The organism is Allomuricauda sp. ARW1Y1, from assembly GCF_013407935.1.
In the GTDB taxonomy this organism is placed as follows: domain Bacteria; phylum Bacteroidota; class Bacteroidia; order Flavobacteriales; family Flavobacteriaceae; genus Flagellimonas.
Genome location: NZ_JACBZU010000003.1, coordinates 1 through 461,373 on the forward strand (window position 1 = coordinate 1; position 461,373 = coordinate 461,373).

The 461,373-nt window shown below is 43.3% G+C and carries 376 protein-coding genes, 1 tRNA gene and 1 pseudogene (1 of these 378 only partly in view); 230 read left to right on the forward strand and 148 right to left on the reverse strand.

Features of this window, described 5'->3' with window-relative positions; genetic code table 11:
* Positions 1-88: 88 nt before the first annotated feature.
* The 8 genes from GGE08_RS09110 to GGE08_RS09145 all read right to left on the reverse strand — a co-directional run bounded on the left by GGE08_RS09110 (position 89) and on the right by GGE08_RS09145 (position 5,854).
* Positions 89-661, reverse strand: coding sequence for a DUF4407 domain-containing protein (locus tag GGE08_RS09110; RefSeq protein ID WP_179384585.1), 573 nt, complete (start codon positions 659-661; stop codon positions 89-91).
* Between the two features lie 15 nt (positions 662-676).
* Entirely contained in the window at positions 677-1,900 is a 1,224-nt protein-coding gene (locus GGE08_RS09115; protein ID WP_179384586.1) for a DUF4407 domain-containing protein, read from the reverse strand.
* A 5-nt stretch (positions 1,901-1,905) separates the two neighbouring features.
* Positions 1,906-2,472, reverse strand: coding sequence for a hypothetical protein (locus tag GGE08_RS09120; protein WP_179384587.1), 567 nt, complete (start codon positions 2,470-2,472; stop codon positions 1,906-1,908).
* A gap of 290 nt (positions 2,473-2,762) precedes the next feature.
* The gene (locus GGE08_RS09125; RefSeq protein ID WP_179384588.1) at positions 2,763-3,632 is read right to left on the reverse strand and encodes a hypothetical protein; all 870 of its coding nucleotides are present in this window, start codon (positions 3,630-3,632) and stop codon (positions 2,763-2,765) included.
* A gap of 157 nt (positions 3,633-3,789) precedes the next feature.
* On the reverse strand, positions 3,790-4,365 hold the full coding sequence (locus GGE08_RS09130) for a TIR domain-containing protein (RefSeq protein ID WP_179384589.1): 576 nt from the start codon (positions 4,363-4,365) through the stop codon (positions 3,790-3,792).
* Position 4,366: 1 nt separating this feature from the next.
* Positions 4,367-4,768, reverse strand: coding sequence for a hypothetical protein (locus GGE08_RS09135; RefSeq protein WP_179384590.1), 402 nt, complete (start codon positions 4,766-4,768; stop codon positions 4,367-4,369).
* Positions 4,769-4,772: 4 nt separating this feature from the next.
* Complete coding sequence (locus GGE08_RS09140; RefSeq protein ID WP_179384591.1) at positions 4,773-5,315, reverse strand: toll/interleukin-1 receptor domain-containing protein; 543 nt, start codon at positions 5,313-5,315, stop codon at positions 4,773-4,775.
* A gap of 212 nt (positions 5,316-5,527) precedes the next feature.
* A complete protein-coding gene (locus GGE08_RS09145) occupies positions 5,528-5,854 on the reverse strand; it encodes a helix-turn-helix domain-containing protein (protein WP_179384592.1) in 327 nt (108 codons plus the stop codon).
* A gap of 775 nt (positions 5,855-6,629) precedes the next feature.
* Here GGE08_RS09145 and GGE08_RS09150 point away from each other — a divergent pair.
* From GGE08_RS09150 to GGE08_RS09160, 3 genes are read left to right on the forward strand one after another with little or no spacing between them, the layout of a single operon-like run.
* Positions 6,630-9,659: a SusC/RagA family TonB-linked outer membrane protein gene (locus tag GGE08_RS09150; protein WP_179384593.1), complete on the forward strand. Its 3,030-nt coding sequence runs from the start codon at positions 6,630-6,632 to the stop codon at positions 9,657-9,659.
* A gap of 17 nt (positions 9,660-9,676) precedes the next feature.
* Positions 9,677-11,083: a RagB/SusD family nutrient uptake outer membrane protein gene (locus tag GGE08_RS09155; protein ID WP_179384594.1), complete on the forward strand. Its 1,407-nt coding sequence runs from the start codon at positions 9,677-9,679 to the stop codon at positions 11,081-11,083.
* 53 nt (positions 11,084-11,136) lie between these two features.
* The gene (locus GGE08_RS09160) at positions 11,137-13,404 is read left to right on the forward strand and encodes a zinc-dependent metalloprotease (protein WP_179384595.1); all 2,268 of its coding nucleotides are present in this window, start codon (positions 11,137-11,139) and stop codon (positions 13,402-13,404) included.
* Between the two features lie 129 nt (positions 13,405-13,533).
* Here GGE08_RS09160 and GGE08_RS09165 read toward each other — a convergent pair whose 3' ends face one another.
* From GGE08_RS09165 to GGE08_RS09180, 4 genes are all read right to left on the reverse strand, one after another.
* Positions 13,534-13,773 carry a DUF6520 family protein gene (locus tag GGE08_RS09165; protein ID WP_179384596.1) on the reverse strand — a complete coding sequence of 80 codons (240 nt, stop codon included), beginning with the start codon at positions 13,771-13,773 and terminating at the stop codon, positions 13,534-13,536.
* Positions 13,774-13,855: 82 nt separating this feature from the next.
* Positions 13,856-14,281 (reverse strand): MauE/DoxX family redox-associated membrane protein, encoded by a 426-nt coding sequence (locus tag GGE08_RS09170; protein ID WP_179384597.1) that lies wholly within the window; start codon positions 14,279-14,281, stop codon positions 13,856-13,858.
* Positions 14,282-14,377: 96 nt separating this feature from the next.
* On the reverse strand, positions 14,378-15,304 hold the full coding sequence (locus GGE08_RS09175; protein ID WP_179384598.1) for a helix-turn-helix domain-containing protein: 927 nt from the start codon (positions 15,302-15,304) through the stop codon (positions 14,378-14,380).
* Positions 15,305-15,309: 5 nt separating this feature from the next.
* Entirely contained in the window at positions 15,310-15,708 is a 399-nt protein-coding gene (locus GGE08_RS09180; RefSeq protein WP_179384599.1) for a hypothetical protein, read from the reverse strand.
* A gap of 196 nt (positions 15,709-15,904) precedes the next feature.
* On the opposite strand from GGE08_RS09180, the gene GGE08_RS09185 reads away from it, so the two are divergent.
* The 26 genes from GGE08_RS09185 to GGE08_RS09310 all read left to right on the forward strand — a co-directional run bounded on the left by GGE08_RS09185 (position 15,905) and on the right by GGE08_RS09310 (position 49,762).
* Complete coding sequence (locus tag GGE08_RS09185) at positions 15,905-18,310, forward strand: aminotransferase class I/II-fold pyridoxal phosphate-dependent enzyme (RefSeq protein ID WP_179384600.1); 2,406 nt, start codon at positions 15,905-15,907, stop codon at positions 18,308-18,310.
* A gap of 12 nt (positions 18,311-18,322) precedes the next feature.
* Positions 18,323-19,162 (forward strand): RteC domain-containing protein, encoded by an 840-nt coding sequence (locus GGE08_RS09190; protein WP_179384601.1) that lies wholly within the window; start codon positions 18,323-18,325, stop codon positions 19,160-19,162.
* Between the two features lie 314 nt (positions 19,163-19,476).
* On the forward strand, positions 19,477-20,238 hold the full coding sequence (locus GGE08_RS09195; RefSeq protein ID WP_179384602.1) for a DUF805 domain-containing protein: 762 nt from the start codon (positions 19,477-19,479) through the stop codon (positions 20,236-20,238).
* Positions 20,228-22,906, forward strand: coding sequence for a hypothetical protein (locus tag GGE08_RS09200; protein ID WP_179384603.1), 2,679 nt, complete (start codon positions 20,228-20,230; stop codon positions 22,904-22,906). Before GGE08_RS09195 ends, GGE08_RS09200 begins: the two co-directional genes overlap by 11 nt.
* 143 nt (positions 22,907-23,049) lie before the next feature.
* Positions 23,050-29,631: a carboxypeptidase-like regulatory domain-containing protein gene (locus GGE08_RS09205; RefSeq protein ID WP_179384604.1), complete on the forward strand. Its 6,582-nt coding sequence runs from the start codon at positions 23,050-23,052 to the stop codon at positions 29,629-29,631.
* 19 nt (positions 29,632-29,650) lie between these two features.
* Positions 29,651-31,414 (forward strand): WG repeat-containing protein, encoded by a 1,764-nt coding sequence (locus GGE08_RS09210; protein WP_179384605.1) that lies wholly within the window; start codon positions 29,651-29,653, stop codon positions 31,412-31,414.
* A gap of 206 nt (positions 31,415-31,620) precedes the next feature.
* A complete protein-coding gene (locus GGE08_RS09215; protein WP_179384606.1) occupies positions 31,621-32,001 on the forward strand; it encodes a hypothetical protein in 381 nt (126 codons plus the stop codon).
* Positions 32,002-32,399: 398 nt separating this feature from the next.
* The gene (locus GGE08_RS09220; RefSeq protein ID WP_179384607.1) at positions 32,400-32,678 is read left to right on the forward strand and encodes a helix-turn-helix domain-containing protein; all 279 of its coding nucleotides are present in this window, start codon (positions 32,400-32,402) and stop codon (positions 32,676-32,678) included.
* Positions 32,679-32,683: 5 nt separating this feature from the next.
* Positions 32,684-33,223, forward strand: coding sequence for a hypothetical protein (locus GGE08_RS09225; protein WP_179384608.1), 540 nt, complete (start codon positions 32,684-32,686; stop codon positions 33,221-33,223).
* Positions 33,220-33,882: an ATPase gene (locus tag GGE08_RS09230; RefSeq protein ID WP_179384609.1), complete on the forward strand. Its 663-nt coding sequence runs from the start codon at positions 33,220-33,222 to the stop codon at positions 33,880-33,882. The genes GGE08_RS09225 and GGE08_RS09230 overlap by 4 nt, the downstream gene beginning before the upstream one ends.
* 343 nt (positions 33,883-34,225) lie before the next feature.
* Positions 34,226-34,513 carry a hypothetical protein gene (locus GGE08_RS09235; RefSeq protein ID WP_179384610.1) on the forward strand — a complete coding sequence of 96 codons (288 nt, stop codon included), beginning with the start codon at positions 34,226-34,228 and terminating at the stop codon, positions 34,511-34,513.
* A complete protein-coding gene (locus GGE08_RS09240; RefSeq protein ID WP_179384611.1) occupies positions 34,513-34,791 on the forward strand; it encodes a hypothetical protein in 279 nt (92 codons plus the stop codon). The genes GGE08_RS09235 and GGE08_RS09240 overlap by 1 nt, the downstream gene beginning before the upstream one ends.
* The gene (locus GGE08_RS09245) at positions 34,784-37,195 is read left to right on the forward strand and encodes a TraG family conjugative transposon ATPase (protein WP_179384612.1); all 2,412 of its coding nucleotides are present in this window, start codon (positions 34,784-34,786) and stop codon (positions 37,193-37,195) included. Before GGE08_RS09240 ends, GGE08_RS09245 begins: the two co-directional genes overlap by 8 nt.
* Entirely contained in the window at positions 37,192-37,797 is a 606-nt protein-coding gene (locus GGE08_RS09250; RefSeq protein WP_179384613.1) for a conjugal transfer protein, read from the forward strand. Before GGE08_RS09245 ends, GGE08_RS09250 begins: the two co-directional genes overlap by 4 nt.
* Complete coding sequence (locus GGE08_RS09255; protein WP_257023984.1) at positions 37,797-38,639, forward strand: hypothetical protein; 843 nt, start codon at positions 37,797-37,799, stop codon at positions 38,637-38,639. Before GGE08_RS09250 ends, GGE08_RS09255 begins: the two co-directional genes overlap by 1 nt.
* Positions 38,640-38,651: 12 nt before the next feature.
* Positions 38,652-39,278 carry a conjugal transfer protein TraK gene (locus tag GGE08_RS09260; protein WP_179384614.1) on the forward strand — a complete coding sequence of 209 codons (627 nt, stop codon included), beginning with the start codon at positions 38,652-38,654 and terminating at the stop codon, positions 39,276-39,278.
* Positions 39,259-40,194: a conjugative transposon protein TraM gene (gene traM / locus GGE08_RS09265; protein ID WP_179384615.1), complete on the forward strand. Its 936-nt coding sequence runs from the start codon at positions 39,259-39,261 to the stop codon at positions 40,192-40,194. Before GGE08_RS09260 ends, traM (GGE08_RS09265) begins: the two co-directional genes overlap by 20 nt.
* Before the next feature lie 10 nt (positions 40,195-40,204).
* The gene (locus GGE08_RS09270) at positions 40,205-41,002 is read left to right on the forward strand and encodes a DUF4138 domain-containing protein (RefSeq protein ID WP_179384616.1); all 798 of its coding nucleotides are present in this window, start codon (positions 40,205-40,207) and stop codon (positions 41,000-41,002) included.
* A 471-nt stretch (positions 41,003-41,473) separates the two neighbouring features.
* Positions 41,474-42,559 carry a sensor histidine kinase gene (locus tag GGE08_RS09275; protein ID WP_179384617.1) on the forward strand — a complete coding sequence of 362 codons (1,086 nt, stop codon included), beginning with the start codon at positions 41,474-41,476 and terminating at the stop codon, positions 42,557-42,559.
* Between the two features lie 5 nt (positions 42,560-42,564).
* The gene (locus tag GGE08_RS09280; protein ID WP_179384618.1) at positions 42,565-43,893 is read left to right on the forward strand and encodes a sigma-54 dependent transcriptional regulator; all 1,329 of its coding nucleotides are present in this window, start codon (positions 42,565-42,567) and stop codon (positions 43,891-43,893) included.
* Positions 43,894-44,108: 215 nt separating this feature from the next.
* The gene (locus tag GGE08_RS09285) at positions 44,109-44,654 is read left to right on the forward strand and encodes a GreA/GreB family elongation factor (protein WP_179384619.1); all 546 of its coding nucleotides are present in this window, start codon (positions 44,109-44,111) and stop codon (positions 44,652-44,654) included.
* Between the two features lie 15 nt (positions 44,655-44,669).
* Complete coding sequence (locus GGE08_RS09290) at positions 44,670-45,281, forward strand: hypothetical protein (RefSeq protein ID WP_179384620.1); 612 nt, start codon at positions 44,670-44,672, stop codon at positions 45,279-45,281.
* Between the two features lie 222 nt (positions 45,282-45,503).
* Complete coding sequence (locus tag GGE08_RS09295) at positions 45,504-46,796, forward strand: Glu/Leu/Phe/Val dehydrogenase (protein ID WP_179384621.1); 1,293 nt, start codon at positions 45,504-45,506, stop codon at positions 46,794-46,796.
* 68 nt (positions 46,797-46,864) lie between these two features.
* The gene (locus tag GGE08_RS09300) at positions 46,865-47,284 is read left to right on the forward strand and encodes a GreA/GreB family elongation factor (protein ID WP_179384622.1); all 420 of its coding nucleotides are present in this window, start codon (positions 46,865-46,867) and stop codon (positions 47,282-47,284) included.
* Complete coding sequence (locus GGE08_RS09305; RefSeq protein WP_179384623.1) at positions 47,281-47,673, forward strand: hypothetical protein; 393 nt, start codon at positions 47,281-47,283, stop codon at positions 47,671-47,673. The genes GGE08_RS09300 and GGE08_RS09305 overlap by 4 nt, the downstream gene beginning before the upstream one ends.
* A gap of 220 nt (positions 47,674-47,893) precedes the next feature.
* Positions 47,894-49,762 (forward strand): SulP family inorganic anion transporter, encoded by a 1,869-nt coding sequence (locus GGE08_RS09310; RefSeq protein ID WP_179384624.1) that lies wholly within the window; start codon positions 47,894-47,896, stop codon positions 49,760-49,762.
* Between the two features lie 602 nt (positions 49,763-50,364).
* On the opposite strand, the gene GGE08_RS09315 is transcribed toward GGE08_RS09310, so the two are convergent.
* A complete protein-coding gene (locus GGE08_RS09315) occupies positions 50,365-51,546 on the reverse strand; it encodes a CynX/NimT family MFS transporter (RefSeq protein ID WP_257023986.1) in 1,182 nt (393 codons plus the stop codon).
* Between the two features lie 478 nt (positions 51,547-52,024).
* Here GGE08_RS09315 and GGE08_RS09320 point away from each other — a divergent pair, with 478 nt between their 5' ends.
* From GGE08_RS09320 to GGE08_RS09330, 3 genes are all read left to right on the forward strand, one after another.
* Positions 52,025-52,954, forward strand: coding sequence for a dihydrodipicolinate synthase family protein (locus GGE08_RS09320; RefSeq protein ID WP_179384625.1), 930 nt, complete (start codon positions 52,025-52,027; stop codon positions 52,952-52,954).
* 84 nt (positions 52,955-53,038) lie between these two features.
* Positions 53,039-56,344, forward strand: coding sequence for a SusC/RagA family TonB-linked outer membrane protein (locus GGE08_RS09325; RefSeq protein ID WP_179384626.1), 3,306 nt, complete (start codon positions 53,039-53,041; stop codon positions 56,342-56,344).
* A 10-nt stretch (positions 56,345-56,354) separates the two neighbouring features.
* Positions 56,355-57,860, forward strand: coding sequence for a RagB/SusD family nutrient uptake outer membrane protein (locus GGE08_RS09330; RefSeq protein WP_179384627.1), 1,506 nt, complete (start codon positions 56,355-56,357; stop codon positions 57,858-57,860).
* Positions 57,861-58,122: 262 nt separating this feature from the next.
* Here the strand turns inward: GGE08_RS09330 and GGE08_RS09335 are convergent, their stop codons facing one another.
* Positions 58,123-58,851 carry a FadR/GntR family transcriptional regulator gene (locus GGE08_RS09335; protein WP_179384628.1) on the reverse strand — a complete coding sequence of 243 codons (729 nt, stop codon included), beginning with the start codon at positions 58,849-58,851 and terminating at the stop codon, positions 58,123-58,125.
* A 125-nt stretch (positions 58,852-58,976) separates the two neighbouring features.
* Between GGE08_RS09335 and GGE08_RS09340 the strand changes: the two genes are divergently transcribed.
* The 18 genes and pseudogenes from GGE08_RS09340 (at position 58,977) to GGE08_RS09425 (ending at position 82,190) form a co-directional block, all read left to right on the forward strand.
* A complete protein-coding gene (locus tag GGE08_RS09340; RefSeq protein WP_179384629.1) occupies positions 58,977-60,146 on the forward strand; it encodes an AGE family epimerase/isomerase in 1,170 nt (389 codons plus the stop codon).
* On the forward strand, positions 60,143-61,741 hold the full coding sequence (locus GGE08_RS09345; RefSeq protein WP_257023987.1) for a sialidase family protein: 1,599 nt from the start codon (positions 60,143-60,145) through the stop codon (positions 61,739-61,741). The genes GGE08_RS09340 and GGE08_RS09345 overlap by 4 nt, the downstream gene beginning before the upstream one ends.
* Before the next feature lie 9 nt (positions 61,742-61,750).
* Positions 61,751-63,841 (forward strand): beta-N-acetylhexosaminidase, encoded by a 2,091-nt coding sequence (locus GGE08_RS09350; protein ID WP_179384630.1) that lies wholly within the window; start codon positions 61,751-61,753, stop codon positions 63,839-63,841.
* 67 nt (positions 63,842-63,908) lie between these two features.
* Complete coding sequence (locus tag GGE08_RS09355; protein ID WP_257023988.1) at positions 63,909-66,428, forward strand: sodium:solute symporter family transporter; 2,520 nt, start codon at positions 63,909-63,911, stop codon at positions 66,426-66,428.
* 140 nt (positions 66,429-66,568) lie between these two features.
* Positions 66,569-68,104 carry a sialate O-acetylesterase gene (locus GGE08_RS09360; RefSeq protein WP_179384632.1) on the forward strand — a complete coding sequence of 512 codons (1,536 nt, stop codon included), beginning with the start codon at positions 66,569-66,571 and terminating at the stop codon, positions 68,102-68,104.
* A 70-nt stretch (positions 68,105-68,174) separates the two neighbouring features.
* Positions 68,175-69,107, forward strand: a complete 933-nt coding sequence (locus tag GGE08_RS09365) for a hydroxypyruvate isomerase family protein (RefSeq protein ID WP_179384633.1) — start codon at positions 68,175-68,177, stop codon at positions 69,105-69,107.
* A 50-nt stretch (positions 69,108-69,157) separates the two neighbouring features.
* Positions 69,158-70,075, forward strand: a complete 918-nt coding sequence (locus GGE08_RS09370) for a formylglycine-generating enzyme family protein (RefSeq protein WP_257023989.1) — start codon at positions 69,158-69,160, stop codon at positions 70,073-70,075.
* 29 nt (positions 70,076-70,104) lie between these two features.
* Entirely contained in the window at positions 70,105-71,427 is a 1,323-nt protein-coding gene (locus GGE08_RS09375; RefSeq protein WP_179384635.1) for a Gfo/Idh/MocA family protein, read from the forward strand.
* A 41-nt stretch (positions 71,428-71,468) separates the two neighbouring features.
* Positions 71,469-72,826, forward strand: a pseudogene (locus GGE08_RS09380) (Gfo/Idh/MocA family protein).
* 84 nt (positions 72,827-72,910) lie between these two features.
* On the forward strand, positions 72,911-74,017 hold the full coding sequence (locus GGE08_RS09385; RefSeq protein ID WP_179384636.1) for a galactokinase family protein: 1,107 nt from the start codon (positions 72,911-72,913) through the stop codon (positions 74,015-74,017).
* A gap of 18 nt (positions 74,018-74,035) precedes the next feature.
* Entirely contained in the window at positions 74,036-74,908 is an 873-nt protein-coding gene (locus GGE08_RS09390; RefSeq protein WP_179384637.1) for a sugar phosphate nucleotidyltransferase, read from the forward strand.
* Between the two features lie 278 nt (positions 74,909-75,186).
* Positions 75,187-75,840, forward strand: a complete 654-nt coding sequence (locus GGE08_RS09395) for a GDSL-type esterase/lipase family protein (RefSeq protein ID WP_218847525.1) — start codon at positions 75,187-75,189, stop codon at positions 75,838-75,840.
* 256 nt (positions 75,841-76,096) lie between these two features.
* Positions 76,097-76,984: a LytR/AlgR family response regulator transcription factor gene (locus GGE08_RS09400; protein WP_179384639.1), complete on the forward strand. Its 888-nt coding sequence runs from the start codon at positions 76,097-76,099 to the stop codon at positions 76,982-76,984.
* Positions 76,985-77,093: 109 nt separating this feature from the next.
* Positions 77,094-77,774 carry a hypothetical protein gene (locus GGE08_RS09405; protein WP_179384640.1) on the forward strand — a complete coding sequence of 227 codons (681 nt, stop codon included), beginning with the start codon at positions 77,094-77,096 and terminating at the stop codon, positions 77,772-77,774.
* Positions 77,775-77,863: 89 nt separating this feature from the next.
* Positions 77,864-78,949: an aspartyl protease family protein gene (locus GGE08_RS09410; RefSeq protein WP_179384641.1), complete on the forward strand. Its 1,086-nt coding sequence runs from the start codon at positions 77,864-77,866 to the stop codon at positions 78,947-78,949.
* Positions 78,946-80,391: a serine hydrolase domain-containing protein gene (locus GGE08_RS09415; RefSeq protein WP_179384642.1), complete on the forward strand. Its 1,446-nt coding sequence runs from the start codon at positions 78,946-78,948 to the stop codon at positions 80,389-80,391. Before GGE08_RS09410 ends, GGE08_RS09415 begins: the two co-directional genes overlap by 4 nt.
* Positions 80,392-80,406: 15 nt before the next feature.
* On the forward strand, positions 80,407-81,453 hold the full coding sequence (locus tag GGE08_RS09420; RefSeq protein ID WP_179384643.1) for an alpha/beta hydrolase: 1,047 nt from the start codon (positions 80,407-80,409) through the stop codon (positions 81,451-81,453).
* Complete coding sequence (locus GGE08_RS09425; protein WP_179384644.1) at positions 81,450-82,190, forward strand: hypothetical protein; 741 nt, start codon at positions 81,450-81,452, stop codon at positions 82,188-82,190. Before GGE08_RS09420 ends, GGE08_RS09425 begins: the two co-directional genes overlap by 4 nt.
* A gap of 565 nt (positions 82,191-82,755) precedes the next feature.
* On the opposite strand, the gene GGE08_RS09430 is transcribed toward GGE08_RS09425, so the two are convergent.
* From GGE08_RS09430 to GGE08_RS09450, 5 genes are all read right to left on the reverse strand, one after another.
* Positions 82,756-84,165, reverse strand: coding sequence for a cytosine permease (locus tag GGE08_RS09430; RefSeq protein ID WP_179384645.1), 1,410 nt, complete (start codon positions 84,163-84,165; stop codon positions 82,756-82,758).
* Positions 84,166-84,205: 40 nt separating this feature from the next.
* Complete coding sequence (locus GGE08_RS09435) at positions 84,206-85,351, reverse strand: alpha-hydroxy acid oxidase (RefSeq protein WP_179384646.1); 1,146 nt, start codon at positions 85,349-85,351, stop codon at positions 84,206-84,208.
* A 1-nt stretch (position 85,352) separates the two neighbouring features.
* Positions 85,353-86,726, reverse strand: a complete 1,374-nt coding sequence (locus tag GGE08_RS09440) for an FGGY-family carbohydrate kinase (RefSeq protein ID WP_179384647.1) — start codon at positions 86,724-86,726, stop codon at positions 85,353-85,355.
* Positions 86,727-86,736: 10 nt separating this feature from the next.
* On the reverse strand, positions 86,737-88,017 hold the full coding sequence (locus tag GGE08_RS09445) for a TIM barrel protein (RefSeq protein WP_179384648.1): 1,281 nt from the start codon (positions 88,015-88,017) through the stop codon (positions 86,737-86,739).
* A gap of 164 nt (positions 88,018-88,181) precedes the next feature.
* Positions 88,182-90,281, reverse strand: a complete 2,100-nt coding sequence (locus tag GGE08_RS09450) for a bifunctional aldolase/short-chain dehydrogenase (protein WP_179384649.1) — start codon at positions 90,279-90,281, stop codon at positions 88,182-88,184.
* Between the two features lie 175 nt (positions 90,282-90,456).
* On the opposite strand from GGE08_RS09450, the gene GGE08_RS09455 reads away from it, so the two are divergent.
* From GGE08_RS09455 to GGE08_RS09530, 16 genes are all read left to right on the forward strand, one after another.
* Entirely contained in the window at positions 90,457-91,509 is a 1,053-nt protein-coding gene (locus GGE08_RS09455) for a GntR family transcriptional regulator (RefSeq protein WP_179384650.1), read from the forward strand.
* Positions 91,510-91,690: 181 nt separating this feature from the next.
* A complete protein-coding gene (locus GGE08_RS09460; protein ID WP_179384651.1) occupies positions 91,691-94,876 on the forward strand; it encodes a SusC/RagA family TonB-linked outer membrane protein in 3,186 nt (1,061 codons plus the stop codon).
* 10 nt (positions 94,877-94,886) lie between these two features.
* Positions 94,887-96,350: a RagB/SusD family nutrient uptake outer membrane protein gene (locus tag GGE08_RS09465; RefSeq protein ID WP_179384652.1), complete on the forward strand. Its 1,464-nt coding sequence runs from the start codon at positions 94,887-94,889 to the stop codon at positions 96,348-96,350.
* 44 nt (positions 96,351-96,394) lie between these two features.
* Positions 96,395-98,185: a PKD domain-containing protein gene (locus tag GGE08_RS09470; RefSeq protein ID WP_218847526.1), complete on the forward strand. Its 1,791-nt coding sequence runs from the start codon at positions 96,395-96,397 to the stop codon at positions 98,183-98,185.
* 461 nt (positions 98,186-98,646) lie between these two features.
* Complete coding sequence (locus tag GGE08_RS09475) at positions 98,647-101,799, forward strand: glycoside hydrolase family 2 TIM barrel-domain containing protein (RefSeq protein WP_179384654.1); 3,153 nt, start codon at positions 98,647-98,649, stop codon at positions 101,797-101,799.
* 71 nt (positions 101,800-101,870) lie between these two features.
* Entirely contained in the window at positions 101,871-104,162 is a 2,292-nt protein-coding gene (locus GGE08_RS09480) for an alpha-L-rhamnosidase C-terminal domain-containing protein (protein WP_179384655.1), read from the forward strand.
* Positions 104,163-104,204: 42 nt separating this feature from the next.
* Positions 104,205-105,620, forward strand: a complete 1,416-nt coding sequence (locus GGE08_RS09485) for an L-fucose/L-arabinose isomerase family protein (protein ID WP_179384656.1) — start codon at positions 104,205-104,207, stop codon at positions 105,618-105,620.
* Positions 105,621-105,630: 10 nt separating this feature from the next.
* Positions 105,631-106,656, forward strand: coding sequence for an L-rhamnose/proton symporter RhaT (locus GGE08_RS09490; protein WP_179384657.1), 1,026 nt, complete (start codon positions 105,631-105,633; stop codon positions 106,654-106,656).
* A 132-nt stretch (positions 106,657-106,788) separates the two neighbouring features.
* Positions 106,789-108,111 (forward strand): sulfatase, encoded by a 1,323-nt coding sequence (locus tag GGE08_RS09495; protein ID WP_179384658.1) that lies wholly within the window; start codon positions 106,789-106,791, stop codon positions 108,109-108,111.
* Between the two features lie 46 nt (positions 108,112-108,157).
* Positions 108,158-111,337: a glycoside hydrolase family 2 TIM barrel-domain containing protein gene (locus GGE08_RS09500; protein WP_179384659.1), complete on the forward strand. Its 3,180-nt coding sequence runs from the start codon at positions 108,158-108,160 to the stop codon at positions 111,335-111,337.
* Between the two features lie 76 nt (positions 111,338-111,413).
* Positions 111,414-112,841, forward strand: a complete 1,428-nt coding sequence (locus tag GGE08_RS09505; RefSeq protein ID WP_179384660.1) for a family 43 glycosylhydrolase — start codon at positions 111,414-111,416, stop codon at positions 112,839-112,841.
* A 165-nt stretch (positions 112,842-113,006) separates the two neighbouring features.
* A complete protein-coding gene (locus tag GGE08_RS09510) occupies positions 113,007-114,125 on the forward strand; it encodes an aldose epimerase family protein (RefSeq protein WP_179384661.1) in 1,119 nt (372 codons plus the stop codon).
* A gap of 9 nt (positions 114,126-114,134) precedes the next feature.
* Positions 114,135-115,700: an arylsulfatase gene (locus GGE08_RS09515; protein ID WP_179384662.1), complete on the forward strand. Its 1,566-nt coding sequence runs from the start codon at positions 114,135-114,137 to the stop codon at positions 115,698-115,700.
* Positions 115,697-116,809, forward strand: coding sequence for a galactokinase (gene galK, locus GGE08_RS09520; protein ID WP_179384663.1), 1,113 nt, complete (start codon positions 115,697-115,699; stop codon positions 116,807-116,809). Before GGE08_RS09515 ends, galK begins: the two co-directional genes overlap by 4 nt.
* A gap of 4 nt (positions 116,810-116,813) precedes the next feature.
* A complete protein-coding gene (locus GGE08_RS09525) occupies positions 116,814-117,866 on the forward strand; it encodes a UDP-glucose--hexose-1-phosphate uridylyltransferase (RefSeq protein WP_179384664.1) in 1,053 nt (350 codons plus the stop codon).
* Between the two features lie 56 nt (positions 117,867-117,922).
* Positions 117,923-119,071 (forward strand): formylglycine-generating enzyme family protein, encoded by a 1,149-nt coding sequence (locus tag GGE08_RS09530; RefSeq protein ID WP_409553493.1) that lies wholly within the window; start codon positions 117,923-117,925, stop codon positions 119,069-119,071.
* Positions 119,072-119,947: 876 nt separating this feature from the next.
* Here GGE08_RS09530 and GGE08_RS09535 read toward each other — a convergent pair.
* The 4 genes from GGE08_RS09535 to GGE08_RS09550 form a co-directional block, all read right to left on the reverse strand.
* Positions 119,948-121,474 (reverse strand): carbon-nitrogen hydrolase family protein, encoded by a 1,527-nt coding sequence (locus tag GGE08_RS09535; protein WP_179384666.1) that lies wholly within the window; start codon positions 121,472-121,474, stop codon positions 119,948-119,950.
* A 139-nt stretch (positions 121,475-121,613) separates the two neighbouring features.
* On the reverse strand, positions 121,614-121,943 hold the full coding sequence (locus tag GGE08_RS09540) for an alpha/beta fold hydrolase (RefSeq protein ID WP_179384667.1): 330 nt from the start codon (positions 121,941-121,943) through the stop codon (positions 121,614-121,616).
* A gap of 154 nt (positions 121,944-122,097) precedes the next feature.
* Entirely contained in the window at positions 122,098-123,627 is a 1,530-nt protein-coding gene (locus GGE08_RS09545) for a sensor histidine kinase (RefSeq protein ID WP_179384668.1), read from the reverse strand.
* A gap of 114 nt (positions 123,628-123,741) precedes the next feature.
* Complete coding sequence (locus GGE08_RS09550; RefSeq protein WP_179384669.1) at positions 123,742-124,479, reverse strand: NUDIX hydrolase; 738 nt, start codon at positions 124,477-124,479, stop codon at positions 123,742-123,744.
* An 86-nt stretch (positions 124,480-124,565) separates the two neighbouring features.
* Here GGE08_RS09550 and GGE08_RS09555 point away from each other — a divergent pair, with 86 nt between their 5' ends.
* The 4 genes from GGE08_RS09555 (at position 124,566) to GGE08_RS09570 (ending at position 128,765) form a co-directional block, all read left to right on the forward strand.
* Positions 124,566-126,194: a carboxylesterase/lipase family protein gene (locus GGE08_RS09555; RefSeq protein WP_179384670.1), complete on the forward strand. Its 1,629-nt coding sequence runs from the start codon at positions 124,566-124,568 to the stop codon at positions 126,192-126,194.
* Between the two features lie 418 nt (positions 126,195-126,612).
* Positions 126,613-126,915: a hypothetical protein gene (locus GGE08_RS09560; RefSeq protein ID WP_179384671.1), complete on the forward strand. Its 303-nt coding sequence runs from the start codon at positions 126,613-126,615 to the stop codon at positions 126,913-126,915.
* Positions 126,916-126,960: 45 nt separating this feature from the next.
* Positions 126,961-128,298, forward strand: coding sequence for a phosphoribosylamine--glycine ligase (locus GGE08_RS09565; protein ID WP_179384672.1), 1,338 nt, complete (start codon positions 126,961-126,963; stop codon positions 128,296-128,298).
* Positions 128,283-128,765: a GNAT family N-acetyltransferase gene (locus GGE08_RS09570; protein ID WP_179384673.1), complete on the forward strand. Its 483-nt coding sequence runs from the start codon at positions 128,283-128,285 to the stop codon at positions 128,763-128,765. Before GGE08_RS09565 ends, GGE08_RS09570 begins: the two co-directional genes overlap by 16 nt.
* 103 nt (positions 128,766-128,868) lie before the next feature.
* On the opposite strand, the gene GGE08_RS09575 is transcribed toward GGE08_RS09570, so the two are convergent.
* The 14 genes from GGE08_RS09575 to GGE08_RS09640 form a co-directional block, all read right to left on the reverse strand.
* The gene (locus tag GGE08_RS09575; protein WP_179384674.1) at positions 128,869-129,246 is read right to left on the reverse strand and encodes a group III truncated hemoglobin; all 378 of its coding nucleotides are present in this window, start codon (positions 129,244-129,246) and stop codon (positions 128,869-128,871) included.
* 11 nt (positions 129,247-129,257) lie between these two features.
* Positions 129,258-129,566 (reverse strand): hypothetical protein, encoded by a 309-nt coding sequence (locus GGE08_RS09580; RefSeq protein ID WP_179384675.1) that lies wholly within the window; start codon positions 129,564-129,566, stop codon positions 129,258-129,260.
* Positions 129,567-129,573: 7 nt separating this feature from the next.
* Positions 129,574-130,299 (reverse strand): iron-sulfur cluster repair di-iron protein, encoded by a 726-nt coding sequence (gene ric / locus GGE08_RS09585; RefSeq protein WP_179384676.1) that lies wholly within the window; start codon positions 130,297-130,299, stop codon positions 129,574-129,576.
* A 56-nt stretch (positions 130,300-130,355) separates the two neighbouring features.
* Positions 130,356-130,790 (reverse strand): RrF2 family transcriptional regulator, encoded by a 435-nt coding sequence (locus GGE08_RS09590; protein ID WP_179384966.1) that lies wholly within the window; start codon positions 130,788-130,790, stop codon positions 130,356-130,358.
* Between the two features lie 148 nt (positions 130,791-130,938).
* A complete protein-coding gene (locus tag GGE08_RS09595) occupies positions 130,939-132,144 on the reverse strand; it encodes a hypothetical protein (protein WP_257023991.1) in 1,206 nt (401 codons plus the stop codon).
* A 29-nt stretch (positions 132,145-132,173) separates the two neighbouring features.
* Positions 132,174-132,956, reverse strand: a complete 783-nt coding sequence (locus GGE08_RS09600; RefSeq protein ID WP_179384677.1) for an ABC transporter permease — start codon at positions 132,954-132,956, stop codon at positions 132,174-132,176.
* Complete coding sequence (locus GGE08_RS09605; RefSeq protein WP_179384678.1) at positions 132,953-133,660, reverse strand: ABC transporter ATP-binding protein; 708 nt, start codon at positions 133,658-133,660, stop codon at positions 132,953-132,955. The genes GGE08_RS09600 and GGE08_RS09605 overlap by 4 nt, the downstream gene beginning before the upstream one ends.
* Positions 133,657-134,907 (reverse strand): nitrous oxide reductase family maturation protein NosD, encoded by a 1,251-nt coding sequence (locus GGE08_RS09610; RefSeq protein ID WP_179384679.1) that lies wholly within the window; start codon positions 134,905-134,907, stop codon positions 133,657-133,659. Before GGE08_RS09610 ends, GGE08_RS09605 begins: the two co-directional genes overlap by 4 nt.
* 73 nt (positions 134,908-134,980) lie before the next feature.
* On the reverse strand, positions 134,981-135,436 hold the full coding sequence (locus tag GGE08_RS09615; protein ID WP_179384680.1) for a pyridoxamine 5'-phosphate oxidase family protein: 456 nt from the start codon (positions 135,434-135,436) through the stop codon (positions 134,981-134,983).
* An 11-nt stretch (positions 135,437-135,447) separates the two neighbouring features.
* Positions 135,448-135,882 (reverse strand): nitrous oxide reductase accessory protein NosL, encoded by a 435-nt coding sequence (locus GGE08_RS09620; RefSeq protein WP_179384681.1) that lies wholly within the window; start codon positions 135,880-135,882, stop codon positions 135,448-135,450.
* Positions 135,879-136,502, reverse strand: a complete 624-nt coding sequence (locus GGE08_RS09625) for a hypothetical protein (RefSeq protein WP_179384682.1) — start codon at positions 136,500-136,502, stop codon at positions 135,879-135,881. Before GGE08_RS09625 ends, GGE08_RS09620 begins: the two co-directional genes overlap by 4 nt.
* Before the next feature lie 124 nt (positions 136,503-136,626).
* Entirely contained in the window at positions 136,627-138,534 is a 1,908-nt protein-coding gene (gene nosZ, locus GGE08_RS09630) for a Sec-dependent nitrous-oxide reductase (protein ID WP_257024013.1), read from the reverse strand.
* A gap of 74 nt (positions 138,535-138,608) precedes the next feature.
* The gene (locus tag GGE08_RS09635) at positions 138,609-139,190 is read right to left on the reverse strand and encodes a fasciclin domain-containing protein (RefSeq protein WP_179384684.1); all 582 of its coding nucleotides are present in this window, start codon (positions 139,188-139,190) and stop codon (positions 138,609-138,611) included.
* A gap of 5 nt (positions 139,191-139,195) precedes the next feature.
* Positions 139,196-139,705, reverse strand: coding sequence for a cytochrome c (locus tag GGE08_RS09640; RefSeq protein WP_179384685.1), 510 nt, complete (start codon positions 139,703-139,705; stop codon positions 139,196-139,198).
* A 116-nt stretch (positions 139,706-139,821) separates the two neighbouring features.
* Between GGE08_RS09640 and GGE08_RS09645 the strand changes: the two genes are divergently transcribed.
* The 12 genes from GGE08_RS09645 (at position 139,822) to GGE08_RS09700 (ending at position 161,108) form a co-directional block, all read left to right on the forward strand.
* Positions 139,822-140,253: an RrF2 family transcriptional regulator gene (locus tag GGE08_RS09645; RefSeq protein WP_179384686.1), complete on the forward strand. Its 432-nt coding sequence runs from the start codon at positions 139,822-139,824 to the stop codon at positions 140,251-140,253.
* Between the two features lie 170 nt (positions 140,254-140,423).
* The gene (locus tag GGE08_RS09650) at positions 140,424-143,180 is read left to right on the forward strand and encodes a Two component regulator three Y domain-containing protein (RefSeq protein WP_179384687.1); all 2,757 of its coding nucleotides are present in this window, start codon (positions 140,424-140,426) and stop codon (positions 143,178-143,180) included.
* 234 nt (positions 143,181-143,414) lie between these two features.
* Positions 143,415-146,453 carry a TonB-dependent receptor gene (locus GGE08_RS09655; RefSeq protein ID WP_179384688.1) on the forward strand — a complete coding sequence of 1,013 codons (3,039 nt, stop codon included), beginning with the start codon at positions 143,415-143,417 and terminating at the stop codon, positions 146,451-146,453.
* 14 nt (positions 146,454-146,467) lie between these two features.
* Positions 146,468-148,015: a RagB/SusD family nutrient uptake outer membrane protein gene (locus GGE08_RS09660; RefSeq protein WP_179384689.1), complete on the forward strand. Its 1,548-nt coding sequence runs from the start codon at positions 146,468-146,470 to the stop codon at positions 148,013-148,015.
* Positions 148,016-148,038: 23 nt separating this feature from the next.
* Positions 148,039-150,411 carry a LamG-like jellyroll fold domain-containing protein gene (locus GGE08_RS09665; protein WP_179384690.1) on the forward strand — a complete coding sequence of 791 codons (2,373 nt, stop codon included), beginning with the start codon at positions 148,039-148,041 and terminating at the stop codon, positions 150,409-150,411.
* 36 nt (positions 150,412-150,447) lie between these two features.
* Positions 150,448-151,824 carry a glucoamylase family protein gene (locus GGE08_RS09670; protein ID WP_179384691.1) on the forward strand — a complete coding sequence of 459 codons (1,377 nt, stop codon included), beginning with the start codon at positions 150,448-150,450 and terminating at the stop codon, positions 151,822-151,824.
* A complete protein-coding gene (locus GGE08_RS09675) occupies positions 151,817-153,190 on the forward strand; it encodes a glucoamylase family protein (protein ID WP_179384692.1) in 1,374 nt (457 codons plus the stop codon). The genes GGE08_RS09670 and GGE08_RS09675 overlap by 8 nt, the downstream gene beginning before the upstream one ends.
* Position 153,191: 1 nt before the next feature.
* Positions 153,192-153,995 carry a prolyl oligopeptidase family serine peptidase gene (locus GGE08_RS09680; protein ID WP_179384693.1) on the forward strand — a complete coding sequence of 268 codons (804 nt, stop codon included), beginning with the start codon at positions 153,192-153,194 and terminating at the stop codon, positions 153,993-153,995.
* A gap of 26 nt (positions 153,996-154,021) precedes the next feature.
* A complete protein-coding gene (gene bglX / locus GGE08_RS09685; RefSeq protein ID WP_179384694.1) occupies positions 154,022-156,289 on the forward strand; it encodes a beta-glucosidase BglX in 2,268 nt (755 codons plus the stop codon).
* A gap of 11 nt (positions 156,290-156,300) precedes the next feature.
* Entirely contained in the window at positions 156,301-157,983 is a 1,683-nt protein-coding gene (locus tag GGE08_RS09690) for a sulfatase (protein WP_179384695.1), read from the forward strand.
* 1 nt (position 157,984) lies between these two features.
* Positions 157,985-159,832: a family 43 glycosylhydrolase gene (locus tag GGE08_RS09695; protein WP_257023993.1), complete on the forward strand. Its 1,848-nt coding sequence runs from the start codon at positions 157,985-157,987 to the stop codon at positions 159,830-159,832.
* Positions 159,833-160,166: 334 nt separating this feature from the next.
* Positions 160,167-161,108, forward strand: coding sequence for a TerC family protein (locus tag GGE08_RS09700; protein WP_179384696.1), 942 nt, complete (start codon positions 160,167-160,169; stop codon positions 161,106-161,108).
* A gap of 5 nt (positions 161,109-161,113) precedes the next feature.
* Here GGE08_RS09700 and GGE08_RS09705 read toward each other — a convergent pair whose 3' ends face one another.
* The 5 genes from GGE08_RS09705 to GGE08_RS09725 are packed head-to-tail and all read right to left on the reverse strand — an operon-like array spanning position 161,114 to position 166,378.
* On the reverse strand, positions 161,114-161,968 hold the full coding sequence (locus GGE08_RS09705; RefSeq protein WP_179384697.1) for a DUF6671 family protein: 855 nt from the start codon (positions 161,966-161,968) through the stop codon (positions 161,114-161,116).
* Between the two features lie 3 nt (positions 161,969-161,971).
* Positions 161,972-164,350, reverse strand: a complete 2,379-nt coding sequence (locus tag GGE08_RS09710) for a DUF2309 domain-containing protein (RefSeq protein WP_179384698.1) — start codon at positions 164,348-164,350, stop codon at positions 161,972-161,974.
* Complete coding sequence (locus tag GGE08_RS09715) at positions 164,347-165,804, reverse strand: proton-conducting transporter membrane subunit (protein ID WP_179384699.1); 1,458 nt, start codon at positions 165,802-165,804, stop codon at positions 164,347-164,349. The genes GGE08_RS09710 and GGE08_RS09715 overlap by 4 nt, the downstream gene beginning before the upstream one ends.
* A 24-nt stretch (positions 165,805-165,828) precedes the next feature.
* The gene (locus GGE08_RS09720) at positions 165,829-166,023 is read right to left on the reverse strand and encodes a hypothetical protein (RefSeq protein WP_179384700.1); all 195 of its coding nucleotides are present in this window, start codon (positions 166,021-166,023) and stop codon (positions 165,829-165,831) included.
* Positions 166,024-166,069: 46 nt separating this feature from the next.
* Entirely contained in the window at positions 166,070-166,378 is a 309-nt protein-coding gene (locus tag GGE08_RS09725) for a hypothetical protein (RefSeq protein ID WP_179384701.1), read from the reverse strand.
* A gap of 96 nt (positions 166,379-166,474) precedes the next feature.
* Here GGE08_RS09725 and GGE08_RS09730 point away from each other — a divergent pair, with 96 nt between their 5' ends.
* On the forward strand, positions 166,475-167,401 hold the full coding sequence (locus tag GGE08_RS09730; RefSeq protein WP_179384702.1) for a LysR family transcriptional regulator: 927 nt from the start codon (positions 166,475-166,477) through the stop codon (positions 167,399-167,401).
* 78 nt (positions 167,402-167,479) lie between these two features.
* Here GGE08_RS09730 and GGE08_RS09735 read toward each other — a convergent pair whose 3' ends face one another.
* The 4 genes from GGE08_RS09735 to GGE08_RS09750 form a co-directional block, all read right to left on the reverse strand.
* Positions 167,480-168,880, reverse strand: coding sequence for a Gfo/Idh/MocA family protein (locus GGE08_RS09735; RefSeq protein ID WP_179384703.1), 1,401 nt, complete (start codon positions 168,878-168,880; stop codon positions 167,480-167,482).
* 23 nt (positions 168,881-168,903) lie between these two features.
* Complete coding sequence (locus GGE08_RS09740) at positions 168,904-170,265, reverse strand: TolB family protein (protein WP_257023994.1); 1,362 nt, start codon at positions 170,263-170,265, stop codon at positions 168,904-168,906.
* Between the two features lie 191 nt (positions 170,266-170,456).
* Positions 170,457-172,649: a PAS domain S-box protein gene (locus GGE08_RS09745; protein ID WP_179384704.1), complete on the reverse strand. Its 2,193-nt coding sequence runs from the start codon at positions 172,647-172,649 to the stop codon at positions 170,457-170,459.
* A 64-nt stretch (positions 172,650-172,713) separates the two neighbouring features.
* Positions 172,714-173,415 carry an arylesterase gene (locus GGE08_RS09750; RefSeq protein WP_179384705.1) on the reverse strand — a complete coding sequence of 234 codons (702 nt, stop codon included), beginning with the start codon at positions 173,413-173,415 and terminating at the stop codon, positions 172,714-172,716.
* 42 nt (positions 173,416-173,457) lie between these two features.
* Here GGE08_RS09750 and GGE08_RS09755 point away from each other — a divergent pair, with 42 nt between their 5' ends.
* Positions 173,458-174,135, forward strand: coding sequence for an ABC transporter ATP-binding protein (locus tag GGE08_RS09755; RefSeq protein WP_179384706.1), 678 nt, complete (start codon positions 173,458-173,460; stop codon positions 174,133-174,135).
* A gap of 1 nt (position 174,136) precedes the next feature.
* Positions 174,137-176,674, forward strand: coding sequence for an ABC transporter permease (locus GGE08_RS09760; protein ID WP_179384707.1), 2,538 nt, complete (start codon positions 174,137-174,139; stop codon positions 176,672-176,674).
* A gap of 146 nt (positions 176,675-176,820) precedes the next feature.
* On the opposite strand, the gene GGE08_RS09765 is transcribed toward GGE08_RS09760, so the two are convergent.
* A complete protein-coding gene (locus GGE08_RS09765; RefSeq protein ID WP_409553494.1) occupies positions 176,821-177,897 on the reverse strand; it encodes a formylglycine-generating enzyme family protein in 1,077 nt (358 codons plus the stop codon).
* Between the two features lie 292 nt (positions 177,898-178,189).
* Between GGE08_RS09765 and GGE08_RS09770 the strand changes: the two genes are divergently transcribed.
* Genes GGE08_RS09770 through GGE08_RS09790 form a run of 5 tightly spaced genes read left to right on the forward strand, consistent with a single transcriptional unit; the run spans position 178,190 to position 186,282 of the window.
* Positions 178,190-179,647, forward strand: coding sequence for an efflux transporter outer membrane subunit (locus tag GGE08_RS09770; RefSeq protein ID WP_179384708.1), 1,458 nt, complete (start codon positions 178,190-178,192; stop codon positions 179,645-179,647).
* Positions 179,637-180,845 (forward strand): efflux RND transporter periplasmic adaptor subunit, encoded by a 1,209-nt coding sequence (locus GGE08_RS09775; RefSeq protein WP_179384709.1) that lies wholly within the window; start codon positions 179,637-179,639, stop codon positions 180,843-180,845. Before GGE08_RS09770 ends, GGE08_RS09775 begins: the two co-directional genes overlap by 11 nt.
* 12 nt (positions 180,846-180,857) lie before the next feature.
* A complete protein-coding gene (locus tag GGE08_RS09780; RefSeq protein WP_179384710.1) occupies positions 180,858-184,004 on the forward strand; it encodes an efflux RND transporter permease subunit in 3,147 nt (1,048 codons plus the stop codon).
* Between the two features lie 57 nt (positions 184,005-184,061).
* Positions 184,062-184,904 carry an ATP cone domain-containing protein gene (locus tag GGE08_RS09785; RefSeq protein WP_179384711.1) on the forward strand — a complete coding sequence of 281 codons (843 nt, stop codon included), beginning with the start codon at positions 184,062-184,064 and terminating at the stop codon, positions 184,902-184,904.
* Between the two features lie 7 nt (positions 184,905-184,911).
* Positions 184,912-186,282, forward strand: a complete 1,371-nt coding sequence (locus GGE08_RS09790; protein ID WP_179384712.1) for an MBL fold metallo-hydrolase RNA specificity domain-containing protein — start codon at positions 184,912-184,914, stop codon at positions 186,280-186,282.
* Between the two features lie 8 nt (positions 186,283-186,290).
* Here GGE08_RS09790 and upp read toward each other — a convergent pair whose 3' ends face one another.
* On the reverse strand, positions 186,291-186,944 hold the full coding sequence (gene upp / locus GGE08_RS09795) for a uracil phosphoribosyltransferase (RefSeq protein ID WP_179384713.1): 654 nt from the start codon (positions 186,942-186,944) through the stop codon (positions 186,291-186,293).
* Positions 186,945-187,121: 177 nt separating this feature from the next.
* On the opposite strand from upp, the gene GGE08_RS09800 reads away from it, so the two are divergent.
* From GGE08_RS09800 to GGE08_RS09810, 3 genes are all read left to right on the forward strand, one after another.
* A complete protein-coding gene (locus GGE08_RS09800) occupies positions 187,122-188,033 on the forward strand; it encodes a DnaJ C-terminal domain-containing protein (protein ID WP_179384714.1) in 912 nt (303 codons plus the stop codon).
* A gap of 6 nt (positions 188,034-188,039) precedes the next feature.
* Positions 188,040-188,330 carry a chaperone modulator CbpM gene (locus GGE08_RS09805; protein ID WP_179384715.1) on the forward strand — a complete coding sequence of 97 codons (291 nt, stop codon included), beginning with the start codon at positions 188,040-188,042 and terminating at the stop codon, positions 188,328-188,330.
* A 141-nt stretch (positions 188,331-188,471) separates the two neighbouring features.
* Positions 188,472-189,293 carry a universal stress protein gene (locus GGE08_RS09810; protein ID WP_179384716.1) on the forward strand — a complete coding sequence of 274 codons (822 nt, stop codon included), beginning with the start codon at positions 188,472-188,474 and terminating at the stop codon, positions 189,291-189,293.
* Here GGE08_RS09810 and GGE08_RS09815 read toward each other — a convergent pair whose 3' ends face one another.
* Positions 189,294-189,701 (reverse strand): hypothetical protein, encoded by a 408-nt coding sequence (locus GGE08_RS09815; RefSeq protein ID WP_179384717.1) that lies wholly within the window; start codon positions 189,699-189,701, stop codon positions 189,294-189,296.
* 84 nt (positions 189,702-189,785) lie between these two features.
* On the opposite strand from GGE08_RS09815, the gene GGE08_RS09820 reads away from it, so the two are divergent.
* The 10 genes from GGE08_RS09820 to GGE08_RS09865 all read left to right on the forward strand — a co-directional run bounded on the left by GGE08_RS09820 (position 189,786) and on the right by GGE08_RS09865 (position 198,074).
* Positions 189,786-191,315 (forward strand): PAS domain S-box protein, encoded by a 1,530-nt coding sequence (locus tag GGE08_RS09820; protein ID WP_306456989.1) that lies wholly within the window; start codon positions 189,786-189,788, stop codon positions 191,313-191,315.
* The gene (locus tag GGE08_RS09825) at positions 191,293-192,339 is read left to right on the forward strand and encodes a response regulator (RefSeq protein WP_179384718.1); all 1,047 of its coding nucleotides are present in this window, start codon (positions 191,293-191,295) and stop codon (positions 192,337-192,339) included. Before GGE08_RS09820 ends, GGE08_RS09825 begins: the two co-directional genes overlap by 23 nt.
* Before the next feature lie 87 nt (positions 192,340-192,426).
* The gene (locus GGE08_RS09830; protein WP_179384719.1) at positions 192,427-193,260 is read left to right on the forward strand and encodes a universal stress protein; all 834 of its coding nucleotides are present in this window, start codon (positions 192,427-192,429) and stop codon (positions 193,258-193,260) included.
* Between the two features lie 97 nt (positions 193,261-193,357).
* The gene (locus GGE08_RS09835; RefSeq protein WP_179384720.1) at positions 193,358-194,200 is read left to right on the forward strand and encodes a universal stress protein; all 843 of its coding nucleotides are present in this window, start codon (positions 193,358-193,360) and stop codon (positions 194,198-194,200) included.
* 9 nt (positions 194,201-194,209) lie between these two features.
* A complete protein-coding gene (locus GGE08_RS09840; RefSeq protein WP_179384721.1) occupies positions 194,210-195,025 on the forward strand; it encodes a universal stress protein in 816 nt (271 codons plus the stop codon).
* 248 nt (positions 195,026-195,273) lie between these two features.
* Entirely contained in the window at positions 195,274-195,564 is a 291-nt protein-coding gene (locus tag GGE08_RS09845; protein WP_257023997.1) for a hypothetical protein, read from the forward strand.
* An 86-nt stretch (positions 195,565-195,650) separates the two neighbouring features.
* Positions 195,651-196,055, forward strand: a complete 405-nt coding sequence (locus GGE08_RS09850; protein ID WP_179384722.1) for a hypothetical protein — start codon at positions 195,651-195,653, stop codon at positions 196,053-196,055.
* A gap of 59 nt (positions 196,056-196,114) precedes the next feature.
* Entirely contained in the window at positions 196,115-196,555 is a 441-nt protein-coding gene (locus GGE08_RS09855; protein WP_179384723.1) for an Hsp20/alpha crystallin family protein, read from the forward strand.
* 51 nt (positions 196,556-196,606) lie between these two features.
* On the forward strand, positions 196,607-197,050 hold the full coding sequence (locus GGE08_RS09860) for a hypothetical protein (protein ID WP_179384724.1): 444 nt from the start codon (positions 196,607-196,609) through the stop codon (positions 197,048-197,050).
* A 16-nt stretch (positions 197,051-197,066) separates the two neighbouring features.
* Positions 197,067-198,074, forward strand: a complete 1,008-nt coding sequence (locus GGE08_RS09865) for a 2-hydroxyacid dehydrogenase (protein ID WP_179384725.1) — start codon at positions 197,067-197,069, stop codon at positions 198,072-198,074.
* On the opposite strand, the gene cls is transcribed toward GGE08_RS09865, so the two are convergent.
* On the reverse strand, positions 198,069-199,475 hold the full coding sequence (gene cls / locus GGE08_RS09870; RefSeq protein WP_179384726.1) for a cardiolipin synthase: 1,407 nt from the start codon (positions 199,473-199,475) through the stop codon (positions 198,069-198,071). The genes GGE08_RS09865 and cls overlap by 6 nt on opposite strands.
* A 345-nt stretch (positions 199,476-199,820) precedes the next feature.
* On the opposite strand from cls, the gene GGE08_RS09875 reads away from it, so the two are divergent.
* From GGE08_RS09875 to GGE08_RS09910, 8 genes are all read left to right on the forward strand, one after another.
* Positions 199,821-201,461, forward strand: coding sequence for a TldD/PmbA family protein (locus GGE08_RS09875; RefSeq protein WP_179384727.1), 1,641 nt, complete (start codon positions 199,821-199,823; stop codon positions 201,459-201,461).
* A gap of 27 nt (positions 201,462-201,488) precedes the next feature.
* Positions 201,489-202,805 carry a TldD/PmbA family protein gene (locus tag GGE08_RS09880; protein WP_179384728.1) on the forward strand — a complete coding sequence of 439 codons (1,317 nt, stop codon included), beginning with the start codon at positions 201,489-201,491 and terminating at the stop codon, positions 202,803-202,805.
* Between the two features lie 91 nt (positions 202,806-202,896).
* On the forward strand, positions 202,897-203,517 hold the full coding sequence (locus GGE08_RS09885; RefSeq protein ID WP_218847531.1) for a DUF4159 domain-containing protein: 621 nt from the start codon (positions 202,897-202,899) through the stop codon (positions 203,515-203,517).
* Positions 203,518-203,527: 10 nt separating this feature from the next.
* Positions 203,528-204,532, forward strand: coding sequence for an AAA family ATPase (locus tag GGE08_RS09890; RefSeq protein WP_179384730.1), 1,005 nt, complete (start codon positions 203,528-203,530; stop codon positions 204,530-204,532).
* A complete protein-coding gene (locus GGE08_RS09895; RefSeq protein ID WP_179384731.1) occupies positions 204,532-205,431 on the forward strand; it encodes a DUF58 domain-containing protein in 900 nt (299 codons plus the stop codon). The genes GGE08_RS09890 and GGE08_RS09895 overlap by 1 nt, the downstream gene beginning before the upstream one ends.
* Positions 205,432-206,703 (forward strand): BatA domain-containing protein, encoded by a 1,272-nt coding sequence (locus tag GGE08_RS09900; protein ID WP_179384732.1) that lies wholly within the window; start codon positions 205,432-205,434, stop codon positions 206,701-206,703.
* A complete protein-coding gene (locus tag GGE08_RS09905) occupies positions 206,634-208,934 on the forward strand; it encodes a tryptophan-rich sensory protein (RefSeq protein ID WP_257023998.1) in 2,301 nt (766 codons plus the stop codon). The genes GGE08_RS09900 and GGE08_RS09905 overlap by 70 nt, the downstream gene beginning before the upstream one ends.
* Positions 208,927-210,681 (forward strand): hypothetical protein, encoded by a 1,755-nt coding sequence (locus GGE08_RS09910; RefSeq protein ID WP_179384733.1) that lies wholly within the window; start codon positions 208,927-208,929, stop codon positions 210,679-210,681. The genes GGE08_RS09905 and GGE08_RS09910 overlap by 8 nt, the downstream gene beginning before the upstream one ends.
* 19 nt (positions 210,682-210,700) lie before the next feature.
* On the opposite strand, the gene GGE08_RS09915 is transcribed toward GGE08_RS09910, so the two are convergent.
* The 3 genes from GGE08_RS09915 to ppdK form a co-directional block, all read right to left on the reverse strand.
* Complete coding sequence (locus GGE08_RS09915) at positions 210,701-211,417, reverse strand: DUF6090 family protein (protein ID WP_179384734.1); 717 nt, start codon at positions 211,415-211,417, stop codon at positions 210,701-210,703.
* 4 nt (positions 211,418-211,421) lie between these two features.
* On the reverse strand, positions 211,422-213,152 hold the full coding sequence (locus GGE08_RS09920) for an alpha/beta hydrolase-fold protein (protein WP_179384735.1): 1,731 nt from the start codon (positions 213,150-213,152) through the stop codon (positions 211,422-211,424).
* Between the two features lie 113 nt (positions 213,153-213,265).
* On the reverse strand, positions 213,266-215,986 hold the full coding sequence (gene ppdK, locus GGE08_RS09925) for a pyruvate, phosphate dikinase (protein ID WP_179384736.1): 2,721 nt from the start codon (positions 215,984-215,986) through the stop codon (positions 213,266-213,268).
* 332 nt (positions 215,987-216,318) lie between these two features.
* On the opposite strand from ppdK, the gene GGE08_RS09930 reads away from it, so the two are divergent.
* The 10 genes from GGE08_RS09930 (at position 216,319) to GGE08_RS09975 (ending at position 224,373) form a co-directional block, all read left to right on the forward strand.
* A complete protein-coding gene (locus GGE08_RS09930) occupies positions 216,319-216,921 on the forward strand; it encodes a YceI family protein (protein ID WP_179384737.1) in 603 nt (200 codons plus the stop codon).
* A 35-nt stretch (positions 216,922-216,956) separates the two neighbouring features.
* Positions 216,957-218,219: a hypothetical protein gene (locus GGE08_RS09935; protein ID WP_179384738.1), complete on the forward strand. Its 1,263-nt coding sequence runs from the start codon at positions 216,957-216,959 to the stop codon at positions 218,217-218,219.
* A gap of 78 nt (positions 218,220-218,297) precedes the next feature.
* Positions 218,298-218,897: a YceI family protein gene (locus GGE08_RS09940; protein ID WP_179384739.1), complete on the forward strand. Its 600-nt coding sequence runs from the start codon at positions 218,298-218,300 to the stop codon at positions 218,895-218,897.
* Positions 218,898-219,037: 140 nt separating this feature from the next.
* The gene (locus GGE08_RS09945) at positions 219,038-219,904 is read left to right on the forward strand and encodes a sugar phosphate isomerase/epimerase (RefSeq protein WP_179384740.1); all 867 of its coding nucleotides are present in this window, start codon (positions 219,038-219,040) and stop codon (positions 219,902-219,904) included.
* A 104-nt stretch (positions 219,905-220,008) separates the two neighbouring features.
* Positions 220,009-220,082: transfer RNA gene (locus GGE08_RS09950), tRNA-Arg, on the forward strand.
* A 207-nt stretch (positions 220,083-220,289) separates the two neighbouring features.
* Entirely contained in the window at positions 220,290-220,430 is a 141-nt protein-coding gene (locus tag GGE08_RS09955) for a hypothetical protein (RefSeq protein WP_179384741.1), read from the forward strand.
* A gap of 170 nt (positions 220,431-220,600) precedes the next feature.
* Positions 220,601-221,989: a mercuric reductase gene (locus GGE08_RS09960; RefSeq protein ID WP_179384742.1), complete on the forward strand. Its 1,389-nt coding sequence runs from the start codon at positions 220,601-220,603 to the stop codon at positions 221,987-221,989.
* A gap of 6 nt (positions 221,990-221,995) precedes the next feature.
* Complete coding sequence (locus tag GGE08_RS09965; protein ID WP_179384743.1) at positions 221,996-222,277, forward strand: DUF427 domain-containing protein; 282 nt, start codon at positions 221,996-221,998, stop codon at positions 222,275-222,277.
* Positions 222,277-223,425 (forward strand): ergothioneine biosynthesis protein EgtB, encoded by a 1,149-nt coding sequence (gene egtB, locus GGE08_RS09970; protein WP_179384744.1) that lies wholly within the window; start codon positions 222,277-222,279, stop codon positions 223,423-223,425. The genes GGE08_RS09965 and egtB overlap by 1 nt, the downstream gene beginning before the upstream one ends.
* Before the next feature lie 6 nt (positions 223,426-223,431).
* Positions 223,432-224,373, forward strand: a complete 942-nt coding sequence (locus GGE08_RS09975) for an L-histidine N(alpha)-methyltransferase (RefSeq protein WP_179384745.1) — start codon at positions 223,432-223,434, stop codon at positions 224,371-224,373.
* Between the two features lie 14 nt (positions 224,374-224,387).
* On the opposite strand, the gene GGE08_RS09980 is transcribed toward GGE08_RS09975, so the two are convergent.
* Positions 224,388-224,627 (reverse strand): Rho termination factor N-terminal domain-containing protein, encoded by a 240-nt coding sequence (locus GGE08_RS09980; RefSeq protein WP_179384973.1) that lies wholly within the window; start codon positions 224,625-224,627, stop codon positions 224,388-224,390.
* A gap of 226 nt (positions 224,628-224,853) precedes the next feature.
* Here GGE08_RS09980 and GGE08_RS09985 point away from each other — a divergent pair, with 226 nt between their 5' ends.
* From GGE08_RS09985 to GGE08_RS09995, 3 genes are all read left to right on the forward strand, one after another.
* Positions 224,854-225,309, forward strand: a complete 456-nt coding sequence (locus GGE08_RS09985) for an MgtC/SapB family protein (RefSeq protein WP_179384746.1) — start codon at positions 224,854-224,856, stop codon at positions 225,307-225,309.
* A gap of 200 nt (positions 225,310-225,509) precedes the next feature.
* On the forward strand, positions 225,510-226,703 hold the full coding sequence (locus GGE08_RS09990) for a GAF domain-containing sensor histidine kinase (RefSeq protein WP_179384747.1): 1,194 nt from the start codon (positions 225,510-225,512) through the stop codon (positions 226,701-226,703).
* An 18-nt stretch (positions 226,704-226,721) separates the two neighbouring features.
* Positions 226,722-227,066 carry a hypothetical protein gene (locus tag GGE08_RS09995; protein ID WP_179384748.1) on the forward strand — a complete coding sequence of 115 codons (345 nt, stop codon included), beginning with the start codon at positions 226,722-226,724 and terminating at the stop codon, positions 227,064-227,066.
* A gap of 120 nt (positions 227,067-227,186) precedes the next feature.
* Here GGE08_RS09995 and GGE08_RS10000 read toward each other — a convergent pair whose 3' ends face one another.
* The 6 genes from GGE08_RS10000 to GGE08_RS10025 all read right to left on the reverse strand — a co-directional run bounded on the left by GGE08_RS10000 (position 227,187) and on the right by GGE08_RS10025 (position 237,244).
* The gene (locus GGE08_RS10000) at positions 227,187-228,077 is read right to left on the reverse strand and encodes a type IX secretion system membrane protein PorP/SprF (RefSeq protein WP_179384749.1); all 891 of its coding nucleotides are present in this window, start codon (positions 228,075-228,077) and stop codon (positions 227,187-227,189) included.
* A gap of 26 nt (positions 228,078-228,103) precedes the next feature.
* Positions 228,104-233,335: a gliding motility-associated C-terminal domain-containing protein gene (locus GGE08_RS10005; RefSeq protein ID WP_179384750.1), complete on the reverse strand. Its 5,232-nt coding sequence runs from the start codon at positions 233,333-233,335 to the stop codon at positions 228,104-228,106.
* An 11-nt stretch (positions 233,336-233,346) separates the two neighbouring features.
* Positions 233,347-233,895, reverse strand: coding sequence for a DUF4347 domain-containing protein (locus tag GGE08_RS10010; protein WP_179384751.1), 549 nt, complete (start codon positions 233,893-233,895; stop codon positions 233,347-233,349).
* Between the two features lie 488 nt (positions 233,896-234,383).
* A complete protein-coding gene (locus GGE08_RS10015) occupies positions 234,384-234,980 on the reverse strand; it encodes a Crp/Fnr family transcriptional regulator (RefSeq protein WP_179384752.1) in 597 nt (198 codons plus the stop codon).
* A 97-nt stretch (positions 234,981-235,077) separates the two neighbouring features.
* Positions 235,078-236,448, reverse strand: a complete 1,371-nt coding sequence (locus tag GGE08_RS10020) for a Gfo/Idh/MocA family protein (protein WP_179384753.1) — start codon at positions 236,446-236,448, stop codon at positions 235,078-235,080.
* Between the two features lie 79 nt (positions 236,449-236,527).
* Entirely contained in the window at positions 236,528-237,244 is a 717-nt protein-coding gene (locus tag GGE08_RS10025; protein WP_179384754.1) for an NrtR DNA-binding winged helix domain-containing protein, read from the reverse strand.
* A gap of 644 nt (positions 237,245-237,888) precedes the next feature.
* Here GGE08_RS10025 and GGE08_RS10030 point away from each other — a divergent pair.
* From GGE08_RS10030 to GGE08_RS10040, 3 genes are all read left to right on the forward strand, one after another.
* Positions 237,889-241,056 carry a SusC/RagA family TonB-linked outer membrane protein gene (locus tag GGE08_RS10030; protein WP_257023999.1) on the forward strand — a complete coding sequence of 1,056 codons (3,168 nt, stop codon included), beginning with the start codon at positions 237,889-237,891 and terminating at the stop codon, positions 241,054-241,056.
* A 4-nt stretch (positions 241,057-241,060) separates the two neighbouring features.
* Positions 241,061-242,788, forward strand: a complete 1,728-nt coding sequence (locus tag GGE08_RS10035) for a RagB/SusD family nutrient uptake outer membrane protein (RefSeq protein WP_179384756.1) — start codon at positions 241,061-241,063, stop codon at positions 242,786-242,788.
* Positions 242,789-242,990: 202 nt separating this feature from the next.
* Positions 242,991-246,323, forward strand: a complete 3,333-nt coding sequence (locus GGE08_RS10040) for a VCBS repeat-containing protein (RefSeq protein ID WP_179384757.1) — start codon at positions 242,991-242,993, stop codon at positions 246,321-246,323.
* A gap of 89 nt (positions 246,324-246,412) precedes the next feature.
* Here the strand turns inward: GGE08_RS10040 and GGE08_RS10045 are convergent, their stop codons facing one another.
* Together GGE08_RS10045 and GGE08_RS10050 are read right to left on the reverse strand one after the other, a co-directional pair.
* Positions 246,413-247,702, reverse strand: a complete 1,290-nt coding sequence (locus GGE08_RS10045) for a M20/M25/M40 family metallo-hydrolase (RefSeq protein WP_179384758.1) — start codon at positions 247,700-247,702, stop codon at positions 246,413-246,415.
* 2 nt (positions 247,703-247,704) lie between these two features.
* Complete coding sequence (locus GGE08_RS10050) at positions 247,705-248,610, reverse strand: aminotransferase class IV (RefSeq protein ID WP_179384759.1); 906 nt, start codon at positions 248,608-248,610, stop codon at positions 247,705-247,707.
* A gap of 206 nt (positions 248,611-248,816) precedes the next feature.
* On the opposite strand from GGE08_RS10050, the gene GGE08_RS10055 reads away from it, so the two are divergent.
* The 3 genes from GGE08_RS10055 to GGE08_RS10065 all read left to right on the forward strand — a co-directional run bounded on the left by GGE08_RS10055 (position 248,817) and on the right by GGE08_RS10065 (position 250,795).
* Complete coding sequence (locus GGE08_RS10055; RefSeq protein ID WP_179384760.1) at positions 248,817-249,338, forward strand: 5' nucleotidase, NT5C type; 522 nt, start codon at positions 248,817-248,819, stop codon at positions 249,336-249,338.
* A gap of 12 nt (positions 249,339-249,350) precedes the next feature.
* Positions 249,351-250,070: a prolyl oligopeptidase family serine peptidase gene (locus GGE08_RS10060; protein WP_179384761.1), complete on the forward strand. Its 720-nt coding sequence runs from the start codon at positions 249,351-249,353 to the stop codon at positions 250,068-250,070.
* A 107-nt stretch (positions 250,071-250,177) separates the two neighbouring features.
* Positions 250,178-250,795: a M15 family metallopeptidase gene (locus tag GGE08_RS10065; RefSeq protein WP_409553490.1), complete on the forward strand. Its 618-nt coding sequence runs from the start codon at positions 250,178-250,180 to the stop codon at positions 250,793-250,795.
* Between the two features lie 47 nt (positions 250,796-250,842).
* Here the strand turns inward: GGE08_RS10065 and GGE08_RS10070 are convergent, their stop codons facing one another.
* The 5 genes from GGE08_RS10070 to tsaD form a co-directional block, all read right to left on the reverse strand.
* Positions 250,843-252,027, reverse strand: a complete 1,185-nt coding sequence (locus GGE08_RS10070; protein ID WP_179384763.1) for a THUMP-like domain-containing protein — start codon at positions 252,025-252,027, stop codon at positions 250,843-250,845.
* 7 nt (positions 252,028-252,034) lie between these two features.
* Entirely contained in the window at positions 252,035-253,135 is a 1,101-nt protein-coding gene (locus tag GGE08_RS10075; RefSeq protein ID WP_179384764.1) for an AI-2E family transporter, read from the reverse strand.
* Positions 253,136-253,138: 3 nt separating this feature from the next.
* Positions 253,139-253,789, reverse strand: a complete 651-nt coding sequence (locus tag GGE08_RS10080; protein WP_179384765.1) for a DUF4159 domain-containing protein — start codon at positions 253,787-253,789, stop codon at positions 253,139-253,141.
* A gap of 65 nt (positions 253,790-253,854) precedes the next feature.
* A complete protein-coding gene (locus tag GGE08_RS10085; RefSeq protein WP_179384766.1) occupies positions 253,855-254,562 on the reverse strand; it encodes a 16S rRNA (uracil(1498)-N(3))-methyltransferase in 708 nt (235 codons plus the stop codon).
* Positions 254,563-254,579: 17 nt separating this feature from the next.
* Positions 254,580-255,608 (reverse strand): tRNA (adenosine(37)-N6)-threonylcarbamoyltransferase complex transferase subunit TsaD, encoded by a 1,029-nt coding sequence (gene tsaD / locus GGE08_RS10090; RefSeq protein ID WP_179384767.1) that lies wholly within the window; start codon positions 255,606-255,608, stop codon positions 254,580-254,582.
* 72 nt (positions 255,609-255,680) lie between these two features.
* Here tsaD and GGE08_RS10095 point away from each other — a divergent pair, with 72 nt between their 5' ends.
* The 4 genes from GGE08_RS10095 (at position 255,681) to GGE08_RS10110 (ending at position 263,220) form a co-directional block, all read left to right on the forward strand.
* Positions 255,681-260,147, forward strand: a complete 4,467-nt coding sequence (locus GGE08_RS10095; RefSeq protein ID WP_179384768.1) for a translocation/assembly module TamB domain-containing protein — start codon at positions 255,681-255,683, stop codon at positions 260,145-260,147.
* A gap of 131 nt (positions 260,148-260,278) precedes the next feature.
* Positions 260,279-261,265, forward strand: coding sequence for a 6-phosphofructokinase (pfkA, locus tag GGE08_RS10100; RefSeq protein ID WP_179384769.1), 987 nt, complete (start codon positions 260,279-260,281; stop codon positions 261,263-261,265).
* Between the two features lie 22 nt (positions 261,266-261,287).
* Positions 261,288-262,289 carry a type I glyceraldehyde-3-phosphate dehydrogenase gene (gap, locus tag GGE08_RS10105; RefSeq protein ID WP_179384770.1) on the forward strand — a complete coding sequence of 334 codons (1,002 nt, stop codon included), beginning with the start codon at positions 261,288-261,290 and terminating at the stop codon, positions 262,287-262,289.
* Between the two features lie 79 nt (positions 262,290-262,368).
* Positions 262,369-263,220: an N-acetylglucosamine kinase gene (locus GGE08_RS10110; RefSeq protein WP_179384771.1), complete on the forward strand. Its 852-nt coding sequence runs from the start codon at positions 262,369-262,371 to the stop codon at positions 263,218-263,220.
* Here the strand turns inward: GGE08_RS10110 and GGE08_RS10115 are convergent.
* Together GGE08_RS10115 and GGE08_RS10120 are read right to left on the reverse strand one after the other, a co-directional pair.
* Positions 263,213-263,593: a RidA family protein gene (locus GGE08_RS10115; RefSeq protein WP_179384772.1), complete on the reverse strand. Its 381-nt coding sequence runs from the start codon at positions 263,591-263,593 to the stop codon at positions 263,213-263,215. The genes GGE08_RS10110 and GGE08_RS10115 overlap by 8 nt on opposite strands.
* 45 nt (positions 263,594-263,638) lie before the next feature.
* The gene (locus tag GGE08_RS10120; protein ID WP_179384773.1) at positions 263,639-266,323 is read right to left on the reverse strand and encodes a putative LPS assembly protein LptD; all 2,685 of its coding nucleotides are present in this window, start codon (positions 266,321-266,323) and stop codon (positions 263,639-263,641) included.
* 128 nt (positions 266,324-266,451) lie between these two features.
* Here GGE08_RS10120 and GGE08_RS10125 point away from each other — a divergent pair, with 128 nt between their 5' ends.
* The 9 genes from GGE08_RS10125 to GGE08_RS10165 all read left to right on the forward strand — a co-directional run bounded on the left by GGE08_RS10125 (position 266,452) and on the right by GGE08_RS10165 (position 277,287).
* Entirely contained in the window at positions 266,452-267,645 is a 1,194-nt protein-coding gene (locus GGE08_RS10125; RefSeq protein WP_179384774.1) for an N-acetylmuramoyl-L-alanine amidase, read from the forward strand.
* Between the two features lie 65 nt (positions 267,646-267,710).
* A complete protein-coding gene (locus GGE08_RS10130; RefSeq protein WP_179384775.1) occupies positions 267,711-268,697 on the forward strand; it encodes an MlaD family protein in 987 nt (328 codons plus the stop codon).
* Positions 268,697-270,025: a (Fe-S)-binding protein gene (locus GGE08_RS10135; RefSeq protein ID WP_179384776.1), complete on the forward strand. Its 1,329-nt coding sequence runs from the start codon at positions 268,697-268,699 to the stop codon at positions 270,023-270,025. The genes GGE08_RS10130 and GGE08_RS10135 overlap by 1 nt, the downstream gene beginning before the upstream one ends.
* A gap of 10 nt (positions 270,026-270,035) precedes the next feature.
* A complete protein-coding gene (locus GGE08_RS10140) occupies positions 270,036-270,827 on the forward strand; it encodes a (Fe-S)-binding protein (RefSeq protein ID WP_179384777.1) in 792 nt (263 codons plus the stop codon).
* Between the two features lie 53 nt (positions 270,828-270,880).
* Positions 270,881-271,363 (forward strand): ABC transporter ATPase, encoded by a 483-nt coding sequence (locus tag GGE08_RS10145; RefSeq protein ID WP_179384778.1) that lies wholly within the window; start codon positions 270,881-270,883, stop codon positions 271,361-271,363.
* A gap of 91 nt (positions 271,364-271,454) precedes the next feature.
* Positions 271,455-274,367, forward strand: a complete 2,913-nt coding sequence (locus GGE08_RS10150) for a glycoside hydrolase family 3 N-terminal domain-containing protein (RefSeq protein WP_179384779.1) — start codon at positions 271,455-271,457, stop codon at positions 274,365-274,367.
* Positions 274,368-274,396: 29 nt separating this feature from the next.
* Positions 274,397-275,539, forward strand: coding sequence for an N-acetyl-alpha-D-glucosaminyl L-malate synthase BshA (gene bshA / locus GGE08_RS10155; protein WP_179384780.1), 1,143 nt, complete (start codon positions 274,397-274,399; stop codon positions 275,537-275,539).
* A 2-nt stretch (positions 275,540-275,541) separates the two neighbouring features.
* Positions 275,542-276,003 carry a hypothetical protein gene (locus GGE08_RS10160; protein WP_179384781.1) on the forward strand — a complete coding sequence of 154 codons (462 nt, stop codon included), beginning with the start codon at positions 275,542-275,544 and terminating at the stop codon, positions 276,001-276,003.
* A 114-nt stretch (positions 276,004-276,117) separates the two neighbouring features.
* Entirely contained in the window at positions 276,118-277,287 is a 1,170-nt protein-coding gene (locus GGE08_RS10165; protein ID WP_179384782.1) for an OmpA family protein, read from the forward strand.
* 66 nt (positions 277,288-277,353) lie between these two features.
* Here the strand turns inward: GGE08_RS10165 and GGE08_RS10170 are convergent, their stop codons facing one another.
* The 13 genes from GGE08_RS10170 to GGE08_RS10230 form a co-directional block, all read right to left on the reverse strand.
* Positions 277,354-278,505 (reverse strand): glycosyltransferase, encoded by a 1,152-nt coding sequence (locus GGE08_RS10170; protein WP_179384783.1) that lies wholly within the window; start codon positions 278,503-278,505, stop codon positions 277,354-277,356.
* A 61-nt stretch (positions 278,506-278,566) separates the two neighbouring features.
* Positions 278,567-279,631 carry a sugar-transfer associated ATP-grasp domain-containing protein gene (locus tag GGE08_RS10175; protein WP_179384784.1) on the reverse strand — a complete coding sequence of 355 codons (1,065 nt, stop codon included), beginning with the start codon at positions 279,629-279,631 and terminating at the stop codon, positions 278,567-278,569.
* 94 nt (positions 279,632-279,725) lie between these two features.
* On the reverse strand, positions 279,726-280,646 hold the full coding sequence (locus GGE08_RS10180; RefSeq protein WP_179384785.1) for an ATP-grasp fold amidoligase family protein: 921 nt from the start codon (positions 280,644-280,646) through the stop codon (positions 279,726-279,728).
* A 51-nt stretch (positions 280,647-280,697) separates the two neighbouring features.
* Entirely contained in the window at positions 280,698-281,807 is a 1,110-nt protein-coding gene (locus tag GGE08_RS16180) for a glycosyltransferase (protein WP_179384786.1), read from the reverse strand.
* An 87-nt stretch (positions 281,808-281,894) separates the two neighbouring features.
* Positions 281,895-282,803 carry a glycosyltransferase family 2 protein gene (locus GGE08_RS10190; RefSeq protein ID WP_179384787.1) on the reverse strand — a complete coding sequence of 303 codons (909 nt, stop codon included), beginning with the start codon at positions 282,801-282,803 and terminating at the stop codon, positions 281,895-281,897.
* On the reverse strand, positions 282,796-284,151 hold the full coding sequence (murJ, locus tag GGE08_RS10195) for a murein biosynthesis integral membrane protein MurJ (RefSeq protein ID WP_179384788.1): 1,356 nt from the start codon (positions 284,149-284,151) through the stop codon (positions 282,796-282,798). Before murJ ends, GGE08_RS10190 begins: the two co-directional genes overlap by 8 nt.
* 2 nt (positions 284,152-284,153) lie before the next feature.
* On the reverse strand, positions 284,154-285,341 hold the full coding sequence (locus tag GGE08_RS10200) for an O-antigen ligase (protein WP_179384789.1): 1,188 nt from the start codon (positions 285,339-285,341) through the stop codon (positions 284,154-284,156).
* The gene (locus tag GGE08_RS10205) at positions 285,338-286,408 is read right to left on the reverse strand and encodes a glycosyltransferase family 4 protein (protein WP_179384790.1); all 1,071 of its coding nucleotides are present in this window, start codon (positions 286,406-286,408) and stop codon (positions 285,338-285,340) included. The genes GGE08_RS10200 and GGE08_RS10205 overlap by 4 nt, the downstream gene beginning before the upstream one ends.
* A gap of 5 nt (positions 286,409-286,413) precedes the next feature.
* Positions 286,414-287,358, reverse strand: a complete 945-nt coding sequence (locus GGE08_RS10210; RefSeq protein WP_179384791.1) for an ATP-grasp fold amidoligase family protein — start codon at positions 287,356-287,358, stop codon at positions 286,414-286,416.
* A gap of 123 nt (positions 287,359-287,481) precedes the next feature.
* Positions 287,482-289,233, reverse strand: coding sequence for an Ig-like domain-containing protein (locus tag GGE08_RS10215; RefSeq protein WP_179384792.1), 1,752 nt, complete (start codon positions 289,231-289,233; stop codon positions 287,482-287,484).
* 522 nt (positions 289,234-289,755) lie between these two features.
* Positions 289,756-290,781 carry an NAD-dependent epimerase gene (locus GGE08_RS10220; RefSeq protein ID WP_179384793.1) on the reverse strand — a complete coding sequence of 342 codons (1,026 nt, stop codon included), beginning with the start codon at positions 290,779-290,781 and terminating at the stop codon, positions 289,756-289,758.
* A complete protein-coding gene (locus tag GGE08_RS10225; RefSeq protein WP_179384794.1) occupies positions 290,778-291,914 on the reverse strand; it encodes a glycosyltransferase family 4 protein in 1,137 nt (378 codons plus the stop codon). The genes GGE08_RS10220 and GGE08_RS10225 overlap by 4 nt, the downstream gene beginning before the upstream one ends.
* 87 nt (positions 291,915-292,001) lie before the next feature.
* The gene (locus GGE08_RS10230) at positions 292,002-293,408 is read right to left on the reverse strand and encodes a nucleotide sugar dehydrogenase (RefSeq protein ID WP_179384795.1); all 1,407 of its coding nucleotides are present in this window, start codon (positions 293,406-293,408) and stop codon (positions 292,002-292,004) included.
* 512 nt (positions 293,409-293,920) lie between these two features.
* Between GGE08_RS10230 and GGE08_RS10235 the strand changes: the two genes are divergently transcribed.
* The 4 genes from GGE08_RS10235 (at position 293,921) to GGE08_RS10250 (ending at position 307,724) form a co-directional block, all read left to right on the forward strand.
* Positions 293,921-294,694, forward strand: a complete 774-nt coding sequence (locus tag GGE08_RS10235; protein WP_179384796.1) for a polysaccharide biosynthesis/export family protein — start codon at positions 293,921-293,923, stop codon at positions 294,692-294,694.
* A gap of 48 nt (positions 294,695-294,742) precedes the next feature.
* On the forward strand, positions 294,743-297,100 hold the full coding sequence (locus tag GGE08_RS10240) for a GumC family protein (protein ID WP_218847527.1): 2,358 nt from the start codon (positions 294,743-294,745) through the stop codon (positions 297,098-297,100).
* A gap of 76 nt (positions 297,101-297,176) precedes the next feature.
* Positions 297,177-298,040, forward strand: a complete 864-nt coding sequence (locus tag GGE08_RS10245; protein WP_179384797.1) for a beta-1,6-N-acetylglucosaminyltransferase — start codon at positions 297,177-297,179, stop codon at positions 298,038-298,040.
* A 387-nt stretch (positions 298,041-298,427) separates the two neighbouring features.
* Positions 298,428-307,724, forward strand: a complete 9,297-nt coding sequence (locus GGE08_RS10250; RefSeq protein WP_179384798.1) for a PKD domain-containing protein — start codon at positions 298,428-298,430, stop codon at positions 307,722-307,724.
* Positions 307,725-308,006: 282 nt separating this feature from the next.
* Here GGE08_RS10250 and GGE08_RS10255 read toward each other — a convergent pair whose 3' ends face one another.
* Positions 308,007-309,380 carry an exopolysaccharide biosynthesis polyprenyl glycosylphosphotransferase gene (locus GGE08_RS10255; protein WP_179384799.1) on the reverse strand — a complete coding sequence of 458 codons (1,374 nt, stop codon included), beginning with the start codon at positions 309,378-309,380 and terminating at the stop codon, positions 308,007-308,009.
* Between the two features lie 198 nt (positions 309,381-309,578).
* On the opposite strand from GGE08_RS10255, the gene GGE08_RS10260 reads away from it, so the two are divergent.
* Positions 309,579-310,481: a hypothetical protein gene (locus GGE08_RS10260; RefSeq protein WP_179384800.1), complete on the forward strand. Its 903-nt coding sequence runs from the start codon at positions 309,579-309,581 to the stop codon at positions 310,479-310,481.
* A gap of 347 nt (positions 310,482-310,828) precedes the next feature.
* Positions 310,829-319,639, forward strand: a complete 8,811-nt coding sequence (locus tag GGE08_RS16110) for a PKD domain-containing protein (RefSeq protein WP_257024000.1) — start codon at positions 310,829-310,831, stop codon at positions 319,637-319,639.
* Between the two features lie 132 nt (positions 319,640-319,771).
* On the opposite strand, the gene GGE08_RS10280 is transcribed toward GGE08_RS16110, so the two are convergent.
* Positions 319,772-320,515 carry a tyrosine-protein phosphatase gene (locus GGE08_RS10280; protein WP_179384801.1) on the reverse strand — a complete coding sequence of 248 codons (744 nt, stop codon included), beginning with the start codon at positions 320,513-320,515 and terminating at the stop codon, positions 319,772-319,774.
* A gap of 273 nt (positions 320,516-320,788) precedes the next feature.
* On the opposite strand from GGE08_RS10280, the gene GGE08_RS10285 reads away from it, so the two are divergent.
* The 6 genes from GGE08_RS10285 (at position 320,789) to GGE08_RS10310 (ending at position 328,382) form a co-directional block, all read left to right on the forward strand.
* A complete protein-coding gene (locus tag GGE08_RS10285) occupies positions 320,789-322,072 on the forward strand; it encodes a cell wall metabolism sensor histidine kinase WalK (protein ID WP_179384802.1) in 1,284 nt (427 codons plus the stop codon).
* The gene (locus GGE08_RS10290; RefSeq protein ID WP_179384803.1) at positions 322,056-322,757 is read left to right on the forward strand and encodes a response regulator transcription factor; all 702 of its coding nucleotides are present in this window, start codon (positions 322,056-322,058) and stop codon (positions 322,755-322,757) included. Before GGE08_RS10285 ends, GGE08_RS10290 begins: the two co-directional genes overlap by 17 nt.
* 366 nt (positions 322,758-323,123) lie before the next feature.
* Positions 323,124-323,888 (forward strand): hypothetical protein, encoded by a 765-nt coding sequence (locus tag GGE08_RS10295; protein ID WP_179384804.1) that lies wholly within the window; start codon positions 323,124-323,126, stop codon positions 323,886-323,888.
* A 160-nt stretch (positions 323,889-324,048) separates the two neighbouring features.
* The gene (locus GGE08_RS10300; protein ID WP_257024001.1) at positions 324,049-326,541 is read left to right on the forward strand and encodes a M1 family metallopeptidase; all 2,493 of its coding nucleotides are present in this window, start codon (positions 324,049-324,051) and stop codon (positions 326,539-326,541) included.
* Between the two features lie 137 nt (positions 326,542-326,678).
* Entirely contained in the window at positions 326,679-327,695 is a 1,017-nt protein-coding gene (locus GGE08_RS10305; protein WP_179384806.1) for a DUF4198 domain-containing protein, read from the forward strand.
* Entirely contained in the window at positions 327,696-328,382 is a 687-nt protein-coding gene (locus tag GGE08_RS10310; protein WP_179384807.1) for a HupE/UreJ family protein, read from the forward strand. It begins immediately after the preceding gene.
* Positions 328,383-328,504: 122 nt separating this feature from the next.
* Here the strand turns inward: GGE08_RS10310 and GGE08_RS10315 are convergent, their stop codons facing one another.
* The 10 genes from GGE08_RS10315 to GGE08_RS10360 form a co-directional block, all read right to left on the reverse strand.
* On the reverse strand, positions 328,505-330,169 hold the full coding sequence (locus GGE08_RS10315; protein WP_179384808.1) for a RagB/SusD family nutrient uptake outer membrane protein: 1,665 nt from the start codon (positions 330,167-330,169) through the stop codon (positions 328,505-328,507).
* A gap of 12 nt (positions 330,170-330,181) precedes the next feature.
* Positions 330,182-333,307: a TonB-dependent receptor gene (locus GGE08_RS10320; protein ID WP_179384809.1), complete on the reverse strand. Its 3,126-nt coding sequence runs from the start codon at positions 333,305-333,307 to the stop codon at positions 330,182-330,184.
* 583 nt (positions 333,308-333,890) lie between these two features.
* On the reverse strand, positions 333,891-334,250 hold the full coding sequence (locus GGE08_RS10325; protein ID WP_179384810.1) for a type II toxin-antitoxin system HigA family antitoxin: 360 nt from the start codon (positions 334,248-334,250) through the stop codon (positions 333,891-333,893).
* A 3-nt stretch (positions 334,251-334,253) separates the two neighbouring features.
* Complete coding sequence (locus GGE08_RS10330) at positions 334,254-334,550, reverse strand: type II toxin-antitoxin system HigB family toxin (protein ID WP_179384811.1); 297 nt, start codon at positions 334,548-334,550, stop codon at positions 334,254-334,256.
* A 165-nt stretch (positions 334,551-334,715) separates the two neighbouring features.
* Positions 334,716-337,901 (reverse strand): DEAD/DEAH box helicase, encoded by a 3,186-nt coding sequence (locus tag GGE08_RS10335; RefSeq protein ID WP_179384812.1) that lies wholly within the window; start codon positions 337,899-337,901, stop codon positions 334,716-334,718.
* Positions 337,902-338,205: 304 nt separating this feature from the next.
* Complete coding sequence (locus tag GGE08_RS10340) at positions 338,206-338,661, reverse strand: DUF6730 family protein (protein WP_179384813.1); 456 nt, start codon at positions 338,659-338,661, stop codon at positions 338,206-338,208.
* Positions 338,662-338,665: 4 nt separating this feature from the next.
* The gene (locus GGE08_RS10345) at positions 338,666-339,526 is read right to left on the reverse strand and encodes a relaxase/mobilization nuclease domain-containing protein (protein ID WP_306456990.1); all 861 of its coding nucleotides are present in this window, start codon (positions 339,524-339,526) and stop codon (positions 338,666-338,668) included.
* A gap of 5 nt (positions 339,527-339,531) precedes the next feature.
* A complete protein-coding gene (mbpA, locus tag GGE08_RS10350; protein WP_179384815.1) occupies positions 339,532-339,828 on the reverse strand; it encodes a mobilization protein MbpA in 297 nt (98 codons plus the stop codon).
* 213 nt (positions 339,829-340,041) lie between these two features.
* Entirely contained in the window at positions 340,042-340,326 is a 285-nt protein-coding gene (locus GGE08_RS10355; RefSeq protein ID WP_179384816.1) for a helix-turn-helix domain-containing protein, read from the reverse strand.
* Positions 340,327-340,470: 144 nt separating this feature from the next.
* A complete protein-coding gene (locus tag GGE08_RS10360; protein ID WP_179384817.1) occupies positions 340,471-341,187 on the reverse strand; it encodes a hypothetical protein in 717 nt (238 codons plus the stop codon).
* Between the two features lie 392 nt (positions 341,188-341,579).
* On the opposite strand from GGE08_RS10360, the gene GGE08_RS10365 reads away from it, so the two are divergent.
* The 27 genes from GGE08_RS10365 (at position 341,580) to GGE08_RS10500 (ending at position 358,827) form a co-directional block, all read left to right on the forward strand.
* Positions 341,580-342,578: an IS110 family transposase gene (locus GGE08_RS10365; RefSeq protein WP_179384818.1), complete on the forward strand. Its 999-nt coding sequence runs from the start codon at positions 341,580-341,582 to the stop codon at positions 342,576-342,578.
* A 320-nt stretch (positions 342,579-342,898) separates the two neighbouring features.
* Complete coding sequence (gene rpiA, locus GGE08_RS10370) at positions 342,899-343,576, forward strand: ribose-5-phosphate isomerase RpiA (RefSeq protein WP_179384819.1); 678 nt, start codon at positions 342,899-342,901, stop codon at positions 343,574-343,576.
* Positions 343,577-343,578: 2 nt separating this feature from the next.
* Entirely contained in the window at positions 343,579-344,427 is an 849-nt protein-coding gene (locus GGE08_RS10375) for a helix-turn-helix domain-containing protein (RefSeq protein ID WP_179384820.1), read from the forward strand.
* Positions 344,428-344,555: 128 nt separating this feature from the next.
* Positions 344,556-345,020 carry a peptide-methionine (R)-S-oxide reductase MsrB gene (gene msrB, locus GGE08_RS10380; protein ID WP_179384976.1) on the forward strand — a complete coding sequence of 155 codons (465 nt, stop codon included), beginning with the start codon at positions 344,556-344,558 and terminating at the stop codon, positions 345,018-345,020.
* Between the two features lie 18 nt (positions 345,021-345,038).
* Positions 345,039-345,569 carry a peptide-methionine (S)-S-oxide reductase MsrA gene (gene msrA / locus GGE08_RS10385; protein ID WP_179384821.1) on the forward strand — a complete coding sequence of 177 codons (531 nt, stop codon included), beginning with the start codon at positions 345,039-345,041 and terminating at the stop codon, positions 345,567-345,569.
* Between the two features lie 255 nt (positions 345,570-345,824).
* Positions 345,825-346,388 carry a peroxiredoxin family protein gene (locus tag GGE08_RS10390; protein ID WP_257024003.1) on the forward strand — a complete coding sequence of 188 codons (564 nt, stop codon included), beginning with the start codon at positions 345,825-345,827 and terminating at the stop codon, positions 346,386-346,388.
* Positions 346,389-346,922, forward strand: coding sequence for an N-acetyltransferase (locus GGE08_RS16115; RefSeq protein WP_257024004.1), 534 nt, complete (start codon positions 346,389-346,391; stop codon positions 346,920-346,922). It begins immediately after the preceding gene.
* 20 nt (positions 346,923-346,942) lie between these two features.
* Positions 346,943-347,818: a transglutaminase-like domain-containing protein gene (locus GGE08_RS10405; protein WP_179384822.1), complete on the forward strand. Its 876-nt coding sequence runs from the start codon at positions 346,943-346,945 to the stop codon at positions 347,816-347,818.
* 87 nt (positions 347,819-347,905) lie between these two features.
* Entirely contained in the window at positions 347,906-349,477 is a 1,572-nt protein-coding gene (locus GGE08_RS10410; protein WP_179384823.1) for a protein adenylyltransferase SelO, read from the forward strand.
* Between the two features lie 32 nt (positions 349,478-349,509).
* Complete coding sequence (locus tag GGE08_RS10415; RefSeq protein ID WP_179384824.1) at positions 349,510-349,953, forward strand: hypothetical protein; 444 nt, start codon at positions 349,510-349,512, stop codon at positions 349,951-349,953.
* An 11-nt stretch (positions 349,954-349,964) separates the two neighbouring features.
* A complete protein-coding gene (locus GGE08_RS10420) occupies positions 349,965-350,327 on the forward strand; it encodes a DoxX family protein (RefSeq protein ID WP_179384825.1) in 363 nt (120 codons plus the stop codon).
* Positions 350,324-350,617, forward strand: coding sequence for an antibiotic biosynthesis monooxygenase (locus tag GGE08_RS10425; protein ID WP_179384826.1), 294 nt, complete (start codon positions 350,324-350,326; stop codon positions 350,615-350,617). Before GGE08_RS10420 ends, GGE08_RS10425 begins: the two co-directional genes overlap by 4 nt.
* A gap of 11 nt (positions 350,618-350,628) precedes the next feature.
* Positions 350,629-350,928 (forward strand): 4a-hydroxytetrahydrobiopterin dehydratase, encoded by a 300-nt coding sequence (locus GGE08_RS10430; protein WP_179384827.1) that lies wholly within the window; start codon positions 350,629-350,631, stop codon positions 350,926-350,928.
* Between the two features lie 10 nt (positions 350,929-350,938).
* Positions 350,939-351,271: a DM13 domain-containing protein gene (locus tag GGE08_RS10435; RefSeq protein WP_179384828.1), complete on the forward strand. Its 333-nt coding sequence runs from the start codon at positions 350,939-350,941 to the stop codon at positions 351,269-351,271.
* A 38-nt stretch (positions 351,272-351,309) separates the two neighbouring features.
* On the forward strand, positions 351,310-351,870 hold the full coding sequence (locus tag GGE08_RS10440; RefSeq protein WP_154920033.1) for a hypothetical protein: 561 nt from the start codon (positions 351,310-351,312) through the stop codon (positions 351,868-351,870).
* A gap of 8 nt (positions 351,871-351,878) precedes the next feature.
* Positions 351,879-352,175: a peptide methionine sulfoxide reductase gene (locus GGE08_RS10445; protein WP_179384829.1), complete on the forward strand. Its 297-nt coding sequence runs from the start codon at positions 351,879-351,881 to the stop codon at positions 352,173-352,175.
* An 85-nt stretch (positions 352,176-352,260) separates the two neighbouring features.
* Positions 352,261-352,773 carry a peptide-methionine (S)-S-oxide reductase MsrA gene (gene msrA, locus GGE08_RS10450; RefSeq protein ID WP_154920029.1) on the forward strand — a complete coding sequence of 171 codons (513 nt, stop codon included), beginning with the start codon at positions 352,261-352,263 and terminating at the stop codon, positions 352,771-352,773.
* 69 nt (positions 352,774-352,842) lie between these two features.
* On the forward strand, positions 352,843-353,304 hold the full coding sequence (locus GGE08_RS10455) for a carboxymuconolactone decarboxylase family protein (protein WP_179384830.1): 462 nt from the start codon (positions 352,843-352,845) through the stop codon (positions 353,302-353,304).
* The gene (locus GGE08_RS10460) at positions 353,305-354,264 is read left to right on the forward strand and encodes an aldo/keto reductase (protein ID WP_179384831.1); all 960 of its coding nucleotides are present in this window, start codon (positions 353,305-353,307) and stop codon (positions 354,262-354,264) included. It abuts the gene before it with no gap.
* Positions 354,255-354,728, forward strand: coding sequence for a TlpA family protein disulfide reductase (locus GGE08_RS10465; RefSeq protein ID WP_179384832.1), 474 nt, complete (start codon positions 354,255-354,257; stop codon positions 354,726-354,728). The genes GGE08_RS10460 and GGE08_RS10465 overlap by 10 nt, the downstream gene beginning before the upstream one ends.
* 16 nt (positions 354,729-354,744) lie before the next feature.
* Entirely contained in the window at positions 354,745-355,029 is a 285-nt protein-coding gene (locus tag GGE08_RS10470) for a DUF427 domain-containing protein (protein WP_154920021.1), read from the forward strand.
* A 12-nt stretch (positions 355,030-355,041) separates the two neighbouring features.
* The gene (locus GGE08_RS10475; RefSeq protein WP_179384833.1) at positions 355,042-355,434 is read left to right on the forward strand and encodes a hypothetical protein; all 393 of its coding nucleotides are present in this window, start codon (positions 355,042-355,044) and stop codon (positions 355,432-355,434) included.
* Positions 355,431-355,958, forward strand: coding sequence for a peptide-methionine (S)-S-oxide reductase (locus GGE08_RS10480; RefSeq protein ID WP_313790893.1), 528 nt, complete (start codon positions 355,431-355,433; stop codon positions 355,956-355,958). Before GGE08_RS10475 ends, GGE08_RS10480 begins: the two co-directional genes overlap by 4 nt.
* A 2-nt stretch (positions 355,959-355,960) precedes the next feature.
* Entirely contained in the window at positions 355,961-357,181 is a 1,221-nt protein-coding gene (locus GGE08_RS10485; RefSeq protein ID WP_179384834.1) for a bifunctional alpha/beta hydrolase/OsmC family protein, read from the forward strand.
* A gap of 60 nt (positions 357,182-357,241) precedes the next feature.
* Entirely contained in the window at positions 357,242-357,517 is a 276-nt protein-coding gene (locus tag GGE08_RS10490; protein WP_179384835.1) for a hypothetical protein, read from the forward strand.
* A gap of 84 nt (positions 357,518-357,601) precedes the next feature.
* The gene (gene gap / locus GGE08_RS10495) at positions 357,602-358,591 is read left to right on the forward strand and encodes a type I glyceraldehyde-3-phosphate dehydrogenase (protein WP_218847528.1); all 990 of its coding nucleotides are present in this window, start codon (positions 357,602-357,604) and stop codon (positions 358,589-358,591) included.
* Positions 358,592-358,620: 29 nt separating this feature from the next.
* The gene (locus GGE08_RS10500; protein ID WP_179384836.1) at positions 358,621-358,827 is read left to right on the forward strand and encodes a hypothetical protein; all 207 of its coding nucleotides are present in this window, start codon (positions 358,621-358,623) and stop codon (positions 358,825-358,827) included.
* Between the two features lie 363 nt (positions 358,828-359,190).
* Here GGE08_RS10500 and GGE08_RS10505 read toward each other — a convergent pair whose 3' ends face one another.
* A complete protein-coding gene (locus tag GGE08_RS10505) occupies positions 359,191-360,321 on the reverse strand; it encodes a site-specific integrase (RefSeq protein WP_179384837.1) in 1,131 nt (376 codons plus the stop codon).
* Between the two features lie 193 nt (positions 360,322-360,514).
* Positions 360,515-361,885, reverse strand: coding sequence for a tRNA uridine-5-carboxymethylaminomethyl(34) synthesis GTPase MnmE (gene mnmE, locus GGE08_RS10510; RefSeq protein ID WP_179384980.1), 1,371 nt, complete (start codon positions 361,883-361,885; stop codon positions 360,515-360,517).
* Between the two features lie 85 nt (positions 361,886-361,970).
* Between mnmE and GGE08_RS10515 the strand changes: the two genes are divergently transcribed.
* Positions 361,971-362,333, forward strand: coding sequence for a DUF4870 domain-containing protein (locus tag GGE08_RS10515; protein WP_179384838.1), 363 nt, complete (start codon positions 361,971-361,973; stop codon positions 362,331-362,333).
* Positions 362,334-362,388: 55 nt separating this feature from the next.
* Here GGE08_RS10515 and dnaN read toward each other — a convergent pair whose 3' ends face one another.
* The 5 genes from dnaN to GGE08_RS10540 form a co-directional block, all read right to left on the reverse strand.
* Positions 362,389-363,507: a DNA polymerase III subunit beta gene (dnaN, locus tag GGE08_RS10520; protein WP_179384839.1), complete on the reverse strand. Its 1,119-nt coding sequence runs from the start codon at positions 363,505-363,507 to the stop codon at positions 362,389-362,391.
* Between the two features lie 120 nt (positions 363,508-363,627).
* Complete coding sequence (gene gldG, locus GGE08_RS10525; RefSeq protein WP_179384840.1) at positions 363,628-365,292, reverse strand: gliding motility-associated ABC transporter substrate-binding protein GldG; 1,665 nt, start codon at positions 365,290-365,292, stop codon at positions 363,628-363,630.
* Complete coding sequence (gene gldF / locus GGE08_RS10530) at positions 365,292-366,023, reverse strand: gliding motility-associated ABC transporter permease subunit GldF (protein WP_179384841.1); 732 nt, start codon at positions 366,021-366,023, stop codon at positions 365,292-365,294. Before gldF ends, gldG begins: the two co-directional genes overlap by 1 nt.
* Positions 366,023-366,325, reverse strand: coding sequence for a putative quinol monooxygenase (locus GGE08_RS10535; protein ID WP_179384842.1), 303 nt, complete (start codon positions 366,323-366,325; stop codon positions 366,023-366,025). The genes gldF and GGE08_RS10535 overlap by 1 nt, the downstream gene beginning before the upstream one ends.
* Positions 366,326-367,156, reverse strand: a complete 831-nt coding sequence (locus GGE08_RS10540) for an S-adenosyl-l-methionine hydroxide adenosyltransferase family protein (RefSeq protein WP_179384843.1) — start codon at positions 367,154-367,156, stop codon at positions 366,326-366,328. It abuts the gene before it with no gap.
* A gap of 119 nt (positions 367,157-367,275) precedes the next feature.
* On the opposite strand from GGE08_RS10540, the gene GGE08_RS10545 reads away from it, so the two are divergent.
* The 9 genes from GGE08_RS10545 (at position 367,276) to acs (ending at position 378,369) form a co-directional block, all read left to right on the forward strand.
* The gene (locus GGE08_RS10545; RefSeq protein WP_179384844.1) at positions 367,276-368,235 is read left to right on the forward strand and encodes a PhoH family protein; all 960 of its coding nucleotides are present in this window, start codon (positions 367,276-367,278) and stop codon (positions 368,233-368,235) included.
* 8 nt (positions 368,236-368,243) lie between these two features.
* A complete protein-coding gene (locus tag GGE08_RS10550; RefSeq protein ID WP_409553491.1) occupies positions 368,244-369,197 on the forward strand; it encodes a phosphoribosylaminoimidazolesuccinocarboxamide synthase in 954 nt (317 codons plus the stop codon).
* A gap of 127 nt (positions 369,198-369,324) precedes the next feature.
* Positions 369,325-369,738 carry a terminase gpP N-terminus-related DNA-binding protein gene (locus GGE08_RS10555; RefSeq protein WP_179384846.1) on the forward strand — a complete coding sequence of 138 codons (414 nt, stop codon included), beginning with the start codon at positions 369,325-369,327 and terminating at the stop codon, positions 369,736-369,738.
* Positions 369,739-369,856: 118 nt separating this feature from the next.
* Positions 369,857-371,062: a hypothetical protein gene (locus GGE08_RS10560; protein ID WP_257024005.1), complete on the forward strand. Its 1,206-nt coding sequence runs from the start codon at positions 369,857-369,859 to the stop codon at positions 371,060-371,062.
* Positions 371,063-371,080: 18 nt separating this feature from the next.
* Positions 371,081-371,344 carry a DUF4212 domain-containing protein gene (locus tag GGE08_RS10565; protein WP_179384848.1) on the forward strand — a complete coding sequence of 88 codons (264 nt, stop codon included), beginning with the start codon at positions 371,081-371,083 and terminating at the stop codon, positions 371,342-371,344.
* 22 nt (positions 371,345-371,366) lie between these two features.
* On the forward strand, positions 371,367-373,082 hold the full coding sequence (locus GGE08_RS10570; protein ID WP_179384849.1) for a sodium:solute symporter family protein: 1,716 nt from the start codon (positions 371,367-371,369) through the stop codon (positions 373,080-373,082).
* Between the two features lie 267 nt (positions 373,083-373,349).
* Positions 373,350-376,037, forward strand: a complete 2,688-nt coding sequence (locus tag GGE08_RS10575; RefSeq protein ID WP_179384850.1) for a sensor histidine kinase — start codon at positions 373,350-373,352, stop codon at positions 376,035-376,037.
* Positions 376,034-376,402, forward strand: coding sequence for a response regulator transcription factor (locus GGE08_RS10580; protein WP_179384851.1), 369 nt, complete (start codon positions 376,034-376,036; stop codon positions 376,400-376,402). The genes GGE08_RS10575 and GGE08_RS10580 overlap by 4 nt, the downstream gene beginning before the upstream one ends.
* Before the next feature lie 59 nt (positions 376,403-376,461).
* Entirely contained in the window at positions 376,462-378,369 is a 1,908-nt protein-coding gene (acs, locus tag GGE08_RS10585; RefSeq protein ID WP_179384852.1) for an acetate--CoA ligase, read from the forward strand.
* A 32-nt stretch (positions 378,370-378,401) separates the two neighbouring features.
* On the opposite strand, the gene GGE08_RS10590 is transcribed toward acs, so the two are convergent.
* The 3 genes from GGE08_RS10590 to GGE08_RS10600 all read right to left on the reverse strand — a co-directional run bounded on the left by GGE08_RS10590 (position 378,402) and on the right by GGE08_RS10600 (position 381,342).
* On the reverse strand, positions 378,402-379,052 hold the full coding sequence (locus GGE08_RS10590; protein ID WP_179384853.1) for a PolC-type DNA polymerase III: 651 nt from the start codon (positions 379,050-379,052) through the stop codon (positions 378,402-378,404).
* Positions 379,052-380,971 carry a DUF294 nucleotidyltransferase-like domain-containing protein gene (locus GGE08_RS10595; protein WP_179384854.1) on the reverse strand — a complete coding sequence of 640 codons (1,920 nt, stop codon included), beginning with the start codon at positions 380,969-380,971 and terminating at the stop codon, positions 379,052-379,054. The genes GGE08_RS10590 and GGE08_RS10595 overlap by 1 nt, the downstream gene beginning before the upstream one ends.
* A 182-nt stretch (positions 380,972-381,153) precedes the next feature.
* On the reverse strand, positions 381,154-381,342 hold the full coding sequence (locus tag GGE08_RS10600; protein WP_127140698.1) for a hypothetical protein: 189 nt from the start codon (positions 381,340-381,342) through the stop codon (positions 381,154-381,156).
* 312 nt (positions 381,343-381,654) lie between these two features.
* Here GGE08_RS10600 and GGE08_RS10605 point away from each other — a divergent pair, with 312 nt between their 5' ends.
* The 15 genes from GGE08_RS10605 to GGE08_RS10670 all read left to right on the forward strand — a co-directional run bounded on the left by GGE08_RS10605 (position 381,655) and on the right by GGE08_RS10670 (position 395,819).
* On the forward strand, positions 381,655-382,863 hold the full coding sequence (locus GGE08_RS10605) for a site-specific integrase (RefSeq protein ID WP_179384855.1): 1,209 nt from the start codon (positions 381,655-381,657) through the stop codon (positions 382,861-382,863).
* A gap of 87 nt (positions 382,864-382,950) precedes the next feature.
* Positions 382,951-383,220, forward strand: coding sequence for a helix-turn-helix domain-containing protein (locus GGE08_RS10610; RefSeq protein WP_179384981.1), 270 nt, complete (start codon positions 382,951-382,953; stop codon positions 383,218-383,220).
* Between the two features lie 2 nt (positions 383,221-383,222).
* Positions 383,223-383,483: a hypothetical protein gene (locus GGE08_RS10615; RefSeq protein WP_179384856.1), complete on the forward strand. Its 261-nt coding sequence runs from the start codon at positions 383,223-383,225 to the stop codon at positions 383,481-383,483.
* Positions 383,484-383,603: 120 nt separating this feature from the next.
* Positions 383,604-383,861 (forward strand): DUF6660 family protein, encoded by a 258-nt coding sequence (locus GGE08_RS16185; RefSeq protein WP_313790897.1) that lies wholly within the window; start codon positions 383,604-383,606, stop codon positions 383,859-383,861.
* 121 nt (positions 383,862-383,982) lie between these two features.
* Positions 383,983-388,326, forward strand: coding sequence for a CusA/CzcA family heavy metal efflux RND transporter (locus GGE08_RS10625; protein WP_179384858.1), 4,344 nt, complete (start codon positions 383,983-383,985; stop codon positions 388,324-388,326).
* Between the two features lies 1 nt (position 388,327).
* Complete coding sequence (locus GGE08_RS10630) at positions 388,328-389,527, forward strand: efflux RND transporter periplasmic adaptor subunit (protein ID WP_179384859.1); 1,200 nt, start codon at positions 388,328-388,330, stop codon at positions 389,525-389,527.
* Between the two features lie 4 nt (positions 389,528-389,531).
* Positions 389,532-390,170 carry a cation diffusion facilitator family transporter gene (locus tag GGE08_RS10635; protein WP_179384860.1) on the forward strand — a complete coding sequence of 213 codons (639 nt, stop codon included), beginning with the start codon at positions 389,532-389,534 and terminating at the stop codon, positions 390,168-390,170.
* Positions 390,167-390,583, forward strand: coding sequence for a Fur family transcriptional regulator (locus tag GGE08_RS10640; RefSeq protein ID WP_179384861.1), 417 nt, complete (start codon positions 390,167-390,169; stop codon positions 390,581-390,583). The genes GGE08_RS10635 and GGE08_RS10640 overlap by 4 nt, the downstream gene beginning before the upstream one ends.
* A 59-nt stretch (positions 390,584-390,642) precedes the next feature.
* Positions 390,643-391,017 (forward strand): DUF3703 domain-containing protein, encoded by a 375-nt coding sequence (locus GGE08_RS10645; protein ID WP_179384862.1) that lies wholly within the window; start codon positions 390,643-390,645, stop codon positions 391,015-391,017.
* Complete coding sequence (locus tag GGE08_RS10650; protein WP_179384863.1) at positions 391,014-392,981, forward strand: heavy metal translocating P-type ATPase; 1,968 nt, start codon at positions 391,014-391,016, stop codon at positions 392,979-392,981. The genes GGE08_RS10645 and GGE08_RS10650 overlap by 4 nt, the downstream gene beginning before the upstream one ends.
* A gap of 33 nt (positions 392,982-393,014) precedes the next feature.
* Entirely contained in the window at positions 393,015-394,127 is a 1,113-nt protein-coding gene (locus tag GGE08_RS10655) for a DUF4238 domain-containing protein (RefSeq protein ID WP_179384864.1), read from the forward strand.
* Positions 394,128-394,216: 89 nt separating this feature from the next.
* Positions 394,217-394,588, forward strand: coding sequence for a metalloregulator ArsR/SmtB family transcription factor (locus GGE08_RS10660; protein ID WP_179384865.1), 372 nt, complete (start codon positions 394,217-394,219; stop codon positions 394,586-394,588).
* A 1-nt stretch (position 394,589) separates the two neighbouring features.
* Entirely contained in the window at positions 394,590-395,192 is a 603-nt protein-coding gene (gene merTP, locus GGE08_RS10665; protein ID WP_179384866.1) for a mercuric transport protein MerTP, read from the forward strand.
* The gene (locus tag GGE08_RS16120; RefSeq protein ID WP_257024006.1) at positions 395,192-395,398 is read left to right on the forward strand and encodes a GDCCVxC domain-containing (seleno)protein; all 207 of its coding nucleotides are present in this window, start codon (positions 395,192-395,194) and stop codon (positions 395,396-395,398) included. Before merTP ends, GGE08_RS16120 begins: the two co-directional genes overlap by 1 nt.
* A gap of 58 nt (positions 395,399-395,456) precedes the next feature.
* On the forward strand, positions 395,457-395,819 hold the full coding sequence (locus GGE08_RS10670; protein ID WP_179384867.1) for a metal-sensitive transcriptional regulator: 363 nt from the start codon (positions 395,457-395,459) through the stop codon (positions 395,817-395,819).
* Between the two features lie 196 nt (positions 395,820-396,015).
* Here the strand turns inward: GGE08_RS10670 and GGE08_RS10675 are convergent, their stop codons facing one another.
* The 29 genes from GGE08_RS10675 to GGE08_RS16250 form a co-directional block, all read right to left on the reverse strand.
* A complete protein-coding gene (locus tag GGE08_RS10675; protein ID WP_257024007.1) occupies positions 396,016-396,846 on the reverse strand; it encodes an IS3 family transposase in 831 nt (276 codons plus the stop codon).
* Positions 396,847-396,866: 20 nt separating this feature from the next.
* On the reverse strand, positions 396,867-397,133 hold the full coding sequence (locus GGE08_RS16045; protein ID WP_036378989.1) for a transposase: 267 nt from the start codon (positions 397,131-397,133) through the stop codon (positions 396,867-396,869).
* A 519-nt stretch (positions 397,134-397,652) separates the two neighbouring features.
* Positions 397,653-398,105, reverse strand: a complete 453-nt coding sequence (locus GGE08_RS10680) for a pyridoxamine 5'-phosphate oxidase family protein (RefSeq protein WP_179384869.1) — start codon at positions 398,103-398,105, stop codon at positions 397,653-397,655.
* A gap of 172 nt (positions 398,106-398,277) precedes the next feature.
* Positions 398,278-399,471, reverse strand: coding sequence for a phosphatidylserine/phosphatidylglycerophosphate/cardiolipin synthase family protein (locus tag GGE08_RS10685; protein WP_179384870.1), 1,194 nt, complete (start codon positions 399,469-399,471; stop codon positions 398,278-398,280).
* Positions 399,472-399,473: 2 nt separating this feature from the next.
* Positions 399,474-400,733 carry an MFS transporter gene (locus tag GGE08_RS10690; protein WP_179384871.1) on the reverse strand — a complete coding sequence of 420 codons (1,260 nt, stop codon included), beginning with the start codon at positions 400,731-400,733 and terminating at the stop codon, positions 399,474-399,476.
* Positions 400,733-402,820 (reverse strand): copper-translocating P-type ATPase, encoded by a 2,088-nt coding sequence (locus tag GGE08_RS10695; RefSeq protein ID WP_179384872.1) that lies wholly within the window; start codon positions 402,818-402,820, stop codon positions 400,733-400,735. Before GGE08_RS10695 ends, GGE08_RS10690 begins: the two co-directional genes overlap by 1 nt.
* 17 nt (positions 402,821-402,837) lie before the next feature.
* Positions 402,838-403,131, reverse strand: a complete 294-nt coding sequence (locus GGE08_RS10700; protein ID WP_094997470.1) for a phosphoribosylpyrophosphate synthetase — start codon at positions 403,129-403,131, stop codon at positions 402,838-402,840.
* Positions 403,132-403,137: 6 nt separating this feature from the next.
* The gene (locus tag GGE08_RS10705; RefSeq protein WP_179384873.1) at positions 403,138-403,752 is read right to left on the reverse strand and encodes a hypothetical protein; all 615 of its coding nucleotides are present in this window, start codon (positions 403,750-403,752) and stop codon (positions 403,138-403,140) included.
* A gap of 32 nt (positions 403,753-403,784) precedes the next feature.
* Complete coding sequence (locus tag GGE08_RS10710; RefSeq protein WP_179384874.1) at positions 403,785-404,678, reverse strand: ribose-phosphate pyrophosphokinase; 894 nt, start codon at positions 404,676-404,678, stop codon at positions 403,785-403,787.
* 12 nt (positions 404,679-404,690) lie between these two features.
* Positions 404,691-406,193, reverse strand: a complete 1,503-nt coding sequence (locus GGE08_RS10715; RefSeq protein WP_179384875.1) for a thymidine phosphorylase family protein — start codon at positions 406,191-406,193, stop codon at positions 404,691-404,693.
* Between the two features lie 60 nt (positions 406,194-406,253).
* On the reverse strand, positions 406,254-407,654 hold the full coding sequence (locus tag GGE08_RS10720; RefSeq protein ID WP_179384876.1) for an MBL fold metallo-hydrolase RNA specificity domain-containing protein: 1,401 nt from the start codon (positions 407,652-407,654) through the stop codon (positions 406,254-406,256).
* A gap of 13 nt (positions 407,655-407,667) precedes the next feature.
* A complete protein-coding gene (locus GGE08_RS10725; RefSeq protein WP_179384877.1) occupies positions 407,668-407,922 on the reverse strand; it encodes a hypothetical protein in 255 nt (84 codons plus the stop codon).
* A gap of 36 nt (positions 407,923-407,958) precedes the next feature.
* Complete coding sequence (locus tag GGE08_RS10730; protein ID WP_179384878.1) at positions 407,959-408,801, reverse strand: ATP cone domain-containing protein; 843 nt, start codon at positions 408,799-408,801, stop codon at positions 407,959-407,961.
* 3 nt (positions 408,802-408,804) lie between these two features.
* Positions 408,805-409,635 carry a universal stress protein gene (locus GGE08_RS10735; protein ID WP_179384879.1) on the reverse strand — a complete coding sequence of 277 codons (831 nt, stop codon included), beginning with the start codon at positions 409,633-409,635 and terminating at the stop codon, positions 408,805-408,807.
* Positions 409,636-409,693: 58 nt separating this feature from the next.
* Positions 409,694-410,689 (reverse strand): 2-hydroxyacid dehydrogenase, encoded by a 996-nt coding sequence (locus GGE08_RS10740; protein ID WP_179384880.1) that lies wholly within the window; start codon positions 410,687-410,689, stop codon positions 409,694-409,696.
* Between the two features lie 13 nt (positions 410,690-410,702).
* Positions 410,703-411,674: an ATP-dependent 6-phosphofructokinase gene (locus GGE08_RS10745; protein WP_179384881.1), complete on the reverse strand. Its 972-nt coding sequence runs from the start codon at positions 411,672-411,674 to the stop codon at positions 410,703-410,705.
* Entirely contained in the window at positions 411,671-413,020 is a 1,350-nt protein-coding gene (locus tag GGE08_RS10750) for a dicarboxylate/amino acid:cation symporter (protein WP_179384882.1), read from the reverse strand. Before GGE08_RS10750 ends, GGE08_RS10745 begins: the two co-directional genes overlap by 4 nt.
* Before the next feature lie 13 nt (positions 413,021-413,033).
* A complete protein-coding gene (locus GGE08_RS10755; RefSeq protein WP_179384883.1) occupies positions 413,034-414,095 on the reverse strand; it encodes a class I fructose-bisphosphate aldolase in 1,062 nt (353 codons plus the stop codon).
* Positions 414,096-414,103: 8 nt separating this feature from the next.
* Positions 414,104-415,120, reverse strand: coding sequence for a type II glyceraldehyde-3-phosphate dehydrogenase (locus GGE08_RS10760; protein WP_179384884.1), 1,017 nt, complete (start codon positions 415,118-415,120; stop codon positions 414,104-414,106).
* A gap of 27 nt (positions 415,121-415,147) precedes the next feature.
* On the reverse strand, positions 415,148-416,500 hold the full coding sequence (locus GGE08_RS10765; protein ID WP_179384885.1) for an NAD(P)/FAD-dependent oxidoreductase: 1,353 nt from the start codon (positions 416,498-416,500) through the stop codon (positions 415,148-415,150).
* 22 nt (positions 416,501-416,522) lie between these two features.
* The gene (locus tag GGE08_RS10770; protein ID WP_179384886.1) at positions 416,523-416,999 is read right to left on the reverse strand and encodes a universal stress protein; all 477 of its coding nucleotides are present in this window, start codon (positions 416,997-416,999) and stop codon (positions 416,523-416,525) included.
* A gap of 54 nt (positions 417,000-417,053) precedes the next feature.
* The gene (locus GGE08_RS10775; protein ID WP_179384887.1) at positions 417,054-417,758 is read right to left on the reverse strand and encodes a lycopene cyclase domain-containing protein; all 705 of its coding nucleotides are present in this window, start codon (positions 417,756-417,758) and stop codon (positions 417,054-417,056) included.
* Entirely contained in the window at positions 417,759-418,031 is a 273-nt protein-coding gene (locus tag GGE08_RS10780; RefSeq protein WP_067035915.1) for a DUF5676 family membrane protein, read from the reverse strand. It lies immediately after the preceding gene.
* 15 nt (positions 418,032-418,046) lie between these two features.
* Complete coding sequence (locus GGE08_RS10785; RefSeq protein ID WP_179384888.1) at positions 418,047-418,265, reverse strand: SHOCT domain-containing protein; 219 nt, start codon at positions 418,263-418,265, stop codon at positions 418,047-418,049.
* A 29-nt stretch (positions 418,266-418,294) separates the two neighbouring features.
* The gene (locus GGE08_RS10790) at positions 418,295-418,510 is read right to left on the reverse strand and encodes a heavy-metal-associated domain-containing protein (protein WP_067035921.1); all 216 of its coding nucleotides are present in this window, start codon (positions 418,508-418,510) and stop codon (positions 418,295-418,297) included.
* A gap of 14 nt (positions 418,511-418,524) precedes the next feature.
* Complete coding sequence (locus GGE08_RS10795; protein ID WP_067035924.1) at positions 418,525-418,767, reverse strand: hypothetical protein; 243 nt, start codon at positions 418,765-418,767, stop codon at positions 418,525-418,527.
* Between the two features lie 24 nt (positions 418,768-418,791).
* Positions 418,792-419,277: a hypothetical protein gene (locus GGE08_RS10800; protein ID WP_179384889.1), complete on the reverse strand. Its 486-nt coding sequence runs from the start codon at positions 419,275-419,277 to the stop codon at positions 418,792-418,794.
* 182 nt (positions 419,278-419,459) lie between these two features.
* The gene (locus tag GGE08_RS10805; protein WP_179384890.1) at positions 419,460-420,041 is read right to left on the reverse strand and encodes a helix-turn-helix domain-containing protein; all 582 of its coding nucleotides are present in this window, start codon (positions 420,039-420,041) and stop codon (positions 419,460-419,462) included.
* Between the two features lie 166 nt (positions 420,042-420,207).
* Complete coding sequence (locus tag GGE08_RS16250; protein WP_409553492.1) at positions 420,208-420,627, reverse strand: HYC_CC_PP family protein; 420 nt, start codon at positions 420,625-420,627, stop codon at positions 420,208-420,210.
* Between the two features lie 272 nt (positions 420,628-420,899).
* Between GGE08_RS16250 and GGE08_RS10810 the strand changes: the two genes are divergently transcribed.
* The 19 genes from GGE08_RS10810 (at position 420,900) to GGE08_RS10900 (ending at position 442,802) form a co-directional block, all read left to right on the forward strand.
* Positions 420,900-421,316, forward strand: coding sequence for an HYC_CC_PP family protein (locus tag GGE08_RS10810; RefSeq protein WP_179384891.1), 417 nt, complete (start codon positions 420,900-420,902; stop codon positions 421,314-421,316).
* A gap of 103 nt (positions 421,317-421,419) precedes the next feature.
* Complete coding sequence (locus tag GGE08_RS10815) at positions 421,420-425,184, forward strand: efflux RND transporter permease subunit (RefSeq protein WP_179384892.1); 3,765 nt, start codon at positions 421,420-421,422, stop codon at positions 425,182-425,184.
* On the forward strand, positions 425,181-426,398 hold the full coding sequence (locus tag GGE08_RS10820; RefSeq protein ID WP_179384893.1) for a TolC family protein: 1,218 nt from the start codon (positions 425,181-425,183) through the stop codon (positions 426,396-426,398). Before GGE08_RS10815 ends, GGE08_RS10820 begins: the two co-directional genes overlap by 4 nt.
* Positions 426,399-426,473: 75 nt before the next feature.
* Positions 426,474-428,876, forward strand: a complete 2,403-nt coding sequence (locus GGE08_RS10825) for a multicopper oxidase domain-containing protein (RefSeq protein ID WP_179384894.1) — start codon at positions 426,474-426,476, stop codon at positions 428,874-428,876.
* A gap of 25 nt (positions 428,877-428,901) precedes the next feature.
* Positions 428,902-429,498: a DUF3347 domain-containing protein gene (locus GGE08_RS10830; protein WP_179384895.1), complete on the forward strand. Its 597-nt coding sequence runs from the start codon at positions 428,902-428,904 to the stop codon at positions 429,496-429,498.
* Complete coding sequence (locus GGE08_RS10835) at positions 429,499-429,951, forward strand: heme-binding domain-containing protein (protein WP_179384896.1); 453 nt, start codon at positions 429,499-429,501, stop codon at positions 429,949-429,951.
* A 162-nt stretch (positions 429,952-430,113) separates the two neighbouring features.
* Positions 430,114-431,523 (forward strand): FMN-binding glutamate synthase family protein, encoded by a 1,410-nt coding sequence (locus tag GGE08_RS10840; protein WP_257024009.1) that lies wholly within the window; start codon positions 430,114-430,116, stop codon positions 431,521-431,523.
* A gap of 5 nt (positions 431,524-431,528) precedes the next feature.
* The gene (locus GGE08_RS10845; RefSeq protein WP_179384898.1) at positions 431,529-432,077 is read left to right on the forward strand and encodes a two pore domain potassium channel family protein; all 549 of its coding nucleotides are present in this window, start codon (positions 431,529-431,531) and stop codon (positions 432,075-432,077) included.
* Between the two features lie 17 nt (positions 432,078-432,094).
* Positions 432,095-432,571 carry a DUF4440 domain-containing protein gene (locus tag GGE08_RS10850; RefSeq protein WP_179384899.1) on the forward strand — a complete coding sequence of 159 codons (477 nt, stop codon included), beginning with the start codon at positions 432,095-432,097 and terminating at the stop codon, positions 432,569-432,571.
* A 6-nt stretch (positions 432,572-432,577) separates the two neighbouring features.
* Positions 432,578-433,156: a DUF2911 domain-containing protein gene (locus tag GGE08_RS10855; RefSeq protein WP_179384900.1), complete on the forward strand. Its 579-nt coding sequence runs from the start codon at positions 432,578-432,580 to the stop codon at positions 433,154-433,156.
* A gap of 85 nt (positions 433,157-433,241) precedes the next feature.
* Positions 433,242-434,468: a permease gene (locus GGE08_RS10860; RefSeq protein WP_179384901.1), complete on the forward strand. Its 1,227-nt coding sequence runs from the start codon at positions 433,242-433,244 to the stop codon at positions 434,466-434,468.
* A gap of 21 nt (positions 434,469-434,489) precedes the next feature.
* A complete protein-coding gene (locus tag GGE08_RS10865) occupies positions 434,490-435,215 on the forward strand; it encodes a PepSY domain-containing protein (RefSeq protein ID WP_179384902.1) in 726 nt (241 codons plus the stop codon).
* Positions 435,216-435,461: 246 nt separating this feature from the next.
* Complete coding sequence (locus GGE08_RS10870) at positions 435,462-437,276, forward strand: efflux RND transporter periplasmic adaptor subunit (RefSeq protein WP_179384903.1); 1,815 nt, start codon at positions 435,462-435,464, stop codon at positions 437,274-437,276.
* A 299-nt stretch (positions 437,277-437,575) separates the two neighbouring features.
* Positions 437,576-438,133, forward strand: coding sequence for a helix-turn-helix domain-containing protein (locus GGE08_RS10875; RefSeq protein ID WP_257024010.1), 558 nt, complete (start codon positions 437,576-437,578; stop codon positions 438,131-438,133).
* 195 nt (positions 438,134-438,328) lie between these two features.
* Complete coding sequence (locus GGE08_RS10880) at positions 438,329-438,559, forward strand: heavy-metal-associated domain-containing protein (RefSeq protein ID WP_179384905.1); 231 nt, start codon at positions 438,329-438,331, stop codon at positions 438,557-438,559.
* Between the two features lie 106 nt (positions 438,560-438,665).
* The gene (locus GGE08_RS10885) at positions 438,666-439,229 is read left to right on the forward strand and encodes a DUF305 domain-containing protein (protein WP_179384906.1); all 564 of its coding nucleotides are present in this window, start codon (positions 438,666-438,668) and stop codon (positions 439,227-439,229) included.
* A gap of 258 nt (positions 439,230-439,487) precedes the next feature.
* Positions 439,488-441,746 (forward strand): heavy metal translocating P-type ATPase, encoded by a 2,259-nt coding sequence (locus GGE08_RS10890; protein WP_179384907.1) that lies wholly within the window; start codon positions 439,488-439,490, stop codon positions 441,744-441,746.
* 21 nt (positions 441,747-441,767) lie between these two features.
* Entirely contained in the window at positions 441,768-441,980 is a 213-nt protein-coding gene (locus GGE08_RS10895) for a heavy-metal-associated domain-containing protein (protein ID WP_179384908.1), read from the forward strand.
* 15 nt (positions 441,981-441,995) lie between these two features.
* Positions 441,996-442,802, forward strand: coding sequence for a zinc-dependent peptidase (locus GGE08_RS10900; RefSeq protein WP_179384909.1), 807 nt, complete (start codon positions 441,996-441,998; stop codon positions 442,800-442,802).
* A 58-nt stretch (positions 442,803-442,860) separates the two neighbouring features.
* On the opposite strand, the gene GGE08_RS10905 is transcribed toward GGE08_RS10900, so the two are convergent.
* Both GGE08_RS10905 and GGE08_RS10910 read right to left on the reverse strand, forming a co-directional pair.
* Complete coding sequence (locus GGE08_RS10905; protein ID WP_179384910.1) at positions 442,861-444,399, reverse strand: Fic family protein; 1,539 nt, start codon at positions 444,397-444,399, stop codon at positions 442,861-442,863.
* 288 nt (positions 444,400-444,687) lie between these two features.
* Positions 444,688-444,915 carry a helix-turn-helix domain-containing protein gene (locus GGE08_RS10910; RefSeq protein WP_179384911.1) on the reverse strand — a complete coding sequence of 76 codons (228 nt, stop codon included), beginning with the start codon at positions 444,913-444,915 and terminating at the stop codon, positions 444,688-444,690.
* A 196-nt stretch (positions 444,916-445,111) separates the two neighbouring features.
* Between GGE08_RS10910 and GGE08_RS10915 the strand changes: the two genes are divergently transcribed.
* Both GGE08_RS10915 and GGE08_RS10920 read left to right on the forward strand, forming a co-directional pair.
* Positions 445,112-445,294 carry a hypothetical protein gene (locus GGE08_RS10915; protein ID WP_179384912.1) on the forward strand — a complete coding sequence of 61 codons (183 nt, stop codon included), beginning with the start codon at positions 445,112-445,114 and terminating at the stop codon, positions 445,292-445,294.
* A gap of 43 nt (positions 445,295-445,337) precedes the next feature.
* Positions 445,338-445,817 carry a hypothetical protein gene (locus tag GGE08_RS10920; protein ID WP_179384913.1) on the forward strand — a complete coding sequence of 160 codons (480 nt, stop codon included), beginning with the start codon at positions 445,338-445,340 and terminating at the stop codon, positions 445,815-445,817.
* Between the two features lie 35 nt (positions 445,818-445,852).
* On the opposite strand, the gene GGE08_RS10925 is transcribed toward GGE08_RS10920, so the two are convergent.
* The 13 genes from GGE08_RS10925 to GGE08_RS10985 form a co-directional block, all read right to left on the reverse strand.
* The gene (locus tag GGE08_RS10925) at positions 445,853-448,894 is read right to left on the reverse strand and encodes a TraQ conjugal transfer family protein (RefSeq protein WP_179384914.1); all 3,042 of its coding nucleotides are present in this window, start codon (positions 448,892-448,894) and stop codon (positions 445,853-445,855) included.
* 11 nt (positions 448,895-448,905) lie between these two features.
* On the reverse strand, positions 448,906-449,445 hold the full coding sequence (locus tag GGE08_RS10930) for a conjugal transfer protein TraO (protein ID WP_179384915.1): 540 nt from the start codon (positions 449,443-449,445) through the stop codon (positions 448,906-448,908).
* A 2-nt stretch (positions 449,446-449,447) separates the two neighbouring features.
* A complete protein-coding gene (locus GGE08_RS10935; protein ID WP_179384916.1) occupies positions 449,448-450,410 on the reverse strand; it encodes a DUF4138 domain-containing protein in 963 nt (320 codons plus the stop codon).
* A 4-nt stretch (positions 450,411-450,414) separates the two neighbouring features.
* A complete protein-coding gene (gene traM / locus GGE08_RS10940) occupies positions 450,415-451,410 on the reverse strand; it encodes a conjugative transposon protein TraM (RefSeq protein WP_179384917.1) in 996 nt (331 codons plus the stop codon).
* Complete coding sequence (locus GGE08_RS10945) at positions 451,407-451,871, reverse strand: hypothetical protein (RefSeq protein WP_179384918.1); 465 nt, start codon at positions 451,869-451,871, stop codon at positions 451,407-451,409. The genes traM (GGE08_RS10940) and GGE08_RS10945 overlap by 4 nt, the downstream gene beginning before the upstream one ends.
* 202 nt (positions 451,872-452,073) lie before the next feature.
* On the reverse strand, positions 452,074-452,985 hold the full coding sequence (locus GGE08_RS10950) for a hypothetical protein (RefSeq protein WP_179384919.1): 912 nt from the start codon (positions 452,983-452,985) through the stop codon (positions 452,074-452,076).
* Between the two features lie 10 nt (positions 452,986-452,995).
* Positions 452,996-453,613, reverse strand: a complete 618-nt coding sequence (locus tag GGE08_RS10955) for a hypothetical protein (protein ID WP_179384920.1) — start codon at positions 453,611-453,613, stop codon at positions 452,996-452,998.
* Positions 453,610-456,159 (reverse strand): TraG family conjugative transposon ATPase, encoded by a 2,550-nt coding sequence (locus GGE08_RS10960; protein ID WP_179384921.1) that lies wholly within the window; start codon positions 456,157-456,159, stop codon positions 453,610-453,612. Before GGE08_RS10960 ends, GGE08_RS10955 begins: the two co-directional genes overlap by 4 nt.
* Positions 456,144-456,467: a DUF4133 domain-containing protein gene (locus GGE08_RS10965; RefSeq protein WP_179384922.1), complete on the reverse strand. Its 324-nt coding sequence runs from the start codon at positions 456,465-456,467 to the stop codon at positions 456,144-456,146. The genes GGE08_RS10960 and GGE08_RS10965 overlap by 16 nt, the downstream gene beginning before the upstream one ends.
* A gap of 12 nt (positions 456,468-456,479) precedes the next feature.
* Positions 456,480-456,749 carry a hypothetical protein gene (locus GGE08_RS10970; RefSeq protein ID WP_179384923.1) on the reverse strand — a complete coding sequence of 90 codons (270 nt, stop codon included), beginning with the start codon at positions 456,747-456,749 and terminating at the stop codon, positions 456,480-456,482.
* A 22-nt stretch (positions 456,750-456,771) separates the two neighbouring features.
* The gene (locus GGE08_RS10975; RefSeq protein WP_179384924.1) at positions 456,772-457,122 is read right to left on the reverse strand and encodes a cbb3-type cytochrome c oxidase subunit 3; all 351 of its coding nucleotides are present in this window, start codon (positions 457,120-457,122) and stop codon (positions 456,772-456,774) included.
* An 8-nt stretch (positions 457,123-457,130) separates the two neighbouring features.
* Complete coding sequence (locus tag GGE08_RS10980) at positions 457,131-457,595, reverse strand: hypothetical protein (RefSeq protein ID WP_179384925.1); 465 nt, start codon at positions 457,593-457,595, stop codon at positions 457,131-457,133.
* An 11-nt stretch (positions 457,596-457,606) separates the two neighbouring features.
* The gene (locus GGE08_RS10985; protein WP_179384926.1) at positions 457,607-458,287 is read right to left on the reverse strand and encodes a ParA family protein; all 681 of its coding nucleotides are present in this window, start codon (positions 458,285-458,287) and stop codon (positions 457,607-457,609) included.
* A 753-nt stretch (positions 458,288-459,040) separates the two neighbouring features.
* Between GGE08_RS10985 and mobC the strand changes: the two genes are divergently transcribed.
* Together mobC and GGE08_RS10995 are read left to right on the forward strand one after the other, a co-directional pair.
* Positions 459,041-459,427 (forward strand): plasmid mobilization relaxosome protein MobC, encoded by a 387-nt coding sequence (gene mobC / locus GGE08_RS10990; protein ID WP_179384927.1) that lies wholly within the window; start codon positions 459,041-459,043, stop codon positions 459,425-459,427.
* On the forward strand, positions 459,424-461,373 hold the 5' portion of the coding sequence (locus GGE08_RS10995; protein ID WP_179384928.1) for a relaxase/mobilization nuclease domain-containing protein. The gene runs 339 nt beyond the window's last position; only the first 1,950 of its 2,289 coding nucleotides appear in the window; it begins with the start codon at positions 459,424-459,426; its stop codon lies off the right edge, out of view. Before mobC ends, GGE08_RS10995 begins: the two co-directional genes overlap by 4 nt.

The window sequence follows — 461,373 nt, forward strand, 5'->3', positions numbered from 1 at the left end:
CTCTCGGTAAACTTGCTTTTTTTCATGTGACAGTTAAAATTTAAAGTTAGAAAATCTGAATTTTAAACTGTCCTATTTTTAGGGAAGGCTACAGCTTCATAGAGTTTGTATAGGACAATTTTTTCTTTTCTCTATCCTCAATTAGATTTAAGTAGAAGTCATCATTAGTTCCGGTAAGCAATTTTTTATATTCATTGATTTCTTTGTCCAGGTAATTGTTTGTTGATTGTTTATAACGGTTTATTTTCTCTTGCTTGAAGACTTGAATGTCTTGAGAAAGCTGGCTTGAAAAAACCAGAGTTTCCAATGGTTTGGAAACAATCGTGGAAATAAAAGCAATGAAAATTAAACGAATGCTTACAGAAATAAAACGCGCAGTTTTATTCGGAATGTAGGGAAATCCGGTTTTAGATAAAGTATAAAGTAGGAATAGATAAATGTTGGTTATCATCCACGCAAAAAACAACCCGATAACTATACCTATCCATAAATTTTGGAGTAAGCCTGTAAATGCTAAAAAACAACTGACAAAACATAAGGTAAAAATTACCGCAACAAGCACTCCGATTCCAGTGAATCGGCTTCTCGTCGATTTATTACATTTTCCGATAACATTCTTGTCATCACCGGAAAGCGTCCAAAAAAACATTTTAAGTTTCATTGCACTCAAATAATTTTAGCCTTCAGATTTGATGAACAATTCTGGATTATCGTCAATTTTTTTCATCATATCTTCTTTATACTTGGATATGGCGTACTGGGTTAATTCCTCTTGTGCTTTTAGTAATTCTTTCTTTTCTAACAATAGTTTCTCGGATTCTAGATGCTTGATTAAGTCTCTTTCTTGACCGTTTTTATCTTTATGATAGTTGTATTGAATGTAAATGCCCTGTTCTGCTTTGATTAATTCTTGGGTATTCTGTTTTAAGAAGTCATAAGGCGATTTAATAAGCATTAGTTTAAAGAAAATAGGCGTTAATTCAATAGCTAAAAAGAGTAGTGTGATAAATAAGGAAATCCAAAAGCCAGCTATCTTATGTGCAAGTTTAATCCTTTCCAACAAACCATCAAGTCCAGATGCGACCACTTCAGCATTATCAATGTCTTTTTGTTTGTTCTTTTCAAATTTGACTATGTTTTGATATGACTTTTCAATTAATGGCGCGTTCTTATTCTTGATTGTGTTTATTTCTGAATCCAGCCTTTTCATTTGCTGTTCAATCTTTTTGGCCTCTGGTCCGTAACCTCTCGGACCTGCTTCGCCACTCATTTCTTTGGTTAACTGATTTTCCAGTTCAACATAGCGTTCTTCCTTTGATTGGATTTCGTTCTCCCATTTCGATATTTTTTCCTTTTCATTTTGAATTCGACCAGCGTACAAAGAATCAATACTCGCTATGTATTCCTGCTGTTTTTTCATTTGCGCTGAGTGAAGTTCCGCATCAATCTCAGATTTAAACATCCGGATTTCAACTGGTTTAGATATGGTTAACGCAATTATTGCTCCCATCAGTAAGCGAGGAATTGCGCCTTTTAACTCTCCCCAAGTAATTGCCTCTGTACCGTCACCTGTTCCTGTACTTGAAACAATAAATCTATCAAGGTTAAAAATCATCAACCCCCAAAAAGCACCGAATATTATTGACATAAAGGATGTGGTCCAGCTTACGGTATCTGCTTCGATTGCTGAACCTCTTGGTTCAAAAATTGTGTAGAAAGCATAACCACCGGCCAAAGCGGCCATAAGACCTGTTGCAACTATAATACCACCAAGACACATATATTTTACTTGGTCGGAATAGGTTGAACGTTCTAGGATATAACTGTCTCCTCCAGCTGCTTTCCAAAAGAAGCGCATAATTTTTGAAGGTTTAGGACTATTGTAGAAGTCTCTTTCCATATTTTTTAAGGTTTGATTGGATAGTTGGATTTTATAAACGGCTCAAAATCTATTTTTAAGTTTTGAGTAAAGATTTTAGGAGGGTTTAGTTTTAATTCTGTTGGAACTTGATAAATCAATGAATCATCAAGCGTCTTCTTTAATTTTTTCCTTACTAGCGGAACTGAACTTAAGTTCGATAAATTTGTTTTTGGTCTAAAAGGATTCAATAATGAAGGCGATGTGGACTCTATGATGATTTTTTTGGTCTGTTTTTGTCCGCCAATACCATAGAAAGTAATTTCCAGATTATATGTTTTATCTTCTAATTTTACTTTTTGATGAGAGAAGTTACCTGGTAAGACATTCAAGTTTGATATGGTGATTTTATGACAACCTGCAACGTTCCAAGTTATTTCGGTTTCATGTCCTCGAACGGTTAATTGGGTTGCATAAACCAAATGATTAAGGTTTAGCTTTCTTGAGAAAAGTAGGTTTTTAACAAACAGAAATGAACACAATGCGTTAGTGTGGAGATATTGTATTATATGTTTGATGGTTATGTTCATTTGGTTTGGTTGGTCTTTTTTCACAGAAATCAATTTGCATTTACTTCATTTAGCTAATCGTTCATAATTACATTTGTCGTTATAGAGAGTTGTCATAAAACAGCTTTTTTGTTTTTTAAGAATTGGGTTTTGTATTTGAAAAACCAAATGTATCGTGCGCCAGGCTCCGATATGAAGCGTTTCCGGCTATCAATAGGTGCGTGGTTTAACAGTTACTTCTATAAGTACCCACCAAACTGCAAATCCGCGAGGATTTTCAGAAGTATGCGAGAACAAGCAAGTACTTATAGCCATCGTTATTAGCCATGGTGTTTTTATTCAATTTCTTCTTTTTCCGACTTATATTTTTCGTATTCATCTCCATCGTAATCGGCATTTAGTACATACTCTTTTATCATATCCTCGTCAAACTCCAGTGAAATACTTGCTTTTGATGCCCGACTACCGACATAGCTGGTGTAAAAAGTGAAAGATTCAGAACTTCCAGCTCTTAGAACATCATAGGTAATATAACCATCGTCAGTTGTGATTTGATTTCCATTCCGGTCTTTATAAGTTATTTTATATTTTACCTTGGGAATGTCAAATGTTGTGTTGTTTTTAACAATTCCTTTTCCAGAAGCGGAACCTCCATATCCAGTTTTCCAACTCCAGTCAACAACAGAAACATCTGTTTTAAAAATCAATAACTTGTTTACAGTATATCTGTACTGAAGGAAATAGGCGTCAATATATTTACTGTTTTTCTGTACATCAGTCGTATCATTTTCTTTAATACAACCAGTGTTAATAGCAAACTTGTAAAGTTCATTTTCTTTATGGTCAGTTAGTCCTTTACTGTCAACTATTTTATTATAAAGATTCAATGAGTCAGGTAGAAGATAAAGTTCAATTTCTTTAGTTGATTGCTTACCAAATCCGTTGGTATAGTAATTTGTAGTTGAAACAGAAACCAAACTGTCATTGACAAGTTTTGATTCTACAATTTTGATTGAATCAGATTTAAAGTAGCTGTCAAAAGTCGAAATGTTTGGATAAGAACTTTTCATTTGTTCTTCATTTCCATCTTTAACCGACTTAAAAAACGTTAAAACAGTTTGTTCGGAATCAACTAATTTTTGGTCTTTTCCACAACTCGAAAGTAAAATGGCTAAAAATAATATGGTTAAATAGTTTTTTTTCATGTTTTCTTAGTTCATAATACTACTAACGGTTTGGCTATGAACAGTTGGGCATTTTACGCCCTAACTGTTCAGTTTAGCACCGACTTTTGTTTTATGTTTATACTTTCGTTTTATCACTTTTATCCCAATTGTTTATAGTCATTGTAAGCCACTAGCTTTATTTTGTCCATTTTGAGAAATTTTTATATCCATCGTCACCATTCCAATCATAAACTGGATAATCCTCTGACAATCGGTAAATTTTGTTTCTATACTTTTCATCCACTTTATTCACAGAATAACCATCTAAATCAGGATACTTTATCCATTTTCCATTTATATAGTCATGTAAATTGATTTTCGTACCATCGTCAGAAAATGAATAGCCTAAAAAATAAAGTGGATTAGAACCTTTTGTTTTTGTCTTTCCATCTTTGCCTTTTATGCCATTGATGTGAACACCAAAAATATGATTTCCTACCTGCATACTTTTCATTATCTCGTAGCTTACCCATTTTCTATTGAAAGTATCTGAACCAATTAGAACACAAGTGTTTGAGGTATTTTTAATAGCTCCATTAATTAATCTCTTTAATGCTATATCACCTGTCTTTTTGGCTGACTCCCAAATTGAAGCATCAAAGAAGCCTGCTGATGCTCTGTCAGGTTTGGATACCCAATGATTCCTTACAACGTTTGCTCTAAAATCAATAACATCTTGATAGTGAAAACTAAAAAATACTCTTTTTGCCATATTAATTGATTATAAACATTACCACAAGTGTAATCGCGATTAGGGTTCCATAAAAGATTATTTGAGTAATCGAAAATGTACTCGAAATCCAACTATTTTTATTATTGTTTGTTATCGTTGCATTCATATCAAAATCAATCTCATTTTCATTTTTTTGTCGAATTAGATTATACAAGTCCCTATATTTTCTTTCTTGTGATAAATAATAACCGTCTAATAGCCAAAAAAGCGGTGTCGAAATGTAGGTAATCAGCACGTAATCGATATTTGTGTCTTTGGCTGCAAATGCGAATAATGCCGCTACAAGTGTTACTGACCAACCACGAAGTAAAAAAGAATTAACATTCATTCTGGTTATAACCAGTTGGATAAATTCAAGGTGTTTGATTTTCTTTTCTTCCATTTCTTTAACTTTTTAACCAAGTTCCAAGTCCTTTTAAATCACCATTTGGATATTTTACATAGAATGAATTTGGTGTAGAATCGCTCTCGTATATATAAGGATAAATTTGTAGATACTCTGCCCCACTAAAATCAGAATAATTGTTTTTTACAGGAAGTACGGCAATATGTTCAATATATTTTTCTGCATCTCCGTGTCCTAATTCCCAATTGCACCATTTGGAACTTATTGCTCCTTCTGTAGCAAGAAAAATGAACTTTCTATTCTCTTTGATTTTTTGTTTAATTCTGTTTGCTGTAATTCCGCTTGTTGTTATTGGCATCCCATCGTCAAGCCAATCAACATAGACTTCTACTCCAAAACGCTTTAGGAAGCTGATAGCACTATCAAGTTCTTCTGTTTCATCGTGTTTGTGAGACAGAAAAATAGTCACTTTAGAATATCGACTTTCTGCTTTAAATTCTTTTAGACTTTCAGTAATTGTCTTGCTATAGTAGCGTGTACTATTTCTATATTCTGAAAGTCGTGATTTAGATATTATGCTCATTTTTTTTCAGCTTGTGGCTAACAAGTTTATATACTGAACTTCATTAATTATATATTCTAACGTGGTTGGCTATGCCTAAGTTTGGTTATTTAAAATAACCAATATCAAAACTATAAGGTTTATTAAGATAGAATTGAACTAAAAGTAAGAAATACCTATCAAGAAGAAATACGGAATTCTGTAAGGAAAGTAAACCTGTTATTTTTGTTGCCTCACGGCCGGATGTTTGTTCCATATTCCTTTTCAAATTCTGAAAAAAAATCTTGCAAGGAACAATTTTCAAAACGACAAATACTGTAAACAGTGGTCAAAGGAATGTTGTAGCCATCTAATTCTTTAATTTTACTTAAAGTTGAAGAGGTGATCCCACAACCTTTGGAGTATTCATTTTGTGATATTTCGTTGCCGTCTTTATCATAAAATGGGCTAAAGTATTTTTCAGTGATAAAGTTGCATAAATACTTATTCACTAAAGCGTTTATCTTTTTTAATTCTATTTTATTTGAATTACTCTGTGGCAACTTGTTTACTTTATTCAAAAAAAGACGTTCATAAAAAAATATCTGTTCGCGATAGCGAATGATTATATATTTTTGTTATATTGCCGTTGTTATTATATAGATTTGCGATTCTTCGTATAAATAATATTTGAAGCTATCGCTTTGAATCTCGCTTTTGAAAACTGGTAATTTTTAAGTACACGAGAGGATAAGTAGATTGGCTCACGACCCGGGCGTGAGCTCTCTTATTCGTGTACGGGTATACCAGTACCTCAAAGGCGGTAAGTTGAGTTTTCACGCCCAACTTGTTTCTTGGCGTTTGGTTTTATTTTTTTCTTTTTCGATGTGTCGCTAACCTTTATTTAGGTTTATGGGAAACATTTGGCAACTTTTTAATGTGGGGTTCACATCGTGTTTTTGTCCTGTTTTTGGGACATCGCACTCGGTGTTTGATATCCTGTTTCGTAAAAAGCCAAAGAATCCCATTTAATTGATGTTGTGACTATAGTTATGGGATATCCGTTGTTTTTTGTTTCTGGATTCGTTTTATCTCTTTGTCCCATGACTGACGTATACACTTTTGGGGTATCCGGCCCTAATTCATTTTCATAGTCCATTTCTTTTTAGGAGTCCTATTTCTAGGTACGGTTTGTACCTGGACAGGGTGTCCTCAGCCTGAACCTTGGTCCCTAGGTAAGTTACGACTTTGTGGTGACTTGTGGGCAGTGAAAACAAAAAACCTCCGGACAGGGTAGGAGTTGTCCAGAGGCATGATTCAATTAACACTAACTGTTTAATCAAACAACTCAAAATTATGAAGAAATTATCGATGATTGGAAAGCGGACTTTTTTGTCCTTACTTTTCTATGTGCTTTTGGCTCCATGGTCATGGGGCTCTGTTTCCGCTGGAACGTTTTTATCTGTTCAGGACGTGGTCCGTGGCACCGTAACCGATGTTGATGGGAATCCTTTGGCGGGTGTCAATATTGTGGTGGAATCCACGGAACGTGGGACGATGTCCGAATGGGACGGTTCCTTTGTCATTGAGGCCGGTTCCGATGAGGTACTGGTATTTAGTATGTTGGGCTATGCCCCTTTGACCGTCCCTGTGGCCGGGAGGAACCGCATTGATGTGGTGATGGAGGAGGATGTGACCGCTTTGGGGGAGGTGGTGCTCAATGCGGGGTACTATACCGTTTCCGAGCGGGAACGTACGGGGAACATTGCCACCATCAAGGCTGAAATGATGGAAAAACAGCCCGTGGGCAATCCCTTGGCGGCCATTCAGGGCCATTTGTCCGGGGTGAACATTGTTCAGAACACAGGGGTGCCCGGTGGGGGCTTTACCATTGATATCCGAGGCAGGAACTTTATCAATGGGGTTTCCGATCCCCTTTTCATTGTGGATGGGGTACCCATCAGTTCACAGTCCTTGGGCTCCAATGATGTTTCTGGGCAGATATTGGGTGGGAACATTAGTCCGCTCAATGCCATCAACCCCAATGATATTGAAAGTATTGAAGTGCTCAAGGATGCCGATGCCACGGCCATCTATGGATCCCGTGGGGCCAATGGGGTAGTCTTGATCACCACCAAGAAGGGTCGGGCCGGGGAGACCCGGTTACAAGTCCAGATGAGCAGTTCGTTGGGCAGGGTTACCAATTTTCTGGAGCTGTTGAATACCCAACAATACCTGGAACTGCGCCGTGAAGGGGTGGTCAATGATGGTTTTGGGGACTTTTTGGAGAATCCCGCCTTTGATTTTGCGTGGCCCGATATCAAGACTTGGGACAATGATCGGTATACCGATTGGCAGGAGGAGCTCATTGGGGGAACAGCCTATCGGAACAATCTGCAATTGTCCGTTTCCGGGGGCAGTGAACGTACCCAGTTCCTGATCAGTGGGTCCTATCTCAAGGAGACCACGGTATTCCCTGGGGATGCCAATTATAAAAAGGCCAATGTGAACAGCAATATTTCACATCAGTCCGATAACGGGCGTTTCAAGATCAATCTGTCCACGATCTATACGCGAGAGGACAATCTGATGCCTCGGTCGGACCTGACGAACGTTGCCTATACCTTGGAGCCCAATGCCCCCGAGATCTATGATGATGAGGGCAACCTCAATTGGGAGGACAATACCTTTGACAATCCTTTTGCTGCTTTGGAGGAGCGCTTCGGACAGGCGAGCCACACGCTGATTTCCAATGCGTTGTTGTCCTATGGGTTGCTGCCCGATCTTGAGGTGAGGACGAGTTTGGGCTACAATAGGTATCAACTGGATTCCTACCGGACCTTGCCCAGTTCCGCAGTGAACCCGGGACGTGGGTTGACGTCGCAGACCTATTCTTCATTGACGCTCAACTCGGCCGATCGTGAATCTTGGATCGTGGAGCCCCAGATCAGTTGGAAGCCCACATGGAACAAGTTCGATGTAGAAGTGTTGTTGGGCACTACCTTTCAAAAGGAAACCGCCCAGCAGTTTGTGCAACGGGGGAGGGGCTATCCCAATGATCAATTGATCCGAAACCTTGCTGCGGCCAGTACCGTGGAGGTACTGGGGGACACTGATAGTGAGTATGCCTATACGGCAGTGTTCGGTAGGGTCAACGTCAATTTCTTGGACCGATATACCCTGAACTTGACGGGTAGGCGTGATGGTTCTTCCCGATTTGGACCGGGCAGGCAGTTCGGCAATTTTGGGGCCGTTGGATTGGCCTGGTTGTTTTCCGAGGAAAAGCTTTTTGCCAATAGCAGCTGGTTGAGTTTTGGAAAGCTGCGTGGCAGCTATGGGACCACGGGCAGTGACAATATCGGGGATTACCGCTTTCTGGACACCTATGATGTGACCGGTTTTGATTACAACGGTGTCAGCATTTTAGAGCCTACGGGCATTTTCAATCCCTTGTTTGGATGGGAGTCGAACACCAAATTGGAAGTGGGTCTGGAATTGGGATTCTTTCGTGATAGGGTGAGGCTTGGAACCTCCTTTTTTCGGAACCGATCCAGTAACCAACTGATCGGTATCCCCTTGGCAGCGACCACTGGTTTTTCGGAACTGACCGGGAATTTTGATGCTACGGTGGAGAATACCGGGGTGGAAGTAGATGTCAATGCGATGATGTTCCAAGGGAAGGATTTTGGATGGTCCACCCGGTTTACCTTGACGGTTCCCAAGAATAAGCTGGTGGCCTTTGATGGTCTGGAAGATTCCACCTTTGCCGATCGCTACATCATTGGGGAGCCCTTGACCATCGTTCGATTGTACGAATCCCTAGGGGTGGACCCTGAAACGGGTATCTACCAATTCGAGGATTTCAACGGTGACGGGGAGATCACCAGTCTGGGTGACCGGGAGTGGTTGGAGGACCTAGCCCCAGAATTCTACGGGGGTTTTGGGCAAAATATCCGGTGGGGCAATTTGGGGCTGGATTTCTTTTTCCAGTTCAAGAAACAAAAGGCCTTTAATGAGCTTCGGGCGTTTGCGGTGCCTGGCGCGCGCAGGAACCTGCCCATCCGTTTGTTGGATCGATGGCAAGAGCCGGGTGATGAGGCCACCGTTCAATTGGCCTCTGCCGGACTTGCTCCCGGGGAGGATACGGGAGCACTGCAGTCCAGAAGCAATGCCGCCGTATCGGATGCCTCCTTCATCCGTTTACGGAACATCACGCTCAATTATCGCGTTCCCAATCTGGGCGATCGCTTAGATATCAATGTATACCTGCAGGGACAAAACCTGTGGACCATCACCAACTATACCGGGCCTGATCCGGAGCAGCCCTCTACCATACGTTTACCGCAGTTACGGCAGTTGACCTTGGGATTACAGTTGGGATTTTAACCTTATACAAATGAATTATGAGACAGATATTTTATAGCAATAGACAATTTTTGATGGGCCTGATGTGTAAGGCTTGTTTATGGATAGTACTGTTGGGCACCCTTGGCTGCTCGGATTTTGTGGAGGTGGACCCTCCCAAGAATACCTTGGTTTCTCAAACGGTGTTCGATGACCCCTCCACGGTGGAATCGGCCCTGGCCAATCTCTATTTTTCCCTAAGGGAAGATGGGATGGTGTCCGGGAATTCGGGTTTTACGACCCTGTTGGGCATCTATGCCGACGAGCTGGATTATTACGCTTTCAACGGTGATATTGTCCAATTGTACCGTCATACGGTGACGCCACAGAATGCGGTGCTTTTGGGATGGTGGACACAGGGATATCAGGTCATTTATGCCGCCAATGATATCATTACAGGATTGGAAGCCTCGGAGGGACTGAGTACGATGGAAGTGGAACGCTACAAGGGACAGGCGCTGTTTGTCCGGGCCTATGTGCACAGTTTACTGGTGGGTGTCTTTGGGGATGTTCCCTATATCACTACCACGGATTATGTGGTGAACACCAATGTTTCACGTTTGGAGTCTAATCGGGTGTACGAAGCCATTGTTGCGGATCTGGAGCAAGCGGTCGCTTTGATGGACGGTGCGGATATTCTCGTGGGGGATAGGGTAGTGCCCGATGCCGATGTGGCCCGTGCCCTGTTGGCACGAATGGCCCTATATACCCAGCAGTGGGAGTTGGCCGCCGCTACTGCAGGGGAAGTGATCGCTGCCTTTCCCTTGGAACCCGATTTGGACCAAGTGTTTTTGAAGGAATCGGGGGAGACCGTTTGGCAGTTCAGGCCGGGCAATGACCTTAGAAATACGCAAGAGGCCAATCAATTGGTGATTCAGTTCATTCCTGGGCAGCGTTTTGCGCTTACTCCCTCCCTATTGGAAGCCTTTGAGGAGGGGGATGACCGTTTGGAAAGTTGGACCGATGAGCTGTCGGATACCGATGGCACCCTAACCTTGTCCTATGCCCACAAATACAAGGCGCTGTTCAATGAAACGGCATCCCTGGAGCATTCCATAGTGTTCCGATCGGCGGAACAATACCTGATCCGGGCAGAGGCCAGGGCACAATTGGGGAATCTGGAAGGGGCCCGACAGGACCTCAATGCGGTACGCAACCGTGCCGGTCTGGGGGATGTGAATTTGGTCATGCAATCGGAACTGCTGGAGGCCATATATCGGGAAAGACGCGTGGAGCTCTTTGCGGAGCAGGGACTGCGCTGGATGGACCTGAAACGTAGCGGAAGGGCTGCGGAGATGCTTTCGCCATTGAAGGCCAATTGGGAGGATACCCATGTACTGTTGCCCATTCCCGAGAGCGAATTGGAGATCAATCCCAATCTCTTGCCACAAAACCCTGGATATTAATGTTTGACAAAAGAATTCATAGGATGAAAAAGTTGGTTTATATACTAATATGGATGATACCCTTATGGGCAGTATGCGGCTATTCGCAAACCGCGAAGGATTTAGATGGTACAGCATCCGATGTAGCAACTCCCTTTCTTACGGCACAAGTAGTGGAGGGCAAATTATGGGTCGATGTTCCCTCGTCCCTTTTGGAAAAGACCCTATTATGGACAAGGACCGGGGATAGTAACCAATATGATACCAAGCATGTGAAGTTTCGCAGGGAAGGGGAGCGGCTGTTTTTAGAGCAACCTCGGGTATGGTCGGAGACGGGAATCTGGTTGCCCTTGAATGGGGATGTTTCCCTGGAAAGGATCTTTCTTGGGGAATTTCCGATTATGGCATATGATGGGAATGCCTATCGTATTGATATGACATCAGTGGTATTGGATGAATCGATTCCTTGGCAGCATATGTCCTCCTTGCCCCGGTTGGGCCATCTCTCGGAGGTGGTCGGGGTGAAGCATAAGGAAGGTGAACTGATGGTGCAAACCCGCATAGGGTTGTCCAAGGAGGGGGTGTCGTTTTTGGAACCTGTGTTTTTCAGCTTTCTGGTATTGCCCGAACCCATGGAGCCGAGGCCCTATGACTACCGTATGGCCTATTGGGTCGAGGACCAGGATAGAACCGGAGACCAAACGGAAAATAAGGTTGGTAGCACAGGGCGATGGCGATTGGCCAAAAAGTTTAAGGACCGTGAACGGAGTGTGCCCCAAAAGCCCATTACTTTTTTGATGTCACCTGATATTCCCGAGAAATGGAGGCCCTATGTCAAGGCTGGTGTTCTGGAATGGCTCCCTGCGTTTGAGTCGGCCGGATTTACAAGTGCCATTATCGTAAAGGAGATGGATAGTTTGGATGCATGGGAAAACCGTAGTTTGGGGAACTCCATTATCCGTTGGGCAAGGAATAAAAACATCAGGGGGGAGGAAGCGGAAAAAAGAGGATCGAGCGTATCGTTGGTCCTTGACCATCGTTCTGGGGAAATCGTAAAGTCGGATATCCTCTTGGGAACGTCACTACAGCGGTTACAGGATGAGTATTTTGTGCGCTGTGCTGCCCTTGACCCTAGGGCGAGGACCACTCCTTTTCCCGATGCACTTACAGGGGAGCTGATCCAATTCTTGGTGGCGCATGAGACCGGGCATGCACTTGGTATCAAGGATAACCACTATGGGGAGTTCCAATACCCCTTGGAGCGTATGGGCGAAGCGCAATGGCTCAAAGAGATGGGACATACCCCCAGTGTGATGTCCTATGCCAGGCACAATAATATGGCACAGCCCAAAGATAGTGTTCCGCCGCACTTGTTGATCCAAAAGGTAGGTCCCACGGACCACTACTATATCCAATGGGCGTATACGGAGTTCCCCGAGGGATGGGGCAAAAAGCAGAAATCGGATCGATTGGAAGAAATGATTCGGTGGCAGGATACCGTGCCGTGGTATCGGTATAACAATAATACTAATGAGATCATTGGCCCGGGAAACACCAATGAAGTGGTGGAGACCAATGATCCCGTGGGAGGGGCAAAACGCGCCTTGGCCAATTTGGAGCGGGCATTGGCCCTCTTGCCCGATACCAACCAAGGGAGAACGGATATGGCGCGGAGCAAACGCATATATGCCCAGGGATTGGAACTTTGGTTCCATACCATGCGACATGTGCTTTCTATGGTGGGAGGTTATGAGGTGTTTTACAAATCCATGAACCAAGAGGGAAACATGTACACCCCTGTTGATTTTAGGAGGCAGCAGGAGGCCATGGACTATTTCATGGAACAAGCCTTTGACCCTCCCCAATGGTTGACCCATCCCGATCTGGGCATGGACATTCGGTATTCAAGCCATCCCGATTTTGTGGTAAACTATCAAAAACTGCTCTTGATGGAACTGATGCGACCACAACGGATGAAACGCTTGGAGCATCTGGAAACCTTAGAGGGCTTTGAAGGGGCATTGGACTGGTATGTCGAGGAGCTGCAGCAACGGCTTTTTGAGGAATTGTTGCAGGGTACCGGGAAGGTGCCTACCAGGAAGCAGGCCATTCAAGCGCTCTACCTGGAAAAATGGAACCAAAACTTTCAAAAGGAGCGGTTCCAATTTGGGGTGGATGAGATGGCCTTTGTGCATTCCGATCATTCATTAGGGGTCGTCATGGAACAACTGTTGGATTTGAAACGTCTATTGCGGAAGTCTTTGAAGCGCCATAAGAAGTTAGGATCCAAGGGGCATTGGGCATGGTGCTTGGCCAAGTTGGAGGAGTTGACCGGTGGTTAAAGGATGAAGCAAATTTGTTGTAGTCAAGCAAAATTTTGGAAAGGACCGCGAGGCTTGAAGTTTCGTTGTGTTTTGAGTTAGTGATAAAGGTGTCCCTAGGGACACCTTTAGTTTTAAAGGGGACATTGATTACTCCCTTATGTACAGTGGAATGCTCAGTTCAGGGTCCTTAAAGACCTGCCACTGTCCTTCCATACAGAGCACTTGTCCGGTTACAAGACAATCTGTTTGGATGGGCTGAACCCCCAATATGGGATGATCATAATAGCCCGTTTGGGTGCTATTATCCTCTTCTGTGGCAAAGGCCAATCCGACCGCCATGATGATGGCAAAGGCCGGTAAAACGATTTTTAAAAATGATTTTTTCATTGTTCTATGTATTAAGAATGATGCCTACTCTAGGTGAGGTTTTCGGCTTCCCCTCAGCTGCGCAGTTTTGTTTTTCTGACGGTCATTTGGTTTGTCGTCCGGACTGTAGGATGGCCCCTAATGCCATAAGCATAAAGGCTCCATTGAACAGTATGTGTTCGCGCCACCCCAATGAGGAAATGATACCCCCACAGGAGCAGGGCGTGGGATGATCGGACGTTAGGACGGTGATGATATATATCGTGAACAGACCAAGCAAGGTGAAGCTGGCATACAGCCCAAGGGTTCTGAACCTCGGCAACAATAAGAGGCTTGTTATGGTGAGTTCCGAAAAGGGAACGCTCCATTGGAGAAGATCGGCATAGGCAGATAGGTAGGGCATTTGTGCCAACCGCCACTCGAAAGTATCCAAGTCCAATAGTTTGCTGGTGGCCGTGTACACGAATAACAGCACCAATAGGAGACTGGCCGTGGGGACAATGGTTCGATATATCTTTTTGGACGCCATACCTTTTGTTTGGATATGACAAAGTTCGGGAGTCCCATATATCTGTAGGGGAGTTTATGTTATCCGAAAGGGATTAAATACTTGATATGTTTCGATTTAGTCTCTCATGGCGGTAGGGGTGAGCCCGTATTTGTCCTTAAAGGCCCTGGAGAAATGGGTCTTGCTCTTAAAGCCTGTCATTTGGGCCACCTGTTTGATGGTAAGGGTACTGTACTGTATCAAGGTCTTGGCCTTTCGAAGGCGTTCCTGGGTGAGGAAGCGGAAGATGGTCGTACCGTACATCTGCTTGAAACCGTATTTGAGTTTGTATTCATTGGTGCCCATTTGCCGGGCCAGTTCATGGAGTCCGGGAAGGTCCTTTTCCAGATTGTTGATGATCATATCATGGAGGTCCCTAATGATCTGAATGTCCTTATGGTCCATTTTGACCTTATGGCGTTTGGTGCCCTTGGTGACCATCAGCTTGTTTTTGGGGATTCCCTTGGCGAAGGGCTCTCCTTTCACAAAGAACACGGAATCCAATAATAGTTTCTTGCCGGTATCGTCCAAGGTATCGAAGGCCGACACGTTGAAATCCTGTTTGATGGTCAGTCCTTCATGGGTGAGCAATTCCAGATGGAGCTTGGTGTCGTATGGATGCTTTTTGAACAATTTGGGCCATTTTTTCGCCCATTTGGTTTGTATGCTTTCGGTCATGAATTGGGTGATGGGTTTGCCGATAAGATCTCGGGGGAGACAGGATAAGAGGGAGCAGGTGTTTTTGGTGACCATTTCGATGGTGCCCTGTGAATCCAACAGGAAGGATAGTTGTATGATGCATTGGGGCGCATGGTGGGCATTGGCAAAGCCCTGATGGATAAAGGATGCCCTGATCTCCTCATTGACCATGTTGAGCATTAGGACCAAGGCAGCGATGTTGTCATTCTGTTCGGAGGGTTCCAGGCTGTAGAAAAAGTTGCCCTTGGCCATTTCCAACAGCATCTTTTGGATACGCTTGACCCTGAAATCATCTTCATCTGCCATAAAATTCAATAGTTAGGTTCATCATCGTTGGAAGAATCAATGCCCAAAAAGGCCAAGGCCTCCGATTTTTCGGTAAAGGCCCGGGTGGGTACCTTTTGTGCATGGGTCCCTAGATAAAAGGAACTGATCATATCGGTGATCGGGGGATCGATCAAAAAGGCCAATGCCTTGATCCAAAGGGAGCCCTCCAGGGCCAAGTAATCCCTGGCCGGTTTGTCAATCATCCTGACCGCACGGATGTCACATAGCACGGGCATCTCCTTGCCCTTCTGCAGGTCCATGCGATCCTGTACCACCCGTTGTGCTGCCTTTAGGTCGATACAAGGGACACGCTTGTATATGATGTACAGCAAGTCATCGGTCAGCAGATACACTGCGAAACTATTTTCATGCGTTTCCTTCATATCCTGAAAACTGGTAAACGGTCTAAATTTATAAAAATATTGTAACTTCTATTTTTATAAGGTGTTGATTACCATATATAAAGGGATTTGTTATCCAAAAAGGATTATATGTTATCCCAAAGGGATTATTTGAATAGGATTAGGGATATAATCTGACAATTGCCATTACTTTTTAGGACATTTTACACTAAACGATATGGCAAAGATCAAACACCACAATTTTTTGAACACCGTTCATGAAGTATTTACCGATGCCAAACAAGCTGGGGTCTTACACCTGTATGCCGGAGGGGATTCCCTTTCTGGACGCACCATAAAGGTGAAGGGCAGGGACCTCTACCATTTTGGTACGACGGGCTACCTGGGCCTGGAACAGGATGCCCGCTTAAAGGAGGCGGCCATTGCGGCCATTGAACGGTTCGGGACCCAGTTCCCGCTCTCCAAATCCTATATCTCCCATCCGTTGTATGCCCAATTGGAAGAGGCCGTGGGTCAAATGTATGGCCAACCGATCGTGATCACGAAGAACAGCACACTTGGCCATATGGGGGTCATCCCCAGTGCGGTGGACGATGACGATGTGATCATTTTCGACCATCAGGTGCATTGGAGCGTGCAAAATGCAGCCAAGATGTTAAAGACCCGAAGTGTGCCTATTGAAATGATACGCCATAATCATTTGGGGATGCTAGAGGACAAGATCAAAAAGTATCGGGGCAGTAAGCAACGGATCTGGTATATGGCCGATGGTATTTATTCCATGTACGGGGATTATGCCCCCATATCGGAATTAATGGCACTGTCCAAAACCTATCCACAGCTACATTTCTATTTTGATGATGTCCATGGGATGAGTTGGATCGGGAAGAACGGGACGGGTTATGTGTTGGACCAGCTAACGGAACTACCCGAAAATGTGCTGTTGTTCGGGACCTTAAGTAAAACCTTTGGGGCCAGCGGTGCTGTTCTAGCCTGTTCCAATGCCAAGCTGTACGATAAAATCAAGACCTTTGGAGGACCATTGACCTTTTCGGCCCAATTGGAGCCAGCTTCGGTGGCCGCTGCATTGGCTTCGGCCCAGATTCACCTATCTCCAGAGATTTACGAGCTGCAGGAGGAACTTCGCCAACGGATCGATTATTTCAACCACTGCCTGGGACGGAGCCAATTGCCCTTGATCGATGCCAATGCATCCCCGGTCTTTTATATTGGGACGGGCATGCCCAAGACTGGATATGATTTTGTTAACCGATTGATGGGGGAGGGGTTCTTTGTGAACCTTGGTATATTTCCAGCAGTCCCGGTCAAGAATACCGGGGTGCGGATCACCATTTCCAGGCATAATGAAAAGCCCGAAATCAAAGCCTTGGTCGATGCCATGGCGTACCATTTTCCCAAGGCTTTGGAGGAAACCGGAACGACTTCCGAACGGGTGTTCCATGCCTTTGGATTGGAGGTCAACACCATGGGAGATTCCCTTTTATTGGAGGGATTGACCCTTGAGTCAAAGGCATCCATCCATGAAGTGGACAAGGAAGAATGGAACCGATACATGGATGGACGGGGCGTGTACGATTGGGATGGACTTCAATTCTTGGAATCCGTATTTCAAGGCCATGCCAAAAAAGAACACAATTGGTCGTTTCGCTATGTGGTCATCCGGGATGCCGATAGTCGACCCGTTTTGATGACCTTTCTTTGCCTTTCCCTGTGGAAGGACGATATGTTGGCGCCTTCAGACGTATCGAAGTCCATAGAGGCCGAACGAATGGCCAATCCCTACCATCTGTCGTCCCTTGTGCTTTCCATGGGCTGTTTGTTCACAGAGGGAGACCATAGGTATTGGGATACATCACATCCTTTGGCTGAACAGGCCTTGAATGCCTATTTGAATTTTATGGAGAACCAGGAAAGGGTATTGGGGGCCAAGATGACCGTTCTTCGGGATTTTCCCAAGGAAAGTCCTTGGAACGATCCGTTGTATGGTCATGGGTTTCTACGGGTGCAGATGCCCAATACCTGCACGGTGGATTTTTTGGGGATATCTTCCATAGATGCCTATATGCAAGGTCTGTCATCCAGGAACAGAAGGCATTTTAGAAAGGATATCGAACCTTTTCTTGGTAAAGTTCGTTGCCAAGTGGTTTCCAAGCTGACCCGTGTAGAACTGGTGCAGGCCGGAAAGCTCTTTGCCGAGGTCCAGTCACATAACCTAGGGCTGAATACCTATTCCTTTCCGGATGTATTATTCGAACGGATGAATAATAGCCCCTTATGGGAATTCATTATACTCACCCCCTTGGATGAGCCAAATCGATTGTTGGGCGTCATGTTCTGTTACAACAATACCGAACAGGTGTATGTCCCTGCCTTTGTCGGTATGGATTACGGGGCTTTGGAGCAATATGCGGTATATCGTCAATTGCTCTATCGTACCATTGAACGGGCCATAGTTCTTGGTATTCCAAGAATTGATTTTGGAATGACCGCTGCCTTTGAGAAGCGGAAGCTCGGCGCCATCGTGCAGGAAAAATATGCCTATATCCAAACCCGTGACAATTTTATCTTGGAAGCATTGGGGGTGTTGGAAGGGCAGCAGTAAGGCACCGTTACCATGAAATACCAGAAGCTGCTTTCAGACTTTGAGGGACAATTGGAGGCCTTGGAAAATGGCAATGGCGATATCCTGTTTAAAGCGGAGAAGGGCATAGCCCTGGTCGAGAAATGTATCCGTAAGCTACAAAAGCAGATCGTGGGCCAGGACTTTGAGACGCAGGCCGACGAGATCTATTTTTTCAAGCATGTCAAGCCCCAAATCTTTAGCAAGCTCATTTATTATATCAGGCTCTTTAGCATTGAGAGCAAACGCCCGCGCGGAAAGGATGTGGCCCAAATCAAATACCTACAGCAACAGATCGATAAGCTACAGACCTTCTTTAACGATAACCTTGAATTCTACAACTATTACCGGCGCGGGGCCATGTCCATGGACGAACAGTATTTTGTTCGGGGCAATCGGGACCTGCGCTTGCCTTTGGAATCCTTTCACTTTCTGATCGATGATGCCTTTTCTACCTGCCAGGATGGTACCGTGGCCACCATAATGGCCTACGATATGCTCATTGTGTACCTGAGAAAGGAAGTGGACGACTTGAACAACAATATGGAACCTACTAAGAACACTATTATGGAAAAGCCTTCAAAACTATTTTGGACGGGCAGCAAGACCGATTTGATCGAGCTGCTCTATGCCCTTCATACCAGTAAATGTATCAATGGAGGTACCGTTGATATCAAGGAAATGGCATCGCATTTCGAATACTTTTACAACATCGACCTGGGCAATTACTACCACACTTTTATCGATATCCGCTCCCGCAAGAGCAGCCGGACCCGATTCTTGGAACGTCTTATCGAGATGCTCAATCAACGCATGGATAACTTGGAAGAATAGGCTTAGGTGCTATATTCATTTTTAAAAGGGTTTTCCTACGCTGGGGTGAAGTTGTTGTTGAAAAACAAACGGTCAACTTTAATTGGACCCCATGGTCCCTCTAGATTAATTACCCGGGCCCAAAACCGTGTTCAAATTGATATAAACTTGTCAGTGTTTCGCAGTTCTAATTTTGTCATTTTATAATCCTATAAACTTTATAAAACGAAATTCAACGAAAAAAGAGTGTTTAAAAAAGACAGAAATTTCCTAATTAAAAATATTCCACTATTTTTAAAAACTAAACTTAAGAATAGCCTACTAGACCTACATAAATGTTCCAAAATCCATTTTCTTTTGATGGCCGTATTAGACGGTTAGAGTACGGTCTAAGCTATTTGATCTATTTTATTCTTTATCTGGGCGTGTCATTTTTATGGCAAGAGTTTCCGTCAGCAGCACTCTTTTTTTACCCCTTCATCTCGGTATTGATATGGTTCTTATTGGCCCAGGGCGCTAAACGGTGCCACGATTTGGGAAACAGTGGTTTTTATCAGTTCATCCCTTTTTATGGTCTGTTAATGGTGTTCCAAGACGGTAAAAGTGGAATTAACAGATATGGACGAAATCCCAAGGAAGTAGGCGTTTCCAGTAGAGATTCAGAGAAGAATTCCCTACAGTTACCATCAGGGAAGCTTTCCATTGTTCATTCTATGCTACGGTTGAGCAGTCCAATCCTTATCAATGTGCTCTTGGCAGCAATGCTAATGGAATATCTCAATGTCTCAGACATCGAACTGTTCATGTATATATTGCTTACCGTTATTCCATGTCATTTTCTTGCTTTGATCATGAACCATAATTCCCATGCTTTTGAGATTGACGGAAAAGGGCAGTTCAAGGAAAGGGTCATTTACTCGAGTGTATTTTATGTTTTGGTCCGGTTGTACACCCTTTATTTCAGAGCTACCGAAATTTATGTCCAAGCCATCTTTTTTGAATTGATCGTTGTGGGCCTGTTACTGTGCCTTACCTATTTTTCTTTTCAGCTTTATAAAGTCATTTTCAGAAAATCTTCCCTTACCTATGAAAATTAAGCACCATATCATTTTATCCGTCATCTTGATAATGGTCATCATCACGTTTGGCTTCACCTATAAATCCGGAGGTGGCAACAAAGCTATTGTTACGTGGTCGGAAAGACCATTGGTCTGGAATGATTTTGAGTTGGTCAGGTCCATGGAAGAAGACTATGTGGCAAGCATATATTCCAATATTGCTTGCCCTAAATTGATAACGGATAAAAATTCCAGGGTTTATGCCTACATGAATCCCAACCTTTCCGAGCGCCTAAGGGATGCGTATGATGGATATAATGTTTTGGTCCATGAACAATACCATTTCAATATTACGGAATACTGTGCCAGATTGTTGAGAAAAGAGATTGTTGCAAAAGGGCTTGGGGGCCTATCCTTTGAAACCATGGAATCCTTGCACAAAAAATATTCAAAAAAATTGGATAGCCTTCAAGACGTATACGATAGTATTACAGGTCACAATGTCCATACCGACCGACAAAGATACTGGGAACTTCAAATAGACGATTGGCTTAGGGAGACTGCTTATTATGAAAATGAGGATATTCTCAGCTATTATAATTTCAGTAAGAATCGAACACAATTTTATCGTCATATCTATTTAACCCATACTAATAAGGTTCTGACCTCTTATCCGATTGGTGAGAATGATATCAAGTTTGGCGAATCCTATGAGGTGTTCTATCGTAATCTTGATGAAACGGTCATCAAATTCTACAAAAATGGCAAATTGGTCAACGGAGGTCTTTTTAAGACTGCAATAACTCGGGTCTTGAAAAAAGAGGATGAAGATTTTGAGATTCATTATCTGAACCCCAATGAAAGTTACAATCAAGATTTGGAAACCAGTTTGGTAAAGATTTATGTGAATGAAGCGGAAGATTTGACCGTTCATTATTTTAACCATCAAGGGGAAAGGGTCAGCCAGAATTCAGTATACGAAACCCAGTGGAAATATAATCGTGACGAGCAGTCGTATACAGCAACATACTATGATAAACAAGGAAAGATAAACCCAAATCAAGAGGGGGTTTATCACGAAAAAAGAATATTGGATGAAGAAGAGCGGACCGTTGTCTTTATCAATCTGGATAGAAAAAAGAAATTAAAGAACGATAAAGAATTTATTGCCAAACGTGAGCTTGAATTCGACGAGAACCACAAAAAGACCAAATACAGGCTTTATGACGAAAATGGAGATTTCGCATTTCATTTAAACGACTACCATTTGGCCTATGACCATGATGAAAGGGGAAATATTATAAGAGTGACATCACTGGACGAAAATGGAAATAAAACTTATGACCAGAACGGTGCATCGATATATGAATATACCTATGACCTTTATGATAGGGAGACTCGAATTAGAAGATTCAACAAAGGACACCGACCCATAGTGGCCAATGATGATTATTTCGAGAAGGTATATGAATACGATTCACTTGGAAAAATCATATTCGAAGCTTCTTATTATCCAGGTAAAGTGCTCAAATACAGTGATACCCAATGGGGGGCAATAAAGTTTGTCCACGAGGGGGATAGCATTATTAGGGAATATAACATTAATGCCTATGGTGACATCATCCATAACCAATACCATGTTGGCATAATCAAGAAAAGCCTTGACAAGAAGGGTTTGGTTGTTTCTGAAAGCTACCTCGACAATGCCGGTAAATTTGCAAAGGCGGATGATGGCGTGGTGGAGTACAGATATCGATATGATGACCAAGGCAACCAAATAGAAACGGCATGCTACGACTCTATTGGCGCGCTTAAAGCCTTCGAGACGGATGTTGCCATAATCCGTTGGGAATATGACCAGAACGGGAATAAGGTAAAGACTACCTACTTCAATACTCAGGATCAATTGGCGCATGCCGTTGACAGCATTACCTATAACATCTACAAATACAATAGCAAAGGGGGGTTATTGGAGCGGACGAATTATGATATTAATATGAAACCTGGCTTGATTGATGGAGCTTTCAAAACACGCTTTCTCTTAAATCGTGCAGGTCTCGATTCAATCAAATATGAGTACAATACAAAAGGAAAGTTGAAATCGGGAGTTGCGATAACCCGATTTTTTTATAATAAGTATAACAAACTGACAAGAACTGAATATTTCAATTCCTTGAACCAGAGAACCAAGGATCCAGAGGGTATCAGTGCCATTAATACCCTTTACAACAAGAGGCAGCAAATCACAGGTTATGAATATTTGGATGAACAGGATAGATATACGAATAATTCGAGTGGTATATCGATTCAAACTTGGGTTCTGGATGAACTGGGGCATACCGAGTCCCATAGCTATTTGGATAAAAACCGTCAGCCTGTAATAGGACCTTCCGGCTACCATAAAATTGTATATGAATGGGCCGATATGGGTGAATTCTCCAAAGTAAAGCGATTCGATAAGGAGCTGTCCCTAATGGAGGATGAATATGGCACTGCCATATATGAGTATATCATGAGGCCTTCCGGTCTATTTGCAGAGGTGAGGCGTTTTAACAAACAGGGCCAACTAGCCGAAAATAGTCTTGGGGTCGCAATCACACAATATACCCCTTACCTGGACGGATTGTATTATTTAGAGAAAGAGTTGGACGCCAATCGGGAAACTGTAAACGATACAATCAATACAACGGCAGAGGAAATTCAGTGAGATTTGAATAATTCTAGAGGACATCGAATTAGCTAGTATAAATCCATGGTTTTGATCCCTCTCCCTAACCCAAATGATAGGTATACTCATTGGCACTTGTACTTCAGCGACTCATTTTGGTACTTAGAAGCAAAGTAACTAGCATGAAAAAAACAATACTCCTTTTTCTATTGATCACTGTATTTCAGGGAGCTTTAGCTCAAACCAATTATGATACACTTTGGAAGGAAGTTGAACAACTTGAACTTGAAGGGAAGTTTAAAAGTGCCTCCGAAATTGTAGATAAGATTCTTAAAAAGAGTAACAGAGCCAACGATAGTGATCAAATCGTCAAGAGCTTCATCTACAAATCCAAGTTCGCACTTTTGCTTGAGGAAAATGCCCAGCAACAGGTTATCAAAGAAATACAGGGATACATCAACACTTCCAAATTTCCGACCGATGCACTGCTTATATCTGTATATGCAGGATTTTTGGAGCAATATCTCGCCCACAATCAGTATAAAATCCGAAACAGAACGGAAACTTTAAACAGTGAAGAAACCGATGATTTTGAAAAGTGGGATGCCAATACTTTAGTAGCCCATATAGGAGAACTCCATAAACAATCCTTACAGCATGCCAATGAGCTGAAGGAAATACCGATTGATCAATTCAAGGCAATTCTAACGGAGAGCAATACCTCCAATAAGTATAGGCCTACCCTCTACGATTTTTTGATGCACAGGGTCCTGGCCTTCCATAAGATCGACCGATGGTACGTAAATAGGCCAGAAGAACGGTTTTTCCTCAACAACCCCGTAATTTTTGCATCCACGGAAGAATTTGTCAAAGAGCCTTTCAAAACCGTTGACAGTATTTTTTCGAACCAAAGGGCCTTAAAACTGTTCCAAGAACTGGAAACTTTTCACAAAAGCAAGGACACCATTGCATATGTAGATGTGGTGATCCAAAGATTGAAGTTTTCTAGGGACAACGCTCCTCTGGAAAATAGAGATCGATTGTACTTGAACGCATTGCAACGGTTGTATGAAAAATATCCTGACCATAGAGTCTCCGGAATCATAGCCTATGAAATCGCGGAAAGCCTGTTCAATGCGACCAATAGTAACGATGCAAAAATGGACCCAATACTTGCGGAACAAAGGGTGAGGGCCCATAACCTGTGCAAAGAAGTCATCGATAAATATCCAAACTCGGATGGTGGTCTGCTCTGCAAAATTTTAAAGACCAAGATTGAAAAACAAGAATTGGATATTGAGATGGAGAAAAATATCGTCCCCAATAAACCATTTCTTGGAAAGGTCACTTTTAAAAATGTAGATTCCCTTTATATCTCCATATATCCTATCCCCAACGAATACTTTACGGACACCTACTCGTATAAGCGTGACAGTCTTGCACTGAACGTGATCAAAACCACGAAAAATATTGCCAATAGGTTTTATAGCCTAGAAAAGAAAAAGGATTTCTATAGTCACGACCTAGAGATTGACTTTCCTGAACTCCCTATGGGCGGTCACTTGATCATTGCATCCAAAGTTGGAAATCCAATGGCACTCAATGAAATATATGCGTATGAAAAAGTCCAGGTCACAAACTTGGTGTTGCTCTCCACCATGGCCGAAAACAGTCTTGATTTTAAATTACTGGACCGGTCAAACGGACACCCAATTCCCGGAGCCAAACTTACCCTGACAGATGACGAAGACTACCTTAAAATGGGTGAGACCGATGCTAAGGGTTCCTTCTCGGTAAAACGACCTAAAAAAGATTTCTATGATTTAAAAGTCATGGCCATCAAAGAGCATGACACGATTATAAACTATGATCAAAGGCTATATTCAAAAAGCAACTATTCCAATAATGAGGATGAGCGCCTGGCCAAAATGTCACTCTTTTTGGACCGAAGTATATATCGTCCGGGACAAACCCTCTATTTCAAGGGAATCCTAACGGAACAAAAAAAGGGAAAAACCAATGTTGTGCCGAACACTTGGGTCACCTTGTTCATTTATGATGCCAACAATGAGGAAATCAAAGAAATCCGGTTAAAGACCAATGAATATGGTTCCGTCCATGGCCAATATGAGATACCCAGTAATGTGCTCACAGGTGAGTTCTCCATCGAAATGGATGAAGATTACGGAACCGATGAAGAGGATGAAGACCCCTACTGGTACAAAATCGATGATTTTGAAATGGCCGAAGTCTATTTCTCAGTAGAGGAATACAAAAGACCGCATTTTGAAGTGAATTTTGAAGCCATAAAGGAAAACCTTCTGGTCGGGGATTCCGTTGTGGTCAAGGGTAATGCCAATGCACTGCTTGGTACGGCCATTAAAAATGCGAAGGTCAAATACACCGTAAAACGAAATTTGACCTCATTGAGGGGTAGTCTATACTATCAAGGTGAGCCGCAGATCATAGCCCAAGGTAAGGTTGAAACAAATGGGGAAGGAAGCTTTGAAATTCCATTTGTATCCATTCCAGATTCTACCGTTTCCAAAACACACAAGCCCATTTATTCCTATGACATCACAGCGGATGTCACTGACATCAATGGAGAAACAAGGTCCGCCGAAACCACGGTCCGTGTAGGCTATCATAACCTACAGGCCAATCTTAAGATGGCCTCCACCTTGAACAAAGAAGAATCCAATAGTATCAGTGTAACGGCTCAAAACCTGAATTCCCAACCCATACCCGCCCAATTGGAGATAGCGATATTTAAGCTAAAAGAACCTGATTACGTATTCCGAAAAAAACCTTGGGGCTTGCCCGAAGGGCAGATAATGGAAAAGGAAAGGTATCGACAGCTCTTCCCCCATGAGCCATTTGATAGTCTCGACCTAAAGGAACATTGGTCCAAAGTAGAAATGGTACTCAGAAAACAAATCGAAACTAATGGTGAGGAAGTTATCGATTTGGGGGATATGAAGGCATGGCAAGCCGGATCCTATACTGTCACACTGACCGCTGTGGACCAATTAAAAGACACGGTCACAATTGAACAAGGGTTTGATGTATATGGCAATAACGAGGCATTCGTATCCAAAAGTCAACTTTTTGATTACAAACTTGTCAATAGTGCCTATAAAAGAGATGGCTTCGTACACCTTCAAATTAGTACCGCAGCAGAGAACCTTAAGTTTTTCTTGGATGGTTATTGTAATGAAAAGAAGGTGTACAGCAATGAAATTGACATTAAAAAAGGGACTTCATATATAAAGGTTCCCGTTGAGAAAGGCTATAAGGACAAATTGGAGTTCAATCTGTATTTTGTAAAATTCAATAGTCTTTACTCCAAACAATTTGCGGTAGATTTTCCCGAAGTCACTAAAGGGCTGACCATCGAAACGATGAGTTTTAGAAACAAACTAGTTCCCGATGCAAAAGAAACATGGAGTTTCAAGATTACCAATTCAGATAACAAGGGTGCCAATGCGGAAGTCTTGGCAAGTATGTACGATACTTCTCTGGACCAATTTAAGCAGCACGATTGGGACAACCGATTGGGATATGAATATTACCGTAGTGCCTATGCACCGAGAATAGATGATGGTTATTCCTTTACAACCACAAATTTTAGAAAGTTCCATTACACGCCACGACTAAACGTACTTACTTTTCTTAAAAACTATCATCAGCTCAATTGGTTTGGACTGGATTTTGGAAGCACGCAATATGATAATGGCCGTTATCTCCAAAAACTCAAGCTCAAGACATATCAACCTCCAAAGGCTGAAGGTAACATCAGTGGTATTGTGATGGATTCGGACGGGATACCCTTACCTGGTGTGAACGTCATTGTAAATGGGACCACCACAGGTACACAGACCGATTTCGATGGCTTCTATTCCATCGAAGCCCCCATGGGTTCCGAATTGGTGTTCAGCTATATCGGTTTTAAAAATGAACTGGTTCCCATCACGCAATCCAACTCCGTGAACATAGCATTGGAAGAGGATTCCCAAGCTTTGGATGAAGTCGTTATCACAGCTCTGGGGGTTCAGCGCAAAAAAGATTTGACTGGTGCAGTTTATATCAATGCCTACAGTATAAGTGCTGCTATTGAAAACAAACTTGCCGGTAAAGTGGCCGGAGTACAGATTACCGAAGCGGCCGGAAACGCAGGTGCAGGAGCTGAAGTCATCATTCGAGGAATGACCTCCTTGAACTCTAAAAATAGGCTCCTCTTTGTCATTGACGGTGTTCCTGTAGAATTTGGTCCTGATGGATTGAATGAAGTGACCATTCTTCCTTCCGACATTGAGGATATTACCGTGTTAAAGGGCGATTCCGCCTCGGCTATTTATGGTTCACGAGGCGTCAATGGTGTGGTCATCATTACAACCAAAAAAGGTCTTGAAAATGCCCTACAGGTAGAGGCCAGAACCAATCTAAAAGAGACTGCATTTTTCTTGCCCAATCTCACAACGGATTCCAATGGTGCCATCAATATCAATTTCGATTCCCCTCAGGCTTTGACCAAATGGCGGTTTATGATGCTTGCACATACCAAGGATTTAGAGATAGGCAAATTGGAAAAAACAGCAATAACCCAGAAAGACCTGAGCCTTGTTCCAAACTATCCACGTTTTTTAAGGGAAAAGGACACATTGGTATTTTCTTCCAAAATCAGCAATCTCACTTCCGATCCGCAATCCGGTGTTGCCATCCTGCAACTGTTCGATGCGGAAACCATGAAACCATTGGACCAGAACGTCTTTGGAGATGACCAAACCCAAAACTTCAATATTTCCCCCAACAGCGATGCAAACGTTTTCTGGAAGCTCCATATCCCTGAAAACACTAACGCAGTACAGGTTAAAGTGCTGGCCAAATCCGGTACTAAAAGTGATGGGGAAAGTATGGTCATTCCCGTTTTGTCCAACAGGATATTGATAACCGAATCCAAACCCATTTGGGTGCTGCCCAATAGCACGAAAGAAGTTGTTCTGGAGCAATTGAAAACACAAAATTCCACATCGCTCCAACATCATCGATTTACATTGGAATACACTTCAAATCCAGCATGGACTGCCCTAAAATCACTGCCCTACCTTATCGAATTCCCCTACGAATGCGCAGAACAGACCTTTTCAAGATTTTATGCCAATGCCATTGCGGAACATATTGTAAACAGCAATCCCAAAATAGCCGAAGTATTTCAGAGTTGGGCAGATACTGGGCAAGAGAAAAGTGCCTTGGAAAAAAATGAAGAATTACAATCCATTTTAATTGCTGAAACACCCTGGGCAAGGGATGCCAAAAATGAAAGTAAAAACAAAGCGAGGTTGGGTAGGCTCTTTGAAAAGAACGTCCTAACTGACCATCAGACCCAAGCCTTGAACAAATTGAAAGAACTACAATTGGCTTCTGGAGGTTTCCCATGGTTTGCCGGAGGTCGTGAAAGTAATTTTATCACCAGGCACATCGTGGCCGGATTTGGACACTTGAAAAAGATGAACGTGACGAGAGAAAATAGTTCCCATACCAAAGAACTTATAGAAAACTCTTTGAAGTATTTGGACATGGAGTTTGTCAAGAACTATAGGCAAAAGCTGAAAGAGGCCGTGGACTCTACCCAAATTACTTTGACCAAAGCCGATATCCATTACCTCTATGCCAGAAGTTTCTTTTTGGAAAGTCATCCAGTAACCGGAGAACTAAAATCCATACAAGAAAAGAACGTTGCGTTGTGCGAGGAAAAATGGTTGACCAAACCGCTTTATGAGAAAGGATTGACTGCGCTCATCATGAACAGGTTTGGCAAGAAGGACATTGCTAAAAAAATTCTGGAGGCTCTAGACGAACAAGCAGTGCACAGTGAAGAGAACGGAATATATTGGAAGGCAAATAAATCAGGTTGGTATTGGTTTCAGGCTCCCATTGAAACCCAAGCGTTGCTTATAGAGGCGTTTACCGAAATAGGGGCGACCAATGCAACCATTGATGGCTTAAAGTTATGGCTATTAAAAAACAAAAGGACGCATCAGTGGGATACCACCAAAGCAACCACGGAAGCCATCTACGCATTGCTCATCCAAGGAAACGATTGGTTATCGGTAGCCGACAACACCTCCATCTTGATAGGGGACCAAAAGATCCAAACCAAAAAAATGGATCAGACCGAGAAAGAAGCAGGTACCGGTTATATGAAAATTGTTTGGTCCGAGGAGGAGATATCACCAGAACTAGCAGAGGTCAAAATTCAAAATAAGAGCAAGGTTTCCGGGTTCGGAGGAATATATTGGCAATACTTCTTGGATTTGGACAAAATCGTAGATGCCGATGATGCTCCTTTGATGATTGGAAAAAACATATTCCTCACCGAAAAAACCACGGATGGAGAAAAGTTGAGACCACTAGGTCCAGAATTAAAATTAAATCTTGGTGACCTACTCACCATCCGATTGGAAATTACTTCCAACGAGGACCTGGAATTTGTACACCTTAAGGATTTAAGAGCTTCTGGTTTAGAGCCCACTGATGTACTCTCTGAATACAAATGGCAAGACGGACTAGGGTATTATCAATCCACAAAAGATGTCGCGACCCATTTTTTCTTCGACCGTCTCCCGAAGGGGACATACATTCTTGAATATCAGTTGAGGGTCAATAACAGTGGGAACTTTGGTACTGGAATAGCGACTTTGCAAAGCATGTATGCCCCTGAGTTTTCTGGACATACGAAAGGTGGGAGATTAAAAGTAGAATAATAGATTTAAAATGTACAAAATGAGAATCGTTCTCCTTGTTATCATTCTACTTCCAATAATTCACAGTTGTAAGCCCAAGGGAGAGTCACAATCTAAAGAGCAGTCCTTTTCAAGAATTTATAAGGACAGGTCTTGGGGCTATCTGGACAATTATGGGGATACCCTGATTCCACTTGACAAGTACGAGTTTTTAAACCCAATCGATGCCGAGGGCATGATATTGGCACATAGTTCTGGGAAGTCAGGTTATATCAATATCCATCAGGACACACTCATTAATTTCATATATGAAGATCTGGGGGTCTTTTCAAATGGTCTAGCTCCGGCCAAAAAAAATGGTAGGTGGGGTTTCCTAGATCGTAAAGGGAACTTAATCATTTCACATAAATTCGATAACGAGAGCTACTTTTATAAATGTGGGCTTGCATCAGCCAAAGTGAATGGAAAATGGGGATTTATCGATAGATTGGGAAATACTGTGGTGCCAATCATCCATGATGGCGCTCAGTACACTAAAATCGATAGCCTGGTCTGCCTACAGATGGGTCAAAAATGGGCTTTCTTCTCCTGTACTGGAGAACAATTGACAGATTTCCAATATGATGCAATAACAGGAGGATTGCACAACCAACATAATTACACCTATTTCAAGAACGGTCCTTGTTTGGTAAGTATTGATGGAAAGCTCGGTTATATCGATGAAAATTTTGAACCAATTCTTCCCTTTGGCAAATTTGAAAAGTACAACGCATTTGATGGCTCAAAAAGGGCCATTGTGAAGACTTCCTCAAAGTTTGGCCTGATTGACCGGGAGGGACAATTTATTCTCCGGCCAATATATGACACCATAGAAAGCTTCCCTTATCCAACAGGGAGATATAGGGTTAAATCTGGTGGATTGTATGGGATAATGGACGCAACTGCAGACGAAATATTACCGATTACCTATAGGTCCATAACTCCGAACTATTTCAAGAACGATTCCATAACCATCGGTACACTGATCTTAAAAGATGACAATGGAAAATTTGGTGTGACCGACTACAATGGAACGCCATTGATACCTATGACATATGATTCCATAGATAAGTTTGAGGAGGTCAATGGTCGTAGTTACGCCATAGTAAGCCGTGATGAAAAATATGGTGTCATCGATTCAAAAAACAGGGTGGTCATCCCTATGGAGAACGACTTTATTTATTCGGATAGGTGGATGGAATATTTGATTGTGGAAAAGCAGGGTTCCTTTGGTCTATACACCAAAGAGGGCAAAGAAGTTCTCCCTCCCCAATACGATTATCTCAGACCGTGTTATTATGATAAAAACAACAGGTTTATTGCAGGCCAACATGGAAAACTTGGGTTGATCACCAAAGAAGGGAAAACCGTCATACCCTTTGAATATGAATACATTTCGAACTGGGTGGAATATGGGCCAAACGAACATTTTGTGGTAAAGGATGGAAAACATGGACTAATCGATCGAGATGGGAAGACCACAGTACCACCGGAGTATGACCAAATCATCTACAATAACCCAACATTGATTAAAGTGGAACGTGACGGGCTATTTGGTACCATTGACCGAAAAAACAACATAGTGCACCCAATTAAATATGAGGAAATCTATTGGGAATGGCCTTATGTTACAGGACGCCCTTTGGATACCGTATTTGTAAAATACAACGGAGCATATTTTGCTACGGATATCAAGGCCAACAGTATTGATATGGAAATATCGGAGAAATTTATAGCAGAAAAATTTCGATACCTATTCAATTAAATACCAATAGGGCAAGACCAACCGCTGCAAGCCTCAGACCTTCTTTCTAAGTAGGGCAATCTTTTTATCGCAAACTCATTGCGCTATGATGACTTGTTCACTTAGCAGTAGTACTGAAAGGGACATTGATATCGAAAGACTGATGTGTCCAACTCATGAAACCTAGATCGGGTTTAAATCCTTACATTTAAATAAAACTGTCTTCCATGCCTGCTATCCGATGGCTCTTTTTGATTGTGTTTGTTTTGGTCTATTTGACGGCCTGTTCCAATGATGATGGCTTACGGCCAAGATGTTTTCAAGAGGAGAATAGAAGGGTGACAAGGACCGTTTCCAATAGAACAGGCACTGTGATAGCCCCCGATTCGGACAATCCTTTGTCCTGCAACACTATTTATGTGATTGAGTATGATGGTACTATTGAAGGCTTTACCATAGGTCTGTTGTGGGGCTGTAATTTGCCGGAAGAGCTCAAAGAAGATGGTACCAGGGTAGTATTCGATGGCTATGCTTTCGAAACCTTTGAAACTGAAAACATATGCGCGCATTTTTTTGAGTTCACACAGATTAATCGTATCGAAGAATAGCCGTCCGGTTGATCGACACATTTCAACAGAATGGTCTTGAATTGATCATGTGGCATGCGGACTTGATGGTATTGGTGGAATAGGGTTTCGGATCAATATAAAGTATCGTTTTGTGGCAGGGCATTTCGTTTCCCAAGTTGGTACCAACTTGGGAATTTTGGTTTTTAGGGGTTTTTGTGGGCTGTTTTTTCCAATTGCTTCTACGTTGGATAGCTCACTAAAGTTTAAAAGGGATCAAAGGGATTCAAATAGGATGGAAAAAAATCGTTCCCAAGTTGGTATTTACTTGGGAAATTTTTCCAAAAAGCTTGTAGAGTTTTGTAACGAAAGTCAAATCAGTGGAAGGGCCATCAAAAGGAAACAAACCGATAAGGTGGCCCTTTTAAAACTCAAAAACTATGGGAGCAACCATCATTACCACAGAAGACCTTATGGAGTTCAAAGTCGAACTACTGGAGGATATCAAGGAACTCTTGCAAAACCAATCTGGCCAGGCACCAAGAAAATGGCTTAAGTCCAATGAGGTAAGGGAACTATTGGGTATATCCCCTGGGACCTTGCAAAACCTCAGGATCAATGGAACATTGCCCTTTACCAAAATAGGGGGTATACTCTATTATGATCATCGGGAGATCATGGAGGTGTTGGAGCGAAACAAGGTCAACCCCAGATTTTAAGTTTTTTGGCGGACGTCAATTACATCTCGCACTTGAACGGGGCCTTTGGAAAATTCGCCAAAGACAGCCGTTTGCACTCTAGCCATGTCAGTCTTTACATGACCCTGTTCCATTTTTGGAATGCCAGTTATTTCAGGGAGGAATTTTATATCAATAGGGCCGAGGTGATGCAGCTATCCAAGATTGGTTCCACTTCGACCTACCATCGCTGTATCAAACAATTGCACCATTGGGGGTATATCCATTATCAGCCCTCACATAATCCCCTCAAGGGAAGCAAGGTCAAGCTGTTCAATTTTGGGACAAGTACCGAACAAGTAGCGGACATCTACCCTGGTCATAATCGAACAAGTAGTGAACAACCCTTAAAAGGTATATATAAACCTAGACAAACTACCAAACAGATTAAAAACAATGGATCAACCGGAAATTTTAAAGGAAATATCTCGTTTGAATTACCAAACAAGGAAAAACCTGACCGAGCCGATCGATTCCGGGACAACCTCAAAACAAGGGAACAAAAGGACTACGCGGAACCTCTATGAAATTGGATTACCCACATATCATCACAGAAGGCAACACGACCTATCGTATCGGCGAGCTTCAGGGCAATCAGGTCATTTATGATTTTGAGAAAATGCTAGCCTATCTCGAGGTCAAGGGGAAGCGGCTATTCGGTATAAGCTTTAAGATCTACGAGGCGGATAGGGCAGTGCTCTTCCTGCTCTGCAACTATATTATCCGCGATTATGATCAATGTAAGAAGGCGGGAATCGACCCCCAAAAGGGATTGCTGTTGACCGGTCCCGTGGGCTGTGGAAAGACCAGTTTGATGCGCCTTTTGAAATATTTGGTACCCCATCAAAGGCCTTATGCAGTGATTCCCAGTCGGAACATTGTATTTGGTTTCAATCATGTTGGATTCAAGCTCATCGAGGATTACGGCAATGGACACTACTATTGTTTTGATGATCTTGGGGTAGAACCCATAGGTAGGCATTATGGCAAGGACTGCAATGTTATGGGAGAGATCCTGCTCTCCCGTTACGAACTTTTTGTCAATCACCACATACGGACCCATTGTACGACCAACCTCAATGCCAAAGAATTGGAAGAGCGTTACGGGAATCGTGTTCGAAGCCGAATGCGACAATTGTTCAATTTAGTGGCCTTCGATGCCAAAAGTCCCGATAAAAGAACATAAGACAGTCTAGTTCCAGTTCAATCTGTTTGGTTAGTTCTTCGCTGTAGCCGACAACTTAGCCGAAATCAACGACATCTTGCTTTTTCAAAGTTCCAAATGGGACAACAACTAGGATGGACAACTTGAAAAATGACGTTTTTACGTGTTTCATTGTTGGATACCCATCGGGTTATCAACAAGCTATCGATACCCTTAGCTTTTTTTTGATGGGAATTAACGTCAAAAAACACCATTTCAAGACAGGTATTATGTTGTTCACAAATAACTGATAAACAGTGAATTGAAATGTTATTTCCAGTACTTTTCCAACATCGAAATCGTCTAACCCTTAAACGCTTACGATATGCGAAAATCATTCTTTTTTACCCTTTTATTGCTCTTTACTTCCAGTGCTGTGTTGGCGCAAATCGGGGGTATTGAGGATTCCGTCAACGATATCTCCAATACCATTCGGGCCATTTTTCCCATTATTCTGGGTGTCATTTTTTTGGTGGGCTTTCTCTTTAATGCCGGTCACTTCTTTGGGGAGAATTCCGACCTCAAGAAGGGTATCACACGTGTACTGGTCTTTGTGCTCATTGCTGGGGCCGTGGTGGGCATCTTCACCTATCTCATTGGAATCGTAGTGTGATGAAAACCTACCCTATCTATAAAAATATTCGGAAGCGGGCCATGATTCTGGGACTGCCCATTACCTTATTCGCATTGCAGATGGTATCCATTATCGGTTCCCTATTGATTATCATTTTTTCGTTCCATTTAGGTGTCATCGTGGGCCTGCTGTTGTTCAATGTCCTGCTGTATGGGGCATTGGGCCAGTGGGTCAAAAGGCCCATGTATTCCTTCGGTCCAAGCCAGTTTCCCAAAACCATCAGCAACAAAAACTTAAGTCAGCTCGGCCATGAATAAAATCAACCTTCAATCCCATCATCCCATACTTGATATCCAAAACCATCTGGTCTTTGCCAATAATGGCAATGTAGTGCTCAGCTATCAGGTGGAACTGCCCGAGATATATTCCCTTTCTGAAACCGATTTTGAGGAATTGCACAGCATTTGGTTCCAAGCCTTGAAATCGTTGCCTGTCAGTACCGTGATCCATAGGCAGGATCTCTATCAACGCAAGGGGTTCCGAGGGGAAGGGCTCCCCAGGGAAACCTTTCTGCAGAGGGCCACCTATGAACACTTTGTCGGCAGGGAGCATTTGGTACATACCGCATACCTCTTTTTTGTCCTTCCTTTGGACAAGACCCTCAATGCGGCCAAATATGTCAATCCCTTTCGAAGGACGGAAAAGGGATATCATCGCAAATTGGACGTTCAGGTAGCGGAATTCATTACAGCAGTTAATGATGCGGTATCCTTTATTGATAATTCCAAAGGCATCACCGTCCATCCTATGTCAGCGGATACTATCCTCGATCATACCCATAGTTATTTCAATGGCTTCAATATCGATTATGACACGGATATGACATGGAACAAAGGGAATATTGAAATCGGTGACCACTTTTTTGATGTCATGGCGGTAAATAGTGAGTTGTGTTTTGGGGACAGCGTACAAAGCAGTAGACCCCATGATCGACTGAGTGCCGATGACTTTGTGTTTCACCAAGGATTTATGGATGGTCTGGGGCTGGATTTTCCTGAAAACCATATGGTGAACCATATCCTGTATCTGGATGACACACAGCAATGGCGACGGACCTTGGAGAAGAAAATCGAGGAGCTGTCCAAAAGCGCCAATTTTGGCACCCAGAACAAAGTAGTATTGCGTAAGGTCGAGCATATTTTGGACCAGATCAATACCGATGATACTGCACGAGTCGTAAGGGGGCACCTCAATGTGGTATTCTGGCATACCGAACTGGAGCACCTAAAACGTGTGGCCTCCCAGATCAAGGCCAAGTTCAAGGAATTGGATATTCGCCCCTATCATCCCAAAGGGAAGGAGCGGAAACATTATTTTTTGAACGCTTATCCTGCGCATGCCTCCAATTTTTCCAATGAAGATCTATTTGTGACCGACCTGAAACATGCCCTTTGTCTGTATATCAACCAGACCAATTATCAATCGGACGATACCGGGGTGCTTTTTCATGATCGCCAATTCAATATTCCGGTGGTCAAGGATGTTTGGGATGCCGAAAAGAAACGGATCAAGGCCCGTAACTTTGCCATCTTTGCGCCTACCGGGGAAGGGAAATCCTTTTTGGCGAACCATATCCTGCGGCAGTTTTTTGAATCCGATGTCCGATTGGTCATCATTGACCTTGGGGGTTCCTATGCCAAATTTGCCCAGCTTTATCCGGACAAGCAGATCCTATTGCGTTACGAACATGGAAAAAGCCTTGGCATCAATCCCTTTTACATTGATAATCAAGGGGACCTGACACCTGAGCTTTTGGAAGACCTGGCCCAGTTCCTGTTGGAACTTTTGGCGGAAAGCCATGTGACCAAATCCAAGGAAGTGGCCCTCAAAAAAGTATTACTGTATTACTATCAAAAAGTGGGCAATGGACATTCCCTTCAGTCGCTTTACCAATTTGTGGATGCCCATAAAAACACCTTGGTCCAGGACATCCAGGTCTCACAAAGTGATTTCAATGTCTATGCCTTCTTGCATATCCTTTCGGAATATGTGGAGGGAGGGTTGTACAGTTTTCTCTTCCATGTCGATAAGGACCAAACCTATAAAATCGAGGACAAGCGCTTGATCGTCTTTGAACTGGACGAGGTCAGGGACAATAAGGAAATCCTCTCGGTGATGTTGAAGCTGATCAAGTCTGCCATACAACGTACGATATGGCGGAACCGATCTGAACGAGGCATGATCCTTTTTGATGAGTTTGCCAAGCAATTGAAGTTTCCCAAGGTTTTGGAAAGCGTGGAGTTCTATTACCAGGCCATACGGAAACAGAACGGTGCCATTGGGATTATTCTGCAGTCCATCAACCAATTGCCAGAAAATACCACTTCAGCCAGCATTCTGGAGAATACCCAGGTGATCTATAGCCTCAAGAACGAAAAGGGGTATGAGGCACTAAAAAATAGACTGAGCCTATCCAGCCATGATCTCAATCAATTAAAATCCATCCGTAACCAACTGACGGGGGAACGAAAGTATACCGAAATCTTTATCAAGATGGGTAAGGAAAGCAATGTCTTTCGTTTGGAGGTGCCACCAGAAGTCCATGCTGCCTATCTCACCGATGGCACGGAAAGCACCGAGATTATGGAGCTCTATGAAAATACCCGGGATATGGAGCAAGCCATTAAAGCATTTATTCAACTTAAAAAAGAAACCCAATGAAGACTACAAAGTTACAAGCCATCAGGCAAAAAGTTCTGACCTTGGTCATGGTCCTAACCACTAGCTTATTATTGCCAGCAGGCGCTGCCTGCCAGGGGATGCCGGTGTATGACAACACGAACTTTATCAGTATGACCAAATCCTTGGTGGAATCCGCCAAACAGACCTCGCAACTATTGAAGACCGTAACGTTTTTGAAAGAACAGAAGGACAATATTGTGAAGGTGAATACGACCATCAAACAGCTCAAGGCGGTCAGGGAATTGGTGCGGAACAATGAGGTTTTGTTTAGAACGGTGCAGCAAGACCTTCGTGAAATCTTGAATTCCCCCTTCATCAAGTCGGAGGAGGTCGAGCAAATTTCCACATCCTTCGAGCAGATCATGGACACCGCCATTGATGACCTATATTTTGTCAACCAGATTCTGTCCAATGACTTTTTAAAAATGACCGATGCGGAGCGTACCGCCATTTTGATGGAGAAGAAAGCGGCGTCACGGGAAATGAGGGCGGAATTGGAGGTCAAGACCCGACGCTACCGGGAAATCATTTCCTTTCGGCGGATGCAGGATATTATCAATAATAGGGAAGAAAAGTATTGATGGGGATGGGATATTTCTTGGGCATAGGATTGGAATACGTGGATGCGGTCTTTCAGACCATTAAGGACAGTGATTTTTCGCAATACACCCTTGTGGGGATGAAGACCTTGGCGTTATTCCTGTTCTTGGTCAATATCATTAAAAAATATAACGAAGGGATCGCTGCAACGGACGGCCATACCTGGGGACTGACCCCTACGGAACTGGCCAAGAACTTTTTGATAGTGCTCCTCGTGCTGTTCTCCACAGAAGTGTTAGGGGTCTTTGATGGTATTTTGGTGGCCATTGAATCCCAATACCGGGACACGGCTCCGGCACTCCTCCCTTTACAGCTACAAGATGTGGACCTGGAACGGGATGTGGGTGCCTTGGAAGCCGCCAAAAAAGCCATGGCCTTGCTGTATGAGGCCTTGGTGACACCTTTATACGGACTCAAGTTGGTCGCTTTCACGGTCGGGGTGATCCTGTGGTTGTTGGATATCTTTATCTACCCGCTCTTTCTGGCCGAACGGTACTTTTTGTTGGGTATCATGCAGGCCTTTTTTCCCTTGGTAATCGCGCTGTCCGTATTTGAGAAGTTCCGGATGCTAGCCTATACCTATTTCAAGCTTTATGCAGGGGTCTATATGATGGTGCCCGCCTTTTTTCTGGTCAATGTCTTTGTCAATAATCTCTATACCGAGATCACGACCCATTTTTGGGGCAGTCTCTTTGGAACGGATTGGGGCGGGGAGTTCTTTGCTCCCGTTATTGAATTGGGGTCCATCGGATTTATCGTCTTGCTCAAGTTCAAGCTCTACCGCAAGGCCAGCAGTTTTACCCTTCGATTGTTCACCGGTTAATTCCAGATTGTTATGAAAACACCCTTTAAGCACATACAACAGCTATTGCGTTTGAATCGACTTGTGGTATTGACGGTGGTCCTGGTTTCAGGATTGGTCTGTATCATTTCCTTGGTACTGGTGGCCAAAATCCATCGAGAAGCCATGTCCAGTGCCTTTGTGATTAGTGACCGAGGGGAAGTGGTCCCATTAGGTTGGAGCGACCAACGGGAGCACCTGGAAGTGGAAGCCTTGGCACATCTTGAACAGTTCCATCGATGGTTCTACCATCTGGACGCTGGAAGTTTTGAACGGAATATGGAGAGGGCCTTATGGTTGGGCAATGCCTCGGTGGACAACGTGTACCGTCAAAAGAAGGCCGATGGCCTTTACAATAGGCTATTACAATATTCCCTGGTCCAACAGGTGGAAGCCGTTCATTCTGAAATCAGTCTGGGAACCGATGCCCATAGCTTTCGGACGCGTACCGTATTCCATATCATTCGGGGCGAAGTCACGGACTCCTATGAGCTGATCACTACGGGAAAGTTGGTCCCTGTGGGCCGCAATTTTCCACATAACCCCCATGGGCTATTGATCACCGATTTTTTTGAAAACTCCCTACGTAAAATAGATGCAAATGAAACTACAAAAAAGTAAGACCGTGTTCGTCTTGATCGTGGTCTGTGTGGTCCTGTTTATGGTGGTATATAGCCTATGGACCTTTGGAGAGGACGAGCCCGCAGCTGTGGAGCCCAATCAAATTCCCCTGCCCGATCTGGACGATAGCACTGTGGAATATGAATCCAAACTGGAGGCCCTGGATGCCATCAAAGCCGAACGCCAGGTAACGGCTCCACCACTTTACCCGGAGCATATGGTGGATGACAAGGGGTATTTCAATCCGGATTATATGGAATATGAAAAACAGCGCATTATTGATAGTGTGTACCGATCCAAAAATTTTGTGGGAACCGACCCCATTGTTCCCTTGGAGGAAGATTCCATGTCCAATGCCGTAGTGACAGTGGACAAAGATGATGGGGCAGTTGAACTCGAGCCATCTGTAGCTACCAAAGAAATGGCATTGCAGCATCAAATGTTCTTTGCCTCGAATCCGATAGAGCGACCATCCGAAGTTACTGGGGTTACGGATGACCTTATCCGCGTTGGTGTGGATGGTACCCAAACGGTTCGGCAACAGTACCGGCTTCGGATGCGCCTTATGGAAGATGCCATCATCGACGGAAGAAAAGTACCCAGAAACACACCCATCTATGGTTTCGTCAGTTTTAAACTCCATAGGGCAATGATTACCATTGATTACATTGGTCATAGTCCCGTTTCATTGGTTGCCTATGATCTTCAAGATGGTCATGAAGGAATTTATGTGGTCAATCGTTTTCGGGCTGAGGCCAGCAGGGAAATCACAGCGGAGGCCGTCGACGATATTAATATTGCCGGCGTGCCACAAGTCAGAGGCGTCAAGTCACTTTTTCAAAGGGACAACCGCCAAGTGAAGGTCACCATCATGGATAACTATCAACTCATTTTAAAAACCCCAAAGGGACAGTAAAACCTATCTTATGAAAGCAAGTATTATTATCGTTTCCATGCTATTGGCCAATCTATCGAACGCTCAAGAGGTATTGGATACCATATTCGCCAACGAACACCAAAATGTGGCCGTGTTCTTTCCGGCACCTATTCGCCAGGGCGTTGTGGGCGCTTCGAATTTTGTGTTTACCTATAACCGGGAGCAAGGGCAGTACTTTGGTTTGTTGCAAGCAAAGCCCGGAAATGAAAGCAACTTATTGACCGTGACCAGAGATGGGTCGGTGTATTCCTTTATTTTGAAATATGCCCATGTACTTCCCAAAATGAACTACTTTATCGATGAATACTTAAGTATTGGAAATGAAAGGCCTGACAAGGCAATCCTCAAAGTTAAGCGAACTACGAATGTTTATAATAAAGACAGGAAGGCTTATTTTGAAAGGGCGTGTAGATTTCTACTGGAATCCGGTCATACATCCATGTCTACAAAACGTTACAAGGGGTTGCGGTTACAGCTACAGCATATGGTCTACGATGCTTCCGAAATGTACTTGGTCATCGAAATAAGGAACAATTCGGAAATCAACTTTGAAATTGACTATCTCGAGGTTTACCGGGCCAACGGAAACCCCAATAAAAAGGCTTCCTACCAACAAATACCTTTGACCGTACGATACAAATACGGGATGCCTTATTCCATAAGGCCTGGCCACAGCGAGCGGTTTGTATATGTGCTTCCGAAATATGTACTGGGTACTGATGAAAAATTGGTATTGGAACTTAAGGAACTAAATGGGGGAAGGAAGTTGAAATTATCTTCGAAATAGCTATTAGGAACTCAGCATATTACGTTATCGAAACATGCATTAATTTGTTTACACTTGTAGTATGATTCGATATGCCGAGAAACATAAGGGAATTCACCCGGACAGGTAATCAAGAGGGAGCTGAAAAAAGGTCACTTAAACAACGTCCCTTTCTTTTGGTTAGGGGAACATCCGCAGACCCTCAATGCCATTATACTGTGAAAGCTTGACTTGAACACGGCTTTGATTTCTACGATTGAGGATAAGCTGGATCTTCAGGGAGGTGTTTTTGGTTTTCTTACAGGTATTTTATGGTATTAACAAGGAGTAAGAGTAGATGGGAAACCTTATTTTTCATAAACCCCTTTTCTGGGATAAGTATATCGTGAGCATCGATTGGGAAAACCGATTTTTTTTACTGTATTATTGTTGTACTGGGCAAATGAAACGTGTAAGGACCCACTAACCTTTGTAACCATAATTTCTAACCCTATGAAAAGCACAGATCAAAAACTCAAGGAACGCGTCAAGGAATTGACCTGTCTTTATGAGGTTACCTCCATCATTGTGAATTCAGGATATGATGAACTGAACACTTCTTTGGAAGCCATAGCCCACTGTTTAAAAAGAGGTTGGCAGCACGAAGAAGTTGCAGCGTGTAAAATTTCCATCGGAAAATATAGGGTCCAAACCATTGGATTTGATGAGCAAATGGTACAATTATCCAGTGACGTTATGGTTTTCAATAATAAAGCTGGAGCCATTTCAGTTGGGTATCCCGCATCAGCTTATGGTCCTGAAGATTTCTTGCTAGAAGAAAGGACTTTGCTGAAAAATGTCTGCCTGGCGGTAGGGAATCTTTTGGAACGTAAACAAATCCATGATAGTGAACAGGAAACCAGAAGACAAATGGAACGTAATGATCGTTTGCATATCATGGGCGAGATAACGGCCGGTATTGCCCATGAATTGAATACCCCCTTGGCCAATATTCTGGGGTTTGCCGAATTGTTATTGGATGAGACCACGGATCCAAGAACAAGAAGCGATTTGCAAACCATATTGGACAACGCCATCTTCTCTCGGGAAATTGTAAAAAAGTTGATGTTCTTCACCTGCGAAATGCCCCAACAAATGGAGTTGGTCGAACTTAAAAGGGTTGTCGATAGTGTTATACGCCTTATGGGGCCGTCACTTAGGGAAAAGAAGTTGACCGTAGTAAGGTCCTATGCCAAAGAAGACCTTAGCATTCGAGCCAATGCGGTCCAATTGACTCAGGTAATGTTCAACCTTATCATGAACGCAGCCTATTATTCACCGGAGGACGGTGAAATTAAATTGGAGTTATTAAACGGTGAGGAAAAGGTGATTGTTCATATTATCGATTTTGGGGAGGGTATTGCAAAGGGTCAGGAAAGTAGGGTTTTTGAACCATTTTATACCACCAAACCCGTTGGAGAAGGTACCGGACTCGGTCTGAGTGTGGTCCATGGTATCATAAAAAGCTATAAGGGAAGTATTGCCCATCGGCCCAATCGGCCAAAAGGTACTATTTTTACACTGGAGTTCCCAAAATGACGTGTATGCCCTTAAACAGAGAGAACATTCTTGTTGTAGATGATGACACCAAGATTTTGGAGTTGTTAGCTAGACGGCTCAAGACACTTGATTATCATGTTTTTAAGGCCATTTCGGTTAAGGAAGCCCTTTTTATTTTAAAAGATGCCTCCATAGACCTATTGATTACGGACATCCAAATGCCCGAAGTGGACGGTATACAATTGTTAAAGTACGCCAATGAACATTACCCCAATATGCCAAAACTTGTGCTCACGGGCTACCCTTCCGTTGATGGAGCTTTAGAGGTACTTAAATCGGGCGCCATGGACTATATGACCAAACCGTTTACGAAAGAAGAGCTCGAAACAGCGGTTAAAAAGGCTTTGTCGCAAGGCGACCATCGCCATGCCCCAGCTGTAAAGAACCCGCTCAGGGAACATCACGAAGGGTTCAACGGTATGGTGGGCAATTCACAAGCCTTTCAGCCTGTACTTTCGATCATTGGCCGGGTAAAGGACAATCAGGCCACCGTTTTGATACAGGGAGAAAGCGGAACGGGCAAGGAATTGGTGGCACGGGCCATTCATTACTCGGGTAAATATAGAAAAGGACCTTTTATTGCTGTAAACTGTGGGGCAATCCCCGATAACTTACAGGAAGCCGAATTATTTGGTTATGTCAAAGGTGCTTTTACCGGCGCAGAACAAAACCGTAACGGTTTTTTTCAGGCAGCAGATGGAGGGACCCTCTTTCTGGATGAAATAGGTGAGGCCGGTTGGGATGTGCAGACAAAATTGTTAAGGGCATTGCAGGAAAAGGAGATTTCCAAGGTCGGTTCCAGAACGGTGGAAAAAATAAATCTGCGCGTTGTGGCAGCCACCAATTTGGACCTCAAGGAGGAAATCAATAAGAAAAACTTTAGGGAAGATCTTTATTATCGTTTGACTGTTGTGGAAATCATGGTGCCACCGCTAAGAAAACGAAAATCGGACATTCCTATGTTAGTGAATAGGTTTCTTCAAAAATACGGGATAGAATACAGGGACCGATTCCTGCCCATTGATCCGGATGCTCTCAAGGTATTGGAACGCTATACTTGGCCCGGTAATATTAGGGAACTTGAGAACGTGATCCAGCGAGCAGTCATCATGGCGGATGGCCCAGTAGGGATGAAGGATTTGCCTGATTTTTTAAAATATGAAATCACCTTTCCCAAGGAAGAGCTCCTTCCTTTAAGGGAAATGGAAAGGCAATATATTCAGCGTGTCTTGGCTCATACCAAGGGGAACAAGAGCAAGGCGGCAGAAATATTACAGATCAATCGTAAAACACTTCGCGACAAAATTGATTGATCTGGTCAAATACTGACCAATTGGTTAAAAACTACCCAAACCTCAATCTTAGGTTATTTTTTATTTAAAAGTCAAATCACTGTTTATCAGTACTTTGGTGGTGTTACATTTCTTTTTCACAAGTAGGGCATATGATTTGCCATTGGTATGGCACAATCAATCAATCAGATCGGAAAATGATGGATTTTCCGGTTCCGTGTCAAAAGAAATGAGTAATGATGGTAATGTACCCTTTGAGATTTGGAAGCCTTCTATTGGAGAGCAACGAGTTATTGACGATCAAAAAGTATCTGCAGCAATCGTTGGGCTTAGAAGATTACTTTCATGTTGAACTATTGGGATTATTGATCGAGAATGTACAACGTGCCATTATTGTGGATGAGAAAAGTATGCCCTGCGATGTGGTACGATTAAATAGCCGTGTGACCCTTGAAAGTTCGACAGGATGGACGAAAAGCTTTCAGTTGGTACCTCCAGATGATGCTGATACGGAAAAGGCGAAGTATTCAGTGGTAAGCGCTTTGGGCTGTTCCGTTATTGGGTTGTCAAAAGGGGATAGCATTAGGTATGGCATGCCTGGCCAAGCGGCCTCATTTCGTATCGTAGGGGTAGATCAATTTGGTGTGATGGCCAATGTGGAAGCTTTTGGCAAAAACCTAATGGATGCCTTACCGCCCAATCCAGATGTTGCGCTTTCCTTTAGTAAAAAAGAAGAGCGCAACAGTTCTGATGCACTATGGGTCAATTTAACACAAATATAAAAAGGGATAAGGGGTATGAACGCAACACTTTCAATTAAACAACGCATATTGGTTGGTCTTGTACTTGCCACAGCATTTTTATTGGTACTTGCAGCTAATCTTGTGGATCGGCGGCATTTTTCCACGATACAGCACGCAATTGTTTCTATTCATGATGATAGGGTAGTGGTTCAGGATTTTATCTATCAATTGCGAAACCATCTTCACGATAGTGAGTTGGAGGTGGTTGATACCGATAGGTTAACAACAAATAGGGCGGAAAAAATCAGCATCCTTCTCGATGACTTTGCCCGTACCGATCTCACTAGGCAAGAAGCACTTTTTTTAGAACGGCTGCGACAAGAATTCAGGGATTTGGCGTCACAGATCCCAATGGCATCTTTGAACATCAAGGACGATAATGCAAAAACAAAGGCCATTAAACATATTGGTGGTATCAAAAAGACCTTGGATTCCCTGGAGGAAATTCAATTGGAAGAAAGTAGCCAGTTGACGAAACTATCGGAAAAATCACTGAAAGTAAATCGGCTATTATCCAATTTGGAAGTCGGTTTTTTGATTGTCCTCGGTGTGTCCATCTTGATGTTGATTTTTCAACCCATCACAACCTTATATCCCATTCGTTAATTAAAATTAATTTAAAAAAAATGCCATGAATGAATTTGTGCGTAGTATATGCTCAACCTGTATTCATAGAACATACTGTTCTTTGAGTGAACAAAGAGCGTATACCAATTTGTGTAATGAATACCAACACTATTTGGAAGATACGGATCTCCCTACCATAGTGATTTCGGATGAAATGAATTAAAAACAAAAGGTATAAGGCATACCATTAACTATTTTAACATGACAACAGTATTAACAACAAAGAAAAGACCGTCCAAACAAGGAATGTTGGACAATGTCATGCGTCAATTTAACAACGCAGCTGATATCGTTGGGCTTAACCCGAACATTAGAAAAATCTTGGAAGTCACCAACAATGAATTGGTGGTCCACTTTCCGGTACGAATGGACGATGGGGAAGTTGAGATTTTTACCGGCTACCGGGTACAACACAATAATGCCTTGGGTCCCTACAAGGGTGGGCTGCGGTACCACCCGACAGTGGATATTGATGCGGCGAGAGCCTTGGCCATGTGGATGACTTGGAAAACCTCTTTGGCAGGATTGCCATATGGCGGTGCAAAGGGCGGTATACAGTTGGACCCCACCAAGTATTCCCAAGATGAGCTGCAACGTATTACAAGAAGGTTTACGTATGCTCTTGGGGACAATATTGGGCCAGAGTTGGATATACCCGCACCTGATGTAAATACCAATTCCCAGACCATGGCTTGGATCTTGGATACCTATATGTCAACCAAGTCTCCCAATGAACGTTCAAAGAATCTTCATGTTGTCACGGGAAAACCCATAGGTGCTGGTGGTTCCGAGGGTAGAGATCGTGCAACGGGCTATGGTGTTTTCCTTACTATCAAATTCTGGGCTGAACACAAAAAACTGGAGTTGAAAAACAAGAAGTTCATTGTTCAAGGATTCGGTAATGTTGGGTATTGGGCGGCCCATTTCCTGAGTAAGGAAGGTGCGATTCTTACTGCGGTACAAGATGCCTATGGAAGCCTCTACAATGAGAAAGGGATATGTCCAGAGCACCTTCTGGATTATACCAAGGCCAATAAAGGAAGTATTATAGGGTATTCAGGAGCAGGCAATATTGAGAATTCGGAATTTTTTGGATTGGAATGTGATATCTGTATTCCGGCGGCATTGGGTAATCAGATTACAGTGGACAATGCCCCTGTGATAAAAGCCAGTTTGATTGCCGAAGGGGCGAATGGACCTACCGATGTAAAGGCGGAAGAAATCCTTTTGGAGCGTGGTATCGATATCATACCAGATATTCTATGTAATGCAGGAGGGGTAATCGGAAGCTATTTCGAATGGTTGCAAAACCGGAACGGTGAAATTTGGGACCTTAAAGAGGTGTTGGAACGACTTGAGAGAAAAATGAAAGAATCGTTTAACAAGGTTGCACACAAAACCAAGACCCAAAATATTGATATGCGGACTGCCGCATTTGTAATTGCCATTGAGCGATTGGAAGAGACTTATGTTCAGAGGGGGATTTTTCCATAATGGGAGAAAGTGATTAAAAAAGGCTTGAAAAAGAGCCTGCATGGTATAATGATTTAAAATATAGTGAAATGAAATACGGGAGCTTGTTGATAGAAAAAAGGGAATATGTCGTTTTAAAACGATTGTTGAACCTTTCGGGGTACCATAAGGACAGTGCTTGGAGAAAATCGGTTAAGAAGTTGACGGATGAATTGGAGAGTGCCAAAATCCTGGATGAGGATAAAATGCCAAATGATGTGATACGGTTCAATTCCAATGTCACAATTGTTTCCGAAAATGGTTGGCATAAGAAGTTCAAATTGGTACTACCTGCCAAAAGCGATATCAAAAACAATTGCATATCGATCTTGACCCCTATGGGGGCCGCGGTCATGGGGTACGCCAATGGTGATTCCATTATTTGGGAATTCCCATCCGGTAGCCAAAAGCTGACCATCGAGGATATAGAGCAGGAAAATGAGACGTTGAACTTAAATATGGTATTATGAATACTGTTGGCAGACCCTACTTTCACGATTCCTTGAGCCGTATCATCAGTAAGAAGGATAAGTTGGAAATCACCAACTGGACCGAAACCATGGAATGGATCAATGAGGAATTACAATATTTGATATCATTGGAAAAACGACTATTGGGAAATCCTGCATTCCAGCAAAGACTTTTGGAGGTTCAACGGGAGAACCAGCTGCGTTTGGCAAACTTATACCGTTATGAAAGGAATTTGGCGAACGCCATCGAATGCGATACCATGGAATGTGATGCCTATTACCTCAATACCCATGAGAAAAATAGGGATGGTTATATGAACCATTTAAAAAACTACAACCAATTAAAGTTTCTGCTACTCTCCAAGATGTCGGAGCGCTTCGGTAAATAAGAATTCCAAAGAGGGCCATAATACGGGCCCTTTTGGCTTTCTACGCCAAGTGTTGATTCTTTCGAGTCTAGCCATAACAAAATGTAACATGTAACGTAGGGAAAACGGGCAGGTTAGGGGGTGAGTGAGCCGTAATCAAGTATAAATCAGGACCATTTATTTAAAGGTATGGAAGCCATTGTCCCAAAAGGGACAGTTTCAATTAAGTATAAAATTTACAATGAAGAATTTTTTTTCCAATTTTAGAGGAGATGTTTTTGGAGGTATAACGGCAGGTATTGTGGCTCTGCCATTGGCATTGGCCTTTGGAGTCAGTTCGGGTTTAGGACCTAGCGCAGGACTTTATGGCGCCATTTTTATTAGCTTTTTTGCTGCGTTTTTTGGCGGTACAAATACGCAAATTTCAGGCCCGACTGCACCAATGACCGCTGTCACGATGGTGGTCGTTGCCAGTATAGTCGCCATGAACGATGGTGATATGGAGAGGGCACTTCCTGCTATTTTGATGGTATTCCTTTTGGCCGGACTTATGCAGATTCTGTTGGGCGTTGCCGGGCTGGGTAAATACATCCGATACATCCCTTATCCGGTTGTTTCGGGCTTTATGACGGCTATTGGAGTGATTATCCTGGTAACTCAGCTACTGCCTTCCATCGGCTATTATCCAAACGAAGATGCTATGTTTGTGAATCAATATAGAGCACAGGCAGAAGAGATAATCCTCAAGAACATTCTCCAGGAAGAATCAAAGGAGGGAATTCTTGTTCTTGAAGATTTTGAAGAAACCATTGCCAGGGCTGGGGAGGTAACCGAAGAAAATATTTTAAAGGAGGCAAAGACCTTGGCGAATAAGGACGCTTCCGGGGTCATCGGAACTATCAGGGTTTTGCCACGGGCCTTGCAACAAATAGATTGGCTAGAACTTGCCTTGGCCTTGGCTACTATTGGTATAATTTATGGGTTCAAAAGGGTTACGACCCTGATTCCAAGTGCATTGGTGGCATTGCTGATGGTTTCAGGGGTAGCTTATGGATTCGGGTGGGAGTATCGACCAATCCAAGAAATCCCAAGTGGATTTCCGATGCCAAATTTGGATGTGTTCGGCTCGTTTCAATTAAGTTCTGTAACGCCCTATATTTTCACTGCCTTTACCTTGGCCCTTTTGGGAGCTATTGACTCCCTATTGACTTCTGTGGTTGCGGACAATATGACAAAGACCCAGCATAAACCCAATAAGGAATTGATTGGTCAGGGCATAGGTAACAGTATTGCTGCAGTTTTTGGGGGAATTCCGGGTGCAGGTGCCACAATCCGTACCGTGGTCAACATCAATGCTGGAGGTAAAACCAGGCTATCAGGGATGGTAGCAGGTATTTTGCTATTGGTGGTCTTATTGGCATTGGGCCCCGTAGCATCCAATATACCCGCAGCTGTCCTAGCTGGCATCTTGGTTACGGTTGGAATAGGGGTGATTGATTATAAAGGTCTAAGGGCTATGCCCCATCTGCCTAGGGACGTAATGTTCGGTCCATTTAAAATAAGCTCTGAAGTGATGATCATGTTGGTCGTAATGGTGTTGTCTTCTATTTGGAACTTGGTATATGCCGTGGGTATAGGTCTTGTAATCGCCTCACTTATGTTCATGAAAAAGATGGGGGATTTGGCCGCACAACGTTCCGATGTTAAGACTCTAAAGGAAGAAAAAGGTTGGGCAGATGAAGCTGATTTTCCTGACGCACTAAAGAAGACAGTACTCATAAAACATCTTAAAGGACCATTGTTTTTTGGTTCTACCAACGATTTTCAGCAATTGGCCAAGCAAATCCCCATTACTGCCTCCACAGTGGTCATCCGAATGGACCGCATGCAGTATCTTGACCAATCTGGTCTGTATAGCCTAGAAGATGTATTGATCGAGCTTAAAAAGTCTGGTACCCAGGTCTTATTGGTTCATGTGCTCGAACAGCCCAGATATATGATGGAACGGGTCAATTTGATTCCATCGCTCATTCCAGAGGCGCAAATTTTTGAGACCTTCGGGCAGTGCACTTCATATATCAAAAGACAGGCAGAGACCTTAAGGGATTAATGGGAAATGGTCAATATAAATAAACCGGTTTGTTGATGTAAAAGAGAGGTACCAACCATACGGGTACCTACAATACCTTATTATATGCAAAGTGGAAGGATTTGCCCCAAGTAACAAAAGTTACACTTTATTTATAAACAATACCAAGGGAATACTGCCTAAAAAACTAAAAGGTCTTGTTGGTGGACCTCCAAAATACACATATTGGGAGTGTTGCCTTCGGTATTTCCGACATACATTACAATCTGGTAGTTCTCTTGCTCAACGATAGGTTTGGGATACAGGTACATGGCGGTTGGTCTTGCGCTAGCACTTGCACATCATTTATTTTATATTGATCAGGTCGCTTCAAAGCAAAATCAGCAATCCGGATTTATCATATAAGCCAGGTTGGGTACGCTTATCGCTTCATCCGACAATGAAGGTAGCTGAGGTGGAATATATTTGCTAAGCCATCCATTCAACAGTTTTAAACACCAATCAATGGAAAAAGACCTGCCACAACAACAAAAGGACAAATGAGTTGGAGGATGTATCAAACGACTAGGACATCAAAGCGAATGTGATGACATGGTTGGAATAATTTGATGGGTAAGATAAAACTAGACTTTGCCCGGTTTTGCGGCTCCCATGCCCATAAAAAATTTCAGTATTGCTATCACAAATAGGACCGTCAAGGCGGGGGTCCAGCTACCTATAACGTCTATGATGGCCCCAAATAGGGATGGGCCTGTGGCTGCAATAATATACCCAATGGATTGTGCCATTCCGGAAAGGGAGGTGGCTTCATCTGAATCCCGTGAGCGAAGTACCAAAAAGAGTAAGGACAGTCCGAAGGTACCGCCTAGCACAAACCCGATCAATGACACCCATAGCCAAACCAATCCCAGCGAGGGAACAATAAGTCCTACCAAGCCGATTACTTCTATACCGGCCAAGAAAAGCACGATAGATCGTTGGTCCTTCCTCCGACCGGCCAGTACAGGAATCAATAGAGAACCCAATATGCCCGTAGCTTGCGATAGCGAAAGCATCCATCCAGCATAGTTGGCACCGTGACCCCTATCTTGAATGATGGATGGTAGCCAAGCTAGGATTACATAAAAGGTTAGTGATTGCAGCCCCATAAACAAGGCTACTTGCCAGGCCAACTTTGATTTTACCAGCGACTTTAGCCCCATCGAGCTATTGTTGCTGGGTGGAGTTCGCTTAAGTCGAGTAACTTGCGGGAGCCAAAGTAAGGCCGCAAGGAAAGCACAAACTGCCCATACAGCCAGAGAGCCTTGCCACCCCAAATTATGCTGCCTGGCTAACGGAACGCTTAATCCTGCTGCCAAGGCGGCACCGATGGCCATAACACTCGAATAAAGACTGGTGATCAATCCCGAGTTTTCTGAGAAATTTCGTTTGGTAAGACTTGGTAGCATTACATTCCCAAATGCAATGGCTACTCCGATGAGCAAGGTGCCCAAGTAGAGCGTAAAAATAGGTCCGAGTGATCTTATGACGATACCCAAGGCCAATAGGGCCATTGCCAAAAACAGGGTCCATCCCATACCTAGTCTTCTGGTAACCAAGGGAGTCAAAGTCGAAATAATACCAAAAGCAATCAAAGGAAGGGTGGTCAAAAGGCCTAAAAGTCCGTTGGAAAGACCTGTGGACGCTTGAATATCGGATACCAGCGGACCTACACTGGCCAGCGCAGGCCGTAGATTCAAAGCAATCAACAGTATGCCTGCGAGCAGTAGCATATTCCCTGGTTTCCATAAATGGGTCTTTTTCATGCTTTCGGATATGCCCTATTGTAAATTGAATTGTTGGATGCGATGTTAGTAGCTATCAGTGTGCAACGAGAATAGCTTTCCGGCAAAGTACCGTTAATTTTGGCAGTTGACCTACAAAATGTTCATTTAAATATGTCATACATATAGGCAAAAACTGTTTGCGGTGTGATGTCTTTCTTGGGAAGGCGGCTGTTGACCATGTGGTATGGATTGAAATTGGGGCAGTTCCAAAATGGGTTGGGATTTTCCAAAGAGAATAGGTATATCTTGGTGGTTACCCAATCTGCTTGTTTTTATTGGAGATTCCGTGACTACCATTCATATAGGTGCCTTGACCTTACAGGAATGGTAACTGTTTAACCAATGCAAGAAACGGATATATGAAGCCATTTGACGATATGGAGATACATATTTTGTGCAAATATTTGAATAATTGAAAAAAAAACAATTACTTTGTTATGTAATACATAATACAATTATGAAAGGAATCATTGCAGCAACTTATGCACCGATGCATACAAACGGGTTGCTTAATACGGATATTATTGTGGAATATGGTCGTTATTTAATGTCCAATGGAGTGTCGGGAGCATTTGTCAATGGTTCAACCGGGGATTTTGTTTCTTTAAGTACTTCGGAACGAATGAAATTGATAGAGGCATGGTCGGATTTAAGAGAGGATGGGTTTTATGTCATAAACCATGTCGGTCATACCAACCTAAGGGAGGCCCAAGAATTGGCCGGGCACAGTGCTGATATGGTGGATGCAACCGCAGCCCTGCCGCCTTTTTATTTTCGCCCTAAGACGGTGGATGAACTTGTGTACTATTGTGCTGAAATTGCCAGTGCTGCCCCGGACATACCTTTTTATTACTATCATATTCCCGTACTTACAGGGGTTAACCTACCTATGTTGGCATTCGTCGATTCCGCCAAGAAGCATATCCCCAATTTCGCAGGGATAAAATATACCGAGGATAATCTGGACGATTTTAAACAATGCATGGAGAAAGGTGATGATACTATGGATATGTTTTTTGGTATTGATGAAAAGTATATTGACAGTGTATTGGTTGGGTCCAAGAGCTGGGTAGGCAGTACCTATAACCATTTGGCGCCACTTTATCATGGTGTGGCCAAATACGCTTCCCAAGGAAATTTTGATGCTGCTAGGAAGCTTCAGGATAAGGCTATTCGATTTGTGCAGATTTTGGAAGCCATGGGAGGATATCACGGTGGGGGAAAAAGCTTTATGAGACATCTGGGATTGAATATGGGTCCTAGCCGCTTTCCGCATAGAACATTTAATGATGGCCAATTGCTAAAAGCTTTGGAACTGTTCAGAAAGGAAGGGATTTCCGAACATTTTCCGGAGCCATGTCAAAGGGATTCAGACGAATGCATTTAAAAAATATGAATTATTATGTATAACATAATACAAATAATTATATATATTTGCTCATAACACTTAATTAATCAAACTATTACATCTATGAAACTCTCAAAGAATGCTGAAAAGAAAAAGGCATCCGGCCCGATAAGGGCCTTGGGCGTAAATAGGACTTCGATCCTGTTCGTTTGCGCCCTGTTGCTGAATGTATTTGCGGTTTCGGTTTACGCGCAGTCAAGCCAAATCACCGGTACTGTCACAGATCAAGAAGGGATACCACTCCCAGGAGCCACTGTATTGGTAAAGGGTACCACCAATGGTGCACAAACGGACTTTGATGGAAATTATTCCATTGAAGCCGCCACTGGGGACGTTTTGGTATTCAGTTATATAGGATTTACCGCTCAAGAAGTGGAGGTATCCGCCCAAACGGTTATTGATGTTATGCTGTCCCAAAGTACGGCAGTCTTGGATGAGGTTGTTGTAACGGGTTATGGTAGTCAATCACGTTCCACCCTTACCTCTTCTGTGGCCAAATTGGATACCAAAGTGCTGGAAAGTGCTACCCGATCGAACCCAGCTACAGCTTTGCAGGGTACGGTGGCGGGACTTAGAGTGACCAACACTACAGGGCAGCCAGGCTCTACCCCGCAGGTTGTACTTCGAGGAGGTACCAATTTCGATGGCAATGATTCACCATTGATTCTGGTGGATGGTGTGCCAAGTTCATTCTTTGCTCTCAATTCAGATGACATTGAATCGATGGAAGTGCTTAAAGATGCCGCTGCAACGGCAATATATGGGGCAAGGTCGGCCAATGGTGTTATCTTGATAACCACCAAAAAGGGTAAAGCAGGAAGGTCTTCCATTAATTATAAGTACCGTTACAGTATCAACGAAGAGCGTAACGACCAACAATATCTGGGAGCTGCGGATCACATCAATTACAATAGACAGTCCATAGCCTGGTTCAGGGAGGCAACGAATAACCCGGGTGCTTTCGGCGCGTTTTTGGATGCCAACCAAAGTGCGGGAACGGGTAACAATACGACCAACGACCCCTTTACGACCCAATTGTTGACGGCGGACAATCAATATTTGTTAGATCAACCAGGATGGCGGGCGATACCGGATATATTGAATCCGGCACAACAAATACTGTTTTTTGATAACAAGGGTGTTGGTGACCGCATCTATCAAAACAGTGAATCCAAAGACCATTATCTTTCTTTTGATGGTGGGAACGAGAAAGGAACTTATTATATGGGATTGGGACTTCTTGATAACCAAGGACTTATCTTAGGCTCTGGTTTTAAGAGGTATTCTGGTAAATTTAGCGGATCTTACAAGGTAACGGATCGGGTCGAGGTTAACTCCAACATCCTGTACTCGCACTCTAATTTAAATTTAAGCCCTTTGGGTAGCGAGGACACTGTATTCAGAAGATTTCAAGGGCAGGCTCCCACCGCACGGACTTTTGATAGCAATCCTGATGGTACCTTTTCTGATCAGTTTGCTGTAGGGCAAAATCAAGGATTTGGTAATCCACTGTATTACCAGGACAAGTTTGTTCGTAAAAACCTAGAGCAGCGTTTGCAGCTTTCCGTAGGTCTGGAATGGGACATCATTGACGATTTGACCTTGTCTTTGACAGGTAGCCATTTTGCAATCAATAACCACAACGAAAGCTTTAACCGGGCCTTTAGGACCGGAAGTACAGATGGTCCATTGCGCACGGCGCGTGAGGCTTCGGTGAGTTTGGATAGGACGCTGAGGAATCAGTATACTGGTACGCTGAACTACACCAAAAGATTTGGGCGACACAATGTAAATGCCTTGATTGGGGCAGAATATTTTAAGGATAACTTCTTTCAAACATCTGCAGGGACACGGAATTCCCCAACCGATTTGATCGAGACCCTCAATGCAGGGGCCGAGGCCAATGGTATACCATTTAGCTTTGAAACCGAATATGTAATCACTTCCACTTTCGGTAGATTGCTGTACGATTATGATAATAGGTATTTATTCGGTTTTACCTTCAGAAACGATGGTTCTTCTAGACTTGGCAATAATAAGTACGGATTCTTCCCTGGGGTTTCCTTTGGTTGGAACGCCCACAATGAATCGTTTTTCCAGGATTGGGGATTGGAAAACGTGTTAACTACGTTTAAGCCAAGACTTAGTTATGGTGTGAATGGTAACCAAGATGTATTGAGCAACTATGGAGTCTATGGTTCCTATGGTTCCCAGGGTGTGTATAACGGACAGACGGGATACGCCAATACCAGTTTGGCCACACTTGACCTTAAATGGGAAAAGGCCACCACCTTCAACGTTGGTTTGGATGTCTCCCTATTTGATAGCAGATTGTCCCTTATTGCAGATGTATATACTAGGGATATCAAGGATAAATTGGCCAGTCTGACATTGCCTTACTATACCGGATTCAGTGGTATATTGACCAATAACGGTACCTATAGGAACAGAGGTTTTGAACTTCAGGTCAATGGTGATATCATTCGAAAGGAAGACTTTACTTGGAATATGGGGGCAACGTTCACCAGAAATAGAAACTATGTGGTTGCCTTGCCCGAAAACGATAATGAGCGAAACCGACAGGGGGGCAGCTTGATTTGGAATCCGTCAACCGGCCAAGAAGAATGGGTCGGCGGTTTGCAGGAAGGCCAACGTTTTGGTGGCGACCTTATCGTTGCTTTCGAACAAGAGCGTATCTATGCCAATCAAGCTGAAGCGGATGCAGACAATGCCATTACGGACGAGTTTGCTCCCGCCGCAAGTCGAAACCAGCGATGGGCCGGTGATGTCAAGTGGGTCGATCAAAATGGAGATGGGATTATCAACAACCTGGATAGAAAGGTAATCGGTCGTACAACCCCCGATTTTGTTGGTGGCTTTAACACCAGCGTGACCTACAAAAACTTCAGTCTATTTGTGCAAACAGATTTTGCGACCGGACATTTGGTTTGGAACCACATACGTAACAAAGGATATGGGCAGACACAAGGTAACTTGGCACAACCGGTGGAAGTGCTTGATTCATGGACACCGAACAACACCGATACGGACTGGCCCCGATTTGTTTTTGTGAACGGAACCAAGAACGTATGGAGGGGGAATGAAAGTGTTGCCAGCCTGCAGACCGAAGCCAATGAACAGTTTTGGGAGAAAGGGGATTACCTGGCCTTGAGGGAGGTGACACTCCGCTATGATTTTCCATCAGCCTATTTTGGTGATGTGATCAAAAGATTGAGCCTTAACCTCACGGGAACCAACCTGCATTATTTTAAGAGCATGAGTGGTGATACACCAGAGGTTGGAGGGGTGCAGTACGGAGAATTTCCGGTGCCAAAGACGATAACTATCGGACTTAATGTAACATTTTAAAATTAGAGTGATGAAAAAGTATATATATATTCTAACAGCAATAGTAAGCTTCTATTCCTGTGAAAGCGAATTGGAGTTGGACGCACCAAGTGAACTTACTACCGCAGGGTTTTGGGATACAGAGGAAGGTGCAAGAACCGCCCATACCGGCCTATTTGCCAGCTTGCGCGGAGAAGCTGCTGACCTGTGGCTGCTCGGTGAAATACGAAGTGATGTATGGGGCGGACGAACGTATGAGTCCCCCTCAAACCTAGCCTTGATCGAATCCAGTTTTACCCAGGCAACTGCTCCGTTTGGAGGATGGGCTGGGTTTTACACCCAGATACATCGGGTAAATGACTTCTTGGCCAACGTACCCAACGTGGAGTTCATCAACGAATCGGATAAAGACCATTTATTGGGTCAGGCCTATGGCTTGAGGGCATTTTATTACTATACTTTATTAAAGACCTGGGGCGATGTGCCAATTATCTTGGAACCTTTGGCTACAGTGGACCCCAACGGGTTGAGTAGGGAAAGATCCACTCAGGCTGAGGTAATGGACCAGATAAAATCGGACATTGAGGCCTCATTGTCCGCATTTGGCTCAGATACTACTTTTTGGGAAGGCAATAGAAACTTTTGGAGCAAGGCCGCGACCTTGGCTCTTAAGGGGGATGTATATATATGGTCCGGAAATTTGATGGGAGGTGGTAGCGCCGACTTTACCACAGCCAAGGATGCGTTGGAGCAGATAGCTCCCATTGGTATTGGACTGGCCCCAAGTATTGATGAGTTATGGGGTGTGGCGAATGAAGGAAATAATGAATTTATATTTGCTTTGCAATATCAAAGGGACGAAGCTTCCAATATTTACAACAGTTTTACGGGAAGGACAACGGAAATCAATCCGCAGTTCAATGCTGATGGCGAATCGATGAGCGATTTTATCATTGCAGGTGCCAATAGGTATGGACCATCCGAAAAGACCATCCTACTATTGGATGACAATGCGGACGATAGAAAGAAGGCGACATTTATCCAGTTGTACACCGATGACAATGGTGGTGCAGGATATGCCATGTACAACGAGCCTACTTACTTTGGCTCCATATTGAACAAATTTTTGGGAAGGGTAGACGCTACCGAGCGAATATTTGAGAATGATGTACCCTTATATAGATATGCCGATGTACTGTTACTGATGGCAGAGGCCAAAAATTACTTAGGGGAAGATCCTTCAGGGGAAATCAATCAAATTCGCCAAAGGGCCTATGGTGAAGATTACGATCCAAATATTCATGCTTATTCAAATGGTACCCAAGTTGCCAATGCCAACGCGATCTTGACCGAACGTTACAAGGAGTTTGTAGCCGAAGGAAAGCGCTGGTGGGACCTTAGGCGTGCGGGCGACGATTTTGTCATTGACAATATCAGTTTCCTTAACCCTGGAGATGAGTACAAGTTGTTATTACCAATTTCTGACGACATGATTGGGCGTAATCCGTTATTGGACCAAACCCCTGGTTGGGAATAGCAAAGGGTATATGAATTGATTTGAGTTAGTTAGTTTAGTTATATTTGATTCAAGAGAGGAAGGTCCGATAGTATCGGGCCTTTTTTCATGGTGAGATAGAGCGCATAAAAAGTGGTAGAATAGGATGATTTCGCTCAAACCTGCACGGATGGGAAAGTAACTATCACCAATAAAAGTTAGTGCTGCGGGGCAATCACTTGGTAAACTGCATGTCAAATCCGGTAATGACCGAGTATTTTGATAACTGAACGAGGACGAAGGCTTACTTTTTTTTGTACTTAAAAATATGGTCAAAATGAGGTTCTAGATGGCGTCTCATAGCATTTCGAAAGGTTTCGGGTGATCCTATTTTTAAATTGTCCAGAAGCATTCGATGGGTTACAAAGGTACCCTTGGTGTAATGGTATTCATCCAAATCACGGTTTTCGGTATCCCTTAGGTAAACGTATTCAAAAACAGGTAACAATAAACCTTGGAACCGTTGTAGGGTGTCATTTTTTGAAATTTGATAGAGTTTGCCATGGAAAGCAACTTCTTTGTCCAAAGAAAATCGAACCTTGCCTGTATCAGTAGCCTCTTCCTCTTCAACTATGGCCTCCAGTTCATCAATGTCTTTGTCCGTCTTGTGCTCGAAGAGAAAATCCGCCATGCCCATTTCCAAGATCAAACGCAGCTCGAATAGGTTTTTTAAGGTTTCCGTGCCCAAAAGGGTCGGGTCCATGATGCGTTCGAAATTATTGATAATGTCGGGCTGCTTCAATATCATTCCCCGATGTTTTTTGGATTCGATGAGTCCAAGCGTCCTTAACCGCAACAGCGCTTCCCGAACAACAGTTCTACTGACACCTAGGCTCTTGGCAAAATCCAATTCCTTGGGGATGGGATCGCCTGGACCCATCTCGTTCACTTTAAAAAACTCCAGTAAGCTCAATTCAACTTTGTCTACAAGTGAAAGGGTATCGACCGGCTTTAATTTCTTTAACTGCTTCATAGATTAACGAATTGCTGCCTTAGCGCATCTTGGATGCCAATGCTGGCAAATAAACATAATTCCTTTTAAGAAGTAGTACAAATATATTGAAAATTTATGTATATTTGTATTATGTCATACATAATATGAAATATTCTTCGATTTATAAAACAGCTCTGTTGACGGATGTACTCCCATTTTGGGAAAAGTATTCCATTGACCCTGCCCATGGGGGGTACTTTACGTGTCTTGATCGCACTGGTAAGGTGTATGATACTGATAAATTCGTTTGGTTACAGGGAAGACAGGCTTGGTTATTTGCCATGCTTTACAATACTGTGGAGCAAAATGAAAAATGGCTTGACATTTCCAAAGCCGGTATCAACTTCCTTAAAAGGTTTGGGAAGGACCCACAGGGTAATTTCTACTTTTCATTGACTTCTGATGGGCAGCCCTTGATACAGCCCTATAATATATTCTCTGATTGTTTTGCAGCCATGGCTTTTGCCCAATACGCCAAAGCAGCGGGGGATGGCGAAGCTGGGAAAATTGCTGAGAAAACATACCAGAATATTCTGGAAAGAAGGGATGACCCCAAAGGAAAATATGAAAAGGGTACTGGGACAAGAGCGCTTAAAAATTTTGCCCTGCCCATGATCCTATCCAACCTCGTCCTCGAATTGGAACACGTACTGCCGTCCGACCAGGTAGAGCGCACCTTGGATACCTGTGTGGATGAGGTAATGGGAACGTTCTTAAAAAAAGAGACAGGCCTCATTTATGAAAATGTCAATCTTGACGGATCGTTGAACGATTCGTTTGAGGGCCGGTTGATCAATCCAGGCCATGGTTTGGAGGCCATGTGGTTCATAGCGGATATAGCGTCCCGAAGAAAGGATATGGAATTGCTTGATAGTGCTAAGGCCACTGTACTTCGACTCTTGGAATATGGTTGGGACGACCAATACGGTGGAATTTTTTACTTTATGGATGCCAAGGGGCATCCACCGCAACAGTTGGAACACGATCAAAAATTATGGTGGGTGCATCTAGAGGCTTTGGTGGCATTGGCCAAAATGTACCAACTCACGGAATGTCCCAAAATATGGGCATGGTATGAACAGGTCCATCAGTACACTTGGAGCCGTTTTCCCGACCCTGAACATGGGGAATGGTTCGGTTACTTAAATCGTCAGGGTCACCCACATTTAACATTAAAGGGAGGTAAGTGGAAAGGCTGTTTTCATGTTCCACGTGCCCTTTATCAATGCTGGAAAACATTTGAAACAATCGAAAATAAAAATACATTACAATGAATCTGATTCGTCTTATGTCCAAATTGTCGCTGAGTGTCCTTCTTATCCTATTGGCACTTTCATGCAGTAGCAAAAAAAACAACACCATTGAGGTCAAGGCACACCAACCGGTCTTGCCCGTTTTGGTGGGAAAAGACAATAATCAAGTCCTAAAGGTCGAAATCAATGCCCCTGAACTTCCTAGTGATGTATATGTCGAGGAATTCGAATTCTCCTTGGAGGAGACCACAAACATCAGAGACTTGGTGGAAGCAACACTCTTTTATAATCGTGAGGACGATTTTGAAAAGGCTTCGGTTGTCCAAAAAACGAAAGATCTGTCGGAGTCATTTTCTATTCGTGGAACTCAGCCCTTAAATGAAGGCAAGCAATACTTCTGGCTTGCGGTTGGTGTAAAGGAACAACCCGATTTATTGGGGAAAATCGATGTGCAATTATTGAATGTATTATTTTCCGATGGTTCCCAGGTTGCAGTTCAAATGGAGGCGGTTTCCCAACCACAGCGTTTGGGTATTGCGCTGAGACAACAGGGTCAGGATGGTGTCGATACCTATCGAATACCTGGAATGGCGACCACAAATAACGGGACTTTGATCGCTGTTTACGATAATCGATATAATGATCCCGTAGATCTGCAAGAAAATATCGATGTAGGAATGAGCCGTAGTACGGATGGCGGAGTAACTTGGGAACCGATGAAGGTAATCATGGATATGGGGGAATTCAATGGACTGCCTGAGGATCAAAACGGAATTGGAGACCCGGCCGTGTTGGTGGACCGCTCTACCAATACCATTTGGGTGGCAGCCCTTTGGCTTCATGGTTATCCAGGGGAGCGTGCATGGAATGCTTCGCAGCCCGGATTGTCCGAGGAAAAAACCGGTCAGTTTATGCTGGTAAAAAGTGAGGACGATGGTTTAACGTGGTCATCCCCCATCAATATTACCGAGACGACAAAAGACCCTGAATGGCAACTGTTCTTTAACGGTCCTGGGGCCGGTATTACCATGGACAACGGTACCTTGGTATTTCCTGCGCAGTTTAAGGATAAGGACCGGATTCCACATTCAACAGTTATTTATAGTGAGGATGGGGGCGAATCCTGGAAAGTGGGTACCGGAGCCAAATCAGAGACCACCGAAGCACAAGTGGTGCAAATATCCAAAGGAACGCTTATGCTCAATATGCGTGATGACCGTAATAGGGCCACTAGAAGGGACAGTTTGAACGGTCGGTCTGTGGCCATAAGCCGAGACATGGGTAAAACTTGGGTGGAACATCCAACCTCCCGAAAGGCTTTGATTGAACCCAATTGTATGGCGAGTATTGTTTCGTATGATCATCCAGAACAAGGAAAGATTTTGTTTTTTTCGAATCCAGATTCCAAGACACGTCGTAACCATATCACTATAAAAACAAGTTTTGATTTGGGAATGTCTTGGCCAGAGAGCAACCAAATAGAACTATATGCCGATGATACCTATGGATATTCATGTCTTTCCATAATCGATGACAATTATTTGGGGATTCTTTATGAAGGAAAAAAGGAGCTATATTTTCAAAAAATCCCTTTGAACGAGTTGATTGGGTTCTAATTTACTTTAATGAAGACACGTATAGTTCACACCATTCCTCTTTGTACCAATATACAATACGTGATGGGTATGGTAGGCTTCCTTTTTTTTGTAATCATAGGTGAAGGTTATTCACAGTCCATGGAAATGGAACTGGAAAGCGCATACCCTATTATACCCACTCCAAAGGACATCAAATACGGGGACGGAACGGTCAGTTTTAATGGGTTCTCCATACAATCCAATGATTTTACTAAGGATACGGGAAGGTTCCTTCAGGACTTTTTAGAGGAAAAGGGGGTTCCCTATCACACAGCGGGTTTAGCCATTACACTGCAAAGAAACAGTTCCCTTGGGCCAAACGAAGAGGCCTATAATTTAAGAATAGATAGTGTGGTGACGATTTCCGCACCATCGAGGAAAGGTGCTTATTATGCTATCGCAACCCTTAAACAATTGTTTCGAAAATTGGATGGTAAGGGACATTTTCCCAAGGTTGATATCATGGATTGGCCCTCCTTTGGCATTAGGGGCTTTATGCACGATACAGGAAGAAATTTTCAATCTGTAGACCAATTGAAAGAACAGATTGAGATACTGGCCAATTACAAGTACAACATATTTCATTGGCATTTAACCGATAATCCTGGATGGAGATTGGAGAGTCGCAAATATCCCCAATTACAATCTGATGAGGCCTTTTCCAGAGATGTTGGCCACTATTATTCGCAAGCGGATTTCAAGGAGATTTTGGTTTTTTGTAAAGCGCGGAACATTACTGTAATTCCGGAATTTGATATTCCCGGTCATACGGAGGCGTTCCGCAGGGCCTTTGGTTTCCAAAAAATGAATAACCCAGAAGTGTTGGCCATTCTTTTGGATTTATTCGATGAGCTTATGTCGCTTGCTGATGCCAATGAGATGCCCTATATACACATGGGCACTGATGAGGTAAGAAATAGGGCCGAGGAGGTTCCGCAAGCGTTTATAGAGACTATTGCCCTTTTTATCAAGAAAAACAATCGAAAGGTTATCACATGGAAAGAAGGAATTGAACTGGACAATGATATTGTCACCATACAGCAATTATGGGCACAGCATTCACCCACGGCAGGCAGACAGTTTATTGACTCTAGAGCCAACTATATCAACCATTTAGATCCTTTCGCTGGAATGGTGAGGTTGTTTTTTCAACAGCCTGGCCGCCAAAAAGATGGTAATGCAATGGCCTTGGGCGGTATCTTGTGTGCATGGCCCGACAATGCTGTGTCCAAAGAGCGTGATATTTTACGTCAGAACCCTATCTACCCTTCCATTGTTTTTTATTCTGATGCTATTTGGAACGGAAGGCCAGACTATGACCAACTGTATTGGACCATCCTTCCAGAAGTCGGTTCGGATGGATTCAAGGCCTTTCAAAGCTTGGAGGAAAAAGTGATCAGGCACCGTGACCTGTTCTTTTCGGGCAAAGAATTTCCTTATGTTTCCCAAACCCGTGTACCATGGCAGATCATAGGGCCTTTTGATCATAATGGTGATGTTTCTACATCTTTTCCAATCGAAACGGAAATCAAGGAAAGCTACGTGGTCGATGGTCACCCATATAGTTGGAAGGGCCCTTATATGGGAGGAACTATTCATTTGAAGCACTTTTTTGGATTTCCTTCGATAACGGATGCAGAGCGCGGAACTTTTTACGCCACGACCCAAATATATTCACCCGATGTGCGCAAACAGGATTTTTGGATCGGATTTCATGGATGGTCGCGTTCCGGAGGACGTCGAGGAGGCCCTTTTCCCAAACAGGGGTCATGGCATCATACCCAACCAAAAATATGGGTGAACGGAAATAGTATAGCCCCTCCAAAATGGAGGCAACCAGACTTTCCGGTGAAATCGGACGAGGTTCCCTTTATTGATGAAGATTACTTTTATCGTGAACCGACCAAAATCCCGTTGCAGAAAGGATGGAACACCATACTGCTGAAGGTGCCTTTTGATGAGCCTTCGTGGAAATGGATGTTTACCTGTGTACCTATTTTGCAAACACAGCAAGGTGTTAAAGAGGCTAAGGAATTAGAATTTAGATTAACTACCAAAGCAGAGCGAAATGACAATTAAACGGTTTATATTATGTATTGTCCTATGTTGTGTCACATGTATTTCTACCGGGCAAAATCAACAAAAATTGGTTTTAGATTCGCTGCCCCCCATAATAGGTTCAGATCTTGATGTCGGCAATGGCTTTGCAGGAATGATGGGTGGTGAACAGGAAGGTGTCCTGATTGCTGCCGGTGGGGCCAATTTTCCCAATGGACTTCCTTGGGAAGGAGGTTCCAAGGTATGGAGTGATGCCATTTACTATTTAGATGGTGGGCAATGGAACAGAGCGACAACCAGATTACCTAAGCCACTAGCTTATGGTGCAAGTGTTGCTTTGCCTGAAGGTATTTTGTTAGTTGGCGGTGAGAATGCACAGGGAAGCACGGATCAAGTACTACTATTGCAGATAGATACTGAAAGTAAATCTGTAACCCTAACTGAGTATCCCGACCTGCCCGAACCATTGGCCTATTCCTCCGCAGTGCTGGAAAATGGATATGTGTATGTGGCTGGGGGGAAAAATACCAATGCCACTACAAATTCCTTTTACAGGTTGTCCCTTGATACAAAATCTTGGGAACGGTTACCGGATTTTCCGGGGGAACCAAGGGCCCTGCATACGGTAGCGATACAGGATACCCAGCACTCCAGAAAATTATTCGTCATTGGCGGCAGAAATCAAGAAACTGGTAAAAAATCAGTTCCCCTCACCGAATTTTTGGCATATGACCTACAACACGGAAGCTGGAGCAGAGCAGGGGAAGTGAAAATAAACAATACGCCGTTGGTCTTGATGGGCGCTTATGCAAGGGACATGGGGTCCATGCACATTTTAGTTTATGGTGGTTCCGATGAGGTACTTTTCAATCGGCTCGAAAATATGGCATTGGAGATGCAAATGGAGCAGAACGACTCCCTATTAAAAAAAATGGTGCAGGAACGGGACGATATTTTAAATAATCATCCTGGGTTTTCAAATAAGGTCTTATCATACAACACCATTACGGGAAAGTGGTTCGTTTACGATTCCCTGCCCAGGCCCTTGCCTGTCACCGCACTTGCTTTTGAGCAAGAAGAGGATGTGGTGGTCATTTCCGGTGAAGTCTCACCAGGGATCCGAACTAATGTCGTTCAAAAAATTACGGAAGGAGAGGCCGTGAAACCCTTTGGTACTATAAATTATGTGGTGTTGTTCGGATACCTCACGCTATCATTGCTCATAGGAGTTTATTTTTCATATAAACAAAAGTCGACCAACGATTATTTTGTAGGTGGAGGGCGTATCCCATGGTGGGCCAGTGGGCTAAGTGTTTTTGGCACTTTGCTCAGCGCGATTACCTTCATGGCCATTCCAGCAAAGGCATTTGTTACCGATTGGTCCTTTTTTATGCTGAATATGGCGGCCATAGCCATTACACCATTGATTTCCTTGGTTTTCATACCTTTTTTTAATCGACTGAAAATCACAACGGCCTACGAATTTTTGGAGGACCGTTTTAATTATGCGGCTCGGGCCTTCGGTAGTCTGTCCTTTATCTTATTTCAATTGGGGCGTATCGGTATTGTGCTTTTGTTGCCCTCTTTGGCCATATCCATAGTAACAGGTATTCCAGTGGAGATCAGTATATTGATCATGAGCTTGCTTTGTATCGCATATACGGCATTTGGTGGAATTGAGGCGGTTATCTGGACGGATGTGTTACAGGTGGTCGTACTATTGGGAGGAAGCGTGCTGGCGGTAGTATGGATCATGCTGCACACCGAAAGTTCATTTGGTGATATAATCAGTTATGCTTCTGAAAAACACAAGTTCAATGTTGCCAATATGGATTTTAATTTCACTAAATCCACCTTTTGGGTCGTGACCATTGGCGGACTTGCCTCGGCAATGGTGACACAAGGAACGGACCAGACCATAGTCCAGAGGTACCTGACCAGTACAGATGTAAAGAACTCCCAAAAAACTTTGTATACCAATGCTGTTTTAACGTTACCGGCCAGTATCATTTTCTTTGGCCTAGGAACATTATTGTTTGTTTTTTACTCTGAATTTCCGGAACGTTTGTCTCCAACCATTTCCAATAACGACGCTATTTTTCCCATGTATATTGTAAAGGAATTGCCGGTTGGGGTATCGGGTCTTTTGGTAGCAGGCATTTTTTCTGCGGCCATGAGTAGCATTAGCAGTAGTCTAAACTCGGTTTCCACAGCCTTTTGCAACGATTTTTACAAACGGTTCAATCAAGAGGTGGCCGATAAACGATTATTGCGGATAGCAAGAATAGTTACGGTACTTACGGGGCTTATCGGGATGTTGCTCGCACTTTGGATGGCCAACTCCAACATAAAATCGCTCTGGGATGAATTTTATAGGTATCTCGGACTATTTACAGGAGGTTTGGGTGGCATGTTCTTGTTGGGCATGCTTACAAAAAAGGCCAATGCCAAAGGTACATTGTTGGGGTTGTTCGCCAGTGCCGTCCTTATTTGGTACATCAGCGTTTATACCGAGATAAGCTTTTTGATGTATGCCTTCTTTGGGGTTGTCTCCTGTTATGGGTTTGGGTACATTTTTAGCCTTCTGTTCAAAAAAACTAATGGATAAATTGGCATATCTCTGCTATGAAGCTTTGCCATGTGTTGAACCTGATGTAATGAGAATAAGGTCGGTATCCTACGATGGGTTTTGTGCTATTGTTACAATGATGTGTATGCTTTTGAAATGCTTGATTTTTCTAAATAAGAATGAAAGTAAAAACTAAATTAAAAATTGCCTTATTTGTTATTGGACTTTTCATTCAATGCGGAATCCCGGTTGCAAGCGCACAATTAAAACTTCCTTCCATATTTACGGATAACATGGTTTTACAGCGCAACAAACCCATTCATATCTGGGGTTGGGGAAAGCCGAAGGAGACCGTTGAGGTTACATTTAATGGAGAAACCAAATCCGATGTGGTCAAATATGATACATCGTGGCGTATAACCTTTGACCCTCGGGAAGCGGATACTACAGGGCGGTCGTTAACGATACGTCATGGAGACGAGCAATATTCATTGAAAAATATACTGATCGGGGATATTTGGCTTTGTCTCGGTCAATCCAATATGGAATGGCCACTACAAAAGGAAATGCACTACGCTGAGGAAGTTGATAAAACGGACCAAAGATTGTTTCGTTTTTACAATCCCACCTATGCTGGAAAGAATGTGTTCAACGAAACTTTTGGAGATTCAATCGTAAGAAGGTTGAGCACCCAAAGTTTTTATAAGGGTCACTGGAAAGCGAGCAATCCAAAAACGGCAAAGGATATGAGTGCCGTCGGCTACTATTTCGGTCAAGCAATCCTGCAGACCACAAGGGTGCCCATTGGTTTGATTAATCTAGCTATAGGAGGGGCACCATTGGAAACTTTTATCAGTACGGTTTCCTTGTCGGAATCCCAAAAATATAAGGCCAAGGTAACCGACAATTGGCTTTACAATAATCATTTGCCAATATGGGTCCGTGAAAGGGGCAAGCAGAACCTCGAAGAGGCGAAATCTGTACCTGAGGATACGTTAGGCCCTAATCATGCCTATAAACCAGGGTTTGCTTATGAAGCTGGGGTGAAGCCCTTGTTCCAACTACCCATAAAAGGCATTATATGTTATCAAGGGGAAAGCAACGCGCAAGAAGAAGAAAGGGTAATGGAATATGCTGATCTTCAAGCATTGATGGTTAATGATTACAGGATTGGATGGAAGGATGCACAATTGCCATTTTACTGGGCACAATTGTCCTCCATAGATACGGTGAATTATGATGCGCATCTATGGCCCCAATTCCGCAACGAGCAAAGAAAACTCTTATCCATGATCACCAATGGGGGAATGGCCGTTACATCGGATATTGGGGCAAAAAATGATGTACATCCCAGAAATAAAAAAGCGGTGGGCGAACGCTTGGCTCGATGGGCCTTGTTCAAAACGTACAAGCGGGACATTGTGCCATCGGGGCCATTGGTCCAAAAAGTGGAGTTCAATAAGGGTCGATTAATGGTAACGTTTGCATATGGTGAAGGACTTGCCAGCAAGGATGGATTGGAAGTACATGGATTCTCCGTGGATGGCCTAAATCCTGTTCATGCAGAAATACAACATGGAAAGGTGGTGATTCCGGTCCAAGACAGTCCCAAATATTTATACTATGGGTGGCAGGCATGGAGCCGTGGCAATTTGGTGAATGCTGCACAATTACCAGCATCTACCTTTCGCATGCCCGTAACCATAAAGCAATGAGCCAAATGAGGGATTATTTGGCAAAATCAAAAACAATTGTACCAAAAAAAACATAAATCAATATTGAATGATGAACCGTAGAAATTTTGTAAAGGACAATGTGATGCTTTCGGGAGCATTAGGACTCGGGATACCAGGACTTTTTGCCCAGCGCAATGCGACAGATATCAAATTTTCCAACACACCTGCCCAATTTAAGCTGAATTACGCACCGCATTTGGGAATGTTCGAAGCCTCAGCAGGAAAAGACCCTATCGATCAATTGCATTTTATGGCCGATATGGGCTTTACGGCATTCGAGGATAACGGGATGAAGGGTCGCTCCGTGACATTACAGGAGAAAATGGCAAGTACCATGGAAAAGCGTGGTTTGAAAATGGGGGTATTCGTGGCCCATGAAATTTCCTGGAACAAACCTAACCTTACCAATGGAGATTTGGCGCTTCGGGAAAAGTTCTTGGAAGAAATCAAGGAATCCATTGAAATTGCCAAACGGGTCAATGCCGAATGGATGACGGTAGTACCCGGACATGTGGACCTACGCTTGAGCAAAGGATATCAAACGGCCCATGTGGTGGAATCCCTCAAACAGGCCAGTGCATTGTTGGAGCCCCATGGTCTGACCATGGTCTTGGAGCCACTGAATTTTAGGGACCATCCCGGACTGTTTCTCACCGAAAGCCACCAAGCCTATGAAATATGCAAGGCTGTGGACAGTCTGTCCTGTAAGATCCTTTTTGATATTTACCACCAACAAATACAGGAAGGGAACTTGATTCCAAATATAGATGCATCATGGGATGAGATTGCCTATTTTCAGGTTGGTGACAATCCAGGTAGGAAGGAGCCTACCACCGGGGAAATCAATTATCTAAATGTGTTCAAGCATATACATGGCAAAGGATTCAAGGGCATCGTCGGAATGGAGCACGGGAATTCCAGACCAGGGGTCGAAGGCGAGCAAGCCGTAATCGAAGCGTATCTAAAAAGTGACTCTTTTTAATGGAAAAAATAAAAAAAATCATTGGAACTGTCGGTTGTATATGGCTAGGTATGCTCATAACACATGGACAAGAATCTTACACGGAAACTCTCCTCGGATCTACGGCGACCCTAGAAATGGTATCGATCCCACCGGGAAGCTTTCTAATGGGGAGCAAAGCTGATGAAATCGGCCGAGACCTTGATGAAGGCCCAGTACGCGAAATACAGGTGGATGGCTTCTGGATGTCAAAATTTGAAGTTACCTGGGAGCTATACAATCTCTTTGTGGAAAGGGGGATTGACCATCTTAACCACAAAACCAAAGGGGAAGAGGTTCAACTGGACATTGATGGTATATCCGGAGCAACTACCCCATATGTCGACATGAGCTTGGGCATGGGCAGGGAAAAGGATTATCCAGCGGTGAATGTTACACAAAGGGCTGCTTCTGCATTTTGTCAATGGCTATCAGCAATTACCGGACGGTACTATCGATTGCCCACTGAAGCTGAATGGGAGTATGCGGCAAGAGCGGGAAGCGTTGATCCCTATCATTTTGGGACGGATATCTCACAGTTGGGGGGCTTTGCATGGTTCCAAAACAACAGCAATGACACATATCACCCGGTAGGCGAAAAGAAGCCCAATCCCTGGGGGCTTTATGATATGTATGGTAATGTGGCCGAATGGACCTTGGATCAATACAAAGCGGATGGCTATCAAAATACAATACTGCCTTTTGAACCAGTGGTCACTGAATATCCCATTGTGCTCAGGGGAGGTTCGTTCAAAGATGGTCCAGAGCAATTGCGAAGTGCCTCTCGATTGGATTCAAAACCTATATGGAAAGAAAGAGATCCACAGTTTCCACGCAGTAAATGGTGGTTTACGGATGCAGCGTTTGTTGGTTTTAGGGTAGTTCGTCCAAAAGAGGTTCCACCTAAGGAGGAGATGAACGAATATTGGAGCGACAACGGATTGGAGTAAAAATTAGAACATACCAAAAGAATATACATATGGACAGAACAAACAACAAATCTAGAAGAACATTCATTAAGAACGCATCCATGGCCTCGGGCGCAATATTATTGCCATCGATACACGGACACGGGATGGTCAATGTGTTTAACGAGAAAAAGTTAAAAATAGCTCTTGTGGGTTGTGGCGGACGTGGGACAGGTGCTGCAAATCAGGCTTTGGAGGCCGATGACCATGTACAATTGGTGGCTATGGCCGATCTCTTTGAAGATCAGTTGAATTCAAGCTATGGCCATTTATATGAAAAATATAAGGATACTGGAAAAATAAAGGTCAAGGACAAACATAAATTTGTTGGCTTTGATGGGTATAAAAAGGCTATTGAGCTAGCCGATGTAGTGATCTTGGCCACCCCTCCTGGATTTAGGCCCTATCATTTCGCCTATGCCATTGAAAACGACAAACATGTGTTCATGGAAAAACCTGTTGCCACAGATGCACCAGGTATCCGTAAGGTATTGGAAATGGCCAAATTGGCAGAATCCAAGAGACTGAATGTCGTTGTGGGCCTACAACGTCACTATCAGGAAAATTACATCAAAGTGAACTCATTGATTAAAAGTGGTGAATTGGGAAAAATTATGTCTGGGCAGGTCTATTGGAACAGTTCAGGCGTTTGGGTACGGCCTAGACAACCTGAGCAGTCGGAGATGGAATACCAAATGAGAAATTGGTATTACTTCAACTGGGTCTGTGGCGACCATATTCTGGAACAACATATTCATAATATTGACATTGCCAATTGGTTTATCGGGGAATATCCTGTTTCAGCGCAAGGAATGGGTGGTCGAATGGTCAGAAAAGGACCGGACCATGGTGAGATTTACGACCACCACTTCGTGGAGTTCACCTATCCAAGCGGAGCGGTGATTTCAAGTCAATGTAGGCACCAGCCCAACACCATGTATCGTGTGGGTGAAATATTCCAACTGACCAATGGGAAGGTCGATACACGAGACGCCGGTGCGGCCAAAATTTACGATATGAACGGCAAAGAAGTACGATCCATAGAAAACTCAAAAGGTCATAATCCATATCAGGAGGAACATAATAAACTATTTGCCTCCATCCGGAGCAAGGGTGTAATAAATGATGCCTTCAATGGGGCCAAAAGCACGATGACGGCTATTATGGGGCGAATGGCCACTTATAGTGGTAAGGTCATTGGCTGGGAAGAGGCTTTGGCTTCGGAACTTCAGCTTATGCCTGAGCAGTTGAGTTGGGATTCACCAACCCCAACGAAACCTGATGCAAATGGCAATTATCCTGTTCCAGTACCTGGCCAGGCCAAAGTTCTTTAATGCCAGAATACTGATAATAAGTTACAACAAGATTTACTGATATGAATTCAAGAAGAAGATTTGTCCAAAATACCTCCATACTGGGCGCTGCCTTGGCATTGGCGCCCAGCTTCACCCATGGCGCGATAAATAAAATACCTAAAAGCACGATTAATATTGGATTGATTGGTGTGGGGCTTAGAGGAACGACCCACCTCTCCAATCTGTTGAAGCGCGATGATGTCCATATTTCCGCTATTTGTGACATTGATGCAAGCCGAATTGCCATTGCTGAGGATTTGATAGCCAAGGCGAGTAAAAAAAGCCCAAATCCTTTGGAAGCAACCCCTATGATTATAGAAATCTACTGGACATAAAAGAATTGGATGCCGTTGTCATATCAACACCTTGGCTATGGCATACCCGCATGACAGTCGATGCAATGGAGGCTGGCAAATATGCGGGAGTAGAAGTCTCAGCGGCGAATACACTCGAAGAGTGCTGGGATCTAGTAAATACCCATGAACGAACTGGCACGCATATGATGATTCTTGAAAATGTGAACTATCGGCGTGATGTAATGGCAGTGCTTCATATGGTAAAACAGCAGATTTTTGGTGAACTGGTTCATTTTCGTTGTGGATACCAGCATGATTTAAGACATGTGAAGTTCAACGACGGTAAAACTGCTTATGGAAAGGGAGCTGAGTTTGGTGAAAAAGGAGTTTCAGAGTCCAAATGGCGTACCATACATTCGGTCAAAAGAAATGCAGATGTTTATCCTACCCATGGGCTTGGTCCAATAGCTGTAATGGCTGACGTTAATCGGGGAAACAGATTGGTTTCCATGACCTCTCATGCCACCAAAGGGATAGGGTTGCACAATTATGTTGTTGAGGTCGGTGGGGAGGAGCATCCCAATGCCAAGGTAAAGTTTAAACAGGGCGATGTTATCACATCCACTCTGGAAACTGCCAATGGCGAGACGATAATCATTACCCATGATTGTAATCTACCAAGACCATATTCTTTGGGCTTTAGGGTCCAGGGTGCCAAGGGCCTTTGGGAAGTGGATGGCAATAGAATCTATGTGGAGGGTCAATCGGACCCACACCAATGGGACCAGGCGGATTCATGGTTAAAGGATTATGATCATCCCTTGTGGAAAACATTTGGGGATATGGCCCAGGATGCCGGACATGGAGGGATGGATTTTTTTGTGATGAATGCCTTTATAGAAAGTGTTAAGGCGAACATTGCACCTCCCTTGGATGTTTATGATGCAGCAGCTTGGAGTGCCGTCACCCCCCTCTCTGAGGCATCCATTGCCAATAATGGTGAATCACAAGACTTTCCTGATTTTACTCGGGGCCAATGGATTAAAAGAAAATCATTTGATTGGATGAATGGGAAGTATTGAAATGGGCGGTCTTAAGATTTGGTACAGATTCATTTGGCAGTCACTTGACATCATTCCTATCGCTATGGAACATAAGAAGCAGTAATGGAGGGAACTATTAGTACAAAGGATAAAGAGACGATTATCGTAAAGGCTCCTGGACGGACTTGTCTATTTGGTGACCATCAGGATTATTTGGAACTACCTGTGATAGCCTGTGCCATAAGCAGACATATCACATTAAAGGCCAAAAAAAATGCAAACTGTCTTTTAAACATTGATCAACCCGACATTGGAGAGAAAAGAAGCATAGATTTGAATAAGGGCATCATTCCCGTGGGAAAAGATGATTTTTTTATGGCTGCCATAGACTTGCTAGCAGATTATGGTTGTTATCCTGACCAAGGATATGATATTGTTATTACGGGTAACATTCCTATCAATGCCGGAACTTCAAGCTCAAGTGCACTCGTGGTAGCATGGGTGGAATTTTTGATCACTTCCTTTGGTTGTGATGTGCCCGTTACGCCCAAATTTGTAGCTGAGATGGCCTATCAGGCAGAAGTGGTTTATCATGGCATGCCAGGCGGTAAAATGGACCAATACAGTATTGGTCTGGGACATGTGATTTATCTGGAAACCGGCACCCCCTTGTATTACGAGACTTTTGAGAAGTTTATTCCGGGCCTTATTGTCGGAGTATCGGGCATTCCAAAAGATACTTCAGGAGTTCTTCGTGAATTGAGGGATAAGGCACAATTGTCTGTTTTGACCATTAAAAAATACCTTAAGGAATTTGACTTGAGTAAGGTGAGTATTGAAAATATTGGGAGTTACCTTGCTTATGTGCCCGAAGACTTACAGGTCTTCTTTGTGGCCGCAGTCCGCAATCATAGCATTACAAGGGAGGCATTGTTGGAATTCAGGAGACCTACACTTGATTTGAAAAAAATAGGTGCTCTGATGTTGGAGCATCATGGGATACTACGGGATTATTTGAACATAACTGTTCCCTTAATAGATAATATGGTGGATGCTGCCCTTGAAGCAGGCGCTTATGGGGCGAAAATCGTTGGCTCAGGTAGGGGAGGGTGTATTGTGGTTCTTTCTCCTAAGGACAAAGTAGATACTGTTATTGCATCCATAAGGGCGGTAGGTGCCAAGGACGCCTTTACGGTTCAAGTGGATCCAGGTGCTAGAGTAAAAAAATAAACAATTAAACAGAGTAACATGAAATCGCTAAATAGTCTGGTTATACTGGCCGGAGGGGCTTCTTCAAGGATGAAGAAAAATGCACAGAGCCAATCCATATTGAGCCCAGAAGAACTACAACAGGCTAACGAACGGAGTAAAGGCTTGATTGGTTTAGGTGCAGATGGACGTCCTATGTTGGATTATGTGCTGTATAATGCCAAAAAAGCTGGATATCAAAAAGTGTATATCGTCATTGGCGAAAAAGGGGAGTTGTTCCAAGAGTTTTATGGGGGAAAAGATGGGTTTCACGGACTCGAAGTAGTCTTCGCTATCCAAGCTATCCCATCTGTCAGAGAAAAGCCATTCGGGACCGCTGATGCCCTTTACCAAGCTATGGAGCAGTACCCTGAATTGAAGAAGTTGCGTTTTAGCGTATGCAATAGCGATAATCTATATTCCATAAAAGCGTTTGATAGGGTACGCCATACGAAATCCTCACAAGCCTTAATTGCATATGATCGTGATGCGCTTGAATTTGATTCGGAACGTATTTCACGCTTTGCGCTGGTCAAAATGGATGATGATTCTAATTTGATCGATATTATCGAAAAACCAAAAAGTGATGAGGTAGATAAATACAAAGACAACCTTGGTAAACTTAGGGTAAGTATGAACATTTTTACATTTGACGGTGAAAAGCTTTTTCCTTTTCTGAAGCACTGTCCTGTCCATCCGATACGCAACGAAAAGGAATTGCCAACAGCATTGCTGAACATGCTTGTGAAATTTCCAGGGGAAATGAAAGCTATTCCCTTGTCCGAGCATGTTCCCGACTTAACTGCCAAAAGTGACATAGTGGAGGTGAAAAAATACCTAAAGAAACATTATTCAAAAATGGATTGGTATTAAGGCCCATTAAAGCGCTAACATTAATAAATAAATCATGGTTTCATTTATTGGAGCATGGTCACGATATCCGGGAATACTCATGCATCTAGATTTACTTGGGTTAACTTCGAAATTAACCAAATAGATACGTGGCATCATCGGGTTTATGAAAAGCCACGGAATTTAGTAAGTCCATTCTATCATGGTAATGCTTAATAACATGTGTAGTCTAAATACAAAAACAAATTTATGGTCAAATGGTAAGAGTAAGAGATAATTTTAAACCCAACATCATATGTATGATTTGTTTTGTTGGCTTCATCTTTGGTATCCAGGCACAGCAAAATACCAAAGTGGATAGTCTCCGTAGACCAAGTAATTTCGAAGACAAGGTCGCCCAATTCAGAATGTTCCCGAATGACACCCTTGATGTTATTTTTTTAGGTAACAGCATAACGGCAGGAACGCAATGGAACGAATTGCTGGATATGGACAATGCTGTGAATCGTGGGATATCGGGTGACACGACTTATGGTGTGCTAGAACGCTTGGATGAAATTACCGAGGGCAGACCGGCAAAAATATTCATCTTGTTAGGGATTAATGATTTGGCCAGAAACATTTCCAATGATATTATCCTAAGAAACTACAGTATCATAATCGATCGGATTCAAAAGGAATCCCCGTCTACCCAAATTTATGTTCAGACCCTGCTACCAGTGAATAGCACTTTTAAAAGATTTGTAAACCATTATAGTAAGGCTCCCCTTATTTTAAAGATCAATAGGCGTCTGCGAAAAATGACTGAACAAAAAAAAGTAAACCTTATCGATTTGCACTCACATTTTTTGGACAAAAATGGAAAATTGGATATTCAGTATACCAATGACGGTTTGCATTTAACGGCGATGGGTTATCGTTTATGGGCATTATTATTAAAGCCGTATCTATAAGAAAACTATTTTTTAAACAGTATGTAGGCCATTTCATGGAAAAGTATCATACCTAAATTGGTTACAAAGAAATAGCTGCCAGAAGTACCTAGGTAGGTAATAGTTTCCTATACAAGATAAAAAAGGGTCAACCTTCTACTTTTTGGGAAAAGCAAGTTATGGATGCTTTGGGGATTGGAAGTAACATTTAGAAATTAAGAAGTTGAGAAGGTATCTAGTAAAAGGATCAAAATTATATTGATAATTTTGAATCATTATGATACTTGAGTTTTTAAAAAAGCCATACCCTTTTATATTTAATCGCTATAGTGTTTGGGTTCCATCCAGTATCACATTCGTATTGATTATTTTTTTGGCCCCTTTGGGATTCTCATCGATCGACCTTTTTGAAAGAGTTGTCATTGCTCTGGTGATAGCATTGATCATAGCGGGTACAATCCATTTTGGCGTCATCGGTTTAAAAAGACTATTGCCAAGCTATATGGGTGAGGACAGCTGGACCATAGGCAAAGAGTTTGTATTGTATGTTTTTATATTATCAGTGATTATTTTGACCATATCTTGTGTGTTTATTGCCGTGGTCCTGTATCAATATGATAGTATAAACCCAGCTGAAATCTTCCTAAATGTGTTTTTAAGAACAGCGAAAATAACCTTTGGTATTTGCATTATTCCCATAGTTATTTCTATTCTTATCGAGCAAAAAAATTACCAAAAAAGACAATTCCTAAAAGCACATCAACTGTCCGAAAATTTAAAAAAGGAAATCTTTTCCATTAAAAATGAGAAATCAAAAAGGGAAGAAAAAGTCTTGTTCAGATCGGATAATAATGATATTGAACTGCAACTAAATTTCGAGGATATCATATTTATCAAATCGGATGGGAATTATATCGAAGTACACTATCAAAATAAACATAATATTGCTAAAAAGGTAATTCGGCAACGGATAAAAAATATTGAAGCTTCTTTGCCCAAGGATATTTTTTTTAGGTGTCATAATAGATTTATCGTTAATAAAAGTTTCATCATCAACATAAACGGCAATGCGAGAGGTTTAAGTTTAGAGCTTGCAAACAGTGATGAAACGATTAATGTATCCCGAACAAAAATTAAAGCGCTTGAATCATTTTTAGTTCAGTAGGAAAATTGCCTTCCCATTCTTAACATATACTTCCCGCCCTTACCATCGCCCTAAAAACATGGTGTATTTTTTAAAGATGACTATCATATTTGCCTAAAATCTGCAAATTATGATGGAGCCCCTGATGGATTTTGTATTGTATTTACACATTACTGTAGGTGCTATTGCCCTGGTCACCGGAGGTGTTGCCATAGCAAGTGAAAAAGGTAAGTCCATTCACCTTAAATTTGGAAGGATTTATGTTCTAGCGATGACAATGGTTTTTCTGACCGGTATCGTGGTTGCGGGTTATGCCTTCAATAGATTTCTATTTTTAATCGCATTTTTAAGCTACTACAGTGTTTTTTGTGGGGTACGTATCCTACGGTTAAAAAAGCTCCACAAAGGTCAAAGACCAAAATGGTTCGATTGGTTTGCAGGGATTGTAAATACGATGGCAAACCTTGTTTTTATAGGCTTAGGTATTTATTATGTCAAAGGAAATGGTCTGTTTTCGGGTGGCGCACTGCTATCCTTGGGTTTTGGAATTGGTGGTTTGTTGATTTCCTATGTCAACCTGCACCCATTCATTAAAAAGCCAAAGAAGGCCTACCATTGGTATTTATCCCATATAGGAAACATGATGGGGGGCTATATTGCTACTCTCACCGCCTTTTTATCCACGGTTGTTACCCGGTACGATGCCATGAATCCTTTCCTGGCCTTCGCATTACCATCCCTAATAGGTGTTCCCATGTTGATTTTTTGGCAAAGGAAAATAGAACGAAAATATTTTAATACAATAAAGTAAGCCGATCAAGAATGAAATATCAAATCAGAATACTCTTCGCAGTACTTGTTGCTTTTTGTCATAGCTGCAACACGGTAACCCAAATAAACATGAACGCCAAATCAGCGGTAATAGGCGAACATGTGGATAGTTTACGTTTTACGTACAAGAAAAAAATCATTGTGGTGGATGCTTCTTTGGAAGATGGCCAGGGGACGCATCAATTCATTTTTGATACAGGAGCGTTTTATACGAAAATTGAAAAGACATTGGCCGATTCCTTGCAGCTGCCAACGGTTTTTACCAAAAGCAATGGCACTGCACAGGGGGTTACCAGGGAGGTGGAAATGACTTCCTCCCGTACGATCAGATTGGGACAAACGGCCTACCAAGACATAGCTGCCGGAAAATTGGTGTATGCCCAAGACTCATATAGCCCTTGTTTGGCTGAGGATGGTATTATGGGTGCCAACCTGATTAAACTCCGGAACTGGAAAGTCGATTTTCAAAGACAGCAGCTTTATTCCTCGAATGAAACTTTTGAAGCGGAAAAGGCAGGAATGGAAGATGTCATAGACTTTAGTACCGGTTTTCTATCGGGCATACCAGAAATTGAAATCCAGGTAGCAGGTAAGACAATTAAAAATGTGCTGTTCGATCTAGGGTATAACGGTGGGTTGGTTTTACCAAAAAAGTATGCCGGATACTTTACGGATACCAAGTCTGAAATCTTCTTGGACCAATCTACTTCGGGCATATTTGGCAGTAATCTTGATACCTTGGAGGTAAAAGTTCTAGACCTCACTTTGGGAAACCATAAAGGTAAGATTCCAATTGAGTTTTCTTCCTTGAACAAAGCCCTTTTAGGCAATGATGTTCTGGAGCATTTCACGGTGTACCTCAATTACGACCACAATAAAATCACCTTGATTCCAATGTCATCCATTGTCGTGGACGAACCCAAAAAGTTCATACCAGGAATACTCAATGATTCCCTTTGGACGGTCAATCGTACACATCAGGACATACCCTTAAAAATAGGGGATACCCTCAAATCCATTAATGGACTCAGGCCTAAGGAGGTCTTCAAATCCCATTGTGACTATTTTATGAATGCTTCCAAATTTATGGACCAAGATAGTATCACCATTGGATTATTGAACGGCAACATCATAAAAACAGTCTTTAACCCATGAAAACGACCTTAACGACCATTGGCCTATTACTGTTGGGTATACATGTTACCATGGCCCAAGACTATACAGAAGCAATAGATAAAGCCCGTTTTTTAATAGAAGCCCATCGACAGCAAACCAACATACCTGGTTGCCAAGTGGCGGTGATGGTGAAGGGTCAATTGGTATGGTCCGAAGGTTTTGGGGTTAGGGATTTGGAAAACGGTCTAAAGGTGACCACGGACACAAAATTCAGGGTGGCCAGTGTCTCAAAGCCCATCACAGCAATGGCTTTGGGCAAACTGATGGAATCACACCAATTGGATATGGATAAGGATATTAGAACGTATTTGCCCACTTTCCCTGATAAGGGATATACCATAACCGCCAGGCACTTAGCGTCATCCACCTCAGGTATCAGGCACTATAATGCGAGTGACCCTGAGTTCAATACCAAGCATTATGGTTCCATACTGGCATCATTGGAAAGATTTGAAAACGATGATATATTGTTTGAGCCGGGCACTCAATATGCATATTCCAGTTACGGATGGGTGCTTTTGAGTGCTGTGATGGAGAAGGCATCGAATACCTCATTCTTTGCGCTAATGGAAAATACCTGGGATGAATTGGGAATGGACAATACCACTTTCGATTATCCCGACAAAAGGGTTGATGATACCTCCATGTTCTATGTGTACGATAAGAAAAGAAAGCCCGCCCCAACCGAGAATAGAAGCTTTATGTATGCCGGCGGGGGCTATCTGTCCACCGCTAATGATTTGGTGCATATGGGTGATGTCCTGATCAGTGATACCTATCTTAAACCCGAAACACGAGAACTGTTGACCAGTACCTACCAACTTAGCAATGGAACGGACACCTATTACGGTTTGGGCTGGGAGACCGGTACGAACAGATTGGGCAGTCAAGTGTTCTTTCATAGTGGATCGTTGCCTACAAGCGTGGCCCATCTTATGATCTATCCTGAAGAAGAATTGGTTTTTGCCTATTTGGCCAATACCGGGGACCATGTCTTTTTTAATGCCAGGGAGGCTCAAAGCATTGCCGAATTGTTTTTGGAAGAAAAGGCGCTCACCAATACTCAAATACAGCAACTGTTGGGTTCATGGCACATAACAACAACTTCACTTCGAAATAAGGACTCGGAAGGCCTGCTACGACTGTCGTTGGATGAAGATGCCATGATTTCTGGCTCCATGACATTCAAAAGAAGCAAAAAAAAGATTACATGTCCGATCATGGTTTCAACGATTAATGGAGGTGAAGTACACTTGATAGCCGTTTCCCCCATGTTCATTGACATGTATGTTACACTTGCCGACAATGCCAAGGCCTTTACGGGTCATTGGCTGCATGATTTCAATATCAAAGGGATACCTGAAAAAGACCCCTATTGGGCACCAAGAAAAATAGATGGAATCAAAATTGATCATCAATAATCCTAATTCAATACCATGAAACCTATAGTCACATTTTTAATACTCCTGCTTTGTAAAGTGGGTCTAGCACAACACATCAAAACCTTTTACTATGTAGAACCTGTCTCTAAAAATTTACCTGTTTTCGTCCGGGGTAATTTAGATGATAAGACCATTCTACTATATGTTCAGGGAGGTGATGCAGCCAACGGTATCGATTTTGGACGTTCGGACTATCCGAGATGGAAAAAAACATTGGAAGAGCATGTTGCCATCGCTTATTTCGATCAAAGAGGTCTTAATAAACCGGTAAAGAAAATAGATACGTCTAACATTAACCAAATTCAAAACTTGAAGGATATCCTAAAAATTGCACAATCCTTAAAAGAGAAATTCAATGCAAGAATATATCTATTTGGTCATAGCAATGGGGGCAGACATGTGTTGGAAACACTGGGTAGATTTCCCGAAGAAAGTGGGTTTATCACTGGAGGTATAGCTTTTAATACGCCCATTACCACGGATTTCTCTTCAAAACGGTACAATTACTATCGTCCACTATATCTTAAAAACTTGGCCCAGGAAAAAATGGCCGATACTGGTAATACGGGGTATTGGGAAGAGGCATTTGAATGGATGGCGAATCGGGATTCTATCCATACCGCAGAAGACTCCAAAAGATGGAATGCCTATATTGACCGTGCTTTTGACCCGGCCAAGCGTAGCATTGGATTGGGCATGGTTTTCAAAACTGTTTTCGCTCGGCCCTATAATCCCATCAAATACTTGAACAATAAGGACAATAAATTCGTTGGTGATCACCTCTGGTATGCTCAAAAAAAGTTGTGGGATGAAAACAGACAAACGCCACTATGGGCTTTTTTGCCCAAAATCCAGAAGCCTATTCTATTGATTACCGGCAGATATGATGCGATTTCAGTACCGGAAGAAATGGAAGATGCCCATCAATTGCTAACCGATTCAAAACTTAAAATCATTCAAAATGCCGCACATGAGTCCTTTTTGGATCAACCGGAAGAATTCCATGCGATTATTTTAAACCATATAAAACCCCAATCATGAAAAGATTCATTGCAGTTTTTTGTGTACTACTTTCCTACGGTGCCAGTTGTCAAACGATTCAAATTAATACCAAAAACAACAACCTCAATCTATATCGACTACGATTGGAGCGCAGTACTTACCTTGTGTATTTCCAGAATGGGCCGGATACCCCCAAATACAATATAGAGGTTTGGGACAGGGATATACGGCAGACTGTTGAAAATACCTATACTATTAGCTGGGTTCGGCAGAACTACAAAGAAGTCCATAGGTATACGATTAGGACGGGTCAAGGATTTCAGCCTCTTTCAGAAGAAATCGTTGTAAATGGTTTGGGTGAAAGCCGAAAAGATGAGCTGCGCAAGTATTACCACTTTAAAGATGATAAGGTCTTTACGGACAACGATACCATCAAGCATAACCAAGTTCGCTTTACCATGGAAAATACGGCTTTGGCTTTTAATTGGGAATTGGACTTGGAAATACTTGGTATGCTTCCATTTGAGGACTACAAGCAGTTTGACATCAATTTTTATCATCCGGGTTCCAAATCAAAACCTGAATACCATACCTATCAAAAGGTAAGGGAAGAAAAGCTGTCCATTAATGACCAAGAATTCAGCTGTTGGGTACTGAAAATAGACCACAATGAGAATCAATGGAGCGAATTTTGGGTAGATAAGCAAACGCACAAAGTCTTGCAGATGCGTGATTTTTTCTACGGAAGGTTTCGTTATAAAAAGTTGGTGATTTAATACATCTTTTACTGGTTGTGGATTGAGAGAGTTTTTTATGTTTTGATTTAAAACTGCTACCAAAAAATATAAGGGTTTGGTATTGGTCCAGGCTTGGTGTTAGTGATCAGAATTTAATAAAAATAGTTTCCCAAATAAGCAAAGTATCTATCGGTTAATTAAAGTACCCGTTTTGATTTGTGAAAATGGTGGATCGTCCATCCTTGTTGATTTAATTTCGATTTTGTTGAAAGAACCTAGAAAGCCAGTCATTACCTAAATTTCTTTTTATATCATATAAAGTCATACATGTTAGATTTATGAAAATCAACTTCACACCCATCTACAACTATGTGCATACTTAACAAATAGTACAGGTCAGCCTGTTTTGTTGCATTCAGTCTTCTTTGATGCAGGATATGGATTCATAAATCTTAGCCTTTTAGTCTATAAAAAGAGCGTTTATAGCCTATGCTTTGCAGTTTTTGAGCTATAAGTTTGATTCTCTCAGCCCATGAAGGCGTTTAAAACACTTAGTCCTGAGAAGACTATAATAAATAGAATGGACGAATAAAATTGCAAAGGATCAATGCGACATACGCCTCTTCTTGGACATCAACAAAAAAAGTGCACCACAAAGTAACCAAGCGGGCAAGGTCATAAAGGATAAAAAGACATCAAAGTAAACAGAAATACCATAGCAAATCCCGAAGCTGATGGCCCATGCCCAAAACACCGCACGATTGAATTTCATATTCATTTTTTCCGCATAATCCAGTATGATATTCGATTTCTTCCCATAAAAGTGTTCGAACACGATAATAGCTCCCATAGGTGCCAAAATAAAGCCATAGAGTGCCACGAAGTCCAATAACTTCATCGCAAATGCAGGAAAGAGTCCAGCTAAGGTCGCTACGCTGCCCGCGATGATGGTAACCCAAAAAGTAGAGGTTTTAGGGATGATCGCTTGAAATGCCAAACCTGCCCTATAAATGGTAGGGTTGGCCGTTGTCCACCCTGCCAGCACCACGGCGATGGCGCCAAAGATTCCCAGTGCATTGTAGGCTAGGGGACCGGGAGCTACATTGGGAGCGTTTCCACCGGCCAATGTAGCTTGTGCTTCTGGTGATTCCAAGTAAACGGCATAAAGTAGTGCCGCAGCGATCCATGCCATATAATGGCCTACATACATCCCTGCCGCAGTGGTCCATCCAGAACTTGCCTTTTTGGCAAACCGGAACACGGAGAGGTCGGACATGCCCACGTGCATGGCCGCATTCGCGAACCAAGACCAAATGGCAACATGCCAGAAGGTATATTTGATTTGCCCTGGAAAAGGTTCACTGCCTTCTCCCCAAATATTCCAGAAATCAGAGAAACTGTTCACATCAAGATCGCGCAAAGCCACAATGCCGCTCGCCAAAAACGCCAGCACTATGATGGGGGACATATAGTTGGCCGCCTTGGAAACGGTTTCATAACCCTTGGCCGCAATAATGGAGATTACGGCCCCAATGGCCAAAACGATGATGATCCAGGTAATTCCGTTCGGCATGGTATCGGTCAACTTGGGCATTTCCATATCAAAAGGAATACCAACGGCCGTGGCCGAGACCGTAATCATGGCTCCCGCCAGAAAACAGAAAAGGATGCCATTGGCCAGATTGTAAACCGTCACTAAATTTTTGCCCACGATCTTTTCCAATTGATAGTAGAGCGTGAGCCGATATTTAACGGCTATTTCGGCGGTAAGGAAACGCCAACTGAGCACGGCCAGCAGGTTCCCCAAAAGAAGTCCGATAATTAAATCAAAGGCGCTGACCCCTGTGGTCAAAAAGAGTGGCCCGATTACAAACTCGGTGCCTGCTGCATGCTCACCGGCATACATTCCCAAAAAGCTTTTCCAGCTTTTAAGTTTTGATTGGGGCACTGGTTCCCTTTCGAATTCGCCACCTGCGATTTCCTCGATTTCTTCATCAATATTGTATTGGCTCATGCGGTTTGGTTTGTATCGTTATTTCTTAGGTGAATGCTGGTTAGATCAGGTGCTTATGTAGGTCACCAATATCCTCACAACACAATTGATCCATGATTTGCTGTAATTGCACTTTTAATATGGTCATGGTATGGTCGCCCCCCTTCTTGCCCAAGGCTGCAGCTCCGTACATAAAGGAGCGTCCCATGAATGTAAATTCGGCCCCTCTGGCCAGTGCTCGTGCCATATCCGGACCGGAGCGCATGCCACTGTCCATCATTATGGTAATCTGGTCCTTGTATTTCGCGGCAATACGTGTCAGTGGGGCAATGGTAGATTCCCCCGCATCCAATTGTCGTCCGCCATGGTTGGAAACAATAATACCGTCAAATCCCAACCGAATGGCCTGTTCGGTATCTTCCTCTGAGGCCACCCCTTTCAACACCAACTTTCCTTTCCATTTATCTCTTATGGGTTTGATGCGTTCCTCGTTTAACCTTCCGGAGAAGGTTTTGTCCATAAACTTGCCCAATTGCTTTAGATTGAGTCCTTCAGGGGTGTAGGGCCGCAAGGTCTCAAATGTGGGTATGCCATATTTAAGTGTTTGCATGGCCCAAGTTGGCTTGCCCAATACTTGAAGCATATTGGCCATTGTCATCTTCGGGGGCAGGGCCAATCCGTTTTTAAAATCGCGGGGTCGGTAACCAAAGGTGGGTACGTCGCAAAGCAGCACCAAAACAGGGCATCCCGCAGCTGCTGCCCTATCCAAAATATCATTTCTGACCGCGTCCTCCGCTGGATTGTACAATTGGAACCAAGCCTTACCTTCGGTAAGTTCGCTGGCCCGCTCAATATCCATGGTCGTCACGGTGCTTAGGATAAAGGGCACATTGTGTTTGTTGGCCGCTTTGGCCAGTATTTCAGGTGAATTGGGCCACATCAAGCCTTGTAGACCCACGGGGGCGACACCAAAGGGGGCATCGTATTCTTCCCCGAAAAGTGTGGTCTTTATAGAGGCACCTTTAAATTCCTTGATGTAGGTGGGCTTTAGGGTAATGTCCCGTATTTCCGAGGTATTTCTACGGATGTTCACATCCTCGTTGCAGCCACCGTCCAAGTATTCGAAGGCAAAGCGTGGGATTCTTTTTTGGGCTTTTTCCCTCAGATCGTCAACGGAAGGATATCGGGTATCGAAACTTTGGGCCATATCAATTGGTAATTAAGGGGCTGTGTTTTTTTAAAGCATAGTTTTTTTCGAGGAACTTTTGGTCCAATTCCACATTGGAAATGGCAATGGCGGCTCCTAGGGCGGACCCAAGAGATGCGTCGGTAGTCTTGATTTCCATATGGTTAAGGCCTTTGGCCAATAATTCCACAAAAATTTGATTATTGGCAAAGCCCCCGTCAACGTACAACTGTTTGATATGCTCCTTTCCAATGGCACGTTTTATACTATCTATCTGTAATTCCATCAACTCTATCATTAATTGGTGATAAGCCTCTTCATAAGAGTTAAAGTCCATGGCGGCAACGGACTTAGGTTTTGTAACCTCAAGGCTACTCCAGTCAAACCTATGTAAAAAATTATCTTTTAGTTTCTGATAAATGTTTGGATCAAACATGACAGACTGGTGATAATTGTCACCCACGTTAAAGTGCTTTTCAAGTTCCTTGATTTTAAGATTGTATTCATGGCCTAAAAACAAGCGTGCCGCTTTTACGGGAGCTCCATTGATACGCATGTAGTTGATACAATTGGAATCCGTATCCTCGTCCGTCAGGAGTTGTTTTGAAAATGGATTGAGGGCAATGCTCCAGGTTCCTGTAGAAAGCAGCAGGAATTTTTTGTCAATACTGCGGATATAGGGCAAAAGGGCAGCTGAACTGTCGTGGATGCCCACACCTATCTTGATTTGGTGACCAAAGAGTTTGGAGTTGATACTGGTACCCGTATCCACTATCGATGGCAATATCTTATGGATTTCCTCTTGATAGACCCAGTCGTGATAATCCTGCTTTTCATAGTTCCAAAGCGCAGTATGGCAACCGATACTGGTATATTCACTGACCGGAATTCCCGTAAACAAATAGCTTAGATATTGTGTTAAATGAAGTGAATGTTTGATTTTTGAAAATACGTCCGGTTTTTCGTGTTTTAACCAATACAATTGGATGCCCGAGTTGAGCATACCCTCCCGGGTGGTGCCTGTTTCCCTACAAAACTGTATCTCGGGTCCATACTGCGCATAGAACTTGTCAATGATGGCTGCATTGATAGGCTTTGTATAATTGTAGAGAGGTGTAACCACCTTTCCCATATCATCCAAATGGACAAAGCTTGCGCCATAGGATGAAAAATTGACCGCCTTTATTTTGTAATCCTTTGCTTTGAGTATGTCTTGAAAAGTACGTTGTACCCAACTCTCAAGTGCTTTCAGGTTCTCGGTGGGGTGTCCATCCTCATCTTCAATGGTTTCCAAATAGGTGTAATCGCGATGGACTTCCCTAAAGTCCATATCAAAAAGGAAAAATTTTTTATTGGTCTTACCAATGTCAAAAACCGCAATTACTTCTTGTGCCATTTGCTTTGGATTATAGGCCTGTTGCCATGGTATGTTTGCCTCTTTCGTCCACCAATTTTTTGCGAACTTTCAAATTTCTGTAAGTGTCCAATGGGTTTAGCGCTCCTCCGTTGGATATCCTGGCCCGCTCCAATAGTGGGCGTATATCCGTAAGATAGGCTTCCTGTAAAATTTCCTGGCACAAGGTCACATCATGGTTCTGTTGTGCATCACGAAGGGCCTTTTGGTCTACCAATAATGCTTTTGCGTAGGACGAGCGTATGGCCTCCAATGACTGCATCAAATCTTCCAAAGGGTCTTTTAGATTGTGACTGGCATCGATCATCCAAGCAGGGTAGGGATTCTGTGGATTGTTTTCCATGCCGTACACCAATTCGTTGAAAATCAAAAATAGGGAATACGGTTTGATGCTCCCTACGGTAAGGTCGTCGTCCCCATATTTGCTATCGTTAAAATGAAATCCTCCCAACTTGCCCTTCATCATTAAAGTGGCGACTATCTGTTCAATATTGGTATTGGGCAAATGGTGGCCCAGATCGACCAAGGTATAGGCTTTTGGACCACATTCATTGGCCAACATAAAGGAAGTGCCCCAATCTTGGATTACCGTGCTATAGAAATTAGGCTCGTACGGTTTGTATTCAATAAAGAGCTTCCAATCCTCGGGTAAGGTACTGTAGATTTGCTGCAAACTGTCCTGCGTATTTTTGAGTACGGTCTGGAAGTTGTTCTGTCCGGGAAAACTGGAACCATCGGCCAGCCATACGGTCAAACTTTTGGACCCTAATTTTTCGCCCAGTCGAATGACATCGATATTGTGTTGTATGGCCTGTAGCCTCGCATTATCGTCCGTACTGCAGAGGGACCCGAACTTATAGGAATGCCTTTGGTCGGGTTGGTCTTGAAAGGTATTGGAGTTCATGGCATCAAAAGTGAGCCCCAACGATTTGGTCAATGTCTTTATCTTTTCGGCATCTTCCGGCACGTCCCAAGGGATGTGCAGGGAAATGGCGCCTGCTGATCTGGTAAGCGCATGAATGAGTCCAACGTCCTCAATTTTTTGCTCCAAAGTGCCCGGTTCACCATGGTATGAGAAACGACCAAAGCGTGTTCCTCCTGCACCCAAGGCCCAACTGGGAATGGCTACTTGAAAATCGCTTATTTTCTTTAGGATATGTTCAACATCAAAACCTTTTTTGGATAGGGTATTGGCCAAAAAATCAAAACTTTGATGGTGTTGGTCCAAGCTATTTTGATGTTGGTGGGCAATCCGTTCTTTATCGAGAATCATACATACTATTTTTTTGAAAAAATCCGCCGGTATGCATAAAGCCAACCAGCGGATCAACGTAACTAAACTAACCAACTAGTAAGTAATCTGACAAAGGTGTTGGTCAGCCCCTGTCATTTTCGTAATTCCATATTTTTATTTGGTCATGGAATAAGAGTCATTGACTATCGTGTAAATGCGTTGGCCATGCCACCATCTACATTGATAATGTTTCCAGTACTTTTATCCAATAGCCCTACAAAAGCGAATACACCGTTGGCTATATCTTCTGGATATATAATTTCATTGAGCAGGTTTCGTTTGGCATAGTGGGCTGGCAGGTCTTCCACTTCAATGCCATAGGCCTTGGCACGGCCTTCGGCCCATTCACCTTCCCAGATTTTGCTTCCTACGATAACGCCATCGGGATTTACCGTATTCACACGTATTCCTTTACCGCCCAATTCTGCTGCCAATAAACGGACCATGTGTTGCTGTGCCGCTTTGGCGGTTCCGTAGCCCACGTTGTTGGGTCCGGACACCAAACCATTTTTGCTGGCGATGCTGATGATATCTCCGCCCAAATCTTGCTTGTTCATAATGTCCACTCCTTGTTTAAAGAGCTCGAACTGTCCTTTTACCAGTACGTTTTGAAGTAAGTCCCAGTCTTGCTCGGTGGTCTCTGCCAAGGGTTTTGAAATGGCCAAACCTGCACTGTGTACGATCAGGTCCACGCCCCCAAATTCCAAACAAGCGGACTTATAAGCATCTTCTATGGATACTGAGTTGGTCACATCACACACGGCATAGCTTGCTGTATCCCTTGGGTAGGTTTCCATGGCCTCTTTTAATCGGTCTTCGGCGATATCCGTCAAAACCACATTGGCCCCTTGTTCGGTAAGTTTATCGGCAATGGCCTTACCGATTCCGCCTCCAGCACCAGTGACCAAGGCCACTTTTCTGGACAAAGGCTTCTCTTTGGGCATCCGTTGCAATTTCGCCTCTTCCAATAGCCAATATTCGATATTAAATGCCTCTTGCCATGGCAAGGAGGTGTATGCCGAAATGGCTTCTGCGCCGCGCATTACGTTGATGGCATTGATATAGAATTCACTCGCCACACGGGTGGTCTGCTTGTTTTTGGCAAAGCTGAACATCCCAATTCCCGGATAGATAATGATGACCGGGTTGGGGTCTCGCATCGGAGGACTGTTATCGTGCTTGCACGTATCATAGTATTTGCGATACTGGCTTCGGTATTGTTCAAATGCTGGTTCCAGTTTTTTGAGAATGTCACCGCTATTGGATAGGTTCTCTTCGGTATCCAACGGAAGTACCAAGGGTTGTATTTTAGTGCGCAAAAAATGATCGGGACATGAGGTTCCCATCGGCGCCAGTCTTTCCAGGTCATGGCTATTAATGAACTCCATAACCACATCGGCATCGGTAAAATGCCCGATCATTCGGTTCTCGGAGGAACATAATCCACGTAGCAAAGGCATCAATTGTGCCGCTTTTTGTTTTCTGGCCTCTGAGGGGAGTGATTTAATCTTTTCACCACCAAAAATTTGATACTTCGATTTTGTTTTGTTTGCAATATATTCAGAAGCCATTTCGATGACTTCCAGACTGTTGATGTAGCATTCATATGAAGTGTCACCCCATGTGAACAGACCATGGCTTTCCAGCACTATACCGCGTATACCAGGGTTCTCGTTCAAGCACTTTTCCAATTGAAGCCCAAGGTCGAAGCCTGGTCGCTGCCATGGCACCCAGCCCATGGTGTCTCCCCAAATTTCCTTGGTCACTTTTTCACTGTCTTCGGCAGCTGCAACGGCAATCAAAGCATCGGGGTGTAAGTGATCAATGTGCTTAAAGGGCAACAGGCCATGCAAAGGGGTGTCGATGGAAGGCGCACGGCTGTCCAAGTCATAGATACAATGGTTAAATAGGCCCACCATCCTATCCTCATCGTGAAGTCCGGTATAAACTTTCTTTAAGTTTCTTAAACGTTGGGTATACAAGCCGGCGATTCCCGATCGGGTCAGGGTACCAATATCACCTCCAGATCCTTTAATCCACATCACTTCGACCTCTTCATTGGTCAACGGATCCTTTTCCATGGTCTTACAACTGGTATTACCACCTCCATAGTTGGTAATCCTAAGATCGGCACCAAGAATATTTGAGCGGTACAAAAACAGGCCTACCTGATCATCGCCTAGCGCTGCCGCTTTTTGGTCATCCCACAAATAATCTACATGCTTAAAAACTTTAGTCTGCATTATTTACTATTTTGATTTCGAATGTACAGCAATGCCATAGGATAAGCATCCTGTACTATACTGTTCGATAACATTTGGGTGATAATGGGTTGTGTAGGTGTCCTTATTTTTTGGGACAGGCTGCAAATAAATTACATTATCTTCATACCCTAAAATCAGGAACAATTGTTTACACATGAACATAAATTCAGTTGGGCACATAAAGGTTGATGTTGATTCACGTATTCCAAAATACAAACAAATTGTGGATTCCTTGGTAACAAGTATTGCGAATGGGGATCTTGCGTATGGGGATAAAATACCATCGATCAATGAAGTGAGTGAAGAATGTCTGTTGTCCAGGGACACCGTGGAAAAAGCGTATACTATTTTAAAGGAGCAACGGATTATAGTTTCAGTGCGGGGAAAGGGCTTTTATGTGGCAGAGACGGATATTAAATCAAAAAGGAGCGTACTCTTTTTGATCAATAAACTGAGCAATTATAAAATGCGGATATATAATTCTTTCGTACAGGCCATTGGTAGCGATACAAAAGTAGATTTGGATATTTATCACTGTGAGCCATCTGTATTTTCCGATATCCTGGAACGCAAGCTAAAGGAATATGACCATTTTGTTATCATGGCCCATTTCAAGGATGCCCATCGGCATCACACTGGCTGCTCCGAGGAGATTTTACAGCTGATCAGGAGTATTCCCCCTGAAAAATTAATTATACTTGACAGGGACATAGAGACCCTGTCCTTAAAAACAGGCCGTATATTCCAGGATTTCAAGGATGATATATACAATGCCTTAAATACGGGTCTTTCCAAAATAGACAAGTACAAGAAAATGGTTCTCGTTTACCCCAGCAAAGCTTTATACCCCTATCCCAAGGATATCGTGGTGGGATTCAAAAAATTCTGTATTCATCATGATTTCGACTTTGAGGTTTTGGACGAAATTTATGAAGGGATGGAGCTTCAAAACAAGGACCTTTATATTACCATTGCTGAAACCGATTTGGTCAATTTGGTAAAACAAGTCAGGGATGCCCATTTGGAATTGGGAAAAGACATTGGCGTCATCTCTTATAACGACACCCCTTTGAAAGAACTTTTAGGTATAACCGTGATCAGTACAGACTTTACAAAAATGGGAGAAAAGGCGGCGCGAATGATACTTGAAAATAAGCGGGAGACCGTTTTGAACGACTTTAACTTTATCCATCGAAAGTCCTTGTAGACCGATATCCAAAAGGCTTTTTTTCGCAAACACTTATTGACCCTACAGTACAGTACAGGATAGATTTCTTTTTTTATCATGTTACTATTGGAGGTAGGTTTGGTAGTGTATACCGTACACATTACGTTCAATTCACCCATACCAAGAAACAATTACGCATAAATTAACTAAACTCAACATTATGAAAGAAATGTCAATGGAAAGGTGCTATCTTGACATTCGGAAAGCATCTTTTTTTCTTTTTCTTTTCACGGTTTTAGGCATATTCTCCGCCTTTGCCCAAGAAAGAACAATCAATGGTAATGTAACGGGTCCCGATGGGATGCCGTTGCCAGGAGCCAGTGTGGTGGTCAAGGGGCTGCCCATTGGTGTATCCACGGATTTTGATGGCAACTACACCATTTCAGTACCACAAGCACAGAATGTCCTTGTGTTCTCGTATGTCGGTATGATTCAGCAGGAGGTAGCTATTGATGGAAGAAGTTCCATAAATGTCGCTTTGAAGGAGGATACGGCCCAACTGGATGAAGTAGTGGTTATTGGCTATGGTACTCGTAACCGGGAGGATTTGACCGGAGCGGTATCCACCATTCAAGCCAAAGGTATTGAAGAACAGCCCATCACTACGTTTGAGCAGGCACTTTCGGGTCAAGTTTCAGGGGTGCAATTACGGCAAAACGGTGCGCCCGGTGGGGGGCCTGAAATCCTGATTCGAGGTGTTGCTTCTACAGGCGGCAATAATGCTCCATTATATGTGGTGGATGGAATACCCTTGGGAAATGTGGATAGCCAAAGGGATAATTTTGTGCTCAGTTCCATCGACCCAAACAGTATTGAATCCATAAGTGTACTTAAGGACGCATCTGCCAAGGCCATCTATGGATCTCGGGCATCCAATGGTGTTGTGGTCATTACGACCAAACGTGGAAAAAGAGGCAAACCGACCATTACTTTCGGCACGTCCACGGGCTTTCAGTCCATTCCTGAATTTGAACAGCCGGATGTATTGAATGCGGAAGAATTGAGACGCTATCGAATAGAATTTTTTGAAGATAAACTTTTTGCCACGGGAGCTTTGGGACCGAACGAAATAGCGGATTTGGACCGCTTGATTCGGTTGGGAGAATTAGGTGAAGGGACCAATTGGTTTGATGAAATAACTCGAAGTGCTCCCATTTCAGAGTACAATATTGGGGTTAACGGAGGTACGGAAAATGTACGGTACAATATTTCAACAAACTATACCAATCAGGATGGTACTTTGATCAATACCAATTTTAAACGCTATAGTATTAGGGCAAATCTGGATGTCAACGTAACTGACAACATTCGATTTGGTCTGAATTTGGCACCTACACAAATTCTCGCCACTGGTGGCAGGACAGATGCCGGTGCCAATAACTTTAATATCTTTGCCGCCGTACCTTTGTCCCGGTGGACCGATCCTTCTGCACCTGTTTTCGATGAAAATGGCGAATTGACCAATGTGGCATTAGGGCAGTTAATACCTTTTTATAATGTAAACCCGGTGTACTTAATGACCGGCAGGGAAGATAACAGACGAACCAATCAATTATTGGCTGGTTCCTTTGTGGAAGTGGATTTGATGGAAGGACTGACGGCTAAAACCTTTGGGTCCATTCAGTACACCGATCGAAGAAGTACGGCATTTCAACCTTCTGATTTCCCTGGTGAAGGCGCTTTGACACCAAATCTATTGGGGACTAGGCAAGCTAGTGCCAGTATAGGTGAGTCCACCAACTTTAATTGGATTTGGGAAAATACCCTGACGTACTCCACAACAATAGCTGATGCACATCGGATTGATGTACTAGCTGGTTTTACCATGGAAAACAGAAGATTTGATAACACCAGCATCAATGCGGTGAATATCATCGATGAATCCATTACCATTCCAAGTTCAGGGAATACAGACCCTGAAAACGTCAATAACTTTACAGGGGGCGGGGATTCCGGCGAGAACAGTTTGGTATCACTTATTGGTAGATTGGATTACGCCTATAAAAATAGATATTATGTAACTGGAACCATCCGTAGGGACGGCTCTTCACGCTTTGGTGCCAATACCAGATATGGAAATTTCCCATCCGTGGCAGCGGCATGGCGTATATCCAACGAGCCCTTTTGGGAAAAACTTAAAAATACAGTTTCCGAGTTTAAACTTGAAGGGGGATATGGTATCAGTGGTAGTAATGCCAATATTGGGAACTTTCAGGCACAGGGGACGATTTCTGGTGGCCCAGACTATATCTTGGGTGGTGAGCTTGCGCCGGGTAGCGCGGTTTCTGAATTGCCAAATTCGTTGTTAACTTGGGAGGAGGCAAAAGAACTCAATTTAGGTCTTGATCTGGGCTTTTTAAACGATAAAATTTTCTTGGGAATCGATTATTATGATATTGAGACAGAGGGATTTCTTTCTGGATTGCCCTTGCCGACAACTTCAGGTTTTAGCAATATTCTGACCAATCTGGGAAGTATTGAAAATAAAGGTGTGGAAGTGGAGCTCCGTTTAAGTAATGTGTTAAATGGCAATGATTTTCAATGGGATGCCAATTTTAATTTTACCCGTAACCGCAGTAAAGTTCTTGAACTTGCCGCTGAATCCGGTTTTATTAGAAGAGGCGCTATCGCACGAACCTTTACGGAAACAGCGGTCGGTGAAGAAGTCGGACTTTATCGTGGCTTCAATGTTACTGGGTTGTTTACGCAGGCCGAAATCGATGATCCCAATGTTCCCAAATACCCTGGGGCAGTTGAGGGTTCATTGAAATATGAGGATGGCAACGGAGACGGTGTTTTGGGGGATGAGGAAGATTTTATAATCATAGGAAATCCCAATCCCGATTTCATCTATGGTATGGTGCATAACTTCCGTTATAAGGATTTGGATTTGAGCATCATATTTTCGGGAGCCGTAGGTCAACAGATATTTAATGGTACCAACCAATATAATGGTAATCAGGATGGCGTTTTCAACGTCGACAGAAGACAATTGGAACGCTGGCGTCCAGGCGACAATCCGGCCACTAGCACCATACCTGGTACTGCCAGTGACATCAGCAGACAAAGATTCCGTCTGCCCAACTCTCTTTCAGTTGACGATGCGGATTACCTCTGGGTCAGAAATATCACCCTAGGCTATAATCTTAAAGGTGAGCTCATTGGAAACGTTTTCAAGAATGCACGGATCTATACCAGTATCCAAAACCCATTCTTGTTTACCGAGTATGATATGGGCAACCCTGAAATCAACCGTTCCGGTGATACGGCCCTGGTAAGGAATGTGAACTACGGGGCGTATCCTATTTCAAGAATCTACACGCTTGGTGTAAATGTTACATTTTAAAAATACTGTGATGAAAAACAATATCATAACATCAATCTTACTAGTGACCACGGTATTCCTTTTTATGGGCTGTGATGACTTTTTGGACGAAACTCCCGAAACGTTTCGGACTCCCCAAAACTTCTTTGAGACCGAAGCACAAATAAATGAGGCCGTAGCGGGAATCTACAATACCAATCGTGGTCTCATGAACGGCGCCCATTGGCGTTTTGGTGAAAACCGATCCGATAATACCAGTTTTCAATTCAATCCTGCCGATAGGGGTGGAATCAACGATGAAGAAGTCGATTTGTTTTTGATGCTATCGGCCAATCCAAACCTTGCTGGATATTGGAACACCAGTTACTCGGGTATTTCTAGGGCAAACTTTGCTTTGGAGAACATTGATCGTGTTGATTTCAACAATGAAGCTTTGAGGGACGTTCGTCGTGGTGAGATTTTGTTCCTGCGAAGCTGGTTCTATTTTAATTTGGTACAACTCTTTGGCGATGTGCCCTACGTGACCTCGGCGGGTGATACTCCAGATGAGATATTATCCGATGAATTCTTGGAGCGGGTACCTGTGGCACAGGTCTATGAAAATATTATGGCAGATGCACAATTGGCCATTGATTTTTTACCGAACCCCGGAAATACGGAAAGCGGTCGAGCTACAAGGGGTGCGGCCTTGATGCTCAAGGCTAAAATGCACATGGCGCTTCAAGAATTTCAAGCGGCTGAGGAATTGTTGGAAGAAATGCAAGGTTTGGGCTATTCCTTACAGGCTGACTATGCCAGTGTATTTGCTCCCGACAACAAGAATAACAGTGAGCTGGTATTTGAGATCCAATATTCCTTTGCACTGGGACAGGCGTCCAACTTTGTGTCGCGCTTTGTTCCATTTAATAGTGGAAACGATATTCTTGGGGACAGCGGACCAGCGGGCTCAAGGGCGGGACAAAACCAGCCCACCCAGAGTTTGATCGACTTATACGATGCCGATGACACTCGTTTTACGCATAATATTTCTTTTTATGATGATGGGACTACAGTGGAGCCTTGGATGAGCAAATTCAATTATGGGTTTGAAGATCAAGGCTTGCAGGATGTTAACTTCCCGATGTTCCGTTATGCCGATGCCCTTTTGATGTTGGCCGAGTGTTATGCAGAAACAGGTGGAGGTGACCCGATTCCTTTATTATTGGAGGTAAGGGGCAGATCTATGCCAGACCCCAGTTTGAGTATGGAGGAAACATCGGATCTTGAGCAGACCATTGCCGATGAACGTAGAAGGGAACTGGCTTTTGAAAATCACAGATGGTTTGATCTATTGCGCACAGGTAAGGCAGTGGAAGTCATGACTGCTCATGGTATTCAACAGAAAGCTGAAAAAGCTACAGTCCCTGTGGAGGCATATACCAATATTAGAACCTTGTTGGGGCTCCCCCTAGGCCAAGTGGAGGAATTTAGTTTTACACAAAATGAAGGATGGTAGTTCGTAGGATCTGGCCAATATTAATTAGTAAAAAACTTGACAATATGAAGACTTTGTTCAACACTGCGTTAAAGCTCCTTTCGGTCCTGACCCTTATTCTATGGGTCGGATGCAAAGAGGATGACCCAGTCCTGGGTGCACCATACACTCTATTTACGTTTGAGGTTACCGATCTAACCGTTACTTTTAGCAATGGGTCGGTAGATAATCCAAATAGTTACAATTGGGATTTTGGCGATGGGCAATCGTCCACAGAAGAAAATCCGACCCATACCTACGAGGAAGGTGGTACCTATATGGTGGTTCTTACCACCAGCAATGGTGCTGGAGAAGATCAATTTCAAAGAGAGGTTACCGTCACTGAACCTGAAGTACCCCTACCTCCTGTAGTTTTCGAAACATTTGATGGTTATCCTGTCAATGCTAGTGTCGAAGGGCAAGGTGCTGCTTCCGATGGATGGGCAGGTGCATGGACGAAATTGACTGGAGATGACGTTACTGTTGTCACAGGTGGAGTTGTCAATAATGACATTGCCGTGGCCACTACCGGAAATTCCCTTTTATTGGATGCAAGCGGGGCAAATACGCGTTACAAACGTATTTTTGAGACTCCCTATCTGGATAACGGTAATACATATTGGTTTGCTTTTCAAGCAGAATTTGCCAATACTGATCTGGATGGTGGTGAAGTGCAGGTAATGCTTGTCGATAACGATGCCGAGGATTTTGGAGCCGGTGGCGGTGATGGCCAATTCTTGGGTATCGGTAAAACCATAACTCCTGGAGCACTCGGCGTCATGACTTTTGGGCCGTTTAACAATGTGGAAGCAACAACCGAAACTGCAGAAGGTCCGCTGTGGCTTGTGGCCAAGATAGAAACCAACGGTACAGCAGATCCAGATGTGGTCAAATTGTTTGTCAATCCTACTCCGGGAACCGAACCAGTGGATGGCACAGAAGCAGTGACCTTCAATGCTCCTGAACTGAGTGGTGGCTGGCAGGGCGTTGGCTTCAAATATACAGGCGGCAATGCCTCTAGCGTAAAGATCGATGATATTTACGTTGGCAACACCTATCAAGAAGTTACCCCACTCAATTATGTGGAGCTCCCACCAGCGGTATTTGATTCCTTTGATGACTATACCGTTGATGCCTCTGTGAATGGCCAGGGTACGGCAGCAAATGGATGGGCAGGTCCTTGGACGTTGTTATCTGGTGGTGATGTGAATGTGGTGTCGGGAGGTATCGTCAACAGCACACTTTCCGTGGAAACAACAGGGAATTCCATGTTGTTGGATGCCAGTGTCGGTGCTTCACGTTACAAACGAGGGTTGACCGAACCCATATTGGATGATGGACGGACCTATTGGTTTGCCTTCCAAGCAGAATTTAGTGGTGCGCTTGATGATACGGGTGAATTGGTTGTCATGCTCGTAGATAATGATGCAGAGGATTTTGGCGGAGGTGGACCCAATGGACAATTTTTGGGTATAGGTAAAACCATTAGTGCAGGAGCACCTCTTGGTATTATGACCTTCGGACCTTTTAACAATGTAGACGCTACTGATGTATCCGTGGAAGATGGTCCACTATGGGTGGTGGCCAAAATTGAAACCAATGGAACAGCAGACCCCGATTTGGTAAGGGTTTTTGTCAATCCATCTCCTGGAACTTCACCAGCCAATGGAACAGAGGCAGTGTCGTTCGCGGCCCCTGAACTGAACGGTGGTTGGCAGGGCATAGGGTTTAAGTTTAGTGGCGGTACCACCACTGCGAAAATCGATGACATTTATTTGGGATATCGTTTTGCAGATGTTACCCCTGAAAACTATTAAGAGTGGTGGAAGTATGATACTACCTTGTTGATAAGGTTAATCTTTGTGTCAACTGGCCGTAGTCGTTTATCATTTATTGCAAAATCAACTAAGATGGGCGCAACGGAAATACAAAATTATTTTGTATCGTATTTTAGATTTGAGTTAGTAATTGGCGGTATATCCTTTTTGTGATGTACCGCCTTTTCCATTTAAACAATAGGGGTCATCTTTCCTTTTCAATCGATTGGGAATTACCAACCATAGGTGAATTAGGCACATCTAAAGAGAATCCCTGAAACAGTCATAATCACGTTTTGTGGATATAAATCAATAGTTGGTATTGTGGTACGGTAGCCCCTCGGTACTTGGCTTTCTGTAACTTATGATCAAAGGCAATCGCCAGTATTGTTTGCAACAGTATAGTGCAGGATACTTTTTTTGAATCAATTTCTTTTCTTGTCCCCAACAATTGGCCCTGTATGCATAAAATCACTTTCTTGTTTTTTTTTCTGTTGATACCCTTGGTTGTTTTGGCACAGGGCAATATGCCGTGGCAAACACCTGATATTGTTAAAATAAACAAGCTTCCTGCAAGGGCTACCTCTATTTCCTATCCTGATCTAAAGCTTGCAAGACAGGCCGATAGGGATGCATCGCCCTTTAAAAGATCCTTGAACGGGGCATGGCGGTTTTTCTGGACAGCATCTCCAGATTTGGCGCCCGATGGATTTTACAAAAAGGATTATAATGATGAGACATGGGATAACATTCCTGTTCCCTCCAATTGGGAATTGCAGGGTTATGGAAAGCCTTGGCAACGATTGACCCCAGAAATTTGGAAGGATATACAAATTTCTTTTCCACATATTCCAGAGGACTACAACCCCACCGGTTCCTATCGAAAAGTGGTAAGTTTGCCAGAGACTTGGGAGAACAAACAAATCACATTGCACATCGGTGCGGCCTCATCTGCTTTTCGTGTCTGGGTCAATTCACAATTCGTTGGATATAGTGAGGACAACAGGCTTCCAGCTGAATTTGACATTACTTCTTATCTCCGACAAGGCGACAATCTTATAGCGCTACAGGTACTCCAATGGAGTGATGGAAGCTATATAGAGGATCAGGATCATTGGAGGATGAGCGGCATCACTAGGGAGGTGTATCTTGAGGCATCGCCTCAAGTACAGATTTATGATTTTGCGGTCAGGACCGAATTGGATGATACCTTTACGGATGCACAATTACAAATCCGTCCAGAAATCAAAAATTATGCTTCCAAGGACATTTCCAACTATGTGATCGAAGCTTACCTGTACGATGCCGATAACACTGCTGTTCTGGATTCCCCCTTTACGCTCCCTGTCGCCAAACTGCTGAACGAATATCATCCGCAAATAGGAAACCGTCCTTTTGAAAACCTAATGGATCGTACCATTAGGAATCCAAAAAAATGGTCGGCAGAAGACCCCAACCTTTATACCTTGGTGCTGGCGTTAAGGGATGAAGAGGGGAAACTGGTGGAAGCACGAAGTACACGTATCGGTTTCAGGGAAATTGATACACAAGACGGTCAGTTTAGGGTTAATGGTATCCCAGTCCTCCTGTATGGCGTCAACAGACATGATTGGGATGCCACTATGGGCAAAGCGGTTACCAAGGAAGCTATGCGACGTGATGTGGAACTAATGAAAAAGCTCAATGTGAACGCTTCAAGATCTTCACATTATCCCAATCCCCCTTATTGGTACGAATTGTGCGACGAATATGGTATCTATGTGATGGATGAAGCAAATATAGAAAGCCATGGACTTGGTTCTTTACCGAGTAATTCCCCAGATTGGCATACCGCATTTATGGAACGAGGAATACGTATGGTCGAAAGGGACAAAAATTATCCGAGTATCGTCAGTTGGTCGCTAGGAAATGAGGCCGGTTTTGGTCCGAATCATGCCGCCATTTCAGCATGGATAAAGGAATTTGATCCCACAAGGCCCGTTCACTATGAAGGTGCCCAAAACATTTATGGCTATCGCTGGCCTTCACCAGAGCCTAAGGACAGGGTCTATACGGATATTATTTCTAGAATGTACCGTCTTACGGAAGATATGGTTGCCCTAGCGACCCAGACCGGAGACAATCGACCCATTATTTGGTGCGAATATGCCCATTCACAAGGAAATTCTACCGGTGATTTGGCTGGTTATTGGGAGGCCATCAGAAAATATCACCGATTGGTTGGGGGATTCGTGTGGGACTGGAGAGATCAACTGATTACCAAACCTTCCGGAGATGGGAAAACCTTGTGGAAATTTGGAACCGATTACAATCAGGCACACGATGACCTGTTACCGATTCAAAAAGGATTGATCTCTGCCGATGGGAAAATCAAATCAGGGGGTTGGCAGGCAAAATATGTTTGGCAGCGAGCGGAGTTTATCCCCGACAACCTTGAGGAAGGAGAGATTACTCTTAAGAATTGGTTTTCTAGAACCAACCTCGATCGGTTTAATTTGAAATGGGAGATTACCGAAGATGGTAAAATCATAGCGGAAGCGCTTACAATTGCTCCTTCCATTCAGCCCGGTGGCAGTGGCGCTGTCAAATTGAAGTTACCAAGTGTGGAGCGAAAAGCAGGAAAACACTATTATCTTAACTTGAGCCTGTTGCTCAAACAAGATGAATTATGGGCCGAAAAAGGGTACTCCATAGCGCATCAGCAATTTAGTTTGGGCCATATTCCCGCTAAGGATATGGAAGCAAGGGAAGCTACGTTAAGCATGGTAAAGGATGCCACTAAATGGGTGGTAAAAAGCGGCGATACCGAATTCAGTATCAATAGTAAAACAGGATATTTGAATCGTATGACTTATGAGGGAATCCCACTGATTTCGGGTCCCTTAAAACCTAATTTTTGGAGAGCCCTAACGGATAATGATCTTGCCTCTGGGTTGCTTGAACGACAGGGTTTTTGGAAGCAAATAACAGATGGTTTGGAACTGGAACACATGGAAAGTTACCCGTACTGGAATGGCATAGTGGTAAAAACCCAATATTCCACTGCAGATGCTACTTTGCGGCTGGAACAGACCTGTACATTTGTAGAAAACAATACCTTGCAAATCCACTTTAGGATGATTCCTTCGGAAGATTTGCCCGATATTCCTAGAATTGGAATGGAAACCAGTATTCCAAACAGCTACAATCGGATGGAATGGTTGGGTAGGGGACCGTGGGAAACCTATGCCGATAAGAGGTCGGGAGCTTTGATTGCCCGTTATTCAGCCAATGTTGAAGATGATTTTACTTATTATGTACGACCCCAAGAAAGCAGCAACAAAACGGATGTCCACTGGGTTACGCTGACCAATCAAGATCATTTGGGTCTAAAAATTGAAAGTATGGACCAACCCATCAATTTTAGTGCGAAACCTTTTTCACAAAAACAATTGGAACTGGCAACCCGCATTGAAGAGCTGGGTTTTTCAGACAAGATATTCCTTCACATAGACCATAAGCAAATGGGGGTCGGAGGAGATAATACCTGGAGCATGGACGCCGCGCCGCACAAGGAATTTAGAATACCCGCAAAGGTTTATGATTACAGTTTTAAGATTCAAGTAGCAAAATGAGAACATTCCGCATTAACATCATTGGCATTTCCCTAGTCTTTCTATTAGGATCGATATCCTGTAGGGAAGATATGAATTCATCCAAGAATGAAGATGGTTCTTCAAGCTTAACTTCCCTGAATGGGGAAAGACCGTGGAGAGCAGAATGGATAACCGCTAAAAACCAGACGGATTCCGTCAATGCATGGACGGTATTTAGAAAGGAATTTGAGCTAAAGGATTTGCCTTCGGATAGCTTAATGGCAAGAATTGCGGTTGACTCCAAGTATTGGCTTTGGATAAACGGTAATATGGTGGTTCGGGAAGGTGGACTGAAAAGGGGCCCCAGCCCTGAGGACACCTATTACGATGAGGTAGCGATTGGTGCCCATCTGAAGGTTGGGGATAATTCGATTGCTGTCCTCTTACAATATTTTGGCAAGCATGGGTTCAGTCATAATAGCAGCGGAACGGCAGGTTTTTTATTCGATTTGCAGTCAGAGGATGTGACCATTTTATCCGATGGTTCATGGAAAGCATGGCCACACGCATCCTTTGGTGAAACCCAGGGACCTCATCCCAATTACCGACTCCCTGAATCCAATATTCTCTTTGATGCGAACAAAGGCGATTTTGAATTCGCGACCCCCAATTTTGACACTTACGGTTTTCCTTCTGCCGTTGAAAACGGAGTTCCTCCGGTGGCACCATGGAACAAACTTACCAAAAGAATCATACCGCAGTGGAAGGATTTCGGATTGCGGGCATATGAAAATGAACGGGTCTATCCATTTATTTCCGATGGAAAGACCATTTCCATGGAGCTTCCCTACAATGCCCAAGTAAACCCTTATTTGAAGATCGAATCGGCCACTGGAAATGATACCATTGACATCAGGACCGATCATTACAATGGTGGCGGGGCTCCGAACATTAGGGGAATCTATGTATCCAAACCTGGGGTGCAGGAGTTTGAACTTCCTGGTTGGATCAATGGTCACAACGTATTGTACAGTATTCCCAAAGGGGTAAAGGTTTTGGGGCTCCAATTCAGGGAAACGGGCTATGATACGGAATTCGCAGGTAGCTTCGTCTGTGATGATCTCTTCTATAACCAATTGTGGCAGAAGTCGCTGCGAACGCTTTATGTGACCATGAGGGATACCTATATGGACTGTCCCGATAGGGAAAGGGCACAATGGTGGGGCGATGAGGTATTGGAAAGCGGAGAGGCTTTCTATGCCCTAGACCGAAAATCCGATGCCCTGGTAAAAAAGGGAATTATGGAACTTATGAACTGGCAGCGAAGGGACAGTACTATTTTTTCACCTATTCCAGCTGGAAACTGGGATAAGGAATTGCCAGGTCAAATGTTGGCCAGTGTTGGCTACTATGGATTTTACAACTATTATCTCCATACCGGGGACATTCAAACGATAAAGGAAGTGTACGAACCCGTAAAAAAGTACCTCTCCGTATGGAAATTAAGATCCGACGGAACACTCGAACTGCGTCAAGGGGGTTGGACCTGGGGTGATTGGGGCGAGAACAAGGATATTCCCGTACTGTTGAACACCCAATACCATTTAGCCCAGAAGGGACTATTGAAAATGGCAGAAGCACTGGGAAAAACAGAAGAGGCTGAGAATATCAGGTACCGGATGGATACGTTCAAAAAAGCCTTCAACACTAATTTTTGGAACGGAAACCATTATAGATCCCCGGAATATGGCGGAAAGGTGGATGATAGGTCACAGGCCCTTGCGGTAGTTTCGGGTCTTACTGATCCCGATAAGTTCCCTGCACTTCTAGACGTGTTCAAAAAAGAAATGCATGCGAGCCCTTATATGGAAAAATATGTTGTGGAGGCCCTATTCCAGATGGGATATCCTGAATTCGCCATGGAAAGGTTGAAACAAAGGTTCTCAACAATGGTAAACCATCCCAGCATCACCACGCTATGGGAAGGATGGGGCATTGGAAAAGAAGGTTTCGGTGGAGGAACCATTAACCATGCTTGGAGTGGTGGAGGGCTGACCCTCTTATCCCAATACGTGGCAGGTATTGCTCCTGCAACACCCGGTTATCGGACCTTTGAGGTTCGACCGCAATTGGGCCCCTTAAAAAATGTTCAAGCCCTTGTACCAAGCATAAAGGGGGATATTTTGGTGAGCATTGAAAAATCAGATAAGTATCAAATGGATATAACAGTTCCATCAAATACGGAGGCATCAGTTTATATTCAGACGGCTTATGGAACTGTGGATATGAATCAAGAAGGAATTATTAAAAATAAAGAAGTTATAGCGGATAATGTGGAGGTCAAACAAGGCTATTACATTTTAAAAATAGGGCAAGGGAATCATTCCATAACAGCTTTTTAGACGATTATGGACATACCTTCAACCGGTAAATGCAATTGATATATGCTTAAAGTTGGATTATTTGGAATTGGGTTGGACACCTATTGGGATCAATTTGAAGGCCTATTGGACCGTCTCATGGGATATCAGTCGGAAGTAAAATCCTTGTTGGAGACCCATGACGTTGAGGTAGTCGATACCGGTATGGTAGACAATCCGTTCAAGGCAAAACAAAGCGCGATGATCTTTAGCGCTGAAGATGTGGATTGTATCTTTCTGTTCATTTCCACCTACGCATTGTCCCAAAATGTATTACCGATTGCGCAAAAGGTAAAGGTTCCTGTAATTGTGCTGAACCTTCAGCCCGTAAAGGCCATTGATTATAAAAAGTTCAATGGTATGGGGGACCGGGGTAAGATGACAGGTGAATGGCTCGCCCATTGTCAAAGTTGTGTCGCCCCCGAATTATCGAGCGTTTTCAATCGGGCGGGGATAGATTTTTACTTGATTTCAGGGTATTTACAGGAAGATTATGTTGCAAGCGAGATTTCGGACTATCTGGTGGCTTTGAAGGTGGTAAAGGGGATGCGTGAAAACCGAGTAGGGGTAATGGGACATTATTACAATGGAATGTTGGATGTCTACAGTGATCTTACCCAACAATCCTCCACTTTTGGAAATCATTTTGAAATCATTGAATTTGGAATGCTTAAAAAACTCAGGGATGAGGTGGGCAAGGAGGATATTGAAAATAAAATAGAAGACTTCCGTATTGAATTCAAAGTAAGTACGGATTGTGATTCCAATGAACTCATAAGGGCTGCAAAAACTGCAGTAGCACTGGACAAACTGGTAGAGCATTATCAACTTGGTTCCCTGGCGTATTATTATGAAGGAAACGGGGATACAGGATGTCAGGATATTGTTACTTCACTGATTCCCGGATTGACCCTACTAACCGGGAAAAATGTTCCCGTGGCTGGTGAATATGAGATTAAGAACGTGCAAGCCATGAAGATGCTTGATTTGATGGGAGTCGGGGGTTCTTTTTCGGAGTTCTATGCCATGGATTTTGAAGAGGATATCATGTTATTGGGTCATGATGGCCCCGCTCATTTCAGTATTGCTGAGGGAAAGGTTGGATTGGTCCCATTACCGGTTTATCATGGTAAACCGGGAAAAGGGCTTTCCATTCAGATGGAGGTTAAAAACGGTCCCGTAACACTTTTATCCGTAGCACACAACCGTGATGGGGAGATTTTCCTTATCTGCGCCGAGGGAGCATCTGTTTCAGGGGATACATTACAAATTGGCAATACCAATTCCCGTTATAAATTTCCAATACCTATACGTGATTTTATCGATAAATGGTCTTTGGCGGGCCCTTCCCACCATTGTGCCATCGGAATGGGGCACAAGGCGGCTCAGCTTAAAAAATTGGCGCAATTACTAAAGATAAAGCTTTTACAAATTTGTTAAAATTTACATGATGTCCAATCCAATTTTAGGAGTTTTTTTTCATGCCACGGGCGGCTTTGCTGCGGGGTCTTTTTATTTGCCCATCAAAAAAATTCGTCACTGGGCTTGGGAAACGGGATGGCTTTTGAATGGCCTGTTCGCTTGGCTAATCGCTCCAATACTGGTTTCTTCTATAACTGTTCCTGAGACTTGGCCGATTATCCGGAATGCTTCCTTCGATACCTTATTTTGGACCTATACTTTTGGTGTACTATGGGGCATTGGTGGCTTAAGTTTTGGTTTGGCGATGCGTTATTTGGGTATTTCCCTTGGTATGGCACTTGCGCTAGGTTTGACCGCTGCCTTTGGCACTCTATTACCACCATTGTATCAAGGCAACTTTAATACATTGGTTGGCAACCCTTCCGGTCAACTGGTCTTGTTCGGAATTTTAGTTTCACTCGTTGGAATTGCCATATGTGGTAGAGCAGGCGTTCTGCGTGAACGGGAGAAGAAGGGGGCTAATGGTCGATCATTTGATTTGGTCAAAGGTGTGATCGTTGCCTTTTTTGCTGGAGTGATGAGTGCCTGTTTCGCATTTGGTATAGTTTCTGGTGCTCCCATGGCAGAGCTGGCTCTGGATTCCGGGGCCAATCCACTTTGGCAAAATGGCCCCGTGTTTATCATAATTTTATTGGGCGGGTTGACTAGCAATTTTGTCTGGTGTTTCGTATTGCTATTCAGGAATAAATCATTTAGGGACTTTACAAACAGAAGTGTACCGTTAAAGAAGAATTATTTGTTCGCAGCGATTGCTGGAATAACATGGTATTTTCAGTTTATGTTTTACGGAATGGGGAGTTCCCTGATGGGAGAACTTGATTTTGCAAGTTGGACATTACATACCATCTTCATAATTATGTTCAGCACATTCTGGGGAATCGTGACCAAAGAATGGTCCTATACCACCACAAAAACTAAATTGAATTTAACAACAGGCTTGGCCATTTTAATCATGTCAACCATAATCATTGGCCTAAGTAATCAAATCACATAATATCTTAAGTAACACTTGAAAATGAGCAAGACCAACTTATTTTTTTCAATCGTTTCAATTCTACTGATTTCGGGATGTAAGACGGAATCGAGTAAAGAAAGTACAGAACAAAAATCAAAACCTAACATCATTATGATTGTCGCAGATGATATGGGATGGCATGATCTTTCTTCTTACGGAAATGACTTTATCGAAACCCCAAATCTGGATGAATTGGCAAACAGTGGTATCCGTTTTACGGATGCCTACGCAGCTGCCCCTCTGTGCAGCCCCTCCAGGGCAAGTCTGATGACCGGTTTGCACCCTATTAGTGTGAATATCACGGAGCATATTCATGGAAATACCCCAGCAGGACCAAATCAAAAGTTAAAAACACCCCCGGTCAGCCAACAACTTGATCTGGAATTCACCACACTGGCTGAGGTATTGAAGCAAAAGGGGTATCGAACCGGTTTTATTGGTAAATGGCATCTTGGTGGAGGAAAGTTTGAGCCGCAGCATCAAGGATTTGACATAAACATTGGAGGTAGTTATAACGGCTTACCCAGCACGTTTTTTTATCCATTCTTCCCTGAGGGACAAAAACCTGAACTACAGGGTGGCAGTAAAGAAGGGGATTACCTTACGGATGTGCTCACGGAAAAGGCGGTGGATTACATTAATCAAGTAAAGGATAGTGCTTTTTTCCTATCACTGAATTACTACTCACCACATGTGCCCATAGAAGGCAAGGATTCCTTGGTGGACAAGTATGTGTCCAAACGAGCCCAAAACAGTTTGGAAAAATTTCCCAATGCACATTATGCAGCTATGGTAGAGTCCATAGATATCAACGTAGGAAGTATTGTAAAAACATTGGAAAGTCTTGGACTTCGGGATAATACGATCATTCTCTTCACATCCGACAATGGTGGTCTATCCGTTGAAGAGGTCCCTGCATTTGCCAAGCATACCCCACCTACCGATAATGGTCCCTTAAGAGCAGGGAAGGGTTATTTATATGAAGGGGGTATTCGGGAACCATTGATTATCAGCTGGCCTTCAAGAATTCAAGGGTCACAGGTGAATGAAACCCCAGTAATAGCACAAGACTTTTTTAATACGTTCACTGAAATAGTGGGATCGGATACCAAAGCGGAAGGCAGTGAAAGCCTTGTTCCTATTTTCAATGATCAAGTACTTGTGGAAAGAGGGCTTCTATGGCACCTACCCCATTACAGTCCCCAGCATGGGAAACCTTCCTCGGCTTATAGGGAGGGAGATTGGAAGATTATTAGATTTTATGAGGATGAGGTCTACGAGCTGTATAACTTAAAGGACGACCCTTCGGAAGCAAAGAATCTATCCAAGGATAATCCGGAAAAATTGGAGGAGTTGAAATTAAAGATGGACAACCAATTGAAAAGTTTGGGTGCGAAGTTTCCCGAAAATAACCCAGATTACAAAAAACAATAGGTAATAGATGATGAAATGTAGTTATAAAAATTGGGCTGTCATTTTTATGACAGCCATCTCTTTGGGACATTCTTGGGCCCAGGAAATGCCTAGCACGGTAAGACCGTGGGAAGATCCTCAGGTTAATGGCATCAATAGACTGCCCGCAAAAGCGACATCAGTATCCTATGCAACCATTGCAGAAGCTAAAAAAGCCGACCGTAAGGCTTCTAGCCGCTACAAAAGTTTAAACGGAAATTGGAAATTTAACTTTTCGAAAAATCGGAAGGAGGCACCTGAAAATTTTTATACTGAGAATTTCTACGATGGCAATTGGGAAACAATACCCGTACCTTCCAATTGGGAATTACAAGGTTACGGCACGGCAATTTATACCAATGTGACCTATCCGTTTAAACCCGTTGACCCGCCATTAGTACCAGAGGTCAACCCGACTGGCAATTACCGTACCAGCTTTACCGTTCCGAATGATTGGCAGGATATGCAAATCACTTTGTCCTTTGGAGGCGTGAGTTCAGCATACTACGTTTGGGTTAATGGAAAAATGGTCGGATATGCCGAAGACAGCCGACTGCCAAGTCATTTCGATATTACAAACCATTTGAAAGCGGGCGACAATCAACTCGCCGTACAAGTCTATCGCTGGTGCGATGGCAGTTATTTGGAAGATCAGGACCATTGGCGCCTGAGCGGTATTCATAGAGATGTTTATCTTACGGCCTCGCCAAAGGTGCAACTTTATGATTTTTTCGTAAAAACGGATTTTGATGCCAATTACAAAGACGCCGAACTGCAAATTAGACCGCGAATACAGCGATATGTGGATGAAAAATTGGAAGGCTACACCTTAAAAGCGCATTTGTTTGATGCGGATGGAAAGAAAATTCCAACAGACCCTTTAGAAATCGATGCCAATAAAATCTATTGGGAATGGTACGGCCAACGTGACAAGCCTGCGTTTGCCCTAATGAAAAGCAGCATCAAAAATCCAAAAAAATGGACTGCAGAAACGCCTTATCTCTACACTTTGGTCTTTGAATTGACCGACCCCAACGGCATACTTTTGGAAGCCAGAAGCACTAAAATCGGATTTCGAGAAGTTGGGATTAGCGATAAAGGCGAAGTTTTGGTGAATGGCGAACCTGTGTTGATATACGGCGTCAACCGCCACGACCACGACCCTATTTCGGGTAAGGTGATTTCAGAGGAATCCATGCGACGTGATATTGAACTGATGAAAAAGTTCAACGTGAATGCGGTGCGAACCTCCCATTATCCAAACGATGAGCGTTGGTACGAACTGTGTGACGAATACGGTATTTATGTCATGGATGAGGCCAATCTCGAAACCCACGCATTGGGTGGCAAGCTCAGTAATATTCCAAGCTGGAACAACGCCTTTATGGAACGCGCCGTACGCATGGTGGAACGCGATAAAAACCACGCCAGTATCATTTTTTGGTCGTTGGGCAATGAAAGTGGTTCGGGTTTTAATCACGCATCGATGTCACAATTCATTAAAAGCTACGACGAGACACGCCCGATTCATTACGAAGGCGCACAAAATTGGGGACGCACAGAAGATGGCAAACTCAAATCCGACCCAGACTATGTGGATATGATTAGCCGGATGTATATGCCGATTGAGCATATGATCGAAATGTCCGAACTGGAAGGCGAAAACCGACCGGTTATTTGGTGCGAGTATGCCCACAGTATGGGTAATTCCACAGGAAATTTATTCAAGTTCTGGGATGCCATCCGCAAGCACGACCAGTTGGTTGGCGGATATATCTGGGATTGGGTGGACCAAGGTTTGTTACAGACTAAAGATGGTGAGGAATATTACGCTTTTGGTGGCGATATGGGCGATACCGAACAGAACGACCTTAACTTTTGTTTGAACGGTATCGTCGGCCCAGACCGTGAAGTCAAACCTGCACTATGGGAAGTAAAAAAGGTGTTTCAGCCAGTCGCCTTTTCTGAGGTGAATTTGGAGAATGGCCAGATTGAGTTGAACAACCGCTTTGACTTTACCAACTTAAATGATTTTGAGCTGGTTTGGCAACTTCAGGAAGATGGCAAAATCTTAAAAGAAGGCAAATTGACGGATGTTTCAGCAAACCCAAATGCATCCACAACGGTTAACATTTCCTATAAAAAACCAAAGCTGAAAGGTGGTGCTGAATATTTCTTGCGTGTTGGTTTACGCCAAAAAACCGCTACCAACTGGTCGCCAAAGGGACATGAGGTAGCCTGGCACCAATTTAAACTGCCGTTTCAAAAAGATGCTGACGTCAATTCAAGTTATAGAAATGACCTGACGGTAAACGATGCTCCGGAAACGGTGACTGTTTCAGGAAAAGAGTTCAGTGTTACATTCGATAAAACGACTGGTGAACTTTCCACTTTTAAGCATAAAGGAGCAGATTTGGTTACGCAAGGCCTGCAACCCGAGTTTTGGCGACCAACCACAGATAACGACCGTGGTGGCGGACGTACACCAAAAACCTTGGGCGTTTGGAAGGATGCTGAAAAAAATGCGGAATTAAAATCATTTAAAGTATTGGAACAATCTTCCAAACAAGCCGTGATGGTAAGCCAATACCGTCTAGAAGACGTAAAAGCCGATTTGACAATGACCTACACTGTATATCCTGACGCTACGGTTAAAGTGGATAACAGTTTCAAATTAGATGACAATGCCGACTTGCCGATGCTCCCAAAATACGGGATGCAGATGCGAGTTCCGAATAGTTACAACACGATGACCTATCTGGGTAAAGGTCCGCACGAGAATTACCAAGACCGCCAATTGTCGGCTGATATAGGAGAATATTCCGAAGAGATTGGAAAAGAATACCGAGGTTATATCCGGCCACAGGAATATGGTAACAAAACAGAAGTGCGCTGGTTTAGTTTGACCAATTCAGTTGAAAACGGTCTATACGTGGCTGGTTTAAGCGACAACCTCAGTGTGAGCGCTTGGCCGTACACTACAGAAAACATCGATGAGGCCTTACATGCCTACGATTTGGAAAAACAAGACTTCATCACGGTAAATATCGACTTAGCGCAAATGGGTGTAGGTGGAGACGACAGTTGGTCCATGGCAGCGCTTCCCCATGAAGAATTCCGGGTACCCGCCAAAAACTACGGATACACCTTTGTTTTGAAACCAGTGGATGAGGCCAATAAAGGTAGGGTGAAATTGCCCAGGGATTGAAAAATGAGCGATTAAAACTACATTTTAACCAACAAAGGGTTCCTTGCTCAAAGGTCCCTTATAAAAATTAAATGTCATGAAACATATAGTGCTGTTTGTTTTTTTTATAGGCTGTGTATCTACCCATGGTCAAAGCATACAAGTAAGCAACAACGATAATAGCTATGATTCGAAGGGTCACATAGTCGATGTGCACGACGGCCGTGTGATTGAATTCAATGATACATTCTATTGGTATGGAACGACTTATGGTACCACCAATGGGTTCACTTCCAAGAACCACTATTCGGTATATAGCTCCAACGATTTAAAGACATGGAAACATGAGGGACGCTTGTTGCCCAATCAACCTACCGGTGTGTACTATCGCCCCCATGTCATCTACAATAAAAAGAACGACAATTATGTACTGTGGTACAATTGGTACCCTAAGTTGTGGGAAGGACGTTTCGGGGTTGCGGTTAGCAAGAGTCCCACAGGACCGTTCGATATTATCAATGATGATGTTAAGATGGTCAATTCTGATATTGGCCTTGGTGATTTTGGATTGTTCGTCGACGATGACCTGCAGGCTTATATCAGTTACAATACCATCAAGGACCATCAAGTGTCCATAGAAATGCTGAATGATGATTATACGGGGTCCACAATGCTTAATGGAGGAGTGATTGCAAAGCATATGGAAGCAGGGTCGCAATTCAAACGCAATGGAAAGTATTACCTGTTGACGGATTATACCTGTTGTTTCTGTAACGAGGGTTCAGGAGCGAGGGTTTATGTTTCTGGGGACCCACTATCGGGTTATCAATTTACTGGAAATATTAATCGATACCCAGGTAAGTTTAGTAGTGTTTTGAACGATGGCGTAAAAACAGGGACCGTTTATCAAACGGTTCAAAAACAAGATTCTGTTTTTCAGGCCATTGAATTGAATTTCACTGATGAATCAAGGCCTACAAGTATGGAAATAGCCCTATTTACAGGGAATCGTCCCGCCAACTGTGGCGACGTGGACAATCCTAGGGTACATCCGGAATTTATCCTGCCCGAGTTTGAATTCAGCTTTTGGGACTATGATCATTGGGAAAACATAACGGTTCAGAAATCTAAGGTCGAAAAATCTGCAATTTCAGTAAGACTGACCTATGTGTTTCCCGATATCCAAGCGACCAGGATAAGGATCAAACCCAATTTGAATTACCCTTTTGATGCTGTTTACATGAATGAAATCGAGATAGCCAATATATCGTTCCGGGCTTACCTCACCGGTCCTGGTATACCACAACGACCGATAATCCCTGCACAACAGACCTATGTCATGGCCCTAGAGAGCCAAAATGGCACTGATTACATTTGGATGGGAGATTTATGGGGGTCGGCGTCCGATGGTGTCAAAGGCCATGATTATCAATATTGGAGTGCTCCATTGGAATTTAATAGTGACGGAACTATCCAACCACTGCAATGGACTGATGCATGGGAGGTTGAACTGAAGGATGAATGAACACCTTCATGATGTGATAAAGTGGAGAGTCAAATGTCAATCATGAAAAATGGCCAGCCCTGTATTGTATAATAATATCGGGATGTATTTGTTCGCTATCCAGATAATCTAGGCATGCACCAAAGAGAGCAGTATGCATTTTATGAGTTGTAGTTACATTATTCCATGAATATTGGGTCAGATAGACATAAGCTGAAAACCACTATAAGGCGTGAACGTTTTGAGTATAGTATCAATGGTCAAGACGCGCAACTTTATGTGCTGAACAATGGGAACGGACTCGAAGCTACCTTTTCCAATTACGGTCAAAGACTTATATCCTTAATGGTACCTGACCGTGAAGGGAGGTATGAGGATATCGTTTTGGGCTTTGATAGCTTGGAGGGATACTTAATGGGAAAGGAAAGTTATTTTGGGGCTTTAGTGGGAAGATACGCCAACAGAATAGCGGATGGCCAGTTTACCCTCCATGGGCAATCGTACCATTTGGATATCAATAATGGGGGCAACCACCTACACGGTGGCAACGTCGGTTTCAGTCAGGTTTTTTGGGAAGGTAGGCAACTCGCATACAACGAACTTGAATTTAGGGGTACCTCACCTCATATGGACCAAGGGTATCCGGGAAATTTAAAGGTGAGGGTAAACTATCTGTTGACCGAAAACGATGAATTGGTAATCACTTATCATGCGGCGACGGACAGGCCAACCATCGTTAATATGACGCACCACTCTTTCTTCAACCTGTTCGGTGAGGGGAGCGGAAGTGTCGATGGGCATTTGCTGCAGATCAATGCGGACAGGTATACCCCGATTGATTCCAATATGATTCCTACAGGTGAATTGGCAAGGGTACAGGGGAGCCCTTTTGATTTCCGGACAGCAAAACCAATGGGCAGGGACTGGCATGAAAAGCACCAGCAACTGGCGTATGGCCAAGGCTATGATCACAATTTTGTTCTAAAGGGTTGGAATGAAGTGGAAAGTGCCATTGTATTTGCGGCCCGGGTATCGGAGCCTAAAAGTGGCAGGGTCATGGAGGTGCTCACCACTGAACCGGGGATGCAGTTTTACAGCGGGAACTTTCTCGATGGGAGCGTCATTGGAAAGTCCGGTAAGACCTATGGATACAGGGAGGCGTTTTGTCTGGAAACACAGCACTTTCCGGATTCCCCAAACCAAGATACTTTTCCATACACGGTCCTGGAACCTGGAGAGGTGTACCAATCGACTTGTATTTATCGGTTCATGACCGATCGAGAAACCATTCGTAACACTCATTGAAACAACACTATGAAAAACATTTTTCTTGTCTTGGCCATTTTCGTTTTATCCGCATGCAAGGAGGGTAATGTAACGGACCGGTCTGAAGATGAAATCCAAAATGGCAGACTGCCGAATATTGTGGTGATTTATCTTGATGACCTTGGGTATGGCGATGTAGGCGCCTATGGAGCCAAAGAGATATCAACGCCCCACATGGATCAATTGGCCAATGGCGGTATTAAGTTTACGAACGGCTATGCTACTTCAGCCACCTGTACGCCCAGTCGCTATGGACTGCTGACAGGTATCTATCCATGGAAAAACAAGCAGGCCAAAATTTTACCGGGCACGGCGCCCTTGATTATCGATACCGCTCAGATTACCATTCCCAAAATGTTGAAAAGAAAAGGGTATAAAACGGGTATTGTTGGTAAATGGCATTTGGGATTGGGTAATGGAAAACTGGACTGGAACAAAAGCATCACGCCTGGTCCCAATGAAGTGGGTTTTGATTATTCCTTTATCATGGCGGCGACACAAGACAGGGTGCCCACAGTATATATCGAGAATGGAAACGTGGTCAATTTGGAAATGGACGACCCTATTCAAGTAGACTACTCCAAGAATTTCGAAGGGGAACCAACGGGAAAGAACAACCCCGAATTACTTAAAATGGATTGGCACCATGGTCACAACAACAGTATTGTCAATGGGATTCCCCGGATAGGGTTTATGAAGGGAGGGGAATCCGCTAAATGGGTGGATGAGACCATGGCAGCCACTTTTTTGGAACGTGCCCAAGCCTTTGTCACGGAACGTAAGGACCATCCTTTCTTTCTGTACTATGCCATGCAACAGCCCCATGTGCCACGAACCCCTGCCCCAAGGTTTATAGGGTCCTCTGGGTTGGGCCCTAGAGGGGATGTTATCGTTGAAGCGGATTGGGCCATTGGGGAATTCATAGGGACCTTGAAGGAAAAAGGACTTTTGGAAAACACTCTTGTCATCCTTTCCAGCGATAATGGCCCCGTACTTAATGATGGCTATGAGGACGATGCCGTTGAAAAGTTGGGAGGGCATGATCCCAATGGCGGTCTTCGTGGTGGCAAGTACAGTCTCTACGAGGCAGGTACCAGAGTACCGTTCGTTACCTATTGGAAAGGTAGGATACGTCCCAAGGTATCTGACGCTCTTGTCTCACAGTTGGATATCCTTCAATCCTTGGCCAGTTTGACCGCAGCGGACGTCGAAGGGACGGATAGTAAAGACCTGTTGAACACTTTCTTGGGAAAGACAGACCAAGGCAGGGAACATCTGGTAATGGAAGCCACGACAAGGACGGCATACAGGGAAGGTAACTGGGTATTGATACCCCCTTATAAGGGACCACCCATTGCTGAAAACGTGGACATTGAACTGGGAAATTCCGATGGGTACATGCTTTTTAATGTGAAAGAAGATCCTGGTCAGCAAAGGAACATGGCTTCCAAACACCCCAAAAAGGTACGGCAGATGATTGAAAATTTCGAAAGTATCACAGGAGAACAGTTTACCGAATTTCAAAAGAAAGAATTAAAACAAAGAACACTATGACATGGGATATATCAATTGCCTCTCCGGGCAGGATTAACTTAATAGGGGAACATACCGATTATAATGATGGTTTTGTGCTGCCAGCAGCTATCGATAAACATATTTTTTTAAATCTGCGAAAGAATGGGACAAAGAACAGGTGCACCATCAAAAGTGAGGGTTTTGATACTACTTTTGTGGCAGACCTCTATAATCTGAACCATGGGACCGAAGGTTGGCATGACTATGTATTGGGAGTGCTCAAAGAGCTTCAACTTCTCAGCAAGGGATTAAAGGGGTTTGACTGCGCCATACATACCAATGTGCCGGTTGGTTCCGGGATGAGTTCTTCGGCGGCCTTGGAATGTGGCCTTGCCTATGGGTTGAATGCATTATTTGATCTGGGATTGGATAAGTGGCAGCTTATTCACCTGTGCCAAAGGGCAGAGCACAATTTTGTGGGTACGAAATGTGGGATCATGGACCAATTCGCTTCTATGATGGGAAAGGATGGTCATTCCATGTTGTTGGATTGCAAAAACCTGGATTATGAGTATATCCCAACGAAGTTGGACCCCTATGTCATTTTAATGCTGAACACCAATGTGTCCCACAATCTGGCCACAAGTGCATACAATATGAGGAGGGAAGAAAGTGCCTCAGGTCTTCGTATCATCTCCGAACATTTCGGGGTAGTGAACTCATTTAGGTCCATTACCCGGGATATGGTGGAGGAATGTGCTGGTCAACTTGGTGATGTACGATATAGAAGATGTTCTTATGTTTTGGAAGAGAACCAAAGGGTACTGAACGCTGCTAGTGCCATCAATGAAGGGGATATGGTCTCTTTGGGCCAGCTACTCTATGAGTCGCACCATGGGCAGCGGGAAAAATATGAGGTTAGTTGTCCAGAACTGGACTTTTTGGTCGATATGTCCAAAACGGAACAGAATATTTTAGGTGCCCGTATGGTAGGGGGTGGATTTGGCGGCTGTACCCTCAATATCATCCATAAAAGTGGTGTCAAGAAGTTTGTGGATGAAGCTTCTTGGGCTTATAAGCATAAATTCGGGATAGAGCTTTCCCATTTCTTAACAGTTCCCAGTCAAGGAACCTCACGCATTAATTAACAAAATGAGAATCAATTTAAACAAGCAAGCGCATCAAAGGTATAATATATTGACAGGTGAATGGATATTGGTCTCGCCGCACCGGACCCAACGCCCTTGGCAGGGAAAGCAGGAAAAAATTGTGGCTGAAACAAGAAAGTCCTACGAGACCGACTGTTATCTGTGTCCAGGGAATACGAGGGCCAGTGGAATAGTCAATCCGAATTACGATTCGGTGTACTCCTTTACCAACGATTATTCCGCATTATTGGAAGACACGCCGACTATAGATATGGTAGAAGGTCTTTTTAGGTCCAGGGGGGAAAGTGGAATCTGTAAAGTAGTGTGCTTTTCTCCTGACCATTCCCTGACCCTGCCCTTGATGGAGACCAAGGATATTACGAAAGTTGTGGAGATATGGCAAATGGAATATCAAGGTTTGGGGTCAAGAACGGATGTCAATCACGTTCAGATATTTGAAAACAAAGGCGAGCTAATGGGGTGTAGTAACCCCCATCCTCATGGACAGATATGGGCCCAAAATTCGATACCCTTGGAAGTTGAAAAAAAATCAGCACAGCAACTTGCGTATTGGGATAGCAACGGGAGAAGCTTATTGAAGGATTACCTTGATCAGGAAATCAAGGCCAATGAACGAATCATAGTGCAGAACGATGATTTTATCGCTTTCGTCCCTTATTGGGCGGTATGGCCTTTTGAGGTCATGATCGCACCCAGAAAACATTACCAGAACATTACGCAACTTTCCGAAAGCGAAAGGACAAGCTTTGCAAGGATGATTAAAGAAGTTACCATTAAATACGATAATTTGTTCGAGACCTCGTTTCCCTATTCCTCGGGTATCCATCAAGCGCCAACAGATGGAAAGAAGCATGATGAATGGCATTTCCATATGTCCTTTTACCCTCCGTTATTACGATCTGCAACCATTAAGAAGTTCATGGTCGGGTATGAAATGTTCGCCAACCCACAACGGGATATTACCGCAGAACAGGCCGCTGAACGGTTGAAGCTGCTTTCCGGAATACATTATACGAAACAAAACCAAGGCTCCTGAATTGAAGCATTTGATTACCTTCGTCTAAATCACCCAAATTGATGGATAAAAACCTAATTAAATTGCTAGCAGTAGTACCTAATGGACTTTTAAGTTTGTTTTATAGTACTTTGGTCTGTATCCTACTTCTATTGTCGGGATGCGATGGTAGGAAGAGTAATTCCCATACGGATAAAATTGAACCTTCCAAGTACGAGTTGGAAATCATCATCGCTCAGCCTAAGGGCCTAGAGACACCCCATGGAATGGTCTGGGTACCTGGAGGTGAGTTTTTTCAGGGCGCAGTTCCTTCAGATAGGATGGCAATGGCCCATGAAAAGCCACGGCATTCAGTGGCAATCGATGGATTTTTCATGGATATCCATGAGGTGACCAATGCACAGTTTGCACAATTTGTGGACGAAACGGGGTACGTCACGGTTGCCGAACGGGAAATCGATTGGGAGGAGATGAAACAACAGTTGCCCCAAGGTACACCCAAGCCGCCTGATTCCATATTACAGCCTGGTTCCCTGGTGTTCAAAAAGACAAAGTCCAGCGTGCCAAACCTATACGATTATTCACAATGGTGGGAATGGAAGATCGGCGCCAACTGGAAACGACCCTCTGGTCCAGAAAGCAATATTGAAGGGAAGGATGAACATCCGGTAGTGCATATCACCTATGAGGATGCCTTGGCCTATTGTGATTGGGTAGGCCGTGGGCTGCCCACAGAAGCAGAGTGGGAATATGCCGCCCGTGCTGGAAAAGATGACAGTATATACTTTTGGGGCAATGAAATCTCAAAACTAAGCTCCCATGCCAATACTTGGGAAGGCGAATTTCCCGTAAAAAACACCCAAGAAGATGGGTTTGAACGAACGGCCCCGGTCATGAACTATCCTCAAAATAATTTTGGCCTTTACGATATGGCAGGAAACGTTTGGGAATGGACCAGTGATTGGTACAATACCACGTATTATCAAAATATCTCCTCAAATAATACGGTGCAGAAAAATCCAAAGGGAGCCGAGTTCCCTTTCAATAGTAACAATCCCTATGCTAGGGAAAGGGTCATCAAGGGCGGTTCATTTCTTTGCAGTGATTCCTACTGCGCTAGTTATAGAATTTCGGCACGAATGGCCACTAGTCCCGATTCTGGTATGGAACATTTGGGTTTTAGAACAGTGCTTAGGGTAAGAGAATTTGAGTCGACCTTTAAATAAAATTGATTTGACAGATATTAAAGTTGGATTTGGGATCTGTTAGACTGCGTAGGGTAGGAGAACAATATTTGATACACCATAAATCGATAATTATGAACAATTTCTAATCTGCTCAATTTTAATTGTTCGTAAATTAATAAGTAGCCTTTACTGCTAGAAATGGTCTTAATGAGGTTTCAATTGTTTAGCATAGTCCTTCAAAGGTAGGTATTGAACTTCTTGGTATATACTCTTCTCAATCTACTCTTTAAGCTTAAGCAGGTACTTTTGTTAGGCATCTTAAAAGTCTCCAAACGACATCTTTCTTATCTTGTGTCTTTATTCCTTTACAGTGTACTATTTTGCAATTAAATTTATAGTAAAAAATGCTTTTCAAGCATAAAAACATAAGATTAACAGAACTTAAAATATAATCTTTGATTAGAAGGTTAAATATGGAAAAATGGCAACCCCTCAAGAGAAATTAGCCCTATCCGTCGTGGAGTTTATAATGGTGCGGTTAGTCAAGGAATAAAAAGGAGCTTAGTTGCCAAAATTTCATCAATAGATGGGTAGATTTAATTAAAAACCAATTAAACATTTTTTTTGTAATTTTATCCAATCAAAGGAGGTCAAATTCTATCTCAAAATGCTCTTTTTTGGTTTTGTTGTGCTATCAGGTGCATGGAACTTAAAAAATACATGTAAACAATTGATCGACAGATACATAGGTAAGTAGTTATAAGACTGCCACCCCGACATAAAACCTGACAATCTTTAGATTGCCAGGTTTTTTTGTTTTAATATCTCTTGAATGATTGTTGACCCAAGTTGTTAAAAAAGTGCCTCCTACGCGGACCTGCGCAGTAGCAGTGTTGAAGCGATAATTGTAAAACCCTATCGCTTTTTTAAATCAAACAAATCCGTTCTTCTATCCTTAAGATTCCGAACGCTACCGAATTGATGAAGCTCCCTCAATAAATCAATGTCAAGGTCCGCAATCAAGATCATTTCCGTATTCGGCGTAGCTTCTGCCTTGATCCCATTGGTAGGAAAAGCAAAATCACAAGGTGTAAAAACCATGGATTGGGCATATTGGATGTCCATATTGTGCACATTGGGTAGGTTGCCCACACTTCCTGCAATGGCTACGTAACATTCGTTTTCTATGGCCCTTGCCTGTGAACAGTTTCTTACCCTTGAGTACCCATTTTGTGTATCGGTTAGGAAAGGTACAAACAATATATCCATGCCCTGGTCTGCCAATAACCTGCTCAATTCTGGAAATTCGGAGTCATAGCAAATGAGTATGCCTATTTTTCCACAATCCGTATCAAAAACTTTGAGTTGTTCCCCACCTTGCATGCCCCACACTTTGGCTTCATCGGGGGTCACATGCAATTTTTCATACCGCTCCGTGGTCCCGTCCCTTTTGCAGAGATAGCCCACATTGTACAGTTTGTCATTTCTAATCTCGGGCATGCTTCCCGCCACAATGTTGATGTTGTATGAAATGGCAAAATTCGAAAACCGTTGGACTATCTCGGAGGTGTGCATGGCCAACTTTCTAATGGCCTCGGATTCGCTCAAGTGATTATCCTTGGCCATCAATGGCGCATTGAAAAACTCTGGGAACAAGGCAAAATCCGACCGATATCCGGCTACAGCATCAATAAAGTATTCTGCTTGTTGCAGCAAAGCTTCAATATCCCGATAAGGTCTCATTTGCCATTGGATAAGTCCTAATCGAACCACCTTTTTCTTGATGGCCGCCTTTTTTGCAGGCTTTTCATAATAAATATTGTCCCATTCCAACAAGACGGCAAACTCTTTGGACAATACATCCCCTTCCAAATAGCCTTTTAAGATACGTGCCGGGTGAAAATCATTCGACATCTGAAAGTTCAGAACGGGGTCATGAATCTCCTTGCGCCTCACTTTTTCAATATACTCCTTCGGCGACATCGTATCGGAATATTTGTGATAGTTAGGTATCCTACCGCCAAAGAGGATGCCCTTTAGGTTCAATTTTTCGCAGAGTTCCTTTCTGTAATCGTACAGACGCCTTCCAAGCCTCAATCCCCTGAACTCAGGTTTAATGAATACGTCGATGCCATAAAGCATATCGCCATCGTTATCATGGGAGTCGAAAGTATAGTTGGCCGTTATCTCCTTATAGGAATGGTTGTCGTCAAACTTGTCATAGTCCACAATAATGGACAAGGCGCAACCCGCTATCTGGCCATTGACCTTGATTACCACCTGTCCTTCGGGGAACTTGGTCAAAAGGCTGCCGATATGGGCCTCCCTCCAATAAGCATCCGGCATTGAGGTATACGCTGTTTGCATAACATCTTTTATCTCCAAATAATCCTCGATTTGGAGATACACTAGTTCAACCTTGTCTATGTCGCTTAATTTCATGTTATATGGGATGAAAAAATACAGCCCCTGCCCCAATGCCGAAGGCATTTTCTAAGGATTGTTCGTGGGTGCTGTATGTTTTATGAAAAATTTCAGGGTTCTTGATCAACAATTGCTCTTGTTCACATCAGGCTTTGGTTCACGGATGATTGATTTTGTATGTGTTTAAAAATATATCCATCGCTGTTTCCAAGTCGTCTTTGTTTTCCATAAAAGGAATATGTCCCGATGAACTTTTCAACAATACCATATTGGGGAATAAAACTCCTTTATAATGTTCAGGCCCTATGGTCCAATCATTCTCACCATAAAAAAACAACACCGGGATTTTAATAGCTGGAGTGAACGTTTTAAAATTAATCAAATAATCGTTGTGAACCATCCCAATAGCGCTGAAATCGTGGTTCCAATTGGGAATTTCCTGATAGGTGGCGTTCATTTTCGTTTGGTTCTCTTTGTGAATATTCACAGGTTTTCAAAGCTTTAAGTGTCCAACTTTGAGGGATACGTTACTGTCATTTGGAGATCGGTCAAAAATCGGTATGCCCATAAAGAATCCATCGTATAGGTCTCACTATGGTCCCTTAAATCACCTAAATCAGTCTTATTTTGGTGAAAATCCTCTACAGGGAATGAACGGGACTATTTGATGTCTTTGTCTGTGATGTGGTGTTGTCGCTGTTTGCGGGAAACCGTAAAATAAAATTTGTACCCTTGCCCATTTCGCTCTCGCAAATGAGCTGGCCTCCGTTCATTTCCACAAAATCCTTGGCGATTACCAGACCAAAGCCAGTCCCTTTTTCGCCCTTAGTACCTTTCCTGATTTCGGGCCGCTTATCGTTTTGAAGCCGTTGGTACCAATCTTTTTCCATGCCCATACCAAAATCTTCAACCCCCAGCTCAATATGTTCGCCTTGCTTTTGCGACCATAAAACGACCTTTTGCCCGTTATCACTGAACTTGATGGCGTTTGAGGTAAGATTTCGCAAAACGACCTGCAACATGGTAGGGTCGATGACAAGAGTGGGTTGCGAGACCTCCATTTCAATAGTGATGTTTTTATCCTGGGCCATTCTGGAAAATTCATCTTTGATGGATTCCAATACCTTGTTCAAATCGCATTCCTCTTTATCCATTCCGACCCCATCCAACTGCTGGTAGGACCATTTCAACAAATCGTTGACCATGGAGACCTTATCGGAAATTTCGTTTTTAAGGTTTTCTGTTATCGGTTTGAGTTCGCTGTCTTCAATATCTTGTTGGATCAATTCGATAATGGTGACCACATTGTTCAAAGGGGCCCTTACGTCGTGTGAGAGCAATGAGAAAAGTTTGTTCTTGAGCTGATTGATTTTTTCGAGCTCTTCATTTTGGTCTTCCAATGCTTTTTTTGCCATCTGCAGGTCCGCTGTCTGCTTAGCCACTTCCGCTTCCAACCTTTTATTGGCGTTTACCTGCATTTGCATGTGTTGCTCCTCAATGGCCTTGTACTTAAATCCTATGATCAGCGAAAAAAGAATGAGCTGAAAGGTGACTAAAATGGAGGTGGTAAGGAGGATGGGATTGACATCGAAATCATAATACCGTTTTGCGAACCATGTTCCGATGTACAATAGGGCGGCCATCAGAATGGGAGTATAGGAATACAAATAATAACGGTTCAGTTCATGGGAACGAAACAATCGGATACCGGAAAAAATGTTCAGAAGTATTGCATACATAGCCATAAAAGCTGCCATCAACACCAAAAAATCGTTCAACCAACCTATTTGGACTGTCAGGTGGTTGGCAATATGCAGTACAGGTAGACCAACCACAATTTGTAGGGTTACTTTGTAAATTTTTGATAAAAGCGGATGATTGTCAGCCGTTATGTTGAGGTAACTTTTGGTAAACAGCAAAAGGCCCGAGGTGGTGATCATGGCAGTGGTCAAGGATGCCTTGTCGGCAAGTACCGCAAACTCCCCTCCAAAAGCACCGTTCAAAAAGAAGTAAAGGCTCCAATGCAGAGTAAGCCCTAAAATCAAAATAAAATAGTACAGCAAGAGCCTGTGCTTCAATACAACGAATGAGAGCAGGTGGTATATCCCAAAAACGCTAAAAATCGATGTGAATACAACAGTGGTCAAGTACCTAAAATCAAATTGGTCCATCAGGTAAACGAAATTGGTTAAGTACTTATTTCATAAGGATATAAAAAAGCCCTTATTGGGCTAGCCTAAAATAACCAATTTTTTTAATTGGAAAGCTAGGCTTACGATTGCTGGTTATTCTATGGGCTGAACGACATTGTTGGCCTTAAAACTGTACAGATAGGGCGCCTTGTGTGCATTTCCAGAGAACCTTTTTTCATGCCGTACCAGCGTGTTTGAGCTCAACATCTTTCGCTGGAATCCGCTGCGATTAAGCGATGTACCATAAATGGCTTCGTAAACTTGCTGTAGCTCTTTCATGGTAAACTTTTCAGGAAGCAAGTTAGTTCCCAGTAATTTCTTTTCCAGATTTTCACGAAGGGTCTCCAAGGCTTTTTCAATAATGGTCTGATGGTCCATCATCAAGGGTGGAAGCTCATCTAGGGCATACCAATCGATTCCATCCGATAAAGGGTCTGGTTTGGGCACTACTTTTTCAAAGTTGATCAACGCATAATAGGCAACCGAAATAAACCTGCCCAAGAGCCACTGATGGGATGCCGGATCAAGACCGTTCATTTCCAAAATCCGTTTCATGGGTTCTGGGTCGGCACGGTTCGCTTCACCAAACGTCTGAAACTGCTCCAAATAAATATCTGTTAGGCCCGTTCGCTCCCTAACCCCATTTTTAACGGCTTCATCCAAGTTCTCATCGCGCCGGATAAAGCCTCCTGGCAGGGCAAAGAGACCGGTGTTTCTGTATTCCAATATCAGTATCTTGAGCTTTTTGCCGTTAAACCCAAAAATAACGGAGTCAAAAGCCAGATTTGGGATATAATCCTCTTGTTGTAGTGTTTGCTTTTTAAGGGTCAAATCGAAATTTTTCTAAATAAAGTACAATTTTACATAAAAACAAAGTATTATTGTAACACTATGTAACAATAGAAAATCAAGGAACAATGAAAAAACAACTATTTGCCATAATGGTAGTTCTTTTTGGAATATCGGAACTTACTGCACAACACGAAAATGCATTCCCCGTTCAGGTCACCCTCGAAAAAGGGATTATAGAAGGCTTGTATGATACCCACACCGGAATTCAAAAATATTTTGGGATTCCTTTTGCCAAACCACCGGTAGGGGAACTACGTTGGAAAGCTCCTCAGCCTTTGGATGCTTGGGAGGGCGTTAAGGAAACCAAGGCTTTTGGACCAAGGCCCGTCCAAGCTATGGTGTTCGGCGATATGAAATCACGGTCCAACGGCGTAAGCGAGGACTGTCTCTACCTCAATGTTTGGACGCCAGCCAAACGAACCGATAAAAATCTTCCGGTGCTGGTTTACTTTTATGGCGGAGGTAATGTGGCCGGTGATGCATCGGAGTATCGATATGACGGTGAGAGCATGGCAAAAAAAGGTGTCGTTGTGGTCACCACCAACTATCGTCTAAATATTTTTGGAAACTTTGCCCATCCAGAGCTTTCTGCAGAAGCACCTTATAAAGCTTCCGGAAATTATGGCCAATTGGATCAAAACATGGCCTTGAAATGGGTACAGGATAACATTGCCGCCTTTGGAGGCAATCCAAACCAAGTGACCATAGCAGGGGAGTCAGCAGGCTCCATTGGAGTAAGCGTACAGATGGCTTCCCCACTGTCCAAAGATTTGATCAACGGAGCGATAGGGGAGAGCGGTGCTGCCATCCCACCAACCATGGCTCCAGTACCATTGGCCGAGGCCGAAAAACAAGGAGTACAGTTTTTGGAAAGCGTCGGCATTCAAAGTATTGCCGAACTCCGGAAGCTGAGTACCCGTGACATCTATGAAATCTATACCGAATCCCAGCGATTTGGATTTCCTATGGTGATCGATGGCTATTTGCTTCCCAAGCCATTGACCGATATTTTTGCCTCAAAGGAACAGGCACAGGTACCGCTGTTGGTCGGATGGAATTCCGCGGAAATCCCGGGAATGGCCTTTACCCAAGGTCCCATAACCCAAGATGGATTTTTGGCCAAGGTAAAGGAGGCGTATCCAAAAGACTACCAAAAAGTATTGGAGCTATATCCCCATAGTACGGCAGAAGAGCTTCAATGGGCCGCCACCAACTTGGCGTCCGACCGTTTTATCGCTTACAGCACTTGGAAATGGTTCGATTTGCACCGTGATCACAGCGACCAGCCCGTTTATCGTTATTTGTACAGCAAAATAAGACCACCGCTTAGAGATCAAAATTTGATGTCTGGATTGGCAGGGGGAACTGTAGAGCGAAATTCCGATGCGCCACCAATGCCCAAAGCTATTGGTGCTCCCCATGCTGCAGAAATCGAGTACGCTATGGGTAATCTGCACCTTGTGGACGATTATGCATGGACCGCAGAAGATTACAAAGCTTCCAAGACCATGCAGGAGTTCTTTGCCAATTTCATCAAAAATGGGAACCCCAATGGTGATGCTCTTCCTGACTGGGAAGCTGCGGAAAAAAACGACAACACCCCACCTGTAATGATCATCGATACGGAAAGTAAACTGACCGAGGCTACCGATGACGCACGATATGAGTTCTTGGATAAGAACTACAACAACTGATGTTGCTAGGATGTTTGACTCCCCCTAAAGTTGGGTCCCGGGTAAAACGGGACCCTAACTAAGGGCTTTTTAAGAAGATCGAACCCCGAAATATTTTTTATCGGTTCCCGATACAACCTACGCGATTTTTTACGTCCTTTGATTCGTAATTTAAGTGTCTTGCCTTAGGCAAAAGACCATGATTGCGAACACACTATCGGGGATTTTGGCTTACTTGGAGTCCATGTCCAAAATCATCTACGGCGTAGGTTCCCGACAAATGATGCTGACTCCCCAGAATAATGGAACCGAGACTTCTTTTCTTTTGGTTCACACATATTCATTTGATGTTTTGCCCTTCCCGCTCGGGAAGTTATATATCCCTTTTTTCACAAGGCATTATCTTATTTACGGTTCAATCAATTAAATTTTTATTGTGATGAAAAACATGATTATATTATTGACATTGGTGTTGTCATTATCGCCCATGGTACAAGAGCAGACCATAACTGCCACTTACAACGGTTTTGAGGATGACACCTATTATTTTTCGGGTGAAGATGGAAACCCGTATGAATTCCAAGATGTGGACGATTCCGTATGGGACAGTTTTGATTTGTTGGATGCGTCCACAGTAGACCGTTTATATAAAGTGAGCTATACCATAGACGAGGAATTGGACGACGAGACGGGCGACACGTACGAAAGTTATCGCATCACAAAATTGGTTTTGATTAAATAACCATAGCTATTTGAAGAGAGTTGCACATGTTGCAAGCATACATAAATGATAGAAAAAGAAAGTAAAGAAGACCCCTCGGCGAAACGCCGAAAAAAAAGTGCCCAAATCGGTAACAAAATGTTGTTTGTTTCTCGGTGGGGGGAAATTCTGGACATTGCCCTAGCCGTTAAAAATGAGGGCTATCAGGTTAAAATGTTCATTGAAGATAGGGCATCGCGTGAAATTGGCAATGGTTTTGTAGCCAAGGCCACCGACTGGAGAAAGCATGTAGAGTGGGCGGATTGTATCGTATTCGATTATACGGGCTACGGAAAGGAATGTGAAGAATTGCGGGCTGCTGGGAAATTGGTCTTTGGGGGTACCCCGTATACCGACCGATTGGAGCTTGATCGTAATTTTGGACAATCGGAACTTCGGCGGCACAAGATCAAAACTTTGGCATCCAAGGATTTTGATTCCTTTTCAGAAGCCATTGCCCATATCCAAGCACATCCAAATGCCTACGTTTTAAAACCTTCGGGGGAGACCCAGGAATTAAAGCAACTCTTATTTGTGGGCAACGACGATCGTGGTCTGGACGTGATCCGTATGTTGTACGCCTATGAAAAATCGTGGGGAGACCGCTTTGGTACTTTTCAATTGCAGCACAAGGTGAAAGGAATCGAGGTGGCCATCGGGGCCTATTTTAATGGAACCCGTTTTTTGACCCCGGTGAACATTACGTTTGAGCATAAAAAATTATTTCCAAAGGAATTGGGCGTATCCACAGGGGAGATGGGAACCAGTATGTTCTGGACAACCGATTCCCCTTTGTTCCAAAAAACACTAAAACCCTTTGAACGGACCCTAGCCGAGCAAGGCTTTCGTGGACATATCGACGTAAACTGCATCGTTAACGGGGTAGGTATCTATCCGTTGGAATTCACCTCACGTTTTGGATATCCGCAGGTCTTTATTCAGCGGTCGGGCATTTTGGAATCATTCGGAGGAATGCTCCAAGGGGTGGCAGCGGGTACCCAAAATCAGATTCAGGTCAAAAAAGGGTTTCAAGTTGGGGCTTACATTGTGGTTCCACCTTTCCCTTATGATGATAAAAAGACCTTTGAGCTTTTTTCAAAGGATGCCGTAGTGGTATTCAAAAAGGACCAAATGGATGGAGTACATCCGATGCACGTTAAAAAAGTCAATGATCAATGGCTCATCACCGGGAATACGGGGATTGCTGTTTTGGTAACGGGGTCGGGTATTACCATGCGAGATGCACAGCGAAGCATGTACAATCGCATTCAAAACGTTATCGTTAACAATGGGTATTACCGCACCGATATCGGTGATCGTTGGCTGGAGGATTCTGATAAATTATGGTCATGGGGTCTGCTGTAGGTTCTGGTCAACATCAAAAACAGTTTTTAAAGTGGGAGGGTCCACTTGATAGCTTTACGGCAGCCATGCCAGACGATTGGCCTCCTTATTTTCAACAGTGTATTGCGGAATCCCGAGATGCCATGGAACTGTTTGTGATCACCGAAAAGGATCGTATCGTTGCAGGTGGCATGGTGTTCGAAGGTCTCCCCGCCGACATGCAGGTATTTGATGATGATGTAAGACTCTATATTGAAAAAGGATACCTCTACATAGGGTATCTATTTGTGGACCAGGCCCACAGAGGAAAACAGTTGGGAAGCCTTTGGTTGACTTGCATTAAGGGGCTTTATGGTGGCAAAGGGTTCTGGCTGACCGTTGAGGAGCCCGGTCTCAGGGAGTTTTATGAAAAGAATGGGTTTACATGGGTGAAAAGCCTTGAGAAAGAAGGTGATTCCGAAGAGTTGTTGCTCAGGGAACCGGATTGATTTTACAGACCATGTAATCAAAAAAACTTCAGAACAACACCAGGTATAGATTTCAAAATTGATTATAATAGGCTTGATGGCATACTATTGGCTGGAGTGTAAATCACGCTTGCTGTATAAAGGCAATCTTCAATTGGAACATTTCCGCCATCTTTCTGGCCCTGAATTTCGCCTCTTCCGCCTTTTCACCTTCAAAAGAATCATCCAAAGTCTCAAAAAAAAGTGTTTTCCAGCGCTCAAAATGTTCGGCTCGCAAAGGAAGATGGGCGTGAGGTACAAAAGGACTGCCCTTGTAGGTGTGTTCATCCAACAGCACGGTTTGCCAAAAGCGGTACATCTTTTCCAAGTGTTCGGGCCATCGGTCCTGAATGATATGATTGAAAATGGGACCCAATAAGGTATCTTTGCGGATTTTACCATAAAAGGTATCCACTATCAACTGTATATCTTCAATCGTTGCTATTTTTTTCTTTTCCATCATGTTATTTTTGCTCAGATCAAATGTCCCAAGATGACCAATGTGCTAAAGCCCAGACTAAGTATCAATAGGTTAAAAGAGCTTATTGGTTTTAGCTGGGCCAGAACAGCGCCGTTGTAGGCCATACAGAAAATGGTGATAAGAAAAAGCAAGACCATTTTTAGGATCATTCCGGTACTTCCCATCAAAAGGGCCATGGCTGCCGCCGAACCCAAACAGCTCTGGCCTATAATGGCAATGGCAGCGTAGCCCATTTGTCCTCTTCTATATTCCCGAAAAAGTTTGGAATATATATTTTTCGGTACAACCGTACGATTATTCATAATATGCCTATTGCATTAATCGAGCTTCCAATATCTCCGCCTTAGGAAATAATATGTTGTTTTCCAAATGGATATGGCGGTGCAAATCGTCTTCAAATTCCTTTAAAAGAGAGAATGTGACCCGATAGGTATTACAGGCATCCGATGGAGGCGTATAATCCTGGCTCAATTCTGCTATCTTTCGGAAACGCTCCCCTTCGTTATCGTGCTCCTGCATCATGACCTTAATAGGGGTTCGAACCGTTTCGGATGGTGTCTTGCCGTCACTTTTAAGATCAGATGGTCCATGGAGCATTTTCCGTATCCAAGGAAATAAAACGAGCTCCTCTTTTTTCATATGCATGGCCAATTCACCTGCCGAGGCATGGAAATGTTCCGAGATTTGATGCAGTTCGGGATGTTGTGCACCATGCACCTTGCAGAGTTTGGTGAGGTATTGCTTTAGGACGGGGATTTGCTGCTCTACATAGCGGTGGTGTTTTTTCTCTATATAATCGATAAGTAGATCCAAGGGCCATGTCTTAAAGTCCGGCTGGTCCGTTTTTTCAGAATTTTGCACAGCTTGAAGATCTTCCAGCAGGTTTTCCAGTGTAATTCCCTTCTTGGTTACCACCTCGGATAGCGTGCGGTTGCCTTTGCAGCAAAAATCAATTTTGTGGTTTTTGAATACTTGTGCGGTGCGGTAATCTTCCGCTACCAATTCTCCAATTGTTTTTTCGATTGTATTGTTCATAGTACTAGGGGGTTTTATAATTCGGATAAAATTGTCTTTTTTTAATTTAAATTTTTTTATCGTTTCAGATAGGTCAAGCCTTTTTCCAGACCAACGGCCAATTCGTAGAGACTGGTGGTTCTGAGCATGGTGCTAAGATTGTTGCGGATGTCCAAAAATCTATCATGAAGGGGACAGGGTTTATGTTCGTTGCATTCTTTGAGGCCAAGACCGCAGCCCATATAGATTTTGTCTCCATCAATGGCCTTTACGATCATGTTCAGTTTAACGGTATCCATATCTTCCCGTTCAATCTCAAAACCGCCGTGGGGTCCTTTTACCGAACGTACGATGTTGTTTCTTGTGAGCTGCTGCAAAATTTTGGCCGTAAAGGCGACAGGTGAATCTATTTCCTCCGCGATTTCACCGACGCTTACACGCCTGCCTTCCAATGATTGCAGGGCAATGTAAACCGCTGACCGAATACCATATTCACAGGCTTTTGAAAACATCATAGGAACCTTTTGTCAATACAAAGATAAATCAAAAAATTAAATCGGACAAAAATGTCTTTTATTATTTTCAGCATGTTTTACCATCTCAATGGATTCAAATATAAACTATTATGGGTATCGATGTAATAGGGCTCCATAAAAAAAATCAATGGTGAAATCGATTCTTGGATAACATCAAAATCAATCCAATGGGCATCAGCATACTCGCCAAGATCAGGATTACCGTATAATTACCGAGGGGTTCCCATTGCATCCATGCTGCTATTCCTTTATAAAAGATGAGCAGTTCGGAAAGAATGAAGCCCGAGAAATACCATACAAAGGGCCTTTGTGCAATTCTCATCAATCCATAATAATCCACAAAAAAGAACAGACCTATACTAACGACTCCCAAAAACGTCAAATGCAGATACCCTATGGTCAGGTCCATATAAATGGTGGCCAATCGGGCAAAATAGGGCAGGGCCGTAAGCAATTGAAGACTCATTTTCATGAGCCCGAGAATGACCACTATCCGCATCAGGAATATTTGAAGTTTCGACAAGGACAATAGGTGGATTTTGTTCTTTACAAGGATTCCCAATCGTACAAAGGCATAGCACTGAACCAAAGCGCCCAGTCCTGCTGCCACATATAAACCCATTGGCGGTTCGGTCCAAAGCACGGATAATGCAAAAGTGAGTACAATACCCCAATTGACCATCCTGAAAAACTGAGTGAAGCCTTTTTGGGGCAATTCGATGCCCTTTTGTTCCAAGACGAATAAAAAAAGAGCTACCAAAGCGAGCAACATCCATCCATTGTATTGAAAGTGCAGGTAAAAGTAGATAGCCAATCGGTACCAAATGGATTGGGGTCCCAAGGTATTCATTATGGCCCCCAATGCCCATGGGCCTATACTGGAGATTACTAGGTAAAGCAATGCGGCCTTGGCACACCGGAGTGCTTTACTTTGATTGAATTTCGGTTCGATGTTTTTCCAGAAATGGTACACATACACATAGGATACGATAAGAAATAGTGTGGAAAAGATGATGGAAAACAAGGCATATCCGGTAAACGGAAAGGTTAACAGCATTCCTATCAAAGTCCCTTGAGTACACCAGAAGATACGTTGGTATGCAACGGATGAACCTTTTTTTTTCACAAAACAATAGTGGAGCAAGGTGGTCAGCCCCACATAAACCCACCCCAAAAGTGCAATATGTGAGTGGGCATGGACCACGTATCGGTAATTGAATTGAAATCCGAATACGGGAAAGGAGCGAAGCAGCAGGCCCAATAGGGCCGCAAGGCAGAAGTATAGTAATCCAAGGCGTACCTGTTTTCCGTACCGTTTTTTATCCATCATACCTTATGAATCAACGAATGTATCGATTTTTAAAAATCCTTTCGTTTGGCCTTGTACCTCAAGATTCCAATAGGCAAAGCCGTCCAAAGCAATAGAATGGCCATTGAGGTGAGAAAGCCAAGGTCGGTACCAAAGAATTTTTTGAAAATGGCTCCCGTATACCCCAAGAGGGCAGAAATATCCAGTTTGAGCAGTATTAAAATCCTGGAAAGGTCAATGGGATTGAGCATGGTGGATACCAGCGAAAATGTATCCAAGGGATACTCCTCAAAGATGATCAATGACATCAAAAAGAGTCCATCGTACACCACGGCCAAAAACAGCCAGAGCAACACTGCATAACCAAAACCTTTGATTTTGTTCTCATTTGAGATGGCAATCACAAAGGAAAGCCCTACAAAAATAAAGGTGAGGAAGGCCCCGGTGACCAACAAAAGTGAAAAATCGAAGATGGCATTGCTTCGCAACAACCCATATAGCAGAAATGGGATACCAAGGCCCAAGACCAAACTTAAGGTCAACGAGCCTGCGACCCCAAAATATTGTCCCATAAATATGGAGCTTCTTTTGATGGGTTGGGCCAACAGCAGTTCGGTAAATTCCCTTGAATTGTAGTAGTACATCACTCCAAAAATGGTTCCGATCAACGGAATCAGAACAATAATTACGTTCATAAGGGTGATCACCGCCTTGGATACATCATTGTTCAGAAACAGGAGTACAAAACCTAGAGCTAGGTAAAACAGAAAGTAGACATAGCTCCAACGGCTGCGTATCAGGTCGTAAAAACTGTATTTCAATATTTTGATCATGGCTTCTTGGTAGTTAAGGCCGCGATGGCGTGTTCAAAATTTATCTCGTTGGTCTGATCTAATAGTTTGCCAATACCTCCCTTGAAATAAATTTCACCTTCCAAGAGGTAGACGATTTCGTTGGCTATTTCTTCCACGAACTGCATAATATGGGAGGTGATCAAAATGGTCTTTCCGTTCGCCTTTTCTTTTTGGATCAGCTCCTTTAAACGGATGAGTGCCCATGGGTCGAGTCCAGTTGTGGGCTCGTCCAAAATGATCAATGGACTGTCGAACATAAAGGTGAGTACAATATTTACCTTTTGCTTGGTGCCCCCCGATAGGGTGGACAATTTTTTGTCCAAAAACGGTTCCAGGCCAAAAAGGTCGATCAGTTCCTCTTCGGCACTGGTACTGTTTCTGAGGTCCTTGATCATATCGATCAGTTCTTGGACCTTGATGTTAGGGGGAAAATTGGCAATTTGGGGCAGATAATCAATCTGTTTACGATACTTCCATCCATGTTTGATGGGCCCATCCAGCACGGATATTTCTCCTTGGTCGGGAATCACCATTCCCAAAATACTTTTGATCATGGTGGTTTTTCCAGAGCCATTGGGCCCAAGGATGGCATAAATGCGTCCTGGTTCAACGCTGAGGTTGACTCCTTTTAGGACGTGATTTTTTCCAAATCGTTTGTATAAATTCTCTATGGTTATGGTCATGGCCTCATCTGCATTAAGGGTTGGGCATCTTTTAAATTGTCGGGCGTAAATACGGGGGAGACCCTTTCCGAGAAATCGATGATATCCATAAAGAGGCTCCGCAGCAGTACTATGGTCTCGGGGGTTCGGTTTACCACATAGGAAAACAGTTTTACAGGACGGTAGGGTACATCCCCAATACCATCCTTGTCCAAATCGTAGCCGGTATAGCTGCTCCAAAAATTGCCTTCGAACACATTGTCGTTCAGTTTACTGTTATAGGAGATGTCAAAGGAATTGTACAAAAAATTATTGCCTTCAAAACGGTTGGTATAGCAGGCGCCTACTACGCGGATGGCCCAGCCGTTACCAATAAAATCGTTGTTGGCATAGGTGATTCGGTTAGACCCCTCAATATTGATACCAATGGTATTTTCTTCAAAGGTGTTTCCCGTGATTTCCGCATCATTGATTTCTTTAAGCAACATGCCGTAGGCCGCAGTCCCCCAGTTTTTTCGAAATATATTGTTTTCCATGGTGATGTGCTTGGAAAACATGACCGCCACCCCGGCACCATTGTTTTCAAAGATATTTTTGGTATACACATCGTTGTTGGAGAACATAAAATGAAGACCATACCGCAAGTTGTCCATACTTATATTCTCACTGATGGTGATTCGGTCCGAGAATTCCAGATAGATGCCGTCCCTGGTACCTTGTACATGGTTTTTGGTCACTTCCACGTCGGTGGAGTACCAAAGTTGGATACCATTTCCTGAATTGTATTCGTCCACAGCCTCACCGATAATTCTATTGTGGTACACCTTGCCGTGTGAGGATTTCTCCAAATAAATACCAAAGAACAGCTGTTCCAAAACCATGTTCCTTATCGTAAAATCTTTGCTTTGGACCACCCGTATGGCGGCGTTGTCCTTGGTGTAGCTTACCCCAACATTGATAACGAAAAGCCCATCCAAGGTAACATGGTCCGAGGTTACCCTGAAGATTTCCCCTTTCTGTTCCCCATCTACAATGGGATAATTGATTCCCTTAATCACCAAAGGTTTGTCCACCAAAATTTCGTATTCACGATACGTGCCCTTTTGCACCAGCAGGGTGTCGTAGGGCTGGGCGAGGGCAATAGTCTCTTTAAGGGAACTGTGCTCGCAGTCGCCACATACATTCCATGTTTTTGCCCAAACCAAAGGCGTCCACAGCAGGAGTAGCAGGGATAGGATAAATTTGTGATATGGATGGACTGTAGACATGAAGCAAGTGCCGTTTATGATGTTCTGTGTTGTGATCTCTGAGGGCTTTTTTTCAATTCTGAATTGCTGCTGATTAGGATTCTTCTACCGATTTCCCGGTTATTTCAGTGACGGCAATGCGATATACCACCGGCATTTCCGCTTCCTGCAATCTTCCGGAAAAATGACTCAAGAAATGGGGTCGTTCCGCATTTTTATGATCTATGGTACGCTGCACACCCTCCGCAAAAAGTTGTAAACAATGCTTGGCTTGGTTTCCCGTAAGTTCCTGAAAATTGCCATGTACCTGCACGGATTCCCAGTGACGGAAGGATTCGATTCTGTCCACTTGAAAGGATACCTTGTCGTGCTTTCGTAGGGAGTCCACCCTATGTCCGTTGGAGGCAAAACACAAAATGCTTTTTTCCTCCGGATCAAAATAATAGGTGGAGGGCACAACATAGGGTTGATTGTTGGCAATGTAGGCCAATCGTCCCACATAGTTATCCGCCAAAAGACGTTCACATTGTAAGGGTTTCAAATCTGTCATGGTTTTTTGGTTTACGGTTTAAATCGGTTTTTGATTTCTGACCAAGTATAAAGTGTACCACCTTGTTCGTTTTTGATATTGATAGCTGTCTGCTCATCGGCAAAAGCACTGAGATATTCGCCCATGGGGCTAGGAACATTTTCACTGATCAAATACGTGGCCTTGGTGGCATCCACCAACTCTCCTGGTTGTTCGTAGTCGTTCACCAAGAACAGCGCTATTTCGGATCGGTCTTCCTTTTTGAGCTGGTTCAGCATGCATTCAATGGCATCAAAATTAAAAACCTTGCCTTTTTGGGTGACCAATTGGGCCGCATGTTGTTGGTCCACAATGGTCATACTGCAAAAGTGGCATCCCACATGGCCGTAGTCGATGGATTTTGGGCCAATGGAACAACTGAGGCAAAGGACCAATAGTAGAATAAATGGTATTAGGTGTTTTTTCATGATAGTGATTTTAGGTTTTGTGAGTTCTTCCACCCCATAAAGGAAGCGATTAGGGTAAGCATCATGCCTACGAACATAAGCCATCCTCCGGCGGCTGGCATAGAGGTCACATCAAAATTGAGCATTTTTACATGGCCCAATAATGGTGGTTTATAGGTCATGGGCGTTCCATCGGGATTGGTCAACTTCATAATGGCATTGGGATCTAAGTTGGTACCATAGTCTATCAACCAAAGGTTGAAATCATACATGCCCAATATCCCAAGGACGGACATCAATAGGAACCAACCAATAAACCACTTATAACTTACTTTGTTAAAGTACCCCAGAATACCTACCAATACACCCAAAGCGATCATAATACCGATTACGACGGGAAAGGCACTGAACTCCCACATTTCCTCTGCTTTTGGGAGGGTATGCATTCCAATATAGTGGTTGAGGCCATCAATGTTTTGAATATCGAATTCGTTGACGCCTTGAAGACCATTGATGTGGATGTTCATGCCCAAAGGGTCAGGGTACTGAGGAGCTCCCAATACAATGTTCCAAAGTGGAAAAACGTACAATCCCAATAATAATAGTGGGCCAATGATCATAAGTAAACTAGCCTTTTTCATGTGTAGTTGTATTAAGTTGTAAACTGAATGTGGCTTTTTGGTGGGTGGGTGTTGCTGGTCTTGAAAAATAAAGCGGGCCGAACCTTTTGGCGGCCCGCTTTGTACAATGGTCCTTCAATCTACATTATTCTCCTAGGGACCATTTTAATTCTACATTCGAGTTGGCTGGGGATACGCGAACATATCCTTGCATCTCTTGGTGCAGTGCCGAACAGAAATCCGTACAGTAGAAGGGCCATACGCCGGCCTGCTTGGGTTCCCAGACCGAGGTTTTCGTCTGTCCGGGCATGATCAACAACTCGGAAGTATTCTGGCCGATCATGGCAAAACCATGGGGTACATCAAAATCCTGTTCGTGGTTGGTGATATGGAAATACACCTTATCGCCTACTTTGATCCCTTCGATATTATCCGGAGTAAAGTGACTTCGGATAGTGGACATGTAGATATGTACCTCGTTGCCATCCCGTACTACCTTTGAATCTACGGGTGATTTTACGGCGTAAGGGTGTTCGTTTTCATCCAATCGATAGATTTTCTTTGATTTTGGGGCTAAAATGTCGGCTGGTATCCCAGCGGCATAATGGGGCTCCCCATGAGTTGGAAAATCATAGATCAATTCCATTTTATCCCCAGAGATATCGTAAATCTGTGCCGAGTGCTCCATTTCTGGGCCAGTGGGCAGATATCGGTCTTTGGTGATCTTGTTCATGGCCACTACGTATTTGCCGAATGGCTTTCTGGAATTACCACCGGGAATCATCAAGTGACCCACAGAGTAGTAGGTGGGCTTTCTGTCGATAACTTCCCAGGTACCCAATTTCCATTTTACAACCTCCGAAGAGATGAAGAACGTGGTGTACGCATTCCCCTTGCCATCAAACTCGGTATGCAATGGCCCAAGGCCACCACTCTTTACCTGTCCTGCCAAAACATCTTCAAAACTCAAGATGGGAATACCATAGGCCTCACCATCAAATTTTTCGCCTTCAATGGCCGCAATCATCTTATCAAAGGAGTGTACGGTTAAGTCTGCGGACAGTTTCCCGTTTCCGATAATATACTGGCCACTTGGGTCCACATCACAACCGTGTGGCGACTTAGGTGTGGGCAAAAAGTACACTGCTCCGGGCACTTTTAGGGGATCCACGGTCAAGACTTCTTTTTTCATGGTCGTTGTGGCCGTGTGACTGCCTTCGTCATACAAGTTGTGTGCATAATTGGCGGGCATTTTGGTGCCACCGCCATTGTTCACGTATTCCTCGATTTTCTTCCAGTTGACCGCAGCAATAAAATCCTTGTCGTTTTGGGAGGCGTTCACCTCTTGTAGGGTGTGCGCTTCCTCGGTATTGTAGGTAGTGAAAAAGAACCAACCATGGGATTTTCCCCTGCCAGGGTGGGAGAGGTCGTAGTTGAAACCGGGCATCAATAATTGGAATTTGAGGTCCATGTGACCATGCTCCGGATCTACACTGATAAAGGACAAAGACCCTTTAAAATTGCTCTTGTACTCATTAATGGGCATATCCCGTTGCGGAATGGGCACGGAAAAACGCGTTCCGGCCACCACATACTCTGTATTTTCCGTAATGAAGGAAGAACTGTGGTTACCCGCACTATTGGGTACTTCGATGATTTCCTCAGTTTCAAAAGTGCTCAGATTGATACGGGCTATCCTTGGGGTGTTGTTACCGTTAATAAAGATCCATCGACCGTCCAATTCCCCATTGGTCTGGGAAATGTCAGGGTGGTGGGCATCATCCCATGGCACAAATCCATGAGAGGTGTTGAGCATAGGTTTGGTTTCTTCGGAATATCCGTACCCAGATGTTGGGAATTGGGAAAAAACAGGAATTTCCTTGAACATTCGTCCAGAAGGCAACCCATACACGGTAAGGTTTCCGCTATATCCTCCGGATAGGAAGGCATAGTATTCGTCCTGCTCTCCTGGAGCTACATATACTTTTTCGGCAGCACTCGAAGAGAGCGCCCCATTGGAACTTTGATTCTGTTGACCGCAAGACGCCAGCATCAATGCCGCACCCAAGGTCAATATAAAAGGGTTTTTGATTTTCATTATATCTAGTTTTACTTGTTTTTGATTTATTATTGGGTAGGAGGCAGGATGACCTTGTCCACCACATGTACAATTCCGTTACCTGCGGAAACACTTGCAATAATCTTTGCGCCACCGACATAGACTTCATTGTCCTTGACTTCGACCGCTACGTTTTGATTATTGGCCTGGCCCAGCTTTTTGAAATTCTTCAAAAAGTCTTTTGAGTAGTTCCCGGGGGTCACGTGATACTTCAGGATATTGGCCAAAGCATCTTTGTTTTCCGGTTTTAGGAGGTCTTCCACTGTCCCAGGGGGAAGCGCATCAAATGCAGCATTGGTAGGGGCAAAAACCATCAATGGTCCAGCATTCACCAATGCATTTTCCAGTTCGGCGGCCTGTACTGCGGCCACGAGCGTACTGTGGTCGGATGACTTCAAGGCAATTTGAAGGATATTCGGCGTAGATGCCTCATCTTCAATAAAGGCCTGTCCCTTGTTGCTTTCCAGAACAGCTTCGTCCTGGGTTGGATTCGTTACCTCTTTTTTCTCTTGAGATTCATTTTTGCAGCTTCCGAGGATTACCGACAGGGCTAATAATCCAAGCATGCTAAGTTTTAAGGTTGATTTCATAAAGTCTATTTTAAAGTTCTAAAGTATTCGAGGATTGCCCTTGCCTGATCTTCGGTAAGTCCTTGATTGGACATGGGCGATCCATTGAATTCCTTTAACAGATCTTTGGCCAAAGGGTCTTTTTGAACCATTTCTTGGGGATTCAAAATCATGTTCATTACCCATTCCGGGGTTCTTCTTTCCAAAATGCCATTGGGCGGTGGACCGATGAATTTTTTTCCGATCCTATGGCAGGCCAAGCACATTTGGTCATACACTTTTTGGCCTTCTGCCGCCATGGCTTGGTCGATTTCCGGGGCTAGGTCAACCGATTTAACGGGCCCTACACCTTTGGTGGACAGGTCGACCCTTTCGGAAGCTTTTACCACATCTGTTGAGGTCGGTGCGGGCTGTTCCGTGGGAGCCTTTTTGCGTTCCACACTAAAACCCTCATCCTTTTTTGATTCTTTTTTTCCTCCACATGCCATCATGATGAGGGCGAGTAGAAGTGTTATTCCTTTTATGGTTGCTTTCATGGTATAAATGATTATGAATTATCGTTCAAAAGTATAGTGGTCAAAACACCTATAACATGATTTAAGTCATAAAAAGGATAAAAATATCTTTTAATCTTTGATTTCTATTTAAAACAATGCTTTCCAACTCATCAAAATATGCCATAAAAGGAGTGCTATATCTGGCGCTGAACTCTGATGAGGACCATAAGATCATGGTGAGGGATATTTTTGATGCCGTTCATGTTCCCGAAGCTTATTTGGCCAAATTATTACAAGAGCTTTCCAAGAAAGGGGTTATTTCTTCCATGCGAGGCCCCAAGGGAGGTTTTTATCTCAGCGAGGAAGACCGAAAGGGTACTTTGATGGATATTGTTCGCGTTATCGATGGCGAGAAAAGGGTACATTCCTGTGTTATGGGCAGTCGAAGCTGTGATGTGAACAATCCATGCGTACTCCACAAACATGTGGGGGACACAACTTCCAACTTCATCAAGGTGTTGGAGCAGACCACCATTCTCGACCTAATTGAAGGAAAGCGCGATGTGGAAGAGTTTTTTCCATCTTAGTCAAAGTGATGTAAAAACCATCGACTTCCCGTATTTTTGTTTGGAATCTTGCAATCGATTTCAATGTACGACCAAAGTCTGCCATCGAAATGTTATTCTAAAATAGATACTTTGAAGTCGGTTTTTTGGATGAACAGATTCAAAAACCTTTATTGAACAAACCTTGCAGCATGCTATTTAGGCTCTTATCCATCGCATTGTGCCTCATCTGTTTTTCGGCTAACGGACAGCAATTATTGCCGCCTATCCAAAACTTCCGATTATTGGACTACAATGGGGGCAGTAAAAATTGGGATGTTTCTGTCAACACCAATGGAGAACTCTTTGTGGCAAACAACAAAGGTCTTTTGCATTACAACGGTGAGGAATGGTCCCTCAATAAACTTCCCAACAATACCATCATTCGCTCCGTGGAATGCATAGGTGATAGGGTGTACACGGGTTCCTACGAAGAATTTGGATACTGGACCAAGAATGAGTTTGGAGATTATGGGTATACCTCGCTGACCCATTTGATCAAGGGCCACACCTTTACCAGCGAGGAGTTTTGGGAAATTTTTCCATCGAAGGATGGTAAGGTGATGTTCCGTTCGTTTTCTTCCATCTATGCCTATTCAAATGAGGCCATAACCGTGGTGGAGCCTCCATTTGTGGTGTCGGATTTTATTGAATTCGACAATAGGCTCATCGTCGCGGCGGGGACAATCGGACTTTATGAAATAAAGGAGGGACATCAAATTGCCTTACCCAATCAAGAGCTTCTGGCAGGCAAGACCGTGAATGACATGACCATTTTCAATGACCAGCTCTTGATCGGAACCAAATTGCATGGTTGTTTCCTGTATGATGGAAATACACTAAAACCTTGGTCTGCTCCCATAAACGATGAACTCAAACAACACCAATTGAACAAGATTACCTTTTTGGACCATGGATTTTTGGGATTTGGGACCATTAAAAATGGGATGTACCTCTACGATTCCAACAAACGCACGTACCGCATTCTCAATCGCGAGTCAGGTCTGCAAAACAATACGGTATTGTCTTCCATGGTCTTTAATGAACAATTATGGTTGGGATTGGACAATGGTATCGCACGGGTGCAGCTTAACAATCCGATATCCTACTACACGGATTATACAGGAACCTTGGGTATGGTCTACGATATTGCCTGGTTCAACGAAAAGTTGTTTTTGGGAAGCAATACGGGAGTGTTTTATTTTGATGGAAACCAACTCCAGTTTGTTAAGGGTTCCCAAGGCCATGTTTGGGATTTGGAGGTGGTGGAGGGCGATTTGCTCTGTGGGCATAATACGGGTACCTACAAGGTTACGGAGAATCGTTTTGAAAAGATCAGCGACATTTCTGGAGGATACCAATTGATCAAGGTCCCCGACCAAAATGCCACATATGTCCAAGGAACCTACAATGGCCTGGCAAGATTTCAAAAAATGGGCAACGGTAGGTGGAACGTGACCAAAATTCAAGGATATGATGCTCCAATAAAACAACTGTGTTTTGAAACGCCCAACATTCTTTGGGTGGCCCATCCGTACAAAGGTTTTTACAGGGCACATTTCGCTAGTACCGAGTATGACCGCTTGGATGAGCTTCAGGAGTTTACGCACCAAGATGCACCCAGTGAATACAATGTAAAACTCTACAACATTAAAAACCATATCGTACTTAACAGTGAGGGGCAATGGTATACGTACAATCCCATTACCGATCGGATGGAAGCCTTCGAAGAATTCAGAAACTATCGGGGAAAGGAATTGCTCTTTTTCGATGATTCCTATTATTGGTTTGTGGATGATGATGAACAAAAAGCCATCATTTACACCAATCTCAAAGCTGATAGCCTGATGATAACGGACCTTCCGTTGCGCGAGCGATTGGCTCCAGATTCCCAAAATGTGGTGAAGATCAATGACAGTATTTCATATATCACTTTAACGGACGGTTTTGCCAAGGTCACCGATCCCGGATTCAAGCGTTTTTCCGATCTTCAAAACCTTCCGGTTCCTTATTTTGAGGTATTGCTTGATCAAAAGACCAAACACTCGGTTGTTGATGGTCTCGTTGAGATTCCGTTCAAGGATTCTCAGGCAATTACCGTTGAAGTGGTATCCCCAGAGTATATCTCACCTCATTTTTACTATGAATTGGAAGGGCCAAAGGAATATTCGGAATATACTGAAAGTGGTGCCATCAATTTTCAAAACCTGCCTTTCGGAGAATATATTCTTCGAGTTGCGACCGCGGGCATGGACAATTCCGTCTCCGAGTTCAATACATTGCGCTTCGAAATTGCCCCACCTTGGTACTTTTCATGGTGGAGCCTTTTTCTCTACGCAGCATTGGGGCTATTGGCCGTATACATTGTGAGAGGTTACAATAGGAGAAAATTGGACCGGAAGCATCGCGAATTGGAAGAGCGCATGGTTAGGGAGCAAAAGGAGCGTATGGCCAAGCTGGAAAAGGAGGAACTCGCCAAGGAAATCAAACTGAAAAAGAACGAGCTGGCCAGCACCACCTTGAACATCGCCCGAAAGAACGAGATGATGTTGGAATTAAAGAACATGTTGGTGATGAACAAGGATAAGTTTCCGAATTCCCAGCGGTACCGATCTTTTATCAAGCAGCTTAATAGTTCCATTGAGGATAAGGAAGATTGGAAACGTTTCGAGGTTAATTTTAAGGAGCTACATCAGGATTTTTTCGAAAGATTGCTCAAATCCTATCCTTCCTTGACTCCAAAAGATCTTAAACTATGCGCCTACCTGAAGATGAACCTGACCACAAAGGAGATTGCACCATTAATGGGAATTACCATAAGGGGTGTTGAAATACATCGCTATCGCTTACGGAAAAAACTGGATATGGACAGTTCGGAAAACCTTTCCAATTTCCTTATCACTTTTTAGAGGCTCAATACTTACCTTTTTAGTGCCGTTTTAGTCAATTTTCGAACTACATCAACACTACATCACAATGTTAATTCTTTTTACATCAATGCTGCATGGAACTACTGCAAACGTCGTGAAATAAGGCTTTCCAGTGATTCTTTAAATGATGTATTTTTTATGTATGCCCATATCTCCCCAAACCTTTAACGCTTTGTTAATTTAGTAAAAATCTAACTCAATTTTTGCACAATTATGAAAATTAAAAGCAAACTATTGCTAATGTCGTTTTTGTTGTTTCAAGGGCTTCTCTTGGCACAAAACAATATAACGATTTCGGGAACGGTTCTGGACAGTCAGGGTCAACCGTTGCCAGGGGCAAGCGTGGTGCTACAAGGCACTACTACAGGAATCCAAACGGACTTTGATGGAAACTATCGTTTGGAGAATGTTCCAAGTAACGGAACTTTGGTCTTCAGTTACGTTGGATTTACCACTCAAAACATACCCATTACCAATAGAACCACTATTGATGTCACGCTGCAGGAAGACACCCAGAGCTTGGACGAGGTGGTCGTTGTAGGATATGGAACACAAAAGAAAGCCGATTTAACGGGTTCCATTGCGACAGTGGATGCCGAGGAAATCGAAAAAACACCATCTGCCAACCCCGTGCAATCACTACAAGGTAAGGTAGCCGGTGTGCAAATAGTTACGCCGGGCTCGCCAGGTGCCTCTCCTACGGTTAGAATTCGTGGATTGGGTACCTATTCCGATGCTACCAGCCTATTGTATGTAGTGGATGGTATGTTCTACAGCAACATCGATTTTTTGAACCCCAATGATATCAAATCGATGAACGTCCTAAAGGATGCTTCATCTTCAGCTATTTATGGGGTGAGGGCTGCCAACGGTGTAATCATTATTGAAACCAAGTCGGGCGGAAAAAATAGGAAGCCAAGTATCGAGTACAATGGATATACCGGGGTTCAACGGGCACAGAACGTTTTGCAAATGGCCAACGCCGAACAATTTGTAACCATGGCCGTGGAATCTGGATCACAGGCAGATGTACAGTTTATCCTAAATGCCATGCAGCGCTTTGGTAGGAGCAGGGTTAACCCCAATGTTCCCGATGTGAACACAGATTGGTACGATGAGATCATTCGCGATGGATTGATACAGAACCACAGTATAAGCGTTACCGGTGGCACGGAGAACGTATCCTACTCCTTGGGAACCAACTACTTCTCCCAAGAAGGTCTTTTGGATATGAAAAATGAATACGAAAGGTTCAACATACGTTCCAAACTGGACGTGGATATTATGGACAACCTTAGAATGGGTGTCAATACCGTTTTTAGTAATGCCACACAGCAGACTCCAGAAAACTCTGCATGGTTCAAGGCATATTTTGCCGTTCCGATTCTTCCCATTTTTGATGACCTGAATACCGAGGCAACGCCGACCCGCTACGCCAATGCACAGGCCCTGGGCTACAGGGGAACGCAAAACCCTTTCCCCGATATGGATTACAACGACAACAGGTTGAAAATCCGTAAGCTCTTGGCCAATATCTATTTGGAAACCGACTTGATCAAGGATAAACTTACCTTTAAGACCGCTTATAATGTCGATTTTTCCGCCCTTGAGGAGCGCTATGTAAACCTACCCTACAATATGGGCTTTGGTGATCAACGTATATCGTCGATCAATAGAAGGCAAAACAATTTCTTCAATCAGATTTGGGACAACCTTCTGACCTATACCGATACCTATGCCGAAGACCACAATGTAACCGTTCTGGCCGGTACATCCTTCAGGGATGAGGCGGCCAATAGGTTCCAGGCCACAGGTACTGATATTGCCGGAATCAATTATGAAACATCTCGGTATCTGGATTTTGCCGATCCGTTGTCCTTCAACAATAACGTCGGGGAAAACAACCAAAGAATCTATGGACAATCCTATTTTGGAAGGGTTTCCTATAACTTTAAAAACCGTTATCTTTTATACGGAACCTTTAGGGCAGATCGCTCGTCCAAATTCACTAAGGAGCAATGGGGCTATTTCCCTTCCGTTGGTGCAGGCTGGGTGATTTCACAGGAGCCTTTCATGGAAAATGTTGGTTTCTTTGACTTTTTAAAGGTAAGAGCCGCTTGGGGCCGTTTAGGGAACGACAATGTTCCTGCAAGCTCAGGGGCCAATACCATTTCCAATCAAACGGTTGACCTTGGCGATACGCCCAACACGGGGGTTACCGCTACCAGTACTTTTACAGACCTGACTTGGGAAGTAGTGGAAGAATTGGATTTCGGTTTCAATATGAACATATTGAACAACCGATTATCCGTTGAAGCCGATTACTATATCCGTGATACGGAGGATGCCATTATGCCCGTCTATATTCCGATTGCCAATCAGACGGTATCAAGGAATTCGGGCGTTATCCGTAACTCCGGGGTTGAGGTGGCCCTCAACTGGAGTGATCAGATTGCTCCCGATTTCACCTACACCGTGGGTGCCAACTTCACCACGGTCAAGAACGAAGCTATACAAATTGAGGATGAAAGCGGCTATATCGATTCTGGTTCGGCCGAGTTTAGACAACGGACCATCGAAGGGGAGCCCTTATATGCTTTCTATGGATACGAAACCGTAGGAGTCTATCAAAACCAGGCCCAAATTGATGCCGACCCAGTTGCACAGAATGCAATTGCGGAAGGACAGGACATTCAGCCCGGGTACTTTATATTTAAGGATAGGGATGGTGATGGCGCCATTACCGATCAGGATAGGACCGTATTGGGTTCTTTCCTTCCAAAATTCACCTATGGAGGTAATATTGGACTTAATTATAAGGACTTCGGATTCTCCATGAATTTCTACGGACAGTCAGGAAACAAAATCCTGAACAGAAAAAGGGGAGAGGTCATTTTTACAAACGATACCAACATGGATGCCGACCTGGCCAAAAACCGTTGGAATGGGGAAGGCTCCACCAATAGCTATCCTTCTTCCGCAGGACTAAGGGACAGTTGGAACCAAAGGTTGAGCAACTTTTGGGTAGAGGACGGTGACTTCTTCAGAATACAGAACATACAATTGGCATACACGCTTCGCGGCGATAAACTAAAGGGTAACATGCCCGACTTTAAGTTCACATTGACCGCGGAGAGGCCATTGACCATTTTCAGCTACAATGGATTCAATCCAGAAGTTTCAGACGGGGTCGACAGACAAACTTACCCTGTACCGGCAATTTACACCGTTGGTGTTAATGTTAAACTATAAAAAAGAAAATTGAGATGAAAAACAGTAACCTTTTATATCGAACAGTATTCATACTGATTGCGATGCTTACCATCCAATCATGTTCTGACAAGTTTGAAGACAGGGAAGGTCAGCTTAATGCAGACGACCTGGATTATTCGGCAACCGAAGATATGGTGCAAGCCTTGATCGGATCTTACTATGTGATTGCCACTAGGGGATGGGAGGAGCCCTTGCTGCTCTCCGTTCGTGGTGACGATGTGAACGCCGGAGGACTTGGGGACCAGCAACCCTTTGCCGATACCGACAATTACGTTTATGCGCAAGGATATTGGATGTACAATTCCCTTTGGAACGTGCACTATGGCGACATTGTTCAGCTGAACACCGAAATTGAGCTGATAGAGAACTTTAAGGATTTTGCCGATGAGAGCGGAAAGGAAACCGCCGACCAATACATTGCCGAAATAAAGGTAATGCGCGCTTGGCTGCACTTTAACCTGGCAAGGGTTTGGAGCGATGTGTTCATCATAGAATCCACACAACCAGATGCCGAAATCGCCAATGGACCTGCTACCAAGGAAGAGATAATGCAATACATCTCGGACCAAATGGACGAAGCCATTCCATTGTTACCGAATTTGAGACCCAACGAACGAACCGACATACCAGGAGGGGTGACCCGCTACACGGCATACGCCCTAAAAGCTATGGCCCAAATGGAAATGGAGAATTATCAGGGGATGGCCGATGCCTGTGCGGCGATCATCAATTCCAATAAGTTTTCGTTGTACCCAGATTTTTATAACCTGTTCAAAAAACCGGGAGAGCTAAGCGATGAGAGCTTGTTCGAGCTACAGTTTTCCGATTACGGTTCCAGTACAGGGGATGTGTTTTATCACCTCTATGCACCCTTTGGTCCACAGGGATGGAGCCCGGCCAGGGAAAATGCTTCAGGGGGATGGGGCTTTTATGAGCCCAGCATGAAGTTTATCAAATTTATGTTGGATAGAAACGAAGCCGTTCGTTTGGAGACAAGTGTTCTTTGGACCGATCGTGGGATAGCCGAATTGCAGAACGACCCCAACTATTCGACACTCCCATCTTTTGTGAGCAATACCACAAGGGATGGTGATGTGATCAATGACTATGCCAGGGCACTGTTTGCCAGTGGTAAACACTACCTTCCATCAGTGCAGCTTACCGAACAAAGAAACGATTATGGTGGCGGTAAAAACATGATCGTAATCCGCTATGCCGAAATATTGTTGATGTACGCCGAAGCCTTGACAAGGGGAGCGACCGGTTCCGGTATGACAGCGGACCAAGCAGTGAATCTGGTCCGAAACAGAGCGGGAATGCCATCATTGTCCGGTGTATCCTCTAGCGATGTCATGGACGAAAAGTTTGCCGAACTGGGTATGGAATGGGGAATCCGTTACTACGATATGATCCGTCTGGACAATTACGGGGAGCTCAGTTACGATGGCAGATCATTTACGGCCGATAAAGAACTATTGCCATACCCACAGGCCCAGTTGGATGCCCTTCCATCTTTGGGAGGTAGCACTGGCAACGATTAAACTAACTAAATAAACAACACAAGATGAAAAATACAGTAAAATCCATAATGATGCTTTTGGGGCTTCTGGTGGTTTCCTGTAACGAAGGAATCGACCCCATAACGGCAGTGGATGCAGGAGTGGATGAAACCGCTCCGCAGGTAACCATTACTTATCCGACCGAAGGAGTGGAGCTCATGCCCTTTGAAGAGGAGACATCCATAGACATCACCTTTGAAGTTACCGATGATATCGAAGTGGTCAATGTGACCGTTGCGATGGATGGTTCGCAAATAGCGGCTTTCAACACCTTTAAAGACTACCGCATCGTACTGGAGGAAGTTACTTATGATGGATTGGGCAATGGGGACCACACCGTATCGGTCTCTGCTACCGATGCCGAAGGAAAGACCACAACAAAGGAAGTAAACTTTGCCAAACTGGCGCCCTATAGTGCCCAGTTCGACGGTGAGGTGCTGTACATGCCGTTCAATGCAGATTATATGGACTTCATTAGTTTCGAGGAAGCCGGGGAAGTGGGCAATCCAGGTTTTGCTGGAGATGCCTTCTTGGGAGCCGATGCTTTTCAGGGCGCACAGGATTCCTACCTGACTTTTCCTATGGAAGGACTTAAGAGCACAGAGTTCAGTGCCGCTTTCTGGTACAAGGTAAATCCAACGCCGGATAGGGCTGGAATATTGGTCGTTGGCGACAATGCCGACGATAGAAACCAGGGATTCCGTCTCTTTCGGGAAGGAAATGCCGATGAACAACGGATCAAATTGAATGTGGGTACCGGTACTGCAGAAAGCTGGAATGATGGAGGAGTTATTGATGTGACTGCTGGCCAATGGGTGCACATTGCAGTTTCCATATCCCAAACACAGAGTACCATCTATTTCAATGGGGTTGAAATGTTGAGCGCCGACCTTCAGGCACCTATCGATTGGACAGGTTGCGAGGAATTGCATATTGGTTCCGGAGGGCCAACCTTCGACTATTGGAACCATGGCTATGACGCCAGTCAAATGGACGAACTTCGTATTTTCAACAAAGCCCTGTCGCAAAGCGATGTACAGATTATGATGAATGCGGCCAACCCTTACATGCCACAATATGATGGGGAGTCGTTCTACATGCCGTTTGATGGGGACTACATTGATTTGGTCGGAAGTAAGGCAGCCACCCAAGTAGGTTCGCCAAGCTTTACCGATGAAAGTCAAGTTGGTGATCAGGCTTATTTGGGAGCTACCGATTCCTATATCAACTATCCGGCAGAAGGATTAATGACTACGGAGTTTAGTGGATCATTCTGGTATAAGGTCGATGCCAACCCCGATAGGGCCGGAATCATTACCATTGGTGATGATGCCGCAGACCGTTTCCAAGGCTTCCGACTGTTCCGTGAAGGAAATGCCGATGAGCAGCGCATCAAGCTGAATGTAGGAACAGGAGCCGGAGAAAGCTGGAACGATGGCGGAGTAATCGATGTAACTGCTGGCGAATGGGTGCATATTGCCTTTACCATATCAAACAGTGAAAGTGTCATCTATTTTAATGGGGTAGAGATGCTATCCTCGGCCATGTCGGCACCTATCGATTGGACTGGCTGTGATACCTTCACCATAGGTGCAGGTGGACCAACCTTTGACTATTGGGGACATGAATCAGATAACAGTATCATAGATGACCTTAGATTTTACAGCAAATCGCTTTCTCCAGAAGAAGTAGCTGAGGTTTTTGGAGGAGAGGTAGCACCACAGAATTTTGGATCTACGCTCTATATGCCTTTTGATGGTTACAATGTGGATGACAATTCAGGAGTAGCGGCTACCGTGGTCGGTACACCCGGTTTCGCAGGAGAATCTGCCGTTGGTAGCGATGCCTATGCGGGCGCAACAGATGCCTATTTGACTTTTCCAATTGATGGATTGTTTGCAAATCAGTTTAGTGGGGCCTTTTGGTACAAGGTCAATGCCGATCCAGACAGGGCAGGGATCCTAACCGTGGCTCCTCCAATGATCGGCACCGACAACGACCTTTCCGCAGGCTTTAGGCTTTTCAGGGAAGGAAACGCCGACGAACAGCGTATCAAATTGCACGTGGGCACGGATGCAGGGGACGTTTGGAACGATGGAGACCTTATCAATGCAACCTTGGATGAGTGGGTGCATGTAGCCTTTACCGTTACGGAAACGCAAACACTCATTTACCTCAATGGAGAACCTGTAGTCAATACAGGCGATATGGACGGAAAGACCATCAGCTGGGAAAACTGCTCCATTCTATCCATAGGCTCAGGAGCACCCAACTTTAGTGGTTGGAACCATCTTTCCGACCTAAGCTATATCGATGAGCTATACCTTTTCGATAGGGTGTTGACCCAAGAGGAGATTCAAGAAATTATAAATAATTAATGTGCCAGTCACCAATTAGTTGAGTTAGTTTAGTTTATGAGGTTAATTTTAATTCCATTGGCCGTTGTCACCTTATTCATAGGGTGCAATGGCCAAAAAACAAAGAAAGAGAACAACAAATCACAGGAACAAAAGAGGGACAGTTTGGCCATAGCCGACGAAGCCCTCTTGGATTCCCTGCAATATCAGACCTTCAATTATTTTTGGGATGGGGCAGAACCTACATCGGGTCTTGCCCGGGAACGAATCCACTTGGACGGCATCTATCCCAATCACGATAAGGATATCATAACCACTGGAGGCTCCGGTTTCGGACTCATGGCCATTTTGGTAGGCGTGGAACGTGGTTTTATTACTCGGGAACAAGCATTGGAGCGATATGAACGTATTGTTGACTTTTTGGAAAAAGCGGATCGCTTTCATGGAGCTTGGCCACATTGGTTATTGCCATCGGGCAAGGTGACCCCTTTCAGTAAAATGGACAATGGTGGAGACTTGGTGGAGACCGCCTTTTTGGTCCAAGGCTTATTGACCGTACAGGCCTATTTTAAAAATGGCAGTGAACGGGAACAACAATTGGCAGATAAGATTCAAACACTTTGGGAAGGTGTGGAATGGGATTGGTACACCAAAAATGGCGAGGATGTACTGTATTGGCATTGGAGCCCAGAATACGAATGGAAAATGGACTTTCCCGTAGGTGGCTACAATGAGGCTCTGATCATGTACATTTTGGCAGCTGCATCTCCCACGCATTCCATTGAAAAATCAGTTTACGAAAAAGGTTGGGGAGTTGATGGCAATATCAGCAAGGATACCATTTATTATGGACTGGAAACCGAAATGAACCATTACCAGCACAGTGATGCCCCGGTGGGACCGTTATTTTGGGCGCATTATTCTTATCTAGGCTTGAATCCAAAAGGATTAAAGGACCAATTTGGGGATTATTGGAAATTGAATCAAAACCATGCGTTGATCCATTACAAATATGCTGTGGACAACCCAAAAGAGTTTAAGGGATATGGAGAAAATTGCTGGGGTTTGACTTCCAGTTATTCAACAAAAGGATATGCAGGACACCGCCCAGGATTGGATTTAGGGGTGATTTCCCCGACCGCGGCACTGTCTTCCATGCCCTACACTCCAGAGGAGAGCAAACAGTTTCTGCGATTCATGTACAATGAACAGGATAGTTTAATCGGCAAGTATGGCCCTTACGATGCCTTTAGTTTGGATAAAGATTGGTACCTGCCCAGATACTTGGCCATTGACCAGGGACCTATTCCCGTGATGGTGGAAAATTACCGAACTGGATTGTTCTGGAAACTGTTCATGTCCAATGAGGAAGTACAGCAAGGTTTACGAAAACTGGGTTTTGAAAACCCTTCTATGGAACCTGCCAATGATTAAAAAAGTCGCATCCATTTTACTTGCCGCCACTTGGATACTGTCCTGTGGTGGAGGTGATGATTATACCTACGTTCCAAAGGAACCCGAACTGCCGGGCAACGGTTCTGATGATCCGGTGGAACCTACCATTTCCGATGAGGAACTATTGGACCTTACACAAGAAACCACCTTTCGTTATTTTTGGGATTACGCCGAGACCAATTCGGGAGGAGCTAAGGAACGTTATCATCCAAACGAACCCGGTAGGGATTCCCAAGTGGTCACCGCAGGAGGCACTGGATTTGGCTTGATGGCCATCTTGGTAGGGATAGAAAGGGGATTTATTTCCAGGTCCGAAGGATTGGAACGTTTGAATACCTTGTTGGACTTTTTGGAGAATGCAGATCGCTTTCACGGAGCTTGGTCCCATTGGATCAACGGATCTACAGGGGCCGCAATACCGTTTAGCGATTTGGACGATGGTGGGGATTTGGTGGAAACCGCTTTTTTGGCACAAGGGCTTATTTGCATAAAAGAATACTTCAAGGATGGCTCGGAAGCGGAACAAATCTTGGCCCAACAGGCCGATGACCTATGGAAAGGAGTGGAATGGGATTGGTATACCCAAAACCAAAACGTGCTTTATTGGCATTGGAGCCCAAACCATGGTTTTGATATCAACTTACCGTTGAAAGGGTATAACGAGGTGCTTATTGCCTATGTAATGGCAGCGGCATCGCCCGAATTTGGCATTGAAAAAGAGGTAAATTCCAATGGTTGGGCCTCCGGTGGAGGTATTCGCTCTTCCAATACGCAATACGGATATCCACTATTGGTGCGTCATAATGGCTCCGAACAGTTTGGCGGGCCCTTGTTCTGGGCCCACTATTCCTATTTGGGACTAGATCCCCGAAACCTTTCCGATGATTATGTGGATTATTGGGAAGTGAACGTGAACCATACCATGATCAATTACGAATACTGCATTGCCAATCCCGATTCCTATCAGGACTATGGGGAAGATTGTTGGGGGTTGACCGCCAGTTATTCTCGAAACAGCGATGGAAGCTTAGGGTATAATGCCCATAGCCCCAGTAATGATACGGGGGTCATATCACCCACGGCAGCCATCAGTTCCATTCCATATGCACCAGAAGAATCTTTGGCCGCTATGCACTATTTTTATAGGAATAGGGATGATTTGTTGGGACCTGCCGGTTTTTATGACGCCTTTAGTCCCGAGTATAATTGGGTAGCAGAAGCCTATTTGGCCATAGATCAAGGTCCACAAATCATCATGATTGAAAACTATCGGACCGGATTGCTTTGGAACCTGTTTATGGGTAACGAAGATATTCAAGCTGGTTTGACCAAACTCGGATTTTGATATGACAAGACAATTATCATTTTTAATAGTACTGCTGGCTTGTAATTTGGTCGCTGCACAATGGCAATCGAAATATGAAGCCAAAATGCACATTGATGGAAACGATACCTTACGATATCGCATCATGTACCCCAGGGGATTTAAGGAGGATGGGAACTATCCCGTGGTGCTGTTTCTCCACGGCGCAGGGGAGCGCGGAAACGACAATGAAAGACAATTGAACCACGGCGCCAGATTGTTCGCTACGGATTATTTACAGGAGCGCTATCCTGCAATCGTCATATTTCCACAATGCCCCACAGATAGTTATTGGGCCCATGTAGATGTCGATAGAAGTTCCTATCCCATTCATTTGGACTTTAAATATGGTGAGGGACCAACAAAACCCTTGGAAATGGTAATGGATTTGCTCGATGCCACCATTTCGGAACCATATACCAACCAAGAGCAAGTCTATCTTATGGGACTCTCCATGGGAGGGATGGGGACTTTTGAACTATTGAGCAGAAAACCGAATACATTTGCCGCAGCTGTGCCCATCTGTGGAGGAGGTGACCCGGAGTCGGTTTCAATGTATGCCCAAACAATTCCTTTATGGGTGTTTCATGGGGCCCGAGACAATGTGGTGAACCCCCTGCAATCCATGGAAATGGTATCCGCATTGCTCAATGCGGGGGCACACCCCCGGTTCACCTTGTACGATTTTGCGAACCACAATAGCTGGGATCCCGCATTAGCCGAACCCGATTTGTTGCCTTGGTTGTTCTCCAACCGGAAAACCACAACGACGGCAACACAGAACTAATAGAACATATCAAAATTTACCTAGCCATGTACCCTAAACGACTACTATTGGCCCTTATGGGGCTTATACTCTCATCGGTCCAAGCCCAAAAACGGATTCCCGAAGTAGAACAATTATTGCAAAAAATGACCATCGATGAAAAAATTGGTCAATTGAATCTGTTGACGCCTGGTGGGGGTGTCGCCACTGGTGAAGTGGTAAGCCAGAACGTAGGTGAAAAAATTAAGGCCGGACAGGTAGGGGGCTTATTTGGGGTTGCTGGTCCCGACAGGGTAAGAAAGGCCCAAGAAATTGCCGTAAAGGAAAGTCGTTTGGGTATTCCGCTGTTGTTCGGTTCGGATGTGATCCATGGTTATAGGACCACCTATCCAATTCCTTTGGGCCTGTCGTCCAGTTGGGATATGGATTTGGTCCGTCAGGCAGCCCAGATGGCGGCAAAGGAAGCCACAGCAGATGGGATCAATTGGAATTTTTCACCTATGGTCGATATTGCCCGTGATCCACGCTGGGGGCGAGTAGCCGAGGGAGCTGGCGAAGACCCTTATCTTGGTTCCAAAGTGGCGGAAGCCATGGTAAAGGGATATCAAGGTGAAGATTTGGCAGCTACCCATACCATGTTGGCCTGCGTAAAGCATTTTGCCCTTTACGGTGCGGTAGAGGCAGGACGCGATTACAACTCGGTGGATATGGGCAAAATCAAGATGTTCAATCAATACCTTCCACCTTATAAAGCGGCCGTTGATGCCGGGGCGGCCAGTATAATGACCTCTTTTAATGATGTGGATGGTGTTCCCGCCACGGGCAATGCATGGTTGTTGACCGATTTGCTTCGCGATCAATGGGGATTTGATGGTTTTGTGGTTTCCGATTATACCTCACTGAACGAGATGATACAACATGGCATGGGTGACCTTCAAGCGGTTTCGGCCTTGGCCTTAAAAGCAGGTCTGGACATGGACATGGTGGGCGAAGGCTTTCTGACCACTTTGAAGAAATCCCTAAATGAAGGAAAGGTGACCGAAGCGGACATCACCAACGCATGTAGAAGGGTGCTTGAAGCCAAATATAGTTCTGGACTCTTTGATGACCCTTATCGATATTTGGATTCCAGTCGACCTAAAAAGGATATTCTGACCCAAGAGCATAGGGCACTGGCGCGCAAATTGGCGACCCGTTCCTTTGTATTGCTCAAAAATCATAACGACCTCCTTCCCTTGGAAAAGAAAGGAAAAATAGCCCTGATCGGTCCCTTGGCCGATAGTAGGGAAAATATGTTGGGAACATGGGCCCCGACTGGCGACTTCAATTTGGCCGTTACCATTTTAGAGGGATTCCAAAATGTGGCCTCCCAGGCACATATCGATCATACCAAAGGAGCCAATATTTCCGATGACACCGATTTTGCCAAAAACGTAAATGCCCTTGGAGAACGAATTGTTATCGATGAGCGATCGCCCGAAACCATGCTTCAAGAAGCCGTCGATTTGGCAAAATCATCGGATGTTGTGGTCGCCGTTGTGGGAGAGGCCACCGAAATGAGCGGTGAATCTTCCAACAGAACTGATATATCGATTCCCGAGAGTCAAAAGAAACTCATTAGGGCATTGGTTGCCACAGGAAAACCTGTTGTTTTAGTTTTGATGAGTGGTAGACCGCTTACCATTTCTGAAGAATTTGCAATGCCCGTGTCCATTTTACAGGTATGGCACCCTGGAGTGGAAGCAGGAAATGCCATTGCCGATGTTGTTTTTGGGGAGTACAACCCATCAGGAAGGTTAACCGCGACCTGGCCCATGAACGTAGGGCAGATTCCAATTTATCATAGTGCCAAGAATACGGGTAGGCCCGCTCCGGAAAGCGGAGAGTTTCAAAAATTCAGGTCCAATTACCTTGATGCTCCCAATACCCCTTTGTTGCCCTTTGGCTATGGGCTGAGCTACACCACTTTTGAGTATTCCAATCTTAGCTTGAGCAAAAAGAAAATCAATCGAGGAGAGTCCATAACCGTTACCGTTACCGTATCCAACACCGGAGATTATGATGGGGAAGAAGTGGTACAATTGTACGTAAGGGATGTGGTACGAAGCATCACGCCCCCCAAACGGGAGTTGAAGGGATTTCAAAAAGTCATGCTCAAAAAAGGGGAGCGCAAGGAAGTTAGCATTACATTATCCCCCAATGACCTGAAATTTTACAACAGCCGACTCGAATTTGTTACGGAACCCGGGGATTTTGAAGTCTTTGTTGGGAGTGATTCGGACACACAGCTTTCGGAAACATTTACATTACAATAAAAAAATCACCTATGCGTATTGGACTGACCCTTTTCGGATTACTTATCATGGTTTCCTGTAAACAACAGGAAAAGCCTGAAGAAAACGTAGCTGGACCGCCCAACATCATTTTTATCATGTCGGACGACCATGCCGAGCAGGCCATTAGCGCATATGGCCATCCTTTGGGCAAATTGGCCCCAACACCAAATATCGACAGGATTGCAAAGGAAGGGGCCCTGTTCAGGAATAATTTTTGCACCAATTCCATATGCGGCCCCAGTAGGGCAGTGGTATTGACGGGTAAGTTCAGCCATGTCAATGGATTTAGGATGAACGGGAACCGTTTTAATGGTGATCAACAAACCTTTCCCAAACTTCTTCAAAAGGCAGGATATCGGACAGCTGTCATCGGAAAATGGCACTTGCACGGATTGCCCCAAGGCTTTGATCATTGGAATATTTTGACCGATCAGGGTAACTATTACAATCCTGATTTTATTACTGTCAACCAGCAGAGCAACGTGGCGGATACCACTCGTATCGAGGGGTATGCCACCGATATTATCACCGAAAAGGGGTTGGACTACCTTAAATCGGTCAAGGATTCCGGTCAGCCGTTTTTGCTCATGTTGCAACATAAAGCGCCACACCGCAATTGGATGCCGGCCCTGCGCCATGTGAATCGATTTGATTCGGTCCAATTTCCCTTACCGGAAACTTACTTTACCCATCACGAAGGCTCGCTTGCATCAAAAGACCAATTGCAGACTATTTACAAGGATATGTACGAGGGCCATGATTTGAAGATGACCGCTAAAAAAGGGAGTCCAGCATTGGCACGGAATCCCTGGAAAACCGACTTTGAACGGATGACCGAGGAACAAAGAACGGCTTGGGACAGTGCGTATCAAGCCAAAAATGATGCCTTTCATGAAGCCAATTTATCTGTACGGGCACTGGCGGAATGGAAGGGACAACGCTATTTACAGGAATATTTATCCACCATTGTTTCGGTGGATGAAGGAGTGGGCAGGGTGCTGGACTATTTGGATGAAAACGGTCTGTCTGAAAACACCATCGTTATCTACACTACGGACCAAGGGTTTTATTTGGGCGAAAAGGGATGGTTCGATAAACGCTACATGTACGAAGAGTCACTGGCGATGCCACTGATGGTGAGATATCCTGGCCATATAAAGGCGGGCAGCCAAATAGAAGCACTCACCCAAAACTTGGATTTTGCCGAGACTTTTTTGGATTATGCCGGAGTCGAGATACCGGAGGATATGCAGGGACAATCCTTACGACCCTTGCTGGAGGATACAATGCTCGGTTCTGATTTCAGAAATGCCATTTACTACCATTATTATGATTACCCGGCATTTCATATGGTGAAAAAACATTATGGCATCAGAACGAACCGCTATAAGCTGATGCATTTCTATGATGATATCGATACATGGGAATTATATGATCTGGAGGAAGACCCCAATGAAATTCACAATCAAATCGATAATCCCCAATATGATGCCGTTGAAGCGCAGCTGAGGGAGCAGTTGATACAATTACAGCAACAATATCAAGTTACGGAGCAGGAGTTTGAACAAGCTCCAAAAGAACAGGTCCAAAGGGCCTACGGACAATTTGAGAAGTTAAGGGGCCATACAGGTACTGCCTATGACCCCATCAAAAATGAGGACATAAAGCTATAATATGAAAGGAATATCCATAGCATTGGTGGCTGCAGTTATGCTGCTATCCTGTAAGGGCGACCCCATCCAAAAGGAATCTGAAGTAGGGGAGGCTACAGTTCAGTCAAATTCACCCAATGGTTTTAAGACCTATTGCAACCCCATTGATATCGACTATTCCTATATGTCACATTACAGGGCGAACAACAATGTGTCTTATCGGTCAGGGGCCGACCCAGCGGTAATCAATTTCAAAGGCCGTTACTATATGTTCGTAACCCGTTCACACGGGTATTGGGCTTCCGACGATATGAGCAATTGGAAGTTCATTAAGCCACAACGTTGGTATTTTAAAGGGTCCAATGCCCCTGCGGCTGCCGTTAAAGGGGATAAGGTTATCCTGTACGGTGACCCTTCGGGCCGTGGTCCCATACTCGAAACCGACAATCCAGAACTTGGGGATTGGAAAACCAATTATGCGGTAATCAATCCACCAGGAGGAATTCAAGATCCTGATTTGTTCGTGGATGATGATGGACGGGTATATCTCTACGAGGAGTCTTCCAATACATGGCCCATCCGGGTCGTGGAGCTGGACCCAGAAAACTATTATGTACCTAAAGGAGATGAGAAGGATCTCTTTCAATTAGAGCCCGAAAAGCATGGTTGGGAACGATTTGGACAAGATCATAAATCGGACTTGACACCTTATTTGGAAGGACCTTGGATGATAAAGCACGGAGATACCTACTATCTGGAGTATGGAGCTCCCGGGACACAGTGGAACGTTTATGCAGATGGTGTAAGAACCAGTAAAAGTCCCTTTGGGCCATTTGAGTATGCACCTTACAATCCCATATCCTATAAGCCCGGAGGTTTTTTAAAAGGATCGGGCCATGGAAGCACTGTTAAGGACAATCATGGAAACTACTGGCACTTTGCCACGATGGCCATTTCTGTAAATTACAAGTTTGAGCGCCGTTTGGGGATGTATCCCGCAGGATTTGAAAGTGATAACGGTCAAATGTACGTCAATACCGCATATGGTGACTACCCTCATTTTTTGCCCGATACCGAAGTGGAAAATCACAAGGAACGTTTTACGGGCTGGATGTTGTTGTCCTACAAAAAGCCCGTTAGCACCAACTCTGGTTTGGTGGATAGGGATATCAATGTAGTGGACGAAAGTGAGCAGGGTTATATGCAGGAACAGATCAAGGGTTTTGGCATAGATCGAATAAATGATGAGGAAATACGGTCCTACTGGGTGTCGGAAGCAAACAATGATTCCATCCACATTCAAATGGATTTGGAAAAAAAGATGAACGTAAAGGCCGTTCAAATCAATTTTCAAGACTTCAATAGCGAAATCTTTGGGCGTCCGGATAGCTTAAGGCAACAATTTGTACTGGAATATTCATTGGATGGGACCCAATGGAAAACCTTAGCCGATTATGCCAAGAATACCATGGATATGCCCCATGGGTACATTGAACTGGAAACGCCCGTAGATGCACGTTACATTCGGTACAACCATGTGTACTGTACCAATAAATACCTGTCGATTTCCGAACTCAGGGTCTTCGGTAACGGCTATGGTGCAAAACCGAAGGGACCTGCCAACTTCAAAGTGGTCCGGCAAAAGGACAGAAGAAATGCGGACCTGACATGGGATAAGGATGATAGTGCCCAAGGTTACGTCATATACTGGGGCATTACCAAAGACAAATTGAACCTTTCCGCGCTGATGTATGACCATCCCAATTACGAACTCCGCGCCCTAAATACGGACCAATCGTATTACATGCAGGTGGAAGCATTCAATGAGAACGGTATTTCCGAAAAGAGTGAAATCATTTTTGTGGAATAAACAATCGTCCAGCATTAATGGATTGGAGGGTGGCTTTCCACTAATCTTGGAGAATTCCGAGGCTATCAGAAAATAAGAAGCCCAAGGCATCGGAGACACCGATTTAGCATAAGCTTCTGCACAATGAATAGATAACAATGCCAGCTTTCGCTGATACTGTTTGGACCATGAAACAAAACTGATGTACGTCATTTGATATTTACCCGTAGATTTGGATTTTTATTAACGTGGTTTTGGTCAAAATCTTAGTATTTTGAGAAATTTAAAATTTAACCTGCGGGTTACGTCCGCAACAATTCCAATGTTTAATTTTGCATCCTAAATCTTCGAATGTATGATTGTATGGATTCTGTTCCTTTTGGGAATCCTCGTTTTTTTAGCCCTAGATCTTGGTGTATTTAATAAGAAGGCTCACGTTATCAGTGTTAAGGAAGCCTCTTTTTGGACCGCTGTTTGGGTGACGTTATCGCTTTTGTTCACCGGGGTTATTTACTGGCTTTATGGAACGGGAAAAGTGGACAATGTCGATGGGCTTGCTCCAATGGATGCCAGTTTGAAATATCTTACGGGTTACCTCATTGAGTTATCACTGAGTATAGATAATATTTTTGTGATAGCGGTCATCTTTACATCGTTTCAAATCCCCCAAAAATATCAGCATAGGGTCCTGTTTTGGGGTATCCTCGGGGCTATTGTCTTTAGGGCATTGATGATTTTCTTCGGTGTGGCCCTTATTAAGAAATTCAGCTTTACCACCTATATTTTCGGGACATTTTTAATTTTGACGGCCCTACGGATGTTGTTTTCCAAAGAGAAGCCATTCAATCCAAAACAGTCTTTTGTGTACAGGAACCTCCGCAAGATCATGCCTATCACTTCACAGATGCAAGGTCAAAAGTTTTTCATCAAATTAAGGCATATTACTGCGGCAACACCCTTGTTCATTGCTTTGGTGGTCATAGAGTTTACCGATATCCTGTTTGCTTTGGACAGTGTTCCAGCAATTTTGGCCATTACCTCAGACCCTTTTTTGGTCTTTAGTTCCAATATATTTGCCATTTTGGGCCTACGATCCATGTACTTTTTCTTGGCCCATATGATCGATAGATTCTACTATCTCAAATATAGTTTGGTGGCCATCTTAAGTTTTGTTGGGATAAAATTGATATTGGCGCACCACTACACTTTTCCCGAATGGTTTTCTTTGGGCTTTATCGCTGTAGCTTTGTTGACGGGTATTCTTGCATCCAAAAAGGAAGAAAAAAGAACGCTTTGATCGATTCAAGGATTGCAATAATCACAATATTGGGGATTTTCGTATGTCCTTTGGTTTGAACGCGTTTCCGTAAAGCCGCATTTTTGACAAGAATGTACATGGGCTTTCACAGACTTGGTAGGCATGCCACAATGTTCACAGGGCAACCCCCGCTGCACTCCTTGAATTGAAAAACCAGGGACTTGGCATTTGGGACAGCACGATTTGATGTTTTTGATTAAATCCAAGGTGGCCTGTTCAATGGCCTTCATGCGCGTAGGGTTGTTCATGGCCCGCATATCGGTTTCAGCTTGCAAGGATGCTCCTTTTTGAAGTAGCTGTTCCACAGTGTGCACGGTTTCTTCAAAGGATGAAAAATCCTTCCAAACCTGCTGCGCTCCATGTATTGTTTTAAGGATGATACCGTGCTCGGGTGCACCAATTTCTTTGGCAAAGGATTCGAATTCCGATAGACTTTTGATTTCTCTTTTATGGTAATTGGTTTTTTCGGTCAAATGTCGACCTACGATTTCGAGTTTGTTTACGGTATCGGTCAACATGACCATTTCCTCGTTTCCCGGGATAAAAAAATAGGAAGGGTGGGGGCCAAATGATCCTTCACTGGCCACCACCAAACTTCCCTCGACCAACTCAATTGCTTTTTTGGTCTTTGACCTCAGTGCTTCCAGAGGAGTGCCTTTTCGCTGTATTTCTCCTGAGAAGCTTCCGAAAGCATCCGTGTTCAAATGTTCCGCTACCGTACAGCGAACCTGTAGTTCGCGCTCCAATAGGGGTGCCAAAACCTGCTCTTTCCCATGCATCGTAGCAATGGTCACGGTTCTTCCTACAAATAGGTCATTTCCGTGGGCAGGGGTTTTCATGTGTTAGGCAATGGTCAATTCTTCGTGTACTTTTCGTTTTAAAAACCCATTGATAAACTGCTCCTCCTCTTTAAGTTCCAGTTCTTGTTGGTCCAACCAGTGGATGCTGGTTCCTTTCTCTGGATCCATAATGATGAGGTGAATCCATTCGTTGGTCACTAACGACTTGAGTGCTTCGTACTTCGAAAGAATGGTATTGACCCTTTCCTTTGGCGCTTGGATTATTACAGTAAGTCGCAAAGGGGAGTGGTAGGGCTCGTTATCGGCATTATAGAGGGACTCCCATGGAAGCCCTGTCTGTAAATCGCCGCCATTACCTTGCACCACCCCAAACTTGCCGGTAATGTTGTGGGTAGTCTTGGTTCCCGCACCAAACTTTCCGTTGTCCACGGTAGAAAAGTAATAATGGTTGTTGATCCATTGGGTCACTACCATGGGCCCTTGCATAATGGCTTCCAAAGCGGTTCCATCCTTATCGTTTTTCCAATCGTAAGAATGCAGGAAACACCTTCCGTCCAGATCAATATGTTGGGTAGTTTTTCTAGGTGCGATCACAAAGCTTGCATTTTTGGCCAATCCCCATTCCGGACGGGTCTCGCCCCAGTTACTGGCATTGATTTGCGCCATGGCTACACTGTTGCCCATAGCGCCCAACCGTTCTTGGGTCGCTGTAATTTGGGCTTTTTCAAGATTTGATTTTAGATTGTCCAATAACTGTTGATGGGATGATGGAATATGTTTGTCAAACAGTTCGATTTCATCCGTGGTCGTATTGTGCTCCGCTCCCAAGAACCAGGTTGCGTCCGGAATCTTGAGACCATATTGATTCTCCAATAGCTTTCTAACATTGGTGTTGTTTGCCATTTTGGCCAGCATTCTTGCATTGTGTCGCCCAGGGCTGGCCGCACAGGCACCACAATCCAAGCTGGAACCAAATGGATTGTTGGCCGAATGGCTTCCGTGGCCAACAAAAACGACCAAGGGAGCAAAATTTTGCCATCCCATCAAATCAAAACCGGATTTTACGATAGCGGCTTGTTCCGCTATCGGCACATTTAGATCATGGGTGCTTTGGGCGTTTTGCAATTGTGGGTCGCAAACCGACTCGTGTTCTGTTTTTCTCTTATGGGAAAAACGGTAGAGCGAAGCTGGACTTATGGTACGCGCCATAAGATGAAGTCCGTAAAAGAACCCGGAGCCTTCCACAAAGCCAAAGGTGGAGGGCAACATGTTTTTCATTCGTTTCATGAAGTAGTTCCAGAATTGGGAAACTTCATTTTTCCTATCCAATTTTTGCTTTTCAACTTCCTTGTTTGCCTGGGCAACCTCTTTTACAGTATAGCTAGAATCCAAAATAGGGGGGCAGGATTTTTGTGTGATACCGTTTTGGGAGTTCTCATAATCCATGGCAATCCCGAAAAAGCCTGCGTAACCAAAGGTTTCATAAAATCCTTTGGACTCCACGTGCCTACGGATCAATTCCGAACGCGTGTCGATACAAAATACCAGTTGCGCATCGGGAACACTGCTTTTTTTCTTGTTCAAGTCGATTTCTTTGGGCGAGTTGCCAAGAGTGTGGACCAATTCCAATTGCCAGCTTTTTTCCCATGCCTTGAGCCATAAGTGTTGTAGCTCCGCGATTTCGGTATCTGGCTGAGTCTTTTTTTCATTGGACAATAACGCTATACCAAGTTGTTTGGCTGTCAACAATCGAACGGCAAGATACTGTTCCAAATCTATGGGGTATTGTTTTTGCCAAGCCGTTTTGTTTTGGTTCCTTAGTTTGATATAACCTACCCAACCCGGTAGTGCGGCCAAGTGTTGGGTAAAGATTTCTAGAATTTGTTTTTCTGATAAACCATTGCTCAATAGGGTCAATGCTTCCTGACTGGTTTTTGGAATATCGTTCGTTTCGATTTTCCTCAAAAGCTCATCATAAGGCACCAGCTTTCGCCATGCGGAATAGAATCCGGATGATTTGAATGGCATTTCCCACTCCGCCAAGCCTTCGTCCATAAATGCGGATAACCACTTTACCATGGCCCTGTCCAATTCGGCAAATGGATTGATATTTTCTACCGTTTGCTCGGATTCCATCAATGGCAAATAATGTTCTGGAAGCTTTTTATAGCCGTGTTTGTGCAATACATTTTGCAAGACCCCAGCATTGATGTCTCCATTTTCCAGAGCTTTTCGGTAAACCGATGCCTTTGGGTAAACTGAGGTTCCCAAAACTTCCTTCGCCCGCTGTACTGCCTCTGTGAAAGGCAATTTTTCGTAACCGCTCAACGGATTCGAGGTCACAAAGGAATAGAGTGGCCAAGTGCTGCCAATATGATCTGCAGCTTTTTCTATGAGTGTGCTAATGGTTGTCGGGTTCATTGCGTTTTGGTTTTATACATTAAAATGGTCTTTTTTGATGGTTGGGATAGGTTCATCAGTTTTACGTACAGCCATGGTATTTGGCGATACACCCCTAGTTTCATCAGAAAGAAACCGGTCAAAAACACTACTCCAAATGTAATCTGTAGCGGGGTTACCGGTGAAGGGACGGATATGATTTCCATACCGGTCATCAGCGCGGATACACCATTGTAAAAGAGGGCATAGGCACCAATCCCAGCCACAAAAAGAAAGGGGGGAACTATAAGTTTTTGCAGGCCGTTGAATGTTTTTTGCTTCACGATATTGTAGGTGGCCTGTCCAACCGTAATTGATGCGATAAGCGTAAGGAAGATTCCGCTATCCCACTCCATACCTTTTCCGGTAAGTCTGGCAAAAATAATGGCCCCAAGTAAGCTGAAAAGCAATACGACCAAGGCTTCCAACCATTTGATCTTAATGACAGGGGGCTGTTTAGGGTTCAAGCGTTCGATTTCCTCCCCAGAAGATAGGAACAAGTACGCCTTGTAAAATCCGTGTAAGATCAAGTGGGCAATCGCCGCATTGAAGAAACCAAGTCCACATTGCATGATCATAAAGCCCATTTGTGCAATGGTGGAACAGGCCAGCCGCTGTTTTACATTGGTTTGGATAAGTTTGGTGAACTGTGCCAAGATGGCCGTAAGGCCCCCAATTATAAAGAGCACATCCATGGTACGGGAGGCCACAATTACAGTGGCCAAAACAGTCAATACAATGCCTGAACCGTTCACGAATCCTGCGTGCATTAAAGCGGAGGCAGGGGTAGGGGCGGTCATCGAGGACAACAACCATTTATGAAAGGGGAATATGGCAGATTGGATCAATGCCGCTACAATGATACACAGGGCCGCAATCACAATAATATGGTCAGGTGTTTTACCAATACCATTGATCACACCGCTCAAGGTGATGGTGTGGTTATACGATGCTAAAAGAAGCAAACCGATACTCAGAAAAACACTGCCGATCACAAAATACTGACGGGCAAAACGTTTCGCTTCCCTGGCCTCTCCCCATCGTGAATCCAGACCTATCAAATTGGACATCACGGCTCCCATCAATAGCCAGCTGAACATGAGCAACACAATGTGTTCGGATACCAAAAAGAGCATAACGGCAATGGTAAAGCCCAAACACAGGAGCATGAATTTGGAGCGTTGCCCACGATCTTTAAAATAGGAGCTGGCGTAGGTGGTAATCACACCTCCAAAAAAGGAAACCGTGGTCCACAATAAGGCCGAAAAGCCATTGAATTTTACTAATTCGCCCCATTTCCATTCGGGTACATTGGGAAAGTGAAATGAGGTAAAGATCAGGTTACCGATAAACATCAGCCAAAATAAAACCGGGATGGCCCCGGTAAAGACTGTTTTTTCGGATGATTTCCTGATGATGGTTGTGAGTTGAGTCATTTTCGTGTTTTTTTGAGGAAATTCCTATTTGTCTTTTTCTTCTGGAACGACACGTTGAACACCGCTACGCACTTTGGCCAACAATACCACACCTACGATAAAACTGCACAGTAAGATGCGATCTAGGAACATGGATTGATTTAGGTATGACATAGCGATCATTAGGACCATGATAAGCAGTCCCAAAAGCACGGGGATAATATGTTTTGATTTTTGCATGTTGTCTTGATTTAGCATTTGCTGATGGTTTGGGCAGTATGTTGAATTAATCCACAAATTTGAATTCCAAAACGCCGTTGATTTGAACATTACGACCTTCAGCTCGCGCCTGGTTGATGATCATTCGGGCTGTTTGTCTTTCTTCCTCCAATTCTCCGATGCGACTGTCCAATAGGTTGGTCTTGCTGTGGTGATTGCCTTCCCAAATTTTGAGTCTTTGGATTTTGTGAAAGTTGATTTTTTCATCGATCAATGAGGAGATAACATCGCAGGCCTCACTTGGTGTGAATGTCCCGTCTACCAACTGAATCGTTTTTTGTTCAGTGGCCACTTTTGATAATTGCTTTGTTTCCATGGATGTGAGTTTAGATTTATTCTTCTGCTGCAAAGGTTAGGTAAATAAGTCATTAAATTTTATTTATATTTATAATAACAAACATTAACTTCTTTTATGAACTACACTTTGCACCAACTACAGATATTCCTGAAAATAACTGAATTACAGAGCATTACGAAGGCTTCAGAGGAGCTTCACCTGACCCAGCCAGCAGTGTCCATACAGTTGAAAAATTTTCAAGATCAGTTCCCGATTCCCCTCACGGAAGTGGTGGGCAGACGACTTTTTGTCACGGACTTTGGAAAGGAAATAGCCCAAGCTGCCGAAAAAATTTTGAATCAAGTACAAGAAATCAACTACCGGACCATGGCCTATCAAGGAAAATTATCGGGTCGCCTTAAAATATCGGTCGTTTCCACCGGAAAGTATGTGATGCCTTATTTTATGTCGGATTTTATGGCAGAACATACCGGGGTAGATCTTATAATGGATGTGACCAACAAAACTAAGGTCGTCCGGAGTTTGGAACTCAATGAGGTTGATTTTGCCCTGGTTTCGGTATTACCGGATAAATTGAAAGTAGATGGTGTGGAACTGATGCCCAATAAATTGTTTTACGTAAGCAATTATGATCGGGAATTACCAAAATCGCCTTCAAAAAAGCATCTTTTTGAACGAACGCCCCTGATTTATAGGGAACCTGGGTCCGCAACGCGAAATGCGATGGAAGGCTTTATCGAAAAGAATAATTTTAAGGTCAACAAAACCATGGAGCTTACCTCCAACGAAGCTGTAAAACAGGCCGTAATTGCGGGATTGGGATGTTCCATCATGCCCTTAATCGGGAACAAGAACGCACTTCGTAACAAAGACCTCAAAATTGTGCCCGTGAAAGGATTGCCCATTATTACCAATTGGAACTTGATTTGGTTGCAATCCAAAAATCTTTCACCCGCAGCTGTGGCCTTTCTGGATTATCTGAGGGAGCGCAAGGAATTCATCATCCAGGATAAATTTGATTGGATTTCCGATTTTGCATAAAAAAAGCGCCGTACCCAAGGCATGGCGCTTTTTGATGTCTCTGTCTCAGAAAACCTTAAAGATTTATTAGGGGTGCAACTACACCAATTTCATGTTTTTGGGATCCCAGTGCATAATTTTTTTATCAAAGTAGCTGGTGTTGCAGGCAAGTGCTGGAGCGGCTGCCCTAAATCCAAACTCTGCATCTTCCACAACCGTTTTACCATCACGGATGGCGTCAAAAAAGTTGGTGAAGTGATCCAAATGTGAGCTGTATCCTTCGGGAGCTTTATAGATTATATCACCTTTTGGATGTCTTTTTTGCTGTGCCTCGGTCCATTTGGCATTATAAGCGGCAGTCATCCGCTTTTGCATTTCTTCGGGGAAGGTAAAAACAGAATCATAACCTCCAAATCCGGGAGCTTCGGGCATTTTGCTGTATCCCACCGTAATATCGTCCCCATTGATGGTAATGGTGCCTTCCGAACCAATTAGCTCGATGACCTCCTGACCTCCGGTACCGCTTATGAAATTCACCCGTAGGTTCAACTGGAAAGCAGGATGCTCTTCGCTATCGGGATATTGCATGACGCCGGACATCACATCGGGCATGTTCCTGCCGTCTTTCCAGTAACTGAACTGTCCAGTGCTATAAATGCTCTCTGGTCCTTTTGAATTGGTAATTAAATGTGTACCGCTCAATAAATGGATGTAAAGGTCGCCGGCAACGCCTGTTCCAAATTCCTTAAAGGCCCTCCACCAAAAGAATTTTTTGGCATCAAATGGCATTTTATCAGTGATTTCGATAAAGGTTTCCCAATCCGTGGTCTCGGCACTGGCATCGTCTGGAATGGTGTATTCCCATGCTCCGATGGAACTTTGACGGTCCCATGCAGCGGAAACCATGTTCAAGTCCCCGATTTCTCCGGCAGCCAAGAGCTCTTTTGCCTTTTCATAGCCCACACTGCTTACACGTTGACTGCCGATTTGGACCACCTTGCCCGATTTTTTTGCCGCTTGCATAACCGGGTAGCCTTCATCGATTTTATGAACCATCGGTTTCTCCAGATACACATGCTTGCCTTTGGCAAGCGCATCCAATGTCATCTGCGCATGCCACACATCGGTGGTACAGATAAGCACCGCATCAATATCGTCCCTGTCCAACAGGTCCTTGTAATTTCGGGTAACGTACAAGTCCTTGCCAAATTCTTCCTGAGCCCGAATCAGTCGGCCTTCATAAAGGTCACAAATACCGGCAAGCTCCACTCCGGGAACACGGAGGGCAGTGGATAGGTCAAAATGACCTTGGACACCATACCCGATCACACCGATACGGACGGTATCGTTGCTCGCAAACCCTTTTTGATAACGAAGTATGCGCTCTTCGGCCTTTTCTTGGGCTGCAAATGAGATAAAGGGGGTGCTTGCCGTGGCCAGCGTAGTGGCCCCAATTTGACGTAAAAATTTTCTTCTTTTGTTGGAATCGTTGTTTTTCATGTGTTTTGGTTTCTTATTTTCTTCTAGTTGACGGAATAGCTCACAAAAGCGACCTTTTTGCTATCGGGACTCCATGAGGGCACATTGATGGTACCTTGGCCCCCAAAGAAAACGGGGGTAATGTCCTTAATGTCCCTTGTTTCCAGGTTCATCAATCTTAACTTCACTTGCTTACCGAATAGGTGATTCTGTTTTTGGTCCGAAGTGTAGGCGATATATACAATCCATTTGCCGTCTGGGCTAGGGTGGGGGAACCAATTGGAATTTTGGTCAAAAGTCAATTGTTCCTGGTTTTTGCCATTTGGGTCCATTCTCCACAATTGCATGTGCCCAGATTTATAGGAATTATAATAGATGTACTTACCATCTGGGGAATATTCAGGGCCATCATCCAGCCCTTCCGCATTGGTCAGTCTTTTTTCCTCACCACCTTCCACTGGGATAGTATAGATGTCATAATTTCCATTTCGCTCGGCGCAATAGGCCAATCTTTTGCCATCTGGCGACCATCCGTGCCAATAGGAAGGCACTTTAGAGGTTACCTTTCGCGGTGTACCACCATCAATAGGAAGGACGTAAATAGCAGATTTATAGGGTTTGGTTGAGGGGTGTTCCCTGTCGTTATGGCTAATGGCCAGCCATTTGTGATCCGGAGAAATGCCATGGTCATTATTGCATTCGTCGGCAAAGCCGGTTTCCAATAGTTCCAGCTCTTTATGTTCAAGGTCCAAGGTATATAACTTCCCTTTACTGTTTACGATCAAATAATTGTCCGGGTGCCAATTGGGGGCTTCAAAATGCCCATTTATCGTTAGTACCGTTTCAATGCTCCCGGTCTCAATGTCTACGGTCTGTATGTAACTGGTAGTATCCATTTTTTGTTTTGTAGGGTTATTGTAGGAATGGATGGACTGTCCCACTAATTTCCATTGGTTGTTCCATTTTTCCAAAAAACGTATTTCATGGGATAGGGACACCTTTCCATTGGTGTCCACCGAAACTTCATCATGGTTCACCCATGCCATATCGCTGCCGATTTTCATACTGTAATCGGAATGAAAGGCAAATCCACCATTTCCCATCATGCCCGGTTGGGGGTCGATCATGGTTTTTGAAGGCAGGTTGAAGGTGTTTCCATCTGCCGTAGAAACCATAATGCGTCCATAAGGACGCTCCAGCCAGCATTCGGCATGTTCCTCTTTGTCCCCCATACGCCAAGTCCTTCCTTCTTTTTCCAATAATGTGATGATTTCCAGGGAATCTTTCGATTGCTGGGCGGATACGGATATACTGGATAAAATACTGAATAAAAATAGGCAGGACTTTGAAAGCGACAATTGAAATTGGCGCATGCGAAGCTGCTGAAGATGTAAAAAAACCTTCATGTTTGGCTGTTTAGTTTTGGTGTGCGCTCTAAATATACGGCTTTGCCATTATAATTGGGATAGGTTCTTTACTCTCCGAAGATGTACAGATGAGCCCAAAAAAAGACAGCTTTTGGTTATAACTTATTGAATTGTAGTGCTTTGTATTAAAGTCAATTTAAATAGGAGCAATTCAAAAAAAGGGTAAAGGCTCAATCTTTCACAAAAGTCACGCAAAACGTTGTACCTTTTAAAGGGATGCTTTCCACAGAAATGCTGCCTCCCATCGACTCGATTTGGTTCTTGGTTATGAACAAACCTATACCTCGGGCATCCTTATTCCCGTGGAAAACTTTGTACATCCCAAATAGTTTTTGGCCATGTTTTTCCAAATCTATGCCCAAACCATTGTCAGCTACCTTCAACATAATGGTTTGTCCCTTCTCAAAAGCTGTAATGGATACGAAGTTATCTTTCTTTTTTGGATCACGATATTTGATGGCATTGGAAACAAGGTTGAGCACAACGCTCTCCAAATAAGCCAGCACCCCTTTGACCTGTAATTCTTTGGGTACATCCACCTCGATTCGGATATTGTCCTTATCTATAATGGCCTGTAGATCCATCAGCACTTTTTGGACGATGTAGTTGAGGTGTACGGACTTTAGATTTTCATCGGTCCTTAATTTTACCTGCACCACTTCGTTGAGATGCGAAATTGTTTCATTGAGCCCACTGGTCGCTCTGCCCAACATGGTCAAACTGTCCGATCGCTCACTTTCGCCCAAGGTTTCGTCGTTCAAAAAGCCATTGATCATCGTCAGGTTAGCGGCATGTGACCTTAGGTTATGTGACACGATATGTGCAAAGTTCAATAGGCTATTGTTCTGGTTGGACGAAAGTTCCAAAAGCCCCTTTAATTTATCTTCGGCCTTGATTCGTTCCGAAATATCAACGATTTGTGAGATGAAATGCGTGATGTCCCCATCAATGCCGCGTGCTGCGGTCACGGTAAGTATGGTATGGACGAAGTTTCCATTTTTATGGATATATTTCTTTTCAATTTGATAAGTACTGCGCTTTCCATGGATGAGTTCCTTTAGGAGGGAAAGGTCGTTCTCCAAATCATCGGGATGTGTTATATCTTGGAACCGCATGTTGAGGAGAGCGTCCTTGCGGTACCCGATACTTTTGCATAAGCTTTGATTGACGTTGATAAACTTACCGTTCGTCGCTACCAGTGCCATCCCAACAGAAGAGTTTTCCAAAGTGGACTGAAGGGATTCCTCGCTTTTAAGTAATTGTAGTTGGGTGACCTTTAAGGCGGTGATATCTTCATTAATTCCGATCATTTTCGAAGGATTTCCGTCCTTGTCCCGAATAACAGTGGCCTCTGCCCGGATCCAGCGGGCTTCTCCGTTGGGCCATCGAACCCTGAAAATCGTATCAAAGTTTCGGATACCTGCAATTGCATCATTGACCTCTAAGGCAGTAATTTCGCCATCATCCGGGTGAACACAAGCTTCCCATGCTTCGTATACGCCTTTAAAATCATTTTTCTTGATGCCATATAGTCGATACATGTTATCGTCCCAAAATAACTGGTTGTTTGGGATGTCAAACTCCCAAATTCCAATACCCGCCGTTTTTGTGGCTATGGATAATCTATCGCTTAACTTTTTGAACTCAAGTTCGGTTTTTTTACGTCTGTCAATATCTTGAAAGGTGCCAACGATGCGCACGCATTTTCCGTCCAACAATTCTGGTTCCCCAATCGCTCTTACCCAAACTTCCTTTCCTTTTGCGGTCACAATTTGAAGTTCGGTATCCCAAGATTTACCCTTTTCCCGGCATTCTTGGACCAATTTACTGATTGTTTCACGGCTATGTCCTTCTTTATAAAAGGAGATGCCCTTATCCAGATCGGGGACGTAATCCTGGGGAACTTCGTGGATTTCCTTAGTGATTTTGGACCAATAAATCGTGTTCCTTACAAAGTCGACTTCCCATCCTCCTATTCTTGCCACCTCTTGGGACCGCATCATCAGGTCTTCTTCCCTTCGTCTATGGGTCACATCCTCCAAAATGATGAGAATGCAAGTGGAGGAGTCATTTTTGCACGAAATATTGTTGATTTTCCAATCGTACCACACATAATCCCCATTTTTCAGGACTTTACGCTTAGTGTCCGATCTCTTTTCGATTCCCTCCAAGCAGTAGTCAATATCCAATTCCAATTCGTCCGGAAGCTCGGGCATTAACGAAAAGAAACTTTTCCCTTCAATATCATCTGTTAGGCCAAATTGGTCCAGCCAGGTTTTGGAGAAGTCCAAGAAAGACTTGTTCTCATCCAAAATGGCAAAGGGAAGTGCAGCATTGTGAAGGATGGATTCAGTTGAGGTCATCTGGGGCTAGGTTAAATCCAAAATACTAAACCCCAAAAGTACGTTATTATTCCCTATTTCTACCTTAAAGCATGGGTTTTAGCACTTTCCAAACGTTTTCAGCGACCAGTTTTTGCCCTTTTTCGGTTGGATGTATGCCGTCAGCCTGATTCAGCTCGGGAATGCCCGCAACACCTTCCAATAAAAAGGGAATAATTGCTATTTGTTCACGTGCTGCCAAATTTGGAAAAATATTCTCAAATTCAGCGGTATACTCTGGACCCATATTGGGAGGAATCTTCATACCGGCCAATATAATCTTGGCATTGGGCAGCTCTTTCTGTACTTGGTCCACCATTGCTTGAAGATTGGAAGCTGTTTCGGTCAATGGAATCCCTCTCAAACCGTCGTTGGCACCCAATTCGATGATAACGATATCAATGTCCTCTTCCAACACCCAATCCAATCGATTTTTGCCGCTAGCGGTGGTCTCGCCACTGAGCCCAGCATTGATCACGGAGTAATTCAGCCCCAAAGAATCAATTTTTTGTTGGATGACCGACGGAAAAGCCTCACCCATTTCTAGACCGTAGCCAGCGGTTAAACTATCGCCAAAAAAGAGTATTTTTTTATCGGAATCGGCTGTTTCGGTAACTACCGTTTCTTCTGCTGGAACCGATTCCTGTTTTTCTTTTTTGGAACTCTTTTCACCACAGCCAGAAACTAGTAAGATCAAAAAATAACAAAACATTAACGGACTGCGGAAGCTTCGGATTTTCTTGGTCATGGGCAATTTTAGTATTTTGAGAGTTTTAACCAAAAACATGGTATGTCAAAGATATTAAAAGTTCAAAACCTCTCTAAAACATATAAAAGTGGGGATCATGACTTAAATGTACTCAATAATGTTTCTTTTGAGGTGGATAAGGGCCAAAGTTTTGCCATTGTAGGTCCTTCAGGTAGTGGAAAAACCACATTGTTGGGCCTGTGTGCCGGACTGGACACTACAGATCAGGGCGAGGTTTGGCTCTGCGGTTCCAATTTGTTCGATTTGGATGAAGACGGAAGGGCATTGTTAAGAAACCAAAATGTGGGGTTTGTTTTTCAGGACTTTCAATTGCTACCCACCCTCACCGCTCTTGAGAACGTTGTTGTTCCTTTGGAACTGCGCGGGGTAAAAAAAGCCAAGGAACAAGGAAAGGAACTATTGGCCAAAGTGGGACTTCAGGAGAGGGAAGGGCATTATCCGTCACAATTATCCGGAGGGGAGCAGCAAAGGGTCGCCCTGGCACGTGCTTTCGCCAACCGTCCATCCATTTTGTTCGCCGATGAGCCTACTGGAAATCTTGATGACGACACAGGAACTCGGATAGAGGACCTGCTTTTCGAGCTTAACAAGGAGCAGGGTACAGCACTCGTAATTGTGACCCATGACTTGGAGTTGGCCAAAAAAACGGATAAAAGTATTCGCCTTAGATCGGGCAAAATCGAGGAAACCGTAGGGTAGTATGGGAAAGAACAACGCTGGATTTTCTTGGTTGCTCAAAATGGCCTGGCGCGATGGTCGGTCGAGCTATGGTAAACTTTTGTTATTTGTTTTCTCCATTACCTTGGGCGTGGCCGCTGTGGTAAGTGTGCATTCATTTAGCCGGGTATTGCGGGAGAACATTGCCCTGCAATCGAAATCCCTTTTGGGGGCGGATTTTGTTATTGAAAGTGATAAGCCCGTCAATGATAAGGTGATGGGAATCATGGATTCCCTTGGAGGTGCCGATGCAAGGGAAATCAACTTCCTTTCCATGGCTGCTTTCCCCGCAAGCAATGGCACCAAACTCATGGAAGTTAGGGGCGTAGAAGGAGGTTTCCCTTTTTACGGGGATTTGGAGACCGAACCATCTTCCGCAAGCGAGACTTTCAAAAAAGGTGGTGTACTGGTGGATGCTACTACCATGCTACAACTCCAACTACAAGAAGGGGATAGTATCAAATTGGGGGCCGTGACCCTGCCTATTTCCGGCGCGTTGGAGAATGTGCCCGGTAGCACTTCAGTTTTCGGCGCCATTGCTCCTCCTGTCCTCATTCCTTATCGATATATCGAAATGACCGGATTAGTGCAGACTGGAAGCCGAATCGAATACAAGTATTATTTTGAGGCTGATGAAGGTCAGGATATGGCCTTGTTGAGCAAGGAGGTGGAACCTGTCTTGGATTTGGAAGAAGCAGATTTGGATACGCATCTCTCCGAAGCGAGAAGATTGGGCAGACGGTATGAAAATTTCGCTAAATTCCTAAATCTTGTTGGGTTTATTGCGCTTTTGTTGGGCTGTGTGGGCATCGCCAGCGGAATGGGCATTTACGTCCGGATGAAAATAAGATCCATTGCCGTGCTTAAATGTTTGGGGGCTTCCAAGCGACAGAGTTATTTGATATTTTTTATCCAGATAGCCTGCATGGGCATCATTGGTGGTTTGTTGGGAACTGTCTTGGGGTATCTCCTTCAACAGCTTTTTCCTGTACTGTTGGGTGACCTCTTGCCCGTGGATGTGGATATCACTTTCTCGATGCAAAGCATGTTGCTGGGTCTTTTACTTGGGGTGGCCATGTCCGTTTTGTTTGCCCTTTACCCCCTAATGAAAACACTCTACGTGTCACCATTGCAAGCGCTTCGGGTGGTACAGGAACCAAGGTCCAATTCCAAAAGGGCCACTGCCGCCGTAGGAATGGGCATTTTACTCTTTATCTGTGGTTTTTCCTATTGGTTGCTAGGCGATTTGGTGAGGTCTTTACTCTTTGTGGCCGGTCTGCTGGTCGTATTTTTGATTTTGACCGCTGTGGCCCGTTTTTTTATGGCCTTGTTAAAACGATTTTTCCCCTATTCATGGAGTTTTATCGCCCGTCAAAGCCTAAAGAATCTATTTCGCCCACAAAATCAAACCTTGGTATTGGTTCTATCGATTGGGATAGGTACATTTTTGATCAGCACCCTGTATTTTACAAAGGATATGTTGTTGGAGAAAGCGGCCATTGAGGATAGTGCCAATAGTGCCAATATGATTCTAATGGACATTCAAAAGCAACAAGTGGAAGCCATTGCACAAACGGTGGAATCCGCAGGAATGCCGGTAATTGACAAGATTCCTATTGTTACCATGCGGGTGGAGACCTTGAACGGCCGACATGTGGAGGACATTCGAAAAGATTCCACCTCACAAGTGGGCAGGTGGATATTGAACCATGAATTCAGGGTGACCTATCGCGATAGTCTTATCGGCTCGGAAAGGATTATGGCAGGGGAATGGGTAAAACAAGCGGGATCCAATGCCGAAATCCCGATTTCCGTAAGCAGTGACTTTGCCAACATGGCAAAAGTAAACATTGGAGACCCGGTCGCTTTTAATGTACAGGGTCGGATTATGGAGACCACGGTGCAGAGCATACGCGAAGTGGATTGGAGTAGACTGCAGCCCAATTTTTCCGTTGTTTTTCCATCGGGAGTGCTTGAGAATGCCCCTCAATTTGGGGTCATGACACTGCGAACATCGGATGATGAAAGTTCGGCAAGCCTTCAACAACAATTGGTACGCGATTTTCCCAATGTTTCCATTTTAGACCTTAAACGGATTCTCGCCCTGCTGGAAGACATCTTGGGGAAAATCGGATGGATTATCAATTTTATGGCTTTCTTCAGCATTTTTGTCGGGGTTGCTGTATTGATGGGAGCTATTTATAGCAGTAAGCATCAAAGGGTAAAACAAGGTGCGCTGCTAAGGACTTTGGGCGCAAAAAGTGCACAAATCCTAAAAATGATCGCTATCGAGTATACCATTTTAGGCTTTTTGGGTGCCTTTATGGGGGTGGTATTGGCGGTTTTGGCCAGTTCACTACTGGCATGGCTACTTTTTGAAACCGCTTTTGCACCTTCTGCGGTGCCGTTTTTCATAATTTTACCTGCGATAACACTCCTGGTTTTTACCCTGGGTGTGACCAATAGTATTGGGATTGTGAGAAATTCCCCATTGGCTGTACTGAAAAAGGAGAAAGAATAAAAAAGGACTGTCCAAAAATCAGTTTATCTGTCAGTTCGAGCGCAGTTGATAACTGAAAGCATGTTGATAACAAAAGGGGTTTAGACCGCGCTCAACCTGACTAGGTTCAAATAGTACTGTTTTTTAGACAACCTTTTCCAATTTTCTTATTCTGAAAGTACGGTCCTGAACCCCAAATGTTCCATTCCCGAATCGGGGCTGGTGTTCATCCGTGCGGAAATGCGATAACTGGCACAGTAGGAAGCACTGCATAGAAACGACCCCCCTTTGATGACGCGTTCCCTTGCCCTTGGGTTCCCGGGATTGAAAGCCCTCTTCGCACCCTTTGGATTTTGGGCAACCTTGCCGCTCAAGGCCAATTGTTGATAGTAATTGGTGTTGTACCAGTCGCTGGTCCATTCCCACACATTGCCTGCCATATCGTAAAGGCCATAGCCATTTTTGGGATAGCTCATCACGGGAGCGCTACGCTCATATCCATCTTCCATCGTATTTTCTACGGGGAATTCCCCTTCCCATGAGTTGGCATGGGCGCTTAATTGTTCCATGTCATCCCCCCAGAAAAATAAACTTCCCATCTGGTTGCCACGAGCCGCAAATTCCCATTCTGCTTCGGTGGGAAGTCTGCGGCCCGCCCATTCACAATACGCTTGGGCATCCTCAAACGCGATATGCACCACGGGATGATCTTCCTTCCCTTCAATGCTGCTTCCAGGTCCGTGGGGATGTTTCCAATTGGCACCGATTCTCCATTCCCACCATTGGGAGTAGTCATACAGGTTGGGAACGCTGCTTTTTGCTTTTTTGAATACCAACGAGCCAGGTTGAAGAATGGAGTCATGGGGTTTTTCTGTACCGGCAGGCAATTGCTTTTTCAATGCTTCCCAATCCAACGCTCTTTCGGCTACGGTAACATAACCGGTTTCCTTCACAAATTTGGCAAACTGCGCATTGGTTACTTCGTGCTTGTCCATGTAAAAGCCATCTACATGTACTTTGTGCGCTGGTTTTTCATGGAACATGGCCATATTGTCGTTGGGGACCGCTCCCTGCAGAAATTCACCTCCTGGAATCCATACCATTCCTTCCGGGGCTTTTTCTGATTGCAGGGCGTTATGGGACTCAACTCCATTTTCTGATGCTTCGGACTTGTTGGTCTTGGATTTACAACTGAAAAGTACAATTAGGAATAGAAAATAGACTATCGGTTTCAAAGCAAGGATTTTTTATGAGACCATAAAATTAAAAAAAGTACAGCATCAATATCCCTGAATGTTCATGATTATCCCGACTAGGTCAATCAGCGGACTATGACGGGATTTGTAAACCATTTGATACAGAACTGCCATTGGCAACTTTCATTTCAAATAATCCCTCCCGCTTTTTATTGGGACAAAAGTTGTTGTTCGAGGGGTGGCTTCTGTTGTTGACATATTTTTTTTTCAAAACTTATTGAAATTCATTTACTTATAAAAGTACTTGGTTGCTTATAACTGCAGTACGTTAACAGACGCTATGAAAAAGACTAGGATTTTGGGGAAATTTCCAAGGAAAGGTTATGTGCGAACTTTTTTCGTCCTATCACTCCTATCCTTACTGGGTCTTATCACCACTCATTGTTCCCCAAGGTACTCCAATCTTGCCCCTCCTTTGGACGAATTTGAGGAATTCAGTGTAACGGGAAAGGATACCCTAATCAACGAAAAATGGTGGGAAACCTTTCAGGACGAGCAATTGAATGCGCTTATCGATAGTGCAATGCAGTCCAATTTGAACTTGGCAGCTACGTGGCAACAGTTTGTGGCATCAAGGGCGGTCATACGCACACAAGCTTCCAATAAGTGGCCGGCGATTGAAGCTTCTGCACAAACAGCCCGAACATTGCCCGAACCTGACTTCGTTGGTGGTGAGAATACGCAATTGGGTTTCTTATCCAGTTACGAGTTGGATGTGTGGGGAAGAATCGGAACAGCGGTCAACGCGGAAAAATTTAGATCGGAGGCCAGCTTTTTTGATTATCAGGCCATAGCCTTGTCCCTTTCCGCCGAAATAGCGATCACTTGGTACCAGTTGCTCGCCGCCAAGAAACAACTTCAAATTACCAAAGACCAGATCAAGACCAATGAGGCTATAATCAAATTGATTCGCTCACGTTTTGTGGGCGGACAGATTAGGGCTGTGGATATTTTAAGACAGGCCCAGCTCTTGGAAAGCACCAAGGAACAACAGATTATTTTTGAAACCAACGTCGCCCTTTTGGAGAATCAACTGGCAGTGCTGTTGGGCAAGCAGCCACAAGGTGTACTGCCTATGGAGGCAGCCAACTTACCCGAAATTCAGGAACTTCCAGACACCGGCCTACCATTGGATTTGGTACGTCGCAGGCCCGATTTGCGACAATCCTTCGCACTGCTGTTGGCCGCCGATAGGGATATGGCGTCAGCAGTGCAAAGCAAATATCCACGGATTTCATTAAGTGGGCGGGGACAGTTTCGTTCCAATAATTTTGAAAACCTCTTCGACAATTGGGCCTATTCCTTAACTGGAAACATTCTGGCACCCCTTTTTTATGGCGGACGTCTAAAGGCCGAGGCAGATAGGGCCACAGCCATTAAACAACAACGATTGTATGAATACGGGCAAGCTACACTAGTGGCTTTTAGGGAGGTGGAAGATGCCTTGGTACAGGATGTGAAACAAACCGAACGATTGGAAAATATCGCACGCCAATTGGAACTGGCCGAAAAAAGTAACAAACAGCTACGGGTCGAGTTCTTGAACGGTTTCAGTCCTTATTTGGATGTGCTTTTGGGATTGGACCAAGAACAACAACTGCGAAGGGATTATGTAGCGGCCCGATTGCAGCACGTACAAACCAGAATAGCGCTTCACCGTGCCCTAGCTGGGGGATTTGAAACGGGAAGGACCTTGGATGACGGAAACAGTAAACTAAACGAATTCTATGAGCAGTAAAAAACTGATTTTGATATGTTTGGCCATTTTGGTCGGGGGAATCTTGATTACCGTACTCATTTTTTCCACCGAGCCTGAAGCACAAAGTGAAGGAGCCAGCATTGAAACTGCCATCTTGGTCGATGTCGTGGAAGCCGAAAAGGGGACCTATGCCCCGACCATAGTGGCCACGGGTACGGTTCAGCCTGTGGAAGATGTTACCCTAAGCCCCTTGGTATCCGGCCAGATTATCCGCAGAGACCCGGCATTCACACCGGGCGGATTTGTAAAAAAAGGCGAGGTCCTACTACAAATAGACCCATCGGATTACCGAAATACTTTGGAACTCAGGAAAAGTGAACTATTGCAATCGGAAACCACCTTGGCCACCGAAATGGGGAGGCAGCAAATCGCTGAACAAGACCTACAGCTCATTACAAGGGACTCGCTATTTGGGAGTAATCCACTCTCGGAGGATGAAACCCAGTTGGTACTGCGCAAACCGCAATTAAATGCCGTAAAGGCTACTATCGAAGCTGCGAAAGCTTCGGTAAATCAAGCCCAATTGAATTTGGAAAGAACAACTATACGAGCACCCTTTGATGCCCATATCCTAAGTCAAAATGTGACCATAGGTTCGCAAGTGGCCCAGGGTGATGCTTTGGGAAGGATCGTAGGGACCGATAGTTACTGGGTTACGGCAACTGTGCCCATTTCCAGATTGCAATGGCTTCGATTTCCGGAATCCACCAATGACAAAGGCTCAATGGTTCATATCGAAAATCCTACCGCTTGGCCAAAGGATTCGCATAGGGAGGGGTATTTGGATAGGCAAATAGGTGCTTTGGATGCACAAACACGACTAGCTAGGGTTCTGGTCAGGGTAGACGACCCGTTGGCAACGTCTGAAGAACTTGAAGGTGCCCCAAAATTAATGATAGGAACCTTTGTGGAAGTGAACATTCAGGCAGATTCCATTCCCGATGTGGTGAGGCTCGACAGGGATCTGGTCCGAAGCAATCAAACAGCTTGGGTGATGAAGGACAGTCTTTTGGAGATACGCGAGTTGGATATCATCCTAACGGATAATCGCTATGCTTACGTGAGGTCAGGTTTGGAACAGGGGGACATGGTGGTAACCACCAATCTTAGCACGGTTTCCAATGGAATCGAACTTCGGACGAGGTCGGAAGAAAGCACTACGGGAAGCAATGATTAAAGAATTGATGTGATGGAAGAAGAAAAGAAAAAGAATCGAAAGGTGCGCAAGGAAGGCGCCATTGGTTATATGGCAAGGAATTCCATTGCCACCAATCTCTTGATGTTGATACTCCTTGGTGGCGGTATTTTCACCATGTACACCATTCAAAAGGAGGTGTTTCCCGAATTTCAACTGGATTTTGTGGATGTATCCGTTGCCTACCCCGGGGCTTCTCCCGCAGAAGTGGAGCAAGGGGTGCTGCAACCGGTGGAAGAGGCGGTACGAAGTGTTCAGGGTATCAAGGAAATTGTTTCGGAAGCAAGTGAAGGTTCAGGGCAGATCAGTATTGAATTGGTTGCTGGCTCCGAACGCATGAAGGCTTTTCAGGACATAGATCAAGCCATTAACCGAATCCGTACCTTTCCAGATGATATAGAACGTCCAGAGGTTAGTCTGAGGTCTAGACAAAGGGATGTCATCCAAATAGGGCTTTACGGTGATGCGGATATTTGGACACTCCGAGTACTGGCCGAACGTTTACGTACTCTGCTGCTCAACGATCCTTCCATTACCCAGGTGGAACTCAATAATGTGCCCGATTATGAGACACGGATAGAAATCACACGGAACAACCTACAAAAATACAACCTTACCCTTGGCCAAGTGGCCGACATTATCCGTCAAAGTAGCAACGATGTTCCTGCCGGGGCCGTCCAGACCCAAAGTGGGGAAATTCTCCTGAGGATGAAGGAACGCAAACAATGGGCGGACGAATACGGAAATATCACTATAGTTTCGGCACCCTCTGGAGCCAAGGTAAGTTTAAAGGACATTGCAACCATTACCGATGGATTTGAAGAGACCGGCTTTCATGGTCAATTTAACCAACAGAACTACGTAGAACTCCAAATTTTTAGGATTGGCGATCAATCCCCCCTGGAAATCGAGGATGCCGTTCTGGGCATTTTGAAAGATTATCAATTGCCACCGGGCATAAAGTTCCGAACGGATAGCAACCGCGCCTCCGATTATCGGGAGCGATTATCCTTGCTCACCGAAAATGGGGTGCTGGCCATTATCATTGTTTTGCTGATTTTGACCCTTTTCTTGGAATACCGATTGGCTTTTTGGGTGATGATGGGCATGACAGTTTCCTTTATAGGTGGAATGATATTCCTTCCCATGCTTGGAATAAGTGTCAATATGATATCCATGTTCGGCTTTTTGGTGGTTTTGGGAATTGTGGTGGATGATGCCATTGTAGTGGGAGAGAACGTTTATGAGTACCGTAAAAAAGGCTTAAGCCCAATGAAAGCGGCCATTGCAGGCACCAAAGACGTTTCCAAACCAGTGATTTTCAGTATCACAACAACCATAATAGCTTTTGTTCCCTTATTGTTTATGCCCGGAGAAACCGGGAAGTTTTGGCAACCACTACCTGTGGTCGTGATTGTAATTTTGGCCGTTTCATTACTGGAGGCACTCTTTATTTTACCTTCACACTTGGCCCACCTAAAAGAAGACACCAGTAAGAACAAATGGGTGCAAAAATTGGAAAAATGGCAAGGCTCGTTCGCTAACAGCTTCAACCAATTTATTGATAAACGTTATCGCCCTTTATTGGACAAATGCTTAAAGCATCGCTACATTACCCTTTGTAGTGCCATAGCCTTATTATTGATTGTGGGAGGATATGGTTATAGCGGACACATGGGGATGATTTTAATGCCCGAGGTGGCTGCCGACGAAATTGAGGCAGGAGTCCGTTTGCCCGTGGGAACAACGCCCGATCAAGCGGCAAAAGTGGCCCACGATATTTCCAATGCCACCCAGCGCATGTTCGAAGAACACAATTTGTATGAAGTTGCCGAAGGCATCAAGACCAACGTTCGCGGACAAAATTTTATCGATGTGGAAATTGTGATGTTGCCCCCAGACCAAAGGGATATCACCGCAGGAGAGGTTATTGCACTTTGGCGTGACAATATTGGGGACATTGAAGGGGTGGACCAGATTACGTTTGAAGCGGAAAGAGGTCCGGGAGGGGCAAGACAAGCTATTAGTGTCGACCTCAGTCATTCGGATATCAATGTACTGGAAAAGGCAAGTGAAGCCTTCGTGGAACGAATGGATGCTTTTGCCAACACCCGCGATGTTACTGATAATTACAACAAAGGAAAGCTCCAATACGATTTTAAGCTTTTACCCCAAGGACGTAACCTAGGCCTTACCTCAAACGAGGTGGGAAGACAGGTTAGGGATGGCTTTTTTGGAGCCTTGGCCATGAGGCAACTTCGCGGAATGGACGAAATCGAAGTCCGTGTGAAACTGCCCATGGAAGAACGCAAGGATATCCGAAATTTGGAAAACTTTTTGGTCCGGACACAGGATGGGGTAGAAGTTCCCTTAATGGACGTGGTTGAGGTAGAGCAACGGGAAGCCTTCACCAGTATCAATCGTAGGGATGGCCGTAGGGTGGTGAATGTGGGAATGGATACCGAGCCCGCTAATGCCGTGGGACGTGTGATTGCCAAAGTACAGGAAGAAACATTGCCCCAGCTCAGGGCCGATTTCCCAGGAATTACATGGACCTTTGAAGGAAGCCAAGCCGACATGCGGGAAAGTACAAGTACGCTCAAGGCGGGTTTTGCCATTGCCATGTTGTTGATTTATGCCTTGTTGGCCATTGCCTTTAGTAGCTATGTGCAACCCTTGATCGTGATGACAGCCATTCCCTTTGGGATTGTAGGGGCCGTTATCGGACATATTTTGTTGGGGTACGACCTTTCCTTGGTGAGTTTGATGGGAGTTATCGCCTTGTCCGGGGTTGTAGTAAACGACTCGTTGATTATGATCGATTACGCCAACAAGCGTCGTAAGGAAGGCGACCCGATTTATAAATCGATACATGAAGCGGGATTACGAAGGTTCCGACCCATCATTTTGACTACAATGACCACCTTTGGGGGACTGGCACCGATTATTTTGGAAACTTCCAGCCAAGCGTTTTACCTCATTCCCATGGCCATTTCCTTAGGCTTCGGGATTGTTTTTGCCACGGCCATCATCTTGGTCATTGTACCATGTCTCTATTTGGTTTTGGAAGATGCCCGTTTGGCGATTCAAAAAGGAAAGACCGTTGAAAAAGTGGATGTTTCGGAAACGGCTGTATCCTGATTTTTCATTTTCAAAAAATCTCCGATTGGAAATAAAAAGGTTGCGTATTTTAGTGGTATGCCGACCAAACAGTTTCATATCACCAAATCAACAGGGGAAAAGGTAGATTTTTCTATGGAGAAGCTGAAAAACTCATTGCAGTTCAGCGGTGCATCCAATGATATGGTGGAAGAAATTGTACAAAAAGTACAGGATGAACTCTATCACGGCATTACCACAAGGGAAATCTACAACCGTGCTTTTTCCCTATTGAAGAAAAAAGAGTCGGTTTACGCCTCCAAATACAAACTGAAGAAAGCTATTTATGAACTTGGGCCCACGGGTTTTCCCTTTGAAAAATTCATCAGCGGGATTCTGCATTATTCCGGTTTTGAAACGAAGGTCGGGGAAATCGTTCAAGGCACCTGTGTGTCCCACGAAATCGATGTTCTGGCCACAAAAAATAACATCCTAAATGTAATCGAGTGCAAATTCCACAGTGATGACGGGCTCAAATGTAATGTAAAGGTTCCGCTCTATATCAACTCCAGATATAATGATGTAAAGACGCCCTTGGAAAGTAATAAGGATAAGACATTTACCACAACCAAAGGTTGGGTGGTCACCAACACGCGGTTCAGCCAGGATGCTCTTGAATATGGAAAGTGTGCTGGACTGTATCTGTTGAGCTGGGACTATCCTCACGGTGACGGTCTTAAGGAACGGATAGATAGGCTACGGCTATATCCGATTACCGTTTCCACCTTACTTTCCAATCGAGAGAAACACTTTTTGTTGGAACGGGATGTTGTCCTTTGTCGTGAATTGGTCAAAAATGGATTCTTACTGGATCACTTAGGTGTTTCCAACGGACGAAAGCAACGGATTCTGAAAGAAATGAAATCCTTGTGTAATCTCTAGCCAATCGATGAAAACAGTACAAGTACATTTTTTGGGCGCATCAGGAACCGTTACCGGTTCCAAATTTTATCTGCACTCAGAGGATATCAAGGTTTTGGTGGATTGTGGTCTGTTCCAAGGCATAAAGGAACTGCGCCAGCAAAACTGGAGGCCCTTGCCCGTAGACCCCTCCGAAATGGATTATGTATTGTTAACTCACGGACATTTGGACCATTGCGGCTATTTGCCACTTTTGGTCCGTCAAGGATTTAGGGGAAAGATACTGGGAACAGCACCTACTTTGGAAATTGCACGGATTATATTGGAGGACAGTGCCAAAATTCAAGAGGAGGAAGCCAAAAAGGCAAATGAAGAAGCCTACAGCAAGCACGACCCTGCGCTTCCCTTGTATACCAAAACGGATGTTGGTCTCACCCTGAAACTTTTTGAACAGGTGGACGAAGGGGAAACCATCGACTTGTCAGATCAATGTTCCGTTAGGTTTTTGTACAATGGACATATCATTGGCTCTTGCTATTTGGAATTGAACCTACACGGAAAGTTGTTTGTGTTCTCCGGAGATGTGGGACGGCAACAAGATTTATTGCTCAACCCGCCCAAAAAACCCGAATGGGCAGATTACTTGTTCGTTGAAAGCACTTATGGGGATAGACTGCACCCCGAAGAGGATGTGGAGGGCATACTAACGGATTTGATCGAACAGACGCTTTACCAAAAAGGAACCCTCATCATACCTTCGTTTGCTGTGGAACGGCTGCAATCCCTCATGTATCAATTGTGGACATTGTACCAGAAAAACCGGATTCCCAACATTCCCATTTTTGTGGACAGTCCCATGGGAAACAATGTGTTGGAGGTTTTTAGACAATTTCCGGAGTGGCATAAACTTTCGTCTTCGGAGTACCGAAATATGTATCGTCATATAAATGTGGTGAGTTCTTACGCGGAAACCTGGGAAACCATTGACGACCCAAGACCCAAAATAGTAATTGCGGGCAGCGGTATGGTCACTGGTGGTCGGGTGCTCACCTACATCAAACAATTGGCAGATAAGGAGTCCACCACTATTTTACTGGTTGGTTTCCAAGCAGAGGAAACACGGGGAAGAAAGCTATTGGAAGGAGCAACCGAATTAAAAATCTACGGAAAATACATTCCAATCAAAGCGAAGGTCCACCATTTGGAAAGCTTGTCGGCCCACGCGGACCAATCGGAACTGTTGGCGTGGATGGGTAGCATAAAAAACGTTCCAGAAAAGGTGTTTTTGGTCCATGGCGAAGCCTCGGCCATGACCATTTATAAGGATAGGATTCACCAAGCATACGGCTGGGACTGTCATATTCCGAAACTCCACGAAATGGTTGAGATTATGCTTTAAAAGAAGCGTTACAGCTTCATACCATAGCTGAGGTCACCTGCATCCCCAAGACCGGGGACAATGTATCCCTTGCTGGTCAATCCCTCATCCACCGCAGCGATCCAAAGGTGAGTATCCTCAGGGAAAACGTCCTGTACTTTGGCCAAGCCATCTTTGGACCCGATAACCGATATGATATGGATTTGTTTTGGCGTTCCATGGCTCTTTAAGGCATCGAGTACATTTTCCAAGGTCCTTCCCGTGGCCAACATGGGGTCGGTAAGTACCAATATTTTTCCATCCAAGGAAGGTGCAGCAAAATATTTTACAATCACTTCAAAGGCATCATCATTGTTCGGATGATGTCGATATGCGGAGATAAATGCGTTTTCGGCCCCATCAAAATAACTCAAAATGCCATGGTGCAAGGGCAGCCCGGCACGAAGCACGGAACAGAGCACCAATTGGTCCGAACACAAGAAAGACGATTTGGTGCCTAGGGGAGTGGTCACCTCTTTTTGTGAATAATCTAGGCTTTTACTCAGTTCATAGGCCAAAATCTCACCAATACGTTCAATATTGCGGCGAAACCGCATAGGGTCTTTTTGTATGGTAACGTCCCTGATTTCGGCGATGAAGGTATTGAGAATGGAATGGGCTTGGTCGAATTGGTGAACGATCATAGTACGGCAATTGAATCCACCTAAAGGTAAACCTTGTCCGTTACATATGAAAATGCGAGGGGAATGGATAGAGAACAGTGGGTTAACTGATAAAGATCATTGGCGAAAAAGTGAAATTTTGGCGAAATTTGATAGGATGACCTGTGACATCAACAGGCTTGAATCTAATAGCGTACTATGGACTTTATTGATTATTACAAGGTTTTGGGAGTAGATAAAAAGGCATCTACCGAAGAGATTAAAAAGGCATACCGCAAACTGGCCCGAAAGTACCATCCGGACTTGAACCCTAATGATGTAGAGGCCGAAATGAACTTTAAAAGGGTGAACGAAGCCAATGAGGTGCTATCAGACTCGGATAAGCGGAAAAAATATGATGAATACGGTAAGGACTGGCAGCATGCGGAGGAGTTTGAAAAAGCAAAACGTGCGAGGTCGCAGCAGGCGAACCAAGGGGATTATGGAGGATATACCTATAGTTCGGGCGGTTCGGCCCAGGATTTTTCCGATTTTTTTGAATCCATGTTCGGGGGCAGGTCGGCCGGTTTTGGTGGCAGTGGACAACGCGTCCGATTTAGGGGACAAGACTACAATGCAGAGCTGAAATTGTCCCTTATGGATGTGTATACGACGCAAAAGCAGACCCTTACCGTAAATGGGAAGCATATCCGCTTGACCATTCCAGCGGGAATCGAGGATGGCCAGACCATCAAAATAGCAGGTCATGGAGGCCCAGGAGTGGAGGGCGGTCCTGCAGGTGACCTTTACATTACTTTTTCGATTGTCAACAACACCGATTTTAGGAGAGACGGAGCCAACCTTTACAAGACAGTGGAAATTCCTTTGACAAAAGCTGTTTTGGGCGGTGAAATCCAAGTGGAGACCTTAACGGGCAAGGTAAAATTGAAAGTAGCGCCCGGAACAGACAATGGTACCCAAGTCAAACTGAAAGGAAAGGGTTTTCCCAAGTATAAAAAGGAGGGGCAATTCGGTGACCTGTATTTGACCTATCAAGTAAAAGTCCCCAAAAATTTGACCGCAGAGCAAAAGGAGCTTTTTGAAGCATTGGAGAAAACCAACCTAAAATAAAAAGACATGAAAAAAGAAAACTACATATCCATAGAGACCTTTTGTGAGCTTCACGGGGTAGGGGAATCTTTTGTGTACTCCATGTACGAGTATGAGATTTTACAAATGAAAGATAAACCCGACAAAAGAATGCTTCATGTGGAAGAGCTTCCCGTATTGGAAAAAATGGTGCGTTTGCACAACGAGCTCGATATTAATCCCGAAGGGATACAGGCCATACATCATCTTTTGGGACAAGTGGAAAGTCTGCAAGAAGAAGTCGCTGCCCTGAAACGTAAATTGGATGCATTAAAATGATGGGGAAGTCCGTATGACCGTCGTCATAGGAATCTGAATATATGAAAGTTACCTTTAAAGGAACAGAAAAGGACCCATTGCGATTTCCATGGAAACCACCAAATTAATAATAGATCAATGCGTTCCTAAAAATATCATACGATGAAAAAAATATTGGTACCCGTCGATTTTTCAGATTTTTCCAAATACGCCCTTGAGGTTGCTTCCAAATTGGCGAAGCAGCATGGGAGTGGCATTGTTTTGCTTCATATGATCGGTATGTCCGATTCCGTATTGGCCAATTCCGAACTTGCGGAAGAGGCGGAGGCTAAATATTTTTTGAAACTGGCCAAGGATAAGATCAAGGAGTTGACCGGACAGAAATACCTTAAAGGTATCGCTGTGAATGCCATTATCCAAAACTATAAGGATTTTGAGGAGGTGAATAAGGTGGCCCAGGAACAAGATTGTGACTTGATCGTTATGGGCTCACATGGCGCAAGTGGTATACGGGAACTTTTTGTGGGCTCCAATACCGAAAAAGTGGTACGCTCTTCCGACCTACCTGTTATGGTCATCAAATCAAAACCAGAAGCGTTCCAGTTGCAACGCATTGTGATGGCCTGTGACCTTGATTTGGAGAACATTTCCGTTTACAAGAAGGCGGAACAATTTGCCGAAAGTAACGGAGCTTCTTTGGAAATGGTCTATGTGCACAGCGCTGGCGCCAATTTTATGGGTCGTGACGATGTGACGCAACGCTTGGAGGCCTTTAAGCAGGAATTGGGAAAGGACGTTAACATTAACTTTTACGACCATAATTCGGTGGAGAAAGGCATACTTCAATATTGTTTTGAAAAAAATGCCGATCTATTGGTCATTCCTACCCATGGTCGAAAGGGATTGGCCCGTTTCATCGTAGGCAGCTTGGCCGAAACGGTCTCCAATCATGCAAAAATTCCTGTGATGACCATCAGGATATGATCAATTGTCAAAAAGCAATTGCAATCGTCCCAAAAGAATGAGCTCCGATTTGTTGCTTCCGGCAAAGGCTGAAGCGATGGCCCGTGAAGTGGACATGGCCAAATCCTTAATCTCTTTGGTAAACAGGATTTTATGGTCCGTATAAAAGGCCTCAAATTCCTCGTATATCTCTTCACTTTCCTTGGTGTATTCCAATAGCCAGTCAAACACGGAAACAATCTGGAAGGCGGCATCCGTGCCGTACTCATCCTCAGCGTCATCTACTTCCAACCAATGGTCGCGCACCACCTCATTGAGTTTTTCCATCTCTTTCATGTGAACACTGTGGTCCGCCATGGCAATGGCGTAGAACAATTTTCCTAAATTTTGATACAATTCGTTCTGTAGATTTTTATCAGATTCCAACATTTTCTTAATTTTTAGTCCAAGTTTAAATATACCGATCTATTCGGTAGGGAAGCATGACCAAAATCAGTATTTTTAGTCTAAGTTTTGGAAAAGTTCGAAGAAAGTAACGTATTGGGCATGTTTTCGGAGGTCATCTCCGAAGGCATCCTTATTGTCAATGCCCAGCAACAGATAACGGCCAGTAACAAGGCGGCCAACAAAATGTTCAACTATAATGAAGGCGAGCTTTTGGGCCAGCCCTTGGACATCCTTATTCCCAAGCGCATCAAGCACAAACACGGGCAATTGGCCCATCGGTTTATGGGCGAGGGCAAGGCGAGGCAGATGGGAAAAGGACTGGATTTGGTGGGTATCCGTAAAGACGGGGAGGAATTTCCTTTGGAAATCAGCCTAAACCCTTTTAAGATGAAGGAACAGCACTATGTGCTGGCCTTGATCATGGATATCACCGAGAAAAAGAAAGCGGAGCAGACCATTGATTATTGGTTTCAGATTTTCGACGAGTCGCTGAACGAAATTTACGTTTTTGATGCTGAATCCTTCATTTTTATCAATGTAAACCAAGGGGCACAGCGCAATTTGGGCTATTCCATCCAAGAGCTTACCAACATGTCGGTAATGGATATCAAACCGGAAGTATCTGCAGAAGTAATGCAGCGGTTACTGTCTCCACTTATCGCAAAACGAAGGGAGAAGGTCATTTTTGAGTCCGTTCATCGGCGAAAGGATGGGACCCATTATCCTGTGGAGGTGCACTTGCAATTGTCCTATATTGAAAAGCGAAGGGTGGGTGTAGCCATAGTATTGGATATCACCGAACGTAAAAACTATACCCAACAGCTGGAAAACACCGTCGAGGAACGTACGGAGCAATTGCGGGAAGCATTGAAGGCAGAAAAAAAGTTAAACGAGCTCAAGACAAAGTTCCTTTCCTTGGTCTCGCATGAGTTCAAGACACCCTTGTCCAGCATACTTACCTCTACCTCCCTATTGACCAAATATACCACCACGGAACAGCAGGACAAACGCGATAAGCATATCGCTACCATTAAGTCCAAGGTGCGGTACCTCGACAATATTTTGACCGATTTCTTGTCCATTGAGCGTTTGGATTCTGGCAAAGTAAATTACGCCTTGACTTCATTTCCGTTAAGCAAATTGATCAATGAGGTGGTTTACGATGCCAATACCCTGCTCAAGGAGGGTCAACGCATACAATATCCCCAGAATATCGATGGTATAGTTATCGAGTTTGATGAAAAGATTATGGGGTTGGCACTTTCCAATCTGGTCCATAATGCCATAAAATATTCTCCTGAGGACAGCGATATCGAGCTAAAGGTACACCAAGAACGGGAACAATTAAAAATTGATGTTGTGGATCAGGGTCTTGGGGTTCCAGAGGAGGACCAACCCTTTATATTTGATCGATATTTTAGGGCCACCAACGTGCTTACGGTACAGGGCACTGGTATCGGACTCAACACGGTCCGGCAACATATGCACAACCTCAATGCTAACGTAACGTTTAAGAGTGAAATTGGGCGAGGCTCGACCTTCACTCTCCACATACCAATAAATAACAAGGAAAATGAAAAAGATCTTACTGGTTGAAGATGACACCTCGCTACGCGAAAATGTGGCCGAACTGTTGGAATTGTCCGGTTTTGAAGTTTGTACGGCATCCAATGGGCTCATAGCTGTGGACATGGCCAAAAAGGAAGTTCCCGATTTGGTACTCTGTGATATTATGATGCCCGAACTGGATGGGTATGGCGTCCTTGAGGAACTGTCCTCCCATGAAAGTACACGGAAAATTCCGTTCATTTTTGTTTCCGCCAAAACAGAAAAACAGGATGTTCGCCGAGGAATGAACCTAGGTGCGGACGATTATTTGACCAAACCTTTTGAGGAAGAGGAACTGCTGTCTGCCATCGAATGTCGACTGGAGAAGGCCAAACAGATGAACACCGTGCTCCAGGAACACCCTAAACAGGCAAAAGAAGACGAAATCCGTTCCCTGAACGAATTGAAGAATTTTTTTGATGACCACGGGGAATTGTTGTCCTACAAAAAGGACGAGACCATCTACAATAAAGGTGACCACTCCAATATGGTATACCTTATCCTGAAAGGGGTGGTGAAAAGTTGCAGTTTGGATGAAGAGGGTAAGGAATTGATCACCTCAATTTATTCGGCAGATGATTTTTTGGGCTTTACCTCCCTGACCGATCACTTGCCTTATCAAGAATATACCATAGCCATGGAAGATGTGGAACTTGCAGGAATTTCCAAGGAAAAAGTAAAGGGCATTTTGGAAGACAACAGGAGCGTGACCTTGGAATTGATGGATGTAATAACCGGAAACCTGACCGACATCAAAAAGCAATTGTTGCAAATGGCCTACAGTTCGGTAAGGAAGAAAACGGCCCAGACCCTTTTGCTCTTTTCCAAGGCCATTAATAGGGATAAGGACGGTGCCCTTAAAATAGCCCGTAGCGACTTGGCGGGTGTGGCCGGTATTGCCACCGAAAGCCTTATCCGTACACTTTCCGATTTTAAGAACGAAGGACTCATCGCCATAGAAAACCGCACCATTTCAGTAATCGACAGGGAGGCATTGGCACGTGTAAATTGAAAAAATCGGTCATGATGGGGCGTAAGTGATATTTATCATTCCATTATTTTTTGTGAATGTCCATATTGCGCCATCAATTCATGACAGATGAAGAATATTCTGGTCCCAACCGATTTTTCGGAGAATTCCGTTCGGGCGCTAAAGTATGCCCAAATGCTGTTCGATTCCGAAGAATGTAACTTTTATATCCTATATGTCGGTACCCTTCTGGACACGAAGAACGATGCTGAAACCATGCAGTACGGTAATGGTGATTCCGATAATACCAAAAGAAAACTTACCGATTTGGTAAAAGATACCAGGGCACATAGTGCCGAGGCCAATCATTTCTTTTTTCCATTGCACGAGTACGGTTTTTTTATCCCAACGATCAAAAAACATTTGGACGAACAAAACATTGATCTAATTGTCATGGGTACCAAAGGGGCATCGGGTATCAAGGAAAAAGTGATCGGCACGAATACCGGGGATGTGATTACCAAGGTGCAGTGCAATACCCTTGTGGTTCCTGAGCAAGTTGAACTTTCCAAACCCCGCGAAATTGCCTTTCCAACCGATTTGAACATCTTCTACTCCTTGAAAATGCTTCGGCCCATGATTGAAATGGTGCAATTGGGCAAGTCAAAGTTTCGAATTATGCATGCACTGCAGGCAGGCGACCATCTGAACGAGGAACAAAAGAACAACAAGGAGTACCTTTTGGATTTTATGAAGGAAACCTTTCCAGAGAGCCACAGCTTTCATACCATAACCAACAAAAAGGTAAAGTCGGCCATTCAGTGTTTTGTGGAGAGCCGGGAAATCGATATGATGTTCATGGTGGCCAAGAACCTGAATTTTATCCAACAGATCCTGTTCGATTCCATTGTGGAGCAAATCAGTTTTCACACCAAGATTCCATTCTATGTAATCCACGAATAGTACATTGGAAAAAAAATCGTCCAATCTGATGTAAATCATAGATAATCAGCAACGGAACGGGTAGCTTTGATACTGTAGGAACCAAAAATCGAGAACCATGATCAAAGTACTTTTGCCCACTGATTTTTCGGAAAATGCTTTTCATGCCATTACCTATGCAGTAAAGCTATTGGAACACGCCACTTGTACCTTCTACTTGGTACATGCCTATACCCCTCCGGTGTATAGGGTAGACTATGCCTTGGGCAGTCCAGGACAATTGGGCCTGCCCGATGACGAAAGGAACAAGGCAGAGGAAGCCTTGGAACGGACCAAAAAGAAGATAAAGTCACTATTGCCCGTATCCCGGCACAGCTTTGTTACCCATGCCGCCTTCAACTCCTTGGCGGAGGAACTGGAATCGGTTTCCCAAAAAGAGGATATCGATTTTATTGTGATGGGTACCCAAGGAGCCACAGGAGCCAAAGAAATTCTATTTGGTTCGAACACGGTACAAGTAATCCAGAAATCATCGGTTCCGGTATTGGCCGTTCCTGCTGAATTCGAATACCGTCTGCTCCAAAATATGTTGTTCCCTACCGATTACGAAGTAGAATTTAAAAAGGCCAATTTGGAAACGGTACTCCAGCTTTTGAAACTGTCCCGTGCCAAATTACACGTTTTGCACATAAGCTCTCCCGAAGGCCTTGATGAGAGCCAAATGGACAATAAGGGCTATCTGGAAGGTCGCCTTTTGGAACGGAACCATCAATTTTATGATATGCCCGACCAAGATTTGATTGCCGCCATCAACGACTTTCAGGATACGGTGTCTGTGGACATGTTGGCCATGGTAAGGAACAAGCATACGTTTTTGGAGCGCCTCTTTATAGCGCCTACCATCAGAAATATTGGTTTGCACAGCAAAGTGCCTTTTTTGGTATTACCGTTAAACCCTTAATCCGTTGCCATGTTACACATTTTAGCACCCACCGATTTTTCGAACAACTCCTATAATGCGATTTATTACGCAGCTCGGTTGTTTGCCGATACCGATAGCGAATTTCATATCGTACACGTCTGCGGGACTGAGGGAAGTTCCGATTTGGAAAGCTCAAAATTGGAATCCACCAAAAACTTGGATGCACTGCAGCACCGGCTCATTCGTGATGTGGGCAAAAACAACAAGCATTCGTGGAAAAAGGTTTCCTTGTGCTCCGATATGGCCAAAGGCATTGCTGATTATGCCAAGGAAAACGATATGGATCTTACAGTCATCGGCAACAAGGCTAAGGAAGAAGTAAAGGACATTCTTTTTGGGAACAATGCCATGCAATTGGTGCGGGAGATTACTCATTGCCCAGTACTCATTATCCCCTTGGAAATTGATTTTAAAAGGGTCGATAAGATGGCCTTTGCATCAAATTATGTGAGGCCTATTCACGCAGAAAGCGTTAGTGCACTTCAGTTTTTTAGTGCGTTACTGGATAGTGTCATTGTTCCCATGAGTATCGAAGACGATAAAGGGAAAGACGCCTCAAAGCAAAATAGGGCGGATTTTTTGGAGGCCATTTCCGAGAGCGCATCCAAAGAGGTCAAACTCCCGGTGTTCGAGGGCAAGGTAAACACCATATTGGAATTTGTGGACCTATGGAGCATTGATATGCTTTGCATGGTGTACTATCCCCATCATTTCTTTTTGGAATTTATAGGAAAGGGAATCATCAAAGAGCTCAATACAAAATTGAAGATTCCGTTTTTGATCCTGCCCGATACATCCAACTGACGAAAATCATAGGGCAGTTTTCTGACCTGACTTATTTTATAATGAGTTAAAAGGGATGGAAAGCGAACGAGCCATCTGGAAGAAAATGATAATTGAAAAATTGATGAAACTATGAAGCAAATAGGAATTTGGTTGGATAAGCAGGAAGCCAACGTTGTGGTATTGAACAATGGGAAGGAAAGTATGTTCACTATTCCTTCGGAATTGGATTTTTTCAACCCCAAAGGCGGGGCACGATCCAAGACCAAATGGGGCCCACAGGACGTGGTGCAGGACAGCAAGTATTTGGAAAGGGAAAAACATCAGTTAAAAAGTATTTTGATACGCTTGCCAAAAAGGTTTCCGATGCCGATGAACTTGCCATTTTTGGCCCTGCCGAAACCCCTGATAAGTTTACCGATGCCTTAAGATCTAGACACTCGGCCCTAGCCAGCAAAATCAAATTGACGGAGACAGCCGATAGTATGACCGAAAACCAGTTTAAAGCATTGGTAAAACGCTCTTTTGGAATGGATGACCGATATCCCGAAGGCGATTAAGATTGCCCCGGAACATGATTTAGGTCATTTCATAGCTAGCTAGTTTGTACTACATTCAATCCAAATTTAATGTAACTGCCGTAACGATGAAGAGGGAGAGACAAATAGCGGTAATGCATGGAGAATTACAGACATGGAAATCCTATCTGCAGTTTATAGCGGATGAGATGGCTTTTATTCAAAGACTGCTCGATTCCTATGTATTTGAGCCACGGACTCCCAAATTGTTCGAACGTTTGGAAAACTTCAAACAACACTTCGATAGTTCCAAGGCCGAACGCTGTTCGTTATCGGAATTCATCAAAAATCATGAAAATGGACTGGGCGGCATCTTTGAATGCACGCAAGATGAGTGCGATGGCCATTACTACGAAAAGCACTTAAGCCTCAAGAATAGAGTGGACCGGTATATTGAGACTTACATCAATTTGAAAAAAGAGGTGTACGATTATGCCGGGGCCATACTCAAGAAAAAGAAGCCCTTGTACTGATGTGGCGTTGACCATATCGGAGAGTCAAGCAATTATTTAATCTGTTAAATCAACTAGTTATGTCATTGGTAAAATTGGACGGAAAGCGATTTCCATGGAACGAAAGACTGATTGATTTTTTCAGTCGGGATGCATTTGTGGATGATGATTTTTTCAATTTGGAGAAAACCCATCCATCCATGAATGTCAAGGAACACAAAGATGATTTTGAAATTGAGTTTGCCGCACCGGGATTTGAAAAGAAAGATTTCAAGATCACTATGAAAGATGATGTATTGGAGGTTTCGGCCCAAAAGCGTAAAGAGAAGACCGAAGAGGAAGAGAACTTTACCCGAAGGGAGTTCAACTACAATGCATTTACCAGAAGTTTACAATTGCCACCCACCGTAGATCGCTCCAAAGATGTTAAGGCGGTATACCAAAACGGTATCCTTACCCTCAAGGTCCATAAAATGGAAGCGGCCAAAAACAACCAAAAAAAGGTGATTGAAGTGGCATAGTTAAAAACCAGCGGCAGATGGTTTCCGTCTGCCGCAAAATGTAATTCAGTGATGGAAACAAAATCGAACAAACGACAATATAGGGAATGGTTCAGTGCAGATGAGCTGCACGAAGAGACCAGACAATGGTGTTCCGAGATGAAATTTGCCCGGGACGAGCAAAAATTCCTGAACAGCATGATCAAGGACTATACCTTGGACATCATCGACTCCGACATGTTCAAAACCATACAGCCCATTGTGGATGCGTTGAACATCTGCGAAAGGGATTTGGTGGAACTTTTCAAAAAGGTTCAGCTGCACGAAAACCAGCTTCAAATTATGGTAGATGAGGTCAACCAAGAGAAAATGGAGGCCGCTTATCTGGATACGCACAACGACCTTGCCAAGGAAGTATCGGATTACTTTGTACGGTACCGCGATGCGAAAAACAAGATTTTCGACATCGTATCCCAGGTAATGAAGCGCAGAAGACAAAAACGATTATTGAATTAATATAGCTCTTAAAAGGATGAAAGTACTGGTGTACAGTGCCAAGGATTTTGAAATAAAGAACTTGGAGAAAGCGAACAATGGAAAGCATAAAATAAGGTTTGTTCCAGAAGCCTTGGATACCACAACGGCGGTAATGGCGGCAGGATATGATGCCGTGTGTATCTTCTCCAACGATGATGCCAGCCTTGTGGTACTCGAAATTCTCCATGACCTTGGCGTAAAGTATATCACCCTGCGATCCACGGGCTACAACAATGTCAGCGTAAAATCGGCCAAGCGCATCGGGTTGAAGGTGGCCTATGCCCCAGAGTATTCGCCTCATGCCATTGCCGAACATGCCGTAGGCCTTTTGCTGGCTTTGGACCGTAAGTTGGTTCAGGCCAACACTCAGGTAAGAGCCTTTAATTTTGCGTTGGACAACCTTATTGGTTCCGACCTGAACGGAAAGACCGTAGGTATCTTCGGAACGGGACGGATCGGTTCCATTTTGGTGAAAATATTCCATGCTTTCGGATGTAAGGTCGTGGCCCACGACCTGGAGCGCAATCACTATTTGGAAAATCATTATGAAGTGGAATACCTTCCTTTGGAAGAACTCTGCAGGAAGTCGGATATCGTAAGTATTAATACTCCGCTAAATTACAATACCCATCATATTTTTAATACAACGCTTCTCATGGCCATGAAGCCAAGTGCCATATTGATCAATACAGCTCGTGGGGGCATTGTAAAAACAGAGGATGTACTGGCAGCACTCAAAAGCGGTAGGCTTGGTGGCTATGCAACCGATGTATATGAACACGAAAGGGGCATTTTCTTTAAGGACCATAGCAAGAATGGCATTACGGACGAACAGCTGAAAGAGCTGATTGCCCTGCCCAATGTGCTGCTGACCCCTCACCAAGCCTTTGCTACCAAGGAAGCCCTTGTTCGTATTGCTGAGACTACCATCCACAACTTGGATTGTTGGGAGGAAGGGAAAACCAATACTAACGAGCTTGGATTTGAAACCATTATGTTATAGGAGTGGGCTCAATAGCTTGGCAAATCCTTCGATCAACTTTTTGGTCCAAGGTCGGTTTTTATGAGCTTCGTAATCATCCAACAGCAGGGATCTTTCACAATCTTTTAAAAAATCCGATTTCATCTGTTGGCAAAGGGGTGCATCGTACACAAAGACCTGGGCCTCATAATTTTGTTGAAGGCTCCGATTATCCAGATTGGCCGTTCCAATGCTGGCGATTTCATCGTCACAGAGCATTACTTTGCTGTGCAGAAAACCATCAGCGTAGAGATAAATTTTGATCCCTGCCTTTAGATAGGATTCAAAATACGCCCTTACGCACCAATCCACCAGTTTGATATCGGTGCTGGTCGACATTAATATGCGAACATCCACACCGCTGAGGGCTGCGGTCATCAAGGCCTGTAAAATGGCATGGTTAGGTATAATATAAGGGTTAACGATGTAAAGATATTTCTCCGCACTGTTGATGATGGAAAAATACACCTGTTCCATCACATCAAAATCATCATCCGGACCGCTGGGCACAATTTGTAGGGAAGTATCACGCTCCAAGGTTTTATGGATGTTGAAGGCAGAAACATCCACCTTTTTTTCGCTCGCCAGAAACCAGTCGGTCACAAACAATCGATTTAAAAAATCGACCGCCTCGCCCTCGATTTTTAAGTGGGTATCGTGCCATTTGCCCAAGGCAGGGTCGCCCTTTAGGTATTTATCCGAAATGTTGATACCTCCCGTAAAGCCGATTTTGTTGTCGATGATAATGATTTTTCGATGGTTCCTGTAATTCAATGAAGCCAAGAACCTGCCAAATTTAAAAGGGAGGAACTGGGCCGTTTCCACACCTATTTCGTTTAATTTTTTCAGGTATTTTTTGCTTAGCGAATAACTGCCTATACCGTCATATAGTAATCGAACGGTCACATTTTCATTCACTTTACGTTCAAAGACATCCAAAAGCCTATCCGCCAACAGGCCATCCTCAAAAATGTAATACTGCAAGTGGATGTGGTCTTGGGCTTCTTCGAGGGCATGGAAGATGTGCTCAAAAGTTTGTTGCCCATCCTTTAAAAGTTCCAATTCATTGTGGCAGGTAACTGGGCATTTGGCCGTTTTGGTAATCAAGGAAGTGATTTTGAGCTTGTTTATGGATAGTTTCGGGTCACAATGGATTTCTTCCGATTGTTCCAACGGGCCAAACTCATTTTTGAGGGAAAACATTTTACTCTTTCTCCGGTTCCTGCCGAATAAAAGATAAAGAAGAATCCCTGCCACCGGAATGGTAAAAATGGCCAGTAACCAAGCCAAGGTTTTGCTGGGCCTGACCCCGTTCAATAAAAGGCTTACCACCATGATCAGGGCAATCAATATATAGAGGCCGATAAGAATGGGAATGAGCATCCGTTGGTATTAAGCTGTTTGAAATACATTGACAAGGTAGTAAAAGTATTTTGCCAATAAAATTGGGCTGGTCAATCATAGGAATGTTAAAATATCACTGATTGATTCATGCCTTTCAAATTATGTGGACAAAAAGTGTAACAAATCTGTAAAAATTGATACCAAAAAATGCGGTCCAGCCACTCACAAAGATGAAAAAGGCCTCTGCTTTTGGATTTTAGGTTAAAATTAACATAAAGCTACAGGAGCACTCCTTAATTTTAAGACCCACGGATTTGAATGGATTATTTTACATACATACATACCCACCTTTTATCAACTCAGAATAAATCAAATAACTAACATATGAAAAGAAGAGATTTTGTACAGTACGCTGGTATGGGTGCAGGGGCCATGATGATGCCCTCGCTTCTTATGGGAAACAATATTCCCGCGGAAGCACTGCTCGAACCAGGGATGGATACCGTACTCAAAAAGAAAATGGCCGATGTTGCCCTTAACACGGCAAAGTCCATGGGAGCCACCTATGCCGATGCAAGGATTGGAAGATACCTGAACCAATACGTCTTCACTAGGGAGGATAAAGTACAGAACGTAGTCAACACCGAATCCTTTGGAATCGGAATCCGTGTGATTGCCAATGGCACCTGGGGATTCGCTTCTACCAACGATGTGACCGAGGATGGGATCAAAAATGCAACCCAACAGGCCGTAGCGATTGCCAAGGCCAATTCTAAAATCCAAAAAGAACCCGTGGTTTTAGCGCCTGTGCAAGGGCATGGCGAGGTTTCGTGGAAAACACCTATCCAAAAGGACTTTAAAGAAGTACCTATTTCCGAAAAAGTGGACCTTTTGTTGAGTGCCAATGCCGCTGCTATGGAAAATGGGGCCAACTTTGTGAACTCTGCCCTATTTATGGTGAACGAGCAAAAATATTTTGCCTCTACCGATGGGTCGTACATTGACCAAGACGTACACCGTATCTGGCCAACCTTTAACGTAACGGCTATTGACCGACAGGCGGGTAAATTCAAGAGCCGACAGGCCTTGAGTGCCCCTATGGGAATGGGATATGAATATATGGATGGTCTGGAATCCGAAAAATTGTCCGGTCCAGAAGGCATCAAACTTTACAACAGAAGCTACGATATCGTAGAAGATGCTACCATGGCTGCACAACAGGCCAAGCAAAAACTTTCCGCAAAATCGGTGGAAGCTGGTAAATACGATTTGGTGTTGGAACCTAATCATCTTGGTTTGACCATTCACGAATCAGTAGGTCACCCATTGGAACTCGACCGTGTGCTTGGATACGAAGCGAATTATGCGGGAACCAGTTTTGCCACTTTGGACAAATGGGAATCCAAAGACTTTAACTACGGAAGCGACATCGTAAACATCGTGGCCGATAAGACCCAAGTAGGATCTTTAGGTGCCGTAGGTTATGATGATGAAGGCGTGAAGACCAAAAAATGGGATTTGATCCGTAATGGTACATTGGTGAACTACCAAGCCATCCGTGACCAAGTCCATATGATCGACCAAAATGAATCACACGGTTGTTGCTATGCGCAGAGTTGGGAAGATGTGCAGTTCCAGCGTATGCCCAATGTTTCCTTGGAACCCGGTACCGAAAAATACTCGTTGCAGGATATGATCAAGGATGTGGACAAAGGAATCTACATTTTGGGCCGTGGTTCGTATTCCATCGATCAACAGCGATATAACTTCCAATTTGGAGGAACCTTGTTCTACGAAATCAAGAATGGTGAGATAGCCGGTATGCTGGAAGATGTGGCCTACCAATCCAATACCCAAGAGTTTTGGAATTCCTGTGCAAAAATCTGTGATAAAGACGATTATCGATTGTTCGGTTCCTTCTTTGATGGTAAGGGGCAACCCTCTCAAGTCAGTGCCGTTTCCCACGGAAGCTCCACTTCTAGATTTAACGGAATCAATGTAATCAATACAGGTAGGACCATTTAAGGTTTATTCAAATTAAATACTAAGACAATGGCTATATATACTAGAGAAGAAGCAAAAAAGATTTTGGAAAAGGCATTGAGCTTTTCCAAGGCCGATGCCTGCGAAATAAACCTGAGTGGAAGAAACAGCGGAAACATTCGTTATGCACGAAACACCGTGTCCACTGCAGGATATCAATCCAACCAAAGCTTGGTGGTACAGTCCAGCTTTGGCAAAAAGGTGGGAACGGCAACCATCGATGAATTTGACGATGCATCCTTGGAAAAGGTGGTCAGAAGGGCAGAGGAGCTCGCGCAATTATCCCCCGAGAACCCTGAATTTATGCCGCCCTTGGGACCACAAACATACGATGAGGCTATCACATACAAGGAATCGACTGCCAACATCACTCCGGAGTACCGAGCTGAGGTGGCCAATAGCAGTATTGTTCCCGCCGCTGCAAAAGATGTAACTGCGGCAGGCTTTTTGGATGATTCGGCCCAATTTTCGGCCATGATCAATTCCAATGGATTGTTTGCCTACAACCAATCCACCAACGTGGATTTTACGGTGACCATGCGTACCAACGACGGTACAGGTTCCGGTTGGGTGACACGCGACTATAACGATATTGACAAGTTTGACGCTGCAGAAGCATCAAAAATTGCAATAGACAAGGCAGTGATGTCCCGAGAGGCGCGTGCCATAGAGCCCGGTAAGTATACTGTTATCTTGGAACCGGCTGCATCCGCAGATCTTTTGCGTAATATGTTTGGTTCTTTCAATGCAAGGTCTGCTGATGAAGGAAGAAGCTTTATGTCCGCCAAGGACGGAGGCAATAAATTGGGACAAAAGATTGTGGACGAAAGAGTGAATCTTTGGTCCGATCCCTTACATCCCGATGTGCCTACCTCCACATGGAACGGAGCGGGACAGCCTTTAAAGAAAACCAGTTGGATTGAGAACGGGGTGGTCAAAAACTTGGCCTATGACCGTTACTGGGCAGAGCAAAAGGGTGTTGAGCCCGTGCCCTTCCCAAGCAATGCAATTATGGAAGGCGGCGACGAAAGTTTGGAAGACATGATCAAAGGAACCAAAAAGGGTATTTTGGTGACACGCTTTTGGTATATCCGAAGTGTAGACCCACAAACCTTGCTATATACTGGTTTGACCCGGGACGGAACGTTCTATATTGAAAATGGACAGATCAAATTCCCTGTAAAAAACTTCAGGTTCAATGAGAGTCCGATCATTATGTTGAACAATTTGGAATCGCTCGGACAACAGGTTCGTGTAAACGGCAACCTAATTCCTTACATGAAGATTCGTGACTTTACGTTCACCAGTCTTTCCGACGCGGTATAAGCATAATACACACAACAAACTGGTGGTCGACTTGGTATCGACCGCCAGTTTTTTATTTTGGCAAAGATTTTAGCCTACGACCAAAATGGCATTGGATAACGAATTTTTTTTCACACGCTTGCAGTATGAATCAGGAGATTGGGATGTGGATCAGCGTATGCCCTCCAATTTGCTGAATTCCTTGGTAGAATACACCACACTTAAGGTCGATACACAGGAAAAAATCATCCCGTTGGCCAGTGACGATATCTTTAAAAGCCCGTTTTGTTATATCTCCGGCCATAAACTGGTGCAGTTCACCAAAAAGGAAAGGGAAAATTTTGAAAAGTACGTCCGCAACGGCGGTTTTGTCTTTGCAGATGACTGCAACCACGATATTGACGGTCTTTTTGCTAAATCCTTTGAACGCCAAATGGAAGAAATTTTTGGGGCTGGCGAATTGAAAAAAATTCCCAACGATCACGAAATCTACACCATTTTTTTTGAGTTTGATGATGGTCCACCTACCACTTCCCAAGAATTGAACGGATGGGGAGATGATTTGGTGCACGAATACCTCAAGGCCATCGTCATCAACGGACGCATAGGCGTGCTCTACAGCAACAAGGATTATGGATGCGAATGGGATTACGATTTTAGAAACAAACGATGGTACAAAATCGACAATACCCGTTTCGGGGTCAACATCGTGCTGTACGCATTAACTTCTTAACACTATTGATTTGAACAAAGAACTACAACAAATTGCAAACGAAGTGGAGGGGCTTTCCGAAAAATTATCGGCCCTGAAGCAGGAAATTGGGAAGGTGATCATTGGTCAGGAAGAGACCGTTTCACAGCTGTTGATTACCTTTTTGGCAGGTGGACATGCCTTGCTGGAAGGTGTTCCGGGGTTGGCAAAAACCTTGATGATACGAACGCTTTCGGATGCGATTGACCTAAAATTCAAAAGGATTCAGTTTACCCCGGATTTGATGCCATCCGATATTATCGGTACCGAGATACTGGAGGAAGACCATAGTACGGGCAAAAAATTCTTCAAGTTTAATAAAGGCCCCATCTTTTCCAATATCATATTGGCGGATGAGATTAACAGGACCCCTCCCAAAACGCAGGCAGCACTTTTGGAGGCCATGCAGGAGTTTGAGGTGACCTACGGCGATAAAACCTATAAACTGGACAGGCCATTCTTCATTTTGGCCACCCAAAACCCGATTGAGCAATCAGGGACCTTTGTATTGCCAGAGGCACAACAAGATAGGTTTCTGTTATACATCAAAATTGGCTACCCGACGGATAAAGAAGAGACCGAGATTTTAAAGGCAACCACCGGAACCAAAAAGGCAAAATTGAACAAGGTGTTGTCAGGAGAGGACATCATCCGATTACAACAGTTGGTGCGGGAAATCTCCATCAGCGATGGTCTGATTCAATATGTGAGCGATGTGATACGCGCCACCCGGCCAGACACCACATCAGTCGACTACGTAAAAAAATGGGTGGATTGGGGTGCAGGTCCGCGTGCAGGTCAGGCCATGATCCTGACCGCAAAGGCCAATGCCCTCTTAAATGGTAAATTGGCCGTAACTCTGGAGGACCTACAAACCGTTGCCTTACCCGTGTTGAGACACAGGGTGCTGGTCAATTTTAGAGCAGAGGCAGAAGGTATCACTTCGGACACAGTGACCCAGGAAATACTTAAAACCGTTCAAGTTAAGGATAACTAATGGCAACAAGGGACTACCACGACCTTTTAAAACCGGATGTGATCAATACGGTATCGGGCCTCAGCCTGATTTCCCGAATTGTGGTGGAAGGTTTTACCTCCGGTCTGCACCGTAGCAAGAGCGTGGGTCCTGGCATGGAGTTCAGTCAATATCGGGGTTATGAACCCGGTGATGACCTACGATTGCTCGATTGGAAAATGTTGGCCAGATCGGGACGATATTACATCAAACAATCCGAAGTGGACAGCCATGTAGCCGTTAAGTTTATCGTGGATGCCAGCGATTCCATGGCACACGAGGAGAACGGCATTTCCAAACTGGAATTTGCGCGCGTCATGATTGCCTGCCTTTCCCATTTGGCACAAAAACAAGGCGATTCCGTGGGACTTTTTGCCCTTAACGAAGATGATTTTGTAAGCATTTATCCCAAAGCGGACCGAAAGCATTTTAACCGTTTGCTGCTGGAATTGTTGGGCATATCCACCAAAGGAAAATGGCCGCAATTTTCGGTAGCCTCAAGAAAAATTCATAATCGGGGCGAAAAGGAACTCATTTTTTTCTTGACCGATATGTATGAGGATGTTTCCGAGCTCTCCGATTTTGTGAAAAACTTGAAAACCGCACACAACGAGGTCGTGGTAATTCAAATTATGACAGGTGCGGAAATGGATTTCGATTACAAAAAATCCGTCACTTTTGAGGATTTGGAAACCGGAACCAAGGTCAAGGTAGATATCAACAAAGCCAAGGCAGGGTATTTGAAGGCATTGGACAACAAAATAGGACAGACCAAGGAGCAATTGCTCTCACAAGGGGTACATTATCATCTGTTTCGGATGGATGATGATTTGGGTGATGCCCTCCAATTATTTTTAAAGGAACGAATTCGATTGGTGTAAATGGTTTTTGCGAATCCAACATATCTCTGGGCACTATTGGGACTTTTGGTCCCCTTGGCCATTCATTTGTGGAGCAAAAAAGAGGCAAAGACCGTCAAAATCGGGAGTGTTCAGTTGTTGGACGAATCAAATTCACGCCAATCCAGCAGCATTCAATTGAACGAATGGTTGCTCCTGCTGTTACGTATGCTGATTTTGGCACTTATCGTATTGTTGATGGAGGGCCCACAATGGCGTACCAAGGGCAATCAACAACAGGTTACCTATTTGGTGGAGCCTTCGCTGGCCAACGAGCCCACTTTGACCCCCATTTTGGATAGTTTACAAGAAGATGCCTCCGTAAGGTTGTTTGCCAACGGATTTCCGGAATGGGATTTGGATACGGATTATCGAGCGGAACAGGAGACTCCCAACTATTGGCAATTGGCACAACGATTAGATTCCTTGCGTTCGGATAGTTTGGTCGTGTTCACTAAAGCATTCGCCAGGGGCATCAAATCCAAACGACCGAACACCCAAAAGAACATCCACTGGGTAGTCACCGAAGGTGAGGAAATTCTTGAACGTCCCCTCATTGCCCTCAAAAACACCGAGGCTGTTCAACTGGTTTCGATTTCCAGCAATAGCATGAGAACCCGCATCAATAAGGAAGTGATTAAAGATGGATACCAACTGACAAGGGCAGGAGATAGTTTGCAACTTGGAGAAGGAGCAAATACCATCGTTCCGCTACATAAAATGGATACCCTTCTAATCAATCTGCAAGCGGACGAGGGTTTTGAAAGGGAAGAAAAGTATCTTGAAGCCTCTTTTCGTGCTTTGTCCGCCTATTTGGGGCAGCCTATCAAAGTTAAGAAGGACAGCTCAAGCGAAAGTACCGATTTACAGGTATGGTTGAGTGAAGAGCCCTTGACACCAAGCGAAGGGAAATGGTTGGTTCTGAAACCGGACGTGATGGCAAAACAGTTGATCGAGCCCGGACCTACAAAAAACATTTTCCATTTAACCTCCCGTTTAAATCCCAAGAATACGGTGGAGCAGCGATTCACGGAACAATTGTTGGGTATTTTGGGCGTGAATAAGGAGGTTGAAAGTCTTGCCAAAAATATGGACAGACGTCAGATGGACGAAGCCTCTTTAAAGCCCAATTATGTAGCGCCCAAACGAAAAAGGGAACGCGCCACTTTAGTGGATATTTCACTTTGGGTATTTGGTCTAGTGGCGGGATTGATGCTGGTAGAACGATTGATATCAAAGTACAGAAAACAGTGAACGGAGCAGCCCACATAAAACAGTTTCAGAAACGTTGGCAACAATTGCTGTATGCCGAGGCACTGTTATATGCCGTTGGTTTTGGAGGGATGATGTATCTATTTACCCACAACATGGGATATGGTATCCTAAGCCTTTTGGTGGCCCTGGTTGTTTCCGTTTGGATCAAAAGACCTTGGAAAATAAATGAAGCAAGGGCTGTCAACTATATTGATGCCCACTTGCCACAGGCTGGATATAGCAGTGGACTCTTATTGGTGCCTGCGCGCGAGCTTTCAGACCTATCAAAATTACAGCAGTACCGCGTTGCCGCCCAGTTAGAACCTGTTTTACCAAAGACACGACCACCTCAAAAACTATTCAAGGCGGCATTGGTTATGTTCGGACTGGTGCTTATCGGACTGATGGCCAATACTATCTGGACTTCCTTGAACCCATTTTGGAATAATGGTTCATCCAATGAGGACGTTATTACTTTCGCTCCGAAGGATAGTTTATCATCATCCATCAAAATCCCTGAGCTCACCGATACGAAAGTGACCGTTCAATACCCATCCTATACCAAAAAACCAACCGTGCAGACTTCTTTGCCCAACATTAAAGCGGTGCAAGGTTCCAGGATCACATGGCATCTCGAATTTGATGGCGAAGTACAAAAGGTTCAAATGGACCTGATGGGCGAGCATTTTGATTTTGTCAAAGTGCAAAACCAATACCGATTGACTAAGCCCTTGGAAGCTTCGGGCTTTTATAGCTTCACTTTTACCGATGGTGACGGAAACGATTATGTAAGCGACCTGTATTCCATGGAAATGGTCAACGACGAGCCGCCTTTGGTTCAATTGGAGGGATTGGATAATTACAGCTATTTTGAGTTTGAGGAAGCTAAACAATTGAGCTTCAATGCTACTATTTCGGATGACTTTGGTATTGAGGATGCCTACATCATCGCCACGGTCAGTAAGGGTTCGGGAGAGTCCGTAAAGTTTAGGGAGGAATCCGTTCGCTTTGATCGAACCATCCCAAAAGGAGGTAAGTTGGTGCAATTGCGACAACAACTGGATTTGGACGCCCTCAACATGGACCCGGGGGATGAACTCTATTTTTATGTGGAGGCCCTGGACCAAAAATCACCAACACCCAATGTGGCGCGTAGCGAAACCTACTTTGCGGTGATTCGGGATACGGTCACGGATATATTTGCGGTAGAGGGCAATTTGGGGGTGGACCTGATGCCCGATTATTTTAGGAGTCAGCGCCAATTGATTATTGATACCGAAAAACTGATTGCCGAACGTGGAACCATTTCCGAAAAAGATTTCAAGTTCAGGAGCAACGAACTCGGTTTTGATCAAAAACAACTTCGCCTCAAGTACGGACAGTTTATGGGCGATGAGACCGAAATGCAATCCGCCCCCGGACAAGTATCGCCTGAAGCTGGTGAGGCAGACCATGATCATGATCACGAGGGCGGGGAAGAGGACTTGCTGGATGAATACAGCCATAAACATGATAGCGATAACGAGCACAACTTGGTAGTTGAAGACGATCACGACCATGGTACAGAGGAAGAGAAGGAGGATCCTTTGCATGAATATGTGCACGATCATGGTGACCCGGAAGCCTCTACACTTTTTGAAAAATCCCTCAAAGCGAAGCTTCGGGATGCCTTGACCATAATGTGGGATGCGGAATTGTACCTCAGATTGTATGAGCCTGAAAAATCCTTGCCCTATCAATACGATGCCTTAGAGATTATTCAGGACATTAAGAACAGTGCCCGAATCTATGTCCACCGCATTGGTTTTGACCCTCCACCGATCAAGGAGGAGAATCGACTTAGTGGTGATATCGAGGGAATTACCAACGTTACCAAAGAGGAAGGATTTGATTACGAAATGTCCTTTGCTGCCACTCGTGAAGCCATATATCGTTTGGAACTCCTCATTCAAGAAGAAACAAATTTTAGCGAAACTGATGCCGCCCTTTTTGAAGAGGCAGGAAATGAACTGGCCCAAAAAGCCATCGCCAAACCCCTTACATATGTTAAAGTGCTACAAGGACTTCGGGATTTACAAAAGGCTTCGGATAGGACCAGAGAAAGCTATAAGGAAGTGCAACGGAAATTATTGTCGGTGTTGCCCGAAGTGGATGATAACCCTGTCAAAAGAACGGTATACCCTAATGAGATCAATCAACTGTACCTAAAGGAATTGGAAGCTTATGATTGATGGAGTGCAGTTGTTGAACCAAAATCTCTTATGGCCAGTGGTGCTGGTCGCGCTATTATTGTTGACGGTATTCGTTTGGAAAGAATGGGAACAACGAAGGGAGAAACGCTTTTGGATTAAATCGGTGTTGGCACTATTGGCCATAGTCTCCCTTACAATGATTGTATTGCAACCTGCACGTTTTCAAGAAGAAACCAAAGGCAAAGCCATTATCCTGACCAAAGGATACCGTACCGCCCAATTGGACAGTTTACGATCTATCTACAAGCGGATTCCGATGGAAAATTATTCCCCTGGAAAAACCTTATCCATTTTGGAGGAAGCTGATTCCTTATTCTTGTTGGGACAGGGATTGGAGACCTACGACCTTTGGCAGCTCGACGATGCCACCGTATCCTTTTTGGGAGCGGGACCCCTTATGGGATGGACTAAAATTTCTCATGATACCAACATTCCCCTTGGCGAACGGTTTTCCTTGTTCGCACAATATGCACAACCAATCGAAGGACATTGGGCCATTTTAGCGGATAACGGAGGTAATCCATTGGATTCCGTAGTTTTTGGAAAAGCGGAGCAGCAAACGGTGCGATTGTCTGCAACTACAAAGGCAAGCGGAACATTTGTGTACCAACTGTGGGAGAAAGATGGTGATGGCAAAGTACTTTCAAAAGAGCCAATTCCCTTACATGTGGAAAAGGGTACATCATTGCGTATTTTGATGGTCAATACCTTTCCAACTTTTGAAACGAAGTACCTCAAAAACTTTTTGGCGGAGAACGGCCATGAACTACAGGCCAGGACCCAGCTCACCAAGGACAAATACAAATTTGAATACTTTAACGGAGCATCCGAAGCAGTATATGGATTTACCATGGACCAGCTAGAGAAATACGATCTTTTGATTCTGGATACCGATAGCTACACAGGTCTTTCCAATGCTTCAAAAAGAGCCATTGAAGCATCTGCACGAGTAAATGGTCTCGGGATTTTTGTCCAGCCCAATGAAAATCTGTTCCGTTTGTCTAAGAACCGTTTTCCAATGGCATTGGAACGCGATGGAAGGACTGAAATCTCCTTGGGACATGCAGGTGAAACACTGGCAACATATCCTTATCAATTTGAAGCAGGTGTCAGACAACAGCCAATAGCAATCGATTCTACCATAATTGCCGGCTACGTGCCCATGGAAAAAGGGAAATTGGGCAGTACGGTGCTGCAAAACACCTATCAATTGGTGTTGGATGGTGATGATGAAATATACGCAAGCATTTGGACCCAAATACTCAATGGAATTGCCAAACCGCAAGAATCAGAAATGGCTTTTGAGGCATTGACCCCCATCCCGAAGGTAGATGAACCATTTTTATTTGAAATTCGAACCCTTGAGGAAAATCCTCAATTGGAGAATATGGATGGAAGCCCCATTGCGTTACTGCAAGATGCGAGTCCTCCGACAAAATGGTCAGGCACCCAATATCCTAGAAAAATAGGTTGGAATCAAGTTCGGTCCGAAAAGGATAGTACGGTCGTGTTTTCCTATTACGTTTTTGATGAAGATCAATGGACGTCTGTTGCTACGACACATAACATCGGAGCCAACAAGCGTAAATTTGGAACGGACAACCGTTTTAGGGGCAAGTCAGCTTCCTCCAATGGGAGCTTGCAACCTATTTCTCCGCTATGGTTTTACGTTTTACTTCTTTTGTGTTTGGGTTGGCTATGGTTGGAGCCCAAATTGGTGTCATAAAGCGACACATTTTGATAAATTATTTTTCCAGATCTGGAGATAACCTGTTCAAGATTTTATCAATGGATTGAATTACCTGTGAAATACGTGTGGTTCCCCCCGAATAGTTATCCTTGTTCAAGATTAGATTGTTTCTTGCTACAGATGACCTATCAAATATGTTAGGATCATGTACTATGACGTACTGTCTGAACTTAAAATCCTCAATGGAAAGTTCTTTCAACAAAGGTTTCCAATCATTTAGAAATGCATACTCTACATCAATTATGGCTCGGCTTACCTGTTCTACTTCATTTTCGTAGTAGTTGCTCAATAACCTACGGAGTTTATCATCGGATACCTTATCCAGACCATTCGATTTTAAGGTTTCGTACGAATTTGTTATGGCTGCGAACCGTTCAAACTGTAGAATATCGCCTAACCAAAATTTCAAACTGTCAGGATACTGTTCCTGTTCATGTTCCAAGATTTTAGTAATCGACGAAATGGCTTTTTCAAAGTTTTTGTGGACCTTTTTCAAATCCATTTTATCTACTTCCAGGTTTTCGCGAATTTGTGCTAGCATTTCCTGTTCAAATGAACGGCTCTTTCTATTTTCGTTCCAATTGTTTACCTGTAGGGCAATCACTATGCCTATTACTACCAGAATGATTTCGCCAATAGCGTACTTTAGGTATTTTCCGAAGTTTCCTTCTGAAACCAACTGTTTTCTGATTCTTCTAAAGAGGGCAAACATACTTCTATCGGTATCTCCAACTGGTTAAATCGGCACCTTGTGGTGCGCTTTCCGCAATACGCTTCATGATTTTGGGCACGTACATGGAATTGTACCGCAAGCGGCTGATGGCGTTCGGCAGTTCTGGGTCGCCGTTCCAGCAATGTTCGGCACGGTCGCCGTACAACACTTCGCCTTCATAATAGGGCTCTGTGGTACTTTCCAAAAAGTCTTCCATCAAGTAAACGGCATTGTTCAAATAGTAGTTGTCCATATCTCCGCAGTATATATGGATTTTGCCCCTTAACTTTGGGCCCAATTTGTCCCAATCCCGTTCCAGAATGTGCCGCAGATCGTAGTTTTCTTTCCAGTATTCGGCGACCTCGTGGTCAATGTCTCCCGTCATTTTGTCCCAAATGCGCACAGGATAGCCATCATCACCCTGTGGGGAATAGGTCGCTTCCCAAATATCCCACTGTTGACCCGATCGGGATTTATCGCCCAAAACCAATTCCAGATGGTTTCCCTGTCGTAAAGTGGATTGGATATCGCCCAAATAATTTCTGTGGGAGGGAACTTCCAATTGCTTGTGTTCGGAATCGTAATAATATGCATTATCGTCTTCGTAAATATTGGTAAGGCAGTATGCCCTAAAATCGATGGGGTCTGGACAGGCAGCAAAGCAGCCATTGTACTCATCCGGATATTTCACTTGCACGGCCAAGGCTTCCCAGCCTCCGGTGGAGCCCCCGTAGAGAAAACGAGACCAACCCTCGCCCATGCCCCGAAACTCTTTTTCGATATATGGGATAAGTTCATAGGTAATGGCATCACCATAGGGGCCTTGGCTGGCTGAATTAACGGCATACGAATCGTCGTAATAGGGGGTAGGGTGCTGAATTTCAATGATGAGGAATCGCGGGAAATCGGGTTCGTTCCATCTTTTGTAAAAATCGTAGGCTTCTTGTTGCTGGATGATGTTGTACCCCTCCAAGTCAAACCGTTCTGAGTATTCAGGTTCCAAATTGGGGTCGGGCGGAGTAGTCCGGAAACCTCCAAAATCGCTTGGAAAATGCCCATGAAAGACCATCAACGGATATTTGGCCTCGGGGTGTTCTTCAAACCCTTTTGGCAACAATACGTGGGCCCCCAAATACATGTCCCTCCCATAGAATTCGGAGAGCTTTTCCGATTTGATCTTAATATGCTTGATCCACTCGGTATCCTCGGGCTCGGGTATAGGAGGGATGACTTGATCCAAGGTTACGGAAACATTGTCGATGCCATTTTCACCTACTGTTATTTTGAAAGGTGTACTGTACAGATTGCCGGGAGAGGTGTTCCAATGTTGTCCCTCGCCATTGTCCATAGGAAGTTTCACGGTATGGCCCGTGGACAGATTGAAGGTTTCATACACATGGAGCAAGGCCTGTACGTTGTATTCGCCAGGGGGAACATCCTTTAAACTGGGGTAGGGGTATCCGAAAATGGATTCATCAAAAGTAATGGATGTCCCGGGTGCCATATTATCCACGTTCATCCCAAAAATGAGCTGGGTGTTCAATCCATCATTGATTTGAAATCGGGGCTCCTTGCTATCATCGGTTGACAGCATGAGCAATAGTCGCCCATCTTTGTTTTCTGGACTTACGGTTTCGTCGAATGCGACGGAGATGTCAAATTTCGAGGTCTCTGTTTGGTTACAGGACAACATCAATAAGACAAAACAGCAAAAAAATGAGGTGAACTTGGTCATAACGGTTGGATTTTAGATAGTTAAGATAGTCCATTCTAACCGTAAAGAAAAAATCCCCGACATTTAAAATTTTAAACATCGGGGATCAAAACAAAATGGTTGGTTACATATGCTTACATAAGGGCGGCTTGCGCTGCAGCTACCCGTGCAATGGGTACCCTAAATGGGGAACAACTTACGTAGTTCATGCCCACTTTTTGGCAGAACGCAACCGAGCTAGGTTCACCACCATGTTCGCCACAGATACCTACTTTAAGATTGGATTTGGTCTTACGTCCCAACTGGGTTCCCATTTCCACCAATTGTCCCACACCTTCTTGATCCAATACTTCAAAAGGATCATGTTTTAGAATACCTTTTTCGAGATAGGTTGGGAGGAACTTTCCTGAGTCGTCCCTGGAGTATCCAAAAGTCATCTGGGTCAAATCGTTGGTTCCGAAGGAAAAGAAATCCGCATCTTCGGCGATCTTGTCGGCAATCAATGTGGCCCTTGGGGTTTCCATCATGGTACCTACGGAATACTCCACAGTATCCTTACGTTTTTTAAACACCTCCTCAGCGGTGGCATCAATTATGGCCTTTTGTTGTTTGAACTCTTCCACAGTGCCTACCAACGGAACCATAATTTCAGGTTTTACAATGATACCGTCTTTTTTTACTTTGAGCGCTGCTTCCAAGATGGCTTGGGTCTGCATTTCGGTGATTTCCGGATATGAAGTGCCCAATCGACAACCACGGTGTCCCATCATGGGGTTGAATTCTTCCAACTCGGCCACTTTACTTTTTACGGCTGATAGCGAAATATGTAAATCTTCGGCCAATTCTTTTTGGGTAGCCAGTTGATGAGGTACAAACTCGTGCAATGGGGGATCTAACAATCGAACGGTTACTGGGTAGCCCTCCATGGCCCTAAAGATGCCTTCAAAGTCACTGCGTTGCATGGGCAATAGTTCTTTTAAGGCCTGTCTGCGTCCTTTAACGGTGTCTGCCAAAATCATTTCGCGCATGGCCTTGATGCGGTCTACCTCAAAGAACATGTGCTCGGTACGGGTCAACCCAATACCTTTGGCACCGAAGTTCCTGGCAACCAAAGCATCTTTGGGAGTATCTGCATTGGTTCTAACATCCAAAGTGGCGTAGGTATCGGATAGATTCATTAAGTCAGCGAACTCACCACTGAGTTCTGGTTCTTTGGTGGCTACTTTTCCTTCCAAAATATTACCTGTGGAACCATTGATGGAAATCCAATCTCCTTCGTGATATTCATGGTCGCCCACTTTTAGTGTTCTGTTCTTATAGTTGATTTTTAACGCTCCTGCTCCGGATACACAACATTTGCCTATTCCACGCGCAACAACGGCAGCGTGGGAGGTCATCCCACCGCGAGCGGTCACGATACCTTTGGCAATATGCATCCCTTCCACATCCTCTGGGGAGGTTTCAACCCGAACTAGAATACTGTTCTTGAACTTGGATGCTTCATCTGCAAAGAATACGATTTGACCCGTTGCAGCACCGGGAGAGGCCGGTAGCCCTTGTGCGATGACATCGGCCTCATTCAAAGCCTCAGGGTCAAAGACTGGGTGTAGCAGTTCGTTGAGCTTATTGGGTTCAATGCGCTTGAGCGCTGTTTTTTCATCGATCAATCCCTCTTTGAGCAGATCCATGGCAATCTTTACCATGGCTGCACCGGTTCGTTTACCATTTCGGGTCTGAAGAATCCAAAGTTTACCCTGCTGGATGGTAAACTCCATGTCCTGCATATCTTGGTAATGGGTCTCCAATTTATTTTGATATTCGAAGAGTTCCTTATAGATGTCAGGCATCAATTCTTCCAATGATGGATATTTTTCCTTGCGTTCCTCTTCGTCGATTTGCGCAAGTCTCGCCCAGCGTTGGGAACCAAGCAGGGTAATTTGCTGCGGTGTACGTACTCCGGCCACCACGTCTTCGCCTTGGGCATTAATCAGGTATTCGCCATTGAACATATTTTCGCCGGTCCCGGCATCCCTCGTAAAGCAAACCCCTGTTCCGGAATCTTCGCCCATATTACCAAATACCATGGCCTGTACGTTTACTGCGGTACCCCAATCTTCGGGATACCCGTTCATTTTACGGTAATAAATGGCTCGGTCACCGTTCCAGCTATCAAAAACAGCCAAAATGGCTCCCCAAAGCTGGTCCCATGGGTTGGTAGGGAAGGGTTTGCCCGTTCTTTTTTTGACGATGTCCTTAAAATCGTATACGAGATCTTGCAGGTCTTGTACCGTAAATTGGGTGTCCTGTTCGATTCTCCTCTTATCTTTTAAATGGTCTATGATTTCTTCAAATGGGTCCAAATCGTCCTTGGATTCTGGTTTGAGGCCCATGACCACACTGCTGTACATTTGGATGAATCGACGATAGGAGTCCCAGGCGAAACGCTCGTTGCCCGTCATTTTAATGACTCCTTTTATGGATTCATCGTTGAGTCCCAAGTTCAGCACGGTGTCCATCATGCCCGGCATGGAAACCCTAGCGCCAGAGCGTACCGAAATCAATAGTGGATTTTCATCATCTCCAAAAATGGCACCCATAGTTTGCTCAATATTGGTAATGGCATCCCTTACCTCGGGTTCAATGCGCTGGATGACCGCTTCTTTTCCTTCCTCGTTGTATTGGGTGCATACTTCTGTGGTTATGGTAAAGCCAGGTGGCACGGGTATTCCTATTCGACTCATTTCGGCAAGGTTGGCTCCCTTTCCTCCGAGCAGGTTCTTCATTTCGCGTCCACCATCGGCCTTTTTGTTGCCGAAGGAATAGACGCTGAGTTGATTTGCTGTGAGTGTTTCCATCTTTTTATCTATTAAGAGATTGATACATGCTAATTGTTCCTGTAAAATTACTGGCTAACCTATCCGCAGAATATGATATAAATCAGGATTTTGACCAAGAAGGGTTTGATAACGTGGTCTTTAAGAGGGCAAATTAAAAATGCGCCAAATTTTTGCGAAAATTTTATCCAAATGAGGTTGAAATACCATCAAAATGTATTGGAAAACCAAAAAAAATAAAAAAATATGGGGTGCTTTTTCCTTTGAAATCAAGGCTTTAGGAAATAACTGACATATATCATCTTTTAAAAATATTTCGCAATAGATCTTTGTCCCATCAAAAACCAAAAACTATGCAATATCATATCACACATCGACCTTCGCTTTTAAAAGCAGTCATTTTTTGGCTATCGTTCGCCCTTGTTCCGATGGCACTTTTTGCACAAGATTTTACCCTCAATAATTCGGAAGGAGAAGTACTGGTTACAGGAACTTCCACCTTGCACGATTGGGAAGAAGTGGCAGAGCAAAAATCAGGTTCCATCAATTTGGACAAGACGGGAGAACTGCCCCAAATCACATCCTTAAAGTTTGTGGTAGAAGCGGAAAGCTTAAAAAGTGGTAAAGGAGCCATGGACAAAAACACCTATAAGGCCTTGGATACCAAAACCCACAAACAAATTGTGTTTGAGATGAAGAACGTGAAAAGCATTTCGCCCATCACAGCCACTTCCAACAAATACAAAGTAGTGGCAACAGGCAACCTGACCATTTCGGGAAGTACCAAGACCATTGACCTGCCTTTTAACCTAAGTATCAACGGTGACAAGGTGGTCCTGGAAGGCAAAAAGGCCCTGAAAATGACCGATTACAATATTGAACCTCCCAAAGCTCTTTTGGGAACGATTACCACTGGAGATGACATCGAGGTTCACTTCAATACCGTTTGGAAATAATTTAATCTTAATACTCAACTAATAAATCTACAATCATGAAAAAATACACAAAATTTGGATTGTTGGCTACTGCTTTCCTAGTTAGCCTATCGGGATTTTCCCAAAACCGTCAACTCGACAACTTCCGTAACCCGGACAAAACAGGCATCAATGTATTTGAGGCCCCTAAGGATTCCGTTTCCACTTTCGATGGGATTAAGGTACGTGTGGGAGGATCTTCTACACTGCAATTTCAGGCTATCGACCATGAAAACTCTGGAGCCGTGGAGCTGATCGAGATCGGGGACAACTTTAACTTGGCAACGGCCAACTTGGATTTGGACGTGGCCTTGGCCAAAGGGGTGCGTATGCACCTAAGAACCTATTTATCTTCGCGTCACCACCCCGAACCTTATGTAAAGGGAGGGTATTTGCAAGTTGATAATTTGGATTTCATCAGTCCTGGATTCTTGGAGAATACCATGAAGTACCTTACCATTAAGGTGGGTCACATGGAAAACAACTATGGTGATGCCCACTTCAGAAGAACGGACAACGCACAGGCCATGCACAACCCTTTTGTAGGAAACTTGATCATGGATGCCTTTACCACAGAGGTAGGTGGGGAAGTATACTTTAGAAAGAACGGTTTCATTGGGATGTTCGGGCTTTCCAATGGAAAATTGAACCAAGCTGTTACCAACCCAGAGACTACAGGAGCCTCCATTTTGGCCAAATTGGGTTACGATGGTCAAATCAATGAAGATTTGCGATTGAGACTTACAGGTTCCATGTACAGCACCAACAAATCAGGACGGGTATACCTTTACAGTGCAGACCGTGCAGGATCAAGATATTACTTGGTGATGGAGGATACAGAGGCATCCGCCACCAGCAACTTCAGATCAGGTAGGTACAACCCAGGATTCAACAATGAGATTACTGCCTTTATGATTAATCCATTTGTGAAATACAAAGGATTGGAATTCTTTGGTACCATTGAAACTGCTTCGGGAAGAAGCAATGGGGAAACCGAAGATAGAAAGGCTACTCAGTTGGCCGGTGAATTGATCTACAGATTTGGAAACAATGAAAACTTCTATTTGGCTACCCGTTACAATACAGTAACTTCCGATGACCCTTCCGGTTCCGAAGTGACTATTGACAGGTTCCAATTGGGCGGTGGCGTATTCTTGACCAAGAACATTTTGGCAAAAATAGAATACGTAAACCAACAGTATGATGGATTCGATACCACTAGTATCTTCAACGAAGGTCAGTTTAAAGGACTTTTGTTGGAAGCGGTGATCAGCTTCTAGAAATTATAAATGTTCAAAAAAGACCTAGGGCAATAATGTCCTAGGTCTTGGATATTAAAATTGTTATATTTAAGTATCATGATAACCTCTATTCCACAAATAACGAAAACACTTTTCATTGGCCTCGTGCTTGTGTCTTGGTTTTCCTTTAGCGACCCTGAACGGGAGACTAAGGTAAGGGTGGAGCCACAAAGCGAGGTAGTGATCGCTGGTACTACCAATGTCAATAACTTTACCTGCAAATACAATTTACAGGAATTGGAGGTACCCATTCGTTTGATCTACGACGAAAAATCTGAGCATATTCTTTTTAGGAATGCTGAGCTAAAGCTGGTCAATGATTGTTTTGATTGCGGAGGAAAGGCCATCAACAGGGATTTTCAAGAGTTGCTCAAAACGGAGAAGCATCCGCAAGTCGGGCTAAGATTATTGTACGTAGAGCCCCCATCTGTCAATCAAAATATGGTGAGTGTTGGCTTGGAGATCAAAATCGCCGGGGTTACCCGCAAGTACCAGACCCTATTGCAATGTGAGCAGGCCAAGGATATTTGCGTAAAGGGTACTTTAGACTTGAAATTGAGTGATTTTGAGTTGAAAGCTCCCAAAAAAATGCTGGGTATGATTAAGGTAGACGACGAAATCAAAGTGCATGTTACCCTTCAAATGAGCGAAATCTAAGCATTGTATGCTGTTAGGGTAAAGAAATCCGTTTTGATAAAATTATCTAACGGATTTTTTGTTTGAGCACATATTTCATAAAACCAATAATCAGTATCTTGTGTGCTACATAAATAACTGAAACTAAACAAATACTTCAAATGAAACGATTACCATTGACAAAGGGTATACTTGCGTTGGCCTTTGTGCTATTGACAACCACTTTTTACGCTCAGGACAACTTTGGTGGACTTGCACTTTATACCGTTAGGGACAACATGGGAGAAGATGCCAAAGGCACTCTTCAAAAAGTTGCCGACGCGGGCTATGCTTACATAGAGGCAGCAGGCTACAATGAAGGAAAATTTTACGGAATGGACCCAAAGGAGTTCAAATCCTATCTAGAAAGTATTGGATTGACTCCTGTTAGTACCCACATGGGAATGGTTACTTTGGACAATGCTGATCAATTGATCGCCGATACCAAAGCGGCTGGCTTTACCTATTTTACCATTCCTGTACCACCTATGGGTATGTTCACTTTTGATCGCGAGAACAGGACAATGGGGATGAAAGGTACCATGGAAGATTTTGCCAACGTACTGACAACCTTGGGGAAAAAATGTGAGGCCGCAGGATTAAAGCTATTGTACCACAACCATGATTTTGAATACAAGGACAATGAAGATGGCATAAAGCCTATTGACTATCTATTGGAAAACACAGACCCGGAATATGTCAATTTTCAGATGGACCTCTATTGGGTGACGAAAGCCGGTGCTGATCCAGTGGCCTATTTTGAGAAATATCCCGGCAGGTTCAAACTATGGCATGTTAAGGATATGGACGACGAAGGGCGATTCGCCCCTGTTGGTGAGGGAAACATTGATTTTGGTAGAATTTTGAACGAGAAAGAGGCTTCGGGAATGCAAATGTATTTTGTGGAGCAGGACAGAACTTGGGACAAGGAACCATTGGAAGTGATCAAAATCAGCCATAAAGCGTTGAAAGCGATAGGGTTTCAATAAAAACCAATGTAAGCGGTTATGATAGCATTGCAATAAAAGGGCAAGAAATCAAAAAAATATTTTTTACAACCGCTTACATTAGTATCTTTGCACCCGCAAAGTTTGGTCGCGTAGCTCAGCTGGATAGAGCATCTGCCTTCTAAGCAGACGGTCGAAGGTTCGAATCCTTCCGCGATCACTAAAAAAAGCTCCCAAACATGGGGGCTTTTTTGCTTTTATCAAGATATTCAACCACACCATCGAGGATTAAATTTTAAACCTGTAACTTGTAAATGAATGCATAATCAATTTATAGGGTCCTTGTTTTTTTCCAACACCAGTATTGATCAGAAACAACACTTGATCTTTCCCATACGCGATTGCAGCCATATTTTAAATGTGAAACATGAAAAAGCTACTTCTTGTCATTTTGCTTCTTATAGCCATTGCGATGATTTTCATTTCCATAAATGCCCGTATTCTTCCACCGGGCCTAACGGGTTTAGGATTTATACTGATTGCAATCATGCTCTACAAGAAACCGTAGCCACTGGCTTAGAAACAAAGTATAATATCCACCAGTTGTACCACAGCACAAAGAAAAAACCACTCTCCAAGATAATTTGACCATTAAACAACGACCAATATCCAAAGAACAGCATGTAATCTTCCCTGAACAAAAGGAAACAGTTGAAGGAAGCAATAAAAGAACGAATTATGGACCGTAAACAGATTACCACTTTTGATGCAATCATCATTGGTTCTGGGCAAGCAGGGACCCCATTAGTTTTTAAATTGGCATCGGAAGGTCAAAAAGTGGCGTTTATCGAAAAAGAACATTTCGGAGGCACCTGTGTAAATAATGGCTGTACACCCACCAAAGCCTACGTGGCCAGTGCCCGACGTATGTGGGAGGCACAGCATGGAGGGGACCTTGGGATTGAAATTCCACCGGGAACCAAAGCAAACCTTCGCGCCATAAAAGCTCGAAAGGACAAATTGGTTCAAAATTCCTTGAATGGCATTGCCAAAGGGGTGGAGAATCATGAAAATATCAGTTTTTTTAAAGGAGAGGCACGTTTTGAAGGCGATAAGATTGTGGAAGTAAACCATACATTCTTGACCGCCAAGGAAATTTATATCAATGTTGGTGGCAGTCCATTTATTCCTGATGGCTATGAGGACATCCCGTATCTCACCAATCAGAGTATATTGGAGTTGGAAGAATTGCCTGAGCACCTTTTGATTATCGGTGGAAGCTATATTGGTCTGGAATTTGGCCAAATGTTTTCGCGATTGGGTTCAAAGGTCACCATTATTGAACGGGGTAAGACCATTATTGGAAAGGAGGATGAGGAAACCAGTCAAACTATTCAACGAATGATGGAAGAGGAGGGGGTGGATTTCAGGCTCGGCGCAACTTGTCTGTCCGCCAAGAAAAATGGACAAGGTGGAATTACTGCACAAATCAATTGCTCCAAGGAGGGTCGATTGGAAATAGATGGGAGTCATCTTTTGTTGGCCGTTGGTAGACGCCCCAATACTGCAAACCTGCAGCTTGAAAATACCGGTGTAAAAATAGATGATAAAGGATTCATAGCGGTGAACGATTACTTGGAAACCAATGTGAAAGGCATTTTTGCCTTGGGCGACTGCAATGGCAAAGGATCATTTACTCACACCGCTTACAATGACTACGAGATTCTTGCTGAGAATAAATTTGATGGAAAAAACAGAAAGGTATCCGATAGAATCACAACCTACGGACTTTATGTTGACCCACCCTTGGGCAGGGTCGGCATCACCAAAAAAGAGGCCCAAGATAAAGGGATGGATGTGCTCATAGGACATCGACCCATGAACAAAGTTGCCCGTGCCAAGGAAAAAGGAGAAACCAAAGGTTATATGAGCGTGGTGGTCGATGCAAAGACCAAAAAATTATTGGGAGCCACAGTACTTGGTGTGGGCGGGGATGAGATTATCAGTGGCCTTATCAACATGATGTATGCTAATAAAAGTTATGAGGTGATACGCGACTCCGTACAACCCCATCCTACCGTTTCCGAGCTTATTCCCACCATGTTGGAATCATTGACTAAATTGTAGAAAAATATGAAAGCCATTTGGAACAATCAGATTGTGGCCGAAAGTGCCAACACAATCATAATCGAAAACAACCATTATTTTCCACCGGAAAGCATCAATCCAACGTATTTTAAGGACAGCGATACCACTAGCACTTGCCATTGGAAAGGCACCGCCAATTACAAGACGATCGTGGTGGACGGAGTTGCCAACGAGGACGCTGCTTGGTATTATGCAAATCCCTCTGCTTTGGCGAAGGGGATTGCAGGCTATTATGCTTTTTGGAAGGGAGTAAAGATTGAAAGTTAATGAAGTTAAAAGACCAGTTTTTAAAGACCAGAAAAGAGACCGAAACGATATGCAGCCCGCTTCAAACCGAAGATTATGTGGTACAGCCTATGGAAAATGTGTCACCACCAAAATGGCATTTGGCCCATACCACATGGTTTTTTGAGCAGTTTGTCTTGGTGAAATACGACAATAATTACAAGGTATTCCATCCCGATTTTGCCTATTTGTTCAACAGCTATTACAACAATATGGGCAAAAGAACCCAGCGGCAAGATCGTGGGTTTATGACCCGGCCTAGTGTCTCCAAGATTTACGAATATCGGGAATATGTTACCAACGCTATCGAGAACATCTTGAAGAGCCACCCCAGTAATGAAGTATTCGAACTGGTTGAAATAGGGATACATCACGAACAACAGCACCAGGAACTTTTGGCCTATGATATCAAATATATCTTGGGAACACAGCCCACATTTCCCAGCATCGGAAATGTTTTTGGATGGGAAGCGGAGCGCCAAAAACAGGAATGGATTTCTTTTCAAGAAGGTTTGTATGAAATCGGTCATACAGGGGGCGGATTTTGTTTTGATAACGAACTCCCCTCGCACAAGGTCTATCTACAAGATTTCCAAATCAGTAATAGGTTGGTGACCAATGGCGAATTTTTGGAGTTTATGGAAGATGGCGGATACAACAATTTCAATCTATGGCACGATGAAGGATGGCATTTTATCCAAAACAATGGCATCGCACACCCCCTATATTGGCATTACCATGACAGTGAATGGCAACAGTACCATTTTAATGGGCTGGAAAAGCTAAATCCAGATGTACCGGTATCCCATATTTCCATGTACGAAGCCTATGCCTTTGCCAATTGGAAAGGAATGCGATTGCCCATCGAATTTGAATGGGAAGTGGCCGCCGATAAATTGGCTTGGGGTCAACTATGGGAATGGACACACTCTGCCTATTTACCTTATCCTGGCTTTACCCAGGCCGAGGGAGCTCTCGGGGAATACAACGGGAAGTTTATGCTCAACCAAATGGTGTTGAGAGGCGCTTCGGTAGCTACGGCACAAGGCCACGAAAGAAATACGTACCGTAATTTTTTTCATGCCTCCAGTAGATGGATTTTTTCAGGGATTCGATTGGTAAATAAGTAAAATAGCATGGGAGAATTTTTTGAACACGTAAAAGAAGGACTGAGCAAATCCCCAAAGGAAATTTCGTCCCGATACTTCTATGATGCCAAGGGCGATGCACTGTACCAAGGTATCATGAAGTTGGATGAATACTATCTTCCCCGTTGCGAAATGCAGATTATAGCCGACAAAAGCCATCAGATTGCCAAAGATATTGCCGCGCAACATTCGTCTTTGCAAGTTGTGGAACTAGGGGCAGGCGATGGCTCAAAAACCAAGCATTTGCTCAAACAATTCCGACCCTATTTCAGCGATTTGGAATATGTTGCCATGGATATCTCCGAAAATGTGTTGGATATCAACCAAACGGAGATCAGAAATGAAATTGAATCCATTGACTACAACGGTATCGCCGGTAACTATTTTGAAACCTATCAATCCCTCACCGAAACATCCAACGGAAGATTGGTTCTGTTTTTGGGAGCGAATATCGGCAATTATACCACGGAGGAGGTAATCGACTTTTTTAAGTTTGTACAGTCTGGATTGGACAGGAACGACTATTTTTTGGTCGCTTTCGACCTTGTAAAAGACCCCAGAAAAATCCTTGCGGCTTACGATGATAGTCAAGGGATTACCAAACAGTTCAACCTTAATTTGTTGGAACGGATGAATCGGGAACTGGGTGCGAATTTTGATACCCGACATTTTGATCATTTTCCGTTTTATGATCCACTGACGGGCATAGCCTCCAGTCAAATTATCAGTATGAAAAAGCAGACTGTCGAGTTTTCCAATGGCTTTTCCGCATCCTTTGACCTATTTGAAGCCATCCACACGGAGATTTCCAAAAAGTTCTTTTGGAGCGATATTGAAGAAATCGCCGAGGAATCAAACATGCATATTGCACAGAATTATTTCAACACGAGCAAGGGATATTCGTTTGTTCTGTTTCAGCCGGCTAGCTAGTATTTTATTTTTTTTCAATTATTGCGCAACGCCTCGATGAGTTCTTCTTTATCCATTTTGGACCGCCCCTCAATGCCTACGTCTTTGGCTTGGTCATAAAGTTCTTCCTTTGTCCATTCCTCATAAGGACTCGCTTTTCCTCCCTTTTTTCCAGCGTCAGGTGTATTGGCAATTCTGGCGGATTTTTCTTTACTGTACCCTTGCTCGCGAAGGGCTTCGTATTGTTCTTCGTTTTGTATGCTTGGATTTGGCATCATTACATATTTTAGTGAAACGTAAAGACTTTCCTTACTTTACCGGAATATGGTCAAGTGCCGGGAATTAATTTGCCTCATTTGGGATTTTTATTGCCTTTGCAGATTATTTGGAGTTTGTCCAAAACTTGTCCCTACGAACGAATCACGTTAACATTAAGACGTAATGGGCTAAGTTACACTTATCTAAGTCGATATCTTAAAAGCTTTTAAAGGATGTTTTGGCATGACAGAAGTATTTACGAATGATTGGTCCCAAGTGATGGATTTTGCCCTAAAAGTGGGCATTGCAACCATTTCTGGCCTATTGATAGGGGTGGAAAGGGAATTTAAAGGCAAGGAAGCCGGTTTAAAAACAAATACCTTGGTCGCTATAGGTGCAGCAGTATTTGTATTGATTTCCATGCGTTTTTATGGTGAGGAATATACGGATATCACTAGGGTATTGAGCCAAATTGTTACCGGAATCGGCTTTTTGGGCGCAGGCGTTATTCTGCAAAATGAAAAAGAAGAGCGCGTAAAAGGCTTGACCACCGCAGCCACGCTTTGGTGCAGCGCTGGAGCTGGATGCCTGGCGGCCATGGCTATGTGGCTGGAATTGGCCATACTTACGGTATTGGTAGTAATCGTAAACATTTTTTTTGGATATATCGACGATAGATTGTCAAAAAACAGTAATTAGCTTCAGGAAAGTTGCTCGTCTAGAAAACCTTTTTTGGAAGGACCTAAGTGCCTGAAATTGAACAAAACAGACCTTAAAAATATTTGTAAGAAAAATATTTCATTTTTGAATACGATTACAATGAAATTCACGTTCTGGGATGTAAGGGATGATCTTTTGGAAAAGACATGGATTTGACTATTTTAAATAAAATTTGAATTATGAAGATGGCTGATGTAGAGCACAATAGAATAGAATACAAGCGCATTAAGAAATTAAGTGAGTTTGACCTTGATTATGGCAACCTCCACGAAGAATTCAAGGGTTTGGTGGAACTGGCAGCACATGTCGCGGGTACCGAAATTTCCCTGATCAATTTGATTGACCAGCACTCACAATGGAGTGTGTCCCGGCATAATCTGGATGTATTTCAGATGGATGTGGAATACTCCATTTGCCAACATACCATTCAGTCCGACCATATTATGGAAATACCGCACCTTGGGCGCGATGAGCGTTTTAGCGACAGGCCTTTTGTAAAGGCTGATGACGGGTTCCGCTACTACTTGGGCATTCCGTTAAAGGTAAAGACCGGGGAGAATATCGGGGCACTATGTGTGATGGACCATCAGGAGAAAAACGTTTCAGAAGAAAAGAAAAAGTTGCTTCGGCTCATTGCAAATGAGATTGTGGAGAAACTGGAGAACAAGTTAAATATGGATGAGCTTCAGGAAGCATTGGATAAAGCAACGGTGCAGCGCAATCAATTGGCACACGATGTACGAGGTCCTATTGGAGGTATTCTCGGTTTAGCTACAAGCACCGAAAATGTACCTTTGGAAGAAGAAGAATTCATGCAGTATATGCAAATGATCAAAGCATCTGCTGCCAAGTTACTGGAGTTGACCGACGATATTCTGGAAAGGCAGAAGGTCCAACAACAGGAAAACTACTTTAACCTATCTGGTTTTAAGCAGCATCTGGATGGGCTTTACGAACTTCCAGCCCGTAACAAGGAAATCCAACTGGACATTGATATCAACCAAAAAGAAGACCATCAAAAGTTTCCAAGAAGAAAGCTGCTACCCATAGTGGGAAACCTCATCGCGAACGCCATCAAATTTACCCCTTCGCAAGGAACTATCGGCGTGGACCTCGATATTTCGGGTAAAGATGGAAAGAGGAACTTAATGATCACGGTTAGCGACAACGGCAAGGGAATCCCAAAGGAACGCTTGGAAAATATTAAAAAATTAGCTTGGTTTGAGGACCATGGCACCGACAACGAAAAAGGGTATGGCCTAGGGCTTCAACTCGTAACTGAAATGGTCGAGGATATCCATGGAACACTGCATATCGATTCCGAAGAAGGGAAGGGTACAAGTGTATGTATTGTGGTACCTTTAAAGGATTAAAAAATATATCCCTTTTTGATGGTACAAAAAAGAATCCTTCCTTTTGTTCTGGGTTCCCTAGTGGTTTCTTCCTGTGGAAAACGAAGTAGAACACGCGTGATCACCGATTTGTCGCAACCGGTTTTTGATACCTTGGTTCCTTACGAAAAGCCCCTTAAGCCCTATGGTGTTGCTCTGTTTAAAGTGCAAGGTTCCGTAAATGATACCATAGCCATTCGGTTTTTAGGGTTGGATAGAAAATATATGGGCTCTTTTTCAGATAATATTAAAATGGAGTATTATGGTATGATTCCGGTAGTCTTTGAGTTTGATCCATTCCAGGCTAACGAGGGTGAGGTGAGGGTAGAATACTCCATTGAATAAATAGTCTTCATGCTCAGCAAATCCCTAAAGTCTGACTGAGACGATAATTCATTTAAAAATTCAACACAAATAAAAGGCTGCCTTTTTAGGCAGCCTTTCTCTTTTGGTAAACTATATCGTTTACATTTTCAACCGCATAAACAGCTCGTGGGTGTTGTTGTCCAGTCCATCAATTGGGTTTTGGATAGAAGTTTCATAAGCGTAGCCCAAATTGAATCCATTGCTGATGTTGAACAAGAACAGTCCGCTAATACTCTCATCATGTCGATAACTGGCCCCGAACTCAAAGCGTTCCCCAAAGTCCAAGATTCCGGTTACTTCCACAGAGATAGGGGATGCGTCCACATAGCGGAACATGCCCATGGTCTTAAGGTCCAATGTCTTTCCTAGCAAGAAGGTGTATCCGCCGCTCAAGTAGGCGTGCATGCGGTCCACACCCAAGAAAGCGTTTCCGTCACGTTCTTGCAAACGGTCCGGGGTCAACAGCTTTGGAGCAGAAAGGGATGCAAAATACCTATCGTGTTTCAAATAGACCCCGGCTCCCACATTGGGCGTAAAGCGGCTTTCGTAATCCATCAATGCGCCATCCTGACCAACACCGTAAGTGATAAGGCCCTGTGTATTGGCATCGTAGGAGTTCGCGCTTCCCTTGATTCCGAAATAAAGGGTGTGCTCTTCATCCAACTGGACATTATAGGACACATCAATGGCCACCCAAGTCTGTTGTTCTATAAAGGTTCTGTCGTTTAGAATGGAGGCACCGAGTCCCACATTTTTCCCGACCGGCATCCCGAAAATAGCGCTCTGGCTCTCCGGTGCCCCTTCGATGCCCGCCCATTGGCTACGGATTCCCAAAGCGAATTCCGCAGCCTCTGAACTTCCTACGAAGGCCGGGTTGTAAATGTTCATGTTGTAACGGTAAAAGGTATAGTTGGGATCCTGTTGGGCATTTGCCGTAGCGCAGACCACGAGGAACAGGGCCAGTAATCGTATGTTATTTAAAAGTTTCATTGTTGTAGTATGGTTTTTTGTTGGTATTAATAGTTGATAAATATCCAGCCCTGCAATGGTGCACTGCCATCGCCCAGGTCTATGATGTATAAATATGAACCTGCAGGAAGCTTTTCGTTTCTACTTTTATAAAAGCCTTCCCAATCGTTACGATAGGATTTTGTGGCGAACACTTCGTGTCCCCATCGGTTGTAAACCTTGACCACGTTGTTGGGATAGTTGTCTATCCCCGGGATGATCCAGGCATCATTGTTACCGTCGCCGTTGGGCGTAAAGGCCTGGGCAGGTACCAATAATGGTTCTTCGTCCGTTGGGAATGCGTCATCGAAATCGGAAACACCGTCGTTGTCGTCATCTTCGTCCATGGTATCGGGGATACCATCGCCATCGGTGTCCAAGGGTTTGCTGGACGCATCGGTTGGATCTGTTCCTTCCATCAGTTCTACCTCATCAGAATATCCATCGCCGTCATCATCCGTATCGGCATTGTCGCCAATACCATCTCCATCGGTATCCACAGTTTCACTGGCATCCATTGGGAAAGCATCTTCACTATCCGGGATTCCATCGTTGTCATCGTCGTTGTCCACATTGTCCCCTAGACCGTCCCCGTCGTTGTCCGTATCGGTTACGCCATCGTTATCATCGTCGTTATCTGCATTGTCGCCAACACCATCGCCGTCCACATCGGAGGTTTCGTTGGGATCATTTGGGAAGGCGTCCTCAGTGTCTGGCACACCATCATTGTCCGCATCATCGTCGGCGTTGTCGCCTGTTCCGTCACCATCGGTATCGGTATCCTCGGAAGCATCCTTTGGGAAGGCATCCTCACTGTCCGGAGTACCATCGTTGTCATCATCGTCGTCGGCATTGTCACCTGTTCCGTCACCGTCGGTGTCGGTATCTTCAGATGAATCCTTCGGGAAAGCATCCTCTGAATCGGGAGTACTGTCGTTGTCATCGTCGTCATCGGTATTGTCACCTGTTCCGTCACCATCGGTATCGGTATCCTCGGAAGCATCCTTTGGGAAGGCATCCTCACTGTCCGGAGTACCATCGTTGTCATCATCGTCGTCGGCATTGTCACCTGTTCCGTCACCATCGGTATCGGTATCTTCAGATGAATCCTTCGGGAAAGCATCCTCTGAATCGGGAGTACCGTCGTTGTCATCATCGTCATCGGCATTGTCGCCTGTTCCGTCACCGTCGGTGTCGGTATCTTCAGATGAATCCTTCGGGAAAGCATCCTCTGAATCTGGAGTACCGTCGTTGTCATCGTCATCATCGGTATTATCCCCCGTTCCGTCTCCATCGGTATCGGTATCTTCTGAAGCATCTTTTGGGAAAGCATCCTCTGAATCTGGAGTGCCGTCGTTGTCATCATCGTCATCGGTATTGTCACCAGTTCCGTCACCATCGGTGTCGGTATCCTCGGAAGCATCCTTTGGAAAGGCATCCTCGGAGTCTGGAGTACCATCGTTGTCATCGTCGTCATCGGTATTGTCCCCCGTTCCGTCACCATCGGTGTCGGTATCCTCGGAAGCATCTTTCGGGAAAGCATCCTCTGAATCTGGAGTACCGTCGTTGTCATCGTCGTCATCGGTATTGTCCCCTGTTCCGTCACCATCGGTGTCGGTATCCTCGGAAGCATCTTTCGGGAAAGCATCCTCTGAATCTGGAGTACCGTCGTTGTCATCATCGTCATCGGTATTGTCCCCTGTTCCGTCACCATCGGTATCGGTATCCTCTGAGGCATCCTTCGGGAAAGCATCTTCGGTATCCGGAGTACCATCGTTGTCATCATCATCATCGGCATTGTCGCCTGTTCCGTCACCATCGGTGTCGGTATCCTCGGAAGCATCCTTCGGGAAGGCATCCTCTGTATCGGGTGTACCGTCGTTATCGTCGTCGTCGTCCAAATCATCTGGTATTCCATCACCATCCGTGTCCTGCGAAGCGTTGATACTTGCGGTATAGCTGGAAGTACTCACCGCGTCATCGTTGTCTTTTACTTTGAAAGCGAAGGAGCTATAACCATCTCCATATTCGCCATTCGCAGTGGTATACGTCAACAGGGAGATGTCATCGATCATGTCGTTGATCTGTACTGCTGAACCATTGTACTCCAAGGTTCCTTTGGCGGGCAACGATATTACTTGGATACCATTAAAGGAATCACTGGGGTCCACATCGGTAAAAGTAAAGTCTGCTGCCGTAAAAGGGTAGGCGGCATCCTGAATCACTTCCACGGTGCTATTGGCTCCTGATGGAACATCGTTCACATTGGTGATGTTCAAGGTTGCGGTCACGGTCTGCGAGAAGGAAACAGCATCCTCAAAATTATAGGTAAAGCTGTCCGTTGCCGATTCGTCACCGTTGTGCTCATAAGTAAAGGTTCCATCTGGATTAAAGGTAAATGCTGCTGCGTGGGAAGGATTGGTAATGATGTGGTATACCAAATCATCTCCGTCGATTTCTACATCGTTGGTGGATACGTCATCGTTTAAAGTGGCATTTTCATCCAAATTGAAGCTATCGTCATTGGCTACTGGCGCGTCGTCCTCTGGCAAAATAGAAAGCGTAATATTTGCTGTCACTTTCTGTCCTTGGTCATCCAACTCGTAGGTTACCGTATCGGTACCATTTTCATTGGCATTTGGTGTGTAAATCACTTGATTGCTGCCATTCACCACGGCGTTACCTTTGGTACCTTGTGCGGTTATGGTCACCGTTGGGGTAGCACCCATATCGTACACATCGTTGTAGAGCACATCAATGGGGTCCGAAACAGTATCCTCGTCCAAAATGGCCAAATCATCATCAGCACTAACCACTAAGGTTACATTGTACGGACCAAATGTTGCGGTTCCCACATTTCCTGCATTGTCTTTAACTTCGGCGTGGATGTACCAGCCTGTGCCCCCTGTGTTGAAGGAAGTGGTCTTGGACTGACTATTGCTCCAAGAACTCCACGAAGCGTTGTCGGTGGCAGGTGCAGAGGCACTTTGGATTTTGGCAAATCGCTGCACGTCAAACCCGCTGCCACCATTTTCATCTTGGAACACCAACTGAATATCCGTGTTGGTATCCAAGTTTCCACTGGTTGGATTGGCTGTGATGGTCGGGTCGGTATTATCGTCCACAATGGTTAGCGTACGATAAAAAGGTTCCGACCAAACCCCTGTATTGGTCTGTGTCCGTAGACTTATAATATAATCCGCAGATAGATTGTTGTAGGCCGAAAAATCGGTCATGGGCGTACCAGCATTATAAATTTGGGTGTCAGAAGGATTTCCATCGGTATCATAGGTACGTTGGGTAACGATCCATTCCTGTACGGATAGGGTTCTTCCGTAGGGGTCTACGGAGTTATCCACAATTCCAATGGTCATATTGCCCGTATAGGTATTGATCAAATCGGGTTGTATATTGAACTGCGCAATGGGCAAATCGGTTGCTCCACCCGAACTGGCTGTTTTTTCCACGTAGATACTGGTTGGGCTACTCCAAGTACCTTGATGGTCCTGAACCCTTAGCATTACCAAGTATTCTCCATCGGGAACTGTATTTTTATCAAATTGTCCAATGGTCCAATCGTTGGTAGAGCCAGCGTCTACAGCCTTCCATTTCCATTCGGATTGGTTGATTCCGTTATTGGCCCCACCATCCAAATCGTATGAGGTGTTGTTGATGAACCCGGTATCTGCACTGTAGGTAAAACTGGCCACTGGTTTTCTGTGAAAGAATAGGGTAGTGGGCGCTGTTGGCAAATCCTCAAATGTGAAGGAGTATTTACCGGGTTTTTCGTAGAATTCCGGCACATCTTCCAAATACAATCCATCCCAGGATACTTTTCCGGTGTTGTTGGCAAAATGGGTCTCATCGTGGGTGATTTTCCATCGTCCCGAGGGATAACTGGCATTTGCCGTGTTCGATTTTAGCTGGGCGGGGTCCACATCGATTTCTACCGAGGTACCCGCAATAAAGAATTCCCCTGCGGTGACCGTTCCAAATTGATACTGATCGTAAATGTATTGAGACATGTCGTCCATCCAGGTCGACCAGCTTCCGGCATCCCGGTTAATAAAGGTACCCTGAGTGTTGTTCTGCTGGATAAAGCGCTCAAACTGTGCTTGGTTGGCATTGGTTCCCCATCCGATATAGTGAATATCCTCGTTGATGGTACGCATCAAGATTTCCGAAAGGTCTTGGTCGCTATCGAAATCGGCCACTTCAATGTCGTCCAAGTTGACGTTAAAGCGAAGTGCACTATTTCTCCACTGTGGCTCACGAAGTACATCCTTAAAGGCTCTTAGCTCCAATTTTTCGATATTGATATCCTTGAAATAGGCATTTTGTTGCTCATGGACATAGAATCCGTAACTGCCTGAAGGAAATGAGGTGTCGGTGATATCAAAAGATTGAATCCAGTCGGTACCCGCGTTGCCGCCACCACCTCTACGGGAAATCTTGATGTTGTCGCCCGACATTTCTATTTTAAAATCTATTTTTTGGCCATTGTAAAAGGCGGCGAACATATCGGCCCTATTCGCATCCCATCCGTAGGGGGCCGAGCCGGAGCGTCCGCTATTGGTGTTTACGGCCAAAATGGTGGTAACCCCGTTTTCTCTTTTTAAGATGGCCTCAGCCGGGAATCCGTCACCGTTGGCATAGTTCATCAAGTTTCCACAATAGGTATGGTTATCGATGATGTATGCATAAAAATTCTGATTGTCCTTCTTTCTAAAGATAAACCCAACTTCTGCGTGGGTGTATGGGGAACCGGAAAGTCCGAAGGTGGCCGATATGGTTCCATCGGCTACATCTCCAGTCGGATCATACATCGCATAGCCATAACCGTTGTATCTGTTTACGAAATCTGCAATGATTTGATTGGTTCCCGAATCGAAGGAAAAATAATCTCCCGTGTAGGAGGAGTGGACAGGAGGCTCCGTCCCGTTAAAGTTCATTTTGTTCCAGCTGTTAAAAATGTCGCTGGCATCTGCTTGATCGGAAGAAATGGAACTCCGCTGGAAGGCTTCAACCCTTAGTTTGCCCAGTGGGATACCTTTGGCGTACATGGCCTGCTCCAAATCGTCCTCAAAAGTCGAAAGGTCCAAATTTGCCGATCCAACAGTGACCATTACGTCCACATTTGGACCCTGTTGCACTGTCATATCTACCGTTTGGGCCTGAATGGTGCCACAAAGCAGAAAAAGGGTGAAAAGTGTTAGTGAGGTTTGTAAAAAATGTTTCATGGTTGGTTGTTCTATTTAAGTATTGAACTATGGATTGGCTGATTCATCGTTGTATGGTCAAAATCCAAACTGCCATCCAAAACGGAACTACAGTTGGTGGGAACCCCGATATTGAAATAGGAGCGTTCGCTGATCTGTTTTAACAGCGCAAGACCTTCTGGATTGGATCCGAGATTGCAGTCGTATACCAAAAGCTGGAAGTTGGTTCCCTGATAAAGGCCCTCGAGCATGGAAAATTCGAACTCTTGTTCTACTTGTTGGCCATCATAGGTTATCCCGCCAAGTTCAAAGGCATTATAGGTGGCATTAACGAACAAGTGAATGGTTTGTATCGAACTGTTTTGCTGAACATATTCCCGGATGGTTTTCCAGGGATTATCTTCTCCATTGATTTCCAAAAAGTGGCTATTGGATGGGAGTCTGTTCAGGACATCCTGTTTTTGGGCATATTGGGAATCCATAACTACCAATTCATTGGTTTGGGCTTTGGAAACTCCAATTACCACAAGGGTTAGAAGCAAAAAGCTTATTAAAGTTTTTAGGTTGATGACTGTTTTCATGGGTTTATTGAGTTTAGGTTTTCGTACATAGTTTTAGGGTTCAAGTTTTGTTTGAAAGTGGACATGAATCGTCCTGGCCGCGATTTGCAGCTAGTTTTTCGCCCGTGTCTGTAGCATTGGCTACATCACGTCATTTTTAAAAAACATCGAGAATGATCAATCGGAATAGTAGTGCTATATCATAATGGTCGGAAACTTTTATTTGAAATTCATTTCTTATTATTTCTTACAAAAAAGAATCAAAATATGTAATCTATTTCTTATTTACATTTTAAGAAACGGGGGTGTATATGCCTTATTTCAAAAAAAAAATCACCAAATTGATAAAAATCAATTTTTCCGTATTTTCTTACATATATTGAGAGGTATACTATTGAAATACAGCTGCAGCACTCCTGTAAGAAAACCCAATTTTCTTAAAGAGTAACAGAATTTTGTTCCATTTGGTAATGGATCGTTGGAGCAAATGCTCCGGTGAAAGGGTCTTTTTAGCTTACCTCTTTCATGAGCCTTGACAAGGTTTCCGGTCTCATGGCCAAGTACGATGCCAAGTGTTTCCTTGGAATACGCTCCACAATCTCTGGTTTTATCTTTTCCATGAAAAAGGCCAACCGTTTACGTGCATTGGGTATGCGTGCCAAGTAAACCCGGTGTTCTGCCAAAATGTAGTATTCTTCCATTAGAATCCGGTTGATGTGCCGCATTTCTGGAAAATGGTTCAGGCAGTATTTGTAGTCCTCGTATTCAAGGTAATCGCAATAGGTGTGCTCCAAACTTTGGATGTATTCCTGACTTTCTTGGTTTCGAAAAAAACCGGTAATGGAGGTAAATACTTCGTTCTCCGAATCGATCCATGTGGTGATTTCCGTGGATTCGCTCACAAAATAGCCGCGGACCATTCCCTTTTTGATGAGATATAACCGATTGCATACTTCGCCAGCTTTACTGATCAATTCATTTTTTTGAAAGGAGCAGCTTTTGATCTTGTCTATCAAATACGCTTTGAGGCTTGGACTGATGGGATAAATGGAATTGAGAAAGAAAACAATGTATAGGTTTTTTTCGGAACTCTCTTTGGCAGGCATTTAGTTATTGGTTTGGTTATCGTTTGTATTCTGTTTCAAAAGTAATACATCGTCTTGAATAGTAACGGTATCATTGGGTCCAACAAGGTTCGATCTATCATGATTTGTGTTTAAAGGGATGTTCCCATAGCCCCCGATAGTCCCTTTTCAAAAGAGCAGTGGCCTCGGCATCGTCCACAACGACCCGCTGCTCTGGATGATAAGCCAAAGGGCGCTCCAGTTCCATGGCCAGATTGGCCAAAATACAACTGGCCGTGGAAATATGTCCCTCTTCCACATCGGCAACAGGCAATCTATCGCTTTCTATGGCATCCAATAGATCTAGCATGTGGGCTCTTGTGGCAGGTGCCGTATGTAATTCTATATCTTTTTCCTTGAGATCTTCAGGATATTTTTCCCGTTCGTACACCACATCTTTTTGTATGGTCTTGCCATCTCCGTGGGGTATAAATTCATATTTAAAAACACTTCCTTTAAAGGTGCCTTTTTCTCCATAAATAAAAAAGGCCCACGGATATTCAGGGTCAGCTGGGGTTCCCCAACTTCGATGTTGCCATACACAATTGAGTTCGTCAAATTCAAAGATTGCGGTCTGTGTATCGGGCGTATTGGCTATGGAATCCTTTTGCACATAAATGCCGCCGGTGGAGCTTATTTTTTGGGGCCACCCCAGTCCAAGCATCCAACGCACGGTATCCAGCATATGAACGCACATATCACCAACAATACCGTTGCCGTATTCCATAAAGGCACGCCATTTTCTGTGCGGAAGCCCAAAATAGGGTCGTAAGGGGGCGGGTCCGGACCACAGGTCATAATCAAAATAATCAGGTATTTGTTGCGGTGGAGGATTGCCGTTCCAGCGCATATGGTAGTAGCAGCACATTTCCACATGGGATATTTTTCCCAATAGCCCGGCATCGATGATATTTTTTTTGCCCTCGATCAAGTGTGGGGTGCTTCGGCGTTGGGTACCGATCTGAACTTTTCTGCCCAACCTTCTGGCCGTATCCAAAATAGCTTCGCCTTCCATGACATCCAAACTGATGGGCTTTTGCAGATACAAATGGGCGCCGGATTCCATGGCTTCGATAGCCTGAAGGGCATGCCAATGATCGGGCGACCCGATCAGTACAATATCCAGGTTTTTTTCCGCCAACATTTTTCTATAATCACGGTAGAGTTTAGGTCTTTTACCGGATTTTTGTCGGAGGGATACCAAAGTTGCCGCTTCTTCCAGTTGTTTTTGGTCCACATCGCACAAAGAAACTACCTCCACGTTGGCGACTTGTATCAGTCTGAACAAATCGCTCTTGCCATACCATCCCGTGCCAATGAGCCCCACCTTCCACTTTTTTGGGGCATATAGCATATCCATACCGTAGGTTCCCATTGATGAAAGGGCCAAAGCGGCACTGGTGCTTTTGATGAAATTTCTACGATTTAGGTATCTATTTTCGGTTTTCATGGACTTAGGGTCGTAGTTTGCCATTAGGTTGGCAGTATTGGTTGGGTTGCTATGGGTTTAGACCAGTTTTGGAGTTGGTTCAATGTTTTTGTGCTTTTTCCTCGTCAAAGCTGTACAGATACGGTGCCTTGTTCGCCGCTCCTGTGTACAGTTTTTCGTGCCTTTTTAAGATGCCCATGCTCAATATTTTGCGTTGAAAGGTGGTTCGTCGCAGCTTCTCGTTCAAAATGGCTTCGTACACTTTGCGAAGTTCTTTCATGGTAAACTTTTCGGGCAGGAGATTAAGGCCAATCGGTTTTTTGCCCAGATCATTGCGAATGGCTTCCAAGGCCTTGTCCACGATTTCCTGATGGTCCATCATCAACTTGGGAAGCTTATTGATACTATACCAATTAATGGAATCCGAATATCTATTGGGCGCTGGCTGTACCTGATTGTAATCGATGAGCGAATAATAGCCCACTGTGATGAACCTTTCGAGTACCCAATGATCATTTGGTATTTCTATCCCCAACGCGCGGGCAATCTCTTTGGTGGTTTCAGGGTCCGACCGATGGAGCCTTCCAAAAGTGTGAAACTGCTCCAAGTGGATCTTGGTCAGACCGGTTCGTTTCATCACCCCTGTTTTTACGGCCTCGAGCAAATCCTGATCTCTCCTGATGTAACCACCGGGCAAGGCAAACTTTCCAGAATTTTGATACTCGAGTACCAAAATCTTTAATTCTTCGCCCGTAAAACCAAAGATTACGGTATCAAAAGAAACGTTGGCCAAATATTTATCTTCTGAGGGCAACATAGTGTTAACATCGCAAAATGTACATCAAAAAAAATTAATTCTGAAAAAATCAGGGCTTTATTGTAGCAATTTGATACAATATAAAGTAGGGACTATGGAAATCAGTTTTGGGAAAACCATTCATTTTCCTTACCACTACACCTAACAAAGTATTTGAAACAAGTCAGAAAACTAAGAAAGTTTTGGCTCTATGATGGTGTTCGGATGATTTGCTAGGAATGAACCTTACCGTATAATCCTACAACATGAACATGTGCAATCAATTTTAACATTTGGATTTGTATCAGAAGGCGGGAAGAAGTTGTAACAATCCAAAGGGTTTTTGTTGAAAATTTATATCGGTTCTCCAGACGAAGTGGAGTGGGCATTTTATGAGTATGGCCGCGACCTTAGGCGTATTAACGTTTTATTAGGATTCACATATTGACAATACGGATAAGTCAATTTTAGCGACATGAATATTTAATGTTAAAATATTGTCAATTATAAAATTTTAACTATTATTGTTCATGATTGAGACAATACCGTGATCGCAATCATACAAATTAACTAAACTAAATAGACTATCTATGAATCAAAACAGATGTAAAGTTTTGACAAAGTTGTCTTATGGCCTAAAGGCTTTTCAGACATTCTTCTTGTCAATGACAATGATGTTTGTGGGTGTGTCTGCATTTGCAGCGTCCCCAGACTTGGATGAAGCTACTTCACCCCCCTACCAATTGACCATAACGGGTACCGTTGTGGATGACATGGGAGCTCCTTTACCTGGTACCAACGTTATTGTTAAGGGTACCACCAACGGGACGCAGACCGATTTTGACGGAAATTACACCATTACCGCGCCTTCTGACGCTACATTGATTTTTTCCTATGTAGGTTTTAAAACCTTGGAAGTTCCAGTAAATGGGAATTCTGTTGTGGATGTGACCATGGTAGAGGATGCCGCTGCATTGGACGAGGTGGTAGTGACCGGTTATGGTACGCAGACCCGTGGTGATTTGACAGGTGCCGTTGCATCAGTAGATGTTTCCGAAGCCGTAAAACAGCCTTTGGTAAACGTTGCCGAGGCCTTGGAAGGTCGTGCAACGGGTGTTAGTATCACAAACGCCGGTAACCCAGGTGCCGCGCCCATCGTCCGTATTCGCGGTTTGGGAACACCCAACAACAACAACCCATTATATATTATTGATGGGGCACAAACTCAGGACCCCAACATTTTGAACACCATTAACCCACAGGATATCGCACAGATCAACGTGTTGAAAGATGGTGCGGCCTCTATCTATGGTGCAAGGGCTTCCAATGGTGTTATCATTGTAACCACAAAAAGTGGTAACTACAATCAAAACAAACTATCCATCAATGTAGATGTGTCCACAGGTTTTTCAAGAGCTAATCGTTTGCCAGATATTTTGAATGCATCTCAGTTAGGCGAAGTTATCTTTGAGAGTTTGACCAATGATGCGATTCGTAATGGGACAGATCCAGCAGCGATCAGACACCCACAGTATTTTCCAAACGGTGGTCAACCTCAGGTGCCTAACCAATTGTTGGGTGTGAGTTTCTTGGGAACTGGAGAAGAAGTGGTTGCCCCTGTTAGACCAGGAGGAACCAATTGGTTGGATGAGATTTTTAGAAGTGCACCCACCCAGAATATTTCAGCGACCTTCTCCAACGGTAATGAAAATTCCAAGTTTTCTGCCACTTTCGGTTATTTGAACCGTGAGGGTATTCAGTTGGAAACCGGATTTGAAAGAGGTCAAATACGTTTGAACTCAGAATTCAAAATTGGGAAACGCTTGACTATTGGTGAACACTTAAACGCTTCTTACAGTAATTCACAAAACGTAGGTGGTAACCAAACCCAATTGGCATTGCGACTAAGCCCATTGGTGCCAGTTCGCGATAACTTGGGCCGTTTTGCTGGAGCTTATGCCAATCCAAATGGATTGTCAAACGCCTCTAACCCAGTGGCCAACTTAACACGTGATGCGGATGACTTTTTTAGGGAAACCCGTTTGATCGGTGACGTTTATGCCAGCTATGCCATCACCGATAACTTGACTCTAAAGACCAGTATTGGTGGAAACATCAGCATTTTCAGTCAAAGAGACTTCTTGGCACTAGATCCAGAATCTGCGGAGCCAAGATCGACCAACACATTGACCGAGAGAAACCAACAGACACAAAGCTGGATATGGACCAATACCTTGAACTATGTCAAAAACTTTGGCGATCATAGCATCAATGCATTGATAGGTTTGGAAGCTGTTGAAAATACAGGAAAGAGCCTTCAGGTTTCTGCCACAGGATTCCTTTTTGAAACTCCTGACTTTTACCTGTTGGATAATGCCTCTGGATCACCTATCGTGAACCCAGGCAATACCTTCGATTTTGTAAACACACTATCCTCTGTTTTTGGTTCGGTAAACTACTCGTACTCTGACAAGTACTTGGTGAGTGCTACCTTAAGACGTGACCGTTCCTCAAGATTCTTGGGAGACAATCAGAGTGGTTACTTCCCTGCATTTAGCGGTGGTTGGGTTGTGAGCAACGAAGACTTCTTCCCAAGCACGGGATTGGTCAACCGATTGAAGTTGAAAGCCTCTTGGGGTCTTTTGGGTAACCAAGAGTTACCAGTGGATAACCCAGGTATCAACATCAACAACCTGAACAATGTAGTTGCCGATTACGTTTTCGATGGAGGTACCAACCTCAGATCTGGAGCAGTTTTGTCAGGTGTTGGTAACCCTAACATCCAATGGGAAACCAGTGAAACCTTTAACGTAGGTGCGGAATTGGGCTTTTTTGATAATGCCTTGGCACTTTCCTTGGAATACTATAAGATTACTACAAAGGATTTGATCGTTGCTGACGAAACTGTAATCAGTGATACAGCCATCGATGCCGGTGCACCGTATGTAAACCGTGGTAATGTGGAGAACTCTGGTATCGATTTGAACGTTTCCTATTCAGGAGCGGTTGGAAGAGACTTCAACTTCGGCGTAGACTTTAATATGTCTACTGTTTCCAACGAGGTGACCAGTTTGGATGGTTTCCTTATTGGACAATCCTTTAGGGGTGGACCGATTACAAGAACCGAGCAAGGACAACCGATTTCTTCTTTCTACGGTCGTGTAGCGGACGGTATTTACCGAAGTGAAGCAGAAGTGTCCGCAGGGCCTGATCAAGGTTTTGCCTCTCCAGCAGCTGGTGTAGGTAGAATCCGTTACGTAGATTTGAACGATGACGGCGTTATCAATGATGATGACCGTACTTATATTGGTAATCCAACGCCAGACGTAAACTTTGGTCTTAACTTGAGCGCCAACTACAAAAATTGGGATTTCAGCGTATTCTTTAGTGGTGTTGCAGGTAACGATATCTACAACTTTGATAAAATCTATACCGACTTCCCAACGTTCCCTGACGGAAATAGGAGCACAAGGGTTTTGGATGCCTTTAACCCGACCACAAATCCTAACGGATCACAACCCGCATTGAGCTATACCATCTTGAATGGAGAGACTAATTCAAGTTCATGGTTCGTTGAGGATGGTTCTTTTGTTCGATTGAAAAACTTGGTGGTTGGATATACCTTGCCAAGCCAATTGACCGATAAGTGGGGCGTTGCAAGTTTGCGTGTCTATGCGAATGCCAGTAACTTGTTTACGATTACAGGCTACGACGGTATCGATCCCGAAATTCTACCCCCAAGTGGTGCCAACTCAGCGTTTACCCTTGGTGTGGATGAGAACACCTTTCCTGTACCGCAGATATTTTTGTTAGGAGTAAATTTAAAATTGTAAAAAGATGAAAAAGAAGTTTATTTATTTAATGGCAATTCTCTCTGTCACCTTTTCGTGTGGGGATGAATTTTCAGATACGCCCGCAATTGGGGCTTTAAGTGACGACGCTTTGGCCAATCCACAAGGGGTAGACCTCTTGTTGACAGGTGCCTATGGTATGCTGGACGGATGGCGAAGTAACAATAAAGGAAATCAGTTTGCTGTTGGTGGCGATAACTGGTGGTGTGATGTTATCTCTGATGACGCCCACAAGGGAAGTACCGATGGAGACCAGATTGAGTTATATCAAATTGAAACCTTTGACTGGCAAACGGCCAACGATTACTTCCGTGCCAAGTTTACAGCACTATACGCTGGGGTAAACCGTGCCAATGCCGTACTTTCTGTAATCAATGGTATCGACCGGGATGCCTTGTTGCCAGCAGATGCAGCGGCGATTACTGGACAAGAGGCGGAAGCTCGTTTCTTGAGAGGTCACTACTATTTTGAGTTGACTAAAATGTACGGTAATGTTTCCATAGTAAGTGTGGAAAACTATGAAACGTTGGAATTCAACCAGCCTAATAGTGGTCCAGCTTGGGAGCAAATAGAATCAGATTTTCAGTTTGCCATTGAAAATCTGCCAGCTACCAGAGCGGAGCAACCCGACCCAGGAAGGCCAACGGCATTTGTGGCACGTGCCTACATGGGTAAAGCACACCTTTATCAAGGAGATTGGGCAAATGCTTTAACGGAGCTCAATGCTGTGATCAACAGTGGGGAGTTTGCATTGAACACCGAATATTTGGACAATTTCAATGCTGCCGGTGAAAATGGACCTGAGTCTGTATTTGCGATTCAGTATGCTGCAGATACAGGTCAGTCCTTCAATGGGAACATTGGAGGAACCTTGAATTTCCCCGGTGGTGGACCATTTGGTTCTTGCTGTGGATTTTATCAGCCAACCATTGATTTAGCCAATGCTTTCCAAGTGGATGCCAATGGACTTCCACTTTTTGATACCTTTAATGATAACGACTTTAAAAACGATTATGGTATCAATAGTGATGAGCCCTTTGAACCAGATACAACCACACCGGTTGACCCTAGATTGGATTACACCGTAGGAAGACGTGGTATCGACTACAACGGTTTTGGTGAACACGTAGGTAAGGAATGGATTCGTGCAGGATTCAATGATATTTCTGGACCATACCTTCCTAAAAAGAATGTGTATCAGGCCGAGGAGTTGGCAACCAATCAAGGTGCTGGCGCATGGGGTCAACAGCATTCCGGTATCAACTACAACATTATCCGATATGCCGATGTCCTTTTGATGGCTGCCGAAGCTGCCGTAGAAACAGGGGATTTGGCCACCGCATTGGACTATGTAAACCAAGTTCGTGAAAGAGCTGCCAACACATCAGTGGTTCAAGCCGTTGATGGCGGCGGTCCTGCTGCCAACTATCAGGTTGGGTTGTATGCTTCTTTCCCAGATGCCAACTTTGCCCGTGAGGCCGTTCGCTTCGAAAGAAGAGTGGAGTTGGGTATGGAAGGACACCGTTTGTTCGACCTAAGAAGATGGGATGTAGCAGACCAAGTAATCTCAGAATATGTGACCAATGAAACCCGTACCATTGACAATTTTGGTCCAAAAATGAATGCATATCAGCCTCAGTTTGATTTGATGCCGATACCATTGACCTCAATTGATTTGAGTGGTGGAATTTTGACACAGAACCCTGGATACTAATAATATTAGTCTGAGTTAGTTTAATTCAATTTAATTCGAGTGAATAGGTTGCCAATGAATTTTGGCAACCTATTTTAATTAGGGACCCACCCAAGTGTTAATAATCGATTAATAGTGAACTAATAAACGATTACCATTTTGTGCTGACCAAAACTCTTTTTACATTCTATTTTCAATCAATCTGCAAATATTCTCGACACCAATGTTCAAAAAAACCGTTTTAGCTGCACTCCTTACCGCTGTGGTGATATCTTGCTCCGATAAGAAGGATACTCTATTCTCCAAGATTTCATCCGACCATTCAGGGATTACGTTCAATAATCAAATCGTGGAAACGGACAGTTTCAATATCCTCACCAGTGAGTATATCTTTAATGGAGGAGGGGTTGCTGTCGGTGATTTTAACAACGATGATAAGCCTGATCTCTTTTTTACCGGCAATCAAGTACCCAACAAACTGTACCTCAATCAAGGAAATTTTGAATTTACCGATGTTACCGAGGCCGCTGGCGTTGCAGCAGCGGATAAATGGAAAACAGGCGTCGCCGTAATCGACATCAACAATGATGACCTTCTAGACATCTATATCTGTGCCGCCATGTACGAAAGTCCTGAAGAAAAGGCCAATATACTTTTTGTGAATCAAGGGGTGGACGACGATGGCGTTCCCATTTTTAAGGAAATGGCAAAGGAGTTTGGCATTGCGGATACCTCCAATAGCATGAATGCCGCTTTTTTGGATTACAATAAAGATGGCTATTTAGACCTCTACGTGCTCAATAATGTAGACATCCACATATTGCCGTCCAATTATCGCGAGAAAATCACGGACGGTTCCTCGTTGAGCAATGATCGACTATTTCGCAACAATGGTGACAATACCTTTACCGATGTAACCATGGAAGCCGGCATAACCATCGAAGGCTATGGTCTTGGAGTGGCCATTTCTGATTTGAATTACGATGGATGGCCGGATATTTATGTAAGCAATGACTATTTGAGCAACGATATTCTCTATATCAACAATGGGGATGGCACTTTTACCGATAAAATAAGCGACTACGTAAAGCACCAAAGTAAATTCTCCATGGGTTCCGATGTGGCGGATTTCAACAATGATGGCTACCTCGACATCCTCACGCTCGATATGTTGGCCGAAACCAATTATCGCCTCAAAACAACCGTCAAGGCCACAAATTACAACGATTACCAGATGAACGATCGTTATGGCTATGACTATCAGTACATGCGGAATATGCTCCAAATGGGACAAGGTCCCAATATGCCCTACAGCGAAATTGGCCTAATGGCGGGCATCGCAAAGACCGATTGGAGTTGGTCACCACTCTTTGTGGATGCCGATAATGACGGTCAAAAAGACGTATTGATCACCAACGGTTTTCCCAGGGATATTACCGACCTAGATTTTGGGGATTTCAATTTCAATGTTCAAAGATATCTTAGTACCGCCCAAATTTTGGATTCCATTCCCGTGGTAAAAATTCCAAATTATGCTTACCGAAATGAAGGAAATGGCCAATTTAAGGACGTGGGCGAGGAATGGGGCCTAAGTATACCCTCGTTCTCAAACGGCGCGGCCTTTGTCGATTTGGATTCCGACGGGGACCTGGACTATGTGGTGAACAACATTAACGATGAGGCCTTTTTGTTTCGAAACAACTTGGAAAGTCAAAAAACGCAGGAAAATAATTACCTTCAGTTGGATATTAAAGGTCCAAAATCCAATAAATCAGGATTGGGTACCAAGGTGGCCATTCGATTTGCCGATGGAACCTTTCAATATTATGAGCACCAACTCAACAGAGGTTACTTGTCCACGGTACACAGCTTGGCACATTTTGGATTGGGACCAAAAACGGATATACAGTCGGTAGAAGTGGTATGGCCCGACGGAAAGCATCAGATTATCAAGGACGTTGCTGCCAATCAAAAACTAGAGGTGGATTATCAACAGGCCAAAGACCTGAACGGACAACAACTTGCTTTTCCCTTGACTCCCAAATCAACCCATCCAGTGTACAAGGAAGTCTCAGGGCAGATTGGAGTGGATTACGTACATGAGGAAACCGATAAGGCCGATTTCTATCTTCAGCCCACGCTTCCGCATAAGTTAACGCAAAACGGCCCACGCTTGGCAAAAGGGGATATCAACGGCGATGGCTTCGAGGACTTTATTATTGGAAGTTCCTCCGGGCATTCGCCCATGATCTATCTGCAGGATGCCCAAGGTCATTTTACGGCAAGTGAACTGTTCCAAGACGATGAGAGCAAAAAATATGAGGAAACCAGTATCACCCTGTTTGATTTGGAAAATGACGGAGATTTGGATATCTACATGGTTTCCGGGAGCAATGAGTTCGATATGGACTCCCCCTATTACCAAGATTACCTGATGATCAACAACGGGAACGGAAATTTTGAAAAGGCATCAGATCAGATACCCGAAATAAAGTCCAGTGGTTCCGTGGTGGAAGCCGAGGATTTTGATGGCGATGGTTATGTAGATCTTTTTGTGGGTGCCCGCACACCCTTTGCGCAATACCCGAAGTCCGACCAATGCTATTTGTTGAAAAACGAGAAAGGTAAACTGGTGGATGTTACCGAAACCTACAACAAAGACCTGCGCAAGCCCGGTATGATTACCGATGCCAAATGGACCGATATCAATAATGACAATCGAAAGGATTTAGTCTTGGTCGGCGAGTTTATGCCGGTGACCGTATTTGTAAATCAAGGCAAAACTTTCGAGAAAATGCAACAAACCGGAATGCAACAATTTTCGGGGTGGTGGGAGTGTGTATTGGCGCAAGACTTTGATAATGATGGCGACGTGGATTTAATTGCAGGAAACTTGGGCAAGAACAATTTGTATCAACCCTCGCAGGAACGGCCAGTGACCATGTTGGCCAAGGATTTTGATAACAACGGTGCCGTGGACCCAGTCATGTTTGCTTATTTTAAAAGTGATTTTGACGATACAGGATTCAAGCCGTATCCCGTTAATTTTTGGGGCGATTTAATGAGCCAGAGCCCCATGTTCCGAAAAAAGTTCAATTATTACAGGGAGTTCGCCACTACCACCAAAAGCGAACTGTTTACACCCGAAGAATTGGAAGGTGCCGATGAGTTGGTGGCGAATCACGATGAAACCACATACTTCGAAAATGATGGCAACGGCCAATTTACCATGGGCAAATTGCCATGGCAAACGCAGTCGGCGCCTATCAAATGTATGATAACCACCAGCTCGGATAATGCAGTGGCAGATGTACTGATGATCGGAAACGACTTTGGCAATGAAGCCTTCATTGGACGGTATGATGCCTTCAATGGTGGAATATTGCAGGCGGATGACCAAGGCGGTTTCACTTTTAAAAATGCGGAAGAAAGCGGCTTTAAGGTGACCGGGGATGCCAAGGATATGGTACAGGTAGCAAATGCAAATGGAGGAAACCCTTATATCGTCGTCACACAAAATAGGGGAAGGGCATTGGTGTTTACCAAAACCGACTAATGTTTGGCTAGGCCAAAGAGATAAGAAAACTTGATTTTAGATTAAAAAAAAGGTTTGTTCTCCCTTAGAACAAACCTTTTTTTATGGGTTTACCTGGCGAGTCCCGCTTGAGAGAGCGTGATCAATAAAGCCAATTGAATGGATTCGTCGCCCGGCTCATCGTTCAGGAACCACTCATGCAAGGAATGCGCACCGCCTCCTTGGCCACCACGTCCAATACAAATCGCGGGAATGCCCTTGGCTACTGGAATATTGATGTTTGTGGAACCACGTCCCAAACTGGGTTTTACACCAAAATGTTGGGTTGCTGCCATGGCTCGTTGTATCAACGGAAGCGTTGCCGGTAACTCACCAGAGGGTCTATCTCCAATTTTAATGAGTTCATACGTAACTTCGCCACGAATACCGCTTGCGTTGTATTCTTTTATGGCCTTTGCTACGGATTCCTTAAAAACAATCTCGATTTCGTCGAGGTTCTTTGGGTCAATGGCCCGCATGTCAACTTCCATCCACGACTCAAAAGGAATGGAATTCACCGAAGTTCCGCCTCCAATACGGCCCACATTAAAACTGGTTTTTGGACTATGCGTTGATGTATATTCCCATGCAGCTTTGGAAAAAATATCGATAGCCTTGCCCAAGGCGTGATGCGGATTGGCTAAGCCAAAAGCACCCCAAGAATGACCTCCTGGCCCCTTGACCATTAATTTATAACGCTTGGAACCCAGTCCCGCATTGCTGATTCGTCCTAAACTTCCACCATCGATGGCAATCCATGCATCGATATCCAACCCCGATTCGTTGAACATATACTTCATACCACGCAGGTCTCCCAGTCCTTCCTCACCTACGGTGCCAACAATAAGCAAATCTTTTTCGGTTTTGATTTCTGCCTTGTTCATGGCCTTGAGCATACTGATCAGCATGGCCAAGCCTCGGGTATCGTCCCCGATTCCAGGAGCTTTAAGGGTGTCTCCAACTTTTTTTACGGTCACATCCGTACCTTCCGGAAAAACCACGTCCAAATGCGCATCCACCCCAATATAACCCGATGCTCCGGAAACACCTTTTCGCAATCCAATGACATTGCCCACCTTATCTGTCCAAATACTGTCCACACCAGCTGCCTCCAACATCTGGGCAAACACTTTGCCTCGCTCTGTTTCCATAAAAGGCGGTGCCAAAATCTCTGTTAAGGTGATCAAATCCTGAGTGGTGGCATCCTTTTGTGATTTGATATATCCAAAAGCCTCTTCCACTTTCTTATTTTTGGCCAAGCGGTCTACTTCTTTGGTATATTTTTTTTCAATTTCCTGAGCCGTTATGGTCATGGAAAATAGGCCCAGGCCACAGGTAAGGGCAAATAGTAATTTATTCATAGTCAAATAGTTTGTGGGTTGATATATGTTTCAAATGTGAGAGCTGAAGTCTCTTTCGATCTTAGCTTGCCAAATGCTTGCTGTAACCTAAGGGTCACTGCGCCAACCTGTTCTCCGTGAAAATACACATGATTCCCAAGCTTTGCAATGGCAGCCACTTGTGTGGTGGTACCCGTAAAGAAGGCTTCGTCCATTTGTTCAATTTCATTTTCGATCACGGCTTGTTCCAATACAGGAATTCCCAGCTCATGGCAAAGTTGAATTACAATCATTCGGGTAACACCATTCAGGATGTGTTCATTGGCCGGGTGGGTAATCACTGTCCCGTCTTTTACGAAAAAGATATTGGTATGGGAACCTTCGGTGATAACCCCGTCCCGAACCAAGGCGGCCTCATCGACACCATTGTTCATGGCTGCCTCATTGGCCATAATGTTTCCCAACAACGAAACCGATTTGATGTCACAACGGTGCCATCGGACATCGGGTACCAAAATAGCGTTCATTTTGTTGGGGTTGACCTTGGGCAATGCATAGGGTAGTGCATACATCATCACACTGGGAGTTGCTTCCTTTGGATACGCATGTTTTCGGGCAGCAATACCTCGGGTTACCTGCATGTAGATCAAACAAGACTTATCCACCAGTCCAGAGGCCCGAAACAGGGGTTCCAGATTGCGCTCAACTTCTTTCACGTTAAAAGCAATATGGATTTTATTTAAATTATTTTGTAATCGGTCGAGATGTGCTTTTTTGTAAAAAATGCCGTTTTCCAACTGCACCATGACTTCGTAAATACCATCCCCAAACAAAAAACCACGGTCAAATACCGATATTCGTGCTTCTTCGGATGAATGGATTTCACCATTGATAAACACTTTGGGAGGAAACTTTCCTTGGGGCAGCATAGTTTAGCAGCTTTACGTAAAAAAGGTTGATGTTCAAAAACTGTGAAGTTAACCGTTATTCCCCTTAACTGAAAATTTAGTATCAAAGTTTGATAGAGGACTTTTGGAGTTGACCACCGATGACATCCAGTTGGAATAATGGGTATTTGTCTGGAAGGTTTTCATTTTTGTTCACTTTTCCCGTACTTCACCAAAAAAGAGCGCTTATGATCATTTTTGTGGATATGGACGAGGTTATCGCAGATGCCTATCAAGCCCATATCGATATTTATAACCAAGAGTTTGATGCCCAATTTACAGCCGAAGAATGCATGGGCAGGGAGTTTTGGCAATGTGTCCCGCAGGAGCATCAACAATCGGTGAGAGACCATACACACCGCGATGGCTTTTTCAAAAATTTGAAAGTCATCGATGGCAGTCAGGACGTGTTGGAAGCATTGAGCAAAAAGCACGAAGTCTACATCGCATCCGCGGCGATGGAGTTTCCACAATCGCTTCGGGAAAAATCCGATTGGTTGGACCAATTTTTCCCCTTTATCCCATGGCAAAATCGAATATTGTGCGGGAATAAGCATGTGCTCAAAGGCGATGTGCTCATCGATGACCGAAGCAAAAACCTGGGCTTTTTTGATGGCCGGTCCATTATGTTCACTTCGCCCCACAATACCGAGGTCAAAACCTTTGAGCGGGCGGATACTTGGCGCGATATCGCCGATAAACTTTTGTAACTTGTGAACGCAATGGGGAATAAATTGGGAAAGCTTTTACTTTTGGTTGGTTTGATAATGTTTCAGGCCTGTGCCGCCCAATCCCATTTGGTGGCCGATGAGCTGGAAACCGTAACCAAGGAGAATTTAAAATACTATTTGTACTATCCCGAACATTATTTTGATTCGGAGGAAACCTTTGGACTGTTGCTTTTTCTTCACGGAGGTGGTGAATCGGGTAGGGCGCTGGAGGAAATAAAGGATACAGGTCCGCCCAAAATGCTGGCCGAAGGCAAGCAATTTCCATTTTTGATACTGGCCCCGCAAAATTCCCACGCCAAAAAATGGTGGAATACCGAAGCGGTCATTCAATTGCTCGATTCCGTTACAAGGATGAACAGAGTGGACAAAAACAGGATTTATCTATCAGGGCTGAGCAGGGGAGGAAGTGCCGCTTGGGAGCTTGCTACGCAATATCCGGATAAGTTTGCCGCCATGGCCGTGGTGTGCGGGATGACACCTTTGCCCTATGCACACTGGATAGACCAAGAAATGCCTATTTGGGTGTTCCATGGCGATCAAGACGATGTCATTGATGTGGAAGAGTCCGATAAAATGGTGGCTAAATTGCGAGACATGGGGCACGACGTCCGATATACCAGATATAAAGGCGTAGGACACAATGCTTGGGACCGGGCCTATACCACGGACTCACTGTATACTTGGCTTGCAAATCAAAAACGAAAGCATTAAGAAAGATGAAATATTCCCTAGTTGTATTACTACTTGGACTGATAGTATGCTGTCGGTCTAAACACAAAACCGAGGTAGAAAAGCCTCAAACTGCATCGGAAATCAAAATGGATTCGTTTGCTGCGGACACGGTTGTAGATAAAGCACCTGTTTTAAAAACCTTCGAAGGACTTGCCGATACCACGTTTGTTCGCTTGGCCGATTTTAGTGCTGATTTTGCCTACGACATGCGATATGCCACGGAAAACAATTTTTTAAAGGCCAAAGTCTACGATTGTGCCGAATGTTATACCCGTGTAAAGACCGCCAAGGCTTTGATCGCGGCCAATGCCGATTTTATGGAGCAAGGGGTCAAGATCAAGTTCTTTGATTGCTATCGTCCCAATTCGGTACAGTACAAAATGTGGGAAATTGTCCCCAATCCGCAGTATGTCGCCAATCCTGACAAAGGTTCCATCCATAATAAAGGCGGTGCGGTGGATATTACCCTAGTGGATATGGAGGGCAACGAACTGGACATGGGTACTGATTTTGACTACTTCGGAAAGCGGGCCTATCACGATAATATGGACTTGCCCCAAGAAATACTCGACAACCGAAAATTGTTAAAAGAGACCATGGAAGACCACGGATTTTGGTCCATTAGAACCGAATGGTGGCACTACAACCTCTCAGCGGCGTCCAATGATAGCGTGACCAATTTTAAATGGGAGTGTGAAGACTGATCTCCCCCAACAAGGAAACCGTTCCAGAATTAACTCACTATGCGAAATCAATCGGCAACTTTTGTGCAATCCACCACGATTAATGAGTCGTTCAAGGTTTTTGTGAAAAAAATATAGCGATTCCCACCATCCTTGATTTTGTGTCTTTTTCGCAGTTCTGCCACGGACTGTGGAAAGTTTCGCGTAGTAACATTGGCCTTGTTGATAGGAAGGGATTTCATTGCCTTTTTGGAATAAGGCACCACGCTTTCAATTTTGAACCTTCTTCCCGGAAACTCCAAGAGTGATTTGGAGGTATACAAATGGGAGTGGGGATGCAATTTATAAACCCCATATGCCTTGCCCACGCTTTTGAATCCCCCTGATTTCAGAACAGCTGCATTGGGTTCGTACAGATAAGCGGAGGGTTTCTCATATGCGATGGTGCGCACTGCTTCATCTTCCCAAATAAAATCAAAGGATTCGGTATGATCGGGCTGTATGTTCCTGGTCTTGATATGAACCCGACCCTCATATCCTTTTTCTAGTAAAAAGAGCAGTTCCTTCACCTCGTTCTGTACAGCGACCACATGGACTTCTTTTACGGATTCCAAAGTCTCAATAGCTTGTTTGATGTCCAATAAGGGTGATGTCTTCATCAAAAGGTGCGAGGCCCTTTCAAAGAAAAGTGGCAAATGTTTGGAAACATCAGGATGACAATCTTGCAACAAAAACACTTTCCCTTTGGCATCATCCCTACGCGATGGATCTACATAAATCCAGTCGAATCCTTGCTTTGAATTTTGCAGAAAAGTAATGCCATCCTCAGCTTGACAGGCAATATGCTCCTGCTCCAAAACCTTGAAATTATGAGAGGCGATTTCGCTCAGTTCTTGATTGATTTCACAGTGGAAAACCTCAGGAATTTGTTGCGCGAAAAAGTAGGTGTCAACCCCCAATCCTCCGGTAAGGTCTATGAGCGATTTCCCACTTACCAATTGCGATTTGTATCGAGCCGTAATCTCAGAGCTTGTTTGTTCGATGTGCAGCTTGTTGGGGTAGTAGATGCCCGGTTTTTCAAACCAGGTTGGGAGTTTGTCCTTGCACTTTTTTTTGGCTTCAATCTGTTGGGCCAATTCTTTTTGGGAAACCCCCTCGAAAACAGGTTTTGCCAACAGAACTGTCAGGATGTCAGTAATCAAATAATTATTGATATAATCCTGTATACCAGTATTTAAGATAAGTTTATTCAAACTTTTGCTATAAATTTTTGGTCAACTTCTTCACAAAAGAATTTTCGGCCAAAAACTCCTTCAAAATCACCTTTATGGCGGTATATCCGGGCACAGCGACCACCATTCCCACGACCCCAAAAAGCAATCCCGCGATGATAATGATCAAGAAGATTTCCAAGGGGTGCGATTTTACGCTTTTGGAAAAAATAAAGGGTTGTGAAAAGAAATTATCGATGAGTTGGCCAATGGTCAAACCAATAAAAACATAAAGCGCTTTGGGCAAAATCACCGTACTGAAATCCGCATCGATAAAACTGGTCATGGTTAGGATAATCATGGTGACCCCTCCGATGATGGGACCGATGTATGGTATGATGTTGAACAAGGCGCAAAGAAAAGCGATAACTATCGCGTTTTCCACTCCCACGATGAACAATGAAATCGTATAGATCACAAAGAGGATGAACAATTGTAAAAGGATGCCTGCGAAATATCGGGAAAGCAAATTGTTTATTTTGTCGATGGAGGTCACCAAATTACTTTCCTTGTCATTGGGCACAAAGGTCAGGATACCATTTTGCATCAGTTTGCTGTCTTTTAAGAAGAAAAAGGTGATGAAGAGAACCGAGAAAAGGCCAACACTAAAATTGCTCAATGTATTTACGATGGTATTCAAAAAATTGGGAATAAAGCCCAAATCGAGTCCTTGTAGCATATTTTCCTCGATTTTGGATTCGTCTAAAAGGTTGTTTACGCTGCCTGTGGAGGCTCCAAAATACTCTAGAGTTTGGATGTAGAGGGTGTTCAAGTCTGCTTTGAGGGCCTCAATGTCCAACAGCGATAGGTTTTTGCTCTGCTCGGCCACCAAAGGAATAAATAAGGCAAGTATCCCCAAGAACAGGGAAAGCATCAATACCATGGTCACCACTACCGCCAAGGTGTTGGGGAATTTTAGTTTTCTGCGCAGGAAAAGCACTATGGGTCTGCCCAATAGCGCAAGCACGGCTGCAATGGCCAAATAGACCAATACGGATTGGATTTTGTAGAAAAACCATCCTACGAGGACAACGCCTACTATGATTGCAACTGCCCGTAATATTCCGTTTGCGATAATCTTTGCGTTCATTGCTTAGCTTTTAAAGGCGTATTCCATAATATTGGCGCCCATTTGTAGCGCTTTGATTCGGATGTCTTCCGGGTCGTTGTGTACGGCGGGATCTTCCCAACCATCCCCTAAATCACATTCATAGGTGTAGAGCAATATGAGCCTTCCTTTTTCAAAAATGCCAAAGGCCTGTGGTCGCTTGCCATCGTGTTCATGGATTTTGGGCAATCCTTCGGGAAACTTGAACTTTTGATTGAAGATGGGGTGATCCGAACCCAGTTCCTCCAAGGGCCTTTCGGGAAACACTTTTTCCAGTTCCCGACGCAAATAGGGTTCCATGCCGTAATTATCATCAATATGAAGAAAACCGCCCGAGAGCACGTAGGTACGCAAATTTTGGACCTCTTCATCGTTGAAAAAAACATTTCCGTGTCCGGTCATGTGCAAATAAGGGTATTTGAAAATGGAGACACTTGCCACCTCCACGGTTTCCGGTTCTGGGTCGATTTTGGTATCGATATGGGTGTTGCAAAATGCAATCAAATTGGGCAAAGCTGTAGGGTTGGAATACCAATCACCGCCACCTCCATATTTTAGGATGGCCACTTGTTGCGCGTATGCCAAGGATAGCGAGCAGCAAAAGAGCAAGCATATCAAAAATGTTCGTTTGTTCATGTACTAGTGATTGACCTTACCTTCAAAAATAGCGTATTCCTTTGTAATATGGATAATGTGAAGTATTAGTTGTTGATGATGGCCACGGTGGTACAGGCCACAATGGCGGCCGTCTCTGTCCGTAACCTATTTCTGCCCAAGGATACTGGAATATATCCCTTTTCTTTGGAAAGATCAATTTCCCCTTTCGAGAAATCCCCTTCGGGGCCTATGAGAATGGTTAGGTCGTTATCGGCGATTACACGTCGTTTCAATTCCATTTTATCCCCATTTTGGCAATGGGCAATAAATCTGTAACCGAGGGTTTCGTTGGATTCCAAAAACTCCCGACAGGATATGGGTGGGTTTATTTTGGGCAGTACAGTTTGCAGGGACTGCTTCATGGCAGCTTGTAATACTCGCTCCATTCGTTCCAATTTGAGCGTCTTGCGTTCGGAATGGTCGCAAATAATTGGGGTGATTTCATCCACCCCGATTTCTGTCACTTTTTCCAGGAACCATTCGTAACGGTCGTTCATCTTTGTCGGGGCCACCGCCAAGTGCAAATGGTACCGCTTTGGAATCGATTTTTGTTGTGAAATGATTTCTGCCCGGCATTTTTTTTGGTCAGCATCCAAGATCTTTGCCTCAAATAAGTACCCCTTTCCGTTGGTAATGTGCAGCACGTCCCCTTCGGATTTTCGTAACACCTTTACAATGTGTTTGCTCTCATCGGGCGGAAAGGTAAACTGTTTGGCACTATTGTCCAGGGTGGCATTGTAAAAAAGCTGCATAGCAAAGGTTTTATAAATTAACCGCCGATGGCATATCTTGCCTTGGCGGCGATGCTCTGGTCGGTAAAGGTGCCTTTTTCATATTTAAGGTAACCTACTATACCGATCATGGCTGCATTGTCTGTGCAATACTCAAATTTAGGGATAAAGGTGCTCCATCCCAACTTTTCTTCGGCATCCTTCAATCTTTGCCGTATGCCAGAGTTGGCCGCCACGCCACCTCCTATGGCCACTTGGCGTATACCTGTCTGGTCCACTGCCATTTGGAGCTTATCCATCAAAATTTCCAGAATGGTATACTGGACCGATGCGCAGATATCGTTGATATTTTTGGAAACAAAATCAGCATCCTTTTGGGTCTCCCGTTGTAAAAAGTAGAGAATGCTTGTTTTGAGTCCACTAAAGCTAAAATTCAATCCGTCTACTTTGGGTTTGGGAAACTCAAAGGCGTGCGGATTGCCCAGTTGGGCATATTTGTCTATTAGCGGCCCACCGGGATAGGGAAGCCCCATTAATTTGGCACTTTTGTCGAAAGCCTCTCCCACGGCATCATCCAAGGTTTCTCCCAGTACCTCCATGTTAAAGTGGTCGACGACTTTTACGATTTGGGTGTGCCCACCGCTAATGGTCATGGCCAAAAAGGGGAACGAAGGCGTTTGTTGGTCGCCATCGTCTATAAAATGTGCCAAAATATGCGCTTCCATGTGGTTTACTTCGATCAAAGGGACGTCCAGACCCAAGGCCAGGGATTTGGCAAAGGAGGTTCCGACCAATAAAGAACCCATAAGTCCCGGACCTCTTGTAAAAGCTATGGCAGATAGTTGTTTTTTGTCGATATTTGCCTTGGCCAAGGCTTGGTGGACCACGGGAACGATATTTTGTTGATGCGCCCTTGAAGCCAACTCTGGGACAACACCTCCATATTGCTTGTGGATTTCCTGTGTAGCCACTACATTACTGAGTACTTTTTTGTTGCAAAGTACGGCAGCCGATGTATCATCACAGGATGATTCGATGGAAAGAATATATTTTTTTGATTTCTCCACAGGTTTTGGAACAAAAATTGGTCATCAAAGGTAAAACATAAAAACCCTATCAAAAAACTTCGAAAAATACTGTTGCGCTTCCTTTTGGCCATTGTCTTGCTGTTGGTGTTGGCTTCATTGATTCTTTCATTGCCGGCCGTACAGACAAGACTGGGAAAATATGCGACGGATTCACTGAACGAATCCTTCGGTACCAACATCCAGATCGAGCGGGTCAGTGTTTCCCTCTTTAATCTCAACGCTGGACTAAAGGGCATTTATGTGGAGGATTACAAAAAGGACACCTTGATCTATATCCACAAGGTTTCTACCTCCATTTTGAACCTCCGAAATATGGCCAACAACAAAATGGAGTTTGGAGAAATGGAATTGGACGGTCTGGTGTTCAACTTGAAGACTTACGAAGGGGAAAGCGATACCAATTTGGATGTTTTTGTGGATAAATTGGATGATGGAAAACCACGCGACCCCGGAACACCGCCCTTTTTTATGTCCTCGGATGAAATACAAATCCATAATGGCAAGTTCCGTTTGATCGATGAAAATCTGGAGAAGCCGGAAACGCTGAACTTTTCCGAGATAGAGATTACAGCGTCCGATTTTCAAATTTTGGGCCCTGATGTGTCCCTGAAGATCAATGACCTATCCACTTTGGCCAAACGGGGCATCCGTTTGAAAAATTTCGCTGCTGATTTTGCGTACACCAAGGAGCAGATGCGTTTTGATTCCCTTTTTATCAATACGGAACAATCCGAGCTGCAGGGCAATTTGGTGTTCAACTACAATCGTGAAGATTTGGCCAACTTTGTTGACCTCGTCAATATCGACGCCAATTTTACGGATTCCAAGGTAGCACTCAATGAGGTCAATGCCTTTTTTGATGAATTTGGACAGGACAAGATTGTAAACTTTACCGGTAACTTCAGTGGAGTGCTCAACCAATTGCAGGTAGACGATCTGTTTCTTTTTACCGACAACACAGGTATTCGCGGCGATTTTAGGTTCGACAATATTTTTAGCGAGCAGGCACCATTTGTGTTGCGCGGGGATATTGATAATCTTACCTCAAGTTATTATCAATTGCGTAGCATTCTGCCACAAATTTTGGGAAGGAACATCCCAGAGTCTGTACAAAAACTGGGGCAATTTACGGTAAGGGGTGAAACGGAGATCACCGAAACCTCCATTGATGTGACCGTAAACCTGAACACTGCCGTGGGCAGTAGCTACGTAGATCTACAGATGACCAATGTGCAGACGATTGAGGACGCCTCCTACATCGGTTTTATTTCCTTGATCGATTTTAATCTTGGGGAATTTATAGACAATGATAATCTGGGACTGGCCTCCATGGATATGAACGTGGAAGGAAAGGGATTTGTTGCCGAAAGTTTGAATACCGAGGTGTCGGGTGACGTCTACAAATTTGAGTTCAATAACTACGAGTACAACAAAATAAAGGTCACGGGTATTTTGAGAAACCAACTGTTTGACGGTGTCCTGTTGTGCAATGATGAAAATTTCCGATTTGACTTCCAAGGATTGGCCAATTTTGGGCAGCGGGAGAACAAGTTCAATTTTGTGGCAGCGGTGGATTACGCCGATTTAAAGGAGCTCAATTTTATCAACGACAGCATCTCCATCTTCAAAGGGCATGTGGATATGGATATTGAGGGGAACAATTTGGATGATATGGCAGGTCAGCTCCAGTTCACCAACACCACGTATCAAAATGCAAACGACACCTATTATTTTGAGGATTTCAGCGTAACCTCCACTTTTGACCGGGATACCATTCGTACCATAGAGATCAACTCCCCCGATATCATTACAGGCTATATGCGGGGCAATTTTAAGGTGAAGGAATTGGGGCAATTGGTGCAGAACTCTATCGGAAGCATCTACACCAATTATCAACCTTTCAAAATCTCAGGAGGTCAGTATGTGGATTTCAATTTTAAGATCTATAACAAAATTGTGGACGTATTCGTACCTGAGCTTACTTTTGACCCCAATACGTTTATTCGCGGATCTATTCAGGCCGATCAAAGCGATTTTAAGCTCACCTTTAAATCCCCAAGTATCGAGGCTTTTGGGAACGCTTTTGATAATATTGAGCTCAAAATCGACAATAAGAACCCCTTGTTCAATACCTTCGTTTCCGTGGAGGACATGTCCACCGTGTATTACGATATCAAGGATTTTAGCTTGATCAATACCACCTTGAAGGATACCCTGTTCTTTAGAACAGAGTTTAAGGGTGGGAGTGAATACAACGATAGCTACAACCTGAATTTCTACCACACCTTTAATGAAAATAACCGATCGGTGATCGGTCTCAAAAAATCGGATGTCAGCTTCAAGGGCAATACTTGGGTGCTCAATAAGGATGGGAACAGTAAAAACAAGGTCATTTTTAATAGTGCTTTGGACAGTATCCGGATAGAGGACGTAGTGATGGACAACAATAATGAGGAACAGATACGACTTAGGGGGGAGTTTGCCGATTCCACTTATAAGGATTTGAACCTGCAATTTAAATTGGTGTCCCTGGACAAGGTTACACCGGCCATTGACAGTTTGAAAATGAACGGAAAGGTAGATGGCTTTCTGAATATCCTTCAAAAAGATGGCAACTATCTGCCCACCTCCAGCCTAAAAATTGAAAGCTTTAGTGTAAACGACATACGCCTAGGTGATCTGGAGGTCGGTATTTACGGGAATAATGATCTTACCGAATTTGGAGTCAGTACGTGGCTCAACGACAACGGCAAAGAACTCATGAACGTTAACGGGAAGGTAACCAACATCAATAATGTACAGGAGCTGGACCTCAAGGCCAATTTTACCGACTTTGCATTGGAACCTTTCAACCCATTGGGGGAAGATATCATATCCAATATTAGGGGAAGGGTGACCGGCGATGCCACTATCACTGGGAATGTTGAAAATCCATCCATTAACGGTCTGCTGCAATTGAACGATGCTGGAATCGGTATCCCATACCTTAATGTGGACTACGATTTTGCACCCTATTCCCAAGTGCGATTGTTTGATCAGACCTTTTATTTTGAAAACGTACAACTCTCGGACGTAAAGGAAAAGACTACTGCTACCTTGGATGGAACCATTAGCCATACCGGATTTGACGATTGGTATCTCGGTTTGGATGTGGATACCAACAATAATCGCTTTATGATCTTAAATACCGAGTACGATGAAGAATCCTTGTATTACGGCACAGGGTTTATTAATGGTAGTGGAAGTATTTATGGTCCTGTGGACGCTATGACCATTTCGGTGGATGCTACTACGGCCGCCGGAACCTCGCTTAAAATTCCTTTGAGCGATGTGACCAGCGTTGGAGACTACTCCTTCATCAATTTTTTGGAAAAAGGGGAGAACAGTTCATTTGAGGAGGAAAGGGTCTTGGAAGAATACCAAGGACTCGAAATGGCGTTTGATCTTGCCGTTACCCCAGAGGCCGAAGTGGAGATCGTGGTAGATCAAACCACAGGGAGTTCCCTAAAGGGAACCGGGGAAGGTATTTTGTTGATCGAGATCAACACCAATGGTAAATTCAATATGTACGGTGATTTTGTTGTGGTGTCCGGGGAATACAATTTTAAATACGGTGGGGTCATCGATAAAAAGTTCAAGGTGCGTCCTGGTGGCAGTATCTTGTGGGAGCAAGACCCTTTGTCGGCTCAGTTGAATCTGGAAGCAGTGTATTCCCTCAATGCCAATCCGGCTCCCCTTTTGGACAACGCAGGCTTCACAGGTAGGATTCCCACAGAGGTGGTCGTACGGTTGGATGGTGAATTGGAAAGTCCCAATATCAATTTTGGGATTGAATTTCCGGGGACCAATTCGGTGGTACAATCCGAACTGGAATACCGCTTGCAAGATCCCACCATCCTGGAACGCAATGCCTTCTTCCTGTTGGCACAGGGTACTTTCGTAAATCCACAATCCGGGGGAATCAACCAACAGGCCGTAACCGGAAACCTGATACAAACCGCTTCTGGACTTTTCAATCAGATTTTGGCGGGTAACAACGATAAACTCAACTTTGGGGTTTCGTATGAGCAGGGCTATAACGATCCCAATGCCGATATTGCCACAGAAGATAGGATAGGGGTGACCGTGTCTACCCAGCTTTCGGACCGTATCTTGGTCAACGGAAGGGTAGGGGTGCCGGTAGGAGGTGTGTCGGAAACCGTGGTCGCCGGTGATGTGGAAGTCCAGATATTGCTGAACGATGAAGGAACACTGAGCGCTAAAATCTTCAACAGAGAGAACCAAATACAGCAGTTCTTGGCGGAACGGCAAGGGTACACCCAGGGCGTAGGTTTGTCCTATCAGGTAGATTTTGACAGTTTTAGGGAGCTTATGCAAAAGGTGTTCAACAAAAGGGAAAATCCATCCGAAGAAAAGGATCTACCAGAAGCCTTGAATCCCCCAGAACAGGTGATGGGAAAGGATAGTTTGATTCGTTTTTCCGAAAAGCCCGTCAACCTTCCCAATTCCATCCATTAATTTTATATTTTTAAATGTTTTTGTATTAATTTTTTACGAAAACGTTTGAGAAAGTCTTTCAAATCAAATAAATTATCAAGACATTCCAAATTTGGATAAAGTTTCCTAGCTTTGACCTCTTAAAAATTTGAATGGCTTCAGAAATTAAAAAAATAGGCGTTTTTACGTCTGGCGGAGACTCTCCTGGAATGAATGCCGCCATTCGTTCCGTTGTCCGTACCTGTGCATATTTGAACATTGAATGTGTGGGGATTTACAGAGGTTACCAAGGAATGATTGAAGGTGATTTTAAGACCTTGGATGCCCGTAGTGTGAACAACATTATTAATAAGGGAGGTACCATTCTAAAGTCTGCCCGTTGCGACGAATTTAGAACGAAGGAAGGAAGAAAGAAGGCTTACGACCAATTGACCAAGGAAGGCATTCAAGCCTTTGTGGTAATCGGAGGAAATGGAAGTTTCACGGGGGCCCTGCTGTTTACAGAGGAATATAATTTTCCAGTGATAGGAATTCCCGGAACCATCGACAATGATATTCTGGGGTCGTCCTTTACCATTGGTTTCGATACCGCCATCAACACGGTGGTGGATGCCATCGATAAAATACGTGATACGGCCAGTTCCCACAACCGCCTCTTTTTTGTTGAGGTCATGGGAAGGGATGTGGGCCATATCGCACTTAATGCAGGAGTAGGGGCCGGTGCCGAGGAAATATTGATACCGGAGCAAAACTTAGGTCTGGAGCGACTTTTGGATTCCTTAAAACGAAGCAAAGCTTCGGGAAAATCGTCCAGTATCGTAATTGTTGCCGAAGGGGATAAGATTGGTAAAAACGTCTTTGAACTAAAGGAATATGTGGAGCAGCACTTACCGATTTATGATGTAAGAGTGTCCGTGCTGGGGCACATGCAACGAGGTGGGAACCCAACCTGTTTTGATAGGGTATTAGCCAGTAGAATGGGCGTAAAGGCCGTGGAAAGTCTCTTGGAAGGAAAATCAAACCTTATGGTCGGTATTAGGGATACCAAATTGGTGCTGACACCCTTGGCCGAAGCCATCAAGGCACACACAGAAATTGACGAAGAACTCATCAGAGTTTCCGATATAATGACAACTTAATGTAAACACTAAAAAAGTAAACATGTCAAATTTGAAAATAGGAATTAACGGATTCGGTAGAATTGGAAGGTTGGTTTTTAGGGCCACCGTGAACAGGGACAACGTGGATGTTGTTGCCATCAACGACTTGTTGGACGTAGAACACCTTGCATATCTTTTGGAATATGATTCGGTACACGGAAGATTCGATGGTACCATCGAAGTGAAGGATGGTAACTTAATCGTAAACGGAAAAAAAATCAGGGTAACTGCCGAGCGCGACCCTAAAAACTTGAAATGGGACGAAGCCGGTGCGGAAATCGTAGCGGAATGTACAGGTATTTTCACCACTTTGGATATGGCGCAAAGCCACATCGATGGAGGTGCCAAAAAAGTAGTGATCTCTGCTCCGTCCAAGGATGCGCCCATGTTTGTAATGGGAGTAAACCACAAAGATGTTAAAGCTACGGATACCATTATCTCCAACGCTTCTTGTACCACCAACTGTTTGGCACCTATCGCCAAGGTATTGGATGATGCCTTTGGTATCGATGAAGGTTTGATGACAACAGTTCACGCCACAACAGCTACCCAGTTGACTGTGGATGGTCCTTCCAAAAAGGATTATAGAGGAGGTAGAAGTGCCCTTTTGAACATTATCCCTGCTGCTACTGGAGCTGCCAAGGCAGTAACAAAGGTAATTCCATCGTTGGAAGGCAAATTGACGGGTATGGCATTTAGAGTACCTACTGCCGATGTATCTGTGGTGGATTTGACCGTGCGTTTGGCGAAGGAAACTTCTTATGAGGAAATCAAAAAGGCGATGAAAACGGCTGCCGAAGGAGAATTGTCCGGAATTTTGGGCTACACCGATGAGTTGGTGGTGTCCCAAGATTTTGTGGGCGATGTGAGAACTTCCATTTTTGATGCAGATGCTGGAATCGAATTGAACTCCAAGTTCTTCAAAGTGGTTTCTTGGTACGATAACGAAACTGGTTACTCCAATAAATTGGTCGACTTGGCCTTGCACGCAGCAAGTCTTTAATAAATTACCTTAAGTATTATCATTTTGTCCTGAAGAGGATACCCTCCTCTTCAGGATTTTACTATAAAAATCTCGACGTATGATTTTGATTGTGGATAGTGGTGCCACCAAATCGGATTGGATTGCCCTCGACGAAAAAGGGGAGCAGTTATTTGTGACCCAAACTTTGGGCCTTAGCCCAGAAGTGCTGACCAAAGAGGTCATCGAGGATAGGTTGGCGAATAATTTTGAGCTTTCCAAGAACAAGGAAAAAGTACGTCAGTTGTATTTCTATGGTGCTGGATGCGGTACCGATAGGATGAAGAATTTTTTAAAGGCCATCTTTAAGGATTTCTTTCCCAATGCCAAAGCTGAGGTTAGGGAAGACACCTATGCGGCCATTTATTCCACCACCAAGATTGGGAGACAGGGCATCGTTTGCATTTTGGGAACAGGTTCCAATTGCAGTTACTACGATGGTCATCAACTCATCCAAAAAGTTACCTCATTGGGGTATATTTTGATGGATGATGGTAGTGGGAACTTCTTTGGGCGAAAATTGATCCGGGATTATTATTTCCATAAAATGCCCCAGGACCTTGGGATGAAATTTGCCAAGGAATACGACTTGGATGCAGATGTCATCAAGGAACACCTTTACAAACAGCCCAACCCTAACACCTATTTGGCCACTTTTGCCCGTTTCATTATTGAAAACAAGGAGCATCCCTATTGCAAAGGCGTCATCGAAAAAGGATTGCAGCAGTTCGTGAACAACTACATTATGCAATACGAACTGGCCACCAAAGTGCCTGTAAGCTTCGTAGGAAGCATTGCCCACTTTTTGCGTGACGAGTTAACGGCTTGTATTGAGCGCAATGATTTGATTTTGGGGGTAATCCGCCGCAGACCCATTGAAGGTCTGGTGGAATTCCACAGAGAGACTATTTAACGGCAATCATCGATATCTCCACATTCACGAATTTCGGAAGATTGGCAACTTCCACAGTTTCCCTTGCGGGAGCAGTGGCTTCGTCAAAATAGCTTCCGTATACCTCATTGATTTGTGCAAACTGGTTCATATCCTTGATAAAAATCGAGGATTTGATCACATGCTCAAAAGTCATTCCAGCTTCCTCGAGTATCGCTTTTAGGTTTTCCATGGATTGGCGCGTCTCCTTTTGGATGTCCCCCTCTACCAACTCGCCCGTAGCCGGGTCAATCGGAATTTGACCGGAAATGTAAAGTGTATCCTTTATGAGTACGGCTTGGTTGTACGGCCCGATGGGAGCCGGTGCTTTTGTGGTCTGTATGATTTTTTTCATGCATTGGAATTTATGCCAGTGAAGGTAAAAAATAAAGTGGTACGATCAAGGCTGACTTCTGTTTTCCCACTTGATGTCTTTCAACAGGGAACTCTTTATACCAATAAAGAAATACCATCGCTCAAACCTCCCAAACGGAGTCCAGTCGAAACTAAGGTTAAAACTGCCCAAATCCCTTTTAAAAGCGAAACGGGTATCGGCGAATCCTTTGTTCTTCAGATCATAACCAGAATTGAACCCGACTTCCCATTTTGGGGTAAGTGAAATATTCCCGGAGAACATGATGGAGTGGTTGGTAATTTCGTTCTGGCGGTTATTGTTGTTGTAGGAGGCCACATAGGTAAAGCGCGCATCCCACGGTAATTTGTTATTGTACAAAGGCTGCTCTTGGTTGGGGTCGTTGCCCCTATTGCCTCTTCCACGATTGAATTGGGATTGTTCCCCACGAACATCGTCAATGGCAAACGGGTTTTCACTAAAGTCCGACTGTTTTTCCTCATCACTCTTTTCCTTAACTCCACCTTTCTGGAACATTTCGCTGTTCAAGGAAAAGCTGGTATTGATTCGTGCACTGGTCAAACGTGCAATCCCCCCTCCATTATTGATGTTCAAGGTATTGATGCGTCTACCGTTATTGTCAATGGCATAGGGATCAAAGGTAGCGGCAAAGTTGATGGGGACGTTTTTAATGATTTCCGTTGCCCCGCTCATGCTGATAGGGCTTAACTTAAGGGAATCCGCTTCCAAATTATAACTGGCATTGAAGGTGAGGTTGCTCAAAATCTTCACCTTTCTGGGCTCCGTTGCCGTGGAATCCTTGTCACGAACCTTAGCTTCGAGCGAATTCTGGAGCGAAAAGCTAATGGAACTACCCCTGTTCAATGATGGCCGGCCATAAAGACTGGTTTCAAATGGGGTGTATTGTACCTCTTCACCTTCTCCGTTGGTGTAGGATTCATAAAATTGTTCAAAGGAAGGCGTGTATCCATAGCTGATGGAAGGTCGCATTACGTGGCGCAAGGCCTGTACTTTTTTGTCTTCCCCAAAATTCCATGTTCCATATAAGGTAGTGCCGATACTGGTACCCAAACTATAACGGTTGAATCGGTCGAAACCCGGAATGGTATCGGTAACCACAAGTCCGGATTCTTCATCAAACTCGCGTCGGATGGTTTCCAAGGCCCACACATCTTCATAGTTTCCGCTTAGACTAACGCTGAGGTACTTGGCCAATTTAAAGTTTGTCGCTATGGGAATTCGGTGTCGCGCACCCACTCGCGCATCATCGAACATACCACTTTTAAAAAATTCCTCTTCCGTGGTGGTGATGCTATTTTGGGCGTTTACATCGTACTGAAAGTTGATATTTTGAAAAACACCCTTTTTGGGTTCATCACGTTTGGCAAAGGGAAAAATACGCTCCATGCTTGCTTGGAATGTGGGCAAGGACATGTTGATGGTCTGCGTACGTGAGTTTTGTGTATGACTGAGCGTAATACTGGTATTCACCGAAGGGTATTCGGGAAACGTTTTGGAATAACTTATGGAGGAGGCAAAGGTGTTGGTCTGCGTATTGTTCCGGTTTACCTGGTTCAAGGAGTTGGTAAAGAACTGACTGGAGCCCAAATTCACCGAGGCCGAAAAGCGGGAATTGGGACTTGCCTTGGTATCCTGCGAATGCGAAATACGAATGTTATAGTTGCTCGTTCGACTGTAATCATCAAAACCTCTTTGGCTGGTCACCAAATTTTCATAACTGATATTGATATTGCCGCTGTATTTGTAACGTTTGGTGTAAACGGACCTTCCCTGAAACCCGTAACTCCCGTTGGTATAGTAATCCCCCGTAATACTGAGATCTACATAATCGCTGATAGGAAGATAGTACCCCCCGTTCTGGATAAAATACCCCCTTCTCGGGTCGTTACCAAAGGTAGGGAACAGGATACCGGCCACCCTGCCCGTGGTCAACGGGAAATAGGCAAATGGCATGGCAATAGGGGTGGGTACGTCTACGATGTACATATTGCTGTACCCGGCAATGATTTTCTTTTTGGGTACAAATTTGGCCTTTCGTACACGGATGTAGTAATCGGGGTTCACCGTATCGTTGGAGGTGGTCAGTTTACCCTCGTTCAAAAAGTAGACCGAGTCGTTCTCTTTTTTGGTCTTTTCGGCATACACCTTCATGGCGTCGCTCCCCAGTTGCCCCAATCCGGCTTGTTGCTCCGTCCTCGAGTTCCATATCAGTGCTTTTTGGGTGTCAAAATTAAAACGGATGGAATCCGGTCGCACCTCATTGTCGCCCTGCTTAAAAAAGGGAAGTTGGGAATAGTTGCCCAAGGAATCCTTCATACGGCCGGCATAGACCTCATTTTTTACGTAATCCATAACGATAACGCCAGCCTTCAGTTCCGTATCCTGATAGTAAATTTCCGCTTCGTCGTACAAGTAAATTTTGTTGTCCTTTTGACTCAGCTTGACATAATCCTTGGCCTTATATTTGATTTTGTCCAACAACAAAGGCTGTTTTTTTGGCACGGTATCTGTGTTTGTGGTGTCGGTTCTAATGGAATCGTTTAGGATGTTCGGAGGCAACAAAGGAGCGAAAATGGTATCCTTCACAGCCTTGATGGGCAAGGGCGTAATAGGGTCCTCCTGAGCACTTAAGGTAGCGATACCACAAAGAAGAACAAATAGGAAAAGTAAAAAATGTTTATTTGGTTGCAACGTGATAAATCCTATTTTTGTACAGGTCGGCTCAGTTTTGGGGTCAAACTTACATATATTTTTTGTTCTACTTATTGGTGATTACGATATTTTTAACCAATAGCGAACACTATAATTACACAGTTCTTATGAATAAAAGTCGGTTGACATTTTTAGTATTTCTTTTGCTGGTCTTTCCTTTGACCTCTTTTCACAAAAATGATACCGAGGTAAGGCCCAAAGATAAATTTATTGTGGTCTTGGACGCTGGTCACGGCGGACACGACCCTGGAAACATTGGGAACGGCTACTTGGAAAAGGAAATTGCCCTGGCCATTGTTTTGAAAATTGGGGAGGAGCTAAAAAAACACCCAGATATAAAAGTCATTTATACGAGGGATGACGATACTTTTGTCGATTTGTTCGAACGGGGCGAAATTGCCAATCAGGCGAATGCGGATTTATTTGTATCCGTCCATTGCAATGCCCATAACTCGGATGCCTACGGGGCGGAAACCTATGTGCTGGGGTTGCATGCCAATCGACAAAATTTTGAGGTGGCCAAAAAGGAAAACTCCGTAATCTACTTGGAGGATGATTATGAGCAGCGATATGCGGAGTACGATATCAATTCCCCCGAATCCGTGATTGGATTGACCATTATGCAGGAGGAGTTCTTGGACCAGAGTATTCTGTTGGGAAAAAAGCTTCAGGATAATTTTACCGTAAAGCTCAAACGTAAGGACAGAAAAGTAAAGCAGGCCGGTTTTATTGTACTGCATCAGACCTTTATGCCCAGTGTATTGGTAGAGGTAGGCTTTTTATCCAACAAAAGCGAAGGAAGTTACCTTAACTCCAAAAAGGGGCAGAGCGAGATGGGAACGGCGATTGCAAGTGCGGTCTTGGCCTACAAAGAAGAAATGGGCTATGCAGTGGCTCCGGTGGCAGAGAGTCTTAAGGTGGAAGATACCCCGGTAGCGGTGGATATTCCCAAGGAGACCACGGAACAATCTACTACTGTTGCCGACAAGCAACCGGAAGAAAAAACAAAGCAGACGGAACCACAGACCAAAGCACCTGTAGAAAGTACAGGGGTAATCTTTAAGGTCCAGTTGATGGCCAGTGGAAAAACCATACCGTTGGACGCCAAGAACTTTAACGGTTTGGACCAGTTATCCAAAGAACCTTATAAGAATATGTATCGATATATGTACGGTAATGCCAGTACCTACGAAGAAGCCAAGCAGTTGAAGAAAAACGCCGATGCCAAAGGGTATACCACATCATACATCGTGGCATACAAGAATGGGGCAAGGGTGCCAGTTTCAGCCGCGTTGAAGTAGCGATGCTTCAAATGGTCTCTTGAGAAAATTATTCCTAATTTTGTTTAAATCATAAACCGAATCTTTTGAAACTATCCAGGGAAATCAAAACTGGGATTATCGTAGTCGCTGGAATCGTAGCCTTCTTGTTTGGGCTTAGCTACTTAAAATCCTCTCCACTCTTTGAGAACAATAAAACGTTTTATGCCGTTTACGATGATGTAGGTGGTTTACAGCCCGGCACCCAAGTGTCTATCAATGGTTTCAATGTGGGCAATGTGACCGATATCCGTTTTAAGGATAGCTCGGGAAAATTATTGGTGACCTTAACGGTAACCAATAAGTTCGAATTTTCCAAAAACAGTATAGCTGAGCTGTTTGACACTGGTATCATCGGTGGAAAGGGCCTTCAGATTGTTCCCGTGTTCGATGATGGCCCAAAAGCCCAATCGGGAGATACCTTACCATCAAAAATAAAACCGGGCCTTACCGAATTGGTACAGCAAAAACTGACACCGCTTCAAATGAAAGTGGAAGGTGCGGTCTCTAATGCCGATTCATTGCTGATGAACGTAAACCAAATATTGGATGACCCCACCAAAAAACAGCTTCAAGAGGCCATAGTTTCCATGAACCAATTGGTGGGTTCCTTTAAGGCCAGTGCCGATAATCTAAATGTACTGCTCGAAAACAACAAAACCCAGTTGGACAGTTCTTTGAAGAACGTGAACCATATCACTTCCAATTTCTCCAAACTCTCCGATTCGTTGGTCAATGCCGATTTAGGAAAAACTTTGGCCGAGTTTCAAGGCACGGTGAGCAAGCTGAACGGTATTTTGGCCAAAATAGAGGAAGGTGAAGGCTCCTTGGGGAAATTGCACAAGGATGATGCACTGTACAATAATCTAGCCGAAGCCTCTAGGGAATTGGACTTGCTTTTACAAGACTTTAGACTGAACCCGAAACGTTACGTCAATGTTTCCGTTTTCGGCAAAAAACAAAAAGAGTACACACTACCGGCGGATGATCCCGCAGAACAGGAGAATCCAAACGAACCAAAAGAAAATAACTAATGGAATACGTGCCCAATATTTTATTTGCCCTGGCCCTGATCGCGGGCATTGGTTTTTTTGTTCGAAATGTCAAAAAATTGACCCGGAACATTAAACTGGGCAAGGACGTCGATGTAAGCGACAACAAAGCACAACGCTGGAAAAACATGGCAAGAATCGCCCTGGGGCAGACCAAGATGGTCGTTAGGCCGATTGCAGGTATCATGCATGTTATTGTTTATGTGGGCTTTATTATCATCAATATAGAGGTGCTGGAAATTATCCTCGATGGACTTCTGGGAACACATCGGCTGTTCTCTCCTTTGGGTTCTGTGTACAACTTTTTGATAGGTTCCTTCGAAATTCTGGCCCTTTTGGTAATCGTGGCCGTAATCGTTTTTTGGGTGCGACGGAACATCATCCGTATCCAACGCTTCATCAAACCGGAAATGAAGGGATGGCCCAAAACCGATGGGAACTTGATTCTGTATATCGAATTGGTACTGATGGTTTTGTTCCTTACCATGAATGCTGCCGATTTTCAATTGCAGCAGATGGGTGCGGAGCACTACAATAGGGCAGGAGCTTTCCCGGTAAGCCAATTTTTGCTGCCGCTACTGGAAGGACTTTCGGAATCCTCTTTGATTTTGGTGGAAAGAACGGCATGGTGGCTACATATTTTGGGCATCTTGGCATTTTTGAATTACCTCTATTACTCAAAGCATTTACATATCCTTTTGGCATTTCCCAACACCTATTATGGAAGGGTCAAGCCACAGGGACAGTTCAATAACCTGGCATCCGTTACCAAGGAAGTAAAATTGATGATGGATCCCGATGCGGACCCCTTTGCGGCTCCTGCGGAAGAGGACACTACAGAGGAACCGGAAAAATTTGGGGCTTCCGATGTGATGGATCTGAATTGGGTGCAATTGCTCAATGCATATACCTGCACTGAATGTGGTCGATGTACTTCCGAATGCCCGGCCAATCAGACCGGTAAAAAGCTGTCGCCCCGAAAAATCATGATGGATACCCGCGACCGTTTGGAGGAAGTGGGCAAAAATATGGATGCCAACAAGGGAGAGTTTGTTCCGGACGGCAAACAGTTATTGGACGATTACATAACCCGTGAGGAACTTTGGGCCTGTACCACCTGCAACGCCTGTGTGGAAGCATGTCCGGTGAGCATAGATCCGTTGTCCATTATTGTGGAAATGCGAAGATATTTGGTAATGGAGCAGTCCGCAGCCCCAATGGAACTGAACAATATGATGTCCAATATCGAGAACAATGGAGCCCCATGGCCCTACAATCAAATGGACCGGTTGAATTGGGTAAACGAATAAAAAAAGCACTATGAGCGAGCAATTGAAGGTAAAGACCATGCAGGAGTTTATGGCAGAAGGCAAACAGCCCGAAATATTGTTTTGGGTGGGCTCTGCTGGAAGTTACGACGACCGCGCCAAAAAGATTACCCGTGCCTTTGTGAAATTATTGAACAAGGCCAATGTTGATTTTGCTGTATTGGGAACAGAAGAGAGTTCCACAGGCGATGTGGCCAAACGTGCTGGCAATGAATTTTTATTCCAAATGCAGGCCATGATGAACATCGAGCTTTTGAACGGTTACGAAATCAAGCGTATCGTTACCTGTGACCCACATTCCTTCAATACCATTAAAAATGAATACCCGGAACTGGGAGGGAACTACGAGGTGCTGCACCACACCCAATACTTGAAAGAGCTTATCGATAACGGACGTTTGACAATGGATGGTGATGGCTACAAAGGAAAACGCATCACTTTTCACGACCCCTGCTATTTGGGGCGTGCCAATTCCGTTTTTGATGCGCCACGCGAACTGCTCACCAAGACCAAAGCCGATGTAGTGGAGATGAAACGATTCAAAAAAACGGCCCTATGTTGTGGTGCAGGGGGAGCGCAAATGTTCAAAGAGCCCGAAAAAGGCGATATGGACATCAATGTGATGCGGACCAAGGATGCCCTGGAAACCAAGGCACAGATTATCGCAACAGGATGCCCGTACTGCAATACCATGATGACGGACGGTATCAAAGCCCACGAAAAAGAGGACAGCGTTACGGTTCTGGATGTTGCCGAGGTATTGGCCAATTCACAAGGATTGTAAGAAATAGAAAGAATGAATCGGGTCAAAAAGGAAAGACCTATCAGATAGAAGATATGCTAGTAGATTTTAATGAATTGCCAGATAATGCCCGCATCTGGATTTATCAGGCTGACAGAAGTTTTACCGAGGAGGAATTGCAGGAATTGGAGCAGAGCCTTACCGAATTCCTAAAGGAATGGACCGCCCATGGGAGCCATTTGCATGCAGGCTTCGAGATCAGGTACAAAAGATTTATCGTCATCGGTTTGGACCAAACGAACGTTAGTGCTTCCGGCTGTTCCATTGATGCGTCCGTTCACTACATCCAAAGTCTTGAAAAAAAATACCAAGTAGAGCTCTTGGACCGGATGAATGTCTCCTTTAAACAAGGGGAATTTATCGCCTACAAACCCCTTAAGGACTTTAAAAAACTGGCGAAGGCCAGATCGGTTTCCGCCAATACCATTGTGTTCAACAATCTGGTGGCTACGAAGCAGGAGTACCTTGAAAACTGGGAAGTCCCAGCGAGTGAAAGCTGGCACTCCCGATTTGTGTAGGCTGCTTTTAAATTATCTTAATTTGTGTGCATTCCTCGATGAAATGCAATATTTTTATCAGCAATAAGTTCAGGTTTTAGACAAGATATTTATGCGGATAAACCTCAATATTCCCCTTTTATTACTTTTTTGCTTGCAAGCCCTTGGGCAGTCCAATCCCTTGATGGTCAAAGATTCCGTGGCACAAATGGCATGGGTCGAAAGTCAATATCAAAAAATGACCTTGGAAGAACGGGTAGGGCAGCTCTTTATGGTTAGCGTGGCTTCCAATCAAGGAAAATCGGCTACCGACAGGGTGAAAAACCTAGTCAAGGAACAGGATCTTGGGGGTGTCATCTTTTCGGTCGGAGGACCTGTACAACAGGCTGAATTGACCAATGCCTACCAATCCGTTGCCAAAGTTCCATTATTGATTGGTTCGGATGCGGAATGGGGTATGGCCATGCGGTTGGACTCTACCTATGCCTTTCCGTGGAACATGACCTTAGGGGCTATTCAGGATAGCACCCTTGTTGAAAAAGTGGGGTATCAAATCGGAAAGCATGCCAAACGGCTTGGGGTACATATCAATTTCGCACCCGATTTGGACGTGAACAACAATCCGCAGAATCCCATCATTGGCAACCGCTCTTTTGGCGAAGACCCCAAAAATGTGGCCCAAAAGGGACGTGCTTTTGTGCGGGGGATGGAGAGAGCTGGGGTTTTGACCAGTGGAAAGCATTTTCCGGGACATGGTGATACGGCTACCGATTCCCATAAATCATTGCCCATCATCACCTCTTCGGTGGAACGGTTGGACACTTTGGAACTGTATCCCTTCAAAAAAACTATGGAAGCAGGATTAAGCTCCATAATGGTGGCCCATTTGGATGTACCGGCACTGGAATCACGTGAGGGGCATCCCTCTACCTTGTCCAAAGCCATTGTTACGGATGTGTTGCAGAATCGGATGGGTTTTGAAGGCTTGGTGATCACCGATGCGCTCAATATGAAGGCTGTTTCCCAATTTGCTCCACAAGGCGAAGTGGAACTACAAGCCTTTTTGGCCGGAAACGATTTGTTGTTGATGCCCGAGAACGTGCTCAAGGCCAAGACAAAGTTTATGGAGGCCTATAACAATGGAATCATTACAGAAGAGCGACTGTCAAAATCCGTCAAAAAAATATTGATGGCCAAGTACAAAGCCGGATTGAACAATTACCGCCCTGTGGCCATAGAAAATTTGGTAGAAGACCTAAATAGTGTCGAAAACGATGTCATTTACGAAGTGGCTATGGAGGCTGCCATCACGGTTGTGAAGAACAATTTTTCGTTGATGCCCATCAAAAAATTGGACAACAAAAAAATTGCCTACGTCCATTTTGGGGATGATGAAGGAAGCACCTTTTTAGAAGCTTTGAACAAATATCAAAAGGTGACCCCGATTGCTGCCAAGGATATTGCGGAGTATAAGGAGCGATTAAAGGAATTCAACTTGGTCATTATCGGCTTTCACAAAAGCAACGATAGTCCATGGAAGGGACATACATTTTCCAAAAACGAATTGTTCTGGTTGGAAGAAATATCCAGATTGCGAACCAGCAACACCATTTTATCGGTCTTTACCAAGCCCTACGCCCTTTTGGATGTGCTCAACTTTGATACGATAGACGGGGTGGTGATGGGCTATCAGAACAGTGAAATCGCCCAGAAAAAAGTAGCCGAGGTCATTTTTGGGGCCATTGGCGCATCTGGAAAACTGCCTGTTTCCGCACATGCGGAGTTTCCGGTGGGCATAGGTTTGGAGATTGAACCCATTCAACGATTGGGCTACAGCATTCCTGAGCGGGTGGGCATGAGCTCGGAGCTTTTGGCCGAGGTGGACACCCTTGTAAACGATGGACTGGATTCCCTCATGTTCCCTGGGGCGCAGGTCTTGATCGCTAGAAGGGGAAAGGTAATCTATGACAAAAATTTTGGAAAGCCTACCTATCAATCGAACGATAGTATTACCTCAGAATCCATTTATGATCTGGCATCGCTGACCAAGATACTTTCTACCTTACCCATGATCATGAAGATGGAGGAAGAAGGAAAAATTGCCCTCAATGACACTTTTAAGGATTTGATGCCTGAATATGCCGATACGGAACTCAAGGACGTAACGGTCCTTAAGGCCCTGTCCCATTATGGGCGTTTACCTTCTTGGATCGCTTTCTATTTGGATACACTGACGAAGGACCGGAAACCGTCCAACGAATTTTATCGTGAAAATCCCTCCGAGGCTTTTCCCTATAAAGTTGCGGAACATCTATACCTCACTAGATCGTACAAAGATTCGATTTACGATAAAATCGGTAGGCAAAGCCTTAAGTCCAATCGATATCGATACAGTGATGTAGGGTATTACGTATTTAAGGAATATATTGAAAAAACCTACCAGCGTCCGATTGACGAACTAGTAGATGAATTTTTGTACAGGCCTTTGGGATTGCAGCGAACCTTGTTCAACCCGTTGAAAAAATTTCCAAAGGAAGCGATAGTTCCTTCCGAGGAGGACGACTACTACAGGTACCAGACTGTGCAAGGCTACGTCCACGACATGGGAGCGGCCATGCAGGGCGGTGTTGGTGGTCATGCCGGACTTTTTAGCACGGCAAATGAGGTGGCCAAAATCATGCAAATGTATTTACAGGGCGGTTATTATGGTGGCGAACGCTTTTTTAATTCCCGCACCGTAAAGCGGTTCAATACCTGCTATTTCTGTAATAAAAATGTGAGAAGGGGCGTAGGTTTTGACAAACCACAACTGGACGAGAAAGGTCCTACCTGCGGATGTGTTTCCAGAAAAAGTTTTGGGCACAGCGGATTTACAGGAACTTATACTTGGGCCGATCCGGAGGAAGAGATTGTTTATGTTTTTTTGTCGAACAGGACCTATCCCTCCGCAACCAATACATTATTGATCAAATCCGGGCTGAGAACACGCATACAGCAGGCCATTTATGATTCCATTATTAACTAGGTACAGAATATTGCCGTAGATTTGTTCTTATGAAAATAGCAATAGTGTGTTACCCTACCTTTGGGGGTAGTGGCGTGGTTGCCACCGAATTGGGGATTGCCCTTGCGGAACGGGGGCATGAGGTACATTTTATTACCTACCGTCAGCCTGTGCGCTTGGAACTTTTGGGCAACAACATCCATTTTCATGAAGTACATGTGCCCGAGTATCCCTTATTCCACTACCAACCTTATGAGTTGGCGCTTTCCAGTAAGTTGGTGGATACGATTAAACTGTACGATATTGAACTATTGCACGTGCATTACGCCATTCCCCATGCCTATGCGGGCTATATGGCCAAAAAAATGCTTCAGGAGTACGGCATCTTTATTCCGATGATTACCACTTTGCACGGAACCGATATTACCTTGGTGGGCAAGCATCCCTTTTATAAACCAGCGGTTACCTTCAGCATCAACAAATCGGATGTAGTGACCTCGGTTTCGGAAGCCCTCAAGCAAGAGACGTTGAATATTTTTGATATTGAAAAAGAGATAGAGGTCATTCCCAACTTTATAGAGACCACTAAATATCGAAAGGCATTTACCGATTGCCAACGCTCCATGATGGCCAAAGACGACGAGCGCATCATTACCCATATCAGTAATTTTAGAAAGGTAAAGCGAATTCCCGATGTCATAAAGATATTCTATCGGATACAGCAAGAAATTCCTGCAAAACTGATTATGGTAGGCGAGGGGCCCGAAAAGGAAAAGGCCGAGGACCTCTGTGAATCCTTGGGCATAAAAGATTGGGTGTTGTTTTTGGGCAATAGCAATGAGATTGACCGAATCCTTTGTTTTTCCGATTTGTTCCTGTTGCCATCGGAAACGGAAAGCTTTGGTTTGGCCGCGTTGGAAGCCATGATCAATAAAGTGGCGATCATTTCCAGTAACACAGGTGGTATTCCCGAGGTGAACATAGATGGTGTATCGGGCTATTTGGCCAATGTGGGCGATGTAGATACCATGTCGGCCAAGGCCATAGAAATTTTGAAAGACGATACCACTCTGGATAAATTCAAGGAAAATGCATACAATGTGGCATCCAAGTTTGATATCGTCCACATTCTTCCATTGTACGAAGACCTTTATGAAAAGGCTTTCAAATCCCGTTTTAAAAACACCTTTTGATTTTGAGATACCTGTTTCTCATAATGCTGCTCGGACTGATTTCCTGCAAGGCCCAAAAAGAAAGCAACACTCCTAGCGGTGAGGTGATTGAAGGACTGTTATTGCTGGACCATGATGATTTTACGAACATCGATACCTTTCAAACACGTGAGATTCGGGACACCAAAACATTGAACAAGTTCTATCGCGAGATCAATAAAACCCGTAAGCCTGGACTGCCCGTTCCCATGGTTGATTTTACCAAAGATATGTTGGTCTTGGTCTGTTTGGGCGAACAACAGGGCAAAAAAGAGGTCGCTCTGTCCCGATTAAGGCAAACCGAAACAGAATTATGGATTGCTATTGACTTGTGGGAAGAAGAGCAGGAGGGAGCGGTAACCATTCAGCCGATGTACTATCCGTTTTATCTGTACAAAATGCCATTGATCGATAAAAGTCTGCATTTTCAACGGGTTGAGAAATAGTGCTTTCCAAATCTTTTTTACTTCTTATCGAAAATTATCGCACTTAAAAGTGCAAAGTTCTATAAGTTAGCGGCTTGATTTAGCTTTGAAACCGAAAACCTCAAATCAATACAAATGAATAGTTTAAGACCCATTTTATTGGTCATGGCCTTTATTTTCTCCGCCTTGACCTTTGCCCAAGACCTAGAGTTGACCAAAAAGGACAGTATAGTACAAAGTTACTGGTTGGTAACCGTTGGAACCAATGCGGTAGATGATTCGGGAGATGAGTTCGGGAAGCTTTTGGATATTTATAGGGCTTGGAATATGGTCCCGTATCCTTCTAGAGTTAGTATCGGAAGGTATTTTAGGAACGGAATCGGCTTGGAAGCCATCGGGTCTTACAACCAATACAAAGAAGGGAAAATTATAGATAATGTGGTCAATCCGGCCGATGTGGACTATTGGGGTCTGGATTTTCGCGTAAGCTATGATTTGAACATGATTTTAGGGGAAACCGGTTTTTTTGATCCCTATGTTGGGATTGGAGCAGGTTATACTGATGCCAACAATCAAGGAAGAGGCACCTACAATGCCATTTTAGGTTTTAGGACTTGGTTCTCCGATCATTGGGGGCTCGATTTCAATTCTACCGGTAAATGGGCTATGAATACTGAAAATGGCACCAACCATATTCAACATGCCTTAGGGGTAGCCTATCGATTCGAAGTGGAAAAAGGCCTCTCCAGAAAAGGTGAAGAGAAACTGGCCTTGCTCAAAGAGATGGAAGAAGAACAACAACGGGTGCAGGATTCGATTGCTAAGGCGGAAGAAGAAGCCCGCTTGCTGGCCGAACGTTTGCAAAGGGAAAAAGAAGCCGCTGAACTGGCCGCGGCCGAAAAGGCCAAAAAAGACGCTGAGGATGCGAGAAGAGCAGCCCTTCAAAACAAAATCAATGCATTGGGCAATGTATATTTCAAACTCAATTCTTCGTATCTGACTTCGAATGACAAAGAATTGTTGGACCAATTGGTGGCCATTATGAACGATGAACCCGGATTGGAAATCAGGATTACCGCCCACACTGATTCAAGGGGTACCGAAACGTATAACCAATGGCTTTCGGAGCGCCGCGCCGAACGCACTGTTGAATATGTGTTGTCCAAAGGAATTGCAGCAGATAGGATAAGCCACGAGGCATTTGGGGAGACCCGATTGGTAAACGAATGTTCCGATGGTGTACGTTGTACGGAAGAGCAACACGCCAAGAACCGCAGGTCGGATTTTGAGATAGTGAAGTACTAGAAAGAAAACAACATATTACAAAAGCCATGTTTTTCAACATGGCTTTTTTATTTGAAGGGATGGCCGTTAAGAAGTAATCAACTGGTGATAGGCTTCCAATATGGGTTCTCGTCTAAAATCTTGAATACGTTGCAACAGGTTGGGCTTGCAGGCTTGCAAAAATTCGGGATGTTCCAATACATACTCCAATGCTTTCTGCATACAGGCTACATCATTTACTGGAGTAAGAATTCCATAATCCGTAAACATGATATCATCGGTTTTGGACTCATTGAGTTCCATCATTTCGTCGGGGCCGGATTTGCAATTGGTACTTACAATGGGCAGCCCGCAACACATGGCTTCCATAAGCACATTTGGGAACCCTTCGTTGAGGGAACCAAATAGAAAAAAATCCGCAGCTTTGAGGTATTGGAAGGGATTGCTCTCAAAGCCCATCAAAAAAACGCGGTTTTCCAATCCCAATCCTTGAATTTTCTCCTCCAGTGATTTTCGAAGCTCCCCTTCTCCAAAAATATAGAGGCGGAGATGGTTAAAGGGCAATACGGCATCCAACAAAAAAGTATGATTTTTTTCGGGGACCAGACGACCAATACTTACGGCATTGACATAATTGGAATCAAAGAAGTCCTGTATCGCTTCCATCTGTTGGATTTTATCGATATCGATGGGATTGTAAATGGTCCTAGTCCTTTCTTTGGCCACCCCAAAATTATCCACGAGATCTTGGGCACTCGCTTTAGCGTTGCTCACCACAAGGTCTGCCTTTGGGTACAAGCGCTTTACCAAAAAGTTATTGATCCTAGCCTGTAAATGATTGCCCCCGTACTGCATGCTCGGAAAATTACGTTCACTGACCATAAGTTTATAGGGATGACTGGTGAACCAGCGCGCCATGATGTTGATGTAACAGGGCCTTGTCAAGAGACTGAAGGAATGCGTAATGTTTTCATTTCGCAAAAAATGGGCGTAGCGGTAGGCCAACCAAGGGAGTTTTAGCAGTTTGGCAACTCCCGATTCATTTTTGCCAGACTTGTCTAGGTAATGGATGGGTACCTCTTTGGGTACGGGATAGGCCAGCTCCTCCTCGGTAAGCACCAACACCACCGCATGTCCTTTATTTACCAAATAGGGGAGTAGGTAAGAAGTAACCCGCTCCGCTCCACCTCCCGCCAAGGAGTTGATGAATATGGCTATTTTTTTTTGTGGTTGGTTCATTTTAAGTAAAACAAGATGTGGAGTTTTGACTATTAAATCAAACTTACGAGTGTGGGCCGAGTTACCTTCTTGAAAGCTCTAATATCTCATCGAAATAATCTCCAAACAGGGGACCGTTTGTGATTTGGTGTCCATTGATGCCTTGTCCAAAAGTGTTGTATTCGATTATTTTAACTTCAGACTTTTCATTCACCATAATATCCCACGAAACTAGTTTGAAGTAGGGAAGCTTAGTATGTAGATTTTTTATTGTTTCAACAATTTTGTTGTATTCGGGAATTGGAAACCCATCAAAAATAACCCCGCTTTCGGTTTCGGTTGTTTCAAAACCATATTTATCTACGGCATACTTTTTAAGTTTGCCCGTTTTGTCGATTCCGCATACCACACCTCCCAAAGCAAAGTTATCGGTAAAAACTCCACTTTTACCAATGCGGATTATTCCAGACAGTATTACCGTTTCAGATGGGCGTAAGTAAGATATGATGCGTACAGTATTGATAGAAGTAGGATTTAACTCTGCCAATTTGGGCGATTGTTTTAATACTTCTTGGACGGTGAAATCCTTGGAATACTCTGTGAAAATAGAGTCCAAGAGTTCAAATCTGTCTTTTGAGTTACTCAATTCGATTTTTTTAACTCCTTCACCACCATAGGTGCCCATTGAGGGTTTAATTACAAAATTATCTAATTGTGAAACATATTTTATTGCAGCTTCTTTTGAGTCAGGATTGTCATTGATGTAATAAAAACCGTTGCAATTTTTAACATATGTTTTTGGAGTTATTTCAGGTGTCAGGAATTTTTCTATCAAGTTTTTATCCTCCCAAGCCTTGAACAGGTCGGTTTTGTTCAAAGCAGGCTCGATATAACAATAAAAAAGTGACTCTGGAATGAAATCTATGCACATTTTGTTATATAATTGCCCGAAAAATCTATGCCATTCAACTGAGACATTCTTAAAACCATATTGGGCATATTTGGCTTTGATCTGATTCTTTGTTTTTTTATCCAAATATGCTGGCTTGGTATCTGCATTTAGTTTTGAGATTTTTTTGGTATAACCATACTCGAGTCTCTTTATTTTGGTATAAACCGCTATTTTACGAAGAGTAGTGAATATCATATATGAGTTTTAAGGTGAATTTGCCAGATTAAGTAAAAAACGCAAGATTACGGTTTAGGCAATGTGGAGTTTACCTCTAAAATATTCTTTAAGGTTAGTTTTTTATGTTTTTCAAATCCAATTGTTCACCTAATTCATAATCAAAGGAATTAGGGTTAAACTTTTCATAACCAGACCCTGGATGAAAGGTCAGTTCGCCAAAGAAAATGGATTCGCCAGTATTGTAGAAGTCCACACGAACATAGGTGAAATCCTTGGCTATTTTTTCTGCGAGCTCTTTCATCTTCATATATTGAAATGGTTTCAAAACGTCTTTGCCATTATCAAAAAACCATGAACAAGGTATCCTTACCCAGTTTACATCATAAAGGTTTCTTTTATGGTCCGTATGTCGGTCCAAATCGACCTGGGTAAACACCAACTTTCCATTAAAACAATGTAGTTTGTAATCGTCTGGAATGTTACCTTTGGGGTCGGTGAGTAACTTTTCCACCACGATTCTCGGCTCTATGTCCTTATATTGCCATTCCCGTGTACTGTAGTAATGATTTTCCCGTAACAGTTTTGCCAACACTTTTCTTTTGGCGTTCCAATCGATGCTGCTTTTATCCTTAACGATAATTCCTCCGGAACTATTATGGTTGGTTTTGATGATAACAGGATAGTTCGGAAGGTTTTCTGGTGCAATGTCTTCTGGGTTTTTGGTGTGCAGCACCAATGGGATGAGATACTCTTCACCGATGGTTTTTTTGATATAGCCCCGAACTTTATACTTATCCGCGGCTATTGTGAGCAAAGGGTGGCGCTCATAAATTTTGAGAAAATTGATTTTTTCATTGAGGGTACGTGGGTTTTTCAAATTCAGGTCATACCCCATACTGGATCGGAATTTATGTTTGAGCAAGGTTTTGTCTGGAATCAACCGTAATCCATATTCATAGAATAAAAAGAAGGGATGTAACACCACATAACCAAGACTGGTATTGAGGTATAGGTGTCGAATTTTTTGTTTCATATGTCTTGGATTTAAAAGATACGAATGATAGAGCAATTTGTTTAAGCCATTTTAGCTTGTAATTCTTTCAAAGAAATTCTCGTAATCAGAAATGATTTTTTTCCAACCGAATTTTTTTAAGACATGACTTGATACCTTTTTTGGGGGGAAGTTATCCAGCTTATGAATAAGCAGGGTAAGCTTTTCAACAAAATCGGAATCATCTTTAACCAAATATCCATTTTCCCCGTCAACCATAATTTCATTCATACCGCCAGGTGCATCGAAGACGATTGCGGGAGTACCGATTCCTAAACTCTCAATCAAAGCATTTGGAAAACCTTCAAAAAAAGAACCTTGAAGATAAATATGACTACTGGACATATGTTCGTATACTTCTTTACTCACGGGAATATGCTCAATTTTATCCGTAAGTTTATAATAGTCTGCTACTTTAAAAATACGATCTTTTTCTGTCCCATCTCCAATAATTGTGTAAGTAAAAGGAATTGTTAGTTTTGATAACCCCCCTATAATTCTTTCATAACCTTTTTGTTTGCTCAATCTTCCAACAGTTATAAATCTTAGTGGCTTTTTGACAGGAATGTCCTTTTTTGTTTTGATTTGTTCTGAAACTGGATTGTTGATGGTTGTAATTCTTTTATGGGCGTACTTGTCAATTTGGACCATGTCCTTTTTCATATCTTCTGACTGACAGATATAATAGTTGATACGCTGATGTGCTAAATCTGATATTTTTGAATCAAGAAAGCTTAAAAATCCTTTCTTTTTAGTTTGAGCTTTATGATTCCCTTTAAAGGAATCCCTAATGCTTAGGACAATTGTTTCTCGTGCTACACAAATGGTTTGAGGAAAAAAATATGAAACCAGACCAATTATATAATTTACATGTGTAAGGGAACCAAATGCAATGTGCGGTCTGTGCACAAAAAATAATCTAAAGATGTCAAAAAAAGCATTTTTGACATTTTGGTGCTTAAGGTAAATTACTTCCACTCCTTCTGTATCATAAATGGTGTCATTCTCAAAACCAATTACAACTAGCTTGATATTAAATTTTTCTTGACTCAAATTTTTTGCTATAAAGAGCATGACCCTTTCAGCTCCGCCAGGTGTAAGACTTGGAATAAATAGTAAGATTTTTATTTTTTTTTGAGCCACTTTATTTAAATGTGTTTGTTTCTTTTTTAGGAAAATAGTAAAAGCCTTTAGTATTATCGATTCTTGTTATTTTTAGAGCACTTGCACTTATTGAGAATGGGCTTTTATGTAGCCGATTATTCCTTTTGGTATGTTCAAGACGGCCGGAATTAGGCAACAGAGTTTTTTTCTAATTCCTAGCCTTACTTTTTTATCTTTATGGTAAAAACTTGCCTTCAAATATTCATACGAATATCTTCTATAGAAAGGGTGTGTGATATGAGAAAAACATGGAACATCATAAAGTTGATAATAAGAATTATAGTATTTAATTTTTTGTTGTTCCAGTTTGGTTTTTTTCTTATTGATCAATCCATCCGGACTTGAGAAATATTTTCTATGAACAATATTCACGCATAAAAAGTCATAATCTTGGTTAATTCGTTTCCATGTAGCCCCTTCTGGAATAAAAGATTGGCTACTATAACACATCTTATATTTCTTAAGGATTTCGGTTCTCCAGCTATGCCATTTTTCACCCGCAACCTGCTTTTTTCTTTCCAAAACTCGCTCTTTGTAACTTACTTGCCAAAAATTATGCGGGAATGGTTCTCCAACCAGTCGTCCATGTTCATCATCGGTCAATGTCCATATTGTTGCAATTTTTTTGGCATCCCTACTCAAATCAACACTTTTCCATAGCATTTTCAATTCAGCTATAGTCTGAGGTACAAAAGTATCATCACTATCCGCAATAATCGTAATTGGACGATTGCAATATTTGAACCCTTCATTTAAAGCGTAAGGCTTCCCCTTATTTTCTGATAATTTATGATATTGAATGGAAAATGTATTGGTTTCGCCTATCCAAGAATTCACTAGATTTTCTGTGTCATCGGTACTTGCATCGTCCATAATTATCCAATCAAAATCTTGATCTGTTTGGTTAAGCATAGAATTATACACTCGCTCTAGGGTATGGCATCGATTATATGTGGGAGTAATAATACTAAACATTATTTTGTTTTTTGTATAGTTTTTTGATGTATAAGTATATAACTGTTGAATTTCCAAGCGAAACCAATGAGGTTGCCAAAGCAAGTCCTTTTGTTCCCATAAGTTCCATTAAAATATAATTTAAGATTATGTTCAACGCTAAACTAACCAGAGATGACAGCACTAAAAAATTGTTTTTATTGAGAGCCGTCAGGTACTTATTCATTACAATACCTGTTACATAGAAAGGAAGCTGTAATAGAAACATCTGCTGAATAACATACACCTGTTCGGTATCTTGGGAGGTGAAGGCTCCTCGCTCAAAAAATATAGCGACAATGAATTTAGATAAGAAAATCAAGACTAAAGCTATTATGCTCATTAATATCAAAATTTTTCCTAATACGCTTTGCAAGTATTCATATAGCTTTTTCTTTCCCTCTAGGACCTTTTTAGAGAAATATGGCAATAGGGTATTCCCAATAGAAGCACTTATCAGACTTATTGTCACTATAGGTATTTTATATCCGTAATTCAGCGCGGCTATTGCACCTATTGCTAATTGGGCCGAAAAATATTGATCAACCATAGGGTTGACACCGTTTATTAAACCAGATGATATTTTTGCGGGAACTTGGCTTAACAATACTCGAATATTCTTGCTTTTAAAGTCTGGTTTTTTTAAAAAAATCACTTTTTTCTTAATACCTACGATAACTAAATAAACACAACTTAAAATACTTCCTGACAGCATTCCAAGTGCCAAGGTAATTTCTTGTAGTTGTTGTTGAAATAAAAGCAAAAGAACAATAGTGACTATTGGAACGAACAAATTATTTAGAGAGGAATAAAAAAACTCATCCTCGATCATTAAAAGACCTGTAATTAGTGAGGATATTCCCCAAAATAGTATACTAGGCAATATTACCCATAATTGGGTCTTTATCAATTCATAGTAGGTTGAATTATGGCCAGGAAAAAGTGATTCCAGATATATGTCAATACCAATGTAAGTAATTCCTATCATTAAAAGAGCCAACAGGATAGTGATTAAGAAGCTTGAGCTTTGAAAAGCACCCATGTGTTTTTTTGATTCTTTTTCTTGAACGTAATTGGGTATAAAAACACTACCGTACGAATTAAGAAAAACGCTCTGAATAAAAGTTGGGATTAAACTGGCAATTAAGTAAGTATCTAAAAGTTCTGATATGCCATATGTGTCAGCAATTAAAATTTCTTTAAAAAAGCTGACTCCTTTGACCAGCAGGGATACAATACCTACTGTTAGCATATTGGAAAGCAATGGGCCTTGGTATTTCTGCCAAGTAGTATGCAAATAGGAGTACCAAGTCTTTCTTTCTCTGGTCATTATTAACTATTGCTTGATTTTAATGCTGAACCCGGGTTTTCCAAAGAAAAGCGTTCAAACTTTTCTTTGGAATGAGAACTTTGTAGTTGAATTGATATCCACATTAGAATGAAAATGGAATACTCGTTGGTCATAAAGTTATGGTTGGTCATTAAAAAAAGAGCTATTGCAAGAAGCATCATCAACGCGTAAGGTTTTTCTTTAAATTGTCGATGCCCTTTGAAGAATAATTTTCCAAGAAAGCTTAAAAAGATTAGCAATGGCAATATGCCGCCTTCCCCCCACAACATTAAATAGGTGTTGTGAACCCCCCATTTCGTATTTGCCGCACCATTGCCAAAAAATGAATGATATCCATTTCCAAAAATGGGTTTACTAAATATTGCTTCATAATAACGAGCCCATGTCTCAGTTCGGGAGTCTTCATTCAAAGACTGAACATTACTTTTTTGCCCTCCTTCAATCAAGGCCCCCATCTGTTCCAAGCGTTCGTTTTTTACTGGAAGAAATTCATTAAAGGTGACCAATAAAACCAATGCCCCAAAACCAATAAGCAGCATCTTGGCATTTTTCACACTCAACCGAATGGACATCACGTTCAATAACAACCAAGTCACCATATACGTTCGGGACAAGGTGATTAAACCTAAGCTAGTGAATGACAATTTACCGAAAAGTTGAAGTGATCTTAAAATACTAAAACTTAGGGCTAAGCCCAACGAGCATACTAAACCAGCGTTATTGGGGTCTAAATAAAAACCACTATAGCGACCATAATCAGCCCTGGGGTTTTGAAAAAGAAAAATATTGGCTAGAATTGAAAAACTTCCAATAACTAAGAAAAACCAGAGCTCTTTTTTAGTAGTGTTTTTAACTACCTCATATCCACCCCAAATAATGATAAAATACTTTATAACCGTTACATAAAAAGTATATTGATCAGCTATATAAGCAGAGCTGACCAAAATACTTATCAAAAAGTATGATAACCCCAACCATAGCATTTCATAACTATTTCCAGTTTTTTTATTTAAAATAACATAGCTTAGTATTAGGCCGTAAGAAGAATAACTTAGCAGAGACGATAACGAACTGTTAATATATACAAGCGTAAACCCTGGAAAATTCCATAAAATAAGGGCTAAAATAGCATAGCGAAGAATAGGTAACTTTTCTGTTTGTTGGGTCATGAATCACTGGATATTTCCTGGAATAATGATTCCCAAAGATTTAAAATTTCATCTAGTAGATATGGACGCATTGAGTCTGGTCCATTTTCAGCAAGTTTAATTCTTAATGAATTATTTAAAATAAGCTCTTTCAATCCATTCTGAAATGCTTTACTATCCTGATCTTTTATCAATAGCCCATTATTTTTGTCTTCAATAAGTTCACTAGGTCCTGAAATACAGTCATAAGCAATACATGCCATACCATTACTCAAAGCTTCCATTAACACCATTGGAAGCCCTTCAAATTTGGACGGTAATGCAAATACTTGGGAGTTCTGCATTAGTTCTTTGAGGTTATTACAAAAACCCGGTAGGAATACTTGACTATCAATATTAAGCTCCTTACTTAAATTCGCTAACTCTTTGATTCCTTGTTCACCACTACCGGCAATGGTCAATGTCCAATCCTTATGTTCTTCTAGTAAAGGAGCAGCTATTCTAAGAAGGCTATCAAATCCTTTGTCTTGGTATCTATTTAAGGAACCTGCTGCTAAGATATTTTTTTTCCTTTTGATAAATGGTTTTAATTCAGTAGGATGAACTAAGGGGTTGGGCACTATAAACACTTTTTTGTTTTTTCTCTTGTAAAAGCTTAAGTCATATTTGGTTAGAATTGTAATTGCCGAAGCAAATGGATATAAGTAATTGCGTATGAATTTTGTTTTTGGAGTCAGACTGGTTAAATGATTTGTATGCTCGCTTACCACTACTTTAATTCCGAATATCTTAGCTATTGGAATCACAATAAGGGCATTTCTAGGCATGAAAGTTATTATTATGTCCGGTTTAGAATTTTTCTTTCGGATAAAATGGTATAGATTGAACCATGCTCTAACAGTCTGATTTTTTGTTTTTCCATGATGTAACTTTACTCGTTGTACATTTGGGTCAATGGAAAAGCCTTCCCCTTCGTAAAATGTAATCAGTGAAACTTCATTTGTTTTTGAAAACCCATTGGCCAAAGTAGTCATTACGCGTTCTGCTCCTCCTCCTCCTAAATTACCAATGATAAAATAAATCTTCATACTGATTAAAGTGTTAGTCTATCGCCCAATTTCAAATCCCATTCATAGGGTTTGACAGGTTTACTCCCAGATTGATGATATAATGTCAACTCTCCAAAAAACAGGTTGTCATTAATAACGTACCAATCCACTCGCAAGTATTTGAACTTTGAAGATAGTGTTTCCGATAATTCTAACATTTTATCATAACATATCGGCTTTTTAACACCTTTTTGGCTAGCTTTTGAGTAAGAGCCGTCATCAAGAAGAACTCCCCATTCATAAGGTTGTTTTACCCAATCTCTATCATACCAGTCACAGTGCTGTTGATTTGAACCTCGTCCTGTTACGACAGCGGTCATTTCAACCTTGCCATTAAAACAATGGACCTTGTAATCTGCTGGAAAACTCCCACTATTGTCGTTCAAAAGCTTTTCTACAATTATTAATGGTTGTATGTCTTTATAGACAAGTTCTCGACCAACCCAATAAAAGTTTTCTGCTAAATTGGCTCTTAATCTATTTTGAATTGATTTCCAATTGATGGGTTCATTTTTGTTTTTAATTACGATACCTCCTGAGCTATTATGATTAGTTTTTATAATTACCGGGTAATCAGGAAGATTTTCTGGAATAATGTCTTTAGGATTTTCAGTCATGTAAGCGAGCGGGATAAGATATTTTTCCCCTATCTCACTTTTAATGTAATCCCTTACTCGATATTTATCAGCTAGAAGACTTCCTAAAGGATTATCATTATTTAGTATTAACCAGTTGATTTTTTCGTTTAAGCTCTTGGGATTTTTGAGGTTTAACTCATGGCCAAAATTCTTTTTAAACCTTTTTAAAATAAATTGTTCTCTTGAGAGATACTTTTTGTGTAAAAAATATTGATAAATTGAAACAAAGGGCTTTAGTAAGGTAAAACCCAATCTAGAATTGTTATATATGTTTTTTACAAAAGATTTCATTCCTTAATTTTAGTGAAAAGTATTGACGAAAAAATTATACCAAAAAAAAAGCTGTTCAAAGGAACAGCTTAATCGATAATAAACATATTTTATTTTAAGGGATAAAATACCTATTTGTAATTCTTAGTTCAGGGTTAAAGAAAAAACAAATTCTTCAATATTAGTATATCCATTGCCATCATGGTCATCCGAAGGTTTGGCCATTAAATTGCCAAACGTTCTAATTTCCCAACTATCTGCCATACCATCATTATCGGTATCATAGGTATCTGGATGAGAAGCTGAAATTAAATCTGGAAACCCGCCAACTACAGCAATATCTGTAATCCCTTGGATTCCATTTTCATCAAACCAGTTACCAATCAATCGTGCATCTACGGGATCGGGAAATAGCACACTTGGACCTACGTCATTTAACACGACATCTACTACTTGTGAACTGGGCAATGGTACATAAGGGCTCGACAAACGCCTTGAAGAGCGGTTTACGGAAGCCCAGTTGCTATTCATCATACCGTGACTGTTTGTTCTCAATTGAATATTATCCGTTTGGTACATATAGCCTTGAGAGGCCAAGCCATTAGGGTTTTCATATCCGTTTAACTGATAAACATGGTCCGCTTGTCCGGGTGGGTAATCGAGATCAGCCTTAAAAACGTTTCCAATACTTTCAACTGTCGCAGGACCAAAACTTGTAGTAACAGCCCGATTGTAATTGTAAAGCACGTTATTTACAAATTCAAAATCGGTTTCGTCGCCATAGGTATGTTCAGGTACTCTATTGCCATTATTGGCCCAGTAATTCTGAATCATGGAAAAATTATGAACATTTAAGCCAATTAGAGCGGCATAATGTCCTGGCCCATCTATATTTTCTCCTAAAACAGAGTTTTGAAGTGTAACGTTTTGTGTTGGTGCATTTGTGGTAGAGCCTGAATTTCCAGTTATCGAAAATAATTCATCTTTCCCCCAGGTTAAGCTTACATGGTCGATAATTATATTTTCAACGATGGTATTTGAATTTTTATTTGTTATTCCTATTGGGTCTGATTCATTTTCACCAGCTACCCTGATTTTCAAGTACCTAATAATTACCTCTGAAGCCATAACTCTTATTCCAGCACCTCTAATAGTTATGCCGGGGAATGGAGCGGTTTGACCAAGTATGGTTATGTTAGGGTTTCTTATGCTCCTTTGCTCGGTCCATTCTATTTCACCGGCCACATCAAATACTACAATTCTAGGTCCACTGGCATACATGGCTTCCACCAAACTGCCTGGACCGGTTTCATTAAGATTGGTCACATGAATTATCCTTCCACCTCGTCCACCTACGGTATTTTGTCCAAAACCCTTGGCCCCTGGAAACGCTTTTAATGCCCCCATATCTACATCATCATATTGGGTATTCACCACCACGGAGGCAGTTTTATTGCCCGTGTTTCCACCTTTGCTGGCTTGTAGGGTATAGGTAAAATTATCCGAAACAATACCGTTGTTTCCAGCCTTGTTGGCGGAATCAGGCGCCGGGGTATAGGTTAAGGTATTGTCCGCATTAATGGTAAGGCTACCTTCGGTAGGTTCGGATACCTCCACAATTTGGAAGCTTTCCGTGTCCTGGACATTATCGTTCTTCAGAACATCAAGTGTAGAGGATCCTACATTTCCAGAAATGGTGAATTCGTCGTCCATGGCCTCGAAGGAGACGGACGGAATCAATTGTCCGTTTTCGTCCAATTGTTTATCCTTTTCCTCTTCGATTTGACTTTCAACGGTCGCATCGAATAAATCACTGTCCTTACTGCAAGAAGTGAAAGCTAGGGTAATTAACAACAATAAAGTGCTCACGTACGAAATGGTTTTGTGGGGCGCCATTTGAATACTGGGGTTAAGTGGGTTAAAGTTTATTGTTTCCGACTTGGAAAACAAATCTAAATCAATCGTATGTTTTGTCGATGAAAATTCGTTTTTTTTCGATGAAATACACTTTTCAACTTGCTGATTTTCTGGTTGCTTTAAAATAATCGTTGAAAATGAAGCTAAATCGGTCAAACTAACTTCACGACAAGACTGATACGGGGAGTTCCTTTTTTTGGATGTGGGGTTTCCCGATTATCGATGAATTACATCTTTTTTTAACATTGGCCTGCTTTTTTTAACAGTCTTAGCTTGTTGGATGGTTTGGCGGATTCATAAAATAGGAGGGAGGTGCAATAGGTAGATGTACGCCTAGCAGCAACCTTAATAGGACACAGCGAACGCTATGAGTAAATAGAGCTGCGGGAAAGGGAATAAGTGCCTATGTAAGGCACTGCGGCAATACCACAAAGGAATAGTGAACCAAGGTAAATGCTTCCTTAGTAATTTTGGAACCCAAGGCTTGGGTTCGGGTAAGGTCTATTTGTAAAATGCATTGTACCAGTCGACGAACTCCTGCACCCCCTTTTCAATGGGTGTGTTTGGGGTATAATCGTAGTCCTGTATCAACTCATTTACATCGGCCCAAGTGCTTTCCACATCGCCGGGCTGTATGGGCATTAGATTTCGTTTGGCTTCAGTTTGCAGTGAGGATTCGATGGCGTCGATAAAGGCCGTAAGCTTTACCTGCTTATTGTTGCCAATATTATAGATCTTGTATAGCTCGTCTTTTCGTTTGCTTTCTTCTATAGGGGTTTCAATTATCTTGGACATTCCGCCAACAATATCGTCCACATAGGTAAAATCCCGTGCCATATTCCCGTAATTGAACACATTGATGGGCTCTCCTTTCTTTATGGCGTCCACAAAAAGGAAAAGGGCCATATCCGGTCTGCCCCAAGGACCATATACAGTAAAGAACCGTAGTCCTGTAGTTGGCAATTGATATAAATGGCTATACGTATGGGCCATGAGCTCGTTGCTTTTTTTGGTGGCAGCATACATACTTATGGGCCTATCCACCGAATCTTCGGTGGAGAATGGTATTTTTTCATTCAAACCGTAAACGCTGGAGCTGCTGGCATATACCAAGTGCTTTACCTTGCCATATCGGCAACATTCCAGCAAATTGGCAAACCCTACCACATTACTCTTTACATAGGCGTCCGGATTTTCCAAGCTGTAACGCACCCCGGCCTGGGCGCCTAGATTACAGACTACATCAAAAGTATGGGTGTCAAAAAGTTGGTTCAAGGCATCACGGTCGGCCAAATCGAGCTTTATAAACTGCATTTGGTCTTGATGAAGGGAACTGCGGGTCAATTGATGGTCGGTTTCTGCACTGGTCCGCGCAATGCCCAACTGTTCCAAACGGGCGTACTTTAGCCCGACATCATAATAATCGTTGATGTTGTCCAAACCAACCACTGTATGTCCGTTTTTGATCAAAAGCTCACACAAATGGTAGCCTATAAAACCTGCCGCTCCTGTTACTAAGATGTTCATTGGCCGATATGTTTTGTAATTTGTTGGTTTGCCGATTTTTTCTCCAAAATTTCTTCCAGATACTGTTCCGTAGCCGAAGCCATTTGGTGGGTCGAAAAGGTTTCCAGAAAGGTTTTTCGGGAATTTTCGCCCAGTTTTTTAATCAAATCCCTGTCCTGTATCAATCCCAATAATTTTTTTGCCAGATATTGGGGGTCCTCTTTGGGAATCAAATAACCATTATGACCATCCTGTACCATTTCATGCACCCCCCCAACATCTGAAGCGATGATGGGTACTCCCACGGACATGGCCTCGCATATGGAAAGGGGAAGCCCTTCGAATCGTGAGGTCAGTACAAAAATATCTGATTTGTTCAAAAATGTTGGGATATCGTTGCTTTCCCCATGAAACGTAATCAGGTGGTCTATTTCCATTGCTTTAGCCAGTTCCACAAAGTGATGAAATAGATCACCATGTCCTACCAAATCTACCTGTATTGGTTCGTCCTTAAGTGTTTGAAGCGCCTTAAAAAGGGTGAGATGATCTTTTTGGTACGAAAACCGAGCGGTCATCAAAATATTAAGGCGTCCCTCTTCTTTGGGCGTATCTGCGTCCAAAAAGTCTGGGCTACCGTTATAAATAACACGCATTCGTGAAGCAGGAACAATTTTGTTTTTAGTGCCAAGGTCGAAATCAAACTGGGAAACCGTGATCAAATGGTCCGAAAACCGCCCCATTACCTTTTCCATGGCAAGGTACACGTATCGCTTTAATCCTTTTACCCCCGGGGTAAAGGACCAGCCATGTACGGTAAAAGCGTTGGGAATATCCAGCTTATGACAGGCCAATCTGCAAAGGATACCAGCTTTGGAGGAGTGTGATATGACAATATCCGGACGCTCCTGTTTCAAGGTACTTTTGATGGCTTTGTAACACCTCATATCGTTTTTGGGTGAAATTTCCCGTTTCAGGCTGGGAATACAAACTACCTTTATATTCAAAGCTTCCAATCGTTGGGTCAATGTCCCTTTTTGCCCGACCATCACCAGCACTTCGTGGCCATTTTTTACCATGGCCTCGGTATTGTTGTACAGCACCATTTGAGCACCTCCAATAGGTTCGCTAAGTGTGATGACCTGGATGATTTTCATTTGCTGTGAGGTATGTGTTTTGGATGAGGTATTTGTATGGGCTAAAATCATTCAAGGTTCCAAACGTATTCTGGAACCCTGAAATTTCTACTTTTTACTGCTCTGTCCGATTTTGTAAAACTTGAAACCAATGGCTTCCATGGTTTCATGGTCCAGAATCCTTCGTCCATCAAACACAAAGGCCGGTTTTAGCATGGAATCATGAATTTTTTGCCAATCGTAGGTCTTAAATTCATCCCATTCGGTCAAAATGGCAATGGCATGCGCTTCCTTGGCAGCTTCCATAGGGTCATTTACCACGGTTACCAATTGTTCCAATTCTTCGCGGGATTTATTCCCAAGGTATTCCAAGTCGGCAAAAACACGTTCCTTGGTCACTTTTGGATCATAAACGACAATGTTGGCGTTTTCTTCCAGTAGTGCGTCGGCAACATAGATGGCAGCCGATTCACGGGTATCGTTGGTATCCTTTTTAAAGGCCCATCCGTAGAAGGCTATTTTTTTGCCGGAAACCGTGTTGTACAAGGTGGAAATGATATTGTCCGCGAAGCGCCTTTTTTGGTAGTCGTTCATAATCACAACTTGCTCCCAATAATCGGCAACCTCTTGGAGTCCAAAGCTTTTGGCGATATATACCAAATTCAGGATGTCTTTTTGAAAACAGGAACCTCCAAACCCTACCGAGGAGTTCAAGAATCGAGACCCAATACGTGAATCATATCCAATGGCCTTGGAAACCTCTGCAACGTTGGCATCTGTTCTTTCACACAGGGCGGAAATCGAGTTGATGGAGGATACCCTTTGCGCCAAAAACGCATTGGCCACCAGTTTGGATAGCTCGGAAGACCACACATTGGTCTGCAGGATACGCTCCTTGGGCAACCAGTGTTCATATACCCAACTTAAGGCATCCTTGGCTGCTTGGCCGGAAGGTGTTTCCGCGCCCCCAATCAAAATACGGTCGGCATCCAATAAATCTTCAATTGCCGTTCCTTCGGCAAGAAATTCGGGGTTGGATAGGATTTCAAAATGAACCCCGTTCCCCGTATTGTCCAAAATACTTTTTAGAGCTTGTGCCGTTCTAACGGGCAAAGTGGATTTTTCCACCACAATTTTATCGTTTACGGCCACTTTGGCAATATTTCTGGCACATAGTTCAATATACTTCAAATCTGCCGCTTGCCCTTTTCCCTTTCCATAGGTTTTGGTAGGAGTATTTACGGAAATAAAGATCATATCCGCATCGTGTATCGCCTTGTCTACATCTGTGGAAAAGAACAGATTCTTTCCACGGGCTTCACCCACTACTTCCTTGAGGCCGGGTTCATAAACGGGAAGTTTGTCCAAATCTTCATCGTTCCATAAATCAATCCTTGCTTGATTGATATCTACTACGTTCACGGTAATTTCCGGGCATTTGGATGCAATTACTGACATGGTGGGACCTCCAACATAGCCAGCACCAATACAGCAAATATTCTTAATGGTTTTCATTTTTAATTTTTAAAGAGTTCAAAGATGATAAAAAAAACACGAGACTTGGGTTTGTTTTTAGACAAAGTCACTTTTTTTTGGATGAATGGGAACTATCCAAATAGTTAGTTGTTCATGGAAAAACACCGTTAAAAAAAGGATGTTGAACAACTTCCAATCATTTTTTGCCCAAACGGTATGTTCCATTAAACGATTTTTCAATAGATTGAACGAAATAAAAACACAATGATTCAAGTTCATACATAGTTTTACGTTCGATTTTGTTTACATACAACAGGAAGAAATCGAAATTATTTTGTTTAGGTCTTTAATTTATTTTGACTTTAGGGGTAGGTGAAGTGTGCGTACTAAGAATTGGTTTAAAACTAACCTTTAATCGTGGATTTTGGACTTTTAATCCCAAGGCGACGATTTAGACCCAATAATTTTTTAAAAAATCGGTTTCTTTGATAGCTAAAAGTTTTTAAACACCACAAAACGATAAAAGGACACCTAACAAATAACCAATGACAATGAAATTTCAACCTCGAAGCATCTTACTATTGGCACTTACAATTGTTTTATTGAGTGCCTGTGGCTCAAAAAAGGATGTAGTATATTTTCAAGACGCCGCGTTGTCCGGCCTGGAAACCCAAGTAAAGGAAAGCCGTGCCGCAACACGCTTTAAAATAGATGATCTTATCAGTATTTATGTTTCTACGCTGGACCCTGAAGCCAGCGCACCATTCAACCTTTTTAGGGGAACACAAGAGGGAGGCATTAGACCCGAACAAGTGGATTACCTCGTGGACAAGGAAGGCGAAATCGATTTTCCCGTCATTGGAAAGCTGAAAGTGGTGGGATTAACGCCGGAGGAGTTAAGGGTGAAACTTACCGAGAGCTTAGCGGACTATCTGAAAGACCCTATCATCAACATTCGATTGAAGAATTTTACCGTTACGGTGCTGGGGGAAGTAAAACTACCTGGAACCTATTTGGTGAACGGGGAACAGATTACCATTTTTGAAGCTTTGGGGCTTGCTGGTGATATGACCATTAAAGGAATGCGAAAGAACGTTTTGGTCGTACGGGAGTTTGATGGGACCAAAGTCTATTACAGAATCGACCTGACCTCCAATAAAGCGGCCGAATCCCCGGTATACTATCTCACCCAAAACGATGTGGTGTACGTGGAGCCTAATAAGTCAGCCATCACCTCTTCCGCTTTGGATAACAGGGCCAGCATTACTGTATCCATACTCACGGCATTGATTACTTCAACCGTAATTTTAATTACCAGAAACTAGATACAGGTATCAATTTCAAATATAGAAATCCCCAATCTGAATACAAATATGCAACGAAATAGTTTAAAAGTTGAGTTGGACAAATACCTCAAGTACAAGTATTGGTTTGCGCTTTCGGTAGTATTCGCCTTGGCCGTGGCCTATTTGAATGTGAGGTATGCCACACCAAAGTATCAGGCCAATGCTACCATCCAAATTGTGGAAGAGAAAAGTGCGCCTTCGGAACTCAGCTTATTTAGCGATCTGAACTTATTGCCAGGAGGCTCCAAAAAGGTAGAAGATGAAATCGAGGTACTGCGTTCCAGGACCAACGTGAGACAAGCGGTCCTGAATTTGGGACTGGATAAAAAAGTATCCCATGTGGGGCGTATCAAAAATTCGGAGGTCTATGGGGGTGTCCCGGTGAAAATGTCGTTGGACTCCGTGGTCAGGGATGTTACTTTTAGTTGTTATATTTCTCCATTGTCCCAAACCAATTTTATGTATTGGACAGACAAAAATGAGGAACAACAAAAGAAAACCTTCGGCGAAGAAATTGAAACAACCAGAGGGAAACTGACCATCCTTCCCGAAGAAAGTGATAAGTTGAAACCGTACATTGGTGAAACCTTGAAAATAGATCTTTTGCCCATGGACGATGCTACCTTGGCTTATCAAAAAGCATTAGTGACGGCTATCGCCGATGAATATTCTTCCATTATCAATTTGACTATCCAAGATCCCGTTCAGCAAAAGGCTATGGATTTTTTGAATGAGCTGGTCAACATATACAATACGAACGGTAAAAATGATAAAAAAGCCATTGCCGATCGGACCGCAGCCTTTATCGATGACCGAATCGCCGATATTTACAGCGACCTTTCGGAGGCGGATCAAAGTGCGGAGGACTTTAAAGCGGGCAGGGGACTTACGGATATTCAATCCCAGTCCAATATCAATCTCAATGTAAGTGCAGCGAATCAACAAGAACTGCAGGATGCACAAATTCAATTACAGATAGCGAATAGCGTAAGCGACGAACTGGAGAGTCAAGATGGTTATGGGATATTGCCTTCCAATATCGGTTTGGCCGATCCATCCATTACCAGTACCACGGCACGTTATAACCAGTTGGTACTGGAAAGGGAACGACTCTTAAAGAGCTCCAACGAGAAGAACCCTGTAATTGTAAACATAGACGAACAACTGGAAAACCTTAAAAAGAGCATGCAGTCCAGTTTGAACAGTATGTCGAACAATCTCAACCTTAGGGTAAATAACCTGAGTTCGCAACTAGCCACCATCAACTCTAAAATATACTCGGCGCCCCGCAACGAAAGGGCCCTGAGGGAAATTACCCGTAAGCAGCAAACTGTGGAGGGGTTATACCTTTATTTACTTCAAAAAAGGGAGGAGGCCCAAATCGCCTATGCGTCAGCTTCGCCCAATTCAAAAATTGTAGACTCCGCATTTCCGGCCAGTAAATTCCCGGTCGCTCCAAAGAAGAGTATCATCTATTTAGCTGCATTTTTGTTGGGACTATTGATTCCTGCTGGTTTGATTTATGGATGGGATCTTTTGGATGACAAGATCCATAGTGCACATTCCTTGGAAAAATTGGTTTCCAGTGCAGGTGTCCCAGTGATTGGGGAATTGCCAAAACTTAAAGGAAAATCCATTAAAACCGTTGGAAAAGAGGATCGTTCGGTGCTTTCGGAAGCTTTGCGAATCATTAGAACCAACATGGATTACCTCCTTAAAATGGAACCGGCCAAAGGTTCCCGAAAAAATATTATTTACGTGAGTTCAAGTTTGCCTACAGAGGGCAAGACCTTTTTCTCTACCAACCTATCCCTAATTCTGTCAAGTACCGGTAAAAAAGTATTGCTTTTGGGAGCTGATATACGAGATCCCAAGTTTTACCTCTTCTTCAATAACGGAGATGAAGATGCGAGAAGTCAAAAATCCAATTTTAAGAAGAGCGCTGGATTGACCGAATACCTTTTTGATGAGGGTACACGATTTAAGGATATTGTAAATACCAATGAAATCAATGGCAACAAGGTGGATGTAGTTCATTCGGGTAAAATACTCCCTAACCCGTCCGAACTGTTGATGAGCGATAGGTTTGGCGAACTTATGGACGAGGTTTCACAGGCCTACGACTATGTAATTGTAGATACGGCACCCATGATGCCAGTCACCGATACCTTGCTGATCAGCCAATATGCCAATTTGTTGATATATGTGACCAAGGCCGATAAAACCACCGTGGGCGATATTGAGTTCCCTCTAAAGCTTAGAAAGGAAGGAAAGATCAATCACCTTGCCTTTGTTGTCAATGGGGTAAAATCCTCAGAACTGGGATACGGTGGCAAGTATGGTTATGGTTACGGAGCCAGAAAGAAAAAATGGTGGAAATTTTAATCCAAAACAGAACCATATAACTTCAAATCAGCACTCCCTTTGAGGCAATACAATTTCAAATCTCAATCAATTGACCATGGAAAATAGGAAACATGCATATCTTATTATGGCCCATAACGAGCCGGAATTGCTGTGTAAGCTATTGCAATGTTTGGATGATGAACGCAACGATATTTATCTCCATTTGGATCAAAAGTTCGATGCCGTTTCCGAGGAAGAATTAAAAAATCAATGTCAATTTTCCGAGGTTTATTTTATTGAGCGAAAGCCGATTTACTGGTCTGGATACAGCCAAATTGATTGTGAATTAAGATTGCTCAAGGCAGCTGTTCCCAATGGATATGCGTACTACCATCTGTTGTCCGGGGTAGATTTGCCCATTAAAAGTCAGGACTACATTCACAACTTTTTCAAAGAACACGATGGTAAACAATTTTTGTCCGTAACTAAAGTTAAAGATTGGAAAAGAGCAAGCCGTTACAAGTATTACCACTTCATTGAAATCAACAAAAGGTTGCCTAGAAAATGGTCACGGTCGCTAAGATATCCTTTTGCCATGCTACAGACCTGCCTGTTTATTGATCGATTCAGGAACAGTGAGTTAAAAGAATTTTATTGGGGGCAGGCCTGGTTCAGTATTACGCATGATTTTGCCAAGTATATCGTGGGTAAGGAACCATTCATTGCAGCGAACTTCGACCATGGTTTCTTTAACGACGAAGTTTTTATGCAGACCTTGTTAATGAATTCCGAATTTAAAGATAGTTGGTCTTCCATGGGTTACATGCGATTGATTGATTGGGATAGGGGGAAACCGTACACATGGACATCCAACGAATTGGATGAATTGTTGGCCACCAAGGCACTTTTTAGCCGTAAATTCTCCATGCATACCGACGCAGAATTGGTGGATACCATCATAAGGAAGATTTCCAAGTAACAGGTCCATTTGAATTGCTCCAACCACCGGATTTCAAAATTTAAACTGAAGATCGTCTAGAAATACACACTGCCTTCTGATGGTGTATTCCAGTTAAATATTGTCCTTTTTACAAAGTTTACACCATAGGTTTTGTAAGTATAAACTAACATGTCTGTAGCTGTATCAGTATGTTTTAGATGCAAATTATGCTGTAAGTAAGCCTAAATTTCGTGCCCTTCATTTCCTATTTATTTTTTGTCCAGATAACGAAAAGGATAACCATGATGTTCACATGGTCGTTGAACGGGAAACTTTTTGGTTTAATCGAATAAAAATGCTTCAATTCCGCCATAGGGGAGTATTCTTTTATTTTTGGATGCTAGAAAAAACCTGGCCAACATTGCTATGATTTATTTCAATACCATGGAAAAAAATTACTTCTCAAATGCATTTAGGGTATCACTTATAGCCCTTGTTTTTTTACTATGCGCTTTCAACTCAAACGTAAATGCGCAGATCAATTTTGATCAAAGTCAATTGAATTTTAATGGAAATGTTTCGGCGGGAATCACCTCGTTGATGTACGGCCCAGACGGAAGACTTTATGTTGCCGAGTATCCAGGAACCATTAAAATCTACACCATTCAGCGAAATAGCTCCACCGACTACGAAGTTGTTGGAGTAGAGTCCTTGTCCGGGGTTAAGAATATCGTGAATCATGATGATGATGGCACACCATGTAGTGGATCTGGAAATGCCTGTTCCAGTAGAGAGACCACGGGGCTTACCGTTGCAGGTACGGCCTCAAACCCGGTAATTTATGTGGCATCCAGTGATTTCCGCATCGGAGCTGGATCGGGTGGGGGAAATGGTGATGTAGGTTTGGATACCAACTCTGGTGTTATCACAAGATTGAGCTGGAATGGAAGCTCTTGGGATGTAATTGACTTGGTAAGAGGCTTGCCTCGCTCCGAAGAAAACCATGCCACCAACGGTTTGGAAGTGACCACCATCAACGGAACGGAATATTTGATAGTCGCCCAAGGAGGACATACCAACGGCGGTGGACCTTCCACCAACTTTGTATACACCTGTGAATATGCATTATCAGGTGCCATATTGGCCATAAATTTGGACGCCATCAATAGCTTGCCAGAACAAACGGATGGAAATGGACGTAAGTATGTATACGATTTACCTACCTTGGACGATCCCACAAGGGCCAACGTCAATGGAATCGAAGATCCAGACGACCCAGGCTACAATGGGATAGATGTAAATGACCCTTGGGGCGGAAACGATGGTTTGAACCAAGCTATTGTAGATCCCACAGGGCCGGTTCAGATTTTATCGCCCGGCTACAGAAATGCGTATGACCTTGTGGTAACGCAAAGTGGTGCTTTGTACGTTACCGATAATGGCGCCAACCAAGGCTGGGGAGGTTTTCCCGTCAATGAGGGCACTGCTAATGTAACCAATGAATACGATCCGAACGAGCCAGGAAGCCAATCCCCAACTCCTGATGGCGAGTTTATCAATAACTTAGATCACCTCGAATTGGTGACTACGGATCTTCAATCGTATGTTTTCGGCAGTTTTTATGGTGGACACCCGAACCCGGTAAGGGCCAACCCTACTGGAGCGGGATTGTATACCGACCCTGATGGTGGTCTTACTCCTGTATACCGTACATTGACCTACGATCCAGATGCATCAACTCCTGGATCTACGAATAATCCTGCCCTTGCTTTACCAGCCAACTGGCCTCCAGTACAAACTGCAAATGCGGTGGAAGGTGATTGGAGAGGACCAGGGTTGCCAAATCCGGAAGGGGACGATGATCAACCTGTGGTAACTTGGGGAACCAATACCAACGGAATCGATGAATATACCGCCAGTAACTTTGGTGGTGCCATGCAAGGAGATTTGATAGCGGGCGTCAATACAGGAACGTTACGACGCGTGGAGCTCAATGCCAGCGGAACTTTGGAGAATTTTACGCCTAGTTTTGCCAGTGGGCTTGGAGGGGATGCTTTGGGAATTACCTGTAATGGGGATGGGGAAATATTTCCAGGAACCATTTGGGCAGGTACCTTAAATGGTCTTATCATTGTTCTCGAACCTGCTGATTTTATCGAGTGCGATAATCCAGCTGGAGATCCCTTGGCGGATTTTGATAACGATGGTTACACCAATCAGGATGAGCTGGACAATGGCACCGACCCCTGTAATGGAGGTTCGCAGCCTTCAGATTTTGACAAATCCGCAGGAGCACCATTTGTGTCCGACCTCAATGATCTTGATGATGATAATGATGGTATTTCGGATGCAAACGATCCATTTCAAATTGGTGACCCCACTGTTGGGGGTAGTGATGCATTCACGCTTCCGGTCAACAACGATCTTTTCAATACCCAACAAGGTCTTGGAGGTATTTTTGGCCTTGGTATGACGGGTCTTATGAACAACGGCGATCCTAATCCAAACTATTTAAATTGGTTGGATAGAAGGGATGACCCGAACGACCCCAACCCTAACGACGTATTGGGCGGTGCACCAGGTTTAATGACCTCCCACATGACCTCAGGTACTGCAAATGGAGCAGTCAATACACAAGAAAAGGGATATCAATATGGAGTGCAGGTAGACCAAAATACGGGTGTATTCACCGTAATCGGGAATCTGGTCAATTTGGAAGGCCCTTTACGTATTTACGGTAATACCGCAGCAGTAGGCGGTGAATTGGGACACTTTATCGGAGATGGTACCCAAAGCAACTTCATTAAGATGGTGCTTACCGAAAATGGTATCACTGCCCTTCAAGAAATCAACGATGTGCCCCAGACGCCTATCAATATCCCAATTACGGAGGTAAACCGCCCAAGTAATGAAGTGATTTTCTACTTTGTGGTTGACCCTTCCAATGGGGAAGTGACATTACAATATGAACTGGATGGCGGTGGCCGTTTGACGGTCGGAACCATTACCGCTCAAGGAAGTATTCTTGATGCCATTCAACAAACCAATCAAGATTTGGCCGTTGGTTTTATAGGTACCTCCAACACCCCAGGTGTGGAATTGGAAGGTACGTGGGACTTCTTGAATGTTTTGGGAGAACAACCAACGCTTTCACAAGAAATTCCGGATATTACCCAAGCAGTCGATGCTGCTGATGAAATCATTGATTTAGATCCCTTTTTCGACGATGATTTTGGCGACGGGAATCTAACCTATAGTGTTCAAGGGAATACGGACCCCAATATTGGAGCTGTTGTTAATGGTAATGAATTGACCTTATCATTCCCATCCACTGTTACGATATCGGATATTACCATAAGGGCTACCGATGTAGATGGATTTTTTGTGGAGGATACTTTTAACGTAACCGTGACGGATGCTCCTGTTGTTCTTTTTAGGGTCAATGCTGGAGGACCTGAGCTACCTGCCATTGATGGTGGAATGCCGTGGTCGGCAGACGAATTGGGTAACAGTTCACCTTATTTGACCATTGCCGGAACCAATCAGGTGTATGTGACCTCTTCCATGCCTGCAGATGGTGCAGTGGATCAATCCACCACGCCATTGGAAATCTATGCTACCGAACGATTTGATGCTGTTCCAGGACTTCCCAATCTCACCTATGAATTCCCTGTTCCAGAGCCCGGTAATTACGAGGTACGCCTTTATATGGGAAATAGTTTTCCAGAAACTTCGGAAGCAGGGGAGCGTATTTTTGATGTGGCCATAGAGGGTACTACTTTACCCTTATTGAACGATATTGACCTTTCTGGCACTTATGGTCATCAAATTGGAACGGTGATAACCCATACCCTAAAGGTGACCGATGGTACCTTGAGTATAAGTTTTTCACACGGTGCTGTGGAAAATCCACTGATCAATGCCATCGAAATTTTGGATGCCTTTGAAAACGATACCCCTATATATGTGAATCCCATTGCTGACCAGCTCGGAAATGCGGGAGAGCAGTTGACAGGAAGTTTGGGAGTATCCGCTTTTGGAGGTGATGGAAATCTACAATATTCAGCAACAGGATTGCCTCCAGGATTAGTCATAGAACCGACCAACGGACAAATAGGAGGTACTATAGATGCGAGTGCTCCATCAGGAAGCCCTTACAACGTAACGGTGACTGTGGATGACAGCGATGGTCTAACCAGTGATACGGTATCCATCAACTTTACATGGGTTATTACGGAAACCTTTGCAATTCGAATCAATGCAGGAGGTAATCAAGTAAGCCCTACCGATATTGGACCCAAATGGGAGGATAACTCCGTGAATGGCTCTCAAACAGGAGGTAATTTTACCGTAAACACCGGAACAATTACCAATTTTGCTGGAACCATTTATGATAATAGGGACAGCTCTATCCCAGCCTACATGGACAACGCCACCTTCGCAGAAATTTTTCAGGAAGATCGTTACGATCCGGCTGCTGCTCCTGAAATGGAGTACACTATGGATGTGGAAAATGGGAACTATGTGGTTAACATATACACCGCCAATGCTTTTGACGAAGCCAATCAAGTTGGAGACCGTATCTTTGATATCCTTATTGAAGGTGTAGTGGTGGAAAGCAATTTCGATGTTATCGACCGCTTTGGCCATGAAGTGGCTGGTATGCTCTCTTATCCAGTTGAGGTTACTGATGGCGAATTGAATATCTTGTTCAATCATGGGCCTATAGAAAACCCTTCCTTGAATGCGATTGAGGTGTTTAAGGTGGATACCAACAATCCTACCTTCACCTTGGCAGCTATTACCGATAGAACAAATGAAATTACGAATAATGTGACCATCAACGCTTCCGCTACCGGAGGTGATCCAGGTGAAAATGCTACCTATTACATAGCAGGACAACCCGATGGGGTAACCATAAATCCATCAACGGGTGAGATTTCGGGTACCATCTCTGTGGCCGCAGCCAGTGGAGGACCCAATAACGATGGTGTTCATACCGTGGTCGTAACTGCCATGAAGCCATTATCGGCACCTTCAAGTCAAGTATTTACTTGGACTATCGATTCGCAATATTTGTGGAACGACAAAAACGAAAATCTCAATTATACCGCAAGACACGAAAATTCCTTTGTACAGGCAGGCGATAAATTTTATCTAATGGGAGGCCGCGAAAATGCGAGAACCATAGATATTTATGACTACACCTCTAATACCTGGACTTCGTTGATAGATTCTGCACCTTTTGAACTCAACCATTTCCAGGCCACGGAATACAACGGTCTTATTTGGGTTATTGGAGCCTTTAAAACCAATAATTTCCCCAATGAGGTTCCAGCGGAATTTATTTGGATATTTGATCCGGCAAGCCAAGAATGGATGCAAGGCCCCGAGATTCCTGAAAGCAGAAGACGGGGATCTGCCGGCTTGGTGGTCTATAATGATAAGTTTTACATCGTGGGAGGAAACACCGCGGGACATACCAGTGGATTTATCCCTTGGTTTGATGAGTATGACCCGGCTACAGGCACTTGGACACCATTGGCGGATGCACCCATTGCACGGGATCACTTTGCTGCCGTGGTCATAGGAAACAAACTATATGTGGCTGCTGGTAGACAATCTGGAGGGGAAACCGCTTGGAGACCTACTATCTCTCAGGTGGATGTATATGATTTTACCGCTGGAACATGGAGTACCTTACCCAGTGGACAAGATATTCCAACTACCCGTGGAGGCGCTTCTGCCGTCAATTTCAATAATAAATTGGTAGTTATCGGGGGAGAGGTACAAAATGAAGAAGTATATGGGGTGTTAACTGATGATGCCTTAAAAGTAACAGAGGAATTTGACCCTGTTTCATCTTCATGGAAGCGACTGCCCGATATGAACTATGAACGACATGGAACGCAAGCCATTGTATCTGGAAATGGAGTGCATATCTTGGCCGGAGCACCCAGTAGGGGCGGTGGTAACCAGAAAAACATGGAGTTTTTAGGGGAGGACAATCCCGTAGGGACCCCTTCCGTTGCCAGCACACTTTCGGTACCTGCTACCGTGGTGGTGAATGATGGGGAAACAGTAAATGTGGATATTGCTGCAATCGACGGTAATGTGGGGCTATTTGTAAAGTCCATGGCCATCTCAGGGGCGAACGCTGCAGATTTCAGTATTGCATCGGGTGAATTGAACAATGCCTTGATAGGTGTTAACGATACCCATACCTTGAGTATTTCCTTGGCTGGAACCGGTGCGGATCGGACCGCCATATTGACCATTGATTACGGCAATTCGAATACGGCAAGCATTGCATTGACCAATAATCCCAATGCTACCTTTGGCGTGACCAACCCAGGGGACCAATTTAATTATGAGAACGATGTGGTTTCCTTACAAATTGAGGCGACCAGTCCCAACGTTACTACCTACAGTGCAACAGGATTGCCACCAGATTTGACCATCGATGAAAATACAGGGGTAATCTCAGGAACCATTGATGATGGGTTTGTAAGCGATGGCGGAACAGCCTTCAACGAAGAAAACGGATTGGTCATTGTAGAGGCTGAATCTGGGGATACCACGGGCTGGGACATTACCACCTTGGACGGGGAAACGGGTATTATTGCTAACAACAATAGTTTTGGCAGTCAAAATGGATCTACTATCCCATACCAAATCAATATTACCCAAGCCGGTGTATATCGCTTTAACTGGAGAAGTTTTTATTCGGGAGGAAGCTCAACGGATGAAAATGACAACTGGCTGCGTTTCCCAAATAATGATGATGTATGGTTTTTTGGAGCAAAAAATTTAGGAGGAAACTTTACCGATGAGCAAGCTATTATTAACAATTTACAGGGAGCTCAGACCGGTATTGTCTTTCCTGGGGGAACTTCAAGGCAGACCCTTGCTACTACCCCAGAAGGACAGAGTAGCAATGGTTACTTAAAAATATACCGTAGTGGAGGTTCGTCAGAGGTGTATGACTGGCAGGCACTTACTAGCGATAACGACGCTCATGGCGTGTATGTCTGGTTTGTAAATCCGGGAACCTATACCATGGAAATATCCGAGCGTTCCGCAGGGCATGCTATCGATAGGTTTGCTCTTTACAAGGTTGGCGAATATGGTTACAATTATAATCCAGACAACTTGACAAACACACCGGAATCTCCCCAAGGAGGAGGAACCCAAGGGGACGGAGCGGCGGTGAACAGCCCATACAGCGTATCCGTTACCGTTACCGATAATGGAGACCCTGCAGGCAATGAAACAATTGACTTTTTATGGTACGTGAGTGCCGGAGATTTGATAGCCGCCCCGCAGGCCGATGTTACAAACGGAGTAGTGCCGTTAACGGTCAACTTCACAGGTAGCAACTCCTTGGATGATGTAGGGGTAACCAGTTACCTATGGGACTTTAAGGATGGACCCGGTTCCACTTCTACAGATGCAGACCCCACCTACATATTCAATAGTATAGGTACTTACGAAGTAGACCTTACCGTTGGTGATATTGATGGAAATTCGGATACAAAGAGCATAACCATTGAAGTTACCGGTACAGGTGTACCCCCTGTTGCCCTGGCAACAGCTAATGTGACCGAGGGAGAAGCTCCTTTGGAAGTCATATTTACAGGCAGTACGTCTTCTGACGATTTGAGCATCGATAACTATGCCTGGGACTTTGGAGATGGTAACCTTTCTACGGAGGCAGATCCTACCCATGTGTACACCACACCAGGAATCTATACCGCGATCTTGACGGTAACCGACATCGAAGGACTGACGGATACTGCTGAAATCACCATAACGGTAAATCAACCTAATGATCCACCAGTGGCTGAGGCCATAGCTTCGCAAGAGTCTGGCGTGGCACCATTGCAGGTTGATTTTACGGGAAGTGGTTCTACGGATGATGTAGGTATCATTAGCTACGAATGGGATTTTGCCGATGGCGGCACGTCCACCGAACAAAATCCATCATACACCTTTAACGCAACAGGTGTGTACGAGGTGGTGTTAACTGTGACCGATGGCGGCGGATTGAACGCTACCGATACGGTCACCATAACGGTAACCAATCAAAATCCGATTGCTGTTATCGCCGCGACACCAGATTCTGGGGAGGCACCTTTGGAGGTTTCGTTCACTGGAAGTGGTTCAACGGATAATATCGGAGTGGCATCCTATGCGTGGGACTTCGGGGACGGAAACACTTCCACCGATGCCGATCCTGCCCACATCTACACAGAACCTGGTAATTATACCGCCGAACTTACGGTAACCGATACGGAGGGCGCAACAGCAACGGCTTCTGTACTTATCCAAGTTACCCAAGAGGGAGGTAACCAGGCACCAGTGGCAGTGGCTGCGGCGAATCCTACGGAGGGTGTGGCCCCACTTGCGGTTATCTTTAACAGTGGCGGTTCCACGGACGATTTGGGTATCGATTCCTATTTCTGGGACTTTAGTGATGGTAGGACATCAACTAACCAGAATCCTAATCTCTCTTTTAACACACCAGGGGAGTATATCGTGAGCCTAACGGTGACCGATGCAGGAGGATTGTCTGATACCGACACCGTAACGATTATTGTATCTGAACCTAATAGTAATCAGGCACCTAACGCGGTGGCTTCGGCTACCCCATTGAGTGGAAATGTACCTTTGGAGGTCACCTTCACCGGAAGTGCCTCTACGGACGATGATGCAGTGGTAAGCTATGCTTGGAACTTTGATGACGGAGCTACTTCCACCGAGGCAGACCCTGTACACACCTATACCAATGTGGGTACCTATTCGGCTGAATTGACCGTAACGGATGCTGAGGGACTTACAAGTACTGATACTGTAACCATTACAGTTACCGAAGTGGGAAATACGAATCAAGCACCTGTCGCGGTAATATCTGCAACTCCTGAAACTGGAGAAGCACCTTTGGAGGTAACGTTCACAGGAAGTAATTCCACCGACGATGATGCAGTGGTAAGCTATGCGTGGGATTTTGGGGATGGAACATCTTCAATACAAGCTGACCCAATACATACCTATGCAAACATTGGTTCATACACCGCTGAATTGACGGTAACGGATGCTGAGGGACTTACAAGTACTGATTCCGTAACCATTACAGTAACTGAAGTAGGAAATACGAATCAAGCGCCTGTCGCGGTAGTATCTGCAACTCCTGAAACTGGAGAAGCACCTTTGGAGGTAACGTTCACAGGAAGTAATTCCACCGACGATGATGCAGTGGTAAGCTATGCGTGGGATTTTGGGGATGAAACATCTTCAACAGAAGCTGATCCAACCCATACCTATACGGCTCCTGGTACCTATACAGCCGAACTTACCGTTACCGATGGGGAAGGATTGACGAATACGGCTTCCATTGACATTGAGGTTACGGAACCAAACGAACCCAACACCAACGAGCCAGGCTCTGCCAAAGCAAGTATTGCTCCGAACCCTGTGCCGATAAAAGATGATTTTGCCAGTGTGCAAATAAGCGAGTTACCTGATGGAGTAGTGGTGACCAAAATTCATCTACATGATTCAACAGGTAGGCTTGTGGGAACTTATGATTCAGCTCAATTGTACGATGCCGAATTTGAGACCTACAGAATACCTATTTTCACTTTACGCAGTGGATTGTATTACACCACTATTGAATTGAGTAGTGGAGACCCTATAGGTATCAAGTTCTTGGTTTCCAACTAAAAAGTAGTTTGTTAAAATTTAAAAGGCCTCCAAATTGGGGGCCTTTTTTATGGCCATCAAAAAAAGTGCAGTATAGTTTGCTTTAAAAGGGAACAATCTTTGGCGGAAAGGCCTTTGCAGACGTTTTTTACCATTATTCAGAGACAATATGGAGCAGTTTATACATAGAGTCCACAAATAATCTCCCCAGGCTCATTAATTGCCCTGAAGTCCTTTTAAAAAGGCTGATTTAAACCCGGAATGGCCTTGAGCGAGATTTTTCTAGGTGAGCGTTTATGAAACTTAAATACCCCTAGAAAACAAAATCGTGGAAAGCGTTTTGAATATGATTCGTAGGTCCAGTACAATGGATTTGTTCTTGATATAATAGAGATCGTATTCCAGTTTTCTAATGGAGTCCTCCAAATTCTCCCCATACTTGTATTTTACCTGAGCCCAACCGGATATGCCGGGCTTCACCAAGTGCCTCACATTATAAAAAGGCGTAACCTCATTGAGCTTATCCACAAATACCTTTCTTTCAGGACGTGGCCCTATAAAGGACATATCTCCACGAATAATGGACCATACCTGAGGGAGCTCATCCACCCTGAACTTACGGAGTACTTTTCCAAACTTGGTCACCCTAGCATCGTTTTTGGTGGCCATTTTGGCACCTTTCTTCTCCGCATCCACTACCATCGACCTAAATTTGAACACTTTATATTCCTTACCGTGTTTACCTACCCTCAATTGGGTATAAAAGAGAGGGCCAGGATTCAAAAATATATTTAGAAGAAAAACAAACGGGATCGACAGCAAAAAGGCAAGGCCAGAAACAAATGTCAAAAAGAAATTAAAGGTGAAATTGGCGATTCCTTGGATGTAGTGGATTTTATTATTGCTTAACTGCAAGACTTCATAAAGACTGTCGTTGTGGGAATCAATGGGCAATGCTTCGTAGGTACTTTCATAAAAAGAGGTATAGGTAAGTACCTCTTTACCCGACAAAAGCGAGTTTACGAGCATATTTTCCATTTGTTTGGAAAAATGGTTATAACTCCTTGTGTTGATGATCAATGAATCAATATTGTTCTCCAATAATTTGTTTTCACTTATGGGATCGCTATTATCTGAATTGAGATAAGTAGACACCACTTTATAGTAGGTTTCATTGCCCTCCTCACCATTAATGTTGTTCACATTTTTCTGCAATGAATCCTCAGTGGAGGCATCATAAATATAAAGGACCCGCTTTACCGTGGGCACAAATTTGAATATATAATTAAAGAGCAAGCGCCACAGGGAAAGCTGGATAGGGCAGAAAATCATGAAAACCAACAGGTACAATTGCCAATAGGCGAAAGCAAAGAAAAAAGTGGTGACGAATACGATGGAAACCGTGAACAAAAAGGTGATGGTAAAAATCCGAATAATGGAGTAGGTTACGGATTTGGGCACCTTTTCCAAATTATAGGTCTCAAAAATATAGGCCAACAAAAAATAGATGACCACACCAATTCCAACAATAGCGATTTGATAGAACAAAGGGTCTTCGTTCTGGTAATCGACGGCCCTTAATACAAAGTTTCTAAGTGACAGACCGATAAGGGTAAGGTCACCCAAAAACAGGATGGATTTTCTTTCAAGAGTATTCAGTAGAGGTTTTGTACTCATATGTTACGGGCCAAATAGGGCTCAGAATTAGTTTTTTTGCGCAAGCGCCAAAGGTAAAAATCTAATAAACAAACGTTCAATTTTATGGATTAATATACAAACACCCGATTTTTTTGACGTTTGACGAAAAGTAGAATAGGTAGGCTTCTTCTGGGGTTTTTAATTCTATTTTTGGGTAAACCTAACATTCATTTTGTTATGACCAAGAACAATCTTCGCATCAATAAAATGTTCCCCGTACGGTTAGTTTTTATAATCGATATACTGTTGACCAGTGTATCTTTTGTACTTTCCTACTTTCTGTGCTCCCTTATCCTTCCGGATATTTGGAAACATGGAATGTTGATTCAATTGCCCATTATTGTTGCGCTTACCTCTTTAATTTTCCTGTTTATCGGTATTTATAAAGGTTATGTAAAGTATGATACCGTACGTGAGGTGTATAGCATTTTTAACGCTATTTGTTTGGCCAATATTCTGACCATTATCTTAGTGGTTGTCAATGGAAAACTTTTTATGGAAAAGGATTTGATGGTGCCCCTGTCCATCATTATTGTCCATAGTATTTTGAGTTTTAGCGCGTTGGCCATATCCCGATATACCTACAAATACATTACCTTAAAAGTATCAAAGCATATTAAGAACTCTTCCGTTTTGGTATACAACAATACCATGGAAGTTAAAAAATTAAAGTCGATGATTTCCCTTCTTGAAGAACGTAATGGGGAGAACAATCAGTTTTTGGTGCTCAACAGCGATCATTTTGTGAAACGCTTTAGTGACAAGTATATTTCCAAAGTGGACTCGTGGTACATTCATGAAGATTTATTGAGAACGGATGATGACCAATATATGGAGTTCATTGATCGCATCTTGAATCAAAACGAGACAGTGTATTTAGTCAATTTGGTAAAAACCTCCGAATCATCGGAATATGAGCTAACCTTGATCAATGTAAACGAAAATGGTATTTTGGTCGAAAAGGAAAGGAAGCTCAAGGAAAGGAAGAAAGTGTTTACAGAGCAAAAGGCGAGCGTAAACGAAAACTTGACTATACCCATTGGTAACAATCCCAATTTTCTAAACCAACAATCTGTTTAAAGATTTTCTATTATGTGTTGGGTTAACAGCGTTACTTATTTATAAGATCATTAACCTCTCCGAGAAGTAATTTAAAGACAAAACTCACGCTGTTTCCTCAGTTTAACACGAATACCTTTACAAACCCTAAACCATTGATTGATAGGCTTGTGCTTCGGCATGAAGTTCATCGATCTTTATGGTATTTGGTCTAATTGCCTTCTTCCGATCGTGTAGGCTCACGCCCGTGATATATCTTCGTAGTGTTCCCCGAATAATAGTTCATAAGGATATGAAACATCAAAATATTTGGGGGGTATTTCTCTCCGCTTTACGCAATACACTTCTTTAACCAAACCAACACTAAAATGAAAGAACACTACTCCACAGTGCATAGGTTCGTGGGATTCCTTTGCCTTTTATTCCTATTGATTTACGGACCTTCCCTGTCAGCACAGGTGAGTTTTTCACAAACTTTGCTCGATTATAATGGTAATCAGAACTTAAGCGGTGGCGTGACCGGCATGATGTTCGGACCCGATAACCGACTCTATGTGACTTCACTCCATGGGAAAGTGAACATTTTTACCATCGAACGAAACGGAACCAACGATTATCAAGTAACCGATGTGGAAGTATTGGATGATATTCAAGGCATCGTGAACCATGATGATGACGGTACGGCCTGTAGCGGAAGTTTTTTTCAGTGCAATAACCGGGAAACCATTGGAATAGTGGTTACAGGATCGGCCCAAAACCCTGTTTTTTATGTGTCTTCCAGTGATGTACGAATCGGTGCCGGTTCGGGAGGAGGAAATGGTGATGTGGATTTGGATACCAATTCGGGGGTCATTACAAGGTTTAGTTGGACTGGTAGTGCATGGGATGTAGTGGACATTGTTCGAGGCTTGCCTAGATCAGAGGAGAATCACGCCACAAATGGATTGGATTTGGTTACTATTGGAGGTAAACCCTATTTATTGGTCGCACAGGGCGGACATACCAATGGTGGAGGACCTTCAGTTAACTTTGTATTTTCCACCGAATACGCACTTGCTGCCGCTGTTTTGGCTATAGATCTTGATGCTATCAATGGTTTACCTGTTCAATTGGACAACGGACGGAAGTATATCTATGATTTACCAACACTTGATGACCCCACACGTCCGAATGCCAATGGCATTACCGACCCAGATGCTCCGGGATACGACGGTATAGACGTTAACGACCCTTGGGGGGGTAATGATGGCTTGAATCAGGCCAAAGTGGTGCCAAATGGACCTGTTAAAATACTTTCGCCAGGATACCGGAATGCTTATGATTTGGTTGTGACCAAATCGGGTGCCCTATATGTAACCGACAATGGCGCCAATGGGGGATGGGGCGGTTTTCCTGTAAATGAAGGTACTGCCAACGTTAATAATGACTACGACCCAAACGAGCCTGGAAGTCAATCCTATTCTGGCGGTGAACATATCAACAATAAAGATCATCTGCAATTGGTCACCACGGACTTGTCTTCCTATGTATTTGGCCAATATTATGGAGGGCATCCCAATCCTGTAAGGGCAAATCCTTCGGGAGCAGGTTTGTACACTGCCCCGGGAGATGGAAATGCGGGTGCTGTTTTTAGGACCCAGATTTATGACCCAAGTTCACCCGGCAGTGGATATACGAGTAACCCCGCTATTGCCCTTCCCGCAGATTGGCCTCCAGTTCCTTTGGAATTGGCCAATGTAGTTGAAGGCGACTGGCGCGGACCCGATGAGGACAATCCCGATGGACCCTTGGATGGCGAAATAGCCGTGTGGGGTACAAATACCAATGGAATTGCAGAATACCGAGCATCTAACTTTAACGGGGCCATGCAAGGGGATTTATTGGCAACCGCCAGCAATGGAAATATAAGAAGAGTACAGCTGACCGCTAACGGCCAATTGGAAAGTCTAAACCAAAGTTTTTTGTCTGGGACCAAAGGATATATCTTGGGAATTGCCACAACCGATGACGATGAAATTTTCCCAGGAACCATTTGGACTGGGGATTTGAGCGGTAATATACAGGTTTTTGAACCTTTGGACTTTGTGGAATGTATTTTGCCAGGTAGTCCAGGGTATCAACCCACTGCTGATAATGATTTTGATGGCTATTCCAATCAAGATGAAATTGACAATGGTACCGATATCTGTAATGGGGGGTCCCAACCCTCGGATTTTGATAGTCTGCAAGGCGGGACATTGGTTTCCGATTTGAACGACCCCGATGACGACTTCGACGGTATTCCCGATGTGGAGGACCCTTTTCAACTGGGTGACCCCAGCACAAACGGAAGCGATGCCTTTAGCTTGCCCGTAGCCAACGACTTTTTTAATTATCAACAAGGGTTGGGCGGCTATCTTGGCTTGGGACTCACAGGTTTTATGAACAACGGAATGGGAGACGGAAACTGGCTGAATTTTACAGATAGGCGGGATGATCCCAACGACCCCAACCCCAACGATGTTATGGGCGGAGCACCAGGCATTGTTACGATGCACATGACATCCGGGACGGCATTGGGAACTGCGAACACACAGGAAAAAGGACTACAGTATGGTGCCCAAGTAGATGCTTCCACAGGAGTTTTCCGAGTTACCGGAGGCATGGTAGGATTCACTGGAGCCTCGCGCTTATATGGAAACACAGCAGCGACCAACGGAGAACTAGGCTTTTTCATTGGAGATGGAACACAATCCAATTATATCAAATTTGTAGTCAATACCAATGGGTTTGTTGTCCTCCAAGAGGTAAATGACATTCCTGGCACACCGATTTCAGTCACCATAGCAGAATCTGATCGCCCTGAAAGCGGAATTCTATTTCATTTTGTGGTAGACCCAGCCAGCGGAACTGTAAATTTTGAGTATCAGATAGATGGCGCAAGTCCTGTTGCAATAGGTGAATTGACCGCAGAGGGCACGATACTGGAAGCCATTCAAAACCAAGGAACCGATTTAGCGCTAGGGCTCATAGGAACATCAAATACCGAAGGGGTGGAACTGGAGGGCAGCTGGGACTTTCTGAATATCAGTGGAAGCTCACCTATCGTGGCACAAGAAATATCAGATCTGGAAAAAATTGTTGGATCTTCCGATGAAATCATTGATTTGAACACTGTTTTTGATGACAATCAGGGAGTTGAAAACCTTGATTATGCTTTAATGAACAACACAAACCCTGAGATTGGAGCGAGCATAGTAGGGAATACACTAACTGTTTCATTCCCATCCACTGCGGCACAAAGCACGATTACCGTCAGGGCCACAGATAATGGGTCGCTGTTTGTGGAAACATCATTTAACGTTACCGTTATAGAAGAAGGTATTGTGTTGTATAGGGTGAATTCAGGTGGACCTACCATAGCCTCTATTGACGGCGGTATCGCATGGGGTGCGGACCAGACCTCGAATAACTCTCCCTATTTGTCAGAACCAGGATCAAACAGCTCCTATGTGGGCGGCATTACCAATCTGCATCCTACTGTCGATGCCAATGTTGCCCCTTTGGGCATATTCAATACAGAACGGTTTGACACAACCGGTGGAGTTCCTAATATGACCTATTCCTTTCCAGTTCCCAGCAATGGCAATTATGAAATAAGACTCTATATGGGCAACGGCTATTCAGGAACATCCCAGCCAGGAGATCGTATTTTTGATGTGCTCATAGAAGGAATTGACTTACCACTCTTAAAAGATATTGATCTGTCTGCTGCATATGGCCATGCGACGGGGGCCGTAGTAAGTCGTATCGTAAAAATAAACGATGGAGCCATTGATATCGAATTTTTGCATGGAGCCATAGAGAACCCCCTAGTTAACGGAATTGAAATTTTGGATGTAGCGGATAGCGACACTCCTATCTACGTATTTGATATACCAGACCAAATGAGCGGTCTTGGGGAGCAGCTCAACGGAAGTTTGATTGTAGATGCCAATGGAGGCGATGGTAACCTTACCTATTCAGCTGAGGGATTGCCGCCTGGACTTTTTATTGAACCTACCAACGGACAAATTGGAGGCACAGTGGAGGCAATCGCGGCGCAAGGCAGTCCCTATACCGTAACGATAACCATCGATGACAATGATAGTAGCTCCCAGGATGCAATGGTCATTAGTTTTCAATGGAGTATTGAAGGAGAATACCTTTGGACGGATAAAAATGAGGATTTGAACTATACAGCGCGACATGAAAACTCCTTCGTACAGGCAGGAGACAAATTTTATCTCATGGGAGGTCGTGAAAATTCTCAGACCATTGATATTTATGATTATACAACAAATACTTGGACATCGCTGGCCAACTCAGCTCCAATGGAATTCAACCATTTCCAAGCTACCGAATATAAAGGTCTTATTTGGGTAATTGGGTCTTTTCAGACAAATGTATTTCCCAACGAGGTTCCTGCTGAATTTATATGGATGTTCGACCCCGCCAGCCAAGAATGGATTCAAGGGCCCGAAATACCTGAAAACCGACGTAGAGGTTCCGCCGGATTAGCAGTCTACCAAGATAAATTTTATATCGTTGGAGGAAATACGGATGGACACGATGGGGGATATGTGCCCTGGTTCGATGTATACGACCCATCCAATGGAACATGGACAACATTGACCGATGCACCTAGGGCAAGGGATCATTTTTCAGCTGTGGTCATTGGTGATAAGTTATATGCTGCAGGAGGGAGACTATCCGGAGGCGCTGGCGGGGTTTGGGCGCCAACCATAGCCGAGGTGGATGTATACGATTTTATAAATGAAACTTGGAGCACCTTACCTAGTGAACAAAATATTCCAACCCCCCGGGGCGGAGCCGCCACGGTCAATTTTAATGACAAATTGGTTGTTATAGGAGGCGAGGTTGAAGATGAGGTGGTTTATGGTGTATTGACCGACGATGCCTTGAAGATTACCGAAGAATATGACCCAGTTTTATCTTCATGGACCCGACTGCCTGACTTAAACCATGAAAGACATGGAACCCAAGCTATAGTATCTGGTCCTGGGGTACATATCTTGGCAGGATCACCAAGTAGGGGTGGTGGGAACCAAAAAAACATGGAGTTTTTGGGAGTGGATTCCCCTGTAGGAACTCCAAGTCAGTCTAGTGTGATACAGGTTCCGGAAAGTGTAGTTTTCGAGAGTGACCAAATCGTACCAATTGACCTATCGGTAATAGATGGAAACGTAGGGGTATTTGTTCGATCTATGGAAATCACTGGGGCCAACGCTTCGGACTTCAATATTGATTCCGGGGACTTAACCAATGTTTTTCTTGGTCCAAATCAAACCCACACAATTACCGTTTCATTAAATGAAAATAGTCAGGTAAAAACAGCAAATTTGATTATTGAGTATGGCAATTCGAATACGGCAAGTATTGCGCTTAGTAATAATCCGGGTTCGGTGTTTTCCGTGACTAACCCGGGTGATCAAAATAATAATGAGGGAGATATAGTTTCCTTACAAATTCAAGCGACCAGTACCAACACCCTGAGTTATAGTGCCACTGGATTACCACCCAACTTGACCATTAACGAAAATACAGGAGTTATTTCGGGTACTATTGACGGTGGTATGGTAAGTGATGGAGGAACAGCATTCAACGAAGAAAACGGATTGGTAATCGTGGAGGCCGAATCTGGCAGCACCGCTGGATGGGATTTGACCACCTTGGACGGGGAAATAGGTATTATCGCCAATAATAACAGTTTTAGTGGTCAGAACGGGTCTACCATACCTTATGAAATCAACATTGAACAAGCAGGGGTGTATCGATTCAATTGGAGAAGTTTTTATTCGGGAGGTAGCTCAACGGACGAAAACGACAACTGGTTGAGATTTCCGAACAACGACGATGTCTGGTTTTTTGGTTTTGACGAATCGGCGGGCAACCCTGGCAACGAGGCTGCCATAATTGCTAACCTCCAAGGTTCCCAGACGGATATCGTCTTTCCAAGGGGAACATCAAGGATTACAACAGCGACGACTCCAGAAGGGTCAAGCAGTAACGGTTACTTCAAAATATACCGTAGTGGTGGTTCTTCGGAAGTTTACGATTGGCAAGCAAGGACCAGCGACAATGATCCCCATGGAATTTATATATGGTTTGTAAATTCTGGCACCTACACCATGGAAATCTCCGAACGCTCCTCTGGGCATGCTATAGATCGTTTTGCTTTGTACAAGGTTGACCAATATGGCTTTAATTACAACCCCGACAATCTCACAGACCTTCCCGAATCACAACAGGGAGGTAGTATGGGAGGTTCAGGGGCAGCGGACAATAGTCCATATAACGTATCCGTTACCGTAACCGATAACGGAAATCCTGGAGGTACCGAAACTGTTGACTTCATATGGTACGTTGGTCAAGTTGGAAGTAGCGGGGTTCCTACCGCAAATGCTTCTGCCGATATAACATCTGGCGATGCTCCATTGGAGGTACAATTCACGGGCAGCAATTCGTTGGATGATGTTGGGGTAAGCAGTTATCAGTGGGATTTTGGTGACGGCAGTTCGGTCTCGAACGAGGCCGACCCTGTCCATACCTATGCCAATGTTGGCACGTACAATGCGGTTCTGACGGTTACCGATGCCGATGGGCAGACCGATACGGATACGGTCACCATAAACGTGACGGGGCCCATCAGTGAGGGCGTGGTAAGCTTTACCCTTGTGGATGCATCCACGGACATGGACCTCTTGACCCTTTCCGATGGCCAGCAGCTGGACCTTGGCCCTACGGGCGGTCAGTCGCTCAACGTTCGTGCCAACACTTTGGGAGGACCGGGCAGTGTACTTTTGGAATTGACGGGCCCAGTGACCGTTTCCCGTCGTGAAGGAGTGACACCTTACGCATTGTTCGGGGACTCATCGGGCAACTATAATGAGGAAAACCTTCCCTTGGGAGACTATACGCTGACGGCCACGGCCTATAACGGGGGTACTTCGAGCAGCGGGGTCATGGGGCAGTCCTTGACGATCAATTTCTCGGTGGTGACCGGCGCGGGTGGAGCTCCCACCGCAGTTGCAACGGCCGATGTGGAATCGGGGGAAGCTCCCTTGACAGTGAATTTCACGGGCAGCAATTCCATTGACGATACCGGGATAAGCAGTTATCAATGGGACTTTGGTGACGGTAGTGCGGTCTCGACCGAGGTGGACCCTGCCCACACCTATACCAACGCTGGTAATTACAGTGCCGTCCTCACCGTTACCGATGGTGACGGGCAACAGGATACCGACACGGTCACCATCACGGTCACCATTCCGTTAAGCGATCCTCCTTCGGCATTGGCCCAAGCGGACCAATTGGAAGGCGATGCCCCATTGGAGGTACAATTCACGGGCAGCAATTCATTGGACGATGTTGGGATAAGCAGTTACCAATGGGATTTTGGTGACGGCAGTTCGGTCTCGACCGATGCCGACCCTGTCCATACCTATGCCAATGTTGGCACGTACAATGCGGTTCTGACGGTTACCGATGCCGATGGCCAGACCGATACGGATACGGTCACCATAAACGTGACGGGGCCCATCAGTGAGGGCGTGGTAAGCTTTACCCTTGTGGATGCATCCACGGACATGGACCTCTTGACCCTTTCCGATGGCCAGCAGCTGGATCTTGGTCCCACGGGCGGGCAGTCGCTCAACGTTCGTGCCAACACTTTGGGAGGACCGGGCAGTGTACTTTTGGAATTGACGGGCCCAGTGACCGTTTCCCGTCGTGAAGGCGTAGCACCTTACGCACTGTTCGGGGACTCATCGGGCAACTATAGTGAACAAGATCTTCCCTTGGGTAATTATACCTTAACGGCCACAGCCTATAACGGGGGTACTTCGAGCAGCGGGGTCATGGGGCAGTCCTTGACGATCAATTTCTCGGTGGTGACCGGCGCGGGTGGAGCTCCCACCGCAGTTGCAACGGCCGATGTGGAATCGGGCGAAGCACCCTTGACAGTGAACTTCACGGGCAGCAATTCATTGGACGATGTAGGGATAAGCAGTTATCAGTGGGATTTTGGTGACGGCAGTGCGGTCTCGAGTGAAGCGGACCCTGCCCACACCTATACCAACGCAGGTAGTTACAGTGCAGTGCTCACCGTTACCGATGGTGACGGGCAACAGGATACCGATACGGTCACCATCACGGTCACCATTCCGTTAAGCGCCCCCCCTTCGGCATTGGCCCAAGCGGACCAATTGGAAGGCGATGCCCCATTGGAGGTACAGTTCACGGGCAGCAATTCGTTGGACGATGTGGGGATAAGCAGTTACCAATGGAACTTCGGTGACGGCAGTGCCATCTCCAACGAGGCCGACCCTATGCACAACTATGCCGATGTGGGCATCTACAGTGCGGTTCTGACGGTTACCGATGCCGATGGGCAGACCGATACGGATACGGTCACCATAAACGTGACGGGGCCCATCAGTGAGGGCGTGGTAAGCTTCACCTTGGTCGATGCGTCCACGGACACGGACCTCTTGATCCTTTCCAATGGCCAGCAGCTGGACCTCGGCCCCATGGGCGGGCAGTCGCTCAATGTCCGTGCGAACACTTTGGGAGGACCGGGCAGTGTATTACTTCAATTGGCGGGCCCGCTTACTGTTTCCCGCCGTGAAGGCGTAGCACCGTATGCGCTTTTCGGAGATATATCGGGCAACTATAATGAGGAAAACCTTCCCTTGGGGGACTATACGCTGACGGCCACGGCCTATAACGGTGGTACGGCAAGTAGCGGGGTCTTGGGGCAGCCATTGACGATTAGCTTTTCTGTTGTTGCAGGTTTGGGTGCCAAAGGGGCTTCCTTGGATACGGTTGATTCGCAACGGGAAGTGGAAACTCAATCCAATAGTAATGGAAACACTGTTCCTTTTGACATTATTCTATTCCCGAATCCAGGTACAACAAATATCATATTGACGGCCATTAATGAGGATGCTGAGCTGCGAGATTTGATGTTTTTCAATTCATCAGGACAGTTGGTACGTAGATTCTTACCATCAAATTTTATGGAAGGAAGGAGTAGATATAGCTTTCCTATCCATAGTTTACAATCGGGAGTATATCATCTGAAAATGATGACTATAGATGGCAGGATATACTTCAAACAGTTAATTGTCAGAAAATAGTTCTGTATCGAATAGTGTAATAGTCAAATAATAAAAATTATAATAGCGCCTTTGCAAAAGGGCGCTATTTTTCTTTAAAGTTAATTAAAGGTATTGATGGTACATTGCTATTTACCAATTCGGAATTTGAATTCAATAAAAGGTCCGAATGGTACCATCGATTATTGGAAGTAACTGTTGAATTGCCTTCTTGGACACTTTTACCTCTTTTAACAAGGTAAGCTGCCTTATATTGTGAATATCACTTCCAACAAAATCGATAAGGCCATCATCCAGTAACTTTTTGGCCGTTTTTTGTACTCCACCACCGTACGCTTCCGAGCTTAATGAAAGTAAATTGAGTTGGAACAAAACACCATCAGCCTTTAAGGAAGGATATTTTCCGTACTTACCATGAAAGTACATGTACCGCTCTGGATGAGCCAAGATGGGAAATATCCCTTTCTTTTTTACTTTTTCAACGGCAATATCAAAATTAAAGGAAGGTTGTAAGTAAGACATTTCTACGAGCAAATGGTCCTTTCCTAAGGGCATAACCTCTTCTTCCTCCAAGATATGCTCAAAATTATCGTCAATCATATGCTCAGCGGCATATGATAAATTAATATCCAATATGGAACGCGAACTTAATTCTTTACTTAGCGTGTCATAAGACGCTTTTATAGTCTTAGGGGTGTTGTCGTAAACATTGTGCATAATGTGGGGAGTGCACACAAACGAAGCAATCCCGATTTCAGAGAAGCCTTTGATTAAGGATATGGAATCCTCCACCGTTTTTGCACCATCGTCAATTCCGGGCAAAATGTGGTTGTGGATATCTACCAACCCATGTAAGTGATCCACAAGGAATTCCTTTTTCTGAAAAATATGGAACATGTATAAAATTTGGACTTCAAAGATAAGGGATATGCAGACTTGAACAACCCTATCCATACCAAATTGGGACACTAAGATAGCCTAAACCAAAAAACCAACCTTTGGAGGTCGGTTTGATGGATTCACTACTTCTATATGTTTTAACTAAACTCAGGACTAAGATAAGGTTTCGTTGTTCACACTGCGACTAATAAAAGATCAAAAAGGTTAATGAAAGATTAATAGGGTTAACCATTGGGTAATTAGCTGGTATATTTTTGTTTATTTAGCGGTATGCTGACCAAGAGGAACCTCTATGTACTAGTTTTTGTGATTGCCGTTATTGGGCTATTGGTGGTACAATACCAATATTTGCGTGTGGGCCTTGGTTTGGCAAAAGCCCAGTTTTCGGATAAAATAGATAAGGCCAGGGAAAACATCAACAGTGAACTATCCGAAGTCAACTCGCTGACCTACACCTTGGGCAATGCCATACGAAAGGATACCTCGGAGGTCAAGATCGGGCTCGATAGCCTCCAAAAAGCCTCCCAATATTATCTGAACGATTATATATCCTATCAATTGAATGTCTCGGGAATCGATGCTCCTTTCACCTACACTTTGTACTCTAGGGATTCCATTACCTATGTAAGCTCGATTAAACCCCATCTCAGGGCAGAGAAAAACCTCACCTATCCGATAAAAGTACGGGGGTATTTGCCAGAACTGTTGAAAAAGGAAATTATCCTCGAAATTGGTTTTGAAGACCTGAACAACTACTTTTTAGGGCAGATACGAGGGCTTATAATTCCCGGGCTATTATTCCTTTTGATGATTATTGTGGTGGTCATTTGGGTCCTCAAATCATTTTATCTGCAGCGCAGTATCAATACCACCACCAACGATTTTATCAATAACCTGACCCATGAACTTAAAACCCCAGTTTTTTCCATTGGATTGGCGACCAAGATTTTGGAACAGGACATGCCCGAAAACAAAAAGGCGGTGGTCGAATTGATTCGAACAGAATCCGATAGGCTCAAAAAGCATATTGACAAGGTGCTGGAACTGGCCAGTATGGAATCGGGCAAAAAACTGCTGCAGTTTCAGGAAATCGATTTTAAGCCCGAACTGGAACGTATCTGTAATGGTTTTGCATTATTGGCTGAACATGAAGGCATCGATTTTGAATTTGAATTGGAAAATGGCCCCTACATCATTAAGGCGGAAAAATTCCATTTGGAAAATGTAGTGGCCAATTTATTGGAAAATGCCAAGAAATATTCCGATGACCCCCAAGTAAAACTTAAGGCCTACAAGCAAAAAGGACATCTTTTTATCAGTATAGCAGATAATGGTCAAGGTATTGCCAAAGAGGATATCAAAAAGATTTTCAGGAAATACTTTAGAATCAAAAATGGAGATGTACACAAAGTGAAAGGCTATGGCTTGGGGCTGTACTACGTTCAAAAAATTATTAAAATGCACCGTGGTACCATTCAGGTACAGAGTGAACCTGGACAGGGCACCACATTTACCCTATCCCTTAAACTGACAAAACATGGAGAAAAAATATAAATTGATTTTGGTGGAGGATGATAATTCCTTGGGCTACTTGCTTTCCGAGTATCTAGGGATGAAGGGTTTTGCGGTTACTTGGGCCAAAGACGCATCAGAAGCCATACAAAAAACAAAGACCAACCTATTTGATTTGGCCATATTGGATGTGATGCTCCCCGATATGGATGGTTTTGAGCTCTCCCAAAAAATAAAGGGAATCAATCCCAACCTACCTTTTATTTTCTTGACCGCTCGTTCCATGAAAATAGATGTCCTTAAGGGCTTTTCTTTGGGAGCGGTGGACTATTTGAAAAAACCCATCGACGAGGAGGAATTGGTCGTGCGTATCAATGCCCTTTTGGCCAGATTGGTGAACCCTGAAAATGAAGAGGTACAGGTTTCCCAATACGAAATAGGCGATTATATCCTCAACATGGAGAATTTTGAACTCAGTTTTAAGGGGCAACCTATTAAATTGACAGGTAAAGAATTTGATTTATTGGCGCTTTTGGCCAAAAATAAAAACCAGCTTTGTACCCACAAGGAAATCTTGACCACCGTGTGGGACAAAAATGATTACTTCAATAAAAAAAGCCTCAACGTATTTATCTCACATTTGCGTAAACATCTTTCGCAAGATCCTAAATTGAGCATTGTGAACGTAAGCCGCAGAGGATTCATGCTTCGGGTGGAAGGGGAGTAGACAACTGTTCTGGCTCGATTTTTGAGGTCTTTGTTCGCAAATCAACTCCCCGATGATTAAGTTTTTTAAAAAACATACGCAAACACCCTCGTTACGGCAATTGGACCAATTATACGCCCAAACCATTTGTAAGTGTCCCTTGCAAGAACAGATTTCGTATTGTCAAAGATTGATCGAAAGCGCAAAGTTCCATCTTGGGCAATCCTGCCCCAAAAAAGACGCTACGCACCTCAAACTACTAATCCAAGCCGCCAGTATAGAACTTCAGCGGCTACACGACAAAGGCAGTTCTCATTAGCTGGAATTTTTACCAAGTCCCCATTTTGGGCTAAAAAGCCTTATTTTTAGGATTGAAAATGATGCAAAATGAAAAAATCAATCCTCTTACTAGCCTTACTCTTGTTATCCATAAACGCATTCGCAACAGAAACCAAGCTGATGGTGCGCGCCAAGGCCAAAGACGCCAAGTTTGTGGGAAGTTCCATTGGGGGAGCACATGTCATCGTCCGGAATACATTGAATGGTGAAATACTGGCCGAGGGCAATACCACGGGGTCAACAGGCAATACTAATTTGATTATGAAAAGTGCCCACGAACGCTACACGCAATTGAGCGATGAAAACACAGCGGGTTTCTTGGCGGTGGTTGATATTGAAGAGCCTACCTTGGTTCGCGTAGAAGTCCTTTCTCCCGTACATAAGAAAAATGCACGGATACAGGCAAGCACGGAACTTTGGCTGATTCCGGGTAAAGACATTTTAGGTGACGGAATCATTCTTGAAATCCCCGGATTTGTGGTAGATATCCTAAAGCCCAATACCCACCAATACATAGCGTTGGAATCGATACCCCAATCAGGTTTGCCCATTGAGGCCCATATTGTAATGATGTGCGGTTGCCCCATTGAAGCTGAGGGTATTTGGGACTCCAACCTTATGGAGGTGAAGGCCATAGTGAAAAAGGATGGCGAAACCATAGGGGAAGTCCAGCTCACCAACCCAACCCAAAACACTTTTAAGGGTGCTATGACCGTTTCCGAAGCTGGATATTACCAAATCACGGTCTATGCCTACAATCCTCAAACAGGAAATACAGGGGTGGACATGGTAAATTATGTGGTAAGGGAATAGTTTTTTTAGACATTGCCTCATCTACATAAATTCAATTGCTTACAACGCTTAAAATCGGTACCTTTTCGGTGCATAATCCAACCAACCTTTTATGAGGCCGAAACATCTTTTTAAGTTAATCGGGTGTATCTTTATCATTGCATGCGAATCCCATCCCAAAATGGATGTTTTAGCCGAAGGTATTCCGCTGCAGATGGCCGAATACAGAAAAGGCCAAGTGTCCAACGTGGTTTACCATCTGTCTTTTGATATTCCTTCGGAAAAGGAAGAGCCGATACCCTCGATCCTGGAATTGGAGCTCGAAATCAATGACTTGTCACAGCCCTTGTATCTTGATTTTAATGCAGATGCCTCTCTGTTGAAAAGCATTCAAGTGAATGGGGAATCCCAAGAAATTGACCATCAAAAGGAACACATTATCATTGCGAAGGGAGTGAAAAAAGGTCCCAATACCATCAAAATCTCCTTCCATGCCGGAGAACTTTCATTGAACCGAAATGAGGACTATCTCTATACCTTGTTGGTTCCGGATAGGGCTAGCACCTTGTTCCCATGTTTTGACCAACCCAACATCAAGGCGAAATATGTTCTGGATATTACAGCGCCATCAGATTGGGCGGTACTCTGTGGAGCCCCATTGCAGAAACGTACTTTACAAGGTGATAAAGTGCATTATGCCTTTGAGACCAGTGACCCAATGAGCACCTATCTGTTTTCCATGGTGGCCGGAAAGTTTGAATCGGTCACCGAAAACCCGGGACAGTTTGATATGACCCTGCTTTATCGTGAAACGGATTCCGCCAAAATAGCCTATAGTCTCCCTAGAATATTTGACCTCCACCAACGGTCCATCGATTTTTTAAAGGATTACACCCAATTCGACTTTCCGTTCAAGAAATTGGACTTCGCAGCCATTCCGGGGTTTCAATATGGGGGAATGGAGCATGTCGGGGCCATCCAATACCGTCAAGGTTCCATTTTTTTGGACGAAAGCGCTACGGAACGAAGGCTCATGGGAAGTGCCAAGCTCATTGCACATGAAACCTCTCACATGTGGTTCGGGGACATGGTTACGATGGATTGGTTCAACGATGTTTGGATGAAAGAGGTTTTTGCCAATTTTATGGCCGACAAAATCGTTAATCCCGCCTTTCCCAACATTAACCATAAGCTGCAATTTATGATGTCCCATTACCGTGGAGCGTATGGAGAGGACAGAACCCGAGGTACCAATCCCATCAGACAGGATTTGGACAACCTCAAAAATGCCGGAAGTTTATACGGTGGCATTATTTATAACAAAGCACCCATTATGATGCGCCAACTGGAGGCGACCATAGGGGAGAAAGCGTTTCGTGATGGTATTCGGGAGTACATCAAAACCTATGCTTACGGGAATGCCACTTGGAACGATTTGGTCGATATTTTAGATGAAAAAAATCCGACCGACCTTAAAGCTTGGAGCGAGGTATGGGTAAATCAATCCGGAAGGTCCATCTTAACCGATGAGATCAGTTATCAAAATGGAAAAATTTCGAAGTTTACCATTTCACAACAGGCAGAAGATGGGAGCGATAAGCTATGGCCACAGTCCTTTGAGATTACCTTGGTCTATCCCGATAGCACCAGAACCATTCCTGTAGTTATTTCAGATCGTAGCGTGGAGGTGAATTTGGCCAAAGGACTCCCTAAACCCAAGACGATTATTTATAATTCCGATGCCTTTGGGTACGGACTTTTTCCTATCGATACAGACCATTTGGGCGCCATTGCCAAGCTATCTGATGAGGTGGCCCGTGCCTATGCCTATTTGAATACGTTTGAAAACGCCCTATCGGCAAAACTGGATCCCATTTTGGCTTTTGATGTATTTATGAACGGTGTCCTGAACGAGCCAAACGAATTTGTACATGGTATCATCAGTGGGCAGGCAAGCCACTTGTTCTGGAACTTCTTTACCCAAGAGCAACGGGTTGCGGCACAGTCGGAGGTGGAAGCGCTCCTTTGGAACGAGCTGTTTAAAGATAGATACCAACCCAACATCAAAAAAAACCTGTTTGAACTTTGGAAGGATTTGGCCTATTCCAAAAATGGAATGGAGCGTCTATACGCTGTTTGGAACAAAGATCAAAAAATTCCTGGACTGAGGCTTAACAAGGACGATTTTACCGAAATGGCACTATTACTTTCCGTGTATGACCACGAACTGGCAACGACCATTTTGGAAAGGGCCAAGGGCGAATTGGACAATCCCGATAAAATAGAGCGTTTTGAATTTTTAATGCCTGCGGTAAATTCGGACCAAGAGGTAAGGGCATATTTTTTTGAATCCTTTGAGAATCCCAAGAACCGTGAGAAAGAATCCTGGGTGGTGACGGCCTGTGGCTATTTGCACCATCCACTGCGGCAAAAAACGGCGATTGCACAACTTCCATTGGCACTCGATTTATTAGAAGAAATACAAAAAACAGGTGATATTTTCTTTCCGAAGCGTTGGTTGTCGGCAACAGTTGGTCAATATCAGTCTCCAGAAGCCTATCAGATGGTGGAATCATATCTTGGGGAGCATCAGGAATTGGAACCTTCCCTAAAGGGAAAATTGTTACAGGCTACGGATGATCTTTACCGGTTTACAAAAATGACCGGGAATTAGAGATTCGGTTTTGCTTCAATATTCAGAATTGTTTTAGCCCCCAAAGCATGATTTTGCTTTTTTTTATCATAAACTTTTATTGAAATAGGAGGTAAGGGATTATATTCAACCTCGAATACATTAAAATCAAAATTAGAATGAAAAAGGTCTTTTGGGGTATAGGAGCTATTCTGCTATTTTGTAGCCATGACATGTTCTTGAAATTGGACAATTATTTTCTGGAGCCAAATACGCAAGCCACAATCCAATTATTTAATGGCACTTTTGAAAAAAGTGAAAATGTAATCGATAGGAACCGCATGTTGGATGTAAGTTTGGTGGGCAATGGCCAACGCATCCAAGTCGACTCGACCCAATGGACCGAAAGAGATAGCATCACTTTTTTGAATTTTACCACAGGGAGTCCCGGAACTTGGGTGGCTGGGGTTTCGACCGCCCCACGGAACATTGCATTGGATGCGAAATCGTTCAATGATTATTTGGAACATGATGGCGTTGTGGATATGTTGGAATGGCGAAAAAATAATGGGGCACTTGAAGAGGATGCTGTTGAAAAATATTCCAAGCATGTCAAGACCATTTTTCAGGTAGGGGATAGCCTATCCGAAGATTGGAACACCGAACTCGGGTATCCCATTGAGTTTATACCGCTGGAAAATCCCTACGATTTGCACGCGGGTCACTCTTTAAAAGTCAAATTACTCTATGGCGGGAAACCTTTGGCTAATCAATTGGTCATTATCGGTTCACAAACAACTGGGGAATCCACTGCTATTGAGCACAGCCATGATGGTGGTGAGCCCCATAACCATGAAAGTGGAGAGACAGCAGACCATGATCATAACTCGGGACTTCAGCTTCGAACCGATGATACCGGTATTTTGGAGTTTACAATTGCCTCCGAAGGAATCTGGCATTTAAGAACCATCTACATGGTCCAATCCGAAGAGGAGGGGCTGACCCACGAGTCCAACTGGGCCACGCTCACTTTTGCAGTGGGTTCGGGACATAGTGCCGAACATGATGCCCATTCCGCAAGCGAGCATGGACATGCCCACGAAGAGGAGCAAGGTTTTCCATCCTACGTCTTCTGGTTGGTCAGTTTGGTGGTGATAGCTGGTCTTTTCCTGTATTTCAAAAATGTGAAGAAGTAAATGTTCGGATTTTTTAAGGTTAAACCGCTACTGCTTCTGGGTCTTTTGTTGTTTCCATCCATATTGTTGGCCCACGATGTAAGTTCCGGTGATCAGCAAATTTTGAACGATGGTGGATTGCTTTCCTATGTTTGGGTAGGAGCTAAACACATGCTTACTGGATATGACCATCTGTTATTTTTGGCAGGTGTCATCTTTTTTTTGAAGGGATTTCGGGATATCGTAAAGTTCATAACCGTATTTACCATTGGGCATAGTATTACCTTGTTGGGAGGAACCTACCTTGGTATTCAGGTCAATGAATATGCAATTGATGCCGTAATCGCATTGAGTGTGCTGTACAAAGGTTTTGAAAACTTGGATGGATTTGGTAAGCTGGGCATTAAATCTCCCAATTTATTGGGAATGGTTTTTTTGTTTGGACTTATCCATGGGTTGGGATTGTCCACAAGATTGCAATCTTTTGATATGGGCCAAGACCAAATACTTTTAAAGATCATCAGTTTTAACGTTGGTGTTGAATTGGGACAGATTGCAGCACTCATACCTATTATTTTACTCATCAACAGCTGGAAGGGAAAAACAAGTTATGCAGCTTTTTACAAGGCGTCCAATGTGTATTTGATGATTGCCGGTATTGGCTTGTTTGCCTATCAGCTATATTTGTTTTTCACCCATTCCCATTGACAAAGCGGTCTATCATTAATTCCTTTAAACAGGTTGAGTTACCGATAGATAAAATGAACAGAAAGAAAAAAGGCCCCTCACTGAAGTAAGGGGCCTCTTTCGTATTAACTACCGGAACTAAATTAGTTCTGGTCTGATGGTGACAAGTTCGGGTTGGCATCCAACTCCGCTTGTGGGATCTTGAAGATCCAATCATCGTTCACCGATGGACGCTCTACTTGGTACGCCTCTTGGTAAAGTACGGCCGATGCTCCGGAACCTCCGTCTGCAGCGTGGTCGATTCCTTCATCCCATCGGATTTTGTCCGTGTAGCCGAAACCTTCGCCCCACAATTCCAATCTTCTCTGGAACTTGATGTGATCCATCATGGACTCTTGGGTGTTGTAGATGGTGACGTCGTAAGCGCTGTCACGCTCTTCGCCCAAAGGTCTCAAAGCTTCCTGTGCACCTGGAATGTCGTTCAACATCGCCTTGGCCTCCGCCTCGATCAAGTACATCTCAGAAGTACGCATGTAGATTACGTCATCGGGATCGATAGATCCAGGATTGGCATTTTTCAACTTAAAGTGCATATACGGGTGCTGGTTGAATGAGTTGGTGATACCGTAAGTAGCATTGATTTCTGCTCTTCTCTCATTAAACCCTTCCAAATCATTTGCATAATTTGGGTCTCTTGGTAGACCTGTTTCTGGGTCAAGACCTCCTTGGTTGTTGGCGGCAGAACTGTTGGTGTTCGGCGCATCTGGAAGGAATACATCCCTTCTGTAATCCGTAGCTGGAATGGCATCCACCAATCTTCTATCGGCAATCTTTGGATTGTTCCTGATTTGGCTACCATTAAAGGTGTTACTTGCCAAATAGAAATAAGAACGGAAGAAGGTGGTCTCCGCAGCAATCACATTGCTTCCCCAAATGACCTCAGAAAGGTTGTTGGAGTTAAAACCGGACTTCCAATCGTCCTCGCCCATCAAAGGAAAGCCCTGACGTGCCATAACGGCGGCATCGGCAGCAGTTTGCCAGTCACCTTTGGATAGTGCTGTACGGGCCAAAAGACCGTAGGCCACGTTGATGTTCAATTGGGACTTGGTCTCAGGTCCACCGCTCGGTCTTCCCGTACCTTCTTCGAAACGATCGATGGCAGCAGCTAGGTCAGCCTCGATTTGGTCATAGATCTCCTGAACGGTAGATCTTGGCTCACTGGTGAAGGGAGACTCCGAAGAGAACAATAATGGTACACCTGGGTCGCTTGCAGGATTACCGATCAAGTAACCCTTGGCATAATGCTGCACCAAAGAAAGATAGGCGTAGGCCCTATAGGTGTAGGCCTGTCCCAAAATCTCGTTCAACTGTGGTGACTCCACCAAGGTTCCGTCGGTTCCTCTGTTGATCAATAGGTTGGCCCCCAAGATGATGTTGTACCTGTGGTACCACAACAATTCGCAGGTCAATGACGTCTGATCCGTATGTGAGTTCCACTGCATCTCCGTTCTCCAACCCAAGTTGTTGGCATTGGCGGAGTGGATCAAACCTCCGGAAAGGTTATCGCCAAGCGGTACCCAGTAGTGGTTGTTTGCCCTAGCTGTGTTTCCACCAGGGAATATGGTCTGTGACTGTGAATATAGTCCACGGTGCAGCCCGTTCAATATCAGCTGCATGTTGTCCTCGTTGGCCAACGCATCGGAAGCTGAAATGGCGTCCGTAGGCGTTGTTTCCAAAAAGTCGTCGTCGCATGAAGTTATGGCGATCCCTAGGAAAGCCAGTAACATTAGATTTATTTTTCTTAACATCATTTGATTTTTTTAAAAAGTTACGTTCAGCCCCATTGAGATGATACGGGCAGGGTTAAAGTCGTTACCTGCACCAGTACCCGCCAAGTTGAACTGTGGGTTGAGTCCTTTTCGTTCACTCTTGGTGTAAAGGTTTTCACCGGTAAGGGAAATCCTCAATTGGTCAAGGCCAAGTTGGTTGGCGATCTTGCTGTCGAAGGTATAGCCCAAGTTCACGTTACGCAATGCCCAGAATGAGGCATCTGTCAAGAAACGATCGGACTGTGTCCTTACCAAGTTAGGGTTACCGTTTTCCATACGTGGAACATCGGTAATGTCACCGGGTTGTCTCCACGCCCTTAAAATGTCAGGGTGCAAAGAGCTACCATAGTTTCCACTGTGCATCATAGCTGAGTACGCATTGTCCAATACGCTACCACCGATACCGTAGTTGATCAAGAAATCAAAGGAAAATCCTTTGTAGCTGATACTGTTGGCAATAGATCCCAATACATCAGGAATAGAGCTCTCACCTGTATAGGCACGCTCGGTTTCTTGCCAATCGTTTGTTGTGGCGATCTCGCCATTGGCATCCAACACGGGAACACTGTTACCGTTGTCATCCAACTCATACTGGAGGAACAACTGGTCTCCAGTTTCTGGATCTACACCGGCAGTTCTCAAAATAAAGAAATCAAACCTTGAACGTCCAACATCCCAACGCTTGGAACCGTTCACAAATGGAGAAGGCAAGCTGGTGATCTCGTTCTTGAAGGTCGAGGCCTGCAAGGTCACGTTCCATCTGAAGTCCGGTCTGCTAAACAGATTGGCGGTCAAAGCCATCTCCCAACCTGAGTTGTACATGTCCCCAACGTTCACGGGAACCTCGTTCAGACCATTACTTGGTGCAATAGGCAAGTTGTACAAAAGGTCGGAGGAGTTTCTCTTATAGTATTCCACGGAACCGTCCAAGAAGTTGTTGAACAAAGTGAACTCCAAGGCAACATCAAAGTTCTCGATGGTCTCCCATTGCAAATCCGAGTTACCTATATCCGTGTAGATAATGGCAGGATTGGCTGCGTTGGAAGTAATGGAGAATCTTGGCTGCGAAAGGAAGAAATCCAATAGGTCATCGTTACCTACCTCACCGTAAGAAGCTCTCAATTTCAATTGGTTGACCACTTCAGAACCTTTCAAGAAGTTTTCTTGGTCAATTCTCCAAGAACCACCTACAGAGTAGAAGGTACCCCATCTTGTATCAGCATCAAATACGGAAGAACCATCACGACGAACGGAACCACTGATGTAGTATTTGTTTTTGTAGTTATAGTTCAGCCTTGAGAAATACCCTTCGATACTTTTTCTTGTCGAAGAACCTCCCAAATCCACAATATTAGAGAAGTTATCAAACTCAAAAATACCGTTGGCCGCTTGAATGGTTTTCAAACCGCTATTTGAGGTGAAAGTTCTATCAAAACTTTCGTGTCCTGCGGTAATGTCTAAGTTGTGATCACCGAAGCTCTTCCTGTAAGTGATGATCTGGTTAAAGTTCTCCACTTGTCTTCTACTTCGATCTTCGCCATATCTACCGTCAGGCTGTGCATCACCGATTACGGCATTTTCATACTCTTTATTAAGAAGTTCATTGATGTCCCTACCGTAGTTCAATCGTACGCTAAGACCGTCAATAATCTCTTGCTCTGCAAAGAAACGGAAACCATAGGTATTGTTTCTGCTGCGCTCATCGTTCAACAACAACTCTTGTAGCGCGTGACGCCCTTGGCTAATAGGTCTTGACCCAATATTAAATTCTGGGAAGCCTTCACCGCTATCAAAGACAGGGTTTCCTTGTACATCCCTCACGATATTACCTTGGAGGTCGTTTACGTAAACAGGATAAACGGAACCAATGTTCTTGGCAAAACCAAATGGGTTCACAATACTTCCAGTACCAGCCGAACTTGGTGCTACAGCCTCGGTAATGGTGATGTTGGCACTACCACCAATGGTCAATTTATCGTTCACATCGAACTCTGCGTTCAAACGCGTGGTCAAACGATCAAAGTTGGATGTTACTACGTAGCTGTCCTCATCCAAATAGGATGCGGAGAAGAATACTTTGTGGTCTTCACCACCACCGGAAACGTTTACGTTATAGTTCTGGCGCACACCAGTTCTAGCCAACAAATCGTACCAGTCAAGACTTTGGTAGATAACGCTTGCATTGGGGTTCAACTGTCCATCCGTACCCACAATCTGGTCGTTAGGTACATTGAAAGGGTTGTATCCCAAGTTGTTGTAGATATTCGCAGATGCGAAAGCAGGATCACCGCCTCCGGCACTTGAATTCTTCAAAGCTTCCCACATGGTCTCGTAATAATCGCCAGGGGAAAGTTCTGGATAAAAAGGAATGGACGTGTCCACCAATCCGTACTGCATGGAAGCATTTACTTGGATACCGCCTTTTCTACCACTTTTAGTGGTGATGATCACCACTCCGTTCGCTGCACGGGAACCGTACAGAGAAGTGGAAGCGGCATCTTTAAGGATGGTAAAGGACTCGATATCCTCTTGGTTGATGGTGTTCAGTGCACCTTCGTACTGCACCCCGTCAACGATGAACAACGGATCGGTGTCACCGTTCAACGTACCCACACCACGGATTACAATACCGGGAGAAGAACCGGGACCAGTTGCCGAGGTAAACTGTACCCCTGTGGCACGACCTTCAATGGCGGCAATAGGAGAGGTCACGTTCCTAATGGATAGCTCTTCTGCTCCAACAACACTGGCGGAACCGGTAAAGGCCTCCTTGGTACTGGTACCATAAGCAGTAACAATAACCTCTTCGAGTGCCTGGGCATCCTCTTCAAGGGTTACATTGATCACAGATTGTGACCCAACTGCAATTTCTTTGGTTTTAAGCCCCAGATATGAAAAAACCAAGGTTTGTCCATTACTGGCAGAGATGGAATAATTTCCATCGAAATCTGTCTGCACACCATTTGAAGTGCCCTTCACAATAACATTTGCACCGGGTAGTGGCAGACCATCGGAGGCGGAGGTAACCGTCCCCGAGATTGTCCTACTTTGTGCAAACGTAGCCTGCACAAACAACATAAAAAGCAGTAGCAAAACTGCATTTGTTTTTGTCTTCATTAGAATGATTTTTGAATTAGTCAACCGCTAAAATGACCCTTTTTAAAAACAATTCCAATGAAACGGTCTTAAAAAACAACGATGATTTAATAAAAGAAATGCAAAAAAAGCGTTCACGATTTGATGATAATATAGCTAATTAAGAATATTTAATATAAATAATTCAAAATATTAAATTTAATTTGGTGATATGGCTCAAGGATAGTGTTAATATGGTGCATAATCCGCACAATACTAATTTTTTGTTAAACATCACAATTTGGTGTGTATTGTTGAATGCATTACTACCGTTTTAAGGGTTTAAACGAAGCCCAGAAAACTCAAATTTTCACTCCCTTTTCTGGAAAAAATAGTAGAATTTTAGTTGGCTATTTTACCTAATGCTTACCAGGGTATAAGTTGAGCTTTCGTGTTGTTGTTGTTACCCGTTGTAGTTTTACTTCCAAAGGAATTGATTAAAGGAGTTATTTTCCGATGCAGTATGTTACAATGCCCGTAAACATTGGGGTAGGGGCGTTCGAGGTGGAAAATAGGTGAAAACCTTTGTTTTCTTTTGGTAGTATTTTGTTTTCCATAACCCCAATTATTGAAGGATAATATCACTGTCTATGTTCAGTTTTTGATGCAAAGCTTTGGCTACTTTTAATGTGATTTCTCTTTTTCCGTTCAAATAATCGCTGATTCTGGATGCACTAGTATTTAGAAGAGCGGCCAAATCTTTTCGCTTTAGGCCCATTTCGAACATACGCAATTCTATCATTTCCTGTAAGGTAGGTAAACCTATTGGAAAATGGATTTCCTCATATTGCTCAATAATATCGCTAACCTCAATGAGTTCTTTGGACAATGGAGAATCTTTAGGCGTGTTATTATCAACTTCCTTCAATAGTTCCTCCAATCTAAGATTAGCTTCTACATACTGTTTATGTGATATGGTACTCATAACCTATAATTTGTCAATATTCTTTAATCTGTTATAGTCTTTGTGGTTGCCAACCCACCGTATATAAACTCGTCCTACTTGAAATAACACTATGGCAACAATTCGATAGTGGTTTCCTTTAATGTTGAATACATATCTATTATTCCCAACATTGTCAGCAGAGTTAAAGGTGTTTTTTAAATCGGCAAAACTTCTCCATTCAGCTTTCTTTGTTCGTTTATACCAATCTTGCAAGGCCACTCTAGCATTCGTCTCTTTCGAGAAATAGCTTTTTAGCTTTTTAAATGAAATGATGTGCACTTTGCCGACAAGATTTTAAATCAAAGATAACAAAAAATAACATTAAATGAAATAATATATCCAAATATGTAATTTTATTGCTATTCCATTTTGAAGAACTTAGAAAAAAATTGATGAGTTCTATCAAAAACAAATCTAGGTTTCTAAGAAAAGGAAGATGTTATTTCATTCATTGAAATAGCACCTTAGTTTGGTTTCTGTCATTTCAATAATAGTTGAGAAAACTGACCCAAGAAAATTGTTCATGTCAACGGTAAGATTTGACTTTTCTACACCAGGTTGAGCGATGGCAAACTCAAAAGCTACTTCTTTGTATTTCAATTCCTTTTTTATTTTATCAAGTTCTTTCAAATCGCCATGAAAAAACCTCAGGCCCTTCAAAACTCCCATCCCATTTCTTCTTTCCATATGTTTCAATAATTCCTCTGGTTTCCATTTATATCGAAGGGATACAATTGCTTGTCCACAGACTTCATACAAGTCAGACTTCCTTGCCCCAGACTTTTGCTTAGAATATTTACAATGTATAAGCTCAAATCTAATTAAATCTTCACTTGAGAAGATTCCAATTATATCTGCTTTTTCCCCCGAATTATCATCATTGAAAACAATATCAGCACCTCTCTCTATTAGGGATTTCATCATGTACTCTTGAATGGAATTTTCTCTTTTTATACCTTCCTTATATAGGGATTCAACAGTATATTTAACGTTTTCCCATTTAAGAGCCTCAACTCGGTCATCAGGAATTTTGCCAAATTCTGGACTTCCGTAATCAGTATGTATGCATCCTGCTATGGTACATCCGTTTAACAAGAACATCGTTGGGGGATTCTCTTCAAAAAACTTCTTTAGTGGCAGAGGTTCTCTTTTTAGACCTTCAACATTAAATTTAGAATCATCCAATCCATGAACGGTAAATCCGTTTTCTCCCCCAAGCAATATGTAAAACAAAATCTCATCACTGAACAGGTTTAATTTAAAATCTGCCCTATTCGATTCATACTTAATAGTAGTCAACGAGCATTCAGAAAGCAAATAGCTATTTGAATTGTGTTTCTGTATAGTAAGTTTATGTATCCGTCTATATAATTCCTCTGCCCAATCTGTTGCTAAAACATTTATATCTTCAGGAAACTCCTCTAATTGTACCTTTTTAGCAGAATCAACTAATAATTGATTGGAATCAATAGTTTCATCCGTAATCAATCGGCCTATATTTAAACACCAAGATTTCCATTCTTTTAAATTACCAATTCGCGCAGGACTCCACAATTTTCCTTTAACCGAGGCTCCAACACTAACTGGTAAGCCATCTCTAAACCCTATTCCAACAAAATCTGATTTTTTACTTCTTTTGCCTTCCTGCCATCTACTTAGTTCTGTTGTAACATCTGCTCCGCTCAACCTTGAATATCGATGTAGCTGATTGGCCGGTTTGAATATTCCGGCGTGTACTATGCTTAATCGTTTAATTGAATCAAAAGAACGAAAGACACAATCTCCATTAAGAATTATCGGCTTTTTTCTTGTAATCTTTTCTACTAATAAATTAAGGTCTAACCTTTTTTCAGAATATCCGATATATAAAATTTCTGTTTTTGGATCGTGATGCATAACAATCAAATCCCATGTCTGATCTTTCAAAGCATTAGTCCTAGCCCACTTAACTTTATCACGTTTTTGTGTCGTAAAGTAGAATATATTCTCTTCAGAATTAATGTATGGTTGAGAAAGAGCATATTTATTAAGGTTGAACGCATTCTTAAATAATTTCCAATCTACTTTTTTACATTGATAGGCAACACAACTTAAAGCTGGATAAACTAATTTTGGATTAAGTTCTATATCAGGTGAATCAAATCCTGAATATGGTTTACAGCCTTGAAGAAAAGTTAATAAAGATTCTGCCTCAGCCTTTTTTGCATCAGCTATCTCACTTATGACTTTTTCCCATCCAGAGCCTTCCTGAAATAGATTTTCGAGTTCTATAGACATTTTCTCCTCCGCATAGTTTACAACAAAAGAGGCATCTCCTAGTCCTTTTTTCGGCCTTGTAAATCTTCCAATAAACTGTAAAAGAACGGATAGAGACTTGTGAACTCCATGTACAGCAGCAATTTTGAATTCAGGGAAATCAAACCCCTCTTTTAACATATCAACACAAACGATTATATCAAATTCTCTTTTTTTTATGCGTTCAATGATTTGTTTTTTGCCTTTAATATTTGAATGGATAATAATAATTTTTTCATCTGGATACCACTTCTTGTAGTCTTTAAATAGCTTTTCCGCATGTACCTCTTTTTCCGCTCTTACCATCATGCAATGATTTTTCCATCCCTTTTTCCTGTCTTCTTGTAATCTTTCCATTGCAGTTTCAGCAATTGCCTTATCTTTCTTTTTGGGATGGAGCTCATCTACCGTAACTAGGGAGATTTTTGAGAAACACTTATCTTCCAAAGCTTTCGATAATGGGTAGTTATAGACTATTTTTCCTTCTATTGGTTTGCGATCATTTCTATAAGGAGTGGCAGTGAACTGAACAATTTTTGCTTTATCTAAAAGAGTTTTTATTTCTTCCCATTCATTCGCTTTTACATGATGGGCTTCATCGAAATAAACATGAGAAAAAATTTCTTTGAGACTTTGCTTTATTTCTTTTGGGGCTTGCGCAATTAATGCGGGGGTAGTTACAATTACATCAGCAGTTTTTAGAAAATCTACAGAATTATCTTCAGTTAATGTTTTATTGAGAACTATTATTGTTGGGTTTGGAAATGTTTGGGGGATTACACCAAGTTCACGTAAAATTCCCCAGCTTTCGAATTTTTCGGCGATTTGTAACTTTAGTTCTACCGTTGGAACAACCACCAAAGTTCTTTGTGCCTTATCCGCTAAAGTAGTCACTAACATGGTCTCTGTCTTCCCGGTTCCAGTAGGCAATACTATTGTAGAGACGTCATCAGAAACTGACCAATGTGATAAAAGTGCGTAAACAGCACCGATCTGAGCTGGCCTCAATTTTATACCAGATTCACCAACCCCACCAATTTTTACATCTTGGTAGCGTTCTTTATAATCACCAATAGTACTTTCTACACACCCCTTTATTTGATATCTATCCTTGTTTTTACCCTTTCCTTTTTCTAACACGGCCCTAAAAGATATATTCTCATGAGTAATTTTAAATGTACCATCATTCTCATGAACAGCTTTTAAGTTTCTTTTTTCTTTACCAAGAGCTAGTTGAGATAATAACCCTATTTTACTTTTTTTATACTTATAGAATACAGCATCTTCAATCTGTAGTTTTACTTCATAAGCTAAGTTTAGACTTTGTTGTTTCATATATTTTGCATTTCATGGAAATGAATTAACGGATTCATATTTAGTATGTTAAATATCGATAATGAGGAAAAGAAAAAAATATTTGTAGCTATAAACTTGTTAGGAGTATTCAACAATTCGTTTAGGCGTAAGAATTTAGGGATGAATGACAGGTTTAAAAGCCAGTGTTTGAATGCCAATACAGATTATTGGAATTTTTTTATCTCGTCCCAAATCCTTACCCAAAACTTTGCGCGTGAATCCTGTCCGGTTTTTGTAGTGTTCCGGCAGATAAGCGTGAAGCAAAAATCGGGCAGGGCGCAAACTACTTTTTGCCTTTGGGCTTGCGCCATTCTTCATAGAGGGCACCTGCTTCGGGGGTTTCCTCCATAAATCGCTCAAAGTGCCTGACTGCATTACTTTCGCCTTGGGAAAAAGCCGCTTGCTCCTTTTTGGGGATTCTTGAAACTTGGAATAGGGCATATCCCAAAACCAACAAGATGATTACGGATAATGCCCAAAAAAGCTTTACAGCCCATTTGGGAAGGGCCATTGACTTTTTAGTGTGGTAGATGACATTAGCCAAGAGCTTATTCTGTTCATCCACCGCTTTCTTTTGATGGTCATTGTATCGTTTTACGATAAAATCGATGTCCGAAGTGTCAGCTTGAATTTTATAGGTCATCAAAAAGGCTTTCAATTCTTCCATTCGGTTGACCGAGTTTTCGAAGCCTTTGATTTCTTCCGTTAGCAACTCCGCTATTTCATCTAATTTTGCCATAATCTTAAATTTCCATTCCTAATCCAATTGTTTTTTTGACAGCCAATTTGATAGCCTTTTTAGCGATGGTTGAGGCTAGGTTAGGGGATAGGCCCACAGTCTTTCCCAATACTTTTAATGTATTGTCTTTAGCTATTGTTTGAATAATGTTTTTGTCAAACCCGATTCGTTCGGCTATTCGCGCCATCGACATGGAACGATGCACTTCACTTCCTTTAAGATTTTGGCCTTTGTACTCAAAGCGGAAACCCCGCAACTGATTTGATTTGTTGATACTTGGAATAACTTCAACTTTCATTTGTTTCATGTATTTGATGTACTGATCAAAATCTTTGGGTTTCATTTCGGTAATTACCTTTTCATGGATTTGCTTTATTTCCTGTCGTACATTTTTCACAAGGTTCGATTTCTCTTGTTGCACTTCCCTAACCGTGGTCAAGCCTATTTCTTTTGCCACTCGTTCTGCAGCTTGTTGGCTCCGCTTTCCAATAAAATTGTCCTTGTAAGCCTGTCCTTGAAAGTTGATTCGGTTCACATACAAATGGATATGGACATGCTTCCTGTTTCTGTGAACAAAGGCAATCGCCTGATTCTCCTGTAATTTCATCTGTTTTAAAAAGCGTTCCGTGATTTCTTGGAGCTGTTTGTTTTTCATTTCTTGCCCATCCTTGATGGTCGGACTCAGCACGAAGCTCAAGGTGTTCTTTTTGCATTGATGGTTCTGCTGTTGGATGGTCCTGAACTCCTGGGTAATTTCTTTAGGGGTTTCTCCCGCCAAATATTGGCTATGGACAATCTCAGGTTTCTTTTCTTCCCGAAGTCCATAGGCCATGGAAGCAGATGTGTGCGATATGGATTTTCCCATCCCGATCATACCTTAAAACTTAAAAGGTGTTCCCTTATTTCTTTTGCTAAGTGGGTGACTTCATCCGCTAATTTTGGATTTCGTTTTCGAAACATATTCCCGATGCGTTTAAAATTGTTCTGGTACTGCAACAATAATTTATAGGCCTCGATTTGATCTTCTGATAAACGTTCAATAATCCTGTCATCAAATGCGGCACGGCGGCAGTACTCACTGATGGAAATTCCGCTCTTCTTAGCTTTAATTTTCAGAAGCTTCTTTTCATAAATAGAACATCGAAATTGTACGAACTCTTTTTTCATTTTAGATATTTCTTGATTTCCAATTTTTAAAATAATCACATCGGAACCCCTTTCTTAAATAACATATCGATTGCCAAATCAACAGTTCCGATCTTTTGCGACCAACGGGAGCAAAAGCAAGATTTGTCATGACAATGACACATCTTGAATTCTCACTCAGACGGATTTAAGGAGAAATGTTCCGTTTCTCTCTTTTCTCCCTATCCATAAAAATCATTTTCTGTTTTTAAGACTATACTGAAGAGCTTCGTTTTCCATTTCAGCTTTGGATTTTCTCCTGTTCTGCAACAACCAAATATTAATCTTCTTCTTTTCAAAGAATATCATTTTACCATTGGGTTTTGAATGTGGAATTTGTCTTCTGGAGGTAAGCTTGTACAAGAAGCTTCGTGAAACTCCCATATAATCGCAAGCCTCCTCAAAAGTCAACACGTCCTTGCTATTGGTCAATAACCTTTCTATACGGTCGAGTCGTTCTTCGATCTTCAAATAATCCATCATCTTTGATTTTAAGGTTTAACAATGGACAAAAGCTTTTGTTCTTTTTAATAGAATTCTTTCAGCAAACTAGCATAGGAAACAATAGGAAAGGCTTGCATTGCATGTGGTGCAAGCAAAAAAGAGGACAATGCAAGCAGATTTTTAGGAAAATGGGGTAAAAACGGCTTCCAATTCCTCGTTTCTTTTGGAAACCCTGTTTCTGGTCAGGGCGTTTCTAACGGTATTGTAGTTATATCGTCGCCCATCCTCGCGTCTCAGCAAATCGGAGTTTTTGATGAAATCAATAAGCTGCAAATCATTCTTGGGAAAGGTCAACTTGAACAGTTCATAAAACTCTTTACAAGCAGGGTTCTTTAATCTCAGATGAATCTTCGCATCATGTTCGTCCCAATTCTTTAAAAAGCATTTTATGAAATTGTCTTTTGATGTCTTATCCATAACAACCATATCATAGCGAATCATGTTGTCGTAAAGCTTCCCCAATTGGGCTTCACTGATTGAAATATTGAAATTTCTGGAGGATTTTAGTTTTTCTTTGATTTTAGGAATGAATACCTTCTTGAATCTTTTTGTCCAGGTCACTTGTGTCATGAATATTCCTCCTAAAAAAAGAAAGCAGCCAGCAACTAAGTAAAAAGTAGCAAACCGCCCTGGATGATCCAGGATTGCATTGAAACCCAACTGCATATTGAGTAGACCTATGGCATAGAACACCAATCTGGGCTTTTCCACATATTTGTCCCATTTGAAAGGTTCATTGAACATAAACCGCATGAGGAGTACCAGATATGGTGCTATAATCCTGATTGCAACATAAGCAAAGCAGGCGAGCATGATATACTTTAGAATGGGCAGCATCTCCTCAATTTAACATTTTTTCCTGTGGAAAGCCACAGTATGGGATGTAATGCCGCTTTTTACGACCACGTTCTTGTAAGATGTACTTTGTGGGTAGGGAAATGAAAGGTCAAGCGGTCTTTCCACCGCTTGTGCTTTCTCGCGGCTCTGAGGGTGTCGGAAAACCGAAAGGTTTTGCGACTTCCGCCTTTAGGTTTGTACTATAAATATTTGTGTTAATTTTTGAGAAAAGAAAGGGGTGAACTATGACTTCCGCTGGTCTATAGAACCAACCCCTGTATTAGTCCCCTTTCTTACTCTCAGTTGCTTATGTGCCATTTAGAATAGTAGTCTTTTAGGACTTTTAAAGGTCTTAGTAAAAGCAACTTCTTTATTAATCTAAATACCAAATTATGAAATTCAAAGACGCTATTGGAATCGATGTTTCAAAAAATACCATCGATGTATTTATTCACGGACCAAAACTGACACAGCAATTCGAGAACGATCTCAAAGGATTCAAAAAAATGTACAAGTGGGCAACGTCCCATTATTCGGGAGATGATTTTGACCACGTTATTTTTTGTTTTGAATATACGGGCATTTATTCTACACCCTTGTCAATCTTTCTGGACGACCTGAAACAAGCATTTATCCTGGTCGCACCACTGCAGATTAAAAAGTCGATGGGAATGGTAAGGGGCAAAAACGATAAGGTCGATGCCTATAGAATCGCAGAATATGCCTATTTGAGAAGGGATTTGATAAAACCGACCAAAATACCCTCCAAAAATATCATGAAACTTCAAAAGCTGATATCGTTAAGGGAAAAACTTGTGAAGCAAAGAGCGGGATTCTCAGCAGATTTAAAAGAATATCGAACAGTTCTTGGCAAAGAAAGACATGGACCTATCATCAATGTCCAAAACAAGATGCTAAATTATTTGGCCAAACAGATCAAGGCGATCGAGCAAGAATTGAAAGAGCTCATTAAAAATGACGAGCACATCAATAAGATTTACAAATTGGTAACTTCCGTGGATGGAATTGGTCTTATACTGGCCGTCAACCTGATAGTTACTACCAACTGCTTTATGAACTTTGACTGTGCACGTAAATATGCCTGCTATGCAGGTATTGCCCCGTTCGAAAAACAGTCCGGAACTTCGTTGAGATCCAAATCAAAAGTAAGCCACACTGCGAACAAGAACATGAAGTCCCTCCTAACTTTGGCCGCATTCTCGGCAATCCAGAAAAACTCGGAACTTAAAAATTATTATAGAAACAGGTTGGAAAAAGGAAAAAGCAAGATGGGTACAATCAACATTATCCGCAACAAAATTGTGCACCGTGTCTTTGCCGTTGTCAAAAGGCAAACACCATATGTGAACGTACATGCATTCGCAAACTGAATTTTAACATTTTAAGTTTGGTTTTACCTTAGAATACAGGGACATAGGACTGAACATAAAAAGAACTTTGTGTGCTCTCCTCGAAAAAATAGTGTCCCAAATTGTTCGTTTTACAATACTCTAGAAAACATCAAGTTCGAATCAATAACAGGTTTTTTTTTCGATAAGTCTTGATGAATTAACTGGTACTCTAAACAAAGTTGTGCCAAATCAACTCATAAATTGTTCATAGCATGTTTTGTTCACAACACATTTTGATTGAAAAAAATTGATTCCTATTCTTATATTTAAACAAACACTTCTATTGAATAAACCAAGAAATGAACTTCGAAACCGAAAAAAGATTGGCTGCATCAGAAGCTGTAAAACTAATCGAAGATGAAATGACCGTCGGGCTAGGTTCGGGGTCCACATCGGCGTATATGATTCGAATGCTCGGAGAGAAAGTTGCAAATGGTTTGAAGATCAGGGGTGTGCCCTCATCGGAGAGAACGGCTGCATTGGCACGTGAGAAGGGCATTCCCCTAATCTCTTTGGACGATGCTAAAAAAATCGACATCAATCTGGACGGGGCAGATGAATTCGACCCCCAAATGCGATTGATCAAGGGCGGTGGCGGAGCATTGTTGCGTGAGAAAATCATCGCCCATAATTCAAAGGTCAACATTATTATTACCGATTCGAGCAAGCAGGTCGAACGGTTGGGTAAGTTTAAACTGCCAGTGGAGACTATTCCTTTCGCAACCAAGAAGATTATCAGCAAATTGGAGGATATGGGCTTAAAACCGATACCTAGAAAAGCCAACGGAGCACTTTACGTTACTGATGAAAACAACTATATTGTTGATATTGACATCTGGGAACATAATGATTTGGAAATGTTGGAGTATAATCTAATACGAATTCCCGGAATTGTGGAGACAGGACTTTTTCTAAATACTGCGGATATGATTATCATGGGTAAAGGTGATGCAGTAACCGTGTTTCAAAAAAAATAAAAATGAGATTTCAATATAAAGGAAGCAACGAAGGAAGTTTCGACCTGATAGATACTTCGGAACAAAAGTTCAGTGCCAACGAACTCAAGAAAGATTGTTATAAAATCGTCTGGGCACGTAAAGATAGTATCTCACTTGGTGTGGACGGATATCGGGTATTGCTCAAGGAAAACCACCTTTTATTCGCCTCTTCATTGAACCGCCTCGATTTTGAGGTCGAGAACAAAGACGTGCTCCTCTATGCCTTCAACCGAGAGTTTTATTGCATTAGGGACCATGATTCAGAGGTTTCCTGCAACGGTTTTTTGTTTTTGGGCACCTCATCTCCCTTGGTTGTCGAATTGACAGAGAAAGAGCTTAAGAGTTTCAATCTGTTGTACGAGTTCTTTGTAGAAGAATTTGAAAACAATAAAGACCATATACAGGGCGAAATGTTGTTGGTCTTGCTCAAAAGATTGCTGATAATGTCCGTTCGGATTGCAAGAAAAGTATTGCCCGACGAAGATATGCCACAATTAAAGCTCGATGCCATTCGCCGATTCAAGTTGTTGGTCGAAATGCACTTTAGGGAAAAGCACAAGGTTCAGGAATACGCTGAACTCATGCATGTGACCCCGAAATCGATTTCCAATCTGTTTGCCCGTTATTTCCATAAAACGCCTCTTCAGCTCATCAATGAACGCATTATTTTGGAGAGCAAAAGGCTATTGGAGTTTTCCGACAGCAATGTCAACGAAATTGCCTATGCACTGGGATTCAACGAAATCTCACATTTTTCTAAGTTTTTCAAGACACATACAGGAGTATCGCCCAAGGAATATTTGAGGGGACTCAGCGCAGAAAACAGCTAGTCAATTTGGCATTTGAGCAAAATATACAAATGGCAATGATAAATCCGTAATAAGCTAAGCGGTATTGTGTCTTAATTTTGTACCAAACAAAAGGAGGAAAGGATATGAACAACAATAAGGATAAGAATATGCTGAATTGGGCCGATGTCATTCATTTTGCGACAAAAGGGAATCCAGAGCCTGATAGAAGGGTCGAAAAAACCGAGGCGGAATGGAAAGAAATCCTGACACCAGAACAATTCAGGATCACCCGTTTAAAAGGTACGGAAGCACCCCATTCAGGTGCATTGTGTAGTATTTACGAAGCGGGCAAATACAATTGCGTGTGCTGTGATACTCCTTTGTTCGATTCAACGATAAAGTTTAATTCGGGTACTGGTTGGCCAAGTTTTACCCAACCTATCAAAGAAAATGCCATTAAATACGAAAAAGATACGTCGTTCGGCATGGTGCGGGTAGAGGTCATGTGCAACACTTGCGATGCACACCAAGGACACGTTTTCCCTGATGGACCGGAGCCCAGTGGACTGCGGTACTGTATCAACAGTGAGGCACTCACTTTGCAAGAAGATAAAGAAGAGGCTAACAGTTAATAAAAGAAAGGTAATAAAATGGAAGTAATGACCGTAGGAGGTGGCTGCTTCTGGTGTGTAGAAGCCATCTTTCAACAAGTAAAAGGAGTTGAAAAAGTAGTATCTGGGTATAGCGGAGGCGATTGTCCCGGTCACCCGACGTACAGAGAAATTTGCTCTGGCCGAACCGGACATGCAGAAGTGGTCAAGGTCACCTTTGATCCCAAAGTGATCAGCTACGAAGAGTTACTTGTCATTTTTATGACCACACATGATCCTACTACGCTCAACAAACAAGGGGCTGATATGGGTACGCAATACAGGTCGGTCGTCTATTATCACAATGACGAACAAAAAGAGATTATTGATCAAGTAATCAAACAGTTGAACCCTTATTTTGATAATAAAATCGTGACCGAAGTGAGCCCTGCGGAAATATTTTATGCCGCTGAGGACTATCATCAAAATTACTACAATGAAAATAGCAGCCAAGGGTATTGTAGCTTAGTGATTACGCCGAAGCTGAACAAACTGCGAAAGATGTATGCCGATAAATTAAAGGCTGCTTAGAGAATGTTCTGAAATTTATGATAAGAGTTTTTATAGGTCATTTTGGATGCACTTCTAGGCAAAATTTTCGAGCATAGCCATAGCTACGGTCTAAAATTTTAACGACGAAGGGCACAAAAAGGGGCATAAAAGAATAGTCAATAAATATCAAAACATTCTCTCAATTCTCCGAGAACTTTATAGTATTGAAGTTCCCCCATTATATAGCCTGCAAAGGGGTGTGACCCACCCCTCGCAGGTCACTTAAAAACAACAATGAGAATTTTAATAAGTCCCGTGGTGTTCTGGGTGTTCTTTGCCCAGACCCAAGACAAAAGAAAGAAAATAAAAATGAACAAAACAGTTGAAAATAAAGTATTCAAGGCTCCTGAGTTTGATGTAAAGGAATGGATCGATGCCAATGGCGACAAAACGGATCAGATCAAACTGTCCGATTTTGATGGTAAGTTCAAAGTGGTGTACTGTTTTCAAAGCTGGTGCCCCGGTTGCCACAGCAAAGGGCTACCGGATTTAAAGAAAATGGTCGAGGCTTTGGAAGGGAATGATAAAGTCGCCTTTTTGGCGGTACAAACGGTATTTGAAGGCCATCATGCCAATACCTATGAAAATATGATCGAGACGCAAAAACAGTACGGGCTTAAAATTCCCTTTGGCCATGATGCCGGAGATGACGGCGAATCCAGATCGAACATCATGACCAATTACCGTACGGGGGGTACCCCATGGTTCATTTTGATCGATCAAAACAACAATGTGGTGTTCGCCGATTTTCATTTGAACGCCGATGCCGCGATTCAGGTCTTGAAAAGCGTTGAATAAATGTTGCGAAACGTTCCTGAAATAAAACTGTACGGGGCAGATGGCTGTCACAAGACACGCTATTACCAGTTGGTGCTTGAAAGCACCCGTCTGCCCTTTGCATTTTTGGATGTCGAAGCCGATGAGGGTCATGCGAGTGAACTTCGAAGCCTTTACACCAACGGAAAGTTGAACTTCCCGACGATAACCATTGGCAGAAAAAAGTTAAGAAATCCGTATAAAGATGAGCTGTTTAAATGGCTCCATAAATTGATACCGAGTATGCTGGAAATAAAACACGATAAAGAAGCCCAAAAGTTCACTATGGATATTAATGGGGAAGAAGCAAGGGTAGAGTACAATTTGCGCGATGGCAAAATGTACCTCGTACATTCTGAGGTGCCTTATCAATTGAGAGGGCGCGGCATAGGTAAAGAGCTGGTGCTAAAGACTTTTGAAAAATTGACGGAAGAAGGATATAAAGCCGTTGCGATATGTACCTATATCAAGGCCATAAAGAACCGGGACCCAAAATGGAAAGAAATAATCGAATAAAAAAGAAAGGAAAATAAATCATGAAAAAGTTGGATGATTCAAGTATAAAAGCATTGATAAGCCTGTTGGAAGACCCAAGCGAAATCATCTATAACGAAATTTACCAGACGATTGTGTTTTTGGGAGCAGAAGGAATTCCACATCTACAGACGGCATTTGATGAGAGTGAAAGCGATTTGCAAAAAGAAAGGATAGCGCAAATTCTTGACGAATTGAAATTGGCTAAACTGAATGAAGATCTGAACAATTGGAAAGAGTTCCGTTCCGATGATTTGTTGGAAGGCCTATTGCTGATTGCCAAATACGGCTATCCGAATTTCGATGAAGCCGAAATCAAGAAGACCATAAATGATATGGTTGCCGTTTTGAAAGATGAATTGGACGGAAAAACCGATGTGCAAATCGTACATCTATTGAACCAGACGATTTTGTTCGATTTTGGCTTTAACGGCAATACGCGTAACTATTCCGCGATCAATAATTCATTTATAAACAAAGTCTTTGAAAACCGCATCAGTAACCCCATTGGGTTATCGGCCATTTACCTTTTGGTGGCAGAGCGTTTGAACATTCCGTTGGTGGGCATCAACTCTCCAGGGCATTTTATATTGGGCTACGTTAATGAGCATTTTACCAAAGAAGGTGTTACCGACGGTTCCGTGATGCGCAAAGTCGATTTTCTCGTGGATCCGTTCAACAATGGACTGATGATCAATAATAAGGATTTTGATGCCATGTTGTTGACCATTCCCTATGACCTAAAGGATAAAAACCTGTTGCCCGCAACCAATGTGGCCATCGTAAAAAGGGTCATGAACAATCTGATACACGCATTATTTACGACAGGAGAGAAAAGTACGGCCCAAGAACTTTTGGACATCAATGAAGCACTTTGAGAAAAATGTACAAATCATCAGGTAGAATCGGTATGGGGAAATCCTGTTGGAGAACATAATTTTGAATAAAGAAGAAAGGAGTACATTTTGACGTTACAACTTGACATAAAAGATAAATTCAACGAGCAATTGCCCGCCGACCCGATTTTGGAAAATTCACGACGGCAGGTCAGAAATGCCTGTTTCTCGTATGTGGTGCCTAAAAAACCCACAAAGCCGTCATTGATCCATGTTTCGCCCGAAATGGCGGAAGCCATCGGATTGAATGCATCGACCACCAAATCACGGAAGTTTCTCGACATTTTTTCGGGCACCGAACTACTGCCCGATACAAGTCCGTATGCGATGTGCTACGGCGGACATCAATTTGGTAGCTGGGCAGGGCAGCTGGGCGATGGCAGGGCCATAAACCTCTGCGAGGTCGAACACCAAGGAAGAAATTGGGCCCTGCAGTTAAAGGGAGCCGGGGAAACGCCCTATTCCCGTTCGGCAGACGGCTTGGCAGTACTGCGCTCATCCATCAGGGAATATTTGTGTAGCGAGGCCATGCACCATTTGGGGGTGCCAACCACGAGGGCGTTGTCATTGACCCTTTCGGGAGATGAGGTTTTACGGGATGTGCTTTACGACGGCAATCCGGCCTATGAAAAAGGGGCCATCGTCTGTCGCACGGCCGAATCGTTCATCCGTTTTGGCAATTTTGAGATATTGGCCGCACAGCAAGATGCAAAGACCCTGAAGGCCTTGGTCGATTTTACCATCAAACACCATTACCCGCGTTTGGGCGTACCTTCCAAAGAGACCTATCTCAAGTTCTTCAAGGAAGTGGCCGTTAGGAACATGGAAATGGTCATCCATTGGCAGCGTATAGGTTTCGTACATGGCGTAATGAACACCGATAATATGTCCATTTTGGGACTGACCATCGATTACGGGCCTTACGGCTGGCTGGAAGGCTACGACCATGGTTGGACGCCTAATACCACCGACAGTGGGCAGAAACGATATCGCTACGGCACTCAACCACAGATCGTACTTTGGAATCTGTTGAAACTCGCCAATGCCCTGTATCCGTTGATCGAGGAGACGGAACCGTTGCAGCGTATTTTGGATGAATATCAAGAGGAGGTAAAAGTCGCTCATCTTGAAATGATGAAATCGAAATTGGGACTTTTCCTTTCAGATGTGGAGGATAAAGCGTTGGTGGAAGAATTGGAGAACGTATTGCAACTTTCCGAAACCGATATGACCATCTTCTTCAGGAACCTTGCCGATTTCAAAAAAGAAGATAGTGCGTCGGAAGGGTTAAAAGTGGTCGAAAAAGCATTTTACCTTCCTGACGAAATCAAAGGGAAAATTATGAGGCAATGGCACAATTGGTTCGAAAAATATGCCAAGCGTTTGCGAAAAGAAGATAAAAGTGATAGCGAACGAGCCGAGGCGATGAACAAGGTCAATCCGAAATATGTGCTGCGCAACTACATGGCGCAATTGGCGATAGACGACGCCGACAGGGGCAAATATGAATTGATCGATGAGCTGTTACAACTGCTTAAAAAACCCTATGACGAGCAGCCTGAAAACGAAAAATGGTTCGCCAAACGCCCCGAATGGGCAAGACATAAAGTGGGATGCTCCATGTTATCGTGCAGCTCCTAAAAATCGACAACTAACAATTTAAATACAGAGCAATGGATAAAAACAAGATCAAACAGGCGCTTATCGATTTGGAGAAAGGTCATATCGATGCGGCGGAGATGAAATACGAAGAATTTTTGTCGGGGAACCTATTGGACAAAACAGAGGTCATTGATGATGACGACCAATCACATCACAGGCAAAGTATCGAAATTTCAGACCAGTTGGAAGAACAGGCCCATGTGCATGCCGAGCACTTGGAGACCATCAACAAGATTTCCTTTCAACCAAAAGAAACGGTCGAACCTGGCGCGGTGGTCAGTGTCAATGGCCGTTGTATGATTGTCGCGGTTTCGAAACCGCCCTTTAAAATCGGCGAGAGAGACTTTTTGGGCATCTCCACACAGGCACCAATCTATAGTGCCTTGAAAGGAAAAAGAGCAGGGGATTCTTTTGAGTTCAACAACCAAAAATTCACGATTGAAGCTGTAAACTAACTATCGAGAATATGCAACGAGACAACATAATATATTGGGCCACTACCTTGATCATTTTTGGTGTAATGATGCTTGGCGGGGTAATGGATATTGTACAGCCCGAAGGGTTTGCCGAAAATGTGGCATCCCTCGGCTATCCGCTGTATTTCTTTACCATTCTTGGTGTGTTCAAGATCATTGGAAGCATTTTATTGGTCGTTCCCAAAGTGTCGATGAAATTGAAGGAGTTGGCCTATGCCGGTTTCTTTTTTGATCTGGTCTACGCAGCCTTGTCACATGGAGCAATAGGGGAATATGCAAAAATACTACCGCCTGTGGCCTTTTTAGTGATTTTGGCGGTGTCGTACAAGTACAAAAACAAGGTAATATCATGATAGTAGCGGCATTTAAGTACAAAGTGAATCCGGAGTTTCAAGAGGAGTTCGATAGGCTTTATGGCTATGCGGCGCAGCATGTGGCAGCCATTGAAGGCTATGATAAGCATGAAGTATACGATGGAGAAAATGGGCACCATATGTTGGTCGTCTATTTTAAGGACCGCGAATCTTTTGAAGTTTGGGATACGCACCCGGAACACAAAAAGTATAAGGAACGGGGTAAAACAGAAATTTTTGAATCATACGACGTTTCGGTCGGCGAGGTATTCGAAAGGCACATTAAATAATTCTTGGTCGCATGAAAAAAGAAGTCACGGTTTACAAAGGCACCGAAATTCAAGCGCAATTGGACGAGCACGAGCTGTCCCCGAAATGGAGGGTCAAGAGCGATAGTATTGTAAGAAACTTGGAGTTCAAAAACTTTGTCGAGGCCTTTGGGTTTATGTCTCGCATCGCCATTTTGGCCGAAAAGAAAAACCATCATCCCGAATGGTTCAACGTGTACCATAAAGTTGACATTACGTTGACATCGCACGATTTCGGTGGGGTAAGTAATATGGATATCGATTTCGCCAAGACCATCGAATCCCAACTTTAATTTCTTACCAATGAAAATCGTTGCCAAGGCAAGAATAGAAGGACCTGAAGCGTTCGGAGATGCAGCTATCATTACCAACGATAATGGTAGCCATGTCCTTCAACTGACCAACTTTTGGGTGGCACAAGGCGCTCCCGATGTACGTATCGTGTTCAGTAAAGATCCTATAGGGGTGGTGGCCGAACATAACATCAGGTTCATTGCCGAGTTGCCCGATGGACATTTTGAAGGCGACTTCCCAATCGACCATTTGAACGATTTTGATGAGATGAAAACACTTATCGTGTATTGCAAAAAGTTCTTTGCCCACTTTGGTCACGGAACTATCGAAAAGAAGAACTAATGACGAGTTCGATATAACAAATTGAAAATGAAAAAACTATGGAAGCAAAAAACAATATGATAGAAACGGTCAAGGAACTCAATAGTGTGGGTTATACCGAAGATTTTCGGTTGACGGGAGAAAAACTGCATTGGGTGGCGAAAAATGTGGATTACAACGCCGACCAATTTGAAGTGGATTATGCCTACAGGTTTGAGAGTTCCGATACGCCCGAAGACACCTCAATGGTCTATGCCGTAAGCATTCCGAAGAAAGGCACAAAAGGGGTTTTATTGGATGTGTTGGACAACTTTTCGTCGCTGCCCGACAACTTTGTGAACAATAAGGTGCGTGAAAAAGTCCCGACCGTACTCACACACGACGAAAGCAACAATGAACTGAAATTTGGCTTTGTACCCAAAGTGCACAAAAGCAAGTTCAACGAAAATCCGCATCGTTACGAATTGCGAAAGAATTTCCCCGATTTTCCGGCATGTCCCTTTGGTCAAAGTTTTTCAATGCTGGGTTATGACAAAGAAGTGGAACAATATGTTTGGTTGGTCACGAGCATCATTCGCGACGAAAGATTACAGGTCAACGATTATAAAAATCCGGAATAAGGAATAGGATGGCGCACCCCATTTTTGAGAAGATAAAAATGCTGCCCGAAGGCTATTCCGAAGGAATGTACCAAGGTAGAAAATATGGGATCACTAAGAATAGCTTCAATCAAGGGAATTCCTTTAAAGTCTATGCGGAGGAATTGGGGGGTACCGATTTCATCAGCCTAAATTACTATCGTACCAAAAGCCAGGGATTGTTGAAACCCTGTGAAATGCCCGAACAGAAAGTTATCGATTTTCTAGAAAACGTGTCGCTGGTCAAAAGTGAGCAAAATGTCAATATTGATAGGAGTAATGTATAATACGGAACCGGTGTTGATCAAGTAATTTTACAGGGAATCAATCAACGGTTCTTTTAAAATAATTGTGTAACAAGAATTAGAAATTATGGATAACTACAAGAAAGCATATATAGCGGGAGGCTGTTTCTGGGGCATGGAAGATCTCTTCAGAAAACGTCCCGGAGTGATAGATACCGAAGTGGGGTATCAAGGTGGCGAAAATGATAATCCCACTTATCAAAACCATCCTGGACATGCGGAAGGCATAGAAATTACCTATGACCCTACAAAAACATCCTTTAAGGAATTATTGGATTATTTCTTCAGGATGCACAACCCCACAACGGTCGACCAACAAGGTAACGATAGGGGATCGAGCTACCGTTCCGCGATTTTTTATCAGAACGATGAAGAAAAAGCCGTGGCGGAAGAAATGATCGCCTTGGTCGATGCTTCCGGTAAATGGCCGGGCAAGGTCGTTACGACCTTAGAGCCATGGTCAACATTTTGGCCAGCGGAAGAATACCACCAAGACTATTTGGTCAAGAATCCGAATGGCTACACCTGCCATTTTTTAAGATTTGAGGATAGTTTTATCAATAAAGCGCAAGAAGCGTAATTGTATGGAAGAAGCTTGCGCCGCGAACGCGGGCTTCTTCTTTCCATAAATTTTTAACACGACCTGAATATGAGCGAAGTAAAATTCAAGAATACACGATTTGACCCCGATAGCACGCCCTTCTTGGGAATTGCCAAACAAATGGCCCAGGCTTTCGGATATACCGCGGACTTAAAAACGGACAAAAAGTTGGCACAGCTGCTACGCTTGCGGGTGGCACAGAAAAACGAATGTGCGTACTGCATTATTCTCCACGCCAAAACCTCGCGCGACATAGGAATCGATGAGGCCAAAGTGGACAATATATCGTCTTGGTGGAATAGCGAGCTGTTTACCAAAAAAGAGAAAACAGCCCTCGAATATTGCGATGTGCTGACCGAGGGAAGCAACAAAAATTTTCAGCGCTACCATCAAGGAATGACACAATATTTCTCTGAGGTTGAGATTGCCGAGATTGCCGCCATTGTGATCAACATGAATGTCTGGACGCGCCTGAAGCTCGCTCAGGGCGAGACCCCGTATGTGGATTAGATGTTAAAAGGAGGGCACATAGCATTGGGTACTGCAGCCATCGGAAGGCCGGTGTACATCAACATCAAACAAGAAGATCCGGATACCGAGTTTTCGTTGGAAGCTTTCCGCAAAAAAGGGGTTGAGGTGCTCGAGACCGCATACAGGAAAGGCGTACGGCATTTTGACACCGCGCCCAACTATGGGCTGGCGGAAGATTTGTTGATCGATTGGATCAAGAAGAAGAACGACCGGTCACTAACCGCAAGCACAAAATGGGGCTATACCTATGTGGCCGACTTCGACCCGAATGCCACCGAACATGAGGTCAAGGAACATTCGCTCAACAAGTTGAACGAACAATGGAAGGTGTCAAAGGCCTTGCTGCCCCATTTGAAACTGTATCAGATTCATTCCGCAACTTTTGAATCGGGAGTGTTGGAAAATACAGAAGTGCTGAACCGATTGTATGAACTGAAGCAGGAATTCGGTTTGATAATCGGACTGACGGTTACGGGAAGCGATCAGGTTGATGTTTTGAAAAAGGCCTTGACGGTTCAGGTTGAAAATGAAGGACTGTTCCAATCCGTTCAGTTTACCTTTAATCTGCTCGACCAAAGTGTTGCTACAATGAAAAGTGAATTGGAGCAACTTGATAGCCCTATTTTAATCAAAGAGGTACTGGCCAATGGCAGGTTGATTCCGAATGATGATTACAAAAGCTATGCCCCACTTTATAACGAAATGAAAGGGTTGGCAAAGAAATATAGGGTTGGGGCAGACGCTATCGCCTTACGTTTTGCGATGGATAGTTTTAAAAACGCCAATGTGCTGAGCGGTGCCAGTAACGAGGCACATTTGACGGCAAACCTAAAGGCGGATACATTTTCACTGGCTTACGATGAAATGGATAGGTTAAGCTCATTTGCCATTGCACCATCGACCTATTGGAACGAAAGAAAAGAACTGCAATGGAATTGAACCAGCCCATACCCGAATGGAATTTGCTTCCGATTTTTTCCAAGGAAGTACCCGCGCTTAAAGATTTTAAAGGTAGGCCGTTGCTCATCCTTTTTTTCAATTTGGGATGTCCGGGTTGTAAAGGCAGGGCATTGCCCTATGCGAATAGGGTGGTAGTCGAAAATGGGGAACATATTAAGGTGTTGGGAATCCATACACGGTTTGAAGGGCCTGAATATGAGGTGTCGGATTTTGAAAAAGCGAAGGAAGACTATTACATCCGTTTTCCGTTTTTCAAGGATGCGAATCTGGCCGAGACCTTCCATAGGTACCAAGCAGGCGGTACCCCGCATTGGATATTGCTTGACAGCGAGGGGAAGTTGGTCTATTCCATCTTCGGTTCCGACCCCAACAACGCCTTGTTGCGATTGGATTTAAAAATAGGGGAGTTGCTTGGCGTATCCCACAAAAACGAAAATGAATAATTCAAAAGTAGAAACTATGAAAGCAATTTGGAACGATCAAGTCATCGCAGAAAGCGATAACACCGTAGTCATTGAGGGAAATCACTATTTCCCCCCGGAAAGTATTAAGAAAGAATTCTTTAAATCAAGCGACTTTCACAGCACCTGCCCATGGAAGGGTCAGGCATCCTATTACAGTTTGGAAGTAAACGGAAAGGAGAATGCCGATGCAGCTTGGTACTATAAGAATCCCTCGGAATTGGCCAAAGGCATCAAGGACCATGTCGCTTTTTGGAAAGGCGTTGAAGTTATTGAATCCTAGAATCCTAAGAAAATGTACGAATGGTATTTGCCCATCACGATCTTGCCCGGCCTGGGTATGTTGATTCTCTCAACGACGAGTCAGATGATGACCTTAAGCGCGGAAATCAGTTCGTTGCTGCAAGAGAAGTGTTCTCCTTTCCAACACAACATTTCCGACCAGAAGATTAAGCAATTGGGGCGATTAACCCGAGCTTCCGTACTGTTGTATTTGGCCGCTGGCCTTTATGTCTTATCGGGAATCCTTGGGGCCGTAAAGCAAACCATATCGCATTACAGCCTTTCGAGCCTTAGTTTATATGTAGGTACGCTTCTCGTGCTTTTGGCTCTGGGACTATTGATTTGGTACGCCTTTAGGGCGGTGGGCATACGAATGCAACAGCATGAGCACAACCATAATTTGTGAAATCAGGAGTGGATAAATTAGCGAAAATAGGATTTGGCGGAGGATGCCATTGGTGCACCGAGGCGGTATTTCAATCGTTGAAGGGTGTAGAAAAAGTGGAGCAAGGCTGGATTGCTTCCGAGGGAATGTACAGTTCGTTTTCCGAAGCGGTCATCGTACATTTTTATCCAGAGATAATTCCGTTGGAAATACTTATTGAAGTGCATTTGCGAACGCATAAAAGTACGTCGGACCATAGCATGCGTGAAAAATACCGTTCTGCCATATATGTGTTTTCAGTAGCGCAGCAAAATAAGGTCGATTCGATTTTAAAGCCCTTGCAATCTGAATTCGATGATGCTCTGATTACCAAGACATTGCCCTACAAAGCATTCAAGCCTTCTGAAGAAAATTTTAGGGACTATTACTATAAAAATCCTGAAAAACCTTTTTGCGAGAACTTTATCAACCCTAAGTTGAAGTTGCTTTTAAGTTCTTACAATGCCTACACCAAAACCGAAGAATTAACCCATTTAAGTAAATAACTATGAACGTTAAACTCAAGATACCTAATAGAAAAGGACACGAATTACATGCGCTTTTGGAACTTCCTGCCAATCAGAAACCGAATCGATATGCCATATTCTCACATTGTTTTGCCTGCAGCAGCAATATGACCGCGGTTCGGAATATTACCAGAACTTTGACCAATTATGGATTTGGGGTCATACGGTTTGATTTTACGGGCCTTGGAAGAAGTCAGGGCGAATTCGCAGAAAGCCATTTTTCTGCCAACGTCAACGATATTATCGATGTCCATAATTATATTAAGGAAACCTACAAGGCACCGGAATTATTGATAGGGCATTCGTTGGGAGGTTCGGCCTCGATCATGGCGGCTTCAAGAATTGAAGACATCAAGGCGGTTGCCACAATCGGTTCTCCTTCCAACATCGAACACACCAAAAAACAATTTGAATCTGGTTTGGAAGATGTAAAGTCTCACGGTAAGGCCGAAGTTGAATTAGGGGGGCGACCATTCATCATAGATTCCGACTTTGTCGAGGATTTCAGCAATACCGATTTGCTCGATGTAACCAAAAAACTCAGGAAACCCATTTTGATAATGCATTCCCCACAGGATAGGATCGTTAAACCCGACCATGCCCATAATCTTTTTGTCGCGGCATTTCATCCTAAAAGTTTCGTAACACTTGATGGTGCCGACCATTTGCTTACCAATAAGAACGACAGTATGTATATTGGCAACGTTATTGGGGCTTGGGTGGAACGCTATTTTGAGCCAATGGAAAACAAGATGTTGGAACCGGAAGGAGAGCAGCTCGTGGCCCACCTCGATTTGACCGAGAACAATTTTACCACGCAAATGCAGACCAAGCACCATAACATGATCGCTGACGAGCCTAGTTCGGTCGGGGGGGATAATTATGGACCTGGACCATACGATTATCTGACCGCCGCCATCGCATCGTGCACGGCCATGACCGTAAAATTGTATGCAGAAAGAAAAGAATGGGCCCTAAAGGAAGTGTACGTGTATATCACACATTCAAAAAAACATACCGATGAACTTCAAGGCGACTTTGAAAATCCGGGGAGGATCGATCATATCAACAAAAAATTGAAATTCATTGGCGATTTGACCACCGAGCAAAAAGAGAAGTTGAAGAATATAGCTTCCCGTTGTCCTGTACATAAGACTGTTGCGAGCGAGGTTCATTTTGACACCGAAGTGCTAGCGGAATGATAGGGAATTGAATTTACCTTCATCGCATTGTTTAAAGATGTTAACACCAAAACTTTTTATATGGGACTAATTGAAAACATAAAAACTTATTTCAAGAAAAAACAGAACAATGAAGAAACAGGTGCAGCACCCGAAGGAGTATGCCCGAATTGTTGGGGCCGCTATGAATATGATGGCGAGTACTACAAATTCATGAAGGGACAAAACGGGAATCCGAGTAAGGAGACCTACAACAGTTTCGTGGCCGATGTCGCCAGAAAATTGGATAAGATTACCATTAAGGAAAATACGTTTAGGTGCGAGACCTGTAAGGTGAATTATGCGCATGGGCATTAGAAATACATCACACGTTTACATTTATGATGTGATGCGTTGAAGAGAATCATTTTATCTTAATTATTACATGAAAAGAACAACATTATGAAAATAGCAATAAACGGCATGGGCCGAATCGGCCGTGCGGCGTTAAAAATTATCAACGAAACCTCTGGACTCGAGGTCGTCGCCGTGAACGATTTGGTGTCTGCCGAAAACATCGCATATCTATTAAAATACGACACGGTCTATGGTGTTTATGAAAAGGAAGTGAGTAGTACGGAGGACACGCTGATAGTTGATGGAAAGTCAATCAAATTTTATTCCATTCGAAATCCCGAGGAATTGCCTTGGAAAGAGAACGGTGTCGATGTGGTCATTGAAAGCACAGGGGTCTTTACTAAGAGCGAGGATCTCGACAAACATATCTCTGCTGGAGCCAAGACCGTGGTACTATCCGCACCAACTAAAGACACTGATATGCCCACTATCGTGCATGGTGTAAATACTTCGGATGAGGGCGTAAGCGCCTTTTCATGTGCCAGTTGCACCACCAATAATATCAGCCCGATAATGGAGATTCTTGGACGTAGAATCGGGGTCAAGAAAGCGATTATGACCACCATTCATGCCTATACTGCATCTCAGGGAATGGTCGATAGCCCCTCAAAGAAAAATTTCCGTTTGGGTAGGGCAGGAGCGGCGAATATCATTCCGACCACCACCGGAGCGGCCATTGCCACAACCTTGGTCATTCCTGAGTTGGAGAAAAAGTTTGATGGGGTTGCGGTAAGGGTACCCATTCCCGTGGGCTCTTTATCCGATATGACATTGGTATTGGAACGGAAAGTAAGCGTGGAAGAAGTCAATACTATTTTAAAAGAAGAGGCTGCTACAGCAAGGTACAAAGAGGTGCTCTCGGTAACCAACGACCCGATAGTATCATCCGATATCGTGAAAAGTCCGTATGCATCAACCGTTGACCTAAGCATGACTAAAGTAGTCGATGGCGACTTATTGAAACTCATGACATGGTACGACAATGAATGGGGCTTTACCAATCAAATGGTGCGGGAAATTGCTGCTTTGGGTTGACTCAGAGATATTTGAGAATTTTGGGTTTCATGGAAATAGTCCAACTGAATGACATAGAATATGATTCGTTCCTGAATCTCAATGTGCTTGAAAAAGGCACCGATGTGATAAGACATGTGATTATTTCCAGAAATTCTTACGGTGGGGGCGATTTGACCATTGATAACCTGGCATTTGAGCACTATGAGGATTTCGATGAATTGATTTCTTTCTTTTGGGTAAGGTTTAGAATGTAAACTCTTGGAAAGTAAATTGACATATGTTTCAACAGATTTCATGAGGAGAAATCCTTAATTTACGATAAAGATTGGAAGTATAAAATGATTAAACAATCCTTCAGACGTTCCTGTCTTTGCGAAGCTACTTAGGTATTGACTATACTAATTGATTTTGCCCGTTTTGACAGGGACTTAAGATGCCCGACATGATTTTAGGAACAAGTATGAATACATATCAGTTGTCCTGAAGAACGGCCTTTTTAAGGGACAGTTTGGACAAAATAACTTTTCTTTTCCCAGAGTGTCCCATTTCTGGTCCTTTTTAGTAGTACCGTTAATTGACCTTTTACGGGACACTTTTGAAATCAATTCAGGTAGAATTTATCCCATATCCAACTCAGGAATCATATTCGCTGCTTCCTTCATTTTCTCGTCGATAATCTTGGTGTAAATTTCGGTAGTGCGAATTTCTCGATGACCTAATCTCTTTGAGACGGTATAAATATCGGCACCGTTTTCTAAGAGCAATACGGCATTCGTATGTCGGGCACTATGAAAAGTAATATGTTTGGTGATTCCCGCGCGCATACACCATCTTAAGATTTCGGTATTGTAGACCGCTCCGTATTTTAGTCCTTTAAAAACTCTTTCGTTTTTATTCGTTCTTTTTCCTAGCAAATTTCTTGCTTGGCTCGAAATATAGAGGTATTCCAGCCCATCGGTCTTTTTTTGCCTAAAAATGATTCTTGAAGCTTCATCTTCATCCCGTACTTCGGCCCATAACAATTTATTGATGTCGCTCCACCGCAGACCCGTAAGACAACTAAAAACGAAAGCGTTTTTCAGAATAGGATATTTACATTCAGTTTGCGTCAGGGCTTGCAATTCTGAATAGGTCAAATATTCCCGTTGTGATTCGGCTTGTTCAAATCCTTTGACTGATTTGATCACATTGGCATCAATATAGTTCTCATTGTAAGCTTCTCTGAGCGCAGCTTTCAATTTATTGAAGTACGTGTATTTAGAATTTTGGGATAGGGGAGTATTGCTCTTGGTTTTGGCTTTGGTATCGAGGTACCTTCTAAAGCCTCTAACGAAAACTGTATCAATATCTTTTAACTGAATATGAGCAGGTGCATATTTTTTTAAATGCTTAAAGGCAGCATCCCAATTCCCATAGTTTCCTTTGGATTCGTAGCGTTCCTCTTGCAGAGTTTTATAAAAATCAAAAAGAAGAATATTCCCTTTTTTATTGTCCTTCATCTTATACTTTCCCTGAATGAATTCGGCTTTTCGAATAGCAAGAATGTTTTCCGCTAACTCCCAGGTTGCTTTATCTTTTCGTTTTTCATCAATGGATTCGGGGTGCTCAGAAACGTAAAGTTTAAGATATTCAAATTTTCGGCGGTGCTTTTTCACCCCGTCTTTGTCAATGGAATACCCATTGTAAAATTCAATAAACAAACTCAACCTGTTGTTTTTTAGCCGCTTACCTTTTAATGTAATTTTCATGAGGTTCGAATTTTGAGGTGTAATTTTTACACCTTTTCACCTCAAAAATTCAATGAGGTGTAAAAAAGGTGTAATAAAAGTACGAAAATGAGCTATTAAAAGAAACGAAGAAAAGAAATAGTTTTCAACAACTTATTGATAATCAATTAAATGAAAACAAATGAATTCAAATGAAATTAAAAAATCAACTTATTCATTTTCCGATGCAAAAGTTGGAAAAGATATTTCCCAAAAGATCGTCCGTGGTCACGCTTCCCGTAATTTCTCCCAAATGGTACAAGGCCTGTCGGATATCGATGGCCATGAGGTCGCTGGAAAGTTCCATTTCTAACCCTTCCTTTACTTTTTGAATTTCCTCCAAAGCCTTGAGCAGGGCGTCATAATGTCTACTATTGGTAATAATGGTCGTATCGCCGCTTAAAGCACCAGAATCGACTAATGATAGGAGTTTTTGTTCCAGTTCGGGGATTCCGGTTTTGAGCTTTGCGGAAAGGAAAAGTACATCAGGGATTTCCGAGGTGATTTTTTCGATTTGCTCAGGGTTCAGCAAATCGGTTTTATTACAAATGGGCAACAATCGTTTGTTGGGATATTTTTTTTGAATTTGTTGCAGTTCCCTTTTATCAAAGGCCATCCCGTCAAAAAGATAGATGATGAGACGGGCTTTTTCAATCTTGTCGAAGGTACGTTCAATCCCGATTTTTTCGACGACATCCACCGTTTCACGTATTCCTGCCGTATCTATAAATCTGAAATTGATGCCTTTAATGCTAATATGATCTTCCACCGTATCCCGAGTTGTTCCGGCTATCTCACTTACAATGGCCCGCTCTTCATTCAACAGTACATTCAGTAAGGTCGACTTTCCAACGTTGGGCTGACCCACAATCGCTACTGGGATACCATTTTTGATCACATTTCCCAGAGCAAAGGAATCTATCAGCTTTTTGAGAACTTCGCTAATCCGATTGAGTAATTCGTTGAATTGGGTGCGGTCGGCAAATTCCACATCTTCTTGGGAAAAATCCAACTCCAGCTCTATCAACGAGGCAAAATTCAATAATTCTTGTCGCAGTTCTTGGATTTCGTTGCTGAAACCTCCCCGCATTTGCTGCATGGCGATGTCGTGTGCAGCTTCACTATCACTGGCTATCAAATCGGCTACAGCTTCAGCCTGGCTCAAATCCATTTTACCGTTCAAAAAGGCTCTCAACGTAAATTCACCGGCCGAGGCGGAACGACATCCATTCCTCAATATCAATTGAATGATCTGTTGTTGGATATAGGGTGACCCATGGCAAGAAATCTCGACCACGTTTTCACCCGTGTAGGAATGTGGTCCCTTAAATAGGGAAACAAGCACCTCGTCCAACACTTTGCCATCATCCACAATATGACCTAAATGAATGGTATGGCTTTTTTGGTTGGCCAATTTTTTCCCCTTAATGGATTTGAACAAAGGGTCCATAAGGGTTATGGCATCCGGTCCGGAAACCCGAATCACTGCAATGGCCCCTGTTCCAGAGGGGGTCGCCAAGGCTACGATGTTATCTGTATACGACATGGCACAAAAGTACAAATTCGTTGTTGTTTGTAACATTTTTAGTGATTTGCATACTAATAAGTTGAACCCTTTAAATCAATCAGAAATGGAAGTCATCAATCAAAAAGCAGTTAGAACGGACAATACGTTGTTGGCCGTAACACATTTGACCCAATTATTGGGCTATGCCATAGGATTTGGTAGCCTAATCGTTCCTTTGATCATTTGGTTGTCCTCCAAGGATAGGGTAGAAGGGATGAACGAACATGGAAAGGCCATTATCAACTTTCAGATCAGCCTTATCCTATATATTATTATCAGTATTCCGGCCATCCTACTTTTGGGCTTAGGTATATTGGGTTTGATAGGTGCTGCCCTCCTAGGATTTATTTTGCCTATTGTAAACGCAGTAAAGGCTGCAAATGGGGAATCCCCGTCACAATTTATGACAATCAGATTTATATCATAAAACTAAAAAAGCTGGAACTTTTTGCTCCAGCTTTTTTTATTGAGTAGTAGTGAGTTTAATTGTTCAGCATCACAGGCATTACTAACATGGTCACATGCTCGCCCTCGTCCAATCCATCGATTGGGGTAAGGATACCTGCCCTGTTCGGTAAGCTCATCTCCAGAGAAACTTCATCGGACGATAGGTTGTTCAACATTTCCAATAGGAATCTGGAGTTAAAACCAATTTGCATATCATCGCCCTGATAGGAACAAGAGAGTCTTTCTTCGGCCTTGTTGCTGTAATCCACATCTTCGGCAGAGATATTGAGTTCGGCACCGGCAATCTTCAAACGGATTTGGTGCGTGGTTTTGTTGGAGAAAATGGAAACCCTTCGGACCGAGCTTAAGAATTGATTTCTGGCAATGGTCAACTTGTTGGGATTTTCTTTTGGAATAACCGCTTCGTAGTTTGGGTACTTGCCATCGATCAATCGACAAACCAATTCGGTGTTATCAAAATAAAATTTGGCATTGCTATCGTTGTATTCGATGGTCACTTCGGATTCGGAACCTGCCAAAATCCCTTTTAAAAGGTTTAACGGTTTTTTCGGCATTATGAATTCCGCCACTTCGGAAGCACTTACGTCCTGACGTTGATATTTTACCAATTTGTGTGCATCCGTGGCCACAAAGGTCAAATTTTCAGGGGAAAACTGGAAAAACACACCGCTCATCACAGGGCGGAGGTCATCGTTTCCAGCAGCAAAAATGGTCTTGTTGATGGCGGTTGCCAAAATGTCTCCCAATAATGTAGTGGAACTTGGATTGGAAACCTCCACAGCTTTGGGAAATTCGGCACCATCGGCATAGGCCAAGGCATATTTACCGTGGTTGGAGCTGATTTCCACTGTGTTGTTGTCTTCAACCACAAAGGTCAAGGGTTGTTCCGGAAATGTTTTTAGGGTATCCAAAAGCAAACGTGCCGGAACGGCAATGGTTCCTTCGGAATCGGAATCCACTTCCAAGACGGAACTCATGGTGGTCTCCAAATCGGAAGCCGAAACAGTGAGCTTACTTTCTTTTAAATCGAACAGGAAATTGTCGAGGATGGGCAAGGTGTTGCTGTTGTTGATAACTCCTCCCAAAACCTGCAATTGTTTCAATAAATATGTACTGGATACAATAAACTTCATCAAAGAAATACTTTAGTATAGTTGCTTTTTTAGCAATTTAACCCTTCCAAAGGGCCTATAAAATCAATAAAAACAAATATATCCCAAATGGATTTAGCAGAGAAACAAATTTATTAACACCTAAGCTGTGAATTTACGTTTACGGTAATACCCAAAAAAGACACCGAACAACAAGGTCAAAACCACTGGTAATCCTATGTTTATAAGCTGCCATTTGGTTTTTTGTGCTGCAATTTTCTTAACGTCCAATAAGGGGATGGCCACTTTTTTGTTTCGAATGTTAATAAGCCCTGTGTTGTCCAACATGTAATTTGTACTGTTCACCAAGAACTCCTTATTGCCGTAGAAGCTACTGGTCCACTTATCGTAACCTAATTCCAGCGGTCTACCGTTGCGCAATTGGTTTTTGATGACATCCCCATCGGAAATCACGATCATTTTATTTTCTGGACCCTCTTCCAAGGTGTTCTGCAGCTTGATTGGCTTGACCCGGTTCTTGTACATGGAAGTGAAACTTCCTTCGATCAAAACCGCTAGTGGCAAATTGCCATTGGTGTAGGTTTCCCGGTCGGGCTGTTGGTTGATCATATCCAAACTGACCACTCTGGGGATTCCATCTGTTTTTGACAAGGGTGAACTCTGCAATAAAATGGTTTTTTGGTAATCGTTTTCCAATACGTCCATGGGACTGGTAAACTGAAAGCGTACCGCTTCAATATTGGTGTTGATGGGATGATTGTTCTGTGAGAACACCATAGGGTAATACAACCAAGGCAACGGATTGTACTGTGAATCGTTTCCTTCGCCCGTGGCCAAAACAATTTGGGTAAAATAGAGGTCGTTCACCAGCACTGGATTGATACGCACTCCATATTTAAAAAACAGATCTTTCAAATTAAGCTCTCTGGGAATGGCTATGGCCTCTCCGCCACCGGCATAAATGCTGTCCATTTCCATAGCTACCTGATCTATCAACCAAATGGACTTGCCGCCCTGAACCATATATTGGTCCAGTACATACTTCTCTTGATCGCTAAATGCTTCCGTTGGTTTGGCAATCAGGGCAAGGTCGAATTCTTTCAGTTTGTCCAAAACATTTTGCGGATTGGTAGCCACCGAGTCTAGGGTAATGGCCCCAATGTTGTAATAATCCCGAATGGTAGTAAGATAATCGGCAATGTAAATATCGTCCAGTTCGCCATTTCCCTTGATGACGGCAATGCTCTTTTTTTCTTCAATGCTCAACTTGGTAAAGGCATCGGCAAACGCATATTCCAGTTGCTGTACCGAATTGTTGATGCGCTCCTCTGCCATGGAACCCAATTTGTTCTTGAGCAAGGGCACTCTCACCGTTTGATCGTTAAAATTGACCATGGCCCAAGGAAATACCAGTTCGTTGGAAACTTTTCCGTTTTCCTCAACGGTTACGTTTGCTGGCTGAAGACCCAAACTTTGCAACTGCGCAACGGTTTCCTGCGGATTTTCGCTATCCTCCATGGGGTCTACCAAATTAAATTTGATATTGCGGTTTTTGGATGCGAAGGATTCCAACAATTGGATGGTCTCGGCCTTCAGTTTGGCGAACTCTGCAGGAATATTTCCATCCAACAATACATCCACGATAACAGGTGTTTCAAACTTTTGCGCTACTTCAACGGCAGGCTCGGAGAGGGTATACCTTTTGTCTTCCGTAAGGTCGAACCGCGTGTAGACAAAACTGGCCAACAAATTGACGGCCACAAGGGCCACTATTACTTTTAAAAGGGTTACGGCAAACTTTCCCATCACCTTGGCAATTGTTTTAAACGTTGAAAAGTAAGGTGCAGAAACACTAAGGTCAGCGAGATAAAGTACATTAGGTCGCGGGTGTCTATCACGCCTCTTGCAATGCTATCAAAATGTGCTTTTGCCCCGAGCGATTGAACGGTTTGTTGGGTTTCCCCATCAGAAAATAAGGTCGCTATGGCATCAAACCCGTTAAAAATCAGAAAGCAGACCAAAATTCCCACCAAAAAAGCAATGATCTGATTATCGGATAGGGTAGAGGCGAATATTCCGATGGATGTGTAGCAGGCCATCAAAAATAGCAATCCAAAGTAAGATCCCAGCACCACGCCAAGATCATAGTTGCCTTCCACCATCCCCAATTTGGATATGGCAAATACATATACCAAAGTTGGAACAACGGCAATGATGCACAGCAGAAGGGCTCCCCAAAATTTTCCAAGGACGAGTTTCCAAATGGAGATAGGTTTGATGAGCAATAATTCGAGGGTTCCCATTTTGCGTTCCTCCGAAAAGCTTTTCATGGTGATGGCCGGCACCAAAAAGACAAAGATCCAAGGCGCCAGCAAAAAGAAGTTGCCCAAATCGGCAAAGCCGTAATCAAAAATGTTGTACTCGTTTTTAAACACCCAAAGAAAAAGACCGTTGAGCAATAAAAAGGAACCCACGATCAAATAACCGATGGGCGATGTAAAAAAGGACCGTACCTCTCTCTTAAAAATTGCGAACATTAAGATGGGTTTGTTGATTGAATTCTAGTTACGCTCCAAGCTTCGGGCTTATCGGCAAACAGTTTTTTGGTATTGCCCCAAACCTCTTGGAAGAAATCGGAATTTCTATAGTTGTTCAGGTGCGATTCCGTATCCCAAAAACTATAGGTGAAAAATATATTGGAATTTTTGATGTCCTGATACAATTCTACCATATTACAGCCTTCAAAAGCTAAAATACCACTTTTTGATGCTTCAAAGATTTTCTCAAAACTAGCAATATTTTCGGGTTTAAAAGTCAGTTTTACGATGCGTATCAACATTTAGAGGAAATTTATGGTTACCGTGTCCCTGTAATTGAGTCCCAAAAGGGAAGAGGCCCCACCAACCGAGTTGAGGTCACTTTTATAAATGGCCAGTTCTATGTAGCCGGCTGAATTGAACAGTGCCAAAGCGTCACCCGGACCTTTGCGCTGGTTGCGCTCCAGATTGTAGTTGATGATTCCGTTATAGCTCTGGTGTACTTGCCGTATTTTAGTGGTCCTTGCGGTAATTTCGAACTCACGTCCACTTCGGTAGGCTTCGAACAGACTTTTTTGGATATTGGTCACCACATTGCCGTAGTTATCGATGTAAATGACATTACCGGAGATGGTTCTCCCTTCATTGGTGATGCGGGGTTCAAAATCACGGAGTTCCTTCAAATTACTGAATGGTTTTCCGATTACTTCCAATTTACCGCCACGAGCAATATGGCAGGCCACCTGTACAAAAATATTCAGTACCGGAAAGGCGCCTGCTTCGGCATTTGGCAAATGGATTTCCACCACTTTTTCGGGCTCTACCTCAGAAGTTATCAAAGAAATCACCCCGCTGTTGGCACTCACAAAATAATGTCCGTCCACCAATACCACTATATGCTCATTTTCGGGAGAAATTTCGGAGTCTACCCCCACGATATGCACCGTTCCCTTTGGGAACGAATGGTAGGCATTCCTCAGGATATAGGCACATTCCTGAATATTGAAGGGACTGATGGCATGCGAAATATCAACAACATTGGTTTCGGGGAGGTTGCTCAGTATGGCCCCTTTAACAGCACCCACGTAGTGGTCCTTGTATCCAAAATCGGTAGTTAGGGTTATGATTGGCATACAATACTGTTGATATGTTTTTCCGCGTTCAAAGTGATTTTTAGTTAAGTTTGTTTGTAAAATTAGTCAAAAAAGAAAGAACGAGATTCTTCAAAAACAACTGTAACACCTCACTATTTTTGAACGAACTGATAATTGAACTTACGGAAATCAGCCCCCAGGAATTTTTCGGACAACAAAATTCCAATATTGAGCTGCTCAAAAAGTATTTCCCAAAATTGAAGATTGTGGCACGGGGCAACAAGATCAAGGTTTTTGGTGATGAAGAACTGCTTGAAGAATTCGATAAGCGTTTTGATGAACTCACCAGCCAATTTGCCAAGTACAACAAACTCGACGAGAATATGATCGAACGGGTGCTTACCAGCACCAGTAAGGCAGATTATGCCTCATCCTCCAGTAGCGGCGATGTGCTCGTTCATGGCGTGAGCGGCAGGTTGATCAAGGCACAGACAGCCAACCAGAGACGCTTGGTAGATGCCTGTAAAAAGGACGATATGGTATTTGCCATAGGTCCTGCAGGTACGGGAAAGACGTATACAGGGGTCGCTTTGGCAGTTAAGGCCCTCAAGGAAAAGCAGGTAAGACGTATTATTTTGACACGCCCCGCCGTAGAAGCAGGGGAAAATCTTGGATTTCTACCAGGTGACCTCAAAGAGAAGCTAGATCCTTACATGCAGCCCTTGTACGATGCGTTACGGGATATGATTCCTTCGGAAAAGCTCGAAAAATACATTGAGGATGGGACCATCCAAATTGCCCCTATGGCTTTTATGCGGGGTCGAACCTTGGACAATGCCTTCGTGATTTTGGATGAAGCCCAAAACACCACTCATGCGCAAATGAAGATGTTCCTGACCCGGATGGGGAAAAACGCCAAGTTCTTGTTGACAGGTGACCCAGGGCAGATTGATTTGCCGCGAAGGGTAATCTCTGGCCTTAAAGAGGCACTTCTTATTTTAAAAAACGTAGACGGAATCAGTATCATTTATTTGGATGATAAAGACGTGATTCGTCATAAATTGGTGAAAAAGGTAATTGATGCCTACAAGAACATAGAGCACCAAAATCAATTTTAGGGAATAATATGGGAATGAATACGCTGATGTCCACGGATTTTAACTTTCCTGGGCAAAAATCTGTTTATAAAGGAAAGGTAAGGGAGGTCTACACCTTGGAAAATGATATTTTGGTGATGGTGGCCACAGATCGTTTGTCCGCTTTTGATGTGGTCATGCCCAAGGGCATCCCCTACAAAGGGCAGATATTGAACCAGATTGCGACCAAAATGATGAAGGATACCGAGAACATTGTTCCCAATTGGTTGATGGCCACTCCAGACCCTAACGTCGCTGTGGGCCAAGCTTGTAAACCGTTTAAGGTGGAAATGGTTATTCGTGGGTACATGTCCGGCCATGCCGCCCGTGAGTACAAAGCTGGAAAAAGAATGCTGTGTGGTGTTCCCATGCCCGAAGGGATGCAGGAGAACGATAAGTTTCCAGAACCTATGATTACCCCGGCCACTAAAGCCGAAAAGGGCGACCACGACGAAGATATTTCCAAAGAAGATATTTTAAAGAGAGGGATTGTTTCCAAAGAAGATTATGAAATTCTGGAGAAGTACACCCGTGCCCTGTTTCAAAGGGGGACTGAAATAGCGGCCAAAAGAGGCCTTATCCTAGTGGATACCAAATACGAATTCGGTAAGACCAAGGATGGCAAAATTGTGCTGATCGATGAAATCCACACGCCCGATTCATCCCGTTATTTTTATGCTGATGGATACGAAGAGCGGCAAGAAAAAGGGGAGGCCCAGAAGCAGCTTTCCAAGGAATTTGTAAGACAATGGTTGATTTCCAACGGATTTCAAGGACTGGAGGGGCAGTCCGTTCCCGAAATGTCTGATGACTATATTGAGTCGGTTTCCAATCGATATATCGAACTCTATGAAAATATTACGGGCGAACCATTTGTAAAAAGTGATATCTCCAACCTCCAAGAACGCATTTTATCCAACGTAATGGAGTATTTGGAAAAATAGTTTACTAACATTAAGATTTACCCAATAAAACTGCATCCTTTTTAGGGATTTTACTTCTTTTTCACAGTCCTGTTGATACATATTTAAAGCTAAATTGATATATTTATGCTAAGTAAATATATCTACAATGGAAAGTTGTCCTAATTGCTCTTCAACCGTATTTACCAAAGCAGGGGTCGTACAAGATAGGCAGCGTTATAAATGTAAATCCTGCAACTACTATTTTACGGTTCCAAAGTTGGGCAAACAAATTGATGATTATTTTGTAAATAAGGCGCTACAGCTGTATTTGGAGGGGTTGGCCTATCGGGAAATCGAACGTATTCTCGGTGTTTCGCATGTGTCCGTGATGAACTGGGTCCGAAAGTACAATATCAAACGACCATACAACTCCAAATACCATCCAACCTACAAAATATTGAACCACTCCGAGCTACAAAAATACTTTCAAAACCCTGAAAATCTCAAAGGTGCTGGCCAGTTGGTAACCGAGCTTGGGGACAAGTTTATGCTCATAAAATGGGATAGGTTCAGGGATTAATGTATAGTAATTTTACAGAAAAGTATACTGGTTTTTATTTCAGCTTAATTTTTTTGGATGTTCGTAGGGCACATAACCCTCTAACAACCAAACTGAAATGAAACAAATGCTTATCGGAATGACTTTATTTTTATGCGTCGTTCCTAAGTCTTTCTCACAAGGGAATACCGAGTACACCGGTGGTTACAAAGTGAGTTTTAATGAAGATGGTACCAAGTATCTCCGTATCATCGCATGGGGACAATTCTGGGCCCAGTATTCAGACAACGTGCCCGAAGATGCCAGTAATCTTAACCTGAGTGTGCGACGCGCCAGGATTCTCACCTACACCCAATTGAACAAGAAGTTTTTGATTTTGACCCATTTCGGTCTCAATAGCTTAAACGGATCTAATTTGAGCCCTACGGGTAAAGGAGAATCCGCGCAACTGTTCTTCCACGATTTTTGGGGAGAATGGACTCTAAGCAAAAATGCAGCGATTGGGGCTGGACTCCATTATTGGAATGGTATTTCTCGTTTGAACAATAGTAGCACCCTAAACTTTATGACATTGGACAACAATCGTCCGTCTTGGGCGGTATTGGGCCTAAGTGATCAGTTTGCCCGACATTTGGGTGTGTACGCTAAGGGTAAAGTTGGTCGCCTTCAGTATCGGGTGTCCTACAACGAGGCTATTACCAATACCTTGGATTTGGGAAATGACCCTACTCCCAATGGAAGAGCAGTATACCGGGGTCGTGAATTATTGGGAGCTGGGGAAGCTGGCAAGGTGGTTCAAGGTTATTTTGATTACCATTTTCTCGACGAGGAGTCCAACTTTCTGCCCTACAAAGTAGGTTCGTACCTCGGTACCAAAAGAATATTCAATCTAGGGGCAGGCTTTCTCAATCACAGAAATGGGGCTGTGGTTATGGATGAGGTTGGCAATATGGAAGGGGAAGATGTAAACATTTTTGCGGTGGATGCCTTTTACGATGCACCACTTGGTGAGGATGGCTCAGCAATAACTGCCTATGCGGTGTATCAAAATAATGATTATGGTCGTAACTTTAACTTGGGACCGTATGGAACTGGCAATATGGTTTATGGCCATGTGGGCTATTTGATTTCTGGACCTGACACCAAATCGCGCTTACAACCCTACTTGTCTTATCAAACCAGGACCATTGATGCCATTGACGACAATACGACAAGATGGGGCGTTGGAGCCAATCTATATATGACGGGCCATCACTCCAAACTGACCTTGGAGTATGCAAATTCCAAGGTAGGTAATGCCGATGGAATAGGAATGATTACGTTACAAGCACACATTTATTTATAACAACTAAACCAACAAATTATGTCAGAAGAACAGCAAAAGGCCAAGGCCTATTGGAAAGAAAACCTCAGATATTTATTGATACTACTGATTATCTGGTTCCTCGTCTCCTACGGGGCCGGCATCCTATTTAAAGATGCATTGAACACCATCCGATTGGGTGGATTTAAATTGGGGTTCTGGTTCGCCCAACAAGGATCAATCTATGTCTTTGTCATACTCATTTTTGTATACGTTCGCCTCATGAACAAACTGGACAAAAAATACGGATACGACGAGAAGTAATTAACCAACAAAATTTACAATTATGAGTGATGTACAAATTTGGACCTATGTCTTAGTAGCCTTGTCATTTGGTCTGTATATAGGAATTGCCATTTGGTCCCGAGCAGGATCCACCAAAGAATTTTACGTAGCAGGAGGAGGCGTTTCCCCTTTGGCAAACGGAATGGCCACAGCAGCGGATTGGATGTCAGCCGCCTCGTTCATTTCCATGGCGGGTATCATTTCCTTTGCGGGTTATGATGGTGCAGTGTATTTGATGGGATGGACCGGTGGATATGTGCTTTTGGCCCTTTTATTGGCCCCGTATCTGAGAAAGTTCGGAAAATTTACCGTACCCGATTTTATCGGGGAGCGCTATTACTCCAAAACCGCTCGGATTGTAGCGGTAATCTGTGCTTTGATTGTATCCTTCACCTATGTGGCGGGACAAATGCGTGGCGTGGGGATTGTATTTTCCAGATACTTGGAGGTGGATATCACTACAGGGGTGGTGATTGGTATGGTAATCGTTTTGTTTTATGCCGTTTTAGGAGGTATGAAAGGAATCACCTATACCCAAGTGGCACAATATTGTGTGTTGATTTTTGCCTTTATGGTCCCTGCGATTTTCATTTCCATTCAGATGACGGGCAACCCCGTTCCACAATTAGGATTTGGAGGCACCCTTGCCGATGGGTCGGGAACCTATCTGTTGGATAAATTGGATGGTCTTTCCACCGAACTTGGTTTTGCAGAGTATACCGATGGCTCCAAAAGTGTAATTGATGTCTTTGCCATCACACTTGCCCTTATGGTAGGAACGGCAGGATTACCGCACGTAATCGTTCGCTTTTTTACCGTGAAACGTGTACGTGATGCGAGAAAATCGGCAGGATTAGCGTTGTTGTTCATTGCCATCTTGTATACAACGGCCCCTGCGGTAGCTGTATTTGCCAGAACCAACCTGATCGAGACGGTAAGCGGAAAAGCCTATGATGATATGCCGGAATGGTTCAGTCGTTGGGAAACCACGGGATTGATAGCCCACAACGATAAAAACGGTGACGGTAAAATACAATATGTGGCCGCACCAGAAATAAATGAGCTTACCGTAGACCGTGATATCATGGTATTGGCCAACCCAGAAATTGCTGACCTTCCCGCGTGGGTGATTGGTCTTATTGCGGCTGGTGGACTTGCTGCAGCGTTATCAACAGCAGCTGGACTTCTGTTGGTCATATCATCATCTGTTTCCCATGATTTGATCAAAAACGTACTTAAACCAGACCTATCTGAAAAGGGTGAACTATGGGCAGCACGACTTTCTGCTGCCGTTGCAGTGGTTATTGCTGGCTATTTCGGGATAAATCCGCCTGGTTTTGTGGCCGCCGTGGTCGCCCTCGCCTTCGGTCTCGCAGCTGCATCTTTCTTCCCAGCCATTATATTGGGTATTTTTTATAAGAAGATGAACAGCAAGGGAGCTATTTCCGGTATGATTGTCGGTCTATGTTTGATGCTCTTCTATATGCTCAAATTCAAATTTGGAATTTTTGACGGTGGTAAGGAAGCTGTTGCCGGACTTCAGGATAGTTGGTGGTTTGGTATATCTCCCGAAGGCTTTGGAACCATTGCGATGATAGTGAACTTTATCGTTGCACTAGTGGTCAACAGGTTTACTCCAGAACCACCGGAAGAAGTACAGGAAATAGTGGAGCGTATCCGTATACCAAGCGGTGCAGGAGAAGCGTCTTCACATTAATAATCGGTTGCCAAAACGGTGCGGTATCAATTTACCGTACCGTTTTTGTAATTTTCCATGGAGCCAAGCATACGTTAAAAATGAAAAAGCGACATCAGCAGAAATTAATACTCATTTCCATAGTACTTTTCTTTTTATGGAACGTACCCTTCGTCACTTTATTCGATGGAGAGGGACAGGTGTTGGGTTTTCCCATATTTTACGTTTTCATTTTTTCGAGTTGGTTGATTGCCGTCGTTTTGATGTATATAATTTTAAAACGATTCTATGAGTAACTATGCCGTAGGATTGGTCATTGTGCTGTATTTGTCCATGCTTTTTGTTATTGCCTATGTTGCCGAAAAAAACAAAAGAAGCAAATGGACCAACAACCCTTATGTATACACACTTTCCCTAGCGGTGTATTGCACGGCTTGGACGTATTACGGCAGTGTGGGAATCGCATCGAGCTCCGGAATCAGTTTTTTGGCCATTTATTTGGGTCCTGTCTTGGCCATGCCACTTTGGATAGTCCTTATGAAAAAGGTAATCCGCATCTCCAAGCAGCACAAAATATCGAGCATAGCCGACTTTATTTCTATTAGATATGGGAATAACCGTCAATTGGGTGCATTGGTCACCTTAACCTGTTTGTTTGCCATTATACCCTACATTTCGCTACAGTTAAAGGCAGTCTCCGAAACTTTTTCCTTGATTTCGGCCAAGGGAAGTTATCAATCTACCGGATTTTTTGACGACTCCACCTTTTACATTGCATTGCTCATCGCCGTTTTTGTGGCCTTTTACGGAACCTTATCCACCGATACGTCAGAACACCGCAAAGGAATTGTGGCCACGGTGGCTTTGGAGTCCATATTAAAACTTTGTTTTTTCTTGGCGATAGGGGTCTATGTTGCCTTTTATCTGTTTGATGGCACTACGGATATTTACCAACAGGCAAGCCTACGGGAAAATTTTGACCAATTGACCACCTTTGGAGGACTTGGGAATGGTTTTAACTGGTTGTTCACCATTTGTTTATCCTTTTTCGCCATTTTTTTGTTGCCTCGTCAGTTCCATGTTGCCGTGGTGGAGAATGACAACGAGAACCATTTGCGCAAGGCGATTTGGCTGTTTCCGCTATACCTTCTCTTGTTCAATGTGTTTGTAATCAGTATCGCATGGGCAGGCAACATACGCTTGGATGCAACAGTGAACCATGATTATTACTCCTTGTTGTTGCCCTTGCAGCAAAACGACTACGGATTGGCCGTTATGGTTTTTATTGGTGGATTCACCACGGTAATATCCATGATCGTGGTCTCCACTTTGGCGCTATCCACCATGGTGAGCAACAATATTGTTATTCCCTACGGTTTTATCAAAACATTGGTAGAGGGAAACCCTGAGGAGAATGCGAAGCGCATCAAGAATATTAGAAGAATCTCCATTTTCTTATTGATTATCGCGGCCTATTTTTTCTATATCCGCTTTTCCGTGCAATTATCGTTGTATTCCATTGGTTTGATATCATTCTTGATCATTGCGCAACTGGCACCCTCTTTCTTTTTGGGATTAACATGGAGAAGAGGAACGGCTCGTGCGGCAGAAACAGGGATGCTTGTTGGCTTAGCGATTGTTTTCTATACCATATTTCTTCCTGTAATCAGCAATATAGTTAGGCCGAATGTAGATATTTTATCGGAGGGGTTGTTTGGATACGCATGGTTCAAACCTGCCCAGACCTTCGGATTTGACTATTTATCGCCGGAGAGCAATGCCTTTTTATGGAGTATGGCATTCAACACATTGAGTTTTGTTGCTTTTTCGCTTAATACCAAAGGGAACTATAGGGAAAGGAACTACGCTGAGATGTTTGTCAACCATGAAAATTATGGAAACCTACAAGAAGGAGGATTCATCTGGAAGGGCGAGGCCTATGTGGCCGATATCAAACGTCTATTGAACCGATTTTTGGGAGAACAACGAACTAACAGGGCCTTGCAGTTGTTCAATAGAAAATATAATATTTCGGAAACCGAGGAACGTGCGGATGCACGGTTGATCAATTTTTCGGAGAAACTTTTAACCGGAAGCATTGGGAGTGCCTCTGCAAAAATACTATTGGCTTCAGTTTCCAAAGAAACTCCCATAAGCTTGGTGGAGGTGCTTCATATTTTGGAGGAGAGCAAGGAGACCAAAGCCAACAATAAATTGCTACAGGAAAAGTCCAACGAATTGGCTGCCATGGCACAGCAGCTCAAATCGGCAAACGAGGAGCTTCGCATACAGGACAAACTAAAGGATGAATTCTTGGATACCGTCGCACATGAGCTCAAGACGCCGGTTACGTCCATCAAGGCCGCCTCCGAAGTTCTGGAGGATGCCGATATGCCAGCCGAACTGCGGGCAAAGTTTCTGGAAAATATAAACAAGGACAGTGACCGATTGGACACCTTGATTCGGAACATTCTTGATTTGGAAAAACTGTCAGGTAACCGAACGGAATTGGAAATGGAAGAACACGATATGTCGGATACTATACGAAAGGCGATAAATGGAGTGGAGCAGATTGCATCAAAAAAAGGGATGAGCATCAAATTTTCAAAAAAACAGAACGTATTTGCGACCTATGATGAAGACCGAATTTTGCAAGTGTTGACCAACTTGTTGTCAAATTCCCTTAAATTCACGGAACCACAAACGGGAAAAATTAGAATTCTTTTGGAAGAGCTCGAAACGGAAGTGTCTGTCGTTGTCAAGGATAATGGTCGAGGGATTCCCGATGAGGACAAGGCATATATCTTCGATAAATTCTATCAGTCAAAAAACCAAAACATCAAAAAACCACAAGGCAGTGGATTGGGCTTGGCGATTTGCAAAAAAATAGTAGAGAGTCATGCAGGGACTATTTCTGTGGACAAAGACTATAAAAAAGGAGCACTTATTAGATTTTTAATACCGAAGGAACAATGAAGCAGAAAAAAATACTGATCGTGGATGATGAGCCCAACATTTTGATGTCGTTGGAGTATGCGTTCAAAAAGAAGGATTTCGAGGTTTTTATCGCCCGGGACGGCACAGAAGCTATAGAAATATCGAACCGGGAAAAACCAAATCTTATTCTTTTGGATATCATGATGCCCGAAATGGATGGGTACGAGACCTTGAAACAGGTTAAGGACAACGAGGATTTGGCACACACCAAAATTGTGTTCCTATCGGCAAAAAGTAAGGAGAAGGATGTTGAAAAAGGCTTGAAAATGGGTGCGGACCGTTATTTGACCAAGCCATTTTCCATGAAAAAGGTAATTTCTGAAATAGAGGAGCTATTGGCCTAGCACAATTAAAAACTAGAAACTAAACGAATAATGTACATAATAACCAAACACAATATTAGATGAGTAATTATCATATCAAACACTTGGAGGAATATTTTCAGGTGTATCGAAAATCAGTGAGGAATCCCGAAGGATTTTGGGAAGAAGTGGCCGAAGAGCACTTTCAATGGCGCAAAAAGTGGGATTCGGTGTTGGAGTGGGACTTTTCAAAGCCAGAAATCAGTTGGTTTAAAGGAGCCCAATTGAACATCACCGAAAACTGTATCGACAGACATCTTCGCATCCGAGGAGATAAGACTGCCATCCTTTTCGAACCAAACGACCCAAACGAGGAAGCAGAACACATTACCTACCGCGAATTGCATGAGCGCGTGTGTAAATATGCCAACGTCCTAAAAGAACAAGGGATTAAAAAAGGCGATAGGGTGGTAATTTATTTGCCCATGATTCCAGATTTAGCCATCGCTGTTTTGGCGTGCGCGCGAATAGGGGCCATACATTCCGTTGTTTTTGCAGGGTTTTCTTCTACCGCACTATCCACCAGGATAAACGATTGTGGCGCGAAAGCTGTATTGACTTCTGATGGTTCCTACCGAGGAGCCAAGGTACTCGACCTTAAAGGCATAGTGGACGAAGCATTGGAAAAATGTCCTGATGTGGAAACCGTTTTGGTGACCAAGCGCACAGGAGGGAAAGTTACTATGAAAGAAGGTCGTGATCAGTGGGTGCAACCACTTTTGGATAAAGCCTATTCGGACTGCGTACCCGAAATTATGGATGCGGAAGACCCATTATTTATCCTGTACACTTCTGGTTCTACTGGACGCCCTAAGGGTATGGTCCACACAACGGGAGGTTATATGGTGTACACCGCTTACACCTTTAAAAATGTGTTCCAATATCGAGAGGAAGATGTATACTGGTGTACCGCAGATATTGGTTGGATCACTGGTCACTCCTATATTGTTTACGGACCTTTGGCCAACGGCGCCACTACGGTAATGTTTGAAGGAGTACCTACCTATCCCGACTTTGGTCGGTTCTGGGATGTGGTGCAAAAGCACAAAGTGACCCAGTTTTACACGGCACCAACAGCCATTCGGGCCTTGGCCAAGGAGAACCTTGATTTCGTGACCAAGTATGACCTTTCCAGCCTCAAAGTTCTGGGAACCGTCGGGGAGCCTATCAATGAGGAAGCTTGGCACTGGTACAACGACCATGTTGGGGAAAAGAAATGTCCCATTGTAGATACGTGGTGGCAAACTGAAACAGGGGGTATACTGATTTCGCCCATTCCATTTTCCACGCCGACCAAACCCACCTATGCGACCCTTCCGATGCCGGGAATACAACCCGCATTGATGGATGAAAACGGTCAGGAGATCAAAGGAAACCAAGTGGATGGCAGATTGTGCATCAAATTTCCATGGCCCTCCATAGCCCGGACCATTTGGGGCAATCACCAGAGGTACAAGGATACCTACTTCTCTGCCTTTGAAGGCAAATATTTTACGGGAGATGGCGCCCTGCGAGATGAGGTGGGCTACTACCGAATCACGGGAAGGGTTGACGATGTTATTATTGTGTCAGGCCATAATCTGGGTACCGCTCCGATTGAAGATGCCATCAATGAGCATCCTGCTGTGGCTGAATCTGCCATTGTCGGATTCCCGCATGACATCAAAGGAAATGCACTCTACGGGTATATTATTCTGAAAGAAACAGGGGAGGACCGTAATCGGGATAACCTGAAAAAGGAAATCAACCAATTGATCACCGAGCATATCGGCCCGATTGCCAAGTTGGATAAAATCCAATTTGTGGAAGGACTGCCCAAAACACGAAGCGGTAAGATCATGCGAAGGATTCTCCGAAAAATTGCCTCAAAGGATACCAGCAATTTGGGCGATACATCAACCTTGTTGAACCCAGAAGTGGTGGAGTCCATCATGAAGGAAAGTCTGTAAGCAGACATTATCAGATATGGGTAAAGGGCCTCTTATCGTAAGAGGTCCTTTATTTTTTTGGGTTTTAGTTTTTCTACGCTTCGCAAGAATGCAATGGCAGTGATAAAAGCATCGCCCAACGCCGTATGCCTATCCTTTCTGGAGATACTGTACTTTTTGGCCAGATCGTCCAAGGAATACCGCTCTTTTTTTTGAACTACGGTAGAGATCAAAAGCGTCCGAATATAAAGTGATTCGGTATCCAATGTTTTGTTCTTCAGCTTGGGAAGCCCGTTCCGTTTGAGTGCGGCATTGATCATATTAATGTCGAACATCACATGATGCCCTACTAAAACATGGTTTTTGGCATATACCAAAAAACGTTTCAGGGCTTCTAGTTCATTTAAGGAGTCCTTTTTGTGTTTTTTGAGAATACCATGGATTTCCGCACTTTCGGAGTCATAATGTTCCTGTGCGATATACACCTCAAAACTGTCCTTCACCACAATGGTGTTGTCCTTCAATTTTAAGGCTCCAATGCAAAGCATCCGGTCTCGGGTCAAGCTAAAACCCGTTGTTTCCGTATCCAAGACCACAAACGTATTTTCTGCGATATCATCCGGAAGCGGTTCCTTAAAATACGCTTCATACTCCCACCAAAAATCGGGTAGTTCCAAAGGTTTCTTTTTGGTGAATGGCCACATTAGCGCAACAGATTTTTGACTTGGAACCGTATTTCCAAGAGGGATTGGATTTCCTTGACGGTCTTAAAGGTTCGCTTGAGTTTGATTTTTTCCTCTTTGTTCAATTTATCCAAAGCAATATATCTTCCCGAATCGTTGTGCAGAAGCCCTTGACGGGTCCTGAATTTCAGCAATGCCTTGCTGGCGTAGGAACAGGCGAGATACAGTTCTTTGTTGTTGGGCTCCAGCTCTGCCAGTTTTTCGTAACGCTCTGCCGTATTGTTGATGGATTTGATGGAATGGGATAGGATGAGCACACGGGCCGCATCTATAATGGGCATGAGCACCCTCAATTTTAAGTCGAAAAAGTCTTTGTGCTCGCCATCCTGCTCCACTAAAAAATCCCTGAAAAATCCAGAGGGAGAAGGATTTTGTAGGGCTCCGCTTGCCAAATGGGTAAAGAACTGGGGATAACCTTGGACATTTTCAAAAATACTTTGGGAGAGTTCGTCGGCCAACGCTTTTTCCCCATAGGTCACATTGTAATCAAAAAAAATAGAGGATAACAGGATTTCATCCGGTCCTGGATTATGGATCCAGTGTTGGGTCACCTTTTTCCACTCATTCAAACTGTGGCACCAAGCCGGGTTGGAAGCCATCATTTCGGCAGGGCAGTATTCAAACCCTATGGTGTTCAATCCTTTCGAAATCCGTTCACCAAGGGCCAAAAAATAGCTCCGTGTCGATTCCAATTGTTCCTCGGGCACATCCGCAAAGATGATGGCATTGTCCTGATCCGTATTTAATAATTGCTCACCACGCCCCTGACTACCCATACTCAGCCATGTAAATGGAACGGGAGGCTCCGTTTCCATTTTTGATAAGGCTATTTTAATGACTTGTTTGGTAGAGGCATCATTCAGTTCCGAAATGATTTTGGCCACCAATCCCAAAGGAATATTTTGGTCCAGATAGCCTTGTAGTAAGTTCATAATGCCATGGCGGATGTTTCGTAACCTCTTGTATTTGGTTGCACGTTTGATGGCGCGTAAGAGCACGGCCGGGTTATTGCCAACAGCCACCATAATATCGTGTTTGGACAAGATGCCCACTGCTTTGGTATCCGTAGTACCATCTTCGGTAAGTACCAAGTGACTGATATCGCTCTTCATCATGGCCATCTGGGATTGTGCCAAAGTGAGCCCTTTGGGATAGGTGATCAGGGGAGAGGTCATGATGGATTTGGCCGTGGCAGTAATGGGAAATAGGCCGGTTGCCACTTTCTTCCGAAGGTCCTTATCGGTTATGATGCCAACCGGCAGCTCATCTTTCATCACCAGTAAGCAACTAATGTTATGCTTGGTCATTTTATCGGCTACGGTCTTAATTTTTGTGCCCTTTTTACAGGTGATAAGGTCCGTGGAGTATTTGATGGGTTGAAGATCCAATATTTTATCACTGGAATATTGATTGGAATCACCACTTTCTCCATATAATTTTCCGCGATGTTTGATGGAGTAGGGGTTACCGGTGTTGGAAGCAAAGCTTTCTATCAAAAAATTGCCAATACGTTTGTTTTCGAGCGCCAACGGTTTAAAGTCGCTAATGGGGATGGCGTACAGGATGGTTTCTTCGTAGGCCTTGGCTTCCAATTTGTAGCTTTCGTTGGCCAAAAGGGGGCGAAGTCCGAATACGTCGCCCTCATCACAGATATCCAATATTTGACTGGAAGCTGCTTTGGATAAGGAAACAGCCCCTTTGTTTACCACATAGAAATGGGAATGGGGGCTTTCGTTCTGCGAAAAAACGGTCGTATTGGTCTCCTTATGGATAATGGTCACCTCCAAGGCCAATTGCTCCAATTGTTTGGGCTCCATGGCATTGAAGGGAGGATAGTTTTTGAGAAAATCGGCGATGCGCTCGGAAATGGTATTCTTCATAGTCACCTAAAATTAAGGGAAATATGAACAACTCCGTTCACTTAAATCAAAATGCTTTGGTATTCGGGCAATGGGCGGAGCAATTTTATTTTCCGTTGCTTGCCCTGTTGTAGGCCCTTATCATGAGGATGGCCCAGATGGCCACCAGAACAATCACAACAATGGAAAACCCTAAAACGATATCATTTGCTGTCATTGTCCACAAGTTTTAGGTAGATCATCACGCCCAGAAGGGTTGGTGCCCATAGCCCCACAAAGAGGCCATGCTCCGTGTTGCCGGTAAGGAAGAGGTATTCCGCCACAATAATGATCATGGCGCAGAGCAAAAGCATGAGCAAATTGGGAGTCCCTAACTTTTTAAAGTAATTCATTCGAAGGTTGGTTTAAAGTCTTGAAGTTAGGAAAAAAAATACGGAAAAATAAAAAAGCCACTTAACTAATAAATCGTTAAATGGCTTTATTTTTTTGTAGCGAGAGGGGGACTTGAACCCCCGGCCTCCGGGTTATGAATTCTGGGTCATTTGTACCGATATGGTCTTATATGGTTTAATAATCAGTTGTTTATGAATTGATTACGAATAAACGTGTGTTCAAAAAAACCATAAAAATTCATGAAAAAATGCTAAATGTTGTACCTATGTTGTACCTGAATTTCGTATCTTTATACAGTAAAGATAGGGGCTATGGCTACAATACGAGCAGTTTTGAGAAGAAAGGCGAACAAGGCAGGGTTATTTCCCCTAGCAATTCGTGTAACTAAAGATAGAAAATCCACTTTTCTGTATACCGGTCAATACATCGATGAAAAGTTTTGGGACGCAAAATACAGTAGGATCAAGAAATCCCACCCGAATTCAAATCGATTGAACAATCTACTGACCAAAAAATTGTCGGAGGCTAATGATAAGCTGGTAGCAAGTGAGAACGAAAATGGTGAAGATTCAGTCAAGAGGATAAAGAAAAAAATTATTGGAAAGTCTAAAATGGATTTTTTTCAAGCTAGTGAGCTTTTTCTATCCAATCTCTTACAAAGAAAAAAATTCAATCAAAAGTACAATCAGGAAAAGAGGTTGGATATTTTTAAATCATTTTTGGGGCGAAAGGAACTATCCTTTTCTGATTTGGATTTCACTTTGTTAAAGCGGTTCGAAGCTTACTTGTTATATGAAAGGAAAGTCGCACCAAGAACCGCAATTAACTACCTAATGCTTATTCGTACCATTTACAATTTTGCGAGAAAAGAATATCATGTTGATAATAGCAATTATCCATTTGGCAAAGGTAAAATCCAAATAAAATTCCCGGAATCTGAAAAAATAGGGTTGAACAAGGCGGAGGTACAGCTATTGGAAACAGCATCCGACATTACCCCGGCACAGCAACATGCTGTTAATACATGGCTTACAAGTTTTTATTTCGCAGGCGTACGTGTCGCAGATGTTATCAAGTTGAAATGGCGCGATTTTAAAAATGGTCGTCTTTATTATAGAATGGGCAAGAATCAAAAATTACAATCGCTTGTTGTTCCAGATAAAGCAAAAAAGATTCTAGATGAGTATGCTGCCTCTAGGAAAAGCAAGGATGATTTTATTTTTCCATATCTTGATGAGAGCGACTTCAAAAATGAAAAGAAGCTCGCCATTCGGATAAAAACAATTACTCGCAATCTCAATCGACGTTTAGAACTTGTCGCTGAGAAACTGGGAATTGATAAGAAATTGTCCATGCATATTGCCCGCCATAGCTTTGGAAATATTTCCGGTGATAGGATTCCGCTCCACATGCTTCAAAAGTTGTATCGACATTCATCCATTACCACTACGGTGAATTACCAGTCGAATTTTATGCATAAAGAAACCGACGATGCATTGGAAAAGGTCGTTAACTTTTAAGAACATCCATTACTTCTTACATTTTGTCGAAAGGTTTCAATACAATCCAAATATTCAGATACCTTGTACCTTTAATAATTGTATTTGATGCAAGTTGTCTGCCTACAAGAAGAAGCTTTTTATGCGCTATTTGAAAAAGTAGTGGAGCATTTAGAACAAAAAAGAGCCGATAAACCCGAAAAATGGATTGACGGTGAAGAGGCAATGTTCCATCTGAAAATAAAATCTACCACTACATTGCAAAAATTGAGGGATGAAGGTAAAATCAGATTTTCCCAACCTCAAAAGAAAGTTATTCTATACGATAGGGATTCAATTAATGAGTACATCGAGGCAAATGTTCGTGAAACTTTTTAGTTATGGAAGAAAGTCTAAAAATTGATGAGGAATATAAAAGGGCATTCAATCTTGGCTATGACTTGGCTAAAGAATTGAATTTGACCTCCCCCATGTTTCGTGAAGCAAATCAAAATAGCATCTACTCAACGGCTATGCAGGCAGGAATGGCCGAGTTTTGTAGCGAAATAGCAGGAGAAAAGCAAACAGAATTGGGTTTGGGCCGTAATAAGAGTGTTAAACCTAAGAGCGACAAAGACAAGGGATTCAATATCTCTATTTGATAATAATACTTCTCACAGCATTTACTCCTTTGCAACCCAGTTGCACCTAAATCTTGTTATCTTTGCAGCGTGAAAGTTTTGGCAATCATACTATCGACATACTTCTTGGTGCTCAATGTAGTGCCTTGTAGCGATTCAGGGAATGTTGCCGACGATTCCCAAACCGTTTCAGTAGTTGATTTTGATGGCGACCACGGTGACGATTGCGAACTCTGCTCGCCATTTTGCCACTGCCACTGCTGTCACGTTCACACGATACACTTTGGTATTCGTAACTTCGAACCGTTTCAAGCGACCATTACTCAGGATAATTTTGCCCACTTCGACAATATAGGTAAGGATATTACTTTCTCTCTCTTTCAGCCCCCGCAGGTTTAATTCAGTTTTACAGGATAGCCATATCCGGTTTTGAGGTTTTCAGCTTTAGAAAACTTCAAATGGTGTATTTCGTTTGCACGAAAGCACAATTTCAATTTTAACTGAATTAACACCTAAATCTATGATTAACAGAATCATTGATTTTTCAATCAATAACAAATTTATTATCGGTCTGCTCACCTTGGCACTCATAGGTGCCGGTATCTACAGTATGACCCAGGTTCCCATTGATGCTGTACCGGATATTACGAATAATCAGGTACAGGTCATCACGCAATCGCCCAATTTGGGTACAGAGGATATAGAGCAGTTCGTGACCTATCCCGTGGAAGTGGCGATGAGCAACCTTCCTGATGTCAAGGAAATCCGTTCGGTATCTCGTTTCGGACTTTCAGTGGTAACGGTTGTTTTCGATGATGATATGGGAACCTACCTACCTCGACAGCTCGTTTCCGAAAAACTGACCGAAGTACGCGAACAGATTCCCGAAGGTTTTGGCCAACCGTCCATCGGGCCAATCTCAACGGGGTTGGGCGAAATCTACCAGTACACGCTTGAAGTTGAAGAAGGATACCAAGACGACTACTCGGCTACCGAACTGCGAACAATTCAGGATTGGATTGTCCGCAGGCAAATGGCGATGGTTCCCGGTGTTGTGGAAGTGAATGCATTTGGTGGGAACAAAAAACAGTATGAAGTATCCGTTGACACTGACGAGCTGCGAGCAATAGGTGTCACGATCTCGGAAGTCTTCCAGACCCTTGAAAGCAACAACCAGAATACGGGTGGTGCCTATATCGAGCGTAACCATCAGGCCAATTTTATCCGTGGCGAGGGTCTCGCCAGAAGTGTTTCGGATATTGAAAATATGGTCGTCAAGACCGTTGAGGGTATTCCCATTAAAATCAAGGATGTGGGAACTGTACGTATCGGAAGTGCGGTGCGCTATGGTGCATTGACCAAAGATGGTAAGGGCGAGGCCGTTGGCGGTATGATACTGATGCTTAAAGGGGCGAATTCCAACGAGGTCATCGAAAACGTGACTCAGCGAATGGAACAGATTCAGCAATCCTTGCCTAAAGGCGTGGTCATTAAACCGTTTCTTGACCGTAGCGAACTGATTGCCGAGACCACGGGAACGGTGACCACTAACCTATTGGAAGGTGGCCTTATTGTCATTTTCGTGCTGGTACTGCTTTTAGGGAACTGGCGTGGTGGACTGATTGTGGCCTCGACCATTCCCTTATCGCTGCTGTTTGCCTTTATATTGATGAACGTATTTGATGTCTGGGCCAACCTAATGAGCTTGGGGGCTATCGATTTCGGTATCATCGTGGACGGTGCGGTAATCATTGTGGAAGCCACGGTGTTCCTAATGTATTCCTACGTGGCTAAAAAGAATACGGTCAGCTCGGAAAAACGGGATGATATTGCTGCCAAGGCTTCCAAAAAAATGATGAATGCAGCATTTTTCGGTCAACTTATCATCCTTATAGTATTCCTTCCCATATTGGCGTTGGAAGGCGTCGAGGGCAAGATGTTCCAGCCTATGGCACTCACGTTCATCTTTGCAATGATTGGTGCGATGCTGCTCTGCCTGACCTATGTGCCGATGGTATCCGCCTTGTTCCTGAAACCCCAAGAATCCAAAAAACAATCCTATGGCGATAGGTTCGTGCATTGGATAGAAAGAAAATACGAACCCTTGCTAACGAGGGCACTTTCAAAGGGAAAAATAGTCGTCGGTATTGCACTTGCCCTTTTTGCGGTGACCATAATTGTCTTTACCAGAATGGGCGGTGAGTTTATCCCTCAATTGGATGAGGGCGACATCGCCTTTCACGCCATTTTGAAACCCGGAAGTTCACTCTCGGAAACCATTGAAACCACGACTAAGATAGAACGCATCGTCAAGGCTGAATTTCCAGAAGCGGAAACCGTCCTGAGCCGTATCGGTGTGGCCGATGTGCCCACCGACCCTATGCCGATGGATATTGCCGATGTCTTTGTCATCCTCAAGCCGACCGATGAATGGGTATCTGCGGAAAGTAAAGATGAACTTGTCGAAAAGATGAAAGGTGCCATTAGCATCGTCCCTGGTGTCAATTTTGAGTTTACCCAACCTATCGAAATGCGCTTTAACGAACTGCTCACAGGCGTTCGTGAAGACATTGCCATCAAGTTGTTCGGTGAGGATTTGGACGTGCTGGCAAGCAAGGCCGAAGAAATGGGCAAAATCATTGCGACCGTACCCGGTGTGGCCGATATGAAAGTCGAGGCCACCGACGGACTGCCACAGATAACAATTGATTACAACCGAAATAAATTGGCACAGTACGGTCTGGAAATCGACCAGCTCAACAATGTGGTACAGGCCGCATTTGCGGGCGGTAAGGCAGGTGTGATTTTCGAAGGCGAAAAGCGGTTCGATTTGGTAGTTCGGTTGCAAAAGGAAAACCGCCAGGATATCGAGGATGTTCAAAATCTGTTCATCAATCTGCCCAACGGTTCCCAGATACCCTTACGGGAAATTGCGGAAGTGAGCTATGAACCCGGACCGATGCAGATAAGCCGGGACAACACCAACCGAAGAACGTATGTGGGCATCAATATCCGTGACCGGGACGTAAAGTCGGTTGTCGAGGACATTCAGGCAAGACTGGATGCAGAGTTTAAGTTGCCAGCAGGTTATTACATCCGCTACGGTGGTGCATTCGAGAATCTGGAACGTGCAAGTGACCGATTGCAGACCGTGGTTCCCATTGCGCTGTTGCTCATATTCATCCTGATATATTTTGCGTTAAAATCCTTTCCGCAGACCCTGATGATTTATCTGGCCATCCCAATGGCCACCATAGGTGGTGTGTTCGCCCTTTGGCTCAGGGATATGCCTTTCAGTATTTCGGCAGGGGTCGGTTTCATTGTGCTTTTTGGGGTTGCCGTACTGAACGGATTGGTAATGATAAGTGGGCTCAACGAACTGAAAGAGGAAGGTGTTACCGATTTGAAAGAACGTATCATCGAGGGCACTAAACGACGGGTACGCCCCATAATGCTCACGGCTTTTACCGATATCCTTGGGTTTCTGCCTATGGCGATTTCCGCATCCGCAGGGGCGGAAGTTCAGCGACCGTTGGCGACGGTCGTTATTGGTGGATTGATTACATCTACCTTGTTAACCCTTTTTATTCTTCCCATTTTCTATCAATGGGTAGAAAAACGTTCGGAACGCAAGATAAAGGTCAATCCGAAAATCGTAACCGCTTCTGTGGTGGTCTGTTTCTTTTTTGCTTTCGTGAAAGCGGAAGCGCAGCAAGTTCAGCATAACGATATGCTACCCATTGTTACTTTGAAACAGGCGGTTGAAATTTCCAAGGAAAACTATCCGCTCTTGAAAACAAGACAACTGGAAATCCAAAAGCAGAACGCCTTGAAGGGCACGGCCTATGATTTAGGGAATACCCAAATGTTTACGGGCGGTGAGGAAATTTTGGACGGCCAGGGCATCTATACCATAGTAGGCGTCGGCCAGCAGAACATCAACCTGTTCGGTATCGGTGCAAAGAAGCGGTTGCAAAAACAGCGTATCGCCTTGGCGGAAACCACATTTGACCTGTCCGCACTTCAAGTGGAACAGGAAGTGAAAAAGGCGTGGTCAGAGGCCTATCAGCAACGGCAGAAATTTGAACTCTATCGTGAACTGGATTCCATCTATTCCCAATTTGAAAAGGCCATTGAACTAAACTATAAAGTAGAAGCTATTTCACGTTTGGAATATTCATCGGCAACGAATCAGGCGTTGCAAATCAGCAACAAACTGCAACAGGCCGAAAGCGATTACGCAATTGCCCTACAGAAGCTTAATCTTTGGTTGGTTTCCGACACGTTCTATACCGTTCACGATACCCTTGATGTAAATGAAGTGGCAGTACTGGGAATTCCATCAACCATAGAAAGCCATCCAGAACTGGAACTTTCGCAAAAACGGATTGAGGAAGCCCAAGCCAGCTACCAAGCTGAACGTTCCGATTTGTTGCCCAATCTCAACCTTCAAGGCGGACTGCAACGCGTGAACGGCAGTAGCGGGTTCTACACCTATCAGGCAGGAATATCCCTTCCGTTGTTTTCTGGTGCCGAACGCAGTCAGGTCAAAGCTGCCAAATTGGAAAGCGAAATCGCAAAAGCCAACGCGGACTTTACCAAACGCCAACTGCAATCAGAATACCAACAAGCGTTGCAAGCCTATCTAAAATGGGAAGCATCCTGGCAATTCTATAAGGACAAGGCCTTACCGCTTGCCGAGGAACAGCGACAAGGCGCATTGTTGGCCTATAAGGAAGGCGCTGTGGATTATGCAGCCTTTACCCAAATCATCAGGGATGCCATACAGACGGAAATGGATGCGCTAAACGCTCTCGACAATTATCTAAAATCAGTTTTCGAACTACAATATTTCAAGCGATAAAATGAAGAATCTATCAAAATATACAGCTATTGGTTTGTTGGCGATGCTTTTGGCGTTGACCGCTTGTGGCGATTCCAAAAAAGAATCCGCAGAGAACAACAAAGACAATCCGGAAACGGAAAAAGCACATTCCGAGGGCGAAGCCAAGGAAGTAATGCTCACGGCCAAACAGTTTGACGCCCTACAAATGGAAGTCGATACCCTGAAAATGTGGAATATGAACGGGTACGTGGAAGCCAACGGGCAGTTGGAAGTCCCGCCACAGAACGAGGCTACTGTCACAACGGTAGTGGGTGCCAACGTGGTGTCCATCGAGGTCATTGAGGGCGATAAGGTCAGCAAGGGGCAGACCGTCGCCTACCTATCTCATCCCAACATCATCGAAAAACAGACCGATTATCTCGATGCTTTCAGCAATAGCCAGTTTCTCAAGAAAGAATACGAACGGCAAAAAACATTGTATGATGCAGGCGTGGGCAGCGGTGCCAACTTTCAAAAGGCCGAAGCCGAATACCAGGCATCCCGAAGCAGGGTCAACGGTCTCGAAGCGCAACTGCAACAATTGAGCATTAGCGCATCTGGCGTGCGGAACGGTACTATATATCAGCGGGTGGCACTTAGAAGTCCCATCGAAGGGTTTGTGGAAAAAGTAGCCATAAAAACTGGCCAGTACGTGGATCCGCAGACCGACCTAATGGAAATCGTGGACACCCATCACGTACACGCAGACCTGATGGTTTTTGAAAAGGATGTCCATAAGGTGAAGGAAGGCCAAAAAGTGGTATTCAATGTACAGTCGATTCCGGGAAAGGAACTGACTGCCGAAATCTATTCCGTAGGAAAGACCTTTGAACAAAACCCGAAGGCGATTCACGTACACGCCGAAATTGAGAACAAGGAAGGCAACCTGATTCCCGGGATGTACATTCAGGGGCGCATCCAAACGGAAAATACACAAACTAAGGCGATGCCCGAAGCTGCCATAGCAGCCGATGGTGAACGATTCTTTGTATTCTCGGCCGAAAAGGAAGGTGACGATTGGTCGTTCAGACCCATTGAAATCACCAAAGGCACCCACGATGGCGATTGGATTGCCATTGATTTTTTGAGCGAACAAGAACCGAATACGCAGTATGCCGTCAACAACGCTTACTATCTAATGGCGGAACTAAAAAAGGGCGAAGCGGAACACAGTCATTAAGAATATGGAAGCAAAAAGAAAACAAGACTTAAAAACAGCGAGGACACTTCAAATCTGGAACGTCATCTATGACCTAATCGAAGTGGTTGTCTCACTTCTAGCGGGATTCACAGCGAACAGTTCGGCACTTATCGGTTGGGGGCTTGACAGTACCATTGAGGTCATAAGCGCGGGAACCTTGGGTTGGCGATTACACGGTGAAATCAAGGGAATTGACGACAAGCGCGTAGAAAAACGTAAAATGATAACGCTCAATGTCATCGCCATATCCTTTGCGCTCATCTGTGTATTTATTTCCTATGATTCCATTTCAAAACTTATCAGTCAAGAAACAGCCTCGTGGTCTACCGTCGGAATAGTGATTCTGTTGGTTTCCCTGATAGTGAATCCAATTTTGATTTACTACAAACGAAAATATGGACATAAGCTCGACAGTCCAGCATTGCTTGCAGATGCTAAGGACACCTTTATCTGCCTCTACCAAACCGTGGTCGTACTTACGGGGCTATTGCTCGTACAATGGTTGGGCTGGTGGTGGGCAGACCCTGTTGCAGCTTTGTTGATAGTTCCCTATGCCGGAAAGGAAGGCTGGGAAGCCTTTACCAAAGCGAAAAATATTAGAAAAACACTCGGTAAAAAATGAAAGAAATTGAAAAAAGATTGAATGAAAACGATGTGCGCCCCACGGCGATGCGCATTCTGATTTATAAGTATATGGCCGAAAATGAAGTTGCTGTTGCCCTGACGGATATTGAAAATGCTTTCGCGAAAGCGGACCGAACTACCCTTTTCAGAACCTTAAAAACTTTTGAACAAAAGGGTGTGGTACATCAAATAGACGACGGAACTGGTGTTCATAAATATGCGCTATGTGAACCAGGTTGCAATTGCGAGCTTGAACAAGATTTGCACCTGCATTTCCATTGTAACAATTGCGATGAGACCGTTTGCCTGACCGAACATAAGATTCCGCATATAAACCTGCCCGAAGGCTTTGTGGCAGAGGATGCCAATTTGGTATTGAAGGGCATTTGCGACAAGTGCAGCGGACAATAATGCACTTCCGTTGCATAGGTCAGATACATACCTTGCACTTCAAAAATGAATAATAAATTATGAAATTTAATACCACCATACCAATAGGCCTTAGAGCATTTTATTTAGATGAACTGAACCTCTATCGTTCTTCATTGCAAAGTGGAAATCTGACCCAAGCTTGGCACCATCTTGAACGTTCCCATATCCTTGGCCAATCCTACCCGTTGGAACATACCTATACCCATTGGCTAATGTTGAAATTTGGCTTACGCCAGCGAAGCATAAAAGAAGTTCTGGGTCAAGTGTTGCGTCTTTTGGTCGGTGGCTGGAAATCATTTATTGACCACGTACCTATTGGAAATACGGGTGGTATTAACGTACCGCCTTTGAAAAGAATGGAAATGCCCGAAGACATAGCCAAAATTTTAAAGAAATACCGAAAAACTGAATGAAAAAGAAAAAAGTAAACTTACGGGATTTAGACCCCAAAGAACATCAAGGGGAACACAGTCACGATGACGGACATAACCATAGCAGTCCCGAAGAAGCATCCAATTTTAAGACCTACCTGCCCGCTATTTTCAGCTTTATAATGCTGATTACTGGTATTGCAGTTGATTATTTTGATGCGTTTCCTTTTTTTAAGGGATGGGTGCGGATTGTTTGGTACACCGTTGCATACATTCCTGTTGGGTTTCCTGTAATCAAAGAAGGCTGGAACAGTATCAGGAACGGCGATTTTTTCACGGAATTTTTCCTTATGTCCATCGCTACCTTGGGGGCATTTGCCATAGGCGAATATCCCGAGGGTGTGGCCGTAATGCTATTTTATGCCGTGGGCGAACTCTTCCAGAACGCTGCAGTAAATCGGGCGAAGGGAAATATAAAGGCACTCTTGGATGCACGACCCGATGAAGCATTGGTTCATAGAAATGGGGATTTTGTTTCGGTCAATCCGGAAACGGTCGAGATTGGTGAAAGAATTCAGGTTCGCGTAGGCGAAAAAATTCCTTTAGACGGCATTTTACTTTCAGAAAAAGCATCGCTGAACACGGCTGCCATTACCGGTGAAAGCAAACCCGATACCATCGCCAAGAGCGAAAAAGTCTATGCGGGAAGCATCAACTTGGATGGGGTCATTGAAGTAAAAACGACCAAAGAATTTAAGGACAGTTCCATTGCCCGGATTTTGGATATGGTTCAGAACGCCACCGCCCGAAAATCTAAAACGGAACTGTTCATTAGAAAATTCGCCAGAATTTATACACCCATCGTGGTTTTCCTTGCCATCGGACTGACGTTTTTGCCCTATTTCTTTGTGGACGATTATGTGTTTAGGGATTGGCTCTACCGCGCTCTGATTTTCTTGGTAATTTCCTGTCCCTGTGCCCTGGTCATATCCATTCCCTTGGGCTATTTCGGCGGATTAGGTGCGGCATCCCGTAACGGTATTTTATTCAAGGGTGCGTCCTTTCTCGATGCGATGACCAAGGTGAATACCGTGGTAATGGACAAAACGGGTACCGTTACCAAAGGGGTTTTCAAGATTAAGGAAGTGGTCAACAAATCCGCTTTTGCAGAAGCGGAATTTATGCAATACCTGATGGCGATGGAAGAGCAATCCACCCATCCCATTGCAAAGGCAATTCTGGAATATAAGGCCGATGGTGCGGATTTTGAAGCGACCGAAGTTTCTGAAGTGGCAGGAAAGGGACTGAAAGGTAATGTCAACGGAAAGCAGGTATTGGTAGGCAATAAAGCCTTGATGGTTTCCAACGGCATCGAAGTTCCCTCTGAGACCGATACTATAGTCGAATCCATAGTAATGGTAGCCATCGACGGAAAGTTTGCCGGAAGTGTAACCATTGCCGATGAACTGAAGGAAGATGCCCACCAAGCCATCAAACAGATACGAGAGGCGGGTATCCCTAAAATCATAATGCTCTCGGGCGACAAGGATTCCATTACCCAACAGGTGTCTGAAGAATTGAATATCGATTGGGCGAAAGGTGGTCTGCTACCGGAAGATAAACTGAACGAAGTCGAGAAACTCAAAAAACAACCTGATACCACAGTAGCCTTTATGGGCGACGGTATCAACGATGCGCCAGTACTTGCTGCAAGCGATGTAGGTATCGCAATGGGTGGTTTGGGAAGCGATGTGGCCATCGAAACAGCGGATGTTATCATCCAGACCGACCAACCGAGCAAGATAGCGAGAGCAGTCAAAATCGGTCGTTCCACCCGTAGGATTGTCTGGCAAAACATCGGTCTGGCCTTTGGGGTAAAGGTAGTTGTTCTTATCCTTGGTGCCGGTGGTTTGGCATCAATGTGGGAAGCGGTGTTTGCCGATGTTGGGGTAGCATTGTTGGCAATTTTTAATGCTGTGCGTTTACAGAAAAAGAAATGGGAATGATATAAATTTTAGAAGAAATGCTATATTTCAATTATGCCTAAAAACAAACCAGTAAAACAGCATTATATTCCTCGCTCGTACCTTAAAAATTTTGGTGTTGAAGGAAAAAACGGCAACTATTTTGTTGATGCCTACAAGTTAGAAGATGAATTTCTGTTGGAACAAATCAGTACAAAAAGTATTTGCTTTAAAAAGAATCTCTACACGATTCCCAATGCCGAAGTCGATAAAAAATATGCTTTGGAACATCACTACGCTGAACACGTAGATTCAGAGTTTCCAAAGATTTATACGCTACTGACAGATGAAAAGGTAATGGTTCTAACGCCTGAACAAAAAAGACAGGTATTATACGTTTGCCTATCGCTCTACTTCCGTACCCCAAAAGTTCTTAATCATCAGAATGCGTTCACTGACCAAATTTTAGATAGGATGTTGCTATATGCTAATGCTAACGGCGATGTAAAGTTCACTTTTGAAGAGGAAAAATATGAGTTCAATAAGAAAGACATTGATACGGTTAGACACGAATTCAAAGAGCGGAATAGACTAAAATTCATAGTTAATCATTTGGAAAGGTGGAAAGAATTTGTAGACTTCAAATACGATTGCACTATAAATGTACATCGAATCGATGATGCGAATGCACCTTTAATTACCTGCGACAATCCAGTCTCGATTCGTGGCATAAACTCAACCCGATTCGAAGGTCTATTTAATCCAGATTCGGTAATTACCTTACCACTGGACACTAAATATTATCTGGAAATCTTTCCGAATAGTATTGCCGACGGTCAAACCAGAATTAACAGAATGGTTCAAGATAGGGATTACGTTTTTACAACGAACGCAATTATCCAAAGTAATGCAGAAAAATTGATAATTGGTAAACCCGGAACGATTGAAAGGCATTTCGAGATTCAATCAAGCTATGAAGATGACGAGAATGCTGAGAGGTTTGTTGAAAAAGCAAAATTCAAGCTTGAAGAAATGCAAAATTTTCACAAAATTTGCGAGACTTCAGGATTTCCATCAGATGAAGCGACTGCACAGCTCAAAAAAATGGTGGCTCACAAGTATTTTAAGAACGAAAATCAGTTGCTACAATTGAAGCGATTGCTTATTGTAATGGGACAGTGGAAATAACAATGAGCTTGAATTCTATCTTGTAATGAATATATATTTAAATATTTGCTTAAATAATTATATAATTGTAAATTTGCTAAAAATTAATTATGGCTCTTGAATTAAGTTGCACCCGTGCCGAGGCAGACCAGAAGCAATTGATGCGCTGTCGTGATACGTTGAAGACAAGTTCAGAATTAATCAATGGTGTTGGAAAGGTACTGGCCCTGGCAGGTAATGAGACCAGACTAAAGATTCTTTTCCTGTTGAACGAGGAAGGTGAGCTTTGTCCATGTGATTTTTCAGATATTTTGGAAATGAGTGTCCCAGCAATTTCACAACACATTCGAAAAATGAAGGATGCCGGATTGATTACTTCGAGACGAGATGGCCAAACGCTATATTACTCTTTGGTCAAAGATTCAAGCGAAGTGTTGGAAGCAATATTCGGTAGGCTTAAAGAAAACAAAAAAGTAGCATAGAATGAACACATCTAAAGCATCAAATGCAGCTTGTACTGGAATAATTTCAGCAATAGCGGCATCAATATGCTGCATAACCCCAGTTTTGGCATTGATTGCAGGAACAAGCGGAATTGCCTCGACATTTTCTTGGGTAGAGCCCCTTAGACCTTATCTCATAGGCCTGACCCTATTGGTACTTGCATTTGCCTGGTACCAAAAGCTGAAGCCAAAATCCCAGGACGAAATTGATTGTGCCTGTGAGGATGACAAACCCAAGTTCATCCAATCAAAAATGTTTTTGTTTTTGATGACAATTTTTGCGGGTATGATGTTGGCGTTTCCCTATTACTCACATTTTTTCTATCCCAATCCTAGCATTGGGAAACAGGTCGTTTACGTATCTGAAAACAATGTGGGTGAATTGAACTATTCCATTCAGGGGATGACCTGTGCAGGATGTGAGGCCCATATTGAACACGAGGTAAATAAATTGGAAGGTATTTTGGAAGTGGATGCGGACTACGGAACATCCAGTGCTCTGGTGAAGTATGACAAGAGCAAAGTAACACCTGATGAGATCGCTTCCGCCATTGGAAAAACTGGTTACCAAATCATTGAGTAATGGAGGTTATCTTAAAATCCACGATTACCTGCCCTAACTGTGGTCATGAAAAAGAGGAGGAAATGCCAACCGATGCTTGCCAGTTCTTTTATGAATGCAATGATTGCAAGCAAGTAATTCGTCCAAAAGAAGGCGATTGTTGTGTATTTTGTTCTTATGGCTCTGTCGCCTGTCCACCCATACAGAATCGATCTTCCTGTTGTTGACCAAAATATTTGGGGACCACCCCATCCACAACCGTATATTGCAATGAAATTGAAACCTATGATACCGAAAGATTTAAGCCAAGACATCAAGACGAGACTTCAAAGCATCAACGGACAGGTGAGCGGACTGGTCAGGTTATTGGACGAGGGTTCTGACCCCGAAAAAATTCTGGTTCAGTTCAAAGCCGTGAAGAATGCATTGGACAAGGCACATTATCTGCTCCTTGATGAGACCTATCGAAAGACCCTTGCCATTAAGATATCGGAAACTGTTGAGGCTTGTCCTGGAAATTGTGGCAACGAAGAACGTATCGAATTTATAAGAAAGCAATTTCCAGATTTGGAATTGGACAGCCTAACGGAAAAGATGAAGGAAATTGATGCGTTAAAGGCCAAGCTCGAAAACTACAAAAATGATTGACCCCACAATCACAACCTATTTAATGACCCGCACGTGTGGGTCATTTTTTTTGAAATTTTATTTGGAGACCACCCCACCCACCATTCTACCTTTGATTCGTTGTTTGAATTCAATGACGCGTAAAGAAATTTTAAATAGATAAAAAAATAGAAATATGAAACGTCAAGTGTAACCCTCCCTTTTCTCGGACCATTGGTTAGACAACTTTTGTTTGTTCTTCCAAGCAAGCTTGCTTGGAAGAGAATTCCTTTTCATAACGTTCCGGGGTGATCCCACCCAGGGCCTCGTGTGGCCGTTTCATGTTGTAATCCTTTATCCATTCCTCGGTCAATATGCGTACCTGTGAAATATCCTCGAACAGATGTGCATCAAGTACATCCTGTCTGTAGGTACGGTTGAACCGTTCAATGAACCCGTTCTGCATGGGCCTTCCCGGCTGTGTGTACTGGATATCTATCCCTTGGGCCTCGCACCATCTCGTGAAATCGAGCGCAAGGAACTCGGGGCCGTTGTCCACCCTGACCTTTTCGGGCCTACCGTGTTCCCCGATGGCCCTCTTCAGTACCTGTACCACGCCCATGGCAGGGAAACTGAACTCGGCCTCCACGCCGATGGCCTTCCTGTTGAAGTCATCGATGATGTTGAACGTCCTGAACCTTCTCCCGTGCACCAATGAATCGCTCATGAAGTCCATGGACCATGTCATGTTCGGACCATCGGGCAGCACCAAGGGCTCCTTGACCCGCTTGGGTACTCTCTTTTTGGTCTTTCTCCTCAAGTTCAGGCCCAGCATCAGGTATACCCGCCTGACCCGCTTCTTGTTCCATTTATGGCCTTCCAGTCTTATCCGCTGATAGTATTTGTCCTGTCCTTCCCTTGGCTTGGCCACGGAAAGTTCCAACAGTTTGTCGATTACCTCACTGTCATCTTTCACAGAGCGGTAATAGTACATCGATTTTGGGAACGTCAATGTCCTGCAGGCCCTGGTGATGCTTACCCTGTAATATTCCCTCAGGTAGGCCACCATGTTTTTCCTCTCACCGGGGCCTACCACTTTTTTGAGAGCACGTCCTTGAGCATCTTGTTGTCAAGGGCCATGTCCGCATACATCTGCTTGAGCTTGCGGTTCTCCTCCTCAAGTTCCTTCAGGCGCTTGAGCTCGAGGCTGTCCATCCCCGAATATCGTTTCTTCCAATTGTAAAATGTGGCCTTGTGGATGCCCATCTCCCTACAGATCTGGTCCACTTTGACCCCTGATTCGTACTGCTTGATGCAGGATACGATCTGGCTCTCGGTAAACTTGGTTCTCTTCATAATATCTGACTGTTAAAATTAAACTTTTTGTCTAATTCAAACCAGTCCGATTTTTTGGGAGGGTTACAGTCGCCCTTAACATATCTGATAATGTCATCTTTTCGGCAATTTTCGAATTGGGCAAACAAATCTTCCAAGGGCTCCAATATGCCCAATGAATCATTGGGCTGTCCGCTAAATTCTGCAATCCTTTTCCAATCTCCTGCTAAATTATTTTCGGTAAACAAAAGGTTGACTTGTTGTGAACTTTGGTCGTCTTTTTTGCAAGACCACATAACCAACAAGGAAAGTGATAATATGTAAATTGTTTGTTTTGGCATTACTTGATTGACATAAAGTTACATCTTATCCTAACACTAAGTACATCTATTTTAAAGAACTATAGTTAGATAGGTTCCAAGTTGTTTTAAATGGCCATTCACTAAATAATTTCAAAATACAAATAAGATTCTTGCATTGGAATTTAGACCTGTTGGGTTGTTAAGGCCAAAAAGGTCTATCCGATTAGCGATGTTGCTTTTACGTTTCCCGTCGTTTTCCTGAAATCTCAAGTATTTTGACCTGATAGACAATCGGATTTCCCCTTTCGTATAATTTGCTCGAAAATTCATTGATAAACTGAACCTCTCTCCGTTCTTTTCTACGGATAATGCTCTTCACGCCTTCGGTAAAAAGGTGTAACTTTTGTTTGGCAATGTTGCCCTCTAGTTCTTCGAATGTACCGTGCACCATGGCCGATTCCCAATTGAACATCGATTGTATTTCTTCGACCTGTACGGTGACGGAGTTGTTTTTTCGCATCGCATCGATTTTATGGCCTTCCGAGGTATAGCTAATGATCGTATTGTCCGTAGGGTCAAAATAATAGGTAATGGGAATCACATGGGGCTTCCCTTGCCATAGATAAGCCAAGTGGCCGAGGTAATTGTTCCTGAGTACGCGTTCGATTGCGCTAGTTGTTAAATCTGTCATTGTTATTGTTTTTCGATATTACCAATCGTTTTATATGTATTGTGTCAAGTGTAGTTACCGCTTGTATTCCGCCACTGATTATAGATTTTTTTAAGCTGTTGTGCCGCATGGTTTGCCGCTTGAATCGTAAAGGCGGATAAACGAGTTAACCATTTAACCACTTGCCAACATATTATAATCTATAATTTTTTAAAAACCTTAAATGCGGAAGAAAGGTTAGAAAAAACATGGTTGTGCGTACCATTTGGTAAGAAATCCAATTACCCAACTTATTGAATATACCGGCTCTTTGTCTTAGGCTCTCCTTTGTAATTTCGCTACACTGGCTTATAACCATTTCAAAGTCAGCCCGAAGGTTTTCGGCAAATTCTCCGGAATGGACTTCTACGTTCATTTCAATACTGCCATAGCAACTAAGACTGTTCAAGTTAAATGAACCTATGGTAGACCATTTGTTGTCAACCACCGCAGCTTTACCGTGTACTACGGATTTGTTCCATTCAAAAATTCTCACATGACCGTCTAGAAAAGAGGAGTACAAATGTTCGGTTGCCCTACGCACCAAAGGCACATCGCTAATACCCGCTAAGATCACCGTTGTTCTTATTCCTCTTTTACACGCCTTTTTCAAAGCCTTTGCCAATCTGTTTCCAGGTAAAAAATACGAGCCCACGATTACTATTTCCTTTTTGGCATGTATAAAGGCGTTCGTGTAGGCATCACAGACTTCTGTTTTTCGCTGCAGCCAGTCGTTTTGTAAAATTCCCACGAGTGCGCTACCTGCCGAATGTAATACTGGCGGTATTTTTTTTGAACTCCCTTTTTTGAAAAAATAATCGCTACACAATTTTTGTAGATTTTCAGCTGCCGGGCAGTTCAACTGAACGGCATAGTCCAACCAAGGTTCCGAACCTGTGGTTCCGTGGTATTTATCGGCAATATTGATTCCGCCTATCAATGCCATTTTTTCATCGGCGACCACAATTTTATGGTGCATCCGCCTGCCGATATAAAAATTGTTCAAAGAGAATAAAGGCGAAAAAAAACGAAATAAAATACCATGCTGCACCAAATCCTGGGTAAAACTATTGGGTAATGCAGCGCTACCATAGGCATCCAATAAGACATATACCTTTACTTTGCGTTGAGCGGCTTTCTTCAAACAGGAGGCTATACGGTTTCCTGTTTCATCATTTTCAAAAATGTAGGTCTGTAAATGGATTTCTTTTTCTGCCTTATCGATTAACTTTTCCAGCCTTAAAAAATAGTCTTCTCCCGAACGAACCAATTCAATATATTTCGAATCGTCAGCAGCATTTTGAAGTGCCGTTTTACTACGTTTTCTAACTGCATATCTATGGTCCATTGTTACCCTTTTTTATGCTGGTTGGCCAATAAGGGCCCGTCAATCCCTTCATTTGGTCGCTTCAAAAAGTAAACCAGTCCCATAGCACCCAAAATGGTTGCACCGGCAATAATAAAAGGGTAATAAAACCCTCCCGCTATCAGCCAAGTCCCCAATACCGGACCCAAAATTTGACCGATACTGTTCGTGGAACTTTGAATGGATATATTCCTTCCCGTGTTTTCCCTGGAAATCAAAGAAACTGCCGAAAGCAGGTTTGGTGTCACCATGGCTCCCCCAGCTGCGAAAATTATTATTGTTACATAAATGTATAGTTCACCGCTTACAAAAGGGAAGACAATTAACGAAACACCGGATATTAATAACCCCAATGTTATTTGCTGCTTTGAGGTCAGTATTTTTTCGCCATAGGTCGCAAATACAGGCTGTAAAATGGCCATTACAGAACCACAAAGCATAAAACCAATACCCACCTGATTGGTTGTAAAGGCCAACTCATCCTTCGCATAAATTGAAAACACGGTCTCAAACAAGGTAACCACAAACTGCATCGCAAAGGATAAGAGCAACAAAATGATAAAATAGTTACTCAGGGAAAAACTGAATTTGACTGCCTCAGAAGCAATACGATTTTTTATTTCGGTATTCTTCAGCCATTTTATGATTATCAGCAATACCACAAAGCCCAAAAGAGCGGCCAAAATAAAGGGAACCGAAAAACGGTCTAAGTGGAACACTCCAAAAGAGTATGTATAGTGTAGGTTCGTTTGCGACAGAAATCCCCCCAGAACAGGGCCAAATATCACACCGGAACTGATAGCGACCCCGGACCAGGCCATTATTTTGATTCTTCGTTTTTCTGAGGTAATATCACTTAAATAGGCATTACTGACAGGAACGACCGCTGACGTAAAGATGCCCCCTATGATACGGGCCATATAGAGCATCGACAGGGAAGTGGCAAGACCCGTTAGCAAGTTCATCACGACAAATCCTACAAGCCCCAATAGTATTATAGGTTTACGGCCGTATTTATCGGAAAGCTTGCCCCAGACGATAACGAACAAGAGCTGGAACAACGGATAAATACTGGTCAACATTCCGATATGGAAGTTGATAAGGTCCGTATCCAGATTGTCTTTTAGAGCCAGTCTTTCCGTGTAATAGGGGAGGGTAGGCAATAAAATACCGTAGCCGAGCATTACCACAAATAAACTCAACAGCACTAAAAATATCCTGTTGAGTTTGTCCTTTCTATTCATTACTTTTTCCCGATTTTTCTTTTCAATAACTGGGCGTTAATGGCAACGATAATTGTACTCAAACTCATAAATACAGCACCTACTGCTGGGCCTAAGACAAAACCGGATGAATATAAGACACCTGCGGCCAACGGGATAGCCACTACATTATATGCCGTTGCCCAAACCAAATTCTGAATCATTTTGTTATAGGTGGCTTTACCGAACAGTATGAGGTTGGCAATATCTTTAGGATTGCTATTCACCAGAATAATGTCGGCTGTCTCAGCGGCCACATCTGTACCTGAACCCACTGCTATGCCAATATTTGCCTTTGCCAATGCCGGTGCATCATTGACTCCATCACCTGTCATAGCCACAAACTCTCCTTTGTCCTCCAGTTCATCAACAATTTCGACTTTTTGATGGGGGAGTACCTCGGCATAATACCCATCCAAACCAAGTTTGTCACTCACAGCTTTGGCTGTTTTTTCATTATCGCCCGTAGCCATTAAGACTTTGATGTTATTCTTTTTGAATACTTTGATGGCATCGGCAGATTCTGGCCGTATTTCATCAGCCAGCGCAATATAGCCTGCTAATTTTCCATCTATTAGAACAAAAACTACGGTCTCTGCGGCATCGCTGTAGGCATCTTCGGGAATTTCGATTTTTTCATCCCGAAGATATCCCGGACTTACTACCTTGACATCTTTACCCTCTACGATTGCCTCTACACCCTTGCCCGTTATGGCGTTGAAGTTTTTGGGCTTTGGAATCTCAATGTTCTCTTCTTTGACTTTTTTGATGATACCTACGGCAATGGGGTGTTCGGAGCTTTGTTCCAGAGCGCTGGACAGCCTTAGTATTTCATCCTCGCTGTATGATTTGTCGACCGACTCGATTCTGTTCACCCCAAAATCACCTTTTGTAAGAGTTCCGGTCTTGTCAAACAACAAAGCTGATATTTTACGGGATTCTTCAAAGGCCGTTCGGTTCCTGATCAATAAACCATTTTGGGCAGATACTGCGGTAGATATTGCGACAACTAACGGAATGGCAAGTCCTAATGCGTGTGGACAAGCAATAACCATAACAGTCACCATTCTTTCCAATGCAAAAACAAATGGGAAACCTAAAATTAGCCAAACAGCCAATGTGCCAAAGCCAATGGCCAAAGCAATATAAGTCAGCCATTTGGCTGCCCGATCCGAAAGGTTCTGCATCTTCGATTTTGTGCGTTGGGCCTCATCGACCATCTTGATTACCTTGTTTAAGTAACTGTCCTTTCCAGTATGCTCTACCTTTACCCTTAAGGTACTATTGCCATTTATGGAACCTCCGATGACCTTATCTTGCACTTCTTTTTTCACCGGCTTCGACTCGCCTGTGAGCATCGATTCGTTCAGGTAGCTGGATCCTTCAGTGATGATACCATCGGCAGGTACTTTCTCGCCGGGTTTAACCAATATGATGTCATCTTTTAGTAAATCCTCTAGTTTTACATCTTGAATTTTATCGCCCACAACTTTATGGGCCTCAGCGGGCAGCATACTGACTAAAAGTTGGAGTGCCTTGGATGCTCCGAGCACCGATTTCATTTCCAACCAATGTCCCAACAGCATGATAACGATCAAGGTGCTCAATTCCCAGAAAAAGTCCTCACCAGGGAGGCCGAAAACCGTGGCGGCGCTATAGAAATAGGCTACACTTATGGCCATTGAGATTAGGGTCATCATACCAGGACCCTTGGATTTTATCTCATTGTAAAAACCTTTTAAGAAAGGCCAGCCGCCCCAGAAATAGACGAAGGTGGATAGTGTAAATAGGATATATGGATTTCCGGGAAGCAATAGGTCATACCCAAAAAAATCCTGAATCATGGGTGAGAAGAACAGAATGGGAATGGTCACAATCGTGCTTACCCAGAACCGTTTTCTAAAGTCCTCCACCATCATTTTATGGTGGTCGTGACCCATTTGTCCGTGAGCGGGATTGTGTCCCGAATGGTCTCCACTTCCATGATCCATTTTTGAATGGTCTTCTTTGGTGTGTTTCATTTTGGAATGATCTATTTTTTTGTTCTTTTGATCTTCGTGATTGTCCATAGTATTCTATTTAAGGGTTATCGTAATTTTTTTCGCATTGCTTCCGAGATATTTTCAGCATAGACCCCATAGGCATCTACCAAAAGCCCCTTTATACCATCTTTTGATGAAATGGCATAAAGAACACTGTTATCGTCCGTACTGCTCATACCTTCAAAACGATGGGTTTCATCCACATCAAAATCTTCAGGATGGATTTCCAATTCCAATGAAGCACATTTTATACAGTCGGGGGCCAAATTAAAATCATAGGTATATCCCCTGATCTGTAAATCATTAATTGCCTCTGATAGGGTGTCATAGTTTCTCATCATTTGTTATTTGTATGTCATCGTAAAATAGCTACCGTCTTTCTCGGTAAATTTCTGGAATGATAACAAGTTCTTACTTGTAAGTTTTTCACTTGCAACATAGTCCAATTGTTTAATTCGTATTCCTATGGCGTAGGCCTTTATGTTGATTCTGGATTTGATTGTTTTTCCATTTCCATTGGATTCCAACACGCGGTCATAAATTTTAATCTTACTATTGGAACCAAAGAAGTTCAACAATCCCGAATCAAAGCTCATTTCGAGTTCAACATTCTCTAAGTTCGCAAGGTCATAGAGTTCCTTGAAATTTTTGGACACTGTATTGATTTCGGTTTCCTTGGATTTTGGCTTTGAAAAAGGAAAGGCCATTACCATAATACTGGATTCATCAGGTTTGCATCGGTAGGTGGTGGTATATTTATCGGTGGAAGCTCCATTTTCATCAAAGAGTTCGGTCACAACCTCTATTTCATAATATCCATTGGCTTCTTTTAGCTTTCCGGCTTTAAAAGTTTGCTTGTTCAGAAAGTCTCCATTTTTATCAAAATTTTCCCGTACAACCAGTCTATCGGACAATTGCCCGATCAACATTTTATCTTGTGGGTATGCGGAAAAAATCATAAAAACGTATGCTATTAAGTACAATCCTATTTTCATATGTGGTGCATCAATTCTTTTACTTCCTTGGCGATTACATCGCTCAAATCAATTTTATTTGACTGGTGTGGAATCGTGTTGCAGGTAATGATATCCTCCACATATGCGTCCCACAGATCCTGATAGGCATTTCCTGAGAATACGGCATGGATACCTATGCAAATCGGTGGTTTCATTCCTACATTTTTTAAATGTTCCGTTGTTTCTATCATGGTCCGGGCGGTAGAAATAATATCATCTACCAAAACCGGTGTCGCTTCCTTATATTTATCTACATCGGGCACGGAAACCTCAACATCACGGTCGCCATGACGAACCTTTTGTAACACCGTGAAGGGTACTCCCGCTTTTTTTGCCACATCTGAAACCCATTGCTCGCTCTCGGAATCGGGTCCGATGAGTACCGGATTATGAATGTTTTCCTTGATGTATTTTGATATTTCGTCCGCCGCATGGATGACCCTGTTCGGAATATTGTATACCTCCCTCAACGAATGTATTCTATGCAAATGGGGGTCAATGGTCGTGATGCTATCGGCAAAACCTGAAATCAATTTACCGAAAAACCCGGAGGTAACCCCTTCTCCTTTATTGAACACCTTGTCTTGTCGCATATAGGCCAAATAGGGAACCACCAAGCAAGTGCACATAGCGCCCAAAGATTTTGCGGTGTGGCTTAAAAAATACAATGGCAATAGTTTTTCATCGGGTTCGTGCAAGGTGCAGACCATGACCACACATTTGTCTTTTACATCGGAAAGGATTCGAGTATAAGATTCCCCGTCAGGAAATTTGCGTATGGTGCATTCCCCGATTTCCACTTTCATTTTCTCCGCTAACAATTCCGTGAGTTCTTGGTTTCCCGGAAGACTGAATAATATAGTTTGCATTTGTCCTTTTTTTTATTCTATTGTTATAATATCGTCATGGCTCTCATAATATTCCAAAGCATAGTTCAACTCCCCTTGCGATTCTGCAAAGAGCGTATAGAGTAACTGGCCTTTTTCTATTTCATGGTTCAAATGAACGTTCAATAAAATACCGGCAGATTTGGATTGGGGCGCACCGGATAGTTTGGCAAGTTTTGCAATCTTTCTATTGTCGATACGTCGTAAAACACCTGTTTTTTTTGCTTTTATTTCGAATTTATACGGTTTTAGAAGGGGTTGTTTAAAATTACCTTGGGCTTTACAGATAGCGAGAAATTTGTTGTATGCCTTACCTGATTCCAATAGCCCTCTGGCGGTTTGCTTCCCTTTTCCCGATTCGATTTCGCCAGAAAGCTCTAATAGTTCGCCTGCCAACAGAACAGCCCTTTCTGTTAAATCTTTCGGGGCATCAACTTCATTCTTGAGTACACTAAGGAGGTCCATTGCTTCAAGGGCTGGACCAATACCTCTGCCGACTGGCTGTGTGCCATCTGTAATAACTACTCTTGTATTAAGGCCAACAGCTTTGCCCACGACTTCGAGGTGTTCCTTAAGCTTCATGGCAGCGTCATTGGTACGAACCTTGGCCGTTTCGCCGACGGGAATATCAATGACCACATGGGTAGAACCTGCTGCCGCTTTTTTGGAAAGTACCGATGCAATCAACTGCCCTTCGCTATCAATATCCAAGGCTTTTTCAATTTTGATGAGCATATCATCTGCCGGACTTAATTGCGCGGTACCACCCCAAACAAAACATCCTCCTTCTTTTTCAACAACAGCTTTGATTTCTTCCAAAGAAAGGGTAACATTGGTCAATACCTCCATGGTATCGGCTGTTCCTGCCGGGGAAGTAATAGCTCTCGATGATGTTTTGGGCATGGTAAGCCCGTAGGCTGCAACAATGGCCACAACGATAGGCGTTGTTCTGTTGCCTGGCAAACCGCCGATACAATGTTTATCGACCACGATTTTCTTGTTCCAATCCAATTGTTTTCCAGAAGCGATCATGGCTTTTGTGAGATCCGAGATTTCATTGACATCCAATCTATTTCCGGCACAGGCCGTAATAAAAGCCGAAAGATGAATGTTGGAGTAATCTCCTTCAACGATATCCGTAATAATTTCTTCGAAGGCCGTATAAACTAATTTTTGATTGTAGATTTTGGCCCTTACATGGCTTAAGGAATCTATAGGTTCCAAGTGCGACACCCTTAGTGTTTCATTTCCGGACACTTTTAATTTTTTCGCCGCCGCTTCCGATAAGCCTATCTCTCCGGCTAGCAGTACATCCGATGTTATTACATTAAGACTGGCAACGATGGACGTGCTGAAACTGGATACACGGATTCTTGTCAATGCTTCAAAACCTTCGGAAACGCATACATGGCAATCTTCCCGCATATAGACCACATGCTCATTCTGTGTATAAATGCCCAAGTGTTTATATTTTAAAGTACTTGATTTTTCTCCCATAACTCTTTTCGTTATTTTATATTTAATAGTTCTGGTGATGCCCCAATAGTATTCCTATAATCAAGCCCATAAGCTGATCTGATTAGTTTCTACGGATTCTATGCTATATAAATTGGGAATTTCAGAACCCCAATCATAGGTTTCCTTAAGGCCTTTTTGCAATGCCTCCGCACTTTCCTTCTCTCCGTGAACAATAAATATCCGTTCCGGTTTCTGTTCGACCTTGCTTAGCCAATCCAATAGTTCGGCATGGTCTGCATGCGCCGAAAGACCTTCTATTTCTGCCACTTCCATTTGAAAGGATACTGTTTTTCCGTATACTTTCAATTCCCTGTCGCCTTCCAGCAATTTTCTTCCCCGACTTCCTTCGGCCTGATAGCCAACAAAAAGCAATGTGTTATTGGGGTTTTGAGCCTGGGTTTCGAGGTAATTAAGCATTCTGCCCCCTGTGAGCATTCCACTTCCGGCTATGACGATTTTAGGTGTATCATTACTTCTCAATTCCATAGTTTCATGATAACTGCTTACCACGGTAAAATAGGAACACATTTCGTCGCACTCGTTATCTTCCAACCTGTGCCAATCTCTAGTATGATGGAACAGTTCCAGTACGTTGGCCCCCATTGGGCTGTCCATAATCATCTGTACTTTGGGAATTTTATTTTGTTTTAATAACCTCCAAAATATCAGCATCATCAATTGGGCACGCTCTACGGAAAAACTTGGTATGAAAAGGCTTCCGCCCCTTTCAATGGTTTTGTTGACCAATTTTTCAATTTCGGGAAGTGCCTCCGCCTCTTCGGGATGAAACCTGCCGCCATAGGTCGATTCCATAAAAAGAACATCCGCCTTTTTTGGTTTTAGCGGGGGATATAGCAATAAATCGTTGGTTCTGCCGATATCCCCTGAAAAAACAAAACGTTTTCCGAGAACATCCAATTCAATGTAGGTAGCACCTAGGATATGGCCGTTGTACTGAAATCTAGCCTTTATGTTTTTCATTAAGGGCAGCCATTGGCCGGGGGGTACTCCCTTAAAAAAGGGAACGGTTTTTTCAACATCCTTTAAGTCATAAAGTGGTTCGGCGGGGCTGTGTTTGGAATAACCTTCCTTATTGGCACGTTCGGCTTCCTGTTCTTGAATCTTGGCACTATCGTTCAATATGATTTTGGCAATGTCCAGGGTGGGGTACGTTCCATAAATGGGTCCCTTAAAACCCTGTTTGACCAATCTGGGCAGATAGCCTGTATGGTCCATGTGCCCATGCGTAAGCAAGACCGCGTCAATTTCCGAGACTTCAACGGGTGGATACTCCCAGTTTTTTAGACGTAGTTCTTTTAGCCCTTGAAAAAGACCACAATCAATCAAGATTTTGCGTTCGCCGGTATCCAAGAGATATTTTGAACCGGTAACGGTTCCGGCAGCTCCTAAAAAGTGAATGTTTATTTTGTCGTTTTTCATTTATAGTACCCGTTTAGTTTCCCCCACAGCAGGAAGGCGTGTTCCCCTTATCTTGGTTCGATTTGCATAACACCGTTATTTCTTTATATAAATCGTGAAAGTCCTCTTTGATAAGAAAAGCTAGTTTCTTGGCCGATTTAGGTTCGGAGTTTACCATCTCCAGTAATGTTTCAAAGGCCTCTTCAAGTAACCTTGGTTCATCTTCCATTGCTTGGTAAAATGGCTCTAGGTCTATACTGTTCTGTTTTTGTAATGTTTCTGTTCTCATCTGTTTTCTTTTTAGGATTGATCAATGTTTATTGGTTTAATGTGCTGTGCATAATTCTTCTGAATCTTCGAGAATTTTTTTTTGTCGTTGCTTGGCGATACCTATTTGCCCCAAAAATGATGGGTTTTCGCTAATGTCCTTGCAGAGCACAATGCCCTTATCCAATAATTTGGATTTCTCGGCCTTTGTCAATGTTGTTAAAGAGGTTAAGGGATGTAGGCCGGATCTGTCTATGCGTTCTTTCAGACCGTTCCCTTTCGGATAATCCCAACTTGTAAGCATCAGCCCAACACAGGTACCATATTGTATGGCATCGGTGGTAAAGCGGGTATTGGTATAAACACCCCCTTGATGAAACTTGGTTTTATGGCCTTGCTGTTTTTCCCATTGTTTTTCCACATCCAAAAATCTTGATTGGATATAGAGCGGGATTTTCACATTGCAAAACCGGCCCTGATCACTATGGTATTTACATTCAATCATATAATGCTTGTTGTCTTTTTCAGCTATCACATCTACTTCATGCTGTACACAATTGCCTTGAACGATTACCCCGACTTTTGTATCAAAACCTTCTTGACTCAATATGGCCCCAACAAATTTTTCAAAGGGATAACCCGAAGGCCCGAGTTCCATAAGGGCTTTTTTTAGTTTATACCGCGAAGCGCTCACACGGGCCTTGCTCTTTAGCATCCTAAAGGCACTTCGGTATATTTCTTTGGTGGTCATGCCATGGGATACACTGTCCCTAATTTCATTGGCAATTTCTTGAACAAGCGTTTCGTCAGCCTTTGAACGGCGCAATGATTTGATGAGCTTGTTGATATCGAATTCCTCAAGTTCACCGGAATATTTTCTTATCTGTACCTGCTGGGGCATTCTCTATATTTTAATGGTCATCACTGGTAGCGAAGAATGGTTGGCGACCCCTTCTGTAATGCTTTTTGAAAACAAACTTAAAAATCCTGTATTCCCATGTGTACACATGGCAATCAGGTCCGCTTTGTTCTGTTTCAAATATGTATTGATGCCGGTTTCAACTTGGTTCTCATTATACACGTTCATGGAGAAATTCTTGAGTTCGGGAAAACCCTCCAAAAACTTTCGTATGGGATCTAGGCCAAGGGCGATACTGTTATGGTCCGATGCCGTGTTGATGCGTAATAGATGAATTTTCGCATTACATTTTTCTGCGATAGAGAGCACTTCCCTAAAGGCATCGCTGACATCTTCCAAAAAATCTGAGACAAAGACGATATCCTTGAAAGGAAACCTTACATCATCTTCTTTTACCACAACGACCGGTACATCGGATTTTCTTACCAAACGTTCTACGTTACTTCCGAGAAGTTCACGAACTATGCCCTTGGTGCCACTGCTTCCTGTAACGATGAAATCATGGTCATAGTGGCCTGAATGTTTCAGGATGTTGTCTTGATCAACATGAAATTGTAAAAAGGTCAGGCATTTTAGATGTTCTTTTTCGGCCTTTTTTTCCAGTTCACGTAACGAGGCTTTCGCTTTTCCAATTTTTTTGAGGGTTTCTGGATACCGTTTTTCCTTTTGCTTATCCAATTTGACCCAATCGACAGGAGTCTTTAATAAATGGAAAAAATGAATTTCCGCATTATAAAGTTTGGCGATTTCAATGCCCAAATCGGCGGCTTTGTTGCAATTTTCTGAGAAATCCGTGGGTACGAGTATATTTTTCATAGTGCTATTGTTTTTAGGTTTATATAGATTTAAGTACTTCCTATGGAAGCTTGTCGTTTTATTTGCTGGCTACTTCGTTTCCCGAGTCGATTTGTTTTTCAAAACAATCCAGATTATGTATGGTGGTTTCGGCAATATTGGTCAGTGCCGTATCGGTCAAGAAGGCCTGATGGCTCGTTATCAGAACATTATTGAAGGTCATCAAACGAGCGATTACATCGTCCTGTAAAATCTCGTCAGAATGGTCTTCAAAGAACAGTCCTTCCTCTTCTTCATAGACATCCATACCAAAATACCCGACCTTTCCGGTTTTTAGCCCATGGATGACCGCTTTGGTATCTACCAGACCGCCTCTGCTCGTATTGATGAGCATAACACCTTTTTTCATGACCCCAATTTGCTCGGCATCTATTAAATGTTTCGTGTCGGTAGTCAAAGGCACATGAAGGCTGATGATATCCGATTCGCTGCATAGCGTTTTGCAGTCGGTATAGCTGGCACCAAATTTTTCTACTAGGTCTTCATCCTTGTTGACATCATAGGCTAGAATTTTACAGCCAAACCCATGAAGGATTTTGACCAAGACTGCGCCAATCTTTCCGGTGCCCAATACCCCAACCGTTTTGCCGTTCAAGTCAAAACCAGTGAGTCCGTTTAAGGAAAAGTTCTGTTCACGCACTCTATTGTTGGCCCTAATTAGTTTTCTGTTCAAAGCCAATATGAGTGCGACCGTGTGTTCTGCAATGGCGTAAGGCGAATATGCGGGAACACGAGCCACCTTGATGTTTATTTCATCCGCCTTTTCCATATCCACATGGTTGTAACCAGCCGAACGAAGAGCTATGTATTTGACTCCAAATGCAGCTAATTTTTCTAGTACGTTGGCGGATGCATCATCTCCTGTAAATAGGCTGATGGCCTCCGAGCCTTTTGCCAAGGGAACGGTGTGCTCGGACAATCGTTCCTCTAGTAGCCTCAATTCATGTTTGCCGTCATTGGCGGATATTAAGTAGGATTCTTCAAACTTATGGGTGCTGAATACGGTTGTTTTCATTTGCGTTCTAATTTTATTTACCAAAAATCTTTACGAGTTCGTACAATTCGTCTTGTACCTGGTGTTGTTTTACCACTTGGTTAAAAGGCGTGAGGCTAAGTTCGTTGTTGAGAATACCGACCATAACGCTCTTTTTTTCGTGCAAAAGGGCCTTTACCGAAGCTGCCCCAAGTCTTATCCCCAACATACGATCGGCAGCGGAAGGGTTTCCACCGCGTTGCACATGCCCCAGTTTTGTGATACGGAGGTCTACCTTCGGATTTAATTCCTTGATCTTTGATGCCGCTATTTCGGCACCAAGTTCATCGCCTTCGGCAACTATGGCAATTAAGGCTTCTTCGCTATCATAAACACTTGCCTTTTCGAGCAAACGGACAAAATCTTGTCCGCTTTCCGGCACTAAAATGGCATCGGCACCTACGCCCAATCCAGAATGCATTGCTATATATCCACAGTCCCTTCCCATTACCTCAATTAGAAATATTCGGTTATGTGATTCTGCCGTATCCCTGATCTTATCAATGTTTTCGATTGCCGTATTCACTGCGGAATCAAAGCCCAAGGTGAAGTCGGTTCCGGCCATGTCATTGTCTATGGTGCCCGGAATACCGATAAATGGCAGTTCGCAAATCTCCGAAAAGGCGAGCAGCCCCTTAAAAGTACCATCACCGCCCACGGCGATAAGTGCATCGATGTTATTTTTCCGAAGGTTCTCTAGGGCCTGCTGTCTTCCCTCTTTAGTTAGGAATCTTGCGCTTCGTGCGGTCTTAAGAAAAGTACCGCCCCGATGCACTAATTTTTGAAGTTCCCGGGTATCCAATTCGACTAAATCTCCATCGATTAGGCCTTCATAACCTTTACGAAAGCCACTTAATCTTATGCTGTTCACTTCGGCAGTTTTTGCAATGGCAAATAAAGCTGCATTCATACCTGGGGAATCCCCTCCCGAGGTAAATACCCCAATATGTTTCATATTCGTGTTCATGATTTAGTGGTTTTAAGATTAGCGGTAATCAGATCGGGTATTTTTCCGTAAAACCGATTGAAAACCATACAAGCCGTTAAGTCTCCGGTAACATTCACAGCAGTTCGGAACATGCCGAGCAAGCGCTCCACCCCGATTATTATGATAATCCCCTCAGAAGGTATTCCGGCCCCCGATAGTACCGAAGCCAGTATGACAACGCCACCTCCGGGTATGGCCGGGGTTCCGATCGAGGCCGCAACGATCGTAACGACGACGACAATAATATTTAAAAGGCCCATTTCAAGGCCATAGGCCTGTGCTATGAACAAAGTCGTTATGGTCTGGTAGAGGGCCGTACCATCCATGTTTACGGTAGCCCCGATGGGAATTATGAAATTACTGATAGAGCTATCTACTTTCAGTTCTTCCTCTGCTGTTTTCAGCGATAAGGGCATGACCGCCGCAGAACTTGTAGTCGAGAATGCTAAAAGCTGGACATCCGTAATTTTTCGTAAAAATTTAAGAGGATTAGTCCGGCCAAGTGTGCTTACCAATAAGAGGTAGATAACAATCAACATAAATAGGCCCAACAGTACAACGAGTACATAAAAACCCAAGCCTGAAAGGGAGCTTAACCCGACACTGGATGTAAGCTGGGCCATCAATCCGAAGACTGCCACCGGCACCAACAACATGGCCCACTTTACTACGGTCATACAGATTTCCTGTACGGCACTCAAAAGTAATTTTACCGGTTTGAGCAAATCATTTGGTAACGACAGAACGGCTACCCCTATGATAATGGTAAAAATGACAATGCTCAACATTTCGCCACTTACCATAGAGGCCAATGGGTTTTCGGGCAGTAAATCCGTTATGGCATTCGGAATATCATTTATTCCAAAGGATAGTTCCGAACTTTCGGTATTATCGGCCAATGCATTTGCATGATCCATTTCCGCCTGTTGGTGCAGATACTTTCCAGGTCTGAACAGCGCGGCTAGCACCGTTCCTATGGTTACCGATATAATTGTTGTTGATATAAAATATAAGAGTACACCACCCCCCAACCTTTTTAGATTTTCCTTGTCGTTACTGGCTATGCCCGTAATGATAGAAGCCACGATCAAGGGAATCATGATCATTTGCACCAATTTGAGGAAGAGCATTCCCGGTAGGGCCAACCAATTTCCCAACATATCGGCAGTCGCCTTACTGACCCAACCGTTTTGAGGACTTAATAATAACCCGAAACCTACACCCAAAAACAAAGCGATAATCACTTTTAGCCATAACCTGCTCTCTACCAGTCTCTGCAAGTAATGATTTAATGATTTTAAAGATTTTATTTCGGTTTCGAACATGGTGTTTTATCACTTAGGCTATCGTTATTTTTTCCTCCAAATAAACACTTTGGACCGCATGCAATAATTCTACCCCTTCCTTAATGGGTCGTTGAAAAGCTTTTCTTCCCAGTATCAGACCCGAGCCTCCTGCCCGTTTGTTTATGATTGCTGTTGTAATGGCCTCGGTCAAATCGGATGCTCCTTTGGATCCCCCACCGGAACTGATCAGTCCTACTTTGCCCATATAGCAATTGGCAACCTGTAAACGACACAAATCGATGGGGTGTTCGGTGGTTAGGGTTTCATACATGGCATCGTCATATTTCCCAAATTGAAGGTCTTTAAAACCGTAATTTGAAGTGGGCAGTTTTTGTTTGATGATATCCGCCTGTATCGTTACCCCAAGGTGGTTGGCTTGTCCCGTTAAATCTGCAGCGGTGTGAAAGTCCTCTTTGTCCGTTTTGAAAGCGTCATTTCGGATGTAACACCACAAAATCGTGGCCATACCGAGGCTATGGGCCTCGGCGAAGGCTTCCGCAATCTCCACTATCTGTCGATTACTTTCCTTAGATCCAAAATATATGGTCGCCCCAATAGCAACTGCGCCCATATCCCAAGCGTCCTTGACCTTTCCGAACAAGGTTTGGTCGTAGGCATTGGGGTATGACAGTAGTTCATTGTGGTTTATCTTCACGATGAACGGTATTTTATGCGCGTATTTCCGAGCGTACAGACCTAATACACCAAAAGTCGAGGCCACCCCGTTACAACCTGCGCCAATGGCCAGTTTTATAATATTCTCAGGGTCAAAATAATCGGGGTTTTTATAGAAGGAAAAAGCGGCACTATGCTCGATTCCCTGATCTACGGGAAGTATGCTTAAATACCCTGTATCCTTCAGGTTGCCATGCCCGTACAATTGGGCAAGACTTCGAAGCGTTTGTGGATTACGATTGCTGTTGACAAAAACTTTGGAGACAAAATTTTTATCGGGCAATTGCAGTTCATCCTTGGTAATCTTTTCGCTAACATGATCTAAATAGAAGGACGCTTTGTCCCCCAACTGCTCTATTAATTTTTCGTGAGTGTTCATTCTTGTTACTATTGATTAATACCTAGACTTTTATTGGTCTTAGCGATGGATTTATTACCATCCATCTCGATTCCGGTAAGTGCCCGAATGGCGTCGATCGTCTCAGGAATTACAATCGCTTGATTGTCCACAACGTAGGCATAAAAGAGTTCATCGCCCACCACTTTTAGCATATCTTCCCATAGGGCTACTTCGTACATGTCGCCCCAAGGCCTGCCCATATCCAAAAACATTTCCTTGATGGTATTGTTGGAGACCAAGCCTTGATCGTAGTGAATAAACTTGATTCTACTTGAGGTTTTGAGGGCGTTCAACACCTCTTCCTTAGATGTTTCTTTCTTTAGCTTCACGTTCCAGTAATGCATGTGGCTCAAGGTTTGGGGAACTTTGACCGCTGAAGTAATGACATCCAAATCCGGATCTACACTCTGTGCATCGGGACCTTGGTGGCTCGGGATTTCTTTTTCCGGTACCATGGTGTTCATAATCCCTCCTAAATGACTTTCCCAAGGGTCGGTCGCCCTTCTTAAAAGTGTGCCACGTGCATAATCCAGTAAATTGGCCCTTTTTAAAGCGGTCAATGTTCTCAAGATTGATGTGGTATTACAAGAAACCACTCGGGTTGCATTGATATTCAACGCCGTGTTATAATTGTTTTCAGCACTAAAGGAGTGGCCTGTTGTCTCGTGCTTTTCGCCACCGTGCAGAATGAATTTGATGTTGTGTGTTTTATAGGTTTCCACATTTTTCGCCGCAATCTTTTTTGGGGTACAATCCACCACAAGGTCCACTTTATCCAATAAGTCCTGCATATTGCCCATTACCGAAATGCCCGAAGCCTTCATTTGTTTTTCTGCTTCGGTGGTTGCCGCATAGATATCATAATCCTTTCTTACAGCGTTCTGTATGCGCCAATCGCTGATAATGTCGCAAATCCCGACTAGTTTCATGTCATCCTGTACCTTTATGGCATCGGCAACTCTTTTGCCAATGACCCCGTATCCTACTACTGCAATATTTTTCATTTTCAATTGTTTTTAGTGATTCAGTATTTATTCTTGGGTTGATGTGTATTGCGCATCAACTTTCTTTGTTCTTTTGAAACTTCTTATGATTACCCTATTACTTTTTTCGTAGGTAAAATAGCTGATGGCCCAATTGAAGCCCACCAATAGTTTGTTCCTAAAACCACTAATGGAGACCAAGTGAACAACAGACCATAAAAGCCAAGCGGCATATCCACCGAAATGAAACTTCCCCAAATCAGCCACCGCTTTTCTCTTGCCGACAGTGGCCAATGAACCTTTATCTTTATATGTAAAGGGTTTTGAAGGCTTTGAAAGCATGGTGTTGAGAAGTACTTTGGCCAAATGTCTGCCTTGTTGTATGGCGGTTTGGGCTACTTGGGGATACCCTTTCGGGGTCTCATCTGTGATTACCCCGGCGATATCCCCAATGGCAAAGACATTGTCCATTCCATCAACTTTTAGGTGGTGGTCCGTTTTTAGACGATTGCCCTTGACAATAGACGTCTCATCGAATCCTTTTGGAAAATCTCCAATTACCCCCGCTGTCCAAATCAAGTTCTTGGCTAAGAGGGTCTTGCCGCTTTTGGTTTTGACCACCCTGCCATCATAGTTGCTAACGGATTCTTTCAACATCACCTTCACGTTCAGATTCTCTAAATAGGTCAGCGTTTTTGAAGCGGCTTTGTCCGACATGGCAGAGAGCACTTCATCCATAGCTTCCACTAAATAGATGTTCATAATGGAGGAAGGATACTCGGGGTAGTCTTTGGGTAGGATGTATTTGCAGAATTCGGCCAGTGCCCCAGCCATTTCTACTCCGGCGGGACCGCCACCCACGATCACAAAATTCGTGAGGGCATCGCGTTCCTCATCATCGCACGTGATCGCGGCCTGTTCCAAATTTTGCAGCATCATGTGGCGGATATTTAGGGAATCCCGGATATCCTTCATCCCCAAACTATTTCTTTCCACTTCTTCCATACCGAAGAAGTTGGTCTTTGTTCCCGTTGCCAAGACCAGATAATCATAGGTAAGTTTTCCTTTGTCTGTTATGACGGTATTGATGGAGTTTTGAATTTCCTTTACCTCGGCCAGCCTGAAGCTCACATTCTTATATCCCTTGAATTGTTTTCTAAAAGGGAATACAATGCTATCGGGTTCAAGCCCACTGGTGGCTACCTGATAAAATAAGGGCTGAAACTGATGAAAGTTATGGCGGTCAATAAGTACCACCTGAACATCTTTATTTTTCAACCCTTCCACCAATGCCACACCCGCAAAGCCACCACCTACAATGACTATTCTTGGGAACCCGGAATCCGGCAAGCAGATTGCATCCGTCACTTTGCATGTACTGTTGTTGCTATCGTCTAACATTTGGTTCTTGCCTGCTAACTTTTCAATAGTTTTTTTTCTCTTTTGAACCGCGTTTTCGGACTATCATGACGGAACAGTCGGCATGTGTTGCCAAGGACTGGGAAACCGAGCCGAGCAAAAATCTAGAGAATGCGCCATGGCCCTGCGACCCGACTACGATCAAATCGGCATCAAAGGCTTCCGCCTTTTCTAAAACTACACTTTTAGGAAGCCCCTCTACCACGGCTGTTGTTATCGATAATACGTCATTCTTGTCCCTTAATGATTTTGCAGCTTCATTAACAAGATCTTCTGCCGATTTTTTCGCATTAGAAACGGTTTCTTCATAATAATTTCCAAGCGTGCTGCCCAAGGGTAGGGCACCAGGAGCGGCCAACATGGGATTTTCGAACACATTCAAAATACATACTTCGGTACCCGCAGGGAACGGCAGCGTCGCAAGTTCATCTATGGCGACTTTACTAAAGTCAGAACCATCTATTGCCAATAGTATTTTCATCTTTTTAAATTTATTTGTTCATGATTAATTATGCTTAATTCCCATATAGCCAAATCAACTTATGGCCAAGGGTTTCATCAATTTTTTCCAATACAAATGCTCGTATAGCCCTGACCAGTACATTCCGAAAGTAAAAGCGAACAAAAGCTCTTCTATTGGAATGCCGGCCACTAGAATATCACTAAGGTTTTCCAGATTCCAGAAAAGTTCTACATAGTTGGGATAGAACGGGAGTATACTTCCAAAATAAACAAAGTACAATGCCGTGAACAGAAATCCACTTATCCAGATTTTGGTCTTTAAATCCGGACGGCAGTATAGCGTGGCCATTCCACCCAAAAACATGGCTGCAATGCCACAATAGATATGATTCAATGGCGTGAAAAGGGCCAATACCAAAAACACTACTGCCGGGACGAAAAGGATATATAGGTGCAACCGGTGCCTTTCATGTTTCCGTTCGCTATGCGGTATTTCAACATATTTTCGCTTAAAAATAAGATTGTACAGTACCGTGCCTATGCCCCCTATGGAAAAAGAGAAGATTAGGCTTTCAATATCGAATCCCGTCTTTATCGCCAAATCGAAAAGCGATGGCGGATGCCAATATTCGGGAACAAAAAGGGGTTCGGTAAGCCCAAAGGGCATGGTTATCCAACTCATCTTCAGCATTTCTCTTCGAGAATCTTTCTTCATCAGATAGACCACGCCCCAGAGGGCTAGAATAATAAGGGACCATATGAACCAGACGTACTGCATTTATCGTTTTAGCTGTGCATTGTAAAAAGCTGCGATCAGCGCTCCTGTCAGCCATCCGATAATGAATGTTTGGATCATCCCAATTATAGCTTCCCAAAAAGGAACATCCATGCGAATAATACTGGTTGTGTCAAGCCCATGGAGCAGGCTGTTGAAAAAATCAATGGTTCCTTCCCTGCCAGCCGTAAACATGACGACCATACAGCCAATGTAAAGGATGGCGGCAGTGAGACCGAATGCAAATCCGAATTTTTTAATGTTTATACGGTTCATGATTTCTGTTTTTAGTTATTTGTCCGTTTCCAAGGTTTTTTTTGAATCTTCATATTCTTCCTTGGTTATTTCTCCTTTTGCAAATCGTTTTCTTAGAATTTGCATGGGATCTTCATTGCTCGATTTTTGGTAGGGTACGTCGTACGGGATAAAGAAAATCCAAACCAGTAGTACGAGCCAGATAATCCACCATATAATGTGCATGCCGCCCCAATGTCCTTCGAAATAGTGCATAGCTAAAAGTTTTAAATGTTAGTAATTAATTAATTCAATTCTGAAATTGTATAACCTTCAAGTCGATTCAACTGTTTCTGCAGATCATCGACCGAAAGGTTCGATTTCATACTAATCTTGGCGACTCCTTTCGGACTTAAAAAAATCTTTGCCTCCTCAATGTCTTCATGAGACTCCAATACTTTTTTGACCTTTGTTATGCAACCGCCACAACTGATTCCGTCTATTTGATATTTTCTTTTCATTTTTTTTGCGGATTTCAGTGTTGATGCTGTTTTTGGTCGTGCTTTTCCTTTTCTTCCTTTTTTCTTTTAAGGTTATCCTCCGTTAACCCATGGGTATGGCCACCATGTCTCATGGGCATCAAGAGATGCACCGCGAACATGATTACTATGAACGTAAACAGTGTGAGGTTGCCTTTAATGCCGAATGCTGGTGCAAAAAAGATGAAAAGAAGCGGAAGTCCGCAACCGAGTATCATCCATATCCAATGATTTTTCATGATTGAAAATTTAAAAATTAAGCCTTAATGGTGTTCAGAATGGTCTTGCTCAGATGGTTCCATTTTATTTGAACCGTCCATCATGCCCATTCCTTTCATATCCATTCCCTTGTCGCCCATCATCTTCTTACAAGACTCCATACAATCTTCGCTCATCATGCCCTTTTCGTGCATCATTTGCATCATATTGCCCATCATTTTTCCATCTTGCATCATGGATTGCATCATGTTTTTCACCATCATACTGTCGTTCATCATCATCTGCATTCCCTGGCCCTGCATCATGGTACCCATCATCTTTTGATTGCCCTGCATCATCTGCATGGCATGGTCGTTGCCTTGCATGTTGTCCATGAATTCAGTCATGTAACTGTGGTTGCTGGCAATTGCATCAAAGAGTTCCGTTCTCGTTTGCGAATTTTCGAGCATTGCATTAGGACCTGTTTTCTGGTTGCAACCGGATAGACTTACTAAGCCAATTGCCAGTAAAATAATTGCTGCTTTTCTCATCTTATTTGATTTTAATTAAAATTATTTCAGTTATTCGTTTTGTATTTATCCCTAATTGTCATGTTTTAGTAGCATTTTCAATTCTTTTTTTAATTCTAAACATTAGCTTGTTTTTCTGGTAATATCCAAGGTTAAATCTATGTATTGCCAAAAGCCTTTGTTTGCATAATTCTCTTTATTATCTATATAATTTCGTCAAAGAAATTTCGTTCCCAGGCTTGATCATTTTTATAATCGGTCATGCTCATGCCCATGATTTCCTTGAACTGTCTGGATAAATGGTTGACACTGCTGTAATCTAGCATATAAGCGATGTCAGAAAAAGTAAGCTGCCGTAACTGAATGAGCTCTTTTACTTTTTCGATCTTGAGCTTGATGAAATACTTTTCTATAGTGATATTTTCTTTCTTGGAAAACATCTTGCTCAGAACCTTGTAGTCTCGATGTAGTAAATTGGCCAAATAGTCTGAGGTTTTCTCCTTAATGTTGATAGGGACGTTGGTAACCAACGATATCAAGGCAATCTTGATTTTCTCGACTATCATTTCCTCTTCACTTTTGGCTATTTCAAAACCGTTGGAATGCAGGACGGCCATCACTTTTTGGTCTACTTCGACAATTGCTATTTCTGGAGCCTTTACCGTAAGTTTCCCAAGTTCAAGGGATAGTATGGTAATGCCCAAATCATGCAATTCTTGCTTTATGACCTTTAGGCAACGCCTACAAACCATATTCTTTATCCAATATTCCCTTATGGAATCCATGGTACATGTATTATGGTTTACATTAAATCTCAACAGGTAAAACCCTGTTTGGCAATCAATCTGAATGTTCTGCCGTGGGAATAGGGTACGACAAAAAGGGGCCACTTAAGAGGTACGGCCAATGCGAAGAGCGGGCTATTGCATAAACAATCCGCTTAATTAAAAATCAAATTAAGAAAGTCTCGTGAAGAACTAGCAAATCCTTCTGAATCAACGGAGGTTTATAGTTTTTGAAGGGAACTACATTTTCCTCAAGTCCTTCGAAAAGGTTTATATAGGAGTAGATAAAGGCCTTTAAGAAAGTAAATGTTAGGGAATCCAGTTCAAAGGAAACTTTCTGTAGTTCATCACTGCCTTTGTTGACAAAATTGTCGCTACTGCAACAATCTTTTTGCCCCAGAGTGCATTTGTTTGACGTGTTTTCTGGATTTTGAAGTTTTTCATCGCAAGATTTAGCTTCCCCAGTAACAGATAAACTCACCAACTTCTCACAGCAAAAATGCATATTGGCCGTAAAGGAAGTTGTTGTGAACAACACAACTGCTGTTAAAAAAACCGACAATATTTTCAAGAAAAATCGCCTCACATTATAAAATTACAAAATTTTGTTTACCCCCAAAAAAAATCGATTTTTTGATAATCTCACTTAATTATCTGAAAATCAAATATATATTCGGTAATCCACATAACCATAATAACAAATGTAAACTAAAGGCTTAAACAAATAAATGATATTTATCATATCGCCGATAATTGATTTTGTTCATACGTGACTTGAAAGAAAATCAAGGGATTAGATTTCCAAAATTTTGTTAAACAAAAAAAGAGTGTTAAAATTTTTGTAGTTTTACAGATCGGATGAAAAGTTTTTTTCATAAAATAACATCGTTTACAATGGCACTATTAGTGCTGTTATCAACCTTCTCTTTTTCGGTTGCACAACACTATTGTGGTGATGTTCTGGTTGATTACTCTTTCTTGGGCCATGCAGAATCTTGCGGCATGGAAGTTCAGGAGACAGCAGAGTTACCAGATTGCAATTTGGTCAAAGCCGATTGCTGTAGCGATGAAGTCCTTACCGTTGATGGCCAGAACGACTTAAAAGTATCTTTCGAAAAATTAAGTTTTGAACAACAACAGTTCGTTGCTAGCTTTATCTACACCTATCTTAATCTTTTTGAAGGACTACCTGAAAACATAGTCCCGTTAAGTGATTACCCCCCTCCGCTTTTGGTCAAGGATATTCAGATCCTAGATCAGATTTTTCTCATTTGATTTTTAAGTAATAGCATTTTCAGCCCAACTGATAGCAGTTTAGGGCTTATCCTGTTTTCGTTGGTTTCCGGCCAGCACTTCTAATTACTTAATCATCAATACCATGCTGAATAAAAGCATCAAATTTCTTATCGAGAATAAATTGGTAGCCGTTTTGCTCCTAGTCCTTTTTGTAGGCTGGGGAACCGTAAACGCTCCGTTTGAGTGGAGCACTGGCTCATTACCAAGAGATCCCGTGGCTGTAGATGCCATACCTGACATCGGGGAAAACCAGCAGATTGTTTTTACCAAATGGGACGGTCGTTCCCCACAAGATATCGAGGATCAGATAACATACCCATTGACAACCTCACTTTTGGGAATACCGGGGGTAAGGACCATCCGTAGTTCCTCCATGTTCGGATTTTCAAGTATCTACATCATATTTGAAGAGGATATCGAGTTCTATTGGAGCCGCAGTCGAATCCTTGAAAAATTGAACTCCTTACCGAGCGGTTTACTGCCCGATGGGGTCAACCCTGCATTGGGGCCGGATGCCACAGGACTTGGACAAATCTACTGGTACACTTTGGAGGGACGCGATGAGAAAGGAAATGTCACAGGCGGCTGGGATTTACAGGAGCTTAGAAGTATTCAGGATTTTTATGTTAAATATGCCCTATCGTCAGCAAGCGGTGTTTCAGAGGTGGCCTCTATAGGGGGTTATGTACTGGAATATCAGGTAGATGTGAACCCCGAACTGATGAAGCAATACGGTATTGGGCTACAGCAGGTGGTAAAAGCGGTAAAACAAAGTAATCGTGATATTGGGGCACAGACCTTGGAAATTAATCAGGCCGAATATCTCATTCGCGGGCTTGGGTATGTGAAGTCCATCGAGGATCTACAGAATGCAGTCGTTACCTCTGAGGATTACACGTCCATCCGCCTGAAGGACATTGCTAATGTTTCCTACGGACCGGGCACACGGCGCGGCATATTGGATAAGGAAGGCGCAGAAGTTGTCGGTGGCGTAGTAGTTGCACGGTATGGTGCCAATCCCATGGAAGTCATCAATAATGTCAAAGATCAAATCAATGATTTAAGTGCCGGACTGCCCTCAAAAGTACTTGAGGATGGCAGAACATCCCAACTTACCATCGTTCCTTTTTATGATAGGACCGAACTTATTCAAGAAACGCTAGGCACCCTTAACGAGGCCCTGACCTTGGAAATATTCATTACCATTTTGGTCATCATTATCATGGTCTTCAATTTAAGGGCATCCATCCTGATATCGGGACTGTTACCGGTTGCAGTGCTCATGGTGTTTATTGCCATGAAACTATTCAATGTGGATGCAAACATCGTGGCACTCTCGGGTATAGCCATTGCCATTGGAACCATGGTGGATGTAGGGGTCATACTCTCGGAAAACGTCATACGGCATTTGGACGAAAATGAAGAGGGCCTACCCATTAATACCGTTGTCTACAATGCCACCGCAGAGGTGTCGGGGGCCATATTGACCGCCGTGATGACCACCATCATCAGTTTTATTCCAGTGTTCACGATGATCGGGGCCGAAGGAAAACTCTTCAGACCCTTGGCCTTTACAAAAACCTTTGCGCTTACCGCATCCATTATCGTAGCCTTATTTTTGATACCACCATTTGCAGCCTTTCTATTTAGAAAAAAAAGCATAAAGAAAACTACTGGATACGCCGTTAATGGAATATTGATACTTCTAGGGATTATAGCCCTTGCTTATGGCTTTTTATTAGGATTTATATTGATTGCCTTCGGTATAGTAGGCTTGCTAAAAAATCCGGAATTGGCATCACGTATTTATACTGGATTTTCGCTTTCCGAAGAACGAGCCAATCTTATCAATATCATTATTTCGGCCTTTGCCATTGTTTTTGTTTTGGCGGGATATTGGAGACCGCTCGGTCTTGATAAGAGTATTTTTTGGAACTTGATTTTTGTTTCGCTTATATGTTTCGGACTACTGGGCTTCTTTACCATATTCCGGAACTACTATACTAAGATTCTTCGCTGGGCATTACGGAATAAGCTGATATTTCTTTCCATACCCACTGCCATTGTGGTATTCGGAGTAATGATTATGCGCAATACGGGCAAGGAGTTTATGCCTTCATTGAACGAAGGTTCCTTTTTGTTGATGCCTACCTCTCTCCCGCACGCCGGTGTCGAAGAGAACAAACGGGTATTGCAGCAACTGGATATGGCCGTAGCCAGTATTCCTGAAATCGAAACGGTGGTCGGCAAATCCGGAAGAACCGAATCCGCATTGGATCCGGCGCCCTTGTCGATGTATGAGAATGTCATCCAGTACAAGCCGGAATACATGCTCAACGCTAAACGGGAGCGCCAGCGGTTCAAGGTCAATGAAGATGGCCTCTTCGAACTCAGGGACGGCACCTTTGTGACCAATCCGAACATGGTTGTAGATGATGAAGGAAATTACGATGAATCTGCCATAGTTTCTGCATTCTCTGTTAAACAAAAGGATTTGATTCCCGATGATGATGGGGAATATTTTAGAAACTGGCGGCCTGAAATTGAATCCCCCGATGATATTTGGAACGAGATTGTACGTGTAACGAAACTTCCAGGCGTTACCTCCGCGCCCAAACTGCAACCTATTGAAACCCGCTTGGTCATGTTGCAGACCGGTATGCGTGCGCCTATGGGTATCAAGGTAAAAGGGCAAGATTTAAAGGAAATAGAAGCCTTTGGCCTCAAGCTGGAGGACATTTTAAAGGAGGCCGAGGGGGTCAAGGATGAAGCCGTGTTTGCCGATCGAATTGTCGGAAAGCCGTATTTGCTTATAGATATCAACAGGGAGCGTTTGGCACGATACGGCATTACCATTGAAGATGTGCAAAGCGTGTTGCAGGTAGCCGTTGGGGGTATGGTGCTTACCCAAACCGTTGAAGGACGTGAGCGGTATGGCGTACGCGTGCGGTATCCAAGGGAATTGCGAGAGAATCCAGCAGACTTGGAGAATATTTATGTTCCTGTTGAAAAGGGAAGCCCGGTTCCTTTGAGCGAGTTGGTTACCATTCGATATGAACAGGGGCCACAGGTCATCAAAAGTGAAGACACTTTTTTGGTGGGTTATGTGCTGTTCGATAAGTTGGACGGTTTTGCAGAAGTCGAGGTGGTCGAGAACGCGCAGGCCCTTATACAAGAAAAAATAGATAATGGAGAATTGGTGGTTCCCAAGGGTATCAATTATTTGTTTACCGGTACCTATGAAAACCAGCTACGTGCCGAAAAGACATTGTCGGTCGTAGTACCGTTGGCATTGGCCATCATATTCTTGATTCTTTATTTCCAATTCCGTTCGGTAGGTACCTCATTGATGGTGTTTACCGGGATTGCTGTTGCCTTTGCCGGAGGTTTTCTGATGATTTGGTTCTATGGTCAGGATTGGTTCCTGAACTTCAACTTTTTTGGGGAAAACCTACGAGACCTCTTCCAGATGCATACCATTAACCTGAGTGTTGCCGTATGGGTCGGGTTTATTGCGCTCTTTGGTATTGCAACCGATGATGGTGTGGTCATGGCCACCTACCTGACCCAAACTTTTGATAGAAACAAGCCCGATTCCCTTGTATCCGTTAGGGATTCGGTTGTCGAAGCAGGCGAAAAACGTATCCGTCCGTGTTTGATGACGACCGCTACCACTATTCTGGCACTGCTTCCGGTATTGACATCCACTGGCCGTGGCAGTGATATTATGATTCCGATGGCGATTCCTTCTTTCGGGGGAATGCTTATCGCCTTGATTACCTTGTTTGTTGTTCCAGTGTTGTACAGTTGGAAGGCCGAGTTTCAATTAAAAAGAGTATCCAAATGAAGAAATATCTATACATCTTGATTGGAATAGTTTCCATCGCTTCCATGAACGGACAGGAACTGGAAAGCCTTATCCAACAGGCCGAACTCAACAATCCGGAAATCCAGGCCTTTGAGCTGCGGTACAATATTGCCTCCGAAAAAGTGAACGAGGTCAACACTTTGCCCAATACTGAGGTAAGTGCCGGACTTTTCGTAAGCGAGCCCGAAACACGGACCGGAGCACAGAAAGCACGGTTCTCGGCAAAACAGATGATTCCGTGGTTTGGTACCATTACCGCCCGTGAAAATTATGCAAGCTCATTGGCCGATGCCCAATACGAAGAGCTGGTCATTGTCAAAAGGAAATTGGCGTTGTCGGTATCTCAGTCCTATTACCGATTATTCTCGATTAGGGCGAAGCAAAGCGTTTTGGACGAGAATATAGAATTGCTGGAAACCTATGAACGATTGGCCTTGACCTCGGTAGAAGTTGGTAATGCCTCCGCAGTAGATGTGTTGCGCTTGCAGATTCGGCAGAACGAACTGCTTCAGCAAAAAGAAGTTTTGGAACAGGAGTATCTGGCCGAACAAACGCTGTTCAACAATCTATTGAATAGGGACGAACAAACACAAGTCGAAGTTTACGAAGGGCTTACGGTACCCGAACAAGACCCGATAACGGAAGAAGGAAGCCTTGACCTGCATCCTGAACTTTTAAAGTATGACAAGTTGTACGAGTCGGTCGAACAATCTGAAATCTTGAACCAAAAAGAAGCCTTACCGAATCTTGGTTTCGGATTGGATTACGTACCCGTTGCCGAAAGGCCTGATATGTCTTTCGATGATAACGGAAAGGACATCTTGATGCCGATGGTATCGGTGTCCATCCCGATATTCAACAATAAATACAAATCCATTTCACAACAGAACAAATTAAGGCAAGAGGAAATAACCGCCCAAAAGCAAGAACGAAGAAACAAGCTCGAAACACTTTTGAGCGAGGCCATTAACAACAGAATGGCTGCCAGGATTCGTTTTAGGACCCAAACAAAAAATATCGGACAGGCCAAGGACGGAGAGGAAATTCTTATCAAAAGTTACGAGACCGGAACCATCGATTTCAACGATGTGCTCGATATTCAAGAGCTTCAGCTTAAGTTTCAAATCAATAGAATAGAATCCATCAAGGGCTACTTTGTGCAGTCGGCCATTATCAATTATCTAAGGAGCTAATATCAATTTAGATAAGAGCAAGATCTATAGATTGAATTTAATAAAATCTAATAGCATGACTAAAAAAATAGAATTATGATCAGAAAGATAACAATGATGTGGGTACTTCTCATTTCATGCGTAGGCGTTGCCCAAGTAGGGACCAATGGCCAAGATAGAAAAGAAGAAGGTAGACCGGTTAATGAGTACAACCTTACTATTGAAGAAAATGAAATGACGCTCGCTGGTGTAACCGCTAAAGGAATGACCATCAATGGCGGAATTCCCGGTCCAGTTTTGGAATTTAACGAAGGGGACCTTGCCATCATTAACGTGACCAATAAAATGGATGTGGAAACATCGGTGCATTGGCACGGTTTGATACTTCCCAATTTTTATGACGGTGTGCCTTATTTGACTACGCCACCTATTAAACCAGGAACAACTTTTCAGTACAGAATCCCAATAAACCAATCGGGCACCTACTGGTACCATTCCCATACGATGCTACAGGAGCAAAGCGGTGTTTATGGGTCTATTATTATTCACCCAAAAGAAAAAACTCTGGAATATGACAAGGATTTGGTTGTGGTACTCTCTGATTGGACCAACGAAAATCCTATGAATGTTTTGCGAAACCTTAAAAGAGGAAATGAGTGGTATCAGGTCAAAAAAGGTACGGCGGTTCCTTTGAGCCGAGTTATCAAGGAAAGTGCATTTGGTGCACAACTGAAATTTTGGAGAGACCGTATGGAAGGAGCCGATATAGCCGACATCTATTATCCGGCATTTCTGACCAATGGAAAATCATTGGCCGAGTATCCCGAATTCAAAACAGGCGAAAAAGTACGTCTTCGCTTTATCAATGCATCCGCCTCTACCTATTACTGGATGGATTTTGGCGGTGGCAACCCTATGGTCGTTGCGGGCGACGGTATTGATGTGGAACCTGTACTTAAAAGCCGTTTCCTTTTTGGTATTGCCGAAACATATGATGTTATCGTAACCATTCCCGAAGGTACTTTGGAAGTTACCGCCACCGCTCAAGATGGTTCTGGTAGCACCTCGTTGCGCTTGGGACAGGGAAGCCTGTATCCTGCAAAAAGAATTGAGAGACCTGACAAGGTTGCAATGATGAAACAAATGGCCAAAATGGATATGAAGATGGGCGCACCTGCAATGGTGGGTAACAAAAAGAAAAAAACACCCGAGTTTTTGAAGGAGAATTACGGGATGAAAATGGATATGAAAGATGGCCGGATGAATATGGGAATGCAAGATAAAATGTCAATGAATAAAGGCGAAATGGGCGATAATATGAAGATGGACAAAAAGATGAACGGTATGGCAGGAACGAACCCGCCTGCCGGACGGGCAGGAAAAGATTCAATGCCAATGAAATCTACCGAACCTTCGCATAAGATGGGAGGCCATATGGGGCACGATATGCCTATGATGAAGAAAGACACTTCATCTTTTGATTACGATACTCGTAAAACCTATTTCAACTATGATTTCTTAAAAGCGAGGGAAAATACCACCTACAAGGCTGATTTGCCCGTAAACGACATTCTATTGAACCTGACCGGAAATATGCAACGCTATGTGTGGAGTATGAACGGTGTGCCACTTTCAGAAACGGATAAGATTAAAATAAAGGGTGGTGAAGTAACCCGCATTACCCTTAACAACCTAACGATGATGCACCACCCGATGCACCTTCACGGTCATTATTTTAGGGTAATCAATGAAAATGGTGAGCGCTCGCCGTTGAAACACACCGTGAATGTGCCACCGATGCAGAAAGTGGTCATCGAGTTCTATAACGAGGAGTATGGCGATTGGTTCTTTCACTGCCACATCCTGTACCATATGATGGGCGGTATGGCTCGTGTATTCAGCTATGATACCCCAAGGGATGAAAGGATGAAAGGTTTTCCCGTTCAAAAACTGATTGACGAAACAGACCATTTCTATTCTTGGGGATTGTTGCGTGCAGGCTCAAACTTTAACGAACTATTTCTAATGTCAAGCAATATTCGGAATGGTTTTGCTTTACGGGCAGAGTTCGACTATGACAAAAACCTTGAAGCCGAAGTGAACTATGATAGATACCTAAATGATTGGGTGCGCCTCTATGTAGGAGTGAATACCGAAACGTCCACACCCAACTCATATGACAACTTCAATACGGTAGGTCTAATTGGTGTAAAATACTTTACACCTTACCGATTTAATGTAGATGTGAGTATGGACCATCAATTGCGCCCAAGGATTCGTCTGGACAGGGAAATCCTGATTTTTCCAAGAATTTTTTTGGAAGGTGAATATGAATATCGAGCAGACTTTGGTTGGGTGAACGATATTGGGGATTCATCTTATCAAAGCGAAACCCAGTGGTTGGTGGGAGCCTCTTATATCCTATCCCGAAATTTTTCAATACAAGCAAATTACAACAACCGATATGGCTGGGGTGGCGGCCTTTTAGCCCGATTTTAACAAGTAACAATTTAAAACAAAAAAAATGAAGACAGTAAAAAGAACAATGAGCACAATGGCACTTGCTGCCACAATGATTCTAACCGTTTCCTGCAAGGATGGAAACAAGAATGAACCAGCTGCACCTATGAGCAACGAGATGCATCAGGAAACGATGGATGACAAGGACGATATGGCTATGGGCAAAAATCAAGATGCCAAGGCCGAGGCCATATTAAAGGGCTATTTCAATCTAAAAGATGCTTTGGTAAACGATGACAATTCCAAAGCAAAGGAACTGGGCAACACCTTGGCACAATCGCTCAAATCCTTTGATGCATCGAGCTATGCGGACAGCGAGCAGAACGAACTAAAGGACATCATCGAAGATGCCACCGAACACGCCGAACATATTGGCGAGAGCGATATAGCACACCAACGCGAGCATTTTAAGACGCTCAGTAAGGATATGGCCGATATGGTGGCGATAACAGGAACATCAATGAAAATTTATGAGCAATACTGCCCAATGTACGATAACAACAAAGGCGGTGCTTGGCTCAGTATGAACGAAGAAATCAGAAACCCCTATTTCGGTGCCCAAATGCTGAAATGTGGAAAGGTGCAACGTGAAATCAATTAAGTGAAAGTAGTAAAAATCATAGCGTGGATAGCATTGATTGCCTTTGTGGTCATCCAATTTTTCCCTGTGGATTATAACCAGAGCGAAATAGTGCCACAAACCGATTTTATGCTCGTGAACAAAGTACCTGCAACGGTTGAACAATCGTTGCGGGTTTCCTGCTATGATTGCCACAGTAACAATACCAATTATCCTTGGTATAGCAAAATTCAACCATCTGCTTGGTATTTGGAACATCATATTAAGGAAGGAAAGGCAGAATTGAATTTCAACGAATGGGATGACCTTTCAGACCGTAGGAAAACCAGCAAATTAAGGTCAATTATAAGCCAGATTGAGGATGGTGAAATGCCTTTGGATAGCTATACACTGATTCATTGGAATGCTAAACTGGATACGGTTGCAAAAACACAAATCATAGAGTATCTGCAACGGTTAAAGGATAATTTATAAAGTCCTGAAAGGGAAACGCGGCTTTTTTCATTGGTTGGTTAGTAGAATGCGTTTCCCTTGTCAGGCGCTATATTTATGAGAAGAGAATTTCTTATCGTTTCTATTGCAATCCTCGCAGTTTTAGTCGGGATGTCATTAATCTACCCAAAAGTGCGGTGGGCAATGCTTGTGGTCGTCCCGCCCGTTTTTTTGGGATTCATCGATTATTATCAAAAGGAAAATAACATACGTCGCAACTATCCCCTTTTCGGTAGGGTTACAGAATTATTGGAGAAACAACGTCACGTCGTTCAAGAAACGGTTTTATTGAATAGAACAGAGGGAAAACCTTTCAATTGGATACAGAAAGAAATTGTTTATAAACGTGCCGAGGACGCGGTCAAAAACCAACCTTTTGGAACGCAGATTCCGTATTACGAAGTTGGTCGCGAATGGTTTACCCATTCCACCTATCCTGCAAAGGAAATCAAAGATGATTTTAGGGTTACCATAGGGAGTTCAAAATGCACAAAACCCTATTCGGCAAGCATCCTAAATCTGGCTGGAATGAGCTATGGTTCCATAAGCAAAAATGCGACCCTTGCCTTTAATGGTGGTGCAAAAATCGCAGGCTTTGCCCAAAATACTGGCGAAGGTGGATTTACCCCCTACCATCAGGAATATGGAGCCGACGTTATTTTTCAGTTTGGCACTGGATATTTTGGATGTAGGACAGAAGATGGGAATTTCGACCATAAAAAATTTGCGGAAATCGCATCCAATGAGGTGGTCAAAATGATTGAGATAAAAGTCTCACAATGTGCAAAACCCGGTTTTGGTGCTATTCTTCCTGCCAAAAAAAATACCGAGGAAATCGCAAAGTACAGGGACGTAGAAAAAGGAACCGAAATTTTATCGCCACCACATCACGCCGCATTTGGTACTGATTTGGAAATGATTGCCTTTATACAAGAATTACGAAAGCTTTCTGAAGGGAAGCCCATAGGGATTAAAATGTGCATCGGGCAGAAAGACGAATTCGAACGAATGGTTCGCACTTTTACTGAAAAGCAAAACTATCCAGATTTTATAGCCATAGACGGTGCAGAGGGTGGTTCCGGTGCTGCACATATGGAATCGCTACATTGGGCCGGGCTTCCCATAATTGAAGCGATACATTTTGCACATTCCATTTTAAAGAAATATAAGCTTCGTGATGAAATAAAATTAATGGCAGCAGGAAAAATAATATCGGCTTTTGATATCTATAAAATGTTGGCACTTGGTGCCGATGCCTGCTACAGCGCAAGGGGGATGATGTTTGCCTTGGGCTGCGTACAATCCTTAAAATGCAATCTGGATACCTGCCCTACGGGAATCACCACAATGGTACCTTCAAGGGTCGCATCATTGGTAGTAGAAGATAAAAAGACCAAAGTAGCCAACTACCATAAAAACACCATTGAAGCTTTTAAGGAGCTGCTAAAATCAATGGGAATTGAAAATAGAAGGGGTATCGACAAAAAGTACATAATAAGAAGAATCAACGAGAATGAAACAAAAGGCTATGATGAGATTTTTATGGATAACTAATAAGAATGGATAAAGAAGAGGACATAGAAACCACAAGAGCGTTTTATGGGCAGCTTTTCGATAGCTCAAAGTATGTTCTATTGGTGATGCTTTTTGCTTCAGTAATAGAACTGTTTGCGCTACCTACTATGGAAGGGTCTTATGCTATGTTTATCCTACTGGCCTTAACATTACTAAAGATAGGATTCATTATAGCCTTGTCCTTTAACCAACTAATGAAGATAATTGGTCAGAGCCATCTATTGAGCCACGTACTGGTGTTGTTTGGATACCTGATTGTGTTGATAGTTTTCTCGTTTGCAATAGATTACACAGCGTTGCAGTTTGTGGATGCTATTCATTTTAAAATGGACAACAGTATTGGCAATGATGGACTGTCAGTATTTTTTGATTTATCCTATTTCAGTTTGATAACATTCTCATCAGTAGGATATGGTGATATAGTCCCAATTTCCTTACCCGCGAAAACCTTGGTGGCGCTTGAAGTGGCACTACGATTTTTCGTCCTGGTCTTTGGTATCGCAAATGTGAATAGAATACGAGTAAATAAATAACCCTTAAAACTAAAAGTATGCAAACACTAAAATTAACCACAGTAACAATGTTGCTCATAATAGCGACAAGCCCGCTATTTGGTCAAGATACAAAAACAGAAAAAGAAGCAGTGCTTTCAGTAATGAAAAGCTATAAGGATGCCCTACAAAACCTAACGACCGAAGGTACTTTCGAATTATTTACCGAGGATTCGGAGGTTTTTGAATCGGGAGGTGTCGAGGGTACGTACAACCACTATATAGAGCACCATTTAGGACCGGAATTAGGTCATTTTGAAAAATTCGAATTTTCAGATTATGAAATCGATGTAAAGTTAGATGTACCCTATGCCTTTACTACCGAAACATACGTATATACCATTGTCCTCAATCCGGACGACAAGGGAAATAGCCGGACCATAAAGAAAAAAGGGGTAGCAACCTCAATCCTTAAAAAAATAGATGGAAAATGGAAAATAATAAAAACCCATTCATCTTCAAGAAATACTAAGTAACAACCGATGAGTAGATATATTTCAATAAGTATAGTGTTCGGTCTTCTTCTTATTACCAGCTGTAAAGAGAAGAAAACCGAGCCATTGCCAGAACAGGAAAAAGAAACAACCACAGACCAACCGCCAAAAAAAGTGTTAAGCCCCCACACCTCTGCAATGGCGACCATTGGTAATGCGCACATCCATATTGATTATTCATCGCCAGGGGTTAGGGACAGGATGATTTTTGGTGGTTTGCTGGCGTATGACCAAGTCTGGCAAGCTGGAGCACATATGGCTACGTGGATAGAGACAGATACGGATTTAGAAATAGATGGTAAGGAATTGAAAGCAGGTAAATATGGATTTTTTACCATTCCTTCAAAAGAAGAATGGACCATCATTTTAAATTCCAATTGGAACCAGCACGGAAAGGATGAATATGACGAAAAAGATGATGTAATACGATTTAAGGTAACACCGATTATTGCAGATAGTCTAAAAGAACACTTAGAATATAATATCAAGAAAATTAGTGATACTCAAGGTGAGATAACATTAGCGTGGGAAAAAGTTAAAGTAGTAATTCCATTCAAAGTAAAATAACAAGATAGGGTCAACAAGTATACGATAATAAAAAAATTAAAACCACGTGTATCATCAAAGAATAAAAAATAATACAGTTTAAACCGTGAACGAATTTTTAAAACAATGGGGCGAAGCCGCCTATACGACCACCGGATTTTTCTGGATGGCGCTTTGGGCATTCATTTTGGGTTATATCATCAGTAGTATGATACAGATTTTCGTGACAGAAAAACGGATGCAAAAAACAATGGGCGAAAACGAAGGCAAAAGTGTGCTGTTGGGCACGTTTTTCGGTTTTATAAGTAGCTCGTGCAGTTTTTCTGCTCTGGCAGGTACAAAATCCATTTTTAAGAAAGGGGCAAGTTTTGTGTCTTCCATTGCTTTTCTGTTGGCATCGACCAATCTCGTAATTGAATTGGGCATTATTATTTCCATCTTTTTGGGGTGGCAATTTGTGGTCGGGGAGTATGTTGGGGGTCTATTGCTGATATTGATTTCTTGGATTCTTATTCGGGTCATCAATCCAAAAAAACTTATTGAAAAAGCCCGTAAGAATCTCGAAAATGAAGATGATGATGAGATGGACGGTTCCAAAGGTTGGAAGAAACAAATAACTAACGAAGACAGTTGGGCGCGCGTTGCCAAAAAATATAAGATGGAATGGCAAATGGTTTGGAAGGATGTCACCGTTGGCTTTACCATCGCTGGAATCGTAGCGGCCTTTGTACCCGATTCCTTCTTTCAGACCCTTTTCATAAACAGTGGCCAGGGCAAAACGGATTTCACCTTTCTTGAAATTCTCGAACATATCGTGGTCGGTCCCGTAGCGGCTTTTCTCACATTCATCGGCTCTATGGGAAACATCCCTCTGGCGGCATTGCTGTTCGGTAAAGGGGTCAGCTTTGCGGGCGTGATGGCCTTTATCTTTAGTGATTTGGTGGTCTTTCCCGTTCTGCGCATCAATGCTAAGTACTACGGTTGGAAAATGTCATTTTTCATTCTGTTTCTATTGTTTACGGCACTGATTGGCACTTCGCTGGCCCTGCACTATGGTTTCGATTTGTTGGGAATGCTGCCCGACCCAGCACAGGTCAAGATTCAGGACAAGGAACACTTTAAGATTGACTACACATTCTATCTCAATCTTGTCTTTCTTACAATCTCAGGATACTTGATATATCTGGGCTTTTATAAGAAAAAGGATGTAGAACACTCTATGAGCGAAATGGCACCCAAAAGCCCTTTGCTCGAAAAGATTTTGAAATATGCGGCCTTTATCTGTTATGTATGGCTTGCGAGTGGATTGATTGTAAAATTTTTAGTGAACTAAATTACAGATAGTAAATTAATTATGGTCAATAGAAAAACAGCAAAACGGATTAGAAAATCGCACCGATACTTAGGAATTTTTTTGGGCATCCAGTTTTTGATGTGGACGATTAGCGGTATGTATTTCAGTTGGACGGATATTGACGAAATACACGGCGACCAGTTTCGGCAAGACCCAGTCGAGGCATCCGCTTTTACCGATTTGATAAGTCCATCCGAGGTAAATCTTGAAGAAGCGATAGTTTCCGTAGAACTTCGGGAAATTGATGGCAAACCCTATTACTGGATAAATGACAAGCAACTTTTTGATGCCAAGACGGGTAAAGAAAAGAAAGCAATTTCAGAAAGTGAAGCCTTGAAAATCGCTGAACGGAATATGTTGCCGGAACTTCAAGTAAAAGGAATCGAGCGTATCGAGCAAGTGGGAAGCCACAGCGAATATCGTGGCAGACCGCTTCCAGCCTATGTTGTCAGTTATGAAACGCCTGAAAATATCAAGGCTTACGTTTCAGAAAAAGATGGTGCGTTCCAAACCCTACGTCATCGGGATTGGCGATGGTTCGACTTTCTGTGGATGACGCATACGATGGACTATAACACTAGGGACAATTTCAACACGCTATTGCTTCGAAGCTTTTCGCTTTTGGGGCTCATAACCGTGCTGAGCGGGTTTACGTTATGGTACATATCCTCGCCCACAATTAGAAAAATAAAAAACAAACGGGGCCGGGTTAAAAAGCCTGATTAAAAGGTTGAAGAACTATGGAAGTAGAGAGAAAAGAAGAAAACGGAGCGACACGTTTTGATACATATAGCGAGGGTGCCTACATCCTAGTATTCATAGTAGTATTATTTGTGCTACATACATTATTAGAGGTTCTTCTTTTTGGCCTATTCGATAAATTTTGACCGATGTTCATCCCTAAAACGAAAAAAAGTAAGCGAATTAATTCCGATCATTAAAAAAATAGCATAACATCTTAATTTGAATCCCATGAACAAAAACATCATTTATACCGCAATAGCAGCCCTGGCCATTGGCTTATTGGGAGGGTACTTAATTTTCAAAAACTCAGCAAACGAACAGATGGCAGTAAAGGACACTTCTGACATGTCGGATAGCCATGACCATTCAAACGAGTCTGAAGCTCAAATGTGGACCTGCTCAATGCACCCACAGATCATGCAGCCTGAACCGGGCGATTGCCCTATTTGCGGAATGGACTTGATTCCAGCTGAATCAGGTGCTGACGGCCTTACCGCTGACCAATTCAAAATGACTGAAAATGCGTTGGCACTTGCGAACATACATACCACCAAAGTTGGTATGGGCGCAACTGATGGAGGTTCTCTTAAACTTTCTGGAAAAATCAGGGAAAACGAAGAGGCCAATGCTGTTCAGGTGACCTATTTTGCGGGGCGAATCGAAAAGCTTTATGTCAATTACGAAGGGGAAACCGTTGCCAAAGGAAAACTACTGGCAATGATTTATTCTCCAGAACTCGTATCGGCGCAACAAGAATTGTTGACGGCATCTTCGTTGAAGGAATCACAGCCTCAATTGTATAAGGCGGTGCGTAACAAACTCAAGCTTTGGAAACTATCCGAGGCACAAATAGATAAAATCGAACAATCTGGCACAACAATGGAAAATTTTCCTGTCTATGCCACTGTTTCTGGTACCGTTACCAATATCATGGTAGAAGAGGGAGACTATGTGAAACAAGGGCAGCCCCTGTATAAAATTGCCAATTTGAACAATGTCTGGGCAGTGTTCGATGCCTATGAAAATCAAATAGCATCGCTGAAAGAAGGCCAAGAAGTGAAAGTAACCACAAATGCCTATCCGAACGAAGAGTTTACGGCAACGGTATCCTTTGTAGATCCATTGCTAAATTCAAAAACGAGGACGGTAATGGTTCGTGGCGTTCTCGACAACAAAGATAACCTGTTGAAACCGGGCATGTTCGTCGAAGGAACCATAAAGGGTTCGAAAATAACGGAAGAAAATACGTTGGCCGTACCCGCAAGTGCCGTAATGTGGACCGGTGAGCGGTCTGTGGTTTATGTAAAGCCAGATGCCGACAAGTCGATATTTGAAATGCGGGAAGTAACGCTGGGTAGTCAGGCGGGTGATGTTTACACTATTGTAAACGGACTCGAACCGGGCGATGAAGTAGTTACCAATGGTACATTTACGGTTGATGCGGCAGCTCAGTTGAAAGGTAAAAAATCGATGATGAACAAAGAAGGGGGCAAGACCATGACGGGACACGAAGGTCATGCAGGAATGCAGGGCAATGACCAAGCCGCATCGGGCAGTAAAACAGATCATTCAAAAATGAACGAAAGAATGGATGTTGACAAAACATTCCAAAGCCAGTTGAACGGGGTTTTTGAAGCTTATCTGGCGCTCAAAAATGCCTTGGTCGCCGACGACCCCGAAGGGGCGCAAAGTTCGGCAAAAAATGTTTCGTCAAATTTAGAGAAAGTCGATATGAAACTGCTCGATAAAGAAAACGCCCACAACCATTGGATGACACTTCAAAAAGAAATGAAGTCTTCTGCCGATGCCATTGGTAGTACATCTACCATTACTGAGCAAAGAGATCATTTCAACCATCTATCGTCGCACATGATTGGCAGTATACAATTGTTCGGTGTCGGCAAAAAGGTTTTTAAGCAATTTTGTCCGATGGCAAACAACAACAATGGAGCTTACTGGTTGAGTGCTGTTGAAGAAATAAGAAACCCGTACTATGGCGATGCCATGTTGACCTGTGGAGAAATTAGGGAAACAATAGAATAAGGAGATGACATGTCCTTAAAGTTGCAATAGTGAAATTTACACCAGACAAATATAAATAAGAAGATTTTGGCATCATGAGTCAAAAACGAAGGGAGAGAAGAATTCAACAAAGAAAGGAGAGCAAGAACACAAGAAGGGAATCTAATCGAAAAACGGGATTCTATGCTGCACTAGCGATAGTCATCTTGTTTGTAGTCACGGTCATCTTGGTGGTGTTGAGAGCGATTTGGGAACATCGGGCCCATCTATGATAATCGATAAAGTGAGTGCAATGAATTTATAATTCAATTATGAACAAAATGCTGCACATTAAAAATATGGTGTGCCCAAGATGTGTTACGGCGGTAGCCAGTGTTCTGAAAAAGATGGGTATTGGTTATTCCAATATGCAGTTGGGCCAAGTTATATTGAATGATGCACTGACGGCAAAACAAGAAAATCAATTACAAATCGAGTTAAATATGCTAGGTTTCTCCTTGATTGGTAATCGTAGGTCGCAATTGATTGAGCGTATGAAAAATCTTGTGGTCGAAAAAATTTTTCATTCACGACAAGAATTTAAGGTCAAATGGGCCGCCTATGTTAGTTCAGAAATAGGCCTGGATTATAAATATTTGAGTTCACTTTTCTCATCGGTGGAAAGCATCACTTTTGAACAGTATATCATTAACCAAAAAATTGAAAGGGTCAAGGAACTGCTCATTTATGACGAGCTAAGCCTAAAGGAAATAGCCTATCAGTTAGACTATAGCAGTATAGCCTATTTGAGCAACCAATTTAAAAAAGTGACCGGAATGACACCTACCCAATTTAAGAAAGGTGCTATTCAAAATAGAAAATCTTTAGATGATATTTAATTTCTACTATTAGGGCCGCAATAACCTCCCGAGGCAGCCATTACCCGCATATACCTTAAATAAATAACCTTGTTATCAAATGGGTCAAGGTTCGTCTTTTTACGAACAACAGGCATTTGTAAAAAGCATTATTTTCAAGCCAAACTTTTTTAAACCACCTTTAAGAGTAAAGACTACAATTAAATAGACCATAGCATGAAAAGAACATACGAAATAAAGGGGATGACCTGTAACGGCTGTAGAGGGCATGTCGAAGACGCACTTTTAAATGTAGCGGGAGTGGCCGATGTATCGGTCGATTTAAAAAATGCGGAAGCTACCGTAGAGTCGCAATTTGAAGTACCCCTCGAAAATTTACAAAAAGCATTGGAAAATAACGGAGGACAATATAAAATACAACCCAAGAATAAAGTCGGTCAAACCTGATATGCGATAGTTTAGATGAGATTAACTGTCAGGCTAAAATAGTATGGGAACGATACAATAATCGAAAGTCAACGAATAATCACAATAACCAGATAAAACATCCACAATGGAAGAAAATCAAAAGAAACACGATAATTATTTAAAGTTTTTTGCAATGGTTGGCACCTCAATGGTCGCCATGTTTTTTTTAATGTACACACACTCCTACCAAATCATTGACCATTTTTGGTATAGTGAGACCCGATTTTTTATGACGCTTATCATGGGCGGATCAATGGTCATAATTATGCTGCTGTATATGCTGCAAATGTATAAGGACCGAAAAAAGAATGCTTTGGTTTTAGGTTTGGGTGTTTTATTGATTGCAGGTGGAATATGGCTGGTTCGAAGTCAGGTCACGGTTTCGGGGGTTGATTATATGGAGGGTATGATTCCCCATCACTCCATTGCTATTTTGACGAGTGAACGTTCTCAAATAAAAGATGTCAGGGTGAGGAAACTTGCGGATGAAATTATCAAGGCGCAGCGCAGGGAAATAATGGAAATGCAGTGGTTGATAAACGACATCAAGAAAAATGGAATAGTAGAAACAGAAGAAGAAAAAGAAAAGCGTCCTCTTCCCAAATTTGAAGGGTCGCTTACCGAGGAAACGAAGAATCTGAACGATTAGGAGAAGATAAGACCTGTATCGATTGTAATACTAAAGGTTTTCCGAAACTAATTTTTCTTTACCATAGAAAGGCATTTGAAATTGGAGAACCTTTTTTATGTCGCCGAATTCAAAAAATCAATTTCCAGTTTAGAAGAGGCCCACGATGCTGAATAATGCGTTATTATTTCTGAAAATTCTACAACTCTTTCAGCAAATAACGTAACTACTTTCCCGTGTTCTATTCCGAAATTTGTGTTATAAAAAATAGAGTAGCGGATGGAAACGACAGATATATTAGACACCAAACCCAAAGGACAAAAAGCAGGAATCAAAAAATCCTTTCCGGTAACAGGTATGACCTGTGCCGCCTGTGCGGGCAGTGTGGAGTCAATATTATCGCATACCGAAGGCGTAAACAAGGCCACCGTTAATTTTGCCAATAATTCGGTTTTGGTCGATTACGATGAAAGTACTACTGAAGAAAAACTTCAGAACGCGCTGCGTGAAGTGGGCTATGATATCATTATCGATGCCGAAGACCCAGTGGAAGCACAACAAGAGCTTCAACAAAAGCATTACCAAGACATAAAAAACCGTACCATTTGGTCAGCTATTCTGACGCTGCCCATCTTCGTACTTGGAATGTTCTTTATGCAATGGGAACCTGGAAAATGGGTGTCATTGGTATTGACTATTCCTGTTTTATTTTGGTTCGGGCGTAGTTTTTTTATCAATGCCTTTAAACAAGCACGGTTCGCTAAGGCCAATATGGATACATTGGTCGCATTGAGCACGGGAATTGCCTTTCTGTTCAGTGTTTTCAATACCCTTTTTCCAGAGTTTTGGCTTAGCCGTGGCATTGAACCGCACGTCTATTACGAAGCGGCCACGGTCATCATTACCTTTATTTCCCTCGGAAAATTATTGGAGGAAAGGGCAAAATCGAACACTTCATCCGCAATAAAGAAACTGATGGGATTACGGCCCAAAACGTTGAAGATTATTGAGGACGGCTTGGAAAAGGAGATTCCGATTTCCGAAGTTCAGGTTGGGCAGACCATCTTGGTGCGACCTGGTGAGAAAATTCCTGTGGATGGTGAAGTTTCAAAAGGGAGCTCCTATGTAGATGAAAGTATGATTACGGGCGAACCTGTTCCAGTACAAAAATCCAAAGAAGCGAAAGTGTTTGCTGGTACTGTTAATCAAAAGGGGAGTTTTCAATTTACGGCTGAGAAAGTTGGTGGCGAAACCCTGCTTTCCCAAATCATAAAAATGGTACAGGAAGCGCAGGGCAGCAAAGCCCCCGTACAAAAATTGGTGGATAAGATCGCTGGAATATTTGTTCCCATTGTATTGGCCATATCCATTATCACCTTTATCGTCTGGATGTCTATTGGAGGTGATAATGCGTTTTCTCAAGCTTTATTGACTTCTGTCGCTGTATTGGTCATTGCCTGTCCTTGTGCCCTAGGGTTGGCTACACCTACTGCTATAATGGTAGGTATCGGTAAAGGTGCCGAGAATAATATCCTTATAAAAGATGCCGAAAGCTTGGAGTTAGGTCATAAAGTGAATGCGATCATCCTTGATAAAACGGGTACTATTACCGAGGGCAAACCCTTGGTGACCGATATTCATTGGGCTGAGAGTAATAAGGACATAAGGAAATACGAACTGATTCTTTTAGCGATTGAAACACAGTCCGAACATCCATTGGCCGAGGCCGTGGTCAACCATTTTAAGGAACAAAATGTTCAACCCACTGAAATTGCCTCTTTTGAAAGTATCACAGGGATGGGCGTTAGAGCCGAATTGGAAAATGGGACGCGGTATTTTGTAGGTAACCATAAATTAATGGTTAAGAATGACATTCAAATCGATGCTGCATTAAAAGAAGCATCCGAAGAGCTGGAAGACAAGGCAAAAACGGTCATATTCTTTGGCGATGATACGCAAATATTGGCAATCCTTGCCATTGCGGATAAGATTAAGCAAACATCCAAAAAAGCGATTGCCACACTACAGGATAAGGGAATTGAGGTCTATATGCTCACGGGGGATAACAACAAGACCGCTTCAGCGGTAGCACAACAAGTAGGGATAACCAACTACCAAGGGGAAGTATTGCCCTCGGATAAAGCTGCTTTTGTAGAAAAATTACAGGCAGATGGAAAAATAGTGGCTATGGTGGGCGACGGTATCAACGATTCCCATGCCTTGGCGCAAGCCGATGTAAGTATCGCTATGGGCAAAGGGTCTGATATTGCGATGGACGTTGCCAAAATGACCTTGATAACCTCGGATTTACAATCTATTCCCAAAGCGTTGCAATTGTCAAAGAGAACTGTTTTGGGCATCCGTCAAAATCTATTTTGGGCATTTATCTATAATATTATCGGTATTCCGATAGCGGCCGGCGTGCTATATCCCATCAATGGCTTTCTGTTGGACCCGATGATAGCAGGGGCTGCAATGGCCTTCAGTAGCGTTTCGGTTGTCGCCAATAGCCTACGGTTAAAACAAATAAGACTATAACAATCATAAAATTCAGAAACTATGAAAACTTTAAAATTCAAAACGAATATCAATTGCGGTGGTTGCGTCTCTAAAGTGACCCCATTTTTAAACCAACAAGAAGGGGTAGAGAGTTGGGAAGTGGACACCACTAATCCTGATAAGATATTGACCATTAAAAGTGATGGTGCTTCGGAAGAAGCAGTAAAAGCTACCTTACAAAAAGTGGGGTTTAAGGCAGAGTCTGTAACGTAATACCCTCGATATGATATGGCTTACGTTATCCCCATAGGTGTCATTCTTCTTTTGATTGTTCACTTTTACAAAAAAGCACAACGGCGAAAGGTGCAGCCTTTTCCAGAGCATTGGCACGGGCTGTTGTTGGATAACGTGCTATATTATCGAAATCTTTCAAAGCAAAGGCAGGCGGTATTTCAGCAGCGAATGATGCAATTTTTGAGTGAAGTCTATATTGATGGCGTACAATTGGAATTGCAAGAGCTCGACAAGATTTTGATTGCCGCAAGCGCTGTAATACCTGTTTTTGGTTTTGAGGAATGGCATTATACCAATTTGAGCGGAATACTGTTATACCCAGACAATTTCAATGAGGATTTGCAATTTAGCAGTAAAGATAAGTCGCGTAATATTGGCGGAATTGTGGGAAACGGACGTTTTGAAAAGCAAATGATATTATCCAAGAAAGCATTATATCATGGCTTCAAGAACCAAAGCGATAAAAATAATACGGGCATTCACGAATTTGTACATCTCATTGATAAACTCGATGATTTCACGGATGGAATCCCAGAACGGCTGTTGGAGCACCAATACACAATTCCATGGTTAAAATTGATCCATAAGGAAATGGAAGCCATCAATGCCAATAAATCTGATATAAGAAACTATGGCGGAACGAATGAAGCGGAATTTTTCGCCGTGGCCACCGAGTATTTTTTTGAACGACCTGATTTACTCAAGAGAAAACATCCTGAACTTTATAGGATGTTGGTCGATTGTTTTAGGCAGGAATCTAGAGTTTTAGAAAAGGAACCTTTTAAGAAACCGATTTTTTAGTCTTGGGTAGAAAATCACCACAATGTAATTGCAAATTTGGATGTTTTTCCTGAACATGCTAAAAGATGGATGCGTAGGTTTTTTCTATACTTTCAATTTCCTCTTGGGATAATTGATCAAATTCTTTTGTCCTTTTGTTTTTCGATAGTTTTCCGCTGTTTTGATTGAGGAGCTTGATCAACAGATCTACTTTGTTATCGGGCAAATTGACCAACGCATTGATTTGATGCGTCATTTGGTCATATTTTTCCAGAAAATCCAGCTCTTCGGGGATGATCTTCTCAATGGTCTCCTCGACACATTCATAGAGAAACTCTGTCTGCGATGTGGCATCAAAATAACGATAGAGGTCGATGGTGTCGTTCAAGATTTCAACGTTGTGGTCAGGGGTCGGTTTCCATTCAATCAAATCAAGTCTGGGTGATGAGAAGTGTTCCAATATGTCTTGATACTCTCCGATTCGATTCAGTATGGCTGCTGAAATCGGAAAAATCATATCCCTCTGGGTGTAGCCCATGCGTACCAATATATGATGTATGATATACCGATGTATCCTGCCATTTCCGTCTGATAGGGGGTGGATGAACACAAAACCAAAAGCGATACTGGCCGCTGCCAAAACTGGGTCATAGCCACTGCCTTGCAGGAGGTTGTTGGTTTCGATCAATCCACCAAGCAATGATTGCAAATCTTTTGCCTTGGCCGAGATATGATCAGGCATTGGAAGTAAGCTCTCACGGTCATGTTCACCGATAAACCCTTCGCCTTTGCGAATGCCCATGTGCTTCAATTTCTTGGTGCCGATTACTATATCCTGAAGACGCTCTATCTCTTCAATCGTCAACGGCTTTTTACCTGCCTGTCCAATGGCCTTGCCCCAATTTCTTGCCCTCATGTTCGGAGGATATTCCCCTTCGATGGCAAAGGATGCTTTCGAATCTTTTAGCAAAAGAAATGCGGCCGTCCTTCGTATCAAGTCTTTATTTCTTCCCTTTAACCCTTTTTCCATGATTTCAGGAAATTTTGTAGAGGTGAAAGCCTCCAGCTTTTTGGTCTTACGTATCATGGGACAAAATTCCCTGATACCGGGCAAGTTATTCTTTACCCGATGCCTCGTACTATTTTCAACCGGACCCACATATTGATGCTTGGGACTTACAACTTCAACGTAGTTGCCGGTTTTTAAATCGGGAATGTCCAGCGTTTTATCGAAAAGCCATTCATACAGGAACCAGACCCTTCTGGAATATTGGCCCGTGGGCTCGTTCTGCATCATGCTCATTGCAGGGGTATGACCCACGGCCGAAAAAAACTCTTTTAAAATGAGCAAATCAATACCTTCATACTTCAGCGCAAAAGTGAGATGGCCTATGGCACTATCCTCGGGCATGTACCGTTTTGCAAATACCTGCCATTCTAGGGTATTGTACCGCTGTTGTTTTTCCGTTACAATGGCAAGTCGCTCCGGTAGCGGCAATCGTCTATTTCTTGTATCCTCGATAATTTGTAGCAGCCAACCATACCCGACCAAAATTCCTTCCTCTGGTAAGATCCTATCATGAAAAGCAGTTATTTTTCGTGAATATTGATTATTCATATATTTATTTCATGAAAAATAATTACAAATATAACATGAAAATTGGTTACTTTTCATGAAAAACAGTTATTAATGGTGAAATAACATGAAAACATGTTTCATATTATCGGAAGAGAGTTAGGCAAAACCAATAAGCCTTTCCAATTTCGGTAAATCGATAATTCTTTTGGTGTGGATAAAGGAGCCAAAAGCGATGCTTATTTCTGATGTTCCTTTTTGAACAGAATTTTATCAAAAGAGATTCGCTTGGTACTTATTTTAAAGAACTATTTACCTCTCTTGGGCTCACTACTTAATACCCTTAAAAAACTCTTCAAGTGTAATTCCGTGGATGGTAGTGATTTTCAGTAATGTAGTGATATTGAAATTACCACCTTTTTCTATGCGCCAATAATTTTTACGAGATAGGCCGTTATCGGTGGCAAAGGTCTCATAACTGCTATAACCCGAATTTATACGCAGCTCTTTGATGCGTTTCGCAATAGCCTTCTTTCTTTTATGGTTTTGTGAATTCATCTTCGGGGATGAATTTCCATAAAACGCCACAATAAAATTACGTCCTTAAGAGCGTGTTATTTCACAATTTATGATAGCTTTGTGTAAAAGGTGTAATTTCTTACAATAACAAATCATTAAGAATACAAAAACCAAATATATCTTTTGTGGCAATTCGGAGGCCTTGACCTTGTTTCACGAATCGAAAGAGAAATTGATGAAATCAGATTGCTACGATTACATGGTATTTCGAATTACCAAAAATGATGGGATGCAAGAAGAGAATTTTAACGAGTGGCAAGAGTGTTTTAAAATAGATGAGCTCACCTACCATCAGTTACATCATGACCTTTGTAAAAAATTGAGGGAGATGATCAAAAATCGCCAAGGCAAAAATTAAATTTCATATTGTACCTTTGAGATAATAATTCAAACATCGCGATATGCGAAAATACTTGCCGATGGTTGTATTTGTCCTTGGATTGATTTCCTGCGATAAAGACGATGACAATGTTGCCGAGGAGGATAGGGCAGAAGCCCTATTCGGCCAATGGGAGTATGAGGCCATAGGTTCCAACATCGCAGTCGATATTAACGGGGATGGCACAGTGAATGATGACTTTTATAATACAAACGAAATTCGGCAGTGCCTAAAGGATAATTTGACGTTTTTCAGCTCTCGGGGCCCTGGGGAAAAAAGTGCATTTTCCATTAATGAAAATGGGCTATCGTGTGGAGAGGTGCCAGCTTTTCAGAATGTAGAGGATGATACCTACGAGCTTATCAATAATGAGATTATCCGGTTTGATAACCGTAGCGACTGGACCATCATAGAATTTACGCAAAACCGACTAGTTGTTGAAGAAGAGGATTTTTTGGATGAGCGTAACGTAGTCATTACCTATGTCCTAAAAAGAAGTTAGCCCTAATGTTCTTGAGGTGCGCAAAAACAACCCCTTTACACCCTAACGACCCTCCCAGTCACTCTTTCACTCCATTGTCCATTGGTATCCCTGACCCTGACCTCAAAGTCCTGATCTAAATAACGTAGTCTGCTTTCTCTGGCCTCTTCCTCCAACAGAAAGTACCGGTCCACACCATTGCCCACGGCCTCATTATAGTTGAATACCCGGGTATCCCATCGATTGTCCCTTCTATTGTAAATCCTGATCTCCACACGGTCCAAGGTGGCGCCCCCATAGGCCTCGGAACATCCGATATCATAACAAGTATATATCCTTACCTGATAATCGCATCCATTGAGTCCCCCACAACTGACATTGTACTTTTCTCCTTTTACAAAAGCTACGGGCCTTCTCAATGTATCCACAAACGTGCTTCCGGTTTGAGATTCCCCCGTTGAGTTCTCCACCTCAAAATCAATGGTGAACGTATCCTGACTATCGGGATAAAAGGTGAGATTAGTGCTCCCATAGTTCAATGGAACGGTTTCACCTTCATCATATCGTGACCCAGAGAGAAGAAAATAACCCGCCCGATTACCCTCAAAGGAAAAGGTCATCGTATAGGAAACCGTATTGTCATGGGTGCCTATGGCATTGGTGATAACGGTTATATTGAATGCCTCCCCTTCAAGGCGTTCACCAGGAGCCTGACTTATGGTCAGATCGAATGGCTCGACGTATCGCTCATAATCGATATCCACGCTTTCGTTTTTGGGGACATTGGAAGAGGACATGGTGTTGAATACTATATTGTGCAGACCCTCCGAAAGGCCGGTATAGTTGCCCGAAAATGAACCAACGGGTACTGGGAATGCCTCTCCCGGGCCATAAGAGTTCCCGCCAATTTCAAAAGTACTGTTTGCGTTGCCGGTAGAATAGTACATGGTATACGTATCTCCGCCAAGGCCGATTTCAGTGATGTTGAAGTTAATGGGTACGGCCTCTCCAATAAATGCGCCGGGCGCCGTGGCATTTACCGTAAGAACATAGTCTTTCGGGCTGACATTGACCGTAATTGGGACAGGTTTTTCCAGCCCTGTCTCATTTTTGGCATAAAAAGTCATGCTGACCGTTCCCTCGCTGATGCCCTCCAAACTCCAATTGAAATTTCCCTTGGGAACATCGTAGCTATTGCCCGGGCTAACGGGGTTTCCATTGGTGTCCCTCAATAGTGCATTGCCGTTCATTGTAAACCGCATGGTATAGTCCGAAGACCCTACGGTTTCCGAAATATTGAAGTTTACCGAGGTCACCTCCCCAACAGAAATATCCGACTTTTGGATACCACCGGTGAAAGAAAAATCAACTTGTTGATATGCTATCGTTATAGGTGCCGTCGCATGGGTCACGCCCGATCCCGACTCGACGCTAAAGACCAGATTATGCTCACCGGGCTCAAAACCCGTATAGAATATATTGTTTATGTCCGCGGTCAAGTTAAATTTCTCCCCAGGGCCATAGGAGTTTCCGTTGATGCTTATCCCACCACTTTTTCCTGAGGTAAAGAATGCCTCATAGGTGTCATTGGTACCTTCAGGTTCCTCATCGATGTTCACAATGGCCGAAACGGGAATATTGGTAAATTCGGATGTTTTTGATGGCGTGAAGGTCACCTCGAATTCATTTTGCTTGATTTCCAGGTCGATGATGACCGGTTCAGAGGATTGTCCAAAGTTATCCGTTACCACAAAGGAGACTCTGTGGGTGTTGGTCGTTTCTGGAATATAGAACAGTGAGAAATTACCGAAGGCAACCGGATAATCGGTTGAATTTCGGAGCTCTGTACCGTTCATGTTGCGCACAATTCCGTTTCCCTCCAGAATTTCATAGGAGACGCTGTATTCTATATTGTTCGTGTTCCCATTGGATTTTATATTGAAGTTGAATTGGGTCCGTTCATTGATGAACACCGAATTACTTTCCGAGTTGCCGGAGAATGTGAACGGGATATTGGCGACCTCGATCTCGACACTGTCCCGTTTTTGCTGACCATTACTGTCCCGTACATCAAAATAGATTTTGCGCTTTCCCAGGTTCGTACTCGTAAATGAAAAATTATAAGTATCGGGGGCAATGGCTCTAAATTGCCCCGGTTCCATAACCCCGCCGTTCTGGTCCCTTACGGTTCCACCGCCCTCACTCGAATTGGAAAAGGAATGGGTAATCTCATAGGTCACATTCGAATTTTCATCCTGAGTTGCAAGGTCTATAGCAATGGCCAAATTGGTGTCGAGCTCCACCTGCGAAGAGGAAGCCGTTGTATTGAGCGTAAAACCAAGGTTGAGCACGGTCAATACCAATTCTTCGGTCAAGGTGGCGCCATCAGGGGCTTTGGCGGTAACGATCAGTTTATGTTCACCCAAATTCTCGGGTAGGTAAGATAGTTCGGAAATGCCTTTTGGCAGGAAAAATGGATTGCCCGCATCAAAAACCTCATCGCCCAAATATAACTTGCCTGAGCCGTTCTCGATCTGATACGTTATTTCAAAATCCCCTATGGTATCCGGACTTTCCGTTTCCTTATCACGTATAAGTGTAAGATTGACCGGGTTTTTTGAATTGATGATAAATTCGTTAAGTCCCTTGTTGAGCAAGAAACTGAAACTGGCATATTTGGCAAGGTGAAGCAGTTCCAATCTCTTTTCCCGTGCGTTGGAATCCCATGCCAAAAAGTTGATCTTGTGCATACCGGTATCAATAGCTACGTAATTATAGGCCCAATTTTTATCGGTTATGCTCAATGTGTCGTTCTCACGTATCGTGTCCCCCTCCATATTCAAAAAATAACCTTTTGCATTGGCTGCAGAGTACTTTAGGAAATAATTTATTGTAGAGATTTCCTTTTCCGGAACCAGGGAGAATGCGGTCCTGGTTTGTTCGAATACAAAACTTTCCTCCGGATGTTCCACCGAGAAGCTGAAATCGAAATCGTCCAGAATGACTTCCTCAAAATCCTTGCTGCAGGCAATCGCCAATATAGATAACAGGGTCAGAAGCCCCATAACTACTCTCGTAGGTGTATTTAGTTTTTTCATTTTCGATTGGTTTAAAACAGAAAGTAGCGGAGCCCGATACCGGCATAGGGATAAAAATTCCCAACATCGCTATTGACGTGGTAGTATTCATTGGCCTTGACCAAAAGGGAAAAATCGTTGCTTAAAGTCAGTTCCCCTTCAATACCAACATAGGCACCGTAAATGAACTTGCTGTCCGCGTCGATAATGGCTCCGGTTTCCAAAAGGCTGTTACCATTGTTGATGACCTCGTATCCGATGATGGCCCCACCACCAATGTTCAACGCATAACTTTTAAAAGTTCTTTGTTCCAGAACTTTGAAAAAATAGCCAGGTTGCACGGTAAATATGTTATAGGGTATGGCAAACGATCCTTTATCTTCTGCCACCGCCGCAAAAACACTTAGCTGGGCATAACGACTGCGGTTCAAATGGTAATTATAGGTGGCCATAATGCCAAAACCATCCTCGGCATAGCCACTACTTACACCTATTGACGAGGCATAATTCCCCTCTTGGGAATAGCCGGTAAGACATGCAAGGATTACTAAGATATTTATGAGTTTCTTCATATTCAGAAGTGTATGGGGTTGTTGATGATCTCATGTCCGATTTTTAGGGAAAGATTTCTGTTTCCGGATTCTTCGTCCAGTTCTACCACGACCTCTTTCTTTTCGTCCAAGGCAAATTTTTTAAATACGATCACAAAATGGTTCTCGCTTTTTCCGGCTACGGTTTTGGGCTGTTTATAGGTAAAAACAGGGGTAAGCTCCATTCGTTGGTTGCTACTACTGTTTCTATAATTCGTGGCTATCTGGTGCTTTATAAAGTTGATATCCAAATCAAGACCTTCCTTATTCTCAATACGAAATTGAAAATAGAGTTCATCTTGGTTGTAATAGACCCCCTTAAGCCAAAGGAATACGTTGTCCAACCTAGCGAAATACCGACTAATTTTGGCCTTGTCGAACTGCATATAATAGCATCGAAGCCGATAATATTCCATCGGGTCTTTTTCATAAAGCTCTTTCGTTGCCCTGTCTATGGAATTGTCGGGGTTTTGTGATGATTTTTCGGATAACTCAGGTACTACTTCTTTGACCTTATCTTCATCAATGCTAATCTCGGAAGACCTATTTCTATTTTGAGTACTTTTTTTAACTCCGTCAATGTTGGTAATGGCCATTTCGGGTTTGATATACCAAGTGAATTGCTTGGGCCGTTTGGTCAGTTTCAAAATGAAATCATAGACTAGTCCCGATTCCGTTATTACGGTATGGTTCGTAAAGTTTTTTTCATCGGGAGCAAGCTCGTCGTAATACAGTTTTAAGATTCTTCCATGGAATTTACTCCCACTAGACTTTGGAAGGTCGGCTATAAACCCAAAATCATTGCCGATGATACTTTCGGAAATATTTTCCGGAAATATCAAAATCGTCTTGTAATTTCTGGCAACCTCTAGCGTATCGCTACATTTCTGTGCAACACATGCTGAAACGAAAAAAAATGTGGATATGAAAAGTAATTTTCTTGCCATTCGTTCAGGTTTTGGGTACCAAATAAACACGGTCGCCGTTGACTAGTAGAATCTTGTCTTGTTGCCTGTATTTTTTCTTCTGGAAAAAATTGCCGAAAGAGCGTATAAGATTTCTGGTCATGGAAGTTTCCGAGAATTCGCCGACGGCTTCGGATAGTTCATTGATTCCTTGCTCTTGGACCTCTGCGTTAAATTCGTTCAGCAACTCGCCAGCGCGTTCATTGTGCAATCCGACCATACCATCCTCTTGGTCGATGGCCTTCAACAGAATTCTTGAATTGTCAATATTGGTTACTTCCAGCAAAACCCGTGAGCCCTGCAGATTCGATTGGGCATATACGAAAGTGTTCTTGGGGAATAGCTTGCCATTGAAGTTGACATCCTCCCGTAAGATAAGCGTGACCCGATTGCCGGGCAGGATAAATTGGTCACGATAGATAGCTGCATCAATGGAAATTGAACTAGCAACAGGTTTGTTTGAAGATTCCACATAGGGAGCGGAGTAGTCCTGACTTCGGGAGAGCCGTTCATCACGGGCTTCCAACATCATCTTTCGATATTCCAGTTTTTCTCGAAATTCAGTTTTTGGATTGGTAATCGATTCTTGTTCTGGCGGAAGTATAATTTCAGTCGAACTTGTCGATGGACTATCATCGAATGAAAAGGCGTTCAGCTCTTCCAGAACCTGTGCTAAAGAATCATTTTGCCGTTTGGCATCAACAATATTTTTTAAGATTCCAGTAGAACGAGACCGCTCCAGGGAATCCTGCTGTGACTTTTTATAAAGCTCATTGGGATCCTGTACTTCAAGTTCATTTTCCTGTCCAGGTAGGTGGTTATTGTAACCGTCATCCTTGGCCAATGGCTTGGTATCCTGTCCGAACGAACCCAGACTGTTCACCAAGAAATATATCGTCAGGAGAACTACGACGGGAGCCGATAGCGCAAATAATTTGTGCTGTCTAATCCATGTATTAAAAGTATCGCGGTCAAGTTTCATTGCAAATCATTGTTTTCCAAAACGTGGAATCGAATAATCTTTAGTCCGTTCAGGTTATTCGGTGTCGATTTGGTCTCCAAAAGAAAACCACTGGTCACTAGATTTCGATATTCCGTCCTTTCATTCTTGCGTATTTTTTGTTTTCCCATAAACCGAAAGGCAAATGGATAAGCGGAGTAATCAATCCATATCGAATCTTGTTCCACTTCAATGGAGTAGTCGCTCTTTGCGACATCCTCATAATAATTTTGGTCCAGCAGGCGATTGTAAAGCCGCTTGCCGGAGTGGTCTACCATATAGAGTGCCTTGCCCTCTATATTCCGTTTAATAAATCGTAGGTCGGGTTCTAGCGAAAAGAACAGTTCGTGGAAATTTATTAAATGCCCTTCGCACAAAATATCGAGCGCACGTTGGGGATTGTCGATGCGCACGGCGGCTAACTTCTGTCCGTTATCAAGCAAATAAAAACGGTTTTTTGCACTTTCGTTCGTCTTATACCCAAAGTAAATATTGAACAAAGTGCAACCCACCGTAAGAGCTAAAGATAAATAAAGTACCCTGTTGCTATTGGTACGAATCTTGTTTAAATCGTTGAAAATGTGATAAGTATCGTTCATCTGTTTATGTGTCATCGTTAAAAATCCATATTCATCGGTAAGGCGTTCACTGTATTAATGTTCTTACTCCCTTTGTAGCCCCTCCCGTCTTGGCATCAACTGCTGTTTGGGCAGCCTTTTTCGTATAGTGTTTTGTCTGCTCCTTTAAATGCCCTGCACTTACGTTCATACCCTGGACAATGAAGTTGGACAATACTGGTGCCTTGAGGTACATAAAAACGTTCATGAAAATCAAAAGTCCACTTGTAAGTACCAGCCCTAAATCGGCTTGTTCTCCCTGAAGTATCGAGCTAATGAGTTTGTCCAAAATGTTCAACATAAAATTGTCAATGAGGTAGAGCATAGGAATCCAGAGGCAAACGCTCATAAACTTTTGCAGCCATGCCTTCCACATACCACCGAATATGGGAATGAATGAAAGTCCAATGTTCAATGGGCCGAAAATGATAAGAACGAACAGATAGATGACCGACATTGCCTTAATACCTATGAATACTACGGCGGATATGACTGATGCAATCATAACCACCACGGAGGTTATGGAACTTAGAACGAACGCCTGAAAAGCTTCGGGGTCGGCACTCAGTAATACCCATGACCATGCATAGTCGGAAGAGGATTTGACTTGGGCCACCAAGACCTTCGTTTGCAACACATCCCAAGAAACATCATTGGCTTTGAAGGAGTTGCCGATTCCTTGATAGAATTCAAGGATGGTCATTGTGACTACCTTATAATTGAGCAATAAGGCAGCCAAGGGAACCCATTTCAGGTATTCCAAAAAAACCGCCCTTGTTCGGGGGTTTACGAAAACCTTCAGCCCAAGCAGGGCGATACCGATATAGGCGAACTGCTGGCCGATATCGACAATCGCATCGGTCGCCTCGAACGCGTCTGCGATGTACCGGTCGAACATTTCGTTGACCGTCTCGCGTATTCCCTTTTCCGTGACCTGCATTTTCTCCTTCTTATTCTTTGTTCATGTTTATCAAGGATAACTTGGCCTCCCGAAAAGCATTTATCTGTGAGAGTTTGTTATTATAGGCGATCAAACCGTCCAGAAGCTGTTCAAGTTTTGAGTTGATGCCGCTAACTTTCTTAAGACGTTCTTCAGGAAGGATGATGGATTTGGTTTTGATAATCCCATTACACTGTTTGAACAGGTTTTTGGCCTCTAAAATCGCATTGGCCGTGTAACCCGCAAACTCCTGAATTTCGTCTTGCTCTAAATGTTTCCATTTTTGGATGCTATTTTTAGAGCTTCTATAGGCTTCAAGAATTTTGTCCCTTAGCTCCATGGTCATACTGACATCCGTCGATTTCATTACATAATCGGGAGAAGTCTTTTTGGCATCGAGCTCTTCCTTTAGGATCTTTCTTGATTTGGAGGTCTCATTGTTGTTCTTTTCCATCAGGTTGATCAACCGCGCCAAATTCTTGTTGACGGCTTTTAGCTGGATATTGGTATTCATCAATTGGCTGTTGACCACGCCAACGCTGGCATTGGTTGCGGCATCTGTTACCGGAATTTGGCCTATCATGGCCATTGGGAATAGTAAGGATAGGTACAATAGTGTTTTTTTCATGTTTTCTGGTTTTGAAGGGAATTGGCATAGGCGTAAGCCTTTGCGGTCAGTTCCCAATTGTTATGATTGTTTCTGTATAGTTTTTCGATTCTCGAACTTTCTGTCGGATTTGTTTCGTAGATACATTTTTCTTCCAAAGAGGTTTCCACTCCGTACACCTTTACCTTGTCCATCCAACAAAAGGCGACCTCCCGCAGTTTTCTGCCTTTGGGCAAGTCTTTGTTGATGGAGAGAATGAGTTGTTTCTGTTTTTCGCCCAATCCCATAATGGCCTGGATCTTATCGAAGGATAGTGCAAAATCTCGCATGTCCAGAAACACTTTAATGTGCGAATTGACTACGATGGCATTTTTAATAATTTCCGAGGAAATGAAATCGCTTACTTTTTGGGATATAAAAATGGGCTGACCGCCTAATTTTCTTGCCATTCTTGATTGACCGTTGAAGTACGATTCCAGTTCTGGGGTAATCAAAGCTTTCCAAGCCTCATCAACCGCTATGATTTTATTGATGGATAGCTTGGATGGGTCGTGCATCTTCTTGTTGAAGATGTCCATTATCATCAAAGCGGTTATCGGAAACAACAAGTCGTTGTCAATCAGTTTTCCCAATTTGAAGTACACCACCTTTTCCTCGCTAAGCCCTGTAATCCTATCGTCCACTTTGTTCAACAAATTTCCCCTTGGACCTTCAGAGCCGTATTTTTCCAGTAGGAAAAGAAAAACATGGGGGTCGAACTTTTCCTTTGGGATTTTCTTGGTCCTAGTCAAAATCACGGCCTGCTCCTTGCAGTATGCAAAGAAAGTGTCGAATTTGAAGTTGGAATCCCCGTTCCGCCACATGGTTTCATAGTAGCGCGAAACCAAGAGTTCAAGAACGGTGTTTGTGACCTCTAGACCATTGCCCTTATTTTTATTATCTGTAATGAGTTTTAATAGGGATACCAGATGTAGCAACTTACCTTCCGTCAAAGCCTTTCCCTTGCCGGAAGATTCAATGAAGTCGTACTTGTCCAAAAGAAAGGGATTGAAAGTAAATGGACTGGCATCATCATGTTGTAGAATAACCCCACCGAACACCTCGGTCAGCTTGTCGTATGAATTGCCGTCCTCCATGATGACGGCCTCGCCACCTTGCCTCAGTTCAGAGGCGATATAGTGGTTGACATAGTAGGACTTGCCTCCACCGGACCCGGAGGCGACCAGCATACCACGGTTAAATATCCAATCTTTTTTCTCCGGTTCGCGGTACACGCTTACGGATAATGGGCGCCCTGAAATACGATCCACCAGACGCAAGCCTTCGACAGCTTCGGAGGAATCTTTATAGCCACCCTCAAAGTAGAGTAGGGCAGAGGCCATATCGCTGGGCATGGGCATGTACATATCAGAGGAAATGCCGATACCGTTTCCCGGCACCCCTGCAAAAAATAGGTTCTTCCGGTCTATGGTATTTTGTTTCGCATTTATTTTCAATTTCTTGAAAGCGGATGCGATGTCGTTTTCCATTTGTCGTTGACGGTCTTTTTCCTCTTCAAAACCGAATACGTTCAGATGGTAAAAGACCGTTTCCCTATGGCTTTCAAGAACGTCTTTGGTGTATTCATATATTTGGTTGGCGTAGATAGTGTTGCTGTCATCCCACCTCCCCGAACCGAACCGCTGAAAGTTTTTGGCTTTTTTTCGAAGTCCTGCCAAAACTTTTTCTTGGTTCGGCACATAAATGTATTGGTTGATGATATGTTCATGGGGCACCTTAAAGCCCAATGAAAAAAGGTTTCCTATTGGAAAACGATTGTGCCGAGTCGTGAACTTGCCGTATAGTTCGTGAGAGCCGATATGGTCTTTGGTAAACTGGTCTAAGTTTTCAAGCGTGAAAAAACGCCCTTGTTTGCGCCCTATGTTAACCGTGTTGCCGCTAAAATCAACATCCCGCAGGTTCGTATTTCTTTCGGACAGTCCGAAGTATTTAGCATACAGCCCATTTTCAGAAAACAGGTCCTCGTATTCCAATATTTTCGATTTGACCAGTCCGGTAGCATTAATCAAGTTATTGACGTTCGCCACCTGATTCTCGAAATGGGCCAAGGCGTCCGTATCAATAAATTCCGTGGGAACGGTTTGGTTCAAATAGAAATCCCTGTTCTTTCCCAAGAAACTGTTCGCCCGTTTGGAGCTGTAGTTGATATAGTTTTTGGGAACTATGCTGATATACAGATAATGGGTTCCTATTAAATAAGGGCGATCTTCAAAATGGTGTTCGTTGGCCCGCTCCAAAAAGTCCCCTTGCTGACGTTCCTTGATAGGATTGTAATTCTCCTGAAGGAAAAAGTCCTGTCTGTGGAGTAATCGGTCCGGTCCCAAAACTGCGATAATATTGAAGAACTGCTCCTGTAGGATTCCATATTCCGAGGCATCCAAAGTAAATACTTCGGGAAGCTCCAATTGCAAGGGAATCGTTACGCACCCTTTTTCCTTAGCGATTAGGGATTGCCGTTCATACCCGTATATGGGGAAGGCGTCCCAAAGTGCTACCTGTTTTTCCATAGCACTAGGTTTTTAAAGGAATTGGAAACTTTAATGGCATTGGGTCTTTGGGAATCTGCCAGTTTTTTGACAAACCCGTTTGCCCCATAGGTACGGGAATAGAATAGCAAAACAAGGAAAATGATTACGATAACGATAGCTATCAAGAGCAAGGCATAGACCATTGGAATAAAAGTGGAAAGCACCAGACCCAATAGTATGGCCGTTAGTACCAAATACAGACAATACATAATGTATTTGGCCTTCAGTCCTTTATATAGGACATCCTTTTGCAGTCCCTTTTGGATAGGGATGTAATGATTCTCCATAAGACGGGAAATTTAAATATTGGCAATCTCCTCGCCGATGGCGATCAATGCAAAAAAGATGGCAATACCAATGACGGCCTTTCCCAACTTGTTGGCAAGGTCGGTCTGTTGATCGCGGATATACAGATAGGCAAGCCCTGTTATCGCAATGGCGACGCCGGCAATAATCTTGATGATGTCCACTATCTCACGGGAAAGGGTCTTTGAATCGTTCTTGAAGTCCTGCGCCTCTTGTAGAAGCTGTTCAAATTGCCCGAAGGAGCAAATAGGAATGCAAATCAAGATTAGAATTAGTAGAAAGGGTTCAGGTTTCGGAATCCGGCGGGTCATCTTCCGCCATATCCGTGTTGCGGATAATTTTGAGCTTTTCATGCTTTTTGCGAGTTAAGGAATTTGAATCATCATCCAATGAACCCTCTTTAAAAGCTTCCAGAAGTTTTGAAGTGTCTTCCACTTCATCGATCTGGTCGAGTACAGCTCCTAAATCCGTCTGTTCATTATTTGATTTATTTACAAATTTATTATTTAAATGCAAATAAGCAAGTTTTTCTGAATCTTTTTTATTTGAAGTTCTTTTTTTCTTGAGCAAAACCCAGGCAACATATCCGTAATAGATAAGGGCCAAGCCTATCAATATGTACCAGTAATTGCTCATTCTTGTTTTTACTCCTGTTCAATAAGGTTTAGGAGTTTTCTATATTTTTGATGAATAAAATCTTCCAAGACCTTTCGCATCAAATCATTGCGATGAGTCTTAATATCCAGTTTATAGGATGCCCCCCGTGCCAATTTCTCATATTTGGCCATGCAATCCCTACTTAGGGAGAGTACAAACGATTCCTTTTTGTCCCTATAGTTTTCTGTGTTCAGAAACTTTTCGAACTTTTGGACGGCGTACCCATTCCCATCCGGTGCGTTTTCAAACTGTTTTGGCTTGAAATCTTTATTGGTGGCCTTTTCGTCCTTTTCTCTAACGGATTTTGGCACAAAATGTTGTTTTTCCTCTTGGCTCCATTTGTCTGGCGAACGTTCGTTTTTCAATCCTTCCAGAACATCAACGGTTGCCTTATTTTTTTCCGCCATCTTTTGGATGAGGCCAAGCGTGTCTATCTTCCGTTCTTTTTTCATCGTTCTGCTTTTTACTGCGTTAATTGGGCAACTTCCTCAAAAAAATGCTTGATGTCCTTTGAGCCCAATTCCTTATGGTCGGGAATGGGGTAGAGGGTGTTTCGGTAACGTTCCTTGTAAATGGTCTTGTCCTTGACCACACTTTTCATCATCGGTATATCCGCGTTCAGGAACTGTTGGCGTAGCACCGCGAACTTGTTTTTCTTGACCAACTTGTATTTGTTGAAGAATAAGTGGATACTTTTCAGTATGCGCTCATCATTGTCCAGGAAATTGTTTTTCAGGGTAAAATAGAAGTGGGAAGTACTGTCGATTTCCAACTCGTCATGATCGAATGGTACGAAAACGTGCTCCACATATAACAGACCTTTTACCATTTCTACGTTCAAACTCCCGGGAAGATCAAGAATGATATAGTCCACGAGGCCATAGTGCTTCGTTATGGCGTCCTGTAGGTTAGCAACGGTAACTGGTTCTATGGGATAAAGTTCCATGGATTGCCTTTCCTCTTCGTCCAGCGATTCCAATTCGCGCTCTCTTTTGTTGTAAATAGAGTATTGGGGGTTGTCGGCATCCAACAGTACCACTTTTTTGCCCTTGGCATAAAAAAGGTCGGACGCTAGGATGATGTTCAAGGTCGTTTTTCCGATACCTCCTTTTTCGCCAACGACACTAATGATCTTTGTTTCCATAATTCGAGAATTGTTTCGTTCATTGATTAAATAATTAATGTATTGATGAAGGCCGTAACCAATGAATTACATACCTAAACAATTATATAAATAATGATGAATATAGAATTATAAAATATTAATAAACAAGTATTTATAAATTATTTTTTGACGTAAAACCATATAAGACCATGTGGAATCAAATGGATCCAGGAACCAAATCGATATGGTCTAATGAAAATAATTTTTTCGTGAAATTGCATAGGGAAAGCTAACCAAGACTCCATTAATGAAACAGTATTTTTATGCCCTGATTAGGGATATTTCAGATGGATAATTATTCATATTCCATAAAAACACTAATTGTTTTATTAATAGGAAAATTTTGAAATGGGGCCATTTCATGTGTTTCCAAAGTTCCTGTGGAAGCCAAGGAAGCCTATCGGCACCCTTGGCCCCCTCGGAACCATACAAAAGCCCATGGGACGAAATCGTCCCATGCACTTTTTTGGCCCATCCAAAGAAAACTTAGGTTCATTTTCTACCCTATTCCATGATTATAGATTCCCAAATCAGACCATTTAAAAGTTAAATCTATACCCATTTGACCCCATATGCCCCAATATGGTTTTATAGTTTAAATAATTGATTATTAATTAGTTATATTCAAATCGAATCGCTTATATTTATCCGTGAAACGGATAGCAAGCTGTATTCTAAGTTACTTAGAATTGTCTACTTCTGACGAAGTGTTTTGCTTTAAAAGCATTGAAAATGGAACAGGGAAAAAGAGGTCGAAAGCGACTAGGGAAAAAGAAGCGATACCATAACGTAATGCTCCGTTTCAACGATTCGGAATATTCTAAACTGAAATTAATCTGCGAATCCTATGACCTTGACCCTTCAAAAAGGGGAACCATAAGTCCATTGTTAAGAAGGCTTGTACTGAACCAAAAGGCTGATGAAAAAGACAAGCTTCCCAATACTTCAAATCTGGCATACCAAATCAATAGGATTGGGAACAACATCAACCAATTGGTCAAATTGGCGCACCACAAGAATTTTAGGAATCCGAACAGCCTTTTGGATGTCGAGATACGAAAGACCAACGAACTTTTAAATACCCTCATAGGGATTGTTTTTGAAAAAGAACCACAATGATCGGGAATATTATATACGGAGAGACCTGTCAGGGAACATTGAAATATGTCTTTGGCAAGGTAGGCATGCGCATACTCGGTTATGGGAATATGTGTTCCGAAGACATATCGACAAAATTCTTCGGAGATGTCCTCTTTTTTCAGGGACAGCGTAACGCCACCAAAAACCGTTTCGCCCATATTAGTCTGAGCCTTCCACATGGGGAACACCTTGATGATGCAATTTTTTTTAAAATTACCAAAGAATATATGCAGGGCATGGGCTACGGTGAACAGCCCTATGTCGTGGTCAGGCATACCGATACCAAACACGAACACGTACACATCGTGACCACGAACGTAAAGGAAGATGGAAAGGTGCTCAGCATCTTTAACAGCTATCGACGGAACATCGCGGCTCACCAACATCTCGAAAAAAAGTACGGACTATCGCCATCCCCTAGCACCAAACAGGAAAGGGAACTTCCAATCTATCGCTTTCCGGAATATCAGTTTAAGCCCAATGATGCCCAAGGTACCCGATTCTATATACAAGATGTACTCAACGGTCTATTGCATAAACACAAGGTGCGGAGTTTTACCGAGTTAAAACACTTGGCAAAGCCCTACCATATCATGGTAAAAACAATCACCAATGATAACGGCAGGGTAGGGGTAGCCTATGGAATCGATAATCAAAAGAAATACAGGACCCAATTTATAAATGGGTCGGTCGTACATCCAAAGTTAAGCGGACCGAAACTTGCCGCCTTTTTTAAAAAGAATTCCAAATCAAAGCTGTTGCCGATACATCGAAAGCGTTTGGAAAAGCAGTTGATTACTACCTTTAAACTTTTTGAAAGTATACGACACGAAGATCTGCCAGATGTGCTAAAGTCCTATCAGAATATCGACTGCGAGCTGTTGTACGATAAGATCGGGCCGGTAAAGGAATTGGTCATTTATGACAAATCGGGTTATGTCTTTTCCGGCTCCGAAATCAGTTCCAAAAAAGACTTTATCCAACATCCCAGATTAGCGAGCGATATGACCGGTGACACTTCCTTGGATCGAAACGGAAAGCAATTTTTGCTTGAAATCCGTAAACTGATAAAAAATGCTTTTTACGAATCGTATTTGAATTCGAATAAAAGCAACAGGCTCTTATCGGAATTTGTGCTAACGAAAAACCTGAACGACCTGCTTCCCAATATCGTAGGTTCGGAGCGTTATTCTTTCCTGAATTATTATATGGGCAAGGAAAGCGACGAAAACCTATTGAAAGTACTGAAAAACGAATTCGAGGACACACGAAAGGAACTCCATGAAGTGGAATCAAGAAAAGAAGCCAAAACCTTGGAAGAAAGGGTTTCCTTATTCAAAAAAGTGTTGGAGATGGATGTATTCAACGCCTCCGAAAATAAAAGTCTTCAATTTTATCTATTACAGGGTTTAGGACTCAATTATGCTGATAGTGAAGTGTCTTTTGGTAATTCCCATTCCTTTTCTTTTGCAATAGGGGGTTACCATATTCCAAAGGAGAGCAAAAACTATATATCCACCGGCAGTATCAATCAGAACGTAAAAGTGCTCGAAATGCTTACCGGAGCTGAAAAAGGCCGGGGAACGGATTTAAGCGCGACTTCTTTCTTTCTGCCATTATTACTGCCCGAACTTTATGGTTCGATGAACCTCGGATACCAAAAACAGTTCGAAATCCATAGTTTAAAGGCATATCTGAGAACGGCGGAGCAGTTCAATATCCATCTAGAAAAATCGCCCATCGATTATATAAATTTGTTTAATGCCAAGGGATTTTATTTTGAGAATAAAGAGGGAGTTCTGCACCTAAGCTCACACTATTCAAAAAATGAAACCGGTATTCCGCTTTCCAAGAAAACCCAGGCATATCTAAAATCCAGTCCGGATTTGGATGCTGTCCTGGCCAATCAAATGGAGTCCGTCAAC

Excerpts from the sequence above, each read along its gene's own strand:
- GGE08_RS09110 (WP_179384585.1), bottom strand. The coding sequence starts at position 661 with ATGAAACTTAAAATGTTTTTTTGGACGCTTTCCGGTGATGACAAGAAT.
- GGE08_RS09115 (WP_179384586.1), bottom strand. The coding sequence starts at position 1,900 with ATGGAAAGAGACTTCTACAATAGTCCTAAACCTTCAAAAATTATGCGC.
- GGE08_RS09125 (WP_179384588.1), bottom strand. The coding sequence starts at position 3,632 with ATGAAAAAAAACTATTTAACCATATTATTTTTAGCCATTTTACTTTCG.
- GGE08_RS09130 (WP_179384589.1), bottom strand. The coding sequence starts at position 4,365 with ATGGCAAAAAGAGTATTTTTTAGTTTTCACTATCAAGATGTTATTGAT.
- GGE08_RS09135 (WP_179384590.1), bottom strand. The coding sequence starts at position 4,768 with ATGGAAGAAAAGAAAATCAAACACCTTGAATTTATCCAACTGGTTATA.
- GGE08_RS09140 (WP_179384591.1), bottom strand. The coding sequence starts at position 5,315 with ATGAGCATAATATCTAAATCACGACTTTCAGAATATAGAAATAGTACA.
- GGE08_RS09150 (WP_179384593.1), top strand. The coding sequence starts at position 6,630 with ATGAAGAAATTATCGATGATTGGAAAGCGGACTTTTTTGTCCTTACTT.
- GGE08_RS09155 (WP_179384594.1), top strand. The coding sequence starts at position 9,677 with ATGAGACAGATATTTTATAGCAATAGACAATTTTTGATGGGCCTGATG.
- GGE08_RS09160 (WP_179384595.1), top strand. The coding sequence starts at position 11,137 with ATGATACCCTTATGGGCAGTATGCGGCTATTCGCAAACCGCGAAGGAT.
- GGE08_RS09165 (WP_179384596.1), bottom strand. The coding sequence starts at position 13,773 with ATGAAAAAATCATTTTTAAAAATCGTTTTACCGGCCTTTGCCATCATC.
- GGE08_RS09170 (WP_179384597.1), bottom strand. The coding sequence starts at position 14,281 with ATGGCGTCCAAAAAGATATATCGAACCATTGTCCCCACGGCCAGTCTC.
- GGE08_RS09175 (WP_179384598.1), bottom strand. The coding sequence starts at position 15,304 with ATGGCAGATGAAGATGATTTCAGGGTCAAGCGTATCCAAAAGATGCTG.
- GGE08_RS09180 (WP_179384599.1), bottom strand. The coding sequence starts at position 15,708 with ATGAAGGAAACGCATGAAAATAGTTTCGCAGTGTATCTGCTGACCGAT.
- GGE08_RS09185 (WP_179384600.1), top strand. The coding sequence starts at position 15,905 with ATGGCAAAGATCAAACACCACAATTTTTTGAACACCGTTCATGAAGTA.
- GGE08_RS09190 (WP_179384601.1), top strand. The coding sequence starts at position 18,323 with ATGAAATACCAGAAGCTGCTTTCAGACTTTGAGGGACAATTGGAGGCC.
- GGE08_RS09195 (WP_179384602.1), top strand. The coding sequence starts at position 19,477 with ATGTTCCAAAATCCATTTTCTTTTGATGGCCGTATTAGACGGTTAGAG.
- GGE08_RS09200 (WP_179384603.1), top strand. The coding sequence starts at position 20,228 with ATGAAAATTAAGCACCATATCATTTTATCCGTCATCTTGATAATGGTC.
- GGE08_RS09205 (WP_179384604.1), top strand. The coding sequence starts at position 23,050 with ATGAAAAAAACAATACTCCTTTTTCTATTGATCACTGTATTTCAGGGA.
- GGE08_RS09210 (WP_179384605.1), top strand. The coding sequence starts at position 29,651 with ATGAGAATCGTTCTCCTTGTTATCATTCTACTTCCAATAATTCACAGT.
- GGE08_RS09215 (WP_179384606.1), top strand. The coding sequence starts at position 31,621 with ATGCCTGCTATCCGATGGCTCTTTTTGATTGTGTTTGTTTTGGTCTAT.
- GGE08_RS09220 (WP_179384607.1), top strand. The coding sequence starts at position 32,400 with ATGGGAGCAACCATCATTACCACAGAAGACCTTATGGAGTTCAAAGTC.
- GGE08_RS09230 (WP_179384609.1), top strand. The coding sequence starts at position 33,220 with ATGAAATTGGATTACCCACATATCATCACAGAAGGCAACACGACCTAT.
- GGE08_RS09235 (WP_179384610.1), top strand. The coding sequence starts at position 34,226 with ATGCGAAAATCATTCTTTTTTACCCTTTTATTGCTCTTTACTTCCAGT.
- GGE08_RS09240 (WP_179384611.1), top strand. The coding sequence starts at position 34,513 with ATGAAAACCTACCCTATCTATAAAAATATTCGGAAGCGGGCCATGATT.
- GGE08_RS09245 (WP_179384612.1), top strand. The coding sequence starts at position 34,784 with ATGAATAAAATCAACCTTCAATCCCATCATCCCATACTTGATATCCAA.
- GGE08_RS09250 (WP_179384613.1), top strand. The coding sequence starts at position 37,192 with ATGAAGACTACAAAGTTACAAGCCATCAGGCAAAAAGTTCTGACCTTG.
- GGE08_RS09255 (WP_257023984.1), top strand. The coding sequence starts at position 37,797 with ATGGGGATGGGATATTTCTTGGGCATAGGATTGGAATACGTGGATGCG.
- GGE08_RS09260 (WP_179384614.1), top strand. The coding sequence starts at position 38,652 with ATGAAAACACCCTTTAAGCACATACAACAGCTATTGCGTTTGAATCGA.
- traM (WP_179384615.1), top strand. The coding sequence starts at position 39,259 with ATGAAACTACAAAAAAGTAAGACCGTGTTCGTCTTGATCGTGGTCTGT.
- GGE08_RS09270 (WP_179384616.1), top strand. The coding sequence starts at position 40,205 with ATGAAAGCAAGTATTATTATCGTTTCCATGCTATTGGCCAATCTATCG.
- GGE08_RS09275 (WP_179384617.1), top strand. The coding sequence starts at position 41,474 with ATGAAAAGCACAGATCAAAAACTCAAGGAACGCGTCAAGGAATTGACC.
- GGE08_RS09280 (WP_179384618.1), top strand. The coding sequence starts at position 42,565 with ATGCCCTTAAACAGAGAGAACATTCTTGTTGTAGATGATGACACCAAG.
- GGE08_RS09285 (WP_179384619.1), top strand. The coding sequence starts at position 44,109 with ATGATGGTAATGTACCCTTTGAGATTTGGAAGCCTTCTATTGGAGAGC.
- GGE08_RS09290 (WP_179384620.1), top strand. The coding sequence starts at position 44,670 with ATGAACGCAACACTTTCAATTAAACAACGCATATTGGTTGGTCTTGTA.
- GGE08_RS09295 (WP_179384621.1), top strand. The coding sequence starts at position 45,504 with ATGACAACAGTATTAACAACAAAGAAAAGACCGTCCAAACAAGGAATG.
- GGE08_RS09300 (WP_179384622.1), top strand. The coding sequence starts at position 46,865 with ATGAAATACGGGAGCTTGTTGATAGAAAAAAGGGAATATGTCGTTTTA.
- GGE08_RS09305 (WP_179384623.1), top strand. The coding sequence starts at position 47,281 with ATGAATACTGTTGGCAGACCCTACTTTCACGATTCCTTGAGCCGTATC.
- GGE08_RS09310 (WP_179384624.1), top strand. The coding sequence starts at position 47,894 with ATGAAGAATTTTTTTTCCAATTTTAGAGGAGATGTTTTTGGAGGTATA.
- GGE08_RS09315 (WP_257023986.1), bottom strand. The coding sequence starts at position 51,546 with ATGAAAAAGACCCATTTATGGAAACCAGGGAATATGCTACTGCTCGCA.
- GGE08_RS09320 (WP_179384625.1), top strand. The coding sequence starts at position 52,025 with ATGAAAGGAATCATTGCAGCAACTTATGCACCGATGCATACAAACGGG.
- GGE08_RS09325 (WP_179384626.1), top strand. The coding sequence starts at position 53,039 with ATGAAACTCTCAAAGAATGCTGAAAAGAAAAAGGCATCCGGCCCGATA.
- GGE08_RS09330 (WP_179384627.1), top strand. The coding sequence starts at position 56,355 with ATGAAAAAGTATATATATATTCTAACAGCAATAGTAAGCTTCTATTCC.
- GGE08_RS09335 (WP_179384628.1), bottom strand. The coding sequence starts at position 58,851 with ATGAAGCAGTTAAAGAAATTAAAGCCGGTCGATACCCTTTCACTTGTA.
- GGE08_RS09340 (WP_179384629.1), top strand. The coding sequence starts at position 58,977 with ATGAAATATTCTTCGATTTATAAAACAGCTCTGTTGACGGATGTACTC.
- GGE08_RS09345 (WP_257023987.1), top strand. The coding sequence starts at position 60,143 with ATGAATCTGATTCGTCTTATGTCCAAATTGTCGCTGAGTGTCCTTCTT.
- GGE08_RS09350 (WP_179384630.1), top strand. The coding sequence starts at position 61,751 with ATGAAGACACGTATAGTTCACACCATTCCTCTTTGTACCAATATACAA.
- GGE08_RS09360 (WP_179384632.1), top strand. The coding sequence starts at position 66,569 with ATGAAAGTAAAAACTAAATTAAAAATTGCCTTATTTGTTATTGGACTT.
- GGE08_RS09365 (WP_179384633.1), top strand. The coding sequence starts at position 68,175 with ATGAACCGTAGAAATTTTGTAAAGGACAATGTGATGCTTTCGGGAGCA.
- GGE08_RS09370 (WP_257023989.1), top strand. The coding sequence starts at position 69,158 with ATGCTCATAACACATGGACAAGAATCTTACACGGAAACTCTCCTCGGA.
- GGE08_RS09375 (WP_179384635.1), top strand. The coding sequence starts at position 70,105 with ATGGACAGAACAAACAACAAATCTAGAAGAACATTCATTAAGAACGCA.
- GGE08_RS09385 (WP_179384636.1), top strand. The coding sequence starts at position 72,911 with ATGGAGGGAACTATTAGTACAAAGGATAAAGAGACGATTATCGTAAAG.
- GGE08_RS09390 (WP_179384637.1), top strand. The coding sequence starts at position 74,036 with ATGAAATCGCTAAATAGTCTGGTTATACTGGCCGGAGGGGCTTCTTCA.
- GGE08_RS09395 (WP_218847525.1), top strand. The coding sequence starts at position 75,187 with ATGATTTGTTTTGTTGGCTTCATCTTTGGTATCCAGGCACAGCAAAAT.
- GGE08_RS09400 (WP_179384639.1), top strand. The coding sequence starts at position 76,097 with ATGATACTTGAGTTTTTAAAAAAGCCATACCCTTTTATATTTAATCGC.
- GGE08_RS09405 (WP_179384640.1), top strand. The coding sequence starts at position 77,094 with ATGATGGAGCCCCTGATGGATTTTGTATTGTATTTACACATTACTGTA.
- GGE08_RS09410 (WP_179384641.1), top strand. The coding sequence starts at position 77,864 with ATGAACGCCAAATCAGCGGTAATAGGCGAACATGTGGATAGTTTACGT.
- GGE08_RS09415 (WP_179384642.1), top strand. The coding sequence starts at position 78,946 with ATGAAAACGACCTTAACGACCATTGGCCTATTACTGTTGGGTATACAT.
- GGE08_RS09420 (WP_179384643.1), top strand. The coding sequence starts at position 80,407 with ATGAAACCTATAGTCACATTTTTAATACTCCTGCTTTGTAAAGTGGGT.
- GGE08_RS09425 (WP_179384644.1), top strand. The coding sequence starts at position 81,450 with ATGAAAAGATTCATTGCAGTTTTTTGTGTACTACTTTCCTACGGTGCC.
- GGE08_RS09430 (WP_179384645.1), bottom strand. The coding sequence starts at position 84,165 with ATGAGCCAATACAATATTGATGAAGAAATCGAGGAAATCGCAGGTGGC.
- GGE08_RS09435 (WP_179384646.1), bottom strand. The coding sequence starts at position 85,351 with ATGGCCCAAAGTTTCGATACCCGATATCCTTCCGTTGACGATCTGAGG.
- GGE08_RS09440 (WP_179384647.1), bottom strand. The coding sequence starts at position 86,726 with ATGGCACAAGAAGTAATTGCGGTTTTTGACATTGGTAAGACCAATAAA.
- GGE08_RS09445 (WP_179384648.1), bottom strand. The coding sequence starts at position 88,017 with ATGATTCTCGATAAAGAACGGATTGCCCACCAACATCAAAATAGCTTG.
- GGE08_RS09450 (WP_179384649.1), bottom strand. The coding sequence starts at position 90,281 with ATGCAGACTAAAGTTTTTAAGCATGTAGATTATTTGTGGGATGACCAA.
- GGE08_RS09455 (WP_179384650.1), top strand. The coding sequence starts at position 90,457 with ATGAACATAAATTCAGTTGGGCACATAAAGGTTGATGTTGATTCACGT.
- GGE08_RS09460 (WP_179384651.1), top strand. The coding sequence starts at position 91,691 with ATGAAAGAAATGTCAATGGAAAGGTGCTATCTTGACATTCGGAAAGCA.
- GGE08_RS09465 (WP_179384652.1), top strand. The coding sequence starts at position 94,887 with ATGAAAAACAATATCATAACATCAATCTTACTAGTGACCACGGTATTC.
- GGE08_RS09470 (WP_218847526.1), top strand. The coding sequence starts at position 96,395 with ATGAAGACTTTGTTCAACACTGCGTTAAAGCTCCTTTCGGTCCTGACC.
- GGE08_RS09475 (WP_179384654.1), top strand. The coding sequence starts at position 98,647 with ATGCATAAAATCACTTTCTTGTTTTTTTTTCTGTTGATACCCTTGGTT.
- GGE08_RS09480 (WP_179384655.1), top strand. The coding sequence starts at position 101,871 with ATGAATTCATCCAAGAATGAAGATGGTTCTTCAAGCTTAACTTCCCTG.
- GGE08_RS09485 (WP_179384656.1), top strand. The coding sequence starts at position 104,205 with ATGCTTAAAGTTGGATTATTTGGAATTGGGTTGGACACCTATTGGGAT.
- GGE08_RS09490 (WP_179384657.1), top strand. The coding sequence starts at position 105,631 with ATGTCCAATCCAATTTTAGGAGTTTTTTTTCATGCCACGGGCGGCTTT.
- GGE08_RS09495 (WP_179384658.1), top strand. The coding sequence starts at position 106,789 with ATGATTGTCGCAGATGATATGGGATGGCATGATCTTTCTTCTTACGGA.
- GGE08_RS09500 (WP_179384659.1), top strand. The coding sequence starts at position 108,158 with ATGACAGCCATCTCTTTGGGACATTCTTGGGCCCAGGAAATGCCTAGC.
- GGE08_RS09505 (WP_179384660.1), top strand. The coding sequence starts at position 111,414 with ATGAAACATATAGTGCTGTTTGTTTTTTTTATAGGCTGTGTATCTACC.
- GGE08_RS09510 (WP_179384661.1), top strand. The coding sequence starts at position 113,007 with ATGAATATTGGGTCAGATAGACATAAGCTGAAAACCACTATAAGGCGT.
- GGE08_RS09515 (WP_179384662.1), top strand. The coding sequence starts at position 114,135 with ATGAAAAACATTTTTCTTGTCTTGGCCATTTTCGTTTTATCCGCATGC.
- galK (WP_179384663.1), top strand. The coding sequence starts at position 115,697 with ATGACATGGGATATATCAATTGCCTCTCCGGGCAGGATTAACTTAATA.
- GGE08_RS09525 (WP_179384664.1), top strand. The coding sequence starts at position 116,814 with ATGAGAATCAATTTAAACAAGCAAGCGCATCAAAGGTATAATATATTG.
- GGE08_RS09535 (WP_179384666.1), bottom strand. The coding sequence starts at position 121,474 with ATGAAATTAAGCGACATAGACAAGGTTGAACTAGTGTATCTCCAAATC.
- GGE08_RS09545 (WP_179384668.1), bottom strand. The coding sequence starts at position 123,627 with ATGGACCAATTTGATTTTAGGTACTTGACCACTGTTGTATTCACATCG.
- GGE08_RS09555 (WP_179384670.1), top strand. The coding sequence starts at position 124,566 with ATGAAAAAACAACTATTTGCCATAATGGTAGTTCTTTTTGGAATATCG.
- GGE08_RS09560 (WP_179384671.1), top strand. The coding sequence starts at position 126,613 with ATGAAAAACATGATTATATTATTGACATTGGTGTTGTCATTATCGCCC.
- GGE08_RS09565 (WP_179384672.1), top strand. The coding sequence starts at position 126,961 with ATGATAGAAAAAGAAAGTAAAGAAGACCCCTCGGCGAAACGCCGAAAA.
- GGE08_RS09570 (WP_179384673.1), top strand. The coding sequence starts at position 128,283 with ATGGGGTCTGCTGTAGGTTCTGGTCAACATCAAAAACAGTTTTTAAAG.
- GGE08_RS09575 (WP_179384674.1), bottom strand. The coding sequence starts at position 129,246 with ATGATGGAAAAGAAAAAAATAGCAACGATTGAAGATATACAGTTGATA.
- GGE08_RS09580 (WP_179384675.1), bottom strand. The coding sequence starts at position 129,566 with ATGAATAATCGTACGGTTGTACCGAAAAATATATATTCCAAACTTTTT.
- ric (WP_179384676.1), bottom strand. The coding sequence starts at position 130,299 with ATGAACAATACAATCGAAAAAACAATTGGAGAATTGGTAGCGGAAGAT.
- GGE08_RS09590 (WP_179384966.1), bottom strand. The coding sequence starts at position 130,790 with ATGTTTTCAAAAGCCTGTGAATATGGTATTCGGTCAGCGGTTTACATT.
- GGE08_RS09595 (WP_257023991.1), bottom strand. The coding sequence starts at position 132,144 with ATGATGGATAAAAAACGGTACGGAAAACAGGTACGCCTTGGATTACTA.
- GGE08_RS09600 (WP_179384677.1), bottom strand. The coding sequence starts at position 132,956 with ATGATCAAAATATTGAAATACAGTTTTTACGACCTGATACGCAGCCGT.
- GGE08_RS09605 (WP_179384678.1), bottom strand. The coding sequence starts at position 133,660 with ATGACCATAACCATAGAGAATTTATACAAACGATTTGGAAAAAATCAC.
- GGE08_RS09610 (WP_179384679.1), bottom strand. The coding sequence starts at position 134,907 with ATGTCTACAGTCCATCCATATCACAAATTTATCCTATCCCTGCTACTC.
- GGE08_RS09615 (WP_179384680.1), bottom strand. The coding sequence starts at position 135,436 with ATGACAGATTTGAAACCCTTACAATGTGAACGTCTTTTGGCGGATAAC.
- GGE08_RS09620 (WP_179384681.1), bottom strand. The coding sequence starts at position 135,882 with ATGAAAAAACACCTAATACCATTTATTCTACTATTGGTCCTTTGCCTC.
- GGE08_RS09625 (WP_179384682.1), bottom strand. The coding sequence starts at position 136,502 with ATGAAAAAGGCTAGTTTACTTATGATCATTGGCCCACTATTATTATTG.
- nosZ (WP_257024013.1), bottom strand. The coding sequence starts at position 138,534 with ATGCTGGCGTCTTGCGGTCAACAGAATCAAAGTTCCAATGGGGCGCTC.
- GGE08_RS09635 (WP_179384684.1), bottom strand. The coding sequence starts at position 139,190 with ATGAAATCAACCTTAAAACTTAGCATGCTTGGATTATTAGCCCTGTCG.
- GGE08_RS09640 (WP_179384685.1), bottom strand. The coding sequence starts at position 139,705 with ATGAAAGCAACCATAAAAGGAATAACACTTCTACTCGCCCTCATCATG.
- GGE08_RS09645 (WP_179384686.1), top strand. The coding sequence starts at position 139,822 with ATGCTTTCCAACTCATCAAAATATGCCATAAAAGGAGTGCTATATCTG.
- GGE08_RS09650 (WP_179384687.1), top strand. The coding sequence starts at position 140,424 with ATGCTATTTAGGCTCTTATCCATCGCATTGTGCCTCATCTGTTTTTCG.
- GGE08_RS09655 (WP_179384688.1), top strand. The coding sequence starts at position 143,415 with ATGAAAATTAAAAGCAAACTATTGCTAATGTCGTTTTTGTTGTTTCAA.
- GGE08_RS09660 (WP_179384689.1), top strand. The coding sequence starts at position 146,468 with ATGAAAAACAGTAACCTTTTATATCGAACAGTATTCATACTGATTGCG.
- GGE08_RS09665 (WP_179384690.1), top strand. The coding sequence starts at position 148,039 with ATGAAAAATACAGTAAAATCCATAATGATGCTTTTGGGGCTTCTGGTG.
- GGE08_RS09670 (WP_179384691.1), top strand. The coding sequence starts at position 150,448 with ATGAGGTTAATTTTAATTCCATTGGCCGTTGTCACCTTATTCATAGGG.
- GGE08_RS09675 (WP_179384692.1), top strand. The coding sequence starts at position 151,817 with ATGATTAAAAAAGTCGCATCCATTTTACTTGCCGCCACTTGGATACTG.
- GGE08_RS09680 (WP_179384693.1), top strand. The coding sequence starts at position 153,192 with ATGACAAGACAATTATCATTTTTAATAGTACTGCTGGCTTGTAATTTG.
- bglX (WP_179384694.1), top strand. The coding sequence starts at position 154,022 with ATGTACCCTAAACGACTACTATTGGCCCTTATGGGGCTTATACTCTCA.
- GGE08_RS09690 (WP_179384695.1), top strand. The coding sequence starts at position 156,301 with ATGCGTATTGGACTGACCCTTTTCGGATTACTTATCATGGTTTCCTGT.
- GGE08_RS09695 (WP_257023993.1), top strand. The coding sequence starts at position 157,985 with ATGAAAGGAATATCCATAGCATTGGTGGCTGCAGTTATGCTGCTATCC.
- GGE08_RS09700 (WP_179384696.1), top strand. The coding sequence starts at position 160,167 with ATGATTGTATGGATTCTGTTCCTTTTGGGAATCCTCGTTTTTTTAGCC.
- GGE08_RS09705 (WP_179384697.1), bottom strand. The coding sequence starts at position 161,968 with ATGAAAACCCCTGCCCACGGAAATGACCTATTTGTAGGAAGAACCGTG.
- GGE08_RS09710 (WP_179384698.1), bottom strand. The coding sequence starts at position 164,350 with ATGAACCCGACAACCATTAGCACACTCATAGAAAAAGCTGCAGATCAT.
- GGE08_RS09715 (WP_179384699.1), bottom strand. The coding sequence starts at position 165,804 with ATGACTCAACTCACAACCATCATCAGGAAATCATCCGAAAAAACAGTC.
- GGE08_RS09720 (WP_179384700.1), bottom strand. The coding sequence starts at position 166,023 with ATGCAAAAATCAAAACATATTATCCCCGTGCTTTTGGGACTGCTTATC.
- GGE08_RS09725 (WP_179384701.1), bottom strand. The coding sequence starts at position 166,378 with ATGGAAACAAAGCAATTATCAAAAGTGGCCACTGAACAAAAAACGATT.
- GGE08_RS09730 (WP_179384702.1), top strand. The coding sequence starts at position 166,475 with ATGAACTACACTTTGCACCAACTACAGATATTCCTGAAAATAACTGAA.
- GGE08_RS09735 (WP_179384703.1), bottom strand. The coding sequence starts at position 168,880 with ATGAAAAACAACGATTCCAACAAAAGAAGAAAATTTTTACGTCAAATT.
- GGE08_RS09740 (WP_257023994.1), bottom strand. The coding sequence starts at position 170,265 with ATGAAGGTTTTTTTACATCTTCAGCAGCTTCGCATGCGCCAATTTCAA.
- GGE08_RS09745 (WP_179384704.1), bottom strand. The coding sequence starts at position 172,649 with ATGACCTCAACTGAATCCATCCTTCACAATGCTGCACTTCCCTTTGCC.
- GGE08_RS09750 (WP_179384705.1), bottom strand. The coding sequence starts at position 173,415 with ATGACCAAGAAAATCCGAAGCTTCCGCAGTCCGTTAATGTTTTGTTAT.
- GGE08_RS09755 (WP_179384706.1), top strand. The coding sequence starts at position 173,458 with ATGTCAAAGATATTAAAAGTTCAAAACCTCTCTAAAACATATAAAAGT.
- GGE08_RS09760 (WP_179384707.1), top strand. The coding sequence starts at position 174,137 with ATGGGAAAGAACAACGCTGGATTTTCTTGGTTGCTCAAAATGGCCTGG.
- GGE08_RS09770 (WP_179384708.1), top strand. The coding sequence starts at position 178,190 with ATGAAAAAGACTAGGATTTTGGGGAAATTTCCAAGGAAAGGTTATGTG.
- GGE08_RS09775 (WP_179384709.1), top strand. The coding sequence starts at position 179,637 with ATGAGCAGTAAAAAACTGATTTTGATATGTTTGGCCATTTTGGTCGGG.
- GGE08_RS09780 (WP_179384710.1), top strand. The coding sequence starts at position 180,858 with ATGGAAGAAGAAAAGAAAAAGAATCGAAAGGTGCGCAAGGAAGGCGCC.
- GGE08_RS09785 (WP_179384711.1), top strand. The coding sequence starts at position 184,062 with ATGCCGACCAAACAGTTTCATATCACCAAATCAACAGGGGAAAAGGTA.
- GGE08_RS09790 (WP_179384712.1), top strand. The coding sequence starts at position 184,912 with ATGAAAACAGTACAAGTACATTTTTTGGGCGCATCAGGAACCGTTACC.
- upp (WP_179384713.1), bottom strand. The coding sequence starts at position 186,944 with ATGATCGTTCACCAATTCGACCAAGCCCATTCCATTCTCAATACCTTC.
- GGE08_RS09800 (WP_179384714.1), top strand. The coding sequence starts at position 187,122 with ATGGACTTTATTGATTATTACAAGGTTTTGGGAGTAGATAAAAAGGCA.
- GGE08_RS09805 (WP_179384715.1), top strand. The coding sequence starts at position 188,040 with ATGAAAAAAGAAAACTACATATCCATAGAGACCTTTTGTGAGCTTCAC.
- GGE08_RS09810 (WP_179384716.1), top strand. The coding sequence starts at position 188,472 with ATGAAAAAAATATTGGTACCCGTCGATTTTTCAGATTTTTCCAAATAC.
- GGE08_RS09815 (WP_179384717.1), bottom strand. The coding sequence starts at position 189,701 with ATGTTGGAATCTGATAAAAATCTACAGAACGAATTGTATCAAAATTTA.
- GGE08_RS09825 (WP_179384718.1), top strand. The coding sequence starts at position 191,293 with ATGAAAAAGATCTTACTGGTTGAAGATGACACCTCGCTACGCGAAAAT.
- GGE08_RS09830 (WP_179384719.1), top strand. The coding sequence starts at position 192,427 with ATGAAGAATATTCTGGTCCCAACCGATTTTTCGGAGAATTCCGTTCGG.
- GGE08_RS09835 (WP_179384720.1), top strand. The coding sequence starts at position 193,358 with ATGATCAAAGTACTTTTGCCCACTGATTTTTCGGAAAATGCTTTTCAT.
- GGE08_RS09840 (WP_179384721.1), top strand. The coding sequence starts at position 194,210 with ATGTTACACATTTTAGCACCCACCGATTTTTCGAACAACTCCTATAAT.
- GGE08_RS09845 (WP_257023997.1), top strand. The coding sequence starts at position 195,274 with ATGGGGCCCACAGGACGTGGTGCAGGACAGCAAGTATTTGGAAAGGGA.
- GGE08_RS09850 (WP_179384722.1), top strand. The coding sequence starts at position 195,651 with ATGAAGAGGGAGAGACAAATAGCGGTAATGCATGGAGAATTACAGACA.
- GGE08_RS09855 (WP_179384723.1), top strand. The coding sequence starts at position 196,115 with ATGTCATTGGTAAAATTGGACGGAAAGCGATTTCCATGGAACGAAAGA.
- GGE08_RS09860 (WP_179384724.1), top strand. The coding sequence starts at position 196,607 with ATGGAAACAAAATCGAACAAACGACAATATAGGGAATGGTTCAGTGCA.
- GGE08_RS09865 (WP_179384725.1), top strand. The coding sequence starts at position 197,067 with ATGAAAGTACTGGTGTACAGTGCCAAGGATTTTGAAATAAAGAACTTG.
- cls (WP_179384726.1), bottom strand. The coding sequence starts at position 199,475 with ATGCTCATTCCCATTCTTATCGGCCTCTATATATTGATTGCCCTGATC.
- GGE08_RS09875 (WP_179384727.1), top strand. The coding sequence starts at position 199,821 with ATGAAAAGAAGAGATTTTGTACAGTACGCTGGTATGGGTGCAGGGGCC.
- GGE08_RS09880 (WP_179384728.1), top strand. The coding sequence starts at position 201,489 with ATGGCTATATATACTAGAGAAGAAGCAAAAAAGATTTTGGAAAAGGCA.
- GGE08_RS09895 (WP_179384731.1), top strand. The coding sequence starts at position 204,532 with ATGGCAACAAGGGACTACCACGACCTTTTAAAACCGGATGTGATCAAT.
- GGE08_RS09900 (WP_179384732.1), top strand. The coding sequence starts at position 205,432 with ATGGTTTTTGCGAATCCAACATATCTCTGGGCACTATTGGGACTTTTG.
- GGE08_RS09910 (WP_179384733.1), top strand. The coding sequence starts at position 208,927 with ATGATTGATGGAGTGCAGTTGTTGAACCAAAATCTCTTATGGCCAGTG.
- GGE08_RS09915 (WP_179384734.1), bottom strand. The coding sequence starts at position 211,417 with ATGTTTGCCCTCTTTAGAAGAATCAGAAAACAGTTGGTTTCAGAAGGA.
- GGE08_RS09920 (WP_179384735.1), bottom strand. The coding sequence starts at position 213,152 with ATGACCAAGTTCACCTCATTTTTTTGCTGTTTTGTCTTATTGATGTTG.
- ppdK (WP_179384736.1), bottom strand. The coding sequence starts at position 215,986 with ATGGAAACACTCACAGCAAATCAACTCAGCGTCTATTCCTTCGGCAAC.
- GGE08_RS09930 (WP_179384737.1), top strand. The coding sequence starts at position 216,319 with ATGCAATATCATATCACACATCGACCTTCGCTTTTAAAAGCAGTCATT.
- GGE08_RS09935 (WP_179384738.1), top strand. The coding sequence starts at position 216,957 with ATGAAAAAATACACAAAATTTGGATTGTTGGCTACTGCTTTCCTAGTT.
- GGE08_RS09940 (WP_179384739.1), top strand. The coding sequence starts at position 218,298 with ATGATAACCTCTATTCCACAAATAACGAAAACACTTTTCATTGGCCTC.
- GGE08_RS09945 (WP_179384740.1), top strand. The coding sequence starts at position 219,038 with ATGAAACGATTACCATTGACAAAGGGTATACTTGCGTTGGCCTTTGTG.
- GGE08_RS09955 (WP_179384741.1), top strand. The coding sequence starts at position 220,290 with ATGAAAAAGCTACTTCTTGTCATTTTGCTTCTTATAGCCATTGCGATG.
- GGE08_RS09960 (WP_179384742.1), top strand. The coding sequence starts at position 220,601 with ATGGACCGTAAACAGATTACCACTTTTGATGCAATCATCATTGGTTCT.
- GGE08_RS09965 (WP_179384743.1), top strand. The coding sequence starts at position 221,996 with ATGAAAGCCATTTGGAACAATCAGATTGTGGCCGAAAGTGCCAACACA.
- egtB (WP_179384744.1), top strand. The coding sequence starts at position 222,277 with ATGAAGTTAAAAGACCAGTTTTTAAAGACCAGAAAAGAGACCGAAACG.
- GGE08_RS09975 (WP_179384745.1), top strand. The coding sequence starts at position 223,432 with ATGGGAGAATTTTTTGAACACGTAAAAGAAGGACTGAGCAAATCCCCA.
- GGE08_RS09980 (WP_179384973.1), bottom strand. The coding sequence starts at position 224,627 with ATGCCAAATCCAAGCATACAAAACGAAGAACAATACGAAGCCCTTCGC.
- GGE08_RS09985 (WP_179384746.1), top strand. The coding sequence starts at position 224,854 with ATGACAGAAGTATTTACGAATGATTGGTCCCAAGTGATGGATTTTGCC.
- GGE08_RS09990 (WP_179384747.1), top strand. The coding sequence starts at position 225,510 with ATGAAGATGGCTGATGTAGAGCACAATAGAATAGAATACAAGCGCATT.
- GGE08_RS09995 (WP_179384748.1), top strand. The coding sequence starts at position 226,722 with ATGGTACAAAAAAGAATCCTTCCTTTTGTTCTGGGTTCCCTAGTGGTT.
- GGE08_RS10000 (WP_179384749.1), bottom strand. The coding sequence starts at position 228,077 with ATGAAACTTTTAAATAACATACGATTACTGGCCCTGTTCCTCGTGGTC.
- GGE08_RS10005 (WP_179384750.1), bottom strand. The coding sequence starts at position 233,335 with ATGAAACATTTTTTACAAACCTCACTAACACTTTTCACCCTTTTTCTG.
- GGE08_RS10010 (WP_179384751.1), bottom strand. The coding sequence starts at position 233,895 with ATGAAAACAGTCATCAACCTAAAAACTTTAATAAGCTTTTTGCTTCTA.
- GGE08_RS10015 (WP_179384752.1), bottom strand. The coding sequence starts at position 234,980 with ATGCCTGCCAAAGAGAGTTCCGAAAAAAACCTATACATTGTTTTCTTT.
- GGE08_RS10020 (WP_179384753.1), bottom strand. The coding sequence starts at position 236,448 with ATGAAAACCGAAAATAGATACCTAAATCGTAGAAATTTCATCAAAAGC.
- GGE08_RS10025 (WP_179384754.1), bottom strand. The coding sequence starts at position 237,244 with ATGTTGCCCTCAGAAGATAAATATTTGGCCAACGTTTCTTTTGATACC.
- GGE08_RS10030 (WP_257023999.1), top strand. The coding sequence starts at position 237,889 with ATGACAATGATGTTTGTGGGTGTGTCTGCATTTGCAGCGTCCCCAGAC.
- GGE08_RS10035 (WP_179384756.1), top strand. The coding sequence starts at position 241,061 with ATGAAAAAGAAGTTTATTTATTTAATGGCAATTCTCTCTGTCACCTTT.
- GGE08_RS10040 (WP_179384757.1), top strand. The coding sequence starts at position 242,991 with ATGTTCAAAAAAACCGTTTTAGCTGCACTCCTTACCGCTGTGGTGATA.
- GGE08_RS10045 (WP_179384758.1), bottom strand. The coding sequence starts at position 247,702 with ATGAATAAATTACTATTTGCCCTTACCTGTGGCCTGGGCCTATTTTCC.
- GGE08_RS10050 (WP_179384759.1), bottom strand. The coding sequence starts at position 248,610 with ATGCTGCCCCAAGGAAAGTTTCCTCCCAAAGTGTTTATCAATGGTGAA.
- GGE08_RS10055 (WP_179384760.1), top strand. The coding sequence starts at position 248,817 with ATGATCATTTTTGTGGATATGGACGAGGTTATCGCAGATGCCTATCAA.
- GGE08_RS10060 (WP_179384761.1), top strand. The coding sequence starts at position 249,351 with ATGGGGAATAAATTGGGAAAGCTTTTACTTTTGGTTGGTTTGATAATG.
- GGE08_RS10065 (WP_409553490.1), top strand. The coding sequence starts at position 250,178 with ATGGATTCGTTTGCTGCGGACACGGTTGTAGATAAAGCACCTGTTTTA.
- GGE08_RS10075 (WP_179384764.1), bottom strand. The coding sequence starts at position 253,135 with ATGAACGCAAAGATTATCGCAAACGGAATATTACGGGCAGTTGCAATC.
- GGE08_RS10080 (WP_179384765.1), bottom strand. The coding sequence starts at position 253,789 with ATGAACAAACGAACATTTTTGATATGCTTGCTCTTTTGCTGCTCGCTA.
- GGE08_RS10085 (WP_179384766.1), bottom strand. The coding sequence starts at position 254,562 with ATGCAGCTTTTTTACAATGCCACCCTGGACAATAGTGCCAAACAGTTT.
- pfkA (WP_179384769.1), top strand. The coding sequence starts at position 260,279 with ATGGCTTCAGAAATTAAAAAAATAGGCGTTTTTACGTCTGGCGGAGAC.
- gap (WP_179384770.1), top strand. The coding sequence starts at position 261,288 with ATGTCAAATTTGAAAATAGGAATTAACGGATTCGGTAGAATTGGAAGG.
- GGE08_RS10110 (WP_179384771.1), top strand. The coding sequence starts at position 262,369 with ATGATTTTGATTGTGGATAGTGGTGCCACCAAATCGGATTGGATTGCC.
- GGE08_RS10115 (WP_179384772.1), bottom strand. The coding sequence starts at position 263,593 with ATGAAAAAAATCATACAGACCACAAAAGCACCGGCTCCCATCGGGCCG.
- GGE08_RS10125 (WP_179384774.1), top strand. The coding sequence starts at position 266,452 with ATGAATAAAAGTCGGTTGACATTTTTAGTATTTCTTTTGCTGGTCTTT.
- GGE08_RS10135 (WP_179384776.1), top strand. The coding sequence starts at position 268,697 with ATGGAATACGTGCCCAATATTTTATTTGCCCTGGCCCTGATCGCGGGC.
- GGE08_RS10140 (WP_179384777.1), top strand. The coding sequence starts at position 270,036 with ATGAGCGAGCAATTGAAGGTAAAGACCATGCAGGAGTTTATGGCAGAA.
- GGE08_RS10145 (WP_179384778.1), top strand. The coding sequence starts at position 270,881 with ATGCTAGTAGATTTTAATGAATTGCCAGATAATGCCCGCATCTGGATT.
- GGE08_RS10150 (WP_179384779.1), top strand. The coding sequence starts at position 271,455 with ATGCGGATAAACCTCAATATTCCCCTTTTATTACTTTTTTGCTTGCAA.
- bshA (WP_179384780.1), top strand. The coding sequence starts at position 274,397 with ATGAAAATAGCAATAGTGTGTTACCCTACCTTTGGGGGTAGTGGCGTG.
- GGE08_RS10165 (WP_179384782.1), top strand. The coding sequence starts at position 276,118 with ATGAATAGTTTAAGACCCATTTTATTGGTCATGGCCTTTATTTTCTCC.
- GGE08_RS10170 (WP_179384783.1), bottom strand. The coding sequence starts at position 278,505 with ATGAACCAACCACAAAAAAAAATAGCCATATTCATCAACTCCTTGGCG.
- GGE08_RS10175 (WP_179384784.1), bottom strand. The coding sequence starts at position 279,631 with ATGATATTCACTACTCTTCGTAAAATAGCGGTTTATACCAAAATAAAG.
- GGE08_RS10180 (WP_179384785.1), bottom strand. The coding sequence starts at position 280,646 with ATGAAACAAAAAATTCGACACCTATACCTCAATACCAGTCTTGGTTAT.
- GGE08_RS10190 (WP_179384787.1), bottom strand. The coding sequence starts at position 282,803 with ATGTTTAGTATTATTACTCCCACATATAATCGATGCCATACCCTAGAG.
- murJ (WP_179384788.1), bottom strand. The coding sequence starts at position 284,151 with ATGACCAGAGAAAGAAAGACTTGGTACTCCTATTTGCATACTACTTGG.
- GGE08_RS10200 (WP_179384789.1), bottom strand. The coding sequence starts at position 285,341 with ATGACCCAACAAACAGAAAAGTTACCTATTCTTCGCTATGCTATTTTA.
- GGE08_RS10205 (WP_179384790.1), bottom strand. The coding sequence starts at position 286,408 with ATGAAGATTTATTTTATCATTGGTAATTTAGGAGGAGGAGGAGCAGAA.
- GGE08_RS10210 (WP_179384791.1), bottom strand. The coding sequence starts at position 287,358 with ATGAAATCTTTTGTAAAAAACATATATAACAATTCTAGATTGGGTTTT.
- GGE08_RS10215 (WP_179384792.1), bottom strand. The coding sequence starts at position 289,233 with ATGGCGCCCCACAAAACCATTTCGTACGTGAGCACTTTATTGTTGTTA.
- GGE08_RS10220 (WP_179384793.1), bottom strand. The coding sequence starts at position 290,781 with ATGAACATCTTAGTAACAGGAGCGGCAGGTTTTATAGGCTACCATTTG.
- GGE08_RS10225 (WP_179384794.1), bottom strand. The coding sequence starts at position 291,914 with ATGAAAATCATCCAGGTCATCACACTTAGCGAACCTATTGGAGGTGCT.
- GGE08_RS10230 (WP_179384795.1), bottom strand. The coding sequence starts at position 293,408 with ATGAAAACCATTAAGAATATTTGCTGTATTGGTGCTGGCTATGTTGGA.
- GGE08_RS10235 (WP_179384796.1), top strand. The coding sequence starts at position 293,921 with ATGAAATTTCAACCTCGAAGCATCTTACTATTGGCACTTACAATTGTT.
- GGE08_RS10240 (WP_218847527.1), top strand. The coding sequence starts at position 294,743 with ATGCAACGAAATAGTTTAAAAGTTGAGTTGGACAAATACCTCAAGTAC.
- GGE08_RS10245 (WP_179384797.1), top strand. The coding sequence starts at position 297,177 with ATGGAAAATAGGAAACATGCATATCTTATTATGGCCCATAACGAGCCG.
- GGE08_RS10250 (WP_179384798.1), top strand. The coding sequence starts at position 298,428 with ATGATTTATTTCAATACCATGGAAAAAAATTACTTCTCAAATGCATTT.
- GGE08_RS10255 (WP_179384799.1), bottom strand. The coding sequence starts at position 309,380 with ATGAGTACAAAACCTCTACTGAATACTCTTGAAAGAAAATCCATCCTG.
- GGE08_RS10260 (WP_179384800.1), top strand. The coding sequence starts at position 309,579 with ATGACCAAGAACAATCTTCGCATCAATAAAATGTTCCCCGTACGGTTA.
- GGE08_RS16110 (WP_257024000.1), top strand. The coding sequence starts at position 310,829 with ATGAAAGAACACTACTCCACAGTGCATAGGTTCGTGGGATTCCTTTGC.
- GGE08_RS10280 (WP_179384801.1), bottom strand. The coding sequence starts at position 320,515 with ATGTTCCATATTTTTCAGAAAAAGGAATTCCTTGTGGATCACTTACAT.
- GGE08_RS10285 (WP_179384802.1), top strand. The coding sequence starts at position 320,789 with ATGCTGACCAAGAGGAACCTCTATGTACTAGTTTTTGTGATTGCCGTT.
- GGE08_RS10290 (WP_179384803.1), top strand. The coding sequence starts at position 322,056 with ATGGAGAAAAAATATAAATTGATTTTGGTGGAGGATGATAATTCCTTG.
- GGE08_RS10295 (WP_179384804.1), top strand. The coding sequence starts at position 323,124 with ATGAAAAAATCAATCCTCTTACTAGCCTTACTCTTGTTATCCATAAAC.
- GGE08_RS10300 (WP_257024001.1), top strand. The coding sequence starts at position 324,049 with ATGGATGTTTTAGCCGAAGGTATTCCGCTGCAGATGGCCGAATACAGA.
- GGE08_RS10305 (WP_179384806.1), top strand. The coding sequence starts at position 326,679 with ATGAAAAAGGTCTTTTGGGGTATAGGAGCTATTCTGCTATTTTGTAGC.
- GGE08_RS10310 (WP_179384807.1), top strand. The coding sequence starts at position 327,696 with ATGTTCGGATTTTTTAAGGTTAAACCGCTACTGCTTCTGGGTCTTTTG.
- GGE08_RS10315 (WP_179384808.1), bottom strand. The coding sequence starts at position 330,169 with ATGTTAAGAAAAATAAATCTAATGTTACTGGCTTTCCTAGGGATCGCC.
- GGE08_RS10320 (WP_179384809.1), bottom strand. The coding sequence starts at position 333,307 with ATGAAGACAAAAACAAATGCAGTTTTGCTACTGCTTTTTATGTTGTTT.
- GGE08_RS10325 (WP_179384810.1), bottom strand. The coding sequence starts at position 334,250 with ATGAGTACCATATCACATAAACAGTATGTAGAAGCTAATCTTAGATTG.
- GGE08_RS10335 (WP_179384812.1), bottom strand. The coding sequence starts at position 337,901 with ATGAAACAACAAAGTCTAAACTTAGCTTATGAAGTAAAACTACAGATT.
- GGE08_RS10340 (WP_179384813.1), bottom strand. The coding sequence starts at position 338,661 with ATGGCAAAATTAGATGAAATAGCGGAGTTGCTAACGGAAGAAATCAAA.
- GGE08_RS10345 (WP_306456990.1), bottom strand. The coding sequence starts at position 339,526 with ATGGGAAAATCCATATCGCACACATCTGCTTCCATGGCCTATGGACTT.
- mbpA (WP_179384815.1), bottom strand. The coding sequence starts at position 339,828 with ATGAAAAAAGAGTTCGTACAATTTCGATGTTCTATTTATGAAAAGAAG.
- GGE08_RS10355 (WP_179384816.1), bottom strand. The coding sequence starts at position 340,326 with ATGGATTATTTGAAGATCGAAGAACGACTCGACCGTATAGAAAGGTTA.
- GGE08_RS10360 (WP_179384817.1), bottom strand. The coding sequence starts at position 341,187 with ATGCTGCCCATTCTAAAGTATATCATGCTCGCCTGCTTTGCTTATGTT.
- GGE08_RS10365 (WP_179384818.1), top strand. The coding sequence starts at position 341,580 with ATGAAATTCAAAGACGCTATTGGAATCGATGTTTCAAAAAATACCATC.
- rpiA (WP_179384819.1), top strand. The coding sequence starts at position 342,899 with ATGAACTTCGAAACCGAAAAAAGATTGGCTGCATCAGAAGCTGTAAAA.
- GGE08_RS10375 (WP_179384820.1), top strand. The coding sequence starts at position 343,579 with ATGAGATTTCAATATAAAGGAAGCAACGAAGGAAGTTTCGACCTGATA.
- msrB (WP_179384976.1), top strand. The coding sequence starts at position 344,556 with ATGCTGAATTGGGCCGATGTCATTCATTTTGCGACAAAAGGGAATCCA.
- msrA (WP_179384821.1), top strand. The coding sequence starts at position 345,039 with ATGGAAGTAATGACCGTAGGAGGTGGCTGCTTCTGGTGTGTAGAAGCC.
- GGE08_RS10390 (WP_257024003.1), top strand. The coding sequence starts at position 345,825 with ATGAGAATTTTAATAAGTCCCGTGGTGTTCTGGGTGTTCTTTGCCCAG.
- GGE08_RS16115 (WP_257024004.1), top strand. The coding sequence starts at position 346,389 with ATGTTGCGAAACGTTCCTGAAATAAAACTGTACGGGGCAGATGGCTGT.
- GGE08_RS10405 (WP_179384822.1), top strand. The coding sequence starts at position 346,943 with ATGAAAAAGTTGGATGATTCAAGTATAAAAGCATTGATAAGCCTGTTG.
- GGE08_RS10415 (WP_179384824.1), top strand. The coding sequence starts at position 349,510 with ATGGATAAAAACAAGATCAAACAGGCGCTTATCGATTTGGAGAAAGGT.
- GGE08_RS10420 (WP_179384825.1), top strand. The coding sequence starts at position 349,965 with ATGCAACGAGACAACATAATATATTGGGCCACTACCTTGATCATTTTT.
- GGE08_RS10425 (WP_179384826.1), top strand. The coding sequence starts at position 350,324 with ATGATAGTAGCGGCATTTAAGTACAAAGTGAATCCGGAGTTTCAAGAG.
- GGE08_RS10430 (WP_179384827.1), top strand. The coding sequence starts at position 350,629 with ATGAAAAAAGAAGTCACGGTTTACAAAGGCACCGAAATTCAAGCGCAA.
- GGE08_RS10435 (WP_179384828.1), top strand. The coding sequence starts at position 350,939 with ATGAAAATCGTTGCCAAGGCAAGAATAGAAGGACCTGAAGCGTTCGGA.
- GGE08_RS10440 (WP_154920033.1), top strand. The coding sequence starts at position 351,310 with ATGGAAGCAAAAAACAATATGATAGAAACGGTCAAGGAACTCAATAGT.
- GGE08_RS10445 (WP_179384829.1), top strand. The coding sequence starts at position 351,879 with ATGGCGCACCCCATTTTTGAGAAGATAAAAATGCTGCCCGAAGGCTAT.
- msrA (WP_154920029.1), top strand. The coding sequence starts at position 352,261 with ATGGATAACTACAAGAAAGCATATATAGCGGGAGGCTGTTTCTGGGGC.
- GGE08_RS10455 (WP_179384830.1), top strand. The coding sequence starts at position 352,843 with ATGAGCGAAGTAAAATTCAAGAATACACGATTTGACCCCGATAGCACG.
- GGE08_RS10460 (WP_179384831.1), top strand. The coding sequence starts at position 353,305 with ATGTTAAAAGGAGGGCACATAGCATTGGGTACTGCAGCCATCGGAAGG.
- GGE08_RS10465 (WP_179384832.1), top strand. The coding sequence starts at position 354,255 with ATGGAATTGAACCAGCCCATACCCGAATGGAATTTGCTTCCGATTTTT.
- GGE08_RS10470 (WP_154920021.1), top strand. The coding sequence starts at position 354,745 with ATGAAAGCAATTTGGAACGATCAAGTCATCGCAGAAAGCGATAACACC.
- GGE08_RS10475 (WP_179384833.1), top strand. The coding sequence starts at position 355,042 with ATGTACGAATGGTATTTGCCCATCACGATCTTGCCCGGCCTGGGTATG.
- GGE08_RS10485 (WP_179384834.1), top strand. The coding sequence starts at position 355,961 with ATGAACGTTAAACTCAAGATACCTAATAGAAAAGGACACGAATTACAT.
- GGE08_RS10490 (WP_179384835.1), top strand. The coding sequence starts at position 357,242 with ATGGGACTAATTGAAAACATAAAAACTTATTTCAAGAAAAAACAGAAC.
- gap (WP_218847528.1), top strand. The coding sequence starts at position 357,602 with ATGAAAATAGCAATAAACGGCATGGGCCGAATCGGCCGTGCGGCGTTA.
- GGE08_RS10500 (WP_179384836.1), top strand. The coding sequence starts at position 358,621 with ATGGAAATAGTCCAACTGAATGACATAGAATATGATTCGTTCCTGAAT.
- GGE08_RS10505 (WP_179384837.1), bottom strand. The coding sequence starts at position 360,321 with ATGAAAATTACATTAAAAGGTAAGCGGCTAAAAAACAACAGGTTGAGT.
- mnmE (WP_179384980.1), bottom strand. The coding sequence starts at position 361,885 with ATGTCGTATACAGATAACATCGTAGCCTTGGCGACCCCCTCTGGAACA.
- GGE08_RS10515 (WP_179384838.1), top strand. The coding sequence starts at position 361,971 with ATGGAAGTCATCAATCAAAAAGCAGTTAGAACGGACAATACGTTGTTG.
- dnaN (WP_179384839.1), bottom strand. The coding sequence starts at position 363,507 with ATGAAGTTTATTGTATCCAGTACATATTTATTGAAACAATTGCAGGTT.
- gldG (WP_179384840.1), bottom strand. The coding sequence starts at position 365,292 with ATGGGAAAGTTTGCCGTAACCCTTTTAAAAGTAATAGTGGCCCTTGTG.
- gldF (WP_179384841.1), bottom strand. The coding sequence starts at position 366,023 with ATGTTCGCAATTTTTAAGAGAGAGGTACGGTCCTTTTTTACATCGCCC.
- GGE08_RS10535 (WP_179384842.1), bottom strand. The coding sequence starts at position 366,325 with ATGTTGATACGCATCGTAAAACTGACTTTTAAACCCGAAAATATTGCT.
- GGE08_RS10540 (WP_179384843.1), bottom strand. The coding sequence starts at position 367,156 with ATGCCAATCATAACCCTAACTACCGATTTTGGATACAAGGACCACTAC.
- GGE08_RS10550 (WP_409553491.1), top strand. The coding sequence starts at position 368,244 with ATGGGAATGAATACGCTGATGTCCACGGATTTTAACTTTCCTGGGCAA.
- GGE08_RS10555 (WP_179384846.1), top strand. The coding sequence starts at position 369,325 with ATGGAAAGTTGTCCTAATTGCTCTTCAACCGTATTTACCAAAGCAGGG.
- GGE08_RS10560 (WP_257024005.1), top strand. The coding sequence starts at position 369,857 with ATGACTTTATTTTTATGCGTCGTTCCTAAGTCTTTCTCACAAGGGAAT.
- GGE08_RS10565 (WP_179384848.1), top strand. The coding sequence starts at position 371,081 with ATGTCAGAAGAACAGCAAAAGGCCAAGGCCTATTGGAAAGAAAACCTC.
- GGE08_RS10570 (WP_179384849.1), top strand. The coding sequence starts at position 371,367 with ATGAGTGATGTACAAATTTGGACCTATGTCTTAGTAGCCTTGTCATTT.
- GGE08_RS10575 (WP_179384850.1), top strand. The coding sequence starts at position 373,350 with ATGAGTAACTATGCCGTAGGATTGGTCATTGTGCTGTATTTGTCCATG.
- GGE08_RS10580 (WP_179384851.1), top strand. The coding sequence starts at position 376,034 with ATGAAGCAGAAAAAAATACTGATCGTGGATGATGAGCCCAACATTTTG.
- acs (WP_179384852.1), top strand. The coding sequence starts at position 376,462 with ATGAGTAATTATCATATCAAACACTTGGAGGAATATTTTCAGGTGTAT.
- GGE08_RS10590 (WP_179384853.1), bottom strand. The coding sequence starts at position 379,052 with ATGTGGCCATTCACCAAAAAGAAACCTTTGGAACTACCCGATTTTTGG.
- GGE08_RS10595 (WP_179384854.1), bottom strand. The coding sequence starts at position 380,971 with ATGAAGAATACCATTTCCGAGCGCATCGCCGATTTTCTCAAAAACTAT.
- GGE08_RS10600 (WP_127140698.1), bottom strand. The coding sequence starts at position 381,342 with ATGAATTACTTTAAAAAGTTAGGGACTCCCAATTTGCTCATGCTTTTG.
- GGE08_RS10605 (WP_179384855.1), top strand. The coding sequence starts at position 381,655 with ATGGCTACAATACGAGCAGTTTTGAGAAGAAAGGCGAACAAGGCAGGG.
- GGE08_RS10610 (WP_179384981.1), top strand. The coding sequence starts at position 382,951 with ATGCAAGTTGTCTGCCTACAAGAAGAAGCTTTTTATGCGCTATTTGAA.
- GGE08_RS10615 (WP_179384856.1), top strand. The coding sequence starts at position 383,223 with ATGGAAGAAAGTCTAAAAATTGATGAGGAATATAAAAGGGCATTCAAT.
- GGE08_RS10625 (WP_179384858.1), top strand. The coding sequence starts at position 383,983 with ATGATTAACAGAATCATTGATTTTTCAATCAATAACAAATTTATTATC.
- GGE08_RS10630 (WP_179384859.1), top strand. The coding sequence starts at position 388,328 with ATGAAGAATCTATCAAAATATACAGCTATTGGTTTGTTGGCGATGCTT.
- GGE08_RS10635 (WP_179384860.1), top strand. The coding sequence starts at position 389,532 with ATGGAAGCAAAAAGAAAACAAGACTTAAAAACAGCGAGGACACTTCAA.
- GGE08_RS10640 (WP_179384861.1), top strand. The coding sequence starts at position 390,167 with ATGAAAGAAATTGAAAAAAGATTGAATGAAAACGATGTGCGCCCCACG.
- GGE08_RS10645 (WP_179384862.1), top strand. The coding sequence starts at position 390,643 with ATGAAATTTAATACCACCATACCAATAGGCCTTAGAGCATTTTATTTA.
- GGE08_RS10650 (WP_179384863.1), top strand. The coding sequence starts at position 391,014 with ATGAAAAAGAAAAAAGTAAACTTACGGGATTTAGACCCCAAAGAACAT.
- GGE08_RS10655 (WP_179384864.1), top strand. The coding sequence starts at position 393,015 with ATGCCTAAAAACAAACCAGTAAAACAGCATTATATTCCTCGCTCGTAC.
- GGE08_RS10660 (WP_179384865.1), top strand. The coding sequence starts at position 394,217 with ATGGCTCTTGAATTAAGTTGCACCCGTGCCGAGGCAGACCAGAAGCAA.
- merTP (WP_179384866.1), top strand. The coding sequence starts at position 394,590 with ATGAACACATCTAAAGCATCAAATGCAGCTTGTACTGGAATAATTTCA.
- GGE08_RS16120 (WP_257024006.1), top strand. The coding sequence starts at position 395,192 with ATGGAGGTTATCTTAAAATCCACGATTACCTGCCCTAACTGTGGTCAT.
- GGE08_RS10670 (WP_179384867.1), top strand. The coding sequence starts at position 395,457 with ATGATACCGAAAGATTTAAGCCAAGACATCAAGACGAGACTTCAAAGC.
- GGE08_RS10675 (WP_257024007.1), bottom strand. The coding sequence starts at position 396,846 with ATGGTGGCCTACCTGAGGGAATATTACAGGGTAAGCATCACCAGGGCC.
- GGE08_RS16045 (WP_036378989.1), bottom strand. The coding sequence starts at position 397,133 with ATGAAGAGAACCAAGTTTACCGAGAGCCAGATCGTATCCTGCATCAAG.
- GGE08_RS10680 (WP_179384869.1), bottom strand. The coding sequence starts at position 398,105 with ATGACAGATTTAACAACTAGCGCAATCGAACGCGTACTCAGGAACAAT.
- GGE08_RS10685 (WP_179384870.1), bottom strand. The coding sequence starts at position 399,471 with ATGGACCATAGATATGCAGTTAGAAAACGTAGTAAAACGGCACTTCAA.
- GGE08_RS10690 (WP_179384871.1), bottom strand. The coding sequence starts at position 400,733 with ATGAATAGAAAGGACAAACTCAACAGGATATTTTTAGTGCTGTTGAGT.
- GGE08_RS10695 (WP_179384872.1), bottom strand. The coding sequence starts at position 402,820 with ATGGACAATCACGAAGATCAAAAGAACAAAAAAATAGATCATTCCAAA.
- GGE08_RS10700 (WP_094997470.1), bottom strand. The coding sequence starts at position 403,131 with ATGAGAAACTATGACACCCTATCAGAGGCAATTAATGATTTACAGATC.
- GGE08_RS10705 (WP_179384873.1), bottom strand. The coding sequence starts at position 403,752 with ATGATTTTTTCCGCATACCCACAAGATAAAATGTTGATCGGGCAATTG.
- GGE08_RS10710 (WP_179384874.1), bottom strand. The coding sequence starts at position 404,678 with ATGCAAACTATATTATTCAGTCTTCCGGGAAACCAAGAACTCACGGAA.
- GGE08_RS10715 (WP_179384875.1), bottom strand. The coding sequence starts at position 406,193 with ATGGGAGAAAAATCAAGTACTTTAAAATATAAACACTTGGGCATTTAT.
- GGE08_RS10720 (WP_179384876.1), bottom strand. The coding sequence starts at position 407,654 with ATGAAAAACGACAAAATAAACATTCACTTTTTAGGAGCTGCCGGAACC.
- GGE08_RS10725 (WP_179384877.1), bottom strand. The coding sequence starts at position 407,922 with ATGAGAACAGAAACATTACAAAAACAGAACAGTATAGACCTAGAGCCA.
- GGE08_RS10730 (WP_179384878.1), bottom strand. The coding sequence starts at position 408,801 with ATGCCCCAGCAGGTACAGATAAGAAAATATTCCGGTGAACTTGAGGAA.
- GGE08_RS10735 (WP_179384879.1), bottom strand. The coding sequence starts at position 409,635 with ATGAAAAATATACTCGTACCCACGGATTTCTCAGAAAATTGCAACAAA.
- GGE08_RS10740 (WP_179384880.1), bottom strand. The coding sequence starts at position 410,689 with ATGAAAACAACCGTATTCAGCACCCATAAGTTTGAAGAATCCTACTTA.
- GGE08_RS10745 (WP_179384881.1), bottom strand. The coding sequence starts at position 411,674 with ATGAACACGAATATGAAACATATTGGGGTATTTACCTCGGGAGGGGAT.
- GGE08_RS10750 (WP_179384882.1), bottom strand. The coding sequence starts at position 413,020 with ATGTTCGAAACCGAAATAAAATCTTTAAAATCATTAAATCATTACTTG.
- GGE08_RS10755 (WP_179384883.1), bottom strand. The coding sequence starts at position 414,095 with ATGAACACTCACGAAAAATTAATAGAGCAGTTGGGGGACAAAGCGTCC.
- GGE08_RS10760 (WP_179384884.1), bottom strand. The coding sequence starts at position 415,120 with ATGAAAAATATTGCAGTAGTAGGATACGGGGTCATTGGCAAAAGAGTT.
- GGE08_RS10765 (WP_179384885.1), bottom strand. The coding sequence starts at position 416,500 with ATGTTAGACGATAGCAACAACAGTACATGCAAAGTGACGGATGCAATC.
- GGE08_RS10770 (WP_179384886.1), bottom strand. The coding sequence starts at position 416,999 with ATGAAAATACTATTGGCAATAGATGGTTCTGACTTTAGTAAAGTCGCC.
- GGE08_RS10775 (WP_179384887.1), bottom strand. The coding sequence starts at position 417,758 with ATGCAGTACGTCTGGTTCATATGGTCCCTTATTATTCTAGCCCTCTGG.
- GGE08_RS10780 (WP_067035915.1), bottom strand. The coding sequence starts at position 418,031 with ATGAACCGTATAAACATTAAAAAATTCGGATTTGCATTCGGTCTCACT.
- GGE08_RS10785 (WP_179384888.1), bottom strand. The coding sequence starts at position 418,265 with ATGCACTATTTCGAAGGACATTGGGGCGGCATGCACATTATATGGTGG.
- GGE08_RS10790 (WP_067035921.1), bottom strand. The coding sequence starts at position 418,510 with ATGAAAAGAAAATATCAAATAGACGGAATCAGTTGTGGCGGTTGCATA.
- GGE08_RS10795 (WP_067035924.1), bottom strand. The coding sequence starts at position 418,767 with ATGAAAAATCATTGGATATGGATGATACTCGGTTGCGGACTTCCGCTT.
- GGE08_RS10800 (WP_179384889.1), bottom strand. The coding sequence starts at position 419,277 with ATGAGAAAAGCAGCAATTATTTTACTGGCAATTGGCTTAGTAAGTCTA.
- GGE08_RS10805 (WP_179384890.1), bottom strand. The coding sequence starts at position 420,041 with ATGGATTCCATAAGGGAATATTGGATAAAGAATATGGTTTGTAGGCGT.
- GGE08_RS10810 (WP_179384891.1), top strand. The coding sequence starts at position 420,900 with ATGAAAAGTTTTTTTCATAAAATAACATCGTTTACAATGGCACTATTA.
- GGE08_RS10815 (WP_179384892.1), top strand. The coding sequence starts at position 421,420 with ATGCTGAATAAAAGCATCAAATTTCTTATCGAGAATAAATTGGTAGCC.
- GGE08_RS10820 (WP_179384893.1), top strand. The coding sequence starts at position 425,181 with ATGAAGAAATATCTATACATCTTGATTGGAATAGTTTCCATCGCTTCC.
- GGE08_RS10825 (WP_179384894.1), top strand. The coding sequence starts at position 426,474 with ATGATCAGAAAGATAACAATGATGTGGGTACTTCTCATTTCATGCGTA.
- GGE08_RS10830 (WP_179384895.1), top strand. The coding sequence starts at position 428,902 with ATGAAGACAGTAAAAAGAACAATGAGCACAATGGCACTTGCTGCCACA.
- GGE08_RS10840 (WP_257024009.1), top strand. The coding sequence starts at position 430,114 with ATGCTTGTGGTCGTCCCGCCCGTTTTTTTGGGATTCATCGATTATTAT.
- GGE08_RS10845 (WP_179384898.1), top strand. The coding sequence starts at position 431,529 with ATGGATAAAGAAGAGGACATAGAAACCACAAGAGCGTTTTATGGGCAG.
- GGE08_RS10850 (WP_179384899.1), top strand. The coding sequence starts at position 432,095 with ATGCAAACACTAAAATTAACCACAGTAACAATGTTGCTCATAATAGCG.
- GGE08_RS10855 (WP_179384900.1), top strand. The coding sequence starts at position 432,578 with ATGAGTAGATATATTTCAATAAGTATAGTGTTCGGTCTTCTTCTTATT.
- GGE08_RS10865 (WP_179384902.1), top strand. The coding sequence starts at position 434,490 with ATGGTCAATAGAAAAACAGCAAAACGGATTAGAAAATCGCACCGATAC.
- GGE08_RS10870 (WP_179384903.1), top strand. The coding sequence starts at position 435,462 with ATGAACAAAAACATCATTTATACCGCAATAGCAGCCCTGGCCATTGGC.
- GGE08_RS10875 (WP_257024010.1), top strand. The coding sequence starts at position 437,576 with ATGCTGCACATTAAAAATATGGTGTGCCCAAGATGTGTTACGGCGGTA.
- GGE08_RS10880 (WP_179384905.1), top strand. The coding sequence starts at position 438,329 with ATGAAAAGAACATACGAAATAAAGGGGATGACCTGTAACGGCTGTAGA.
- GGE08_RS10885 (WP_179384906.1), top strand. The coding sequence starts at position 438,666 with ATGGAAGAAAATCAAAAGAAACACGATAATTATTTAAAGTTTTTTGCA.
- GGE08_RS10890 (WP_179384907.1), top strand. The coding sequence starts at position 439,488 with ATGGAAACGACAGATATATTAGACACCAAACCCAAAGGACAAAAAGCA.
- GGE08_RS10895 (WP_179384908.1), top strand. The coding sequence starts at position 441,768 with ATGAAAACTTTAAAATTCAAAACGAATATCAATTGCGGTGGTTGCGTC.
- GGE08_RS10900 (WP_179384909.1), top strand. The coding sequence starts at position 441,996 with ATGGCTTACGTTATCCCCATAGGTGTCATTCTTCTTTTGATTGTTCAC.
- GGE08_RS10905 (WP_179384910.1), bottom strand. The coding sequence starts at position 444,399 with ATGAATAATCAATATTCACGAAAAATAACTGCTTTTCATGATAGGATC.
- GGE08_RS10910 (WP_179384911.1), bottom strand. The coding sequence starts at position 444,915 with ATGAATTCACAAAACCATAAAAGAAAGAAGGCTATTGCGAAACGCATC.
- GGE08_RS10915 (WP_179384912.1), top strand. The coding sequence starts at position 445,112 with ATGAAATCAGATTGCTACGATTACATGGTATTTCGAATTACCAAAAAT.
- GGE08_RS10920 (WP_179384913.1), top strand. The coding sequence starts at position 445,338 with ATGCGAAAATACTTGCCGATGGTTGTATTTGTCCTTGGATTGATTTCC.
- GGE08_RS10925 (WP_179384914.1), bottom strand. The coding sequence starts at position 448,894 with ATGAAAAAACTAAATACACCTACGAGAGTAGTTATGGGGCTTCTGACC.
- GGE08_RS10930 (WP_179384915.1), bottom strand. The coding sequence starts at position 449,445 with ATGAAGAAACTCATAAATATCTTAGTAATCCTTGCATGTCTTACCGGC.
- GGE08_RS10935 (WP_179384916.1), bottom strand. The coding sequence starts at position 450,410 with ATGGCAAGAAAATTACTTTTCATATCCACATTTTTTTTCGTTTCAGCA.
- traM (WP_179384917.1), bottom strand. The coding sequence starts at position 451,410 with ATGAAACTTGACCGCGATACTTTTAATACATGGATTAGACAGCACAAA.
- GGE08_RS10950 (WP_179384919.1), bottom strand. The coding sequence starts at position 452,985 with ATGCAGGTCACGGAAAAGGGAATACGCGAGACGGTCAACGAAATGTTC.
- GGE08_RS10955 (WP_179384920.1), bottom strand. The coding sequence starts at position 453,613 with ATGAAAAAAACACTATTGTACCTATCCTTACTATTCCCAATGGCCATG.
- GGE08_RS10960 (WP_179384921.1), bottom strand. The coding sequence starts at position 456,159 with ATGGAAAAACAGGTAGCACTTTGGGACGCCTTCCCCATATACGGGTAT.
- GGE08_RS10965 (WP_179384922.1), bottom strand. The coding sequence starts at position 456,467 with ATGGAGAATCATTACATCCCTATCCAAAAGGGACTGCAAAAGGATGTC.
- GGE08_RS10975 (WP_179384924.1), bottom strand. The coding sequence starts at position 457,122 with ATGAGCAATTACTGGTACATATTGATAGGCTTGGCCCTTATCTATTAC.
- GGE08_RS10980 (WP_179384925.1), bottom strand. The coding sequence starts at position 457,595 with ATGAAAAAAGAACGGAAGATAGACACGCTTGGCCTCATCCAAAAGATG.
- GGE08_RS10985 (WP_179384926.1), bottom strand. The coding sequence starts at position 458,287 with ATGGAAACAAAGATCATTAGTGTCGTTGGCGAAAAAGGAGGTATCGGA.
- mobC (WP_179384927.1), top strand. The coding sequence starts at position 459,041 with ATGGAACAGGGAAAAAGAGGTCGAAAGCGACTAGGGAAAAAGAAGCGA.